This is a genomic window from Microbacterium protaetiae (assembly GCF_004135285.1).
In the GTDB taxonomy this organism is placed as follows: Bacteria; Actinomycetota; Actinomycetes; order Actinomycetales; family Microbacteriaceae; genus Microbacterium; species Microbacterium protaetiae.
This window is the reverse complement of record NZ_CP035494.1, coordinates 1,256,588-1,712,372: the sequence shown is the minus strand read 5'-3', so window position 1 is coordinate 1,712,372 and position 455,785 is coordinate 1,256,588. Positions and strand designations below refer to the sequence as shown.

Annotated in this window: 425 protein-coding genes, 3 tRNA genes, 5 pseudogenes and 1 riboswitch (2 of these 434 cut by a window edge); of the genes and pseudogenes, 197 read left to right on the top strand and 236 right to left on the bottom strand. The window is 67.7% G+C overall.

Annotated elements, in window-relative coordinates; all coding sequences use genetic code 11:
* From ET475_RS07940 to ET475_RS07930, 3 genes are all read right to left on the bottom strand, one after another.
* On the bottom strand, window positions 1–621 hold the 5' portion of the coding sequence (locus tag ET475_RS07940) for an AAA family ATPase (protein ID WP_129388297.1). It extends 351 nt beyond the left edge of the window; only the first 621 of its 972 coding nucleotides appear in the window; its start codon is at window positions 619–621; its stop codon lies beyond the left edge, outside the window.
* Window positions 622–646: 25 nt separating this feature from the next.
* Window positions 647–6,712 carry an Ig-like domain-containing protein gene (locus ET475_RS07935; protein WP_129388294.1) on the bottom strand — a complete coding sequence of 2,022 codons (6,066 nt, stop codon included), beginning with the start codon at window positions 6,710–6,712 and terminating at the stop codon, window positions 647–649.
* 306 nt (window positions 6,713–7,018) lie between these two features.
* Window positions 7,019–9,262 carry an LLM class flavin-dependent oxidoreductase gene (locus ET475_RS07930; protein ID WP_129388291.1) on the bottom strand — a complete coding sequence of 748 codons (2,244 nt, stop codon included), beginning with the start codon at window positions 9,260–9,262 and terminating at the stop codon, window positions 7,019–7,021.
* Window positions 9,263–9,717: 455 nt separating this feature from the next.
* On the opposite strand from ET475_RS07930, the gene ET475_RS07925 reads away from it, so the two are divergent.
* Window positions 9,718–10,470: a glycosyltransferase family 2 protein gene (locus tag ET475_RS07925; RefSeq protein WP_165310826.1), complete on the top strand. Its 753-nt coding sequence runs from the start codon at window positions 9,718–9,720 to the stop codon at window positions 10,468–10,470.
* Between the two features lie 200 nt (window positions 10,471–10,670).
* Here ET475_RS07925 and ET475_RS07920 read toward each other — a convergent pair whose 3' ends face one another.
* From ET475_RS07920 to ET475_RS07905, 4 genes are all read right to left on the bottom strand, one after another.
* Window positions 10,671–11,573 (bottom strand): alpha/beta fold hydrolase, encoded by a 903-nt coding sequence (locus tag ET475_RS07920; RefSeq protein WP_129388285.1) that lies wholly within the window; start codon window positions 11,571–11,573, stop codon window positions 10,671–10,673.
* A 121-nt stretch (window positions 11,574–11,694) separates the two neighbouring features.
* Entirely contained in the window at window positions 11,695–12,294 is a 600-nt protein-coding gene (locus ET475_RS07915) for a TetR/AcrR family transcriptional regulator (RefSeq protein ID WP_129388282.1), read from the bottom strand.
* Between the two features lie 67 nt (window positions 12,295–12,361).
* Entirely contained in the window at window positions 12,362–12,823 is a 462-nt protein-coding gene (locus ET475_RS07910) for a hotdog family protein (protein ID WP_129388279.1), read from the bottom strand.
* 26 nt (window positions 12,824–12,849) lie between these two features.
* Window positions 12,850–14,973, bottom strand: coding sequence for an acetate--CoA ligase family protein (locus tag ET475_RS07905; protein WP_129388276.1), 2,124 nt, complete (start codon window positions 14,971–14,973; stop codon window positions 12,850–12,852).
* Window positions 14,974–15,141: 168 nt separating this feature from the next.
* Here ET475_RS07905 and ET475_RS07900 point away from each other — a divergent pair, with 168 nt between their 5' ends.
* From ET475_RS07900 to ET475_RS07880, 5 genes are all read left to right on the top strand, one after another.
* Window positions 15,142–16,086 carry an ABC transporter permease gene (locus ET475_RS07900; protein ID WP_129388273.1) on the top strand — a complete coding sequence of 315 codons (945 nt, stop codon included), beginning with the start codon at window positions 15,142–15,144 and terminating at the stop codon, window positions 16,084–16,086.
* A complete protein-coding gene (locus ET475_RS07895; RefSeq protein WP_129388270.1) occupies window positions 16,083–16,940 on the top strand; it encodes an ABC transporter permease in 858 nt (285 codons plus the stop codon). Before ET475_RS07900 ends, ET475_RS07895 begins: the two co-directional genes overlap by 4 nt.
* Complete coding sequence (locus tag ET475_RS07890) at window positions 16,937–17,770, top strand: ABC transporter ATP-binding protein (protein WP_129388267.1); 834 nt, start codon at window positions 16,937–16,939, stop codon at window positions 17,768–17,770. The genes ET475_RS07895 and ET475_RS07890 overlap by 4 nt, the downstream gene beginning before the upstream one ends.
* A 74-nt stretch (window positions 17,771–17,844) precedes the next feature.
* Window positions 17,845–18,603, top strand: a complete 759-nt coding sequence (locus tag ET475_RS07885; protein ID WP_165310824.1) for an ABC transporter ATP-binding protein — start codon at window positions 17,845–17,847, stop codon at window positions 18,601–18,603.
* A 67-nt stretch (window positions 18,604–18,670) separates the two neighbouring features.
* Window positions 18,671–20,182 (top strand): ABC transporter substrate-binding protein, encoded by a 1,512-nt coding sequence (locus tag ET475_RS07880; protein WP_165310822.1) that lies wholly within the window; start codon window positions 18,671–18,673, stop codon window positions 20,180–20,182.
* A gap of 176 nt (window positions 20,183–20,358) precedes the next feature.
* Here ET475_RS07880 and ET475_RS07875 read toward each other — a convergent pair whose 3' ends face one another.
* From ET475_RS07875 to ET475_RS07850, 6 genes are all read right to left on the bottom strand, one after another.
* Window positions 20,359–21,036: an ABC transporter ATP-binding protein gene (locus ET475_RS07875; RefSeq protein WP_129388258.1), complete on the bottom strand. Its 678-nt coding sequence runs from the start codon at window positions 21,034–21,036 to the stop codon at window positions 20,359–20,361.
* Window positions 21,033–22,049 (bottom strand): ABC transporter ATP-binding protein, encoded by a 1,017-nt coding sequence (locus ET475_RS07870; protein WP_129388255.1) that lies wholly within the window; start codon window positions 22,047–22,049, stop codon window positions 21,033–21,035. Before ET475_RS07870 ends, ET475_RS07875 begins: the two co-directional genes overlap by 4 nt.
* Entirely contained in the window at window positions 22,046–24,739 is a 2,694-nt protein-coding gene (locus ET475_RS07865) for an FtsX-like permease family protein (protein WP_129388253.1), read from the bottom strand. Before ET475_RS07865 ends, ET475_RS07870 begins: the two co-directional genes overlap by 4 nt.
* Complete coding sequence (locus ET475_RS07860) at window positions 24,736–27,423, bottom strand: hypothetical protein (RefSeq protein WP_129388250.1); 2,688 nt, start codon at window positions 27,421–27,423, stop codon at window positions 24,736–24,738. The genes ET475_RS07865 and ET475_RS07860 overlap by 4 nt, the downstream gene beginning before the upstream one ends.
* 949 nt (window positions 27,424–28,372) lie before the next feature.
* A complete protein-coding gene (locus ET475_RS07855; RefSeq protein WP_242497842.1) occupies window positions 28,373–28,891 on the bottom strand; it encodes a DNA-3-methyladenine glycosylase I in 519 nt (172 codons plus the stop codon).
* Window positions 28,892–29,134: 243 nt separating this feature from the next.
* The gene (locus tag ET475_RS07850; protein WP_129388244.1) at window positions 29,135–31,258 is read right to left on the bottom strand and encodes an acyl-CoA dehydrogenase family protein; all 2,124 of its coding nucleotides are present in this window, start codon (window positions 31,256–31,258) and stop codon (window positions 29,135–29,137) included.
* A 173-nt stretch (window positions 31,259–31,431) separates the two neighbouring features.
* Between ET475_RS07850 and ET475_RS07845 the strand changes: the two genes are divergently transcribed.
* Entirely contained in the window at window positions 31,432–31,938 is a 507-nt protein-coding gene (locus tag ET475_RS07845) for a GNAT family N-acetyltransferase (RefSeq protein ID WP_165310820.1), read from the top strand.
* Between the two features lie 27 nt (window positions 31,939–31,965).
* Window positions 31,966–32,280 carry a type II toxin-antitoxin system VapC family toxin gene (locus ET475_RS07840; protein ID WP_165310818.1) on the top strand — a complete coding sequence of 105 codons (315 nt, stop codon included), beginning with the start codon at window positions 31,966–31,968 and terminating at the stop codon, window positions 32,278–32,280.
* Between the two features lie 69 nt (window positions 32,281–32,349).
* Here ET475_RS07840 and ET475_RS07835 read toward each other — a convergent pair whose 3' ends face one another.
* Entirely contained in the window at window positions 32,350–33,012 is a 663-nt protein-coding gene (locus ET475_RS07835) for a TetR/AcrR family transcriptional regulator (RefSeq protein WP_129388235.1), read from the bottom strand.
* Window positions 33,013–33,230: 218 nt separating this feature from the next.
* On the opposite strand from ET475_RS07835, the gene ET475_RS07830 reads away from it, so the two are divergent.
* The gene (locus ET475_RS07830) at window positions 33,231–33,983 is read left to right on the top strand and encodes an SDR family NAD(P)-dependent oxidoreductase (RefSeq protein ID WP_129388232.1); all 753 of its coding nucleotides are present in this window, start codon (window positions 33,231–33,233) and stop codon (window positions 33,981–33,983) included.
* Window positions 33,984–34,026: 43 nt separating this feature from the next.
* Complete coding sequence (locus tag ET475_RS07825) at window positions 34,027–34,686, top strand: NAD(P)H-dependent oxidoreductase (protein WP_129388229.1); 660 nt, start codon at window positions 34,027–34,029, stop codon at window positions 34,684–34,686.
* Window positions 34,687–34,759: 73 nt separating this feature from the next.
* Here the strand turns inward: ET475_RS07825 and ET475_RS07820 are convergent, their stop codons facing one another.
* Window positions 34,760–35,878 (bottom strand): alkene reductase, encoded by a 1,119-nt coding sequence (locus tag ET475_RS07820; RefSeq protein WP_129388225.1) that lies wholly within the window; start codon window positions 35,876–35,878, stop codon window positions 34,760–34,762.
* A gap of 116 nt (window positions 35,879–35,994) precedes the next feature.
* On the opposite strand from ET475_RS07820, the gene ET475_RS07815 reads away from it, so the two are divergent.
* A complete protein-coding gene (locus ET475_RS07815) occupies window positions 35,995–36,474 on the top strand; it encodes a MarR family winged helix-turn-helix transcriptional regulator (RefSeq protein WP_207205439.1) in 480 nt (159 codons plus the stop codon).
* On the opposite strand, the gene ET475_RS07810 is transcribed toward ET475_RS07815, so the two are convergent.
* The 6 genes from ET475_RS07810 to ET475_RS07785 form a co-directional block, all read right to left on the bottom strand.
* Complete coding sequence (locus ET475_RS07810; protein WP_129388219.1) at window positions 36,458–38,134, bottom strand: formate--tetrahydrofolate ligase; 1,677 nt, start codon at window positions 38,132–38,134, stop codon at window positions 36,458–36,460. The genes ET475_RS07815 and ET475_RS07810 overlap by 17 nt on opposite strands.
* Window positions 38,135–38,243: 109 nt before the next feature.
* On the bottom strand, window positions 38,244–39,329 hold the full coding sequence (locus ET475_RS07805; RefSeq protein ID WP_129388216.1) for a Gfo/Idh/MocA family protein: 1,086 nt from the start codon (window positions 39,327–39,329) through the stop codon (window positions 38,244–38,246).
* Window positions 39,330–39,339: 10 nt separating this feature from the next.
* A complete protein-coding gene (locus tag ET475_RS07800) occupies window positions 39,340–40,653 on the bottom strand; it encodes a TRAP transporter large permease (RefSeq protein ID WP_129388211.1) in 1,314 nt (437 codons plus the stop codon).
* 1 nt (window position 40,654) lies between these two features.
* Window positions 40,655–41,260: a TRAP transporter small permease gene (locus ET475_RS07795; protein ID WP_165310816.1), complete on the bottom strand. Its 606-nt coding sequence runs from the start codon at window positions 41,258–41,260 to the stop codon at window positions 40,655–40,657.
* A gap of 115 nt (window positions 41,261–41,375) precedes the next feature.
* Entirely contained in the window at window positions 41,376–42,392 is a 1,017-nt protein-coding gene (locus ET475_RS07790) for a TRAP transporter substrate-binding protein (protein ID WP_129388205.1), read from the bottom strand.
* Window positions 42,393–42,676: 284 nt separating this feature from the next.
* Complete coding sequence (locus ET475_RS07785) at window positions 42,677–43,726, bottom strand: LacI family DNA-binding transcriptional regulator (protein ID WP_129388202.1); 1,050 nt, start codon at window positions 43,724–43,726, stop codon at window positions 42,677–42,679.
* Between the two features lie 172 nt (window positions 43,727–43,898).
* Here ET475_RS07785 and ET475_RS07780 point away from each other — a divergent pair, with 172 nt between their 5' ends.
* The 5 genes from ET475_RS07780 (at window position 43,899) to ET475_RS07760 (ending at window position 48,865) form a co-directional block, all read left to right on the top strand.
* Window positions 43,899–44,120 carry an adenine nucleotide alpha-hydrolase family protein gene (locus tag ET475_RS07780; RefSeq protein WP_129388199.1) on the top strand — a complete coding sequence of 74 codons (222 nt, stop codon included), beginning with the start codon at window positions 43,899–43,901 and terminating at the stop codon, window positions 44,118–44,120.
* A gap of 99 nt (window positions 44,121–44,219) precedes the next feature.
* Complete coding sequence (uxaC, locus tag ET475_RS07775) at window positions 44,220–45,620, top strand: glucuronate isomerase (protein WP_129393782.1); 1,401 nt, start codon at window positions 44,220–44,222, stop codon at window positions 45,618–45,620.
* Window positions 45,617–46,978: a mannitol dehydrogenase family protein gene (locus tag ET475_RS07770; RefSeq protein WP_129388196.1), complete on the top strand. Its 1,362-nt coding sequence runs from the start codon at window positions 45,617–45,619 to the stop codon at window positions 46,976–46,978. The genes uxaC and ET475_RS07770 overlap by 4 nt, the downstream gene beginning before the upstream one ends.
* A gap of 116 nt (window positions 46,979–47,094) precedes the next feature.
* Window positions 47,095–48,333: a D-mannonate dehydratase ManD gene (gene manD, locus ET475_RS07765; protein WP_129388193.1), complete on the top strand. Its 1,239-nt coding sequence runs from the start codon at window positions 47,095–47,097 to the stop codon at window positions 48,331–48,333.
* Complete coding sequence (locus ET475_RS07760; RefSeq protein ID WP_129388190.1) at window positions 48,323–48,865, top strand: gluconokinase; 543 nt, start codon at window positions 48,323–48,325, stop codon at window positions 48,863–48,865. The genes manD (ET475_RS07765) and ET475_RS07760 overlap by 11 nt, the downstream gene beginning before the upstream one ends.
* Window positions 48,866–48,889: 24 nt before the next feature.
* Here ET475_RS07760 and ET475_RS17825 read toward each other — a convergent pair whose 3' ends face one another.
* From ET475_RS17825 to recQ, 6 genes are all read right to left on the bottom strand, one after another.
* A complete protein-coding gene (locus tag ET475_RS17825) occupies window positions 48,890–49,186 on the bottom strand; it encodes a hypothetical protein (RefSeq protein WP_165310814.1) in 297 nt (98 codons plus the stop codon).
* A complete protein-coding gene (locus tag ET475_RS07755; RefSeq protein ID WP_129388187.1) occupies window positions 49,183–50,253 on the bottom strand; it encodes a hypothetical protein in 1,071 nt (356 codons plus the stop codon). The genes ET475_RS17825 and ET475_RS07755 overlap by 4 nt, the downstream gene beginning before the upstream one ends.
* An 85-nt stretch (window positions 50,254–50,338) precedes the next feature.
* Window positions 50,339–50,941 (bottom strand): hypothetical protein, encoded by a 603-nt coding sequence (locus ET475_RS07750; protein WP_129388184.1) that lies wholly within the window; start codon window positions 50,939–50,941, stop codon window positions 50,339–50,341.
* Window positions 50,942–51,023: 82 nt separating this feature from the next.
* Window positions 51,024–52,289: a glycoside hydrolase family 3 C-terminal domain-containing protein gene (locus tag ET475_RS07745; protein WP_277985772.1), complete on the bottom strand. Its 1,266-nt coding sequence runs from the start codon at window positions 52,287–52,289 to the stop codon at window positions 51,024–51,026.
* Between the two features lie 33 nt (window positions 52,290–52,322).
* Window positions 52,323–53,519: a glycoside hydrolase family 3 protein gene (locus ET475_RS07740; protein WP_129388178.1), complete on the bottom strand. Its 1,197-nt coding sequence runs from the start codon at window positions 53,517–53,519 to the stop codon at window positions 52,323–52,325.
* Window positions 53,520–53,828: 309 nt separating this feature from the next.
* On the bottom strand, window positions 53,829–55,820 hold the full coding sequence (gene recQ / locus ET475_RS07735; RefSeq protein WP_129388175.1) for a DNA helicase RecQ: 1,992 nt from the start codon (window positions 55,818–55,820) through the stop codon (window positions 53,829–53,831).
* Window positions 55,821–55,907: 87 nt separating this feature from the next.
* Between recQ and ET475_RS07730 the strand changes: the two genes are divergently transcribed.
* Window positions 55,908–56,186, top strand: coding sequence for a hypothetical protein (locus tag ET475_RS07730; protein WP_129388172.1), 279 nt, complete (start codon window positions 55,908–55,910; stop codon window positions 56,184–56,186).
* A 30-nt stretch (window positions 56,187–56,216) separates the two neighbouring features.
* Window positions 56,217–56,621 (top strand): VOC family protein, encoded by a 405-nt coding sequence (locus ET475_RS07725; RefSeq protein WP_129388169.1) that lies wholly within the window; start codon window positions 56,217–56,219, stop codon window positions 56,619–56,621.
* On the opposite strand, the gene ET475_RS07720 is transcribed toward ET475_RS07725, so the two are convergent.
* Window positions 56,610–57,338: a hypothetical protein gene (locus ET475_RS07720; RefSeq protein WP_129388166.1), complete on the bottom strand. Its 729-nt coding sequence runs from the start codon at window positions 57,336–57,338 to the stop codon at window positions 56,610–56,612. The two genes, ET475_RS07725 and ET475_RS07720, sit on opposite strands and share 12 nt — an antisense overlap.
* Window positions 57,339–57,873: 535 nt before the next feature.
* Between ET475_RS07720 and ET475_RS07715 the strand changes: the two genes are divergently transcribed.
* Window positions 57,874–58,395 carry a DUF4262 domain-containing protein gene (locus ET475_RS07715; RefSeq protein WP_129388164.1) on the top strand — a complete coding sequence of 174 codons (522 nt, stop codon included), beginning with the start codon at window positions 57,874–57,876 and terminating at the stop codon, window positions 58,393–58,395.
* 13 nt (window positions 58,396–58,408) lie between these two features.
* Here the strand turns inward: ET475_RS07715 and ET475_RS07710 are convergent, their stop codons facing one another.
* The gene (locus tag ET475_RS07710; protein ID WP_207205438.1) at window positions 58,409–60,901 is read right to left on the bottom strand and encodes a DEAD/DEAH box helicase; all 2,493 of its coding nucleotides are present in this window, start codon (window positions 60,899–60,901) and stop codon (window positions 58,409–58,411) included.
* 246 nt (window positions 60,902–61,147) lie between these two features.
* A riboswitch (ZMP/ZTP riboswitch) is annotated at window positions 61,148–61,227 on the top strand.
* Between the two features lie 23 nt (window positions 61,228–61,250).
* Here ET475_RS07710 and ET475_RS07705 point away from each other — a divergent pair.
* From ET475_RS07705 to ET475_RS07695, 3 genes are all read left to right on the top strand, one after another.
* A complete protein-coding gene (locus ET475_RS07705) occupies window positions 61,251–62,366 on the top strand; it encodes a 5-aminoimidazole-4-carboxamide ribonucleotide transformylase (protein WP_129393780.1) in 1,116 nt (371 codons plus the stop codon).
* Window positions 62,367–62,428: 62 nt separating this feature from the next.
* Window positions 62,429–62,725 carry a GNAT family N-acetyltransferase gene (locus tag ET475_RS07700; protein WP_129388160.1) on the top strand — a complete coding sequence of 99 codons (297 nt, stop codon included), beginning with the start codon at window positions 62,429–62,431 and terminating at the stop codon, window positions 62,723–62,725.
* Entirely contained in the window at window positions 62,718–63,032 is a 315-nt protein-coding gene (locus ET475_RS07695; RefSeq protein WP_129388158.1) for a GNAT family N-acetyltransferase, read from the top strand. Before ET475_RS07700 ends, ET475_RS07695 begins: the two co-directional genes overlap by 8 nt.
* Before the next feature lie 491 nt (window positions 63,033–63,523).
* Here ET475_RS07695 and ET475_RS07690 read toward each other — a convergent pair whose 3' ends face one another.
* From ET475_RS07690 to ET475_RS07680, 3 genes are all read right to left on the bottom strand, one after another.
* The gene (locus ET475_RS07690) at window positions 63,524–63,718 is read right to left on the bottom strand and encodes a hypothetical protein (protein WP_129388155.1); all 195 of its coding nucleotides are present in this window, start codon (window positions 63,716–63,718) and stop codon (window positions 63,524–63,526) included.
* Between the two features lie 258 nt (window positions 63,719–63,976).
* Window positions 63,977–66,640 (bottom strand): LuxR C-terminal-related transcriptional regulator, encoded by a 2,664-nt coding sequence (locus ET475_RS07685; RefSeq protein WP_129388152.1) that lies wholly within the window; start codon window positions 66,638–66,640, stop codon window positions 63,977–63,979.
* A 76-nt stretch (window positions 66,641–66,716) separates the two neighbouring features.
* The gene (locus ET475_RS07680; protein WP_129388149.1) at window positions 66,717–68,099 is read right to left on the bottom strand and encodes an FAD-dependent monooxygenase; all 1,383 of its coding nucleotides are present in this window, start codon (window positions 68,097–68,099) and stop codon (window positions 66,717–66,719) included.
* A gap of 103 nt (window positions 68,100–68,202) precedes the next feature.
* Here ET475_RS07680 and ET475_RS07675 point away from each other — a divergent pair, with 103 nt between their 5' ends.
* The gene (locus ET475_RS07675; RefSeq protein WP_129388146.1) at window positions 68,203–68,838 is read left to right on the top strand and encodes a TetR/AcrR family transcriptional regulator; all 636 of its coding nucleotides are present in this window, start codon (window positions 68,203–68,205) and stop codon (window positions 68,836–68,838) included.
* Between the two features lie 513 nt (window positions 68,839–69,351).
* On the opposite strand, the gene ET475_RS07670 is transcribed toward ET475_RS07675, so the two are convergent.
* Together ET475_RS07670 and ET475_RS07665 are read right to left on the bottom strand one after the other, a co-directional pair.
* Window positions 69,352–70,515: an acyl-CoA dehydrogenase family protein gene (locus ET475_RS07670; RefSeq protein ID WP_129388143.1), complete on the bottom strand. Its 1,164-nt coding sequence runs from the start codon at window positions 70,513–70,515 to the stop codon at window positions 69,352–69,354.
* 154 nt (window positions 70,516–70,669) lie between these two features.
* Window positions 70,670–71,926 carry a M15 family metallopeptidase gene (locus tag ET475_RS07665; protein WP_242497802.1) on the bottom strand — a complete coding sequence of 419 codons (1,257 nt, stop codon included), beginning with the start codon at window positions 71,924–71,926 and terminating at the stop codon, window positions 70,670–70,672.
* A gap of 139 nt (window positions 71,927–72,065) precedes the next feature.
* On the opposite strand from ET475_RS07665, the gene ET475_RS07660 reads away from it, so the two are divergent.
* Complete coding sequence (locus tag ET475_RS07660) at window positions 72,066–73,112, top strand: Rv2578c family radical SAM protein (protein ID WP_129388140.1); 1,047 nt, start codon at window positions 72,066–72,068, stop codon at window positions 73,110–73,112.
* Window positions 73,113–73,360: 248 nt separating this feature from the next.
* Window positions 73,361–74,791 carry an HNH endonuclease signature motif containing protein gene (locus ET475_RS07655; protein WP_165310812.1) on the top strand — a complete coding sequence of 477 codons (1,431 nt, stop codon included), beginning with the start codon at window positions 73,361–73,363 and terminating at the stop codon, window positions 74,789–74,791.
* Between the two features lie 6 nt (window positions 74,792–74,797).
* Here ET475_RS07655 and ET475_RS07650 read toward each other — a convergent pair whose 3' ends face one another.
* The gene (locus tag ET475_RS07650; RefSeq protein ID WP_129388134.1) at window positions 74,798–75,244 is read right to left on the bottom strand and encodes an anthrone oxygenase family protein; all 447 of its coding nucleotides are present in this window, start codon (window positions 75,242–75,244) and stop codon (window positions 74,798–74,800) included.
* 86 nt (window positions 75,245–75,330) lie between these two features.
* Here ET475_RS07650 and ET475_RS07645 point away from each other — a divergent pair, with 86 nt between their 5' ends.
* On the top strand, window positions 75,331–75,909 hold the full coding sequence (locus tag ET475_RS07645; RefSeq protein ID WP_129388131.1) for a TetR/AcrR family transcriptional regulator: 579 nt from the start codon (window positions 75,331–75,333) through the stop codon (window positions 75,907–75,909).
* 19 nt (window positions 75,910–75,928) lie between these two features.
* Here the strand turns inward: ET475_RS07645 and ET475_RS07640 are convergent, their stop codons facing one another.
* Both ET475_RS07640 and ET475_RS07635 read right to left on the bottom strand, forming a co-directional pair.
* Complete coding sequence (locus ET475_RS07640) at window positions 75,929–77,731, bottom strand: glycosyl hydrolase family 18 protein (RefSeq protein ID WP_129388128.1); 1,803 nt, start codon at window positions 77,729–77,731, stop codon at window positions 75,929–75,931.
* A 175-nt stretch (window positions 77,732–77,906) separates the two neighbouring features.
* Window positions 77,907–80,243, bottom strand: a complete 2,337-nt coding sequence (locus ET475_RS07635; protein ID WP_129388125.1) for a DEAD/DEAH box helicase — start codon at window positions 80,241–80,243, stop codon at window positions 77,907–77,909.
* 539 nt (window positions 80,244–80,782) lie between these two features.
* Here ET475_RS07635 and ET475_RS18400 point away from each other — a divergent pair.
* Window positions 80,783–81,472 (top strand): annotated as a pseudogene (locus ET475_RS18400) (DUF998 domain-containing protein); the annotation flags it as partial.
* Window positions 81,473–81,699: 227 nt separating this feature from the next.
* Here ET475_RS18400 and ET475_RS07625 read toward each other — a convergent pair.
* The gene (locus ET475_RS07625) at window positions 81,700–84,927 is read right to left on the bottom strand and encodes an efflux RND transporter permease subunit (RefSeq protein WP_129388119.1); all 3,228 of its coding nucleotides are present in this window, start codon (window positions 84,925–84,927) and stop codon (window positions 81,700–81,702) included.
* A gap of 158 nt (window positions 84,928–85,085) precedes the next feature.
* Window positions 85,086–85,355 carry a DUF7218 family protein gene (locus tag ET475_RS07620; RefSeq protein WP_129388115.1) on the bottom strand — a complete coding sequence of 90 codons (270 nt, stop codon included), beginning with the start codon at window positions 85,353–85,355 and terminating at the stop codon, window positions 85,086–85,088.
* Between the two features lie 229 nt (window positions 85,356–85,584).
* Between ET475_RS07620 and ET475_RS17820 the strand changes: the two genes are divergently transcribed.
* Together ET475_RS17820 and ET475_RS07615 are read left to right on the top strand one after the other, a co-directional pair.
* Complete coding sequence (locus ET475_RS17820; RefSeq protein ID WP_165310810.1) at window positions 85,585–85,749, top strand: hypothetical protein; 165 nt, start codon at window positions 85,585–85,587, stop codon at window positions 85,747–85,749.
* Window positions 85,750–85,874: 125 nt separating this feature from the next.
* Complete coding sequence (locus ET475_RS07615; RefSeq protein ID WP_129388113.1) at window positions 85,875–87,122, top strand: CynX/NimT family MFS transporter; 1,248 nt, start codon at window positions 85,875–85,877, stop codon at window positions 87,120–87,122.
* 28 nt (window positions 87,123–87,150) lie between these two features.
* On the opposite strand, the gene ET475_RS07610 is transcribed toward ET475_RS07615, so the two are convergent.
* Both ET475_RS07610 and ET475_RS07605 read right to left on the bottom strand, forming a co-directional pair.
* Entirely contained in the window at window positions 87,151–87,372 is a 222-nt protein-coding gene (locus ET475_RS07610; protein ID WP_129388111.1) for a ferrous iron transport protein A, read from the bottom strand.
* A gap of 44 nt (window positions 87,373–87,416) precedes the next feature.
* A complete protein-coding gene (locus ET475_RS07605) occupies window positions 87,417–88,175 on the bottom strand; it encodes a MerR family transcriptional regulator (protein ID WP_129388109.1) in 759 nt (252 codons plus the stop codon).
* A gap of 157 nt (window positions 88,176–88,332) precedes the next feature.
* Here ET475_RS07605 and ET475_RS07600 point away from each other — a divergent pair, with 157 nt between their 5' ends.
* Both ET475_RS07600 and ET475_RS07595 read left to right on the top strand, forming a co-directional pair.
* Window positions 88,333–89,199: a DUF4097 family beta strand repeat-containing protein gene (locus tag ET475_RS07600; RefSeq protein WP_129388107.1), complete on the top strand. Its 867-nt coding sequence runs from the start codon at window positions 88,333–88,335 to the stop codon at window positions 89,197–89,199.
* On the top strand, window positions 89,199–89,810 hold the full coding sequence (locus ET475_RS07595) for a PadR family transcriptional regulator (protein WP_129388104.1): 612 nt from the start codon (window positions 89,199–89,201) through the stop codon (window positions 89,808–89,810). The genes ET475_RS07600 and ET475_RS07595 overlap by 1 nt, the downstream gene beginning before the upstream one ends.
* A gap of 1 nt (window position 89,811) precedes the next feature.
* Here ET475_RS07595 and ET475_RS07590 read toward each other — a convergent pair whose 3' ends face one another.
* Window positions 89,812–90,348 (bottom strand): universal stress protein, encoded by a 537-nt coding sequence (locus ET475_RS07590; RefSeq protein ID WP_129388101.1) that lies wholly within the window; start codon window positions 90,346–90,348, stop codon window positions 89,812–89,814.
* A 163-nt stretch (window positions 90,349–90,511) separates the two neighbouring features.
* On the opposite strand from ET475_RS07590, the gene ET475_RS07585 reads away from it, so the two are divergent.
* Window positions 90,512–90,724, top strand: coding sequence for a DUF3073 domain-containing protein (locus ET475_RS07585; protein WP_129388098.1), 213 nt, complete (start codon window positions 90,512–90,514; stop codon window positions 90,722–90,724).
* A 108-nt stretch (window positions 90,725–90,832) separates the two neighbouring features.
* Window positions 90,833–91,393 (top strand): DJ-1/PfpI family protein, encoded by a 561-nt coding sequence (locus tag ET475_RS07580; protein ID WP_129388095.1) that lies wholly within the window; start codon window positions 90,833–90,835, stop codon window positions 91,391–91,393.
* Here ET475_RS07580 and ET475_RS07575 read toward each other — a convergent pair.
* From ET475_RS07575 to purM, 3 genes are all read right to left on the bottom strand, one after another.
* On the bottom strand, window positions 91,379–91,825 hold the full coding sequence (locus tag ET475_RS07575; protein WP_129388092.1) for a TIGR02611 family protein: 447 nt from the start codon (window positions 91,823–91,825) through the stop codon (window positions 91,379–91,381). The genes ET475_RS07580 and ET475_RS07575 overlap by 15 nt on opposite strands.
* A gap of 496 nt (window positions 91,826–92,321) precedes the next feature.
* Window positions 92,322–93,782 carry an amidophosphoribosyltransferase gene (gene purF / locus ET475_RS07565; RefSeq protein ID WP_129388085.1) on the bottom strand — a complete coding sequence of 487 codons (1,461 nt, stop codon included), beginning with the start codon at window positions 93,780–93,782 and terminating at the stop codon, window positions 92,322–92,324.
* A gap of 6 nt (window positions 93,783–93,788) precedes the next feature.
* Complete coding sequence (purM, locus tag ET475_RS07560) at window positions 93,789–94,907, bottom strand: phosphoribosylformylglycinamidine cyclo-ligase (protein ID WP_129388082.1); 1,119 nt, start codon at window positions 94,905–94,907, stop codon at window positions 93,789–93,791.
* Window positions 94,908–95,000: 93 nt separating this feature from the next.
* Here purM and ET475_RS07555 point away from each other — a divergent pair, with 93 nt between their 5' ends.
* A complete protein-coding gene (locus tag ET475_RS07555; RefSeq protein WP_129388080.1) occupies window positions 95,001–95,609 on the top strand; it encodes a zinc-binding alcohol dehydrogenase in 609 nt (202 codons plus the stop codon).
* Between the two features lie 27 nt (window positions 95,610–95,636).
* Here ET475_RS07555 and ET475_RS07550 read toward each other — a convergent pair whose 3' ends face one another.
* The 5 genes from ET475_RS07550 to ET475_RS07530 form a co-directional block, all read right to left on the bottom strand.
* The gene (locus ET475_RS07550) at window positions 95,637–96,005 is read right to left on the bottom strand and encodes a potassium transporter Trk (protein ID WP_129388077.1); all 369 of its coding nucleotides are present in this window, start codon (window positions 96,003–96,005) and stop codon (window positions 95,637–95,639) included.
* A gap of 198 nt (window positions 96,006–96,203) precedes the next feature.
* Window positions 96,204–96,992, bottom strand: a complete 789-nt coding sequence (locus tag ET475_RS07545; protein ID WP_129388074.1) for a heme ABC transporter ATP-binding protein — start codon at window positions 96,990–96,992, stop codon at window positions 96,204–96,206.
* The gene (locus ET475_RS07540) at window positions 96,989–98,089 is read right to left on the bottom strand and encodes a FecCD family ABC transporter permease (protein ID WP_129388071.1); all 1,101 of its coding nucleotides are present in this window, start codon (window positions 98,087–98,089) and stop codon (window positions 96,989–96,991) included. The genes ET475_RS07545 and ET475_RS07540 overlap by 4 nt, the downstream gene beginning before the upstream one ends.
* Window positions 98,086–99,159, bottom strand: coding sequence for a heme/hemin ABC transporter substrate-binding protein (locus ET475_RS07535; protein WP_129388067.1), 1,074 nt, complete (start codon window positions 99,157–99,159; stop codon window positions 98,086–98,088). The genes ET475_RS07540 and ET475_RS07535 overlap by 4 nt, the downstream gene beginning before the upstream one ends.
* An 88-nt stretch (window positions 99,160–99,247) precedes the next feature.
* A complete protein-coding gene (locus ET475_RS07530) occupies window positions 99,248–101,731 on the bottom strand; it encodes an HtaA domain-containing protein (RefSeq protein WP_129388064.1) in 2,484 nt (827 codons plus the stop codon).
* A gap of 168 nt (window positions 101,732–101,899) precedes the next feature.
* On the opposite strand from ET475_RS07530, the gene ET475_RS07525 reads away from it, so the two are divergent.
* A complete protein-coding gene (locus ET475_RS07525; RefSeq protein WP_242497801.1) occupies window positions 101,900–102,577 on the top strand; it encodes a class F sortase in 678 nt (225 codons plus the stop codon).
* A 5-nt stretch (window positions 102,578–102,582) separates the two neighbouring features.
* Here the strand turns inward: ET475_RS07525 and ET475_RS07520 are convergent, their stop codons facing one another.
* Complete coding sequence (locus tag ET475_RS07520; protein WP_129388061.1) at window positions 102,583–102,936, bottom strand: sterol carrier family protein; 354 nt, start codon at window positions 102,934–102,936, stop codon at window positions 102,583–102,585.
* 57 nt (window positions 102,937–102,993) lie between these two features.
* On the opposite strand from ET475_RS07520, the gene purD reads away from it, so the two are divergent.
* The gene (purD, locus tag ET475_RS07515) at window positions 102,994–104,265 is read left to right on the top strand and encodes a phosphoribosylamine--glycine ligase (RefSeq protein WP_129388058.1); all 1,272 of its coding nucleotides are present in this window, start codon (window positions 102,994–102,996) and stop codon (window positions 104,263–104,265) included.
* A gap of 16 nt (window positions 104,266–104,281) precedes the next feature.
* Here the strand turns inward: purD and ET475_RS07510 are convergent, their stop codons facing one another.
* Entirely contained in the window at window positions 104,282–105,148 is an 867-nt protein-coding gene (locus tag ET475_RS07510) for an LLM class F420-dependent oxidoreductase (RefSeq protein WP_129388054.1), read from the bottom strand.
* Window positions 105,149–105,282: 134 nt separating this feature from the next.
* Between ET475_RS07510 and ET475_RS07505 the strand changes: the two genes are divergently transcribed.
* Genes ET475_RS07505 through ET475_RS07495 form a run of 3 tightly spaced genes read left to right on the top strand, consistent with a single transcriptional unit; the run spans window position 105,283 to window position 114,097 of the window.
* On the top strand, window positions 105,283–110,616 hold the full coding sequence (locus tag ET475_RS07505) for an MBG domain-containing protein (RefSeq protein WP_129388051.1): 5,334 nt from the start codon (window positions 105,283–105,285) through the stop codon (window positions 110,614–110,616).
* A 58-nt stretch (window positions 110,617–110,674) separates the two neighbouring features.
* Window positions 110,675–113,194, top strand: coding sequence for a glycosyltransferase (locus tag ET475_RS07500; protein ID WP_129388048.1), 2,520 nt, complete (start codon window positions 110,675–110,677; stop codon window positions 113,192–113,194).
* A gap of 60 nt (window positions 113,195–113,254) precedes the next feature.
* Window positions 113,255–114,097 (top strand): siderophore-interacting protein, encoded by an 843-nt coding sequence (locus ET475_RS07495; RefSeq protein WP_129388045.1) that lies wholly within the window; start codon window positions 113,255–113,257, stop codon window positions 114,095–114,097.
* 28 nt (window positions 114,098–114,125) lie between these two features.
* Here the strand turns inward: ET475_RS07495 and ET475_RS07490 are convergent, their stop codons facing one another.
* Together ET475_RS07490 and ET475_RS07485 are read right to left on the bottom strand one after the other, a co-directional pair.
* The gene (locus tag ET475_RS07490; RefSeq protein WP_129388041.1) at window positions 114,126–115,655 is read right to left on the bottom strand and encodes an MFS transporter; all 1,530 of its coding nucleotides are present in this window, start codon (window positions 115,653–115,655) and stop codon (window positions 114,126–114,128) included.
* Window positions 115,652–116,272, bottom strand: coding sequence for a PadR family transcriptional regulator (locus ET475_RS07485; protein WP_242497800.1), 621 nt, complete (start codon window positions 116,270–116,272; stop codon window positions 115,652–115,654). The genes ET475_RS07490 and ET475_RS07485 overlap by 4 nt, the downstream gene beginning before the upstream one ends.
* Window positions 116,273–117,203: 931 nt before the next feature.
* Between ET475_RS07485 and ET475_RS07480 the strand changes: the two genes are divergently transcribed.
* The 3 genes from ET475_RS07480 (at window position 117,204) to ET475_RS07470 (ending at window position 120,943) form a co-directional block, all read left to right on the top strand.
* The gene (locus ET475_RS07480) at window positions 117,204–118,115 is read left to right on the top strand and encodes a phosphoribosylaminoimidazolesuccinocarboxamide synthase (protein WP_129388035.1); all 912 of its coding nucleotides are present in this window, start codon (window positions 117,204–117,206) and stop codon (window positions 118,113–118,115) included.
* A gap of 312 nt (window positions 118,116–118,427) precedes the next feature.
* On the top strand, window positions 118,428–120,245 hold the full coding sequence (locus ET475_RS07475; protein WP_129388031.1) for a ribonucleoside triphosphate reductase: 1,818 nt from the start codon (window positions 118,428–118,430) through the stop codon (window positions 120,243–120,245).
* Entirely contained in the window at window positions 120,242–120,943 is a 702-nt protein-coding gene (locus ET475_RS07470; RefSeq protein ID WP_129388028.1) for an anaerobic ribonucleoside-triphosphate reductase activating protein, read from the top strand. The genes ET475_RS07475 and ET475_RS07470 overlap by 4 nt, the downstream gene beginning before the upstream one ends.
* 133 nt (window positions 120,944–121,076) lie before the next feature.
* Here the strand turns inward: ET475_RS07470 and ET475_RS07465 are convergent, their stop codons facing one another.
* A complete protein-coding gene (locus tag ET475_RS07465; protein WP_129388025.1) occupies window positions 121,077–121,316 on the bottom strand; it encodes a DUF2249 domain-containing protein in 240 nt (79 codons plus the stop codon).
* A gap of 112 nt (window positions 121,317–121,428) precedes the next feature.
* On the opposite strand from ET475_RS07465, the pseudogene ET475_RS07460 reads away from it, so the two are divergent.
* A pseudogene (locus ET475_RS07460) lies at window positions 121,429–121,833 on the top strand (solute carrier family 23 protein); the annotation flags it as partial.
* Window positions 121,834–122,124: 291 nt separating this feature from the next.
* On the opposite strand, the gene hpaD reads toward ET475_RS07460, so the two are convergent.
* Window positions 122,125–123,207 carry a 3,4-dihydroxyphenylacetate 2,3-dioxygenase gene (gene hpaD, locus ET475_RS07450; protein ID WP_242497799.1) on the bottom strand — a complete coding sequence of 361 codons (1,083 nt, stop codon included), beginning with the start codon at window positions 123,205–123,207 and terminating at the stop codon, window positions 122,125–122,127.
* Window positions 123,208–123,241: 34 nt separating this feature from the next.
* Between hpaD and ET475_RS07445 the strand changes: the two genes are divergently transcribed.
* Window positions 123,242–124,165 carry a LysR family transcriptional regulator gene (locus ET475_RS07445; RefSeq protein WP_129388022.1) on the top strand — a complete coding sequence of 308 codons (924 nt, stop codon included), beginning with the start codon at window positions 123,242–123,244 and terminating at the stop codon, window positions 124,163–124,165.
* A 34-nt stretch (window positions 124,166–124,199) separates the two neighbouring features.
* Window positions 124,200–124,859 carry a GntR family transcriptional regulator gene (locus tag ET475_RS07440; RefSeq protein ID WP_242497798.1) on the top strand — a complete coding sequence of 220 codons (660 nt, stop codon included), beginning with the start codon at window positions 124,200–124,202 and terminating at the stop codon, window positions 124,857–124,859.
* A 9-nt stretch (window positions 124,860–124,868) separates the two neighbouring features.
* Here the strand turns inward: ET475_RS07440 and ET475_RS07435 are convergent, their stop codons facing one another.
* The 8 genes from ET475_RS07435 to ET475_RS07400 all read right to left on the bottom strand — a co-directional run bounded on the left by ET475_RS07435 (window position 124,869) and on the right by ET475_RS07400 (window position 134,188).
* Window positions 124,869–125,303 carry a MarR family winged helix-turn-helix transcriptional regulator gene (locus tag ET475_RS07435; RefSeq protein ID WP_207205436.1) on the bottom strand — a complete coding sequence of 145 codons (435 nt, stop codon included), beginning with the start codon at window positions 125,301–125,303 and terminating at the stop codon, window positions 124,869–124,871.
* A 55-nt stretch (window positions 125,304–125,358) separates the two neighbouring features.
* Window positions 125,359–126,492: an FAD-dependent monooxygenase gene (locus tag ET475_RS07430; RefSeq protein ID WP_129388019.1), complete on the bottom strand. Its 1,134-nt coding sequence runs from the start codon at window positions 126,490–126,492 to the stop codon at window positions 125,359–125,361.
* Between the two features lie 241 nt (window positions 126,493–126,733).
* Complete coding sequence (locus ET475_RS07425; protein WP_165310807.1) at window positions 126,734–127,906, bottom strand: sugar ABC transporter substrate-binding protein; 1,173 nt, start codon at window positions 127,904–127,906, stop codon at window positions 126,734–126,736.
* A 56-nt stretch (window positions 127,907–127,962) separates the two neighbouring features.
* Window positions 127,963–129,270 carry a DUF3500 domain-containing protein gene (locus tag ET475_RS07420; RefSeq protein WP_129388013.1) on the bottom strand — a complete coding sequence of 436 codons (1,308 nt, stop codon included), beginning with the start codon at window positions 129,268–129,270 and terminating at the stop codon, window positions 127,963–127,965.
* 11 nt (window positions 129,271–129,281) lie between these two features.
* On the bottom strand, window positions 129,282–130,328 hold the full coding sequence (locus ET475_RS07415; RefSeq protein ID WP_129388010.1) for an amidohydrolase family protein: 1,047 nt from the start codon (window positions 130,326–130,328) through the stop codon (window positions 129,282–129,284).
* A complete protein-coding gene (locus ET475_RS07410) occupies window positions 130,325–131,950 on the bottom strand; it encodes a sugar ABC transporter ATP-binding protein (protein WP_207205435.1) in 1,626 nt (541 codons plus the stop codon). The genes ET475_RS07415 and ET475_RS07410 overlap by 4 nt, the downstream gene beginning before the upstream one ends.
* Window positions 131,947–133,107 carry a sugar ABC transporter substrate-binding protein gene (locus ET475_RS07405; RefSeq protein WP_129388004.1) on the bottom strand — a complete coding sequence of 387 codons (1,161 nt, stop codon included), beginning with the start codon at window positions 133,105–133,107 and terminating at the stop codon, window positions 131,947–131,949. The genes ET475_RS07410 and ET475_RS07405 overlap by 4 nt, the downstream gene beginning before the upstream one ends.
* A 37-nt stretch (window positions 133,108–133,144) precedes the next feature.
* A complete protein-coding gene (locus tag ET475_RS07400; RefSeq protein ID WP_129388001.1) occupies window positions 133,145–134,188 on the bottom strand; it encodes an ABC transporter permease in 1,044 nt (347 codons plus the stop codon).
* Between the two features lie 432 nt (window positions 134,189–134,620).
* Here ET475_RS07400 and ET475_RS07395 point away from each other — a divergent pair, with 432 nt between their 5' ends.
* The 5 genes from ET475_RS07395 (at window position 134,621) to ET475_RS07375 (ending at window position 139,031) form a co-directional block, all read left to right on the top strand.
* Complete coding sequence (locus ET475_RS07395) at window positions 134,621–135,901, top strand: FAD-dependent monooxygenase (RefSeq protein ID WP_129387998.1); 1,281 nt, start codon at window positions 134,621–134,623, stop codon at window positions 135,899–135,901.
* Window positions 135,898–136,353, top strand: a complete 456-nt coding sequence (locus tag ET475_RS07390) for a YybH family protein (protein ID WP_129387995.1) — start codon at window positions 135,898–135,900, stop codon at window positions 136,351–136,353. Before ET475_RS07395 ends, ET475_RS07390 begins: the two co-directional genes overlap by 4 nt.
* Window positions 136,350–137,222 carry a fumarylacetoacetate hydrolase family protein gene (locus ET475_RS07385; RefSeq protein WP_129387992.1) on the top strand — a complete coding sequence of 291 codons (873 nt, stop codon included), beginning with the start codon at window positions 136,350–136,352 and terminating at the stop codon, window positions 137,220–137,222. Before ET475_RS07390 ends, ET475_RS07385 begins: the two co-directional genes overlap by 4 nt.
* A gap of 4 nt (window positions 137,223–137,226) precedes the next feature.
* Window positions 137,227–137,622: a RidA family protein gene (locus ET475_RS07380; RefSeq protein ID WP_129387989.1), complete on the top strand. Its 396-nt coding sequence runs from the start codon at window positions 137,227–137,229 to the stop codon at window positions 137,620–137,622.
* A 137-nt stretch (window positions 137,623–137,759) separates the two neighbouring features.
* The gene (locus tag ET475_RS07375; RefSeq protein ID WP_165310805.1) at window positions 137,760–139,031 is read left to right on the top strand and encodes an MFS transporter; all 1,272 of its coding nucleotides are present in this window, start codon (window positions 137,760–137,762) and stop codon (window positions 139,029–139,031) included.
* Window positions 139,032–139,169: 138 nt separating this feature from the next.
* Here the strand turns inward: ET475_RS07375 and ET475_RS07370 are convergent, their stop codons facing one another.
* The 5 genes from ET475_RS07370 to ET475_RS07350 form a co-directional block, all read right to left on the bottom strand.
* Window positions 139,170–140,168, bottom strand: a complete 999-nt coding sequence (locus ET475_RS07370; RefSeq protein WP_129393768.1) for a LacI family DNA-binding transcriptional regulator — start codon at window positions 140,166–140,168, stop codon at window positions 139,170–139,172.
* 34 nt (window positions 140,169–140,202) lie between these two features.
* A complete protein-coding gene (locus ET475_RS07365; protein WP_129387983.1) occupies window positions 140,203–141,657 on the bottom strand; it encodes a GH1 family beta-glucosidase in 1,455 nt (484 codons plus the stop codon).
* Between the two features lie 48 nt (window positions 141,658–141,705).
* A complete protein-coding gene (locus ET475_RS07360) occupies window positions 141,706–142,587 on the bottom strand; it encodes a carbohydrate ABC transporter permease (protein ID WP_129387980.1) in 882 nt (293 codons plus the stop codon).
* Window positions 142,584–143,678 (bottom strand): carbohydrate ABC transporter permease, encoded by a 1,095-nt coding sequence (locus tag ET475_RS07355; protein WP_129387976.1) that lies wholly within the window; start codon window positions 143,676–143,678, stop codon window positions 142,584–142,586. The genes ET475_RS07360 and ET475_RS07355 overlap by 4 nt, the downstream gene beginning before the upstream one ends.
* A gap of 70 nt (window positions 143,679–143,748) precedes the next feature.
* Complete coding sequence (locus tag ET475_RS07350) at window positions 143,749–145,080, bottom strand: ABC transporter substrate-binding protein (RefSeq protein WP_129387973.1); 1,332 nt, start codon at window positions 145,078–145,080, stop codon at window positions 143,749–143,751.
* A 280-nt stretch (window positions 145,081–145,360) separates the two neighbouring features.
* On the opposite strand from ET475_RS07350, the gene purS reads away from it, so the two are divergent.
* From purS to ET475_RS07330, 4 genes and pseudogenes are all read left to right on the top strand, one after another.
* Window positions 145,361–145,609, top strand: a complete 249-nt coding sequence (purS, locus tag ET475_RS07345) for a phosphoribosylformylglycinamidine synthase subunit PurS (protein ID WP_129387969.1) — start codon at window positions 145,361–145,363, stop codon at window positions 145,607–145,609.
* Window positions 145,606–146,313 (top strand): phosphoribosylformylglycinamidine synthase subunit PurQ, encoded by a 708-nt coding sequence (gene purQ / locus ET475_RS07340; RefSeq protein ID WP_129387966.1) that lies wholly within the window; start codon window positions 145,606–145,608, stop codon window positions 146,311–146,313. Before purS ends, purQ begins: the two co-directional genes overlap by 4 nt.
* Window positions 146,314–146,378: 65 nt before the next feature.
* Window positions 146,379–146,714 carry a cupin domain-containing protein gene (locus ET475_RS07335; protein WP_129387963.1) on the top strand — a complete coding sequence of 112 codons (336 nt, stop codon included), beginning with the start codon at window positions 146,379–146,381 and terminating at the stop codon, window positions 146,712–146,714.
* Between the two features lie 21 nt (window positions 146,715–146,735).
* Window positions 146,736–147,658 (top strand): annotated as a pseudogene (locus tag ET475_RS07330) (2-hydroxyacid dehydrogenase).
* 98 nt (window positions 147,659–147,756) lie between these two features.
* Here ET475_RS07330 and ET475_RS07325 read toward each other — a convergent pair.
* Window positions 147,757–148,275: an adenine phosphoribosyltransferase gene (locus ET475_RS07325; RefSeq protein WP_129387960.1), complete on the bottom strand. Its 519-nt coding sequence runs from the start codon at window positions 148,273–148,275 to the stop codon at window positions 147,757–147,759.
* Window positions 148,276–148,367: 92 nt separating this feature from the next.
* Here ET475_RS07325 and ET475_RS07320 point away from each other — a divergent pair, with 92 nt between their 5' ends.
* The 3 genes from ET475_RS07320 (at window position 148,368) to ET475_RS07310 (ending at window position 152,432) form a co-directional block, all read left to right on the top strand.
* On the top strand, window positions 148,368–150,047 hold the full coding sequence (locus tag ET475_RS07320; protein ID WP_129387958.1) for a glycoside hydrolase family 13 protein: 1,680 nt from the start codon (window positions 148,368–148,370) through the stop codon (window positions 150,045–150,047).
* Window positions 150,048–150,068: 21 nt separating this feature from the next.
* Window positions 150,069–151,079 (top strand): LacI family DNA-binding transcriptional regulator, encoded by a 1,011-nt coding sequence (locus ET475_RS07315; protein WP_129387956.1) that lies wholly within the window; start codon window positions 150,069–150,071, stop codon window positions 151,077–151,079.
* Window positions 151,080–151,178: 99 nt separating this feature from the next.
* A complete protein-coding gene (locus ET475_RS07310) occupies window positions 151,179–152,432 on the top strand; it encodes a mechanosensitive ion channel family protein (protein WP_165310803.1) in 1,254 nt (417 codons plus the stop codon).
* Between the two features lie 11 nt (window positions 152,433–152,443).
* Here ET475_RS07310 and ET475_RS07305 read toward each other — a convergent pair whose 3' ends face one another.
* From ET475_RS07305 to ET475_RS07290, 4 genes are all read right to left on the bottom strand, one after another.
* Entirely contained in the window at window positions 152,444–154,252 is a 1,809-nt protein-coding gene (locus tag ET475_RS07305; protein ID WP_129387952.1) for a glycerophosphodiester phosphodiesterase family protein, read from the bottom strand.
* A gap of 200 nt (window positions 154,253–154,452) precedes the next feature.
* Window positions 154,453–155,433, bottom strand: a complete 981-nt coding sequence (locus ET475_RS07300) for an SRPBCC family protein (protein WP_129387950.1) — start codon at window positions 155,431–155,433, stop codon at window positions 154,453–154,455.
* Between the two features lie 14 nt (window positions 155,434–155,447).
* Window positions 155,448–155,795 carry an ArsR/SmtB family transcription factor gene (locus ET475_RS07295; RefSeq protein ID WP_129387948.1) on the bottom strand — a complete coding sequence of 116 codons (348 nt, stop codon included), beginning with the start codon at window positions 155,793–155,795 and terminating at the stop codon, window positions 155,448–155,450.
* 107 nt (window positions 155,796–155,902) lie between these two features.
* Complete coding sequence (locus ET475_RS07290; RefSeq protein ID WP_129387946.1) at window positions 155,903–156,895, bottom strand: helix-turn-helix transcriptional regulator; 993 nt, start codon at window positions 156,893–156,895, stop codon at window positions 155,903–155,905.
* A 61-nt stretch (window positions 156,896–156,956) separates the two neighbouring features.
* Here ET475_RS07290 and ET475_RS07285 point away from each other — a divergent pair, with 61 nt between their 5' ends.
* Entirely contained in the window at window positions 156,957–158,153 is a 1,197-nt protein-coding gene (locus tag ET475_RS07285) for an epoxide hydrolase family protein (RefSeq protein ID WP_129387944.1), read from the top strand.
* Window positions 158,154–158,236: 83 nt separating this feature from the next.
* Here ET475_RS07285 and ET475_RS07280 read toward each other — a convergent pair whose 3' ends face one another.
* Complete coding sequence (locus ET475_RS07280; protein WP_165310801.1) at window positions 158,237–158,596, bottom strand: RNA 2'-phosphotransferase; 360 nt, start codon at window positions 158,594–158,596, stop codon at window positions 158,237–158,239.
* A gap of 138 nt (window positions 158,597–158,734) precedes the next feature.
* Between ET475_RS07280 and ET475_RS07275 the strand changes: the two genes are divergently transcribed.
* Window positions 158,735–160,159, top strand: coding sequence for an ATP-binding protein (locus ET475_RS07275; RefSeq protein WP_129387940.1), 1,425 nt, complete (start codon window positions 158,735–158,737; stop codon window positions 160,157–160,159).
* Window positions 160,160–160,202: 43 nt separating this feature from the next.
* Window positions 160,203–160,844, top strand: a complete 642-nt coding sequence (locus ET475_RS07270) for an HAD family hydrolase (RefSeq protein ID WP_129387938.1) — start codon at window positions 160,203–160,205, stop codon at window positions 160,842–160,844.
* A gap of 29 nt (window positions 160,845–160,873) precedes the next feature.
* Here the strand turns inward: ET475_RS07270 and ET475_RS07265 are convergent, their stop codons facing one another.
* The 8 genes from ET475_RS07265 to ET475_RS07230 all read right to left on the bottom strand — a co-directional run bounded on the left by ET475_RS07265 (window position 160,874) and on the right by ET475_RS07230 (window position 164,836).
* Window positions 160,874–161,440: an RNA 2'-phosphotransferase gene (locus ET475_RS07265; protein WP_129387936.1), complete on the bottom strand. Its 567-nt coding sequence runs from the start codon at window positions 161,438–161,440 to the stop codon at window positions 160,874–160,876.
* Window positions 161,430–161,888, bottom strand: a complete 459-nt coding sequence (locus tag ET475_RS07260; protein WP_340638618.1) for an SMI1/KNR4 family protein — start codon at window positions 161,886–161,888, stop codon at window positions 161,430–161,432. Before ET475_RS07260 ends, ET475_RS07265 begins: the two co-directional genes overlap by 11 nt.
* Before the next feature lie 5 nt (window positions 161,889–161,893).
* Window positions 161,894–162,313, bottom strand: a complete 420-nt coding sequence (locus ET475_RS07255; RefSeq protein WP_129387932.1) for an SMI1/KNR4 family protein — start codon at window positions 162,311–162,313, stop codon at window positions 161,894–161,896.
* Window positions 162,313–163,536 carry a hypothetical protein gene (locus tag ET475_RS07250; protein ID WP_129387930.1) on the bottom strand — a complete coding sequence of 408 codons (1,224 nt, stop codon included), beginning with the start codon at window positions 163,534–163,536 and terminating at the stop codon, window positions 162,313–162,315. The genes ET475_RS07255 and ET475_RS07250 overlap by 1 nt, the downstream gene beginning before the upstream one ends.
* Window positions 163,533–163,844, bottom strand: coding sequence for a hypothetical protein (locus tag ET475_RS07245; protein WP_129387927.1), 312 nt, complete (start codon window positions 163,842–163,844; stop codon window positions 163,533–163,535). Before ET475_RS07245 ends, ET475_RS07250 begins: the two co-directional genes overlap by 4 nt.
* On the bottom strand, window positions 163,841–164,203 hold the full coding sequence (locus ET475_RS07240; protein WP_129387925.1) for a YbaB/EbfC family nucleoid-associated protein: 363 nt from the start codon (window positions 164,201–164,203) through the stop codon (window positions 163,841–163,843). The genes ET475_RS07245 and ET475_RS07240 overlap by 4 nt, the downstream gene beginning before the upstream one ends.
* A gap of 91 nt (window positions 164,204–164,294) precedes the next feature.
* Complete coding sequence (locus ET475_RS07235; RefSeq protein ID WP_207205434.1) at window positions 164,295–164,636, bottom strand: type II toxin-antitoxin system PemK/MazF family toxin; 342 nt, start codon at window positions 164,634–164,636, stop codon at window positions 164,295–164,297.
* Window positions 164,633–164,836 (bottom strand): antitoxin MazE-like protein, encoded by a 204-nt coding sequence (locus ET475_RS07230; protein WP_129387923.1) that lies wholly within the window; start codon window positions 164,834–164,836, stop codon window positions 164,633–164,635. Before ET475_RS07230 ends, ET475_RS07235 begins: the two co-directional genes overlap by 4 nt.
* A gap of 97 nt (window positions 164,837–164,933) precedes the next feature.
* On the opposite strand from ET475_RS07230, the gene ET475_RS07225 reads away from it, so the two are divergent.
* The 4 genes from ET475_RS07225 (at window position 164,934) to msrA (ending at window position 167,876) form a co-directional block, all read left to right on the top strand.
* A complete protein-coding gene (locus ET475_RS07225) occupies window positions 164,934–166,208 on the top strand; it encodes a SufS family cysteine desulfurase (RefSeq protein ID WP_242497797.1) in 1,275 nt (424 codons plus the stop codon).
* Window positions 166,205–166,651, top strand: a complete 447-nt coding sequence (gene sufU, locus ET475_RS07220; RefSeq protein WP_129387919.1) for a Fe-S cluster assembly sulfur transfer protein SufU — start codon at window positions 166,205–166,207, stop codon at window positions 166,649–166,651. The genes ET475_RS07225 and sufU overlap by 4 nt, the downstream gene beginning before the upstream one ends.
* Window positions 166,652–166,775: 124 nt before the next feature.
* On the top strand, window positions 166,776–167,246 hold the full coding sequence (locus ET475_RS07215) for an SdpI family protein (RefSeq protein WP_129387872.1): 471 nt from the start codon (window positions 166,776–166,778) through the stop codon (window positions 167,244–167,246).
* Window positions 167,247–167,321: 75 nt separating this feature from the next.
* Entirely contained in the window at window positions 167,322–167,876 is a 555-nt protein-coding gene (gene msrA, locus ET475_RS07210; RefSeq protein ID WP_129387869.1) for a peptide-methionine (S)-S-oxide reductase MsrA, read from the top strand.
* A 36-nt stretch (window positions 167,877–167,912) separates the two neighbouring features.
* Here the strand turns inward: msrA and ET475_RS07205 are convergent, their stop codons facing one another.
* Both ET475_RS07205 and ET475_RS07200 read right to left on the bottom strand, forming a co-directional pair.
* The gene (locus ET475_RS07205) at window positions 167,913–168,881 is read right to left on the bottom strand and encodes an alpha/beta hydrolase (protein ID WP_129387864.1); all 969 of its coding nucleotides are present in this window, start codon (window positions 168,879–168,881) and stop codon (window positions 167,913–167,915) included.
* The gene (locus tag ET475_RS07200) at window positions 168,878–169,441 is read right to left on the bottom strand and encodes a hypothetical protein (RefSeq protein WP_129387861.1); all 564 of its coding nucleotides are present in this window, start codon (window positions 169,439–169,441) and stop codon (window positions 168,878–168,880) included. The genes ET475_RS07205 and ET475_RS07200 overlap by 4 nt, the downstream gene beginning before the upstream one ends.
* Window positions 169,442–169,585: 144 nt before the next feature.
* On the opposite strand from ET475_RS07200, the gene ET475_RS07195 reads away from it, so the two are divergent.
* Together ET475_RS07195 and ET475_RS07190 are read left to right on the top strand one after the other, a co-directional pair.
* Window positions 169,586–169,828, top strand: a complete 243-nt coding sequence (locus ET475_RS07195) for a type II toxin-antitoxin system Phd/YefM family antitoxin (protein ID WP_129387857.1) — start codon at window positions 169,586–169,588, stop codon at window positions 169,826–169,828.
* A 53-nt stretch (window positions 169,829–169,881) separates the two neighbouring features.
* Window positions 169,882–170,211 (top strand): PIN domain-containing protein, encoded by a 330-nt coding sequence (locus ET475_RS07190; RefSeq protein WP_207205470.1) that lies wholly within the window; start codon window positions 169,882–169,884, stop codon window positions 170,209–170,211.
* Window positions 170,212–170,308: 97 nt separating this feature from the next.
* Here ET475_RS07190 and brxL read toward each other — a convergent pair whose 3' ends face one another.
* From brxL to ET475_RS07165, 5 genes are all read right to left on the bottom strand, one after another.
* Window positions 170,309–172,519, bottom strand: coding sequence for a BREX system Lon protease-like protein BrxL (gene brxL / locus ET475_RS07185; RefSeq protein WP_129387854.1), 2,211 nt, complete (start codon window positions 172,517–172,519; stop codon window positions 170,309–170,311).
* A 7-nt stretch (window positions 172,520–172,526) separates the two neighbouring features.
* Window positions 172,527–175,019 carry a BREX-1 system phosphatase PglZ type A gene (pglZ, locus tag ET475_RS07180; RefSeq protein ID WP_129387851.1) on the bottom strand — a complete coding sequence of 831 codons (2,493 nt, stop codon included), beginning with the start codon at window positions 175,017–175,019 and terminating at the stop codon, window positions 172,527–172,529.
* Window positions 175,016–176,458 carry an RNA-binding domain-containing protein gene (locus ET475_RS07175; protein ID WP_129387848.1) on the bottom strand — a complete coding sequence of 481 codons (1,443 nt, stop codon included), beginning with the start codon at window positions 176,456–176,458 and terminating at the stop codon, window positions 175,016–175,018. Before ET475_RS07175 ends, pglZ begins: the two co-directional genes overlap by 4 nt.
* Window positions 176,459–176,474: 16 nt before the next feature.
* Entirely contained in the window at window positions 176,475–177,398 is a 924-nt protein-coding gene (locus ET475_RS07170; protein WP_129387845.1) for a BREX-1 system adenine-specific DNA-methyltransferase PglX, read from the bottom strand.
* Between the two features lie 103 nt (window positions 177,399–177,501).
* Window positions 177,502–178,647, bottom strand: coding sequence for a tyrosine-type recombinase/integrase (locus tag ET475_RS07165; RefSeq protein ID WP_165310799.1), 1,146 nt, complete (start codon window positions 178,645–178,647; stop codon window positions 177,502–177,504).
* A gap of 198 nt (window positions 178,648–178,845) precedes the next feature.
* Between ET475_RS07165 and ET475_RS07160 the strand changes: the two genes are divergently transcribed.
* Complete coding sequence (locus ET475_RS07160) at window positions 178,846–179,928, top strand: BREX-1 system adenine-specific DNA-methyltransferase PglX (protein ID WP_129387839.1); 1,083 nt, start codon at window positions 178,846–178,848, stop codon at window positions 179,926–179,928.
* Here ET475_RS07160 and pglX read toward each other — a convergent pair.
* From pglX to ET475_RS07140, 4 genes are read right to left on the bottom strand one after another with little or no spacing between them, the layout of a single operon-like run.
* A complete protein-coding gene (gene pglX / locus ET475_RS07155; RefSeq protein WP_129387836.1) occupies window positions 179,921–182,530 on the bottom strand; it encodes a BREX-1 system adenine-specific DNA-methyltransferase PglX in 2,610 nt (869 codons plus the stop codon). The genes ET475_RS07160 and pglX overlap by 8 nt on opposite strands.
* Window positions 182,530–186,018 (bottom strand): BREX system P-loop protein BrxC, encoded by a 3,489-nt coding sequence (gene brxC / locus ET475_RS07150; RefSeq protein WP_129387833.1) that lies wholly within the window; start codon window positions 186,016–186,018, stop codon window positions 182,530–182,532. The genes pglX and brxC overlap by 1 nt, the downstream gene beginning before the upstream one ends.
* Window positions 186,019–186,022: 4 nt before the next feature.
* Complete coding sequence (locus tag ET475_RS07145) at window positions 186,023–186,634, bottom strand: DUF1788 domain-containing protein (RefSeq protein ID WP_129387830.1); 612 nt, start codon at window positions 186,632–186,634, stop codon at window positions 186,023–186,025.
* Complete coding sequence (locus ET475_RS07140) at window positions 186,634–187,242, bottom strand: DUF1819 family protein (protein ID WP_129387827.1); 609 nt, start codon at window positions 187,240–187,242, stop codon at window positions 186,634–186,636. The genes ET475_RS07145 and ET475_RS07140 overlap by 1 nt, the downstream gene beginning before the upstream one ends.
* 511 nt (window positions 187,243–187,753) lie before the next feature.
* On the opposite strand from ET475_RS07140, the gene ET475_RS07135 reads away from it, so the two are divergent.
* The 4 genes from ET475_RS07135 to ET475_RS07125 all read left to right on the top strand — a co-directional run bounded on the left by ET475_RS07135 (window position 187,754) and on the right by ET475_RS07125 (window position 192,271).
* Window positions 187,754–188,785, top strand: a complete 1,032-nt coding sequence (locus ET475_RS07135; protein WP_129387824.1) for a S66 family peptidase — start codon at window positions 187,754–187,756, stop codon at window positions 188,783–188,785.
* Window positions 188,786–188,909: 124 nt separating this feature from the next.
* Entirely contained in the window at window positions 188,910–191,228 is a 2,319-nt protein-coding gene (gene purL / locus ET475_RS07130) for a phosphoribosylformylglycinamidine synthase subunit PurL (RefSeq protein WP_129387821.1), read from the top strand.
* Window positions 191,229–191,284: 56 nt separating this feature from the next.
* A complete protein-coding gene (locus tag ET475_RS18255) occupies window positions 191,285–191,419 on the top strand; it encodes a hypothetical protein (RefSeq protein WP_277985768.1) in 135 nt (44 codons plus the stop codon).
* A 42-nt stretch (window positions 191,420–191,461) separates the two neighbouring features.
* Window positions 191,462–192,271, top strand: a complete 810-nt coding sequence (locus ET475_RS07125) for a hypothetical protein (RefSeq protein ID WP_129387818.1) — start codon at window positions 191,462–191,464, stop codon at window positions 192,269–192,271.
* Between the two features lie 20 nt (window positions 192,272–192,291).
* Here the strand turns inward: ET475_RS07125 and ET475_RS07120 are convergent, their stop codons facing one another.
* From ET475_RS07120 to ET475_RS07085, 8 genes are all read right to left on the bottom strand, one after another.
* Entirely contained in the window at window positions 192,292–193,155 is an 864-nt protein-coding gene (locus ET475_RS07120; protein WP_242497796.1) for a carbohydrate kinase family protein, read from the bottom strand.
* A 216-nt stretch (window positions 193,156–193,371) separates the two neighbouring features.
* Window positions 193,372–195,090, bottom strand: coding sequence for a CocE/NonD family hydrolase (locus ET475_RS07115; RefSeq protein ID WP_129387815.1), 1,719 nt, complete (start codon window positions 195,088–195,090; stop codon window positions 193,372–193,374).
* Window positions 195,087–196,034: an MBL fold metallo-hydrolase gene (locus tag ET475_RS07110; protein ID WP_129387812.1), complete on the bottom strand. Its 948-nt coding sequence runs from the start codon at window positions 196,032–196,034 to the stop codon at window positions 195,087–195,089. Before ET475_RS07110 ends, ET475_RS07115 begins: the two co-directional genes overlap by 4 nt.
* The gene (locus ET475_RS07105) at window positions 196,031–196,957 is read right to left on the bottom strand and encodes an alpha/beta hydrolase (protein ID WP_129387809.1); all 927 of its coding nucleotides are present in this window, start codon (window positions 196,955–196,957) and stop codon (window positions 196,031–196,033) included. Before ET475_RS07105 ends, ET475_RS07110 begins: the two co-directional genes overlap by 4 nt.
* A 3-nt stretch (window positions 196,958–196,960) precedes the next feature.
* Window positions 196,961–198,094, bottom strand: a complete 1,134-nt coding sequence (locus ET475_RS07100; RefSeq protein ID WP_129387806.1) for an FAD-dependent oxidoreductase — start codon at window positions 198,092–198,094, stop codon at window positions 196,961–196,963.
* Window position 198,095: 1 nt separating this feature from the next.
* Window positions 198,096–199,055 (bottom strand): phosphotriesterase family protein, encoded by a 960-nt coding sequence (locus tag ET475_RS07095; RefSeq protein ID WP_129387803.1) that lies wholly within the window; start codon window positions 199,053–199,055, stop codon window positions 198,096–198,098.
* A gap of 1 nt (window position 199,056) precedes the next feature.
* Window positions 199,057–200,019, bottom strand: coding sequence for a phosphotriesterase family protein (locus ET475_RS07090; RefSeq protein WP_242497795.1), 963 nt, complete (start codon window positions 200,017–200,019; stop codon window positions 199,057–199,059).
* Window positions 200,020–200,155: 136 nt separating this feature from the next.
* Complete coding sequence (locus tag ET475_RS07085) at window positions 200,156–201,811, bottom strand: MFS transporter (protein WP_129387796.1); 1,656 nt, start codon at window positions 201,809–201,811, stop codon at window positions 200,156–200,158.
* Window positions 201,812–201,936: 125 nt separating this feature from the next.
* On the opposite strand from ET475_RS07085, the gene ET475_RS07080 reads away from it, so the two are divergent.
* On the top strand, window positions 201,937–202,551 hold the full coding sequence (locus tag ET475_RS07080) for a TetR/AcrR family transcriptional regulator (RefSeq protein ID WP_129387793.1): 615 nt from the start codon (window positions 201,937–201,939) through the stop codon (window positions 202,549–202,551).
* 123 nt (window positions 202,552–202,674) lie between these two features.
* Here the strand turns inward: ET475_RS07080 and ET475_RS07075 are convergent, their stop codons facing one another.
* From ET475_RS07075 to ET475_RS07065, 3 genes are all read right to left on the bottom strand, one after another.
* The gene (locus tag ET475_RS07075; protein ID WP_129387790.1) at window positions 202,675–203,580 is read right to left on the bottom strand and encodes a glycine betaine ABC transporter substrate-binding protein; all 906 of its coding nucleotides are present in this window, start codon (window positions 203,578–203,580) and stop codon (window positions 202,675–202,677) included.
* A 101-nt stretch (window positions 203,581–203,681) separates the two neighbouring features.
* Entirely contained in the window at window positions 203,682–204,632 is a 951-nt protein-coding gene (locus tag ET475_RS07070; protein ID WP_207205433.1) for an ABC transporter permease, read from the bottom strand.
* Entirely contained in the window at window positions 204,632–205,966 is a 1,335-nt protein-coding gene (locus ET475_RS07065) for a quaternary amine ABC transporter ATP-binding protein (RefSeq protein ID WP_242497794.1), read from the bottom strand. The genes ET475_RS07070 and ET475_RS07065 overlap by 1 nt, the downstream gene beginning before the upstream one ends.
* 388 nt (window positions 205,967–206,354) lie before the next feature.
* On the opposite strand from ET475_RS07065, the gene ET475_RS07060 reads away from it, so the two are divergent.
* The 3 genes from ET475_RS07060 to ET475_RS07050 are packed head-to-tail and all read left to right on the top strand — an operon-like array spanning window position 206,355 to window position 208,353.
* The gene (locus tag ET475_RS07060) at window positions 206,355–206,744 is read left to right on the top strand and encodes a GntR family transcriptional regulator (RefSeq protein WP_129387781.1); all 390 of its coding nucleotides are present in this window, start codon (window positions 206,355–206,357) and stop codon (window positions 206,742–206,744) included.
* A complete protein-coding gene (locus ET475_RS07055) occupies window positions 206,741–207,643 on the top strand; it encodes an ABC transporter ATP-binding protein (RefSeq protein ID WP_129387778.1) in 903 nt (300 codons plus the stop codon). The genes ET475_RS07060 and ET475_RS07055 overlap by 4 nt, the downstream gene beginning before the upstream one ends.
* Window positions 207,640–208,353, top strand: a complete 714-nt coding sequence (locus tag ET475_RS07050; protein WP_129387775.1) for a hypothetical protein — start codon at window positions 207,640–207,642, stop codon at window positions 208,351–208,353. The genes ET475_RS07055 and ET475_RS07050 overlap by 4 nt, the downstream gene beginning before the upstream one ends.
* Window positions 208,354–208,702: 349 nt before the next feature.
* Here the strand turns inward: ET475_RS07050 and ET475_RS07045 are convergent, their stop codons facing one another.
* Window positions 208,703–209,002, bottom strand: coding sequence for a chorismate mutase (locus ET475_RS07045; RefSeq protein WP_129387772.1), 300 nt, complete (start codon window positions 209,000–209,002; stop codon window positions 208,703–208,705).
* Window positions 209,003–209,097: 95 nt separating this feature from the next.
* On the opposite strand from ET475_RS07045, the gene ET475_RS07040 reads away from it, so the two are divergent.
* The 3 genes from ET475_RS07040 to ET475_RS07030 are packed head-to-tail and all read left to right on the top strand — an operon-like array spanning window position 209,098 to window position 211,440.
* Complete coding sequence (locus ET475_RS07040) at window positions 209,098–210,318, top strand: AI-2E family transporter (RefSeq protein WP_242497793.1); 1,221 nt, start codon at window positions 209,098–209,100, stop codon at window positions 210,316–210,318.
* Between the two features lie 26 nt (window positions 210,319–210,344).
* Window positions 210,345–210,599: a hypothetical protein gene (locus ET475_RS07035; protein WP_129387769.1), complete on the top strand. Its 255-nt coding sequence runs from the start codon at window positions 210,345–210,347 to the stop codon at window positions 210,597–210,599.
* Window positions 210,600–210,606: 7 nt separating this feature from the next.
* Window positions 210,607–211,440 carry a hypothetical protein gene (locus ET475_RS07030; RefSeq protein WP_129387765.1) on the top strand — a complete coding sequence of 278 codons (834 nt, stop codon included), beginning with the start codon at window positions 210,607–210,609 and terminating at the stop codon, window positions 211,438–211,440.
* A gap of 156 nt (window positions 211,441–211,596) precedes the next feature.
* Here the strand turns inward: ET475_RS07030 and ET475_RS18320 are convergent, their stop codons facing one another.
* The 3 genes and pseudogenes from ET475_RS18320 to ET475_RS07015 all read right to left on the bottom strand — a co-directional run bounded on the left by ET475_RS18320 (window position 211,597) and on the right by ET475_RS07015 (window position 214,093).
* Window positions 211,597–212,268, bottom strand: coding sequence for a lactonase family protein (locus ET475_RS18320; RefSeq protein ID WP_340638614.1), 672 nt, complete (start codon window positions 212,266–212,268; stop codon window positions 211,597–211,599).
* A 152-nt stretch (window positions 212,269–212,420) separates the two neighbouring features.
* Window positions 212,421–212,717, bottom strand: a pseudogene (locus ET475_RS18315) (beta-propeller fold lactonase family protein); the annotation flags it as partial.
* 92 nt (window positions 212,718–212,809) lie between these two features.
* Window positions 212,810–214,093, bottom strand: a complete 1,284-nt coding sequence (locus tag ET475_RS07015; RefSeq protein ID WP_129387756.1) for an adenylosuccinate synthase — start codon at window positions 214,091–214,093, stop codon at window positions 212,810–212,812.
* Between the two features lie 143 nt (window positions 214,094–214,236).
* Between ET475_RS07015 and ET475_RS07010 the strand changes: the two genes are divergently transcribed.
* Window positions 214,237–215,490 (top strand): hypothetical protein, encoded by a 1,254-nt coding sequence (locus ET475_RS07010; RefSeq protein WP_129387753.1) that lies wholly within the window; start codon window positions 214,237–214,239, stop codon window positions 215,488–215,490.
* A gap of 239 nt (window positions 215,491–215,729) precedes the next feature.
* Window positions 215,730–216,116, top strand: coding sequence for an SseB family protein (locus ET475_RS07005; RefSeq protein ID WP_129387750.1), 387 nt, complete (start codon window positions 215,730–215,732; stop codon window positions 216,114–216,116).
* Between the two features lie 30 nt (window positions 216,117–216,146).
* Here ET475_RS07005 and ET475_RS07000 read toward each other — a convergent pair whose 3' ends face one another.
* Window positions 216,147–216,590, bottom strand: a complete 444-nt coding sequence (locus ET475_RS07000; protein ID WP_129387747.1) for a hypothetical protein — start codon at window positions 216,588–216,590, stop codon at window positions 216,147–216,149.
* A gap of 163 nt (window positions 216,591–216,753) precedes the next feature.
* On the opposite strand from ET475_RS07000, the gene argG reads away from it, so the two are divergent.
* The 4 genes from argG to ET475_RS06975 all read left to right on the top strand — a co-directional run bounded on the left by argG (window position 216,754) and on the right by ET475_RS06975 (window position 224,684).
* On the top strand, window positions 216,754–218,184 hold the full coding sequence (gene argG / locus ET475_RS06995) for an argininosuccinate synthase (RefSeq protein ID WP_129387744.1): 1,431 nt from the start codon (window positions 216,754–216,756) through the stop codon (window positions 218,182–218,184).
* Between the two features lie 275 nt (window positions 218,185–218,459).
* Entirely contained in the window at window positions 218,460–219,065 is a 606-nt protein-coding gene (locus tag ET475_RS06990; protein WP_129387741.1) for a TetR/AcrR family transcriptional regulator, read from the top strand.
* Between the two features lie 969 nt (window positions 219,066–220,034).
* Entirely contained in the window at window positions 220,035–221,960 is a 1,926-nt protein-coding gene (locus ET475_RS06980) for a YhgE/Pip domain-containing protein (RefSeq protein ID WP_129387738.1), read from the top strand.
* A gap of 126 nt (window positions 221,961–222,086) precedes the next feature.
* Window positions 222,087–224,684, top strand: coding sequence for a penicillin acylase family protein (locus ET475_RS06975; protein WP_340638613.1), 2,598 nt, complete (start codon window positions 222,087–222,089; stop codon window positions 224,682–224,684).
* Window positions 224,685–224,833: 149 nt separating this feature from the next.
* Here the strand turns inward: ET475_RS06975 and ET475_RS06970 are convergent, their stop codons facing one another.
* Window positions 224,834–225,328, bottom strand: coding sequence for a hypothetical protein (locus tag ET475_RS06970; RefSeq protein WP_129387735.1), 495 nt, complete (start codon window positions 225,326–225,328; stop codon window positions 224,834–224,836).
* A gap of 412 nt (window positions 225,329–225,740) precedes the next feature.
* On the opposite strand from ET475_RS06970, the gene ET475_RS06965 reads away from it, so the two are divergent.
* Complete coding sequence (locus tag ET475_RS06965) at window positions 225,741–226,568, top strand: aggregation-promoting factor C-terminal-like domain-containing protein (protein WP_129387732.1); 828 nt, start codon at window positions 225,741–225,743, stop codon at window positions 226,566–226,568.
* 72 nt (window positions 226,569–226,640) lie between these two features.
* On the opposite strand, the gene mnhG is transcribed toward ET475_RS06965, so the two are convergent.
* From mnhG to ET475_RS06930, 7 genes are all read right to left on the bottom strand, one after another.
* Window positions 226,641–227,090 (bottom strand): monovalent cation/H(+) antiporter subunit G, encoded by a 450-nt coding sequence (gene mnhG, locus ET475_RS06960; protein WP_129387729.1) that lies wholly within the window; start codon window positions 227,088–227,090, stop codon window positions 226,641–226,643.
* Complete coding sequence (locus ET475_RS06955) at window positions 227,090–227,353, bottom strand: MrpF/PhaF family protein (protein WP_129387727.1); 264 nt, start codon at window positions 227,351–227,353, stop codon at window positions 227,090–227,092. Before ET475_RS06955 ends, mnhG begins: the two co-directional genes overlap by 1 nt.
* A complete protein-coding gene (locus ET475_RS06950) occupies window positions 227,350–227,898 on the bottom strand; it encodes a Na+/H+ antiporter subunit E (RefSeq protein WP_129387724.1) in 549 nt (182 codons plus the stop codon). Before ET475_RS06950 ends, ET475_RS06955 begins: the two co-directional genes overlap by 4 nt.
* A complete protein-coding gene (locus ET475_RS06945) occupies window positions 227,895–229,463 on the bottom strand; it encodes a Na+/H+ antiporter subunit D (protein WP_129387721.1) in 1,569 nt (522 codons plus the stop codon). Before ET475_RS06945 ends, ET475_RS06950 begins: the two co-directional genes overlap by 4 nt.
* The gene (locus ET475_RS06940; protein WP_129387718.1) at window positions 229,460–230,068 is read right to left on the bottom strand and encodes a Na(+)/H(+) antiporter subunit C; all 609 of its coding nucleotides are present in this window, start codon (window positions 230,066–230,068) and stop codon (window positions 229,460–229,462) included. Before ET475_RS06940 ends, ET475_RS06945 begins: the two co-directional genes overlap by 4 nt.
* Window positions 230,065–232,971 (bottom strand): Na+/H+ antiporter subunit A, encoded by a 2,907-nt coding sequence (locus tag ET475_RS06935; protein ID WP_129387715.1) that lies wholly within the window; start codon window positions 232,969–232,971, stop codon window positions 230,065–230,067. The genes ET475_RS06940 and ET475_RS06935 overlap by 4 nt, the downstream gene beginning before the upstream one ends.
* Before the next feature lie 166 nt (window positions 232,972–233,137).
* Window positions 233,138–234,175, bottom strand: a complete 1,038-nt coding sequence (locus ET475_RS06930; RefSeq protein WP_129387712.1) for a LacI family DNA-binding transcriptional regulator — start codon at window positions 234,173–234,175, stop codon at window positions 233,138–233,140.
* A gap of 59 nt (window positions 234,176–234,234) precedes the next feature.
* Here ET475_RS06930 and ET475_RS06925 point away from each other — a divergent pair, with 59 nt between their 5' ends.
* Window positions 234,235–235,485 (top strand): MFS transporter, encoded by a 1,251-nt coding sequence (locus ET475_RS06925; RefSeq protein WP_129387709.1) that lies wholly within the window; start codon window positions 234,235–234,237, stop codon window positions 235,483–235,485.
* 129 nt (window positions 235,486–235,614) lie between these two features.
* On the opposite strand, the gene ET475_RS06920 is transcribed toward ET475_RS06925, so the two are convergent.
* Window positions 235,615–236,997 (bottom strand): MFS transporter, encoded by a 1,383-nt coding sequence (locus ET475_RS06920; protein ID WP_242497792.1) that lies wholly within the window; start codon window positions 236,995–236,997, stop codon window positions 235,615–235,617.
* 88 nt (window positions 236,998–237,085) lie between these two features.
* Here ET475_RS06920 and nucS point away from each other — a divergent pair, with 88 nt between their 5' ends.
* From nucS to ET475_RS06905, 3 genes and pseudogenes are all read left to right on the top strand, one after another.
* Window positions 237,086–237,781 carry an endonuclease NucS gene (gene nucS / locus ET475_RS06915; RefSeq protein WP_129387705.1) on the top strand — a complete coding sequence of 232 codons (696 nt, stop codon included), beginning with the start codon at window positions 237,086–237,088 and terminating at the stop codon, window positions 237,779–237,781.
* A gap of 468 nt (window positions 237,782–238,249) precedes the next feature.
* A pseudogene (locus ET475_RS06910) lies at window positions 238,250–238,921 on the top strand (HAD hydrolase-like protein); the annotation flags it as partial.
* A 166-nt stretch (window positions 238,922–239,087) separates the two neighbouring features.
* Window positions 239,088–240,359, top strand: coding sequence for a coiled-coil domain-containing protein (locus ET475_RS06905; RefSeq protein WP_129387698.1), 1,272 nt, complete (start codon window positions 239,088–239,090; stop codon window positions 240,357–240,359).
* A gap of 27 nt (window positions 240,360–240,386) precedes the next feature.
* On the opposite strand, the gene ET475_RS06900 is transcribed toward ET475_RS06905, so the two are convergent.
* On the bottom strand, window positions 240,387–240,593 hold the full coding sequence (locus ET475_RS06900; RefSeq protein WP_129387695.1) for a cold-shock protein: 207 nt from the start codon (window positions 240,591–240,593) through the stop codon (window positions 240,387–240,389).
* Between the two features lie 409 nt (window positions 240,594–241,002).
* On the opposite strand from ET475_RS06900, the gene ET475_RS06895 reads away from it, so the two are divergent.
* Entirely contained in the window at window positions 241,003–241,647 is a 645-nt protein-coding gene (locus ET475_RS06895; protein ID WP_129387692.1) for a GntR family transcriptional regulator, read from the top strand.
* A 40-nt stretch (window positions 241,648–241,687) separates the two neighbouring features.
* Window positions 241,688–242,173: a GNAT family N-acetyltransferase gene (locus tag ET475_RS06890; protein ID WP_129387689.1), complete on the top strand. Its 486-nt coding sequence runs from the start codon at window positions 241,688–241,690 to the stop codon at window positions 242,171–242,173.
* A gap of 8 nt (window positions 242,174–242,181) precedes the next feature.
* Here ET475_RS06890 and ET475_RS06885 read toward each other — a convergent pair whose 3' ends face one another.
* The 6 genes from ET475_RS06885 to ET475_RS06860 all read right to left on the bottom strand — a co-directional run bounded on the left by ET475_RS06885 (window position 242,182) and on the right by ET475_RS06860 (window position 248,336).
* Window positions 242,182–242,703, bottom strand: coding sequence for a gluconokinase (locus tag ET475_RS06885; RefSeq protein ID WP_129387685.1), 522 nt, complete (start codon window positions 242,701–242,703; stop codon window positions 242,182–242,184).
* A complete protein-coding gene (gene manD, locus ET475_RS06880; RefSeq protein WP_129387682.1) occupies window positions 242,700–243,938 on the bottom strand; it encodes a D-mannonate dehydratase ManD in 1,239 nt (412 codons plus the stop codon). The genes ET475_RS06885 and manD (ET475_RS06880) overlap by 4 nt, the downstream gene beginning before the upstream one ends.
* A gap of 50 nt (window positions 243,939–243,988) precedes the next feature.
* The gene (gene dgoD, locus ET475_RS06875) at window positions 243,989–245,134 is read right to left on the bottom strand and encodes a galactonate dehydratase (protein ID WP_129387679.1); all 1,146 of its coding nucleotides are present in this window, start codon (window positions 245,132–245,134) and stop codon (window positions 243,989–243,991) included.
* Window positions 245,135–245,140: 6 nt separating this feature from the next.
* Window positions 245,141–246,031: a carbohydrate ABC transporter permease gene (locus ET475_RS06870; RefSeq protein WP_129387676.1), complete on the bottom strand. Its 891-nt coding sequence runs from the start codon at window positions 246,029–246,031 to the stop codon at window positions 245,141–245,143.
* Window positions 246,028–246,954 (bottom strand): carbohydrate ABC transporter permease, encoded by a 927-nt coding sequence (locus tag ET475_RS06865; protein WP_242497791.1) that lies wholly within the window; start codon window positions 246,952–246,954, stop codon window positions 246,028–246,030. The genes ET475_RS06870 and ET475_RS06865 overlap by 4 nt, the downstream gene beginning before the upstream one ends.
* Window positions 246,955–247,043: 89 nt before the next feature.
* Complete coding sequence (locus tag ET475_RS06860; RefSeq protein ID WP_129387673.1) at window positions 247,044–248,336, bottom strand: ABC transporter substrate-binding protein; 1,293 nt, start codon at window positions 248,334–248,336, stop codon at window positions 247,044–247,046.
* A 147-nt stretch (window positions 248,337–248,483) separates the two neighbouring features.
* Here ET475_RS06860 and ET475_RS06855 point away from each other — a divergent pair, with 147 nt between their 5' ends.
* A complete protein-coding gene (locus ET475_RS06855) occupies window positions 248,484–249,308 on the top strand; it encodes a FadR/GntR family transcriptional regulator (protein ID WP_129387670.1) in 825 nt (274 codons plus the stop codon).
* On the opposite strand, the gene ET475_RS06850 is transcribed toward ET475_RS06855, so the two are convergent.
* From ET475_RS06850 to ET475_RS06830, 5 genes are all read right to left on the bottom strand, one after another.
* Window positions 249,305–249,742 carry a MarR family winged helix-turn-helix transcriptional regulator gene (locus ET475_RS06850; RefSeq protein ID WP_129387667.1) on the bottom strand — a complete coding sequence of 146 codons (438 nt, stop codon included), beginning with the start codon at window positions 249,740–249,742 and terminating at the stop codon, window positions 249,305–249,307. The two genes, ET475_RS06855 and ET475_RS06850, sit on opposite strands and share 4 nt — an antisense overlap.
* A complete protein-coding gene (locus ET475_RS06845) occupies window positions 249,742–250,392 on the bottom strand; it encodes an MBL fold metallo-hydrolase (protein ID WP_129387664.1) in 651 nt (216 codons plus the stop codon). Before ET475_RS06845 ends, ET475_RS06850 begins: the two co-directional genes overlap by 1 nt.
* A 19-nt stretch (window positions 250,393–250,411) precedes the next feature.
* Window positions 250,412–251,146: a DUF6226 family protein gene (locus ET475_RS06840; RefSeq protein WP_129387661.1), complete on the bottom strand. Its 735-nt coding sequence runs from the start codon at window positions 251,144–251,146 to the stop codon at window positions 250,412–250,414.
* 34 nt (window positions 251,147–251,180) lie between these two features.
* Entirely contained in the window at window positions 251,181–251,654 is a 474-nt protein-coding gene (locus tag ET475_RS06835) for a hypothetical protein (protein WP_129387658.1), read from the bottom strand.
* 66 nt (window positions 251,655–251,720) lie between these two features.
* A tRNA-Leu gene (locus ET475_RS06830) sits at window positions 251,721–251,804 on the bottom strand.
* Between the two features lie 797 nt (window positions 251,805–252,601).
* Between ET475_RS06830 and ET475_RS06825 the strand changes: the two genes are divergently transcribed.
* The 7 genes from ET475_RS06825 (at window position 252,602) to pknB (ending at window position 261,716) form a co-directional block, all read left to right on the top strand.
* Entirely contained in the window at window positions 252,602–253,330 is a 729-nt protein-coding gene (locus tag ET475_RS06825; protein ID WP_129387655.1) for an FhaA domain-containing protein, read from the top strand.
* Window positions 253,327–253,857, top strand: coding sequence for an FHA domain-containing protein FhaB/FipA (locus ET475_RS06820; protein WP_129387652.1), 531 nt, complete (start codon window positions 253,327–253,329; stop codon window positions 253,855–253,857). The genes ET475_RS06825 and ET475_RS06820 overlap by 4 nt, the downstream gene beginning before the upstream one ends.
* A 12-nt stretch (window positions 253,858–253,869) precedes the next feature.
* The gene (locus tag ET475_RS06815; protein ID WP_129387649.1) at window positions 253,870–255,111 is read left to right on the top strand and encodes a PP2C family protein-serine/threonine phosphatase; all 1,242 of its coding nucleotides are present in this window, start codon (window positions 253,870–253,872) and stop codon (window positions 255,109–255,111) included.
* Complete coding sequence (locus tag ET475_RS06810; protein ID WP_129393754.1) at window positions 255,111–256,544, top strand: FtsW/RodA/SpoVE family cell cycle protein; 1,434 nt, start codon at window positions 255,111–255,113, stop codon at window positions 256,542–256,544. Before ET475_RS06815 ends, ET475_RS06810 begins: the two co-directional genes overlap by 1 nt.
* Before the next feature lie 67 nt (window positions 256,545–256,611).
* Entirely contained in the window at window positions 256,612–258,069 is a 1,458-nt protein-coding gene (locus tag ET475_RS06805; protein ID WP_129387646.1) for a peptidoglycan D,D-transpeptidase FtsI family protein, read from the top strand.
* Window positions 258,066–259,883 (top strand): serine/threonine-protein kinase, encoded by a 1,818-nt coding sequence (locus ET475_RS06800; protein ID WP_129387643.1) that lies wholly within the window; start codon window positions 258,066–258,068, stop codon window positions 259,881–259,883. Before ET475_RS06805 ends, ET475_RS06800 begins: the two co-directional genes overlap by 4 nt.
* Window positions 259,884–259,922: 39 nt before the next feature.
* Window positions 259,923–261,716 (top strand): Stk1 family PASTA domain-containing Ser/Thr kinase, encoded by a 1,794-nt coding sequence (gene pknB, locus ET475_RS06795; protein WP_277985767.1) that lies wholly within the window; start codon window positions 259,923–259,925, stop codon window positions 261,714–261,716.
* Window positions 261,717–261,730: 14 nt separating this feature from the next.
* Here the strand turns inward: pknB and ET475_RS06790 are convergent, their stop codons facing one another.
* From ET475_RS06790 to ET475_RS06760, 8 genes are all read right to left on the bottom strand, one after another.
* A complete protein-coding gene (locus ET475_RS06790; RefSeq protein WP_129387640.1) occupies window positions 261,731–262,300 on the bottom strand; it encodes an anthranilate synthase component II in 570 nt (189 codons plus the stop codon).
* Window positions 262,301–262,335: 35 nt separating this feature from the next.
* Window positions 262,336–262,491: a hypothetical protein gene (locus ET475_RS17815; RefSeq protein WP_165310797.1), complete on the bottom strand. Its 156-nt coding sequence runs from the start codon at window positions 262,489–262,491 to the stop codon at window positions 262,336–262,338.
* Window positions 262,491–263,303, bottom strand: coding sequence for a class E sortase (locus ET475_RS06785; RefSeq protein WP_129387637.1), 813 nt, complete (start codon window positions 263,301–263,303; stop codon window positions 262,491–262,493). The genes ET475_RS17815 and ET475_RS06785 overlap by 1 nt, the downstream gene beginning before the upstream one ends.
* 44 nt (window positions 263,304–263,347) lie before the next feature.
* Complete coding sequence (locus tag ET475_RS06780) at window positions 263,348–264,301, bottom strand: ATP-binding cassette domain-containing protein (protein WP_129387634.1); 954 nt, start codon at window positions 264,299–264,301, stop codon at window positions 263,348–263,350.
* Window positions 264,298–265,203, bottom strand: a complete 906-nt coding sequence (locus ET475_RS06775; RefSeq protein ID WP_129393750.1) for an ABC transporter ATP-binding protein — start codon at window positions 265,201–265,203, stop codon at window positions 264,298–264,300. The genes ET475_RS06780 and ET475_RS06775 overlap by 4 nt, the downstream gene beginning before the upstream one ends.
* A 5-nt stretch (window positions 265,204–265,208) precedes the next feature.
* Window positions 265,209–266,177 carry an ABC transporter permease gene (locus tag ET475_RS06770; protein WP_207205432.1) on the bottom strand — a complete coding sequence of 323 codons (969 nt, stop codon included), beginning with the start codon at window positions 266,175–266,177 and terminating at the stop codon, window positions 265,209–265,211.
* Complete coding sequence (locus tag ET475_RS06765; protein ID WP_129387631.1) at window positions 266,174–267,148, bottom strand: ABC transporter permease; 975 nt, start codon at window positions 267,146–267,148, stop codon at window positions 266,174–266,176. The genes ET475_RS06770 and ET475_RS06765 overlap by 4 nt, the downstream gene beginning before the upstream one ends.
* A 71-nt stretch (window positions 267,149–267,219) precedes the next feature.
* A complete protein-coding gene (locus tag ET475_RS06760) occupies window positions 267,220–268,932 on the bottom strand; it encodes an ABC transporter substrate-binding protein (protein WP_207205431.1) in 1,713 nt (570 codons plus the stop codon).
* A gap of 231 nt (window positions 268,933–269,163) precedes the next feature.
* Here ET475_RS06760 and ET475_RS06755 point away from each other — a divergent pair, with 231 nt between their 5' ends.
* Entirely contained in the window at window positions 269,164–269,403 is a 240-nt protein-coding gene (locus tag ET475_RS06755; RefSeq protein ID WP_129387625.1) for a cell division protein CrgA, read from the top strand.
* Between the two features lie 66 nt (window positions 269,404–269,469).
* On the opposite strand, the gene ET475_RS06750 is transcribed toward ET475_RS06755, so the two are convergent.
* Together ET475_RS06750 and ET475_RS06745 are read right to left on the bottom strand one after the other, a co-directional pair.
* Window positions 269,470–270,372 carry a rhomboid family intramembrane serine protease gene (locus tag ET475_RS06750; RefSeq protein ID WP_129387622.1) on the bottom strand — a complete coding sequence of 301 codons (903 nt, stop codon included), beginning with the start codon at window positions 270,370–270,372 and terminating at the stop codon, window positions 269,470–269,472.
* Window positions 270,373–270,392: 20 nt separating this feature from the next.
* The gene (locus ET475_RS06745; protein ID WP_129387619.1) at window positions 270,393–270,950 is read right to left on the bottom strand and encodes a peptidylprolyl isomerase; all 558 of its coding nucleotides are present in this window, start codon (window positions 270,948–270,950) and stop codon (window positions 270,393–270,395) included.
* 111 nt (window positions 270,951–271,061) lie between these two features.
* Here ET475_RS06745 and ET475_RS06740 point away from each other — a divergent pair, with 111 nt between their 5' ends.
* Both ET475_RS06740 and ET475_RS06735 read left to right on the top strand, forming a co-directional pair.
* On the top strand, window positions 271,062–271,655 hold the full coding sequence (locus ET475_RS06740; protein WP_129387616.1) for a DNA helicase: 594 nt from the start codon (window positions 271,062–271,064) through the stop codon (window positions 271,653–271,655).
* A gap of 138 nt (window positions 271,656–271,793) precedes the next feature.
* Entirely contained in the window at window positions 271,794–272,231 is a 438-nt protein-coding gene (locus ET475_RS06735; protein ID WP_129393747.1) for an aminoacyl-tRNA deacylase, read from the top strand.
* 99 nt (window positions 272,232–272,330) lie between these two features.
* Here ET475_RS06735 and ET475_RS06730 read toward each other — a convergent pair whose 3' ends face one another.
* A complete protein-coding gene (locus ET475_RS06730; RefSeq protein WP_129387613.1) occupies window positions 272,331–272,759 on the bottom strand; it encodes an NUDIX hydrolase in 429 nt (142 codons plus the stop codon).
* A 74-nt stretch (window positions 272,760–272,833) separates the two neighbouring features.
* Here ET475_RS06730 and ET475_RS06725 point away from each other — a divergent pair, with 74 nt between their 5' ends.
* Together ET475_RS06725 and ET475_RS06720 are read left to right on the top strand one after the other, a co-directional pair.
* Window positions 272,834–273,463, top strand: a complete 630-nt coding sequence (locus tag ET475_RS06725) for a hypothetical protein (protein WP_129387610.1) — start codon at window positions 272,834–272,836, stop codon at window positions 273,461–273,463.
* On the top strand, window positions 273,460–273,660 hold the full coding sequence (locus ET475_RS06720) for a DUF6186 family protein (protein ID WP_129387607.1): 201 nt from the start codon (window positions 273,460–273,462) through the stop codon (window positions 273,658–273,660). The genes ET475_RS06725 and ET475_RS06720 overlap by 4 nt, the downstream gene beginning before the upstream one ends.
* A 21-nt stretch (window positions 273,661–273,681) precedes the next feature.
* Here ET475_RS06720 and ET475_RS06715 read toward each other — a convergent pair whose 3' ends face one another.
* The 10 genes from ET475_RS06715 to dnaA all read right to left on the bottom strand — a co-directional run bounded on the left by ET475_RS06715 (window position 273,682) and on the right by dnaA (window position 284,340).
* On the bottom strand, window positions 273,682–273,981 hold the full coding sequence (locus ET475_RS06715) for an antibiotic biosynthesis monooxygenase family protein (RefSeq protein WP_129387604.1): 300 nt from the start codon (window positions 273,979–273,981) through the stop codon (window positions 273,682–273,684).
* Between the two features lie 249 nt (window positions 273,982–274,230).
* Window positions 274,231–274,303: transfer RNA gene (locus ET475_RS06710), tRNA-Ala, on the bottom strand.
* Window positions 274,304–274,317: 14 nt separating this feature from the next.
* Window positions 274,318–274,391 (bottom strand) — tRNA-Ile (locus ET475_RS06705).
* 57 nt (window positions 274,392–274,448) lie between these two features.
* Window positions 274,449–274,853, bottom strand: a complete 405-nt coding sequence (locus tag ET475_RS06700; protein ID WP_129387601.1) for a DUF3566 domain-containing protein — start codon at window positions 274,851–274,853, stop codon at window positions 274,449–274,451.
* Entirely contained in the window at window positions 274,850–277,423 is a 2,574-nt protein-coding gene (gyrA, locus tag ET475_RS06695; RefSeq protein WP_129387597.1) for a DNA gyrase subunit A, read from the bottom strand. Before gyrA ends, ET475_RS06700 begins: the two co-directional genes overlap by 4 nt.
* Window positions 277,424–277,468: 45 nt before the next feature.
* The gene (gene gyrB, locus ET475_RS06690) at window positions 277,469–279,529 is read right to left on the bottom strand and encodes a DNA topoisomerase (ATP-hydrolyzing) subunit B (RefSeq protein ID WP_129387594.1); all 2,061 of its coding nucleotides are present in this window, start codon (window positions 279,527–279,529) and stop codon (window positions 277,469–277,471) included.
* A 120-nt stretch (window positions 279,530–279,649) separates the two neighbouring features.
* On the bottom strand, window positions 279,650–280,141 hold the full coding sequence (locus ET475_RS06685) for a DciA family protein (protein WP_129387591.1): 492 nt from the start codon (window positions 280,139–280,141) through the stop codon (window positions 279,650–279,652).
* Complete coding sequence (recF, locus tag ET475_RS06680) at window positions 280,134–281,321, bottom strand: DNA replication/repair protein RecF (RefSeq protein WP_129387588.1); 1,188 nt, start codon at window positions 281,319–281,321, stop codon at window positions 280,134–280,136. The genes ET475_RS06685 and recF overlap by 8 nt, the downstream gene beginning before the upstream one ends.
* A gap of 179 nt (window positions 281,322–281,500) precedes the next feature.
* Window positions 281,501–282,649 carry a DNA polymerase III subunit beta gene (dnaN, locus tag ET475_RS06675; protein ID WP_129387585.1) on the bottom strand — a complete coding sequence of 383 codons (1,149 nt, stop codon included), beginning with the start codon at window positions 282,647–282,649 and terminating at the stop codon, window positions 281,501–281,503.
* Window positions 282,650–283,053: 404 nt separating this feature from the next.
* Window positions 283,054–284,340, bottom strand: a complete 1,287-nt coding sequence (gene dnaA, locus ET475_RS06670) for a chromosomal replication initiator protein DnaA (protein WP_422879942.1) — start codon at window positions 284,338–284,340, stop codon at window positions 283,054–283,056.
* A gap of 419 nt (window positions 284,341–284,759) precedes the next feature.
* On the opposite strand from dnaA, the gene rpmH reads away from it, so the two are divergent.
* Genes rpmH through rsmG form a run of 6 tightly spaced genes read left to right on the top strand, consistent with a single transcriptional unit; the run spans window position 284,760 to window position 287,884 of the window.
* Window positions 284,760–284,897 (top strand): 50S ribosomal protein L34, encoded by a 138-nt coding sequence (rpmH, locus tag ET475_RS06665; protein ID WP_056123502.1) that lies wholly within the window; start codon window positions 284,760–284,762, stop codon window positions 284,895–284,897.
* Window positions 284,845–285,243 carry a ribonuclease P protein component gene (gene rnpA, locus ET475_RS06660; protein WP_340638612.1) on the top strand — a complete coding sequence of 133 codons (399 nt, stop codon included), beginning with the start codon at window positions 284,845–284,847 and terminating at the stop codon, window positions 285,241–285,243. Before rpmH ends, rnpA begins: the two co-directional genes overlap by 53 nt.
* A 41-nt stretch (window positions 285,244–285,284) precedes the next feature.
* The gene (gene yidD / locus ET475_RS06655; protein ID WP_129393745.1) at window positions 285,285–285,596 is read left to right on the top strand and encodes a membrane protein insertion efficiency factor YidD; all 312 of its coding nucleotides are present in this window, start codon (window positions 285,285–285,287) and stop codon (window positions 285,594–285,596) included.
* Between the two features lie 3 nt (window positions 285,597–285,599).
* Entirely contained in the window at window positions 285,600–286,724 is a 1,125-nt protein-coding gene (gene yidC / locus ET475_RS06650; protein WP_129387576.1) for a membrane protein insertase YidC, read from the top strand.
* Window positions 286,725–286,742: 18 nt separating this feature from the next.
* A complete protein-coding gene (locus tag ET475_RS06645; RefSeq protein WP_129387573.1) occupies window positions 286,743–287,240 on the top strand; it encodes a Jag family protein in 498 nt (165 codons plus the stop codon).
* 23 nt (window positions 287,241–287,263) lie between these two features.
* Window positions 287,264–287,884 (top strand): 16S rRNA (guanine(527)-N(7))-methyltransferase RsmG, encoded by a 621-nt coding sequence (gene rsmG / locus ET475_RS06640; RefSeq protein WP_129393743.1) that lies wholly within the window; start codon window positions 287,264–287,266, stop codon window positions 287,882–287,884.
* Window positions 287,885–289,891: 2,007 nt separating this feature from the next.
* Here the strand turns inward: rsmG and ET475_RS18250 are convergent.
* Window positions 289,892–290,026, bottom strand: a complete 135-nt coding sequence (locus tag ET475_RS18250) for a hypothetical protein (RefSeq protein WP_277985766.1) — start codon at window positions 290,024–290,026, stop codon at window positions 289,892–289,894.
* Window positions 290,027–290,556: 530 nt separating this feature from the next.
* Here ET475_RS18250 and ET475_RS06635 point away from each other — a divergent pair.
* The 4 genes from ET475_RS06635 to ET475_RS06620 all read left to right on the top strand — a co-directional run bounded on the left by ET475_RS06635 (window position 290,557) and on the right by ET475_RS06620 (window position 294,966).
* Window positions 290,557–291,495, top strand: coding sequence for a ParA family protein (locus ET475_RS06635; RefSeq protein ID WP_129387570.1), 939 nt, complete (start codon window positions 290,557–290,559; stop codon window positions 291,493–291,495).
* Window positions 291,495–292,481: a ParB/RepB/Spo0J family partition protein gene (locus ET475_RS06630; RefSeq protein WP_129387567.1), complete on the top strand. Its 987-nt coding sequence runs from the start codon at window positions 291,495–291,497 to the stop codon at window positions 292,479–292,481. The genes ET475_RS06635 and ET475_RS06630 overlap by 1 nt, the downstream gene beginning before the upstream one ends.
* A gap of 49 nt (window positions 292,482–292,530) precedes the next feature.
* Window positions 292,531–292,899, top strand: a complete 369-nt coding sequence (locus ET475_RS06625) for a tryptophan synthase subunit alpha (RefSeq protein WP_340638611.1) — start codon at window positions 292,531–292,533, stop codon at window positions 292,897–292,899.
* 180 nt (window positions 292,900–293,079) lie between these two features.
* Entirely contained in the window at window positions 293,080–294,966 is a 1,887-nt protein-coding gene (locus ET475_RS06620; RefSeq protein WP_129387564.1) for an APC family permease, read from the top strand.
* Between the two features lie 59 nt (window positions 294,967–295,025).
* Here the strand turns inward: ET475_RS06620 and trxA are convergent, their stop codons facing one another.
* From trxA to ET475_RS06600, 4 genes are all read right to left on the bottom strand, one after another.
* Window positions 295,026–295,463, bottom strand: a complete 438-nt coding sequence (trxA, locus tag ET475_RS06615; protein ID WP_340638610.1) for a thioredoxin — start codon at window positions 295,461–295,463, stop codon at window positions 295,026–295,028.
* Window positions 295,411–296,406 (bottom strand): thioredoxin-disulfide reductase, encoded by a 996-nt coding sequence (trxB, locus tag ET475_RS06610; protein WP_129387559.1) that lies wholly within the window; start codon window positions 296,404–296,406, stop codon window positions 295,411–295,413. Before trxB ends, trxA begins: the two co-directional genes overlap by 53 nt.
* Before the next feature lie 78 nt (window positions 296,407–296,484).
* Window positions 296,485–298,080 carry a murein biosynthesis integral membrane protein MurJ gene (murJ, locus tag ET475_RS06605; RefSeq protein WP_129387555.1) on the bottom strand — a complete coding sequence of 532 codons (1,596 nt, stop codon included), beginning with the start codon at window positions 298,078–298,080 and terminating at the stop codon, window positions 296,485–296,487.
* Entirely contained in the window at window positions 298,077–300,830 is a 2,754-nt protein-coding gene (locus ET475_RS06600) for a DUF6049 family protein (RefSeq protein WP_129387552.1), read from the bottom strand. Before ET475_RS06600 ends, murJ begins: the two co-directional genes overlap by 4 nt.
* Before the next feature lie 240 nt (window positions 300,831–301,070).
* On the opposite strand from ET475_RS06600, the gene ET475_RS06595 reads away from it, so the two are divergent.
* A complete protein-coding gene (locus ET475_RS06595; RefSeq protein ID WP_129387549.1) occupies window positions 301,071–302,600 on the top strand; it encodes a DUF7059 domain-containing protein in 1,530 nt (509 codons plus the stop codon).
* A 204-nt stretch (window positions 302,601–302,804) separates the two neighbouring features.
* Complete coding sequence (locus ET475_RS06590) at window positions 302,805–304,232, top strand: CCA tRNA nucleotidyltransferase (protein WP_129387546.1); 1,428 nt, start codon at window positions 302,805–302,807, stop codon at window positions 304,230–304,232.
* Window positions 304,233–304,648: 416 nt separating this feature from the next.
* Here the strand turns inward: ET475_RS06590 and ET475_RS06585 are convergent, their stop codons facing one another.
* The 7 genes from ET475_RS06585 to ET475_RS06550 form a co-directional block, all read right to left on the bottom strand.
* Complete coding sequence (locus tag ET475_RS06585; RefSeq protein ID WP_129387543.1) at window positions 304,649–304,885, bottom strand: hypothetical protein; 237 nt, start codon at window positions 304,883–304,885, stop codon at window positions 304,649–304,651.
* Window positions 304,882–306,168, bottom strand: a complete 1,287-nt coding sequence (locus tag ET475_RS06580) for an HAAS signaling domain-containing protein (protein ID WP_129387541.1) — start codon at window positions 306,166–306,168, stop codon at window positions 304,882–304,884. The genes ET475_RS06585 and ET475_RS06580 overlap by 4 nt, the downstream gene beginning before the upstream one ends.
* Window positions 306,165–306,521, bottom strand: coding sequence for a PadR family transcriptional regulator (locus ET475_RS06575; protein WP_129387538.1), 357 nt, complete (start codon window positions 306,519–306,521; stop codon window positions 306,165–306,167). Before ET475_RS06575 ends, ET475_RS06580 begins: the two co-directional genes overlap by 4 nt.
* A gap of 156 nt (window positions 306,522–306,677) precedes the next feature.
* Entirely contained in the window at window positions 306,678–307,283 is a 606-nt protein-coding gene (locus ET475_RS06570; protein WP_129387535.1) for a response regulator transcription factor, read from the bottom strand.
* On the bottom strand, window positions 307,280–308,503 hold the full coding sequence (locus ET475_RS06565; RefSeq protein ID WP_242497790.1) for a sensor histidine kinase: 1,224 nt from the start codon (window positions 308,501–308,503) through the stop codon (window positions 307,280–307,282). The genes ET475_RS06570 and ET475_RS06565 overlap by 4 nt, the downstream gene beginning before the upstream one ends.
* 506 nt (window positions 308,504–309,009) lie before the next feature.
* A complete protein-coding gene (locus ET475_RS06555) occupies window positions 309,010–309,813 on the bottom strand; it encodes an ABC transporter permease (protein ID WP_129387529.1) in 804 nt (267 codons plus the stop codon).
* Entirely contained in the window at window positions 309,810–310,754 is a 945-nt protein-coding gene (locus tag ET475_RS06550; protein WP_129387525.1) for an ABC transporter ATP-binding protein, read from the bottom strand. The genes ET475_RS06555 and ET475_RS06550 overlap by 4 nt, the downstream gene beginning before the upstream one ends.
* 244 nt (window positions 310,755–310,998) lie before the next feature.
* On the opposite strand from ET475_RS06550, the gene ET475_RS06545 reads away from it, so the two are divergent.
* From ET475_RS06545 to ET475_RS06515, 7 genes are all read left to right on the top strand, one after another.
* On the top strand, window positions 310,999–311,916 hold the full coding sequence (locus tag ET475_RS06545) for an ABC transporter substrate-binding protein (RefSeq protein WP_207205430.1): 918 nt from the start codon (window positions 310,999–311,001) through the stop codon (window positions 311,914–311,916).
* Window positions 311,917–311,918: 2 nt separating this feature from the next.
* Window positions 311,919–312,884 (top strand): amino acid ABC transporter permease, encoded by a 966-nt coding sequence (locus tag ET475_RS06540; RefSeq protein WP_129387521.1) that lies wholly within the window; start codon window positions 311,919–311,921, stop codon window positions 312,882–312,884.
* Window positions 312,881–313,654, top strand: coding sequence for an amino acid ABC transporter ATP-binding protein (locus ET475_RS06535; RefSeq protein ID WP_129387518.1), 774 nt, complete (start codon window positions 312,881–312,883; stop codon window positions 313,652–313,654). The genes ET475_RS06540 and ET475_RS06535 overlap by 4 nt, the downstream gene beginning before the upstream one ends.
* Window positions 313,655–313,783: 129 nt before the next feature.
* Complete coding sequence (locus ET475_RS06530; protein ID WP_129387515.1) at window positions 313,784–315,430, top strand: ABC transporter substrate-binding protein; 1,647 nt, start codon at window positions 313,784–313,786, stop codon at window positions 315,428–315,430.
* A 125-nt stretch (window positions 315,431–315,555) separates the two neighbouring features.
* Window positions 315,556–316,632 (top strand): ABC transporter permease, encoded by a 1,077-nt coding sequence (locus ET475_RS06525; protein ID WP_129387512.1) that lies wholly within the window; start codon window positions 315,556–315,558, stop codon window positions 316,630–316,632.
* Between the two features lie 46 nt (window positions 316,633–316,678).
* On the top strand, window positions 316,679–317,644 hold the full coding sequence (locus ET475_RS06520; protein ID WP_165311003.1) for an ABC transporter permease: 966 nt from the start codon (window positions 316,679–316,681) through the stop codon (window positions 317,642–317,644).
* Window positions 317,641–319,341: a dipeptide ABC transporter ATP-binding protein gene (locus ET475_RS06515; protein WP_129387505.1), complete on the top strand. Its 1,701-nt coding sequence runs from the start codon at window positions 317,641–317,643 to the stop codon at window positions 319,339–319,341. The genes ET475_RS06520 and ET475_RS06515 overlap by 4 nt, the downstream gene beginning before the upstream one ends.
* Before the next feature lie 310 nt (window positions 319,342–319,651).
* Here the strand turns inward: ET475_RS06515 and ET475_RS06510 are convergent, their stop codons facing one another.
* The 5 genes from ET475_RS06510 to ET475_RS06490 all read right to left on the bottom strand — a co-directional run bounded on the left by ET475_RS06510 (window position 319,652) and on the right by ET475_RS06490 (window position 323,184).
* Window positions 319,652–320,797 carry an ABC transporter permease gene (locus ET475_RS06510; protein ID WP_129387502.1) on the bottom strand — a complete coding sequence of 382 codons (1,146 nt, stop codon included), beginning with the start codon at window positions 320,795–320,797 and terminating at the stop codon, window positions 319,652–319,654.
* Window positions 320,794–321,486: an ABC transporter ATP-binding protein gene (locus tag ET475_RS06505; RefSeq protein ID WP_165310794.1), complete on the bottom strand. Its 693-nt coding sequence runs from the start codon at window positions 321,484–321,486 to the stop codon at window positions 320,794–320,796. Before ET475_RS06505 ends, ET475_RS06510 begins: the two co-directional genes overlap by 4 nt.
* Complete coding sequence (locus ET475_RS06500; protein WP_129387496.1) at window positions 321,483–322,202, bottom strand: efflux RND transporter periplasmic adaptor subunit; 720 nt, start codon at window positions 322,200–322,202, stop codon at window positions 321,483–321,485. The genes ET475_RS06505 and ET475_RS06500 overlap by 4 nt, the downstream gene beginning before the upstream one ends.
* Window positions 322,203–322,291: 89 nt before the next feature.
* A complete protein-coding gene (locus ET475_RS06495) occupies window positions 322,292–322,768 on the bottom strand; it encodes a hypothetical protein (protein WP_129387493.1) in 477 nt (158 codons plus the stop codon).
* Window positions 322,765–323,184 carry a hypothetical protein gene (locus ET475_RS06490; RefSeq protein ID WP_129387490.1) on the bottom strand — a complete coding sequence of 140 codons (420 nt, stop codon included), beginning with the start codon at window positions 323,182–323,184 and terminating at the stop codon, window positions 322,765–322,767. Before ET475_RS06490 ends, ET475_RS06495 begins: the two co-directional genes overlap by 4 nt.
* Before the next feature lie 992 nt (window positions 323,185–324,176).
* Here ET475_RS06490 and ET475_RS06485 point away from each other — a divergent pair.
* Window positions 324,177–324,500 carry a PadR family transcriptional regulator gene (locus ET475_RS06485; protein WP_129387487.1) on the top strand — a complete coding sequence of 108 codons (324 nt, stop codon included), beginning with the start codon at window positions 324,177–324,179 and terminating at the stop codon, window positions 324,498–324,500.
* Window positions 324,501–325,260: 760 nt separating this feature from the next.
* On the opposite strand, the gene cds1 is transcribed toward ET475_RS06485, so the two are convergent.
* On the bottom strand, window positions 325,261–326,349 hold the full coding sequence (gene cds1, locus ET475_RS06480; RefSeq protein WP_129387484.1) for an L-cysteine desulfhydrase Cds1: 1,089 nt from the start codon (window positions 326,347–326,349) through the stop codon (window positions 325,261–325,263).
* A 57-nt stretch (window positions 326,350–326,406) separates the two neighbouring features.
* Between cds1 and ET475_RS06475 the strand changes: the two genes are divergently transcribed.
* Entirely contained in the window at window positions 326,407–327,048 is a 642-nt protein-coding gene (locus ET475_RS06475) for a TMEM175 family protein (RefSeq protein WP_242497789.1), read from the top strand.
* 127 nt (window positions 327,049–327,175) lie between these two features.
* Here the strand turns inward: ET475_RS06475 and ET475_RS06470 are convergent, their stop codons facing one another.
* From ET475_RS06470 to ET475_RS06460, 3 genes are read right to left on the bottom strand one after another with little or no spacing between them, the layout of a single operon-like run.
* Complete coding sequence (locus ET475_RS06470; RefSeq protein WP_129387481.1) at window positions 327,176–328,330, bottom strand: hypothetical protein; 1,155 nt, start codon at window positions 328,328–328,330, stop codon at window positions 327,176–327,178.
* On the bottom strand, window positions 328,327–328,611 hold the full coding sequence (locus ET475_RS06465) for a hypothetical protein (protein ID WP_129387478.1): 285 nt from the start codon (window positions 328,609–328,611) through the stop codon (window positions 328,327–328,329). The genes ET475_RS06470 and ET475_RS06465 overlap by 4 nt, the downstream gene beginning before the upstream one ends.
* Window positions 328,612–328,631: 20 nt before the next feature.
* The gene (locus ET475_RS06460) at window positions 328,632–329,345 is read right to left on the bottom strand and encodes a hypothetical protein (protein ID WP_129387474.1); all 714 of its coding nucleotides are present in this window, start codon (window positions 329,343–329,345) and stop codon (window positions 328,632–328,634) included.
* 49 nt (window positions 329,346–329,394) lie between these two features.
* On the opposite strand from ET475_RS06460, the gene ET475_RS06455 reads away from it, so the two are divergent.
* The 5 genes from ET475_RS06455 to rplI all read left to right on the top strand — a co-directional run bounded on the left by ET475_RS06455 (window position 329,395) and on the right by rplI (window position 331,414).
* Window positions 329,395–329,559: a hypothetical protein gene (locus tag ET475_RS06455; RefSeq protein ID WP_422879935.1), complete on the top strand. Its 165-nt coding sequence runs from the start codon at window positions 329,395–329,397 to the stop codon at window positions 329,557–329,559.
* A gap of 157 nt (window positions 329,560–329,716) precedes the next feature.
* Window positions 329,717–330,088, top strand: coding sequence for a 30S ribosomal protein S6 (gene rpsF, locus ET475_RS06450; protein ID WP_129387471.1), 372 nt, complete (start codon window positions 329,717–329,719; stop codon window positions 330,086–330,088).
* Window positions 330,089–330,093: 5 nt separating this feature from the next.
* A complete protein-coding gene (locus ET475_RS06445) occupies window positions 330,094–330,597 on the top strand; it encodes a single-stranded DNA-binding protein (protein WP_129387468.1) in 504 nt (167 codons plus the stop codon).
* 99 nt (window positions 330,598–330,696) lie between these two features.
* Window positions 330,697–330,951 carry a 30S ribosomal protein S18 gene (gene rpsR, locus ET475_RS06440; RefSeq protein WP_129387465.1) on the top strand — a complete coding sequence of 85 codons (255 nt, stop codon included), beginning with the start codon at window positions 330,697–330,699 and terminating at the stop codon, window positions 330,949–330,951.
* A 10-nt stretch (window positions 330,952–330,961) separates the two neighbouring features.
* Entirely contained in the window at window positions 330,962–331,414 is a 453-nt protein-coding gene (rplI, locus tag ET475_RS06435) for a 50S ribosomal protein L9 (protein WP_129387462.1), read from the top strand.
* A gap of 1,131 nt (window positions 331,415–332,545) precedes the next feature.
* On the opposite strand, the gene ET475_RS06430 is transcribed toward rplI, so the two are convergent.
* A complete protein-coding gene (locus ET475_RS06430) occupies window positions 332,546–333,979 on the bottom strand; it encodes a MinD/ParA family ATP-binding protein (RefSeq protein ID WP_129387459.1) in 1,434 nt (477 codons plus the stop codon).
* A 690-nt stretch (window positions 333,980–334,669) separates the two neighbouring features.
* Here ET475_RS06430 and dnaB point away from each other — a divergent pair.
* Entirely contained in the window at window positions 334,670–337,270 is a 2,601-nt protein-coding gene (dnaB, locus tag ET475_RS06425) for a replicative DNA helicase (RefSeq protein WP_129387456.1), read from the top strand.
* Window positions 337,271–337,383: 113 nt separating this feature from the next.
* On the opposite strand, the gene ET475_RS06420 is transcribed toward dnaB, so the two are convergent.
* Entirely contained in the window at window positions 337,384–337,962 is a 579-nt protein-coding gene (locus tag ET475_RS06420) for a TetR/AcrR family transcriptional regulator (RefSeq protein ID WP_165310792.1), read from the bottom strand.
* Between the two features lie 73 nt (window positions 337,963–338,035).
* Here ET475_RS06420 and ET475_RS06415 point away from each other — a divergent pair, with 73 nt between their 5' ends.
* Window positions 338,036–338,389 (top strand): DoxX family protein, encoded by a 354-nt coding sequence (locus tag ET475_RS06415; RefSeq protein WP_165310790.1) that lies wholly within the window; start codon window positions 338,036–338,038, stop codon window positions 338,387–338,389.
* Entirely contained in the window at window positions 338,386–339,351 is a 966-nt protein-coding gene (locus tag ET475_RS06410) for a CE1 family esterase (RefSeq protein WP_129387446.1), read from the top strand. Before ET475_RS06415 ends, ET475_RS06410 begins: the two co-directional genes overlap by 4 nt.
* A gap of 139 nt (window positions 339,352–339,490) precedes the next feature.
* Here the strand turns inward: ET475_RS06410 and ET475_RS06405 are convergent, their stop codons facing one another.
* Entirely contained in the window at window positions 339,491–340,975 is a 1,485-nt protein-coding gene (locus ET475_RS06405) for a sugar porter family MFS transporter (RefSeq protein WP_129387442.1), read from the bottom strand.
* A 306-nt stretch (window positions 340,976–341,281) separates the two neighbouring features.
* Here ET475_RS06405 and ET475_RS06400 point away from each other — a divergent pair, with 306 nt between their 5' ends.
* The 7 genes from ET475_RS06400 to iolD all read left to right on the top strand — a co-directional run bounded on the left by ET475_RS06400 (window position 341,282) and on the right by iolD (window position 349,410).
* Window positions 341,282–342,310 carry a LacI family DNA-binding transcriptional regulator gene (locus tag ET475_RS06400; protein ID WP_129387439.1) on the top strand — a complete coding sequence of 343 codons (1,029 nt, stop codon included), beginning with the start codon at window positions 341,282–341,284 and terminating at the stop codon, window positions 342,308–342,310.
* Window positions 342,311–342,405: 95 nt separating this feature from the next.
* The gene (locus ET475_RS06395; protein WP_129387436.1) at window positions 342,406–343,602 is read left to right on the top strand and encodes a Gfo/Idh/MocA family protein; all 1,197 of its coding nucleotides are present in this window, start codon (window positions 342,406–342,408) and stop codon (window positions 343,600–343,602) included.
* A gap of 1 nt (window position 343,603) precedes the next feature.
* Window positions 343,604–344,506, top strand: coding sequence for a sugar phosphate isomerase/epimerase family protein (locus ET475_RS06390; protein ID WP_207205428.1), 903 nt, complete (start codon window positions 343,604–343,606; stop codon window positions 344,504–344,506).
* Complete coding sequence (locus ET475_RS06385; protein WP_129387429.1) at window positions 344,503–345,525, top strand: Gfo/Idh/MocA family oxidoreductase; 1,023 nt, start codon at window positions 344,503–344,505, stop codon at window positions 345,523–345,525. Before ET475_RS06390 ends, ET475_RS06385 begins: the two co-directional genes overlap by 4 nt.
* A 31-nt stretch (window positions 345,526–345,556) precedes the next feature.
* Window positions 345,557–346,564 (top strand): inositol 2-dehydrogenase, encoded by a 1,008-nt coding sequence (gene iolG / locus ET475_RS06380; protein ID WP_129387426.1) that lies wholly within the window; start codon window positions 345,557–345,559, stop codon window positions 346,562–346,564.
* Complete coding sequence (locus ET475_RS06375; RefSeq protein WP_129387423.1) at window positions 346,561–347,442, top strand: sugar phosphate isomerase/epimerase family protein; 882 nt, start codon at window positions 346,561–346,563, stop codon at window positions 347,440–347,442. Before iolG ends, ET475_RS06375 begins: the two co-directional genes overlap by 4 nt.
* A 75-nt stretch (window positions 347,443–347,517) precedes the next feature.
* Window positions 347,518–349,410: a 3D-(3,5/4)-trihydroxycyclohexane-1,2-dione acylhydrolase (decyclizing) gene (iolD, locus tag ET475_RS06370; RefSeq protein WP_129387420.1), complete on the top strand. Its 1,893-nt coding sequence runs from the start codon at window positions 347,518–347,520 to the stop codon at window positions 349,408–349,410.
* Window positions 349,411–349,422: 12 nt separating this feature from the next.
* Here the strand turns inward: iolD and ET475_RS06365 are convergent, their stop codons facing one another.
* Window positions 349,423–350,193, bottom strand: a complete 771-nt coding sequence (locus tag ET475_RS06365) for an IclR family transcriptional regulator (RefSeq protein ID WP_129387417.1) — start codon at window positions 350,191–350,193, stop codon at window positions 349,423–349,425.
* On the bottom strand, window positions 350,186–350,977 hold the full coding sequence (locus tag ET475_RS06360) for an IclR family transcriptional regulator (protein ID WP_129387414.1): 792 nt from the start codon (window positions 350,975–350,977) through the stop codon (window positions 350,186–350,188). The genes ET475_RS06365 and ET475_RS06360 overlap by 8 nt, the downstream gene beginning before the upstream one ends.
* 113 nt (window positions 350,978–351,090) lie before the next feature.
* Here ET475_RS06360 and ET475_RS06355 point away from each other — a divergent pair, with 113 nt between their 5' ends.
* The 4 genes from ET475_RS06355 (at window position 351,091) to ET475_RS06340 (ending at window position 354,492) form a co-directional block, all read left to right on the top strand.
* Window positions 351,091–351,990 (top strand): transketolase, encoded by a 900-nt coding sequence (locus tag ET475_RS06355; RefSeq protein ID WP_129387411.1) that lies wholly within the window; start codon window positions 351,091–351,093, stop codon window positions 351,988–351,990.
* A complete protein-coding gene (locus tag ET475_RS06350; RefSeq protein ID WP_129387408.1) occupies window positions 351,987–352,916 on the top strand; it encodes a transketolase family protein in 930 nt (309 codons plus the stop codon). Before ET475_RS06355 ends, ET475_RS06350 begins: the two co-directional genes overlap by 4 nt.
* Before the next feature lie 92 nt (window positions 352,917–353,008).
* Window positions 353,009–353,911 carry a 5-deoxy-glucuronate isomerase gene (gene iolB / locus ET475_RS06345; protein WP_129387405.1) on the top strand — a complete coding sequence of 301 codons (903 nt, stop codon included), beginning with the start codon at window positions 353,009–353,011 and terminating at the stop codon, window positions 353,909–353,911.
* Between the two features lie 80 nt (window positions 353,912–353,991).
* Window positions 353,992–354,492 (top strand): glutathione peroxidase, encoded by a 501-nt coding sequence (locus ET475_RS06340; protein WP_129387402.1) that lies wholly within the window; start codon window positions 353,992–353,994, stop codon window positions 354,490–354,492.
* Window positions 354,493–354,619: 127 nt separating this feature from the next.
* Here the strand turns inward: ET475_RS06340 and ET475_RS06335 are convergent, their stop codons facing one another.
* Window positions 354,620–355,048: a (R)-mandelonitrile lyase gene (locus ET475_RS06335; protein ID WP_129387399.1), complete on the bottom strand. Its 429-nt coding sequence runs from the start codon at window positions 355,046–355,048 to the stop codon at window positions 354,620–354,622.
* Between the two features lie 79 nt (window positions 355,049–355,127).
* The gene (locus ET475_RS06330) at window positions 355,128–356,012 is read right to left on the bottom strand and encodes a helix-turn-helix transcriptional regulator (protein WP_129387396.1); all 885 of its coding nucleotides are present in this window, start codon (window positions 356,010–356,012) and stop codon (window positions 355,128–355,130) included.
* 198 nt (window positions 356,013–356,210) lie between these two features.
* Here ET475_RS06330 and ET475_RS17810 point away from each other — a divergent pair, with 198 nt between their 5' ends.
* The 10 genes from ET475_RS17810 (at window position 356,211) to ET475_RS06280 (ending at window position 365,556) form a co-directional block, all read left to right on the top strand.
* A complete protein-coding gene (locus ET475_RS17810; protein ID WP_165310788.1) occupies window positions 356,211–356,300 on the top strand; it encodes a potassium-transporting ATPase subunit F in 90 nt (29 codons plus the stop codon).
* Window positions 356,300–357,970 carry a potassium-transporting ATPase subunit KdpA gene (gene kdpA / locus ET475_RS06320; protein ID WP_129387393.1) on the top strand — a complete coding sequence of 557 codons (1,671 nt, stop codon included), beginning with the start codon at window positions 356,300–356,302 and terminating at the stop codon, window positions 357,968–357,970. The genes ET475_RS17810 and kdpA overlap by 1 nt, the downstream gene beginning before the upstream one ends.
* Window positions 357,970–360,099, top strand: coding sequence for a potassium-transporting ATPase subunit KdpB (gene kdpB / locus ET475_RS06315; protein WP_129387390.1), 2,130 nt, complete (start codon window positions 357,970–357,972; stop codon window positions 360,097–360,099). The genes kdpA and kdpB overlap by 1 nt, the downstream gene beginning before the upstream one ends.
* Before the next feature lie 42 nt (window positions 360,100–360,141).
* Entirely contained in the window at window positions 360,142–360,747 is a 606-nt protein-coding gene (kdpC, locus tag ET475_RS06310; protein ID WP_129387387.1) for a potassium-transporting ATPase subunit KdpC, read from the top strand.
* A 3-nt stretch (window positions 360,748–360,750) separates the two neighbouring features.
* Complete coding sequence (locus ET475_RS06305; RefSeq protein ID WP_129387381.1) at window positions 360,751–361,026, top strand: dihydrofolate reductase family protein; 276 nt, start codon at window positions 360,751–360,753, stop codon at window positions 361,024–361,026.
* 108 nt (window positions 361,027–361,134) lie between these two features.
* Window positions 361,135–362,493 carry an HNH endonuclease signature motif containing protein gene (locus ET475_RS06300; protein WP_129387373.1) on the top strand — a complete coding sequence of 453 codons (1,359 nt, stop codon included), beginning with the start codon at window positions 361,135–361,137 and terminating at the stop codon, window positions 362,491–362,493.
* A 122-nt stretch (window positions 362,494–362,615) separates the two neighbouring features.
* Entirely contained in the window at window positions 362,616–363,911 is a 1,296-nt protein-coding gene (locus ET475_RS06295) for an acyltransferase family protein (protein ID WP_129387363.1), read from the top strand.
* A gap of 309 nt (window positions 363,912–364,220) precedes the next feature.
* The gene (locus ET475_RS06290; RefSeq protein WP_165310786.1) at window positions 364,221–364,805 is read left to right on the top strand and encodes a DUF4192 family protein; all 585 of its coding nucleotides are present in this window, start codon (window positions 364,221–364,223) and stop codon (window positions 364,803–364,805) included.
* Between the two features lie 26 nt (window positions 364,806–364,831).
* Window positions 364,832–365,077 carry a ribbon-helix-helix domain-containing protein gene (locus tag ET475_RS06285; RefSeq protein ID WP_129387356.1) on the top strand — a complete coding sequence of 82 codons (246 nt, stop codon included), beginning with the start codon at window positions 364,832–364,834 and terminating at the stop codon, window positions 365,075–365,077.
* A complete protein-coding gene (locus ET475_RS06280) occupies window positions 365,074–365,556 on the top strand; it encodes a PIN domain-containing protein (protein WP_129387353.1) in 483 nt (160 codons plus the stop codon). Before ET475_RS06285 ends, ET475_RS06280 begins: the two co-directional genes overlap by 4 nt.
* 187 nt (window positions 365,557–365,743) lie before the next feature.
* Here the strand turns inward: ET475_RS06280 and ET475_RS06275 are convergent, their stop codons facing one another.
* The 3 genes from ET475_RS06275 to ET475_RS06265 all read right to left on the bottom strand — a co-directional run bounded on the left by ET475_RS06275 (window position 365,744) and on the right by ET475_RS06265 (window position 369,832).
* Window positions 365,744–367,663, bottom strand: a complete 1,920-nt coding sequence (locus ET475_RS06275; protein ID WP_165310785.1) for an ABC transporter ATP-binding protein/permease — start codon at window positions 367,661–367,663, stop codon at window positions 365,744–365,746.
* A gap of 67 nt (window positions 367,664–367,730) precedes the next feature.
* The gene (locus ET475_RS06270; protein WP_129387347.1) at window positions 367,731–368,894 is read right to left on the bottom strand and encodes a peptidoglycan-binding domain-containing protein; all 1,164 of its coding nucleotides are present in this window, start codon (window positions 368,892–368,894) and stop codon (window positions 367,731–367,733) included.
* A gap of 68 nt (window positions 368,895–368,962) precedes the next feature.
* Complete coding sequence (locus ET475_RS06265; protein ID WP_129387344.1) at window positions 368,963–369,832, bottom strand: hypothetical protein; 870 nt, start codon at window positions 369,830–369,832, stop codon at window positions 368,963–368,965.
* Window positions 369,833–370,045: 213 nt separating this feature from the next.
* On the opposite strand from ET475_RS06265, the gene ET475_RS06260 reads away from it, so the two are divergent.
* Window positions 370,046–370,660 carry a TetR/AcrR family transcriptional regulator gene (locus tag ET475_RS06260; protein WP_165310784.1) on the top strand — a complete coding sequence of 205 codons (615 nt, stop codon included), beginning with the start codon at window positions 370,046–370,048 and terminating at the stop codon, window positions 370,658–370,660.
* A gap of 19 nt (window positions 370,661–370,679) precedes the next feature.
* On the opposite strand, the gene ET475_RS06255 is transcribed toward ET475_RS06260, so the two are convergent.
* The 3 genes from ET475_RS06255 to ET475_RS06245 are packed head-to-tail and all read right to left on the bottom strand — an operon-like array spanning window position 370,680 to window position 372,016.
* Complete coding sequence (locus ET475_RS06255; protein ID WP_129387338.1) at window positions 370,680–371,114, bottom strand: SRPBCC family protein; 435 nt, start codon at window positions 371,112–371,114, stop codon at window positions 370,680–370,682.
* Window positions 371,115–371,139: 25 nt separating this feature from the next.
* Window positions 371,140–371,622, bottom strand: a complete 483-nt coding sequence (locus ET475_RS06250; protein ID WP_129387334.1) for a methylated-DNA--[protein]-cysteine S-methyltransferase — start codon at window positions 371,620–371,622, stop codon at window positions 371,140–371,142.
* 31 nt (window positions 371,623–371,653) lie between these two features.
* Entirely contained in the window at window positions 371,654–372,016 is a 363-nt protein-coding gene (locus tag ET475_RS06245) for a hypothetical protein (RefSeq protein WP_129387331.1), read from the bottom strand.
* Between the two features lie 101 nt (window positions 372,017–372,117).
* Between ET475_RS06245 and ET475_RS06240 the strand changes: the two genes are divergently transcribed.
* Complete coding sequence (locus ET475_RS06240; protein WP_129387328.1) at window positions 372,118–373,047, top strand: VOC family protein; 930 nt, start codon at window positions 372,118–372,120, stop codon at window positions 373,045–373,047.
* 6 nt (window positions 373,048–373,053) lie between these two features.
* On the opposite strand, the gene ET475_RS06235 is transcribed toward ET475_RS06240, so the two are convergent.
* The gene (locus tag ET475_RS06235; protein WP_129387325.1) at window positions 373,054–373,470 is read right to left on the bottom strand and encodes a nitroreductase/quinone reductase family protein; all 417 of its coding nucleotides are present in this window, start codon (window positions 373,468–373,470) and stop codon (window positions 373,054–373,056) included.
* A gap of 24 nt (window positions 373,471–373,494) precedes the next feature.
* Complete coding sequence (locus ET475_RS06230; protein ID WP_165310783.1) at window positions 373,495–373,998, bottom strand: MarR family winged helix-turn-helix transcriptional regulator; 504 nt, start codon at window positions 373,996–373,998, stop codon at window positions 373,495–373,497.
* Window positions 373,999–374,089: 91 nt separating this feature from the next.
* Between ET475_RS06230 and ET475_RS06225 the strand changes: the two genes are divergently transcribed.
* The 7 genes from ET475_RS06225 (at window position 374,090) to ET475_RS06195 (ending at window position 378,022) form a co-directional block, all read left to right on the top strand.
* The gene (locus tag ET475_RS06225; protein WP_129387317.1) at window positions 374,090–374,728 is read left to right on the top strand and encodes an NADPH-dependent F420 reductase; all 639 of its coding nucleotides are present in this window, start codon (window positions 374,090–374,092) and stop codon (window positions 374,726–374,728) included.
* Between the two features lie 48 nt (window positions 374,729–374,776).
* Window positions 374,777–375,055: a putative quinol monooxygenase gene (locus ET475_RS06220; RefSeq protein ID WP_129387314.1), complete on the top strand. Its 279-nt coding sequence runs from the start codon at window positions 374,777–374,779 to the stop codon at window positions 375,053–375,055.
* Between the two features lie 92 nt (window positions 375,056–375,147).
* Entirely contained in the window at window positions 375,148–375,834 is a 687-nt protein-coding gene (locus tag ET475_RS06215; protein ID WP_129387311.1) for a DUF4192 family protein, read from the top strand.
* Between the two features lie 59 nt (window positions 375,835–375,893).
* Window positions 375,894–376,145 carry a type II toxin-antitoxin system Phd/YefM family antitoxin gene (locus ET475_RS06210; RefSeq protein WP_129387308.1) on the top strand — a complete coding sequence of 84 codons (252 nt, stop codon included), beginning with the start codon at window positions 375,894–375,896 and terminating at the stop codon, window positions 376,143–376,145.
* Window positions 376,145–376,402 (top strand): Txe/YoeB family addiction module toxin, encoded by a 258-nt coding sequence (locus ET475_RS06205; RefSeq protein ID WP_129393733.1) that lies wholly within the window; start codon window positions 376,145–376,147, stop codon window positions 376,400–376,402. The genes ET475_RS06210 and ET475_RS06205 overlap by 1 nt, the downstream gene beginning before the upstream one ends.
* 133 nt (window positions 376,403–376,535) lie before the next feature.
* Complete coding sequence (locus ET475_RS06200; RefSeq protein WP_242497788.1) at window positions 376,536–377,570, top strand: tocopherol cyclase family protein; 1,035 nt, start codon at window positions 376,536–376,538, stop codon at window positions 377,568–377,570.
* A gap of 8 nt (window positions 377,571–377,578) precedes the next feature.
* A complete protein-coding gene (locus tag ET475_RS06195) occupies window positions 377,579–378,022 on the top strand; it encodes a hypothetical protein (RefSeq protein ID WP_129387305.1) in 444 nt (147 codons plus the stop codon).
* Between the two features lies 1 nt (window position 378,023).
* Here the strand turns inward: ET475_RS06195 and ET475_RS06190 are convergent, their stop codons facing one another.
* The gene (locus ET475_RS06190) at window positions 378,024–378,212 is read right to left on the bottom strand and encodes a DUF1918 domain-containing protein (protein ID WP_129387302.1); all 189 of its coding nucleotides are present in this window, start codon (window positions 378,210–378,212) and stop codon (window positions 378,024–378,026) included.
* A 172-nt stretch (window positions 378,213–378,384) separates the two neighbouring features.
* Between ET475_RS06190 and ET475_RS06185 the strand changes: the two genes are divergently transcribed.
* Window positions 378,385–378,900, top strand: a complete 516-nt coding sequence (locus ET475_RS06185; RefSeq protein WP_129387299.1) for a hypothetical protein — start codon at window positions 378,385–378,387, stop codon at window positions 378,898–378,900.
* Between the two features lie 10 nt (window positions 378,901–378,910).
* Here ET475_RS06185 and ET475_RS06180 read toward each other — a convergent pair whose 3' ends face one another.
* The 3 genes from ET475_RS06180 to ET475_RS06170 all read right to left on the bottom strand — a co-directional run bounded on the left by ET475_RS06180 (window position 378,911) and on the right by ET475_RS06170 (window position 381,768).
* Complete coding sequence (locus ET475_RS06180) at window positions 378,911–380,650, bottom strand: ABC1 kinase family protein (protein WP_129387296.1); 1,740 nt, start codon at window positions 380,648–380,650, stop codon at window positions 378,911–378,913.
* 4 nt (window positions 380,651–380,654) lie between these two features.
* Complete coding sequence (locus ET475_RS06175; protein WP_129387293.1) at window positions 380,655–381,227, bottom strand: PadR family transcriptional regulator; 573 nt, start codon at window positions 381,225–381,227, stop codon at window positions 380,655–380,657.
* Between the two features lie 88 nt (window positions 381,228–381,315).
* Entirely contained in the window at window positions 381,316–381,768 is a 453-nt protein-coding gene (locus ET475_RS06170) for a MarR family winged helix-turn-helix transcriptional regulator (protein ID WP_129387290.1), read from the bottom strand.
* Window positions 381,769–381,854: 86 nt separating this feature from the next.
* On the opposite strand from ET475_RS06170, the gene ET475_RS06165 reads away from it, so the two are divergent.
* The 4 genes from ET475_RS06165 to ET475_RS06150 all read left to right on the top strand — a co-directional run bounded on the left by ET475_RS06165 (window position 381,855) and on the right by ET475_RS06150 (window position 385,338).
* A complete protein-coding gene (locus tag ET475_RS06165; RefSeq protein WP_129387287.1) occupies window positions 381,855–383,360 on the top strand; it encodes an MFS transporter in 1,506 nt (501 codons plus the stop codon).
* Between the two features lie 116 nt (window positions 383,361–383,476).
* Window positions 383,477–384,265, top strand: a complete 789-nt coding sequence (locus ET475_RS06160) for a class I SAM-dependent methyltransferase (RefSeq protein ID WP_129387284.1) — start codon at window positions 383,477–383,479, stop codon at window positions 384,263–384,265.
* Between the two features lie 131 nt (window positions 384,266–384,396).
* Window positions 384,397–384,798, top strand: a complete 402-nt coding sequence (locus ET475_RS06155; protein WP_129387280.1) for a PPOX class F420-dependent oxidoreductase — start codon at window positions 384,397–384,399, stop codon at window positions 384,796–384,798.
* A gap of 27 nt (window positions 384,799–384,825) precedes the next feature.
* Complete coding sequence (locus ET475_RS06150; RefSeq protein WP_129387276.1) at window positions 384,826–385,338, top strand: GNAT family N-acetyltransferase; 513 nt, start codon at window positions 384,826–384,828, stop codon at window positions 385,336–385,338.
* Between the two features lie 4 nt (window positions 385,339–385,342).
* Here ET475_RS06150 and ET475_RS06145 read toward each other — a convergent pair whose 3' ends face one another.
* Window positions 385,343–386,011, bottom strand: coding sequence for an NUDIX hydrolase (locus ET475_RS06145; protein ID WP_129387273.1), 669 nt, complete (start codon window positions 386,009–386,011; stop codon window positions 385,343–385,345).
* A gap of 88 nt (window positions 386,012–386,099) precedes the next feature.
* Between ET475_RS06145 and ET475_RS06140 the strand changes: the two genes are divergently transcribed.
* On the top strand, window positions 386,100–386,777 hold the full coding sequence (locus tag ET475_RS06140) for a 4a-hydroxytetrahydrobiopterin dehydratase (protein WP_129387270.1): 678 nt from the start codon (window positions 386,100–386,102) through the stop codon (window positions 386,775–386,777).
* 33 nt (window positions 386,778–386,810) lie between these two features.
* Here ET475_RS06140 and ET475_RS06135 read toward each other — a convergent pair whose 3' ends face one another.
* The 3 genes from ET475_RS06135 to ET475_RS06125 all read right to left on the bottom strand — a co-directional run bounded on the left by ET475_RS06135 (window position 386,811) and on the right by ET475_RS06125 (window position 388,843).
* Complete coding sequence (locus tag ET475_RS06135) at window positions 386,811–387,650, bottom strand: 3-hydroxyacyl-CoA dehydrogenase (protein WP_129387267.1); 840 nt, start codon at window positions 387,648–387,650, stop codon at window positions 386,811–386,813.
* A 56-nt stretch (window positions 387,651–387,706) separates the two neighbouring features.
* Window positions 387,707–388,129 carry a MarR family winged helix-turn-helix transcriptional regulator gene (locus tag ET475_RS06130; protein WP_129387264.1) on the bottom strand — a complete coding sequence of 141 codons (423 nt, stop codon included), beginning with the start codon at window positions 388,127–388,129 and terminating at the stop codon, window positions 387,707–387,709.
* Between the two features lie 105 nt (window positions 388,130–388,234).
* Complete coding sequence (locus ET475_RS06125) at window positions 388,235–388,843, bottom strand: histidine phosphatase family protein (RefSeq protein ID WP_129387261.1); 609 nt, start codon at window positions 388,841–388,843, stop codon at window positions 388,235–388,237.
* Window positions 388,844–388,910: 67 nt separating this feature from the next.
* Between ET475_RS06125 and ET475_RS06120 the strand changes: the two genes are divergently transcribed.
* Window positions 388,911–389,336, top strand: coding sequence for a pyridoxamine 5'-phosphate oxidase family protein (locus tag ET475_RS06120; RefSeq protein WP_129387258.1), 426 nt, complete (start codon window positions 388,911–388,913; stop codon window positions 389,334–389,336).
* A gap of 78 nt (window positions 389,337–389,414) precedes the next feature.
* Complete coding sequence (locus ET475_RS06115; protein WP_129387255.1) at window positions 389,415–389,855, top strand: DUF1801 domain-containing protein; 441 nt, start codon at window positions 389,415–389,417, stop codon at window positions 389,853–389,855.
* Here ET475_RS06115 and ET475_RS06110 read toward each other — a convergent pair.
* From ET475_RS06110 to ET475_RS06095, 4 genes are all read right to left on the bottom strand, one after another.
* Entirely contained in the window at window positions 389,833–390,717 is an 885-nt protein-coding gene (locus tag ET475_RS06110) for a CPBP family intramembrane glutamic endopeptidase (protein ID WP_129387252.1), read from the bottom strand. The two genes, ET475_RS06115 and ET475_RS06110, sit on opposite strands and share 23 nt — an antisense overlap.
* 87 nt (window positions 390,718–390,804) lie before the next feature.
* Window positions 390,805–391,638 carry a response regulator gene (locus ET475_RS06105; RefSeq protein WP_129387249.1) on the bottom strand — a complete coding sequence of 278 codons (834 nt, stop codon included), beginning with the start codon at window positions 391,636–391,638 and terminating at the stop codon, window positions 390,805–390,807.
* Window positions 391,628–392,788, bottom strand: coding sequence for a sensor histidine kinase (locus ET475_RS06100; RefSeq protein ID WP_129387246.1), 1,161 nt, complete (start codon window positions 392,786–392,788; stop codon window positions 391,628–391,630). The genes ET475_RS06105 and ET475_RS06100 overlap by 11 nt, the downstream gene beginning before the upstream one ends.
* Before the next feature lie 173 nt (window positions 392,789–392,961).
* Window positions 392,962–393,318 (bottom strand): VOC family protein, encoded by a 357-nt coding sequence (locus ET475_RS06095; RefSeq protein WP_129387243.1) that lies wholly within the window; start codon window positions 393,316–393,318, stop codon window positions 392,962–392,964.
* Between the two features lie 463 nt (window positions 393,319–393,781).
* Between ET475_RS06095 and ET475_RS06090 the strand changes: the two genes are divergently transcribed.
* The 3 genes from ET475_RS06090 (at window position 393,782) to ET475_RS06080 (ending at window position 395,395) form a co-directional block, all read left to right on the top strand.
* Window positions 393,782–394,624 (top strand): GNAT family N-acetyltransferase, encoded by an 843-nt coding sequence (locus ET475_RS06090; RefSeq protein ID WP_129387240.1) that lies wholly within the window; start codon window positions 393,782–393,784, stop codon window positions 394,622–394,624.
* A gap of 125 nt (window positions 394,625–394,749) precedes the next feature.
* Window positions 394,750–395,115, top strand: coding sequence for a hypothetical protein (locus ET475_RS06085; protein WP_129387237.1), 366 nt, complete (start codon window positions 394,750–394,752; stop codon window positions 395,113–395,115).
* 64 nt (window positions 395,116–395,179) lie between these two features.
* Complete coding sequence (locus ET475_RS06080; RefSeq protein WP_129387234.1) at window positions 395,180–395,395, top strand: hypothetical protein; 216 nt, start codon at window positions 395,180–395,182, stop codon at window positions 395,393–395,395.
* Between the two features lie 102 nt (window positions 395,396–395,497).
* Here the strand turns inward: ET475_RS06080 and ET475_RS06075 are convergent, their stop codons facing one another.
* The 5 genes from ET475_RS06075 to ET475_RS06055 all read right to left on the bottom strand — a co-directional run bounded on the left by ET475_RS06075 (window position 395,498) and on the right by ET475_RS06055 (window position 401,111).
* Entirely contained in the window at window positions 395,498–396,667 is a 1,170-nt protein-coding gene (locus ET475_RS06075; protein WP_129387231.1) for an acyl-CoA dehydrogenase family protein, read from the bottom strand.
* Window positions 396,654–397,901, bottom strand: a complete 1,248-nt coding sequence (locus ET475_RS06070) for a beta-ketoacyl-[acyl-carrier-protein] synthase family protein (protein WP_129387229.1) — start codon at window positions 397,899–397,901, stop codon at window positions 396,654–396,656. Before ET475_RS06070 ends, ET475_RS06075 begins: the two co-directional genes overlap by 14 nt.
* 145 nt (window positions 397,902–398,046) lie before the next feature.
* The gene (locus ET475_RS06065) at window positions 398,047–399,564 is read right to left on the bottom strand and encodes a class I adenylate-forming enzyme family protein (protein WP_129387225.1); all 1,518 of its coding nucleotides are present in this window, start codon (window positions 399,562–399,564) and stop codon (window positions 398,047–398,049) included.
* A 96-nt stretch (window positions 399,565–399,660) separates the two neighbouring features.
* Complete coding sequence (locus tag ET475_RS06060; RefSeq protein ID WP_129387222.1) at window positions 399,661–400,689, bottom strand: NAD-dependent epimerase/dehydratase family protein; 1,029 nt, start codon at window positions 400,687–400,689, stop codon at window positions 399,661–399,663.
* Between the two features lie 5 nt (window positions 400,690–400,694).
* A complete protein-coding gene (locus ET475_RS06055) occupies window positions 400,695–401,111 on the bottom strand; it encodes a cupin domain-containing protein (protein WP_129387219.1) in 417 nt (138 codons plus the stop codon).
* Window positions 401,112–401,176: 65 nt separating this feature from the next.
* On the opposite strand from ET475_RS06055, the gene ET475_RS06050 reads away from it, so the two are divergent.
* The gene (locus ET475_RS06050; protein ID WP_129387216.1) at window positions 401,177–402,424 is read left to right on the top strand and encodes an alpha/beta fold hydrolase; all 1,248 of its coding nucleotides are present in this window, start codon (window positions 401,177–401,179) and stop codon (window positions 402,422–402,424) included.
* Between the two features lie 492 nt (window positions 402,425–402,916).
* Here ET475_RS06050 and ET475_RS06045 read toward each other — a convergent pair whose 3' ends face one another.
* From ET475_RS06045 to ET475_RS06035, 3 genes are all read right to left on the bottom strand, one after another.
* Window positions 402,917–404,083: a MalY/PatB family protein gene (locus ET475_RS06045; RefSeq protein ID WP_129387213.1), complete on the bottom strand. Its 1,167-nt coding sequence runs from the start codon at window positions 404,081–404,083 to the stop codon at window positions 402,917–402,919.
* Between the two features lie 14 nt (window positions 404,084–404,097).
* Window positions 404,098–405,120, bottom strand: a complete 1,023-nt coding sequence (locus ET475_RS06040; protein ID WP_129387210.1) for a zinc-dependent alcohol dehydrogenase family protein — start codon at window positions 405,118–405,120, stop codon at window positions 404,098–404,100.
* An 87-nt stretch (window positions 405,121–405,207) separates the two neighbouring features.
* On the bottom strand, window positions 405,208–405,762 hold the full coding sequence (locus ET475_RS06035) for a flavin reductase family protein (RefSeq protein ID WP_129387207.1): 555 nt from the start codon (window positions 405,760–405,762) through the stop codon (window positions 405,208–405,210).
* 120 nt (window positions 405,763–405,882) lie between these two features.
* Here ET475_RS06035 and ET475_RS06030 point away from each other — a divergent pair, with 120 nt between their 5' ends.
* Window positions 405,883–406,449, top strand: a complete 567-nt coding sequence (locus tag ET475_RS06030) for an NAD(P)H-dependent oxidoreductase (RefSeq protein WP_129387204.1) — start codon at window positions 405,883–405,885, stop codon at window positions 406,447–406,449.
* Here the strand turns inward: ET475_RS06030 and ET475_RS06025 are convergent.
* Window positions 406,446–407,060, bottom strand: coding sequence for an NAD-dependent epimerase/dehydratase family protein (locus ET475_RS06025; protein WP_129387201.1), 615 nt, complete (start codon window positions 407,058–407,060; stop codon window positions 406,446–406,448). The genes ET475_RS06030 and ET475_RS06025 overlap by 4 nt on opposite strands.
* A gap of 90 nt (window positions 407,061–407,150) precedes the next feature.
* Between ET475_RS06025 and ET475_RS06020 the strand changes: the two genes are divergently transcribed.
* The 3 genes from ET475_RS06020 (at window position 407,151) to ET475_RS18310 (ending at window position 409,493) form a co-directional block, all read left to right on the top strand.
* Window positions 407,151–408,308 (top strand): trans-sulfuration enzyme family protein, encoded by a 1,158-nt coding sequence (locus ET475_RS06020; RefSeq protein ID WP_129387198.1) that lies wholly within the window; start codon window positions 407,151–407,153, stop codon window positions 408,306–408,308.
* Between the two features lie 91 nt (window positions 408,309–408,399).
* On the top strand, window positions 408,400–409,044 hold the full coding sequence (locus ET475_RS06015; RefSeq protein WP_129387195.1) for a DUF308 domain-containing protein: 645 nt from the start codon (window positions 408,400–408,402) through the stop codon (window positions 409,042–409,044).
* Window positions 409,041–409,493, top strand: a complete 453-nt coding sequence (locus ET475_RS18310) for an amino acid transporter (protein WP_129387192.1) — start codon at window positions 409,041–409,043, stop codon at window positions 409,491–409,493. The genes ET475_RS06015 and ET475_RS18310 overlap by 4 nt, the downstream gene beginning before the upstream one ends.
* A gap of 949 nt (window positions 409,494–410,442) precedes the next feature.
* Here the strand turns inward: ET475_RS18310 and purB are convergent.
* Window positions 410,443–411,816, bottom strand: a complete 1,374-nt coding sequence (purB, locus tag ET475_RS06005) for an adenylosuccinate lyase (protein WP_129387189.1) — start codon at window positions 411,814–411,816, stop codon at window positions 410,443–410,445.
* A gap of 30 nt (window positions 411,817–411,846) precedes the next feature.
* A complete protein-coding gene (locus ET475_RS06000) occupies window positions 411,847–412,353 on the bottom strand; it encodes a low molecular weight protein-tyrosine-phosphatase (RefSeq protein ID WP_129387186.1) in 507 nt (168 codons plus the stop codon).
* 139 nt (window positions 412,354–412,492) lie between these two features.
* Here ET475_RS06000 and ET475_RS05995 point away from each other — a divergent pair, with 139 nt between their 5' ends.
* On the top strand, window positions 412,493–412,753 hold the full coding sequence (locus ET475_RS05995) for a hypothetical protein (RefSeq protein WP_129387183.1): 261 nt from the start codon (window positions 412,493–412,495) through the stop codon (window positions 412,751–412,753).
* A 235-nt stretch (window positions 412,754–412,988) separates the two neighbouring features.
* Window positions 412,989–414,461 (top strand): lipase family protein, encoded by a 1,473-nt coding sequence (locus tag ET475_RS05990; protein WP_129387180.1) that lies wholly within the window; start codon window positions 412,989–412,991, stop codon window positions 414,459–414,461.
* Window positions 414,462–414,590: 129 nt separating this feature from the next.
* On the opposite strand, the gene xylB is transcribed toward ET475_RS05990, so the two are convergent.
* Both xylB and xylA read right to left on the bottom strand, forming a co-directional pair.
* Complete coding sequence (gene xylB / locus ET475_RS05985) at window positions 414,591–415,874, bottom strand: xylulokinase (RefSeq protein ID WP_129387177.1); 1,284 nt, start codon at window positions 415,872–415,874, stop codon at window positions 414,591–414,593.
* Window positions 415,875–416,070: 196 nt separating this feature from the next.
* Window positions 416,071–417,258, bottom strand: coding sequence for a xylose isomerase (gene xylA, locus ET475_RS05980; protein WP_129387174.1), 1,188 nt, complete (start codon window positions 417,256–417,258; stop codon window positions 416,071–416,073).
* A 113-nt stretch (window positions 417,259–417,371) separates the two neighbouring features.
* On the opposite strand from xylA, the gene ET475_RS05975 reads away from it, so the two are divergent.
* Window positions 417,372–418,541 (top strand): ROK family transcriptional regulator, encoded by a 1,170-nt coding sequence (locus tag ET475_RS05975; RefSeq protein WP_242497787.1) that lies wholly within the window; start codon window positions 417,372–417,374, stop codon window positions 418,539–418,541.
* A gap of 224 nt (window positions 418,542–418,765) precedes the next feature.
* On the opposite strand, the gene ET475_RS05970 is transcribed toward ET475_RS05975, so the two are convergent.
* The 11 genes from ET475_RS05970 to ET475_RS05925 all read right to left on the bottom strand — a co-directional run bounded on the left by ET475_RS05970 (window position 418,766) and on the right by ET475_RS05925 (window position 431,504).
* Window positions 418,766–420,040 carry a sugar ABC transporter permease gene (locus ET475_RS05970; RefSeq protein WP_129387168.1) on the bottom strand — a complete coding sequence of 425 codons (1,275 nt, stop codon included), beginning with the start codon at window positions 420,038–420,040 and terminating at the stop codon, window positions 418,766–418,768.
* Window positions 420,037–420,849 (bottom strand): ATP-binding cassette domain-containing protein, encoded by an 813-nt coding sequence (locus tag ET475_RS05965; protein ID WP_422879941.1) that lies wholly within the window; start codon window positions 420,847–420,849, stop codon window positions 420,037–420,039. Before ET475_RS05965 ends, ET475_RS05970 begins: the two co-directional genes overlap by 4 nt.
* 75 nt (window positions 420,850–420,924) lie before the next feature.
* Window positions 420,925–422,040 (bottom strand): sugar ABC transporter substrate-binding protein, encoded by a 1,116-nt coding sequence (locus ET475_RS05960; RefSeq protein WP_129387162.1) that lies wholly within the window; start codon window positions 422,038–422,040, stop codon window positions 420,925–420,927.
* A 103-nt stretch (window positions 422,041–422,143) separates the two neighbouring features.
* Window positions 422,144–423,319, bottom strand: a complete 1,176-nt coding sequence (locus tag ET475_RS05955; RefSeq protein ID WP_129387159.1) for an ROK family transcriptional regulator — start codon at window positions 423,317–423,319, stop codon at window positions 422,144–422,146.
* Between the two features lie 202 nt (window positions 423,320–423,521).
* Window positions 423,522–423,914 carry a hypothetical protein gene (locus tag ET475_RS17950; protein ID WP_207205426.1) on the bottom strand — a complete coding sequence of 131 codons (393 nt, stop codon included), beginning with the start codon at window positions 423,912–423,914 and terminating at the stop codon, window positions 423,522–423,524.
* Window positions 423,838–424,896 carry an FAD-binding oxidoreductase gene (locus ET475_RS05950; RefSeq protein ID WP_207205425.1) on the bottom strand — a complete coding sequence of 353 codons (1,059 nt, stop codon included), beginning with the start codon at window positions 424,894–424,896 and terminating at the stop codon, window positions 423,838–423,840. Before ET475_RS05950 ends, ET475_RS17950 begins: the two co-directional genes overlap by 77 nt.
* Window positions 424,897–425,060: 164 nt before the next feature.
* Window positions 425,061–425,552 (bottom strand): bifunctional nuclease family protein, encoded by a 492-nt coding sequence (locus tag ET475_RS05945; RefSeq protein ID WP_129387156.1) that lies wholly within the window; start codon window positions 425,550–425,552, stop codon window positions 425,061–425,063.
* Between the two features lie 91 nt (window positions 425,553–425,643).
* Complete coding sequence (locus ET475_RS05940) at window positions 425,644–426,918, bottom strand: M18 family aminopeptidase (RefSeq protein ID WP_129387153.1); 1,275 nt, start codon at window positions 426,916–426,918, stop codon at window positions 425,644–425,646.
* 129 nt (window positions 426,919–427,047) lie between these two features.
* On the bottom strand, window positions 427,048–428,466 hold the full coding sequence (locus tag ET475_RS05935; RefSeq protein ID WP_129387150.1) for a hypothetical protein: 1,419 nt from the start codon (window positions 428,464–428,466) through the stop codon (window positions 427,048–427,050).
* 106 nt (window positions 428,467–428,572) lie between these two features.
* Complete coding sequence (locus ET475_RS05930; protein WP_129387146.1) at window positions 428,573–430,060, bottom strand: IS1096 element passenger TnpR family protein; 1,488 nt, start codon at window positions 430,058–430,060, stop codon at window positions 428,573–428,575.
* A 109-nt stretch (window positions 430,061–430,169) separates the two neighbouring features.
* Entirely contained in the window at window positions 430,170–431,504 is a 1,335-nt protein-coding gene (locus ET475_RS05925; RefSeq protein WP_207205424.1) for an MFS transporter, read from the bottom strand.
* Between the two features lie 74 nt (window positions 431,505–431,578).
* On the opposite strand from ET475_RS05925, the gene ET475_RS05920 reads away from it, so the two are divergent.
* The 4 genes from ET475_RS05920 (at window position 431,579) to ET475_RS05905 (ending at window position 433,477) form a co-directional block, all read left to right on the top strand.
* The gene (locus ET475_RS05920; protein WP_129387143.1) at window positions 431,579–432,241 is read left to right on the top strand and encodes a GntR family transcriptional regulator; all 663 of its coding nucleotides are present in this window, start codon (window positions 431,579–431,581) and stop codon (window positions 432,239–432,241) included.
* A gap of 132 nt (window positions 432,242–432,373) precedes the next feature.
* Window positions 432,374–432,670 (top strand): hypothetical protein, encoded by a 297-nt coding sequence (locus ET475_RS05915; RefSeq protein ID WP_129387140.1) that lies wholly within the window; start codon window positions 432,374–432,376, stop codon window positions 432,668–432,670.
* A 22-nt stretch (window positions 432,671–432,692) separates the two neighbouring features.
* Window positions 432,693–433,115, top strand: a complete 423-nt coding sequence (locus ET475_RS05910) for a hypothetical protein (protein ID WP_207205423.1) — start codon at window positions 432,693–432,695, stop codon at window positions 433,113–433,115.
* Entirely contained in the window at window positions 433,112–433,477 is a 366-nt protein-coding gene (locus ET475_RS05905; RefSeq protein WP_129387137.1) for a DUF5615 family PIN-like protein, read from the top strand. Before ET475_RS05910 ends, ET475_RS05905 begins: the two co-directional genes overlap by 4 nt.
* Here ET475_RS05905 and ET475_RS05900 read toward each other — a convergent pair.
* Together ET475_RS05900 and ET475_RS05895 are read right to left on the bottom strand one after the other, a co-directional pair.
* Window positions 433,474–433,770 (bottom strand): DUF503 domain-containing protein, encoded by a 297-nt coding sequence (locus ET475_RS05900; protein ID WP_129387134.1) that lies wholly within the window; start codon window positions 433,768–433,770, stop codon window positions 433,474–433,476. The two genes, ET475_RS05905 and ET475_RS05900, sit on opposite strands and share 4 nt — an antisense overlap.
* Before the next feature lie 150 nt (window positions 433,771–433,920).
* Window positions 433,921–434,481, bottom strand: a complete 561-nt coding sequence (locus tag ET475_RS05895) for a TetR/AcrR family transcriptional regulator (protein ID WP_129387131.1) — start codon at window positions 434,479–434,481, stop codon at window positions 433,921–433,923.
* Between the two features lie 95 nt (window positions 434,482–434,576).
* Here ET475_RS05895 and ET475_RS05890 point away from each other — a divergent pair, with 95 nt between their 5' ends.
* Both ET475_RS05890 and ET475_RS05885 read left to right on the top strand, forming a co-directional pair.
* Window positions 434,577–435,458, top strand: a complete 882-nt coding sequence (locus tag ET475_RS05890; protein WP_129387128.1) for an NAD(P)H-binding protein — start codon at window positions 434,577–434,579, stop codon at window positions 435,456–435,458.
* Between the two features lie 203 nt (window positions 435,459–435,661).
* Entirely contained in the window at window positions 435,662–438,892 is a 3,231-nt protein-coding gene (locus ET475_RS05885; protein ID WP_129387125.1) for an ExeM/NucH family extracellular endonuclease, read from the top strand.
* Window positions 438,893–439,002: 110 nt separating this feature from the next.
* On the opposite strand, the gene ET475_RS05880 is transcribed toward ET475_RS05885, so the two are convergent.
* The 3 genes from ET475_RS05880 to ET475_RS05870 all read right to left on the bottom strand — a co-directional run bounded on the left by ET475_RS05880 (window position 439,003) and on the right by ET475_RS05870 (window position 442,329).
* Window positions 439,003–440,199, bottom strand: coding sequence for an acyl-CoA dehydrogenase family protein (locus ET475_RS05880; RefSeq protein ID WP_129387122.1), 1,197 nt, complete (start codon window positions 440,197–440,199; stop codon window positions 439,003–439,005).
* Window positions 440,196–441,350, bottom strand: a complete 1,155-nt coding sequence (locus ET475_RS05875) for a CaiB/BaiF CoA transferase family protein (protein ID WP_129387119.1) — start codon at window positions 441,348–441,350, stop codon at window positions 440,196–440,198. The genes ET475_RS05880 and ET475_RS05875 overlap by 4 nt, the downstream gene beginning before the upstream one ends.
* An 88-nt stretch (window positions 441,351–441,438) precedes the next feature.
* Window positions 441,439–442,329, bottom strand: a complete 891-nt coding sequence (locus tag ET475_RS05870; RefSeq protein ID WP_129387115.1) for a LysR substrate-binding domain-containing protein — start codon at window positions 442,327–442,329, stop codon at window positions 441,439–441,441.
* A gap of 45 nt (window positions 442,330–442,374) precedes the next feature.
* On the opposite strand from ET475_RS05870, the gene ET475_RS05865 reads away from it, so the two are divergent.
* From ET475_RS05865 to ET475_RS05830, 8 genes are all read left to right on the top strand, one after another.
* The gene (locus ET475_RS05865; RefSeq protein WP_129387112.1) at window positions 442,375–443,268 is read left to right on the top strand and encodes a LysR family transcriptional regulator; all 894 of its coding nucleotides are present in this window, start codon (window positions 442,375–442,377) and stop codon (window positions 443,266–443,268) included.
* A 114-nt stretch (window positions 443,269–443,382) separates the two neighbouring features.
* Window positions 443,383–444,186 (top strand): class I SAM-dependent methyltransferase, encoded by an 804-nt coding sequence (locus tag ET475_RS05860; RefSeq protein ID WP_129387109.1) that lies wholly within the window; start codon window positions 443,383–443,385, stop codon window positions 444,184–444,186.
* Between the two features lie 47 nt (window positions 444,187–444,233).
* Window positions 444,234–445,889, top strand: a complete 1,656-nt coding sequence (locus ET475_RS05855; RefSeq protein WP_165310782.1) for a flavin-containing monooxygenase — start codon at window positions 444,234–444,236, stop codon at window positions 445,887–445,889.
* A 42-nt stretch (window positions 445,890–445,931) separates the two neighbouring features.
* The gene (locus ET475_RS05850; protein ID WP_129387103.1) at window positions 445,932–446,411 is read left to right on the top strand and encodes a cupin domain-containing protein; all 480 of its coding nucleotides are present in this window, start codon (window positions 445,932–445,934) and stop codon (window positions 446,409–446,411) included.
* A 13-nt stretch (window positions 446,412–446,424) separates the two neighbouring features.
* Window positions 446,425–447,261, top strand: a complete 837-nt coding sequence (locus ET475_RS05845; protein ID WP_129387100.1) for an SDR family NAD(P)-dependent oxidoreductase — start codon at window positions 446,425–446,427, stop codon at window positions 447,259–447,261.
* Window positions 447,262–447,327: 66 nt separating this feature from the next.
* Entirely contained in the window at window positions 447,328–448,578 is a 1,251-nt protein-coding gene (locus ET475_RS05840) for an MFS transporter (RefSeq protein WP_129387097.1), read from the top strand.
* A 38-nt stretch (window positions 448,579–448,616) separates the two neighbouring features.
* Complete coding sequence (locus tag ET475_RS05835) at window positions 448,617–449,378, top strand: carboxymuconolactone decarboxylase family protein (protein ID WP_165310781.1); 762 nt, start codon at window positions 448,617–448,619, stop codon at window positions 449,376–449,378.
* 53 nt (window positions 449,379–449,431) lie between these two features.
* Window positions 449,432–450,091, top strand: coding sequence for a ThuA domain-containing protein (locus ET475_RS05830; protein ID WP_129387091.1), 660 nt, complete (start codon window positions 449,432–449,434; stop codon window positions 450,089–450,091).
* 165 nt (window positions 450,092–450,256) lie between these two features.
* Here the strand turns inward: ET475_RS05830 and ET475_RS05825 are convergent, their stop codons facing one another.
* Window positions 450,257–451,165 (bottom strand): NAD(P)/FAD-dependent oxidoreductase, encoded by a 909-nt coding sequence (locus ET475_RS05825; protein WP_165310780.1) that lies wholly within the window; start codon window positions 451,163–451,165, stop codon window positions 450,257–450,259.
* 70 nt (window positions 451,166–451,235) lie between these two features.
* On the opposite strand from ET475_RS05825, the gene ET475_RS05820 reads away from it, so the two are divergent.
* A complete protein-coding gene (locus ET475_RS05820) occupies window positions 451,236–451,814 on the top strand; it encodes a helix-turn-helix domain-containing protein (RefSeq protein WP_129387084.1) in 579 nt (192 codons plus the stop codon).
* A gap of 326 nt (window positions 451,815–452,140) precedes the next feature.
* Here the strand turns inward: ET475_RS05820 and ET475_RS05815 are convergent, their stop codons facing one another.
* The 6 genes from ET475_RS05815 to ET475_RS05795 form a co-directional block, all read right to left on the bottom strand.
* A complete protein-coding gene (locus ET475_RS05815; protein ID WP_207205422.1) occupies window positions 452,141–452,503 on the bottom strand; it encodes a type II toxin-antitoxin system PemK/MazF family toxin in 363 nt (120 codons plus the stop codon).
* Window positions 452,496–452,735, bottom strand: a complete 240-nt coding sequence (locus ET475_RS05810) for a DNA mismatch repair protein MutS (protein WP_129387081.1) — start codon at window positions 452,733–452,735, stop codon at window positions 452,496–452,498. Before ET475_RS05810 ends, ET475_RS05815 begins: the two co-directional genes overlap by 8 nt.
* Window positions 452,736–452,776: 41 nt before the next feature.
* Window positions 452,777–454,048 (bottom strand): hypothetical protein, encoded by a 1,272-nt coding sequence (locus tag ET475_RS05805; RefSeq protein WP_129387078.1) that lies wholly within the window; start codon window positions 454,046–454,048, stop codon window positions 452,777–452,779.
* 183 nt (window positions 454,049–454,231) lie between these two features.
* Entirely contained in the window at window positions 454,232–455,377 is a 1,146-nt protein-coding gene (locus ET475_RS05800; RefSeq protein WP_129387075.1) for a YeiH family protein, read from the bottom strand.
* Window positions 455,378–455,382: 5 nt separating this feature from the next.
* On the bottom strand, window positions 455,383–455,532 hold the full coding sequence (locus ET475_RS17800; protein WP_165310778.1) for a hypothetical protein: 150 nt from the start codon (window positions 455,530–455,532) through the stop codon (window positions 455,383–455,385).
* 194 nt (window positions 455,533–455,726) lie between these two features.
* Window positions 455,727–455,785 carry the 3' portion of a DeoR/GlpR family DNA-binding transcription regulator gene (locus ET475_RS05795; protein WP_165310776.1) on the bottom strand. It continues 718 nt past the right edge of the window, so the window shows 59 of its 777 coding nt (coding positions 719–777); the start codon falls outside the window, past its right edge; its stop codon occupies window positions 455,727–455,729.

Below are 455,785 nucleotides of genomic sequence, written 5' to 3'. Positions count from 1 at the left end.
GATGATCGCCGGCAGGTGTGCGGACGGGTTGCGATCGGCCGACCCGGCCAGGATCCGCTCGGCGACATCGAGATCGGGATACCCGATGGTCGTCTTGACCAGGAACCGGTCGAGCTGTGCCTCGGGCAGCTTGTAGGTGCCGGCCTGCTCGATGGGGTTCTGGGTGGCGATCACCAGGAACGGGCGGCCCACCTCGTGCGCGGTGCCGTCGACGGTGACGCGCGATTCTTCCATCACCTCGAGCAGGGCCGACTGGGTCTTCGGCGAGGCGCGGTTTATCTCGTCGGCCAGCACGATCGAGGCGAACACCGGCCCGCGGTGGAACTCGAACGTGCGCGTGGACTGGTCGTAGATCGTCACGCCGGTCACGTCGGAGGGCAGCAGATCGGGCGTGAACTGGATGCGGCTCGACGTGCCCTGCACCGTGGCCGCCAGCGCCTTGGCAAGGCTCGTCTTGCCGGTGCCGGGGGCGTCTTCGAGCAGCACGTGCCCTTCGGCCAGCATCGCCGAGAGCACCAGGGCCACGACATCGCGCTTTCCCATCAGCGCCCGGTCGACGTTGTCGACGAGGCGCACGAAGGTGCCCTGGAACCAGGTGGCCTGTTCCGGTGTCATGGTCATTGTCTGCGCCGTCCTTCTCGTGCTGTCATTGCTTCCACGTCGTCTTCCCGTAGTCCTTGCCGCCGATGGTCACCCAGACCTGCTCGCCCGAATAACCGAAGTAGCACCCGGGCTCGAAGCTGCCGTCGGCGGGCACCTTCACGTTCGTGTAGGTCGAGAACGGGTTGTCGGTCGTGCTGGTCGCGTTGCACGAGACGGTGTAGGTGCCCGCGGTGAAGTTCTTGGTGGTGACCTTGTAGTGGTAGCACTTGCCCGATTTGCAGCCCGACTCGCCGGCGGCCGACGATCCCTTGCTCACCGTCGCGGTGGCCGCCGGTTTGGCCGCCGTGGTGGCCTTCTTTGTCACCGTCGAGCTGGTCTGGCCCTTGCTGTCGACCGACTGCACCTCGATAGTGCCGGTCTTGCTGTAGCCGTACGTGACGGTCTTCGACCCGGTCTTGGTGGCGTTGGTCCACGAGCCGCCGTCGATCCGGTAGCGCACGTGCACGGTCAGGCCGTTGGCGGCCGGCACGGTCCAGCCGAACGTGATCTTCTGCCCGCTGGCCTTCGCCGTCGCCGACGGTGTGCGCGGCGGTCCGTACGGCGTGGCACTGGCTCCGCCCGAGGCCGCACCGGGATACGTGGCCCCGTCGACCGTCGAGACTCCCCGCACCCGCACCGTGTATGCGGTGCCGTTGGCGAGGCCGGTGATGGTGCCCTTCGCACTTGTCCAGCTGCCGGTCCACGCCCCGCCGTTGAGGCTGTACTGATAGCGGATCTCGCCGCTGGTGGCGCCGTTGCCGGTGGCCGCCGTGAACGACACGGTGAGCTTCTTGTCGCCCGCGGTCACCTTCGGGGTGCCGGGCGCTCCGGGCGCTGCCACGCTGCGCCGCGCCGCCGAGACCTTGCTCCAGGCCCCCCAGCCGGCCTTGTTGTGCGCGCGCACCTTGAACGTGTAGTCGGTGGTCGAGTTCGCGACGCTGATCGTCTGCGACGTGCTCGAGGGCTCGAGGGTCTGCACGGTCGAGGCGCCGCGCATGACCACGAGCTGGTAGCCCGAGATCTTGTCGCCGTTGTCGGCGGGGGCCTTCCACAACACCTTCATCTGCGACTGCGGTGCGACCGGGTCGACCATCGTCGAGGTGGGGGCGGCAGGGGCGGCCGGGACGGTGGCCGGCACCTCGGTGGCCGACCAGGTGCTCCAGCTCGAGGGCTCGGGGGCGCGGTTCACCGCCTGCACGCGTACTTGGTAGGCGACGCCGTTCTCCAGCCCCGACCAGGTCGTCGAGGTGCCGGTGACCTTCGTCTTGGTCGCGATGCCCGAGGGCGGCGCGGGTGAGATCTCGAGGTTGTACGACTGCACCGGCGAACCGGGGGTCGACGGTGTCTTCCACGCGACCTTCAGGCTCTTGTCGCCGTACGTCAGCGTCGGAGCGGCCGGGGTGTCGGGCCGCGCGTCAGGGCGCGCGGGCTCAGAGGCCGGCGAAGCCGGCGAGGGCCCCACGCCGTTGACGGCGACCACGTGGAACGTGTACTCGACGTTGTTGGTCAGGCCGCTGAGCGTGCAGGTCGTCGAGGCGCAGGTGCGGCTGTACCCGCCACCGACCGCCGAGACGGTGTACTTCGTGATCGCCGAGCCATTGTCGACCGGTGGCATCCAGCTGAGCACCACGGTGCGATCCTGGACGCTGCTCACCGTCGGCGTTCCCGGAGCAGCGGGCACACCCTGCACGGTGAGGATCACATGCCCCTCGACCTCGCGGTCGGGGTCGGCGGTCTCATCCTGCACGCGGTACCGCACCACCATGCGCCCGACGAACGATCCGTCGGGGGTGATCTGCAGGTGGTCGCCGGCGACCGAGACGGCGCCCACGCCCGATTCGGTCACCGCGGAGGTGACCGTCAGCGGGTGGTCGGGGAACGGGTTGAAGTCGTTGTCGAGCACGTCGACGCGCACGGTCTTGCCCTGCGCGGCATCTGGCACGGTGTCGTCGTTCGCCGTCGGCAACGGGCGGGTGGATGCCGTGACGGTGACCGTCACCGTACCGGTGGTGGAGTGTCCGTGCCCGTCGTCGATGGTGAGACCGATCGTTGCCGCGGTGCCCTTCGGGGCCGAGGCATCCGCCCTCGCCGTCAGCTTCTGCCCGTCGATGGCCGCCGACAGCCCGTCGGGAACGCCGCCGGTGATCCGGTAGGTCATGCCGGCCAGATCGCCCTCGTCGGGGTCGGTGGTCAGAGCACGCAGGTCAAGGCCGGCGCCGTCGTCGCCCTGCGCGACCGACAGCGCACCGTTGCGGAACGTGGGCGCTTGGTTCTCGGCGGGCAGCACCGTGATCGGCAGCACCAGAGTGGCCTTCTGGCCCTCGGGGTCGTCGGGTCCGGTGCCGTCGGTCACCTCGAAGGTGAGGGCGTCGGGCCCGGAGTATCCGTCGGCGGGCGTGTACACCAGGGTGTGCTGGTCTTTGACGAGTTCTGCGCCGTTGCCGTGCACCGCCGCGACCTTGTCGGCTTCGGTGATCACCGCACCACTGCCCCGCCACACGCGCACGTGGTCGGCGAGGGGGATCGTGACGGTCTGGCCGCTGCGCACCGTGACAGCCCCGGTCGAGGTCAGTGCGGGGCTAAGCGCCGCCAATGCCGGCACGCGGATGAACGCCGACGCCGTCAGTCCGTCGCGGTCGGTGACGGTGTAGGTGAGGATCTGCTGCTTCTCACCGAGCGTGACCCGCACGGCGCCGTCGGCATCCACCTGCGCAGCGTCGTCGGCGACGGTGACCTTCAGGTCGGCGGTGACTCCGTCGGGGTCTTCGTCGTTGGCGAGCACGTCGACTCTCACCGCGCCGTCGTCGACGTCGGCGGCCGCGACCCGGTCGTCGCGAGCCACCGGTCGCAGCAGCGGAACGTCGTCGGCCACCGACACCTGCAGCACGCCGACCGCCTCGGCGCCATCGGCGTCGCGGATCGTGTACTGCAGCGAAGTGTCGACCGGGTGATCGGGCGAGTCGACGATGATCCGGTCGCCCGACACCTTCGCCGCAAGCCCCGGCTCGTCGGGCAGGATGATGCCGTTCGAGACCAGCCCGATGGCATCACCCTCGGGATCGGAATCGTTCGTGAGCACGGGCACGGCCACTTCGCGCCCCGGGCGCATCGCCACGGCGTCCTTGACCGCGTAGGGCGCTTGGTTGTCGGATGCCGCGGGCGCTATGCCCACGCGCACGGTGGCGGTGGCGTCCCGGCCGAGCCGGTCGCGCACGCGGTAGGTGAAGGAGTCGGCTCCCGTGCCCCCGCCGATGGCCTCATAGTCGATGTAGTCGGCTCCGACCTCGACCACGCGCCCCTTGGCGGGAGCCGACGCTATGCCCTCCAGTGTCACCGAGTCGCCGTCGGGGTCGATGCCGTCCAGGGGAATCGAGACGCGCACCTTCGCGCCGCCGAGCACCCGCGCGGTGACGTCTTTCGGGCGCGGGGCCTGGTTGTTGGCGGCATCAACGGCGAGAACCTGGATGCTGACGTATCCGGCGTCTTTCTGACCGCTGGCGTTGACGACCTCATAGGTCAGACCCACCGTGCCGGGCTCGGATCCGGCCTTGAACCGCACGGTGTCTTGCGAGACGAAAGCGGTGCCGGTCGCGGCATCCGGCAGCGGTTCGACGAGGTCGTCGGCCACGTGCAGCGTGCCGCCGTTCGGGTCGGAGTCGTTGTCGAGCACCGGGATGGTGACCACATCGCCGGCGCGCACGACAGCCTCGTCGTCGTCGGCCACCGGCGGGCGCACCACCTCGGGGGCGGGCACCGGGATCACGACCACCTGGCCGTCGGCACTGCGCGCGCCGTTCGAGATCGTGTAGTCGATCGTCACCTGCTCGGCCAGCGACCCCTGGTCGGTGACCCGCAGGGTCTCGTGGCCGAGCACCGCGACCGAGATGCCCGACGATTCGGGCACCGATACCGACTGCACCACGAGAATGCCGCCGGCCGGGTCGGAGTCGTTGGCCAGCACGTTCACGAGCGTGTCGCCGCCGTCGGGCAGCAGCGCGATGTCTTGCACGGCGACCGGCGGGTCGTCGGTGCCGGTATCGGCCAGCACGTCGACGCGCACAATGCCGTCGGCGGTCGCCGTGCCGGCGGCGACGAGGTACTGCACGTAGTAGGTGCCGACGTTGTCGGAGGTGAAGGCGAAGGTCTTGCCGGCGAAATCGGGCGTGATATCGGCTCCGTCGACGTCGTCGACACGGGTCAGGCGCAGCTCTTGACTGCCCGCCGAGTAGTCGTTGGTCAACGGTGAGACGGTCACCGACTGCCCCACCCGGGTCACCACGTGATCGGCGGTGGCCACCGGTTCGGTGGCACCGCGCGGGCGCACATCCAGGTGCAGGGTGCCCTCGGTGACCTTGGTGCCGTCGGACACCCGGATCTTGACGTCTTTGCGCCCGAGCGTCCCCGAGACGGCGCGGTAGGTCACTCGCCCGTCGGTCGTGGTCTCGACCTCGTCGCCCTTGGCCGCATCGGCCGAGACGAGGTACACGCTGTCACCGTCGGGGTCGCGCCAGTCGGACAGCACGTTGTAGGTGAGAACGCCGCCGGCCTCCATCGTCAGCGACGTCACACGCACCTGCCGCGGCGCCTGGTCGGACTGCAGCGGATGCACGGTCAGGGTCACGGTCGCGGTGTCGACGCCGCGGCGCCCGTCGTCGACCTTGTAAGTGAAACGGGCTGTGCCCGAGGCATCCTCGGGAACGATGATCTGCAGACCCGAACCGTTGTCGATCGACTGCAGCTGACCGAGCGACGGATCGCCGTCGGGCACCGACACCGTGAGCACGTCGCCGTCGGCATCGGTGTCGTTGTCGAGCACGGGCAGCACGGTGGTACGGCCCGGGCGCACACCGAACTCGTCGGGGTTGGCGACCGGTGGAGTGTTCGTCGCCGAGCGTTCGGGCAGGGTCGACTGAACGGTCTCTTCGGTGACCTCTTGCTCGTTCTCTTCGGCGTCGCCTTCAGGCGGGGTCAATTCGTCCCAGTTGTCGACCTGCTGCAGGCTGTCGCTGGCCATCCACGCCATGCCGCCGATGATGTCGTTGAGCACCACCACGTCGCGGTTCTGCCGAAAGGTGAGGTTCGCCGAGGTGTCGATGCCCGGGATGTCGGCGGCGAGGTCGTCGGCGGTTCCCGTGCAATCGCGCACGAACCGGCCCGAGCCTGACCACGCGCCGTACGTGCAGCCGTTCAGGCGCACTGGAGCGGCCGGTGTGCCGGTGCCCTGCGCCGGGTTCGCCTGCGGCGATCCGCCGCCCAGCGGCATCCGCACCAGGGCCGTGCTCGTGGCGACGGTCACGTCGGCATCGGCGGCCGACGGCTGCTGCAGCACCGCGCCGTCGGGGGCGGGCACGGTGGCGTTCAGGCCCGACGGCGAGCGCACCGTGCCGGTGCCGGGATCGAGCACGACCGGGGTGGTGCCCACCGCGGTGATGGTCACCTGCGCGTTCTTCGCGAGACCGTCGAAACCCTTCTTCTCTGCCTTGAGCGCCGCGCCCTCGGCGTCGACCGGCACCGTCCACAGCGTGCCCTGTGCGGGCGAGACCGCATACACCGTGCCGTCGACACCGACGGTGGCCGCCGCCCCGGCACCGAGCGTAGCGACGGGCTTGGTCGCCGCGGCGGTGAAGCCGCCGACACCGGCGGCGGGCACGACCCACAGCGATCCCTTCGCCGGGTCGAGCACGGCCACGGTGTTCGCGCCGAGGGTCACCTGCGCTCCGGCGGGCAGCGGGGTGCTGCCGGTCAGCGCCACCGTCGACGGATCGACGCTTGACAGAGAGTTGCCGGCCAGATCGTGCAGGAGCACGTTCTGCGCCGACTGCAGAATGTCGTAGTCGTCGGTGGCGGTGCGCAGACCCCCGTCGAGCACCTCCGACTCGTGGTTGAAGTGACCGACCATGAAGCTGGACTGCTTTGTCACCCACACGCTGCCATCGTTGAGATCGACCTCGGTCGTGGGGTTGCCCTGGTAGACGAACGCGAGGGTCGTGATCGCCACCGCGCCCGCGGTGACCACACCGGCACCCGCGAGCGTGCGCGGGTGAGCGCGCAGCCACGCTGCGAACCTCATGCGGTGTCGACTCCCCTCGACATCGCGCGAGCAGGGAACATCCTGGGGGATGCGGCATCCCGCCGCGACTCTCGTTCCGCCGTCTCCGCGGGGTGGGGACCTCGGGATCGGTACGGGCTCAGACGGACATGATCGGACAGGGCCGGCACAAAACCGGCCTCATGCAGGATATGCGAGGTTCCTGAAAACATCGACGGAGCGGCTCATCGTCCGTCATCTTTCGCCGGTATCGGCTGCCTTCAGCCGGATCCGCCGGTATCGGGTGCCTTCAGCCGGATCAGCCGGTCTCGGCTGCCTTCAGCCGGATCAGCCGGTCACGCCCTCCTCGGGCGGGATGGCGAAGTTGTCCGAGAACACTCCGTCGGGGTCGACGCGGGCCTTGATCGCCCGCAGGCGCTGCAGGTGCCCGGGCGGGAAGGCCTCGCCGATGCGCTCGGGTCGCAACGTGCTGTCGAAGGAGAGGTAGACCCCGCGCGAATGTGCGGCGATGCGGCGCCAGTGCTCGTCGAGGCGGGAGGCATCGGCTCCGAACGCCACGGCCGAGAACGACGCCTGACGGTGCGCGTAGGCGGTGGCATCCTCGGGAACATCGGCGACGGCCCCGCCGGTCGAACGGATCTGGAAGAAATAAGAATCACCGGCATCCAGCATCCCGGTCACGGCGGATGCCACGGCCGGTGTGAGGGCATCCAGCTGCGCCGAGCGCGCGAGCGGCTCACCGGCACCGTGCTGCGGACCGATGTCGGCGTTTGCCATGATCTGCGCGTACGAGGTCAACTGCACCTGCTGATCGAGCAGCGGCGCCAGCCGCGCGAACGGCTGCAGCACCGCGATGATGTCGTCGGGTTCGGGGGTGTCGACCACGGCGAGCATCTGGGCGACCTGTGGGTGCCCGAGCCGACGCGGCCCCATGATCAGAAAACTCGTGAGCTCGCGCGGCGCGTCATGCACGAGCCGGCCCCACTCGACGAGAAAGCCCGCGGTCTCAGACGCATCGAAGGCGAGCTGCGCGAACCCGAGCGGGCCGACTTCGTCGACCTCGAACTCGAACGAGGTCGCGATCCCCATGTTCGCGCCGGCGCCGCGCATCGCCCAGAACAGTTCGGGGTCGGATGCCGCATCCACCCGTGTGATGGTGCCGTCGGCCAGCACCACCTCGACGGCGCGCACGTGGTCGATGGTCAGGCCGTGCTCGCGCGCGAGCCAGCCGATGCCGCCGGCGGTCGCCAGTCCGCCGACGCCCACGGCGCCGTAATCGCCCGAGCTGAGCGCCCAGCCATGCCCGGCGAGCACAGCTGCCACCTGCATCCATCGGGCACCGGGGCCCACCCGCACAAGGCGACGGTCTTCGTCGATCACCTCGATGGTGTTCAGCCGCCGCAGGTCGATGACGATGCCGCCGTCGTTGGTCGACCGGCCCGAGATGCCGTGCCCACCGCTGCGCACGGCCAGCGGCGCGGACGGGTGCGCGCGAGCGAAGGCGAGCGCCTGGGCGACCTGCTGCGGCGAGTCGGGCTGCAGAACGATGCCCGGCTCGCCGCCGCGCATATAGGTGGACTGCACGTCGGGGTAGTCGAAGTCGCCGGGCTCGATCGCGTGGACCCCTGCCGGCACGTCGCCGTACGCGATGCCCGGGCGGCGGGCCGCCAGTGCCGTCTGTGACCGCGTGGATGCCGCGGCCGTGCCGCGCTGCGCGCGCTCGCGGGCGACGAACTCACGAACGGCTGGGGCTATCTCTTCGCCGAACGCCTGGATAGTGCCGGCGGCATCGGTGGCAAGGATGAAAGTGCCGATGCCGTCATCGAGGCTCAGCCGCCCGAGCTGCTCGATCCAGCCGGCCGTATCGCCCTGCGGACCCCCGATGTTCAGCAGCCGGCGGATCTCGTGCGGGTCGCGGCCGACGCCCGCGGCCGCGTCGTCGATGCGCTTGTTGCCTGCGGCGAGGTCGCCCGGCTTCAGGTAGCCGTGCGAGGGCAGCCACCCGTCGGCGGCGCGGCCGGTGAGGGCCAGCATCCGCGGCTTGTAGGCGCCGAGCCAGAGGGGAATGTCATGCGCGGGCCGCGGGCCGCGCTTGGCTCCGTGCGCTTCGTAGTACTCGCCGCCTTCGAAGATGCCGCCGCGGGATGCGGCATCCCACACCTGTCGGATCAGCCCGATCGCCTCTTCCAGCGCCGACACGGCCTGACCGGGGGTGAGCCGTCGCCCGCCCATGCCCTCGATGGCGTCCCAGAAGGCGCCCGAGCCCAGACCGAGATCGAATCGGCCACCGCTGAGCAGGTCGAGGCTCGCCGCGGCGCGGGCGACCACCATCGGCGGACGCAGCGGAAGGTTCAACACATTCGGCGCGAGATGGATGCGCTCGGTCTGCGCGGCGACGTAGCTCAGCAGCGTCCACGTGTCCAGGAAAGCCGGCTGGTAGGGGTGGTCTTGGAAGGTGACCAGGTCGAGCCCGGATGCCTCTGCCCGGCGCGCGAGCGCGACCGGCGCCTGCGGCTGCGCGTTGGCGGGGGTGATGAAAACGCCGAACTGCAGCGGATGCCCGTAATCCATGAATCCTCCCGAGGGGCCAACCGTGGCGTCGGCGGGTGTATTCCGCTGCATGGGGTGCGGTGGCGTGGGGGCGGGGGCGCGGGGCGCGGCGGCTTCCAACGCCCGTCCCATCCGGTCGCTTCCACGCCGCGAAGCGACCCTTCTGGACGGCACACGCCTCACCAGGCGCCGTGCGCGCGGCGCGGCATCCCCACGCCCGTCCCATCCGGACGCTTCCACCTCGCGAAGCGACACTTCGGGACGGCACACGCGTCACCGCCCCCAACACCCGTCCGATCTGGACGCTTCCACCCCGCGAAGCGACACTTCCGGACGGCACACGCGTCACCCGGCGCGCTGCGCGCGGCGCGGCATCCCCACACCCGTCCCAACCGGACGCTTCCACCCACCCAAGCGACACTTTGGGACGGCGCGTGCACGGCGACGACCCCGCGATGGTCGTAGGCTGGCCCTCGATGTGCACCGTGAGCGTCGTCATCCCGTCTTTCAACGACGCCGACATGCTTCGCCAATGCCTGCACGATCTGTCGCGGCAGACGCGCGCGCCCGACGAGATCATCGTTGTCGACAACGGGTCCACGGACGACACCTCCGACGTGGCCGCCGCCGCGGGCGTCCGGCTGATCTTCGAGCCGCGCCGTGGCGTGCTGCGCGCGACCGCCGCCGGGTTCGACGCCGCCACCGGCGAGGTGATCGGACGATTGGATGCCGACTCCCGGCCGGCCCCCGACTGGACAGCGCGAGTCGCGGCGCGGTTCGATGCCGACTCAGACCTGGTCGGGCTGACCTCGACCGGTGAGTTCTACGGGTGCGGGCGCTTCTGGCGGTTCGTGGGCCGGCATGTTTATCTGGCCGGATACTTCTGGTTCGTCGGTCTCATGGCTGGCCAGCAGCCCGTTTTCGGCTCGAACTTCGCGCTGCGCCGATCGGCGTGGCAACTCGTGCGCGGTCGCGTGCACCTCGACGACCCGCACGTGCACGACGATCTCGACATCACCTTCGCCCTCGAGGCCGATATGCGCGTGGAGTACGACGCGGCGCTGCGCGTGGGAGTCTCGGCCCGGCCGTTCGACAATGTCGCCGGCTTCAAGCGGCGGGCGTCGTGGGCGTTCCACAACATCGCGGTGTGCTGGAACGACGTGAGCTGGTGGGAGCGCCGGCGCCGAGCCCGCGCCGTGCGGCGGCGCCGAGCCCACGCGGCGAGGTGAGCGCGGCGAGCGCGGCGAGGTCGTTGAGCTCGCGTCGTTCCCGCGCCCGTTGAGAGTGAAGCCCAGCCCGCCCAGCGAGAGCGCTTCGGCTCGGTCGTCACGGACGACCCCCTTTTTTTCGCGACAACGGGCCATATGGGACGACTCAACGCGGGGAGCGGGCCCATGACCAGCGCGACGCAGCGCGCGGCATCCCGCGCTCAGTGCCCGACGTCGTCGAAGAGGCCCAGCATCGCGACGGCGAGCTGGTGCGGCGCGCTCTCGCATGGGCTGTGTCCGGCATCGAGCACGATCAGGTTCCCGCCCAGGCGTTCGGCGAAGTTCTGATGGGCCGCAAGCGGCCAGACGTCGTGCGAACCGGCGACGACGAGGATCGGGATACCAGCGGCAGAGACCGCGGGAGCGACATCGGGCGTGTGCTTCATAAGATCGAAGATGTCGATGACGCTGTCGACGCGCGTCTTCGCGAACCGGGCCGTGACGAACACGGCGCGGTCCTGCGGCGCGCGGTGCACGTTGTGCCGCAGCACCCAGACGAACAGGTGGCCGAGCGCGACGGGCGGCAGCATCACGCTGAACGGACCCAGCACCTTGAACGAGCGCAGCGCCTGCCCGACGGCGGGAGTGGTCGACAGCAGCGTCAGGCTGCGCACCAGTTCGGGGCGTGCGCCGGCGACAGCGGCGGCCACCGTGCCGGCGAACGAGTATCCCAGCACGTGGGCGGGCGGGCCGTCGGCCAGCAGCGCGGTCAGATCGTGTTCGAACAGCTCCATCGTGTAGCGCCCGCCCGGCGCTGGACCGGCGTCGCACGAGTCGTATTGGCCGGCCATATCGAACGACTCGACGCGGTACCCGGATGCTGCCAGTAGCGGCATGACACGCACGAAGTCCTCTTTCGACCCGGTCATTCCGGAGACGAGGACGACCCGGTCACCGCCCGCGGGCCCGAGGGTGATGCGCGCGAGCGGTCCGCTGGGGGCTGCGAACACGTCGCTCTCGGCGCCATCAGGCAGCGCGCTCCAGTCAATCGGGCCGAGCAGGGCGTCGTTCTCGGCGGCAACGCCCAGCCGCGCGCTCAGGTCATCATCGCTGCCGACGGTCACATCTGCATCCTTCCATCTCGAGCGCCATCGAGGCGGCTCGGCGGTGTGTCCACGTGCCCGTGCCCCTGCCTAATGCCCGGGGCGCCACATCCCCTAGACGACGAGTAGCGCGAAGCAGGCGTCACACGTCGAACGAACCCGACTCCTGTAAGCGCGTGAGGCCTGCGATGGCGACGTTGAGGATCGCCTCCTGCCGTTGCTGGGTCCAGTAATCGGGGTGCTCGACGGTCGACAGGGAGATTCCGTTGACGGTCGACCGACAGAAGTCGATCGCGATTTCCAGCCGGTCTTCCGGGATGAGCGGGAGCAGCACCGCGCGTAGCCGCGTGCGTGCAAAGCGTTCCATCTCGTCGGCGAACACCCGCGCACTTTCTTGATCGCGATCCGAGATCAGCGCCACCCTCCCACGCTCCTGCAGCCGAGCGGCCGCTGTAACGGGAATCATCGCGAGCAGCTCTATCCGTAACCGCTCCTCAGTCGTCTCCGTCAGCCGGTCGTTGGTCGCGATCGTTTGCTCGGCTCGCTGGACAAATAGCTCGATCGTGCCTCGCATCAGCTCTGCGCGGGTTGGATAGATATGCGTGACCTTCGTCACAGATCCCCCGAGCTCCTTCGCAACCGCTTGAATAGTCAGCCCCGACGGCCCCCCCTGAGCCAACACGTCGAAGGCAATCCGGGCGATGTCAGCCTTGCGCTTGGCAACATCGAGCGGTCTCGGCATCGTCCACTCTCCTCCGGTTATCGAGGGATCTTTTCACACCGTATCGGAGCCTCTCGTCGGCCGACGGTTACTGGCCGCGAGCCGGCAGCCAGTACACGAGCCATTCCGCGGTGAACGCGGGCCGTTCGCTGGCGCTGTGGTCGATGACGCAGTCGAAGGTGAGAACGTACCCGTCACCCTTTGGGCGGACGTCCTGCACCGTCAGGTTCAGCCGGATGCGGTCATTAGCAGTGACCGGGGTAATGAACCGCACGCGGTTGATCCCGTAGTTCCAGCCGGTCGTGGAATGCCCGTCCGTACGCAGGATTTGGTTGGTCAAGTGATCGAGCATACCCACGAGGTGGAAGCCCTCGATGAGCTGGTCGGGGTAGATAGACGGCACGAACGTACGGACGTTCTCATCAGTGTAGGTGGCGGTGTCGAACATCTCTCGACGGTCGTCGGCGACGCGGAACCATTCGCCCTGCAGGCGGGTACCGACGAGGTCAGGAATCTGGCCGAATTTGAGATCAGTGACGGCGGTGGACATGGACTTCTCCTTGCGTTGGGGATGGTTCAGGGAACAGTAACGGGGTGCTGCACGACCAGAAGCGCGTCCACGGCGTACACCTGGCCGTCGCCCGGCCGGATGAGCACCGGATTGAGGTCGAGCTCAGTGATCAGGCCCGCGAAGTCGCTCGCGAGCACGGACACACGATGAACAAGGTCGGCGAGCGGGTGGATGTCGGTCGCGGCGATGATCCCCCGATAACCAGCGAGCACGGTAGCCAGCCGGGTCTGTGCGATAAGTTCGCGCGCGTGGCCTGCGTCGAACGGCGCGAGGCTGCCGGCGACGTCGGCAAGCAATTCAACGAGGACGCCGCCGGAACCGACGATGACGTACGCGCCATGCGGCGATGTAGTGAAGCCAACGACGGCTTCCACCGTTGTGTCCACCTGCTCCTGCACTTCGACGGCGTCGACCTCGCCCGGGGCGATCGCCGACGCACGGTGCAGGATCAGGTCGACGGCCTCACGCAAGGTCGCGTCATCCTCGATCCCGGTGATGACGCAGCCGTGTTCGGTGCGATGCGCGATGGTTGGCGAGACCACTTTCGCGACGAGCGGGAACGAGAGAGCAGATCGGCGTCGGACGGCCTCCTCGCCGTCAGACGCGACGAAGCCCGCCGCCGTAGCTATGCCGTACGCGCTCAGGACACGGGCCGTTAGCTCGTACCCGATCGCGCCGGTGCATTCGGCCACCGCCTGCCGCAGCTCGGTCACCACCTCGGCAGTCGGAAGACCGCCGCGGTCGGGCGCGTGCGGTGCCTCGCGCCGATTCGCGGCAAGCGCTCGCACCGCAGCGAGCGCCGGTCCAAGCCCCCGCACGATGGCGACGGGCGCGGTGACTTCGCGTGCGAAGATCGGGTGCACGCTCATCGCCGAGGACGATGCCATGAGGATGGGCTTCTCGGTCTCGCGGTAAAGGGCGTTCACCGACTGCCATGAGCTACGCTCCACCTCAAGTTCGGCAAGGCTGAGCGTGTCCTGGGCGTCGCACACGACGACCACGACGTCGACAGTCTCGTCGTTCGCGAGAGCGCGCAGCGCATCCGGATACGAGCCGTGTCCAGTCCCGCCCCCGATGTCGACTGGCACCGCCGGCACACCACCCGGAATCGCCTCGTTCAAGCGTGACCGCGTGCTGTTGGTGAGCGGGGCAATAGCGACATCGTGCCGTGCTGCAAGATCGGCCAGCAGCGCTGACTGCCCGCCCGAGACGGTAGTCGCAGCGATGCGCGTGCCCCGTGCCGACCGCCGCGGGCGCGAGAAGACTTCGAGCACGGCAGCAAGCTCGTCATAGTCGTCCACAGTCGGAATGTCGAGGTCGCGGAACAGAGCCCGGTAACTGTCGTCGGGGGCTGCCAGTGCCCCGGTATGCGCTACAGTTGCTCGCTGCCCGGCCCGCGTGCGCCCCACCTTCAGCGCGACGAGCGGCTTGTCCGCTGCACGGGCGGCTGCGACGGCGGCGCGAAACCGGTCCGTGTCGACGACAGACTCGAGAACGAGACCGATCGCATCGGTGGCCTCGTCGTGCGCGAGCCATTCGATGTAGTCGGCAGACGTGAGTTGCCATTCGCTACCCGTCGAGATGAGCTTTGAGAACAGTCCATCGCGGGTGGAGCGCGGCACGAAGATCGCGGCCGACCCTGACTGCGCGACGAGTCCGACGTTGCCGCGGTGCAGGCGGGCAACCCCTGCATGCTGAATCCACAGCGCGACGTCGTCGGTCAGGTTGATGATGCCCATATTGTTGGGGCCGTGCACGACCATGTCGGACGTGCGCACGAAGGCGGCGAAGTCAGCCGCGGCCTCGGGGCTGAAGCCGCTAGAGGGGACGACAGCCGAGTTGCAACCACGCGCCTCAAGCGCACGCAGTGCCGGGACCACCACGGGCGCTGGCAGGCAGACGACGGCGGTGTCGAGGTCAGCGGGCAGCTGATCGATTCGCGCGACGACCGGAAATCCGTCGATGAGCGTCGCCGACGGATGGCAGAGATGGATGCTGCCGCCGAAATCCTTCTCGACGAGATTGGCGAGCACCTCGTTGCCCGCAGCGAATCGCTGCGCGGAGGTGCCAAGCAGTCCGATCGACTGCGGGCGCAGCATCCTGCTTACTTGCGCGGTTCGGAATGTCATCTTCGTGTCCCTCCTTCGGGGCCCGACGGGCTCGGTCACGACGCTTCAACTCGCGTGCTGAGATCCTCTTGCCACGTAGTGTATAGCTCGTTATATTACTTATCACACACAGCGAAGTGTCGAGTGGATTTCTCTGAAAGACCAGGGATCCGGGAAGGATCATGAGACATGACCATCTTGGGACGCGTGGGCCGGGGTCTGGTCCAGATGCTCGTGCTGATGCTCGGCTGCACGCTGCTCGTGTTCATCCTGCAGTCGCTGTCCGGACGGGATCCAGGACGGTCGATCCTCGGCATCTACGCGAGCCAGGAGGCCGTCGACGCCCTCAACGAACAGCTCGGCGCGAACCAGCCGGCGCTCGTTCAATACATCCGTTTCCTCGGCGACATCCTGCGTGGCGACTTCGGAATCTCCTACTACAGCGCATCCCCCGTCGCGGATCTCATCGGACCGCGGGTGCTGGCCACTGGGATGCTGCTCCTGATGGGCTTCGTCTTCGCATTCGCGATCTCTCTGCCACTCTCGATGGTCGCGGCGCGGCGGCCGGGCGGCATCGCCGACGGTTTCGTGCGCTCCTTCACGATCGCCGGCACCGTGATGCCCGCCTTCTGGCTGGGCATCCTGCTGATCCTCGTGATTGCACTGCCGACTGGCCTCTTCCCCGTCGGCGGCTACGGCGACACCTTCGCCGAACATCTGCGAGGCCTGGTGCTGCCCGCACTCACGCTCGGAATCGGGCTCGCGCCCGTGCAGATCCGCACCCTGCGCACCGCTTGGATCCGCTCGATGGACTCACCCTACGTCGAGGCAGCACGCTCGCGCGGCGTCGGGCAGAGCCGGCTCATGGTCACGCACGCGCTGCCGAACAGCGTGACGCCGCTCATCTCGATCGTCGCGGTGCAGATCGGCTGGTCCATCTTCTCCGCGGTGATCGTAGAGAACACGTTCCGGATCCCGGGCCTGGGCCAGGGACTGGTCCTCGCCGCGAACCAGTCCGACTTCCCGGTCGTGAACGCGACGACCCTCGTGCTCGCCTTCACGGTCGTATTCGTGAGCTTCACCACCGATTGGATCTCGATGCTGTTCAACCCTCGACTTAGGAGCACTCGATGAGCGCCGCTGCCACGGCTCCTTCGACGACCACGATCGCCCTGCAACGACGAGATCGCGAACACGCCCGGCCGATCTCGTGGATTGGGCTGGCAATCGTGGCCGCCTTCGTCCTGCTCGCCGTCGTCGGCCCGCTCATCGCCCCGGCCGACCCGCTCGCGCAGGACCTCGTGCAACGACTCCAGAGGCCGTCGACGGCGCACCTGCTGGGCACTGACGCGCTGGGGCGGGATGTCGCCTCCCGAGTGATCTACGCGACACGCGTCGATCTTCCGCTCGGGCTGGCCGCGGCATCCATCTCCGCTGCCGTCGGCATAGTACTGGGAGCCGCAGGCGGCTTCATCGGGCACTGGGTCGACCTCGTACTGATGCGCCTTGGCGACCTGGTCATGGCTTTCCCCACGTATGTGCTTGTGATCGCATTGATTACCATCATGGGAGCCGGCATCCCGGCCATCCTCGTCTCCTTCGCGCTGCTCGGGTGGGTCCCGTATGCGCGCGTGCTGCGCTCCGAGATACGGCGGGTGGCGCAAGAGGAGTACATTGCAGCCGCGAACCTAGCCGGCATTCCGTCGCTGCGCGTACTCGCCGTTCACGTGTTGCCAAATGCGATCCGGCCGATCATCTCTTACTACGTTCTAGACATCATGATGGCGATCCTCACGCTCGCGTCGCTGTCGTATCTCGGGCTCGGCGTGCAACCGCCGACACCGGAATGGGGCAGTATGGTCGCCGAGGGGCAGCCGTATCTGCAGACACACTGGTGGCTGACGGCCGCTCCCGGCCTCACGATCGCCGCCCTCGGGCTCGGTTTCATCCTCATCGGTGAGTCGATCGAGAGGCGGTTGCGCGCATGACCTCGGCACGCGATCCGCTACTGACGCTCGAGCACATCACGGTAAGACTCGACGGCACCACCGACACCGCCCTCGTCGACGGCGTCTCGCTTGAACTCGAGCGCGGCAGCTGCCTTGGGCTGGTCGGCGAGTCGGGCTCCGGCAAATCTCTGCTGCTGCGCAGCATCGTCGGACTCATCCCGCGGCCGCTCCGACTCTCGGGGCAGCTCCACTGGTCTCGCGCGAGAGATGGGCTGCAGCAACCGCTCTCTCCACGAGCGGCACGCGGTCGCGACATCAGCATGATCTTCCAAGAGCCGATGCGCTCGCTAAACCCGATGCGGCGGATCTCCTGGACCCTCGCCGAGCCGTTGCGGATGCACGCCGGGCTGCGCGGGGCGGCGCTGCGCGAGCGCATCATCTCTCTGCTCGAGGACGTCGGCATCAGCGATCCGCACCGCATCGCGCGTTCGTATCCACATGAGTTGTCAGGCGGTCTGCAACAGCGGGTGATGATCGCCGCCGCACTGTCCACCGATCCCGCGCTCCTGCTATGCGACGAGCCGACCACGGCGCTGGATGTCACGACCCAGGCGACAATCCTCGATCTGCTGCGCAGCTTGCAGTCGACGCGCGGGCTCTCCCTCGTGTTCGTCTCACACGACCTCGCCGTCGTTTCAGAGGTCGCCGATACGGTCGCCGTCATGTATTCGGGTCGGATCGTCGAGGTCGGCCCAACAGCGGCAGTGATACAGGACCCGCAGCACTCCTACACCAAAATGCTCGTCGACTCGGTTCCAGCACGACTGAAGCCGAGTCATACGGACGCCCACGAACGGACAAGGGCATGACCGAACTTCTGCGCGTCGAACAGCTCGCAATCACATACGGACGGCCGCGTCGCCGCCGCACCGTTGCGCCCACTGTGTCGGGCGTCGGCTTCGCCTTGGAAGCCGGCTCGGCGATCGGTATCGTCGGCGAATCGGGCAGCGGTAAGTCCACGTGCGCTCGAGCCATCGCGGGCCTACTCCCCCACGCCGGTCGGATCGAGCTCGATGGCGTCCAGCTTCCGAGCCCGCGGCCTCCGGCGGTGCGTCGGCAGATCCAGATGGTGTTTCAGGACCCAACGTCTTCACTGAATCCCTCAATCCGGTGTGATCGTGCGCTGATGCAGGTGCTGCCGCGCCGTTTCGGCGACGCAGCTCATCGCCGGCAGCGCGCACACGAACTGCTTGAGCAAGTCCGGTTGCCGTCACGCCTGTTCACGAGTTGGCCATCGGAGCTGTCTGGCGGTCAGCGCCAGAGGGTCGCGATCGCGCGAGCCCTCGGTGCCGAGCCGAGGGTATTGATCACGGACGAGGCCACGTCCGCACTCGACGCGTCGGTGCAGGCCACAATCCTCGAGCTGATCAACAGCTTGCGGGTGTCCACCGGGGTAGGCGTCATCTTCATCTCCCACGACCTCACCGTCGTTCGCGCGACGTGCGACCAGGTCGTGGTCATGAAAGACGGGCGAGTCGCGGAGCAGGGGCCCGTGACGGACGTCTACGACCGCCCGCGAGACTCCTACACGCGCACCCTCATCGACGCAGTGCCCTCGGTCGATTCCGCGCTCGCGAGGCGGCACGACGCCACCGCCTCGCAGCATCGCCACTGGGTGCGCCCGGAAGGCGCGTTGCCGTGACCATCTGTCTTTACCCGCAAGAGACCCTGAATCGAAAGGAATTAGCATGAAGAAGTCACTGCGCTCCGTGCTGGCCATCGTCGTCACCGCTGGCATGTTCGCGATCGCGGCGTGTTCGCCGTCGTCGCCTGGGGACGAGAAGACGCCCGTCTCGGGCGGAACGCTCAACATCGGTGTCACCGCAGACATCGTGGAGACGATTCCGTCTGCCAGTGCTCAGCAGAACACCACCGCCATCCTGGCCAACATGTACGACACGCTTGTCGCGGCACCGAAGTCTGGGACCGAACCGGAGCCAGCGCTAGCCACCGAGTGGACGGTGTCGGATGACGGCCTCACCTACGATTTCACGGTGCGCGACGGAGTCGACTTCCACGACGGAACCCCGCTCACTGCGAAGGACATCGTATGGTCGATCGAATACGCGATGAAGGACCCGAACCAGGCCAGCTCCCTGGCCAACATCGCGGGACTTACCGCCGACGACGATACTCACGTGACCATGAAGATGTCCAAACCACAGCCCGACATCCTGGTGGCGCTCGAAGATCCGAATATGTCGATCATTCCGGCGGACTTCGGCGGACGCAGTATCGATGAATTCCGTGCTGCTCCAATCGGATCCGGCCCATTCTCGTTCACCGGCCGCACCGTCGGGACCGACATCGAGTTCGCACGGTTCGGCAAGTACTGGGGGGACGTCCCTCTCGTTGACACCCTGCACTTCAAAGTTTTCCCCGACGTGAACGCACTGTCGGTCGCCCTGCAGTCCGGTGATATCGACATCGTGAGCAATGTCTCTCTGGACTCCGTTGCGCTGATGGACGGCAAGGTCGTCACATCGGCGCCGCAGTTGGTTGAGATGCTACAGATCAACTCGAACACGCCGGCACTGCAAGACGCCAAGCTGCGGCGCGCGCTGTCGATGAGCATCGATCGCGACCAGATCGTGAAGAGCCTGCTCAGCGGATACGGCGAGCCCGCTACCACCCTGCTGAGCGTAAGCTCGTTCCCGAAGGGAGCGCCGAATATCCAAGACAGCCCCTACATCTTCGACGAGGCGAAGGCTGCCGCGCTAGTCGCAGAATCAGGGTACACCGGCACGCCGCTCCGGTTGATCTACTCTACCGGCATTCCGAGCGATGTCTCCCTCGCCGCCGCACTGCAGGCCGAATGGAAGAAGGCCGGGATCACGATCGAACTCAAGCCCCTCGAATCCGGCGAATGGCTGAAGGCGGTCACAGCCACGCCGCCGCACGATAACTTCGACCTGTCGATAAGCCGTGCAGGGGGAGCATCCCCTACTCCGCAACTTGGGTTCGTCATCGACTCGCAGTACTTCGGCGGGGGTTGGGACGTAAGTACCGTGAAGCAGACGCTCGGCGACTATTCGGACGCGCGCGACCCGGCCACCCAGCAGAAGGTGCTCGCCAACTACGAGCAGAACCTATCGCAGACGCTTGAAGCGGTGACCATCGCCTATTTCGGGATCGTCTCTGTTATCAGCGACAAAGTGCAGGGTTTCGAACCGCGGGTCTCCGAGTTCTTCCCGCTGAACACCGTGTCCCTGACTTCCTGAGCCCGAACTCGAACGCCGAACGGGGTTCCCGATCGCCGAGGGGACGTTTCTCATGCCTGTTCGGCTCGCAGGACGATCCGCGCAGACAGCCGCGACACGCCGTGCGACACGCCCGGGATCACAAAAACATCCTGCGAGCCGAACGCCTGCAGCAGCCGGTGGGCCCCAAAACGCCCTCAGCCCGCCGCAACCACCGCCCGCAGGCGCCCGTCGTGCAGCTCAAGCACCCTGTCGGCGCGCGCGAGCATGGCCGTGTCGTGGGTGGCGACCACCGCCGCCGTCCCACGCTCATGCACAAGCCGCGCTATCAGCGCCATGATCTGCGCGCCGGTCTCCGAGTCGAGCTGTCCGGTCGGCTCATCGGCCAGCAGCACGGCCGGTTCGACCACCAACGCCCGGGCGATGGCGACGCGCTGCTGCTGCCCTCCCGAGAGCTCACCCGGCCGCTGCGCGGCATGGTCGGCCAGTCCCACTGCGGCCAGCGCCTCGGCCACGCGCCGCGCCCGCTCGACAGGATCTGCCCGCCGGATGCGCAGCGGAACCTCGACGTTCTCAGCGGCCGAGAGAATCGGCACCAGCCCGAACCCTTGAAAGACGCTCGCGACGCGGGTACCGAGCAGGGCCGATCCCTCGGGGCCATAGAGGTCAATGCCCTCGATCTCGACGCGTCCCGAGGTGGGCGCGTCGAGCCCGCCGAGCATGGTCAGCAGGGTGGTCTTGCCGGCGCCCGACCTTCCGCGGATCGCGACGAGTTCACCCGGCGCGACGTCGAGGTCGATCGCGTTGACCGCCGTCAGGTCTCCGGCCGGCGTGCGGAAGACCCGCGTCAGCTCGGTGGCGCGCAGCGCGGTCATGACTTCTCCTCGTCGTCAGAGTCGGGGGTGGATGCCGCGGCCGGCGATGCCGCGGCGGTCTCGGGCGGGTCTTCGCCTGCCCCTTCATCGCCCGCGCGTTTCGACTCGTCGCCGCGCTCCTCGCTCAATGACCTCGCATCCCCCTGCCCCGAGCGCACCTCGATGCGGTCGGGTTCAAGCGACAGCCGCACCCGGTCGCGCAGCTCGAGCGCGTCGACGTACTCGGCGGGCAGCTGCATGCGCCCGGCCCGGTCGAGCACCGCATACTCCGCAGCCAACCGCACGCGGCGCCCGCTGGAGTCGGTGTGTGTGGTGCGCAAGGTCTCGGTCGCGGTGCGTCCGTCGCGAATGCGCACGGTGCGATCCACGTGTTCAGCCACGGTCGCATCGTGCGTCACGATCAGCGTGGTCACACCGTGCTCGCGGTTGACCTGCTCCATGGCGGCGAGAACCTCGGCGCTGGTGGCCTCGTCGAGCTCGCCGGTGGGCTCGTCGGCCAGCAGCACCTGCGGCTCGTTGGCCAGCGCGACGGCGATGGCCACGCGCTGCTGCTGGCCTCCGGAGAGCTGTTCGGGGCGCTGGTCGGCGACATCGGCGACGCCGAGCTGGGCGAGCAGCGCTTCGACGCGAGCGCCGCGCTCCCGCCGCGCGGCGACGCCGGCCACCGCCTGCGCCATCGCGACGTTCTCACGCCCCGACAGATACGGCAGCAGATTGCGCCCGGACTGCTGCCAGACGAAGCCCACACACCGTCGCCGGTAATCCAACCGCTCGCGTGCGCGCATGGCGACAAGGTCGTGTCCGGCCACGCGGGCCCTTCCGGCGCTGGGGGCGTCCGAGCCAGACAGGATGTTCAGCAGCGTCGATTTGCCCGACCCCGATGCGCCGATCAGCGCCACCATCTCGCCACGCTGCACGACCAGGTCAAGCCCCTGCAGCGCCTGCACCTCCACACCCTGCGCGGTGTAGATGCGCACGAGTCCTTCGCACACGATGTCGTCGTCGTCGCTCATGTCTCGATCTCCTCATCGATCCGCCGCAGCGCAATGATCCCCGTCATGCGCGCTGCCACGGCGGCGGCCACCGCCACGGCGAGCGCCGCGATCAGCAGATAGGCGCCCGCCGTCGCCCAGAGCAGCCACGCCGGCACCGTCAGCGGAGGGGCAGCCCCGCCGCCGACGAACCGCCCGAGATCGACCGCCGGCAGCAGCAGCGGCGGCAGCGCGCACCCCGCCGCGATCCCCACCGGCAGCGCGAGCAGCAACGGCGGCGCGACCTCCCACGCGACCAACGGCAGCTCGCGACCACGCGGATACCCCATCGCGGCCATGAGCCCCAGCATCCGCCCCCGCGCGGGCGCGCCGCGCAGCAGAGTCATCGCGGTTGCGAGCACGAGAAGCAGCGTCACCACGATCAGGGCGACCACGAGCGAGACGCGCACCGCACGCACCGAGGGGTCGGCGGCGATCCCGGCTGACAACTGCGCGGGAATGACAGCGCGTGCGCCCGTGCCGGCGATGTCGAGGGCGGATGCCGCGACCCGGTGCGCGGCTGCCGGGTCGGCCAGATCCAGCAGAACCGCCGATGTGGTCGGCTGCGGGCCCAGCAGTCGCTGCGCGTTCTCACGGCTGACGACGATCCAGCGCGCGGCCGGCGCGAACGCCGCAGTCTCGGCGGTGGCTGCCACGTGCACGTCGATGCCGTGGATCGTCAGGGTCCCGTCACGCAGGTCGTCGGCAAGCCCGGTCGCTGCCACCGCGAAGACCTCGTCGGTGTCGCTGAGGGCCTCGGGCAGTGGCAGCGCATCGGTCACGCCCCGTTGCACCGCGGCGAGCTCGACGGGGTCGACGGCAAGCACGGTGACCGTCAGCCACTTGCCCTTCGAGTCGGCCGGCAGCTGCGCGTCAGCATAGACCGGGGCTGCGGCATCCACCCCGTTCAGCGCCCGCAGCGCGGCGATCTGCGCCTCGTCGAAGGCCGGGGCGGTGATGCGCAGATCGGCGCCGGTGCGTGCGCGGGCCGACGCGTCGATGCCGGCGGTGATCGTCGCGGTGGCCACCCCCGAGAAGACCGCGGTGGCCACGCACACCAGCGAGGCCAGCACGGCGGCCAGCGGCAGGGTCCGACCCCGGCGTGCGCGGGCCGGTCCGACGAGCGCCATCACTCCGCGTCCGCGCGCGGTGAGGGCCTCGACGCCGGTGAGCACGGGTAGGATCACGCGCAGCACCACCACGCAGCCGATCGCGAACACGGCCAGCGGCACGGCAACGGCCATCGGGGTCGGTCCGGCACCCGGTGCACGCACGAGCGCGAGCACGATGACCGCGGCCGCTATCGCGACGACGGCCGCCTCGACCAGCAGCCGGCGGCGGCGGGTGGGTCGATCGGCCACGCCGAGGTCGGTGCGTGCCGTGCGCGCGGCGGCGTGCAGCGCCGCGACCGGCACCGCGACGGCCGGGGTGAGCGTCACCAGCACCGGCACGAGAGTGGATGCCGCGCCCGCCCAGCCCACGACGGCTCCGGCGACGGCGGCGCCGACGAGGGCGCCCAGGCCTCCCAGCACCAGGCCCTCGACCGCCAGCAGCCCCGCCAGAAGCCGCACCGAACCACCCCTCGAGCGCGCGAGGCGCACCGATCCGACCCGGCGGGATGCCAGCATCCGCCCCGCCATCGCCACCGCGACCACGGCCACCGCCAGGGGACCGACCGCGGCCAGGGTCGCCACGGCCGCCATCGCGTCGCCGCGCGCGGCGCCCTCGACGAGCACCTCGGGCGCCGAGCTGCGAAAAGTCAGGCCCGGTTCGTAGACGCTGCCCAGTCGCACCGAGAACTGCTGCGGGCGGGCCGCGAAGCCGCGCAGCTGCGTGCCGATCTCGGTGGCCTGCGCGCCGGTGATGCGGCCGATGCGCAGCGGCATCCATACCGTCGTCGACGACTGGTCGACCCACACGCCGAGCTGCGTCAGCATGGCCGGGTCCGCATACGCCGTGGCCAGATGCACGGGATCGGCGGCGCCGAGCTGATCGGCCGAGGGATGCAGGCCGGTGGGCCGCTGCGCCCAGGCCTCGTCGTCGGGGTCGACCGCGTCGTACACCCCGACGAGTTCGGCGGTCATGCCCACGTCGGCGAAGCCGAGCGAACGTCGCTGGCCCAGCGGCCACGCTAGCACCGCCGAAGCCTCTTCAGAGAGTGCGACCTCGACCACCGGGTCGGCCGCGGTCTCGATGCTCGTCGCCGCGGGCAGTCGCCCCTGCACGATCCGGACCCGGTCGGCGAATCCCGGATCGAGAGCGACCTCGACCCGATTCGACGGCGCTGGCGATTCGTCGAGCGGCGTCGAGGTCTGTCCGTCGAGCACGACGAACACCTCGGGGTCGCCGACGGCCGAACGCAGCGGTTCGGGCAGATCGCGGTGGATGGCAGCGACGGTGTCGTGGGGCAATGCCCAAGGGTCGGCTCCCGAGCTCGAATCGGGGGATGCCGCCCCCTGCAGGGTGGCGACAAGATCGAACGACGCACGGGGAAGGGCGCCCAACGCCGCACGCACGGTCGCGGTGCGCGCGTCGTCGAGCAGCGCCGGCACGGCGGATCCGGCACCGGCGATGACGGCGGCGAGCACCACGACGATGAGCGAGACGACCGGGCTGGTCGCCGCCGCGCGGAGGGCGAGCCGGATGCCGGGGGCCGCCCGGCGCCGGCTCACGAGACGCCGCCGATCATCAGGGCGCCGGTCAGCGCCGGGCCCAGCCACAGCGCGATGGCCACGCCGGCGGCGGCCCCCAGCACGAGCGCGAACACCGCCGTGGCGCTCAGCTCGACGGCGGCAGCACCGCGCTGCCGGGCAGGCGTGACGCCGAACGCGCGCAGCGGCATCTCCTCGTCGTGCCGGGCGCGCACGACCCCGGCCGCGACGGCCGCAAACGCCGCGGCGGCCAGCACGGCGACCACGCCGATCCCCACGGCCACCAGTGTCAGGACGGGGTCGATCACGGCGGCGGTGCCGATCGAAGCAGCGGTGATGATCTGCACGGGGCGCGGGGCGACCGCCCGCAGGGCGGCCGAGAGAGCGGGCACGTCGCCGCCGTTTGCCCACAGCTCTGCGGCGGCGGGGACCGAACCGCCCTGGGCGAGCGCACGTGCGACGAGTCCGATCAGGTCCACCGCCGCCCCGGCCCCCCTGCCGACCCCGGGCAGCCCGGCGCGTACGGCGGCCACCTTGCCGTCCAGCGGACGTGCGACGGTCCCCAGCTTCAGGGCTATCGGGTCGCCCACCCGCAGGGCGAGCTGGGCGGCCAACCCCGCGGTGACCACGACCGGCAGCGGCTCGTCGGCGTGATCGACCGTCATCGCCCGCGCCTGCGGTGTCTGCGGCGTCACGGTGACAGAGGCGGGGATGCCGCGCTCGGTTCCACCGCTGCGCACGCCGATCTGCACACTCGCGCCGGGGGCGGCATCCCCACCCAGCACCTCGACGCCGGCCAGCGTGTCGCCATCGCGCACCGTCACCGAGAGGGAATGCCGGGCGCCGTCGAGCGGCACTGTTCCCGCGCTCACCCGCCGCGCCGCACCCGATGCGTCGATGAGCCAGGCGCGCACCGTGATGCGCGTGCTCGGATGCACTGACGCGTCGGTGCCGGTGGCGGCGATGCGCAGCTCAAGATCGCCGTCGAGTGCCAGCGGGGTGGCACCGCCCAGGTGCGATGCCGGTATGTCGAGCGGCGTCGCGAGCCGATCGGGCGCGAGCGCCACGAGCTGGGCCGGCGTCTGGCCGACAGTGACCGCGGAGCGGAATCCGGCGAACACGTCGGCGTCGTCCACCTTCACCGCGTCGGGGGCGAGTGCCGCGCTCGTGTCGTCGACGATCGGCGACACGTCATACACCGCCCGCACGTCGGCGCCGACGACCTGGGCGACCTCGGCATGCACCGCGTCGCGGGCCCGCACCGCCGTGACGGCCGCGAACGCCACGGCGCCGGCGGCCAGGGCCAGGCTGAGCACCCCCGCGACCACGACCGACGACTGCCGCGCGATGCGCCGCACTGCCAGCACGGTCGCCAGGCTGCGCATGCGACGCACCGCGCGCTCGCCCAAAGCCGCCGCGGGGCCGGCCAGCAGCGCCACGACGAGGGCCGCGAGGACGATGGCGAGCCCGGGAGCCGCGGCGGCCGCGGCATCCGCCCCGCCCTGGCTCGTCAGTCCCGAGCTCAACAGCTGCCACACCGCCAGCCCGCAGGCGACTGCCACGAAGACGGCGGCAGCTGCCAGCGCGGCCAGGCTGCGGCGGCTGACGTCGCCGCGCGCCTCGGGCGCCGCCGTCGCCGACGCGGCCACGACCGCCGTGACCAGCACCAGCGCGCCCGCGCACACCGCGCCGGCGACCGCCACGGCCGGCCCGGGCGCACTGCCGGCGAGAACGGCCAGCCCGGCGGCCACGACAGTGGCCGCCGCCAGCACGACGGCCGTCGCTCCCGCCGTCTCGGTGACGATCGCCGCGGTTGAAGCACCGCGGGCGCGCAGCAGATGCATGTCGCTCGCGAGGGCGCGGCCGAGGGTGCGGGCCAGGATGCCGATGACCAGAGCGCCCATCGCCAGCAGAAGGGCGACCGGCACAGCGATGATGCCGCGGCCGACCGCGGCGGCAGCGGCAGCGCGCGACAGAGTCTGATCCCATCCGCCGCTGCTGCGGATTCCCAGTCCGGCGTCGAGGTCGTCGAGCGAGGCACTCAACCGCTGCAGCCCGGCCCGATAGCCGGCGATGGCGTCGGCGGTGACCGGTTGCGCGGCGCTGACCGTCCAGCGTGCGCGCACGCCTGAGCCGTGGGCGAGCACGAACGACTCGGCGGCAAGGATCGGGCCGGCAGCGCCCGCGGCGGTTCCCGAGGCGACGGCGGGCTGGCCCGCCCATGCCACGGCCGCGGCATCCCTCGCCCGCCAGGTGCCGGTCGTCGACACCGGTGTGCCGTCGATGACCGTGGGTGTCAGGGTCGGAGCCGAGGCCGCCACCGCGATCTGCGCGGCTCCGGCGGGCCAGGCACCCGCGGTCAGGGTTGCCACCGTGCGGATGTCGGGGTCGGCCAACAGCTGCACCTCGCCGTCGTCGCTGGGCGCCGACGCCCATATGGTGCGCCGCGCTGTGGCCGGCGCGCCCGCGAAGGCCGTGTGGATGGCGGCGGTGATCTCATCGTCGACCGTGCCGGCCGGGGCGTCGATGACGATGCTGCGCTGGGTGGGATCCGCATCGGACACGATGCGCGCGGTACCGCTGTCGATCGCACTGTCGGCGATGGCGGAGGTGGCCGCCAAGACGCCGCCGAGCACCGCAGCGACAGCACCGATGATCGCGAACTGACCGGCATGCTGAGCTGCGCGGCGTGCGGCGAGCAGCATGCAGGTCCTCCGTCGGGTGCGTCCGACCAGATTAGTCGGCGCGCGGCGCGGCGGCCAGGGATGCGGGGTGCGGTGGGGTGGGGCGGGTTCGGCGGCCGGGTGGGGCGGGTTCGGCGGCCGGGCACCGACGGCCGGGGATGCCGCGGCTCGGGCGGCTTTGCGTTCGTCACACAGGACGTTCTGTCAAAACCCCACCCCAGACGCCCCGACACGCCCGGGATCCGCATTCCATCCTGCGACATGAACGCCGCAGCGCGGCCGGTCGCCGGGATGTGCGGCGGGCGGCGGGTGCCACGGCGGCGTGCGGCCGGCTGCGTCCGGCGGGTGCCACGGCGGCGAGGTGCGTGCGCCGGATTCGGCGGCCGGGTGGGGCGGCTCGGCCGGGTGGGGCGGGTTCAGCGGCCGGGCACCGACGGCCGGGGATGCCGCGGCTCGGGCGGCTTCGCGTTCGTCACACAGGACGTTCTGTCAAAACCCCGCCCCAGACGCCCCGACACGCCCGGGATCCGCATTCCATCCTGCGACATGAACGCCGCGGCGCGGCGCGGCCGCCGGGATGTGCGGCGGGCGGCGGGTGCCACGGCGGCGTGCGGCCGGCTGCGGACGGCGGGTTCAGCGGCCGGGCACCGACGGCCGGGGATGCCGCGGCTCGGGCGGCCTCGCGTTCGTCACACAGGACGTTCTGTCAAAACCCCACCCCAGACGCCCCGACACGCCCGGGATCCGCATTCCATCCTGCGACACGAACGCCGCAGCGTGGCACCGCGGCCCGGCGGCCAGGGGATGCCGCGGCTCGGGCGGCCTCGCGTTCGTCACACAGGACGTTCTGTCAAAACCCCACCCCAGACGGCCCGACACGCCCGGGATCCGCATTCCATCCTGCGACACGAACGCCGCCGCGCGGCACCGCGGCCCGCGCCGCCGCGCGGCACGGCCGCCCGAACCGCAGTCAGGTCGTGCGCCAGCATCCCACCACATGGTCATCGACCATGCCGGTGGACTGCATCAGCGCGTACATCGTCGTGGGGCCGACGAAGCGGAAGCCGCGGCGACGCAGTTCCTTGCTCATCGCGGTCGACTCCGGCGTGACCGCCGGCACCTCCGCGAACGACACCGGTCGTGAGTGCGGTGCCATCGGCGCGAACGACCACAGCAGCGCGTCGAGTTCGCCGTCGGCCATATCGACCACCAGCCGGGCGTTGCCGATCGTCGCCTCGATCTTCGCGCGGTTGCGGATGATGCCGGCATCGGCCATGAGTCGCGCCACATCGTCGTCGCCGAACGCGGCGACCTCCGCCGGCTCGAACCCGGCGAACACCTCGCGGAACCGGGGCCGCTTGCGCAGGATCGTGATCCACGACAGGCCGGCCTGAAACCCCTCGAGCGCCATCTTCTCGAACAGCGCCCGGTCACCGTGCAGCGGGGTGCCCCACTCTTCGTCGTGATAGCGCTGGTATTCGGCATCCATCCCCGTCCACGCGCAACGCGCGCGGCCATCGGGTCCGGTCTGCAGGCTCACCCGCTCAGCCTAACCATCGCTCCCGACACGATGATGGGGGCCGCGTTCCCGATTCGCGACCCCCGGGTGAAGATGCCACGGTGCGAGCCCGACCCGCCTGATCGACGGCGTCTTCACTATGTACGTCTACGCAGAGACGATTTCCTGTCACAGAATCCGTGAACGTTACCATTCTGTGACTTTTGCGGCGAGTTACTTCTTCTGCTTGCGCAGCGTCTTCTCGCTGATCGGCGCCTCGCCCGAGGCCGCGAGCGCCGCGTAGTAGGCGCGCGCTTCGTCCTGGCGCTGCTGCTCACCGCCCAGCGCGATGGGTGCACGCACGTGCTCGGGCGCGAACCCGAAGGCGTCGACGAGGTCCTGCGCGTGCGGACGCAGCCGGGTGCACAGCCGGCCGATGTACCGAGAGACGGATGCCGCGCGCTGGCCCGAGAGCCGCCCCGAAATGAGGTACCACGCCAGGTGCTTCTCGATCAGATGCAGCCCGAACAGATCACGAAGCCACGTGAGCACGCGCCGGGTACCGGCATCCGTGATGGCTTCGACGGCCTCGGCGAAGGCCTCCCACTGCAACAGCTCGCCATGGGCGCGGGCGGCCTCGATGAGTTCGGCCTGGTGCTCGTTGAACAGCGCGGCCGCCTCTGCCGGCTTCAGCTTGGATGCCGGGCGCAGCGCGGTGGCCACGTCGGTGACCATCTGCTCGACGCGGCCGGCGAGCAGCTCATGCTGCTGCTCGGCGCGCAGCCCGAGTTCGACCGAGCGGGCGGTCGAGCCGAAGTCGGCGACCGACTGGCCGAGCTGGCGCAGCCCCGCACCGTGGAAGATCTTGCCGGCCGTCTGCCCGACGGCGTAGCGGGCCAGGGATGCGGCATCCTTGCCCTTGAATTGCTTGGCGAAATCGCTCAACAGACGCTTGCCGACCAGCTGCAGCAGGATGGTGTTGTCGCCCTCGAATGTGGCGTACACGTCGAGGTCGTGGTGCAGGTCGACCAGGCGGTTTTCGGCCATGAAGCCCGCGCCGCCGCAGGCCTCGCGGCATTCCTGGATCGTCTCGAGCGCGTTCCAGGTCGACAGCGGCTTGAGGGCCGCGGCAAGGGTCTCGAGATCCTCGCGCTCAGCAGGGGTGTCGTGCTCGCCGCCGAAGACGCCGTCGAAGCGGCGCAGCAACTGGTCGTGCGAGAAGAACTGCGCGTAGGTCTGCGCGAGGCGGGGCAGCAGGCGGCGCTGATGCTTGCCGTAGTCGAGCAGCACGACCTCGTCGGTGCCCGCGCCCGAGTCGAACTGGCGCCGCTGGTTCGCATACGTGATGGCGATGTACTCGGCCAGGGCGGCACCGGTGGTCGATGCCCCGTCCAGCGACACGCGGCCCTGCACGAGGGCGCCGAGCATGGTGAAGAAGCGCCGGCCGGGGCTCGGGATGTCGCTGGAGTATGTGCCGTCGGCTGCGACGTCGCCGTAGCGGTTGAGCAGGTTCTCGCGCGGGATGCGCACGTGGTCGAATGCGAGGCGTCCGTTGTCGATGCCGTTCAGGCCACCCTTGACGCCGTCGTCTTCACTGCTGACCCCGGGCAGGTTCTGGCCGTTCTCGTCGCGGATCGGCACGAAGAAGCAGTGCACGCCGTAGTTGACGCCGCCGGTGATCAACTGTGCGAAGACAGTGGCGGCACGTCCGTGCAGGGCCGCGTTGCCGAGGAACTCCTTGGTCGCCGCGCGGAACGGGGTGTGGATGACGAACTCATCGGTTTCGGGGTCATAGGTGGCCGTCGTGCCGATGGCCGCGACATCCGACCCGTGTCCCATCTCGGTCATGGCGAACGCGCCCGGCAGCTTCAGGGTGCGCACGTCGTCGAGCCACTTGGCGTGGTGCTTCGTCGTTCCCAGCTGCTGGATGGCCGAGCCGAAAAGCCCCCACTGCACGCCCGCCTTGATCTGCATGCTGGGGTCTGCCAGCACGAGCTCTTCGAACGAGGCGAGGTTGCCGCCGTTGTCGCCCTGACCGCCGTGCTCGACCGGATAGGCGCGGCCGGCCGCTCCGGCATCGACGAATCGGTGCAGCTGCCCGAGCACGCGCTCGCGGTGCTCGGGCATCGGCTGACCGGGGATCTGCCAGAACGCTTCATCCTTGATCATCTCGCGCGATTCGCGGCGGGCGTCGGCCCACGTGCCCAGCAGCAGCTCACCGACCGCGGCAATGTCGATGCGGGGCTCGAGCGCGTCGGCGCGCTGCGCCTCGGCGGCGCTGCGTGGTGCGGTGGGTGCGCCGCCGGCGGGGGTGCGTTTGTGAACCGAGGGCTTCTTCGAACGGACGACGTCGACCATGGGGCACCTTTCCAGAGGGATCACCCTTACCGTAGGTCTTCCACAACCGGGCCCCAAATGGGTTGATGGATGCGACAACCCGGTGCGCTCGCGGGGCCTGGGCAGGTTGTGGCATCCACACACCCGCCTTCGCTTCCGAGGCCGATGTCGGAGGGCGGGAGGAGGATCGGGCCATGAAGGTGACATTGGAGCCATGGGCTGAGGCCGACCTGCCGCTGCTGGAACGGGCCAACACCCCCGAAATGACCCGCTACGTCGGTGGGCCTGAGCCGGCCGAGAAGCTCATCGAGCGTAACCAGAGATACCTGCGGCTCTCGGCATCGGGCGAGGCCGAGATGTTCCGCGTCGAGGTCGACGGCGAGCCCGCCGGGGGCATCGGGTTCTGGCAGGTCGACGAGGGCGGCAGACCAGCATACGAGACAGGGTGGAACACGCTGCCCGAGTTTCAGGGGCGGGGCGTTGCCCGTGCAGCACTGCGGATGCTGATACCCCGCGTCGTCGCGCGCGGCGACCGCGACCTGCTCGTCGCCTACCCCGGGCAAGACAACGCCGCTTCGAACGCGCTGTGTCGCGGCGCGGGGTTCGTGCACACCGACTCGGGAAGCGAACCCTGGCGCGGCGGTGTGCTGCACTACAACGTGTGGACTCTCACGCTGACCCAGCAGGCCCTCGGCCGCTGACCTCATGACTCTGTGCCCGAAGTTCCGATGAACAAGTTCAAGGCGAACCCTTCGGCGTATGCCGAGTCGGGAGCGCTCGTGACAGTGCACAACCGGCCGCGCCTGCGCGTGGTCCCCATCGTCTCCGACGATCCCGAACGGCTGACCGAGATCAAGGCGCGCTTGCGGTTGCTGGGCGCGCTTGCGTCCCCCGACGAGGTCGAGCGCGAACGCCGCGCGCTGGCCGCCGACCGAGATGCCGATCGGCTCGCAGCGCACGCGGTCAGTGTCGGCGCATCACTGATCACTGCCGACACAGGATTCACGCGATTCGCCGAGCTTGACGTCACTTTCGCGGACTGACGCACGTCTCGACCGCCGCGCGCCCGGCCGCGGCATCCTCACCCGAACGTCTCGGCGAGCGGTTCCGCGTTAGTCCGCCGCGTGGAGGTCGACCATCGCGTCGTAGAGCTGCTGCTCGGTCATCGGTGGCTCAGGGATCGGGTGCGCCCGCGGGGCGCGGTAGGCGTCGAGCATGAGGTGGAGATGACGCCGCCACGCGGTGGGCGCGGCGGTGCTGGTCGCGTCGATCACGCGGCCGTTGGACCAGATGAGGGTGACGATGTCGGCCATCGTGAGGTCGGGGCGCACGACACCGGCGTCTTGGGCGCGGCCGAGTACGTCTTCGATCTGTTCGCAGATCCGGTCATGGATGCGCTCGATCTCGGCGTTGCCGGGGAAACGGCGAGAGAGAAAGTCGTTGAAGCCCCGGTCCCCGGCCTGCACGCGAAACAGGTTCTCCAGGTAGGAGGCGAACGCTTCCCACGGGTCATCGATCCTTCGGGCTTGGTCCGCGCCATCGGCGAACTCCCGAAGTCGAGGCGCGAAGGCGGCCAACAGCAGATCAAGGCGGGTCGGGAAGTGGCGGTACAGCGTCCCGATGGCGACGCCGGCGTCACGAGCGATCTTCTCCAGCGACGCATCCACGCCGCGGGCGGCGAACTCGTCCTGCGCGGCCGCGACGATCCGATCCCGGCGTTCCTGGGCGTCCCGGCGCCAGGTCTTCCGGGTCTGCTCGACGTCGATGGTGCTCACATGGCCAATGTACCTCTGAGTCCTGTGGTGCTCGGCGGTCGGCTTCGCCCGCCGCCGGGTCGGGAACCGTTCTTGATTCTTTGCAACATGAGGAATAGGTGAGGCGCCCCTCCGGTTCGGTCCCAGTATCCGGAGGGGTGCCTCACCTAGACGTTCGAACCAACCGAGCGCCGAGAACCCCAGAACCCGGCGACACACCACTCACGAAGGAGTACGTCATGAGCACGATCAGCACCACGGGAAAGCTCGATGGGAAAGTCGCAGTGATCACCGGCGCGACCAGCGGCATGGCACTGGCCGGCGCGAAGCTGTTCGTCGATGAAGGCGCCCATGTGTTCATCACCGGGCGACACCCAGACGCGGTGGACGAGGCCGTGAGGCAGATCGGCCGGAACGTGACCGGGGTGCAGGCCGACTCAGCCGACCTGGATGATCTTGATCGTCTCTTCGAGACGGTCAAGCAGAAGAAGGGCGCCATCGACGTGTTGTGGGCGAGCGCCGGAGGGGGCGAGCAGGGCAGCCTCGGCGAGATCACCGAGAAACAGTTCGATGCGGCCTTCGCCCTGAACGCGCGCGGCACATTGTTCACGGTGCAGAAGGCACTGCCGCTGTTCAACGACGGCGGCTCGATCTTCATGACCGGCTCGAACGCGTCACTGCGTGGGTACCCGGATTGGAGTGTGTACGCGGCGAGCAAGGCCGTGCTGCCGGCCTATGCCCGGGTGTGGGTGGCCGAACTGCGCGACAGAAGAATCCGGGTGAACGTGTTGACCCCCGGCCAGATCGCCACGCCCATGATGATGGCAGCTCTGCCCGCGGAGTTGAAGTCGCAGTTCGAGTCGGTCATCCCTCGTCGCGAGATGGGCAGCCCCGAAGAGATCGCCTCGGTGGCGCTGTTCCTGGCCTCCGACGATTCGAGCTACATCAACGGCTTGGAGGTGGTCGCGGACGGCGGCAGCACGGTGATCTGAACCCCCGATGAACACGTGAACAGATAAAAATAAAGGAGACACCATGACACTGTTCCGCCTCGACGCAAGCGTCTTCCCCGACCGATCCGCCAGCCGCGAGCTCGCCGACATCGTCGAAGCACAGTGGACCGCGGCACATCCCGGCGAAGCGATCGTGCGCCGCGACATAGGCACCAAGCACCTTCCCGCGAACATGTGGGCCGAAGCGGTGGTGGGCCAACAGCTGTCGCAAGCCGACCGGAGCCCCGTCCAGCAGGCTGCCGTCGAGTTGGCGGCAACCCTTGCCGACGAGTTGCTCGGTGCCGATGCCCTGCTTCTGGCGGTCCCCCTGTACAACTACGGGGTCTCGCAGCACATGAAGGCCTGGTTCGACATCCTCTTCACGGATCCTCGCATCCAGGAGGGCGGCGCCGAGCTTCGCTCTCGCCCCGCCCTGCTGGTGACCGTCACGGGCGGCAACTACGGGCCCGGAACGCCGAAGGAGGGATGGGATCACTCCACCGGCTGGCTGCAACGTGTGCTGGCAGACGTGCTGGGCCTGGATCTGACCATCGTGCAGCGCCGGTTCACTCTGGTGGGCGTCAACCCGGCCCTCGACCGATTCATCGACATGGCCGCCGAGATGCACGAGGAGGCACTGCGCGCGGCCGAGCTCGAGGGCCGCCGGTTCGCCGAGCGCGCGCTTGAGGTCTCTCAGCGTTGACCTCACCGGCAACGGCAGACTGCTGCGCCCCCGATCACAACCGGGGGCGCAGCAGCGCTGTCATCGGGAGCGGTCAGCCGGCCACAGCGACAAGCGACGGGTAGTCGATGTAGCCGCGGTGGTCTCCGCCGTACGCCTTGGACAGATCGGGCACGGCCAGCGGGGCTCCTGTGGCAAGTCGATCGACGAGATCGGGATTCGCGATGAACAGCCGGCCGAACGAGAGCAGGTCAGCGTGGCCGTCTGCCAGGCGCTGCAGTCGAGCGCCGTGGGTGAGCGGATCGGGGTCGGCTGCGTTCAGGATTAATACCCCGTTCCAGGCTGCGCGCAGCACCGGGGTCAGCTGGGGTGCCCCGGCCTCGACCAGGTGCAGGTAGGCCAGGCCCCGGCCATCGAGTTCCTTCACGAGCATCGGGTAGACGATGTCGTGGTCGGGCTCGACCGTGTCGCCCAGTCCGTTCGCCGGCGAGATGCGCAGTCCGGTGCGTCCCGCCCCGATGGCATCCGCCACCGCGTCGACCACCTCGATGGTGAATCGGATGCGGTTCTCAACACTGCCGCCCCAGCGATCGGAACGCTGGTTGGCGTTGGGCGCGAGGAACTGGTGCAGCAGGTAGCCGTTGGCGCCGTGCACCTCGACACCGTCGAAGCCGGCCGCGATCGCGTTGCGCGCCGCCGTCACGAAATCGGCGATAGTGGCGGCGATCTCAGCCTCGCTCAACGCCCGCGGCGTGACGAGGTCGGCGCGTCCGGCGGGTGTGAACACCTGACCGTCCGCACGCACCGCCGAGGGTGCGACGGGGACAAGCGCTCCCGCCCCGACCGCCTGGGTGGTGCTCGGGTGGCCGATCCGGCCGGTGTGCATCAGCTGGGCGACGATGGTGCCGCCAGCCCCATGCACGGCGTCGGTCACCCGCCGCCAGGCCGCGATCTGCGCAGCGGAGTGCAAGCCCGGCGTGTCGGGATAGCCCTGACCCACCGGGCTGGGCTGAACACCCTCCGTGATGATCAGGCCGGCTCCCGCGCGCTGAGCGTAGTAGGTCGCCATGTCGTCGGTCGGGACTGTGCCGAACGCCCGGTTACGTGTCATCGGAGACATCACGACGCGGTTGCGCAGTTCCATGTCGCCCACGGCGATGGGCTCGAAAGCGATCGCCGTGGTGGTGTTGGTGGCGGTGGTGACGTTCGTCATCAGTTGCTCCTTCATCTTAGTTACCTAGCCGAACAACTGAATTTGCAGAGCTATTCCTGTTCGAACAACTATTTTGAAGACCGGCAGGATGCGGCATCCCGTCGTACCCTCGCTATGTGGACGAACCCGCAGGTGACCAGCCGCTCAGCCGCGCGATCTTCCGCATCGCCCGCGCGCACAAGTCCCTTGCCGCACGCCTGCTGCGCGGTGCAGGTCTGCGACCCGGTCAGGAACTCGTGCTCATGACGCTGTGGGACGAAGGGCCGCAGCGTCAGGTCGACCTCGTCGAGGCCCTCGAGTCGGATGCCGGAACGATGACGCGCAGCCTCGCCCGGCTCGAGAAGGCCGGGCTCGTGCGCAGGCGTCCGTCACCGACCGATGGTCGTGCGGTCATCGTCGAGGTGACCGAAGCCGGGCTCGCGCTGCGCGCCCAGGTCGATGCGGCGTGGGCCGAACTCGAAAGCACCACACGTGGTGCGCTGCCCGATGATCGAGTGGCACAGGTCATCGCCGACCTCGCCGACCTCGAGCAGAATGTGTCCGACGCCCTGGTGCGCCGCCGCGACGACCCGGCCCCGGTCAGAACAGTCCGGTGATCCGTCCCTCGTCATCGACGTCGATGGATGCCGCAGCCGGCTGTGCCGGCAGCCCGGGCATGGTCATGATGCTGCCGCAGATCATCACGATGAACCGCGCTCCGGCGGCCAGCCGCACTTCGCGCACGTTTATCGTGTGGCCTTCCGGCGCGCCCAGCGCCGAGGGGTCGGTCGAGAACGAGTACTGCGTTTTGGCGACGCACACCGGCAGTTCGCCGTAGCCGTCGTCTTGCAACCGCCGGATCTGCGCCCGCACGCTCGCATCGGCCGAGATGCCCTCAGCGCCGTAGATGCGGGTGGCGATGGTCGTCATCTTCTCCCACAGCGAGGCGTCCAGCGGGTACGTGTACCTCGGTTCTGTCGTCGCCGGTTCGCATTCCTCGATCACGGCGCGCGCGAGATCCTCAGCACCCGCACCGCCCTCGGCGAAGTGCTTCGCGACCGATGCCCGCACGCCCAGGCGCTCGCACGCGGCCAGCAGCGCGTCGATCTCGGCAGCACTGTCCTCCGCGCGGTGGTTGATGGCCACCACCGCGGGAAGGCCCAGCACCTCACGCACGATGTGCAGGTGACGCTCGAGGTTCACCAGGCCGCGTTCCAGCGCGTCGACATCCTCCCGCGGCAGGTCTGCGACATCCACTCCACCCTGGTATTTGAGCGACCGCACCGTCGCCACCACCACGGCCAGCGAGGGCCGCAGATCGGTCGACCGGCACAGGATGTCGACGAACTTCTCGCCGCCCAGGTCGGCGCCGAATCCTGCTTCGGTGACGACGTAGTCGGCCAGTCGCAGCGCCGAGCTGGTCGCCAGATACGAATTGCAGCCATGCGCGATGTTCGCGAACGGGCCGCCGTGCACGAACGCCGGCGTGTGCTCGATCGTCTGCACCAGGTTCGGCGCCAGGGCGTCGCGCAGCAGCGCCGTCATCGCACCATGCGCGTTCAGGTCGCGCGCCCGCACCGGCTTGCGGTCGCGCGTCTGTGCGACGACGATCTCGCCGAGCCGGCGCTTGAGGTCGTTGAGGCTCGTCGCGAGGCAGAAGATCGCCATGACCTCGCTGGCCACGACGATGTCGAACCCCGATTCGCGCGGGTATCCGTTGCCGGGGCCGCCCAGGCCCAGCACGAGGTCGCGCAGCGCACGGTCGTTGACATCGAGAGCGCGCCGCCAGGTGACCCTGCGCACATCGATGCTCAGCGCGTTGCCGTGGTGGATGTGATTGTCGATGAGCGCCGCCAGCAGATTGGTCGCAGCGGCGATCGCCGCGAAGTCGCCGGTGAAGTGCAGGTTGATGTCTTCCATCGGCACGACCTGCGCGTATCCGCCGCCGCACGCGCCGCCCTTCATGCCGAACACCGGACCCTGCGCCGGCTCGCGCAGGCAGATCATCGCCTTCTCACCCAGCCGCGTCAGCGCATCGCCGAGCCCGACGACCGTGGTGCTCTTGCCTTCGCCGGCCGGGGTCGGCGAAGTGCCGGTCATCAGGATCAGCCGCCCCTGCGGCCTGTCGGCCAGGCCCTGCACATACGGCAGCGCAATCTTCGCCTTGGTCGCGCCGTAGGGAATGACCGCCTCCGGCGGAATCCCCAGTCCCTCGGCGATCTCGCCGATCGGGCGCAGCTGCGCTGCTTGCGCGATCTCGATGTTGCTCAGGCTCATCGTCGACACCCCTGTCCGGCCACCTCGTGGGCGGCCTGGGGACAGCCTAGGCAGTACCGGTCGCCAGCGGGAGGGGATGCCGCATCTCGATGCGGCCTCCTCGCGCGTGCTATCCGCGCAGGACGTCGTCGATGAGAACGGGGTGCCCGAGCTGCGCTGAGGTGTAGACAGCACGTACAGCCGCGAGCACGAGCAGCGCCTCGTCGACGGTCGCCAGTGGTCGGCGATGCTCGTCGATCGCGGCGATCAGGTCGTCGTACTGCCGCAGATGGCCGAGCACATCCACCTTCTGGGCGCCCCTCGTGCCGCCGACACCGGGCACACGCGCCGGGGTCGAAAGCTGTACCCCACGGGCGCCGGATCGTTCGTCGGCGCCGGTGTGGAAGTACTCAAGTCGGTCGTCTTCGATCACGGCCGAGCCAGCCGACCCCATGACGTGGATCCGCACACCGATTCCGGGGTAAGCGGCGGTGGTGGCGTGCAGCACCGCAAGCGCGCCCGACGCAAAGCGGATCGTCGCCACGGCTATGTCCTCGACCTCGATGCCGTCGTGCGCCAGCAGCGCGGTCTCAGCCGAGACGCGCACCGGCCGCCCGAGAAACCAGAGAAGCAGGTCGAGCGTGTGCACGCCCTGGTTCATCAGCGCTCCGCCACCGTCCAGCGCCCACGTCCCCCGCCAGTGCGCGGCGTCGTAATAGGACTGGGGTCGCCACCACGGAACAGAAGCGACTGCCGACGTGACTCGACCAAACCGTTCGGCCGTGATCGCGTCACTCACAACCCCTGCAGCCGGATCGAAGCGATGCTGGCTGACGACGCTGCACACCTGACCTGGCGTGGACGCGACGGCATCTGCAAGGCTGCGGGCCCGAGCGAGGTCGACGTCCAACGGCTTCTCGATCAGCACGTGGCTCCCGGCGCGCAGCGCGGCCAATGCCTGCTGCACGTGCAGGCCACTGGGCGTGGCGATGACGACGAGGTCGGGCCGTGACTCGAGGGCCTCGTCGAGCGTCGTGTAGGCGGTCGGGCACGACTCCTCGCGCGCGGCGACGTCGGCGGCAAGCGCTTCTGCCGGAGCCGCGGTGCGATTGACGAGCCCCGACAACCGCAGACGTGGATGCCGCAGTGCGGCATCCACGTGTGTCCTGCCGATCGCGCCGCACCCGACGACGACGGTCGAAAGCGGCTCGGTCACGAGAATCGGGTCACCCCATCAACCCCATGACGGTCGGCAGCCACGTCGACAGCACCGGTACAAAGGTGACGATCAGCAGGCCGATGCACAACGCCCAGAAGAACGGCCAGATGCCTTTGAACACCGTCTCGATACGCACCCCTCCCACGCGAGCCGCGACGAACAGGTTGTTCCCGATCGGCGGCGAGATGTTGCCGAGGCACATGTTGAACACCATCATGGCGCCGAAGTGGATCGGGTCCACTCCGACGGCCGTGACCACCGGGAGGAAGATCGGCGTGAAGATCAGAATCGCCGGAGTCGGGTCCATGACGGTGCCTGCCAGCAGCAGCACCACCATGATGATCAACAGGATCACGACCGGGTTGCTCGTGAATCCAAGCAGTCCGGTCGTGACCAGCTGCGGAATCCGAGCGAACGCCAGCACATAGCCGAGGATGCCGGACACGCCGATAAGGAACATGATGATGCCGGTCACCTTGGTCGCCTCGAGCAGGATGCCCGGCAGCGCCTTGAACGGCAGCGTGCGCTGGATGAGGCCGAGCACGAACGAGTAGATCACGGCGATGGCCGCCGACTCGGTAGCGGTGAACCAGCCCAGGATGATGCCGCCGATCACAATGAAGATCATGAGGAGAGCGGGGATCGCCTTCAGAAACACGATCACGACCTGCCCGAAGGTCGGACGCGGGCCCGTCGCCCGCAGCTCAGGGCGCTTACGCGCGTACCAGGCGACCATCAGCACACAAATCAGCGCCCATAGCAGGCCCGGCCCGACACCGGCCATGAACAAGGCGCCGATCGAGCCGCCCGACACGAGCGCATAGATGATGAAGGTGTTGCTCGGTGGGATCAGCATGCCCGACGGAGAGGATGCCGCGTTCACGGTCGCCGCGAACCCGGGGCTGTATCCCTCCTTGCGCATCCGCGGGGTGAGCACGGTGCCCACCGCCGCGGCGGAGGCGACCGAGGCACCCGACACGGCACCGAACATGGCGTTCGCGACGATCGTGGTCTGCGCGAGCGAAGCAGGCAGTCGACCGGCCACCACGAGGGCGAGGTCGATAAGGCGCGTGGCTATGCCGCCGGTGTTCATCAGTCCGCCCGCAAGGATAAACAGCGGTATCGCCAAGAGCGTGAACGAGTTGCTCGCGCCGAAGATTTTCTGAGCGCTCGTGAAGGCTGCGTCGTCCCAGTCCAACAGCAGGAGAATGGCCAGCGCTGAGGGGAGACCCATCGCGACGGCGACGGGCAGCCCGATGATGATGCCGAGGGCGATACCGCCGACCAGGACGATGCTCGCGATGATGGTGATCGGATCCATGTCAGATCGCCTCGGCATTCTCGTCGAATTCGGGCATCGCCTTCTCGGCGCCCGACAGGATGCCGATGATGTGTGCGATGGAGTAGAAGACGATCAGTACGCCGGCGAGGGGGAGCACGACGTAGACCTCACCCACTGAGAAGGGCAGGATCGCCATCTTCTGGTGCCACGTGCTCTCTGCCACGCGCGCACCGCCGATGATGAACACGAACACAGTGAAGAAGATCACGATCAGCTCGATGACGAGGCCCATGATCGTCTGCCCGCGTTCGGGCAGTTTCTGCACGAACATCTCGACCGCGATGTGTCCACGCTCGGAGTACACGTACGCGATCGCCATGATCGCGAGAAGCACCAGGGAGTAGGTGGCCGCTTCACTTGTCCACGGTGCCGAATTGTGCAGCACCTGACGGGTGAACACCTGCCAGGCCACGACGACGACCAGCCACACGAACAGGATGATGCAGAGGGTCGCCAGCACCGCGTTGACGACACGACGGATCGCCGATAGGACTCTGACGAGTCCGCCCCAGCGCACGGGACCATGCTCTCCGCCGGGAGGAGTGCCTCCATGCGGCTCATCGTCGGGTACGGGTGGTGTGCTCATGATGCCCTCCATCGGGCCGCGACCGCTGCGGTGCGCGTCGTTGTCGTGGTGACCGGCCGGGGGCGCCGGCGGTGTCCACCACCGGCGCCCCCCGCCCGATCGTCGTGGATAGGTATTACTGCTCGGCTGCCTTGATCGAGTCGTAGAGCGCCTTCTGCGAGTCGGTCTTGAGCAGGCTGGGGACGACCGGCGTCAGCACATCGAGGAACGCCTGATTGTCGACCTCAGCGAATGTGGCACCCTCCGCCTTTGCATCGGCAATGGCCTTGTCGGTGTCCGTCTTCCAGATCTCGGTGTGGTTCTTCCACGTGGACTCCCAGCCGTCGTCGAAGGCTCCGCGGTCCGCATCCGACATCTCGTTCAGCGTCTTCGTGTTGATGACGAGGAAGTCGGCACCGATGAGGTGGCGGGTGAACGAGAAGTACGGGGCGACTTCGTAGTGCTTCGTGCTCAGATATGAGATCTCGTTGTTTTCGGCACCGTCGATGGCGCCCGACTGCAGACCGGTGTAGACCTCGCTGAAGTCCATCGGGGTGGGTGATGCCCCGAACGCCTCCATCATCTTGACGAAGACCTCACTGGGCTGCACACGGATCTTCTTGCCCTTCAGATCGGCCGGGGTCTGGGCGATCTTGTCCTTGAGATAGATGCTGCGCGCGCCCTGCGTGAGCCCACCCACCACCGTGACATTGTTGTCCTTCTCCAGCGACGTGTACAGGTCGCCGACGACATCTTTGTTGGCGAAAATGTCCATCTGCTGATCGATCGAGTCGAAGACGGTCGGCAAACTGAACACGACGAAGTCGTCGTTGTAGTTCTCCAGCTGGGGCGCCGAGACGATCGCAAGATCGACCGTGCCCGTGCTGACCTGCTGGACGTACTCGTCTTGGGGGCCAAGCTGACCGTCGGGGTAGACCTGGATGTCCCAGCGACCGTCCGTGGCCGCCTTGAGGTCCTCGCCGAACTTCTCCAGCGCGATGAACGAAGGGTGGGTCTGCGCCTGGTTCAGGGCGAGTTTCATGGTGTGGGTCGTCGCGCTGTCGTCGCCGGACACCCCGCCACTGCATGCGGCGAGGCTCAAGGCTGCGACCGCAGTGGTCGCCAACAGCGTGATTCGGGTCTTGGTCCGCATGGGATTCTCCTTTGATCGCAGTTCTGGACTTCGGGGGCGCAACGCTCCGTCTCGCGGACGGAACTCCCCCGGTGAAATCGCCCCGGGTGCGCGGTGCACTCACCGTTCGCTGTGTGGGGTCGCGCTCGGTCGTCGACTCCGGCGACCTCGCCCTACTCATTCATCCATCGGGACAAACGGATTGGCAACCAGTTGCCATAGGTTGCCCTTGTCTTGAGGTTGTATCCTGCGCGGCACGCCCGCATCATTCCCCCCGCCAGCCGCAGCGTGACAGGTTCACAGGATCATTCGGCGAGAGCCTCGACGCGCGCCGTCGACTCACGTATGACCAGACGCGCCGGCAGTAATGCGGTCTTCAGCGGCCCCCGTGAGACAGCACGCCCCGACGCGGGCCCGCCCAGATCATTCAGCAGGGTCTGAACGGCGACCTTGCCGAGTTGTCGCAACGGAGCCGCCACAGTCGTGAGCTGCGGCGTGCAGAAGTCGGCACCGAAGATGTTGTCGAATCCGACGACGGAGACGTCTTGGGGAACACGGATGCCGAGGCTCGAAAGCCCCCGGAGAAGACCTATCGCCAGCAGGTCGTTGTATGCGATGACGGCAGTCGGCGGCGTAGCTGCGAGCTCGCCCGCTGCGGAGAGACCTCCTGCCTGCGTGGGCGCGAACGGTCCGATTCGGCGTGCGCGCATTCCCAGTTCCTGCGTCGCCTCGCGCATCGCTCGCCATCGGATGCCGTTGGCCCATGAGGCGTCCGGGCCTGCGACGTATGTGATCGAGACATGTCCGAGATCGGCCAGATGTTCGACCGCACGACGCATGCCGAGCGCGTTGTCGGTTGCGACACTCGCGATGTCGCTCATGGCGCGATTCAGCACGACGGTTGGCCGCTGCTTGGCTGCGACACGGATCGAGGAGTCGGACATCCGGGACGTCGCCAGGACAATGCCCTCAACCATCGGAATCATGCGGTCGAGGGCGCGTCGTTCGGCCTCGATCGACTCCTGCACGTCGGCGACGAGCAGCGTGTATCCGGCCTCAGTCGCAGTCTCTTCGGCGCCACGCAGGATTTCGAAGAAGAAGGGATTCGTGACATCGGCGATGACGATCGCGATGAGCGACGTGCGTCCCGTCGGCAGTGCACGGGCAAGTGGATTCGTGCGGTACCCCATCTCAGCTGCCACCTGACGGATACGCTCGGCGGTTTCGGCGTTGACCCGGCCTGGACGGGCGAATGCACGCGACACCGTCGAAGGCGCGACACCGCACGCAGCGGCGACGTCGTAAATCGTCGGTCTCGAGTTCTCCGTCTTCTTTGCGCGGGATCGGTCGACCATGTGGCGAATGCTATGTGACCCCATCGGCGATGGCAACCAATGGCCACTCCCGTTGGCGTGTGTGCCAGCATCAACGGCAACTGACGGCAACAATTGTGCGACTGTGTCCCGCGGCGTGCAATTGTCGATGCAACACGTCGGCGCGATCGCCGGTGGAACGGAGTGAGAACGCGTGGACGACGAAGACACCAGTGGGGTGGAAACCGCAGAGGGCGAATTGCTCCGGCTCGGTCTGGGCGCCGTGCGCGTGTGCCCGCATGGCGACGCGGCGCTGCTTGCGGTTCCGCTCGAGCAGTTGCCGCTCCTCGCGGATGAGCCACTGCGCGGCGCCGTGGTCCGTGCCGTACGCAGAGCAGGCTTCGCGCATGTCGGGCTCGATCTCGAGGCACGCTGACGCGCACGCCGCCCTACTTGGGCGTCCGAGTGGTCCGCGGCCACATATGGCAACCGGTTGACGTCCGCTTTCACCGCCTCTCAAGATTGAACCGTGTCAATGAAGCTCGAACTCGATCCCGACCGGCTCTTCCCAGCGGACCCGCAGACGCGGGAGACTGCGCGCGCTCTCTACGCTGCTGTCGCAGACCTCCCGATCATCTCTCCCCACGGGCATATCGACCCTCGTCTCCTGCTGGACGATGAACCGTTCCCCGATCCGGCCGAGCTGTTCATCCGGCGTGATCACTACGTCACGAGACTGCTTCACGCCGACGGCGTCGATCTCGCCGACCTCGGGGCGGGAACATCGGCCGGAGACGACCCCCGCGCTATCTGGCGGCGGTTCGCCGAGCGCTGGCATCTGTTCGCCGGCACCGCTTCGGGGTATTGGCTCACCCACGCGTTCGCGACACTGTTCGATATTGACGTCGAGCCCGACTCGGCGACCGCCGATGTCCTCTACGACACGATCACCATGCATCTGGCCCGCGACGACTACCGGCCGCGAGCGCTGTTTCATCACTTCGGCATCGAGGTGCTCGCCACCACAGACGATCCCCTCGACGACCTCGCGGCCCACACCGCTCTCGCCGCAGATCCGGCATTCCCCAGTCGTGTGCTGCCCACCTTCCGCCCCGATGCATATCTGGACCCAGAGGTCCCCGGATTCGCGGAGCGCGTCGAGCGGCTGGCTGCTATGGAGGGCACGACTCCTGGAGACTTCGCCGGCTATCTGGAGGCGCTCGAATCACGCCGTGCGTACTTCATCGCGCACGGCGCGGTATCAGCCGATCACGGTGTGCGCGAACCGTATACCGTCGAGCTCGACGAAGCCGAAGCATCCGCCCTTTTCACGCGTGCCCTCAGCGGTGACATGGATGCCGGAGCGGCGCGTGCCTTCCGCGGCAACATGCTGCTGCGCATGGCTGAAATGAGCAGCCGCGACGGCCTTGTGATGACGATTCACCCAGGGGTGTACCGCAACCATTCAGGCACGACGTTCGACCGCTTCGGGGCGGACACCGGCCACGACATCCCCCTCACGACGACCTACGCCGAGAACCTCCGCCCGATGCTGGAAAGGGTCGGACTCGCGCCCGATCTGCACATCGTGCTGTTCACCGTTGACGAGACCAGCTTCTCCCGCGAGATCGCGCCGCTTGCCGGCTTCTATCCGAGCCTGTTCATCGGAGCACCCTGGTGGTTCCTCGACGCGCCCGATGCAGTGCAACGATTCCGCTCTGCGGTCACCGAGACCGCCGGCTTCTATCGTGGCGCGGGCTTCATCGACGACACCCGCGCTTTCCTCTCGATCCCCGCACGACACGACATGGCACGCCGCCTCGACGCGGCTTTCCTCGCGCGGCTCGTCCGTGAGGGCCGGGTTTCGATCGCGCGGGCCGAGCGGATCGCCACAGACCTCGTCGACAGCCTGCCTCGAAAAGTCTTCAAGCTGTGAGGGATCTGACCCGGCAAAACCTCGCTGCCGCGGGCATTTCCTCGCGCCCCGCGCCGGTGCGCATCGTGCATCTGGGCCTGGGCGCCTTTCACCGCGCCCACCAAGCGTGGTATACCCAGCGAGCGAGAGACGGGTGGGGCATTGCCGCTTTCACCGGACGCTCGCCACACGCCGCTGAGACGCTGGCCGCACAGAACGGGCTCTATGCGCTCGTCACGCGCAACGCCGACGACGATGCTGTGGAGATCGTGACGAGCATCAGCGAAGCGCATGACGGCGCAGACCTCGCCCACCTGCGCGAACTTCTTTCACGCCCGCAGGTCGGCGTGGTGACGTTGACCATCACCGAAGCCGGCTACCGAGTAGACGGTCAGGGCGCGCTCGATCTCAGCGACCCCGACGTGCAGGCGGACATCCGGGCGTTGCGGACGGGACCGCCGTCCGCCCGCGACACAGCGCCTCGCACACCACTCGGCCGCCTGCTGTCCGGTTTGCAGGCACGTCGCACCGCCGATGGCGGGCCGTTGGCGGTCGTGTCCTGCGACAACATTCCCGCCAACGGCACCATCTCCCGCCGAGCGCTGACGGCGCTGGCCGGTGAGGTCGACGCCGGGCTCTGTGCGTGGGTCTCGGCCAATGTCGCGTTCGTCAGCACCAGTGTCGATCGGATCACACCGGCCCACACTGGTGAAGTTCCCGTCGTCATCGAGGCCGGATGGCACGATGAGGGCACGGTTGTCACCGAGCCCTTCGCGGATTGGGTCCTCGAAGGCGATTTCCCCGCGGGCAGGCCGGCATGGGAGAACGCCGGCGCACGCTTCGTAGACGATATCTGCCCATGGGAGGACCGCAAGCTGTGGCTACTCAACGGCGCTCACACAATCCTCGCGGTCGCCGGTCCTGCCCGCGACAAAGCCACGGTCTCTGACGCTTTCGCCGACCCCGCATGCCGTGACCTGGTAGAGGCCTTCTGGGCCGAAGCAGTCAGGTGCCTCCCCGACTCCGTCGAGCACATCGACTATCGCCGGCAACTCGCAGAGCGGTTCGCCAACGCCCGTATTGTGCATCGCCTCGACCAGATCGCCGCTGAGACCACGACAAAGGTCCGCTACCGAATTGTGCCGATCGCGACCCGATTGCGCCGGCAGGGCGACGACGCTGCAGCTTGTGCCGCTGCCCTGACGACATGGATCAGAGCCGTACGCGTCGGCATTGCCGCTCCCGACCGGGAGAGTGCGGCCGTGCGCGCTGCGGTATCCGCCGCTGATCCGGTCTCCGCGCTGCTCAGCTTGGTCGGTGCCGACATCGATCAGGATTTCATCTCCCGGGTACGCAGCCGCCTGTCCGCCACCGACTGAGGCGACAGGCCAGGGTGCACCACGACGCAACAACTGGCAACCGATTGCCGTTCCGTGTACGGGCTGGTGTACTGGTTTTCAGCGTCGTGGTAGACGCGCGCACTCACGGAGGAACCATGCGGATCGACAAGGCAGAAGTCATCGTCACGAGCCCCGACCGGAATTTCGTGACCCTCAAGCTCACAACAGACGACGGGCTGACCGGTCTCGGCGACGCCACATTGAACGGCCGCGAGCTGGCGGTGGTGGCCTACCTCACCGAACACGTTGTGCCGTTGCTGATCGGTTGTGATGCCCATCGCATCGAGGACACCTGGCAGTTTCTATACCGATCCGCGTACTGGCGGCGCGGACCGGTGACAATGGCGGCGATTGCCGCCGTCGACATGGCACTGTGGGACGTCAAGGGCAAGGCTGCCGGTATGCCCGTATACCAGCTGCTCGGCGGCGCCAGCAGACACGGGCTGCTCGCGTATGGACACGCGTCGGGCAAGGAAATCTCCGAACTCTTCGATTCGGTGCACGAGCACCTTGAGAAGGGATATCGCGCCATCCGAGTGCAGACCGGCGTTCCAGGACTCAAGGCCATTTACGGCATCGCGTCGCAGGCCGCCGCTGCGGGCGGTGGGGAGGCGCGGTACGACCATGAGCCAGCCCGCCGCGGTGCCAAGCCTGTGGAAGAGGATTGGGATACTCGCTCCTACCTGCGGCACATTCCGACGGTGTTCGAAGCTGTTCGCAACGAGTTCGGTCCCGAGCTGCCGCTGCTGCACGACGGCCACCATCGAATGACGCCGATCCAGGCTGCCACGCTTGGCAAGTCGCTCGAACCGTATGACCTGTTCTGGCTGGAGGACTGCACCCCGGCCGAGAACCAGGAGGCGCTGCGCCTGGTGCGCCAGCACACCACCACCCCGCTGGCGATCGGCGAGATCTTCAACACCGTGTGGGACTTCAAAGACATCATTCGCGAACAGCTCATCGACTATGTCCGCGGCGCCGTCACGCACATGGGCGGCATCTCCCCGTTGAAGAAGACTCTCGACTATGCCGCTATGTACCAGATCAAGTCGGGTATGCATGGGCCGACGGATATCTCACCAGTGGGAATGGCCGCTGCGATGCATCTGGGCCTGGCCATCCATAACTTCGGCATCCAGGAGTACATGCAGCACGGAGCGAAGACAGACCAGGTCTTCGAGCAGTCCTTTACGTGGCAGAACGGGATGCTGCATCCCGGCGACAAGCCCGGCCTCGGTGTCGAACTCAACGTGGACGAGGCCGGCAAGTACCCTTACGAGCAGGCATACCTGCCCTACAACCGACTCGCCGATGGGACAGTGCATGACTGGTGACGCGTTGCCCCCCATCGTGGTGATGGGTGTCTCCGCATCGGGCAAGACCAGCGTCGCGTCGGCGTTGGCCATGCGTCTCGGCGTGCAATGGCGCGACGCTGACGACCTGCATCCTCCGGAGAACGTCGCCAAGATGGCATCCGGCATCCCCCTGAGCGACGACGACCGGTGGCCGTGGCTCGACGAAGTGGGCAGGGAGCTCGCTGCCGGCGCCGCATCCGGCGGCTGTATTTTCGCGTGCTCAGCATTGCGACGCGTCTATCGTGACCGGCTGCGCTTGCGAGCGCGGGGGGTGCTCTTCATCCACCTGACCGGAGACCCTGAGCTTCTCGCCGAACGCGCCGCCGCACGTGAAGACCACTACATGCCTGCGTCGCTGCTCCCGTCACAGCTCGCCGCGCTCGAGCCGCTCGATGCCGACGAGAACGGAGTCGTCCTCGATGTCGCGGCATCCGTCGATCAGATCACTGATGCCGCCGTCATTTGGCTGATGTCGACGCTCAACGTGACGATCCCCTCCGACTCCGCATGATTGACGGGGACGGTTCGCGTCTTCTCAGCAGGCCCCGTGGTTCTGAGGCTCTGGCGGCGAAGTAGTCGGCACCCTGCGCAGGCCGGCCGAACGTGAGGCGAGCATCATCCCGATGCCGAGGACCAGGGCGCCTGTTCCGATCAGCAACCCGAGGGTCATATCCGGCGGTCCGGTCACCGGGAGTGAAGTGACCGGCGGTGCTGGGTGCTGTGCGGCAGGGAGCGCGGGGATCTCTACGGTGACCGTCACCGTACCGTCGTCACCGCTCATCGGCGCCGGCACGACACCGGTGAACAGTATCGCGATGGCGAGCGCGATCAAGACTCGGTACCCGGCGCGACCGACGCCGATGAGCGTCCCTCTGCTCGAGCCTGGTCGATTCTGCGTTCCACCTCTGCCATCTGTCGACGACGACTGCGGCGCCACACCACCATCAGCAGTGCTGCGAACAGGAGCACAGCCAATTGCGACCATGGCATCGCGGCAATGGCGACGGTGCTCACCGAGGAGGGAGTCGCGTCGATCGGTGCGGCATCGCTGACTGATGACGTGGACGTCGCAAGTCGGATGGTCGAGACGAAGAACGGCCATTGCGACGGCACGGTGACCGATGATGTGCGATGTTCGCCCGGTGCGATCTCTGCGATCGGGTCGGCAACCACCGTACGGGGCAGAATTCCGAGGGGTCCCGCTACCGTCACCTCCGGTGCCGCACCGAGCCTGACGTTGCCTGTGTTCTGGATGTCGTACCGCACGTGGATCTCACCGGGGAGAAACGGATTGATCGATCCAACGAAGACGGCTGACACGTCCGTCTCGATCTGCGGCACGAGCTCACCCATCACGCGCGTCATCACTCGGAATCCAACCCGGGACTCGACTCCGACCTCGCCCGAGTCAGCGTCTGAGAGAATGCCGGCCGCGACACCGGCGAGATGATCACCGGGCGTCGCATTCTGAGGCACATCGATGGTGAAAGGCACCACCGCTTCACCTCCATGCGCGACACGAACCGACGGCTGAACGTCGATCCACGTGCCGGCGTCGACCGACTGCCGGTCCATCGGAAGCATGTTGAATCGACCGGTACCCGTGAAATAGCCGTCAGCCGCGGACAGCCGGAACGTCACATCGCGGGAGCTGTGATTCGTCACGACAAGATAGTCCGTCGTCTTCTCCCCGGGATCGAGGGTGAGCTCTGCCCACGCTCGACCGTCGGCGCCGGTCTCGCCGGCCGGTTGCACCGACCAGGTCACGGTATCCGAGTCGTCGTCTGACTGCGCCGCCCACGCGCTCGTGGGAAGCACCAACCCCGCCACTACCAGCGCGGTGATCGCTGCCGCGAGCACCTTGGCCCGACGTCGACCGCCCTGCCCATTTCTCAGCATCGCACCCTCATCTCGTGACTCCTTCGCGGGCCGGCACACTTGGCCGGCCCGCGAAGGAGTCGAAGTCAACTCGTCGCCGCGAAGATCACTCGAACAGCGACAGGGTCACCACGGACGCATATTCACCAGGCGTCGTGGAGGCGGCCACGCGCAAAAACAGGTCGGCGTTGGCCGTCCAAGACCCGCCCCCGTCGACTGCCGGCAGAGCGTCACCCAGATAGAGAAGCTCCTGATCGACCAGCCCCCGCTGGCCGTCGAGCACGGTTTCGACGTCGCCACCGACCGAGACGACTCCGTCACCCTCATCGTCGCCCCCGACGAAGTGGGGCGACCACCCGAAGTGGTCGGCCGAGATCGTCGCATCGTCCGAGGTGAAGTCGCTCACCGATCCGAGAACATACCAATTTGCGCCATCCGGAATCTCTTCGGCAGTGCGCGTATCGGTGACTGTCACGTTGGGCAGCACACCGGTGAACTGGCGCACCGCGTCGGTTGACCCCGACTCGGTCAGCGTGGTCTCGCCCGAGTCGACGGACAATGCGAGCACGCCGGGGGTTTCGACGGGGGCGACGTCAACGAAGACGTCGACGGAGTCCTGGTCGTCGGCGAGAGCGACGGCAGAGCCGGCGCAGACCAGCACGAGCGCGCCGAAGCTGACCGCGCCGATGCGAAGGAGGTTTCTCTTCATGAGACTGCCTTTCAAAGATGAATGTGTTGTCTGTCTTGCGGAGTCCGGGTGGGCGCGAGAGTGCCGCGCCCACCCGTCGCGACTAACCGGCCGCGGCGTAGTCCGCCGTCGATGTGTATGTCACGAGCTCACCGTCGACCGTTCCCGACACTGTCGCCGTCACGGTCCCTGACGGGATGGATGCCGATGTCGAGTTGATCGACACGCTCGCCTTCTTGCCGGGCTGCACAGCGGTGAACTTCTTGTCGCCGTACGGCGTGGACAGAACGACATCGAGCGGAATCTCACCGTTGTTGATAACCGTTGCTGTCACGTACGCCTTGCCGGCGAGAGTGCGGGTCGATGCCTCGGTCGCGATGTCGAACGGAGGACCACTGATGGTGAAACTGTCCTCGAGCGTGATGTTGTTTGACGCATTGCCGATGAGAACGGAGTATTCGCCCTCGACGATCTTCCAGCCGTCAGCATCCTCGTCCCACACCGACAGGGGGTGGTTGGATGCTGCGGGGTCGATCGTGACCGACACCCGCTTGCTCTCGCCGGGATTCAGCGTCACCTTATCAAAGCCGACCAGACGCTTGGGAGGCTGGTTCGCCTCGTCAGGCAGCCCGAGATAGACCTGTCCGACCTCAGCGCCACGCACCTCGCCCGTGTTCTTGACTGAGAACGACACCTCGACCGGCGCCGTGCCGTCGTTCGAACCCGGCGTCACCGTCACGTTCGAAAGCGCGAAGCTGGTGTACGACAGGCCGTATCCGAAGGCGAATGTGGGTGCGACATCGTTGGCGTCATACCAGCGATACCCCATCTCGAGGCCCTCGCTGTAGGTCGCGGTTAAGGGCAGCGGCCCTGAACCATCGGGGTCGATGCCGGGCCACTGCTCGACGGTTGCCGTGGCGCCCTCGCGCTCCTGCGTCGGGAACGTGATCGGAAGCTTGCCCGAAGGATTCTCGAGGCCGACCAGCAGGTTGCCCACGATGTTGCCGTCCTCCTGCGCCGGATACCATGCCTCCAGCACTGCGGGAACCTCGTCCAGCCAAGGAAGCAGCACGGGTCCACCGTTCTTGAGCACGACGACTGTGTTCGCGTTCGCTGCCGCGACGGCGGAGACGAGCGCATCCTGATCCACCCCATCGGTGTGCGGCAGTGCGAGATCGGAACGGTCCACTCCCTCGCGCGAGATGTCGCCGACCATGACGATCGCGACATCCGAGCGCGCGGCCAGCGCAGCGGCGGCTTCGATGTCGGAGGCATCGTTGTAGGTAACCTCGGCCAGCGAACCGACGGAGTCCAGCGCGTTGTTCAATCCCTCTTCGGGAGTGACCGTGTACGGCGCGGTGACGACGATCTCGTTCGATGGGCCCTGCGAGTTGAACTTTGCCTACCCTGCGAACGTCGGAGTACCGATGAGCGCGACCGAACTCAGACCGGAGTCGAGGGGAAGGGTGTGGCCGTCGTTCTTGAGTAGAACACTTCCCTGCTCGCCGATGGACCGAATCTTCTTGCCGTTGGCGTCATAGTCGATCGGGGTGAGCGAATTGATCGGGTCGTCGAATTGACCGAGCTCGAACATGACGGTGTATCGGCGGTCCAATGCCTGATCGATGTCTGCGACCTCAATGGTGCCGGCGTCGAGTGCTGCGGTAAGAAGTTGCGGCGTGAACCATCTCGGGCTCGCGAACTCCAAATCGAGCCCGGCGGTGAGTGCCGGCGCGGTGCTGTGCGTCGCGCCACGGTCTGACATGACGTATCCCTCGAAGCCGAGGTCGTCGCGCAGCCAGTCCGTGAGCAACTCTTCGCTCTCACACGCATAGACGCCGTTCAGATGGGGGTACGAGCACATCACCGAGGCCAGATTGGCCTCTTGGATCGTCATCTCGAACGGCAGAAGGTACAGCTCGTGCATGGTCTCGTCGTCGACGATGGTGTCCATCGTGTTCCGCCCGGTCTCCTGCTCGTTGGCCGCAAAGTGCTTCGCGACCGACTGCACACCCCAACTCTGCACGGCGTTGACCTGCGCAGTGGCCATGACACCGGCGAGATAGGGGTCCTCGCCGAAGTACTCGAAGTTTCGACCCGCATTGGCGACACGGCCGAGATTGATTCCCGGCGTCAGCAGCACGTTGTGAGCGCTTGCCCGTGTCTCTTCGCCGATGATGTCACCCCACGCTGTGGAGACATTCGGGTCAAACGACGAGGCGACGGTGAGCGCGCTTGTCAAGCCCGTCGACGTCGGCGCGACGGCGCAGTCACCGCCGCCGAACGGGCCGTTTGTCATCCGCAAGGTCGGGATCTGCAGCTCGGGGATTCCTTCGACATGACGGCCACCGCTGGAGAAATCGCAACCAGGGATGTTCGTGTTGGCAACCGGCTTCATCGCGATCTGCTGGAACTTCTGATCAAGACTCATCGCATCGATGAGCAGGTCCGCACGCGCATCAGCGGAAAGGGTCGTGTCCATCCATGGCAGCTCATCGTCCGCGGTGGCGGCAGTAGGCGCTATCAGCCCGACGGCGAGCATGGCCCCCATACCGACGTACATAGATCGACGAATGCCCTTGGGAATGCGTTGTCTCATATCCAACTTCTCCTTCGAACGGTGAATACGCAGGCAGTGCCCCGAACGGCCGCCTCGTGCTCCTATTGATTCGGCAGCGCGACACCACGGTCAAGGCGTTGCCGGTTGTTGCTGCGCCGGCGAACTCGAGCGCCGTTATGTGTGTCATGCCGCCGCTTACGCGGAACTCCAACGCCAATACGGCGCGCGGCGGGACAATCCCGCCATATCCCGCGAGGGCGCTCTGCCGCAGTCTCCGTGAGACGAGACAACCGAAGGCAACCTGACTGAGCCGCGCGTGGGCAAAGATGCGGCAGCAGCGAGCGCCCCTCAGCCCTGCGCGGCGATCACCTCGAGCACGCCCTCGCCGTAGGCCTCGCGCTTCTTCGCGCCGATGCCGGTGATGCCGTCGAGCTCATCGATCGACGCGGGCCGGTGCTCGGCGAGCGCGCGCAGCGTCGCGTCGTTGAAGACCACGTAGGCCGGCACCCCCTGCTCGCGCGCGACACCGCCGCGCCAGGTGCGCAGCGCTTCGAAGAGGTCTTGGTCGCCCGGGGCCACGGCCTCCGACGCCTTGCGCGCCTGCCCGCTCGACCGCGACCCGCCGCGCCCGAGCACATCGCGCCGCAACGGCACATCGGTATCGCCGCGCAGCACACCGCCCGCGGCCTCGCCGAGGGCGAGAGTGCCATACTCCCCCGTCGCCACGAGGATGCCGCGCGCGAGCAGCTGCCGCACGACGCTGCGCCAGTCCTGGTCGCTCAGGTCGGCGCCGATGCCGTAGGTGGCGAGCTTGTCGTGGCCGAATCGCACGATGCGTTCGGTCGAGGCCCCGCGCAGGATGTCGATGAGGTGCCCGGCCCCATACGCCTGCCCGCGCTCGCGCTGCAGGCGCACGATGGTCGACAGCAGCTTCTGCGCCGGCACGAGTCCGTCCCAGGTCTCGGGCGCCTGCAGGCACGTGTCGCAGTTGCCGCACGGCTCGGATGCCTGTCCGAAATATCCGAGCAGGTTCTGGCGGCGGCATCCCACCGTCTCACACAGGGCGAGCATGGCGTCGAGGTGCTGACCCAGCCGGGTTTTGAACGTGCGGTCACCCTCGGAAGCGTCGATGAGGCGGCGCTGCTGGACGACATCGCCCAGGCCGTAGGCCATCCACGCGACGCTCGGCTCGCCGTCGCGGCCGGCGCGGCCGGTCTCTTGGTAGTAGCCCTCGACCGACTTGGGCAGGTCGATGTGTGCCACGAAGCGCACATCGGGCTTGTCGATGCCCATGCCGAACGCGATCGTGGCGACCATGACGACGCCGTCGTCGCGCAGGAACCGCGACTGGTGCCGCGCCCGGACCGCGGCATCCAGCCCCGCGTGGTACGCGAGTGCGTCGATGCCCTGTCCGCGCAGATACTCCGCCGTCGCGTCGACGCTCTTGCGGCTCAGGGCATAGACGATGCCGGCCGACCCCTCGGGCATCGTGCGGATGAACTGCACCAGCTGCCGGCGTGCGTCGACCTTCGGCTCGATGCGGTACTGGATGTTGGGCCGGTCGAAACTGGCCACGAAATGCTTGGCCTCGGGCAGGTGCAGGCGCTCGGTCAGCTCACGATGCGTCTCGCGGGTCGCCGTCGCCGTCAGCGCCATGCGCGGCACGCCGGGGAATCGCTCACCCAGGTCGCCGAGGGCGAGATAGTCGGGGCGGAAATCGTGGCCCCACTGCGACACACAGTGCGCCTCGTCGATCGCTATCACGCTGAGCCGCCCGCGCTGCAGCAGCGCCGTCGTCTGGGACAGGTTCAGTCGTTCGGGCGCGACGTAGAGCAGGTCGAGCTCACCGGAGAGGTAGGCACGCTCGACGTCGGCGCGCTCGGGCGAGGTCTGCGTCGAGTTCAGGAAGGCGGCCCGCACGCCGTTCGCGATGAGGGCCTCGACCTGGTCGTGCATGAGCGCGATGAGGGGACTCACGACGAGGCCGGTGCCTTCGCGCACGAGCGCGGGCACCTGGTAGGTGACCGACTTGCCGCCGCCGGTGGGCATGAGCACGACGGCGTCGCCGCCGCCTACGACCTGCTCGACGATCGCCGCCTGCTCGCCGCGGAACGCGTCGTACCCGTACACCTCGTGCAGCACCGTGAGCGGGTCGGCGCCTGCTCCCGGGCGGCCGGAAGATTCGGTCCTTAAGCGAGCGAAGCGAGACGAAACGCCCTCGGGCGCGTCGTCAGGCTGCGCCATCCACTCGTCGTCCTCCGGCGGTGCCCACTCATCGGGCGGCACGTCGTCGGGCACCCACGTCGCGTCTGCGTAGGGATCACCGGCGGGAGTACTCACTCGTCCAGGCTAGCCGCGACCGACGACACGACCGCTCTGCTGCCCACAGGCCGCAGATCCGACTCTCGGCGGTGGCACGATCGGAACATGCCGGACGACTTCCTCATGCGCATCCACAGCCCCGAGTTCACAGCGATGTCGGAGCGGGTCCTGGAGGTCACCGCGCTCGCCTCGCGCTTGAACGTCATGCCGTTCGACGACGAGGTGGGAAAGGCCCGGCTGTTCGCGCAGATCCTCGGCCGAGCGCTGCCGGGAGTGACGATCGGGCGGGATTCGGTTATCGCCGCCGGTGCGATCGTCGCCGAGGACGTTCCGGCGCGCACGCTGGTCGCCGGCACCAAGGCCGGCATCCGCCGCACCTGGTGAGTGTCAGGACCTGCTCCTAGACTCGCCGGCATGCTCATCTTCGATCACCTCGGGCTCTCCGTCGCCGACATCGATCGTGCACGCGAGCAGTTCGATCCCGTGATGCGGGCGCTCGGCTTCGACCGACACGACCGCGAGAACGACACGAGCTGGCAGCGCGACGGCGAGCCCGAGTTCATCCTGCTGCCCGCCCGCGAGCCCGACAGCGGCCCGCACGTGCACGGCCGCGTCGGCTGGCAGCATCTGGCCTTCGAGGTCGGCTCCCGCGCCGAGGTCGACCGGCTGCACGACATCGCGACCGGTGCCGGGTGGACAGTGGTGCGCGATCCGAAGCTGTACCCGCGATTCACCGACCGCTACTACGCGTCCTTCGTCGAAGACGACAACGGCATCCGCATCGAGTTCATGAACAACCCGCCGCGCTCAGACCAGTAGCCGGCGCTCGAGCCGCAGTCCGCGATACCGCGACCGGTGGATCACCTCACGGACCGGCAGCACCTGGGCCGGCGACATCCACCCCTGCGACGCCTTGTTAAGCGCCCACCCGTCACCGAGAGTCACGGCGGCATGCGCTGGCGTGCCGTCGGTCGTCCGCCAGATCAGCACGGTGCCCGGCTGATCGTCCCGACCTCCGGGGCGAGTGGATGCCGCGGCCCACGCGTCGAACGGTTCGATCTGCATCCACTCCCCGGCCGCGCCGGTGACACCGGCGGCCTCCATCACCGTGCCGAAGCAGTTCGGCCCGCTGCCGGCCGGAAACGTGCCCGCCAGCTCACGTGCGCCGGGTATCGGCCATGACCGCACCTCGGTGTGGCGACTGGGAGTCCGGCCACGCTCGACGTACCGAATCGTCCGCCCGGTGTCGGCCGCGGCATCCCGCGTCGGCCAACGATGCACACGCGCGCGACGGACCCCTGCCGGCAACGTCCGCGCCTGTCTGCGGTCGAAGAGAACGATCGCGTCGTCGCGCGTGACGCCGTAGAGCTCGAACGCGTCAGCGACCTCGAGGGAGAGCTCCGCGCGCTGATCGACGAGCCCGCGTTCTCGGGCCACCGAAGCCGGCACGACGAACGGCTGCTGCTCGGGCATGAGCCACGAACGCCACCGGGCCACGAGAGCACCGTCGACGTCGATGCCGAGCACTTTCACCACGGCGTGAGCCTATCGAGCCCGCACCCGCGCCGAGACCGGGGAACCGCGCCGAGACCGGGGAATCGCGCCGAGACCGGGGATTCGCGCCGAGACAGAGGGCATAGCCCCTTGTCTCGACGGAGATCCCTTGTTTCGGCGAGCCGGGCGTCGTCATCGCCCCGGGGCTCAGCTGAGCCTGCAGGATCGGGTGGCCGGGCGGTCTCGGGTGACAATGCGGGATGCCGCGGCGCGATACGAGATGCCGCGGCCCGATGCCCGTCGCGTCATCCGGGGGCACGTTCCGGTGGGCCGCCTGGACTTCCCTGCGCGCACTCACCATCTGAACCGCCAGGCGAATCAGATGGTGAGTGGCGACGCGGCACCGCACCATCATGCCGTGCAGCGACGAGTCATCCGTGGGAGCGGCCGTGCCACATCGGTACGCACGATGCCGGGCCGACGTCGTGCCTGTGGATAACTGCGCGGCGGTGTCCGAGCCGCGCACTACCGTTCTCAGCACGTGCCCTCGACACATCCCTATGAGAGGAACGGCTCCATGTCCACCATCCCCACTCCCGCCGAGCGCGCCTGGCTCGATCAAGACGACGCGCACGTCGCCGACACTATCCGGCGCCACGGCGTCTGTCTGCAACTGATCGGCATCGGCGCTTGTGCCGTTCCCGGCTGTCCGTGCACGACAGAGTCCAAGATGCCGTTCGGCTATACGATCGGGCTGTTCGGCATCGCGCATCCGGAACTGGTCGTCGTCGGCCTCGGGATGCCCACCGTCTCGTCCGTGCTCAATTCCGCCGCGCGGCTCGTGCTCGACGGAGCTCGCCTCACCCCGGGCGAGACTCTCGAGCTTCCCTGCTGGGACCGGCAGATCGTCATCGAGCAAGTGCCGAACCCCGGCTACATCGCCTTCGGCGCGAACCGCCACTATCAGCGCCCTGCAGAGGCGTCGGTGCCCCTGCTGCAGTTGACCTACACCGATCCGCGCGGCCGTTACCCGTGGGACCGCCTGTATGCCGGGGCCCGCCGCCGTCAGCCGCGGCCGGGCGAGTGGGATGCCCGCTGAGAGGCATCCGTGGCTACAGCCGCACGACCTCGACGACCCGCACGACGGCGGCTCCGGCATCCACCGATGCCTCCAGATCGACTGTGGCACGGATGCGCCAATCGTGGTCGCCGGCGGGATCGTCGATCGTCTGCTCGACCCGCCACTCGGTCGCACTCTCGTCGATCGCGCACAGCCGCGGCGAGCGCGCGGATCCGCCCGTCAGAATCTCGTCGTTCTCGGCGAAATACGCGTCGAGCACGCCGGGCCACCCGGCATCCGGGTCCAAGGCCACGAGCTCGTCATCACGCTGCAGCGCGGCCAGTTGCACCCGCCGGAACAGCTCGTTGCGCACGAGCACCGTGAACGCGCGATGGTTGGCCACAACCGAGGGCGGCGCGGGCGGCACCACGGGCTCGTCGGAGGCCGCGAGCGGGTGCACGAGCTGCTCCCACTCATCGACCAGGCTCGAGTCGACCTGCCGCACGAGCTCGCCGAGCCACTCGATGACGTCGAGCAGCTCCGAGGTGCGGGCCTCGAGCGGCACGGTCTGCCGGATCGCTCGGTAGGCATCAGAGAGGTACCGCAGCACGAGGCCCTCGCTGCGGGCCAACTGGTAGAACGAGACGAACTCAGAGAATGACATGGCCCGCTCGAACATGTCGCGCACCACCGACTTGGGCGACAGCTCGAAGTCGCGCACCCACGGTTGGCTCGACGCGAACACCTCGAACGACTGACGCAGCAGCTCGTCCAGCGGCTTCGGGTAGCTGACCTCTTCGAGCGCGTCCATACGCGCCTCGTACTCGAGACCGTCGGCCTTCATGGCAGCAACGGCCTCGCCGCGTGCCTTATGCTCCTGCTGCGCCAGGATCGCCCGCGGGTCATCCAGCGTCGCCTCGATGACGCTCACCACATCGAGCGCGTAGTGGCCGCTGCCCGCAGCATCCACCCCATCGTCGGGATCGAGCAGCTCGATGGCGGCCAGCGCGAACGGCGACAATGGCTGGTTCAGGGCGAAGTTCGGCTGCAGATCGACGGTGAGGTGGATGCTGCCGCCTGAGACCTCGACGATTCCCGCGTCGCGCAGCGTGCGGAAGATCGCCAGCGCCCGGCGCGCGAGCGCGAACTGCTGCGCGCGCGTCTGATGATTGTTGAACACGAGCGATCTCACGTTCGCGAACGCATCGCCGCCGCGCGCGATGATGTTTATCAGCATGGCCGCCGACAACTGCAGCTGCGGCACGAGCGCCTCGGGCGCGGCATCCACCAGTCGTTCGAACGATCCCTTGCCCCAGTTCACCGCCCCGGTCGGCGCCTTCTTACGCACGATCTTCTTGCGCTTGGCGGGGTTGTCGGCGGCCTTCGCGAGTGCCGCGGCGTTCTCGATCTCCCACTCCGGCGCCATGACCACGACGTTTCCGTACGGGTCGTAGCCGGCGCGCCCGGCCCGGCCGGCGACCTGATGGAACTCGCGGGCGGTCAGCTGCCGCATCCGGGTGCCGTCGAACTTGGCGAGCTCGGTGACCACGACCGTGCGGATCGGCACGTTGATGCCCACGCCGAGGGTGTCGGTGCCGCAGATGACGCGCAGAAGTCCGCGCTGGGCGAGCGTTTCGACGAGCCGTCGGTACCGCGGCAGCATACCGGCGTGGTGGATGCCGATGCCCGCCCGGATCATGCGCGACAGCGTCTTGCCGAACCCGGTCGAGAAGCGAAAGTCGCCGAGGGCCTCGGCGATGGCGTCGCGCTGCTCGCGCGTGGCGATCTTCATGCTCGACAGCGCCTGCGCACGCTCGACGGCGGCCGCCTGCGAGAAGTGCACGATATAGACCGGCACCTCGCCGTCTTTCAGCAGCAGCTCGAGCACTTCGTGCACGGGGCGGATCTCGTACGAGAAGTGCAGCGGCACCGGGCGCTCGACGCCCGTGACCTGTGCGACCGGTCGCCCGGTGCGGCGCTCAAGGTCTTCAGCGAGCGCCGTCACATCGCCGAGCGTCGCCGACATCAGCAGGAACTGTGCGCCAGGCATCAGCAGCAGGGGAACCTGCCACGCCCACCCGCGGTCAGGGTCGCCGTAGAAGTGGAACTCGTCCATCACGACCTGGTCGACCGGTGTGGTCGCGCCGTGCCGCAGCGCCATGTTCGCGAGGATCTCGGCCGTGCAGCACACAATCGGCGCGTCGGGGTTGACCGACGAATCGCCGGTGACCATGCCGACGTTCTCGGCGCCGAAGATCTCGACCAGCGCGAAGAACTTCTCGCTGACCAGCGCCTTGATCGGCGCGGTGTAGAAGGTGCGGCGACCGGATGCCGCGGCCGCCGCATGCGCGGCGATGGCCACGAGCGACTTGCCGGTTCCGGTCGGCGTTGACAGGATGACATGCGAGCCCGACACCAGCTCGATGACGGCCTCGTCCTGCGCCGGGTAGAGGGTGAGCCCACGCTCACCCGCCCAGGCGACGAACCCGTCGTAGACGGCGTCGGCATCGGCGCCGCGCACGCGGTCGAGTAACGAGGGGTTCACCCCTCGAGTCTGCCAGGCGGGCGCGGCTCGTCCGGCAGCTCCAGCTGATCGCGCGGCGGCCCGGGGGCTCGCAGCAGCCCAGGTGATCGCGCTAGGGCGTTCAGAACTCAGCCGATTTCGTCGCAGCGCACATTGCCGCCCGCATGATTCCGGGGGTGCGGATGCCGCGACCGCACGGATGGGCTGACTTTTGAACCGCCGCGCGCCGAGACCGACTGTCTCAGGGCCGCTCTCGGTCGCGGAGTACCCTGTAATCGCGACTGGCGTGGCCGGATTCACCGGCAGGGAGCGCAGCAAGACCGGCATCGCCCGCCTGGGTGCCCATCGAAACCTGATCGGGAGTACGCCCATGCGCTATGGAATGAATCCGCACCAGGCAGCCGAGGTGACCGGCGGCCCGGCCGTGCGAAACGGTGCGCCGTCGATGATCAACTACCTCGACGCCCTCAACGCCTACGCCCTGGTGCGCCAGGCCGATGCCCTCACGGGTCGGCCGGCTGCGGCATCCTTCAAGCACGTCTCGCCCGCCGGCGCGGCCGTTGCCGGCCCGGTCGACGACACGGCGCGCGAGACCTGGGGTCTTCAGGCGGCCGACGGTCTGCTCTCCGCATACGTGCGGGCACGGGATGCTGACCCCAAATCGTCGTTCGGAGACGTGATAGCCCTCTCCCGCGCGGTCGACGCAGCCACCGCCGAGTTCCTGCGCACGATGATCTGCGACGCCGTCATCGCGCCGGGCTTCGATGAGGGCACGCTCGAGGTGCTCTCAGCCAAGCGCGGCGGAGCCTTTCTCGTGTTCGAGGCCGACCCGGCAGCCGAGCCGCCGGCCCGTGAGCGCCGCGATGTGCTGGGCGCGACGCTGATTCAGGACCGGGATGCCGCGGACCTGGCCGCCGTCCTGCCCACAGGGCTCGACCAGCGCGTGCGCGAAGACGCCCTGGTCGGTATGGCAGCGGCTCGCTACACGCAGTCGAACTCGGTCGTCTTCGTCAAGGACGGCGCCGCGATCGGCATCGGCGCCGGCCAGCAGAACCGCGTCGACTGCGTGCGGCTGGCCGGCTCCAAGGCGCGCGTATGGTGGTTGCGCCGGCACCCGCTGGTGCGCGATCTGCCCGTGGTCGAAGGCATGAAGCGGCAGGACCGGCTGAACTGGCAGATCCGGTTCGCGGGGCACGAGATGACCCGTCTGCAGCTCGACGAGTTCGGCCGACTGTTCGGCGACGAGTCACGCGTGGCGTACGACGAACCGCTGTGGCGCGACACGTGGACGCGCGAGCTGACCGGGGTCACGATGGTCTCGGACGGCTTCCTGCCCTTCCGCGACAACGTCGACCATGCCGCTGAGTTCGGAGTCACCACGATCGTCGAGCCGGGCGGGTCGACCCGCGCCGACGAGGTCGAGGCCGCTGCCCGCGAGCTCGGCATCGACCGCGTGCAGACCGGGCTGCGGCTGTTCCACCACTGAGCCGCTCGCGGAACACTGCGCCCGCCCCGTACGTTGGGGGTGACGACGAGAGGAATCCGCACATGGCAGAAACGACCGTCGAGCGCGACGACGAGAACGACCGGTACACGCTGTCGGTGGACGGCGAATTGGCTGGCTTCACCGAAATCCATCCCGACGGCGATGGGCGGCTGCGCCTGCCGCACACGGTGATCATCCCGTCGTATCGCGGGCAGGGCCTAGCCGGCGCACTCGTTGCGGGTGCGCTCGCCGACATCTCCGCGCGCGGCGAGACCGTCGTTCCGCTGTGCCCGGTCGCGCAGAAGTACCTCCGCGAGAACGATGTCGACGGCCTCCAGGTGGACTGGCCCGATGCCTGAGCCACAGCTGACCGTCCGCCGCAACGACGAGCGCAGCCGCTACGAGATCGACGTCGACGGCGTGCTCGGTGGCTACGCCGATTTCGAGCAGGTCTCCCCGGGACTCGTGCGCTTTCCCGAGACGGTCATCGACCCGGCGTTCCGCGAGAAGGGCGTTGGCACCCTGCTCGTCGATGAGGCGTTGCGGGATGCCGCGGCCCGCGGTCAGACCGTCATTCCGCTGTGTCCCTTCGTGCGGCATTTCCTGCGTGAACACGAGGTGCCGGGCCTGAACGTGCAGTGGCCGCCCGCGGTAGGCGAGGCCTGACCGGCTCGCGGGCGGCCTGCCGCGGCATCCCGTTCCGTTCGCAGGATGATCTGTCCGGAACCTGCCAACACGCCGGGCGACACGCCCGGGATCACCAAACCATCCTGCGAACCGAACACCCCGCCCGAGGTGGGCGAGGGGCGCCACAGGCGCGCGCCGAATCGAGCCCTCGCGGGCGGCCTGCCGCGGCATCCCGTTCCGTTCGCAGGATGATCTGCCCGGAACCTGCCAACACGCCGGGCGACACGCCCGGGAACACCAAACCATCCTGCGAACCGAACACCCCGCCCGAGGTGGGCGAGGGGTGCCGCAGACGCGCGCCGAATCGAGCCCTCGCGGGCGGCCTGCCGCGGCATCCCGTTCCGTTCGCAGGATGATCTGTCCGGAACCTGCCAACACGCCGGGCGACACGCCCGGGATCACCAAACCATCCTGCGAACCGAACACGCCGCCCGCGGTGGGCGGGAGGGACGCCGCACCTGCACCGCGGCTCACGCCTCGCGGCGCAGCGCGTCGAGCTTGGCCTGCGCGATGCTGAGGGTGACCGGCACCGCTTGCATCGGGATGCCCAGCGCCACCGCGATCGTCGTGTCGGGGTGTCCGGAGCGGCGCAGCCGCAGTGCGACCGCCGATGCGTCGGGAAGCTCGGCGATCAGCGCCAAGTCCCCCGCTGTCTGTGCGAGCACGGGGCTCGACGATGCGGTGTCGGCGGATTCCCCCGCGCTCCGCGTGCCACTCGAGTCGCGTCGTCGGTCCCGGCCCGTCCCCTCCGCGGAGCCGCGAGGGTGGGCGCTGGCATCGAAGACCGACATCGCGTTCCTTCCGGTTCCGCCGGCGCGGCCCCAATTCCCCACTCGGAGACCGCCGCTGTGATCACTCACGGTAGACCGGCACGGCACCGGGTGCCTCAGTAGTCGACTACTGGTTTTTCTGTGCCTGGCGGCTCAGTGCCGCAGGGCTGCCGCCAGCTCCTCGCGACGCTGCACCCCGAGCTTGCCGAAGGCCTGGTACAAGTGCGACTCGACCGTGCGCACCGACACCACCAGGCGCTCGGCGATCGCCGCGTTGCTGAGCCCGTCGGCAGCGAGCATCGCGACATCGCGTTCACGTCGGCTGAGCTCTGCCCCGGCCCCGGCCCCGGTCCCGGCCCCGGCCACATTCGGCGCCCCGTGCGGTAAACCGCACTGCGCCGCCAGGCGCGTCGCCCGCGCGCGCTGCCGCCGGGCTGCGGCATCCCGCCCCTGCTCGGCCAGCAGTCGAGCGGCCTCACCGGCGGCATCCATCGCCTCGAGCCGCATGCCGCGCTCTTCGAATCGATCTCCCGCCCGGGCCACCACCCCCGCATCCACCGTCGCGCGGCCCACGACGACATCGGCCAGCAGCGCAACGAGGTCAGACTCGACGTCAGCGGCGAGCTCGGCCATCGCCGGTGCGAGGCGAGCGGCGTCGGCGCCCAGGCGCACCGCGGCGTGCAGCAACTGCGCGCGGTACACCCCGAACTCGGCCAGTTCCGGTCCCTCTGCGGCATCCATTGCGACGGTGGCGGCACCGCTGCGATCGCCGGTGGCCGCGCGCACGCGCACCTCGGCGAGGGCGAGGTCGTACCGCGACCGCGCCGGTACCGGGTCGCGGTGCAGGCGGCGACCTTCGGCGAGCGCCTCGATGGCCGCCTCCGTACGGCCGCCGAGGGCTTCGGCCTGCGCGAGGATGGTCAGTGCCCACGGCAGTGCGCCGTCGAGATCGGTGCGACGCAAGAGGTCGACGGCGTCGCGCATGCTCTCGGCGGCAAGCGCCAGCCGCCCCTGCAGCAGCTGCGCTTTGCCCGCCACAAGTGCCCCGAGCCCGACGGTCGTGTGCTCGTGCCCGGCCACGAGCATCCGATACATGTCCTCGGCGATGGCGGCGGCGCTGTCGGCGTGCCCCTCGAGCATCTGGCACATCAGCTCTTGCAGCCCCGCATAATCGCCCGCCCGCTGCGCTTCGGGAACCCCGGCATCGCGCAGACGATACAGCACCCGATGCGCGTCGCGCGCACTGCGGGTGAGCCCGCGCAGCGCTTCGGCTTCGCCGAGAGAGGATGCCGCGACCACTGCCGCATAGTCGGGCGGCGCGTGTTCGTCCAGCACCGAACGCGTGAGCGCGATGGCCTCGTCGAGTCGTCCGTCGTCGACGAGGATGTTGGCCCGCATCGATCTGGCCAGTCGGCAGTCGTCGGATGTCGCTGCCGGCGCCGATTCGGCGCGCACGAGCAGGCACTCCGCGTCGCCACTGCGGCCGAGGCCCTGGTGCACGGCGACGATGCTCGCGTCGAGCCATTCCCGTCGCAGTGCGGCCGAGCCGTGGGCGAGCACATCGCCTTCGGCGCGGGCCAGCTGGTCGGCGGCGTCGGCGAACCGCATCTGCCGGTTCCAGGCCCCGGCCAGGATGACCCGTGCCTCAGCGTCGGCACGCACGCCGCCATCGAGGGCGGCCTCGGCCAGTCCCGCCGCCCGGTCGACGTCGAATGCCGCGAGCGCCAGCCGCGCCGCCTGCAGCAGTTCATCGGCGGGCGGGGTCATTCCGGTCTGCAGGCGCCAGGTGGTGCGGCGCAGCAGGTCTTCTCCGGGAAAGAGCCGCTCGGCGGCGTCAACGACCGTCCGCAGCGCGGCACGGCTGGCCGCCCGCCCCTGCTCGGTCAGCAGCACGTCGCCGAACAGCGGATGCGCGAGCCGGCACGCGCCGTCGTCGAACCGGATGAGTCCCCATGCCTCCAGACGCGCCAAGGCGGCAGGGCCGGCGACGTCCTCGGCCAGCGACAGTGCGAGCGGCTCACCCACGGCCAGGCGCGTCAGCGCGATGCGATCGTCGGCCGACAGTCCGCCCAGGCGCCGACCCACGGCATCCACGAGCCTGTCGCCGACGACGACGGTGCCGTCCCACGTCCACACGCCGCCGCTCTCGCACAGGGCACCCGACGCTATGGCCGCGCGCACGAGCTCGCGCAGATAGAGGATGTTTCCGGCCGAGATCTCGGCGAGCCGGTGCACCGTGACAGCGGTGACGTGTCCGCCGAGGGCGGCGCACAGCAGAGTACCGGCTTCACGGATCGACAGCGGCTGCAGGTCGACGCGCACCGCCAGCCCGTCGGCCCACAGCGCGGTGATCGGATCGGGGACTTCGATGCCGCGGCGCGCCGTGACGATCACCGTGGCGGCCCCGGTCAGCGCCACGTGCAGCACGAGGGCAGCGCTGCCGGCGTCGAGCAGATGTGCATCGTCGACGACGAGCATCGGGCGCGGATCGCGCGGCAGCGCATGTGCCACCGCGCGATAGTGAGCTGCGGCATCCCCTTCCGGCACGACATCGGGGGTCAGATGCGCGACGGTGGCGTAGGGCGTCTGGCTCGTCGCACGCGTGCCGACGACCCGCAGCGTCGGGATGCCGCGCTCGCCCGCGACGGCGGCGACCTCTCGCGCGAGGCGCGTCTTTCCCACGCCGGGCGCCGCGACGATGACGGCGCCCGAGGGCGCGCCGGGCTCGCGCAGGCCCGCCTCGACCACGCTCGTGAGCATGTTCAGCTCGGCGTCGCGGGCGAGGAACGGCCACTCCCGTTCCGGGTCGTAGGCCACGCGCTCCCCTTTCGCATTCCCCGTCCCCGATGCTAGCGAGACGCACGTGGCTCGTGGGGTGGATGTCGGGACTCCCTCACCGCGCGACGCGGACGTCGCCGGCTGCAACGTCTGCCGTCAGCCCGACGGGCAGGGCCGGTCCCTCTGCTCCTGCGGCGAACATGCGCCGCACCAGCGGACGCAGCGGCCGCGACAGCATGAGCCCGGTCATCGCCCGCGACATCGCTGCGGCGGCACGGCTGGCCGGCACCATGCGAGCGATGCCGCCCCCGGGGATCTTCTTGCCGATCTCGGCGAAGGGCGCGATATCGGCGTCATATGCACGCAGGGCGGCGGCGACATTCCCCTCCGACCCGGTGATCCGCTCGGCGAGCAGGTATGCGCCGATCAGGGCTGTCGCGGTGCCCATGCCGGTCATGGGCGAGCCGCACGACGCCGCGTCGCCGAGCAGAACGACACGTCCCTTGACCACGCTCGGCATGTCGACGCGCAGCAGTTCATCGAAGTAGAAGTCGGATGCCGCATCCATCGCCGCGATCACCTCGGGCGCGTGCCACCCGGCATCGCGCAGCAAGCCGCTGATGAGCGCCTGCTGCCGGGCTCGGTCGCCGCGCAGCGCCGGATCACGGTCGACACGCAGCGTGAGCATCGCCTTGGCCGTGGCGGGATCGAGGTCGGGACGAATGCCGAGGGTCGCCCCCGGCACGAAACGCATCGCGAACCATCCCGGCTCGATGTCAGCGGGCGTGGGCATCGTGAAGAAGGCGGCGTATCCGCCCAGGCCGGTCACGAACTCCTCCTCGGGCCCGAAGGCGAGGCGCCGCGTCGCCGAGTGCACGCCGTCGGCCCCGACCACGACGCCAAAGCGTGCCGGTGCGCCGTGCTCGAACGTGACATCCACGCCGTGGGCGGCGTCGGCGTGGGCGTCGGCGTCGGCGTCGGCGGCGTTGGCGTTCGCGTTGGCGTTGGCGTCGGCGTCAGCGTGGGCGTCGGCGCCGTCGTGGGCGTCAGCGTCGGCGTCGGCGTCGGCGTCGGCGAGCGCGATGATCCTGTCGCCGAAGCGCAGGTCGAGCAGGCCGGGGGCGGCCGCGGCGGCCGCGGTCAGCTCGCCCCGCAGCACCTCGGCGAGGTCGCCCCGGGCGATCTCGATCTCGGCGACCGCTCCGTTGCCGTCGAACGACTCCATCGACATGCGGCCGAACACGCGACCGCGGCCATCGACATAGGCGAGCCCCTTCTCGTGCAGTCGGCGCGGCTCGATGCCGGCCATCAGGCCCATGCGCTCGGCCACCTCGCGGCTGGCGCCGCGCAGGTCGACGGCCTGCCCACCGGGACGTGGAGCCTGCGCGCGCTCGACGACCGTGGTGGGCACGCCGTGCCGGGTCAGCTGCAGCGCAAGGGCGAGGCCGGCGATGCCGGCGCCTGAGATGAGAACGCGGGGGCTGTCGTGCATGGTCATGAGATCCTCCGATGTAAGTGAGACGTTTGTCTCATACAGATGTCTAACAGAGGAATGAGACGTTTGTCTAGTACGAGCGTCTTAATCGTCCTAGACTCGAGGCATGGGAAACCGCGAAGACCTTCTCGCTGGCGCGCGTCAGGTGATCCTCGAGCACGGCGTGGCCAAGGCGACCGCTCGCGAGATCGCGAATGCGGCGGGGGTCAGCCTCGCCGCGATCGGCTATCACTTCGGCTCGAAAGAGCAGCTCATCACCGAGGCGCTCGTGCAATCGCTCGGCAGCGGCATCGGCGACGCGATGGAGGCGGTGGTCGCCGAGCACGCGTCTGCTCCGCTGCTGGAGGGTTTCGCGGCGCTGTGGAACCGCATGCCCGAGATCTTCGCCGCCAACCGCGAGGCTCTGTTGGCGAGCATGGAGAACGCGGTGCGGATGCTGCGCAGTGCGCAGCCCGAAAGCCACCTGGCCGCTGCGGCCGAGCATGGGCACGAAGGCATCGTCGCGCCGCTGCGCGCCGCGCGGCCAGGGATGAGCGCCGCCGATGCTGAAGCGGTCGCGAAGCTCGACTATGTGCTCGTGCAGAGTCTGGGCATACTGTGGCTGCTCAATCCCGACGTGCTGCCCAGCGGAGACGAGCTCGCCCGCGCAGTGGCCGTGATCGCCACCACGGGTGCTGCGCCGGGCGCGGCGTCGCCCGTGATCTGGGGCGCGGCGCCGGGCGCGGCGTCGCCCGCGATCTGAGCAGCGTCGCCCGCGATTTGGGGCACGGCGCCGGGCGCAGCGTCGCCCACGATTTGAGCAGCGTCGCCCACGATCTGGGGCGCCACGGCACGGCGGGCGCCCGCCGGCGTGATTCACCGTCTCAGTTGGTCGCATGCCCGCCGCGAAGCGACACTGTCGGCCGGCGAAGCGCGGGGGCGCGCTCGGTCGCCGTCCCACATCGCCGCTTCGACTTTCGGAAGAGACACTTTGGGACGGCAGCGGAATGCTCGCGTCGCCCCGGGCCGCCGGCGCTTTCACGCCCGCCCGCCGACTCCGTGTGACAGTGTCCCCGCGTTCGCTCACCATCTGAACCACCAGGCGGTTCAGACGGTGAGAGCGTGCGGCGAGGACACTCCGGGCCCGCGAAGAGGACACGGGCCCGCGAAGAGGACACTCCGGGCCCGCGAAGAGGCTACGCCGGGGCCCGCGAAGACGACGGATGCCGCGGCCCGCACGATGCGGGGCCGCGGCATCCATCACCGCACAGCGGTACTACTTGCGACCGGTCACCTGACGCGCGACGATCTCGCGCATGACCTCGTTCGTGCCGCCGTAGATACGGTGCACGCGCGCGTCGGTCCAGGCACGGGCGATGGGGTACTCGAGCATGTAGCCGTAGCCGCCGTGCAGCTGCACCCCCTGATCGAGCAGCTCCCACTCGCGCTCGGTCGCCCAGAACTTGACCTTGGCGGCCTCTTCGGGGGTGAGCTTGCGGTCCTTGTAGAGCAGCATCGCACGATCGACATAGGCCCACATGACGTCGACGGTCGTGGCCATGTCGGCCAGCGCGAAGCGCGTGTTCTGGAAGTCGGCGACCGGCTGCCCGAACGCGTCACGGCTCAGGGTGTAGTCGAGCGTCCACTTCAGCGCGGCCTCACCGGCCGCCGCCGCGGCGACGCCGATCGACAGACGCTCGAGCGGCAGGTTCATCATGAGCTGGATGAAGCCTTTGCCCTCGACGCCGCCGATGAGGTTCTCTTCGGGCACGAAGACGTCGGTGAAGCTGAGCTCGGCGGTGTCCCACCCGTGGAAGCCGACCTTGTTGAGCTTCTTGCCGTGATCGAAGCCCTCCATGCCGTTCTCGATGAGCACGAGGCTGAAGGCGTCGGGGCGATTGCCCTCGCCGGTCTTGACGAACGTGACGACGACATCGGCGGTCTTGCCGCTGGAGATGAACGTCTTCGCGCCGTTGACGAGGTAGCCGCCGTCGACCTTCTTGGCCGTCGTCTTGATGCCGCGCAGGTCGCTGCCCGCACCCGGCTCGGTCATCGCGAGGGCACCGAGCACCTCGCCGGTGGCCATCTTGGGCAGCCACTTCTGCTTCTGCTCGGGCGTGCCCATGTGCACGAGGTAGGGCACTGCCAGGTCGTCCTGGATGCCGAAGGCCCCGGCCAGTGACCCGTTGCCGGACTGGATGGTCTCCTCGAGCACAATCGAGCGGAAGCGATAGTCCTGCAGCATCCCGGCGCCGCCGAACTCCTCCGGCACAGAAAGGCCGATGATGCCGGACTCGCCTGCGGCGAGCATGGTTTCGCGGTCGATCTCGCCGTCCGCATCCCACTGCTCACGCTTCTCGTTCGTCGCGTAGCGCTTGAGGAACTCCTTCACGACATCGCGGAACGCCTCGTGGTCTTCCTCGTAGATCTCCCGGTCCATGACGGGCGGAACCTCTCTCTTCGTCGAGCACGCGGGTGCTTCACCGCGGCACCGCCGATCTTACGCGGCATCCAGTCTCACAACCTATGGCATTCAGTCCCGCCTACAACGAAAGGCCGGATGCCGCGCGCTGTGCGCACGGGTCTGCACAAGATCAGTCAGCGTAGTCGGGTGCTGCCGGCAGGCCGAAGAATTCCTCGAGCGTGTGATAGCCGCCCTGATGGTAGGCCTTCGCGAGGTCTGTGCCGATGTAGCGCAGGTGCCACGGCTCGGGCGAGTAACCGGTCACGTCGGTCTCGCCCTTCTCATAGCGCACCACCCAGCCGTACTCCCATGCGTGGGCGACGATCCAATCGCCCTGCGTCGTGCCGGCGATGTCGTCGAGGGTGCCGCAGGCGTCGCCGGTACAGGGCACGACATCGCCGGCGAGTCCGGTCTGATGCTCGCTGTACCCGGGACGGGCGCTGACAGCATCGGCACCACTCTGGCCGCGCTCGGACTTCTGCGTGCCGTAATTGCCCTGCTGCGTCGTGTACGAGCGGTACCCGCTGTTCAGCGCGATCTCGCCGGCGCCCGCGGCGCGGGCGGCTTTGCCGAGCGCAGCAAGGGCCCGAGCCGCGTCGGAGCGCAGGCCGCTGCCGTCGAGACTGCGCACGTCGGTCGGCTTCGAACGCGGCGAGGGTGCATAGTCGGCAGGCTCCAGCGGACGCAGCTTGTCGACGACGACCCACACGTGAGTCGGGTCTGACAGCGAAACGCAGGGCGCGCGCCCTTCGGTCACCGCGTCACGGAAGGCGTCCGCACCGCCGGCCACCCGGATGGCCGCGGCGTCGTCGCCGTCGTGCAGCGCGTCGGTGAAGGCGTCGGTCTCGCACAGCGACAGCGAGGCCAGGGTGACGCTGTCAGACGCCGGCGCCGACGAAGCGCCAGACGGCGCCGCCGATGAGGGCGCCGACGCGGCATCCGTCGCCTCCGGCGACACTCGAGACCCGGTGACGTCTGCGGTCAGCGTCGATTCGGCGAACGCGACACCGCCGTGCGGGGCGTTCGCGAGCGCGACCGCCGATCCCCCGCCGGCCAGCACGAGCAGCGCAGCGGCGGCCATACTCACGCGCGCAGCGAATCCGACGCGCGGTTTGCGCGCGTGCCGCGCATGAGCCGCTTCGGTGGTCAGCGGCCGCAGCACAGGGGTCAAGCCTCCCTCGGGCAGCGGCGGGGGCGGGGGCTTGAAGATGGGGGGATGCGTCGGCCCGTCGTGGTCGGGCGCGATGACCGGGATCGGAAGGGTGGCGACCTCGATGCTCGCGACGATCTCGGCGGTGGCCGCCTGGTCCTGCGCGGCGGGGTCGGTCATCTGGGCCCGCGCGCGCGCTTCACGAAGGGCACGCCGCGTCAGAGGGGCGTGCACCATCGGGGGACTGTGCGGGTCGGGGGCCGTCACCCGACCCATTCTGCCCCTTTCTGGGTAGGGAAATCGAGAGCGCTCCCAGGATTCGACTGTCAACGTCGTCATGCTTGACATATCATCGTACTTCTGTTCCCATAAGAAGATGCGGTGGCAGGGTCAGGAACTGGGCGTGGCGGATGTCGCGGCGCTGCCGGGAATGGAGCGGCTGAACGGCTTCGTCCGGTCGGTTTCCACACCCGAGTTCGCGGGGGTGACCTTTCACGAGGTGATGGCCAAGAGCGCACTGAACCACGTGCCGGGCTCATCGGCGATGCCGTTCGACTGGACGGTCAATCCCTACCGAGGCTGCAGTCATGCGTGCGCCTACTGCTTCGCCCGCGGCACACACGAGTATCTCGACCTCGACGCCGGTCACGACTTCGATTCGCAGGTGGTCGTCAAGCTCAACGTCGCCGAGGTGCTGCGCCACGAACTGGCCCGCGGATCGTGGGGCCGTGAGCCGGTCGCCCTGGGGACGAACACCGATCCGTACCAGCGCGCCGAGGGACGTTACCGCCTCATGCCCGAGATCATCGACGCACTCGCCGCCTCGCGCACGCCGTTCTCGATCCTCACCAAGGGCACGCTGCTGCGTCGCGACCTTCCTCTGCTGATGGATGCCGCCACCCGGGTGCCGGTCTCGCTGGCGATGTCGATAGCGGTGTTCGACGATGCCCTGCAGCACTCCGTCGAGCCGGGCACACCCACCGCGACGGCGCGTCTGCAGACTGTGCGCGCGGCCACCGACGCGGGCTTTTCCGTCACCGTCTTCCTCATGCCGGTCCTGCCGCATCTGACCGATTCCATCCCGATGCTCGACGACGCCCTCACCCGCATCAAGGCGGCCGGCGCGGTGCGGGTGGTCTTCGGCGCCCTACATCTGCGGCCGGGGGCGAAGGCGTGGTTCATGCAGTGGCTCGAGCGGGAGCATCCCGAACTCGTCTCGTCGTACCGCGGTCTGTATCCCGGCGTCTCGGCCTACGCGCCCAAGGGCTACCGCACCTGGCTCGGCAAGCGGGTGCGGCCACTGCTGCGCGCGCACGGGCTCGATGGAAGGCTGGAAGACGACCAGCCGCGGCGCGGTGTCACTGGGCCGGTCATCGCCACCTCGCGCGTGCGAGTGGATGCCGCATCCGACCGGCTGTTCTGAGGCATGACTGCTGCGCCCGCGGCGCGCAAAAAGCGGTGGCGAGTCGTGGTTCTGTATGAGAGTAATCTCACGGTAGTGGCAGTATTCGACGAAGATATCTGCTACTCTTAGAGGTATAGCAAGTCCGCGATTGACGAGTAGCACACAGGCCAGAATGAGACGCGGAACCGGCACGATCGTCGGCTCCTGAGGTTGAGACGCTGCGGACACGTCCCCCGTTGTCGGCGTTCATCTGGAGCCTGTTTCCCGTGTCTTCCGAATCGCAGTCGCCCGAGCCCGAGTCGTCGGGCGCGGGGCCCGATCCGCTGACGGCCGGGCCCTTCGCTCCGTCGGGAATCTGGGGCACGCTGGATACTCTGGTGTCCGACCTGGTCGAGACCCGACGCAAGATCGCGGCGTTGCAGGCACACGAGGCTGAGCTGCTGGCCGACGCCGTCGACGTGGTCATCGCCCGCGAGCAAGACCGACACGAACGTCGGCTACCGGTCAGTCACCAGCTGCCTCTGCGTGAGATCTCCGCAGAGCTCGGCGCCGCCATGCGGCTGTCCGACCGGTCGGTGCAGTCCCGGATGGGTACCGCCTCTGTATTGGTCACCCAGTTCCCCGCCACCCAGCTCGCCCTCAGCCGCGGCGAGATCGATCTGGCGCATGCGCACACGATCGTGGATGCGGGCTCGATCATCGCCGACCCGGGGCTGCGGGCCGAGTATGAAGAGCGTGCTCTGTCCGCCGCGGCGGCCGAGACGCCGTACCGGTTGAGCAAGATCGTGACCATCCTGGCCGCTCGGATCGACCCCGCAGCCTCGAACGCGAACATCGAGCAGTCCAAAGACGACCGTTCCGTGCAGCTGATCGACCTGCCCCACAACCGCGGTCGGCTCATCTACGAAGGTCCCGCCATCCTTGCCCGCGCCATCTACGACCGCCTCACGACGACCGCCCACGCTCTCTCCCCCGCCGCCGGCACGGGCGATGCCCACGACGGCGCTCCGAGCGACACCAGCGAGGGCACAGCCGCGTTCACCCTGATCACCGCCCCCAGCGGCGACGCCGACTCCGATGTCGATTCCGGCGAAGACACCGAACCGACCGATCCCCGCACCATGGACCAGAAGCGCGCCGACCTCTTCGCCGACATCCTCCTCACCGCCATCCCCACTGGCCACGGCGACGGATTGGATGCTATCCACGCGAAAGTACAGATCACCGTCCCTGTGCTCACCCTTCTCGGCCACAGCGATCAACCGCCGATTCTTGCCGGGTACGGCCCCATCGATCTCGACACCGCCAAACGGCTGACCGCCCAGGCTCCTGGCTGGGACCGGGTCCTCACCGATCCCACCAGCGGCGAGCCAGTCGCGGTCGACCGCTACCGACCTACCGCGGCTCTGCGGCGCTTCCTCGACGTGCGCGACGAACACTGCCGATTCCCCGGCTGCACAAGACCCCCCTGGCATTGCGACGGCGACCATACCATCGACGCGGCGTTGGGCGGAGAGACCAGTGACGAGAACCTCGCCGACTTCTGCCGACCCCATCACGTCGTCAAACACCACACGCTCTGGCGTGTGGAGCAGCTCGGCCACGGCCGTCTCAAATGGACCAGCCCCACCGGACGCGAATACATCGACACGCCCATCGCCACCGTCACTTTCGTCCCCGAGCCGATCCCCTTCTGAACGGGCTCAGACGAGCGAGGCGACGAGCAGGGCGAACGCGGCGACCAAGACCGCGACGCGCACGTAGTGGAGGCGTTCCCAGCGCTGCAGCTGCTGCTTCCAGTCGGCAGGCCGGTTCTCGGGGGTCCACGTCTTGTTCAGGTTGTTGATCGGCACGAGCAGCAGAACCGACATGACCACGCTGAGCAGCAGCAGCACGCCCGCGGTGATCACCAGGCCGACGCCCTGATCGTGCCAGCTGACGAGGGCCCAGACCACGACCAGCACGAGTGAGCCGATGTACCAGAACGGCATCAGGGCGCCGAGCATTCGCCCGCCGTGGGCATGACCGAGTTGTCTGCTGTCTTCGGGGAGCGCGTTGAGGATGCGATTCATGATGAAGGCGACAGAGAACTCCACCCCCACCAACACGCCGACGATCACGGTGGAGAAGACTTCGAGGGCACTGACCATAATGGCTCCTAATCTAGTGTTGCTAGTTCTTCCTGCAACGCTAGCTCTTCTGGCGCTTGTTTGTCTAGCGGTGCTAGAATCTGGTCATGTCCGTGCAGGAGCGCAAAGAGCGAGAACGTGCAAAGCGGGAACAACTCATCGTGGCGACCGCTCGCAAGCTCGCCGAACAGCAGGGGTGGGACGCAGTGACCACGCGCCGGCTCGCCGAGCGCATCGAATACAGCCAGCCCGTCCTGTACAGCCACTTTCGCGGCAAGCGTGAGATCGTCGGTGCCGTCGCTCTCGAGGGCGCTGCCGAGATGGCGGCGGCCGTGCGGACCGCGACCGCAGCCGCCCACAACCCACGAGCCCGAGTCGCCGCGCTCGCTCACGCCTACCTGGACTTCGCTGCGGGTAATCCGGCTGTCTACGACGCCTTGTTCCAGCTCGACGGCGGCCTCGCATACGCACAGGAAGAGACCCCAGAACCTCTCAAGGACGCCTTCGCCGCACTGCGGGACACCCTGGGCGAGGTCGCCGGTGACGGCGTCGACCCAGGGCAGTTCACCGAGGTGTTCTGGGCATCTCTGCACGGACTGGCGACCTTGACCCGAGCCGGCCGGCTGCTGCCGGGAGACGCCGCGCAGAGGGTGAGGCTGCTCGTGGACCGGCTCGCGATGGTGTGATCGGGCTCGATCACCGCACTTACTCGGCCCGCCAGGGCCCCCACAGCACATCGGGCTTCTGATCGCGCGTCCACCATTGCGCAACATAGGTCGTGCCCTTGTAGAGCACCTTGTCGCCGGTGTCGTAGACGGTGTCGGCGTGCCACTCCTGCACCGTCGCCGGATCAACGCCGCACGCGGTCAGCGTGCTCCACGCCCCGACGTTCGAGTAGCCCGGGTGCTGACCCTTCGTGTACCAGAGCGCTTCGTACACGTGACGGCCGTAGTACACGCGGTCACCGCGATCGTAGGTGGTCTGCGCGTTCCACGCTTTCGCCGCGGCATCCGGAGTGTGTCCGCATGAAACGAGCGCGGTTCCGGCCACCGGTCCGTCGTCGGCCTTGCGCATGACGGCGGCGGATGCCGCAGACAGATCGCCGTCGAGGTCCTGGCTGAGCTCCCAGACGTCGACGCCGCCCACACCCTGCCGAATCGCCCAGCGGGTCTTCTCGGCGACCGAGAACGGATCGTCGAACGACCAGAACTCCCGCGCCACCGGGTCATATCCCCAGGTCGCTGTGTAATGCCCATCGGCCGCGTAGTCGTGATGGATCTCGAGTTTGCGAGCCTTCAGCTGATCCCACGACTGCTGGCCGATGCCGGTCGCCGCCGTCCACGGCTGGGCTTGGGCATCTTTCCACCCCTGCCCATATGCGGGCACGCCCAGGTTCAACTGCGCAGGATCGACGCCGGCGTCTTTGTACGACGCGACGATGGTGTCCAGTCCCAGCCCCCAGTTCTCGGCCGGATCGCCCACGATGTTCGCCTGATGACCGGTGGTCTGCGACCAGGTGCCCCACAGGTCGTAGCCCTGCAGATTGCCGTAGTCGAGGTACTGGAACAGCTCGGGAGCGCTCCATCCACCGGCGGTGATGACGGTGGGGCTGGCGGGAAGGAACGCCGAGAGCTCGTAGTCACGGTGGGTCGTCGTCGCGAGCGTATCGAGCTGAGCGCGCAACTCTTTCACGAACGCCAGCATGTGGGCCGCATCATTGGCAGGGTCGATGGAGTTGCCGACCTCCTGCGCCCAGTCGGGTGCGCCCGGCCACTCCCAGTCGATGTCGATGCCGTCGAAGATGCCGGAAGCGGCGCCATTGCCGCCCCGGCCGTCAATGGTGGGCAGATTACCCTTGATGTACAGGTCGATGCAGCTCGAGGCGAGCTTGGCGCGGACCTCCTCGGTGGCGACGGCCTTCGAGAACGACTTCGACCACGACCACCCGCCCAGCGAGATGCTCACCTTCAGGTCGGGGTACAGGCGCTTCAACTCCCGCAGCTGATTGAAGTTTCCGGCGAGCTTCTGCGTCTTGGTGTCGGCGACGCCCAGTACCGAATCGTCGGCGGTGTATGCACGCACGAAGTCGTCGTCGGCATCGCCGGCGGCATCGGTCTCGCCGGCAGCCGGAGCCGCGGCATCCGAGATGAAGCACGTGTACGGGTCGACGTCGTCGAGCCCCTTCGCGCCGTCGGCGCGCGCGGCATCCAGGGCCTGCTGTGAGCCGGCGATGTTGCCGAACGAGTAGTTCAGATGCGTGATGTTCTGCGCGGTCGCGGTGTCGACGAACAGCGTCTTCAGCGTCGCCTTGGCGTCGCCGCTCGCCTGCCAGGCGCCGTAATAGCCGACGTTGCGGTACCCGTTGACGGTGGTGGTGGGCGTGGGTGTCGACGCGCCGTCGTCGCTCGCGGCGGCAGTCACCGAGGCGGTGGCGGGGGATGCCGCGGCCAGGCCGACGACCACGGCGCAGACCGCAGTCATCGCCAGCAGGGAAGCGCGGGGGCTCACTTCACAAGCTCCTTCGGTCGGGGGTGCGCCCGGGTCGGGTCCTGGGCCGTGCTCGTGGCGGTGTTAGGAAGCCACCCTTACAAACACGTTCGCACCATCCTGGCAGAGTACGCCGTCGAGCGGAATACCCACCAGGGGTTCCGCTCGATCGGCGCCTGCGGCATCCCGCCCGCGGTCAGGCCGTGGGATCGACCTGACGCCCGCTGAGTTCTTCGAGCAGATCGTCGCCCGGACGCACCGGGGTGAACGGTGCCTCGATCTCGGCGTGCTCGAGCATTTCGGCCATCCGGCGCTGGCGTTGCCGGGGCACGAGCGTGACGACCGTGCCGGGGCGTCCGGCGCGACCGGTACGGCCCGAGCGGTGCAGATACGTCTTGTACTCACCGGGGGCGTCGGCCTGCACCACGAGGTCGATGTCGTCGACGTGGATGCCGCGGGCCGCGACATCCGTTGCCACCAGCACGTTCACCTTGCCGTCGGTCAACCGCTGCAGGTTGCGGCTGCGCTTGGCCTGATTCAGGTCACCGTGCAGCGCGACCGCGCGAATGCCGACCTCTTCGAACTGCTCGGCGAGCATCTCGGTGTAGGCGCGGGTGCGCGAGAACACGAGCGTCTTGCCGGCGCGGTCGACGAGGGAGTTGAGGATCTCGGCCTTGTCGCGGTGGTCGATCACGAGCACCTGGTGGTCGATGGTTCCCGAGTCCTGGTCCTCACCGGCCACTTCGTACACGGCCGGATCGACGAGGAACTCGTCCACGAGTGCCGCGACCTCACGGTCGAGGGTCGCCGAGAACAGCAGCTTCTGGGCGCCGTCGGCGACCAGTCGCAGAATGCGCTGCATCGGCTCGAGGAAGCCGAGCTCCGACATGTGGTCAGCCTCGTCGAGCACCACGACATGCACCTGCGACAGGTCGAGCTTGCCCTGCTCCTGCAGGTCTTCGATGCGACCGGGCGTGCCGATGATGATGTCGACGCCCTTCTTGAGCGCACCGACCTGGCGCGCCTGGGGCACACCGCCGTAGATCTGTGTCGTGAAAAGGCCGACACTGCGAGCGATCGGCTGCACCGTGCGGTCGATCTGCAACGCAAGCTCGCGCGTCGGGGCGAGGATCAGCGCCGCAGGCGATCGCCCGAACGCGCGCTTCATGCCCGCCTTGGCGCGCAGGACCGCTTCGACCAGTGGTGCACCGAACGCTATCGTCTTGCCGGAACCGGTGCGCCCGCGTGCCAAGACATCCTTGCCCGCCAGAATCGGGGCTATCGTCGCCGCCTGGATGGGGAAGGGATGCTCCGCCCCGATTCCGGCGAGCGCACGCACGATGTTCTCGCCCAGGCCGAGGTCGGAGAACGATGCCGTCGCCCCGGCATCGGCCTCGACGGCTTGCGCCTGCAGCCGCTCGTGCACGACATCGATGTGCTCTTCGTGGCGGGCCGCGGCGGCGTGGTCGCGGCGCGGGGCGTCGTGACGGTCGAACGAGCGGCGGTCATCGCGGCGGTCGCCACGGTCGCTGCGGTCGAACGAGCGGCGATCAGGCCGGGCGGCGTGCGCGGGGGCATCGCGGAACCGCGCCGGGCGATCATCGGTACGGCGCGAGCCGCGGTCGTCGCGGTACGCAGGGCGGTCGGTGCGGGGCGCGCGGTCGTCACGGAACGCGGGCCGATCAGTGCGCGGAGCGCGGTCATCACGACGCGGCGCACGGTCATTGCGGAAGCCACGGTCATCACCCTGAGACGCACGGTCGTCACGACGCGGAGCCCGGTCACTACGGAAGCCACGGTCATCACGCTGAGGCGCACGGTCATCACGACGCGGAGCGCGGTCACTACGGAAGCCACGGTCATCACCCTGAGGCGCACGGTCGTCACGACGCGGAGCCCGGTCACTACGGAAGCCACGGTCATCACCCTGAGGCGCACGGTCATCACGACGGGGAGCCCGGTCGTTACGGAAGCCACGGTCATCACGGAAGCCGCGGTCATCACCCTGAGACGCACGGTCGTCACGACGCGGAGCGCGGTCACCACGGAAGCCACGGTCATCACGCTGAGGCGCACGGTCATCACGACGCGGAGCCCGGTCGTTACGGAAGCCACGGTCATCACGCTGAGTCGCACGGTCATTCCCCCGTGCACCACGATCATCGCGTCGCACCGGACGGCTGTCACGCCGCGCGTCACCGAAACCACGGTCGTCCTGGCGCGGCACGCGGTCGTCGCGGTACGACGACGAACGCTGACCCGAGCCCGCCTGGTACCCGCGGTCGTCGCGGCGCACGCTGCGACCGTCGCGAATGGCGCGCGACTCGTCGCGACCGGCCTTCTCCTGCGCGGTCCAGCGACGCTTGGGCGCCGCGGTCTCGGACTCGGCAGCGCGATATCCGCGGTGACCCGGGCTGCGGCTGCCGGCCTTGCCGGCCGATGACTCCCCGGGGCGGTACTTCGTCTTCGCCGCATAGCGGGGATCGAAATTGCGAGCGGGCCGGCCTCCGGCCGGCTTCTTGTTCTTGGGCATGGTCCTTCTGGGTTCTCTTGCACGAGAACAGCGCCCGAGCGCACGCCCGGGCAACCCGGACGTCCGTCGGCCGGGGCCATTCTGATGATGGTCATGCACGCCGAGCGGCGCCCATCATCGGCCCCCTGAGCACACAAACCCACATTTTGCCCTGAGCCGACCGCTCAACCATATCGACAGCACCTGGGAGGAAGCCCGGTCACGTCTCCCCCGTTGTCCAGCCGCCTTGGCAAGGGCGCCGCCGAGCGCCGTATCGGCCCCGCAGCGAGCCCCGCCCTCGGCCGGGCCGAGGAGAAAGGCCGAGGAGAGGGCGAAATGGGCGATGACGGTCCTCGCCCGGGCATATCTCCTCGGCTGGGCCGAGGGTCGATGGCCGATGGGGGAACTCCCGAAGGGTGCGAAGAGCACGCGCCCCGCGGTGCCCTCGCGAACCGCCCGACCAGGGGGCGACCACTACCGGCACGCGCAACGCGGCGTCAATCCGCGCCCTCGGTGATGCGATACCCAGCGCACCCTAATACCATTCTTCTCGACGGCTGATGCCGTCACGCTGGGGGCTGGAAGGGACTGCATCCGGCGCGACACACGGATCAGGTCTGGGGACTCGGGCGAGTGGGGCGCTTCGAGGGGGAAAGATGTCGATCGGGGTATCGACGGCACAGACCGCACCGACGTCGGCGCTACGCGTCACACTGCCCGGCCTGCGCATCACACTGCCCGGCCTGCGCCGCCTGACGAGCCCGCAATGGGCGACCCTGGTGACGGCGCTGCTCGTGGCCGGAACGGCGGTGTCGATGATGACGAGCAACGACACCACGTGGCTGCACACCCAGTTCAGCGAGCTCGGCACCTTCCGCGACTTCTCCGGACACACCTTCAACCTGACGATGACAGTGGTGGGAATGCTCTTTCTCGGCTTCGCCCTGCAGGTGCGCCACGAGATGCACGCCCTGCAAGACCTGCGCGGCGTTCCCCGTTCCGGCAAGCTGAGTGTGCTGCTCGCCTGCGCGGGTGCTCATCTGGCCGGTGTCGGGTTCTTCCCGGTCAATGTCAACCAGTTCTTGCACGAGCGCGCCGCCGACGGCATCATCTTCTCGTTCCTGGGCGTTCTGATCACCGTCGTCATCCGCCGCCGGCACTATTCGACGCGTCTGATGGTGTTCACCTACCTGCTGGGCAGCACGCTGGTGATCTCGACGATCGTGTACCTGTTCCACGGCATGACGCTCACGTCGTTCGAGCTTCTGGCGTTCACCTTGATCTTCACGTGGCTCGGCGTGTTCGCCGCGCGCCTGCACCGCATGCTCGGCGCCGAGCGCCGCGAGCACGAGGCACCCCGGCACGAGTCACCCCAGCACGAGGCACCCCTGCGCGAGGCACCCCTGCGCGAGGCACCCCGGCACGAGTCACCCCGGCACGAGGCACCCCTGCACAAGACAGCCCCGCGCGCGACAGCTCAGTGCTCGCGGCGCGGCCGCCGCGAGGCCACCTGGTGCACCGCCGGCGCGGCGGGCAGCGCGCCCACCGTCTCGGCCGCGCCCACCGTCTCGGCCGCGCCCTGCCCGGTCACGACGACGGCCGGGCCGGCGGCATCCGCCACCTTCTCCCCACGTCGAGCCGCCCGCCGTTCGCGCGCGCCCTCGACCAGGTTGTACAGGGTGGGCAGCACGAGCAGCGTCAGCACCGTCGACGAGACGAGGCCGCCGATCACCACGATCGCCAGCGGCTGCGAGATGAATCCGCCGTGGCCGGTGATGCCCAGCGCCATGGGTGTGAGCGCGAAGATCGTCGCCAGCGCCGTCATGAGAATCGGCCGGAGTCGCCGGGAACCGCCGGCCATGACCGCGTCATGGGCCGACAACCCCTTCGTGCGGTACTGGTTGACGAGGTCGACGAGCACGATCGCGTTCGTGACCACGATGCCGATCAGCATCAGCACGCCGATGAGGGATGCCACGCCCAGCGGCACGCCGGTGATCAGCTGCAGCAGAATCGCGCCGGTCGCCGCGAACGGCACCGACACCAGCAGCAGCAGGGGCTGGCGCAGCGACTTGAAGGTCGCCACCATCACGACGTAGACGATCAGGATCGCCGCGAGCATCGCCAGGCCCAGCTGCGAGAACGCAGTGGTCTGCTGCGAGAGCACGCCACCGATCGACGCGTCAGCCGCCGTGGGCAGGTCTGCCGTCTTCAGCGCCTCGTCGATGGTGGCGGATGCCGCGGTCAAGTCATCGGTCGCGGGGGTGACCGTCACCGTGGCGGTGCGCACGCCGCGCTGCGACGAGATCGACGTCGGCCCGTTGGCCTTCTCGATCGTGGCGACCTTGTCGAGTCGCACCGGACCGGTCGCCGAGGCGACCTGCATCTTCTTGAGGGCGGCGATCGAGTCGGGCTCGTCGGCGGCCGCGAGATACACCGTGACGCTTCGCTCATCGATCTCGATCGCGCCGAGCTGCTGCGGACGCATGGTGTTCGAGACGAGGCTGCCCACCGCCACCTCACTCAGACCGAGCTCGGCGGCCTTGTCGCGATCCACCGACACCGAGATGTACGGCAGCGAGGCCGAGAGGTTCGTCGTGACCTGGCCGATGCCGTCCTTGCCCTGCACCGCATCGACGACGGCGTCGGTCGCTGTCTGCAGCGTCTTGCCGTCGGGCGCGGTCACATCGATCTCGACGTCACTCGAGCCGAAACCGCCCTGTGCCGCCGAGATCGTGACGGTTCCGACATCCTTCAGCCCCGCGACGGCGTCTTCGACGTCGGCGCGCACCTGCTCCTGATCGGCGTCGGTGTCGGTGGTGATCGAGTAGGTCACGCCGCTGCCGCCGCCGGCGAAAGCATCGCGCAGCGCCGAGCCGCTCGAACCGATCGAGGTCTGCACGGTGTCGATGCCGGCGACATCCTTGATCGCTGCTTCGACCTTCTTCGCCGCGGCGTTCTCGGTGTTCAGGGATGCCGCCGGCCCGAGGTCCTGCGTCATCGTGAACGTGTTCTGCCCCGAGTCGCCGAGGAAGTTCGTCTTCATCAAGGGCGCCAACGCGATGGTGCCGCCCAGCACCAGCAGCGCTATCAGCACGGTGACGCCCGAATGCTTCAGGGTCCACCGCAGAATCGGCAGATAGCCCCTCTGCAACCGCGAGGGCGGGGCCTCGGGCGCCTCGGGATCGACCGCGTTTCCGTCAGCGTCGAGCAGCTGCTTGCCCGGCTTGAGGAACCAGTACGCCAGCACGGGCACTATCGTCAGTGCCACCACCAGCGAGGCGACCATGGCGATGGTCACGGTGAGGGCGAACGGCCGGAACAACTCGCCGGTCATGTCGCCGACGAACGCTATCGGCAGGAAGACCGCGACAGTGGTCAGCGTCGATGCCGACACGGCCGTCGCCACCTCACGCACGGCGCGGGTGATGGCCTGCAGCTTGTCGGCCCCGTCGACGTAATGTCGTTTGATGTTCTCGATCACCACGATCGAGTCGTCGACCACCCGCCCGATGGCTATCGTCAGGGCGCCCAGGGTGAGGATGTTCAGCGAATAGCCGAACGCCTGAATGCCGATGAACGTGATCAGCACACTCGTCGGGATAGAGATCGCCGTGACGAGGGTGGAGCGCACTGACAGCAGGAAGATCAGGATGATGATCACCGCGAACAGCAGGCCGAGCAGACCCTCTTGTGCGAGCGAGTCGATCGACTGCTGAATGTAGGGCGCCTGATCGAACACGACGGTGAACTGCGCGCCGTCGAGCTGCTTCTGCAGTTCGGGCAGGGCATCGCGCACGGCTGTGGAGACATCGACGGTGTTCGCCGACGGCAGCTTCGTGATCGCCAGAGTCAGGGCGTCTTTGCCGTCCACGCGCGAGATGGTGGTCACCGGGTCGCGTTCCAACGCCACGTCGGCGACATCGGCGATCGTGGTCGCCCCGGCAGCGAGCTGGGCAGCCGAGCCGGGCACCAGGGGCAGCTTCTCTATCTGGTCGACCGAGTCGAGCTTCGAGCCGGTCTGCACGGTGAGGGTCTGATCACCCTCGGTGATGTCGCCACCGGGAAAGAGCAGGCCGTTCTGCTTCAGCGCGTCACTGATCGCCTGGGTGGTGAAGCCGGCCTTGGCGAGCTTGTCGGTATCGGGTGTGATCGTCACCCGCTGACCGCGTCCGCCCACGATCTGCGCGGCGTTGACCCCGTCGATGTCTTCAAGGTCGGGCACAACAGTGTTCTGCAGCCGTGACTGCACGGTCTGCTCGTCGTCATAGCCGGTCACCGCCAGCTGGATCACGGGGAAGTCGTCGATCGAGGCCGAGATCACGTTCGGATCGACGCCGTCGGGCAGGGTGGTCTTGATGCGGTTGATCGCGAGGCTGATCTTCTGCTCGGCCGTGGCGAGGTTCGTGCCGTACGTGAACTGCGCCTGCACGATCGACGAGTTCGTCGTGCTTGTCGCGCTGGTCTCTTCAAGCCCGGGAACGCCCTGGATGGCCTGCTCAATGGGGTCGGACACGTCGTTGGAGACGACCTCGGGCGAGGCCCCCGAATACGTCGAGACGACGATCAGCTGCGGGAACTCGATGGAGGGGATCAGCTCTTGTTTGAGATTGACCAGAGCTATCGATCCGAAGACGGCGGCGATGATCGTGATCAGCGCGATCAAAGCGCGATTGCGCAGGCTGAGGACGGCAAGCTTCGACACGGGTGCCCTTCGAGCATGAGGTGGAACACGGCCGCGCGAGGCCGTACGGCGCACAGTATTTCACGGGCCGCTGTGCAGGTCCCGAGATCGCACCGGCCGGCGCAGCCCAGCCGCCTCGCGCGATCCGCCGAGCACCCGCTTCGGGCGCGGCATTCTCGTCAGTGGTTGCGCAGCATGTCGATGAGCTCAGACTTGCGCTTGTCGGAATAGCCGTGCAGGCCGAGTTCTTTCGCGCGGTCCTTCAACTCGCCGACAGTGCGGTCTTCATAATCTTTCGCCTCACCGCCCCGGCGTCCGACGCTCTTCTTGCCCTCCTTCGCGGCAGCATTCGAGATGCGGGCCGCCTTCTCTTGCGAGGCGCCGTCCTTGCGCAGTTCGTCATACATGTCGGGATTCTTCAGGCTGTTCGAGGCACGTCCTCTGGGCATGATGTCTCCTTCTGTTTCGGTCACGGTAACCCGCAGCGCAAGGAGGGGTCGAGGGGTTGACGAGCCGGAGCATCCATGCTCACCCGGAGGCCGGACTGACGCGGCCGGCCCGGCATACCATCGCCGGGAATGCGCGTCAAGCGGGTAGCCCTGGGCGCCCGCAGTGGTGCACAGTGGCACAACATCGCCCGGTGCCGGTTGCGGCGCCGCCGAACAAGGAGGCACTCGGATGAACATCGGCTTGATCATCATCCTCATCATCGCCATCATCGTCGCGATCTTCAGCGGGCTCAACGCCGCGCTGCACTGGTTGCTGTGGGTGGCCGTGGTCGTCGCCGTCATCGCACTGATCGCGTTCCTCTTCCGGGTCATCAGCGGGCGCAACCGCACCTGATCCGTCTGAGCCCCAGGCACGTGCGCCGGTCCCGTCGGGGCCGGCGCACGGTGCGTGCGCCGGGCTGTGCCGACTGCCGTCGTATCGATTCGCCTGCCTGCACAGCCCGGGCATAGCCTGAATCCATGTCTTCTGCGCCGCCACCGGTCCCCCGCGAGCGCGCGCTCCGAGCCGGACTGGTCCTGGCCGGCGTCCTGCTACTGGCAGCGAATCTGCGCGCCGGCATCACTTCGGTCGGCCCCGTGCTGGGCGAGATCCGCTCCGATCTTCAGATCGGCGGCACCGCGGCATCCTTCCTTGTCGCCCTTCCCGTCATCGGATTCGCCGTCATCTCCCCGATCGCTCCCGGCATCGCCCGCCGCGTGGGTCTGGAGCCGGCCCTCGGCGGCTCGCTGCTCGTGCTCGCCGCTGCGATCGTGCTGCGTTCGGTGCCGCTGCCCGGCGCCATCTGGGTGGGCACGGCGATCCTGGGCGCGGCGATAGCCATGATCAACGTGCTTTTGCCCGCCCTCATCAAGCGCGAGTATCCCGACCGGGTCGGGCAGATGACCGGGTTCTACTCCGCCCTGCAGAGCGGAGTAGCGGCCCTGGCCGCAGGCCTGTCGGTGCCGATCGCGGGCATGACCGGTGCAGGGTGGCGCCTGTCGCTGGGAATTTGGGCGGCCCTTGCTCTCATCGGGTTCGCGGTGTTCCTGCCGCAGCTGCGCGCACACCATTCATCGAAGAGGGCGGATGCCGCTGCCGTCGACAGCACGGATGCCCCGGCCGACCCCGTCCACGTCGGGGCGATGTGGCGCTCGCCGCTCGCGTGGATGGTCACTCTCTACCTCGGCCTGCAGTCGACGATCTACTACACCGCCGTCACCTGGTGGCCCACCGTCGAACACGAGGGGGGACTGTCCATCACCGGCGCCGGCTGGCACCAGTTCATCTTCCAGGGCTTCGGCATCGTCGGCAGCCTCACGGCCGCCGCACTGCTGCACCGGCTTCGCGCCCAGAGCGGTCTGGCCGCGGTCGCAGCCCTTCTCGTGTTCGTCGGCGTCGGCGGGCAGTTGCTGCTGCCCGCGCTGGGGGTCGTCTGGGTGATCTTCCTCGGGGCCGCCGGCGGGGCGTCGATCACCGTCGCCCTCTCGCTGTTCGGCCTGCGCACGCGCAACCACCACCAGGCCGCCGCGCTGTCGGGCATGGGGCAATCGGTCGGCTATCTCATCGCGGCATTCGGCCCCATCCTCGTGGGGGCGCTGCACGATGCGACCGGCTCGTGGGAGTGGCCGCTGATCGCTCTGCTGATCGTGAGCGTCGGCATCTTCATCACCGGCATCTTCGCGGGCCGCGCGCGGTTCGTCGGCGAGCGCGCGTCCGCTCGCCGCTGAGGCACTCCACCCGGCCGCGATGCACGACTCAGCGTGCGCGGCGCGGGGGCGGTTCGGGCACGCGGATCGCGTGGGTCACCGCTTCCAGGGGCACCGTGACCATGCCGCGACGCGTCTCGACGACACACGCCTCGGGCGTGAGCTCACGCAGATAGCCGAGCGCGTCGGTCCATCCGTCATCGACCCGTCGACGCACCGTCACCCGCGTGCCCAGGGCGCACGAGCGCAGGAACGCGACGGGATCGGGCATGCCGCCAGCCTAGCTTCGGGTCGTGTGCACCCGACCCGAAGTAGCTAGAGCCGCGCCTGTGCATAGACGCCGAGCGCGTCGCGCACGAACGTCGCGCCATCGGCCCCGCCGTAGTTGGCGGCGAACCGCGGGTCGGCGACGTACATGTCGCCCAGACCGAGCACGTATGCCTTCACGTCACCACCGGATGCCGCTGCCGGCGTGCTCGGAATGCCGCGCAGCCACTGCACGTGGCGCTCTGCCAGTGCTTGGGCCTCGGCCGAGTCGGTCGCGATGCCGCGGGATGCGGCATCCCGCCACCCGGCGTTCAGGTCGGCGACCTGCTGCTGCCATGCGGCCCGTTCCGAGTCGGTCATTCCGCGCCACCAGCTGTCGCCACGCGCATACGCGTCGGCGCCCCAGCGCTCGGTGACCTCGTCACGGTGTTGCGTGTGGTCGAATCCGTCGAACATCTTCTCTGCCATGGGTTTCTCCCCTCCTTTCAGAGCATCGATCGTCGACGAGACGGCGGCGATCTGCCGGTCCAGACGCGACTTCTCCTGCCGCAGCAGGTCGAGATGCGCGCTCAGTGCGCGCAGTTCCGACGTCTCACGGTCCAGGACCTCGGCGATCTGCGGCAGCGCGAGCCCGAGTTCGCGCAGCAGCAGAATGCGCTGCAGCCGCACGAGCGCGCTCTCGTCGTACCGCCGGTATCCGTTGCCGCCCACGCGGGTCGGCGGCAGCAGCCCGATCGCGTCGTAGTGACGCAGGGTTCTGCTCGTCGTTCCGGTGAACGTGGCCACTTCGTGGATCGACCAGTCCATCTCGTCCTCCTTCCGTTCTCCACGCTAAAGGTTGACGCTGCGTCAATGTCAACTACCGGCATCCTCACCCCCGCTCCAAAAAGAGTTGCCATCGCGATATATCGTGTTACTCTTGGTAGACGCGATATATCGCGAACCACTCACATTGGAGCAACACATGACCCTGGAGAAGTGGCTCATCCAACCGGGCCAGACACGCATCATCGACATCGAAGACGTCCGCAAGCTCAAGATCGGACTCATCGGCGGCCAGATCGACGTCGTCGCACATGACGAACCCAGCCTGCGCATCGAGGTGCACGCGGTCTCTGGCAAAGACCTGCGCATCGAGTCGGTCGACGGCAGCGTCGAGATCGACCACCCCCAGCTCGGCTGGGACAACTTCCTCGATGTGTTCCGCAATTTCGGATCGAACGGACCGAAGGCCGAGATCAGCGTCGCCGTCCCTCGCGAGGTCGCCCTCACGCTCGGCGTCGTCAGTGCCAGCGCACTGATCAGCGGCCTGCGCACCGCTGCCCGACTGAACACCGTCTCGGGCGACCTTCTTGTCGATGGGCTCACCGGCGACCTGACCGTCAACGCCGTCTCGGGCGATGTGCAGATTCGAGGGCTCACCGGTGCCTTGACCGCCAACAGCGTGTCGGGCGACATCGCCGCCACCGGCGCGCTCAGCAGAACTGTCGTCGACACCGTGTCGGGTCCGGTGCTCATCGACAGCACCGGACCGGTCAACCGCATCTCGCTGAACACTGTCAGCGGCGATGCCACCATTCGGCTCGACGACCAGCTGTCAGCGAATTATGTGGTGCGCAGCGTCAGCGGGCAGGTGCTCATCGATGGCGTCGTGCGCTCGGGCCAGGGCAACGGTCCGGTCACCAACTACACGGGCACGACCGGCGACCTGTCGGGCAGCTTCGCCGACATTCGCACGAACTCGGTGTCGGGCAACCTCTCGGTGCTGCGCCGCACGGTTGCCGACACGACGACGGATGCCGCAGCCGACCCCGATGAGGAGGAATGGTGATGACCCCGGTCTTCTCACACGGCGACCTGCGCCTGTATCTGCTGAAGCTGCTCGATGAGCAGCCACGGCACGGATACGACCTGATCCACGCCCTGACCGACCGCACGGGCGGCACCTATACGCCCAGCGCCGGCACTATCTACCCCCGGCTGGCCAAGCTTGAAGAAGAGGGCCTGGTCACCAAGAGCGTGGACGGGCGCAAGACGATCTACGCCATCACCGACGCCGGCCGAGCCGAGGTCGCCGGCCGAGCCGACGAGTTCGACGGGATCGAGGCCGGCCTCGCCGACTCGGTACGCCTGATCGCCGACGAGGTGCGCGGCAGCGTGCGCGAGGCGATGAAGAGCCTGCGCGCCGACCTGGCCGCTGCCGCACATGACGAGCGGCGCGCAGCGCCGGCCGACACCTCGCGGGCCGACGACCCGCGAGTGCGCGCGCGCGAGCAGTTGCAGCGCGCCGATGCCGCGATAGGTGCTTTCCGCGCGCAGGTGCGCACAGATCTGCGCTCGCATGTCGCGCGCGGCGGCCGGCTCGAGGCATCCCTCGTCGACGAACTCAGCCGCGCCCTCGACGAGGCCGCGCGTGCGGTCACCCGGGCGCTGCGCGGGTGAGTCAGCCTTCGAAGTCCTGGTCGTCGTCGAGAAGCTGTCCGGTCGGGACGACCAGGACCGGGCGCGTCTGCCGGTGCGCCAATCGCACCGCGACCGAGCCGGTGAAGAACTCGCGGATCGACTCACCGAGCCCCTGCTTGCGCGTGCCCACCACGATCAGCCGCGCGCGCACCTCGTCGGCGAGCTTCTTCATCGCCAGTGCAGGGTCGCCTACGAGCCAGCGCAGCGACCACTCGACATCGCACCCCTCAAGGGCCGCCGAGGTCTCGTCGGTCACCTGCTTCACCTCGCTCTCGCGCCCGACCGCCGCCAGGTCGATGGCGGCCGTCTGCACCGAGCCGTCGGGGTCTTCGTACGCCACGAATCGGGTCACGTCGACGTTGACGACCAGGAGAGGAACGCCGAACGCCTTCGCATACCGCGCAGCCTCTTTGACGACGCGCGGCGACTGTCCCGCCACGACTCCCACGAGCACCGCGCCCGTCGGCTGCGCACCGGTCTCGGACGGGGATGGGGTGGCGGATGCCTCGTCGGACATATATCTCGCTGCCTCTCGTTCGCAACCGGCCGCGCGGGGCCGGAATTCAGGCCGTCCGGCACCGCGCGTGATATCCTGAATGCTACTCTTGCCGGTTGATGCCGGACATCGTGAACACGTCGGGCCGGCACTGCCCGCGACTTGAACCGTAAGGGGGTCTCGCATGGGGCGTGGCCGTCAGAAGGCGAAGCACACAAAGATCGCCCGCGAACTCAAGTACGACACCTATAACGTGAACTTCACCGCGCTCGAGCGTGAGCTGGGACACCCCGGCGACGACGGCGGCGAAGAGTACGTCGACAAGTGGTCGGACGAGTACGCCGACGACGAAGACGACGAAAGCGCGGGCTCGTACCAAGAGCGTCAGCAGGCGTAGCGCGTCTTCCGCGGCATCCCGCTGAAGACTTTTCGTGAGCCGACACGGTGCGCGTTGCCGTGGGATGCCGCATCCTTGAGACAGACACTGTCGTCGAAAGGAGCCGCCATGGCTGACAAGATCCTCATTCTCACCGGAGACGCCGCCGAGACCCTCGAGGTGTTCTATCCGTATCACCGCCTGCAAGAGGCCGGATACGAGGTGCACATCGGTGCCCCCGAGAAGCGCAAACTGCAGTTCGTCGTGCACGATTTCGTGGACGGCTTCGACACGTACACCGAGAAGCCCGGCCACACCTGGGATGCCGACGTCGCCTTCGCCGATGTGAACCCCGACGACTATGTCGCCATCGTGGTGCCCGGTGGCCGGGCGCCCGAGTACATCCGCAACAACGCCGATGCCCAGCGCATCGTGCGGAACTTCTTCGACAACGACGCCCCGGTGGCGGCAACGTGCCACGGTCCGCTGCTGCTGGCGGCATCCGGAGTTCTGAAGGGCCGCACCACCTCGGCATATCCCGAGCTGGCGATCGACGTCACCACGGCGGGCGGCGTGTTCGAGAACGGCGGCGCGGTCGTCGACGGCAACCTCGTCTCGGCGCGGGCATGGCCCGACAACGGCACCTGGATGAAGGCGTTCCTCGAGCTGCTCGCCTCACGCGGCGTCTGAACGCTCCGGCTCGTCCGCCGCGGCGACTGAACGCTTTGGTGCGTCCGCCGCGGCGTCTGAACGCTTTGGTGCGTCCGCCGCGGCGACCCGGGCCGCCCGGCGGGCGGCGCGGCGTGCGTGCCACCAGGCCCAGAACCGGGCCAGCGTGCGCTTGAGCCACAGGTTGAGCCGGTGCGCCCAGACGAACTCGGTGCCCAGCAAGGCGAGCCCGGCGAACACGACGAGCCAACCGGGCCCGGGCAGCGGCACCATGACGAGGCCGCCCAGCGCCAGCAGCGTGCCGATGATCGCGATGCCGATGCGGTAACCGCGCTCGAGTCGTCGGTGCCGCGACAGCCAACGGCGCGCGCGTCGCATGCCGCGGCGCACGGGACCGCCAGGCTTGTCGACGACGGCGACATCAGAACGAGTGACCCGTTCGAACTGCCTCATGGGCGCGGATGCTATCGCCATGGGCAGACGCTAGCAACGGGACTCGAACGTGGGCTGTGAATCGGCGGCGGGGTGGCGGGGCGGCAGCGGCGGCGGCCGCGGCGGGGCGGCAGCGGCGCGGCGGCAGCGGCGCGGCGGCGCGGCGCCGGGCCACCCGCCGGCGTTCGTCTCGCAGGACGTTTCGGCCAAGCCCCACAGACACGCCGGGCGACACGCCCGGGATCGCAATTCCATCCTGCGAGCCGAACAGGATGCCGCGACACATCGCCTCGCCGGCGAGGTGAACGGGACCCCCGCGCCTCAGAACTCCCGCGAGCCGAACAGGATGCCGCGGCCCGGCGCCCAGCCGCCCACCGATGTTCATCTCGCAGGACGTTTCGGCCAAGCCCCGCAGACACGCCGAGCGACACGCCCGGGATCGCAATTCCATCCTGCGAGCCGAACAGGATGCCGCGGCACATCGCCTCTCCGGCGAGGCGAGCGCGACGCCCCCGCCTCAGGACTCCTGCGAGCCCTCGACCCAGGCGAGGTACTCGTCGGTGACGGTGCCGGTGACATACCGCCCGTCGAAGCAGCTCAGGTCGAGGTCTTCCAGGTCGGAGCCGTCGATGATGGCGTCTTTGAGGTCATCGACCTCCTGGTAGACCAAGTGGTCGCAGCCCAGCTCGGTGGCGATCTCGGGGATCGTCCGGCCGTGCGCGACGAGCTCCTGCGGCGAGGGCATGTTGATCCCGTACACGTGCGGGTACCGCACGGGGGGCGCGGCCGACGCGAACGTGACCGATGCGGCTCCGGCATCCCGTGCCATCTGGATGATCTGCTTGCTCGTCGTGCCCCGCACGATCGAGTCGTCGATGAGCAGCACGTTCTTGCCCTGGAACTCGCTCGACATCGCGTTCAGCTTCTGCCGCACCGACTTCTTGCGCACCGCCTGCCCGGGCATGATGAACGTGCGCCCGATGTAATGGTTCTTGTAGAAGCCCTCGCGGTACTCGATGCCCAGCACCCGGGCGACCTCCATGGCGGCGGGCCGCGACGAGTCGGGGATCGGCATGACCACATCGATGTCGTCGACCGGAGTGTGCTTGGCGATGGTCGCGGCGAGCTTGGCGCCCATGCGCAGGCGCGCGTCGTACACCGAGACGCCGTTCATCACCGAGTCGGGACGCGCCAGGTACACATACTCGAACGAGCACGGCACCAGCTGCGGGTTCTCGGCGCACTGCTGCGAGTACAGCTCGCCGGCGTTGCTGATGAACACGGCCTCGCCGGGCGCTATCTCGCGCACGATCTCGTAGTCGCCGTTCTCGAGCACGAGCGACTCGCTGGCCACGACCCACTCGTCACCGGCCAGCGCCGCGGTGCGCCGGCCCAACACCAGCGGGCGGATGCCGAACGGGTCACGGAAGGCGAGCAGTCCGTATCCGGCGATGAGCGCGATGACGGCATACGCGCCCTCGATGCGCTTGTGCGTGCGGGCGACGGCCTCGAAGATGCGGGCCGGTTCGAGGTCGACGGGGCTCGTGGTCTCTTGCAGCTCGCTGGCCAGCGCGTTCAGCAGCAGCTCGGTGTCGCTCGACGAGTTGAGGTGGCGGCGATCGCGGTGCGCCATGTCGTCGGCCAACTCACGCGTGTTGGTGAGGTTTCCGTTGTGGATGAGCACGATGCCGTACGGCGAGTTGACGTAGAAGGGCTGCGCTTCTTCTTCGCTCGAGGCGGCCCCGCGGGTGGCGTAGCGCACGTGCCCGAGCCCGACGTTGCCCAGCAGCGAGCGCATGTCGCGGGTGCGGAAGCTCTCGCGCACCATGCCCTGCGCCTTGCTCATATGGATGACGCCGCCCGGCTCGGCGGTCGCTATGCCTGTGGCATCCTGCCCCCGGTGCTGCAGCAGCAGCAGGGAGTCATAGATGTCCTGGTTGACCGGGCCCCGCCCGACCATGCCGACGATGCCGCACATCTGCTGTTACTTCGCCCCGTCTTTGTACGTGCCGACCAGGCGCACGGCGCCGCCGTCGACGCCCTTGGCACCCTCGACCCATTCCCCGTCGGCGCGGGTGCCCGAGCAGACGACGCCGACCTGCCAGGTGTCGATTCCGGCCGCGGTGAGGGTGGATGCCGCATCCGCCGCGACGGCGGCATCGACGACGGCGAGGAACCCGACGCCGAGGTTCCAGGTGCCCTCGGTCTCGATAAGGTCGAGTTCGCCCAACTCGGCGAGCACTCGGAACACCGCAGCCGGCGACCACGTCGAGCGGTCAAGGTCGACCCAGACGCCCTGGGGCAGAACCCGGGCGAGGTTGGCGGCGATGCCGCCGCCGGTGACGTGACTGAGTGAGTGGATGCCGCCTCCCAGCCGATCGATCAGTGCCAACAGTGGCGTCGTATACAGGCGGGTGGGCTCCAGCAGGGCCTCGCCCCACGTCGTGCCCAGCTCGGTGCTGCGGTCTCCGTAGCTGACGCCGGCGCCGGCGACGATGTGGCGCACCAGCGAATAGCCGTTCGAGTGCAGGCCGCTCGAGGCCAGAGCCAGCACGACATCGCCCGTGCGCACCCGCTCGGCACCCAGCACGCGGTCGGCCTCGACTACGCCGGTGGCGGCCCCCGCCACGTCGTAGTCGTGGACGCCCAGCAGGCCGGGGTGCTCGGCGGTCTCGCCGCCGACCAGTGCCGTACCGGTCATCTCACAGCCCCGGGCGATGCCCGAGACGATGTCGGCGATGCGGGCAGGCACAACCTTGCCGCACGCGATGTAGTCGGTCAGGAACAGGGGGGTCGCGCCCACCACGACGATGTCGTCGACGACCATGCCGACGAGGTCTTCGCCGATGGTGTCGTGCTTGTCGATCGCCTGCGCGATGGCGACCTTGGTGCCCACGCCGTCGGTGCTGGTCGCCAGCAGCGGATGCGCGTATTCGCGCAGTGCCGAGGCGTCGAAGAGTCCGGCGAATCCGCCTACTCCGCCGAGTACCTCGGGCCCGTGGGTACGACGGACGGCCGACTTCATCAACTCGACCGCGAGATCACCCGCGGCGGTGTCGACTCCGGCTTGTGCATAGGGGTTGGCGGGAGAGGGCGCGGCCACGTGACAAGCCTACCCGGGCGGTCGCTGTGCAGAAGCCGGATGGGGCGTGATCTGACCGGGTCGCAGCGCGTGCGTCCGCCCTACAATGGCGGCATGCACAGCGACGACCCCGGGTGGGTGATCAACGAGGGCGCCGACACGGCGGTGCTCGTCGCGCTGTGCCTTCGCCAACTCGTGGGAATTCGCGCCCCCGACGAGCTGCCTCATCTGCGCGGCATCCCCCCGCGCGTGAACGACCGCGGCACCGAGGCGCAAGACGCGCTGGAGCGCCAGTGGACTGCCTACTGGGAGATGACCGTCGAGCCGCGTGCGCACCCGTCGACGGTGCCGCTCGACCTCATCGACGGCTTCGAGACCCTGGTGGCGCTGCCGGTGCGGGGCTTCGATGAGCTGCGGCGGGCGATAGCCCCGCACGCCGCCGAAGCGATGGCTGCGGCCGCCGATATGCACACGCGATATAGAAAGGTGTCCACCGCCAAGCCGGGAACGTCGTACCGCGCCTACGCGGGCGCCATCGCCGAGCATGAGCGACAGGTCGGGCGCCGCGCGCATCCGTTCGAATTGAACGTGCAGGTTCTGCCGCTGACCCAGCGCGGAGTGTGGTGGATCGGAGCGCTCACGGTCGCCGTGACCGACGGACTGCGGCAGGATGTCGCCGCCTTCGACGCGGCCATCCACCCGATCATCGCCGAACTGGCGTGAGAACGCGACGCCGCAGCGCGGTGGGCGTCAGTCGACAGTCGTGACCCGCTCGCGGTCGACCTGCACCTGGCGGGTGCGACGACCGACGGTTCGTTCGAGGATGAGGGCGACCACGCCGCCCACTGCCACGCCGACGACACCGCAGATGAGGGCGAGGAACCCGAAGATCTGACCGCTCGTGTAGCTGACGGCGCTGTAGGCGCTCTGTTCGCTGCCCGACTCGTCAAAGACTCCGAAGCCATAGGTGAGGATCACGGCGACGGCGATTCCGACCGCGGCGCCGAGCACCAGGAAAACGATCATCTTGGGCGCGCGGCGCACGCTGACGGTCTCGACGCTCTCCTCGATCAGCTCCGTGGGAGCAGAGGGTGCGGGCTTGTTCGCCTGTTCGGCCATGGTTCCATTGTCTCACTGCGCAATGTCTCACTGGGCAAAGCAGCCAGCACCGCCACGGCCGCTGCCGGCGACCGGGGGACCGGGGCACTCGGCATCGGCCGTTCAGAACTCCTCGGATTCGCTGCGGTCGGCACCCAACGGGGCCCAAAACGGGCACCGGCGCACGATTCTGACGGAGTTCTGAACGCGACCCCGGCTTCACCGTACGACGAAGGCCCCGCGGCGCGGGGCGACGCGCACGCGCCCGCCGTGTTCGAACACCTCGATCGGGGTACCGTACACCTCGCTCAGCAGTTCACCGGTGCATACCTCGGCCACCGTCCCTTCGGCACGCACGCGTCCCTGATGCATGAGCACCAGGTGATCGGCGTAGGCGGCCGCGGCGTCGAGGTCGTGCAGCACGACGGCCACGGCCGCTCCATCTGCGGCCACGGCGCGCATGAGCGACAGCGTGGCCTCGGCGTGGGCGACATCCATCGCCGCAGTCGGCTCATCCAGTAGCACGACCGAGTGCTCCCCCACCGGCGTGGCCTGTGCGATGACCCGCGCGAGCGCGGTCAGCTGCCGCTCTCCGCCCGAGAGCGTCGTGATCTCGCGCTCGGCAAGGTGCTCGAGACCGGTCTGCGCGAGGGCCTCGGCCACGATGCGGTCATCGCGCGTCGGATCGGACGGCCAGGCGGTGCGCCCGAGGCCGACCACTTCGCGCACCGTGAAGGGAAAGGCGACCGTCGTGTCCTGCGGCATCACGGCGCGGCGACGTGCGGCCTCTTTCACGGGAATGCGCGCGAGGTGGTCGCCGCCCAGCCGCACCTCGCCGACGTCGGGCCGCCGGTGCCCGGCGGCGACCGCCAGCAGCGTCGACTTGCCGGCGCCGTTCGGGCCGATGATGGCCGTGACACGCCCCGCATCCACGTGGAGTGACACGTCGTCGAGGATGTCGCGCCGCCCGATGGTGACGCCGATGTGGGTGAGCGCGAGATCGGTCATGCGCGCACCCCCTGCCCGCGCAGCGTGCGACGCAGAAGAACAAGGAACAGTGGACCGCCGACCACGGCGGTGAAGATGCCGATCGGCAGGTCGGCGAACGGGATGATGGTGCGGGCGGCGATGTCGGCCAGTCCCAGCAGCACGGCGCCGCCCAGCGCCGACAGCGGCACCAGGTAGCGATGCGACGGCCCGACGATGAGCCGGATGGCATGCGGCACTATCAGCCCGACGAAAGCGATCATGCCGCCGAAGGCGACGGCGACTCCGCTGAGCAGGCACGACAGCAGGATCGCCGCAACGCGCAGGTGCTCGACCCGCACCCCGCTGGCCGACGCCGAGGTGTCGCCGAGAGCGAGCACATCCAGCGGGCGGCGGATCAGGAGGCATCCGACGAAGCCGACCAGGAACACCGCCGCGATCGTCGCGACCGATGGCCATGTTGCATCGGCGAGGGTGCCGAGCTGCCAGAAGATGACCTGTTCCCGCGACGACGTGTCGCCGAGAAAGATGAGAAAGCTCGTGATGGCCGTCGAGATCGCGTTGATGGCGATGCCGGTGAGCACGAGCGTGAGCACCGCCGCTTTGCCGCCCGTGCGGGCCAGCGCCCACACGATAAGGGTGACCACGAGCGCTCCGGCGAAGGCGGCCAGTGGCAGCATCCACGGCGCCACGGCGGCGAAGCCGAGCACGATGACCGCAGTCGCGCCGATCGAGGCCCCCGAGTTCACGCCGATGATGCTGGGCTCGGCCAGCGGATTCGCGAACACGCCCTGCATCACCGCGCCAGCGACGGCCAGGCACGCGCCGGCGAGCAGGGCGAGGGCGGCGCGCGGAAAGCGGATCTGCCAGAGCACGGCGCCCGCGCGGGTGGCATTGGGATCCTGCCCGGCGAACACAACCTTGGTGAACGCGTCGACAACCTCGCCCGGGGTGGCCGCGAATTGACCGACCGTCGCCGACAGCAGCACGACGCCGATGACGGCGACGGCAAGCACCGCGGCCACGATCGCGGCGCGCACCGCACGCGTGGACCGGCGCCGCGCGGGAGTGGATGCCGCGGCGACGCGTGCGTCGGGAAGAGTATCCAAGCCCGTCATGAGGCGGCCGTATAGATGGCTTCGGCGAGCGCGACGAGGTTCTGTGGCGTGCGCGGGCCGTACGAGAGCAGCTGACTGTCGGCGGCGGTGACGAGGCGCTTGTTCTGCCCGGCCGTCGTCGCCGACACCCCGGGGCGCTTCAGAAAGGCATCGACCCCACCTGCCGATTCGATGCCGTTGGTCATGGCGAGGATGATCTCGGGGTCGAGGGTCACGAGCGCTTCGGCGTTCGCAGGCTTCAGACTCGTGATGCCGTTGGTCCCCGCGGCATCCTCCAGCCCCAGCGCCTCGATGAGGTCACTGGCGCCATAGTCCGAACCCATGATGAAGAAGATGCCGCCGGTGCCGCGAACGTACAGCACGACGGTGCGCGGGGCGCGCGTGGTGGCCGCCTTCAGCTGCGCGATCTGGCTGCGGGCGTCGTCGAGAGCGGCAGTGGTGTGATCGATCAGCTGCTGCGCGGCATCGGCCACGCCGAACGTCGCACCGACCTGCGCTATCGCGTCGGCGATGCCGTCGAGGTGCGGCACCTGCGCGAAGCGCATCACGGTGACGCCCGCCGCTTCGAGCTGGCGATACGATGCCGCCGAGCCGATGGTGATGTTGGTGAGCACGAGGTCGGGATGCAGGTCGAGCACGGCCTCGACGTTCAGGTCGATGCCATCGCGGCTGACCACGGGCAGGTCGGCCAGTGCCTTCTGGGTGTCTGACATCGCGCGGCCCACCAGGCGGTCCTGCAGGCCCAGGCCGATGACCGTGTCGGTGAGCGTGCCGTACAGATCGAGCGCTATGACGCGGTCGGCGGTGGTGACGGTGACCTTCGTGCCGTCGGCGTCGGTCACGGTCGCCGGCAACTGCGGGGCCGCGTCGGTGATGACCGGCTGCATGTCGGGAATGGTCTCGGCTTCGACCGGACCGGTCAGCGACAGCGCGTCGACCGCGTCCGACGCCACCGTCGAGGTGGGGGATGCGGCATCCGTCGTCGTTGCGGAGGGCGCCGGGGATGCCGCGCACCCCGTGGCCAGCAGGGCAGCGGCCAGCAGCAGCGCGGCCACGCGTACTCGTTTCATGAACACCTTCTCAGCAATGCCAGAGGCAGGTCGCCGCGCTGGGCCCTCAGAAGCGGGCTTCGGGCGCGGGCGACCTGCCTGCGGCGTGTTATCGGCGTGCCGCCGTCGCGCGACGGATCACCACGGTCAGCAGCAACAGGCCCGCCACCAGCGGAATCCAGCCCCACTGGCCGGCACCGGCCTCGGCGACGGGCGCACCGCCCGTGTTCACCGCGAAGCCTGACGCCGTCAGCGACGGACCCACATAGGCGCTGCCGTCAGCGTTGACCCGGTTGCCGTCAGCGTCGTAGCAGACCTTCTGTGTCGTTGCCGCGCGTGCGCCCGAGAACGACACCGTGAGAGCGTCGAACGACTCACCCGCGGAGTAGAACCCCGCGAACGCCTCGGCACCGGCGGCCGTGAGCGTCACCGACGCGGTGCCGCCGGTCGCCGACGCCGACGAGAACTGCAGGTTCGCGAAGGTGATCGAGCTGTTCGAGACGGTGCCACCCTCGAGGGTCTTCGAGTTCACGGCGAGCACGAGCACGCCGGTGCGTGCACCGGTGATCTGCACCCGCGGGTTAGAGAGGGTGGTCTCCAGCGCCCCGTCATGCCCGGTGAAGTGCACCGAACCGGGGAAGCTCACCGTGCCCTGACCCGACGAGGCCAGCGTGTCTGTTCCCGATCCCCACGTGAAGGTGCTGCCGCTGCGGGCGGCCCCGTTCGAAGCGGTGACGCTGCCGTTGGCGATGCCGCCGCCGATGTAGCTGACGAACGACGACTTCACGCCCCACGACAGGTGCGGCGTGCCCGCTGTGGCGGGGACGGTCTGCGTCGTGCATGTCACCTGTGCGGTGGGGGTGAGGGTCTTCGAGCCGGATGCCGCAGCCACCGTGAAGGGAACACGAACCGTTCCGCTGGCCGCCGTGAGGACGACCTCGTGGGCGCCGGTGGCGAATCCGGCCGGCACCGTCCAGGTGAACGACACCGCACCGGTCGCCGAAGCCGTCTTGGAGCCGAGCGACACCGGATCGGAGTGGACAGCAGCGCTCACCCGCTCGCCCGCGGCGAACCCGGTCGCCGAGACGACGAGCTTGCCGCCGGTCTTCACCGTCGAACCCCCCGAGATCGCGGCCTTCGGTCCGGTCGTGCCCGGCTCGGTCGTGCCCGGGTCCGTCGCGCCAGGGTCGGTCGTGCCCGGGTCGGTCTCGCCCGGGTCGGTCTCGCCCGGATCCGTGGCCGAGGAGAGCGCCTTGCGCTGAGCGTCGGTCAACTCGACAGCCTTCGCATCGAGCAGAGTGTCGGCCGTGATAGTGCCGTGCGCAACCCAGACGATCACCTCATACGAAGCGGTCGCATCAAGCTTGGCCACCGGAGCCACCAGGTCGGTCGCCCACGCGCCATCGGTGATCGATCCGCTCCAGATGTAGTTCACGGCCGGCGCCGCCGTGGTATCGGCGTTGAGCTGCTCATCGGTCATTGTCACATCACGCAGAGCGACATACACCCCGGCGTTGTCCTTACCCGTCGACGCCTTCGGCAGATCGGTATAACCACTGCCGGTCACATGCAGCTTCAGACCATCCGCATCCGCAGAGCTGACGGCGACCGTCGTCTTCCAGCTCTGGCCCGGGTCGGTCTGACCCGGGTCAGTCTCGCCCGGGTCAGTCTCGCCCGGGTCAGTCTCGCCCGGGTTGGTGCCGGGGTCGGTGGCCGGGAACAGCGCCTCGTGCTGAGCGTCGGTCAACTCGACAGCCTTCGCATCGAGCAGAGTGTCGGCCGTGATCGTGCCGTGCGCAACCCAGACGATCACCTCATACGAAGCGGTCGCATCAAGCTTGGCCACCGGAGCCACCACATCCGTGCTCCACGCGCCATCGGTGATCGATCCGCTCCAGATGTAGTTCACGGCCGGCGCCGCCGTGGTATCGGCGTTGAGCTGCTCATCGGTCATCGTCACATCACGCAGAGCGACATACACCCCGGCGTTGTCCTTACCCGTCGACGCCTTCGGCAGATCGGTATAACCACTGCCGGTCACATGCAGCTTCAGACCCTCCGCATCCGCAGAGCTGACGGCGACCGTCGTCACCGGCTGCGGCTTCGGCGTCGGGAACAGCGCCTCGTGCTGCGCGTCGGTCAGCGCGACCGGCTGCGTGGCGAGCTTGCTCGCATCGGTCACGTATCCGTGCGCAACCCAGACGATCACCTCGTACGAGGCGTCGGCCGCGAGAGTGTCGACGGATGTCTGCAGGTCTGCCGTCCACGCTCCCCCGACGATGACCGGCACGTACGCCGTGACGACAGCCTCCGTCTGCACATCGTCGTCGCTGACCGTGACATCACGCAGCGCGACATAAATACCCGCGGTCGGGCCGCCGACGGCTGGAGGCAGGTCGGTGTAACCCGCGCCGGTCACATGCAGCTTCAGGCCGTCTGCCTGGGATGCCGCCGTCACATCGACGGTCGTCTGTCGCGCGGGAGCATCCGCCGCATAGGCGGGTGCGGTGACAGCGAGTCCGGCAGCGGCCAGGGCCAGGGCCGCCAGCCCTGCCGCAGCTCGGCGCCACCGGTTCGGGTGGTGATGTCGCATCGGAGATCTCCTTCTGAGGGAATCGTCGCCGTCGGACTCGGCCGATTCGCGGGGAGCTGGGAATGAGGTTAGCCTTACCTGAATAAGAGCTGATCCCAACAGCCCCTAAGGCTAGCCTTACCTAAATTGAAAAGCAAAGCGGGTCCGTAACCCCGAGGCCCTCACCCCATGGCGACAAAGAACCAGCACCCCGCGACAGCCGAGGCATCCCTCCCCCCGGCACGTCGGTGCTGGGCCGGCATGATCGCGGTGATCGTCGCGGTGCTGTTGATCGCCGGAGGAGCCACCGCACTGCTGTGGCCACACGGCGGTCTGCGCGACATGAACGGCAACGCCGTCGCTCTGGATGCCGCCGCAACGCCTGCCGGCCCGCAGCTGACCGACATGGATCCCGTTGACGACACGAACACACGCTTCGCCGTTCCCTCGGTCGGGCTCGACGTGCCCCTGGGCGCACTGACGGCGGTCGGCGACGAGATCACCCCGCCCGGTTTCACCTCGGCCTATCTGGTACGCAACCTCGGCGTCACACCGCAGAACGCCCCGGAAGGCACCGTCTTCGTGGTGATGCACTCGCTGCGCGACGGCGCGGTGGGCCCCGGCAACTATCTCATCGACGTCGACAGCGGAACAGCCGCCGTGCACCCGGGCGACGAGGTCGACGTCTCAGGCGTCGCCTACACCGTGACCGGGGCGAGCGACATCATCAAGACCGCCATCGCCGACGACGACGACATCTGGGCCGATCAGCCTGGCCGCCTCGTGGTCATCACCTGCCTGCAGCGCCCGGGCGGCGGCCCCTCGCACGACAACATAGTGATCACGGCCCAGCGCACAGCGGGCTGAGTAGCTCAGGGTCGCAGCGGCAGCAGGTCGGAGATGTCGGCGCGAGTGCCCGAGGCGAGAATCCGACCAGAGGCTTCGGCATCTTGCCACTGCTGCTGGCCGAGAGCGAGCGAGATCCAGGTCATCGGGTCGGTCTCGACCACGTTCGGCGGCGTGCCCCGGGTGTGCCGCGGCCCCTCGATGATCTGCACGGCACCGAACGGCGGCACCCGCACCTCGACGGTGTGCCCGGGCGCCTTCTCGCCCAGCAGCTGCAGCAGATAGCGAACCGCGGTGGCCAGGTCGTTGCGCCCCGGGTCGCCGCTGTCGACGCCGGCCAGGGCGGCTCTGCCTTCCTCCATGGAGATCTTGCGCGCCATGCGGCCCACGCTACCCCGGCGGTGCCGTCGACGGGAGGCCGCAGATAGGCTGGCAGCGTGAGAATCCTGGTCCTCGGCGCGGGCGCCCGCGAGCACGCCATCATCCTCGCGCTGCGTGAAGAGAACACGCCGCACGAGATCTTCGCCGCCCCCGGCAACGCCGGCATCGCACACGACGCGGTCGTGGTCGCGCTCGACGCGAATGATCCCGCCGCCGTCACGAACTATGCGAACGACGAGAACATCGACCTCGTCGTGATCGGCCCCGAGGCGCCCCTGGTGGCCGGCGTCGCCGATGCACTGCGCGAGCGCGGCATCCCGGTCTTCGGCCCCGGCAAGGCGGCCGCACAGCTGGAGGGCTCGAAGTCGTTCGCGAAGCGTGTGATGGATGCCGCGGGTGTCCCCACCGGCCGCGCCGTCAACGCACGCACCCTCGACGAGGTCGCCGCCGCGCTCGACGAGTTCGGCGCGCCGTTCGTCGTGAAGGCCGACGGCCTGGCCGCCGGCAAAGGGGTCATCGTCACCGACGACCGCGCAGCGGCTCTCGCCCACGCCGGGCAGTATCTCGCCGACGCGCCCGTCCTCGTCGAAGAGCATCTTGCCGGCCCCGAGGTGTCGCTCTTCTTCTTGTGCGACGGTGACCACGTGCTGCCGCTGAGCCCGGCGCAAGACTACAAGCGCCTGCGCGACGGCGACGAAGGACCGAACACCGGCGGCATGGGTGCGTACTCACCGCTGCCCTGGCTGCTTGAGCACTTCGGCGGCGAAGATGCCTTCGTCGATGCCGTCACGCGCGAGATCGCCGAGCCGGTCATCCATCAGCTCGATGCCGAGGGCACCCCGTTCATCGGGCTGCTGTATGCGGGGCTCATCCTGACCGAGCAGGGCGTGAAGGTCATCGAGTTCAACGCACGCTTCGGCGACCCCGAGACGCAGGTGGTGCTGCCGCGGCTGGTCGACCCGCTCTCCGAACTGCTGCTGGCAGCGGCATCCGGTCATCTCGAAGACTTCCCGAAGCCCGCCTTTGCCGAGGCGACCGCGGTCACGGTGGTGCTGGCCAGCCAGGGCTACCCGGAAAAGCCGATCACCGGACGGGTGCTGACCGGGCTGGATGCCGCATCCACGGTCGAGGGCGTGCACATCGCCCATGCGGCGACCGGACGCACCGATGAAGGCCTGGTGGCCACCGGGGGACGGGTGCTCAATGTCGTCGCCCTGGGCACGACGTTCGCCGAGTCGACCGAGCGCGCCTACGAAGCCCTCGCGAAGATCGGGCTCGAGGGCGGGCAATACCGCACCGACATCGCCGCCCGGGTCATCGAAGACTGAGCCATCGAGCACTGAGTCACAGCTGCGCGAGCCGCGGCACGACATCGCGCACCAGTGCTTCGACGGTCTCAAGCTGCCGATCACGGCGCACGCCGAACACGACCAGGTCGATGCCCAGCTCGGCGAAGCGCTGCATCGTCGGCCAGAATTCAGCGCTGCCCGGGTCGAGGCGGCTGCCCATCACCTGCTTCTCGATCGCGTCGTAGTCGGTGCCGACGGCGTCGCAGTGGCCGCGCAGCACGTGGAGCAGGTGCGCGACCTCATCGGGATCGGCCGTGGTGAGATTGACGATCTGCGCATACTGCGCGGCGATGCGCAGGGTCTTGCGCTCGCCCTTGCCCCCGATCATGACGGGCGGATGCGGGGTACTGACCACCGGCGGGCTGTTGAGGGTCTCGGCCAGCGTGTAGTGGGCGCCCTCGAACGGGCCGGTCTCGTCACCGAACATCTGCAGCGCTATCTGCACGGCCTCTTCGAGCCGCTCGAAGCGCTCGGCCAGGGCCGGGTAGGGCACGCCGAGGGCGCGGTGTTCGCGCTCATACCAGGCCGCTCCGATGCCCAGAGCAGCACGGCCTGAGCTGAGCACATCGAGCGTCGTGACGATCTTGGCGAGAAGACCGGGATGCCGATACGTCACGCCCGTCACAAGGGGGGCCAGCCGCATCCGGTGTGTCTGCGCCGCCACGTAACCGAGAGTGGTGAACGCCTCGAGCATCGGCTCGGCCGGGTCGCCTGCCGCCTCCATCTGGAACCAGTGGTCCATGACGGTGAACTGGTCGACACCGCCGTCCTCGGTGGTGCGCGCGGTGTCGGCGAGGCCGGTCGGAATCGTCGCCGGCGCACCGGGCATCGTGTAGTTCCAGAAGTGTATTCCCGCATGCATGAGGTCAGGCTATGCCTCGATGCGGCGGGACCGGAACCCGGGTCCGCTCGGAAAAACCAGTGGTCGACTACTGAGGCACGCTCATCGCGGGCCCGCTAGGTTCGGGGCTCAGTCTTCGACGTCAGGAGCCCCTCGTGCGTGCGCACCCCTTCTTCGACCGTTCCGCATATGGACGCGGTCTGCGATCCGTGGGGATCGTCGCCGTGTTCGCAACGGCGTTGGCCGGCGCTCTCGCCCTCACCCCACCGTCTGCCGCGCGCGCGGCAGAAGCGACGCCCACTCTCACCGTCGACGCATCGTGCACATGGAACGCGGCGCTGAACGCCATCGCCACCGCCCGCGCGGTCACAACCCCGGGCGCGGGGGTGTTGTGCGGTAGCCAGGCGGTCTTCGGCGACCGTTCCACGACCTTCACACTCACCCTGGCCACCGACGTCACCCTCACCGAGACGGCGAAGATCACCTACTCACTCGTCGTCGACGGAGACGGCCACACCGTCTCTCGTGGTGGTGAGACTCCGTTCCGTCTTTTCTCGGTGACCTCCAGCGGCGACCTGACCATCGAAGACGCCGTGCTCACCGGCGGGCGCGTGGTGGGTGCCGACGGCGCCGACGGTCCCGCCGACCCGACGCTGGCGTGTTACACCGACGGTGACTGCACCGCCGACGCCGGTGGCGCCGGCGCCGATGCCCAAGGCGGCGCCATCGCCGTGACGGGCGGCACCCTTGACCTGGAGCGCGTCGTCCTCACCGACAACAGTGTCGCCGCCGGCGATGGCGGCAACGGCGGCCACGGCCGTCCCGGGCGCTCCGGCGACAGCTTCGACGTCGACGGATACCTCGGGGGCGCGGGCGGCAATGGCGGCCACGGCGGCGTAGCGCGCGGTGGCGCCGTGTACTCGGATGGCGGCACGGTGACCATCAGCGACTCGATGTTCACCGGCAATGCCGCCACCGGCGGTGACGGTGGCGACGGTGGCGACGGCGGCCACGGTGGCAATGGCGCCGACGGTGCTGCACCCTGGTGCCACGACGACGGCGCCGGTATCGACGGGATCGACGGCGGCGACGGCGGCAATGGGGGTGACGGCGGGAATGGAACCGCGGGAGGCGATGCCTTCGGCGCGGCGGTCTTCGCCCGCGGCGGCGATGTCGTCGTGCGCCGGACCGTGATCGAGAAGCAGATCGCGACAGGGGGTGGCAGCGGCCAGGGCGGCGGTCGTGGCGAGATCGGACAGGGCGGCGCTGACAACTCCGACGAGACGATCACGTGCTACCCCGAGATCGACCCCGGCGGCGGGGGATTCGAAGGCGCAGACGACCCCACCGGCAACGGCGGCGGACCCGGCGTCGACGGAACCGACCGCGGGAGTGCCGGACACGGCGACATCGCCTCGAACGCACTGGGAGCCGCGATCTTCTTCGACGGCTACACCGACAACGACCTGCTGGGTAACTCATCGGGCACCTTCGCCCTCGAAGACTCCACGGTGACCGAGACGACATCGGTACCCGGCAACGGCGCGGGCAATGCTATCGAGTCCGACTGGGACTGCGCGGCCTATCACGACCAGTCCCGGCAGAACCAGCTGTGCGACGCCATCCACTTCGACCGCGGAATCGGCACCGCTGTCGCCGGCGACGGAGCGCTCACCATCGTCTCGTCCACGATCGCCGGCAACACCACGAAGCTCTCTCTGGCGAAGTCACAGTTCGATGACCAATGGCAGCTGAACGCCGGGCTCATGCAGGCGTGGGCCTCTGACACCAATGCCGCTTTGACAGGAGAGAACACGCCCGAGTGGCACAGCAAAGCGTGGCTTGAAGAAGATCTGACGACCTATGTCTGGAAGCCGACGATCCCGGTCACCGTGACAAGCAGCATCGTCGGCCCGAATGCTGTGCGCACCACCGACGGCGTCGACCACCTCGCAAACGGCTGCCGGCAGATGATCGACCAGACCGGTGGCGAGACCGGAACGTACGTCGGGTGGGAGGTGCGCAACATGGCGCTGACCTCGGGGGGCCACAACGTCTTCTACGGTCAGGACGCGACCTACGGCGACGCATGCGTCTCGGCGACAGGCACCGATCATGCAGTGAACGCGGGCGCGCTGAACGTCGACGGCTACGAGACGCTGCTGACCACCTATGCGCTTCCCGGCGGGTACGAGTCATCCGGCTATCTGCCTGCCGGTGTGGCGCGCGGCAACGGCAGCGTGTGCACCGACGGGGATGACCCCGGCCTGGATCAGGCAGGTCAGGACAAGCCCGCCGCCTGCGACATCGGCGCCGTGCAACGCCCCACCCAGATCGTGACCCTGCGCGGATCGGTGCACGGCGAGAAGACCTACGGCGACGCGAAGGGCACCTACACCCTGACCGGGGTTGCGGGCCTTCCCGACGACATCGACATCTCGACGTTGGCGGTCACCTGCGATCTCGACGGATGGACCGATGATGCAACCCTGATCGTCGCCGACTACCCGATCGACCTCGACAGCTGTGAGCTGTCGGGGAGCGCGACCGGTCCGGGCGCCGACCACTATCAGTTCACCATCCTCACCGGAGCAAAGAACGCCCACTTGACGGTTCGCCGGGCGCCTTTGCATGTCACTGCGTCTGACGCGGCCGTGCATTACTCCGATCGCACCCCGGCGATCACCCCGACGTACGACACCGGCGATCTGAAGAACGGCCAGACCATCGCGGCCTTGCGCGACGCCGGCGATCTGTATGACCCCAGCTGCTCGACCCCGTACGCGCCGGGAGACGACGTGGGAACATACACCTCGTCGTGCAAAGACGGTTCCGCCGCGAACTACACGCTCGTCTTCACTGCCGGCACGGTGACTGTCACGCCCGCGTCGGCCATCGTCACGATCTCTGGCACCATGCGCTACGGCGACCAACCGAGCTTCTACGTGGCATCCTCATCACCGTCTGGTGTGTCGCTGGATGGCACGCAGGTCACCTGCACGAAGACGACCGATGGAACGAAGCTGTCTGACCTGCACGTGCAACGGTCCCAGCCGTACAGTTATCCGATCGACGCGGCTTCGTGCACCGGTCCGACCACCGACACGAGCGGTGACTACACCGTCACGCTGGCCGGCGGCACCATGGGCGTCACCTCGGTTCGCCTCGTCGTGGCCCCCATCGTTCATGACATCACCTTCGGCGAGCCGGCCGAGGTCGGGGTGTCGTACGACGGGTTCGTCGGCGACGATGACGCCAACGTGTTCACCACGACGCCCACCTGCGCCGCTGACGACTACGGACCCGGCGACATGGTCGGTACCTACACCGCGTCGTGCTCGGGCGGCGCGGCCAACGACTACACACTCGTCTACCCGACGGCCGAGTTCGTGGTGGCAGCCGAGGTCATTCCGGTGACCGTCACCGGGTCGAAGGTGTATGGCGAGACGGCCCAGTTCACCGTCTCGGGCTCGTCGCTGTTCCCGGCCGACGCGGTCGTGAACTGCCCGCAGACCAGCGACAGCCAGGATGTGTCGGGGCGCCTGCCGGTCGGCGAGTACACCCTCAATGGCTCGCTGTGCGCGGGGCCGATGACAGACTCTTCGGGCAATCACGCCTTCGACTACACCGGCGGCACGCTCACGGTCTCCAAGAAACAGCTCACCGCAACGCTGGGCGAGAAGACGATCCGGTATGGAGCGCCGGTCCCGGCCATCACGCCGAGCTACACCGGCTTCGCCTACGGCGACGACGCGTCGGTGTTCTCCACGCCTCTCACCTGCCTCACGACCTACCACGTCGGCGATGGTGTCGGCCAGTACGACGCCGGGTGCCTCGACGACGCGGTGGCCGAGAACTACACCGTGCGCTCCACATTCGGCACCGTCACGGTCGATCCCGCCCCACTGGCCGTGCACGCGCCCGCCCCGACGATCGAATTCGGGGATGCCGTACCCGCCCTGACCGCGACGTATGAGGGCCTGGTGCTCGATGAGGATGCGGCGCAGCTGGTCGCCAGCGGGGCGCTCGTCGAGCCCACCTGCACGACGAGCTACCAGCCGGGCTCACCGGTGGGCGCCTACCCGATCACGTGCGCGAACGGCTCGGCCGTCAACTACGTCCTGAGCTTTGTGCCAGGCACCATCACCGTCGAACCGCAGCGCGTCGAGGTCACCGTCGGCGGTGCCGCCGACTACGGCGACGAGATAGCGGTGACACCTGGCGCGCTCGGCGACGGCGTGACTGTTCCCGGTGATATCGCGTGCACCGCGGTCATCGGCGGTGCGCCCATCGACGCGCACCTCCCCGTCGGCCACTACACGGTCGACGGCGCAAGCTGCACAGGCCCGGCCGCAGACGCCTCCGGGAACCATGCGTTCTCCTACACCGGTGGTGATCTGCGCATCCTCCCGCGATCCCTGGTGGTCACGGCATCCGACACCGACGCGGCGTACGGCGCCGATGCCCCCGAGGTGCACCCGCGATACGTCGGCTTCGCCGTCGGTGAGGGTGCCGGCGACCTGACCACGCCGCCCACCTGCACCACGAACGACTACGCCGCCGGCGATGACATCGGCACCTATCTCACCCAGTGCTCGGCGGCCACCGCGCCGAACTACCGATTCGTGTACGCCACGGGTGCGCTCACCGTGTCGCCGGCCGTGCTGCGCGCGACCACCTCCGATGCGACGACCATGTTCGGGCGGTCTCTGCCCACCCTCCCCGTCGAATACTCCGGCTTCGTCGCCGGCGACGACGAGAGTGTTCTCAGCCACGCGGCCGTGTGCGCCGCGTGGGACAACGGCCGCCCCGTAACACGTTTCACCCTTCCGGGGACGTATCCGATCGTCTGCACGGCGGGGGCGGCGAACAACTACACCTTCGACTATGCGACGGGCACGGATGCCGCCGGCCTGACGATCGACTGGCCGTCGCATTTCTCGTTGACGCTGTCGGCGACCGATGTCACCGCTGGTACGACGCTGCAGCTGAGCGGTGGCGTGCTTCCGACGGGAACGCGCCTGCACATCTGGTTGGAGTCGACCCCGGTCGACCTCGGCAGCGCATCTCTGACCGCTGACGGAACGTTCGCCACCACGGTGACGATTCCGGCCGCGACCTCGGCGGGTGCCCACCACATCGTGGTGGACGCCACCCTGCCGAACGGCACCGTTATCAGCGAATCCGCTGCTGTGGCGGTCGCCGTACCCGCCGCGGGCGACGACTCGGGTGTCACCGACGACCCATCGGCCGTCACCGACGGCACAACCGGGACCTCAGCCGTCACCGACGGCACAACCGGGACCTCGGCCGTCACCGACGGGACGACCGGGACTTTGCCCGTCAGCGACGGGACGACCGGGACCTTGCCTGTCACCGGCGGCACGCCCGGGCTCGGTACCGGTCTGCTGGTGGCGCTGTTCGCGCTTCTGGCCGGCGCGGCATCGCTGGCTCTGGCTCGCCTCCGTCGACGCCGAGCGGCCCGATGATAACGACCGGGTAACCCCCAAGGCTGTTCACAAGGAGCGCGGTCTACGCTCGGGAGTCGTGAAGCTCCCCCTGCCGCACCGTGTCAACCGCTATGTGTCGCGGGCCGGCAAGGCCGTACAGGCCGAGCGCATCGCCTATGCGCGGTCAAAGCCCGTGCTCAGTGACGTCGTGCTGTACGAGTCCTTCGCGGGGAACGGGGTGCTGTGCAATCCCGAGGCGATCTTCCGCTACCTGCTGGGCCGGCCCGACTTCGACCACCTGTGGCACGTGTGGGCCATCGACGACGACGCGGCCCTCGCGCGCTTCACGGACGAGTTCGGCACGCATCCACGGGTCTCTGCTGTGCGCCGCGGATCATTCGACTACTGGCGCACGCTGTCGACGGCCGGTTACCTCATCAACAACGCGACGTTCCCACCGGCGTTCGGCAAGCGACCCGGTCAGGTGTATCTGAACACGTGGCACGGCACCCCACTCAAGCTCATGGGCTTCGACATGCCCGACGGCGCCATCGAGTCGGCCAACACGCTGCGCAATCTGCTGTCGGCCGACTATCTGCTGGCCGCCAATGAGTTCATGGCCGAGACGATGTACGAAGACGCCTACCGGCTGCGCAACGTTTACCGTGGGCAGATCATCACGGAAGGCTACCCGCGCATCGACCGGCAGCGCCTCAGCCCTGCACAGGAGAGCGACGTGCGCACCGAGCTGGACCGCCAGGGCATCGCGGCAGGAGAGCGGCGCATCGTGCTGTTCGCCCCGACCTGGCGCGGCTCGTCGTTCAGCAACCCCGACGACGACCTCGACGCGCTGGCCGCACAAGTGAAGGCGCTGCAATCACGCGTCGGCGACGACACCGTGGTGCTGCTGAAGACACACCAGGTCGTGCACGCACTCGCATCCACGCGGCCGGCGCTGCGCAGCATCCTTCTCCCCAACACGATCCCCACCAACGTGCTGCTGGGCGTCGCAGCGGCGCTGGTGACTGACTACTCCTCGATCTTCTTCGACTATCTGGCCACGGGCCGGCCCATCGTCTTCTTCACGCCGGATGCCGACGATTACTCCGCCGCGCGCGGCACCTATCTTTCCCTCGACGAGCTGCCCGGACCGGTCACGGCCGATCCGTTCGAGGCGGGCACGCTGGTCGCCGAGCTGCTCGAGGGCCGGCAGCATGAGCGGTACGCACAGTGGGCGCAGCGCTTCACGCCGTACGACGACGGCGAGGCCACCCGCCGCGTCGTCGACATCGTCTTTCGCGGGCGCACCGTCGGCCGCCGCGTGCGGCCGGCCGTCTCAGACGGACGCACGCGCCTGCTGTTCTTCCTGGGTGGAATGCGCTCGAACGGCATCACCACTTCGGTGCTGAACCTGTTGGGCGCCATCGACCACGAGAAATACGATGTGACCGCGCTCATGCCGCGTTTTCGTGCGGAGGACCCGCTCGCGAACCGGGAGCTGATCCACCCCGCCGTGCGACAGGTCTTCCGCATCGGCGGCATGAACGGCTCGAAGGCGCTGCAGCTGCGCCGCCACGCCCGCGACCGGCGCGGCCTGCCGCCGGCACCGCGCGACGAGCACTGGCACGCGCAGCTGTGGGACGGCGAATGGGCACGCGTGTTCGGCTCGGCGACGTTCGACTGGGTCGCCGATTTCAGCGGCTACAGCCCGATCTGGACGAACCTGCTGCTGCACTCCCCCTTCGCCCCGCGCGCGGTGTGGCTGCACAACGAGATGGCCGCCGACCAGCAGCGCACCGTGGCCGGCAAGCAGCCGCATCGCCGCGCGCTCGGACTCGTCTTCGCCCAATACGGCGCGTTCGACCACCTGGTGTCGGTCTCGCCGAGTCTGACCGCGCTGAACCGTGCCGAGCTGTCGGCATACGCGGCGCCCGAGAAGTTCGTCACGGTGCGCAATCTGCCCAATGTCGCCCGGGTCTCAGAGGGGATGCGCGCGCCGCTGCGCAGTGTGCTGGAGGCGGACGAGGCCGTGCCGGAGTGGATGTCGCAGCTCGAGCAGCCCGATCACGACAGCGTCTGGTTCGTGACCGTGGGGCGCCTGTCGACCGAGAAGAACCACGCACGCCTGATCCGCGCCTTCGCGCAGGTGCATGCGCGGGATGCCCGCGCCCGGCTGCTGATCGTGGGCGCCGGGCCGCTCGAGGGCGAATTGCAGCAGCTGATCGCCGAGCTCGGGCTGGAAGGCACCGCCTTTCTGGCGGGGCTGCGCCGCAACCCCTTCGCGATCCTGGCCGCTGCCGACTGCTTCGTGCTCTCCAGCACCTACGAAGGCCAGCCGATGGTGCTGTTGGAGGCCGCGCTGTGCGAGCTGCCCATCGTCTCGACCGCGTTCGCTTCGGTGCGCGATGCCCTGCCCGGCGACACCATCCGCGTCGTCGACCAGCACGACGACGCACTGCGCGATGGAATGCTCGCGCATCTGGCGGGTGAGATTCCGGTGACCCGACTGGATGCCGCCGCCTACACCTCCGAGGTCGTCGCCGAGCTGGCGGCGGTCATCGACGCTGGACGGGCCGCGACCGCCACCGGGGCGATCCGAACGATCCGGCGCGGCTGAGCCACCACCAACGTGATTGGCTAGGAGGGTCGCGATGTGCGCGGCACGAGGAGGAATGCCATGACGGATGCCGCAACCGAGGCATCGACGCTGTTCTATCGAGCCGGCGGCCGCAACCGCTTCACCGCTCGCGAGGCGATCGTCACAGCGGTGAGCAACCCGACTGCCGAGTACGTGCGGGTCACGCTGACGGGCCCGGACTTCGGCGACTTTCCCGATGCCGGCCCGAGCGACCACGTGCGCACGTTCTTCCCCGATCCGGCCACCGGCGAGCTGGTCGCCCCGGTGGCAGCCGGCCCCGGGCAGGACGGCATCACCCGGCCCGACCGCGCCACTTTCGGGCGCGACTTCACCCCGCTGAACGTGCGCGATGAAAACGGCCGGCGCCTGGTCGACATCGACATTCTGCGCCATGAGAGCCCCGGTCCGGCCGCGCAATTCGGCGCGCAGGCCGTCGTGGGGTCACGCCTGGTGCTGGTCGGACCGCGCGGATCACGGCAGGCGACCCAGAACGCCCCCCGCGTCGTGCTCGTCGTCGACGGCACCTCGCTGCCGGCGGCGGGCCGCTGGCTGGCTGACGTCCCGGCATCCACGACCGTCGAAATCATCGCCTCGGCGTTCGATCTCGACGCGGCGCGCGCGTACCTGCGCACCTTCGCCGACCGTGAGTTCGCGCTGCACGCCGCCGGCGATGACCTCATCGCCGCGCTGACGGCCGTGGGGGTGGATGCCTCAAGCTACGTGTTCGCTGCCGGTGAGGCATCCACTCTCGTGCCGCTGCGCCGGCACCTGCGCCACACCCTGGCGCTGCCGCGTGAGCAGTACACGGTCAGCGGTTACTGGCGGCAGGGTGTCGAGGCGTGGGATCACCACGCCCCAATCGACCCCGCCGACCCCGACTGAACGGCCACCCGGCCGTCGGTCAGACCTGTCAGTGGTGCTGCCACTCCGCCGCTGTCGTCGCTCGCGGGTCCTTCATGAACAGCACGACGACCACGCCCACAGCCATGATGATCGCCGGCAGAAGCATGGCCTGCGCCATGGCCTGACCGAACGGTCCGGCGATGACGGCCGGCAGCTGGTCGCTCCCGCCGAACCCACCGGCCTGATCCGCAGCGCCCGGCAGGTTCGCCTCGAGCCGACCCTGCATGAACGCGGCGATGGCGGCCGAGCCGAGCACCGATCCGATCGTGCGCGTCGTGTTGTAGATGCCTGAGCCGGCCCCGGCCTGACGCGGTTCGAGACTGCGGGTGGCCGTCGTCGCCAGCGGGCCCCACACCCCCGCGCTGCCGATGCCCATGACCGCCGAAGGCAGCAGGAACATCCAGATCGGGGTGTCCATGTTCATCAGCGCGGCGTACCAGAACAGCGCTCCGGCGAACAGCGCGACGCCGGGCACGAGAAGCAGGCGCGAGTCGATGCGGTCCAGCAGCCGACCCGCGAAGGGCGAGAGCGCACCGGCCAGCACCGCCATGGGGATCATCAGCAGTGCCGACTGTGTGGGGGTCAGCCCACGGGCCAGCTGGATGAAGAACATCAGCGGCAGCGTCATGCTCGTCACGGTGAACCCGACCACCGCGATCCCCAGGTTCGACACCGAGAAGTTGCGGTCGCGGAAAAGGCCCAGCGGCACAAGCGCCTCGCTGCGGGTCTTGGCCTGCTGCCAGATGAAAACGCCCAGCAGCACGACGCCGACGGCGATGAGCTCCCAGACGGTGATGGGGCCCCAGATCTTGCCCCAGTCGTACTTCTCACCCTCTTGCAGACCGAACACGATGAAGAACATCGCCGCAGCCGAGAGGAAGACACCCACGATGTCGAAGCGGTGCGGATGCGTGGGCAGCTTGGGCACGAGGATCATGGCCAGCACGAAGCCGACGACACCGACTGGCAGGTTGATGAAGAAGATCCATTCCCAGCCGAGGCCGTCGACGAGAAGGCCTCCGGCCAGCGGGCCGACGAGCATGGCGACGCCCGAGGTGGCACCCCACAGGCCCATCGCCGCACCCCGCTGGTTCGGCGGGAAGGTGCGGGTGATCACCGCCATCGTCTGCGGCGTCAGCAGCGCGGCGCCCAGGCCCTGCACGGCGCGGAAGGCGATCAGCGTGGTGAGGGTCGTCGACAGGCCGCAGCCGAGCGAGGCGAGGGTGAAGATCGCGAGGCCCACCAGATACACGTTCTTGGGGCCGAACCGGTCGCCGAGGCGTCCGGTGATCAGCAGGGGCACCGCGTACGCGAGCAGATAGGCGCTGGTGACCCAGACGACGTTGTCGAGATTGTTGGTGTTCGGGTCGAGCGCCGCTTTGATCGCCGGGTTGGCCACCGAGACGATCGTCGTGTCGACCAGGATCATGAAGAAGCCGATGACCAAGGCCCACAGGGCCGGCCACGGGCTGCGCGGCTGGTGGCCGTGCGAGGTGGTGGATGCCGCAGTCGGTGCCGCGGAACTGGTGTCTGTCACTTCTGTGCTGCCTTTCGCATGGCCTCACGGGCGGCGAGGTTTTCGGGGGTGAGGTCTTCATGCCCCCACGGATAGTCCTCGCGCTCCAGACGCGCGAGGAGGGAATCGGTCCAATCAAGGTCGGCGCGCAACAGCGCGCAGTGACGGTCGAGTTCGACGATGTACTGATCAGAGACGCCGCGTGTGCGTGCAGACTGCAACCCGTTCTGCATCAATGCGTATTCCGCAGCGAGCGCACTTTTTCTCGTGGAGATTTCGGCGATGACCTCGGAGCGGTCGAGGTTGTGCGCCTCGGCTAGCGCAACGCGAAAGTTCTGCGCGCCGTCCCCGGCCAGGTGCGATCGCACCCACTCCTCCAGTGCGGCGGGCCCGGCGTCGGTGAGCGTGTAGGTGGTGCGCTCGGGCCGGTTGCCCTCACGGTCGACGCCCACCTCAGCGATGAGCCCGTCCCGTTCGAGCCGGGCGACCGTGTGATAGAACGTGCCGTTCGTGATCCTGACCATGCGGTCCTCACGACGGTGCCGCAGCAGCCGCATCATCTCGTACGGATGCATGTCGCCCTCGCGCAGCAGCGCGAGCACCATCACGCCCAGCGGCGTGAGTGCGGCATCCTTCATCATCACTCCATATCGATTAGTCCAGATGGACTATACACCCCCGGCGCGGTGGCGGACGCCGGGCGCCACCGCAACGCCGTCCCAAACTGCCGGTTCAGCCAGCCGAAGCGACAATAAGGGCCCGCCCTTCCGTCTCCCCGACGCGACACCGTCCCAAACTGCCGCATCACGCAGACGATGCGACACAGTGGGACGGCACAGCGCGGCGCGCGCGGCGGCACAGCGCGACGCGCCCGGCGGCACAGCGCAACGCGCCCGGCGGCACAGCGCGGCGCGCCACGCACCCCGGCATCCCTCAGCCGCCCAACCCCACCGCAACCCCGTCCCAAACTGCCGCTTCAGCCAGCCGAAGCGACAATATGGGCCCGCCCTTTCGCCTCCCCGACGCGACACCGTCCCGAACTGCCGCATCACGCAGACGATGCGACACAACGGGACGGCGTACCGCAACGCGCCCGGCGGCACAGCGCGGCGCGCCCGGCGGCGCAGCGCGGCGCGCGACGCACCCCGGCATCCCTCAGCCGCCCAACCCCACCGCAACGCCGTCCCAAACTGCCGCTTCAGCCAGCCGAAGCGACAATACGGGCCCGCCCTTTCGTCTCCCGACGCAACACCGTCCCAAACAGCCGCATCACGCAGACGAAGCGACACAACGGGACGGCGTACCGCAACACGCCCGGCGGCGCGGCGCAGCGGCGGACGCCGGGCGCCACCGCAACGCCGTCCCACTGAGCCGGTTCACCCAAGCGATGCGACACAACGGGACGGCACAACCCGAGATCGCGCTGCCGGCACCGCATGGGTCGCAGGCGAGACGCCGCGACGGATGGGAGGATGGGCAGGTGAGCACTCCCGACACCCTCCCCGGCTGGACGCACATCTACTCCGGAAAGGTGCGCGATCTGTACGCCCCGACGACGGAGGCGACCGGATGCTGGTGGTCGCCAGCGACCGCGTGAGTTCGTTCGATTACATGCTTGAGCCGCCGATTCCCGGCAAGGGCGAGCTGCTGACGACGCTGAGCCTGTGGTGGTTCGATCGCCTGGCCGGCGGCGACGGCGGAACGCCGATTCCCAATCACCTCATCGACGGCGCCACGCCGCCCGAGGCAGTGGCCGGACGCGCAATGGTCGTGCGCAAGCTCGACATGCTGCCGGTGGAGTGCGTCGTGCGCGGCTACCTCACCGGCTCGGGCTGGGCCGAGTATCAGGCGAGCCAGACCGTGTGCGGCATCCATCTGCCCGACGGGCTGCACAACGGCGACCGGCTGCCCGCGCCTATCTTCACTCCGGCGTACAAGGCGCCGCTCGGTGAGCACGATGAGAACATCTCTTTCGACCGCGCGGTCGAGCTGCTCGGCGCGGCGCACGCCGAGAAGGTGCGGGCGCTCTCGCTCGACATCTATGACCGCGCCGCCGCCACGGCCGAAGAACACGGGCTCATTCTCGCCGACACGAAGTTCGAGTTCGGCATCGCGCCGGATGGCACGGTGACGCTTGCCGACGAGGTGCTGACGGCGGACTCGTCGCGGTATTGGGATGCCGAAGCCTGGCGCACCGGCTCAACGCCGGCCGAGCGCATGGCAAGCTTCGACAAGCAGATCGTGCGCGACTGGCTTTCGGCCCACTGGGCCCACGCGCCCGGAGGCTCGGCGCAGCGCGCCAGCGATGCGTCGAGTGGGCGTGGGGAGGGCCACGCGCCCGGAGGCTCGGCGCAGCGCGCCAGCGATGCGTCGAGTGGACGTGGGGAGGCCCAGCAGAGCGAGCCCCCGACCCTGCCCGCAGAGATCGTCGAGCGCACCGCTGCCCGATACCGCGAGCTGATCGCACGCCTCATGTCCTGACCCGCCCTCCGACCCGTCAGTCGTCGCATATGGCCCCTCCTCACGACGGAAGGGGCCATTCGTGACGACCGAATCGGGATGCCTCGACTGCTGACCTGCAACACGCGCACCGACCGCTTATACACCGCAGCATCCCGATCGTCCCGCATCGACAAGCGTGTCTGCACCCCTCGGCAATTGCACCGGAGTTCGCCATCACACCCTTTGTGCGCCACCACATATAGTGGTGCATTCTACGTTGACCCCCACATATAGTGATCCTGCGTTCCGGTGGTCGAAAGAACGCATCGACACACAACACGGGGAGTCACCATGCACACATCCGACGCCGTCAGCGTCGCCAGCACCGTCGAGGAGTACCTCGACCGCTCCGACTGGCGGGTGAACGCCAACGCCAACCAGGGGTACTCGCTGGGCGGTCTGATCCTGAACGCCTCGGGCAAGCTCATCGCCAACTACTGGCTGAACGAGGTCTATGCCCCCGAGGCCGGCGAAGCCCACCGCGCCGGCGACATCCACATCCACGACCTCGATGTCTTCGCCGGCTACTGCGCCGGCTGGTCGCTGCGGATGCTTCTCGAAGAAGGCTTCAACGGCGCGCCGGGCAAGATCGCCTCGGCGCCGCCGAAGCACCTGACCAGCGCCCTCGGGCAGATGGTCAACTTCCTGGGCACCCTGCAGAACGAGTGGGCCGGTGCCCAGGCGTTCAGCTCGTTCGACACCTACCTCGCGCCGCTCGTGCGGCTCGACTCCCTCAGCTACGAGCAGGTCGTGCAGGCGCTGCAGGAGTTCGTGTACAACCTCAACGTCCCCTCGCGCTGGGGCACGCAGACGCCGTTCACCAACCTGACCTTCGACTGGACCGTGCCCGATGACCTCGCGGCGCAGCATCCCCTCATCGGCGGCGTCGTGCAGCAGTTCACCTACGGTGATCTCACCGCCGAGATGGGAGTGATAAACCGCGCATTCATCGAGGTGATGAGCCAGGGGGATGCCGCGGGCCGGGCATTCACGTTCCCGATACCCACTTACAACATCACCCGCGACTTCGACTGGGACGGCCCCAACGTCGAGGCGCTGTTCGCCATGACCGCGAAGTACGGCCTGCCGTACTTCCAGAACTTCGTGAACTCCGATCTCGACCCGCACATGATCCGGTCGATGTGCTGCCGCCTGCAGCTGGATGTCACCGAGCTTCTCAAGCGCGGCAACGGACTGTTCGGCTCGGCCGAGCAGACCGGGTCGCTGGGAGTGGTCACCGTCAACTGCGCCCGACTCGGTTTCGTGCATGCGGGAGACGAGGATGCCGTCATCCGGCGCCTCGACGAGCTGCTCGAGATCGCCCGCGACAGCCTGGAGACCAAGCGGGCCGTCATCGACGGGCACATCGCCGGCGGGCTGTTCCCCTACACCAAGCGCTACCTGGGCAGTCTGCAGAACCACTTCTCGACGATCGGGGTCAACGGGCTCAACGAGTACGTGCGCAATGTCACCGGCGACACCGACGACATCACCACCGAGCGCGGCCGCGCGCTGGTGCTGCGCCTGCTCGACCACGTGCGCGAGCGGATGGTCGCCTTCCAGACCGAAACCGGCAACATGTACAACCTCGAGGCCAGCCCCGCCGAGGGGGCGACCTACCGGTTCGCGAAGGAAGACATCGCGCGATACCCCGGCATCATCCACGCCGGCACCGACGCGAACCCGTACTACACCAACAGCTCGCAGCTGCCGGTGGGGTGGACCGACGACCCGTTCGAGGCACTCGAGCAGCAAGAGCAGCTGCAGGCCGCGTACACCGGCGGCACGGTGCTGCACCTGTACATGGGCGAGGCTCTCGTCTCGGCCACAGCGTGCAAGAACCTCGTGCGCCGGTCGCTCGAGCGCTTCCGCCTGCCGTACATCACGGTGACCCCGACGTTCTCGATCTGCCCCGCGCACGGCTACGTGTCGGGGCACCACGAGCAGTGCCCCGAGTGCGGCGCCGGCTGCGAGGTGTGGACGCGGGTGATGGGCTACTTCCGCCCGATCTCGTCGTTCAACATCGGCAAGAAGGGCGAGGCCGCCGAGCGGCGGTACTTCTCCCAAGAGGTCGCCGCGCCCGAAGCGGCGCTGGCCGGAGCGTCATGACGCTGCGGGTGGCGGGACTGACCCGCCTCTCGTCGGTGGACTGGCCCGAGCACCTGGTGGCCACCGTGTTCCTGCAGGGCTGCCCGTGGGACTGCTTCTACTGCCACAACCCGGCGCTGATCGATCCGCGGGCGCCCGGGCAACTCGCCTGGAGCGACGTGCTCACGTTCCTGCGCAGACGACGCGGGATGCTGGACGGCGTCGTCTTCTCGGGCGGTGAGCCGACGCTGCACGCGGCGCTGGAACCGGCCGTCGACGAGGTGCGCGCGCTCGGGTTCGGCGTCGGGCTGCACACCTCGGGTGCGTACCCGCGCCGGCTCGAGAAGCTGTTGCCGCGCCTGGACTGGGTCGGGCTCGACATCAAGGCGACCGACGACGGCTACGACCACGTGGTGGGGCGCGGCGGCGGAGCCGACCGGGCATGGCGCGCGCTCGAGCTCGTGCTGCACGAGCATGCGCGCCGCGCCGGGTCGCTCTCGTACGAGGTGCGCACGACCGTGCACTCCGATGCGATCGACGAGGCCGGGCTCTGCACGCTCGCCGACCGGCTGGCCGACGCGGGGGTGGGCACGTGGGCGCTGCAGCGCTTTCGCACGACCGGCACGAGAGAGGGGATGCCGCGGGTCGACGGTCCCGCGCGCCCGGTCGACCTGGGTGTGGTGGACGCCGCCCGGTTCGAACGGGTGATCATCCGCTGACCTCGGTCGCTCGAGCGAGCCGCAGGCAAATCGAAACGCCCCCCGCTCGTTGAGCGAGCGAAGCGAGTCGAAACGCCCCCTCGCCCCAGACACCCCCGCCGCGCGCAGACCACCCGCGCGGCGGGGGCCTTCGTCAAGCGGCCTCGGGGCGTCCGATCTCGACGCGCCAGGTCGTCGGGCCCTCTTCGAGGTACTGCCAGGTGAACTGGCCCTCGTGCTCGGCGGCGAACTGATAGTAGAGCGGCTTCGGGTCGTGATCGTTGACGAGGATGTAGCTGTGCCCGGGTTCGAGGGCGTTGTACTTCTCGAAGATGATCACATGGCGCTGCGCCGGGATCAGTTCACGGACATCGAGGATTTCGGACTCGCTCATGGAGCTCCCTTCAGGATTCACCTTCGACGCTAGACCCGCGGGAAGGGGGTCGGCTCCGATGCGACGAGATCCGGTGCTCACAGGCCGTTCCCAGGTAAGGTTCTGGAAGCGGCATCCGACGGCCGCGTACTGGGTCGCCGGCATCGTGGCGATCGTCCTCGCGCTGTCTCCGAAGATCGGCGAGATCTTCCACACCATCCCCGATGGTGTGCTGGGCGGGGCCACCACCGCTCTGTACGGCCTCATCGGCATCATCGGCATCAAGATCTGGGTCGACAACCGCGTCGACTTCTCACGTCCGGTCAACCAGTACACGGGAGCGGTGGCTCTGGTGATCGCAATCGCGAACTTCACGATGGGCTGGGGCGACTTCCAGCTCACCGGCATCGTGCTCGGCGCCGCGGCGGCCCTGATCATCTACCACGGCGGCAACGCCATCGCCCGCGTGCGCAAGACCGGCGCCGACGACGGTGGTCCGATCCCGGCCGTCGGCCAGCTCGGCGGCGACCCGGAGTAGCCGGCGGGGCGGGCGCGACCCGACCGGGCGACCCGCGCCGGCGTTCAGAACTCAGCCCATTCGTCGAGCACGGCACCGACACGGCCGCGAACGGCACGTATCCGGCACGAAGAGGCTGAGTTCTGAACGCTTCGGCCGCCCGTACCCGCGCCGCAGCGCTGCTGCGAACACCGGGCGCCGGGCGCCGGGCGCCGGGAGCCGGGAGCCGGGCACCGCGAACACCGGGCGCCGGGCGTCGAACACCGAGCGCTGGGCGCCGGGAGCCGGGCACCGGGCCCCGGGCCACCGGGCTCAGTGCACGCCGAGGAAGTCCTCGAGCGTGTCGGGGGTGGCCGTCAGCAGCGGCTCACGCACGTTCTCGCCCGGGAACTCGCTGGCCTCGAAGAACCACCGGCGTGAGGCGGGCATGCCCCACAGCTGCGCGCGGCGGCGGTTGCTGATGTCCCAGCGGATCGGCTGCTCTTCGAGGTCGATGAACTGGTAGTGCGTGGTGAACAGTTCGATGCGATGCTGGTCGGGGTCGCGCAGATACAGGAACACGGCGTTGCTGATGCCGTGGCGGCCCGGTCCCCGGTCGATCTCCTCACCGAAGCCGGTCGCACCGGCGACATCCGCCGCCCGCATCAGCGACGAGACATCGGGCACCGTGTAGGCGAAGTGGTGCAGGCGCGGCCCGCGCCCGTTCGTGAAGACGAGATCGTGGGTGTTGCCCTTGACCTCCATCCACGTGCCCCACAGCTCGTCGGTGTCGTCCTTGGCGGTGTACTCGCTCATGCGCATGCCCAGGCCCGTCCAGAAGTCGGTGGCCGCCTGCACGTCGTAGGTCACGCACTGGTAGTGGTCGATGCGCTGCGGGGCACCGGCGACGAACTCATCGAAGTTCTGCATCTTGCGCTCGACGAGCGACATGCTGCTGGTCAGCTCCATGTGCGTGCCCACGGGGTCGCGAAAGCGCAGGGTCGGTCCCTGGTGCGGCAGCTCGACGCGCTCGTGCTCGATGCCGTGCGCGGCGAAGTGCTTCTCTGCGGCGACGATGTCGTCGTCGGTGCGCACCCGCAGCCCGATCTGCAGGGCCTGCGCAGTCTCGGCGCGCTCGAGCACGAGGCTGTGGTGCGCCGATTCCTCGAGTCCACGCAGGTAGACGACGTCATCGGCCTCTTCGGTGACCACGAGCCCCACCGTGTCGCGATAGAAGTCGCGGCTGGCGCTCAGGTCGGTCACGGCCAGGCGCACGTGGCTGGCACGGGTGAGGGTGAACGGGGGATTCTGGTTCCAGGTGGGCAGCATCGCCTTCTCCTTCGGGTCGGTGTTTCCATCGTCGGCGAGCCGGCGTCGTGGCGGAATCCCCGAATCACCTCTCGAAGCAATAGTCATTCGCTATATCGAGAGCAGAGCTATCATCGACACCATGGAACTGCGGCACCTGCGGTACTTCACCGCCGTGGTCGAAGCGGGCTCATTCTCGGCCGCAGCGCAGGCCCTGCACCTGGCGCAGCCCTCGCTGAGCGTCGCTATCGGCAAGCTCGAGGCGTCCGTGGGCGTCGCCCTGCTCGTGCGCTCGCCGCGCGGGGTCGAGCCCACCAGTGCGGGGCGTTATCTGCTGGATGCCGCAGCCGGCCTGCTCTCAACCGCAGACGACATCGTCGAGACGCTCGGACGCTTCGGCGCGGGAACCACCGGTCGCGTTTCGCTCGCCGTCGTGCCCACGCTGCTGTGGCACCGGCTCCCCCGGCTGCTGCGGGCCTTCGCCAAGGCCGCACCCGATGTCGAGGTGCGCCTGACCGACCCGCCGCCGTGGACGGCGATCGACATGCTCGCCCGGCGAACGGTCGACGTCGCGATGATCATGGTCGACGATGGCCCACGGTTCGCGAAGCGACACCGGGGGCAGTTCGACATCGTCGACGGCGGTGACATTCCCCTCGTGGCGGCGCTGCCGCCCACCGAGACCGATACGCCCGACCCGCTGCCACTGCAGGCGTTCGAGGGCCACACTCTCGTGCTGCCGCAGCGCACGGCCGCGGTGCCCAGCCTGCCCGAGGCTGTCGAAGACGCGCTTCGCGCGTGCCACGTGACCCCCGGCGCCGTGCGCACCGCAGAAACGATCCAGACCAGCATCCCGTTCATCGAGGCAGGAACCGCCTGGGGCATCCTGCCCGACCCCGACGGCGCGAGTCTGGGGCGCTTCGACCTGGTCACCCGCCCGCTGCACCCCGCGCCCCGTCCGCTGCGCTCTCTCGTGCTCGTGCGCCCCGGCGCGGCGCAGTATCCCGTCATCGATCGCTTGCTCGCGTGCCTGTCGTCGGCCCGCGCAGCAGATCCTGTACGATGATGTGTACGAAATATCGACTCGGCGGAGAGTGCGTGTGGCGGTTGCGAGCAAGGCAGAACAGGCCTACCTGACCCTCAAAGAGCGCATCATGGACGGCACGTTCGGCCCCGGTCGGCGCCTGGTGATCGACCAGCTCGGCCGCGAGTTCAACATCAGCTCCGTGCCCTGGCGCGAGTCGTTGCGACGCCTTGAGGCCGAGGGCTGGGTCGAGATCATCCCGAATGTCGGCGCCATGGTCAAGACATTCGACACCGACGCCTGGAAGCACACCATGCTGCTGCTGGCCCGCCTGGAAGGCTTCGCCACCTCGCTGTCGGCCCAGAACCTCACCTCCGACGACATCGCGCACGCCCGCACCCTGAACACCGAGATGGGCGACGCCCTGGCCAACTTCGACACCGGCCGGTTCGGGCAGCTCAATCGCGAGTTCCACGAGCTGCTGTGTTCGCGGTGCGAAGACGCCCGCCTCAACGACATGGTCATCTCGGAGTGGGCGCGCGCCGAGGTCATCCGCCGCTCAGCGTTCTGGTACGCGCCCGGGCGCGCCCTCGCCTCGATCACCGAGCACGAGTCGCTCATCGACCTGATCGAGGGCGGCGCCGACGCCGAGATGATCGAGACCGCCGCGCGCCGGCACGAGATCAAGACGGTGGATGCCGTGCTCAAATACGACGCGGAGCGCGACGGACGCTGAGTGAAAGGCTCACTCTGCCGCGTGCATAGCGCGCGCGAGCGCTGAGAGGGCTCCTGCGGCATTCGTCAAAGCCGAGCGGTCGGACTCGGGCAGTGTGTCCAGCGCGTCATCGACCGACGCGGCCCATGCGGCCGCTATCGCCTCGTGCTCGCGACGCCCCTCCTCGGTCGGGTGGATACGGCTGGTGCGTCGATCCGCGGCATCCGCCGATCGCACGACGAGACCGCGCGAGGTCAGCACGCGCAGTGCGGCAGAGGTGTTCGGCTGCCGCAGCCCGAGGGCGGCCGACAGCTCGCCGACCGTCTGCCCCGGCCCATCGATGACCTGCTTGAGGAGGGCGACCTCCGTCGTCGGCAGAGGGCCGACACCTGCCCGTTCGGGGATGCGCTTGTGGATGACCCAGGCGAGCTCCCGGAGCGTCACCGCCAGCCCGTCAGTACTCATGCCCGTCCTTCCGCCCGCCCGGCCGCGCCATGCTATCGCACGGCCGGGCACCGACTCACAGGGGGCGCGCCATCACCTCGAGGACGTGGTTGGTCGCCGCGACGTTGTCGAACCCCTCGAGCCGACCCATCTCCCATTCGCCGATGTTCAGCGAGGTCTGCACGATCAGCTCGCAGCGCTCGAAGCGCCGATGCAGGTACGCCTGGAACGCGGCATCCGTCGCACCCTGCCTGCTCACCTCTTCGGCCAGCACGACGGCGTCTTCGATGGCCTGTGCCGCACCCTGGCCAAGATGCGGGGTGATGGCGTGCACAGCATCCCCGAGCAGGACCACCCGTCCACGGTGCCACGGTCCAGGCAGGATGAGTGACTCCTCGGGGCGAAGCACGATCTCGCTCGACCCGTCGATCCATTCGTCGCGCGCACGAGCGGTGAGCCCGGCGAACGGGCGCAGGTGCTCCCGCAGCTCGGCGACGAGATCTCGCCGGTCCTCATGCGGCGGGCGCTCCATCTGAGCGTTGTAGAAGAAGTAGGCCAGGTCTTTGCCGATCGGCACGAACCCGGCCATGCCTTCGGGGCCCGCCTGCAGGATGATGCGATCGATCTCCGGGTCCAGCGGCACGTTCACGCGGTAGGCGGACTGGCCGATGTAGCGCGGCTGCAGCTGCGATCCGAAGACCTCCCGGCGCACCTGCGAGCGCACACCGTCCGCACCCACGACCAGGTCGACGCGCGCGACCTGGCCATCGGTGAGCGTGACCGTCACAGCATCATCGTCTTGCTCCAACGTGGTGAACGAAGTTCCGTACCGGATGTCGACCCCGGCATCGTGGGCGCGCTCAGTGAGAATCTCGTGCAGCTTCGGCCGGGTCACACCGTTCAGCGGCGGCAGACCCGAGCCCTCGATCACGGCCCCCGGCATCGCGTGCAGGAAGACGCCGTCGACGTCGTACATCTTGCCCCATCCCTCGGCGGGGTAGCCGGCCTCGATGCACGCGTCGGCACATCCGATCGCCGCCAGCGCCCGCAGGGCGTTGACCGGCTGGATGATTCCGACGCCGTACACCGAGGAATGGACGTCAGCGTGTCGCTCGACGACCGTGACCTCGCAACCCGCGTCGCTGAGCGCTATCGCGGCCGAAAGCCCGCCGATCCCGCCGCCGACGATGAGAGCCGTGCTCGTGCTCATATCTCCACCTACTTCGTTGTCGTGGTCACATGTCGACACATAAATATGTCAACATATATATGAGCATATATTGATTGGCAACATCACGCCAGCAGTCACGCGCGATCCGCGACGAGGTGGTCGCGATTCCGCACCGGCAGCGCCGCGAGCGCGGAATCTCGACCACCGGGCGCACAAGCCACCCCGCACAGCAGCGGGGGCCGAGGGCAGCACTCGCCCTCGGCCCCCGCTCGCGCATTCGCTAGTTGACGCCCCACAGAGCGGTGAAGTCGTCGGTGTATGTCGCCGGACCGAACCACGCCCCCGTCTGCTCCGCGTCCGAGGTCAGCTCGACACCGTCGAGCGTGTCCGGCGTGAACAGACGTGTGGGCACCTCGTACTCCGGCACGTCCTGACCGGCGTGCAGACGCAGGATCGCGTCGACGTCGACCCATCCTTGGTAACCGGCGGCCTGCGCGGTGGCCGCCTGCAGAGTGGCGCCGCCCTTGAGCTCCTTCAGCGTGCTCAGCGCAGATGCGGCGGTGGTCATCGTCACCTTGGCGCTTGCCTGCTGCACACCCTGTGCCGTCGGCTGCAGGAACTCGGCGAACTCCGAGATGACGTAGTCGATGTCGGGGTTCTTCAGCAGCGCCGAACTCGTCGACGAGGGAATCTGATCGAAGCTGGCCGACGAGACCTTGTTGACGGTGACGGTGCAGTCGGGGCAGTCCTTCGTGAACTCGTCGACAGCGGCCTCGACGTACGCGATCTGAGATGCGCCGTCGGTGGCCTCGTTGATGAGCACATTCGCCTTGCCGCCCGAATCGAACATGATCCACTTGGCCAGCGCGATCATCTGCGGGGAACCGGCGGTGCCGACATTTGAGAACGTCTCGGTGGCCGGATGCCGCTCATCGGTCATCTGGTTCGAGATCACCACCGGCACACCCGCCTTCTGCGCGCCCTCGATCGCGTTGGCCGCCATGTCGTACGCAAGACCGTCGAGCACGATGCCGACGGCCTTCGCATGCGTGGCCTGGGTGATGCATGCCGAGATGTCGGTGGGCGTGCCCTTTCCGTCACACGCCTGCACCTTCAGCCCCGCGGCCTTGGCGGCCACGGTGATCTCTGCCTGCGTGATGGCGAACTGCGGCGCGCGCGAGGTGATCGGCACGTAGTAGATGGTGCCCCCGGCCAGATCGGCGACGCCGTCGACCTTGTCGGTGGGTACCGGGAAGGCATCCAGTGGCTGCTCGAGCGTGGTGATCTCCTGCGCGAGCGCAGAGTCCGCGCTCGTCTCACCCGAGGGAGCCGACGCGGAACCGCCGTCGTCGGAATCGGAGCTGCACGCGGCGAGGGTCGCGGTCAGAGCCGCCCCCACCGCGAGTGCTGTCAGCACCCGAGTGCGCCGTGCGGCGCGATGCGTGATGGTCATGTGATCTCTCTTTCTTGACTGCATCGGCAAGGAATGTGGGGACGTGCGAGCGAGCCTCACTCGTTCCGCTGTGCGCGCCACTGCGCAAGGTAGGCCCGGCCGTAGTCGTTGCCGTTGGGCAGCCGCAGCGTGGTGTGCACGTGGAAGCGAGCCGGCAGCCTGTTGCTCAGCCAGACGCCGGCATGGTGGTCCATCTCGGCGATGATCACCGGGCTCTGTATGCGCAGATAGAACGGCTGTGACCCGTCGGTTGCGCCGTACCAGCTGACCCAGGTGTCGCCGAGGTGCGCGCCCACCAGCTGCATCGTCAGTGCGCGCTGGTGGTCGGGCAGCAGCAGCAGGAAGTCGTCGACGATCTCACGCAGCAACCGCCGCTGAGCATCGTCGAACTCCCGCACGCAGATGCCCTCGTACGGCACGACGCGGTTGTCGCGGAAGGCGCCGGCCACGTGGCGCTCGTCGGCGGGGTGCACCCGCCCCTCGGGCATCGCGGGGTCGAGCACCGATCGGTACACGACGGCCTTCGCCCGCTGCGCATCGGTGAACGACTCGCCGAGCCGGATCGCCTGGGCTTCACGGTCGGCGAACAGCGGAGGGTGCGCGCCGTCGGAGAGCGCGGGTTCGGCGCCGAGGAACACCGGGGCTATCACCTGCCGCCCGCCGACCACGATGCAGTTCACGGCGACGTGGTGCCCGAACAGCTGCCAGCCCCACGGCTCGGTGGTCGACGGCGTGCCGAACAGCGAGAACCAGTAGCTGCGCTCGTTCATGAGCGGCGTGAGATCGGTCAGCTCGCCGAGGTAGCCGTTCAGCGACATCGCCTCGCGCACGCGCTCGTAGCCGGCGGGGCTGAGGGATGCCGCGACCAGGCTCAGCGCCGCGTCTGCGGCATCCCTCGACAACTCCTCCAGACGCACGCCCACCCGATGGATGACGAACTCGGGGTTGCTCCACGCCCGCCACTCGGGGGCGTCGATCGCATGGTTCACCGCGGCCCGCTGCGGCGCGTCGAGCGTCGCGAGGAAGTGGTAGGCCGCGGTGACCATCCGCTCGTCGTTCGGCTCGGTGCGCTTGGGTAGCGGATACAGCCCCGGCACGAGGGTTCCATCGGTGGTGATGCCCACGAACGGCTCGTCGTACAGCGCTTGCCACGAGGCGAGCAGGTCCTGCACGAACGAAGGCCTCTTCTTCTCGTCGGCGAACGCTTCGTAGTCAAGCCCACGGAACTTCGCTATCGCGGGGTCGTCGTGGTCGTAGATGAACTCGCGGTAGCTGTCTGAAGTGAGCAGGATGTCGTCGGAGCGTACATTGATGCGCGCGGTCGAGAACGATCCGTCGATGTCGTGGTCGGTGAGTTCCGTCATCCGCGTGTCTTTCAGATGGGCAGGTTGAAAAGACGCTTCGCGTTGCCCGAGAGCACCGCCTCGCGGTCGGCGTCACTGATCTCGACCTCGTTGGTGAGGAAGTCCACGCCCTGGCTCATCCAGCCGTAGAACACCGGGAACGACGAGCCGAACATGAAGTGATCGGCGCCGTTGATCTTCAGCGCCGCCTCGACCTGGGTCTTGCCCCACGAGTGCGGGTGGGTCATGTCGTAGAAGATGTTGTTCTCGAGGTAGCTCTTGATCTTCTCGCCGCTGGTGGAATCGAGGCGCTGCAGCGACTCCTTCTTCGGAGACGCGTGCGGCGTCAGCAACTCGGTGCTGGCGAACCAGTTTCCGCCCATCATGGTGTGGATCATGCGCAGGTTCGGCATCCGGTCGAACATGCCGCTGAACAGCTCGCGGCCCACGGCGATGCCCTGGTCGATGACGCGCCCGTACTCACGGCGCAGATTCTTGTAGTCGACGACCGACTGCCATTCCACCGGCAGCGGAGTGTGGTGCGCGATGACCGGGATGTTCAGCTTCTCGATCTCGCGGAAGTAGGGCTCGAACACCGGGTCGTCGAGATAGAGCTGGCCGTAGTGGCAGGCCAGCTGCACTCCCACGGCACCGAGGTCGATGCAGCGCTTGAGCTCGTCGATGTTCTCCTTGCCGCCCCACGGCGGCACCGCGGCGGTGAAGAAAAGTCGGCCGCCCGAGCGCTTGCAGTACTCGGCCGCGTTGTCGTTGACGGCCTTGCAGGTCTCCAGATCGAGCCACTCCTGCCACACCGGCACGCGCATGATGCCGTAGTCGACTCCCGCGTCGTCCATGACGGCGAGCTTGGCCTCGACCGAGTAGTCGCCCTCGACGTAGTCGAGGTTGTCGTGCCCGGCGGGCTTTTCCAGCACCAGGTGATGTTTGCCGTTGTCCATCTTCTCGACGCGCACGATCTCGCCGAAGCCGCGCGGCGCGGAGTTGAGGAAGCCGTTGAGCATCTTCTGGTTGGTGAAGAGGTCTTCCGGCAGGTGGTGGATGCAGATATCGACGACGGTCATAGTGATTGTTCCTTCTTTTCTTCTTCGTTCATCGAGGGGTCAGTGGACCGCGCGCGCAGGCGGCTGCGTCCCTGTTGGGTGTAGATGGCCCGCACGATGTTCTCGGGCGTCAGATCCTCGGTCAGCTCGCGACTGACCCTGCCGTCTTCGAAGACGACGACGCGGTCGCACAGCAGCGACAGCTCGTTCTCGTCGCCGCCGGCGACGATGACGGCGCGTCCGGATGCCGCAGCCGCCCGGACCGCAGCGACGATGGTCTGCCGCGCCCCGACGTCAACAGCTTGGGTCGGCTCGTGCAGCAGCAGCAGCTCAGGGTCCATCGCCAGCCATTTGGCCAGCAGCACCTTCTGCTGATTGCCGCCGCTGAGCGTACCCACGATCGCGCTGGGATCGGGCGGGCGCACGTCGAGCCGATCTATCCAGTCGGCCACCTGGGCGCGTTCCTCACTCCGGGCGAACGGCTTGAGCGCAGCGCGGGCGCGACTTGTCTGCGGGAACACCGTGTTCTCTTGCACCGACATGCCCATCGCCAGGCCAGCATGCTCGCGCCCCTCGGGCACCAGCACGACACCGGCCGCGATGGCATCGCCCGGGGTCAGGCTGTGCAGACCCAACTCGCCTCCAGACAAAGTCAGAGAGCCGGCGGCCGGCGGAGTGACGCCGCTGAGCAGATAGGGCACGTCGTCATAGCCCGACCCGGCGATACCGGTCAGCCCGAGCACCTCACCCGGGCGCACCTGAAGCGACGCGTCGGCGACCTCGCCGCCATGCAGGCCCGCGACCGTGATCGGCCGGGCTGCGGCATCCATTGTCGAGGCATGTCCACGCACCTCGTGTGTGAGCGTGGTGCCGAGCATCAACTCGGCCAGCGCGGCCTCATCGAGGCCCTCGACCGAGCGGCCCATCTCGACGATCCGGCCGTCGCGCAGCACGGTGACGCGATCGGCGGCGTCGATGATCTCCTCGAGACGGTGCGTGATCAGCAGCACCGACGTTCCCGTCTGCACGATGTCGTCGAGAATGCGGAAGAAGTGCTCCAACGACGGCCGGCCCAGTGCGCGCGTCGACTCGTCGAAGATGATCAGACCTCGACCGGGCGTGGCATCCTGCAGTGCGCGGGCGATGGCGACGGTAGCGCGCTGCTCTTCGCGCAGCGTGCCCACGCGGGCATCGAGGGGGATGTCGCGGCCCAGCCGTTCGAACACGGCCCGGGCTTGGGCGCGCTCATGCTTCCAGTCGATCCGGCGCAGCACCCGACTGGCACGGTGGCGCCCGATCCGAAGATTCTCGAGGACGGTGTCGTCGTCGAACAGCCCCAGGCTCTGGTGCACGACCGCGACGCCGCGCTCACGCGCCTCGCGCGGCTGCACGGGCAGCTTCAGCTCAGTTCCGTCCACGCTCACCCGCGTGCCCGGATCGGGGTGATACAGCCCGGTCAGCACCTTCGCGAGCGTCGACTTGCCCGACCCGTTCTGCCCGACCAGGCCGTGGATCTCACCGGGTCGCACCTCGATGGCGACATCGCGCAGCACTCTGTTGTTCGCGAACGTCATCCAGAGGTTGTGCACGTCCAGGCGGGGGGTGTCCGCTCCCCGCCTGTCTGCGCTCGTGCTTTCGGTCACGCCACGCCCCACAGCTTCTTGAACTCGTCGGTGAAGGTGGTGGGGCCGAACCACTCGCCCGACTCCTGCGCCGCCTCGGTCAGCTGCACGTCGCCCATGGTGTCCTTCGTGAACAGCCGGATCGGGATCGTGTACTCGGGAACACTCTGACCGGCGATCAGCCGCAGGGTCGCGTCGACGTACATCCACCCGACGAAGGCCGAGGCCTGCGCGGTGGCTGCACCGACCGAGCCCGACGCGACGGCCTTGATGTCGTTCAGCGACGCAGAACCGGCGGCGAGAGTGATCCGGCCGCTGGCACCGGCGTTCTGCACGCCCGACTGCGTCGCCTGCAGGAACTGGGCGAACTCGACGATGAGGTAATCGGTGTCGGAGTTCTTCAGCAGCGCGGAACTGGTCGAGCTGGGAACCTGCGAGAAGTTGGCCGACGACACCTCGTTGGTGGCGACGGTGCAACCGCTGCACTCATCGGCGAAGACCTTCTTGCCGTCCGCGGCGTACTGGATCTGCGACTGACCGTCGGTGGTCACGTTCATCAGCACGTTGGCCTTGCCGTCGGAGTCGGCGATCACCCAGCGCGCCAGAGCCTCCTGCTGCGCCGAACCGCTGACGGCCGTGTAGGTGAACGTCGGGGTCGACGGGTGGCGGTCATCGGCGAGCTGGTTGCCGATCACGACCGGGATGCCCGCCTTCTGTGCGGCGGCGATCGAGTTGGCGGCGATGTCGTACGGCACCGCATCGAGGATGATGCCGGCGGCCTTCGCGTTGGTCGCGTGGTCGATGCACGCGCTGACCTCGGTCGGGGTGCCCTTGCCGTCGCACACCTGCACCGACATTCCGACGGCGGCTGCCGCCGCCTCGACGCCGGCCTGGTCGACGGCGAACTCGGGCGACTGCTGCGTGATCGGAATGTAGTAGAGGGTGCCGCCCTTGTCGGCGTCGACGCCCTCGATCGGTTCGGTGGGAACCGGGTAGGCATCCAACGGCTTCTGCAGGTCGGCCAGGGCCGCCAGCGCCGGGCTCTCAGCCGACGTGCTCGGGGTGCTCGCCGCCTTGTCGTCGGTGGCGCTGCACGCGGCAAGGCTCAGTGCGACGGCGGCCACGGCCGCGCCGGCGGTCAGGGCACGCATGAGGTGCACGCGGGTGGTGGATATCATCGGTCACTCCTTCGTGGTGATGGGAAACACGCTGCCCTCAACGCGATTTCTTGTTGAGGATCGTGGACAGGGTGACGGCGATGACCAGCACGCCGCCGTAGAAGACGCTCGAGACCCACGAGGTCGCGCCCAGCAGCTGCAGGCCGAGAACGCCGGTGGCAAGGAAGTAGATGGCAATGAGCGTGCCGATCGGGTTGAACCGGCCGGGGAACAGCACAGCAGTGCCGAGGAAGGTCGCCGCGAACATCGGCAGCAGGTAGGCCTGCGAGCTTGCCGGGTCGAACCCGCCCGTTCCCGCTGCGGCGATCACGCCGCCGACGCCGGCGATCACACCCGCGAAGACGAACGCGCCGATGCGCACCCGCGTGACGCGCACACCCGCGAGCCGGCTGACCTCTCGGTTCTCGCCGACGAAGCGCATGTTGCGGCCGAGCGGCGTGAACGCCAACACGTACGCGAAGCCGAGCATGAGGATCAGCCCCAGGTAGAAACTCAGCGGCAGGCCGAGAATCTCGAACAGCGCTATCTGCGAGAACGACGAGGGCAGCCCGCTGATCGGCATCAGATTGCTCAGCCACAACCCGATCCCGAGCAGGAACGTGCCCATACCGAGGGTGACCACGATGGTGTTCACCCCGACCTTGACGATCAAGAGGCCGTTGATGATGCCCACGACGGTGGTCGCGACGACGGCTATCACCGCCGCTGCCCACACGTTGACGCCGTGATTGACGTTGAGCACCGTGACCAGTGTCGCCGCGAGTCCGAAGTTGGAAGCCACCGACATGTCGACGAACTCACCGACGATGATCGTGCACAGCAGTGATGCGGTGAGAAAGACGAGCGACTGCTGACTGCCGAAGATCGTACGGAACGCACCCGAGGTGAGGAAAGTGTCGGGCACGAGCACGGCGTAGAGGATCACGAAAAGGATCCAGACGCCGATCACCGAGAAACGGGCCGACGTCCAGCCCAGCGCATGGCGAACGCGTTCACCGGCCGTCCTGTGCTCCTGCAGAACGAGACCGGTATAGGTGTCGGGCGCGGGCGTCCCGGTTTCCGGAGTACGGGTATTGGTCATCGAGCTCTTCCCCCAACGTCGGGTACGGGCACCGCATCAGTGCGGTCATCGAAGATCGTGTGCGAAATCCTATGCAACTTCGTGAGTCCAAGGTAACCCCTCTCAGCCATCATTCGCAAAGCTGAAGGTAAACTCCCAGATCAATGGCATAAACCCTGCACCGTATAGTGGACCTTCCCACGATCCACCCCGGAGTGCAGGGAAGCTATCGCGCTTGAAATCGTGTGCGATCTGCCTTACGCTCGCACCACACTTCCTCCGGGTCGGTGACGCAGCCGTCATCGGGCCGAAGGGTGGCACCGACCGCAGCGGGTCGCCGCCGACGAACCGCGAGGACCACAGATGAACGACCTGATGAGCACCGAGCGCAGAGCCGCCCGGGCACGCCCGAGCGTCTACTGACATCCCCGACCAGAACAGAACAGGAACACCATGCTCGACATCGCCATCATCGGAGCCGGCCCCGCGGGCCTGGCCGCAGCCCTGCGCCTGCATCAGAAGGGCTTCCGCCCCCGCATCTATGAGACGGTCACCGAGCTCAAGCCCCTCGGTGTCGGCCTGGACATCAAGACCTATGCCGCCGAGGAGTTCGATCAGCTCGGTCTGCTCGACCAGTTCCGGGCGATCTCGGTGGAGGCGCGCGAGTCGATCTTCTACAACAAGTACGGCCAGGAGATCTACGCCGAACTCTGCGGCACCGCCGCAGGATACGAATACGAACAGCGCTTCGTGCACCGCGGCATCCTGCAGATGCTGCTGTACCGCACCGTGCTCGAACGGCTCGGCGCCGACGCCGTTGTCCAGGGCGCCCGACTGCTGCGCTACGAACAAGACGACAACGCGGTCACCCTGCACCTGCAGCACGCCGACGGTCGCACCGAACAGGCCACCGCCGACATCCTCATCGCCGCCGACGGCATCAAGTCGGTCGTGCGCCGGCAGATGCACCCCGAGAGTGCCGATCCGGTCTATTCGGGCATCACGATGTGGCGCGGCACCACCCTGATGGAGCCCTTCCGCGACGGCCACACGATTCTGCACATCGGCGCGCCCGACATCTCGAGCATGATCGTCTACCCGATCGCCGACGACTTCGAAGGATCGGGCAAGACGCTCGTGAACTGGGTCGTCGAGGCCACCCGCGACGAGTCGATCGAAGACTGGAACCAGCTCGGGTCGATCGACGAGGTCATGCACTATTACGATCAGTGCGCCATCCCGTTCCTGGATGTGCAGCAGATGCTGCGCAACGCCCGCGAGGTGTACCTGTTCCCGCTCATCCGGCACGACCCGCTGACCAGCTGGACCGACGGCCGGGTCGTGCTCATCGGCGACGCCGCGCACGCGATGTATCCGCGCGGTGGAAACGGCGCCTGCCAGTCCATCGTCGACGGGGCCGCACTGGCGGCCAAGCTCGCGAGCATCGACGACCCGCTTCAGGCTCTGACGGCGTTCGAGTCGGAGCGGCTGCAGATGGTCAACGCCATCGTCATGTCGCACCGCGGCGAGGGCTACGAGGTGATCCGTCGCATGGTCGAAGAGCGCACCGGCGGCCAGCGCTTCGACGACATCGAGAAGGTGCTGCCGCTCGAAGAGGCCAACGCCATCTTCAGCACGTACCACGCGATGGTCGGACAGAAGCGCATCGGATTCGCGCAGGACGAGCCCACCGGGTTCCGCACCGACGACGCGCTGACCGGGTCGGCGCGGTGAGCGGCATCCATCCGGCTGACCAGGCGACGCGCGCTGAGCTTCTCGAGGTCGAAGCACGCCGCCGCCAGGCACTCATCGACGGCGACATCGCCGCCCTCGACGACCTCTTCGACGACTCACTCGTGCACATCCACGCCCCGGGCCTGGTGCACGACAAAGCCCACCTGCTCGAGCATGTCGCCGCCCGCCGCGCCTACCTGGACATGTGGCGCGGCGAGCTGAACATGCGGGTCGCCGGGGATATCGCCGTCGTCACCGGCGAGCTGACAAACCGCATGCGCGCCCCCGGTGGCGGCGAGCGCACCCTGAGCGGACCGGTCACCCAGGTGCTGCATCGCGGGGCCGACGGCGCGTGGCGATATGTGAGCTTTCAGATGACTCCGCACGGCGACGAGGTGTGGGGCAAGCTGCCCAGTGAGCAGGATGCCGCGAACGAGGAGGATTCCCGATGAAGCTCGCACGTTTCAGCACCGCCGCGTCCGATGACGTGCGCATCGCGCGCGTCGACGGCGACGACGTCATCGACCTCTCCGAGGTGCCGGGAGTCGGTACCTCGTTGCGCGCCCTTCTGCCGCGGCTGCCCGAGCTGCGCGAAGCGCTGGCCGCGGCATCCGGCCCCCGTCACGCCCTGGCCGACGTGCACCTGCACGCGCCCATCGATGACCCGCAGAAATACCTCGGCATCGGTATGAACTACAAGGAACACGCCGAAGAGGCACGGCAGGCCGGCATCCCCACGCCGACCAGCCAGATGTGGTTCAACAAGCAGGTGTCGTGCATCGTCGGACCCTTCGACGACATCGTCAAACCCGACATCTCGGACCAGCTCGACTATGAGATCGAACTGGCGGTGGTGATCGGTCAGCGCTGCCGGCACGTTGCAGTCGAGGACGCCCGATCGGTGATCGCCGGTTATCTCGTGGCCAACGATGTGTCGGTGCGCGACTGGCTGCACAAGCGCTCGCCCACCTTCACGCTGGGCAAGTCGTTCGACACGCACGGACCGATCGGGCCCTGGCTGACCACCGACGACGAGATCGACGACCCGCTGAACCTGCACATGCAGCTGACGGTCAACGGCGACGTGCGTCAGGACTTCGCCACCTCGGACATGATCTACGACATCTACGAGCAGATCGCGTATCTCACCCAGGTGTTCACGCTCATGCCCGGCGACATCCTGGCCACCGGCACGCCGGCGGGGATCGGGGCGCCCACGGGACGGTTCCTCGTTCCCGGCGACCTCGTGCGCGGTCAGATCGAAGGCTTGGGGGCCATCGAGAACCGAGTGGTCGCAGAGGGCGCGCCCGCGCAAGGATAGCCGTATGCCGCGACGACAGAGCATCCACATCGGCGGGTTCTCACACGAGAACCCGATCCCGGCGGGCAGCCGCATCGGGCCGTTCCTGTTCAGCGGGGCGCTCACCGGGCGCGACCCGCAGACGCGGGAGATGCCCACCTCACTGGCCGAGCAGTGCGCGAACGCCTTTCATCACGTGCGCGCACTGCTGAGAGCCGCCGGCGGTTCGGTCGACGACATCGTGAAGATGACGTTCTGGCTCGTCGACTACCGCGACCGCGAGGCGCTCAACGCCCAGTGGCTGGCGATGTTCCCGGATGCCGCGTCCCGCCCCGCACGCCACACGATGGCTGCACAGCTCGACCGGGGGGCGCTCATTCAGTGCGACCTCGTCGCGGTGCTTCCCGATTCGCCTCTGTGACGGGCGCCGGGTGATCAGAAGTCAGTTCTTTCTGCCCCCGGGCGGCCGAAAACCACGCCGTGGGCGCCCCGACGGCTCGGTGTGGCTGAGTTTTGAACGCGGCTGCGCCGCGAACCGGCCGCAGCGGGAGCCGACGCGTGCCCGGTGACGACACGATCTCGGTCGTCGCCGGCACCCGTGCGCGCACGATCCGCACCCTGGTGATCCTGGCGCTGCTGACCGCCGCAGCCCCGTTGTCGGTGGACATCTACACGCCGTCGCTGCCACGCATCCAGGCGGATCTGGGCGGCGGCGCATGGCTGGCCGAAGGCAGCGTCACGACGTGCTTGCTGGGCATCGCCGTGGGGCAGTTGCTGTGGGGCCCGCTCAGCGACCGCTTCGGCCGGCGACCGGTCGTGCTCATCGGTGCGATCGGCTGGACGCTCGCCTCTGCCGCCAGTGCCTTCGCACCGACGGCCGCCGTGCTGCTGGCCGTGCGCGTCGCGGTCGGACTCTGCGGCGCGGCGGGGATCGTGGTGGCCCGCAGCATCGTGCGCGACATCTCGTCGGACGACCACCTCACCGGATCACGGATCGGGATGCTGTCGGTGGTCACCGGCATCGCGCCGGTGATAGCCCCCACGATCGGGGCGGGCATCGCGCAGCTGTTCGGCTGGCGCGCCGATTTTCTGGCCCTCGCTCTGCTCGGTGCACTGACAGCCACGGCTTTCGCCCTGTGGGTTCCCGAGACGATGGGCGTCGCGGTGCGTACGGATGCTGCGCCGCCGGGTGCTGTGCCCGCGGATGCTGCGCCGCCGGGCACCGGGCGCATGAGCACGGTACGCACCAGCGCCGCACGCGCGCTGGCAAGCGCGCTGCGCAACCGCCAACTGCTCGGCGCAGCGCTGGCGATCGGCCTCTTCTCGCTCGGCTTCTATGCCTACATCGCCACGGCGGCGTTCATCGTCGAGCGCGAGTATGGGCACTCCCCCGCCGTCTTCGCAGGGGTGTTCGCCACGAACGCCGCCGCCATGCTCGTGGCCACGCTGGTCTTTCGCGCGGTCGTGCGCCGCAGGCACGCCGCACTGCCGCTGGGTATCGGGCTGGCCATCAGTGGTCTGAGTGGCGCCGGTCTTCTGGTCGGCGCCGGGCTGAATGCCCCCGAGGGGCTGATCTGGACGTTGTCGGCGCTCTTCGCCGCGGGCGCGGGGTTCGTTCTGCCGGCCGCGCACAGCTGGGGTCAAGCCACCGCGGTCGCCAGCGGCGCGGCATCCGCCCTCACCGGTGCCTTCCAGTTCTTCGGCGGTGCGCTCGGATCACCGGTCACCGGCGTGATCGGCACGACCGCCGCGCACCTGGGCGGGCTGATAGCGCTGGCGTGCGTGCTCGCCGCCGGTGCCTGGCTGTTCGGACTGAGCGCGCGCCGTTGAGCGGGCCGTCGGCGGCATCTGCCCCACGAGCCGACACCAATTTTCCAAGACCACATCAATCCAACGCCAAATTGATGTGGTCTCGTAAATTCCATATGGAATTTACCCCCCACCCCGGCAGGCGGACGCGGCGGCGGGTCAGGCAGAGGCGCGCACCACGAGGTCGGCGGTCAAGATCGTGCCGTGCGGGGGGTTCTTGCCGGCCAGAATGTCCAGCAGCAACCCGGCCATCGTCTGCCCCTGCTCGAACGATGGCTGGCGCATCGTCGTCAGCTGGGGCGAGACCGAGATCGCCACCGGCGAGTCGTCGAAGCCCACGATGGCGACGTCGTCGGGCACACGCAGCCCGGCTTCGGCGAGCACGGTCATCGCGCCGCGTGCCATCAGGTCGCTGGCGACGAAGATGGCGTCGGGCCGCTCGCCCGCGGCAAGGATCCGGCGCATGGCGTCGGCGCCGCCGTCCGACGAGAACGCGCCGTCTTCGCTGGCGCCCTCGGGCAGGCCCGCCGCCTGCAGCGCCCGGCGATACCCCTCCAGGCGATCGACGGCCGCAGCCATCGTCGTCGGGCCGGTGATGGTGGCGATGCGGCGGTGCCCTCGCGAGATCAGATAGCTGGTGGCATCGCGCCCGGCGGCGATGTTGTCGACGTCGACGTAGTGATCGCCCTCACGCTCGCGCACCGGACGGCCGCCGTAGACCACCGGCATGGTCGCCGCGATGCGGTCGACGAACGTGTCGCTGGTGTGGTGCGACACGATGATGGCCCCGTCGACGTTGCCGCCCCGCATGTAACTGGTCATCTTGTGACCCGGATCATCGCTGGCGATGAAGAGGTTCAGCACGTAGTCACTGCGCACCAGACGCTCGTTGATGCCCGAGACGATCGAGGCGAAGAACGGGTCGCCGAAGAACCGCGTGGTGTCTTCGGGAACGACCAGCCCGATCGCGAGCGTCTGCCTGCTCGCGAGGGATCGGGCCGCCCGGTTGGGCACGTACTTCAGGTCGGCGATGGCGCGCTGCACGGCCTCGAGCGCCGACGGGCTCACAGCCGTCGAGCCGTTGACCACGCGCGACACCGTCGAGCGCGAGACACCGGCAGCGGCGGCGACCTCTTCGATCGTCACCGCCTGTCGCATCGCCTCGTTCATGGCATGGGTCACATGCGGGATGCTACCGGGCCACCGCGGGTTCGGTCGCACCGAGGGTGCGCCCCGCGATGATGCGTGCGTATTCGAGGGCGCTGTCTTTCGGGGTGCGCTCCTGGGTGTCGTAGTCGACGCGCACGATACCGAACCGCTTGTCGTACCCCCAGGCCCACTCGAAGTTGTCCATCAGCGACCAGTAGAAGTATCCGCCCACGTCGACGCCGGCATCCACGGCGTCCAGCACCGCGCCCAGATGCGCCTGCACGTAGGCGACGCGCTCCTGGTCGTGCACGCCGTCAGCGGCCACGACGTCGTCGAACGCCGCGCCGTTCTCGGTGACGACAAGCCTGACGCCCTTCGCCCGCGTGTACTCGTCTGACAACCGACGCAGCAGGCGGGTCAGCCCCTCGGGCTGCACCTCCCAGTTCTGGCTGGTGCGCGGCAGGCCGCGCTCGACGGCATGGATGCCGGCATGCGACGGATACGGGCTGCGTCCGGGCCGCGTCGTGGCCGGCCCGCCCGACACCGGCGGATGCTCGGGCGCCGTGCCCGAGACGAGGTCGCCGTGATAGTAGTTCACGCCCTGGGTGTCGATCGGCTGCGCAATGGTGGCCAGGTCGCCGTCGAGGATCGCTGCTTCGAAGGATGCCACGGCCGCGGCATCCACGGCCCGGATGTCTTCGACGATGTCGGCCGGGTAGCTCGCGCGGTGGATGGGGTCGAGGAACCACCGGTTGAACTGCCCGTCGACGCGGCGCGCGGCATCGACGTCGCCGGGGTTGCCCGGATCGGCCGGGTCGGCCACGGTGTGGTTCAGCGTGATGCCCAGATCGAGCGAGGCATCCCGCGCACGCAACGCCTGCACTGTGGAGCCGTGGGCCAGCAGCAGGTGGTGCGAGGCGAGCAGCCCCTCCTCGATGCTGGTGTGGCCGGGGGCGTGCTCGCCGCCGGTGTAGCTGAGGAACGAGGCGCACCACGGCTCGTTCAGCGTCGTCCACACGTTCACCCGGTCGCCCAGCGCATCGTGCACGTCGAGAGCGTATTCAGTGAACCGCTCGGCCGTCTCGCGCACCGTCCAGCCGCCACGCTCCTGCAGCGCCTGGGGTAGGTCCCAGTGGTAGAGCGTCAGCCAGGGCAGGATGTCGGCGGCCCGCAGCTCGTCGACCAGGCGCTTGTAGAAGTCGATGCCCTTCGCGTTGCGTGCGCCGCCGTCGGGCCGCACGCGCGCCCACGACACCGAGAACCGATACGTCTGCAGGCCGAGGCGCTTCATCAGGGCGACGTCGTCGCGGTACCGGTGGTAGTGATCGCACGCGACATCGCCGTTGTCACCGCCGAACACGGCGCCGGGCTCGCGGCAGAAGGCATCCCAGATCGAGTCCCGGCGGCCGTCCTCGTGCGTGGCGCCCTCGATCTGGAAGGCGGCCGTCGCGGCGCCGAACAGAAAGTCCGGCGGAAAGGGGCGGTTGCTCGTGGTCATGCGGACGGAGTCCTCTCTGGGGATGGTCAGACGGGGAGTCGTCACCACTCAGCCTTTCACAGCGCCGGCCATGATGCCGCTGACCAGCTGCTTTCCGGCCACGATCAGGACGACGATCAGCGGCAGGGTCGCCAGGATCGCACCGGCGAGCACGATGGAGTAGTCCACATAGCGCGCACTCTGCAACTGGCTGAGGGCGACCTGCAGGGTCGGGTTCTGCGGCACGACGAGCAGGGGCCACAGAAAGTCGGTCCATGCGGTCATGAAGGTGAAGAGGCCCAGGATCCCCATGGCGGGGCGTGCCGCGGGCACACCCACATGCCAGAACGTGCGGATCATGCTGGCGCCGTCGATGCGAGCGGCCTCGATGAGCTCATCGGGAATCACATCGACCAGGTACTGCCGCATGAAGAACACGCCGAAAGCCGTCACCAAGGTGGGGATGATGACAGCCCCCAGCGTGCCGGTCCAGCCGAACTGCTTCATCACCATGAACATCGGGATGATGCCCAGCTGTGTGGGCACGGCCAGCGTCGCGATGACGAAGACCATCAGGCCCTCCCGACCCCGGAACCGCAGCTTCGCGAACGCGTACCCGGCCAGCGTGGAGAACAAGATGACCGACGCCGTGATGACACCGGCCACGATGATCGAGTTGCCGAGGGCCTTCCAGAAATCGATGGTGTCGAACACTTCGCCGACGTTCGTCCAGAACTGCCCGCCCGGCAGCAGCGGCGGCCACGTCTGGGTCATGGCCGAGTTGTCGCGCGACCCGACGATGAACGACCAGTACAACGGGTAGGCGCCCGCGATGAAGAAGACAGCGACGAGGGTATAGCTGAACCACCCCGGGCGGCGTTCGATGCCGAAACCGCCGCGACGGTGCCGGCTGGCGCGCGCGGGCGCGGCGGTGAGAGTCTGGGCGGTCATTCGATGCCCCTTTCGGTGCCGGCGGCCACGGCGGGCGAAGCATCCACCGCTGCGGCTTCTGCAGCACGCACCCGGGCGAGCTTGCGCTGTTTGCGACGCGATATCGCCTTGGCCTCAGCGCCGGAGATGCTGCGGGTGATGAGGAAGTTGACGAGGCCGATGAGCACGATGATCAGGAAGAGGATCCAGGCGACGGCGGCGGCCTTGCCGAAGTTCTGACGGTTGAAGGCGAGGTCCCACAGATACAGCACCGTCGTCTGATATTGCCGCTGTGGACCACCGGGGATGGCACTGGCGGCGTTGAAGAGCTTCGGTTCGGTGAAGATCTGCAGCCCGCCGATCGTGGCGGTGATCACGACGAAGATGAACGTCGGCTTGATGCTGGGGATGGTGACCGAGAAGAACCTGCGTACCGCGCCCGCGCCGTCGATGGCTGCGGACTCGTGAAGATCACGCGGCACCGCCTGCATGGCAGCCAGCAGGATGAGTGCGTTGTACCCGGTCCAGCGCCAGTTGACCATGGTCGCGATGGCGAGGTGGCTGGGCAGCGTGTCGGTCTTCCACATCACCCCCGGCAGGTGGAAAGCGTCGAGCAGATTGTTGATGAGGCCGTACTTCTCACTGAACATGTTGCTGAAGATGAGGGTGACCGCGACCGGGGTGACCACATAGGGCAGGATCACCGAGATGCGCCAGAACGTCTTCGCGCGCAGGTTCTGGTCGAGCACGGCGGCGATGACCGTGGCCGCGATCAACTGCGGGATCGCCGAGAGGAAGAAGATGCTGAAGGTGTTGAACACCGAGTTCCAGAACAGCGGGTCGGTCAGCTCGGTGGTGAAGTTCTTCAACCCCACCCAGTCACCGGGGCCGGTGAGCAGGTTCCAGTCGTTCAGCGAGACGACGAATGTGTACAGCAGGGGGAACAGGCCGACGACGCCGAACAGCAGAAAGAACGGGGCGACGTAGAAGTACGGCGAGTAGCGCACGTCCCAGCGATTGAGGCGCTGACGGAAGGTGATCCGCGAGGTGGATGCCGCATCTCGGGGCGGGGCCTGCGGGCGGCGTGGCGGCGAGGAAATCGTGGAAGTCATGAGTGTGCCTGACGAGAGGGTGCCGGCGGCCCCTCGGGGCGAGAGGCCGCCGGCGGTGTGCGGGGGTCCGCTAGTTGTTGACGACCAGCTGGTCGAGCAGCTTCATGGCGTTGTCCCACGCCTGCTGCCCGTCGGCGTCGCCAGAGTCGAGCTGCTGGATGCTCGGACCGAACACCTGCTCCTGGATGACCGAGTCATCCGGGCCCTTGAACTGCGCCTTCACGCCGTCGGCGCGTCGGGCCAGGATCTTGCCGATCGGGGCGTCATTGAAGAACTTCGTCAGTTCGCTCTCACCGGTCACGCCGGGGTCGGTCTGTGCCTCGATGACGCTCGGGAATGCACCGGCAGCCTGGAAGGCGGTCACCAGTGACGGAGCGCTGGTGAGGTACTCGGCCAGCGCTGCGGCCTCCTTCGGGTGCTTCGAGGTGGTCGGCACGGTCAGGAACGAACCGCCCCAGTTGGCCGGGCCACCCGGGAAGACGTCGGCGAAGTCCCACCCGGTGCTGGCGTCACCGCCGGCAGCCTCGGTCGGTCCCTTGACGTTTGCGAGCATCCACGCGGGGCACACGAAGGTCGCGAACGATCCATCGATAAAGGCCTTGCCCCCACCCCAGTCCCACTGCGTCTGGTTGCTCGACAGGCCGTCGGCTGCACCCTGCGCGAGCAGTGCCCAGCGCGCCTTCAGGTCGGCGTTGTCCTTGACGTTCAGCGTGCCGTCTGCCTTGTAGTAGCCCTCGGGCAGCTGGTTGACCATCGAGTTCCAGACGAAGCCGGACTGGTCATACCAGGCCTTGCCGGTCTTCTCGTGATACTGCTTGCCGATCTTGAAGTAGTCCTCCCAGGTCGCGTCGTCGCCGCCGAACAGCTTGGCGACCTCGTCGCGGTCAGTGGGCAGGTCGGCTGCGGCGAACAGCTTTCTGTTGTAACACAGACCCTCGGGGCCGATGTCGGTGCCGTAGCCGATGATGCGGCCGTCCTTGTCGGTGGCCTGGTCGACCTTCCAAGAGACCCAGCGGTCCTTGATGTCGTCGGCGCCGTAGTCGCGCAGGTCGGTGAACGAGTCGCTGACCTGCATGACCTTGCTCAGCCAGCCCTCTTCGACAGCCTGCACATCGGGCAGACCCGAACCGGCGGCCTGCTTGGTCTGCCAGTCGGTCAGCGCGTTGCCGCCGGTGTCGATGTTGGTGGGCTTGATCGTGATGTTCGGGTGGTCTGCCTCGTACTTCTTATAGAGCGAGTCCAGGCCCATCGAACCGAACGTGGTCACGGTGAGCGTGATCTTCTCGTTTGAGTCGCCGGAGGCGCCCTTGTCGTCGCTGCCGGAACAGCCGGCGAGCGCGATGGCGACGGTGGATGCGGCGGCCGTCACGATGAGGGCGCGTCGCAGTGCACGTGATTTCACGGTGTCACTCCTTTGTGGTGTGCGGGTTATCGGGTCATGCGAGCGGGCGGGCGGGAGCGCGATCTGAAAACAGCCGTCCTTTTGGGAGCGCTCCCACTCACGTGCGACCTACTGTATGGGAACGCTCCCATGAGCGTCAAGGGAGCGCTCCCACGACTTTTGTCACAGTTTGGTCACGACGATTCGGGGCCGACGGCCGCCTGGGATTGCTTCGCGAGCGGCGGGTGCGCGGCACCGTAGACTGGACAGGCACCCTTTTTCCGCGACATCCGGAGCCCTCATGCCCACCATCGTCGTCGACGTCATGCCCAAGGCCGAACTGCTCGATCCGCAGGGGAAGGCCGTCGCAGGCGCCCTCGCCCGCATCGGTGACAGCGCGTTCAGCGCCGTGCGCATCGGCAAGCGGTTCGAGCTCACCGTCGACGGCGAGGTCGACGAAGCCGTGCTGGCCGAAGCGCGCAAGATCGCCGACGAGGTGCTCTCGAACGCCGTGATCGAAGACGTCGTCGGCATCGAGGTCGTGGAATGACGGTGCGCGTCGGGGTCATCACGTTTCCCGGTTCGCTCGACGACGGCGACGCCCAGCGCGCCATCCGCATCGCCGGCGCCGAACCGATCGCGCTCTGGCACGGCTCACACGACCTCGCCGGTGTCGACGCCCTCGTGTTGCCGGGCGGCTTCAGCTACGGCGATTACCTGCGTTCGGGAGCGATCGCGGCGCTCTCGCCGATCATGGCAGAAGTGAAGGATGCCGCAGCGAGCGGAATGCCGGTGCTGGGCATCTGCAACGGCTTCCAGATGCTCGTCGAGGCGCACCTGCTGCCCGGCGGACTCATCCGCAATGCGAACCAGCAGTTCGTGCGCCGTGACCAGAAGCTGCGCGTCGAGAACACCGACACCGCCTGGACGAACGCATTCGAGGCGGAGCAGGAGATCGTCATTCCGCTCAAGAACGGCGAGGGCGGCTACATCGCCGACGCCGAGACGCTCCGGCGGATCGAGGGCGAAGGACAGGTGGCCTTCCGCTACCTCGGGGTGAACCCCAACGGCTCGCTCAACGACATCGCCGGGGTGACCAACGAGCACGGAAACGTCGTCGGACTCATGCCGCACCCTGAGCACGCCGTCGAACCCGGCTTCGGCCCTGACACCGCTGCCGCGATGCGCTCGGGCATCGACGGCCTGGGTTTCTTCGTCTCGGCGATCGCCGCAGTGGCCGCTGTCGCCGCCTGAGCCGCGGCATCCCGAGCACCAGCGCGTCGCGAAAAGTGCTTGACTGTGCGCAGCGGAGGTGACCTGTGTCGCAGAAGATCTCACTCGTCGCGCAGGCGCGACACGAACTCAAGCTCGCCGCCGATGCGCCCAGCGGGCGCAGCGCCAAGACCGTGTACGGCGGCCATGAGCACGCCCTGCGGCAGACCGTCATCGGGCTGCTGGCCGGGCGCGATCTCGAAGAGCACAACAACCCCGGCGAAGCCACAGTGCACGTGATCAGCGGACACATCCGGCTGCGTGCGGGCGATGTCGTGTGGGAGGGACTGCCCGGCGATCTGCTGATGGTCCCGCCCGGGCGGCACGCGGTGGAGGCCGTCGACGATTCGGCGTTCCTGCTGACAGTGGTCAAGCAGCTGTGAGCCGGCGGTAGCGTGAGGGGCATGGCAGGTCTCGTCGTCTCCGTTCCCACCGCACAGCTCGCCGCCGATCTTCAGCCGCTGCCCGCCGATGTCGAGGTCATCGATTGGGCGATGGATGCCGCATCCCCCGTGAGCGCATCGACATCGTCGTTCCGCCGTACATGAACGCGGGAGCGGTCTACCCCCGGCTGGCGGGCGTGCGCACTCGGCTCGTGCAGAGTCAGTCGATCGGGTACGACGGGATCGCCGAGGTGCTGCCGCCCGGGCACACCTTCGCGAACGCCGCGAGCGTGCACGAGACCTCGACTGCCGAGCTGGCGCTCGCCTTGACGCTGGCCGCGCAGCGCCATCTGCCCGATTTCGTGCGGGCGCAGGATCGGGCCGAGTGGTCTCCGGTGTTCGCGGCGAGTCTGGCCGACCGGCGTGTGCTGCTTCTCGGCTACGGCGGAGTGGGCAAGGCGGTCGCCGTGCGGCTGAAGCCGTTCGAGGTCGATCTCACGGTGGTCGCGCACCGTGCGCGCGACGAAGACGGTGTGCGTGTGCACGGCGTCGATGAGCTGGCCGCGCTGCTGCCGACGGCCGAGATCGTCGTGCTGAGTCTTCCCGGTGGGGATGCCACCCGGCACATCATCGACGACGCGGCGCTGTCGCTGCTGCCCGACGGGGCGCTGCTGGTCAATGTCGGGCGCGGGCCGCTCATCGACACCGACGCGCTGGTCGAGCATGCTCGGCGCGGCCGGGTGCGTGCGGCGCTGGATGTCACCGACCCCGAGCCGCTGCCGGCCGATCACCCGCTCTGGTCGCTGCCCGGTGTGCTGATAGCGCCGCACGTGGGTGGGGCGTCCACCGCCATGCGCCCGCGCATCGCGCGGCTGATCCGCACGCAGATCGATCGGATGCGCGCCGGCGAGCCGCCGCTGAACGTGGTGCTCCCGGCATCCTGACCCGCCCCACCCCCGGGAAATTCCATATGGATTTTCCCAGGCCACATCAATTTTGCGGCAGTTTGATGTGGGGCGGGAAATTCCATATGGAATTGCCGCTAGGCGCCGAAGACGGTGTGCACGTCGCCGACCACGGCCCGGCCGCCGAGCGCGTCGAGCTCCATGAGCACCGAGGTTCCCACAACGGTGCCGCCCAGCTCGGCCACGAGGGCGTGCGCGGCCTGCAGCGTGCCACCGGTGGCCAGCACATCGTCGACCAGCAGCAGACGCATACCCGGCCGGATGTCGTCGTGCGCCTCGATCGTGGCCGTGCCGTATTCAAGGGCGTAGTCGACGGATGCCGCGGGCCGGGGCAGCTTGCCGGCTTTGCGGATCGGCACCAGCCCGACACCGGCGGCTATCGCCACGGCACCGGCCAACAAGAACCCCCGCGCCTCGATGCCCGCGACGACGTCGAACGTGCCCGCGAACGGCTCGATCATGGCGTCGATGGTCGCCCGCAACGCATCGGCGTCGGCCAGAAGCGGCGTGATGTCGCGGAAGAGCACCCCGGGCTCGGGATAGTCGGGGATGCTGCGGATCAGGCCCTCGGCCCGGATGAGTCTGTCGTCTGGCACCCGACAACCCTACGCTGAGGCCCTGAGCGGCCGCCGAGGTGTTCCCGGCGTCTCCCCACATCCATGTAAGCGCTTGCACTAGCATGGGGGCCATGACTTCGACCGCGCCCGACGCCGTGTACTCCCTGCCCTCCGCCCGCGGAGCGGAGTGGTGGCGCTCCGCCGTCATCTACCAGATCTATCCCCGCTCGTTCGCCGACAGCAACGGCGACGGCATCGGCGATCTGCCCGGGATCACCGCGCATCTGGCCGAGCTTTCCGCCCTCGGCGTCGATGCGGTGTGGCTCAGCCCCTTCATGACGAGCCCGCAGAAGGATGCCGGATACGACGTCGCCGATTACTGCGACGTCGACCCGCTCTTCGGCACGCTGGCCGACTTCGATGCGATGCTCGGCGAGGCACATGCCCACGGCATCCGGCTCATCGTCGACCTCGTGCCCAACCACTCCTCCGACCAGCACGTCTGGTTCCAGCAGGCGCTGGCGGCCTCCCCCGGCAGCCCCGAGCGCGCCCGCTACCTGTTCCGGGAGGGAAAGGGCGAGCACGGCGAGTTGCCGCCGAACAACTGGCAGTCGGTGTTCGGCGGTCCGGCGTGGACCCGCGTCACCGAGCCCGACGGCACTCCCGGTCAGTGGTACCTGCACCTGTTCGACTCGTCGCAGCCCGACTTCGACTGGACCAACCCCGAGGTGCAGGCCGAGTTCCGCCGCATTCTGCGGTTCTGGCTCGACCGGGGCGTCGACGGCTTCCGCGTGGATGTCGCGCACGGGCTGATGAAGAAGAAGGGTCTGCCCGACTACACCCCCGCCGCCGACGCGGGTTCGATGGGCGGTGACGAGACCGATGTGCCGTACTGGGGCCAGCCCGAGGTGCACGACATATACCGCGACTGGCATAAGGTTCTCGCCGAGTACGACGGCGATCGTGCCCTGTGTGCCGAGGCATGGATGCCGACCGTCGCCGAAATAGCGAAGTGGGTGCGCCCCGACGAGATGAACCAGGCGTTCAACTTCGGGTACCTGATGACCGAATGGGATGCCGCGAAGCTGCGTGAGGTCATCGTCGAGTCGCTGCACGAATACCACGCCGTGGGCGCACCCAGCACGTGGGTGCTCTCGAACCACGACGTGATCCGCCATGCGTCGCGCCTGGCGCTGACCGCCGACAGTCCGCAGGGCGACGGGATCGGCCCGAACTCGCCCGGCAAGCCCGACCCGGTGCTCGGCCTGCGCCGCGCTCGCGCCGCCACGACGCTCATGCTCGCACTGCCCGGCTCGGCGTATCTCTACCAGGGCGAAGAGCTCGGTCTGCCTGAGGTCATCGACATCCCCGACGATGCGCGTCAAGACCCGACCTGGTTCCGCACGAACCACGAGCGCTACGGCCGAGACGGCTGCCGGGTGCCGCTGCCCTGGGTCGCCGACGCCCCGGCGTACGGCTTCAACGATTCCGGCAACTCATGGCTGCCCCAGCCGGCCGAGTGGAAGCAGCTGGCGCGCGACGTGGAAGCGGCGGATGCGGCATCCACACTGTCGCTCTACACGACGCTGCTCGCCCAACGCCGCGCGCGCAGCCTGGGCACCGGCACGCTGGAATGGATCGACGGCGCCGGCGCCGACACCGTCTCATTCCGCAACGGGAATGTCGTCGTGATCGCGAATCTCGGTGCCGACCCCGTGCCTGTGCCGGCCGGCCGCGTGATCGTCTCGAGCGGCCCGCTGCAGGGCGGACTGATCCCGGTCGACACCACCGTGTGGGTCGAGGCGGACTGACGACGAAGGGAAGGACGCGCCATGGTGAGCATCGACGAGGTCGCGCGGCTGGCCGGCGTGTCCACCGCGACGGTCTCGCGCGCACTCAGCGGGCGCGGACACGTCTCCGACACCTCGAAAGAGCGCGTGCGCGCTGCCGCCGCATCGCTGGGCTACGTGGTCTCGGCATCGGCGTCGAGCCTGGCCTCGGGGCGCAACCGCAACATCGGGCTGCTGGTGCCGTTCCTCGAACGCTGGTTCTTCAGCACCGTGCTTTCGGGCACGGCGACCGAGCTGATGCGTCAGGGTTTCGACACGACGCTGTACAGCCTCGCCGAAGACCGTGAGCTGCGTCGCAACGTGTTCGACACGCTGCTGCGACGCGGCCGCGTCGACGGGGTGATCGCCGTCTCACTGGAGCTCGACGACGACGAGACCGAGGGGCTGCTCGCCTTGGGCATTCCGGTGATCGCCATCGGGGGCCCGAACCCCCAGCTGAGCACGCTCACGGTCGACAACGTCGGCGTCGCGCATCTGGCGACACAGCACCTGCTGGCCCTGGGGCACCGCAAGATCGCACACATCGGCGCGAGCGGCGAGTTCGATCTCGACTTCCACATTCCCACCCAGCGCCGTCAGGGCTTCGAGCTTGCCCTGGCAGAGGCCGGCATCGACGTGAACTCGACGCTGTTCGAGCCCGCCGACTTCACGATCGAGGGCGGGTTCCGGGCGGCCAAGCAGCTGCTGGGCCGCCCCGGCGAGCAGCCGACCGCTATCTTCGCGGCATCGGATGAGATGGCGATCGGCGCGCTACTGGCGGCTCGCGAGATGGGCTACAGCGTGCCGACCGACCTGTCGATCGTCGGCGTCGACGGGCACGAGCTCGGCGAGTTCTTCCGGCTGACCACCGTCGACCAATTCCCCCTGCGCCAGGGCGCGCGCGCAGCGACCGCGATGCTCACGGCGCTGCGCGGCGGGTCGGCACCCGAGCCGACGCCGCTGCCGTTCGAGCTGATAGTGCGCGGCACGACGGCGCGTCCCGCGGCCGACTGACTCAAACTCGGGATGCCGCCCCCGCCCGCACCGCGCGGGCGTCGGTCAGTCGCTGGCCGCTGCATGATCCGACACTCGTCGAGCCTATCCAGTGCCGATATGCCGCCCGTGCGCACGGCATCCGTTGAGCCGGACCGGATGACCCGCCTAGTGTGGAAGGCCATGGTCACGTTCTGGAACCTGCCCGTCGCCGTCAACGCTGTGATCGCGCTCGTGATCGCCGCGGCGATCGTGGTCGCGGTCGCCTACCTGTTCACCTGGGTTCTCGCCACCGTCGGACGCGATCGCCCCTGGGTCATCCTGCTCAAACGGCGCACGCGCGTGCCGTTCGTCGTGGTGACCTCGGTCATCCTCGCGTGGGTCTCCCTGCGTCTGACGCTGCCCTATCGGGGCGATGCCGCCGAGGTGTTCCGGCACGTGTTCGTCGTGCTGCTGGTGCTGTCGATCACCTGGGCTATCGGCTCGGCACTGGTCTTCGCCGCCGACCTCGGGCTCGCGCGGTATGCGACCGACGGCTCTGACGGCTGGCAGGCACGGCGAGCACGCACCCAGGTCGCGGTCGTGCGGCGGCTCATCGGCGCCGGAACGGTCATCATCGGCGTCGGCGCCGCATTGCTGACGATCCCCGGCATCGGCGCGATCGGCACGACGCTTCTCGCTTCGGCCGGCTTCTTGTCGGTGGTTGCCGGCCTTGCCGCCCAGTCGACGCTGAGCAACGTGTTCGCCGGGATGCAGCTGGCCTTCAGCGGTGCCATCCGGCTCGAAGACATCGTGGTGGTCAACGCCGAATGGGGCTACATCGAAGAGATCACCCTCACCTACGTCGTCGTGCGGGTCTGGGATGAGCGCCGGTTGGTGCTGCCCTCGACCTATTTCACGCAGCAGCCCTACGAGAACTGGACGCGGGAGTCGACGGCCGTGCTGGGCACTGTCTTCTTCGACCTCGACTGGGGAGTCGACATCCCGCGCATGCGCACGAAGCTCGACCGCATCCTCGCCGAGAGCGGGCTGTGGGACGGCGCCGCCTCGTCACTGCGGGTCACCGACACCGTCGGCGGGTACGTGCAGGTGCGGGCGCTGATCAGCGCTGCCGACGCCTTCTCGATGTTCGATCTGTCGCGCACGGTGCGCGAAGAGATGCTGCTCTGGCTGCAGAAAGAGAACCCCGAGGGCCTGCCGCGCACCCGCATCCAGACGATCGAACGCGACGGCGAGGCGTTCCCCAAACCTGCCCGTACGCCCCGCGCCAAGACCGATGCCGACCAGCGATCACGCGGCGATGAGACCAAGCCGCTGCGCCTGGCCGACATCGAGGCCGCGCAGGCCGCGGCATCCCGCGACGACGAGATCTGATCGAGCCTGGTTCAGGGCACGAGCCGGCCCAGGGCGTCTTCGACCGTGAAGGCGACAGCGTCGGTGCCGGCCAACTCCGACCGGAACTGCAGCGCGCGGTCGGGGTGATCTGTCACGATGCCGTCGACCCGTGACCGCAGAAAGCGGCGCAAACCGTCGTCGTCGTTCACCGTCCACACGTACACGGCCTTGCCCTGGCGATGCGCCTCGGTCAGGAAGTCGGTCGTGAACGAGGCCTGCTCGATGACGTAGAAGTCACACGGGCTGGCCGGCACGCCTCCGCGACTGACAGCGATCGTGAGCCCGACCCGCAACTGCGGCCGCAGCCGCTTCAGCTCGACGACCACGTCCGGGTCGAGCGAGTGGTACGTCTCATCATCGGTGACCCCGAGCCCGTCGAGCACCGCGAGGAAGTCTTCGACGAAGTCGGGATGCTCGTGCCCGGTCACCTTGAGCTCGATCAGCAGCGGCATCCCGAGTTCGACGGCGCGGCGCACATACTGCTGCATCGTCGGGATGGTGTCTTCGAAACCGCCCTCGCGCACGCGCGTCGAGGTGACCTCGGCGGCGGTCATGTCGTAGATGTTCTGGTTGCGCCCGGCGACCATCAGCAGGTTCGTGTCGTGCGAGGCGACCCAGACCCCGTCCTTCGTCTGCTGCACGTCCATTTCCACCGCGTCTGCCTGCGCTGCCGCGGCCGCGTCGAGCGCGCTCAGGGTGTTCTCTACACCTCCGCCCGAGAACCCGCGGTGGCCGATGACGATGGTGTCGCTGGGCTGGGCGGGGCTTGCCAACGCTGCCGAGACAGAGGTGGATGTCGCGACCGTGAACACAACTGCGACGGCGGCCAGCGACACCCAGCGCCGTCGGGTGGGAGAGGGTACACGCGCGAGGCGAGCACGTTCGGGGTGCGCGGCGGCCGGGGCGCCGAGAGTGTCGGCGACGAACATGTTGATCGCGGTGACCGTCGCCCAGGCGATGAGGACGAGACCGATGGTCTTCACGATCCCCGTCGCCACGCTCACCGCGGCCGTGTCGAGCTCGAGACGGGTGAATCCCACGACGAGCTCGGCGAGCCCGGATGACAGGGCCCACGCGAGCCCGGCGGGCACGCCGATCATCACCACGACGCGAAGCACCCGCCACCGGGCAGTCATCCGCAGGCTCTCGCGCATGGCGGCAAGCGGAGGCATCCGGCGCAGGAACATGACCGGGACGGTGTAGATGAGCCGCGCGTTGACGAAGACCAGCGCCAGCGCCGCGGCGAGGTAGATGGCGCTGCCCAGCGGCGACTTCAGGTATTCACGGGTCACGAAGGGCGGGACCGCGATGCCCTGCGTGACCGCGGAGAACAACCCCAGCCCCGTGACCGGCGCCAGCACGAGCAGATAGACCGACAAGATGAGCACCTGCGGATGCCACACGACCCGCAGGTTGCGCGCCGCGTCGCGGACCATGCCGCGCACGCTCAGCACCCGCCCGCGATGCTGCCGCGCCGAGATCGCGAACAAGGCGGCCAACTGCAGCAGCACGGCGGCGAGCATGACGATGAGCACGACGGCCAGGATGAGATCGGCGACCGGGTCGGCCAGGAGCGTGCCGATGTTGTGATCGGTCACGTTGGTCAGACCGGCGTGCGAGAGCGCGAGGCCGAACAGAAACCCGATCGCCGGCACCGCGACACCGGCGCTGAACGCCTGGATGAGCACGATGCTCCAGATGCTCTCGGCGAGACCACGGTGGGCGGCCTGCCAGACGTGTGAGAGGTGCGCGCGAATCTCGAGCCGAGGGGCTCGCGTCTTCTGCATCAACGCGCTCACGAGAGGACAGGATATCGGGCCTGGACGAGGGGATGCTGAGGGCCGGGCGGAGATCTCACCAGCGGAGGAGATCTCACCAAAGGAGGAGACAACGGCCCCATCCTGTACTCGTTTGGTGAGATCTCCTCCTTTCGTGAGCGTGATGCCACCGTCGGCGAGATGCCGCGGTCAGCGGCATCCCACTCACGATTTGACGCCCCTCAGCTCGCGATCAGCTCGCGCTCGAGGCGTGCGTAGCTGGTCTCCATACCGTCGACCATGCCTGTCGCCAGCACCGCGTCGCGGGTTGCGGCATCCGGGTACTCCACCAGCAGGGTGAGCAGCGTCGCGCCGTCTTCTTCGTACAGCTGCAGATCGTTGATCGTGGTCGGGTAATCCGTGCCGGTCATGTGCTCGGTGGTCACCGCGCGCCGCGGGGCCTCGGCGACAAGGGTCACCCCGTCGAACCCGAACGCCTGCCCCTCGATGCCGTCCTCGGGTTCCCAGGCGTAGCGGTAGGCGCCGCCGGGTGCCGGATCGATCTCGCACACCGTCATCCGCCAGCCGTCGGGGCCCAGCAGCCAGCGCTTCATCAGCTCGGGCTCGTGATGCGCGCGCCAGACGAGCTCGCGCGGGCCGTCGATGAGCCGCGTGATGCGCACGTGCTGGTCGTCGAGCACCTCGATCTGGGTGCCCTTGACCGCGGCGTAGGCACGCAGATCTTGCAGCACGGCGTCGAGCTGACCCATCGCCAGACGCGTGCCCTCGACCATGCCCATCTGCACAGCCTGTTCGAGCGAATCGGCCGACGTGAAGTAGGTCTTGCCATTCAGCCGCGTGCCGGTCGGGGTCTCTTCGAACGCGAACACCATGCGCATCGGATCGATGTCGCCGGTGAGGTCGCCGTCGGCATCGGCGAATCCGTCGAGCACTTCGAACGAGCGTGGCTCATCGATGCTCAGGAACTCCCAGCGACCGCGCGAGACCTCGCCCTGGGGACTGGTCATGTAGTACTGAGCGAGGCCACCAGGGGCGAAGTCGAACCGAGTGAAGGTGGCCGGCCAGCCAGGAGGGCCCCAGAAGCGTTCGAGCTGGCGTGGGTCGGTGAACACCTTCCACACGCGATCGAGCGGGGCGTCGAAGTCGGCGACGATGTTCATCGTCAGCGTGTCGGCGTCAGCAGAGATATCGGTGACGGGCATGATCATTCCTCTTGTCAGGTGCTTTCTCGGTCTTCGGCCAGCAGCGCGTCGAGCCGGTCGATGCGGCCGCGCCACAGGTCTTGGTAGCGCTCCAGCAGGTGCTGGGCGCGGGCGATGACGGCGGGATCGGCCCGCACGAGCCGCTCCCTGCCTTCGGCGCGCTTGACGATCAAGTGCGCCGCTTCGAGAACGGCGACGTGCTTCTGCACGGCGGCGAACGACATGTCATAGTCGGCGGCCAGTGCCGACACCGACTGTTCGTCGGTGACGGTGCGCCGCAGGATGTCGCGCCTGGTCGCATCGGCGAGGGCCCGGAAGATCCGGTCGACGTCGTCGTCGCTGAGTTCATTTTGTACAACCATTTGGTTGTAGATTAGGCGAAGCAGGATGCCGCGTCAAGGGGTTGGTGGTGTCGCAACGACTCACTCGACGGACGAGTTCGCAGAGTGCGTCGCGGTGATCGTGACACTCACCGCGTCGCCGCCTCGACAGCGGCACGATAGCGCCCTGCGAGCAGATCGATGTGCGCGACGAGTTCGGGCGGATCCTTCACCGTGAAGTCCAGGCCCAGCATCCCGATGTAGACGGCGATCGTCTCGTAACCGTCCGCACCTGTCGCCAATGCCGAGGTGTGCTCATCGAGGACCTCCACAACGCCGACTGTCGGATCAATGCGCGACAAGACCTCCTTAGCCGGCGCGTGCACGACGATCCTGGCGTGCACACGCCATCCGGCGCCGGCGACTCCTCTCAGCACAAGAGTCGACGCATCAGCCGGCAGTTCGCGAGGTGGGAATGGGCGGAAGGTGCGAGCGCGTGGCTGCATGCGATCGAGGCGGAAGGTGCGCCAATCGTCGCGCTCGAGATCGAATGCCACCAGATACCAGCGACCACGCCAGCTGACCAGGCGATATGGCTCGACCCGACGACTCGCGGGCTCCTCGGCGGAGCCGTTGGCAGAGAAGCGCACATAGTCGAATCGCAGCCACTCATGCTCCTGGATCGCCATGGCGACAGCGGTCAGCGTCTCCGCGTCGACGATCGCAGGGTCGGCTCCGCGAGTCGACGGCACCGGAACCTGTGTCGCCGTGCGGAGAGCGGCGACTTTGGCGCGCACGTGGCTCGGGATGACCTGTTCCAACTTCGCGAGGGCGCGTTGAGCGCTCTCGCCCATGCCGGCCATCTGACTCGTCCCGACTGTGGCCAGTGCGATGGTCGTGGCCACCGCCTCGTCATCGTCGAAGAGCAACGGCGGCATGTTCGCCCCGGCGCTGAGCCGGTAGCCACCGGCGGAACCATGGCGGGCATCGACCGGGTATCCGAGCCGGCGGAGGCACTCGATGTCGTTGCGAACAGTGCGTGTCGACACGTTGAGCCGCTGAGCCAGCTCGGCGCCAGGCCAGTGCGGCTTGGACTGCAGGAGCGAGAGGAGGCGGAAGAGCCGCGCGGACGTTTCCAACATTCATTCAGGATGCCAGCACAAGCGGAAGCAGGTGTTCCTATTGCCGAAATAGCCTCGTCACATGACACACACGACAGCGTTCACGCCGCAGACCACAACCGTCCGTTCCCGCGAGACCTCGACGCACGACGAGTCCGTTCGTCCGTTCACGGTGGCGATCCCGCAGGTTGAGATCGACGATCTCAACGACCGGCTCCTCCGCACCCGCTTCGCTCCCTCCGCGCCGGGCGACGATTGGGCATACGGCGTTCCCACATCGTGGGTTGCTGAGCTCGTCGAGTACTGGCGCACCGAGTTCGACTGGCGCGCACTCGAAGAGAAGATCAACGCCGTCCCCCACTTCCTCACAGAGATCGACGGGCAGCAGATCCACTTCATCCACGTGCGCTCCCAGGAGAAGAACGCGCTCCCCATCGTGCTCACGCATGGCTGGCCGGGATCGTTCCTCGAGTTCATGGACATGATCGGACCGCTCACGGATCCAGTGGCGCATGGCGGTCGGGCAGAGGACGCGTTCGATGTCGTCATCCCCTCGGTTCCCGGCTATGGCTTCAGCTCTCCGCTCATCGAAGGAGGGTGGTCATCGGCCCGGATCGCCGCGACCTGGGACACACTGATGAAGCGGCTCGGATACGAGCGCTACGGGGCACACGGCGGTGACGGCGGATCGCTCATCGGTCGCGAGTTCGGACTGCTGAACCCGATCGGTCTGGTCGGCACGCACGTGCTGCAATTGTTCTCCTTCCCGTCCGGCGACCCCGCAGAGTTCGAGAAGCTCAGCCAGAAGGACCATGAGTCGCTCGCCACGCTCGCCAACTTCCAGGCGCGTGCGGGTTTCTCTGCGATGCAGTCCACCCGGCCGCAGACTGTGGCTCACGCCCTGTCCGACTCGCCAGCCGGACTCCTCGCGTGGAACGAGCTGATCGTCGGGTTCGGTGACGGCAACCTTCTCAGCCGCGACCAGGTGCTCGGGAACGTCGCACTGTACTGGTTCAGTAATTCGGCTGGATCAGCCGCCCGTCAGTACTACGAAGACGCCAGAGTCACCGACCCCAGCGCTCCCGCCGTTGTGAATGATGCGCCGACGGGCGTCTCCGTCTTCGCGAACGACTTCCGCACGATCCGGGCGTTCGCTGATCGGGAGAACAGCAACATCGTGTACTGGTCGGAGCATGACGAGGGCGGTCACTTCGCAGCAATGGAGGTACCCCTGGCGCTGACGGAGGACCTCAGAGAGTTCTTCTCCGCACTCCGCTGACCACATGACTGAGGCGGGCCCCGTGAGCAGGGTCCGCCTCAGCGCCATGCGGCGAGTGCGCAGTGGACTCCATTGAGTGACATTCAGTCGCACGAGCGTTTCGGAGTTCGGCTTCTCAGCTCCCTCGATCCACCGAGTGGGGTCGCATGGAACAGCTGTGCGGGAGCCTCCGTTGCGACGGGATGCTCGATGCGTCCGTCGATCGAGTGGCCGTAGGCGGCGCGGATAGAGACGCCGTCGTACTCGAAACGACGCTTCGGCGATTCGGCGACGACCCGCTCGATGTCATCGATCGTGATCGGCGTGTGCAGGGCTTTCGCGACGGCCTCGCGAACCTTCTCGAGGTCCGCCCAGCCAGCGGCATCCAACAGCAGTCCGTACTCTTCGGGAGCATGGCGGAGCGCGTGCGACATCGTCTTGCTCAGCGTCACGTCATTGGTCATCGGCTTCGTCCTCGGCAGCGAACGCGGGTGCCCCATTCCGTGGCGGTCGCGAACAGCACACGGCGCCCCGCGCGTGGCTGCGACGAGACACTGCGCGTCGATCACATGAAGCTACTCTAAAGAGTTTAGAGTAGCTTCATGTCAACCAACGAGGTCGATCGCGCACTCAACGCCGATATCCGTCAACGCGCGGCGCAACTGCTCGCGCTTCCTGAGGACCAGTGGTTCGAGCGCAAATCTGTGCGCATCGCCCCTAAGGACCTCGCGAAGACCCTGTGCGCAATGGGGAATGCGGAGGGCGGCACGGTGATCATCGGTCTCAGCAACGGCGCTGTCGAGGGGACTCGGAATCACGCCAAGTCGGTGAACGCGCTGCGCCAGGCCTCCATGGACCACACTTCGCCCCCGGTGCGCACGCATTTCAGCACCGTCGGTTGCATCAACGATTTGCAAGAGCTGGACAATCTGCTGATCGCACACGTGCAGCCCGGTGAAGCCGTCCACGAGATGACGAACGGGGATTGCTACCTTCGCGTCGGCGACGAATCGCGGAAGCTTGGGTTCGCCCAACGACAGGAACTGCACTTCGACCGCGGGGTGGCGCAGTTCGACGGATCCCCCGTCTCCAATATGACGCCTGCAGACCTGGACCCCACTCTTCTGAGGAACTATCGCCTGAATGCCGGCTTCAGCGGCACGAACACCCAACTCCTGCGCAACCGCGGGCTGCTGGCATCGACGGGCGATGTCACCGCGGCCGGGTATCTTCTGTTCGCGCCGAACCCCACCGAGGGCTTCCCTCACGCTGTCATCCGTGTCGTTCGATATCGCAGCACAAGCCGGGGATCGGGGGCGAATCTCAATGTTGAGGCTGGTTTCGATGAGCGCGTCGAAGGTCCCATCCCGACGGCAATCGGTCGCGCACGTTCGCTGATCGATGCCTGGCAGCCTCGGCGAACTCGACTGTTGGGTGGCACCTTCGTAGATGAGCCCGTCGTCCCTCCCGACGCGTGGATGGAGGGGCTCGTCAATGCTGTCGTCCACCGCTCCTACAGTCTGGCTGGCGACCACGTGCGTGTGGAGATCTTCCCGGACCGCATCGAGATCACTAGCCCCGGGCGGTTCCCCGGTCTGGCCGATCCGACACGGCCACTCGACATCAGCCGCTATGCGAGGAATCCGCGCATAGCGCGAGTGTGCACAGACCTCCGGATCACGCGGGAGCTGGGTGAGGGCATTCGCCGCATGTTCGAGGAGATGCGCGATCGAGGCCTCACTGACCCGGCGTACAGACAAGGCACCGGGTCCGTCACGCTCACACTCTCGGCCCAGTCGCGCCTCCCTGAGGACGTTCTGCAGCGGCTCCCTCGAGGAGCGTCCGATACGCTCAGCGCCCTCCGGGCGACCCACCAGCCGTTGGGAACCGGTGACCTGCTGGAACTGACAGGCCTCAGCCGTCCCACACTCGTCAAGCAACTCAACGCGCTTCGAGCTGAAGGGCTGGTCCAGTGGACCGGGAGGTCCCCTAAAGACCCGCGGGCCATGTGGGAGCCAGCAGAGTAGACGCGAATCTGCGGGCCGAGTGACCGGCTGGAATACTCGACGAGTGAAGAAGTTCGTTCTCCTCGACCACGACGGGGTCCTCGTCGATACCGAGCCCTGGTACTTTCGCGCGGGTCAGCGCGCCCTTGCTGAGGTGGGCGTGTCGGTTGATCTGGACTCGTACCTGCACGACATGAGCCTGGGTCTGGGCACGTGGCACCGCGCGCGAGCCGCCGGAGTCGATGACGAGACCCTGGATCGGTTGCGCCGCCGTCGCAATGACTACTACCAGGAATACCTGCGGACCGAAGACATCGAGATCCCCGGCGTCATCGAGACGCTTGCCGAGCTTGCAGAGCACGCGCGCATGGCCATCGTCACGACGTCGAAGCGCACGGACTTCGACCTCATCCACGAGAAGCGTCAGATCGTGCCGTTCATGGAGTTCGTCCTCACCCGCGAGAACTACGAGCGCGCCAAGCCCGACGCCGAGCCCTATCTGGCCGGGCTGCGGCGTTTCGGCGCGACGGCGGCCGAGACGCTCGTCGTCGAAGACTCGTCACGGGGTCTGAGTTCTGCGGTCGCCGCGGGGATCGACTGCGCCGTCGTGCACAACGAGTTCACGAAGACACAGGATTTCTCGCGGGCGACCCACCGCATCCAGTCCCTGCGCGAGCTGAAAGGCATTGTTCTCGGCGACGAATGAGAGGCGGGATGCCGCGGCTCCGTCGCGCGCTACCCGTATGAGGTTGCCGCGCCCGGCTCCTCAGAAAGGTACTCGGGCGCCACGCCATCGGCGAGAAAGATGTACGGTCCCGCCGCGAAGAGGGGATGCCCGTCGGCACGGAACCTCGCGGCCTCGATCGTGAGCAGGACAGGGTTGGAGGCCTTGCGCTTCCCGACCCGGAGAGCCACGTCGCGGTCGACGGCAAGGTGCACGTACTGCCGTCCCATCGCCCGCAAGCCCTCGGTGCGGATGGCGGGCAACACGCTCGGTGCCGTCGCATGGAACAGCTGTGCGGGAGCCTCCGTTGCGACGGGATGCTCGATGCGTCCGTCGATCGAGTGGCCGTAGGCGGCGCGGATAGAGACGCCGTCGGACTCGAAACGACGCTTCGGCGATTCGGCGACGACCCGCTCGATGTCATCGATCGTGATCGGCGTGTGCAGGGCTTTCGCGACGGCCTCGCGAACCTTCTCGAGGTCCGCCCAGCCAGCGGCATCCAACAGCAGTCCGTACTCTTCGGGAGCATGGCGGAGCGCGTGCGACATCGTCTTGCTCAGCGTCACGTCATTGGTCATCGGCTTCGTCCTTCGCTTGCTGCTGCCTGTACTCTTCTTCGTCTCGCACCCACTCGGCGTTCACCTCTTCGGCCTCTTCCATGAAGTCGTCGAAGTCATCCCAATAGCCGCGGTTCTCCCAACCGGGGCTTGCGAAGGTGTGCACGATATACACCCGCGGGTTGCCTGCCGTGTCGGTACCGTCGAAGCAGAAGACGTCGTCGCTGCCGCCGTTCTTGGCGAATGGAATCAAGGGAGGCCGCGCCGGGTACTGCTCTTTGATGGTCTGCACCCAGAACTGCAGCCACTCGTGATATTCGAAGAGCCACTCCCATGGTTCGATGTCGGGCGGTTCTTCTTGTCGAAGGATTGCATCGAAGCTCGCCGGCAGAGTAAGGCCCGGAGGGCATAGGGCGGTGAATGTTTTCAGTCTCTCGCTCATCGCGGAGCGCTCTGGCGGTGGCTTCATCGTCGTCACTCGTCTTTCGCTTCTTCGCGCAACCACTCGGCGTGTTCTTCTTCTGCTGCCTCCATGAACACATCGAAGTCATCCCAGTAGCCGCGGTCTTCCCAGCCGGGTGACGCGAATGTGTGCACGATGTACACGCGTGGGTTGCCCGTCGTGTCGGTCCCGTCGAAGCAGAAGACGTCGTCATTGAGATCGTGTTTTGCAAAGGGCACGAGTGCCCGCGAGGGATACTGCGCCCTGATTGTCTTCGACCACGAGCCTTCATGGCCTCGATACGGATAGAGCCAACGCCATGGGTAAATATCGACCAACGCAGGCTCGCGCAAGAGCACGAGAAACCGCGCGGGTGCACGAAAGCCAGACGGCATCACTGCCTGAAATTCTGCGATTCGCTCGCCTATCGGCATTACGTGGAACCCCGCCATCAGCCCCTCCCCGTCACGCGAGGCAACTCGAACGAGCCGCTCGGGTTCGCTCCCGCCCACTTCGTCCCTTGTTTCGCTACACGTATGTCGACGGCACCGCCCCAGGTTGAAGGCGTTCCATGCTGCAGTGACTCGAACCGGTCCACTTCGGCGGCGTTCAAGGCCTCGTCGAGATCATGCACGTTGGCATACACATCCGTTCCCAGTTCGTTGGCTGCGAGCAGCCGCGTGTTATCGAGGCTCGTCACGCCGCCGTCGCTCATCTTCACGACGTCGATCGCTTCGCCCTGCCACCCACGCTTTCGCATGCTCGTAAGGATGTCATCGTACGTGTAGACGACTCCGTCGCGTTCCTTGCGATACGAGACCGTCTTCTGCGAGAAACGGATTTCGCCCGGCTTGAACACGGTGCCACTCGGCAGGACGCCTCGTTGATTCTTACCCCACCCAGCGGGCAACGAGCCTCCACCACCGCGCAGCATCCGGCTGATCAGGCCACTGCCCCGCGCGAACAGACCCTTCAGCTCGCCGATGAGCCGGATCAGCTCCTTCAATCCGCGCTGCAGCCGCGTGATGGCGCGCCCTACGGTTGCCGAGAGCGACGCGACCCGAGTGCTGATCTGCCCGATGGTGAACGGCGCGGCGATCCCCAGCGTCAACGCTGTCTCGGCGGCGACAGAGATTGCCGTCCCCACGATCTGCGAGACAGCATCCCGCACCAGATCATGGACGATCTGCACCACCTGCGACGCCACCCGCATACCCGCGCCGATCGCCGCCGCCCAGTCGCCCACCGCGGAAAGATGCCGAGAAGCGTCGGCCGCATAGCTCAGATACGCATCGATCGCCACGCCCGACATGTCAGCGACATCATCGGTGCGGCGCGACAGTGCATCGCCCGACTCATGCATGCGCCCGGCGATGTTCTCCCACGTTTGGGCGAAGGCCTCGACTTCGCCGGCGTTCCCGGTGAAGTCGTCCAGCCACCCCCTCAACGGGTCGACGTGATCGAGCACCCAGCCCAGCCCGTTCGCGATCAACGTGCCGATCGGGTCGATCACCGCCGCGGCGCTGTCGATCACGCCCGAGAACGCAGCCACGCCACCCTCGAGCCAGTTGCCCGACTGCACGGCATCCGCCAACGCCTGCCCGTCTTCGATCAGGAACGCACCCGAGAAAGGCGAGGAGGCCTCGACCGGTGCGGCGACGAGGGAGCCACTCATTCCAGCTCGCCATCCAGCGTCTTCACACCGGCAACGACGAGCCGCTCGAACTCCTCGCCGTCCTCCGCGAGCCCTCGCAGCTGGGTTCCGGTGCGCTGCATCAGCGCTTCGGACGCGTCGATCATCTCTGCCGCCGCCGACGTGACCGCCACACCCGGCGGCACCAGAAAGGAGCACAGCACCCCGAAGGCCCCACCCGAGAGGTGCAATGACCGCGCGGCCGCTGCCGCTTCGCCGACGTCATCGCCGATCTGGTCGACTCTGCGCGCCTGCTCACGCAGCACGTCGAAGTCCCACGCGACCGTCATCGCGCGGTCGCATCCGCCTCGAGCTGTGCGCGCAGCCCGCCCAGCACCGGGTCGTCGTCACCGAGAATCTCGGATGCCGCCGCCAACAGGTTTCGCCGCAGGTCTGTGCGGGCCATCCGCATCGACTCCAGAACCAGTCGAGCGACACCGGCGCCGCCGCGGCTGAGGGCGGCATCGGCGATCCGTAGGTCGACAAGTTCGCCGGTCTGATCGACCTGCACGACCACTTCGCGCCCACGGCCCACGCCACGCGCTGCCGCCGCCGCTTCCTGGAGTCGTGACATCCGCTGCGCCCGCCCCTGCGCCCGACGCACGTCGTCTTCGACCCGAGCGATCGCCTCATCCGCGTCCGTGAACATGGATCCATGCTGGCCGAAATCGCGATCGGGCCTCGAGAGTTATCCACAGGCCGGATGCCGGAGCCTGGCCGACGGTCGGATCCGCCGGGCGCTATCCGCCGAATCCGAGGTACGCGCTGACGGTCTCACGCACCTTCGCCAGCACCGTGGGTGTGACGTACCCGCAGCGTTGGCGAAGGTTTCGGCGATGCACGGTGACGATCTTGTCCGCCTGGATCATCGACGGTTCGGCAAGACCCGTCTGCCTGTTCGCCGCAAGCGGGATGCGCGTGAACGCTTCGGTCGAGTCGGTCGTCACGAGCAGAACTGTGACGTAGTCCAGCTCCGAGAACACATCGCTCGTGATGATCAACACCGGGCGCGGCTTGCTCGTGGGGTTGCCCGCGCCACCGGCGACGGTCCAGAGCTCACCGCGCCGAGGCTCGATCGTCACCGTTCACCCATCACATCGCTCTGGAACTCGTCGAGCAGGGCGGCCGTATGCTCCCGTTCATCGGCGGCGTTGAGCGCAGCCGCCTCCTCCCGGATGCGACGGCCGAACTCGGGACTCGCAAGATCGGGAACCCAATACCGGACTTCCTTATAACCGCGCTGCTTCATCCGCGCTCGATACTCGGTGACACGGTTGCTCATACCACTACGTTACGCGCAATACGTGAAAGTTACACGTAATGCATTCGATGGCGGGATGCCAGAGCCCGGCCATCGCACGCGGCGTAGCCTGGAAGGCGTGACAACTGCTGCCGGCACCTTCGACGTGACCGCCGTTCGAGCCGACTTTCCGATTCTCTCCGAGTCGGTGAACGGCGAACCGCTCGTGTACCTCGATTCGGCCGCGACCAGCCAGAAGCCGCGTGTCGTCCTCGATGCCGAGCGGTCTTTCCTCGAGCACGAGAACGCCGCCGTGCACCGCGGCGCGCACACGCTGGCCGCCGAGGCGACCGAGCGGTTCGAGGATGCCCGCGCCGCCGTCGCCGCATTCGTCGGCGCAGACCCCGACAGCATCGTGTGGACGTCGGGGGCGACATGCGCTCTCAACCTCGTCGCCTATGCGGTCGGCAACGCGAGCCTCGGCCGCGGCGCGGCATCCGCGGTTCGCCTCTCACTCGGCGACGAGATCGTCGTCACCGAAGCCGAGCACCACGCGAACCTCATCCCCTGGCAAGAACTGGCCGCGCGCACGGGTGCCGTTCTGCGGCACATCCCCGTGCACGATGACGGCACCCTCGACCTGGATGCCGCCGCCGAGATCATCGGCGAGCGCACCAAGATCGTCACGTTCTCACACGTCTCGAACGTGCTCGGCATCATCAACCCGGTCGCCGAACTCGTCGCTCTCGCCCAGCGGGTCGGTGCGCTCACCGTGCTCGACGCCTGCCAATCGGCCCCGCACCTGCCGTTGGATCTGCCCGCCCTCGGCGTGGATCTGGCCGCATTCTCGGCGCACAAGATGCTCGGGCCGTACGGCATCGGTGCGCTGTACGGACGCCGCGACGTTCTCGAGGCGCTGCCTCCGGTTGCCACCGGCGGATCGATGGTCACCACCGTCACCCTCGAGCGGGCGGAGTTTCTGCCCGCCCCGCAGAAGTTCGAGGCCGGCACGCAGCCGGTGTCGCAGGCCATCGGCTGGGCTGCCGCCGTGCGCTATCTCGACGCCCTGGGCATGCCGGCCGTGCACGAGCACGAGCGCGTGCTCGAACGGCGACTGCGCGAGGGCATCCGCGGCATCGCCGGTGTGCGACTGCTCGGCGACGCCGACGCAGATCGGGTCGCGCTGTGCGCGTTCGACGTGGACGGCGTGCACGCGCACGACGTCGGTCAGGTGCTTGACGCGCGCGGCATCGCGGTGCGGGTCGGACACCACTGCGCACAGCCGCTGCATCGCCGGTTCGGGGTGACAGCGACCGTGCGCGCGAGCGCGTCGGTCTTCACCACAGAAGCAGAGATCGACGCCTTCCTCGATGCGCTCTCGGGCGTGCGCGCGTTCTTCGGGGTCGGCCGATGAACGGGCTCGAGTCGTTGTATCAAGAGCTCATCCTCGACCATTCGAAGCACCCGCACGGCTTCGGACTCGCTGCCGAAGAGGGTTCGACGGCCACCTCGCATCAGCGCAATCCGGTGTGCGGCGACGAGATCACGCTGCGCGTGCGCGTCGAGGGCGACGTCATCCGCGACGTCACGTGGGAGGGGTCGGGATGCTCCATCTCGCAGGCCTCTGCCTCGATGCTCGCCGTGCTCGTCGATGATGCCGAGGGGATGCCGCGGGCCGAGGCATCCACTCTCATCGCCTCGTTCCGCGAGGCGATGCGTTCCCGGGGCGAGACTGTGCTCGACGAAGAGAGATTCGGGGATGCCGCAGCCCTGTCGGGGGTCTCGAAGTTCACCGCACGCGTGAAGTGCGCGATGCTCGCCTGGGTGGCCCTCGAAGACGCGCTGGCGCGTGCGTAACCCCGAATAGTGGACCCGTTATTAAGGTTTAGGCGGCATAAACCTTGATAACGAGTGCGATAATCGGAGTCCTCGACGACCTCGAACGGCGCATCGCTGCCGCGATGCGAGAGAGCCGGACCCCGTGACATCCGCACCCTGGCGCATCGTCCGGCAGACGCCCGCGGGGTTGCTCGTCTCTGCCGCGGCAACGTGGGTCGCACCCGTGGCGGTCGTCATCAACCGCCTCACCGCGCAGGATCTGCCCGGCACCGTGCCGACGCAGTGGGGTGTCTTCGGGGAGGCGGAGGGGTGGATGCCGCTGCAGCAGTCGTTCTGGTCGGCATTGCTCCCCGCCCTGGTCGGAGGTGTCTTGATCACATTCATCGTGCTCGCCGTCGGTGACGACATCCCCCGTGTGCGCGGCGGGCTCGGGCTGGGAGCGGGCGCCCTGGTGACCAGCGGGATCGGGTTCACGTGGTTCTCGTCGTTGGCAGCTGCCGCGCACGAGACGCCGACGGGCTCATCGCTTCTGGAGGCTCTGGGACCCGCTCTCGCGATCGCCACGGTCGTCTTCGTCGGCGCGGCCGCACCGCGCCGGAGCCGACGCCCATGAATCGGGACCAAAATGGCTGTCGGCGGTGTTGTCCATGAAGACGACCGGCCCAGCGCCAGAAAAGGAGCATGCACCATGACCAGCGGCATCCACGACACCGGAGAGATCCGCCGCGAGCCCGGAACCGAGACGGCCGTTCTTGCCGGCGGTTGCTTCTGGGGAATGGAAGACCTCATCCGCCGTCAGCCCGGTGTGCTCGACACCCGGGTCGGCTACACGGGCGGTCAGAACGACCACGCCACCTACCGCAGCCACCCGGGCCACGCCGAGGCCGTGGAAATCGTGTTCGACCCGACGAAGACGACGTACCGCGACATCCTGGCCTTCTTCTTCCAGATCCACGACCCGTCGACGCTCAACCGGCAGGGCAACGACATCGGCACGAGCTACCGTTCGGCGATCTTCCCGCTCACGCCCGAGCAAGAGCAGGTGGCGCGCGACACCATCGCCGACGTCGACGCGTCGGGACTGTGGCCGGGCAAGGCGGTCACCACGATCGAGCCGGCCGGCCCGTTCTGGGAGGCCGAGCCCGAGCACCAGGACTACCTCATCACGTACCCGAACGGGTACACCTGCCACTTTCCCCGGGCGGGGTGGGTGCTGCCGCGCCGCAGCGCGGCCACGGCCTGAGCTCGCGCGCCACACAGGCTGCCTCGGCGGAAGCGCTCAGCCCGCCACTTCCTGCACGAAGAGCAGCGCTTCCGACGAGATCTGGGTTCGGGCTTCCTCGTCGGTGATCGTCGGAGTGCCGTCGCCCGCCTGAAGCCCGTATGCGCCGAACTGGGCGTGCGAGGCGCCGTCGACCTGCACGAACTCGGCATCGGCGGGCAGATTCGCGCGCGACGCCTCGATCTTCTCGGGTGTCGAAAGGCCGTCGGCTGACCCCGAGAGCGATAGCACTCGCGCGGTCAGCGACTCGCTGAGGTCACTCGCGGGATAAGACGCGAAAAACATCAGCCCCACCGCCGGCGCCGTGGCGGCGGCATCCCGCTCATCCGCCTCGATGGCCGCGACCGTGCCGCCGAGCGAGTGGCCGGCGACGATCCAGCCGGTGACGTCGCTGAACCGCGTGCGTGCGTCGTCGAGGGCCCCCAACGCCAGGAACGCGATGCCGAGAGGCGGCTTGGCGATGACGACGATGTGCCCGGCCTCGGCGATCGGCCGCAGCACCGCAGCGTATGCGCGGCCGTCGACGAGCGCGCCGGGCTGGAAGAAGACGCCGGTGCCGTCGGCAACACCGGCCGGTGTCAGCACGATCTCGGTGGGCGACTCAGTGACGGTGGCAGTGTCATCCGATCGCATCGCGGTCAATGCGGGTTCGAGCGCAGTGTGCGGGCGCAACCAGGCGGTGGCGGCGAGCCATCCGATCCCCAGCGCGATGGCGACGATGCCCACGATCGCGCGCAAGAGGCTGTGTCGCCGTCCGCGCCAGCCGATGAGGGACGTGACGATGGATGCGGCAGCCGTGACCGCCAGCCAGATGAGATAGGCCGGATGCCCGTGAACGACGCCGCCCCACTCGGTCAGGCACGCCCAGGCCACGACGAGCACGCCAGCGGCGCCGAGAGCGACGAGAACCCAGCTGAGCAGGCCACGACTGCGGTCGGGCGCGGTGTGTGCCTCGGGTGCGCTCACGCAGCGGGTCCCGTCAGTGCACTACGGCCGGCGATGAGGCACCAGGCTCCAATCGCCAGAAAGATCGGGGCCGCGAACAGGCCGCACCAGAAACTCGGCGCGGCGACCTCGCGCGGCAGAAAGGCCGCGATGATGGCTATCGCGGTGATCAGCGCCCCGGCCAGGTGCAGCACCGGCTGACCGAACACGACGGCGAGTGCGAAGAAATGGATGCCGACGATCGCGAGGATCAGCGGCGCTATAAGGTCTGACCGGCCCGCACGCGTCGCGATGATCGCCAAGACGATGGCGACCGCCACCTCGACCCAGAACACGATGACATAGAAGACGAATCCCGCAGAGTGCGGGTCGATCGCCGACGGCGTGCGCCAGTTCTTGATCGCGAGCGGAACGCTCAGCGCCGCCAAGGCCAGGCCGGCTGCCGAGAGGACCGCGAGCACGACGCGCCACACCACGTGGGTGGGCGGGTTCTCTTGCGCCCATCCGGCCCAGATGAAGGCGGCGAGGCCGAAGATCGCGCCCGTCATCACCAGGTCGCGGGGATACCCGAGATCGAGCATGGGCGACGTCCTCTCTGGCCGTGTTCAGCATGCCATGGAACGCCGGGCTGCGGAAAGGGGCGGGAGGAGTGCACACGGCGCTCCTGCCCGATGGCCTGGTCGTGGATGCTCGAGAACTGGACTAAGTCCGCTAGACATAGATCTATGTCTGATCCCGTCAACATCCACGAGGCCAAGACGCACTTCTCGCGTCTGGTCGCCGCGGCCTCGGCCGGTGAGACGGTGCTCATCGCGAAGTCGGGGCACACCGTCGCCAAGCTCACCCGCGCTGATGCGACGGGGCGCTCTTCACGACTGGGATTCCTCGCCGGGCAGGCGAGCGTTCCCGACGACTTCAATGAGATGAGCCGCGATGCCGTGGCCGACCTGTTCGAGGGTATGCGGTGATCCTGCTGCTCGACACCCATCTCGTGCTGTGGGCTGCCTACGCGCCATAGCGGCTGCCCGACGACGCGCGGGTCTCGATCGAAGACCAGCAGAACCAGCTACTGTTCAGCGCGGCGAGCATCTGGGAGGTCGCGATCAAGGCGTCACTCGGACGCGACGATTTCAACGCCGATGCGCGTGTGCTGCGCCGTGGCCTCATTGAGAGCGGGTACGTCAAGTTGCCGATCTCGGGTGCACACGTCGCCGCAGTCAGCGACCTGCCCGCCGTGCACCGCGACCCGTTCGACCGCATGCTCGTCTCCCAATCCCGCGTCGAGGGCGTGACACTTCTCACGAACGACGCCCGTGTGGCCGAGTACGGGGCGCCGGTGCGGCTGGTCTGACCGCATTTTGCGCTGTCGATGGGCGCGATGACGCACACGCGTTCACGCGGGACCTCGTCAGTTTGAGGAATCTCCGCTCAGGATCCCGAGGCGTCCTTCAGTCGCTCAGGGAGCCCGCGAAGGGGAGCTTCACATAGTGGATGCTGAACGCCGAGCCAATGAGGCGGAACTCCTGGTGGCTCCGCCCGAAGTCGAAGGGGTTGTCGCTCGGCTTCTGCCAGATGTCGAGACCTTTGCCGAGGTCAATGCGCCAGCCGTGGTCTGTCTCGATTCGGCGATCATGGATCGTGTCGTCGAGTCGCACTGCCAAGCGGACTCCTGCAGCGTCGGATGCATCCTTAATCGACTTGAGCATCAGCAGCTGGCCATGCTTGAACTCGGTCTTCGGCTCCTCTGTGGTAACGAGCACAACGTCGATCTCGTCAGCGTCATCCTTGGCGGCCGCAAGGAGACTGAGCAAGTCCGCAAGGTTGCGTCCCTGGTGGGGCATGCGGATATAAGGATCTGTGATGGTGATCTTGGATGCGCCACGAAGGTAGGGAAGGAGGATCCTGTCGTAGGAGACGCCCTTCTGGCCGGCGGAGAAGTCCCGGTGTCCTTCGGACAAGGGAGCGTCAGTTGGCGGCGATGTTACGACCACTGCTGCGGATGCGGTGCCATCGGATGCGGTGCCATCCACGGTCGCCGTCGGGTCTGACGGCACCTGGGCGGCTACGGCTTCGCCGTCGCCCGAATCGCCGTCGCCGGGAGACGGCGCATACCAGTCCCGCCGGTACAGCTGTGGGTACTGACTCTCTTCCAAGGTCGCGATGTCATGCCATGTGCCTGCCTTGTCGGCGTACCGGAAGCGGACGGGAGTGTCGCGCATGGTGGCGTCGATCCGCAGGATCGCGTCCTTGACGCGTTTGCGACCCTCGATCGCGAACTCCAGCAGCGCGCGAAGCTCGTCCTCGGTGGCCTTACCCGTCGGATGTACGAGCTTCATCAGTCCGGAGAACGTCTTTCGGATGCCGTCCTGATCGCGCGTCGAGATCGAGCTGTCGAGTGAGAAGAAGCCCTTGTATTTGTCGGAGAAGTCCTCTGACCGCTTGGCGCGAAGGATCTCGGCGAGGTAATCGACGACGAACCCGTACCCGGTCGAGAACATTTCTGAGCGGATCGGCTCGACCTCCCAGCCCGGGATGTAGTGATGGATGCGGTCGAGCCAGGCCGGATCCCGATAGGCATCGGGGAGTTCATCGAATAGGTCTGAGTTCTTGAGCATGTAGGGCACGGTGTGCGTCGTGTTGCCGATGAAGGCCATCGACGCCTCGGCGCCATAGATACTGGTTCCTCGCGAGAACGACTTGTTCGCGAGGTAGTTCTTCATCACGTTGACGAGGTTCTGATCAGTGCGCCGGTTCGCGGCGAACTCATCGAACGCGACGCAATCCCAGTAGCCGACCAGACCGATACGTCCGCTGGCGTTGTTGACGAACAACTTGGCGACGGTGACTTCGCCACCGGAGATGAGGATCCCGTTCGGCGAGAACTCGCTGAATGTGTGCGACTTGCCAGTGCCCTTCGGCCCGAGTTCGACGACGTTGTAGTTGCGCTCGACGAACGGGATCAGCCGGGTCAGCGCGATCAGCTTGCCACGGTCGGTGAACTGCTCGGGGTTGAGGCCGATCGACTGCATCAGCAGGTCGATCCACTCCTCGGTCGTGAACTCCTCGCGGGCCGCGTGGTAGTGGTCGATGTCGACGCCCGCGATCTGGATGGGCTTGAGACTGCCGAGGATCCAGGGCACCACCCGCTGGTCATCGGAGTGGAAGTATTCGATGTCGCAGATGCACCAGACTCCGCCGATGAGGAGCTTGGGATTCTGCTTGACGGTGACATCGTCGATGATGACGCCCTTGACCTGGAGATTCTCGAACTCCGCTTCGTGGACGTCGTTCTTCTCGTTGAGGGTGACCGTGACCTTGTCGATCACCCGGTGGCGACCCTTGCGACGAATCTCCGACTTCACGAACATGTGCTCGTTACGGTTGACGTAGTGCGTCGCGAGGATTTGACGAACGCTGTCGATCCCGGCCTGGATCGTCGCTTCGTCGTCCGAGGCCGCATACTGACCCAGCAGATACTCCAGGACGTACGAGGGCACCACCGCGTTACCGCGGACCGCTTTGACGAGATCCTTGCGTACGACGGCGCCAGCGAAATGCTCGTTGATCTTGTCATCGAGCGTGGACTTCACCGGTGCGGCATCCGTCTCCTCCGCGGCGAGTACGTCGATGTCGCCGAGAGCGTCTTCAAGGTTGGTCATGGCTCTCCTAGAAGTCGAAGTCCGAGGTGAACGACCGCCTGATCGTGTAGTTCGCCTTCGAGAATGACTTCCACTGCGTCGTATTCGGGATCGGCTCTTCCAGCCGCAGTTCGACGGGATGATTGTTATGTTCGTCGGCGTCCTGGGTCAAGTACAAGACGGCTGTCTGATATCGATCGCGCTGGTCTTCGGCCGCGCTGTCGAATGTCAGGACGGGCTGGTCGGAGATGAGGGCCTCTCCCGCGTAAAGGCCCAGCCGCACCTGGCGCGGCTGGATCTTGTCGGTGATGGGCTCTCGCTGGAGCAGCTTGACCGCAAGCTGCCCGGTGGTGATCTTGTCAGTCTCGGGCATGAGGTCGACAGCGACCGAACGGATGTCGCTCTTGCGCTTCTTGTTGACCGTGATGACAGGGACGACGATCTCCTGCAACGATGCACCGCCGTGGACGTACCGGGTGCCCGCACCGGGCTGGCGGATGCGGTGAATCGACTTGGGGATCTGAATGTCGATGTCGCCCGCCAGCCCCACCTGGGGCGAGGTGAATGTCATGAAGGAGGGCGATGGCTTCAGCGATCGCCCGAGTGCATACCGGCGGTTGACCTTGGTGACCGCTTCACCTCGAGGAGACTCCGAGATGTAGTACGACTCCTCCAGCGGAATGTCTTGATAGAGGAACCCGTGGTCTGCGGTGATCAGGATGTTCGTAGCGTTGGCATTCGTCCACTTCTTCACAAGCAGAGCAAGCTCTCGAAGGGTCTCCTCGGCGGCCTCGAAAACGGTCCTCTCCGTTGGCGCCTTGTCACCTGCAGCGTCGATCCGGTCGTGGTAGACGTAGAAGATCTGATGCCGCGTGTACAGCTCGCGAAGCTCGCTCGCCGGCATGGACAAGACTTCGGCCGCGGTGATGGCGCACCCCTTGACCGCCTCCAGGATCTTGTCCCGGTTTGCGGTTCCGTTCGTGGGTTTCCCGTCCGCGAACACCGGCAGGCCCTCGGGGTCCAACTCGAGGCTCGACTGCGGTAGGAGCGACGCCATTCCGAGCTGGGTATAACTCGGCAGCGAGCCGAGAACGGCAGACAGCGACGCTGCGAATCGGTCCTCACCGCGGATGATCGATGTGAGTTCCTCGGCGATCTCGTAACGCATGCCGTCAGAGATGATCACCACCGCTTTGGTACGCCCGTCTTTGACGATGGGCGCAACGTGGTCGCTGAAGAAACTTGCCTGTGGCGCGAGGGCGGCCGACTTCCATTCGCTTAGGGGCTCAAGAGCCTGCTGCCAGAGCCCGCCGAAGTCGTAGAGGTATCTGTTGGCGTATTGTTTGTCGACCTCGGCCCTGAGTTTTTCGAGCGGACTCTGGAAGTCGGCGGTCTGGTGGGCGTAGGTGAATCGACGGTAGTGCTGGTCGATGCGGAACCAATCGGACTGGTACTTGTCCAGACCGGCGGCCACCGAACCGATAGCCGATGGCAGAGCGCCGATCGCTGCGAGCAAGTCCGAACCACTCTGAATGGCTTCGTAGAGCTTGGCATACTTGGCGCGCCACAGGCTGTGCTGGCGCCGCCGAACGATGTCGGCGACGTCTCGGGGTGTCACCGACTGCATCGAGACGGACGCCGCCAGGTCTCTGATCACCTTGCGGTCGACGTCCTCGAAGATCGTGACGCCGGCCAGGTCACGGAAGTCGCGGTCCTCGATTTTGGACTTCACGTCGAGCGCTTCGGCGGCGCGTGCGGCCAGCTTGGTCATGACCCCCTGGGTACGGACGTCGTATCGCAGGCCATTGAAATCACTGCGGATATTCCGGTACTCGTCCGGCGCCGACGACGCGAAGTCCTCCATGGCACGGCCGAACATCCACAGGACGAAGTCGTCGATGGTCGGTGACGTGCTCTGGTACTTGTAGATGTTCGCGAGGCCCTCCCAGAAGAACTCGTCAAGGCCGAAAGTGACGAGATCGTCGAACTTTGCTTTCCTCCCTGCGGCGTTCTCGACCAGGAGCTCACGCACGATGTCGGTCAGCTTGTTGCCCGACGATTTGACGAGCACCTGGCACATCTTGGCGCGAAGGCGGGCGGCATCGTCTCCGCGATCCAAGAGCTTCTCGAGAGCCCGCTTGCGGCTATTCGCGGCGAAGAACTTCTGGTGCTGCTCGATCACCGACAGCAGTTCCGGATCGTTCAGGCCGAGTTCCTGCTGGATCATCGAGATCTTGTCAGCCACGAATACGCCATACGCAAGCTCGAGATCGAGCAGCCAATTCGCCGTCTCCCGGGGGATGTCACCGGAACGGTAGACAAGGTACGTGCCGACCGAGTCGGCGAGGATCGTGTTCTTCACGCCGAACTCGTTGTCCTCGACACGGATGACATCGATCGCGCCAAGATCGAGTGCGTCGAGTTCGGCAGCGTACTCGCCGGCGGGATCGTGCCAGAACACGACCCGTTGGGAAGCGATCCGGCTCTGAATCGCATCCCGGACGGAGGTCAAATCGGTCACTTCGAGCCCTCCAGAAAATCCCACCCAGCGGGAGTGATCCGATACCGCTGCGCCTTGCTGCGTGGCTTGTCGGGAACCGTCATCACTAACAACCCCGCTTCTAGGAGCGGCACAACGTGCCTCGTGTAGTTCTGCGACAACGGCTTGAGTCCGACGGCTTCGAGCAGGACATCGCGGTGTACGGGGCCGTCGACCGCTGCACTCAACATCCCCACATCATACCTACCAACATGCCTACGATCTTTGCTACGCGTGTAGGTATCTCCCTCGTTCGATTGCGGGCGCATCGAATGATCGTCGATGTAGATGGTGACGCGGACCCGGTCTACGATCTCCTCGATGTCCGGTTCGGGAAGACCTGCCGCGGCAATCTCGTCGTAGACGCGGTTAAGTCCGCTTCCCCACTGCTCGATGAGCCCGGCGTCTCGGAAGATGCGTGCCAAGGACGGGTTGCGGAGTCGCGACACCCCCCGCATCATCCCCACCGTCATACCCGACACGAGTCCGCCGGGGCTCTCGATGACGATCCGGCTGTCGTAGAAGCCGACGCGGATCGGAGTGCCACGCTCCGCGTAACTCGCGTGGACGAGTGCGTTGACGACCACCTCTCGTATCGCTTTCAGCGGGATCGAGTAGACATCGTTGCGCCGCGCCTGACCGAACACTCCTGTCTTGTACGCATGCTTGGTCAGGAAGGCCATCACCTCGCCGGCCGCTTGCGGCAGCGGCTCATGGATCTCGAGCTGATCGAAGATGTCAATGCCCTGCGGACCGCGGAGTCGGCCACACTGCACCCAGGCAGAGGGGATAAACCGTGTCGGATCAGGGCATGCGGCGAGGACTCCGGCATTGGTAGGAACGGCTGTCTCCCCCTCAGCGACTGCCAGACCTAACGCGACGAGGTCTGTCGGCGTGGTCCTGCGCCCGCGGAGGTCACTGAGAAGGGCGAGGTCGAGGTCTGCGAGCGATGCCCGCAGCTCAGGGAGATCTTCAAACGCGACGCCCCGCGCAGTCCGCTCCAGTTCGGCGACCAGCGCGGGATCCGCTCGGCGGGTCGTCGACCCGAGGCGTACGTACACCCCACCGTCGATCCCCTGCGCCTTCATGTAGTGTGGCCGCCGCGTGCTCAAGGGAACCTCGACGACGAGTACGGTCGCACCGTCGACGGTGACGAGGTCGATGGCAGGAACGAGCTGGGGTTCGATGCTGTCCGCGATCAGGCTGGAGAGTCGCTCCTCCTCGGCGAGCGGATCGGCCACCCCGCTGACTGTGCCGTCATCGGCGACGCCAATGACCAATTGCCCGCCAGCGGAGTTCGCGAAGGCGACGATGGTGCGCAGCGGCTTCGCCGGCGAGGATAGATCCCGCTTGTACTCGCGCGTCTTCCCCTCGGGAGCAGTCGCCCGTCCTGCCGCATCCAAGGCGAGGAGATCGGCCATCACGAACTCGCCCCTGTCACTGGGATGCCTCCAGGCCCGGGATCTTCTTGAGCGCTGCGCCGAACTTCGGATAGTTGGCCCTGACGCCATCGTCGAGGTCGATCACGACGTTCTCCGATGCCTTCGGGAAGAGGGTGGCGTATTCGTATTCGTTCAACTCGACGAGGATCTTGCGCAGCCGATCCGCCTCCTTCGCATTGCCTGAGCGCTCGGCCTGCTGAAGGGCCGATTCCAGCTTGGTCACGTACTCACGCAGGTAGGTGAGCACCGTCGAGACGGTCGAGGGCGTGTAGCGGTGCATGTAGATCAGGGCGTTGAACGAGCCCTTGGGGCTGGAGAACAGCCAGTAGATCGGGCGCTTCTTGTAACGCTGTACATGATCCTTGTAGAAGGACTTCACGAAATAGTCGCGCAGTCTCTTCACGCCAAGCGATGCGGTCACGAACCGCAGGTTCTCCTCTAAGTGCTGCTCGCCGAACACCGTGCGGAGGAAGACCCGGAACCGATCCACGATGTCATCTTCAAACCAGTCATCGCCATCGACGATCGGGATGACGTTGTCCTTGTCGGGCAGGAACGTTGGGTTCGGGATCCGAGCGAGATAGTCGTCGAGAGTGGATCCCTGGTCGGCGAGAATCAACCCCGGCTCATCCAGGCTGTAGCGCCCGAACATACAGCCGCCGGCGTACGAGATGAGATCGATGATCGCGGACTGTGCGAACAGTGCGTCCCTCTCCTGTGGCGTCTTGCTCGGCCAGCGGAACGCGGAGTTGTTCGTCAGCGACACGCGTTCCAGCGGAACGTAGGAAGGGACCTCATCTTCGAGTCCGTAGAGCTTCGCGACTGCCTCATTGTTCTCGATCTCCAGCCGCTGCTGTTCGAGTGACCGCGACTTCCACTCGTCGCGGTGCCGCGCGACTGTCTGTTCAAGCGTCTTCAAGAGGATTCCTCACGAGGGATCGCCGAGCGCCGGTTTCACCGTGGGCCCACGGCCGGAGCACGGAAGGGTAGCCATGGGGGTAGCCGATGTGCGTTTCTCCAGGCTACCCGCCCAGCCCCAGTGTCCGAGCGGATGTCGCGAGCGCCGCACGGGTTCGCGTCTTATCGGTGTGCAGGTAGGACTGCGTGCTCAGCACGGAGGAATGGCCGAGGATCGCCTTGATCGTGGTCTCGTCGATCCCGTTGGCGAGCAGCAGCGTGGCGGCGGTATGGCGCGCTTCGTACAGCAGTGGGAGCCGCGTTCGACCGTCGGGCAGCGTCACGAGGACCTTCGCCTGCTCGGCGATCTCGTACCACTGTCTCCGGTCGAACTCCGCCGATCGCGGTGAGCCATCGTCCCGAGGCCACACCAGCCCGTAGGGCGAGACCGCGTGCCCGCGCCACACCGTCAGCGCGTCGACGAGCCACGGCACGAGTGGGACGACGCGGCTGCCAGCCCGGGTCTTCGGCCGTACCAGGTGGTAAGCGCCCTGCAGGTTGCGGGATTCGAAGCCGCGCGGGACGCGGAAGCCGCTGCGGGGATTCCGGTGTTCGACATAAGGGAGCGACTTGAGCTGCCAGGCGAGCGTCATGGTTGCACCGTCGAGGTCGACCATGTCCCAAGTCAGGCCGAGCGCCTCGGCCGGGCGGAGGCCCTCGACGAGCGCTGCCACCCACCGCGAGGCATCGGGTCGGTCGGCGGCAACCGCGAGGATCTTCATCGCATCAGCCACGCCGAGCGACTGCCTCAGCGAAGGGCCCAGTCCCGGACTGGCCGTCTCCCGCGCGCGTTGGGCGACCTGATATCCATCGGCGACCGCGTCCGCGAGGATCTTCCCCAACACCGCGTGAGTACGCTGCATCGTCGCGAGTGCGAGCCCGGCTCCTTCTTGCGACGCGGCGACTCTACGGATGTCGGACGGCGTCAAGGAATCGAGACGCAGGTGCCCGATTGCCGGGACTATCCACCGACGGACGGCCGAGCGGTCCGAGACGAACGTGCCCGGGCGCACGATGTGCTGGCGCTGGGCGAGCCACTCGTCAACCCAGCGCTTCATCGTGACGCTGGCGCATGCCCCCGCCGGGCCCTCCGTCGCGATGCGTCGTTGCGCCGCAGACAGCCGGGCAAGAACTTCCGACTGAGTCCGAGCCTTGAGCGTGAGCCGATGCCTGGTTCCCTGAGCGGTCCAGCCTGCCTCGATGGCCGCCACCCACTGCCCCCGCGAGTTCCGGTAGACCGAGCCTGTCCCTTTGCTGCGCTGCTTCGACTGTGACATCCTCCATGGTCGCCCGGAGGGTAGCCATTAGGGTAGCCATCCGTCGGTCCACCGCCGAGGACGTTGGCAACGGCGCTGCGCCCCGAACAGCTCCATGGCAGTTGGAGAAGCCGGCTGTCGGCAACACAGTTCATGAAGGATGAGTACCCGAGCGGCAAGGCCGACCTTATGACTGCATTTATGGTGCGCGGGCAGGAGCTCACGCGCCGACGGGGGTCCTGGGCCATGATCGATCTACCGTCATGGATGTCACTCAAGTCGTTCGAGGATCTGCGCCACGACCTTCTTCGGACCCAGCGGATCGCCTCGATGGTGCACCTCGGGCGGGGCGTCTTCGGGTCGGACTTCGGCTCCGTCGCCTTCGTCATCGACAACGTCCGCCCTGGGCCGAATACGACCGGTGTCTACCGGCGCCTGTTCGAGCAGCACGTTGACGTCCGGTCAGTCGCCACGATCGAGAAGCTTTTCCGCGACGCCACATACAACCGCTTCGAGGTGGCGCAGGCTGACCTCGCGGCGATCCCTGGCTCGCCGATCGTTTACTGGCTCAGTGAAAAGATGCGCGGATCCTTCGCGGCAGGGAAGCCGCTGAGCGAAGTGGCGAACCTCCGACAAGGACTCGCTACGGCTGACAACAACCGGTTTCTGCGTCAGTGGTGGGAAGTCTCTCGCGCGCGCTCCGCCTTCGGTTGCACGTCACGTGAAGAGGCCGCCGCCAGCGGCGCCCGCTGGTACCCGTACAACAAGGGCGGCGAGTTCCGGAAGTGGTATGGGAACCAGGAGTACGTCGTCAACTGGGAGAACGACGGTGCGGAGATCTTCGGTTTCAAGCCCCGATCGGTCATCCGCAATCCCGGAACCTACTTTTCACCGTCAGTGTCGTGGTCGGACATTTCGTCGGGCGAGGCCGCCTTCCGCCGCTATCCCCAGGGCTTCATCCATGACTCGACCGGTCACTCGGGGTTCGGAGATCCGGCGATGCTGGACCAGATCACATCGCTCCTGAATTCCATGTTTGTGATGGAGGTCATGAAAGTAGTGGCGCCCACTCTTCACTTCCATATTGGGTACGTCGGCCTCGTGCCGGTTGCTCCAGGTGTCAGGGACCTCTCTCGCTGCGGGGTCGATAACTTGGTTGAGACCTCGCGAGCAGATTGGGACCTCTCGGAGACGTCGTGGAGCTTCGAACGTAACCCGCTGGTCGCGCTCAGCTGACATACGGATCTCGGAGACACCAAGCGTGGCCCTTTCCGCATTCCGATAGTTCGACGAGTGGGTTCCGAGCGAACTCCCACGAGGTCTCGGAGTCGTCCCAATCCATCTGCGCCGTTGCTACTAGACTCGCGGCATTCGATGGAAGCTCCGCAAGATGGTCAACCGGGACCCTTCCCACGTCACCGATCTGGAAGTTCACGGTTGGTGCGATGGCTCTGAGGATGGCGCGAGTAAAGCTGGAGTTCATCAGGACAGCTACGCCGTCCAGAAGGCTGGCGTCACCGAACGCGGACATCCCCTTGACGTCATGGATGAACCCGGCCGGGAAGCGACGAAACGCCGCTTCCCCAGACGAAATGTCCGACCACGACACTGACGGTGAAAAGTATGACTCGGTGTTCTGTGCCCTCGACCTCGGGCGCCTGCCATCCTCAGTTCCGAATGCTCGGATCTCCGCACCGTCGTTCTCCCAGTTGACGACGTACTCCTGGTTCCCGTACCACTTCCGGAACTCGCCGCCCTTGTTGTACGGGTACCAGCGGGCGCCGCTGGCGGCGGCCTCTTCACGTGACGTGCAACCGAAGGCGGAGCGCGCGCGAGAGACTTCCCACCACTGACGCAGAAACCGGTTGTTGTCCCCCGTCTGCAAGCCGACGGCCAGGGAGGCTACCGATCCGAGTAGATCACCAGCAGTGAAGATGGCGCGCATCTTTTCACTGAGCCAGTAAACGATCGGCGAGCCGGGGATCGCGGCGAAGTCTTCGCCGGATGCCCGATGGAAGCCCGATTCTCTGGTTCGCTCCGCCAGAGCGACACGAAGATTTTCTTCCTTACGTTCCTGCCCGAGGGGCGTCAGTCGGATGAACGGTGCGTGTCTGCTGCGTTTGCCAGACATCGACAGCACGAAGGCGGCGTTGGCGCCGAAGATATCTGGGTGGTTGGACACGTCGCGCATGTGGACGAACGAGTCAAAGGCGTGGCCGTCCAGCAGACGGAGCCGCAAGGCCTCGAATGACTTGATGGACATCCAAGTGTCACCAATGACGATGGCGAGCAGCCCGTGTCGGTCGGTGAGTTCGATGCCGCGGAGCACGAAGGCCCCGTAGAGATCCTGCTTTACCTCCAGGTACTCGTCCTTCATGAACTGTGAAAGCAGAGCATTCATCTGCTTGCTGCCCATGTAGGGCGGGTTCGCAACCACCACCCCATAGCTGCTCGCAAGGTACGTGGCTTGCTCGACGACGCGCTGGGCCCAGCGGAGTGTGTCAGCCCGGAAGATGTCGCCCCCGGCTTCAAGGGTTGCGAGGTGTTCGCCAAGCCGCACGGTCAGCGCCGCGTCAGGCTGGATGAGCGCACCAAACGTGTCAGCGTGGGCGAACTCGTTCCAGAACGCCTCCTCCGCGTGCCGGTCGCCGTCGTCCGTGACGAGATAGCGCAGCTCCTCGGCATTGAACGAGATCGGCTCCAATACGCAGATGTTCGGCGCGATTGGGTTCTTCAGGAAGAGCTTGCGCTTCGCGGTGGCTTTCATCGTCAGAGCGAATGCGGCCAGCGACCCCGCACGGAGGTCGATCTCGGTGCCGAAGATGTTGTTCGCAAGGATCAGACCCGGAATCTGCGAGGGCGTGTACCCCTCCTCTTCGTAGATCGCATAGAGCAGATCGAAGGCGTAGGTCAGCATGTGCCCCGATCCGCAGGCCGGGTCGATCACTGTGAGTTCTTCGGGTGCGGTGATCTTGAGGAAGTCCGCCTCTTCATCGACGGGCGCGATGTAGTAGTCCATCCGGTCGACGAGACGGGACTCGGGATGGTTGAGCATCCACAGCCGTCCGAGCGAGTTTTCCACCAGGTACCGGACGATCCAGTGCGGAGTGAAGAGCTGAGTGGCGGCGGGGATCTCATCGGCACCCGCCTTCTTGTTCTTCTTGAACCCTGCGAAGACCTCGTCCTTCCGCTCCGAGATGTAGAACTGGTAGAGCCAGCCGATGACCTCGACGTCCCGGCACACATCCTCGGTGAGCACCGTGACAGAACGGCTCAGTACAGAGTCCTCGGCGAGCAGATTGGCGGGGATCAGCAGCTCGGTGTAGTCACCCTCACGCTCGAACAGGAAGGGCATGGCGCGATTCCAGTAGCGGCAGTAGTCCGCCAGGAGGAGCGCGTACGCCTCGGCTTGAGCATCGACGCCCGGACGCGACACACGCGTGCCATTGAGCAGACCCGTGACGGTCGCCGCGGTAGCACCCTTGACCACGTCGCCGTCGACCTGCCCGCGCTTAGCGGCTGCGAGGACTTCGGGCTGGCCGACCTGATCGGCTGCAGGCGAGACGATGCCGATGCCGGTGTAGCCGTTGGCATCCATGAAGCGCAGGCCGACGATGCGGTTGAACCACGTGTAGGCGACCTTGTCGATCACATGTGCCTTGCCCTCGACGCCTCCGCCGGCGGCGGCGATGGCCTGCTCCAGTGCGTTGACGGCACGTGGCTGTTCGACGCGCTCGGGCGACCCCGGCGCGAGTACCGCTGTGATGCGCGCGCCCACCTCGCGGATGAGTTCCGTGCGCGCCGACGTGGCGAAGGACTTGAGCGGAGCGGTATCCATCAGAGCGTGATTCGCTTTCCTGCGTCGAGGGTTGCCACGAGTGCGGCGCGATACTTGGCAAGGTAGGCATCGACGTCGTCCTCGGACTCAAGGACGCCCGATGCACCGGGTACGGTGATCGTCTTGACCGACACCATCGGCTTCGGCACGACGACTGGAGTGACTGGGCCAGGCGGCGGCGACTCAACCAACCTGTTGAGAAGTTCCGGATACTCATCCTGCTCGAATGTCGATCCCGTCTGGAGAATGAGGGCGATCTGCCCCTCGCCTGCGATCCTCGCAAGGATCAGATCGATTCGTCGGGCAACACCCTCCTGCGCCTCAGCAGTGGCCCTCGCATAGTAGGCGCTCTCGAGGATCTCCGCTTTACGTCCCTGAATCGCTTCAGTGACACTGCCGCGCTTGTCGGCGACGACCTCGTCGATACGCCCACGCAGAGCGTCAGCCGCGACCTTGAGCTGATTCATCTTGTTGCTGCGGAACGCATTGGCGTCCACGAGCAGCCCCATGACGACATCGGCGCAGCCGGCAGGAAGATAGTTGAGGTTCCCCACATTGGCGTTCAGGAGAGCCTGCGCCTCGTCGAAGATCTTCGCCTGCTGGCCATTGAGGAAGGACCGGATCGGGTCGATCAGATCCTCCTTCACCTCCAGCAGCTCGTCAGCAGTGTCGAAATCGCTGAGATACCAGTTGACCGGCTTACCGACGACCTCGTCAAGCAAAGCGACAGCACTCTTGAGTTGACCGACGAACGGATACCGGCTGGTGTTCACGAGGGTGTTGAGCTCCTCACGCCTCGACGCGAGCCGGTCCTTGCCGAACCGGGCGAGCTCGGCGGAGTCGCTCGGAACGGCGCCCTCATCGAAGAACTCTGTGCAGAACCTCTTGAAGGCGGCGACCTTCGCCGGATCATAAGTCTTCTGCGGCGCGACGACGACATACGGGTGCTTCCCCGTGTTCCGGATGAGGTCGATCGTCTCCGTGCGGACAACTGGATTCGAGCTGACGCTCAGCACCACCCTGCCATTGCCGACGAGCCATCCCAGCACGACTTCGATGGACCCGAGATCCCACCCGTATGGCTTAGCCTCGAAGCGATCGACGATCTTCTTGATCGTCAACTGCTCGCCGACAGTCTTCTGCGTGATGATCCACGACTCCATCTCCGTCGCGGGAGAGGCGAGCATGCTCAGGCTTGAGGAACTGAACAGCGCCGGGTCGTTGCGAACCGCACCGGCGACGTCGCGTTCGGAATACACCTTCCCGCCGAGCAATCCGAGGTTCGTGTAGGTCCGGCTGATGAGTTCCTGGAATCCATCTGAGACCCGGGTCACAGCATCCTGTGCACCGGAGGGAATCTCCGCAGCGTTGATGATCAGCTGCGCCTTGCCGACGGCCTGGCGTAGTCGCTCGATGAACTCCTTCTCCCGATCGGCATTGAGCGACTGCTTGGACTGCAGGATTCGTTGCATCGACGGCGTCGCACCGGAATTGGTGCGCTGCTTGATGTACTTCTCGGTCTTCAGGAGCAGGCGCAAGTCTGCAAGCAGTCGCTTGTCGCGGCCGAGGAAGACCCGCAACTCATCCCGGCCCATGCTCTGCGCCAAGATCTCAGAGTCACTGTAGCTCGTCTCGGGCGTGATGAAGTGGATGGTCAGTTCACGCTGGTTTCCCTGCACGACATCGTCGAGCTTGTAACCGAACGAGAAGTCCTGCCCGTTCTTCGCATACTTGATCTTGTTGGTCTTGAGCACGTCGGACGAGAGATAGCGGAAGAGCTTGCTCGAGACATCGCTCGAGTCGATGTCGAACGCCTTGATCTCCTTCTCGATCTCCTGTTCCTCATTGGTGAGATACAGGTAGAGATTGCCGTTCCGCTGGACATACGACTGGGATTCCAGCAGGTTGAGGGCCTCCTGCACCTGCGCACCAAGTCCGGTGAGGTCGAGCCCGAAGCGGTCGTAGACGAGCACGGTGAGGTTGCGCGGAGTGGCTTTGAAGGTGTCGACGTATTTGACCAGGAACAGCGCCTTAAGCAGCCGGTTGGCGAGGATCGTGATGTCCGATGCTGGGTCGGGCAGGTGTTTCTCGGCCTGGAGGATCGCGCTCTGGGCCGACGACTTCAGCGCGGCACTGATGCCCGCGAACATCTGGTCGAAGGTCGCGAGATAGCCAACCTGTTCGGCTCCGATGCGCTTGGCGACCTCCTGTACGACACCGAGCATCGAACGCTCGCCGACAGAGCTGTTCTTGCCCTCGAACATGTTGCGATCGGACAGCGTCTCGATCGCAGCCTGGAACATCGGGATCTGGTACGTGACGAACGGGTACATGTTGATGAAGTGCGCCTCATCGACATAGTTGCGGTAGGTCTTCGCGCCGTCGACGAAGTTGAAGATGGTCGGGAAGTTCGCTGCCTCCTGAGAGTGGATCGATACGAGGGCGGCAGCGCCCGCATCGTTCTTCTCCAGCAGTCTTTTGCTGATGACTTCTTCGACGTCCTGACTGGTGAGCTTCACCTTGACGCGGAACCGAGCCTGGATCTTGGAGAAGTCGTTGCCCTGCTGCTTCGTGCGATCGCCGACGACCTTGTCCATATCCTCCTGAGAAGTGACGAAGACCCACGACTGTCCCTTGCACTTCGTGTTGAGGGACTCGGCGATCGTCTGCAGGTTGAGCATGAGCTTCACGTCGTCGGCGATGAACTGCCCGACCTCATCGACGAAGAAGTTGAGCCGGAACCCCGGCTCCTGCCTGTCCAGCCACGCCTTCACCGACGTGGCGAAGTCTTCGATCGAGAGCGCGTAGGACTTCTGATATTGCGCGATGATCCCCGGGTTCGCCTCGCCGTTGACCTCGGCGAACGCCTTGTCGATGTTGTGGCCCTCAAGCGCCGTCTGCTCGCGCCCCTGTGACCAGTCGATTCCGGCATGTGCGGCGAATGCCGCCTTGAACGCGTCATACTGGCCGCGCTTGTCGAGGTCCTCCTCGAAGCGGGCGACGGCGCCATCGTTGCCGAAGTAGCCGCGGCTCTCGTCGAAGACCTTGACGAAGACCTTAAGCAGAGCGTCGGTCTGGTCCTTGGCGATCAGGGTTGCCTTCTGGTCGATGTTGAAAAGCAGGCTCTTCGCCGGGATAGCAGCGGCCTTCTTCAGTGAAGCAACGAGCATCGCATCGTCGTCAGTCTTACCGAGAAAGCTCTCACTCACCCGTTCCCGTGAGAACGACTGACCCTCGACGTCACCGAGCAGATGCGCCAGCATCTTGAGCAGGTGCGACTTTCCGGAACCGAAGAAGCCCGAGACCCACACGCCGTTGGCGTTCGTGTAGTTGGTGTACTCCACCAGCAGCGGCGCGACGCCCTTCGCGGCGTCGTTCGTGAAGACGTATTCTTCGACCTCGATGCCCAGGTGGTCGGCGTCGTCGGCCTTGACGACACCCTCGATGGAGCGGGTGACATCTTTGAGGAAGATCTCATTGAGTTTCATCGGGTCATGCTTCCTGGTCGAGGATGCGCTTGGCGCGGTAGAAGGAGTCGTCTTTGAGCTGGCCGAACAGAACCAGGGATGAGCCCTGGGTGGCCGATACTTCGTACCGACCGGGGAAGAACATCAGCATGGGCTTGTTCGAGACGACCGTCTGCAGGTTGTTCAGCACCGTGTGCGAGCGGACGAACGGGAAAACCTCACCCACACCGGTGAGGAAGAGGATCTGGAACGGCTCTTCCGCAATGCGCTCCTTGATGGCCGGGGCGAGATGCAGCTGAGGGTCGAGCATGTTCTGGAGCATCTTGAGGAAGTCGGGTTTGTCCATCGTCGGCTCCGCGGCGAGGACGCGCTCCCAGACACCGCGGCGCTTGAGCAGGTCGACGCACAGATCGTAGAGGTTGATCTCGAGGACTTTGATGCCCAGCTCGGTGTCGAGCTTCGTCTTGATGCGCTTCTTGGCCCGGGCGACGTCGAGCGCCCACCCCGGGTCGTAGTCGTAGATGAAGTGAGCGACCTCGTTGCCGAGGCCCTCCATCTTCAGGAAGCGCTCACTGCTGAGCACCGTGAACAGGTGCTCCTCTTGCTGTGCCAGCGTGGCCCGCGAGTGCAGAGGCATCAGATCACCCTCGTCGGAAAGAAGCGGATGTCACTCGGCGTGCGCTCGGCAAGGCACTCGGCAACCCGCGCGGAGACCAGCGTGGGTTCGATTGCGCCCTCGGCAGTCAGCAGCCCGGCCTCGACCATCATCTTGAAGAGCACCTGCCTCAGCTTCTTGTAGGTGGCCACCGAGACAGTGTCGAGTTCGTCATGCCACATGCTCTTGGCCCGATAGAACGAGTCGTATTCCTCGTAGGAGACCGTGCTGGCCAGGGTGAGGAAGCGCTCGCGGAGGACTTCCTCGGCGAAGTCCCCGATGAAATCGTAGCGACGGCACGCGGCAACCCACATGAGGTGACCGCGCTCGGAGGCGGTGACCTCGGCGAAGAGTTCAATCTCAGGGTCGGACAGCACCGACATCCGGTTGACTGTTTCTCGCACACGACGCACACCCGTACTGTGTGTTCGCGCCTGAAGAAGGTTCCCGTTGACAGCGACGTCACGCACCTTCGCCCAGTCGCGATGTTCCGTGTATACGGGTGCCAACACCGCCGCCTCACGTTCCAGGAGGCCTCCGGTCGTGAACGACAGGGCATAGCGCGACGATGCGACCGGGTTGTTGCTCACGAGCACCTCATCTGCAAAACGGCAAGTCGATCAGGATGCGACTACCCCGGCACAACCGCCATACGGCATCGAAGATCACGCGCCATTCTCCCCCTCACTCCCATGCGCCCCCGCGGTTACGTGCACGCATCGGCCTTGCTGGCCCTTCACACCTAAAGCTCTCCGACTCCAAACGGATGCACAGCCACCCTATCGGCGAAGAAGATCGTCGCGCGTCTCATCCCCGTAGGTCGCCATGGTTCGCAGAATGGCGTCCCCAGCCGCCGATGACGGTTGGGAAGTAGAAGCCGGAACTCCCGCCCCGTCGGACGGGACCCGGCTTTCGCGCCGCCATAGGAACGTCGGCGATCCACTCTCGATGACGAACCCGTCAGCAAGGCTCTGCAAACGGCACCCTGGAACCTCTGCAACTCCTACCCCAGAACCTCTGCAATTCCTACCGTAGAACCGCTGCAAACGGTACCCGTGCGCCGGCGCCGCGGCATCCACCCCCTGCCTGCAAGGATGGGGCATGCCCATCCGCTACCCAGCGCCGCTCGTCCGCGGCGAAACCGTCGCTGTCACCTCGCCCTCCAGCGGCGTCACCGCCGACGAGCGGGCGCGGCTCGACGTCGCTGTCGGCGTGATCGAACAGCGCGGCTACCGGGTCGTGATCGGCGACTGCATGGACGGCGCCACCCATGCCAGCGCGCCGGCCGCCCAGCGCGCAAGCGAACTCAACACGTTCCTCACCGATCCGGCGATCAGAGCGGTGATTCCGCCGTGGGGCGGCATGACCGCGATCGACCTGCTGCCGCTTCTCGACTGGCAAGCCATCACCGCCGCCGCGCCGACCTGGTTCATCGGGTTCTCCGACATCTCGACGCTTCTCACGCCGATCACGCTGCGAACCGGCATCGCCACGCTGCACGGCAACAACCTCATGGACACCCCGTACCTCGTTCCCGACGGTCTTCTGGGCTGGCTCGACATCGTGACGCGCGACACGGGGAGTTCGTTCACCCAGATCTCGCCAGGGCGATTTCGGGCCGAGGGGTGGGATGACTATGTGACGGACCCCGACGTGTCGTCGATGACCCTGGATGCCGCGGGCAGCTGGACCCGCCTCGACGGCAGCACCGGCCAGATCGACGTGACAGGACGGCTGATCGGCGGTTGCATCGACACGCTCGCCAACGCCGTGGGAACCCCGTTCTGCGACACGGCGACGTTCGCCCGCGACCACGCGCCCGAAGGGCTCATCGTCTACATCGAGGCCGCCGACGAGGACGCCCTGACCATCTGTTCCCGCCTGCACGGCATGCGCCTGGCCGGATTCTTCGACCAGGCCAGCGCCGTGCTCGTCGGCAGGACCGCTGCCCCGGATGCGCCGTCGATGACTCAGCACGCGGCGGTCGTCGATGCGCTCGGCTCACTGGGCGTGCCCATCATCGGCGACGTCGAGTGCGGTCATGTGCAGCCGTACCTGCCGGTCGTCAACGGGTCCCTGGGCCGAGTGCGCTTCGCGGACGGCGCCGGCTCGCTCACGCAGACGCTGCGCTGATCGGCCCGCGGCCGATCACGTGCGAACTCGGCGAGAACAGGTGCGACCTCGGCGAAGGGGGCGCCCAGGCCGAGCAACTAGAATCGATACCGTCCGGCGCCCGCGATCTCTGGAGCTCAGCCGCATGCCCACCCCCACCTCTGTCCCCGTGGCAGACACCGTTGAGAATGCCGTCGCGACGCCCGACAAGGAGCAGCCTTACGCCGCCCTGGGGCTCAAGCCCGACGAGTACGAGCAGATCAAGCAGATCCTGGGCCGGCGCCCCACCAGCGGCGAGCTGGCGATGTACTCCGTCATGTGGAGCGAGCACTGCTCGTACAAGAGCTCCAAGATCTACCTCAAGCGGTTCGGCCAGAAGGTCACGCCCGAGATGAAGAAGAACCTCATGGTGGGCATGGGGCAGAACGCCGGCGTCGTCGACATCGGCCAGGGCTGGGCGGTCACCTTCAAGGTCGAGAGCCACAACCACCCCAGCTACGTCGAACCCTTCCAGGGCGCGGCCACGGGCGTGGGCGGCATCGTGCGCGACATCATCTCGATGGGTGCGCGCCCGGTCGCGGTCATGGACCAGCTGCGATTCGGCGCCATCGACCACCCCGACACGGCCCGCGTCGTGCATGGCGTGACCGCCGGCATCTCGTTCTACGGCAACTGCCTGGGCCTACCCAACATCGGCGGCGAGACCGTGTTCGACCCGGTGTACCAGGGCAACCCGCTCGTGAACGCGCTCGCGGTGGGCGTGCTGCGCCACGAAGACCTCAAGCTGGCCAACGCGTCGGGCACCGGCAACAAGGTCGTGCTGTTCGGCGCCCGCACCGGCGGTGACGGCATCGGCGGAGCATCCATTCTCGCCTCCGACACCTTCGCCGACGGCGGCCCGACCAAGCGCCCAGCCGTGCAGGTGGGCGACCCGTTCGCCGAGAAGGTGCTCATCGAGTGCTGCCTCGAGCTGTACAAGGGCGAGCTGGTCGAGGCGATCCAAGACCTCGGTGCCGCCGGCATCTCGTGCGCGACCAGCGAGCTGGCCGCCAATGGCGGCTCGGGCATGCGCGTGGATCTTGAGAACGTGCTGCTGCGCGACCCCACGCTCACGCCCGAAGAGATCCTGATGAGCGAGAGCCAAGAGCGCATGATGGCGATCGTCACGCCCGACAAGCTCGACGCTTTTCTCGAGGTGACCGACAAGTGGGATGTCGAAACCAGCGTTCTGGGCGAAGTCACCGGTGACGGGCGGCTGAAGATCTTCTGGCACGGCGAGCAGATCGTCGATGTCGATCCCTCCACCGTCGCCGTCGACGGCCCGGTGTATGAGCGGCCGGTCGCGTACCCGAGTTGGATCGACGCTCTGCAGCAAGACCCGGCCGCCGCCCTTGCGCGCACAGACGACCCCGCCACGCTGCGCGACCAGTTCGTGCGCCTGGTCTCCGGCCCCAACCAGGCCGACACGTCGTGGATCACCAACCAGTACGACTACTACGTGATGGGCAACACGGCGCTGTCGTTCCCCGATGACGCCGGCATGATCCGCGTCGACGAGAACTCGGGGCTGGGCTTCGCCATCGCCACCGACGCGAACGGACGCTACTGCCAGCTCGACCCCTACCAGGGCGCCAAGCTGGCCCTGGCCGAGGCGTACCGCAACGTCGCCGTGACCGGTGCGGTGCCGGCCGCCGTCACCGACTGCCTGAACTTCGGCAGCCCCGAGAACCCCGAGGTCATGTGGCAGTTCTCGCAGGCCGTCGATGGGCTGGCCGACGGATGCCTCGAACTGGGCATTCCCGTCACCGGAGGCAACGTCAGCTTCTATAACCAGACCGGAGACACCCCGATCCACCCGACTCCGGTGGTGGGCGTGATGGGCATCATCGACGACGTCGCCCACCGCGTGCCCAGCGGCTGGCAAGACGAGGGCGAGAACATCTACCTGCTCGGCGTGACCGCGACAGAGCTCTCGGGTTCAGCGTGGGCCGCGACCGTGCACGGCCATCTCGGCGGGCGCCCGCCGGCCGTCGACCTGGGTGCCGAGCAGCGCCTGGCCGAACTGCTGCGCGCGGCCAACGAAGAGAACCTCATCTCCAGTGCCCACGATCTGAGCGAGGGCGGGCTCGCCCAGAGCCTGACCGACGGCGTGCTGCGGTTCGGCATGGGCGCACGGGTCTGGCTCGATGAGATCATCGACCGCGATGGGGTGGATGCCGCATCCGCCCTCTTCTCGGAATCGACGGGCCGCGTCATCGTGACGGTGCCACGCGAAGAGGACGTCAAGTTCCGCGGACTGTGCGAGGGGCGCGGCTACCCCGTGCTGCGCATCGGCGTCACCGACCAGGCCGGCCACGAGGCCGCCCTCGAGGTGCAGGGCCTGTTCACGGTGCCGGTCACCGAGCTGCGTGCGACCACGGCCGCTACCCTTCCGGCCGCCTTCGGCCCGACCGTGACCGAGTAGCCCGCCTGCTTCTGCCACCTCACGCACCGGGCGCGCCACGCCATAGACTTGTGGTCATGGCGGACGACGACGAGTACGGCTCGCTCAACGAGCGGCGACAGCGGCACATCAAGATCACCGCGTGGGTCGTCATCGTCGCGCTCATTCTGGTCGCGGGGGGCGCGACCGTCTTCGCCCTGCTGTTCGGCTGACAGTCTCGTCGTGCCCCCGCACGCGGGGCCTACGATGACAGAGTGGACCACTTTTGGGACTTCGCCGGCCACTTCTGGTGGCTCGTCTTTCCGCTCATGGGGGTGGCCGGTGGTGCCGTGCGCACGTGGCAGCGTGATGCCAAGGGACGCCACGAGCGCAAGCTCGAAACGATCCGGGTGAAGGCCGAGCTCAAGGCGGCGCAGGCCGAGGCGCGCAATCGCGGGCGACAGAAGGTGGTGGCAGCAGCATCCACCCCCGCGCAGGAGTCGCACGAGCAGCAGCTTCAGAAGCTGCTCGACGCGCATGACGCAGCCACCAAGCGCTGGCTCGACTATGAGCTCGATGTCGCGAAGCTGATCGCCTTTCCGGCGATGAGCGACGGCCGCCAACCGCTGACCGCCGCGTTCCTGCGTGCGAAGAAGGTGGCCGATCGGCTGCGCCCTGCCTCACCCAAGGTGAAGTTGAGCAAAGAGCAGCTCGACGAGTACCGCAACGCCGTCACCGACTTCGAGGTCGCCTTCGACGTGGCCGAGCGTGAGGCGCGGCGACTGAAGGACTCGACGTTCAGCGAACTCGAGCGCAAGCGCCTCGACACGGCCAAGCAGCTGCTCACCGTCGCCGTCGACCAGGCTGCCACGCCCGCCGAACGGCAACTCGCCTACAAACGCGTGCGCGAAGAGCTCGATGGGCTCATCTCGATCTCAGACGATGCCATCGAGGTGCTCGAGAAGAAGGTCGCTTTGCAGCTGCCGGCCGGGGCGACGCCCGAGCCCATCGTGCATCCGACCGCGTCACCCGCCCCGGCGACCTGGCCTGCTCCCCGCCGCGACACCTCGGCTCCCGACGCCTGACGCCCGACGAGCGGGGCTGGTCAGTCCAGCACGTCGTTCAGCCGCGGGTGCAGGTGGGGGGTGGACAGAACGGATGCCGCATGCCGGGCACCCGCAGCGAGGGCTTCGGGCAGGTCGGCACCGGCGAGGGTGGCATCGAGGACACCGGCCATGAACGCGTCGCCGGCACCGTTGGTGTCGACCACCTCGACCGGTGCCGCCGGCACGCGATGTTCCCGGCCCGCGGCATCCACCCCCACCGCCCCATCGGCGCCGAGCGTACAGACGGCGAGCGAGGCTCCCTGGTCGATCACCGCGTGCAGGAATCGGATCGGGTCGCCGATGCCGTCGGCGTTCATGAACACCGCGTCGGCGGCCGCGATGAAGGGACGCTGGAAGGTGGCGATGCCGTCGTAGTCGTGCACGTCGGTCCAGATAGGGCGGCCCGTCGCCCGCGCTCGCGGGATGAGGCGCCGCGCTTCGGGCGAGAGGTCGAGCACAATGGCCTCGGCTGCCTGCAGGGCGTCGGTGAGGGATGCCGCAGTTGCGGCACATGACTCGTCGTCGGCCTCGCCAGGAGCCGACAGATACAGCGACACCCGCTCCCCCGCCGCAGTCATGAGATTGAGGTGCCGCTCGGTGGCCGGCGCCAGCCCGGCGATGAGCGTGACGCCGGCCGTGCGAAGCGCATCGGCGACCCGGCGGCCCTCGACGTCGCCGCCCAGCAGCGCATACAGCACCGGATCGCGGCCGAAGCCGGCCAGGCCCAGCGCCTTGCCCGCTGAGGTGCCGCCGATCGTCTCGCGCTCGTCGAGTGCGAACTGCATGTGCGGCACGGGCTCAGGCAGCCGATCCAGCAGGACGATGCGATTCCACGACGCGGGGCCGGCGATGAAGACGCTCACCGGTCCATCTTGCCGTGACCCGTCGATCAGAGCTCGACCTCCTCGACCTTCACCGTCTTCGCGAGCCGCTCTTGCTGCGGCGCGGCGAGGCCCATCAGCCTCGGCGAACCGCCCCCAGCCGCGCAGCGCTGATCCGAAGTCTCGCGCACCCACGCGCGAGCGCACGGCCCGAGCCGCGCTGCGCCCTCCGCGCCAGGCGGTGTCTGCGAGCATGTGTCACACGGTGAAGGGAAGAACGAGTCGGGAGGGATGCTGCGCGTCGCGGTAGATCGTGTGCGTGACCGGGCGGCCCACCGGCAGGTGGAAGGCGTCGGGCGGCAGCAGCGAGTTGTGCTCGTCGGTCAGCGGCTCGTCGCACGACAGCTCGGCGACCACGCGGTGACCGGGCAGGATCGTGGCAGCGAACGGGTAGACCCGCAGCACATACTCCTCGATCTCGCCCGGGGTCACCGGCACCTTGCGCGTATGCGGGTGGACCGGCTCCCCCGGCTTCGACCGCTCGAGATCGAGCTCGCGCTGCGACGCCTTCAAGTACGCCGTCGTCAGCAGCTGCCGCGTGCCGTTCGGAGCGGCATCCCACAGTCGCAGGATGAAGTTCGTGTCGTCCTGGTCGATCGCCGCGAACAGGTGGAAGGCGCCGGTCCCGATCAGCTCGACGGGCTCGGTGAACACCTCGGTCGCCCAGGAGAGGATCTCGACCTTGTCGGTCACCGTCAGCGGCGCCTGGAAGAAGCCGTCGGGCGCGGCTGCCTCGGGCCCGAAGACCTCGGGCTCGAACGACAGTTTGCGCCGCGGCCGCAGGTACAGCTCCCGGTATTCGACCGGCTTGGGCGGCCACTGCGCCGCGGTGACCACCTGACGCGATCCCTCGACGAACACCTCGACGGCGGGCTCGGCGTCCACGCCGTTGTCGATGCCCTTGAGCCACTTGTCGTACCAGCGGAACATCTTGTCGTGCTCTTCGATCCAGGGCCGCGACTGCATGGGCGGGTATGACCCGATGGACAGTCGCTTGTGCGCCGAGCGCAGTGATTGGAACAGTTCGATGGTGCCGTCCATCGTCCAGCCGCGTCCCTGGTCGATCTGCAGCCATACCGGAACATCGATGTTCGGCGCCACGGTGATCGGGTTGCGCTCCTCGTACCACTCGCCGTCGAGATCGTTCGTGATGATGTCGAACCACGCCTCGTGATGCACGGGATAGTGCAGGGTGTGCACGAGGTTCGGCCAGGCCTGCACGTCGGGGTCGGCCAGTCGCTCGGCGACCCGGGCCTCGACTTCTGCGGCCGGCAGGTTCTGCAGCATCCGGCTCTTGATCCGGTCGGTGAATGCCCACCCCGAATCGCCGCCGCGGCCCTCGCGTGCCGCGCGGGGCATGAACCACATCACCCCGCCGTGGTAGGTGGTCTCGTAGAAGTCGTAGTGGCCGCCCGAGACGAAGATCGCCTTCAGGTGCGGCGGGCGCTCCGCGGCGGCGAGCACCTGCATCGACCCGTAGTACGAGATGCCGATCATTCCGACGTTGCCGTCGCACCACGGCTGGGCGGCGACCCATTCGATGACGTCGTAGGCGTCTTGTCCGAGCGAGACTCCGCCGGCGTTGTAGTTGCCGATGTGTTCGCCGCCCGATCCGCCCGACCCGCGCAGGTCGCCGATCACATGCGCGTAGCCTTCGCCGACCACCCGCGCGATGTCACCGGCCTCGATGCAGCCGTCCCACATCGGGCTCGGCCGCTGCTGCGGCGGCATCGTCAGCGCGAGCGCCTGCAGCTCTTTGCCGTAGGGGCTCAGTGCGACAAGCGCCGGCCGGGGCTTCTCATCGGGTGCGTGGTACACGTCGGCGACGAGGGTCACTCCGTCGCGCATCGGAATCTCCAGATCCTTGCGCACGCTGATGGTCTGGGCACCGGTGGTGACGGTACGGATATCGGTCATGAGCGGGCTCCTTGGTCGGCGGCGGCACCGAAGTGCTCGACATACGCGTTCATGGTCGTGAAGAAAGGTGCGGGTTCGAGGGTCGGATCCCCTGTGTAGCCCAGCTCATCGGCGACCGACTGGAACGGTGAATACGGTGACGCCGTCTCATGCAGGCCTTCGGCCAGGTGGGCCAGGGCGACGGCTCGGATGCGGGCCTCGTTGTCGATGCTGCCCTGGATCGCCTCGAGGGCGTCGGCGGCGTCGAGCACCTCGGGGAACGGCGATCCGTCGGCGCGACGATACGGATGCCCGAGGTAGAGACGCTCGGGGCGCACCCGGTCGCGCAAGAGCTCCAGGCTGGTGCGATAACGGTCGGGGTCTTCGTAGCCGGGGAATCCGCTGGCTGCGCCGTACGACTGCACGGCATCCCCGACGAACACGTCGCCACTGTCCTCCACGACGTACGCGATCGCGCCGGGCGTGTGGCCGGGAATCGAGTGGGTCGCCACCCGCACTCCCGCACCGAGATCGAGCACCTCACCGCCGTCAAGCACTGTCGTCGGCTCCATCTCGCCTCCGATGGCCGCACGCAGCAGCGCCTCTTCTTTCGCTTCGCCCTCTGGATCGGTCAGCCAGCGCCCGCGTCCGGCGCGCCACTCGGCGACGTGGGCCTCCCGAGAGCGCAGGAAAGGCACATCGGCACGATGGATGACGACCTCGGCCTTGCGTCCGGTCCGCTCCCAGAGCCCGAAGGCGCCGCCGACGTGGTCGATGTGTCCATGGGTCAGCAGAATCCAGCGCACATCTTCGATGCGACGTCCGATCGCCTCCAGACCGGCCCGCATTCCCTCCGGCGACTCGGTGACGCCGGTGTCGATGATGGCGGGCTGCGGCGCGTCGATGTAGAAGCTGCGCAGGCCGAACCGGCCCCACGGAGCGACGAGCGGATGGATGTCGGTCATCGTGACTCCCGCAGAAAGGCGCCGGCTTCGGCGAAGGTGGCGGCATACTCGGGGATCCAGGAGAAATGCTGCACGAACCCGTGGCCGGCACCCTCGTAGCGGTGCAGCGTCGTGGGGACGCCGGCATCCTGCAGCCGGCGGGCGTACAGCTCGCCCTCGTCGCGCATGGGGTCGAACTCGCCGGTCATGATGATCGCCGGCGGCAGACCGGACAGATCGTCGCGCTTGATCGGCGAGACGCGCGGGTCGAGCGGGTCGGCCCCGCTGCCCAGGTAGATCGCATTGAACGGCGCGAGCCCGGCGGTCTCCAGCCCGTAGCCGGTCGCGTTCTCGACCATGGACGGGTAGCGCTGCGGGTCGAGGTCGAGGTCGAGCGACGGGTAGAACAGCACCTGATGTGTGATGGCGTCCACGCCCCGGTCGTGCAGCAGCGCGGCCACCACCGTCGCGATGGTGCCTCCGGCGCTGTCGCCGACGACCGCAAGCGTTCCGCCGTCCCAGCCCACCGCGGCGCCCTGCTCGATGATCCACTCCACGACGCCGACGCTGTCATCCAGCGCCGCCGGGAACGCGTGCTCGGGAGCCAGCCGGTACCCGACCGAGATCACCCGCAGCCCACTCGCCGTGGCCAGCTGGCGCGCGACGTGATCGTGTGTGTTCAGGCTGCCCAGGAAGAACGCTCCGCCGTGAAAGTAAACGATCACGCCACCGACGTCCGCATCCGTGTCGTTGTAGATCCGCACCGGAACCTCGCCTGCCAGGGTGGGCGCGATCAGGTCCGTGACGTGCCGCACCGGGTGGCGCTCCTGGATCGGCGGCACGTGCGCCTCTTCGTCGGCACGCATGGCTACCGGATCGAGCGGGTCCGGATCCTCGTGCGGGAGCGTGGCGACGAAGCGGGCGATCTCGGGATGCAGCGGCACAGGTCAGACCTCCGCCGTTGCCGCGGCCTTGGGCGCCGTCGTGCCGTGCTGTCCGGGAAAGCCGTCGTCGAGCCCGTCGGCATCCCATCCCGCACGCGAGATGCGCTGGTATTCGTCGGTGATCGGTTTGCGCCGCTCCTGGTAGAGCGCGAGGCCCGCAGCGATCGAGTCGGCATCCCGTAGCGCATCGGCGATGCCCTTCGCATCGATGACCGCAGAATTCGCGCCCTGCCCCTGGTGATGCAGCATCGCGTGCGCGGCGTCACCGACCAGGGCGACCGATCGTGTGTGCCAGGAATCAACGGGGTCGATGTCGTGCGCCGAGCGGCAGTTGACCGTCGTCAGGTCGATCGATGCGGTGATCGCCTCGAACCTCGGGTCGAACCCCTGCAGCGAGGCGACGATCTGCTCCCGGGTGACCGTCGGCGACCAGGTGGCGTCATCGGAGGGCACGGTGATGTCGAACGAGACCTGACCTCGGTGCTTGAGAGGAACAAGGTACAGGTGACGGTTCGTCGGGGCATCGAAGTAGATGTGGAAGTCGTTGTCGTCGTCGTAGACGCCCGGGATCAGGTCGAGGTCGAACACGGCACGATACGCGTGCTCGTGTGCGAACACCGGCGGCTTGTCGCTGAACAGAGCACGGCGTACCCGCGAGCTGATGCCGTCCGCTCCGATGACGAGGTCGGCCGTGACGGACTCGCCGTTCTCAAAGCTGACCGTGGCGGTGTCGCCGTGGTCGACGATCCCCGTCATCCGGTATCCGAACTTCACCATGCCCGCCGGCAGCACGCTCAGCAGCGCGTCGATGAAGTCACGGCGGTGGATGAAGTGCGTGGTGGTGCCGAAGTCGTCCTTCTCGGGCCACTCCTCACGGTGAATGAGTTCGTTCTGCGGGGTGAGGATCTGCAGGCCCCAGCTCGGCGAGCTGACAGCCTCGATCGCCGCGTCGATGCCCCATTCACGGAACGCTCCCATCGAGGAGGGCCGCAGGCCGATGCCGGCGCCGACCTCTCCGGCCTGCTGCGCCTGCTCGTACACCGTGACGTCTGCACCGAGCAGGCTCAGTGCCTTGGCGGTGGATGCCCCGGCATAGCCGGCTCCGATGACAGCGACGGTGATGCCGTTCAGTTCCATGTCACTTCTCCTTGCTCGGGGTGAAGAAATCGGCGGGGTTGGTGACGAACAACCGGTGAATGGTCGCCTCGTCGATGCCGTCTTGTCTCAGATCGGGGATCAGCTGCTCGAAGAGGTAGTTGATCGTGTGCCCCTTCACCCCCGGCCAGCCCAGCGGGCTGCAGTTGGCATCCGCCGCGACCAGCACCTGGTCCACCCGCCCCGCGCGCAGGAAGCGCATGAGGTGCTGGAACCGCTCGTCGCGATGCCTCCCCCAGAACGGCGGGTCGGGCAACTCGAGGTCGTAGCCGAAGGTGTCGAACCCTATCCGTCCTCCCGCAGAGAGAATGCCTTCTTCATCGACCTTGCCTTGGCTCACGCCGTCGTCCGCGTGACCGAAGAGCACACGGCTCAGCGGCAGCCCCTCTTCGTGGAAGATGTCGATCGCCGGCTGCGAGTCGATCGCCAGGTGGGTGATGATCGGCACACCCGTGGCGAGGGCGGCGCGGGCGGCGGCGCGGTAGATCTTCAGGTCGAGCGGCGTCATCTTGAAGCCGCGGCTGACGCCGACCTTGATGATGCCGGCCTTGCCTCCGGTGCGTCCGATGCCCACTGTGAGCTCGTGGATGAACTGCTCGGCGAGGTACTCGACGGCGGCATCCGCGAAGTGCTTGAGTGCCGTGTCGCCGCCGACGAACCCGGTGCAGGCGATGATGTTGACGCCGGTCTTGTCCGAGAGGGACTTGTAGTAGTCGACGTCGCGGCCGTTGCAGATGCCGGTCGCGTCGACGTAGGTGTTCCCGCCGTTCTCGCGGTACGCGCGCAGCTTCGGCACGGTCTCGCTGTAGCGGACCTCGGGGTCCTTCCACCAGCGAGTGTCCAGTTCGCTTCCGGGCATCCCGTAACCGATGTGCTCATGAATGGATGTGAAGCCGAGCTCTTCGACGGCAATCGGTCCCAGAACAGTGTTCACGCGGGTCATCTCAGGCCTCCTTCACGGCGAGCAGGTCACGCGGGTTGTCGACAAGGATGCCGCGGATCTCGTCAGCGGCAAGACCCTGCGCCTTCAAGCGCGGAACGAAACCGGTCAGGACCACGTCGTAGTCGACATCGACGTCGGGGTGTCCCTTCGCGACGCCGACGGCGTCGGCAGAGAGCACGATGCGTCGGCCCAGCCCGAGGCCGACCAGCTCGGCGACCAGTGCCGCACGGGCGTCGTCGTCGATGTCGTCCGAACCGCCCGCCGATCCGACGTGGTCGATGGCGACGTAGGCACCGCGCTCGGCGAGCGCACGCGCAGTGCCGGCGGCGGCTGCGGCAGCGGCATCCACACCCGCCACCACGATGCGGCCGGCCTCCAGCTGCTCTTCGAGGGCGATCTCCAGAGCCGCGCGGGGGTCGGCGGGTGCACGGAACGACAGCGCAGCGCCGGTCTGGACGGCGGCACGCGCCGCACCCCGGATCAGGCTCTCGTCGGTGGGCGTCATGCCGGTCGCACTGAGTGCGGTCACGATAAGACCCGCCGCCGCCCGGCGCTGGACGCGCGGGACGACCATGCCCTCGGTGACCTCGGCGGCGAACAGCTCGGCGAATCGGTCGGCCGGCCAGGGTGTCGGCGGGTTTGTCTGCGGTGTGAGGAAGTAGCCGCCGAGGTTCTCTTCGGGCCCGAGTCCCGTGGAAGCGACGATGTGCACCCCGGTGGCGCGCGAGAGCGCCTCGTAGAGCCGCAGGTCACGCCCGTGGAACATGCCCGTGTGGTCGACGACCGTGCCGCCGCCGGCGCGCGAGAACGCGTCGAGCTTCTTCTTCAGGATCTCGAAGATCTCCGCACGGTCGATCGTGATGTCGTACGCATACTGTGCGCCCGGCACGACCGACAGCAGCGCCTCGTGGACGGCGACGACGCCCAGGCTGTCAGCCTGGATCGGTCCGAGAACGGTGTTCACCCTTGCACTCACAGGATTCCTCTCCATCGAGTCCTCTCTCGGTGGCGGGATACCGCGCCGGAGGGATGGCTCGATCCTGCCACTCGCTTTACACATTGTCAAGTGACTGAACGAGGTGGACAGGCAATGCTCTCGATCAGTGCGTGTTCGGGTTGCGCGAGATGAACAGAGTGAGAACGGCGGAGACGGCCGCAGAGATGCCGGCGACCAGGTACACCGTCTGGAATCCAGAGCCGAGCGAGGTGCCGGCGGCGCCGCTCAGCTGGGCGCGCGCTCCCTGAAGCGAGGCGACGAGTCCGTCGACGGTCGCCGGCGGCGCACCCCCGGCCAGCGCCTGCCCGCTGAACTGGCCGATGACGCCGTCCCAGCCCGACAGCCACGCAAGCGGCGGCACATGGGCGAGCCCTGCGACCGCGTCGGGCGGAAGCCCAAGGCCGTTCAGAACCGAGAGCACCGGAGTTCCGAACAAGGCGGCGCCGATGGAGAACGCTATCGCCGATCCGACGACCGGGCCCAGTGCGAAACCGAGGTCGCGCAGCAGGTTGGTGGTGGCGGATGCCATGCCGACGTATCCCGGATCGACGGTGTTGATGGCAACGGCGGTGATCGAGCCGACGGTGAGGGCGAAGCCGATGCCCAGGCACAGCAACGGCGGAATGAACGTCGTCCACGACGGCCCGCCGACCGACTCGGGTACGCCCAGCGTGTACGTGGACAGCCAGATGCCCGAGATCGCCATCAACGCGAATCCGACGCTGAGCACCCAGCGGGGCGACACCGTGTGGATCAGCCAACCGACGACGGGGATCAGCAGGAAGGCCGGTCCCTGGATGAAGACGAAGAGCACGCCGATCTTCCACGTCTCGGCCTGCGCGAGACCACCGACAGCGACGCTCGTCGAGAAGCAGATCGCGAGGAAGGCGAACATCCCGGTCACGGCCACGATGCCGCTGATCGCATACGCCGAGTTCTTGAACAGCGAGAGGTGCAGCATCGGCGCGGGCGATTTCGCCTCGATGATCACGAACGCGACGAGAAGGATCGCACCGATCACGTAGCCGGCCACCACGTCGACCGCTGTGAACCCCGAATCCACGGCCTGCACGGTGGCGTAGAGCACGGCGATGAGACCGACGGCGAGCGTGATCTGACCGGGCAGGTCGAGTCGGCGCCCCTCGGGGGCGGACGAGTCACGCGAGTTCGCGGCGATGATGACGAGGATGACGGCGACACCGGCCGCCGTCCAGTACGCGACGCGCCATCCGCTGAAGTCCGCCGTCGTGAAAAGGTGCGCCGTGAGACCGGCCAACACCGGTGAGATGACTGCGCCGAGCGAGAGGAATCCCGCCCAGGTGGCGATGATCCTCGCACGTCGGCGGTGATCGGGCGTGAGGGCCACGACCATCGACAGGCCGATCGGGAACAGGATGCCGGCGCCGACGCCGCCGATCGCCTGGGCCAAGATCATGACGCCGGTGGTGCCGGCGAGAGCGGCGATGACCGCACCCACGAGGACCAGCATCGAGCCCGCCACGAGCAGCTTCTTTCGCCCGAACAGATCGCCGAGCAGACCGAAGGTGAGCTCGAACACGACGATCCCGAGCGAGAAGATCGCCGAGATCCAGGTGAGGCCGGCGCCCGAGGTCTGGAACTCCGCGGCGAACGTGCCGTTCAGAGCCCCGGGCAGGGCGTTGGTGATCTGAGCAAGGGCCACCGAGATATAGGCGGCGGCGAATGTCGCCGTCACCGATCCTCGGGTCGCGACGATCGTGGTGGTCTTGGTCAATGTCATGGGGGAACTCCCTCGTCCCTTGCCGCGTGCGAGGCGCTCCGTGGACGGAGCGCCTTTACACGATGACCCTTACCTTACGTATTGTCAAGCCAACTTACGTTGCGATAGCTCACTAAGGTGGTCACATGGCAGCAAACCTGCGGGTACGGCAGAAGGAGCACACGCGTCGCGCGATCCTCGAGCACGCGCTCAACCTCTTCCAGGAGCATGGCTATGTCGCAACCACGATCGACGACATCGCGACGTCGGTCGGGACCACTCGGGTCACCTTCTACGCGCATTTCGCGAACAAGACCGAACTCATGCGGGCACTGTTCGAAGAGCTCAACCGCAACCTCGAACGCCAGGACGACGGGCTGGAGCACAGATCCACGGCACGGCCGTTGGTCGAGGCCACCCGGCTGGGCACCTTCGCAGCCATTCGCGGCTGGATCGGTGCGCAATCGACCCGGTGGCCGGCGATCCGCCCGTACATCATCGTCGTCGCCGAGGCGTCGGCCGTCGACCCCGAGATCCGCGAGCTGAACGAGGCATGGTTCGGTGAGGTCATCGACGACATCACCGAGGGCCTGGCCCAGGCAGGCCGCTTCGACCCTGACACCCGCCGATTCCGCGGCTACCTCGCGATGGAGCTGCTCAACAGCGCGAACCTCCGCTGGATCCGGCATCCGTGGCCCCTGGAGACGGGAACGGAACTCGACATCCTCGCCGGCGCTTGGACGCACCTGCTCGGCGAGTGAGTCAGCCTTCGGCGACTCGGTGCCGGGTGATTCCGGTGCGCACGCGCAGATGTCCGTCGCCGAGGCATGCCGAAGGGCCGGCACCCGCACGGGGCACCGGCCCTTCGTCAACGACCGGGAGGGTCAGGAGGTCAGGGAGTCGACGTAGTCCTGGTTGTCGGCCATCCACTGCGCGACGATGCCCTCATACTCGCTCTGCTTGTGCTCCTCGCGGAACATGGCGTTCTCAAGCGAGAACAGTAGGTCGGAGTCCATGCGGAACGCCTTGAACCACGTGTTGACCTCAGAGAAGTCGTCGGAGAAACCCGTACGCGTGATCGTGTGGATCGACTCGGCGTCTCCCAGGGTGCCCTTGGGGTCCTTGAGATCCTTGATGTCGAACGCGTCGTAGGCCCAGTGCGGGCGCCACAGGGTCACGACGATGTTCTCGTCGGCGTCGAGTGCCTTCTTCAGCTCGGCCAGCATGGCCGGCGTCGATGACGTGATGAAGTCCATGTCGTCGAGGCCGTACTGCGGAATGGTCTTCTTCTCGACCGCCTCGGTCAGGCCCGCGCCGGGCTCGATGCCCACGATGCGATTGTCGAACTCGTCGGCGTGCGCGGCGAGATCCTCGATCGAGTCGATGGGAGCGTCGGCGTTGACCGCGAGGGTGAGCTTGGCGTCGTCGTTCCACGAGCCCAGGTCGACCAGGTCATCGCCGTACTTGTCGAAATAGCTGGCGTGCGTGGTGGGCAGCCAGCCGTCGAAAGCCACGTCGTAGTCACCCTTGGCCAAGCCCGCGAAAACGGGGCCGGCGTCGGCGTACTCGAGGTCGACGTTGTAGCCCTGCTTCTGCAAGACCTGCTGCCACAGGTACGAGGCGGCCTCGCCCTCGGGCCAGCCGTTGAACACGCCGACCGTGATGTCCTTGCTCTGAGTGTCGCCGCCGGCGTCGCCGGCGTCGCCACCGGTGCCGCTCGCGCAGCCGACCAGAGCGACGCTCGCAGCCACGCCCATGGCGAGGGCGCCGAGCAGTGTGCGCTTCTTCATGTGATTCCTTTCCTCCCGTGTTGCTGTGTCACGGGTGTTGGGGAGGCCCGCAGGAATGCCCCGCGGGCATGCCGGCGCCATGAGGGCGCCGAAGAGGGATGTCAGCCGCTGACCGGACGACGGTAGCCGCCGCCTGCGGCGTTCGCGGGGCCATCGGCGAGGTCGCCGGCGTCGATCACGACGACGGTTTCGTCGACGGATGCCGCGTCCCGGCGCGTGCGCGACCGCTGCGCATCTCCGAACCCACTCGTGATGCGGTCGAGGATCATCGCGATGATGACCACGGCAAGGCCTGCCTCGAACCCGAGCGCGATGTCGGTGCGGCTGAGCGCCTGGATGATGTCCTTGCCCAGGCCTGGTCCGCCGACCATGCTGGCGATGACCGCCATCGACAGGGCGAGCATGATGACCTGGTTGACGCCGGCCATGATCGAGGGCATGGCCAGCGGCAGCTGAATCTGGCGCAGGATGCGACCCGGGGCGGCGCCGAACGCGTTGCCGGCCTCGACGACCTCCTGGTCGACGCCGCGGATGCCCAGCTCGGTCAACCGCACGCCCGGGGCGATGGCGAACAAGATTGTGGCGACCATGCCGGGCACCACGCCCACCCCGAACAGGAAGATCGCGGGGATCAAGTAGACGAACGCCGGCATCGTCTGCAAGAAGTCGAGGATCGGCCGCACGATGGTCGACACGGTCTTCGAGCGCGCCGCCCAGATGCCGATCGGAATCGCGATGACGACCGCGATGATCACGGCCACGAGGGTCAGCGCGATGGTCTGCATGGCGTTGTCCCACTGATCGACGGTGCCGATCAGCAGCAGCCCGATGATCGCTCCGACCGCCAGTTTCCAGCCCTTGGCCAGCCACGCGATCGCGGCGATCACGATGATCACCAGCCAGAACGGGGGCGTCAGGAACAGCCACTCCACACCGTCGTACAAGCCGCCGAAGATCATCGAGATGACGTCGAAGAAGCCGCCGAGCACGTCGATGACCCAGTCGACGAACGTCTCGACCCAGTCGCCGAGGGGAATCCGGAAGATCTCCATCAGTGCTCACCGCCTTCCATCGTGGCCACGCCTTCGCCGGCGCTGTCCCCGTTGGCGGCCGCGCTCGCGCGGGCGAACGCGCCGGGGGCGAGCTGATGGATCTCGGCGGCCAGCTCGAGCGCGGTGGCCGGGATGATCGGCATCGACTGCGTCGTGGCCGGCACGTTGCCGAGGGCCGCCAGCAGCGTGATGCGCGGGATGACACCGAGCAGGCGCCCGTTCTCGCCCACGACGGGCAGCGGCACGGGGCTGCCGACGGCCCGCTCGACGATGTCGGTGAGCAGGTCGTCGGGTCCGACGCCGCGGACGCTGCGGTCGGCGATGGTGCGCAGGTCGGTGGTGCCGGCCTTGACCGCGTGGATCACGGCGCGGTCGGTGACCACGCCGACGAGCTTGCGGTTCTCGACGACGAAGACCTCACCCACCTGCTCTTCGCGCATGACGCGCAGGGCGGCGCGAATGCCGGCCGAGACCGGCACCGCCAGCGGGCGCTCCATGACGCCGCTCGCTGTGAGCACGCGTGCGCGATCGACATCCTGCACGAACTGGGCCACATAGTCGTTGGCCGGATCGGTGAGGATCTCTTCGGGGGTGCCGGTCTGCACGATGCGACCGTCGCGCATGACGGCGATGCGATCGCCGAGGAACATGGCCTCGTTCAGATCGTGGGTGATGAAGATGATGGTGCGGCCGAGCTCTTGCTGCAGTTCGACCAGCTGCTCCTGCAGCTCACGGCGGATGAGCGGGTCGAGGGCAGAGAAGGCCTCATCCATCAGCAGGATGTCGGTTCCCGCGGCGAGCCCGCGCGCCAGGCCGACCCGCTGCTTCATGCCACCCGACAGCTCATCGGGCATGGCATCCACCCGGTCGCCCAGTCCCACCTTGCTCAGGATCTCTCGCGCCCGCTCGCGACGCTCGACCTTGCCCACGCCCTGGATCTCCAGGCCGTAAGCGGCGTTGTCGAGCACGGTGCGGTGCGGCAGTAGCGCGAAATGCTGGAAGACCATCGACATCGAACGGCGACGGATGTCGCGCAGTTCGGACGGGCTGGCCGTTGTGACGTTGGCGCCCTGCACGAGCACCTCGCCGGCGGTGGGCTGCAGCAGGCCGTTGAGCATGCGGATGATCGTCGACTTGCCCGAGCCCGACAGGCCCATGATCACGAAGATCTCGCCGGGCTGCACGGTGAAGCTGGCGTCGATGACGGCGGCCGTTCCGGCATCGGCGACCTGGGTGCGGGTCTGACCGGCCTGAAGACGGCGAACAACGTCTTTCGGGTTGCGCCCGAACACTTTATAGAGGCCCTTGGCCTCGACTGCTGGTGGGATGGTCACTTTGCTTGGCCTCGGCAGCCGCCGCATGCGGCAGCTGCATCGGTTACGCCCGGGTGACGATCATCGGTGCCCTGCTCAGCATTCACCGTTGGATGCCGCGCGGCAGAGCACGTCCGCGATGCACATCGGGTCCATCGCACAGACCGCCGACCATACGCCCGCATCAGAACGCCCTCAGGGCAGACGACACGGCCGCGGACTGGTCGTCAGGGCACAAGGCCCTTCTATCAACGTTACGCAAAGTATTAGAAGCCTGCAACCCGAGCACGGTTCGGGATCTTTCTGCTCCGCTTCGCGCACGCCATTCCGGCGCAGCATCCACTCTTGACATCTGCCCGGTCCAGTGGTTAATTAGTTGAGTAAGTAACCCAGAAACCAAGGGGACGATGTGATCGAGGACGGCAGGGCACTCTTCTTGCAGATCGCGGAGAGTGTCGAAGACGCCATCATCGACGGCGGCCTGGCCGAAGAGGCCCAGGCTCCGTCGACGAATGAACTCGCCGCGTTCCATCGCATCAACCCCGCCACTGCCGCGAAGGGAGTGAACATGCTCGTCGACAAGGGCGTGTTGTACAAGCGCCGCGGAATCGGCATGTTCGTCGCCCCGGGCGCGCGCCGGCTGCTGCTCGACGAGCGGCGCACGGCGTTCGCCGATCGCTATGTCGACCCGCTGCTGGCCGAAGCGGCCAAGATCGGGCTCGACGCCGATGACTTGCGGGCGCTCATCCGTGAACGCGCCGCCGCCCACACCACCACCACCGGAGGGAGAACGCTGTGACCAGCGTCATCGAGGTGGAACACCTCACCAAGCGATACGGCGACACCGTCGCCGTCGACGACGTCGGCTTCACCGTCGAGAAGGACGTCATCTATGGGCTGCTGGGCCGCAACGGCGCCGGCAAGACCACCGTCATGTCGATCCTGACCGCGCAGAATTTCGCCACGACGGGCGATGTGCGCGTGTTCGGCGAGCACCCATACGAGAACGCCCGCGTGCTGCCGCGCATGTGCTTCGTGCGTGAGAGTCAGCGCTACCCCGACGACGCGAAGCCGCCGCACGCTTTCGCCACGGCACGCCTGTTCTTTCCGAACTGGAACCAAGAGCTGTGCGACCAGCTCGTCGCCGAGTTTCAACTGCCCATGAACCGCCGCATCAAGAAGCTCTCACGCGGACAGCTGTCGGCCGTGGGGGTGATCATCGGAGTCGCATCGCGTGCTGAGATCACGTTCTTCGACGAGCCGTATCTGGGGTTGGATGCCGTGGCCCGGCAGATCTTCTACGATCGCCTGCTCGCCGATTATGCCGAATACCCGCGGACGATAGTGCTCTCCAGCCACCTCATCGACGAAGTCGCGAACCTCATCGAGCGGGTACTGGTGATCGACCAGGGCCGCATCGTGATGGACGAGACCACCGACGAGGTGCGCGGGCGCGCCGCGACGATCGTCGGCGAGGCCGCGGCCGTCGAGGACTTCGTCGCCGGCCGTGAGGTGATCCACCGTGAGTCACTCGGTCGTGTCACCTCGGTCACTGTGTTGGGCCCGCTTGACGACGGCGACCGTCGCCGACTCGCGGCATCCGGTCTCGACGCCACCCCGGTCTCGCTCCAGCAGCTGATCGTGCGAATGACGCAGCACGCGGCCGAAACGCGCCGCGAGGAAGGAGTACTGCGATGACCACCATCACACCGGCCGTTGCGCGCGGCCGCATCTTCAATGTGGTGCGCATGCAGTTGATCAACCGCATGACGTTCGGATGGATCCCCCTGCTGATCCTCGGCGGCGTGTTCGTGTTCTCGATGGCGATCTGGCTGATGATCCCCTACGGCGGTCCGAAGTACTCGGGTGGCGCGCAGGCGCTGATCTGGTACCTGTTCGCCGTGGGTCTGCAGTCGCTAACACTGACGTTCCCGTTCTCGCAGGCCATGAGCGTGACCCGCCGCGAGTTCTTCTTCGGCACGTATCTGACCGCGGCGATGAGTGCTGCGCTGCTGGCTGTCATCTTCACGCTCGGCGGCATGCTCGAGGAGGCCACGAACGGCTGGGGACTGAACGGGTGGATGTTCTACACCGACTGGACATGGACCGCCGGCCCCCTGGGCGCTGCGCTCTCGGTGTTCGCGGCGGCGATGTTCACCTTCACCGCGGGATTCTGGGGTGCGACGGTGTTCAAGCGGTTCGGCGGGATCGGCCTGACGATCATCCTCGTCGGGATCGGCGCCGTGCTCGTGGTCGGGCTGTGGATCGTCGGCCGGCTGAACGCATGGGTGGCCGTCTTCGGGTGGATCGCCGGCGCGGGAGTCGTTCCGCTCTCGCTCCTTCTGCTGGGCGTGATGGCCGTGCTGGCCGCCACCGCGTTCGGGATGCTGCGCCGCCTGGTGCCCTGACCCCGCCCCTCCCTCCCCACCGCCGCCCGCGACGGCGCCGGCCGCCGCCGCCCGCGACGGCGCCGGCCGCCGCCGCCCCCGCCGAGTTGTCCCCCAGTTGCCCGAGTTGTCCCCCAGTTGCCCGAGTTGCCCCGTTGTTGCCCGAGTTGCCCCCAGGACAAGTCGCGCAACCCGGGGACAGGTCGCGCAACCCGAGGACAACTCACGCAACCCGAGGACAACTCACGCAACCCGAGGACAACTCGCGCAACCCGAGGACAACTCGCGCAACGCGAGGACAAGTCGCGCAACACGAGGACAGGTCGCGCAACGCGAGGACAACTCGCGCAACGCGAGGACAGGTCGCAACCTAGAGGTCGTCGGCGGCGGCCTCGTGGTGGCGGATGACCTCGGCGACGACGAAGGCGAACCACTTCTGCGCGAACTCGGGGTCGAGGTCGGCTTCTTCGGCCAGCCGCCGCAGGCGCGCGACCTGTTGCTCTTCGCGGGCGGGGTCGGAGGGCGGCATCCGATGTTCAGCCTTGAGTCGTCCGACCTGCTTGGTGCATTTGAACCGCTCGGCGAGCAGATAGATGAGCGCAGCATCGATGTTGTCGATGCTGTGCCGAAAGCGACGCAGCGTGGTGTTGGGGTCTTCGGCGTCGGTCATGGCTTCTCCGTCCGCGGGCACGTGCGCTTCGACACTATCGCCCTCTTCGTGTGAGCCTGCGTTCGATGACGCCCCACGCGCTTAGAGTGTGGGGCATGACAGACGCAACGGCGCACACTCCCGACGAGAGCGCGGCGATCGGAGAATCGGATGCCGCGGCTGGGCCGGGCCCACTCAGCCCTGGCGAACCCGTCATGGCCCCTGCCACGGGCCCGGCGACAGACACCGTCGCCGTGCAATCGGGCGAGGCGCTGCCCTCGCGCACCTTTTGGGCGAGCCTGAACCACCCGTTCGCAGTCGGCTTCTTCGTCACCGCGGGCGCGCTCATCGCCATCGTTCTGGGGCTGGCCGTCTCGAACCTCTCCACGGTGATCATCTACGTCGTCTTCGCGATGTTCGCAGCACTGGGCCTCGACCCGCTGGTCCGGATGCTGGAGCGCCACAGCGTCGCGCGCCCCTGGGGCATCGTGATCGTCTACACGGTGTTCGCGCTCGTGCTCGTGGGCATTCTGTGGCTGATCATCCCGACGGTGATCGATCAGATCACCGCGTTCGTGAAGAACGTGCCCCAGCTCGTGTCGGACTTCCAGTCGTCGAGCGTGTACGCGTGGCTGCAGAACAACTTCGGCGACCAGGTCGGCGACCTCGTCGGCCAGATCCAGAAGTTCCTCTCCGACCCGGCCAACATCGCGGCGATCGGCGGCGGGGTCGTGCAGGTGGGCGTGACCATCGGCACGACCATCTCTGGACTGATCATCATCCTCGTGCTCAGCCTGTACTTCCTCGCGTCGCTGCCGGCGATGAAGGTGGCATTCACGTCGCTGGCCCCGGCACGCAACCGTCCGAAGGTCAGCTCGATCACCGAACAGATCACGACCTCGATCGGCAGCTACCTCGGCGGCATGGTCGTGCTGGCGTTCTTCAACGCGATCGTCGCGTTCATCCTCTACCTGGTCCTGGGGTTGCCGTTCCCCCTGCTGCTGGCGGTCGTCGCCTTCGTGATCACGCTCATTCCTCTGGTCGGCTCGGTGCTGTTCTGGGTGATCGGCTCGACGGTCGCGCTGTTCGCCAGCCCGCTGGGCGCGCTCGTGTTCGCAATCGTGTACATCATCTATATGCAGATCGAGGCGTACGTGCTCACCCCGCGGGTGATGAACAAGGCGGTCTCGGTGCCCGGTTCGCTGGTGGTCATCGGGGCACTCGTCGGCGGCACGCTGCTCGGCCTCCTCGGGGCGCTCGTCGCGATTCCGGTGACCGCGTCGATTCTGCTGATCATCAAGCAGGTCGTGATTCCGCGACAAGACTCGAAGGTGTAGCCCCGGCGTTGTGCGACGATGGGGCGGTGGGTCAACCAGACACCGTCCGCGGGTCGCTGCCGGCGGACGACGTTGGCCGGCTGGTCGGGCGCCGCGGCCGACGCGTTCGGCTCCGCGGCGGAGTCGTCGGCCTGTTCACGTCCGGGGCGATCGATCATCTCTTCGAGGATGCCAGCGCCGGGTTCGTCGACACGGTCAAGGCGGGGTGGGACGAGGTGTCCAGCACCGGCGAAGCCACCGGCGACCTGGCCTCGGGCGCCTGGCACTCGATCTTCGGATGAGGCGGTCATGAGCTCGGAGAAGACTCGCGTGATGCCGGCGGGGGCGGCCGAGGCGATGCTCGGTCGCGGGTTGTGGTGGGCGCTCTGGGTCGTCAACGTCGCCTTGACAATCGGGGCGACGGTGCTGGCGGTCGGCGTCGCCGTGTCGGGCGGAGTCCGCACCCCGGTGCTGGTCGTGCTCGCGCTCGTCGCCGTGATGTGGTGGGCGCTCGTGGGGCTGTTGTTCGTGCTCGTGCTGTATCGTCCCGGCCGCATCCCGGTCGACACGGTGACTGCTGATGTCGTGATCCTCGGCAATCGCCGGGTGCCGGCGTGGCAGCTCGTGATGCTGGCGGCCGTCACGGCTCTGCTTGCCGCGGGGGCGGTCGCCACCACGGACGGCTGGCGGATCGTGCTGCTCATCGTCGCCGTGGCCTGTCTCGCCGGAGCGGTGTCCCTCGCGTTCAGGCTGCGGCATCGCCCGCGCCTGGTGTTGACACCACAGCGCATGCGCGCGGTGACGGCGCACGGTGACGCACGGCTCGACTGGAACGACATCGCCCTGGTCACCTACGCGCAGGGCAGCGGAGGCCTGATGGTCGCGCGAGTGGATGTCGCACCCGGCGCGACATCCTTCGTCGCCAGATCGCGTCGTCGTCGTGTCGACGTCGCGCCGCTCACTCTGGATCTGGACCCGCTGCTGCTCGTGCTCGCGCTGCGCTTGTACTGGCTCGCTCCCGCCTCGCGCGCCGAGTTGGGCACTGGTCGCGCGCCGGCACGCCTCTTCGACGGCGGCGTTGCCACGGCATCCACGCCGGCGGAGATCTCCGAAGGCCTGCTTTCGGCCTTTCGCCCGCGGTAGCGGTCGGGGCGGCAGGCGGTGTGCGGCGGACAGGTGCGAATTGGCCGCGCGGATGCCCGCGCTCGGCTCGCGCTACCGTCTTCCGCTTTCGCTACCGCGAATGACGTGCGCGAACGCGGGAAACGGTAGCGCGACGCGCGAGTGCCCGCCAGCCGCTCAGCGCGCGGGCAGCAGGCACGTCGGCGACGGCACGGCGGTGCGGTACCGCACCCGACCGGGCACGCCCGTGCGCTGGTCGAGCGACAGCGATGCGACCTCGTCGGAGAGCTGCCCGCCCACCAACAGCGTGTCGCGCACGACGACGTGATGCCGGGGCCAGTTCACGCCCGACTCGCCCAGCGCCACCGGCTGCAGCTGCGAGCCGTCGCCGCGCACCCGCAGCGTCACGATGGTGTTCGAGCCGCGCACGCCGGCATAGAGGAACTCTCCGTCGCGGGATGCCGCAAGCTCGGCCGCCGTGTCATCGTCGAGCAGGCCCGGGGCCAGGGGCGTGCCGCCGACGACCCGCCACGCGCCGGACGCCTCGGGTGCGAGCACGAAGACCTCGCGCGAGAGCTCTGTGACCACGTACAGGTGCCCGCTGACATGCCAGCGCATGTGCCGGGGTCCGCAACCGCGGGGCAGTACGACCTGGCCGACGGGCCGCAGGCCATCGGCGGCGTCGCGCCAGAACCGCACGATATCGAGCCCCATGTCGGTGGTGGCCACCAGACCGCCTGGTAGGAACGCCGTCTGGTGGGTGCGCGAAACGCGCTCGGCCGCGGCATCCTCGCCCTCGTCCTCCCGACCACCCAGCGAACGCACATCGCGCTCCCCCAGCGAACCCACCTCCCGCTCACCCAGCGACCCCAGCCCCCGGCCCCCAGCGAGCGCAGGTCGGGCTCGGCATAGGGATCGGCCGCCGGCGGCGCGATCACCGGCGATGACGGCCGGCCCGCGGCATCCAGACTCATCCGCACCACGCGCCCGTCGCCCCAGCACGCGGCGATCAACGAACCGCCGTCGGGCGCGACGGCGACGTGGCAGGTCAATTCACCCGCGGCCACCGGCTCGCCGAGACGGACGAAGGATGCCTCGCCCGTGCGCGCGAACGCCTGCACGGCGCCGTTTGCCTCCAGGGCCGCGTACACCACGTCCCGTGTGGGGTGCGCGGCGATCCACGACGGCGATCCGCCGGTGGCTGCGGCATCCCCGGTGAAGGCCAGCGGCCCACCGGCGAGCGCATCGTCGGCGGCACCGGCCACCAGCACGCCGATACCGGTGGCCGAGCCGTGCATGTCGGCGGTGTAGCCGCCGGTGAGAAAGCGCATTCGTGTTCCTTGTTCCGGCGCTTCGTTTCGGGCGGGCGGCCCTGGCTCAGCGACCTGTGTCAGACGAGATCGTGGCGCACGATGACCGCGTCGCGGGCGGCGCCCACTCCGATGACCGAGATGCGGGTGCCGCTCATCTTCTCGAGCGCGAGCACGTAGTCCTGCGCGGTCTGCGGCAGGTCTGAGAACTCGCGGGCGCGAGAGATGTCTTCGCTCCAGCCGGGGAAGTACTCGTAGATCGGCGTCGCATGGTGGAAGTCGGTCTGGTTGACCGGCACCTCGTCAAAACGCTGCCCGCCGACGTCGTAGGCGACGCACACCGGAATCTGCTCGAGCCCGGTGAGGATGTCGAGCTTGGTCATGACCAGATCGGTGATGCCGTTGATGCGCGTGGCATAGCGGGTGACGGGCGCGTCGTACCAGCCCACCCGGCGCGGACGCCCGGTGGTCGTGCCGAACTCGAAGCCGCGCGAGCGCAGCCAGTCACCCGACTCGTCGAACAGCTCGGTCGGGAAGGGGCCCGCCCCGACCCGGGTCGTGTACGCCTTGACGATCCCGACGATCCGGTCGAGCCGACCCGGGCCGACGCCGGAGCCGGTCGCCGCTCCCCCGGCGGTCGCCGACGACGAGGTGACGAACGGGTAGGTGCCATGGTCGATGTCGAGCATGGTCGCCTGGCCGCCCTCGAAGACGACGACATCGCCCGCGTCGAGAGCCTTGTCGAGCAGCAGAGCGGTGTCGTCGACCATGGGACGCAGCCGGTCGGCGTACGACAACAAGTCTTCGAGCACCTCGTCGCAACTGATCGCCCGGCGATTGAAGACCTTCACGAGCAGGTGGTTCTTCTGGTCGAGCGCGCCCTCGATCTTCTGGCGCAGAATGCCTTCGTCGAAGAGGTCTTGCACGCGGATGCCGACGCGGTTGATCTTGTCGGCGTAGGAGGGGCCGATGCCGCGCCCGGTGGTTCCGATCTGCCGCTTGCCGAGGAACCGCTCGGTCACCTTGTCGAGCGTGCGATGGTACTGCGTGATGATGTGCGCGTTGGCGCTGACCTTCAGCTTCGACACGTCGACGCCCCGCGCCGACAGTGCCTCGAGCTCGCTGAACAGGACCTCGAGGTCGATCACGACGCCGTTGCCGATCACCGGCGTGACGCCGGGGGTCAGGATGCCGGAAGGCAGCAGGTGCAGCGCGTATTTCTCATCGCCCACCACGACCGTGTGCCCGGCGTTGTTGCCGCCGTTGAACTTCACGACCCAGTCCGTGCGATCGGCGAGAAGGTCGGTGGCCTTGCCCTTCCCCTCGTCTCCCCATTGCACTCCGACGATGACGATTCCCGGCATGAGAGACCCCCGGTAGGTAGAGGACGGGTTACACCCCATCCTATCGGGCGGGCGCGGCGGGCTCTCAAGACGTGACGTTCAGCTTGATGCGCGGACGGCGGGGGGTCGTATTCTGGGCTCATGATCGAGAGCGCGCTGGGTCAATGACCGGCAACCCGCTGGTGGCCGCCGCGGTCGATCACACCTCCCCGTTCGCGGGCACCCTGCTGGTCGAAGACGGGGAACAACTGGTCCAGGCGGTGAACTCCGGCGACTGGGTCTCGGGAGGGATGGCCGCCTTCTCCGGACTTCTCGACACCGCAGCGGCCGTCTCCGACCCGCTCGGCTCTCTGATCGCCGCGGGCCTGGGCTGGCTGATCGACCACGTCGAACCCCTCAAAGGCTGGTTCAACGACCTGACCGGCAACGCCGCCGAAGTGCAGGCGTTCGCGCAGACCTGGGCCAACATCCACACCCAGATGGAAGCGGCCGGCACCGAACTGCACCGCGTGCTCGGCGACGTGGACGACCTCGCCGGACAAGCCATCGACGCCTACCGGCGGTTCCAACAAGACACCGCGAAACACCTGACCGCAGCCGGCACCTGGGCCGGGGCATTCTCCACCGGGCTGAACATCGCCTCCATGATCGTCCAAGCCGTCCACGACCTGGTCCGCGACGTGCTCTCCCAACTGGTCGGCTCCGCGATCTCCTGGGCCTCCGAAGCCGTCTTCACCCTCGGTCTTGCCACCCCCTGGATCATCGAACAAGTCAGCACCCGGGTCGCCTCCTGGGTCAGCAAAGTCGGCAAATTCATCACCCGACTCCTCGAATCCCTCAAATCCCTGCGCGGCCTGCTCGACGAACTCAAACCCCTCCTCGACAAAGCCAGCGAACTATTCGGCAAACTCCTGCACGGCGGGTCGGGCACGCACGCCCCCTCGGCACACTCACCGCGAGTCGGCGATCCGCTCACTGACGTCGACTTTCACGACATGGGGGCCTCCGGCTACCACAGCTCGATCTTCGGCGATCAAGTGCTGCAGTTCTACGACACGCCCAACGCGCACCTGGGGGCTCCCGACTCCAGTGTGTGGGCCATGCCAACCGAAGACGCAGCCCGTATCCACACGCCCGCTGACGCAGCACGCCAGACCGGCATGGCACCGATGGCCCAGAACGCGTACCTGAATGGCGGAGATCTGTACGCCATCCACTTCCCCGTCGACCCCACCACCCTGCGCAGGCCGACGGTCGCCGACGCCGACGGCTGGGCCCACTTCTATGCCGATCCCACGAGCCGAGATCCCATCTACGGGCACACCGCCGTGAATACAGGCGCCGACGCATATCTGATCAATCCGACACGTGAGACGCTTGTTCCCGGGGAGACCCTATGCGCTCAGGCTCCGTCCTGACAAAGCTCGTCGACGGCTCGTGGGTCGTCATGAGGACGTTTCCGTGAGTGAACTGGGATGCGAACGCTGCCGCAACGGCATCTACACCGGCGGGCCTGAGCCGCACTTCGTCGCTGCGACCGCGGGTAATGCGCTCTTCTATCGGTGTGAGGTCTGCGGGACCTGGTGGACCTCAGATGCCAGATCCATGCATCCGATCACCCCGATCCGGGCCCGAGAACAGCTAGGGAGTCTTTTCGATGGCGAGTGATATGCCGCTGGTGGAACGCGCCTTGCGCCGTGCGACGACGGGCGCGCTCACGATGCAGAGTGTGATGTGGGTGTTCGCCGCGTCGACGGTCTACGTGCCCAGTGGCGCCGATCCCGGTGCAGACCGCTCGGGGATGCGCCCGGTCTACTACCAGAAGGGCGCCGACCGCATGCTGGCGGTGTTCACCTCGCCCGCCGCCGCCGAAGCGGTAAACGAGATCGCCCCGTATCTCGTCACGTTCTCCGGCGAGCAGCTGCTGTCGACGATGCCGGCGACCGACGGGTTGGTCGTCAATCCCGGCACTCCCGTGGGCTTCGACGTGGAGCCCGAAGGATTGACGCAGTTGCGCGACGAACTGGGCACTTCAGCGGCCTGAGCGACGCCAACGTTCGGTCCCGCGTCCGGCCTACCGACGCAGGCGCAGCTCGCGCCACGTGCGCAGGCCGATCAGCAGTGGAATCGCGCCGAGCACCCACAGCATCAGGCCGAGCGCGAACCCCACGCCCGCCCGCTCGGGGATGTTCCCGAAGAAGACGACCAGCGAGCCGGCCACCGCGATGACGATGCCCAGCGCGATGAGCAACCCGTGCGCCCTGCGCCATCCGGCGCCCGCCGCTCGCACGGTGCCGATGCCGTCGGCGATCGCGACCACGCCGACCACCGCAAGAGTGCCGAAGAAGGCCGTATCGATGCTGGGTGCGACCGCGGGCAGAAACAGCAGACCGATCACGAGATAGATAGCGCCGATCACGATCTCGGCGATACCGCGCGCCTTGTGACCGCCGGCCTTGTGACCGCCGGCCGCACCGTCGGCGCCGGCGGGACGGATACTTTCGGGGTTTTCGGTCATCGTCGGTTCCGTTCCGGTGGCGGATGCCGCGCGGGGGCGCGGTGGCTCGATGCTAACAAGCGGGCGGTACGGTATGCGGGTGCTTGCCCCCGGGTGGTGGATGCCGGTGCCCGGCCGGTCACGCGGCTGAAGCGGCATCCCGCCCCTGGATAGACTGGAACCCATGTCGAAGGTCCTGCAGTCTCTCCCCGTCGGCGAGCGCGTCGGCATCGCCTTCTCCGGGGGGCTTGACACCTCGGTCGCCGTCGCGTGGATGCGCGACAAGGGCGCGATCCCGTGCACGTACACGGGCGACCTCGGCCAGCCCGACGAGACCGACATCGAGGCGATCCCGGGCCGAGCCGCGCAGTACGGCGCCGAGGTCTCGCGTCTGGTCGACTGCAAACGCGCGCTGGTCGAAGAGGGGTTCGGGGCGCTGGCGTGCGGCGCTTTCCACATTCGCAGCGGCGGGCGCACCTATTTCAACACGACGCCGATCGGCCGCGCCGTGACCGGCACGCTGCTCGTGCGCGCCATGAAGGAAGACGGCGTCGACATCTGGGGCGACGGCTCGACCTACAAGGGCAACGACATCGAGCGCTTCTACCGCTACGGGCTGCTGGCCAACCCGGCGCTGCGCATCTACAAGCCGTGGCTCGACCCCGACTTCGTCGGCGAACTGGGCGGGCGCGCGGAGATGAGCCAGTGGCTCGTCGAGCACGGCTTTCCGTACCGCGACTCGGCTGAGAAGGCGTACTCGACCGACGCCAACATCTGGGGTGCGACGCACGAGGCCAAGACCCTCGAGCACCTCGATGTGTCGCTCGAGACCGTCGAGCCGATCATGGGTGTGCGATTCTGGGATCCGTCGGTGCAGATCGAGACCGAAGACGTCACCGTCGCCTTCGAAGCCGGACGCCCGGTCGCACTGAACGGCGTCTCGTTCGACGACCCGGTCGAGCTCGTGCTCGAGGCGAACCGCATCGGCGGACGCCACGGTCTGGGCATGAGCGACCAGATCGAGAACCGCATCATCGAGGCCAAATCGCGTGGCATCTACGAGGCTCCGGGCATGGCGCTGCTGTTCATCGCGTACGAGCGCCTGGTGAACGCGATTCTCAACGAAGACACGCTGGCCACTTACCACGAGCAGGGTCGGCGGCTGGGCCGGCTGATGTATGAGGGACGCTGGCTCGAGCCGCAGGCACTCATGCTGCGCGAGTCGATCCAGAAGTGGGTGGGCTCGGTCGTCACCGGTGTGGTGACCCTGCGTCTGCGCCGCGGCGAAGACTACACGATCCTCGACACTGTCGCCGCCCACGCCTCGTACCAGCCCGAGAAGCTCTCGATGGAGCGCGTCGGTGACGCCGCCTTCGGCCCGGTCGACCGCATCGGGCAGCTCACGATGCGCAATCTCGACATCGCCGACTCGCGCGGCCGGCTTGAGCAGTATGCCGGCCTGGGCCTGATCGGCGGGGCGACCCGCGAGCTGGTCGGCCGGCTCGAGCAGGGTGCTGCCGACGAGATCTCCGAGGCCGGCGCCGAGACGCAGCAGGCTGCCGCCGCTTTCGATGAGGCCGGCGAGGGCGCCGCGTTCGACTCCGGCACCGACTGACGGTGCGGGATGCCGCGGCGCGCGCGCGGCGCGCGGCGCGCGGCATCCCTCGCTCTCCGGCATCCACCCCGGCTCCGGCATCCACCCCGGCGTGTTCGGTTCGCAGGAACATCTGCGCACCGACCGGCGACACGCCGGGCCACCGGCCCGGGACACGCCAACCATCCTGCGAACCGAACAGGTGCCGCCGCGGCGGCGCGGCAATCGGCTGAGACTTTGCACAGCATTGTGCAGGTTAATTGTGCACACCGATGTGCAAGTTCTATTCTTATGGAGTGAGCACACCGCATCCGCCGCGTCGAAAGGACGCCGCCCAGAACAGGGCCGGCATCCTCGTTGCGGCCGTCACCGTTCTGGCTGACGACCCACACGCGTCCATCGACACGATCGCGAAGGCCGCCGGGCTGTCACGTCGCGCTTTCTACGGCCACTTTGAGGACCGGGGGGCCCTCATCACCGCCGTGATCGCCGAAGGCGCCGAACGCTTCAACGCGATCGCACAGTCGGTGACCGATGACGATCCGCGCAGCGCGCTTGCACACCTGGCCCGCGGGCTGTGGGGCGAGGCGCAGCACGTGCACGCGGCGGTCGCGGTGGCTCTGAACGACAAGCTCGCGCGCCTCACGGCGCAAGCTCTCGCCCCGGTGCGCGTGCGGCTGCTGGAGATCTGCGAGCGCGGCTTCGAGCGCGACGTGCTGCGCCGCGACATCCCGCCCGCCGTCACTGTGCGGCTGGTCGAAGAGGCCGCGCGCAGCGTGATCACTCATCTGGATCCGGCACAGACCCGCGGCCACCATCTCGCCGAACGCGCCGTGCTCAGCGCGGCGGGCCTGGGATGGCAGCAGATCGATGATCTGATCATCGAGGGGGAGAAGGCATGAAGATCGAACTGCGGGATGTCGCGAAGGGGCCGGCCCGCGCGCGGGCGCTCGACGCGACGACGACGGCGTTTCAGAGCGGCACGGCGGTGCTCGTCGAGGCCGAGACCGAACAGCGCCCCGCCGTGCTCGGACTCATCGCATCGGGGCGGATGAAGCCTGACACTGGCACCGTGCTGCTCGACGGCGCCGCCGATGCGCGGTCGATCCGCACGCGCACGGCTCTGGTCGATGCGCCCGAGGTGTGCGATCCGGCGCCGGATGTCACGGTGTACGGCCTCGTCGAAGAAGAACTGATGTTCGCCGGGCGCCCATCGAACCTGATCGCGGCCCGACGCTGGCTCGACGACAACGGCTTCGGCGGGATGGGACGGATGCCGATCTCGGCCGTCGGACCGCGCGAGCGGGTGTCGTTGCTGCTCGAGCTGACAGCGCTGCGCCCCCGCGTCGAGGCGATCGTGCTGGTCTCGCCCGACCGACACGGCGGCGACCCGCGGGAGTGGTGGAGCATCGTCGAGGACTTCGCCGCCCGCGGGTACGCCATGCTCGTGATCGCCGGGCGGGCCTCGGCCATGGTGCTACACGGGATGGATGCGGCATCCGGCGAAACCGCGGCATCCCCCGCCCCCGGCGTCCAGCCGGAACCTTCCCCCGAGCCGGCATCCGCCCCGCCGGCCGAGGCCGCGGCTGATGCCGGTGCCGGTGCCGGCACGCCTGCCGATGCAGATGCCGACGCCGACGCCGACGCGGATGCGGATGCGGATGCCGGTGCCGATGCACGTGCGGATATTCCATATGGAATTGCCGAAACCACATCAAACCGCCGCGAAATTGATGTGGTTTCGCAAATTCCATATGGAACCGACCGGGAGGAGGGCGAGGCCGCGCCGGGCGAGGCCGCAGAGGGCGAGGCCGCGCCGGGCGAGGCCGCACCCGATGCTGACCCCGCCCCGAGCCCGAGGAGGACGAGCGGTGAAGATCCCCGCGATGATCACCGCCGAACTGCGGCGGCTGACCTCCACGAAGATGGGCATCCTCGCCCTGATCGCGCTGCTGGCGGTGCCGATCCTGTACGGGGGGCTCTACCTGTGGGCAAACCAGGACCCCTACGGGCAGTTCAGCGAGGTTCCCGTCGCGCTCGTCGTCGCCGACGAAGGCCAGGGCGAGGTGAACTACGGCGACCAGATCGCCGACGAGTTGATCGAGGGCAAGGCGTTTGACTGGCAGCGCATGACGACCGACGAAGCAGCCGACGCCCTGCACCATGGCGAGGTCGACTTCACCGTCACGATCCCGAAGGACTTCTCCGACGCCCTCACCAGCGTCTCCACCGACCAGCCCCGGCAGGCCACGATCGAACTCGAGACGAACGACGCCAACAACTACCTCGCCTCGACGATCGGCGACCAGGCCGTGGAGAAGATCCGCGCGTCGGTCGCACAGCTGGTCGGGCGCGAAGCGGCCGGCCGCATGCTCACGGCACTTTCCGACATCCGCGGCAGCCTCGTCACCGCTGCCGACGGCGCGGCGCAGCTGACCGACGGAGCGCAGTCTGCGCACGACGGCGCCGGCGAACTGCGTGACGGCGCAGCGCAGCTCTCGGCCGGCGCGCAGAAGCTCTCCACCGGCGCACACCAGGTCGCCGACGGGGCCTCCCAGCTGACAGACGGCGCGGCCACCCTCTCGACAGGCGCAACGCATGTCGCCGACGGTGCGGCGCAGGTGGCCGACGGCACACGGCAGATCGCCGAGTACGCGGATGCCGCGGGCAGCGCCGTGCAGACCGTCACCGACGCGCTGCCCGACGCGCGCAGCGACATCGCCGACCTGCTGACCGAGCAGGGACTCGACCAGAGCCAGATCGACGCGGTCCTGGCAAAGCTGGATCCGGTTGCCGACAAGCTGCGCGACGGCGATGCGAAGGTGCAGGATGCCGTCGGCAAGATCGATCAGCTCGCCTCGGGCGCCGATCAGGTGTCGGCGGGCGCGGCGCAGGTCGCCGACGGTGCCGCCGACCTGACCTCGGGCGCGGCCACGCTGTCGTCGGGCGCCGACCAGGTCGCCGACGGCACCGACGCGGCGGTGACCGGGTCGACACAGCTGCGCGATGGCGCGACAGCGTTGCAGAAAGGCTTGGGCACCCTCACCGACGGTGCGGCACAGCTGCGCGACGGCCTGAGCGACGGAGTCGACCAGATCCCGGCATCCACGACACAGCTGCGCACCGCGCAGGCCAAGACCATCGCCGACCCCGTCGAGATCGAGTCGGGCAAGGTGGCCTCGGCCGAGGACTACGGCGCAGGCCTGGCGCCGTTCTTCGCGGCGCTGGCCGGATGGATCGGCATCTATGCGCTGTTCCTTATCGTCAAGCCGATCTCCAAGCGCGCGGTCACCGCGCTGCGCAAGCCGATCAGGGTGACCATCGCCGGATGGCTGACCCCGGCCGTGCTGGGTGGGGTGCAGATGATCGGGCTGTTCGGCGTGCTGGCGCTCGCGCTCGGATTCGGCTTTGCGAACCCGTGGGGCACGCTCGGCGTCATGGTCGCGGCATCGTTCACCTACACGGCGATCATTCTGGCGCTGAACGTGTGGCTGGGCTCGGTCGGACAGTTCCTGGGTCTGGTGATCATGGTGCTGCAGCTGGTGACTGCCGGGGGCACGTTCCCCTGGCAGACACTGCCGGCGCCGCTGGCGGCCCTGCACCACGTGCTGCCGATGGGCTATGTCGTCGACGCGATGCGGCAGCTGATGTACGGCGGCGACCTCGCCCGTGCCGGTGCCGATCTGGGGGTGCTCGCGCTGTGGCTGGTGGGTTCGCTCGCGGTAGCGGCGCTGGGCGTCACGCGCATGACGCACCGCCGCACGCTGCGCGACCTGCAGCCGAGCCTGATCGGGTAGGCGGCGCCGCCACGCGGATTCCGAACAGGGTTCGGGGTTCCCCGTGCCCGGGCGATACGATGCCAGGACGCCCGCGTACCCGAACGGTGGGCGCTTCCGTAGACCTCGACGACGAAGAGTCCAGCCGTGTCAGCAGCCCGCCCCGCACCCGCCACCCGTACCAAGGCCAAGATGCCCCTCGGCCGAAAGATCGGCATCACCGCGTTCAGCGTCCTCGCCGGACTCGTCGTGATCGCCGTCGTCGCCGCAGGGTTCGTCGTCTTCACGATCCAGCGCTCGTTCCCGACGCTCGAGGGCACCATCACGACCTCGGGGCTCAACGACAAGGTCACGGTGCAGCGCGATGATCGCGGCATCCCGACCATCACCGCCGACGATTCCCACGACCTCTTCTTCGCGCAGGGCTACGTGCACGCGCAGGATCGCTTCTGGGAGATGGACTTTCGCCGGCACGTGACCAGCGGCCGGCTCTCAGAGCTGTTCGGAGCCTCGCAGCTGCCCACCGACACGTTCTTGCGCACGCTGGGCTGGCGCAAGGTCGCCGAGCAAGAGGTCGACCTGCTCTCGGATGACGCGAAGGCCTACTATCAGGCCTACGCCGACGGGGTGAACGCCTATCTCTCCGACCACCACGGCGCCGCAGTCTCGCTGGAGTACGCCGTGCTGGGGCTGCAGAACCCCGACTACACGATCGAGAAGTGGACGATCGCCGACTCGCTCGCGTGGCTGAAGGCGATGGCCTGGGATCTGCGCGCGAACCTCGGCGACGAGACCGACCGCGCTCTGCTGGCTGGCGCCGGCTACACGCAGGAGCAGATCGCCGACCTCTACCCCGCCTACCCGTTCGATCAGAACCCGGTCATCGTGCCGGAGCTGTCCACGGATGCCCCGGACGCGAAGACCCCCGACGTCGAGGCGGGCTCGACCGCCCCGGCATCGCTGCAGTGGCAGCAGGTCGACAATGTCGTCGAGGCTGCCAGCGCGCTCATCGGGCAGGTCGGCGAGGGCGTAGGCTCGAACTCCTGGGTGGTATCGGGTGATCTGACCGAGAGTGGGATGCCGCTGCTGAGCAACGATCCGCACTTGGGCGCCGCCATGCCCAGCATCTGGCATCAGATCGGTCTGCGGTGCGCGAAGGTGTCGGCGGCCTGCCCGTTCGACGTCGCCGGTTTCGGCTTCTCCGGCGTTCCGGGCGTGGTCATCGGCCACAACACGAGCATCGCGTGGGGGTTCACCAACCTGACCACCGACGTGACCGACCTGTACCTCGAGCGCGTCCAGGGCGATGACTACTGGCGAGACGGCAAGCTCGTGCCCCTGAAGATCTCGCACGAGACCATCAAGGTCGCCGGCGGAAAAGACGTCGACCTCGAGATCCGGTCGACCAACAACGGCCCGATCATCTCCAGCGTCAACGACGACGATGCCGCCATCGCGCAGCATCCGGTCACCGGATCGGATGGCAAGGTCACCGAGCCGAGCAGCATGCCCGACGGCGATACCGCCGTCGCGCTGAAGTGGACGGCACTGACTCCGGGAACGACCGCCGAGGCCATCTTCACTCTCGACCAGGCGCAGGACTTCGCCGGATTCCGCGCCGCGGCCGAGCAGTTCGACGTGCCGGCGCAGAACCTCATCTACGCCGACGTCAACGGCAACATCGGATACCAGGCACCCGGCAAGCTGCCGATTCGCGGTGCCGGCGACGGGTCGATGCCACAGCCGGGCTGGGACTCGGATTACGACTGGAAGGGCTTCATTCCGTTCGCGAAGCTGCCGGTGTTGTACAACCCCGACGACGGGTACATCGTCACGGCCAACAACGCGATCACGGGCGACGACTATCCGTACTTCCTCACCAACGACTGGGACTACGGCTGGCGCGCCGCGCGCATCACCGACCTCATCCAGCGAGCCTCGGCCGACCACAAGCTCACGGTGCAGGACATGCGCGACATTCAGTCCGACACCGACTTCTGGATCGGCAAGAAGCTCATCACCGCGTACAAGGACATCACCGTCGACGACACGCAGGTGCAGTCGGCCCTCGACCTGTTCGACCTGTGGGACGGCCAGAACGCCGTCGATTCGGCCGCGGCAGCCTACGCGAACGTGGTGTGGGACGAGCTGGCCCAGGACCTCTTCACCCGCCGCGAGCATCCGGCGCCCACTGGCAGCCAGAGCCGGCTGTTCCTCGTCGCCGACAATCTGCTCGACGACCCCGACTCGAGCTGGTGGACCAACGACCAGATCTCAGTGACCAGCCAGCAGCAGATGCTCGTCAAGGCCGCGACCGACGCATACCACCGCCTGGCCGAGCTCGAGGGCTCGAATCCCGAGCAGTGGACCTGGGGCGGCATCCACAAGCTCACGCTGACCAGCGCAACGTTCGGCTCGAGCGGCATCGCGCCGATCGAGTGGCTTTTCAACCGGGGTCCGCTCGCCGTGGGCGGTGGGTCGAGTGTGGTGGATGCCACGGGCTGGGCGATCGGCGATGGCTTCGACGTGTCGACCGTGCCGTCGATGCGCATGGTGGTCGACCTGTCGAACTTCGACGCGTCGACGTGGACCAACCTCACCGGCGAAAGCGGTCACGCCTTCCACCCGAACTACGACGACCAGGCCGAGGCGTGGCAGCACGTTCAAGCGCTGCCGTGGGCGTTCTCGCCGAAGGCGGTCAAGGCTGCCGCGACGCACACCCTGGTGCTGGCGCCCGCCGACTGAGCGAGCCGCGCCCGGTCGTTGAGCGGACCGCGCCCGGTCGTTGAGCGGACCGCGCGCGGTCGCTGAGCAAGCCGCGCCCGGTCGTTGAGCGAGCCCTGCCCGGTCGTTGAGCGAGCGCAGCGAGACGAAACGACCAATCGCCGCGCGAATCACTCCCCCGGCGTCGCCGGCGGGCTGCCCATCGTTCCGGGCGGCCACGCCTCGGGCACGACCCCGCCCGGCGCCGGCACGATGCCCTGCCATGGCGTGATGGTGCGCGGTGCGCCGTTCTCCTCGTGCAGCAGGATCAGCTGCAGGCCGGATGCCGCACCGAACGGGTCGCCACCGGGATACGGCGATCCCGCGCTGCAGGTCTCAGGTGCGGACAGCACACGGATGCTCCCCTCGCCCGAGCCCTTCGCCCAGTGGTCGACCTGCACGCTCCAGGCGTTCACGGTGTACCCGAAGAGGTTCGCCTCGCCGACCTTCTCCCCGACAGTGCCGACCACCGCCGACGACGCATCTTCCAGAGCGTCAGCGGGTGTGTCGAAGGCCACCCAGTCCACGCACTGACCCGCCGTGCCGAACGGCGCTCCGGAGCACCCGGTGAGCAGGCCCAGTGCCAGTACGGCACTGGCCGCCGGCCCGGTGAGTCCTCGCCCCATGTCTTCGAGTATGCGGATGCCGCAGCCCCCGCAAACGCATCGTTATGCGTTCGGTAGCCGGGCCGGGATGCTGCCTGCCGACGTCGAGCCGATGCCGCGCCGCGGCATCCCGTTATTGATTCGTTACCAGCGTTCTCGGAGGAACCGCCCAGAAACGGCACCTACGGTTGACCGGTCCCCGCCCCGGCACCCGATCGAGACGGTGGATGTCTCGGTTCGGCCGCATGGCCGAAGGCCCAGCACCTCTGACACAACGCCGGATAGTGCCGCGCGACACCCGTGTCGCAGAGCACACGGCCAGCCGAGACGACCAGCCCGCCCAGGTGGCATCCCGCTGAAGATGTCACTTGTAGCCCGCGCCCCGCAAGGGGTCGCGCCACGCACGGCGGGACAGTACGAACATCGGAGCCCCGTGCGCCTTCGCACCCTGACCCACCCGAAGAAGTCCCTTTTCCTCACGATCTCAGCGGTGGCCGCTCTTGCGGTCGTGGCCGTTCCGGCCAGCGCGGCCGGCGCACCGCCGCGAGATGACACCCCGGCCCACGTCGAGACCGGGCCCCGCCCGGTCGACCAGAATGCCGCGTATTACGCGAACATCGCGCGCGGCACCGCGAACCTCGCGCACGGCAAGGTGAGCACGGCGTCACTGACGACACAGATCGCCGACATCCAAGACTCCACAGCCGCTTCTCCCGCGCAGGTCGAGGCTCTGACCGCCGAACTGCGCAACACCACCGCGACCGTCGCGGCCAAGGTCGTCAAGTACGACAAGGAGCAGGCCCGCAAGGCCGCCGCGAAGAAGGCGGCTGCGAAGAAGGCCGCCGCAGCTGCCGCCGAAAAGGCGCGGCAGGAGGCCGCGGCCAAGAAGGCCACGCAGTCGTCGTCGAGCGGCGGCGGCGCCGTCGCCGCCTCGACCGGCAGCGTTTCGGCGGCCGGCGGTAACTCCCCGTCGGCGGCGCGTGCGTATGCGCGCAGCGCGATGGCCAGCAAGTACGGCTGGGGCTCCGACCAGTTCTCGTGCCTGAACTCGCTGTGGAATCGCGAGTCGGGCTGGCGCGTGAACGCCGCCAACCCGTCGGGCGCCTACGGCATTCCGCAGGCCCTTCCCGGATCGAAGATGGGCGCCGGCTGGCAGAGCAGCGCGACCGTGCAGATCAACTGGGGTCTGAGCTACATCAAGAGCCGCTATGGCACGCCGTGCGGCGCGTGGAGCCACTCCCAGTCCACCGGCTGGTACTGAGCCGTCGCACTCCGACCGCACGGCACCGGGATGCTTCGCTGAGAGTGCGCCTGACGGACGTGGATGCGGGTCTCACCCGTTCCCGCGCCCGTCGGGCGCACTCTCATCGGGCGAGGGCTCGTCCGACGCCGGCGCGATGGTCGGGGTCGGCGAGGTCGGCGTCGTCGTCGGGTCGCCCACCTCGTCACCGGCAGCGCGATCGGCGAGCTCATCGACCACCATCGACGGCCGGTCGATGCGGCCGTTGCGGTACGCCTGCCGCCCGACCATGTGCGCCGACAGCGGCGCGGTCGCCAGCTGAATGAGCACGACCGGCACCAGGAACGCCGTCACCGGCCACGACCGCAGCGCAAGGGCGATGGCCAGGCAGATGAGCATGAGGCCGAGCACCTGCGGCTTGGTCGCCGCGTGCAGCCGGGTGGGCACGTCGGTGAAGCGGGCGACGCCGATCGCCGCGGTCAGGCACAGCAGGGCGCCGATGAGCACCAGCACCACCGAGACCACGTCCAGTGCGGCATCCATCACTGTCCGCCTTTCCGCGCCACGAACCGGGCTATCGCGATCGAGCCGAACACGCCGATCGCCGCGATGATCAGCAGCACCGGCAGCGTCTTGGTGTGGTGATTGATCACCATGTCGGCGCCGAGAATGCACAGCACCTCGGTCAGCAGCACGTCGGCGGCCACCGCCCGGTCGAGGATCGACGGACCCCGCACGATGCGCCACAGCGCCAGCAGGGCCGCAGCGGCGAAGACCAGGTAGATGATCCACACCATGACGGTCATCTCTCACCTCCGGCATCCCGGCGCAGCGCGTCGAGCTGGGCGCGAGAACCGACCGCCCGCACGATGCGCTCCTCCCAGTGCAGCACCCCGCGGCGCTGCTTCTCAACGTCATCGAGCGAATGCACGCCGATGAAGTGCAGGTAGATGATGCGCTGATCGCGGTCGGTGTGCACGACCAGCGAACCGGGAATGAGGGATGCCGTGACCCCGACGTGCGTCATGATGAGGTCGTCGTCGGTGCGCAGTTGTACCGCGATGATCGCCGAGCTCGGCTGGTGGCGCCAGTCGACGGCCTGCCAGGCGACCGTGAGCGAGCCGATCACGACGTTGGCGAGGAACTCGACGATGTAGACAAGCCCCCACCAGAGGTTGATCCGGCCCGACAGCTCGACCGGCGGCAGCCGGAAGACCCGGGTCACGAACAACGCCACGATCAGGCCGGTGACGGCGGCCAGCACCGTGAACTGGCCCCACAGCAGCATCCACAGGGCGATCAGCCACACGAAGAATGGCAGCTGACGCCAGAGCGACTTCAGAGCATTCATTCTGTCGCCTCCTCGTCGAGCTGCGTGACGTGCACCGGGTGAGCGATGCCGTCGCCGATGCGCGTGCACAGATCGTAGAGGGGCCCGGCGAACACCGTCAGAGCCAGGGTCACCGCGACCATGCCCGCCGTGGCCGCCGTCATGATGCGGGGAATGGCCCGGCGCTCGCTCTGCTCGGCGGCCGCCGGGGCGCCCTTCAGGTATGCGACCCGGTCGAGCGTCTCGATCTCGGCCTCGTCGGGCTCGTCGTTCTCGCGCCAGAACGAAAGGTTCCAGGCGCGCATGAGTGCATACAGCGTCAGCAGCGAGGTGACGATGCCGCCGACGATGAGCACCATCATCAACGGCGTGCCCACCCGCGCGGCCGCATCGAAGAGCGCGTACTTGCCGATGAAGCCCGAGAACGGTGGCAGCCCGCCGAGGTTTATCGCCGGAATGAAGAACAACACGGCCAGCACCGGCGCTGCGCGCATGAGTCCCTTCACGCGCAGGATCGACGTCGACCCGGCGCGACGCTCGATGAGTCCGACCGCGAGGAACAGCGTGGTCTGCACCACGATGTGATGCACGATGTAATACGCCACGGCGCCGAATCCGGCGGGGGTGGCGATGGCCAGGCCGAAGACCATGTAGCCGATATGGCTGACCAGCGTGAACGAGAGGATGCGCTTGAGCTCGGCCTGTGCGAGCGCGCCGAGAATGCCGATCACCATCGTGGCGAGGCCCACGATCAGCAGCAGCGTGTTCACGTTGCTCGACGGGAACAGCTGCGTCTCGGTGCGGATCATCGCGTACACGCCGACCTTGGTCAAAAGACCCGCGAACACCGCGGTGACCGGGGCCGGCGCAGTGGGGTACGAGTCGGGCAGCCAGAACGAGAGCGGAAACACCGCTGCCTTTATCGCGAAGGCGATGAGCAGCATCAGGTGCAGCACGAGTTGAGTGGATGCCGGCAGCTCGGCCATCCGCTCGGCGATCTGGGCCATGTTCACGGTGCCGACGGCCGCATAGATCATCGCGATGGCCGCAAGGAACAGAATCGACGACACCAGCGAGACGACGATGTAGACGACCCCGGTGCGGATGCGCGATTCGGTGCCGCCGAGGGTGATCAGCACATACGAAGCCACCAGCAGGATCTCGAACCCGACGTACAGGTTGAAAAGGTCGCCGGCGATGAAGGCGTTGAAGATGCCCGCCGCGAGGATGAGGTAGGTCGGATGGAAGATCGTGACGGGCGTGTCATCGTCGCCGTCGGCGTAGCCCTGACCCACCGAGAACAGCAGCACCGCCAGCAGCACGACCGCCGAGACGCCCACCAGCAGAGCCGAGAGCCGGTCGACGTACAACACGATGCCGAACGGAATGGGCCAGCCGCCCACCGAGACCGCGACCGGCGAACCCGAGGCATCCACCGCCAGCAACAGCACAGCTGCGATCACCACGACCGCCGAGAGGGTGACAACGGATGCCGCTATCTGCAGCCGGCGGTGGCGGCCGGCCACTAGCGCCACGGCGGCGCCCAGCAGCGGCAGCGTGACCAGCAGCGGGATCAGCGCGTTCATGCGTCGTCGCCTTTGTCGTGGGGGGCGTCACTCTGGTCGGTGGGAGCGTCGCTTCGGTTGGTGGGAGCGTCGCTTCGGTTGGTGGGAGCGTCGCTCTGGTCGGTGGGAGCGTCGTCGTCGATCGCGGGATTGTCGGCATGATGCAGCACGGTGATCGGCGAAGTGGTGACATCGACGAAGTCCGACGAGATCTCGTCGTCGGCGTCTTCGACTTCGACCTCGTCGTCGAGCGCGTCTTCATCGGCGACGTGGTCGGGGCCGCGCAGGGCGACGTCGTCTTCGTCGTCGGTGACCGTGTCGGCCTGGCCGAGCTGCCAGGAGCGATAGATCAGCGCGAGCAGAAACGCCGACACGGCGAACGTGATGACGATGGCGGTGAGGGTCAGCGCCTGCGGCAGCGGGTCGCTCATGTCGTCTTTGTCTGCCTCGCCGAAGAACGCCGGCAGCCCCGGTTCGCCCATGACGATCAGCAGCAGCAGGTTGGCCGCATTGCCCAGCAGCAGAAACCCGATCAGCACCCGGGTCAGGCTGCGCTCGAGCATCGCGTAGACGCCGCACGCGAACAGAACCGCCATGATGACGATGAGGATGCCGCTGGCCGTCATGGCGCCACCCCTTCGGCGGGCGCATCCTGCTGCGCGGTCAGCTGCCGGTCGACCTCGGCGCCCAGGCTGCGCAGCACGTCGAGCACGAGACCGATGACCACCAGGTATACGCCGATGTCGAAGATCGTCGACGTGACGAACTCGATGTGCCCGAGCACGGGGATGTCGGCCTCGAAGACGGCGCTGGTCAGTGGCGCGGCGCCGAAGATGAGTGGCACCAGCGCGGCGATGACGGCCAAGATCATGCCCGCGCCCAGCAGGCGCCCGGCGTCGGCGGGTGCCGCAGCGCCCAGCTCGTAGCGACCGCCCGCGATGTAGCGCATGACCAGCGCCATGCCGGCCACCAGGCCTCCGGCGAATCCACCGCCGGGCAGGTTGTGCCCGGCGAACAGCAGATAGATCGACGCGATCATGATCGTGTGGAAGAGAATTCGTACGATCACCTCGAGCATGATGGAGCGCTCGGCCGGCCGCACCCGTCCGCCGCCGACGAGCCAGGCGCGCTTGCCCGCCGCGCCCGACGACTCCCGCCGCAGGCCGTCGGCGGTCTCCACCAGCGGGCGCCGCGCGCCGCGCACGCCCTCGGGCAGCGCCGACAGCGACGACAGCAGATCGGCGCGGTGGGTGACGAAGACGAGCGATGCCACACCCGTGGCCGCCAGGATCAGCACCGACAGCTCGCCCATGGTGTCCCAGCCGCGCAGGTCGACCAGGGCGACGTTGACGACGTTCTTGCCGTGGCCGAGCCGGTAGGCCAGTTCGGGGAAGGTGTCGGAGATCGGCGCCTTCTCGCGCGCGCCCGTGGCCACCACCGCAACGGCCGCCATGACAAGGCCCACCGCGGCGCCCAGAACAGCGCGTGCCACCGGCCACACCGACGCGTTGTGCGCGCCCATCCGCGCGGGGATGCGGCGGAGCACGAGGGCGAAGGCGACCATTGTCACGGTTTCGACGAGCACCTGGGTCAGTGCCAGATCGGGGGCACCGCTCGTGGCGAACAGCAGGATCATGCCCAGGCCCGTCACCGAGACCAACACGACGCCGGTGTAACGCTTGCGCGCGCGCACGGCGACCAGTCCGGCGATGATCATGAGCGGGGCGACGAACACCTGCATGGGTGATTGCCAGGCATCCAGCTGCGTGCGCCAGCTCGGGCTCGCCAGCAGCGCGGTGCCCTCGGCGGCGACGAACACGACGAAGATGGTGCCGACGTAGATCGGCAGCGATCCGCGCTGGGTGACCCGGGTCACCGCGACCGAGAGCCGTGCGATGCCGCGCAGCGTCGCGTTGTACGCCTCGGCGGCGGTGAACGGCAGCACGCGCCGACGTTCCTCCCAGCCGATGGCCCGGGCGCCGGCGAACACGAGCGCCCCGCCGACCAGCGTGGCCAACGACACCCAGAGCGCCGGAGTGAACCCGTGCCAGAGTGCGAGGTGCTCGTGCCCCCCACCGGGCACGGTGTCGGCGTAGCCCGCCAAGGCGGAATCCAGCCACGGCGCGGCGAAGCCCGCGAGCAGCGAGAGCGCCGCCAGCACCACCGGCGGCAGAGCGAAGCCCGCCCGCGGAACCGGCCATTCCGTTCTCGGCATATCTTCACCGGCCGGTGTCGTCTTGCGCCAGAACGCACCCCAGACGAACCGGATGCCGTAGGCGGCCGTCAAGACCGATCCTGCGATGACGCCGACCAGAGCGACGATGTCCCAGCCATCGGCGGGAACCAGAATCGCCCCCAACACGCTCTCTTTCGCGACGAAGCCGATGGCCGGGATGACCCCGGCCATCGAGCACACGGCGATGATCGATGCGGTGGCCAAGATCGGCGCCTGACGGCCCAGGCCCGAGATCTCGCGGATGTCGCGGGTCGACAGCTGCCGGTCGATGACACCGACGATCAGGAACAGGCACGACTTGAACAGCGCGTGGCTGACCAGCAGCGCGAGCCCGGCGAGCGCGGCATCCCGCGTGCCGTAGCCGAGCACGACGGTGAGAAAACCGAGCTGGCTGACCGTGCCGTAGGCGAGGATCCGCTTGAGGTCGGTCTCGCGCAGCGCCTGGATGCCGCCCAGCAGCATCGTGAACGCGCCGAGCCCGAGCAGAATGGGCCGCCACGGCCCGACGAGGGCGAACGCCGGCGCCAGCCGCGCGATGAGGTAGATGCCCGCCTTCACCATGGCTGCGGCATGCAGATAGGCACTGACCGGTGTCGGCGCCGCCATCGCGCCGGGCAGCCAGAAGTGGAACGGGAAGATCGCAGATTTGCTCAGCGCCCCTACGAGAATGAGCACTATTGCGGCGTCGACGACAGGCCCGGTCGGGGCATCGGCAATGATGCCCGACAGACTCGTCGTGCCCGCCTGGATGACCAGCAGCACGACGCCGATGAGCATGACCAGGCCACCGATCGTCGTGACCAGCAGCGCTTGCAGCGCCGATCTGCGGCTCGCGCCGCGGCGGTGGTAGAAGCCGATGAGCAGATAGCTGAGAACGCTGGTGACCTCCCACAGCATCACCAGCACGACCATGTCGTCGGTCAGGACCAGTCCGTACATCGCGCCGGCGAACCCGAGCAGCACCGCGGCGAACTGCGCCACGCCCTCGAGGTGGCCCTCGAAATACCAGCGGCAGTACAGCAGCACGAGAGCGCCCACGCCGGTGACGATGAGCGTGAGCACCCAGCCGAGGGTGTCCATGCGCATCGACAGGTTGATGTGCAGGCTGGGGATCCAGGCGTATGTCTCGAACGGAATATCACCACCGAGCACGGCCGGCGCCTGCAGCGCCGCATGCACGAACGCAGCGGCGGGCAGCACCGCGGCGACGTAGAACGCCCGCGCGCCGAAGAGGCGCACGGCCCACGGCAGCAGCAGCGGAACCAGGGCGAACGCCGCCAGCAGGATCAGCACACTGCGGCCTCCTCGCTGGTCGGGGGTCTGCCTCCATCCTACTTTCCGCCCCGCTCCGGCAATTCCATATGGACTTCACCAGACCACATCAATTTTCCGGAAATTTGATGTCGTCTGGGAAATTCCATATGGAATTTCCCGTCGGGAGGCGAGGCGGGATGCCGGGTCAGGCCGACGGCGCAGCGGCGGTGTTGCCGGCGCGGAACGTGCAGGTGAAGCGGAAGGATGCCGCATCCCGCCCCTCAAGCATCGCGGCGACCGCCTGCCCGGCCGCACGGCCCTTGTCGGCAGCCGGCTGAGCCATCGTCGTCAGCTCGTACGGGGCCAGGCCATCCACGCTCACGCCGTCGAACCCGGTCACGGTCACGTCGTGCGCAACCCGCAGCCCGGCCTCTTCAGCAGCGCGGATCACGCCCGCCGCGAGCATGTCGCTCTGCGCGATGACGGCGGTCGGGCGACCGGCCGGGTCGGCAAAGAGCACCCGCCCGGCGATGAGCCCCTCGTCGATCGAGCTTCCGGCGGCGGCCAGGGCACCGGCATCCGGGAACACGTCGCGGAATCCCGCGAGCCGGTCGCGGGTGACGTCGACGGTGAACTGCTGATCGACGGGAATCCAGCCGCGACGCCGCGAGGCATCGCACGGCAGGGTGACGGCCACGACGCGTTCGTGGCCGAGCGTGCGCACGTGCTGCGCCATCTCGCGCTGGGCGTCGCGGTTGTCCAGGTCGATCTGCGGCACGTCGGGTCCGGCATCCCCCTCGATCACCACGACCGGAATCCCGCGCGAGCGCAGGATCGCCATCGATTCGCGCAGCCCGGCATTGCAGCCCACGAGCACCGCCGCATCGAGCGGAGCCGAGACGAGCGTGGGCTCTCGATCGTCGTCGCGCAGCAGCAGCAGGCCGGCGCCCAGTGACGCGACGCCGTCGGCGACCCCATCCATCATGATGCGGGTCACCGGGTCGAGAAAGACCGTGCGCAGCGCCCCCTCGAAGACCACGCCGACGATGCCGCTGCGCCCGCGCCGCAGCGATGCCGCTCGCGGGTCGGGGCCGGTGTAATCGAGTTCGGCTGCGGCGTCGAGCACCCGCTGGCGCGTGGCGTCTGAGACGGGCGTCTTGCCGCTGAACACGACCGACGCGGTCGAGGCCGCCACCCCGGCGGCCCGGGCGACATCAGAGATGGTGGCTCTACGCGTGCTCACGCCTTGATCGTACCCGGCCCGATGATGCACGGCTCGAATCGATTCGATACACTGGCTCGATGGATCCGGTGCTCACCCGCTCGCAGCTCGTGCGCTGGCGCAATGCGATCTTCGCGATCTTCCTCGCCAGCGGGCTGAGCATCGCGACGTGGTCGGCGCGGGTGCCGGCGATCCGCGACACTCTCGGCATCACCCGCACCGACGTCGGGCTGATGCTTTTCATCGGGGGAGTCGCTTCGATTCTCGGCCTGTCGACCAGCTCGGTGATCCTCGCCCGCTTCGGTGCGCGGCGGTCGATGCTCACGCTCATGGTGGTCTTCGCCGTGGGCGTGACCACCATCGGCATCGGCACCGACGTGTTCGTGTCGTGGCCGGTGGTGACGATCGGACTCGTGCTGTGGGGCTACGGCAATGGATGCCTCGACGTGATCATGAACGTCGAAGCGGCGGCGATCGAGAAGCAGCTGAAGAAGACGATCCTGCCGCTGTTCCATGCGTTCTTCAGCTTCGGCACCGTGATCGGGGCCGGGCTGGGCACGCTCGCCATCGCCGTCGGTCTGGCCCCCGGCATCCACCTGCCCATCATGTCGGTGATCATCGTGATCATCGGCGTGATCAGCATCGTGAACGTGCCCGCGCGTGAAGCGGCGATGGATGCCTCGCCCACCGAAGAGCGCGACGGGTGGCGTGAGCGCCTGCACGTGGCGCTGTCGGCGTGGCGCGAGCCGCGCACCTATGCGCTCGGTCTGATCATGCTCGGTATGGCGTTCGCCGAGGGCGGCGCGAACGATTGGCTCGCCCTGGGCGTTGTGGACGGCCACGACGCCCCCGAGGCGATGGGTGCCGCGGTGCTGGCGACCTTCTCGGTGTGCATGACCGCGGCGCGCATTCTCGGTGGGCCGCTCGTCGACCGGCTTGGACGCGTCACGACCCTGCGTATCCTGGCCGTTCTGGCTGGTGCCGGCCTGCTGCTGTTCATCCTCGCGCCGAACCTTCCGCTGGTGTTCGCGGGGGCAGCGTTGTGGGGGCTGGGCGCGTCGCTGGGCTTTCCGCTCGGTATGTCGGCGGCGGCCGACGACCCGGCCAAGGCGGCCGCGCGGGTCAGTGCGGCCGCGACAATCGGCTATGTCGCGTTCTTGGCGGGCCCGCCCGCGCTGGGCTTCATCAGCGACCACATCGGACTGCTGAACACGCTGTACATCATCGTCGGGCTCATTGTGCTGTCGGGCTTCGCTTCGGGCGCCGCGCGCCCGATCGCGGGGTCGACGGTGGGGGCGGGGCACGCGACGCCATCAACCCGGGCCGACTGACGCGGTGGGAAATTCCATATGGAATTTCCCACACCACATCAATTTGTCGGCAGTTTCATGTGGTTTGGGAGGTTCCATATGGAATTTGCCGCTATCCGGGCAGCACCACCGGGCACGCCCGGCGGGGCGCTACGCGCGCCGCAGGGCGGATGCCTGAAACAGCGCTATCGCCACGTGCACGACACCGGTCGCCACGGCCGCGATGACGACGCCACCCCAGGCTGCGGCATCCACCCCGCCGGCCAGCATGCGCCCTAGCACCACCGTCGCGACGATGGCACCGAGGTAGCGCGTGGATTGCAGCAGCCCGGATGCCACTCCCACCGCATCGGGCGGAGCCGTGCGCCGCACCGCCTCGGTCATCACGAGGGAGCCCATGCAGTAGGGAATGCCCATGACGGCCGCCATGAGCAGCATCCACACGGGTGCGGTCGTGACGACGCCGATTCCCAGCATCCCCGCCGCCACCAGCAGCGTGCCCGCCATCGTCACCAGCACCGGCACGAGTCCGCGTTTGTCGATGGCGCGGGCAACGAGCGGAGCGATGGCGATCGTCATGCCCGACAAGGGCAGCATGAGCAGCCCGACGATGGCGGTGGAGTACCCGGCGTGCGCCTCGAGAAACTGCGGCAGTCCGAAGAAGGCGAGGTAGTACAGCGCGCTGAACACGGTGAACCCGAGATACGACAAGGTGAGGGCGCGGTTGGCGGCCAGCATCCGCACGTCGATGAACGGCGAACGAGCGCGCAGCTCGCGCCAGACGAACAGCCCGAGCGCGACGACCCCGGCTGCGACGACCGCCCACGTCGCCTCGCCGCCGGCCCCGAGCAGCGCGATCGTCAACGCCACCGCCGCGATGGCGAACGAGATGACTCCCGCCGGGTCGAGCACCCGCAGCACGGCCGAGCCGGTCACCGCTTCGCGCCGCGTGTCACGCGGAGCCAGCACCCATACGCTCACCAGTGCAGCGATGCCCAGCGGCACGTTGATCAGGAAGATGGCCGGCCACCCGGCGACGGCGATGAGGAGTCCGCCGACGACCGGGCCGAGCGCCGCCGCGGTCGTGTTCGCTATCTGAATGCGCGCGAGAAGGCGCGGCGGACTCATCCCGCCGGCCCGGGCCAGCGGACCCACCAGCGCCACCGCCGCAGGGAAGGCGACCGAGGTGCCCAGCGCCAAGATCCCCCGCGAGAGAAGAACCAGCGCGAATCCGCCCAGCGGCGCGATGACGCCGGCCACGATGACCACGACCATGCCCGCCACGAAGACGCGGCGAGCACCGAACGCATCGATCACCCGACCCATCAAGGGCTGGCCGACGATCGAGGCGATGTAGAAGAGGGTGATCACCCAGGTAACCTGCGGGGTCGTCAGCGCGAAGTCGTGCTGCAGCGAGAGCAGTGCCACCGCGATCATCGACGAGTTCAACGGGTTCAGCGTCGTGCCCAGGCTGAGGGCGGCCACGGTCAGCGTCGAGCGCCGCCGCGCGGCATCCTCTCCCTGTTCTGGCACCCCTCGATCCTCGCACTCTCGCGCGCGTTCCACCCTCACGGTCAGGCCCGTCCGGGGCACCCGGTAGTCGAGCGGGTAGGCTCGTCGGGTGCGTCTCGTGATCGCCCGCTGCGCCGTCGACTACCACGGTCGGCTCAACGCCCATCTGCCCGAAGCCACGCGGCTGCTCGTGCACAAGGGCGACGGCAGTCTGCTCGTGCACTCCGACGGCGGCTCGTACAAGCCGCTGAACTGGATGAGCCCGCCCTGCACCCTGGTGGTCGAAGAGCCAGAAGAGGATGCCGCGTCCGCCGGAGTCCTGGAGCAATGGCGTGTCACACACCGCAAGAGCGGCGACGAGCTCGTGGTGCAGATCTTCGAGGTTCTGCACGACTCCGCGCATGAGCTGGGCATCGACCCCGGGCTGCAGAAGGACGGCGTCGAAGCCGACCTGCAGCGACTGCTCGCCGAGCAGGTCGAGGTGATAGGCGACGGGCTGCAACTCGTGCGGCGAGAGTTTCCGACGGCGATCGGCCCGGTCGACCTGCTGCTGCGCAACCCAGCCGGCGGCACGGTCGCTGTCGAGGTCAAGCGTCGCGGCGACATCGACGGGGTCGAGCAGCTCACTCGCTACCTCGAGCTGCTCGATCGCGATCCGCACCTGACGCCGGTGACCGGAGTATTCGCCGCGCAGGAGATCAAGCCGCAGGCCAAGGTGCTGGCCACCGACCGCGGCATCCGGTGCGTGACTCTCGACTACGACGAGATGAAGGGCATCGAATCGGGCGCACCGCGCCTGTTCTGATCCGGGTCTGATGCGGGTCTGATCCGGATCTCATCCGGCACGCCCGACAGCACACCGGACGCCCACCAGCGGCGTTCAAAACTCAGCCCATCCGTGCGGTGAGACCCCCGAACCGGGCTCTTCCGCGCCCAGGCAGCACCACTGAGCTGAGTTTTGATCGGAGAACGGCCGGGAGCGCCGCCCCGGCACACCCGGAGCGCCACCGGCGCACACGTCGACGTGCGAGCTCAGCGGCGTTCAAAACTCAGCCCATCCGTGCGGTGAGACCCCCGAACCGGGCTCTTCCGCGCCCAGGCAGCACAACTGAGCTGAGTTTTGATCGGAGAACGGCGGGGAGCGCCACCCCGGCCCGCCCGGAGCACCGCCCCAGCACACCCGGAGCGCCGCCCTCGTCCCGCCACCCAGTACCCCACGCCCACCGCACCACGCCAACGAAGTGCCGCACACCGCACCCCGTAGGCTGGAACCATGCCTCATCGCTCGCCGTTCACCTGCATCCTGTGGGATGTCGACGGGACGATCATCGACGCATCGGAAGGCATTCTCCGCCGCCTGACCATCACGCTCGAGCATTTCGGCTTTCCGCCGCCCACCCGCGAAGAGCTCGTGCATTGGATCGGTCCGCCGATGTACGAGTCGATGCAGACCAACCTCGGGGTCACCGCCGAGCTGGCCGCCGAAGCCGTCACCTACTACCGCACCGTCGGCAAGGCCGAGGGCTATACGGCGGGAGCCCGGCTCATTCCGGGAATCGGCGAGCTCATCATCGACCTCGACGCCGCCGGCGTTCCGCAAGCGACGGCCAGCTCGAAGCCCGAGGTGCAGGTCGTCGCCCTCATGGAGTACTTCGACCTCGACACCCACCTGGTCGCCATCGCAGGTTCGACCCCCGACGAGAAGACGCTCAGCCGCAAGGCCGACATCGTCGGCGAAGCGCTGCGTCGCCTCGAGGCCGCAGGCGTCGACACGAGCCGGCCCGTGCTGATCGGCGACCGCCATCACGATGTCGACGGCGGGGTCGAACAGGGCGTTCCGGTGATCTTCGTGCGCTGGGGCTTCAGCTGGCCGCACGAGTCCGAAGGCGCACAGGCCGCCGTCGACACGGTCGACCAGCTACGCGACCTGCTCCTGCTTGCCGAGCCACTAGAGTCGGCCACCACCGCCACCAACGCCACCACCCCCGCTCCGGCCACCAACGCCGCCACCACCACTCCGGCCACTCCGGCCACCAACGCCACCGCTACCACTCCGGCCACCAACGCCACCACCACACCCACCCCGGCGTCCACCCCCACGGGCCACTGACATGTCATCCGCCGAGCTGCTCGCCGAGATCCTGCGGTGGGGCGTGCCCGCGCTGGTCGTCGTGGTGGTGGCCGGCATCGTCGTCGTCGCCATCGGCTGGGCCGTGCGTGCCGCACGGCGTTCGCCGCGTGCCCGCGCCGCAGCCGACCAGGCGCGCACGAAGGCGGGCGTCGATCTCGTGCAGCTCGACGACGCGGTGGGCGAGCTCGACCTTGAGGTGGGACTGTCGGGTGCGCTGTATGGAGGAAGCGCCCCCGCTTCGCTGCGCCGTTCGCGGATGACCGCTCAGCACGTGCGCGATGACGCTTTCGGGGTGTTCCGCACGATCTCCGATGACGACTCGCTGCTTCCCGCCGAGGTGCAGCGCCGCGCACGCCTGATCTCGACGCGTGTCGATGAGGCGATGGCTGCCATCGCCCATGCGCGCACCGAGCACGCGCAGTGGATGCAGGAGAACACCTCTGCCGCCGACCAGATCACCTCGGCCCGCGGCCGGCTGGCGACGGTGCGTGAGCAGATGGGCGACCCGAGGGCGCTGCTGGCCGAACTGCGCGAGCGCTACGACGAGGCGGAGTGGAGGGATGCCGCAGCCTCGGCGACGGCGGCTGTCGCCCATGCCGACGAAGCCGCCGAGTTGCTCGACCGGGCCGCCGCCAGTGCGAGCGATCCCTCGCGCAGCGCGCTCTCTGACCTCGCGCTGGCCGAGCGCCGCATTCGTTCCGCCCAGTCAGAGACCCGACGGCTTGAAGAAGTGCACGGCCTCATCACGCAGGCGGTGCAGTCGCTGCCGGGCGAGTTCGATGCGACGCGGTCGGCCGTGCGCCAGGCGATGGCGGTGCGTGAGCATCTCGAGCCTGACGCCGCCGCGCGTCTGGGCACGGCGATCCATGACGCCGAGTCGTCCCTGGCCGCATTGCAAAGGGATGCCGCCCGGCGGCCGACCGAGACTGTCGACGGCATCGCACGTCTGCGCGACCGGCTCGACCTCGCACTGGGCGACGCACGCACCGCACAGCAGCGGCTGCGAGGCGCGCACTCGGCCCTCACCGGCACGATCGCCGCGGCACAGTCGGCGGTGGCGCGGGCCGAGGCATCCGCCACCCGAAGCGGCGTCGATGCGCGCGTTCGCCTCGCGTCGGCGCAAGACGAACTCGCGAAGGCCCGCCAGCTGCCCGACCCTGTCGAGGCGCTCGACGCGGCACGGCGTGCCATGCGGCATGCCGAAGATGCGCAGGCCCTCGCCGCCTACGACCGCATGACATCGGGTCGGTGACGGCGAGAGCCGCGCAGTGCTGTGTTGTTACAGCGCGCGAATGTTCTCAGCCTGCAGGCCCTTGGGGCCCTGGGCGACCTCGAACTCGACCCGCTGGTTCTCCTCAAGGCTCTTGAAGCCGTTGGACTGAATGGCGCTGTAGTGCGCGAAGACGTCGGCGCCTCCCTCATCGGGGGCGATGAATCCGAAGCCCTTCTCCGCGTTGAACCACTTGACGGTGCCCTGGGTGCTCATGTACTGCCGTTCTTCTTCAGTTCCCAGCACACCGTGCGCCGGGATTTCCTCCACGCTAACGAAAGCGGGCGCGCCGCGGTTGTCTGATGTCGGATGGTGACACAAATGTTGCAGAACGGATGCCGCAGCCCCATACGATGCCCGGGCTGGGCAGATCGCCCGAACGCCCGGGCATCGACGGATCCCCCCGGATAGGTCACGCGAACGTGACCCCTCAACTCTACTGATATATCGCGGACCGCCCAGCCAGAATGACCACTTCTTCGGGTCGTGAAGCCCAACGTCTCCACGGGAACGCTCCCATCGGTCGGCGAAGACTGATATATTCCTCTGCGACTCCCCAGTGCTCTGTTATTCCCGGTCGTCCCCCGGCGATCGGACCCCCCTCGAACATAGACTTGGGCCACCCATGACCAGCGATGTTGCTTTCGCGCCGCTTGACCCCCGCGGCGCCGTCCTCGGCGACGAGGTGTACACCGTCCTCGGCGAAGCCATTCTCGACGGACGTCTCGCTCCCGGCGAGAGACTGCGCGATACCGAGCTCGCCGAGCGACTCGGCGTCTCGCGCACCCCGGTTCGCGAGGCACTGCAGCGCCTCGAACGCTGCGGACTCGTGGAGGTGTCGGCGAACCGCTGGACCCGGGTGTCGATTCCCGACGAATCGATGCTCACCGCGACGCACGAGTTCATCGTCTACACGATGGGCAACGCCGTGCGCATGGCCGTCGGGCGCTGTTCGAACGACAAGCTCGACGAACTTCTCGCCGGTGTCGACGACCTGATCGCGGCATCCCTGACCGATGACCGTCGCGAGATCTTGGGGGTCAGCGCACGATTCTTCACTCTGGTCACCTACGCGACCGGCAACCGCCAACTGCAGAGCATCCTCGAGGAGTGCGAGTTCGGTCTGCGCCGCAACCTCTACGGGTGGTCGCCGCACGTGATGGAAGAGGCCGAGCGCACGGATATGTATCGGGTGTTCCGCGACGCGGTGGCCGCGCGCGACGGCGACCGCGCCGAGCGCATCCTGCGCATGCAGCACGGCCTGGGCTGAGGGCCTCCCACTCACGACGCCGCCGGGGTAGCTTTGCGCCATGGGGCACATCGACTTGCGTGACCTTGACGACGACGACCTCGACACCGTGTTCGACATGCTGCGCGACCCCGAGGCGGTCGCAATGGCGGCGTTCACGCGGGCGGATGCTGCCGACCGGGCGTCGTTCGACGAGTGGCTGGCCCCGCGTCGCCGGTCGCCCGAGGTCTCGCTGCGCGTGGTGACCGAGCGCGGCGGCTTCGCGGGAATAGCCGCGGCGTTCACCGTGGCCGGCGACCGCGAGGTGACGGTGTGGATAGCCCGGCACGCGTGGGGGAGAGGCGTCGCCACCGAAGCGCTGCGCCTGCTGATCTCGCACGAGCCCGCGCGACCGCTTTTCGCCCGGGTGGCCGCGCACAATGTGGCCGCCGTGGCGGTGCTCGAGCGGGCGGGCTTCACCGAAGTCTCCCGCTCGCTGCAATTCGCACCGGGACTGGGCCGCGAGGCCGAAGAGCTCGTCTACGCGCTCGTTCCGGTTGTGGAGTAACGCATCACCTACGCCACGTCGGCGGCGATGAGCGCCCGCGCCCGGGTGACGACCTCGGCCGGCGACGGCGAGATGTCCACCACGACCCCCGCCTCGTCAGGCTGAAGGGGCTCGAGTGTGGCGAGCTGCGAGTCGAGCAGACTGGGCGGCATGAAGTGGCCGCTGCGCTTCTGCGTGCGGCGTGCGAGAACCTCGCGTTCCCCGTCGAGATGGACGAACGTCACCCCACCCGCGGCAGCGCGGATCAGATCCCGATAGTCGCGTTTGAGCGCCGAACATGCCATGACCAGGCCGGTACCTGCGCGCCTTGCGCGGGCGAGCTCGTCGCCGACGCGGGCCAGCCAGGGTCGGCGATCATCGTCGTCGAGAGGTGTGCCCGACGCCATCTTGGCGACGTTCGATGCGGGATGCAGCGCATCGGCATCGATGAACGGCACGCCGAGTTCATCCGCGAGGCCCGTCCCGACCGTCGTCTTTCCCGAACCCGACACGCCGAACACGACGATCAGTGGTGCGTGCTGCGCGTTCACCAGTCGTGGACTGTGCCGTCGGCGAGCCGGTTGTAAGGAAGGTATGCCTGCTCGTACGGGTACTTGCCCGCCTCGTCGACGTTGAGTTCCACACCGATCCCGGGCTTGTCACCCGGGTGCAGCATCCCGTCGTTCCAGGTGAATGACTGCTCGAAGACCCGGTTCGTCTTCTCGCCGTGCTTCATGTACTCCTGGATGCCGAAGTTGTGGATCGACAATCCCAGGTGCATCGCGGCAGCCATCCCGACCGGCGAGATGTCGGTGGGCCCGTGCATACCCGACTTGATCTGGTACTGCGCGGCGAACTCGAGCACCTTCTTCAGGTGGGTGATGCCGCCGGTGTGCGTGACGGCGCTGCGCACGTAGTCGATGAGCTGCTCGCGGATGATCTGCTGGTAATCCCACACCGTGTTGAAGATCTCGCCGATCGCCAGGGGCGTGGTCGTATGCGCTCGGACCAGGCGCAGGGCCTCCTGGTTCTCGGCGGGAGTGCAGTCCTCGAGCCAGAACAGATCGTAGGGCTCGAGCGACGTGCCGAGCTTTGCCGCTTGGATCGGGGTCATCCGGTGGTGCCCGTCGTGCAGCAGCGGGACCTCTGGCCCGAATTCGTTGCGCACGGCCTCGAAGACCGTGGGCACATGCCGCAGGTATGCACGGGTGTCCCAGTCCTCTTCGCTGGGGCGCGCGCCGCGCTGCGCGGGCTCGTAGTCGTAGCGCACTCCCTTGTTGCCCTCGGACGTGGCGTTGGAGGCGATGCCGTAGATCGCTCGCAGCCCGGGTACACCGGTCTGCACCCGGATCGCCTTGTACCCCTGCTCCTGGTACGAGCGGATCGAGTCGAACAGCTCGGGCAGCGACCTTCCCGACGCGTGCCCGTACGCCAGCAGGCCGGTGCGCGATGCGCCACCGAGCAGCTGATACAGCGGCATGCCCGCCGCTTTCGCCTTGATGTCCCACAGGGCGACATCGACCGCCGCTATCGCCGCCATCGTCACCGGCCCCCGCCGCCAGTACGCCGAGCGGTAGAGGAACTGCCAGGTGTCTTCGATGCGGTGCGCATCGCGGCCGATCAGCAGCGGCACGACGTGCTCGGACAGGTAGGCGACCACCGCCTGCTCGCGCCCGTTCAGGGTCGCATCCCCCAGCCCGGTCAGCCCGTCGTCGGTCGTGAGCTTGAGGGTCACGAAGTTCCGGTCGGGACTGGTGACGATGACCTCGGCGCGTTCGATCTTCATGGTGTTTCCTTCACTCAGGGAATGGTGGGGTCAGCAGGCGGTGCGCGGCGTCACCACTCGGCCAGCGAGCCATCGTCGTATCGCCACACCGGCGAGCGCCACTCATGGCCCTTCGCATCGGCGGCACGCACCGCGGCTTCGTCGATCTCGATGCCGAGCCCCGGTCGGGTGAGGCGCTCGATCGCGCCATCGACGAACTTGAGCGGCTCCTTGTCGAGCACGTAGTCGAGCACTTCAGCGCCCTGGTTGTAGTGAATGCCGATGCTCTGCTCTTGGATGAGGTAGTTCGGCGTGGCGAAGCCGACCTGCAGGCAGGCGGCCAGCGCCAGAGGACCGAGGGGACAGTGCGGGGCCAGCTGCACGTCGTAGACCTCGGCCAGCGACGCTATGCGCCGCACCTCGCTGATGCCACCCGCGTGCGAGAGGTCGGGCTGGGCGACGGCGATGCCGGCCTGCAGAACGGGCAGGAACTCCTGCCGACTGTACAGCCGCTCACCCGTGGCGACCGGGATCGTCGTGGAGGTGACGAGGGCGCCGATCGCGTGCGAGTTCTCGGGCACGACCGGTTCTTCGAGAAAGAACGGATGGAACGGTTCGAGAAGCGGCGCTATCCGGCGGGCGGTGGCCAGCGTGAATCGTCCGTGGAAGTCGACGGCGATGTCACGGTTCGGGCCGAGGACCTCACGGGCGGCCGCGACCCGCCGCACCACGGCATCCAGTTCCGCGACCGATCCATTGCGGCTCATCCGCCCGCTCGCGTTCATCTTGACCGCAGTCAGCCCGACATCCAGCTGCGCCTGGATGGCATCGGCGATCTCGGACGGGTCGTCGCCACCCACCCAGCCGTAAGCGCGGATGCGATCGCGGACCGCACCGCCGAGCAGCTGGTGCACGGGCACTCCGAGGTGATGCCCGGCAAGATCCCACAGCGCCTGATCGATGCCCGAGACGGCGCTGGCGAGCACGGGTCCACCGCGATAGAACCCCGACTTGCTCAGGACCTGCCAGTGATCCTCGATGGTGAGAGGGTCGCGGCCGATCAGATACTCCGCGAACTGCGTGAGTGCGGCGCGCACCGTGTCGGAGTGCCCTTCGAGGGATGCCTCGCCCCAACCCACCTGGCCGGAGTCGGCCTCAATGCGCACGAACAGCCAGCGCGGGGCGACCAGAAACGTCTCCAGACGATCAATCCTCATGCGAGATCAGCCCTTCGTCGCCCCGGCCGTCAGGCCCGAGACGATGTACTTCTGCGTGAACAGAGCGATGACCATGATCGGCACGGTCACCACGACGGCGGCGGCCATGAGCCCGCCCCAGTCGATGCTCGCGTACGACACGAAGTTGAAGATGGCCACCGGGAGCGTCTTCGTGTTCGCACCCGAGAGCACGAGCGCGAACATGAAGTTGTTCCACGAGAAGATGATCGACAGGATGCCGGAAGTCGCGATACCCGGCACCGACAACGGCAGCGTGATCTTCAGGAACGCCCCGATGGGGGTGAGCCCGTCGACCTGCGCCGATTCCTCGAGGTCTTCGGGCAGCGAGTCGAAGAACGACATCATGATGTAGACGATCAACGGCAGCGCGACGAACATGTGCGAGAGGATCAGCACGCTGTATCCGCCCACCAGGCGTAGGTTCGCGAAGATGAAGTACCACGGCACCAGCAGGCTGACGCCGGGGATGATGCGTGCCAGCAGCACCACGCCCGCCGAGCGGCCCATCGAGAATCTGCTCATCGCATAGGCCGCGGGCACGCCCACCACGAGCGACAGGGCTGTCGAGGCGAAGGCGATCCACGCGCTGTTGAAGATGAACTGGAAGTAGTTGTCGCGGCCCAGCACATTCGCGAAGTTCTCGAGAGTGGGCGTGAAGACAAGCGTCTTGGCCGCGTCGTAGATGTCGACGTTGGTCTTGAACGACGACAGCAGCATCCATGCCAACGGCAGCACGAAAACGAGCACGATGACCACCAGCGCTATCGCGCGGAACCACGTGTAGGCGCGTGAGCGAAGCGGACGGCGACGGCGCGCGGTCACCGAGGCAGATGCAGAAACGGGACTGCTCGGGGCGAGAGTGGGTGTCGTGGTCATTTCGACGCCTTCTCCTTTCTCCGGAACGTGATCAGCCACATGATGGCGATGATCAGCAGGAAGAAGATGATGAGCACGGCAGAGGCGACGCCGTACTCGTTGTAGTCGAAGCTGAGCCCGTATGCGTACACGTTCAGGGTCTCGACCTCGTGGAAGGCGCCGCCGCCCTTGCCCTTTGTCGCATACAGGATGTCGAACGTCTTGAGCGCGTCGATGCTGCGCAGCAGCACGGCGACCACGACGGTGGCCCGCAACAGCGGCAAGGTGACGTACCAGAATCGTTGCCAGGCGTTCGCGCCGTCGATGCGTGCCGCCTCGTCGGGCTCCTCTGACAGCGACGTGAGCCCGGCCAGCAGAATGAGCACCACCATCGGCGTCCACTGCCAGATGTCCATGAACATCACTGTCGGCAAGGCGGTGTATTCGCCCGACAGCCAGGGTTGGGCGGGAATGCCGAAGAAGCCGAGCAGTTGGTTGGCGAAGCCGATGTTCGGGTCGAAGATGAGCTTCCACATCATCCCGACGGCGACCGGGGTGGCAACCAGCGGCAGCAGGATCGCGACACGCACCCAGCGTTCACCGCGGAACGGGCGCCAGAGAAGCAGCGCGATCGCCATGCCGAGCACGAGCTCGACGATGAGCACGCCGCCGGCGAAGATGAACGTGCGCCAGACCGCCGGCCAGAACCGCTCGAAGTCGGCGAACACCGCCGCATAGTTGCCCAGACCGATGAAGTCGTGGTCGGCGCGCACCGAGCCCTCAGAGTTCGTGAGGCTCAGGTAGATCGTCCAGACGAGTGGGATGGCGATGAGCAGACCGACGATGATCATCGCCGGCGATGCGAACAGCCATTTGCGATGGCGGTTCGCCCAGTCCGAGAACGTCTTGCGGCGCGATGCGGCCAGACCGGTCGTCACAGACATCCTTCACCTCCTTGTGCGGGGCCGGCGGCGGCCGGAGCGATCCATTCGGGATGCCGCTCCGGCCGTCGCGGGCACGTGACGTGCTGTTGCTACTTGTTCTCGTCGTCCAACAGCGTCTGGAACGCCTTGTTGGCAGAGTCGGCGGATGCCGCTGAGTCACCACCAGTGATCGCGACCACGATCGGCTCGCCGACGATTTCACGCGCCTCGGGCACCTTGATGACCAGCGGGCGGTCATGACCGACACCGGTCTTCGTGCTGGCGGCGATCGCCGCCGCAAGGTCGGTGGGGTAGGTGGAGATACCATCCGGGTCGTCCCACACCGACGTGCGCGCTCCCGGCACGCCTGCCTGCTGGATCTCGAGGGTCATGTCCTGGCTCGTGGCCCACTCGATGAACTTCCACGCGTTGTCCTGGTGCGACGACGACTCATTGACGCCCAGGGCCCATGACGGCACGTTGTACGCCTTCGAACCGGCCGGACCTGCGGGCAGCGGCGCGAAGCCGACGGTGTCAGAGACCTTCGAGTTCGAGGGGTCGGTGGCGTTCTTGTAGAGACTGTCGGCCTCGGTGTAGAAGGCTGCGCCGCCCTGCGTGAAGATCGCCATGGCCTCTGACCAGCTCATGTCGGTGCTGACGTTGGCCGGGCCGAAGTCGTGGATGAGCTTTCCGTAGGTGGCGTACGCGGCCTTGGCCTCGGGGGTGTTGATGCTCGCGTTGCCGTCAGCGTCGGTGAAATCGCCGCCGTAGCTGTACAGGAAGCTCGAGAACTGCGTGACCGCCGCCGACTTACCCGTGCGAGCGACGAAGCCGGCGACACCGGGGTTGTCGTTCTTGATCTTCTCAGCCGCCGCCAGCAGGTCGTCCATGGTCTTGGGCACTTCGAGCCCGGCCGCCTTGAGCAGATCCTTGCGGTAATAGAGCACTTCCTGCTCGGTGATGATCGGCACCCCGACGACCTTGCCGTCGTACGTCGTCGAGTTGACCGGACCCTCCTGGAAGTCCGACCAGTTCCAATCGGCGTTCGAGGCCACCTTGTCGGTGAGATCGGCCATGTACCCGTTCTTGGCGAACAGCTTGCCCTCCTGCAGGGGGCGGTACATCATCACGTCGATGTCATCGGTTCCCGCGTTGAGCTTGACGTTGTACTGGTCGGACAGTTGGTCTTCGCCGAACTGCGCGACCTCGACCTTGATCCCGGTCTGCTTCTCGAACTCCGGGATCTTCTTCTTGATGATGTCGGTCCACACGTGGTTCACGAGCGTGACGCGGAGCGTGTCCGAATCGCCTGAGCCGCCGCCCGAACTGCACGCGGCAAGGCCGCCTGCCATGACCAGCGCTGCTGTCGCCAGGCCGGTGAGTCGGAGTACCGATCGCTTCATTACGACTTCCTCTGTCTTGGTGTGATGATGCGTGCTCTTGTTGCTGCGAGGCGCCGTTGCACTCCGGCTACATCGCCCCAATTACGGAAACCTAGCAAATAACATCTGCTTTATTCAACTGCGTGATCGGAACGATATGATCTGTTCGTGACCGACAACGTCAATGAGGTCGAGCCGGGGCGTCACGATGCCGCCGCGCACCCTCAAGGGCTTCACGCCCACGTGCTCGACAAACTCGGACTCGCCCTGTGCACGGGTGAGCTTGCCGCCGGATCAGTCGTGCGCATTGACGAACTCGAACAGCGATACGAGGTGTCCCGCTCCGTCGTGCGAGAGGCTCTCCGTGTGCTCGCGGCGATGGGCATGGTCTCGGCGCGCCGAAGGGTGGGGGTGCACGTGCTGCCCCAGTCGGAGTGGAATCTGTATGACCCGCAGCTGATCCGCTGGCGTCTGGCATCCCCCGGTCGTATCGCCCAGCTGCGCTCGCTCACCGAATTGCGCAACGCGATCGAGCCCGAGGCCGCTCGGCTCGCGGCCATTCGCGCCCCGCTGGCGGGTGCAAGCGAACTGATGGGCCTTGCCGGCAAGCTGTGGGCGGCCGGGCAGGAGGGCGACCGCGACCGCTTTCTCGAGGTCGACATCGAGTTTCACCGCCTCGTGCTGACCAGTTCGGGCAATGAGATGTTCGCCAAGTTGCACACGCTCGTCGAAGAGGTGCTCACCGGGCGCACGCAGTACGGGCTCATGCCCACCCATCCACACATCGAGGCGCTGCAGTTTCACGTCGATGTGGCCAGCGCCATTCAGCGCGGCAATGCTGAGAACGCTCAGGCGGCGATGCTGCGGATCATGCAGCGGACGTTCCTCGAGATGAGCTCGATCTGGGAGGGTGGCGAAGTCGACGACCTCGCCACCGATGCCGCTGCTGTGCAGCATCCCGACGGGGCCCCGCCCAGCGACGGCGGCGCCTAAGGCGTGAGTTTCTTCAATAGCCCGGGCACGCGCTCCAAGAGCGCGCGCTCCTGGTCATCGAGGCACGCGGCGATCATGTCGCCGATGAGGTCGCGCCTTGTCTCCCGGTCACGTGCGAGTGCCTGGGCGCCGGCGTCGGTGATTCGGATGACGGATGCCCGCGAGTCCGCCGGGCTCGCCTGCCGCGCGACAAGGCCCGAATGCTCGAGTTCGAGCACAGTTCTGCTCATGGCTTGATGGAGCACCGCCAGATGTGTGGCAAGTTGGGTGATCGTCTGGGCGCCGGCTCGGTCAAGCTGCGCGAGAGCCTCTGCGCGGCTTCGGGTGAGTTCGTCGCTGCGGGCGCGGGTTCGGCGCACGAAATAGCTGACGGCCTGCCGCAGCTGCTCAGCGAGCGCGCTAGCCGAGGACTCTTCGCCCGGGAGGGACGCCATCAGATCTCGATTGACGCACCCGGCGCCAGCGGAACCAGCTCAACGCCGGTGAGCCCGTCGGGGCCCAGGAACCGTGCGAACGACCCGATTCCGATTTCGCTGAGCATTGCCTCGTGGATGGGGACCGTCTGGCGTGGTGCGATGGCGCGCACGAAGTCGATGGCATCTCCCACCTTCGTCCACGGTCCGCTACTTGGAACGAGAACCGTGTCGACCTGGGTTGCGGGGACAGCGTAGGCGTCACCGGGGTGGTAGACCGTGCCCGCGATCAGGTAGCCGGCGTTGTCGGGAACGGAGATTCCGTCATGGATGAGGGCATGCGGGCCGCCCACAACCGTCACGTCGATACCGGCCACCGTGAGTTGTTCGCCATCCGCGACGCGGTGCAGCCGCGCACCCTCGATTCCTGACGCGGTGAGAGCTTGAATCACCGCTGAGGGGCCGAACACCGTGAGCTGTGGTCGCGTCTGCAGCGCGTCGCGCACGGCATCGAGGTCGAAGTGGTCGAAATGGTCATGGGTGATCAGCACGGCGTCTGCCTGCGCGAGCAGATCACGGGCGTTCGGTGTGAAAGTGCCGGGGTCGATCAGGATGCGCACGCCGCGATCTTCGACAACGACGCACGCATGTGCATGCTTGGTCAGCTTCATGGAACCACCTCCGAGGAGACTATACAACATTGTTGTATAGTCTCGGCCACGGCTGCCAGTTGCCGTCGGGGCTGACTGCGGCCACGGCTTCGAGCCTGGAGCGGGCGCTTTCCAGCAGTGCGGCGGGCACATCCTCGGCGCGCAATTGGCCGCTGTTCTCGGTTTCTGCGTCGAGGCCGCACAGGCGATAAGAAACGGTCTGTCCCATTCCCTTCACGAAGCCGTACCCACGGTCATAGCTCCACTTCGCACGGCGTGGTTCGCTGACCGTTTCGGCGAAGCCGCCGCCCACGATGGCGAACGTCTGCCATTCGAGTTCTTCCGCACCCTCTTGCCAGCGCTCATCGCAGGCCTTACAGCCACATGAGGGGTACCGCGCCTCGAAGAGCGTTCCGGCGTACAGGCGCAGCGCCGGGTAGTCCGTCAGGACGAACACGAGCGGCGCGCAGGCATCGCCTCGCGGCGTCAAGCGCACGGCACGCACCGTCTGCTCGGCGGCCGGCTGGTGCAGCAGGTTCGTGGTGACGTGATATCCCTCCTCGACATCGACGTCGTAGGTCGTGACGAGATAGTCGATGAGCGCCGTCGCCACGGTGTGCAGGGGAGCGAAGCGCTCGGGGTGCTCTTCCACGGAATAGCTGTCTTCGGGTGGGGTTCCACCGCGGCTCGCCCACCGGTTGCCGTAGTCGATGACAGTCCCGTCATCGTCTCGAAACTCGACCGGCTCGATGTGCGGCCTGGTGTACTCCCTCATGCGAACGATTGTCTCGTTCTTGCCGGTGGATGTGTCAGCCCGTCATCGCACTGACGAGAACGTAGACCGTCAACACGACCACGACCACGCCCACGAGCAGATCGGTCAAGGTCGCGACGACCTCCTGGGCGTTCTTCCCCTTCTTCGCCACGTGCAAACAGCCTGCGATGAGTAAGAACACACCGCCCGCAACCCCGGCAGGCACCGCCCAGCCGGGAACGAGCGCGAAAAGCCCGGCCACTCCCATCGCGATGTTGGCCGTCCCCAATTCGCGTGTCACTTGGACTTCCTGCACACCCGGCGCGTCGACACCGAGGACCTGAGCCGTGAGCCCTTTCCCGGATGCCTGCACAGCACCGGCCACGAGCAGACGCGTGCCCACGCCCCAGAAGACCCACCATTTTCCGAAGACGAGGATCGGGTCCCCACCAACGGCGATCAGTTCGACGACGCCGCTGACCACCGGCAAGACGACCGTTTGCGCCAGCACGACGATGATGTAACCCATTCATCCACACCTTTCACGCCCTCGTGAAAAGAAGAACGGCCCCTCTCGGGGCCGTTTCTCGCTGTGTGCGCGAGGGGGGACTTGAACCCCCACGCCCTTGCGGGCACTGGCACCTGAAGCCAGCGCGTCTACCAATTCCGCCACTCGCGCGAGTCGGGGACAACCCCGAACTCAACTTGTCGAGGATAGCACGGAGGCACGCACGGTCCGAATCCGAGGAGGACGCGGCATCCCCTGTCGACGCGTCACAGAAAAGGCGGCCACCGCACCCCCGAAGCCACCCCTTCTGTGACACGCGCTGCCGTCCAAGTTTCGCCTCCCCGCGGCATCCCATCCGCGCGCGGTGACAGCCCCTCCGCGCGCAGTGACAGCCCCTCCGCGCGCGGCGACCCCGGCCACCGTGTCACAGAAAAGGCGACCACAGTCCGCTCAGGGCCACCACTCCTGTGACACCCCGGCGCGGCGCGTCACAGAAAAGGCGGCCAAGGCGCCACCAAGGTCGCACCTTCTGTGACACGCACGGCCGCGCAGGGCTCGCCTCCCCGCGGCATCCCATCTGCGCGCGGTGACAGCCCCTCCGCGCGCGGCTACCCCGTGGCGGCCCGGCGTGGCATCCCGGCATAGCATCCCGGCGTAGCATCCCGGCCACCGTGTCACAGAAGAAGCGACCACAGCCCGATCAGAGCCACCACTCCTGTGACACCCCGGCGCGGCGCGTCACAGAAAAGGCGGCCACAGCGCCCCCGAAGCCACCCCTTCTGTGACGCCTCCCGCGAGCGCGTCACAGGCGCGGCGGCATGCCCCCGCGGCGCCCCGCACGATGTGTGACACGCGCCGCAAAGACACCGCCGAGAGGGTGATTACACCGGCGGAACCGGGCGAATCCACACTGTCCCCAGCCGGGACAACTACCATGTAGCCACCAGACCGCCTGCCTGAGGAGTCGTGTGGGACTACTTGACAGCTTCGAGAGGGGACTCGAGCGTGCCGTCAACGGCGCGTTCGCGAAGACCTTTCGCAGCGGCATCCAACCCGTCGAGATCGCCTCTGCCCTGCGCAGCGAGCTCGACAAGAAGGCCGCCGTCGTCTCGCGCGACCGCATTCTCGTGCCGAACACCCTCGCGGTGCGCCTGGCGCCGGCCGACTCCGAACGCATGGCGGCCATCGGCCCGGCGCTGATCGGCGAACTCACCGAGATCGTGCGCACGCATGCGGCATCCCAGCACTATTCGTTCGCCGGCCCCGTCTCGGTGACCCTGCAGCGCGACGATGAGTTATCCACAGGCACGTTGCGCGTGGATTCGCGCACGGCCGAAGGCACGGTATCGTGGCGCGGCGTGGTCGACATCGCCGAAAAGCGTCACCCGCTGCGCAAGGGGCGCACGGTGATCGGTCGCGGCAGCGACGCCGACATCACGATCGCCGACGCGGGCACGAGCCGCAAGCACGTCGAGATCCTCTGGGACGGCGAGCGCGCCATGGTGCGCGACCTCGGCTCGACCAACGGCACGCTGCTCGAGGGCCAGAAGGTCACCGAAGCGCCCCTGCCACCCGAATCGACGGTGCGCATCGGCCGCACCGACATCGTGTTCCGCGTGGTGCCACAGGCGGCTCCGATTGCGCGGGCGACGGATGCCGCAACCCGGCAGTTCGGCGTGGGGGAGGGCCGTCTGTGAGCGAGTTGACCCTTCTTCTTCTGCGCATCGGCTTTCTCGTGCTGATGTGGTTCTTCGTGTTCGCGGTGGTGTATTCGCTGCGCGCCGACCTGTTCGGTGTCAAGGTGCGCAAGCTGCCCGAACCACAGGCGGTGCCCGCGGCACCGGCACCCGCAGCCGCACCGGGCGATGCCACCGTGCCGGTGCAGGCGCTGAAGGCCCCGGCACCGGCCGGCGGCGGCGCCGCCACGACCCAGACCGTCTCGCGCATCGTCATCACGAGCGGCCCCAAGGCGGGCCTCGAGCTGCCCCTCGGGACCGAGCCGCTGACGATCGGGCGCTCGAGCGAGTCGGGGCTCGTCATCCGTGACGACTACACCTCCAGCCACCACGCCCGCCTCGTGCTGTGGGGCGAGCAGTGGATGATCCAGGATCTCGACTCGACCAACGGCACCTGGCACGACGGCCATCGCGTGTCGGCCCCCGCTCCGGTGACCGTCGGCGCGCCCATCAAGGTGGGCGCCACGACGTTCGAGCTGCGGAAGTAGGCCGCGGCCGACATGGTCTTCTCGGGCTCGAGCGCCGCGCTCTCGCACACCGGCAAGGTGCGGGCGAACAACCAGGACTCCGGCTACTCCGGCGCCAATCTGTTCGTCGTCGCCGACGGCATGGGCGGGCACGCCGGGGGCGACGTCGCCTCGAGCATCGCGATAGCGCGCCTGGAGGGCCTCGACCGCGTCTACGCGACCACCGGCGAGGCCGAGAAGGCGCTCGAAGACGCCATCCACGCCGCAGCCACCGACCTGATAAACACCGTCAAGACCAAGCCCGAGCTGGCAGGGCTGGGCACGACGGTCTGCGCGATCATCATGGTCGACGACTACGCCGTGATTGCCCACATCGGCGACTCACGCATCTACCTCTACCGCGACGACGCGCTGACCCAGATCACCACCGACCACACCTTCGTGCAACGCCTGGTCGACTCGGGCCGCATCACTCCCGAAGAGGCCCGCTACCACCCGCGCCGCTCGGTGCTCATGCGGGTGCTCTCCGACATGGAGGCCGATCCCGAGGTCGACACCTTCGTCATGCCGACCCGCCCCGGCGACAGGTGGCTGCTGTGCTCCGACGGCCTGTCTGGGGTCGTCGACGATACCCACACGGCCAAGACGATGGCGCTGGGCATGGCTCCCGGTCGCACCGCCGACATCCTGTTGAAGCAGGCGTTGGATGCCGGGGCTCCCGACAACGTGACGATTGTGATCGTCGACGTGGGCGGGCAGCACCCACTCGTCTCGGGCACGCCCACGGTCGTGGGTGCGGCATCCAACCCCCAGGGCGTCGAGGTGCCGGCCGCCCGCACCGGCCGCATCTCGTGGTTCCACCCCGCCCGGCAGGCGGCCAACGAGCCGACGCACTTCGAGCCGGCCGCCGAGTATCTCGAAGAGCTGATCGAAGAAGACCGCCGGCGCGCCCGGCGGCGGCGGATCGGCTGGATCGCGGGGCTCGTGCTCGTGCTCGCGCTCATCGCCGGCGCCCTGTTCGGCGCTTACCAGTGGACACAGACCCGCTACTTCATCGGTGCCGATGAACAGACCGCCACCGTGGTCATCTTCCGCGGCATCCCGCAGAACGTCGGACCGTTCTCGCTGTCGACGCCCTACGAAGACACCGGCTTGCCGCTGGCCGTGCTGCCCGAGTTCGAGCGCGAGACCGTGCAGCAGAAGATCCCCGTCGACTCCCTCGACGATGCCCACACGATCGTCGACCAGCTGCGTCAGAACATAGGGAGCGAATGATGCGTACGCCTCCCGGTGGAATCACGCCGGTCCGGCCCGAGCCGGCCGCGGCGCCGTCTGACGACGGCAGCACCGACACCGCTGTGCTGCGCGCGCTGCGCAAGATCCGCGTGCCACAGAAGCAGCGCAATCGCGAACTCGCGCTGCTGATCTTCGCCTTCCTGGTCAACGGCTCGGCGGTCGTGCTGGTGCAATTGGGTGCGGCCGGTGAGGTCGACCCGAAGTTCCTCATCTACCTCGGCGTGCTCACCGCCCTGGCGTTGGCGCTGCACATCACCCTGCGCATCGTGGCCCGCGACGCCGACCCGTTCGTGGTGCCGATCGCCACCGTGCTCACCGGCATCGGCCTGGCGATGATCTACCGCCTCGACGTGCACTGGGGCCGGCACGGCTGGGCCGCGTACTCGAACCGTCAGCTGGCCTGGGCGGGCATCGCCCTGGTGGGGGCGATTCTGGTGATCGTGCTGCTGCGCAATTACCGCGTGCTGTTCCGGTACACCTATCTGTTCGGGCTGGCCGGCGTCGTGCTGCTGCTGCTGCCGATGGTGCCGGGTCTGGGGACGGATGCCGGAGCCGACGTGTGGATCTCGCTGGGCATCTTCTCCTTCCAGCCGGGTGAGATCGCCAAGATCTGTCTGGCGATCTTCTTCGCGGGCTATCTCGTGCGCACCCGCGACAGTCTGACCTCGACCAGCAAGCGATTCCTCGGCTTCACCTGGCCACGCGCCCGCGAGCTCGGCCCGCTGCTCGTGCTGTGGCTGGTCTCGCTCGGCATCATCGTGATGCAGCACGACCTGGGCACGGGACTGCTCATCTTCGGCATGTTCGTCGCGATGCTGTACGTGGCCACCGGCAAGACCAGCTGGGTGCTCATCGGCGTGGTGCTGGCCGCCGGTGGCGCGTTCGTGGCCTGGCGGGTGCTGCCCTACGTGCACGGCCGGTTCGACAACTGGCTCAACGCCTTCGACCCCGACCTGTATTGGTCGTACGGCGGCAGTGCCCAGCTGGTCGACGGCATCTTCGGCATGGCGCACGGCGGCCTGCTCGGCACGGGGCTCGGCCAGGGCCGCCCATGGCTGACGCCGGTCGCCGAGAGCGACTACATCTTTCCCAGCCTGGGCGAAGAGCTCGGACTCATCGGACTTTTCGCGATTCTCGCGCTGTACATGGTGTTCACGGCCCGGGGTCTGCGCATCGGTGTGAACGGGCAGGATGACTTCGGCAAACTGCTGGCGGTGGGTGTCTCGTTCACCGTGGCGCTGCAGGTCGTGATCATGGTCGGCGGCGTCACGCGGTTGATTCCGCTGACCGGGCTGGCCACGCCGTTCTTGGCCGCGGGCGGGTCGTCACTGGTCGCGAACTGGCTCATCGTGGCGATTCTGCTGCGCATCTCTGATGCCGTGCGTTCGCGGCCGCGGGTGGTGATCGGATGACGTGCCCGGAACGTCGTTTCGACTCGCCTCGCCCGCTCAACGACCGGAATGGTGGTGATCGGCTGACATGACGAAGGAACTCAGACGCCTCTCGATCATCGTGTTGATCATGTTCCTGGCGCTGTTCGCCTCGACCAGCGTCATCCAGGTCGTTCAGGCCGACGACCTGGCCGCGAACCCGCTCAACCGCCGCACGCTGTACGACTCGTTCGACGTGCAGCGCGGGTCGATCATCGCCAGCGGCTCGGCGATCGCCAGCTCGAGCGCCACCAACGACCTGTACAGCTGGCAGCGCACCTACACCGACGCGAAGATGTGGGCACCGGTGACCGGCTTCATCAACCCGGTGCTGCAATCATCGACCGGCCTCGAACAGGCGATGAACCAGCCATTGTCGGGAACCAGCAACTCGCAGTTCCTCGACCGTATCGAGCGGATCGTCAGCGGTCAGCCGCCACGTGGGTCGAATGTCGTGCTCTCGCTCGACGCGAAGGTGCAGAAAGCGGCCTATGACGCCCTCGGCGATCTGCAGGGTGCTGTGGTGGCGATCGAGCCGAAGACCGGCCGCATCCTCGCGATGGTCACCAGCCCCAGCTTCGACACGAACACACTGGCCTCGCACGACACGGATGCTGTCAACAAGGCCTACGACAAACTCAACGACGACCCCACCCAGCCGCTGGACAATCGGGCGATCGGCGGCAACATGAATCCGCCGGGATCGACGTTCAAGCTGGTCACCGTCTCGGCCGCGCTGGCTTCGGGCGACTTCACGCCCGACTCGACGCTGCCGAACGTCGCGCGATACACCCTGCCGGGCACCTCGACACAGATCCAGAACGACACCGGCGGTACGTGTGGCTCGGGTAAGGAAGTCACGATCGCAACGGCGCTGCGGCTCAGCTGCAACATCCCGATGGCCGAACTGGCCAGCAAGCTCGGCGCCGACGCCATCCGCGCCGAAGCCGAGAAGTACGGCTTCAACTCCTCGTTCGAGCTTCCGCTGAAATCCTCTCCCTCGGTGTATCCCGACAGCCTGAATGAAGCCCAGACGGCGCTCAGCGGATTCGGCCAGAGTGATGTGCGGGCCACCCCGCTGCAGATGGCGATGGTCAGCGCAGCCGTCGCCAACGGTGGCATCGTCATGAATCCGCGCATGGTCGACCAGGTCGTCGGCCCCGACCTGACGGTGCAGCAGAAGTTCGACAACACCGAATTCGGTCGGTCTCTCGACGAGAACCTGAACCAGGAGCTGCGCGACATGATGGTCGCCAATGTCAGCGAGGGCATCGCGACAAATGCAAGAATTGACGGGGTCGAGGTGGGCGGCAAGACCGGCACCGCGCAGAACGGGGAAGATGACCCGTTCAGCCTGTGGTTCACCGGCTTCGCTCCCGCAGACGACCCCCAGGTTGCAGTGGCGGTCGTCGTGGAGAATGGCGGGGGTCAAGGGCAATCCGGGAGTGGAAACACGATCGCGGCGCCCATCGCGAAAAAGGTCATGGAGGCGGTGCTGGGTAAATGAGACCGACGCAGGGTGTGACCTTCGGCGGCCGCTACGAGCTCGACTCGCGGATCGCGATCGGCGGCATGGGCGAGGTGTGGGAGGCGACCGACCACGTCATCGGCCGCACCGTGGCCATCAAGATCCTCAAAGACGAGTACATGGGCGACCCGGGCTTTCTCGAGCGTTTTCGCGCCGAGGCCCGGCATGCGGCCCTGGTCAACCACGAGGGCATAGCCAGCGTCTTCGACTACGGCGAAGAGAACGGCTCGGCGTTCCTGGTCATGGAGCTGGTGCCCGGCGAGGCACTGTCCACGGTGCTCGAACGCGAGAACTCGCTGTCGACTGACAAGACCCTCGACATCGTCGCGCAGACAGCGGCTGCGCTGCAGGCCGCGCACGCCGCGGGCCTCGTGCACCGCGACATCAAGCCCGGCAACCTGCTGATCACCCCCGATGGACGGGTGAAGATCACCGACTTCGGCATCGCCCGCATCGCCGACCAGGTGCCTCTGACGGCGACCGGCCAGGTGATGGGCACGGTGCAGTACCTCTCACCCGAGCAGGCGTCGGGGCACGCGGCATCCCCCGCCACCGATATCTACTCGCTGGGCATCGTCGCGTACGAGTGCCTGGCCGGCAAGCGCCCGTTCACCGGTGAGTCGCAGGTGGCCATCGCGATGGCCCAGATCAATGACCAGGCGCCGCCGCTGCCGGCCACCGTCGCCCAGCCGGTGCAGAACTTCGTGCTGTCGATGATCGCGAAAAAGCCCGAAGACCGGCCGGCTTCGACCGCTATCGTCGCCCGCGCCGCGACAGCGCTGCGCCGCGGCGACATCGCTGCGGCCATCGCCGCGGTTCCCGCCATCGGTTCGGGAGTGGATGCCGCGACCCAGCTGCTCACGGCCACGGGTGACACCTCCGCTGCGACGCGGCTGCTGCCCGAGGCGGGGCTGCTGCCGGGCCAGCCCAGCGCACAGGAGCAGAAGAAGACCAAGAAGCGCAGCCCGTGGACGTGGCCGCTCATCGCGCTGATCGCCCTGCTGATCATCGTGCTGGTCGGAACGCTCTGGACGATCTTCGGACCCCGCGGCGACGCCGACGCGACGGGCAGTCCGTCCACCCCCGCGGTCACCGAACCCACGACACCGTCGAGCCCGTCACCGACCCCGGTGAACGTCGACGGACTCAGTCTGGTGGGCATGACGTGCGATGCGGCGGCGAAGCTGCTGGAAGAGAACGACCTCACGGCGAACCAGACGCCGGGCTCTCCCGCCACCTCTGACGACCAAGAGGGCACCGTGCAGTCGGTCGACCCGACCGGGAACGCCACCCCTCCCGCGGTCATCACCCTCACCTGCTACACCGCTCCGACGACGATCGAGCAGAAGCCCGGCGCGGCCTCGATCACGGGCACCGGCGACAACGGCCAGGTGATCGAGGGCGGCACGGCGACCGTGACGATCCCCGATTTCACGTGCCCCTCGGGCACCGGCAACCTCAGCGGCTACACCTTCACCGCCACCAACGGCCAGTTCGTCAACGGCTCGAACTCGGGCGACACCTCGACGCTTGAAACGGGCACCAGCCCCGGTGAGCTCTCGTTGAACGTCACCGGCACGGCCGGACAGTCGCTTGAGATCAGCTACACCGCGACGTGCTCGGGCGGCAACGGTGAGCTCACCTCACCGGCATCCACCAAGTCGGTCACCATCGGCGCCGCACCCGTGGTGACCCCGCCCGCCGACACCCCCACTCCGCCCGCCGACGATCAGGGCCAGGGCGATGGCACCGGGCAGGATGACGGGGGCAACGCGCAGGACGACGGCAACTGACCGCGCACGCTGTTCGGTTAGGCTGGCAGGAGTTCGATCGTGGAGAGTGATGTGGCAGCAGAGGCGCGCGTGCTTTCGGGGCGCTACCGCGTCGACGAGCCCATCGGGCACGGCGGCATGGCGTCGGTCTTCCGGGGCTACGACCTCACCCTCGGCCGTCCCGTCGCGATCAAGATCCTCGACGCGGAGCTGAGTCGCGACAACGCCTTCCGTACACGGTTCCGTCTCGAAGCGCAGGCTGCGTCGCGCATGTCCAGCCCCGCCATCGTGCGCGTGTACGACGCCGGTGAAGACACCGAGGTCGACGATCGTGGCACCGCGCATCCGATTCCGTACATCGTCATGGAGCTCGTGCACGGGCGACTGCTCAAAGACATCATCGCGGCCGGGCCGGTGCCCTTGAGCGACGCGGTGCGTTACGTCGACGGCATTCTCGAGGCGCTCGAATACTCGCACCGCGCCGGAGTGGTGCACCGCGACATCAAGCCCGGCAACGTCATGGTCACCGGCTCGGGCCAGGTCAAGGTGATGGACTTCGGCATCGCCCGCGCCGTCTCCGACTCCTCGTCGACGGTGGCCGAGACCACGACGATCCTGGGCACCGCGGCATACTTCTCGCCTGAGCAGGCCAAGGGCGATGTCGTCGACGCACGCACCGACATCTACTCCGCCGGCATCGTGCTCTATGAACTGCTCACCGGACGCCAGCCGTTCCGTGGCGACACCCCGGTGGCCGTCGCGTATCAGCACGTCAGCGAGGCGCCGGTTCCGCCGTCGGAACTCGTCGACACCGTGCCGCGCGCGCTTGACGCCGTCGTGCTGCAGGCCCTGGCCAAAGACGCCTTCCAGCGATTTCCCGACGCTGCGGCCTTTCGCGAGGCGCTCGACGCCGCCGTCGGCGGCAAAGACCCCTCACGGCGCGAGGTCGACACCCTCGCCCACGCCCTGTATGGTCCCGACCCGCGTCAGGCGGCCGAGACCGCCCGCGCACTGCGCCAGCTGAGCACCGATCCCACAATGAAGCGCACGCAGGCAGGGCCCCCCGCGGCCTGGATCTGGGCCGGCGTGGCGGTTCTCGCGGTGCTGCTGATCTCGGTGCTGGTGTGGGTGCTCACGATTCATCCGACCAGCATCATGCCGAGCGATTCGCGCATCGTCCCCACCGTCGCCGGCATGACATACGCCGATGCGAGCCAGGCCCTCGAAGACAAAGACCTTGTGGCCAAACGTGTCGACACGCCCAGCGAGACCGTCGATGATGGCGAGGTCATCCGCACTGATCCGGCCGCCGGAATCTCGGTCGACAAGGAGTCAGAGGTCTCGGTGTATGTGTCCACCGGACCCGAGATGACCACGGTTCCCACGCTCGTCGGCCTCTCCCGGGCGCAGGCCGAGCAGGCGCTGAGCGAGGCTGGCCTCGAACTCGGTCAGGTGCGCCGCGAAGACGAGCCCGACACCGAAGCTGACATCGTCGTCACCGCGACCCCCGACGCCGACGAGAAGGTCTCGAAGGGGTCGTCGGTCGATCTCGTGATCGCCACCGGCACCGTCACCGTCGTCGACTTCACCCAGCAGGGCTACACGCTCGATGCCGCCCAAGACGCTCTGAAGGAGCTGAAGCTGACCGTGAAGGTGCAAGACGACCCGAGCTGTCCCGCCAACGATCCGCGTGCCGTGAAGTCGCAGTCGGCAGGTCCCGGTGAAGTGCCGATCCACTCCGAGGTGGTGTTGGTCTCGTGCTCCGGAGGTGCCGATTCCGGCGATGACAGCGGCGGCGGCGACACCGACAGCGGCGGCGACACCGACAGCGGCGGCGACACCGGCGACCAGTAGCGATCGGCCGTTGCTCAGCCGATCTGCGCGAGCCAATTCGACAGCAGTCGGCGGCCGTGCTGGGTCAGCACGCTTTCGGGGTGGAACTGTACTCCGACGATGGCCGCCGTGCGATGCCGCAGGCCCATGACGGTACCGCTGTCGGTGCGCGCGGTGACCTCGAGCACATCGGGCACCGCGGTCACGGCGAGGGAGTGGTACCTGCCGGCGGCGAACGGCTGCGGCATCCCCTCGAACAGTCCTGTGCCATCGTGGACGATCTGCGAGACCATCCCGTGCATGAGCTCGGGCGCCGGTCCGACAGTGCCGCCGAACGCTTCGGCGATGGCCTGATGCCCCAGGCACACGCCGAGCAGCGGCATCCCTCGTTCGAAGGCCACGTGCACGAGCGGAACGGATGCGCCGGCGTCGCCGGGTGCGCCCGGTCCCGGCGAGATCAGCACCGCCTCGTGGTCGTCGAGTGCGGTGGCGGGATCGATCGCGTCAGCCTCGACGAGCGTGACGCGCGCACCCAGGCCCCGCAGGTAGTCGACGAGGATGTGCACGAAGCTGTCGTGATTGTCGACGATGAGAAGATCTGTCACTGGACCGGGTCACTGCACAGTGTCACTGCGCGGGGTCACTGCACAGTCACGTCTTGCGGGTCGATGATCGCGCTGACCCACGGAAAGACGTAGAAGAACAGGCCGTACAAGATCACCGCTGCCACCACGACCAGGATTACCACGCGCACCCACCAGGGTCCGGGCAGAATGCGCCACAGTGCCGCGTACATCACTTCACCCCTTCCAACACGTCGGGCCGGCCGTCGGCGCGAGGCGTGAACGATTCGAACACGCTGTAGGCGACGATCCGCTCGCTCTTGTAGTACATCGGGCTGCAGCTGGTCATCGTCAGATACTGCCCGTCGGCCTTCAGCCCCTTTTCCTGTGGCACCGGCAGCAGCACATCGACCGCATCGGGCTTGACGTATTCGAGGTTGCGGAAGCGGTAGGTGTACCAGCCGGCTTTCGTCTCGATGACGATGGCATCGCCCACGTGCAGCTTCGCTATCTGATTGAAGGGCTTGCCGAACGTCGTGCGGTGGGCGGCCAGCGCGACGTTTCCCACCGCGCCCGGCATCGGAGTGTCGGGGTAGTGGCCGATGCCGATCGGGTCGAGCGTACGCGGGCGACTCACACCCCCGGCCATGGGGACCTTGTAGTCCTTGCCGAAGCGGGGGATGTACATGACCCCGAACACCTCGGCGTCCTTCGGCTCACCGAGAACCACCGGCTTCGTCGTGGGGGTGGTCGTGGGCGATGAGCTCGGCGTCGCTGCCGGAGTCTGGCTCGGGGACGGCGACGCGGATGCCGCGAACTCGTCGGCCCACTGCTCGCTGATGCTCTGCCCGGCGGCGTTCTTCTCGGCCGCGCCGATCCAGTCGCCGATCCACAGCTGCCACGCCACGAACAGCAGCGCGAGCACCCCGACCGTGATGAACAGCTCGCCGAGCACGCTGAAGAACGTCGCGCCCCCTCGGTGGGTGGCACGCGCCGGGCCGCGGCGCGCCCGCCGCGATTCCCCCGCATCCGGCGAATCGGTCACACCGCGAGTCTAGCCACGCCTAGCTGTACCGCCGCCCGACGACGCTACAGCGCCAGCAGGTGCCCGTCGCCGATGTCGCGCAACGCCGCACGAGGTGCCGTCCTGTCATCCCATTCGCGGCTGGCTCGTCGCCCGCGCCGTCGTCCGCGCTCCCGCGGGTCGGCGATGGGCACCGCTGCGAGCAGCTCCTGTGTGTACGGATGCCGCGGGTCTGTGAAGATCTGGTCACGAGTGCCCTGCTCCACCACGACGCCCCGGTACATGATCGCCACTGCGGTGCACATGTGCTCGACCACGCTCAGATCATGGGAGATGAACAGGAACGATGTGTGCTGCTGGTCGCGCAGATCACACAGCAGGTTGACGATCTGCCCCTGCACCGAGACATCCAGCGCCGAGACGGGCTCGTCGGCCACGACGAACTCGGGCCGCAGCGCCATTGCGCGGGCGATCACGATGCGCTGGCGCTGTCCGCCGGAGAACTCGTGCGGATAACGATCCAGGGCATCCGCCTCCATCCCGCACTGCGCGAGCACGTCGATGACACGATCGCGCTCGTCGTTGCCCGTGGCCAGACCGTGGGCGCGCATCGGCTCACCGATGGCCGCCGCGATCGACAACCGAGGATTGAGCGCACTGAACGGGTCTTGGAACACATACTGCATGCGCGGCCGCAGCCGGCGCAGCTGCCCACGCGAGAGACCGAGGATCTCTTCGCCACGAAAGCGCACGGATCCCGAGGTCGGCTCGTGCATGCGCAGAATCGACTGCCCGAACGTGGTCTTTCCGCTGCCCGACTCTCCGACGAGCCCGAACATCTCACCCTCACGAATGCTCAGGCTGACCCCGTCGACGGCGCGCACCTCGTCTTTCGAGGCCCGGCGACCGCCCCCGCGCGAGTGGAACACCTTGACGATGTCGGTGGCCTCGACCAAGAAGTCTTCGTCCACGTTGCGGGTGGCCGGCTGATCCCCGCTGCGCACCGTCGCATTCGTCATGCGTCCACCCCCGCGCTCTCGGGCCGCCGGGAGGCCATGCGCCGCACCTCGTCCGAGATGATGGGCAGCCGGTCCAACCGCGCTCCTGGCATCGGTCGCGCGCGCAGCAGGGCGTCGGTGTAGGGATGCTGCGGCCGCTCGAACACCGTGAACACATCACCACGCTCGATGATCTGACCGTCATACATCACCAGAACGACGTCGGCGACCTCGGCGACCACCCCCAGATCGTGGGTGATGAACAAGACCGCCATGCCCGTCTCGTCGCGCAGGTCGAGGATGAGGTCGATGATCTGCGCCTGGATGGTGACATCCAGTGCGGTCGTCGGCTCATCGGCGATGAGCAGCTTCGGGTCGCAGCACAGTGCGACCGCGATCATGGCCCGCTGCAGCATCCCACCCGACAACTCGTGGGGATACGAGCCCATGATGCGATCCGGGTCGGGGAGCCCCACTCGCTTGAGCCACTCCACCGACCGCTCATACGCCTGCGAACGTGAGACGGATTCGTGCGCGCGGATCGTCTCGATCAGCTGCCGCCCGATCGTGAAGACGGGGTTGAGGGAGCGCATCGGCTCCTGGAAGATCATTCCCACCTCGCCGCCGCGCACCCGCTGCAGCGCGGTGCGGCGCAGGGTGAGCACGTCGTTGCCGTCGAAGAGCACCCGCCCACCCGAGATCTCACCCGGTTCGTCGACGAGCTTCAGCAGCGACAGCGCCGTCAGACTCTTACCCGAACCCGATTCGCCGACGATGCTGACGACCTGGCCCGCTTCGATCTCGAAACCGATGCCATCCACCACGACACGATGGCCGCCGCCAGAAGGAAAGCGCACGGTGAGGTCCTCGACGCGCACGAGCGGCTGGGAGGGACCGGATGCCGCGGGTAGGGCGGAGGGCATGGCACTCACTTTCGCATCCTGGGGTCGAAGACGTCACGCAGACGGTCGCCGAGCACGTTGATGGCGGCGACCGTGATCAGCAGCGCCACTCCCGGTGGCACCCACAACCACCAGTGCTGCTGAAAGTCGATGAGGTTATTGGCGGCGCTGATCATGTTTCCCCACGAGGCGTTCGGTGGAACGACGCCAAGACCGAGAAAGCTCAGTGCCGACTCGCTGAGGATGCCCGATGCCGTGCTGAGCGTTGCCACCACGATCAGAAGCGGCATGACGTTGGGAAGCAGATGGCGGAACTGGCGCGAGGCCGCACTCAGACCGAGCACCTCGGCGGCGCGCATGTACGGCGCCTCGCGCAGCGACAGCACCTGCCCGCGGATCAGCCGGGCAAGCGAGGGCCACCCGATCACGCTGAGCAGGATCATCACGACGTAGATGCGCGACTCCGGCCGCACCTTCAGCTCTGAGAGCACGGCTGCCATGACGATGAGAAGCGGCAGCCCGGGAATGGACATCAGCAGATCGGCGGCGCGCATGATGACGGCGTCGACGAGACCACCGTAGTAGCCGGCCACGATGCCCAGAACCGCACCGAGGATGAGGGAGAGCAGCATTGAGGCGATGCCGATCGTCAGCGAGATGCGCCCTGCGAACATCAGGCGGGTCAAGACGTCGCGACCGTACGCGTCGGTGCCCAGCCAGTGATCCATCGTCGGGATGTGATTGGCGATGCGCAGGTTTATCTCGTCGCCGGTGTATCCGATCAGCAGCGGCCCGACGAAGCTGAACAACAGCATGAAGACGAGCAGTCCGATGCTGACGCTCGCCGCCGGAATGCGGATCAGCCGGCCGAAGGACTCGGCCCACAGCGAGCGACGCCGGCCACGGCGCCCGAGTCGCGGCATCCGGGACGGCGCAGGCGGGCCGAGGTGGGGGTTGGTCGCCCCTGTGACGAGCACATCACCGCTGCCACTCATGCGCGCTTCCCCACTTCCACCAGACGCACGCGCGGATCGGCGACCGCGTAGCAGATGTCGGCGAGAAAGCTGCCGAGCACCGTGAGGAACGCCAGCAACATCGTGATCGTCATCAGCACCGCATAGTCGCGGTTCTGCACCGACTCGAGCTGCAAGCGCCCCACACCGGGCCAGTTGAAGATCTGCTCGGTGATGATCGCGCCGGCGAACAGGCCCGGCAACTCGAAGGCGAGCAGCGTGATCGCCGGCAGCAGGGCATTGCGCAGCGCGTGCGAGAAGACGACGGAGCGTTCTGCCAGGCCCTTCGCCCGCGCGGTGCGGATGAAGTCGGCGCGCAGCACCTCCAGCATCCCGGTGCGGAAGTACCGGGTCAGCGAGCCCGCCCCCAGGAATGTCAGGATCGCGACAGGCAGCACCATATGTCGGGCGATCTCAAAGACGTACGCGAACCCCGTGGATGAGCTGGCGGTGTCGGTCATGCTCCCTGTCGGCAGCCAGTGCAGGTCGACGGCGAACACCTTGATCATCAGCAGGCCGATGAAAAAGGACGGCACCGACAGCGACGCAAAGAGGCCCACGGTGACAAGGCGATCGAACCAGGAGTACTGCTTGGTGGCAGCGATCACCCCGGAGACGATGGCTATCGCCCAGGTGAAGACGAACGCGGTGAAGGCGATCAAGAACGAATGCGCGATGTACGGGCCGAGAAGGTCGCCGACCGGCCGGTTGTAGGCCAGCGAATAGCCGAACTGCCCGCGCAGCATGTTGGCGAGCCAGATGAAGTACTGCACCAGCACCGGCTGGTCGAGGCCGTTCAGGGCGCGCAGCTCGGCCTTGCGCTGTGGCGTGAGAGTGCGGTTCGAGCTGTAGTAATCGCCCGGCATCAGCGAGAACAGGAAGAAGACGAGTATCGAGACGCCGAAGAGAAGCAACACCATGAGGGTGAGCCGCTTGATGATATAGCTGGTCATGAGATCCGGGGCTCAGGCAGGAGAACACGGTTCGGAGCCGCCGACACGAGGCCGGCGGCTCCGAGACAAGGCTAGTCTGCCGCGATCTTCAGCTTCGACAGCGCGATGGCCGCATCATCGTTTCCGGTGGTGAAGAGTTCACCATTCTCGATGCGCGCGTTCCACGCCGACAGCGACTTGCGGTAGTCGAGCAGGATGATCGGCGGATCCTCGCTGAGCTTCTGGTAGAGCTCGGTGTAGATCTTCTGTCGCGCGTCGTGGTCGAACACCGAGACACCCTGCTTGATCAGCTTGGTCACCTCGTCGTTCTTGTATCCGGTGACGTTGATGTTCGGGTCATCGGTGCCGAACTCCGAAACGGCGTCATTGGGGTCGCTCAGGCCGTTGCTGCGGAAGCCGGCCAGATCGTAGTCGCCGCTGTAGAGACGCTCGAAGGCTGTGTTCGCGTCGAGCACCTCGGCCACGAAGTCGATGCCCAGGTCGGTGTAGGTCTGCTTCGCGATCGGGATCACCGGGTCATCCTGCTTTGTGGTGATGTACGACAGCTTCAGCTTCTCGCCGTCCTTCGCCCGAATGCCGTCCGATCCCTTCTTCCACCCTGCTTCGTCGAGCAGGGCGCCGGCCTTGTCGGGGTCGTAGGGGTACTGGGTGACGCCGTCATTCGTGTACGACCACTGCGTGGGAGCGGCGAACACGTCGGCGACCTGACCGAGGCCCTTGAACTTCGCGTCGACGATCTGCTGACGGTCCAGTCCGTAGTACAGCGCCTGTCGCACCTTCGTGTCGGCGAGCGCCGGCTTCTTGTTGTTCACCCAGATGGCGCCGTAATCGGGCACCACCCGCGCTTCGATGTTGGCGAAGCCGAGGTTCTGCAACTCCGTCAGCGTGGCGGGGTCGCTGCCGAAGCCGCCCTGATCGATATCCCCGTTCTCGAAGTTCTGCAGGGCCGAGTCGGACGAGATCACCTTGAAGATCACCCGCTGTATCGAGGGCTTGCCCGCGTAGTAGTGCTCGTTGGCGACATAGTCGATCTCTTGGCCCTCGACGTACTTGTCCAGTGCGTACGGTCCCGCGCCCAGTGGCTTGCCGTAGAGGTCCTTGAGGTAGTCGAGCTTGCCCTTCGCATAACCCTTGCCGTAGTAGGCCTTCGAGATCACCGGGCCACCGAGGGTGCGCAGCGCGAGGGGGTTGACCTTCTCGGTGACGATGCGAATGGTGGTGGGATCGATGACGGTGATGCCCGACAGTGATGTCGCCGAACCCTTGCGGTAGTCGTCGGTGCCCGCGATCACGATGTCGGAGAAGTCGACGCCGCCCGCGTACTGCGGGTCGTTGAGCAGCGTGAGGGTGAAGGCGACGTCGTCGGCCGTCAGCGGTGAACCGTCGCTGAAGGTCAGCCCCTTGCGCAGGTGGAACGTGTAGGTCAGGCCGTCGTCGGAGACATCCCACTTCTCGGCGAGGTCGGGCTCGGCCTCACCCGCGTCGTTGGTGACCACGAGCGACGCGAAGATCGGCTGGACCGCGTTGCCGTCCCAGCCGTTGTCGTAGAAGCCCGGCAGGAAGACACCGCCGGGTTTGCTGATGGTGCTCACGAACGAGTCCGTGCGCGCCGACGCCCCCGCGGGGCTCTTGCCCGGGTCGGTCGCCTGGTAGAACTCGTTCTTCATCGAGCTCAAGTCGTTCTGCGTGGCATCCGGTGCCGGCTCTGCCGTCGCCGCGCAACCGCCCAGGAGCAGCGCGCCCGCCAGCAGGGCCGCCGCGGCGGCCGTCGGTCTCTTCGTCAACTTCATATTCGACCCTTCTGGGATCTGTGGGGGGAGGAGACGTGCGCGGATGCGACCCTCGACAGCCGCCGATGGATTCACCGGACCGCGGACGAATACTTCCCGAGCTTATGCCGCTGCTGAGAGGGATGTCGCGGGCGCGTAACATCCTGTTACACCGCAGCAAGGGCCCGTCACGTCGCCGACGAGAGGATGCTCTGCGAAGGCCCGGCGCCCCGTAGAATGGCGGGTATGGCACGAACTGGCAAGGGCGAAGAACCCGACGTCGAGCGCAGCGCAGGCGATTCCGCGCCCAACCCGGTCTGGTTCAAGCCGATCATGATCGGGCTGATGGTCATCGGGCTCGTCTGGGTGCTGGTCTTCTACCTCAGCGGCATGCAGTTTCCGATCCCGGGCATCGAGGCCTGGAACCTGGTCATCGGGTTCGGCATCGCCTTCGTCGGTTTCCTCATGACCACGCGCTGGCGCTGACAGACTCGGCGGCGAATTACACGGCTGTGATTCATCCCCAGCTGGGGATGAACCTGTGGATAACTCTCACCCGAAGTAGAACACCGCGGGGATGACCAGCAGCGCCAGCAACACGATCGTCAGCGCGACGAGCAGTCCGATCTGCCACCCGCGCTGTCGTATCGCCCGGGTGCGTGCGTAGATGAATCCGACGGCGGCTCCGGCGATCAGTCCGCCCAGGTGCGCCTGCCACGAGATCTGAATCGAGGCCATCGAGCCCGACAGCAGCCCGACCACGAACGGGAACGCGAAGTTGATGGCGATGATGATCGCGATGCTCGACACGTTCGCGCCGATGTGCCGCCCGATCACCAGGAGCGCGCCGAACAACCCGAAGATCGCGCCGGATGCCCCGACCACCGATGTCGCAGGGGCCAGCAATGCCACCGCGACCGAACCGCCGAGGCCGGCGATCAGGTACATCACGACGAAGCGGGTGCGACCCACAAGCGGCTCGAGAATGCGCCCGATCATCCACAGCGCGAGCATGTTCAGCCCCAGATGCAGCCAGCCCGAGTGCACGAGCAGCACGGTCAGCAGCCGCCACGGTTCGAACACGCCCGATTGCGGAAGCAGGAACACGCTGTTGAATGCGAGCCACTGCGCCACCCGCAGTCCCGGAATCATCTGCGCCAGGTAGACGGCCGCCGTGATCCCGATGATCCAGTACGTCGCCAGAGGCCGCTGATCGCGGGGCGCTGCCACCGCGGTCGAGCGGCGCCCCCACCGCCGCTCGGCTTTGCGCTGCGCCGGAGACGCCGCCTTCTTCTGGTCACGCAGGCACTCCGGGCAGATCACGCCCACCGGCGCCTGGATCTGGCACTCGGGGCAGATGGTGCGCAGGCACCGCTGACAGAGCACGAAGCTTTGTCGATCGGGATGCCGGTAGCAGAAGTTGTCGCGGTTGCGCGAGAAGTCGGCGGACGTCATGTGTCAGACGCGAGCGCGCCTCACGCCTGAGCGATGTCGATCGATGAGATCACGACGTCGTCGACCGGGCGGTCTTGCGCACCGGTGGCGACCTTGGCGATCTCGTCGACGACAGCGCGCGACGCGTCGTCGGCGACCTCGCCGAAGATCGTGTGCTTGCCGGTCAGCCACGGGGTCGGGTCGGTCGTGATGAAGAACTGCGAGCCGTTCGTGCCCTCGGCCTTGCCGGTGATCGCGTTGCGGCGCAGGCCGGCGTTGGCCATGGCCAGCAGGTACGGCGAGCCGAACGAGAGCTCAGGGTGGATCTCGTCGTCGAAGTTGTAGCCGGGACCTCCCACACCCTGCCCGAGCGGGTCGCCGCCCTGGATCATGAACCCGGGGATGATGCGGTGGAAGATGACGTCGGTGTACAGCGGTCCCTCGCCGGGCTTGCCGGTGCGCGGGTCGGTCCACTGGCCCGAGCCGTCAGCCAGGCCGATGAAGTTCTGCACGGTGCGGGGGGCGTGGTCGCCGAAGAGATTGACGACGATGTCGCCGTGATTCGTGTGAAGGGTGGCGACAGCGGTAGCAATAGGCATGGAGTCATTCTTTCAGAGATACCTTTCCAAGTTCTGTACATCCCCTTCCATGCACGGCCGGGTCTGGCAAGATGAAGGTGCACACACCCCGATCGACAGGGAGGGCACCCCGTGAGCCTCAGCCGTAAGCGCAAGAAGGAACTCCGCCGACTTCAGGATCAGGCGGGCAAGCTCTGGGAGTCACAGCAGGTGCTCGTCGGTGAGGCGGCATCCGTCGCCCGTGAAGCCGGTCGGCAACTGGGCCACTACAACCGCGAGCACATCGCCCCGACGGTGCAGGCGAACTACGACAAGTACGCCGCCCCCTATGTGGAGAAGGGCGTCAAGACGGCGCAGCAGGTCTTCAACGAGAAGCTCGTGCCGGCAGCGGGCACCGTCGTCGGCTCGGCGATGTCGGTGTGGGATGCCGCAAACGACACCCGCTCGAAGCTCGCCGCCGGCCGCGGCCTATCGTTGCCCGACTTCGACGCGCTCGGCAAGAAGGCGCAGAAGAACAGCAAGAAGGCGTCGAAGAAGATCTCGGCGAAGGTGAACGCCGCAGCCCAGGCGGCGACGCCGAAGAAGGGCATGAGCGCCGGTGGCGTCATCGCCCTCATCCTCGGTGTCGCGGCCGCCGTCGGCGTGATCTACGCGGCGTGGCAGACGCTGCGCGCCGATGACGAACTGTGGGTTGCCGACGACCCGCTGCGCGCCCCCGACGCGTGACACGCCCCTCCCATTGAGCGAGCGCAGCCCCCGTTGAGCGAGCGCAACCCCCGGTCGTTGAGCGAGCGCAGCGAGTCGAAACGACCCACCGACCCCACCGCGCGCGTTCGGGCCGCGGCATCCGCTCGTGGTCTGACCATCGAGGTGCGCGAGCGCCCCGATGCCGGCAGTCTCACCGGGGCGGCGCAGGTTCTCGGTGTGACTCCGGGCGACATCGTCAAGACGCTGGTGGTCAAGCGCCACGACGGCGACTTTCTGTTCGCGCTGATCCCGGGCGATCGTGCGATTTCGTGGCCGAAGCTGCGGGCGGTGGTCGGTGTGAACAGGCTGCGGATGCCCGAGCCCGACCTTGCTCTCGAGGCGACCGGCTACGCGCGTGGGACGATCACCCCGATCGGTAGCAGCCACGACTGGCCGGTGTACGCCGACGCCGACATCGTCGGAAGGCGCATCGCGATGGGCGCCGGTGCCCGCGGCTACAGTCTCTTCGTCGACGCCGACGAGCTCATCGCCGCCTACGGCGCCACGGTCGCCGACATCTCCCAGCCCCTGCCGGAGCCACCCGCCGGTCCCTGAAGCCCCCGACCGGTCGTTGAGCGAGCGCCCCCTGCCGGTCGTTGAGCGAGCGCCCCCTGCCGGTCGTTGAGCGAGCGCAGCGAGTCGAAACGCCCCCGCTCAGTACGAGACCCCGCCCATCTTCAGCGCGATGTCGACGAGGCGCACCCGTTGCAGCCCCCGCACCTCAGAGAGCGGAAACCACCCCGCCCGATCGGTCGAGCCGTCGACCTCGTTGCGCAGCTTGCCACCCGTGATCTCGGCGCGGTAGACGATGCGCAGGGTGTGCAGCGGCTGGCTCGACTCGTGCGTCACCCGACGGCCAGCCGGAATCACCCGGGAATGGATGCCGAGCAACTCGCCGATGCGGGCCTTGTACCCGGTCTCTTCGCGAATCTCGCGACGGACCGCGTCCACGGGGTCTTCGCCGTCTTCGAGGCCGCCGCCCGGCATCGTCCACGACGGACGCCGGCCCTGGATCCAATGCGACAGCAGCACGTGGCCGCCGTCATCGACGATGACCGCATAGGCGGCGACACGCAGGTCCATGCATCCCACGATAGAGCCCGCCACCGACCCTGCCGCTCGCGCCGTGGGTAGAGTTCTGACCGGAGGGACTTCTCATGCCGTCGCACGAGCGCTCTCGCCGCCGTGACGACGGCCTGCGCACCACCGACCGGTTAGCACGCCGCCCGGGCTGGGCCTTCGCGTGCTGGCTGTTCGTGCTGGTGGCGATCGGGGTCGTGCAGATCGTGCGGCTGCAGTGGTTCGATGCTGCGGTCTTCTTCGGTGCCGCGCCCGTCGCCACCCTGACGGCGACGGGGCACCTTTCCGCCAGAGGGTCGAGCCACCGGATGCCGCTGCCGGCTCTATCGGCGGCCGCCGCGGTGCTGGGAGCAATACTGTGCTTCCTGCCCCGGCACGGAGTGCTGATGCAGGTGGTGGTCATCGCGATCGGAGCCATCGCGGCGCTCGTGGCTGCATCCGGGCGCGCCGTCACACGGCCTGACCGGCCGACGACGTTCTCGCCAGGCATCCGTCGCCTGGCACTTGCGTGGGCGGTGATCATCGTGCTCGGGTGCGTGTGGGAGCTGATCCAGTTCATCCTGGGTCTGGTGCAGCCGGATGCCGCGTGGTTCGCACTCAGCGACCTTCTCGATCCGCTCGCGGGAACGGTGCCGGGCAAGATTCTCGTCGTGGCGGCGTGGCTGGCCGGTGGCGTGTGGTTGCTGCGGCGGGGCGGACGACGATGATCGTCATCAGCATCGCAGCCTTCCTCGCGTGTGCGGCTGCCCTCGCCGTTGCCGGCTGGCTCATCGGACGGCGTTATGCCGAGGCATCCGCCACCGCAATGTTCGATCGGCTGATGTCGGATCCGGCGATCCGTCTTGCAGTGATCGTCATCTGGTGGTGGCTGGGCTGGCACTTCCTGGCCGGCCAGACGTTGTGACGGTACTGCCGCACCGGGGAGTCAGTCGGCGAGGTCGACGACCTCGAACTCGAGCAGGTCGGACTGCGTCGTCAATGTCGGGCTGCCCGGGCCCGCCGGAGCGTGCGGGGTGCGGGTGCTGCGCCAGGCCTGGAAGTCAGCCTCAGATGCCCACGTCGTGATGACGAAGTACCGCATCTCGCCCGCAGTGGGCCGCAGCAACTGGAAGCCCTCAAACCCCGGGGCGGAGTCGACCGCATGCTTGCGCGCGGCGAACCGCGCCTCAAGCTCGATGCCGGCACCCTCCGGAATGCGCAGCGCGTTGATCTTGACGACAGACACGGATGTCTCCTCTCGGTCGTGACCCTTCCAGCCTGACACGGCGCGGAAGAGCGCGGGCCGGCCGCAGCTGGAAAAAAACCGCGCGCTCGATGTGCGGTGTGCATCCCCTGCGACCCCGTTCACGTGACAGGACGCCAGCAGAAATCAGCATGTACCGCGCGGCGTGTCGGTGCCCCAGACGCAAAATGTCCTGCGAATCGAACGGCGCCCGAGGTGGATGGAGCGCCGCCCGCGGCGGGAAAGTGACTGTGGAGCCTACCGGGTTCGAACCGGTGACCCCCTGCTTGCAAAGCAGGTGCTCTACCAACTGAGCTAAGGCCCCGAAATCTTGCAGTGTGGGGGTACCAGGACTTGAACCTGGGACCTCTTCATTATCAGTGAAGCGCTCTAACCGCCTGAGCTATACCCCCGTGCCGACAGACACGTCAACCTCAAAGAGATTACCCGAATCCGCCGGATTTCACGAATCAGTTCGAGGTGAACCCGATCAGCAATCCGCCCGTGATCTTGACGGCCAGGTTGTAGATGCCGGCCACCACAGCCCCCATCACCGTGACCACCACAAGGTTGAGGATCGCGATGATCGCCGCCATCGCCATCACCTGCGGCAGACCGATGATCGACGACAGCGTGATGCCCCCGTCAGAGATGCTCTTGAACAGGTCGTCGACCTGCCCGATCACGCCGGTGGCCGAGACCACCATGTAGATCAGAAAGAACGCCACGATCGTCACGACCGCAATCACCACCGCCGCCAGGAACGACAGCTTCACGGCCGACCAGAAGTCGACATAGACCAGTCGCAGGCGCACCTGCTTGGCGCTGGTGCGGTGCGTAGACTTCTTTGCCAGCTTGTCGGCTACCGTGCTCATGCGTCAGTACTCTCTTCGGGGATCTCGGGGGATGCCTCGGCTTCGCCGGCATCGTCGGCATCGGCAGAGGCATCCACGGCGTCGTCATCACCCAGTCCACGCTCGGAGTTTCGCGCGATCGCAATGATCCGGTCGTCGTCACCCGGGCGGGCGAACACGACACCCATGGTGTCTCGGCCCTTTGCAGGCACCTCGGCCACGGCAGAGCGTACCACCTTGCCACTGGCAAGAACCACAAGGATCTCGTCTTCTTCGGTGGCGATCAAACCCCCCGCGAGCACCCCGCGATCGTCGTTGAGTTTGGCCACCTTGATGCCCAGACCACCGCGGCCCTGCACGCGGTATTCGCCCACGGCGGTGCGCTTGGCGTACCCCCCGTCGGTGACCACGAACACGTAGCCGTCGTCGCTGGCCACCGATGCCGACAGCAGGCAATCGTCACCACGGAATGACATGCCCTTCACACCCTCGGTGGACCTGCCCATCGGTCGCAGCGCCTCATCGGTCGCCGAGAAACGCAACGACATGCCGTGCCGAGTGATCAGCAGGATGTCATCGCCCTCGTCGACGAGCATGGCACTGACCAGCTCGTCTTCTTCGCGCAGGCGAATGGCGATGATGCCGCCCTGACGGTTCGTGTCGTACTCGCCCAGGCGGGTCTTCTTGACCAGGCCGCGGCGTGTGGCCAGCACCAGATACTGAGAAGCGTCATAGGTGCGCAGGTCGAGGATCTGGGCGATCTCTTCCTCTGGCTGCAGAGCCAGAAGGTTCGCGACGTGCTGACCCTTGGCATCCCGTCCCGCTTCGGGGACCTCGTATGCCTTCGCGCGGTAGACCCGACCCTTGGTCGTGAAGAACAGCAGCCAGTGATGCGTCGTGGTGACGAAGAAGTGCTCGACCACGTCGTCGGCGCGCAGCTGGGCGCCCTTGACACCCTTGCCGCCGCGGTGCTGCGACCGGTAGTTGTCGCTGCGCGTGCGCTTGATGTAGCCGTCGCGGGTGACGGTGACCACCATCTCTTCTTCGGGGATGAGGTCTTCCATCGACATGTCGCCGTCGAAGCCGGGAAGGATGTGGGTGCGGCGGTCATCGCCGAACTTGTCGACGATCTCGGTGAGCTCTGTGCGGATGATGGCCCGCTGGCGAGGCGGGCTGGCGAGAATGTCGTTGAAGTCGGCGATCTGCAGTTCGAGATCGGCGGCCTCGTCGACGATCTTCTGACGTTCCAGGGCCGCCAGGCGACGCAGCTGCATCGCCAGAATCGCGTCGGCCTGATCGTCGTCGATCTCAAGCAGCGCCTTCAGCCCCTGGCGCGCGTCGTCGACGGTGGGCGACCGGCGGATGAGCGCGATGACCTCGTCGAGCGCGTCGAGCGCCTTCAGATACCCGCGCAGAATGTGCATGCGCTCTTCGGCCTTGCGCAGACGGTACTGCGTGCGCCGCACGATCACTTCGATCTGGTGTGTCAGCCAGTGGGTGACGAAGCCGTCGAGGGCAAGCGTGCGCGGCACTCCGTCGACGATCGCGAGCATGTTCGCGCCGAAGTTCTCCTGCAGCTGGGTGTGCTTGTACAGGTTGTTCAGCACGACCTTTGCCACGGCATCCCGCCGCAGCACGATCACCAGACGCTGGCCGGTACGATCGCTCGACTCATCACGGATGTCGGCGATGCCGGTGATCTTGCCGTCACGAGCCAGGTCGCGGATCTTGACGGCGACGTTGTCGGGGTTGACCTGGTAGGGAAGTTCGGTGACCACCAGGCAGGTGCGGCCCTGGATCTCTTCGACGTTGACCACGGCACGCATGGTGATCGAGCCGCGCCCGGTGCGATAGGCGTCGTGGATGCCGCGGGTGCCGAGAATCTGCGCGGCGGTCGGAAAATCGGGGCCGGGGATGCGCTGCATCAGCGCTTCGAGCAGCTCTTCGCGCGCGGCATCCGGGTGATCCAGTGCCCACAGCGCACCGGCGGCGACCTCGCGCAGGTTGTGCGGCGGGATGTTGGTGGCCATGCCGACAGCGATGCCCACCGATCCGTTCACCAGCAGGTTCGGAAAGCGCGCCGGCAGCACGATGGGCTCTTGCGTCTGCCCGTCGTAGTTGTCCTGGAAGTCGACGGTTTCTTCTTCGATGTCGCGCACCATCTCGAGCGCGAGCGGGGCCATCTTCGTCTCGGTGTACCGCGGGGCGGCCGCCCCCTGGTTTCCGGGCGAACCGAAGTTACCCTGCCCGAGCGCGAGCGGATAGCGCAGCGACCAGGGCTGCACCAAGCGCACCAGGGTGTCATAGATCGCCGAGTCGCCGTGCGGGTGGTACTGGCCCATCACTTCGCCGACGACGCGGGCGCACTTCGAGAACGACTTGTCGGGCCGGTAGCCGCCGTCGTACATCGCGTAGATCACGCGGCGGTGCACCGGCTTGAGGCCGTCGCGCACGTCGGGCAGGGCACGCCCGACGATCACGCTCATCGCATAGTCGAGATAGCTGCGCTGCATCTCGACCTGCAGGTCGACCTGGTCGATCTTGCCGTGATTGTGCGCGGATGCTTCGGTGGGGCGTTCGTCGTCAGCCATGTGTTCTCTCGTCTTCTGCGTGCGGACCGTCTCGACTGCGTGAGGCTAGATGTCGAGGAAGCGCACGTCTTTCGCGTTCCGCTGGATGAAGGTTCTGCGCGACTCGACATCTTCACCCATCAGCACCGAGAAGATCTCGTCGGCTGCCGCGGCGTCGTCGATGGTGACCTGGCGCAGTGTGCGGGTGTTCGGGTCCATCGTGGTCTCCCACAATTCCTTCGGGTTCATCTCGCCGAGACCCTTGTAGCGCTGAATGCCGTTGTCTTTGGGGATGCGCTTGCCACTGGCCAGGCCATCGGTGAGCAAAGCGTCGCGCTCGGGATCGGAGTACACGTACTCGTGTGGCGAGTTCGACCACTTCAGCCGGTACAGCGGCGGCATGGCGAGGTAGACGAAGCCCGCCTCGATGAGCCCGCGCATGTAGCGGAACAGCAGCGTCAGCAGCAGCGTCGTGATGTGCTGGCCGTCGACATCGGCGTCGGCCATCAGCACGATCTTGTGATACCGGGCCTTGTCGAGGTCGAAGTCTTCGCCGATGCCGGTTCCGAACGCCTGGATCATCGCCTGGATCTCGTTGTTACCGAGGGCACGGTCGAGTCGAGCGCGCTCGACGTTGAGGATCTTTCCGCGCAGCGAGAGAATCGCCTGCGAGTGCGGGTCGCGACCCTGCACCGCCGAGCCGCCGGCCGAGTCGCCCTCGACGAGAAAGATCTCGCTGATCGAGGGGTCTTTGCTCGTGCAGTCCTTGAGTTTGTCGGGCATCGACGCCGACTCGAACACGCTCTTGCGGCGGGCCGTCTCGCGCGCCTTGCGCGCTGCCAGCCGCGCCGTCGAGGCGTCGATCGCCTTGCGGATGATGTTCTTGGCCGAGCTCGGATTGCGATCGAACCAGTCGCCGAGCTGATCGCCGACGACCTTCTGCACGAACGCCTTGGCCTCGGTGTTGCCCAGCTTGGTCTTTGTCTGTCCTTCGAACTGCGGCTCCGAGAGCTTGACCGAGATGACCGCCGTCAGTCCTTCACGGACGTCTTCTCCGGAGAGGTTGTCGTCCTTTTCCTTGAGAAGGTTGTTCGCCCGCGCGTAACGGTTGACCAGTGAGGTCAGCGCCGCGCGGAAGCCCTCTTCGTGCGTGCCGCCCTCGTGCGTGTTGATCGTGTTCGCGTAGGTGAACACGTTCTCGGTGTAACCGGTGGTCCACTGCATGGCGACCTCGAGCGAGATCTTTCGCACCGTGTCTTCCGACTCGAAGTCGATGATCTCCTCGTGCACGTGCTCGGCCTTGCGCACTCGGTTGAGGTACTCGACGTAGTCGACCAGACCCCGCTCGTAGAGGAACGTGTCGTGGCGCTGGCTGATGACCTCTTCGCCGTCGACGTCTTCGATCTCGATGGCTTTCTCGCGCTCGTCGTGCAGCGTGATGGCCAGTCCCTTGTTCAAGAAGGCCATCTGCTGGAATCGCACGCGCAGCGTGTCGTAGTCGAAGTCGACGGTGTCGAAGATCGTCGGATCGGGCCAGAAAGTGATGATGGTTCCGGTCTCTTCGGTCTCTTCGCCGCGCTCGAGTGGGCCCTGGGGCGCACCGCCGTCGGCGAAGATCTGCCGCCAGGCGTATCCCTCACGCTTGACGAGAACCTCGAACCGGGTCGAGAGCGCGTTCACGACCGATGAACCCACGCCGTGCAGGCCACCCGAGACCGCATACCCGCTGCCGCCGAACTTTCCGCCGGCGTGCAGCACTGTCAGCACGACCTCGACCGTCGATTTGGTCGGGTCGGAGGCGTGCGGTGCGACCGGGATGCCGCGTCCGTTGTCGACACAGCGAATGCCGCCGTCTTCGAGGATCGTGACGTCGATGGTGTCGCAGTAGCCCGCGAGGGCTTCGTCGACCGAGTTGTCGACGATCTCCTGCACCAGGTGGTGCAGGCCCCGCTCGCCGGTGGAGCCGATGTACATGCCGGGGCGCTTGCGCACGGCTTCGAGGCCCTCGAGCACCTGGATGGCGTCGGCACCGTAGTCGTTGTTCGCGGGTTTCGGCTTTGCGGCCTTCGGCTGCGGTGCCGTCTCGTCTGCCTGCGCGGACTCGTTCTGCGGTGTATCTGACGTCATAGGGATTCCGCGTTCCGATCGTAAGTGGAGTTGCCCTCAGTCTATCAAGGACGCGCTGGGAACGCGGCATGAACGGCTCTCTGACGAGAGAAAATCACTCGGCAGGGTTCAGGACCTGTCTTATCCGTAGGTATCGCGCGGGCCACGCCCTGGAACGGCTCTCGGACCCCATTTCCAGGAGGGGACGTCAGGCCCGATGAACCGGATGCTGGTGACCCCGGCATCTGGAAACAGTTGCACGATCTGCGTGAGGATGTGCGCGCGCATCAGCTGCAGCTGCTTGGCCCATGCCGTGGAGTCGCACCGCACGGTGAGCATTCCGTCAGAAAGAGCGACCGGTCGGGTGTGCTGTGCGGTGTCGTCACCGGCGACGACGCCCCACTGGCGCACAAGATCGGCGCGGGCCAGCGGCTCATCCCATCCCGAGGTGTGCGTGAGCGTCTCGAGCACATCGCCGACGCCGCGCGGGTCGCGGCCGGGCGTGAAGGGCTGGTTCTCATCGTCGTCGGTGCGGCGGCGCCGGCGACGCTTGGCCCGAGGCGAGGGCTCAAGACCGCGCAGCCGCAGGTACGTCGCGAGGGTCTCGGGAACCTCATCGTGTTCCTCAGCCATCGGTCGACCCTTGTTCGGTGATGTTCGTCGAGAGTTCGGGATCGACGATCGTGCCGGCTTCGACGCGAACGACATGAGCGCGCAGCGCCGTGGGGATGTCGGGCTCGACCGCGGCCGTGACGATCACCTGCTCGTAGTCGGCGACGAGTCCGGCCAGCCGCTCACGGCGGTCGGCGTCGAGCTCGGCGAACACGTCGTCGAGGATCACGATCGGATCTCCCAGCATCGACTGCGCCCGCAGCAGTTCGGCCGAGGCCAACCGCAATCCGAGGGCCATCGACCACGATTCGCCGTGCGAGGCGTACCCCTTCACCGGAAGCCCGCGCAGTCGCAGCACCAGATCGTCACGGTGCGGACCGACCAACGTGAGCCCGCGGTCGAGCTCTGCGGTGCGGCGCGTGGCCAGGGCCGCGCGGAATCTCTCACTCGTCAGGCCGCCGGCTGCGGCATCCATCTCTCCCGTCCCCTCCTCGGGGTCGGCGCCGTCGATGGAGCGCGCCCAGTCGAGCTCGGGCTCGTGATCAGCACCGGCGATGGCCGCATACGCGTGTGTCAGCGGAGTGGCCAACTCGCCGGTCAACGCCGAGCGGGCGTCGATCACCTCGGCGCCCAGGGCGATGAGCTTGTCGTCCCAGACCTCCAGCGTCGACAGTTGATCGCCGCGGATGCCGCGCGCCCGTGCCGACTTGAGCAGCGCGTTGCGCTGGCGCAGCACCCGGTCGTAGTCGGAGAGGACGCCGGCGAGGCGTGGGGTGCGCTGAATGAGCAGCTGATCGATGAACCGGCGGCGCGCCGACGGATCGCCGCGGACGATCTGCAGGTCTTCGGGGGCGAAGAGTACGACCTGGGCGTAGCGCGGAAGTTCGGCGGGGCGCAGGGACGATCCGTTCACACGCGCCTTGTTCGCCCCCTGCTTGTTGACCTGCACCTCGAGCACGATGCTGCGGGTGCCGTAGGCGAGTCGGGCACGCACGATCGCGGCGTCAGCGCCGCGGCGCACCATCGGGGCGTCGGTGGAGACGCGATGCGATCCGAGCGTGGCGAAGTAGGCGATCGCCTCGGCGAGATTCGTCTTGCCCTGGCCGTTGCGCCCGACGAAGACGTTCGGGCCGGCCTGCAGCGACACATCGGCGGCCGCGTAATTGCGGAAATCCACCAGGCTGAGCTGCTCGACGATCACCGGATCAACCCTACCGACGGCATCCCCCGCTCGCCCCCGGGCCGCCGGGCCGCCGGGCCGCCGGGCCGCCGGGGCGGAAATTCCATATGGAATTCGCAAGACCACATGAAATTTCCGGAAGATTGATGTGGTCTGGGAAATTCCATATGGAATTTCCCAGCGGGCGGGCGGCGGGGCGGTCAGCGCAGCAGCAGGTTGGGCTGCAGGAGGTAGCGGAAGCTGTCCTCGCCGCCCTTCTCGACCGACGTCTGCGGCGTGATCAGCACGGGGCTGAGCTTGTTCTGGTTCTCGGCTGAGGTGAACGTGACTCGCGTGAACTCGCTGCGCACGGCGCTCAGCGCCTCGAGCAGGTACTGCGGGTTCAGGCCGAGGGTGACATCTTCACCGACGAGCGTGGCCTCGACCGACTCGTTCGCCCGTGCCTGCTCGGTCCCCGAGGCATCCATCGAGACGCTGTCGGCCGTGAAGGTGAACCGCAACGGCGCGGAACGGTCGAGCACCAGCGACACGCGCCGCACCGCCTCGGCCAGATCGGCCGTGTTGACCACCGCGTGATGCTCGGTCTGCTCGGGGAACAGCCGACGCACCGGTGGAAAATTGCCCTTGATCAGCAGTGACGTGACGGTCTTGTCGCCTGACGTGAACGCGATGATCTCACGATCGCCCGACCCCGAGAACGAGATCGAGATCTGACCACCGTGCGAGAACGTCTTGCCGACCTCGGTGAGAGTGCGCGCCGGCACCAGTGCCGAGGTCGAATCATCGGATGCCGCTGTGCCGCCGTCCCACGGGATGTCGCGCAGCGCCACCCGATACCGGTCGGTGGCGACCAGGCTCAACTGCGTGCCGCTGACCTCGAGCTGCACGCCCGTCAGCACCGGCGTGACATCGTCGCGCGATGCCGCGAAGGCCACCTGCGAGATCGCGGTGGCGAAATCCTCCGCAGGCACCAGACCCGACTCACCCGAGACCTCGGGGATGGCCGGATACTCCTGCACCGGCATCGAGGCGAGCATGAACCGCGCCGAGCCGCAGGTGAGCGCGATGCCGTCGTCTTCGACCTCGACCTGGATCGGGGCATTCGGCAGCCGGCTGGCGATGTCAGAGAGCAGCCGGCCGTGCACGAGGATCGTGCCCGGGTCGTCGACACTCGCCTCGATGGTCGTGCGTGCGGATGCCTCGTAGTCGAAGGCAGACAGGGACAGGCCCTGCTCCCCCGCTTCGATCAGCACACCGGCGAGGATCGGCTGCGGATTGCGCTGCGGGAGCAGCTTCACGACGAATGACACGGCCTCGCTGAAGACATCGCGACCTACGTGGAACTTCACTTGCGCTCCCTCGACCTTTGGGCTGGGTTCACCCATGCTAATGCCCCGCACCGTTTCTGTGAGAGACCGAGCAGTTCCGGGCCGCTCGAGACTGGCTGCACGAGATGGTGATCGGAGGCCCCCTTAACAGTTAACTCTTCGTCATGGTGTTAACAGCTGTGGAGACTGTGGATAAGTCGCCCGATCCGTGGAGAGACAAGGAAACTACACGCGTGTGAGATGTGGACGAGCTGCGGAGACGCGTGTTCACGCGGATGCCGACCGGATGCCGCAGACCACACGTTCTCCACAGGTCGATGTCCATCACCCACAACGAATGACAGTCTCGGGTGCATTCTCCACAAGTTATCCACATGTGCAGAAGCGGTATTTTGGCGCTGTCGACGAGCGCCGTCAAGTGCCGATCAGCGCCCGTTACGGCCGAGCTGCGCGGTGATGTCGGTGACGTGGTTGAAGATCGACCGGCGTTCCTTCATCAGGTCGCTGATCTTCTTGTACGCATACATGACCGTGGTGTGATCACGGCCGCCGAACAGTTGGCCGATCTTCGGAAGAGACAAGCTCGTGCGTTCGCGGCACAGATACATGGCGATCTGGCGTGCCTGGGCGACCTGCTGGGAACGACTCGACCCGTACAGGTCGTCGACCGACAGTTTGAAGTACGACGCGGTGGCCGTGATGATGTCGGTCGGCGAGACGATGTTCGCATCGTCTTGGTCGACGATGTCGCGCAGGACGGTCTGGGCCAGTGACATGTCGAGGGTCGACCGATTCAAACTCGCGAACGCCGAAACACGGATCAGGGCGCCCTCGAGTTCGCGGATGTTCGACGAGACGACGGTGGCGATGTACTCCAGTACCTCGTCGGGGATCTGCAGCCGCTCACTCTGCGCCTTCTTGCGCAGGATCGCGATGCGGGTCTCGAGGTCGGGCGCTTGCACGTCGGTGATCAGGCCCCACTCGAAACGGCTGCGCATGCGGTCTTCGAATCCGGTGAGGTGCTTGGGCGGCACATCACTGGTGATCACGACCTGCTTGTCATGATCGTGGAGTGTGTTGAAGGTGTGGAAGAACGCCTCTTGCGTCTCGGCCCGGCCCTGCAAGAACTGGATGTCGTCGATCAGCAGGATGTCGACGTCGCGATACCGTGCCTGGAATGCAGAGCCTCGGTTGTTGGCGATGGAGTTGATGAAGTCGTTCGTGAATTCTTCACTGGAGACGTAGCGCACCCGGATGCCGGCGTACATGCTCTGCGCATAGTCGCCGATGGCGTGCAGAAGGTGCGTTTTGCCCAGGCCGGAGTCACCGTAGACGAACAGCGGGTTGTACGCCTTCGCCGGCGCCTCGGCCACGGCCACGGCCGCGGCGTGCGCGAAGCGGTTGGACTGGCCGATCACGAAGCTGTCGAAGGTGTACTTGGGGTTCAGGCGGGTGTCGCTGCGCGTCTGGGGTGCCGGCGCGTCGATGCGCTCGACGGGAGCGCGATCATCCAGCACGACTGACGGGGCGGTCTGCACCGGGATGACGGCGGTCAAGTGGGCATCGGTCAGATCGGGGTTGACGACCACACGGAACGAGCCGACGTCGTCACCAGAGTGAGCCAGTGCCTCCATGATCGGCGCGCGCATGCGCTTGTTTATTTGCGCGGCCGTGAGGTCGTTGGGCACGTCGATGTACAGGATGCCTCCCATGACCCCCTGCGGCACCGCAAGATTGAGGAATCCCCACATCTGCGGCGTGATGCGCTCATCGGCCTCGAGCAGGTGCACCACGGTCGCCCAGATGGGTACGTCTGGGATCTCCTGCTGTGCCATGGCCCCCCCGGCTGTCGATGTGACACAGGTGGCGGAGGACGCCATGACCTGTGGATAACTTGCCCGAGCAACGCTAGTCAGCGCGTGTGCAGAGAGCAAACTCCACTGTAAGCGTCGGGGGTGTGTCACTTCCAGAGACCGCGGCGGGGCTGTGGATAATGTGCGTTCGTCAGCGCTCGGTTTGAGATATCCGCTACCAGGACGTAGCCTTAATCGGTTGACTTATGCCTCTTCGGTGTGAGTCCCTCATCGTCGTCCCCGGGCAAGCGACCCGGTGAACCTCCCGGAGTGATTCCATGACCAAGCGCACCTTCCAGCCCAACAACCGTCGTCGCGCCAAGAAGCACGGCTTCCGTGCCCGCATGCGCACCCGCGCCGGCCGTGCCATCCTGTCGGCTCGTCGTGGCAAGGGCCGCACCGAGCTCTCTGCCTGACTCGATAGCAGTGCTCGCGAGGCCGAACAGGCTGACCCGCGGGGCGGATTACAAAGCCGTCGTCCGTAGGGGTGTCAAGTGCGCCGGGCCGCACACCGTGATGTATGTGGTGTCGTCCGGTGAAGATCGCGCAGCACGGTTCGGTTTCATCGTGAGCAAGCGAGTCGGCACTGCCGTGACTCGCAACACCGTGCGTCGTCGGCTCAAGGCCGTGTGCGCACAAGCACTTCCGCAGGTGCGTGTCGGGGCAGACGTTGTCATCCGCGCGCTTCCCAGCGCCGCGGGTGCGGATTTCCATGCCTTGCAGGCTGAGGTCGATCGTTGTCTGGCGCGGAGGGCGGCGTGAGCGTCGCATCCCTCCCGACCGGCTACGTCGGCAACGGCCGGATGCGGGGCACCGCGCTGTGGCGGATGCTGCCGCTGATCCCTCGCGACGTGGTGCTGACTCTTCTCCATGCCTATCGGGCGACGGTCTCGCATGCGTACGGCGATGTATGCCGGTACTACCCGACGTGTTCTGCCTATGCGGTCGGCGCCGTGCAACAGCACGGTGCGGTGAAGGGAGCCGGCCTCGCCGCCTGGCGCATCCTCCGTTGCCACCCATGGGCTGCCGGCGGCGTCGACGACGTTCCGCCGAGCCGGCACTTCCACTTCGAGCTGACTCCGCACGGATTCGTCGTGCCCCCCAGAAAGGACTGATCCGTGCAGGATCTGCTGTATTTCGCCACGAGCACCCCCGCGGCATCAGGCGGGGGCGGTTTCGACCCCATCGGCTTCGTTCTCTGGCCGCTCAAGTGGATCGTCGAGCTCATCCTGGTGGCGTTCCATTCTCTGCTGACCCTGGTCGGCATGAACGCGGCATCCGGTTTGACCTGGGTCCTGTCGATCATCGGTCTGGTGGTCGTGGTGCGCGCCGCGCTTGTGCCGCTGTTCGTCAAGCAGATCAAGAGCCAGCGCAAGATGATGGAGATCGCGCCTGAGCTCAAGAAGATCCAGGAGAAGTACAAGGGCAAGCGCGACCAGCTTTCTCGTGAGGCGATGAGCCGCGAGACGATGGCGATGTACAAGAAGAACGGCACGTCTCCGGTGTCGGGCTGTCTGCCGATTCTGGTGCAGATGCCGGTGTTCTTCTCGCTGTACAGCGTGCTGTCCACGATCAAGGGGAACGCCGAGGCGAGCAAGGGTGGAATCTTCTGGCTCACCCCCGAGCTGACGCAGGAGTTCTACAACGCGAAGCTGTTCGGCGTCGCGTCTCTCCATGAATCGCTGCAGGGCACTTTCCAGACCAAGCCCGAAGGCTGGCAGATCACGGTGGCCATCATGATCACCCTCGTGGTGCTCATGATCGCCTCGCAGTTCTTCACGCAGCTGCAGATCGTCTCGAAGAACCTGTCGCCCGAGGCCCGCCAGGGTCAGGCCTACAAGATGCAGCGGATGATGGTTTACATCCTGCCGTTCGCCTTCGTCTTCTCGGGCGTCTTCTTCCCGCTGGGTGTGGTCATCTACTGGTTCACCAGCAACATCTGGACGGCCGTGCAGCAGTTCCTCGTCATCCGCAACATGCCGACACCGGGCTCACAGGCGGCAAAGGAGCGTGAGGAGCGCCTCGCGAAGAAGGGCAAGGCGCTGGATGCGAAGGGTCGCATCATCCCGATGGACAAGTATGTCGCCGAGCAGCAGCGACTTCTCGAAGAAGCGGAGGCCGCCAAGGCGGCAGCTCCCAAGCGGCAGCAACCGGTGAGCAAGCAGCGCGCCAAGAAGCAGTCCCAGAAGAACCCGTCGAATCCGCCCGGAAAATCCGGCGGCTCTGCGGCATCCCCCTCCTGACACCCGAAGGAAAAGCGCATGTCAGTAACACAGACTCCGGCCGGCCAGGAGGCCACCGCCGAGCAGCTCGAGCAGGAAGGCGACATCGCCGCCGACTTCATCGAGGGTCTGCTCGACATCGCCGATGTCGACGGCGATCTGGCCTTGGATGTGCGCAACGGACGCGCGTATGTCTCGGTCGAGGCTGAAGACGCCTCGTCGATCCGTGTGCTCTCGGACCCAGAAACCGTCCAGGCGGTACAGGAACTCACGCGCCTCGCTGTGCAGAGTCAGACAGGCCGCTTCTCACGTCTGATCCTCGACATCGGTGGGTCGCGCGACGCCCGCCATGACGAGCTGGTTCGGCTGGTCGATCGGGCTGTCACGCGTCTTGATGAGGGGGCATCGCAGGCGTCCCTGCCCTCGATGTCGAGCTACGAGCGCAAGCTTGTGCACGACATCGTCGCCGAGCGCGGGCTCGTCTCGGAGTCGTACGGCGAGGGTTCTGACCGTCACACCGTCATCCGTCGTTCCTGAGCATCGCTGTGAGTGACGAGGGGATGCTGGAGGCCGAACCTGCCGCTGCGGCGGCGGTGTTCGGCGATCGCATCGAGTGGGCGCGACGCTTCACCACAGCGCTCGCGCTGCACGGTGAGGAGCGCGGACTCATCGGCCCGCTCGAACTCCCGCGACTGTGGAGTCGCCACATTCTGAACAGCGCTGTGATCGCACCGCTGTTCTCCGGCACCGTCGGCGACATCGGATCGGGCGCAGGGCTGCCCGGATTGGTCCTGGCCATTGCACGACCTGATGTGCAGTGGGTGCTGATCGAGCCGATGGAGCGTCGCGTCACGTGGCTGCTGGAGCAGGTCGCAGAGCTCGAACTGGACAACGTCGAGGTCGTTCGTGCGCGTGCGGAAGACTGGAAGCGCGGACCGGTGTGTGACGCAGTGACGGCCCGTGCGGTGAGCGCACTGCGCACACTGATCCCCCTCGCTGCCCCGCTGGTACGCGATGGCGGTGAGTTGGTGCTGCTGAAGGGCGCGAGCGCTCCTGCAGAGATCGAGGCAGCTCAGAAGCAGATCCGCAAGTTCCGACTCTCGGACGTGCGGGTGGACGTCGTCGGCGAGGATGTCGTTCCCGAGCCCTCTCGCGTCGTTCGAGCGATAGTGCGGGGATAGCGTGGGCGCGCACTGACGTTTCACGTGAAACTGTCGGTCTAAGGGGGCGCCGCGGCGACCTGTTCGTTGTCGATGCCGCCGCACCGACACAAACGGTTGCTCGGAGGGCACTGGATTCGCGATGTTTCACGTGAAACGCCTCGTGCACCGCTGATCGCCGTCGAGTGAGGCGTCAGCCACGTCATCGTCGATACCGTGCCGCGTGTCGGCGAGTTGGCGGGCGCACGCTGGTGAGTATGGCTGCAGTTGTGCATGAGACAGCTCCCGTTGCCGTGAGTGGGGCGCGCTCTGGAGGCGAAGTGCAGCGTCGGTGGTGTGCAGCCCTTATGAACCCTCGTGCCGGTTGGCTGGTGGGATGCCTCTGGCCCGTCAGAGTCTTCAGCATGAGCCAGTTGGCCATCGACACTTCGGCCAGAAGCAAGTGTCGCGCCACGTGGCGGTGAGCGCCAGACGACCCGGCGACGTGCGCCGGGTATGTGGTGAGGAACTTCCCGCCCTCCCACAGCCGGTGTCGGTGCGCGCAGCGATGATCTGCGTGCAGGACGGGCTTCTCGACCGGTGGGGATGTTTCACGTGAAACATCGAGCCCGCTCCGGCGTGACTTCCCGCGGGCGTGACTTCCCCGCGGGTGCGACTGTCTGCGTGCGTGGGTTCCCGCCAGCGCTACTTCCCTGCGGCGCGACTTCCCTCCGCCGTAACGACCCGCCGGCGTATGTCGGCCGACGCGCCACCATCGGATGGTCTCGGCCTGCATCGGAGGGGCACCACGCGTTCTGAAGGCGTATAGGGAGCGGGCGGTGTTGTTTCACGTGAAACGCCCGCGACACTTCCATCGAGGGCTCCGCTCTCCGTCCCGTGTTGACTGTGACATTCAGACGGGTGGACGGGATGTTACTTGTCGCTCCCATGGGGATGGTTGTTGGGTGCACAGAAGTGACCGGTGGGGATGTCGATGGCTCACGTGACACGGTCCGATAGCTCCATTTGAAGGCTCCGTGCTCGCTCCCGTGCTGACTGTGCCATTCAAACGGCTGGTCACCACTTGTCGAACCCGTAGGGACGGTCGTCGGGTGCACAGAAAAGATTGGTGGGGATGTCGATGTTTCACGTGAAACGTCTGAGCAGCTGCGTCGCGGGCGCCACCCGCCTTTGCTGCGCCGTCAGCGGGCTTCTGGGGAATGGGCCCGCCGCATCGGGTGCCGACATCTGGTCGCGACACCCAGCGCGGACAGAGGGCGGTGAGTGATGCGGACCGCGATGTTTCACGTGAAACGTCGGAGCCTGCGGCTGTGTCGCGGGCGCGAGCCGCCATTACTGCGTCGTCACGGACTTCTCGGCTGGACGCATTCGCTGCATCTCGTGGCGACACCCGGCGGTGGCAGAGGACGGGAGTGACACGGACTGCGATGTTTCACGTGAAACCTAATGGGACGGAGCCCTGGGGCGCAGCCAAGACGCGACCACTGGGGCTCACCCCACAAGACTCGGCTGACAGTCCATCATTCCCGAGCCGACGATGGAACGATCACCGTGTTTCACGTGAAACACCGCCGACGGGTCGCCGAGGCTGCTTCGTCGTGGAGAAGAACGTCGGCCTCATGATCGTGGTGGTGCGCACCATCTGCGAAGTATGACGTCAACGCGCTCATCTGCGGGAAAGAGAGGACACACGCGCGGATGTTTCACGTGAAACGAGGACGCCGAGCACGCTGCGCCGACCGCGTCCCCGGCGGACCTCCAGAGGCACCGTGGGATGGTGGCTTAGACGCACCCGGGTTACCTCAACCACCGCGGCGCCTGCGGCACCGACAATTAGCGCGCATCAGGTCAGTCGCTGCGGTTGGCTGCACGACGAGTTGTCTGGGGTGCCGCAGAGATCCCGGCGAGGAACGCGTCGTGCGCGCGCCGACCCGCGACACCCCACGATGCTCCGCGGCCCCGTGGGCCGAGGTCATGCATCCGGTCGCCCACGCCGCCGGCCCGCGTAGGTGGGCGCGCGCCGATGTTTCACGTGAAACGTGGCCGCCGGTCGAGCTGCGGGGGAAGCGCCCACCCACCCGAGGGCGAGAGGATGGCAAAGGCAGCGAAAGTGCCGATGTCGCCGTCAAGGCGCGCAGGTGTGCCGAGGGGGACGCGAGTCACGGGTGGGAAATGCTGAGCCAGCGCGATCGCCAGCGGAGGCCGCTTCTGCGACGATCATCGTGCGTGGGGATCAGTATCGAGGCCCAGCGCAAGTAGCGCCGCATCCCAGCGGCAACGACACCAACGAGACGGCGCCCAGCGAGATTCGGCGAATTGCGCATGCTGGGCGCCGCGAGTGGCCACCGTGAGTTGCGAAGGGACCCCGAGTGGCGACCGTGAGTTGCGAAGGCACCCCGAGTGGCCACCGTGAGTTGCGGAAGGACCCCAGCGGCGACCGTGAATTGCGGAAAGCCCGCAGCAGCGGACCGTGAGTTGCGGAAGCCCCGCAAGCGGAGCACCGTGCCTCGCAGAAGCACCGCGCCCGCGGCATCCACGGATGTTTCACGTGAAACAACGCCCGTCGACCTCGCGGACCGCAGCAATGGCGTCGCTGAATAACACGGAACCCCGCACGCCGTCGGGATGCCGGCGGATCGCCGCATAGACTGGAATCGAGGTCGTCAGCAGCGCGAAGAAGGAGTGCGTTTCACGTGGAACAGTCCCAAGACGCGAGCGTTGCGGCATTCGACCCCGTCTTCGGCGACAGTCCGATCGCACGTGAACTTGCGGATCTCACCGCACGTCAACGCACCCTCGAACAGACGACAGTCGAACTGTCGGGTCGCACACGCATCATCACGGTGTCCAACCAGAAGGGTGGCGTCGGCAAGACGACCACCGCGGTGAATCTGGCTGCAGCGATGGCATCCGTCGGCGCGCGAGTGCTCGTGATCGACCTCGACCCTCAGGGGAATGCGTCGACCGCGCTGAGCATTCCGCACAACGCTGACACCCCGAGCGTCTATGACGTCCTCATCGACGAGTTTCCGATGGCCGACATCATCCAGACGAGTCCGGAATCGGACCTTCTCACCTGTGCGCCCAGCACGATCCATCTTGCGGGCGCGGAGATCGAGCTCGTGTCGCAAGTTGCGCGGGAGCACCGGCTGCGCACGGCTCTTGATGACTATCTCGAACAGGTCGAAGAGAAGCCCGACTTCGTCATCATCGACTGCCCGCCGTCGCTGGGGCTGCTTACGATCAACGCCTTCACCGCCGCACACGAGGTGCTCATCCCGATCCAGTGCGAGTACTACGCGCTGGAAGGGTTGAGCCAGCTGCTCGGGAACGTCCGGATGATTCAGAAGCATCTGAACCAGGGGCTGCGGGTCTCCACGATCGTCTTGACGATGTTCGACGGCCGCACGAGACTCGCGCAGCAAGTTGCAGACGAGGTGCGTGCACACTTCCCCAAAGAGGTTCTCGCGACAGTTATTCCCAGGTCAGTGCGTGTTTCTGAAGCACCGAGCTTTGGCCAGACAGTGATTGCCTACGACGGGCAGTCCGCGGGCGCCGTGGCGTACCGCGAAGCGGCCGTGGAGATCATCGAGCGCGACAGCGCGCCAGCACCGACAGAAGGAGGCGCCTGATGGCGGCAAAGCGGACAGGACTCGGACGGGGAATCGGGGCACTCATCCCCACGTCGGAGGCGACAGCGGAGCGTCCCGTCGACGTGTTCTTCCCGGGGGCGTCCGCCACCGCCACCGCGGTCAAAGCCCGCGCCGAGCGGGCAGAAGAGCGGCCGGTCGAGACCGACGATCTCGTTGCCGTCCCCGGCGCGCGACTTATCAGCATCGACCCGAACGCGATAGTGCCCAATCCGCGTCAGCCGCGTTCGGTGTTCGACCCCGACGATCTGGCCGAACTCGTGCACAGCGTGAAGGAGTTCGGCGTACTTCAGCCGGTCGTCGTGCGCCAGAACGCCGAGGGCCAGTACGAGCTGATCATGGGAGAGCGCCGAACCCGCGCCGCCCGAGAGGCGGGACTCGAGGCGATTCCGGCGATTCTGCGCGAGACCTCGGACGACAACCTGTTGCGCGACGCCCTCTTGGAGAACCTGCACCGCTCGGAGCTGAACCCGCTGGAAGAGGCATCCGCGTACCAGCAGCTGCTGGAGGACTTCGGCATCACCCAGGAGGAGTTGGCTTCGCGGATCGGTCGTTCGCGTCCGCAGATCAGCAACACCATCCGCCTGCTGCGCCTGCCTGTTCCCGTGCAGCAGCGCGTCGCTGCAGGAGTGCTCAGCGCCGGGCATGCACGTGCAGTGCTCTCGCTCGACGACGACGAGTCCATGCAGCGACTGGCTGACCGCATCGTGAATGAAGACCTCTCGGTGCGCGCGGCCGAGGCAGTGGCCAAGACCAAGAACATCTCGGGAACCCGACGCGTCGCACCGAAGGCCGGGGCGCGACAGGCGTACCTCGACGAGGTGGCCGACCGGCTGGGTGACCGGCTGAACACGAAGGTGCGGGTCTCGCTGGGAGCACGAAAAGGCCAGGTCACCATCGACTTCGCCAGCATCCAGGATCTGAACCGCATTCTCGAGGAGCTGGGCGAGTCGGGATTCGGGCGCTGATCACGGCACGCCGCACCCGCACGAGGGCGAGGGCGTTTAGGCTTGTCGGGTGAGTTCTTCGACGGCAGGTGACGGGGCGCGTGACGTGACCCCCCGGCGTCGCGCCAGTCTTGAGTTGCTGCGCGCCGAGGCGGCCGATGAGCTGTCGGTGATCGTCGAAGAACGTCTGCTCGGCGGAGAGGACCCGTGGGAGTTCATAGAGGAGCTACCCACGATCGACGAGCTCGTCGTGTTCACCCTGCGAGCCGAGAACATCGCCGCGAACGGCGGCGTACGACCCAACGCCGCACGTCACTATCGCGTGCTGCGCCAGATAGCGCTGGACTATCCCGCACTGACGCCCGCGGTGTGGAAGCTTCTGGGCGAGGCCAACACACACCGCCGGTGGGATGCCGTCGTCCGCGTGGATGCCCGCTGACCAGGGGTTCTCAGATATATTCTGAAATCGGAATGAAGCCCGAATCGGGTCGTGTCACGCGATCGTCCCCACAGAGTGCACTGTCGGGCGTACCGTAAGCACCGGCGATCGGCTCGCCGGAGCGGACCGTCACATCGAAACGCACGAGGACGTGTGCACGCACGAGGAAGTGTGAGGGTGATGAGTACGACGCAGACCGAACCGGAACCGATCACAGGATCATTCGAAGCCGCCGACAGCGGACTGAAACGCAGACTCTCACTCACCCAACTGCTGCTGCTCGGTGTCAGCGCCCAGATCGGCTCGGGATGGCTGTTCGGCGTGCTGGCGGCCGCGGGGGTGGCCGGACCGGCTGCGATTCTGTCGTGGATCATCGCCTCAGTGCTGGTCTTTCTCATCGCACTGACCTACCTCGAGCTCGGGGCCATGTTGCCGCGCTCGGGAGCCATCGTGCGGTACACCTACCTCACCCACGGCTCGCTGTCGGGCTGGATCATCGGATGGGCGTACTGGCTGTCGGTGGTATCGATTCCGCCGATCGAGGCCGAGGCGACACTCACCTATCTGGGCGGGCGGTTTCCGCAGCTGCATCTGCTGACGCGGGTCGACGGCGTCGACGTGCTGAGCTGGCCTGTCGGGATTCTCGCCGGCTTCGTGCTCATGTTGCTGTTCTTCGCACTGAACTTCTTCGGCGCGCGATTCCTGGCTGAGTCGAATCGTTGGGTGACGCTGTGGAAGATAGCTCTTCCGACCCTGACCTTCATCTTCTTGTTCTTCATTCTCAAGGGCAGCAACTTCACCAGCTATGGAGGGTTCGCACCCCTGGGGGTGCCACCGATCTTCCACGCCATCGCCACCACCGGCATCATCTTCTCGCTGCTGGGGTTTCGGCAGGCCCTCGACTACGGTGGCGAGGCGCGCAACCCGCAACGCAACGTGCCACTTGCCACCATCGGGTCGATTGCGATTCCCGCCGTGATCTACACCCTGCTGCAGGTGGCCTTCATCGGGGCGCTGAACTGGAAGGACATGGGGCTCGCCCCCGGTTCGTGGGAAAAGCTGGTCAACGGCGGATGGGCCGACGGCCCCCTCTTCCATGCCCTCGACTCGGCGAACATGGCGGCCCTGGCAGCTCTGGGCGTGTTCCTGTTGATCGACGCCGCGGTGTCACCGCTGGCCACCGGTTGGGTCTATCTCGGCACCGGAGCGCGCACCGGATACGGGCTCGGCGTGCACCGCAACATCCCGAAGGTGTTCACCAGGAACAACAGGTTCGGCATACCTTGGGTGCCGCTGGTCGTCTCTGCCGTCGTCGGCTGCGTGTTCTTCGTGCCGGCGCCCAGCTGGTACCAGCTGGTGGGGTTCATCAGCTCGGCCGCGGTGCTCACCTACATCATGGGCGGTGCCGGGCTGCCGGTGCTGCGGCGCACAGCGCCGCACCTCAAGCGGCCGTTCCTGCTGAAGGGGTACAAGTTCTGGTCACCGGTCTCGTTCCTGGCAGCCGTCCTGATCCTGTACTGGAGCGGGTTCTCGACGCTGGCCAACGTCATCACCGCGACATTCATCGGGCTGCCGTTCTTCACCGCCTACTACGCGTGGAAGATGAAGTGGATGAACGCCGTCGCGAGCATCGCCATCAGCCTCGTGTTCTTCGTCGCCTGGATCTGGGTCGCAGCCGCCGGCGGATGGGTGCTGACCACCAACGGGGAGCAGCGCGCCGGGGGCTGGTCGTTCCCGGTGTACTACGCGGCCTTCTGTGTTCTGGTGGTGGGGTTCTGCGTCGCCGTGTGGGCAACGTGCGGGCCCGAGGGCAAGCGACATGTGAAAGCGAACTGGTGGCTGATCTGGTTGCTGTTGGCCTCGTTGCTGGTCGGATATCTCGGCGAATACGGGCCGATGGACGTGCCGGCGCTCGGCTTCCCGTGGGGAATGGGAGTCGAGGTGCTGGTCGGCATCGTCGCGTACATCTGGGCGATTCGCACCGGGTTCGCCACGGAGGAGATTCTCGACATCGTGGCGGCGGACGACGCGGAGACGGCGCGGGCCGCCGGGGCTGCGGCATCCTGAACCCAAACGACGGCGCCCCCGCGACCCGAGGGTCCGCGGGGGCGCCGTTGCGAGATCGGCTACTTCAGGTAGTCGGCGAGGTCCTGCTCGAGGGCGAACTTCGGCTTCGCGCCGATGATCGAGGTCTTGACCTCACCCTTGTCGAACACCTTCATCGCCGGGATCGAGGTGATCTGGTACTTCATGGCCAGGTCGGGGTTCTCGTCGACGTTGAGCTTGAGCACCGTGATCTTGTCAGGGTTCTCGGCCGCGATCTCATCGAGAACTGGCGAGACCATGCGGCACGGGCCGCACCACTCGGCCCAGAAATCAACGAGCACGGGGCCGTCGGCCTGCAGCACGTCCTGCTCGAACGTCGCGGATGTGGTCGCCTTCGCAGTCATGTTTCTCCTTCTGTGGGAAAGCCTGTCACTGGAACGAACGCCGCGCGGAGCGGGTTTGTTCCTAGGCGGCGGGTGTCGCGGCAGCCTCGGGACGCCCCGAGATCTCGTCAGCATCGGCTTCGGGGGCACCCGCCTCACCGAGGGCGGCGAGGTAGTGCTCGGCGTCGAGGGCTGCGACGGTGCCCGATCCGGCCGCGGTCACCGCCTGCCGATAGGTGGGGTCGGTCACGTCGCCGGCGGCGAACACGCCCGGAGCCGAGGTGCGCGACGACCGGCCATCGACCCACACGGTGCCCTCGGGCGTGAAATCGAGCTTGCCGTGCACCAGGTGCGTGCGCGGGTCGTTGCCGATCGCGACGAACACGCCCTGGAGGGCCAGTTCGCTCTCGGTACCATCGACCGTGGAGCGCAGCTTCACGCCGGTGACGGCATCTTCACCGAGGATGTCGACCACTTCGCTGTTCCATACGAACTCGATCTTCGGGTCGTTGAAGGCGCGTTCCTGCATGATCTTCGACGCACGCAGCGAGTCGCGACGGTGGATGACATAAACCTTCGAAGCGAAACGGGTCAAGAACGTGGCTTCTTCCATCGCCGAGTCGCCGCCGCCGACCACGGCGATCTCCTGCTCGCGGAAGAAGAAGCCGTCGCACGTCGCACACCATGAGACGCCGTGGCCCGAGAGGCGCTGCTCGCCCTCGATGCCGATCTTGCGATACGCCGAACCCGTGGCGAAGATGACGGTCTCGGCCTCTTCGACCTTGCCGGAGCCGAGGATGACGCGCTTGACCGGGCCGTCGAGCTCAAGCTCGACGGCATCGTCGTAGGCGATCTCGGCACCGAACTTCTCGGCCTGCGCCTGCAATTTGGCCATCAGATCAGGGCCCTGGATCCCCTCGGGGAACCCGGGGAAGTTCTCGACCTCGGTGGTGTTCATCAGCTCGCCGCCCACATCGACGCTGCTGGCGACGACCAACGGGCTGAGGTTTGCACGCGCCGCGTAGATCGCGGCGGTCAGTCCCGCAGGACCCGATCCGATGATGATGAGCTGACGCACGGTTTCTCCTTGTTGGCGGACGTATCGAACCGTCCGGATGCCTCAACACATCGTAACCGGGTGGCATTCCCCGCCGGCTCAGCGGCCGATGAAACGGCGGAGCGTCTGCAGGGCCGGGCCGAGCTCGGGCGCGCGCAGCAGGGCGAGGAATGCGACGTAGACGATCAGGGTGACCGACCCGATGAGCACGCTTCCCACCGCGCCCAGGATGATGCCGGTCGTGGTCCAGCCGTGGACGCCGCCGGTCAGCAGGAAGACGCCCCACCCGGCGCCGGCGGCGGGGATCGCCGCGACGATGAACCGCGCAAGCCCGCGCATCCATGAGCGTGTGCCCAGGGGGCCGATCTTGCGTCGCAACAGCCACGTCGCCAGAACCAGTTGCACGATGGCGGCCAGCGACTGGCCGAGGGCGAGACCAGAGGCGAGGAACTCGATGGGAAGGACGGCTCCCGAGACAAGTGCCGTGGCCACGACCACGGCCGCCTGCGGGATCGTGAACAGGAACGGCGTGCGCGTGTCGTTGTACATGTAGAAAGTGCGCTGGATCGTGAACTGAATCGCGTTCGGGATCAGACCGACCAAATAGCAGACCAGCACTATCGCGAACGCCGCTGCGGTGGCCGGCGACGTCGTGAACATGCGCGCGGCGGGCACCGACGCGACGGCCAGGGCGGCGGTGGCGACGACGATGAACACTCCGACGGTGCGGATGCTGCGCCCGATGTCGGCGCGCACGTCTTCATGCCGCCCGGCGGCGGCGTGCTCGCTGAGCCGCGTGAAGTAGGGAGTGCCGATGGAGAGCACTATGAGCGAGTACGGGATCATGTACAACAGCCAGGCGTTCTGGGCGACGAACACGCCCGGGTGGTCCTTTGCCGCTTCGGAGAGCACCTGAGACTGCACGACTCCGGCGATCTGTGCGAGCAGAACCATCAAAAAGGTCCAGCCTGCAAGGCGGCCGATGCGGTTCAGTCCCACGCCGCGCCAGCGGAAGTCGGGACGGATGCGCAGTCGAGTGCGCGGCCAGAAGAGGAACAGCACGAGCGCCTGAATGACGATGCCCGCCGTCGCGGTGCCGGCCATCAGGGCAATGCGCCCCGGCGTCCACGCGATGAGCTCGCCCATCGGGCCGAACAACACGAGGAACAGGGCGAAGCCGGCGATCGAGACGATGTTGTTCACGATGGGCGCCCACGTGAACGGGCCGTAGATGTTGCGTGCGTTCAGCGACTCGCCGACCAGGGCGTACAGGCCGTAGAACAGGATCTGCGGCAGGCACCAATAAGCGAAAGCCGTGGCCAGGGCCTGCTGGTCAGGCGTGAAGTTCGTCGCGTACAGCTGCACGAGCAGTGGTGCACACAGCATGGCGATCGCGGTGACGGCTAGCAGCGCCACCGTTCCGAGGGTGAAGAGCTTCGAGATGAACGCGGTGCCACCGTCGGTGTGCGACGCCGCCTGTACGATCTGCGGCACGACCACGGCGGCGAGAAGTCCGGTCGAGATGATCGCGTAGATGGCGTTGGGCAGCCCGTTGGCGACGGCGAACGCATTGCCGGCGGCTGTGGCCGAACCGCCCAGGGCGGCCACGAGCACAATGGTGCGCACGAAGCCGGTCAGACGCGACGCGACCGTTCCGGCCCCGATCAGCACGCTCGCGCGGCCGATGCTTGTCACGAGGTGCCTCCGTCGTCACCGTCTGCGGGGGTGGATGCCTCGGCTGTGGATTCTGCGGGGGTGGATGCCTCAGACGTGGATTCCGCGGGGGCGGCGGCATCCCGCGCCCGCCGTCGACGCGAGAACACCGTGCGAATCAGGCCGAACACCAGGAATGCGCCGATGCCGACGCCGAGGATGACGAGACCGATGACCTCCCAATCGGCGTGCACGGTGACCTGCACCGCGCGAGGATGGCCGATCGGCACCCCCGTGGGGCTGACCAGGCGCAGGTTCAGGGTCACGTCGCCGTTGCCGATCCGGGCGCGGATCGGGACTGCGGCCGGTGTCGTGCTCGCGGCGTGCGCGACCACCTCGGTGGACTCCTGCACCTCGAGGCGCAGATTGTCGGGGTGCGTGAGCAGGGTGACGTTGACCGGCCAGGGAAGGTCGTTGCGGATGCCGAAGCTGCGCGTGGCGGCGCGCCCGGCGAGATTGAAGTCGCTGCTGGGGGCTATCGACACCGACGCGAGGGTTTTCGCGGTGGCGTCCTTGTGGTCTGCGATGGCGTCGGTCCACGCGTCGGGCTCGTCTAGCCAGCCGCCGCCGAGCAGTTGCAGGATCGTGGCGCGTTCGGGTGCGGTCAGAAGCGTCGGGTCGTTCAGGACCGTCGCGAAGGCACTGATGCTGTGCTCACCATCGAGCAGGGCGGTCAGTGTGTTCTGCCGCGCTGTGTCGGCCGCGGCATCCTTCACCGTCACGTCGCGCGGAGGGGCATCCATCAGCTGGGCGAGGGTGGCCGAGGTCGTGTCCGGCGTGCGGGTGACCGCCTCGACGGCCGCCGACAGCCCGAGCACGGATCGCGCCGAGGCGCGGTCGGCCACGACCAACAAGGGCGATCCGTCGCCGGAACGGGCCGCGAGGTTCAGCTGCGCGGTGACGTCGGCCAGCGAGCTTCCGCGAATGTCGGGGTCGTCCTCGATCGATGCCGTGCGCAATGCGTCGGAGACAGCGGAATCGTAGACGAGCACGTTGCTGTCACCGGAGCGCGCGCGGGCACCCCCCGTCGAGGTGGTGTCGGAGGGCACGAGGGTGACCGCCGAGGTGTCGTCGGAGGACATCTTGCCCAGCGTCGCGACGTCGTCGGCACCCGCGGTCGCCGAGAAGGGCCAGAACACCGCGTCGCGGGTGTTCTCGCCCAGATACTCCAGCTCTTCGATACTCGGGAACACGGGTGCGCCCGGCGTCGGCTGCGTGGTCGGAGTAGGGCTCGGTGTGGCGTCTTGGTCGGTATCGGTGTCTTGGTCAGTGTCGGTGTCTTGGTCGGTGTCCGCGAAGTCGGCGGCATCCATGTAGGACTGCAGCGTCGTCGGGCGCAGCAGAGTCGAGCGGCCGGTGTGCAGCTGCGTAGCGACGTCGGCGTCGCCGAACTGCAGGGCGAAGCGCTCATTCGAGAGCATGTCGAGCCGATCGAGCCAGTCGAGGGCGGTATCGGGCGCCGACGTGCCCAGCACCCGGATCGAGGCGGGAATGGCCGGATCGATCGCCAGGATCGCAGAGGTGCCGGCCACCGCGTTCAGTTCGGCGGTGAGCGCTCCGTCGGGTGCGGTCAGTTCGCTGAGCTGGTCGAGGGTGAGCAGCCCGGATGCCAGAGGCCCGGCCGTGATCGGAACGACGATCGCGACCGGGGTGCGCGTGACGTGGCCGGTCTCGGGCACGGTGATGACGCTGGTGGCCAGGCGCGTCTGCGAAGGCCCGACGATCGTGGCCAGCATCGGGTACACGCCGGGCTTGAGCTTCTCGAGCGCCTTGTCGTCAGCGTCGACGGTGATGTTGGCCGATCCCGACTCGCCCGGTGCGACGTCGGCGAGCTCGGTCGTTCCCAGGGTTGCCATCTCGGTGGCCGCCGGAGTCGCCTTCGGGTCGGGAGCGGGGCTGGCCGTCGCGTTCGTTCCCGAGGCGAGCCAGTCATCGAGAGCGCTGCGAGAGGTCAGAGCCGTGGTGCCCAGGCTGAGCGCGACAGTGGATTCGGCGACGGTGAGGCCGGTGCCGTTGCGCAGTGACACCCAGACGGACAGGTCGTGGTCGGCGGCCAGCACGCCGTTGGCCGTGGTCGACAGGTAGGTGTCGACCCGCCCGGTCAGCGGGGTGGGGGTGGGGGTCGGGCTTGGATCGGCCGCCGGTGCTGCCTGCGCTGCCTGCGTTGCTGCCTGCGCTGCGCGTGCCGCGGGCGCTGCTTGTGCTGCGGGTGCGGACGGTGCCGCTTGTGCGGCTTGTGCGGCTTGTGCGGCTTGTGCTGCCTGTGCCGACTGTGCGGCTTGTGCTGCTTGTGCCGACTGTGTCGCGGGTGCCGCTTGTGCCGCCGGCGCCGCCAGCAGGGGGACCAGCGCCAGGGCGGCGCCGGTGAGCAGCGTGGCCAGGCGACGCGGCCAGACCGTGCGGCGGGGGCGGGCCGCGCGGTGGGTGCGGTCCGCGTGGTGAGGGCGGCTCTGGGTTGTGGCGCGGGGGCGCGGGTCGGTCGTGCGGTGGGGGTCGGCCGTGCGGCGAGGACGGCTCTGGGTCGCGGAGGGCGGGGCCTGGTCGCGTGGCGGGTCCGCATGGTGGGGGCGGGTCTGGGTCTCAGGGGGCGGGGCCTGGTCGCGTGGCGGGTCCGTGTGGTGGGGGCGGCTCACACGAGGGGATTGCGGGTCGCCGCAGGTGCGCGGGTCGGCGGTGGACCGCGGGGAGGAGGCGGCCTGCGACGCGCGCACGACGGGATCTTCAGGACTCACGGACATGCTGGCGGTGTTCGTGGGGGGATGCCGCACGATCAGGTGCGATTCTACGGGGGGCTCCCTTGCGTGCGCCCCATGCGCGCCGGGACGTGCCCGGACCGGCGGCGTCGTGCGGCCCCCGGCGGCGTTCAAAACGCAACTGATCCGTGCAGTTGCGGGCCCAAATGGGTGCTACCGGCGCCTTGAGTTCGCGAAGGAGATGAGTTTTGAACGGGTGGCGGGCGGTTGAATAGGAGGATGCCGCATCCCGAGCCCCTTCCCGAGCCCGATCCCGCGCTGTGCCGGGCGCTGGCCGCCGACCTGAATGCGGCGGGCTTCCGCACCGACGCGCTGCGCGAGGCCTGGGGCGCCGACGCCGACGGGGCGCTCGGTCGCGGGCACGCTCTGCCGATCCGTCGCCGGCTGAAGGACGATGATCGGCCGCTCGCCGTGATCGCGCGGCTGTTCGGCATCGGTGATGCGGTGCCTGTCGTTGAGGCATCCGTCGCCTTCGCGTCGCTGGGTGTCAGCGGACTCGAAGCTCTCGGGCTCGCCCTTCGCGACGGAGGGATGCTGCGCCCGCTCGCCCTCGTGCGACCTCAGGCCTTCATCGACGAAGACGCGGTCGGCGAGTGGTGGGTCGCGAGCGATCTCGACGAGGCGGCGCTGGGCGGACCGCTACCCGAAGACCACGTGCTCGGCGTGGGTGGGGCATCCCTCACTCTCGCCGGACTGCAACTGACCACCCCGGTGGCGCGTGCTCTCGATCTCGGGTGCGGATGCGGCATCCAGTCGCTGTGTGCGCGGCGGGTCGCGGCATCCGTTGTCGCCACCGATGTGTCGGAGCGTGCGCTGCGGTTCACGCGACTGAATGCCCTGCTGAACGGGGTCGATGAGATCCGCACGCGCGCCGGCGACATGTTCGCGCCGGTGCGCGGGGAGCGGTTCGACCGGATCGTGTCGAACCCTCCGTTCGTCATCACGCCGCGCGTCGACGGCGTGCCCGCGTACGAGTACCGCGATGGTGGGCGGGTCGGCGACGGTCTGGTTGCCGAGTTCGTCGCGGGGGTGGGCGCGCACTTGACGCCGGGCGGAACTGCGCAGCTGCTGGCCAATTGGGAGACCCGCGACGGCGTGTCGGGGTTGGATCGCGTGCGCGAGTGGGTCGTCGCCTCGGGGCTGGATGCCTGGGTGATCGAGCGCGAGCTGCTCGATCCGGTCGCGTATGCCGAACTGTGGATTCGGGATGCCGGCACCCTGCCGGGCACGGCGGCGTTCGACGAGCTGCTCGGTGCGTGGCTGGACGATTTCGCGGCGCGCGGGGTGAGCGAGGTCGGGTTCGGGTACATCCTGCTGCGGCGGCCCGCATCGGGTGCGCCAACACTCGCGCGCTACGAGAGGATGCCGCAGCCTGTCGCCGAGCACGGGCTGGGCGCGCATCTGGCGCGGTCGCTCGTCGCGCACGATCGGCTGATGGGGCTGGATGACGCGGGGCTGGCGGCATCCACTCTTCTGACGGCCGGCGACGTGACCGAGGCACGACATCATCTGCCCGGGGCGCCGGAGCCCAGCGTGATCGAGTTGCGCCAGGGCGGTGGATTCGGTCGGGTGATCGATGTGGATCCCGCCCTGGCGGCGCTGGTCGGTGCGTGCGACGGCGATCTGGCGGTGGGGCCGCTGATAGCGGCGATTGCGCAGCTGCTCGAGGTCGACCCGGCCGCGCTGCGCGCCGAGCTGCTGCCGCGCGTGCGTGAGCTGGTGTTCACCGGCTTTCTCGCGTTCGCGTGACGCGCTGCGCAGGGGCGCGGCTGTGCGGGGGCGCGGCTGTGCGGGGGCGCGCGGGGGCAGGGAAATTCCATATGGAATTTCCCAAACCACATCAATCTGCCGGCGGTTTCATGTGGACTGGGAAATTCGATATGGAATTTCCCCCGGGGCGGGGGCGCGGGTGGGCGGCACGAGGCGGATGGCGGGCCGGTTAGGCTGGAATCCATGCTGAACATGGCCGAGGGCGTCGCGCGCCTGGAAGCGCTCGCGGCGTCGCCCATTGTGGCCGACCTCGCGCGCGCGTTCGCCGACGCGGGACGGCAACTGGCCATCGTCGGCGGCCCGGTGCGCGATGCGCTGCTCGGCCGGGCCACGCACGACCTCGACTTCACCACCGACGCACAGCCCGACGAGATCCTGAAGATCGTGCGTCCTCTTTCCAGCGCGCAGTGGGACATCGGGCGCGAGTTCGGCACGATCGGCGCGCGCGTGCGCGGCGAGCAGGTCGAGATCACCACATATCGAGCCGACAGCTACGACGGCACGACCCGCAAACCCGTCGTGGCGTTCGGCGATAGCATCGACGGCGACCTGGCCCGCCGCGACTTCACCGTGAACGCCATGGCGCTGCTGCTGCCGGCCAAGAAGCTCGTCGACCCGACGGGTGGGGTCGAAGACCTGGTGCGGGGCGTGCTGCGCACTCCCATCGATCCGCACGTGAGCTTCGGAGACGATCCGCTGCGGATGCTGCGGGCCGCCCGATTCGCGTCGCAGCTCGAGTTCCGCGTCGACACCGAGACGGTCGCCGCCATCGAGAAGCTGCGCGAGACGATCCAGATCGTCTCGGCCGAGCGCATCCAGGGCGAGCTGCTGCGTCTGCTGGCCACCGATGACCCGACCCGCGGCATCCGTCTGCTCGTCGACACCGGATTGATGGCACAATTTCTGCCCGAGGTGCCGGCGCTGCGACTCGAGGTCGACGAGCACCATCACCACAAGGACGTCTACGAGCACTCGCTGACCGTGCTGCGGCAGGCGATCGACCTCGAGCACGACCGGCATCCCGGCGCCGAGCCCGATCTCGCGCTGCGCCTGGCTGCGCTGCTGCATGACATCGGCAAGCCGTCGACCCGCAAGCTCGAGCCCGGCGGAGGCGTCACCTTTCACCACCATGACCTGCGCGGCGCGCGGCTCGCGCGCAAGCGGCTGCGCGAGCTGCGGTTCGACACCGCGACCGTCGACACCGTCACGAAGCTCATCGAGCTGCACCTGCGTTTCTTCGGCTACGCCGAGGGCACGTGGACGGATGCCGCAGTGCGGCGCTATGTGCGTGACGCGGGCAGCGAGCTCGAGCGGCTGCACATTCTGACCCGCGCCGACGTCACCACGCGCAACAAGCGCAAGGCGCACATGCTCGCGTCGGCATATGACGATATCGAACGACGCATCGACGAGCTCGCTGCTCAGGAAGAGCTCGAGGCCATTCGGCCCGAGCTGGACGGCAACCAGATCCAGGAGATCCTGGGGATCAGGCCGGGTCGCGAGGTCGGCGAGGCGTATCGCTTCTTGCTCGACGTGCGGCTGGACGAAGGCATGGTCGGCCCGGAGGAGGCCGAGAGGCGACTGCGCGCCTGGTGGAGCGCGCGGGTCTGACACCCGCAGGCCACCGCACGTTTCTGCGTCTCGGTTCTCGGGCGTTCGGCACTGGGTGCGGCGCACCCGCGTGCACCAACTCAGTCTGCGGGCGCGTTCGGGGTTGATGTGCCCGCGTGGTGGCGCGGTTCGGCTTCGAAAGGCGAGGGTTCCAGACTGAGTTGTTGCACGCCCTGCCGGCGGCGCCCGCGGCGCGGGGGCTGTGTGATGTGTCGGGTGCGGCGTTCTGGCGTGCACCAACTCAGTCTGTTGGCGCGTTCGGGGTTGATGTGCCCGCGTGGTGCCGGGGTTCGGCGTGGGGAGGCGAGGGTTCCGGACTGAGTTGTTGCACGCCCTGCCGGCGGCGCCCGCGGCGCGGGGGCTGTGTGATGTGTCGGGTGCGGCGTATCGGGCGTGGCGTACTGGCGTGCACCAACTCAGTCTGTTGGGGCGTCCGGGGTTGATGTGCCCGCGTGGTGGCGTGGTTCGGCGTCGGAAGACGACGGTTCCAGACTGAGTTGTTGCACGCCCCGCCCGAGAGCCTCGCGCACGAGGAAGGTCACGTCGACGCTGACAATGCCGTCACCGGTGACCAACTCGATGCCGGTCGAACCCAACGGTGTCACCCGCGGGCTTGTGGCGGCGGAAGCGGTGACCGCCTGGGCAGGAGTCATCGGCCCGTGCCCTCGGCGGCGACTGTGGTGGTCGCGTCTGGGCCGGCCCCGGCAGCGTCCCCGCCCGCGGCCCCGGCAGCATCACCCCCGGCCCCGGCCCCGTCCGCGTCACCCGCGGCCCCGGCAGCGTCGCCGGCCACAGCGTCGCCCACCGCAGCACCGTCGGTCGCCGTCGGCGACGGATCGGTGCCGCCGGTCTTCGTCGGCGACGGGCTCTTATCGTCGGGCGACGGCACCGGATCCGGGACACTGGGCGTCTCTGAGACGCCGGGCGTCGGGGATGTCGCCAACAGTCGCTGCAGCGACGGAACCTGGGCGAATGGCGGAACCGGCGCCACAGCGAGCGTGGGGCTGGAGTCGTCCTGTCCGGCGGGGATCTCGCTGAGCGGAAAGACGTTCCATACCGGGTTGCGACCAGGAACCGACACGGCCACGGGCACGGGTCCGCCTCCCCACGCGTAGTAGTCGTCCACCGTGCCACCCGCGCTGCGCTCTCCGACCGTGGTGAGCGGGTTGCCGTCCTGGTCGAACAGCTGCACATCCGTCAGGGGATTGCCGTCGCTGTCGTACGCGAAGATGTTCCGCACGCTCTGACCGTCGACCGCCAGCCCCGGCTGGGTCGCAGCGTAGGGCTGGTACGCGCTCTGCGCTTGATTTCGCCAACTGTGGATCTGACCGATGGTGATGCCCGCCAGGAACGGCAGCATCACCACTGACACCACGCTCAGCACGGGAACGGCCACGCGCATCCATCGCCAAGGCAGCCACCGTCCGCGTCCCCACTGCACGCTGACCAGCATCGCCGCCAGCAGCACGACCCAGCCCCCGCCCATGATCGGGACGGGCAGCCATCCCGCCACGCCGGGAAGGATCGTGATCTGCAGGATCACGACGACCAGGACGGCCAGCATCCACCCCCGCATCAGCCACCACACCGGCCGCAACGCGACGGCCATGTCGAGCAGCCACGCGCCCGCCCGCGATGACCGGATGCCGCGCACAACGCGATGGCCGAACTGGCGCAGATGCGCGCTGAACGCCTGACGCGCACTCACACCGGCGGGGCGGTCCGGGAGACCGGCCGCTTGACGCAGCTCAGCCGCGTAGGCCGCGGCATCCGGCACCTGAAAGTCCTCGCCGCGCTCAGCGGCCTGCTCGGCCAGATCCGATTCGAGGCCCTCGACGATGTCGTCGACCTCGTCGGCGGGCAGGTCGCTCAATTCGGCCCGAACCGCGGCGGCGAACGCGGCGATGCGGTCGACGGGGGTGACGGTCGTGTTCATCGGTTCTCTCCGATCGTGCGCAGAGTGGGAGTGTGGGTGTCAGCCAGCAGACCCGACATCACCGTCGAGAATCGCTGCCAGTCTTCGCGCTGCTCGTCGAGCAGTCGCCGACCGACCGGGCTGATCGCGTAGTACTTGCGGTGCGGGCCGCCATCGGAGGGCACGACGTAGCTGGAGAGCGCCCCTGCCGTGTACAGTCGCCGCAGCGTGCCGTAGACCGAGGCATCGCCTACCTCGCCGAGCCCCGCATCGCGCAGCCGGCGCACGATGTCGTAGCCATAGCCGTCGTCGTGCTGCACGACGGCGAGCACCGCCGCATCGAGCACACCCTTGAGCAATTGTGTGGTGTCCATCTGTCCCTCGCCTGTCTTCTGCGAGAGACAGTACCACGCAATGCGCGGTAGTGCGCACTGGACATCATGGCGTGTCAGCGCGTCGCGCGGCTCATCTCGCGTCGCGCTGGGTTGCGCGTCGGCATCGGTTGACGGCGCCGCCGGGGCGCCGCCTGATTACAGCCAGCCGCTGTCTTCGGCGATGCGCGCGGCGTCGGCACGATTGCGACCGCCGGTCTTGCCGATCGCGCTGGAGAGGTGATTGCGCACCGTGCCCTCGGACAGGTGCAGAATCCGCGCGATGTCGGCGATCGACCCGCCACCGCGAGCCGCCTCGAGCACGTCGGTCTCGCGTTCGGTGAGCGGCGATTCGCCCTGTGCGAGCGATTCGGCCGCCAGGGCCGGATCGACCACGCGCAGTCCCTGCGCGACCCGGCGCACGGCGTCGGCGAGCTGGGCCGCGGGGGTGTCTTTGACGACGAACCCGGATGCCCCGGCCCGCATCGCCCGGGTCAGGTAGCCCGGACGTCCGAACGTCGTCACGATCAGTGCGCGGCATCCCGGCACTCTCTCGCGCAGCTGCGCGGCGGCGGCGATGCCGTCGAGACCGGGCATTTCGATGTCGAGCAGGGCGACGTCCGGACTTGTGCGCAGCGCGGCATCCACCACCTCATCGCCACGGCCCACCTCAGCGACGACGTCGATATCGGGCTCGAGACCCAGCAGGGCCGAGAGCGCCCCGCGCACGAGCGCCTGGTCGTCGGCGATGAGCAGCTTGATCACAGGACCACCTTCAGGCTGAATCCGCCCAGGTCGCTGCGGCCGATCGTCATGGTGCCGCCCGCCTCTTCGACGCGATCGCGCAGGCCCGCCAGGCCGGTGGATGAGGCACTGGATGCCACGGGGCCGACGCCGTCGTCGGCGATCTCGACGGTGCGCGGGCCGAGACGCACCGCGCACAGCGTGGCGCCCGAGTGGCGCACGACGTTGGTGATCCCCTCGCGGACGATCCACGCCGCAAGCTCGCGGTGGGCCGGGCCCACGGCATCCGTCGCCGTCGGGATCTCGGCGGTGATGCCCGCCGCCTCCAGCGCGACGCGGGCGGCGACCAGCTCGGCCGGCAGGTTCCCGCCACGGGCCGCCGCCACGGTCGTGCGCACGTCGGCGAGGGCGCCGCGCGCGAGCTGCTCGATCTCGGCGACCTCGGACCTCGCCCGGGCCGGATCGGCCTCGATGAGCCGGTTCGCGAGCTCGGCCTTGACGGTGATGACGGTCAGTGAATGACCGAGGATGTCGTGGATGTCGCGGGCCATGCGCCCTCGCTCGCGCTCGGCGGCCATGTGCGCGAGCTGATCCTGGGTGGCGCGCAGCTGGTTCATCGCAGCGAAGGTGCGGGCGAAGGCGGCCATCATCAGCGAGATCGAGAAGATGATGGCCGGGCCCCAGAGAATGTCTTCGCCCCAGCCGTCGAGAGTGACTTTGAACCACAGGCCCAGCGCCGAGAGCGCGACGATGAGGGTCAGCGTGGTGCGCCAGCTGACGACCACCATTCCGATGACGACGCCGACATATGTCCACTGCGACCAGACATCCCAGCTCAACCAGGGGAAGAGAGTGAATGACAGCGCGAGCAGGCATATGGCGGGCAGTAGACGCCAGCGCAGCGGCAGGCCCCAGCCGATCGGGACCGCGAGCAGAAAGCCGACGCCGTAAAGCACGACCAGGAGGATGCCGAGGGTCGCCGAGTTCGCCGAGGTTGACTGTTCGATGACCTCCTGACCGGTGCTGATCAGCCAGAGCAGCGAGATCCCGCCGCCGACGTACCAGCTGACCCCACCGCGGCTCCAGAGGACGCTGCGCATGCGCACGAAGGCGCCGGTGCCCGTCTCGGGCGGCATCACCGGCCAGGGGGGACCCGCAGCACGCAGCCTGCGCTCGGTGTCGCGTGCGCGCTCGGCGCTGTGGGTGCGGCTCGCGCGCCGCCCGGTGCTGTGTTCATCCATCGTGTTCACCCTAGATTCCCCGCGCTGAGCGAGTTGCCCTCTTGCGGCGCGAGTTGTCCTCTTGTGGCGCGAGTTGTCCCCTTGGTGCCGAGTTGTCCTCTTGTGGCGCCAGTTGTCCCCTTGGTGCCGAGTTGTCCTCTTGTGGCGCGAGTTGTCTTCTTGGTGCCGAGTTGTCCTCTTGTGGCGCGAGTTGTCCCCTTGCCGGAAGGACAACTCGGGTAACCGGGGGACAACTCGGGCAACCGGGGGACAAGTCGGGTAACCGAGGACAAGTCGGGTAACCGGGTGACAACTCGGGCAACGCGGGGACAACTCGGGCAACCGGGGGACAACTCGGTCAACCGGGGGAACAACTCGGGTGACCCGGGGCAAACGGGGGACAAGTCGGGCAACCGGGGGACAACTCGGGCAACCGGGGGACAAGTCGGGCAACGCGGGGACAACTCGGGCAACGCGGGGACAACTCGGCGGGGAGGGGGCGGCGAAGCCGCCCCTCCCCGGTGCGGTCAGACCCGCTTCGTGTCGCGGCGGAACAGCAGCGCCGTTCCGGCCACGAACAAGGCCAGCCAGAGCAGCACGTTCAGCAGCGCACTCAGATCGAACCCCGCGCCGGTCAGCGGCGCGCGGCTGAGCTCGCCGATGCCGAACACCGGCGTCCAGGCAGCGACATCCTGCAGCACCTGTGGCATCATGCTCACCGGGTAGAACAGCCCGCCGATGAACGCGAGGAACACGATCACGAGGCTGGTCAGCTGCATGGCGTTCTCGCCCGGCACCAGGTACCCCATCATCAGGCCGAGTGCCGTGAACACGGCCGCCCCCAGCAGCCACGCGACCAGCGCCGAAACGATCCACTGCCCCCACGACATGTGCACGCCGGTGAGGGCGCCGGCCAGGTAGGTCGCCACGATGGCGATCAGCCCGAACAGCATGCCGGCGATGACCTTGGTCGCCACCGCGGCGGCCGGGTTCAACGGGGTCAGGCGCAGCTGGCGGCTCCAGCCGAGCGAGCGCTCGACGGCGACGGCGGCACCGGATGCCGTGGCCGACATCATTGCTCCGTAGACGGCCATCGACACCATGATGTAGGCGGCCACAGACAGCCCACCCGACGCGATCGGCTGGTCGTCGATCAGCGGTACATTCCGTTCCGGGTATCCGACCATGAAGTACATCGCCACGGGGAAGACCACCGTGAAGATCAGGGTGCGGTAGTTGCGGAAGCGGCGCTTGAGTTCGATCCCGAGAAAGCGCAGGTTGAACCCGCCCAGCGGCGGCACCTTGCGTTCCAGGGTGGTGATGGCGGTCATGATGCGGCTCCTTCGGAAGTGAGCGCGAGGAACACGCTCTCGAGGTTCTGGGATGAGATCTCCACGTCGTGCGCCGGCGTGGTGGTCAGCAGGTGGCGAGCAAGGGTGTCGGAGTCGCTCGTGCGAATACTCACGCGATCACCCTGCACTTCGACATCCGTCACCTCCGGCAGCGCGGCCAGGGCGACGGCATCCGCGCCCGGCAGGGTCGCGCGCACGACGCGCCCCGCGACGAGGTTCTTGATCTCGGCGGTCGGGCCGTCGGCGACGATCCGCCCCTGGCTCATCAGCACGATGCGGTCAGCGTAGGCGTCGGCCTCTTCGAGGTAGTGCGTGGCGAACAGAACGGTGCGTCCACGTGCGGCGTCGGTGCGGATGGCCTGCCAGAACGAGCGGCGCCCCTCGACATCCATGCCCGTGGTCGGCTCGTCGAGAATGAGCAGCCCGGGGTCCGAGAGCAGCGCCATCGCGAAACGCAGCCGCTGCTGCTGCCCGCCCGAGCACTTGCCGACCATGCGGCCGCCGATGTCGAGGATGCCGGCGCGTTCGAGCACCTCGTCGGCCGGCCGCGGATCGGCGAACAGGCTGCCGGTCAGCTCGACCGTCTCGCGGACGGTGAGGTCTTTGAGCAGCCCGCCGGTCTGCAGCACCGCCGAGACGTAGCCGCGGGCGATGGCGCTGCGCGGCGTGGTGCCGAAGACGGTGATCTCGCCCTCGTCGGGCTGCGACAGCCCGAGGATCACGTCGATGGTCGTGGTCTTTCCGGCACCGTTCGGCCCGAGAAAGGCGACGACTTCGCCGGGTTCGACGTGCAGAGAGACCTCGTCGACCGCGCGCACGCGGCCGAAGCTCTTGACCAGGCCGCTCGCTGAGATGGCCGACGCGGGGCCGGCGGCTGCGGCATCCTTCCCGCGTCCCGTGGTGAGTGTTGTCGATTCCATGTCTCCATGGTGGGATGCCGCAGCCTTCGCACCCTCACACGCCCGTCACGACCTGCCCGTGACATTCGTCACGCCCACTCGGCGACGTCTGCGGCGGTCTCATGGGACGGTCGAGGTGCACGGTGGACGGGCCGCGACCGCGGACGAAACCGAATCGAAATCTTGATCCGGCAGGCTTGTCCTTAGACTTCAGGGGTCGGCTCTGCCCGAGTGTCGACGCCTCGAAGATGAGGAAAGGGAAGAAATGCGAAGAATGCTCGCTCTGCCGGTGGCCGTGGTGGCCGCCGCGCTGCTGCTGACGGGCTGCGTGAACAACGAAGCCAACGAGAACCCGCAGGGGGGTGGCCAGAGCAGCGCGAGCGCCGACACCGAGGGGTACGGCGTGACCAAGGACGACGCACTCGCGGCCACGCTGCCCGATGCCATCGCCGCCTCCGGCGTTCTGAAGATCGGCACCGACCCGACGTACGCTCCCAACGAGTACAAGGACAGCGCGGGCAACCCGATCGGCTGGGACATCGACCTCGCCGACGCGATGGCTGCCAAGTTGGGTCTGAAGGCGCAGTACACGGCCGCCAAGTTCGACAACATCATCCCCTCGATCGTCGGCGGCAAGTACGACCTGGGCGTCTCGTCGTTCACCGACACGACCGAGCGCGAGAAGCAGGTCGACTTCGTCAACTACTACAACGCCGGCATCTTGTGGGCATCGGCCAAGGGCAAAGACGTCGACCCCGAGAACGCGTGCGGCCTGAAGGTCGGCGTCGAAGACGGCACCTACGAAGACACCGAAGAACTGCCGGCGAAGTCGAAGGCCTGCACCGACGCCGGCAAAGACAAGATCCAGGTCTTCAAGTACGACGGCCAGGACCAGGCCACGAACGCCCTGGTGCTCGGTCAGGTCGACGCGATGAGCGCCGACTCGCCGATCACCGAATACGCCATCCACCAGCAGTCCGACAAGATCCAGGCCGCCGGTGAGACATTCGACATCGCCCCGTATGGGTTCGCCACAGCCAAGGGCGGCGAGCTCACCGACGTGATCAAGAACACCTTGCAGGCGCTCATCGACGACGGCACCTACACGAAGATCCTGCAGAAGTGGGGCGTCGAAGACGGCGCCGTCACCGCCGCCGATGTGAACGCGGCGTCGAAGCAGTAGCGATGTCTGACACACAACGGCCGGAGGGGGCGGATGCCGCATCCGTCCCTCCGGTCGACACCGGGGCGGTTCCCACCGAGCGTGCCGAATCGATCAAGGCGGTGCGGTTGCGCCACCCGTGGCGCAACACCGTCGCGGTCGTGCTCATCCTGCTGGTGCTGCTTTTCCTCCTCGACGCCGCCCAGCGGCAGGCGTTCCAATGGGACATCGTCGGCAGGTACCTGTTCGACGCGCGGGTGACCCAGGCCGCCTTCATCACCCTGGCCCTGACGGTGCTGGCGATGCTGATCGGCATCATCCTCGGCCTGATCCTGGCCGTCATGCGGCTGTCGCCGAATCCGGTGCTCAAGTGGATAGCGTGGGCGTTCCTGTGGGTGTTCCGCGGTACGCCGGTCTACGTGCAGCTCGTCTTCTGGGGGCTTGTCACCCTGATCTACAAGACGGTGTACCTCGGCATTCCGTTCGTGCACACCTGGGCGACGTTCGACATCTCGTGGACACCGCCTCTTTTCCTGCTCGCCGTCGTCGGGCTCGCGCTGAACGAGTCGGCGTACATGGCCGAGATCGTGCGGGCGGGGCTGCTGTCGGTCGACCCCGGTCAGGAGGAGGCCTGCACGGCGCTGGGGATGTCGTGGGGCCAGACGATGCTGCGCGTGGTCATTCCGCAGGCGATGCGGGTGATCATTCCGCCCACCGGCAATGAGGTCATATCGATGCTGAAGACCACCTCGCTGGTGGTGGCCATTCCCTACTCGATGGACCTGTTCGGCCGTACCAGCGACATCTCGGCGACCATCTTCGCCCCCATTCCGCTGCTGATCGTCGCGTCGATCTGGTATCTGTTCTTCACCTCGGTGCTGATGGCGGGCCAATACTTCGTCGAGAAGCGGTTCGCCCGCGGATCGGATCGCTCACGGCCGGCCGTTCTGACCGAAGCAGTCGGCATCGAAGTGGGAGGAAAAGGATGACCCCGACCGAGACGCCGATGGTCGAGGCCCGGATGGTCTCGAAGAGCTTCGGCAGCAACGAGGTGCTCAGGTCGATCTCGTTGCGCGTGGAGCGCGGCCAGGTGATGTGCGTGATCGGGCCGTCGGGCTCGGGCAAGTCGACGTTCCTGCGCTGCATCAACCATCTCGAGCGCATCGATGCCGGTCGACTGTACGTCGACGGCGAGCTGATGGGATACCGCGAGAAGGGCGACAAGCTCTACGAGCTCAAGCCGAGCGAGGCATCCCGGCAGCGCCGCGACATCGGCATGGTGTTCCAGCACTTCAACCTGTTCGGGCACATGACCGCCCTCGAGAACGTGATCGAGGCGCCGATCCGCGTCAAGGGTGCCTCGAAGAAGGATGCCGAGGCCCGAGGCCGTGACCTGCTGGCGCGTGTCGGACTGGCCGGGCAGGCTGCGCATTACCCCGCGCAGCTGTCGGGCGGGCAGCAGCAGCGCGTGGCCATCGCCCGGGCGCTGGCCATGGATCCGAAGCTGATGCTGTTCGACGAGCCGACCAGCGCGCTCGACCCGGAGCTCGTCGGCGAGGTGCTCGATGTGATGCGGGAGCTCGCCACCAGCGGCATGACGATGATCGTGGTCACGCACGAGATGGGCTTCGCGCGCGAGGTGGGCGACGCGCTGGTGTTCATGGACGGCGGTGTGGTCGTCGAAGCCGGCGACCCACGCGACGTGCTCGGCAGCCCGCAGCACCAGCGCACCAGGTCGTTCCTCTCGAAGGTGCTGTGACGGCTCGCATCCGTTGCGTTCTGATCACAGAACGGCGTTGGAGTTTGTAGATCCACTCACTCGCATGGAAGATGAACAGCAACGATCGCGACACCCTACGCGACCGATTCGCACACAGCAGAGGTAGCTATGTCACTGCAGACACACACGCGCGGGCGCATCCTGCTCGCGCTCGGGGCGCTCGGCGCCTCGGCCGTCGTCCTGGCCGGATGTGCCGGCGGCGGCGGTAACAACGGAAATTCCGGCGACAACGGCAACGGCGGCTCGGCGAGCCCGCTGATCATCGGAACCACCGACAAGATCACCTCCATCGACCCCGCCGGCTCGTACGACAACGGCTCGTTCGCGGTGATGAACCAGATCTATCCGTTCCTGATGAACAGCAAGTACAAGACCGCCGATGTCACCCCCGACATCGCCGAGTCGGCCGAGTTCACCGCTCCGACCGAGTACACCGTCAAGCTCAAGCCGGGCCTGAAGTTCGCCAACGGCGACGACCTCACCTCGTCTGATGTGAAGTTCTCGTTCGATCGGGTCATCAAGATCGACGACCCGAACGGACCCGCGTCGCTGCTGGGCAGCCTCGACAGCATCGACACTCCCGATGACACCACCGTGGTCTTCCACCTGAAGAACCCCAACGACCAGACCTGGCCGCAGGTGCTCTCCAGCCCCGCCGGCCCGATCGTCGACGAGGACGTCTTCTCGGCCGACGCGGTCACCCCCGACGACGACATCGTCAAGGGCAAGGCGTTCGCCGGCCAGTACTCGATCACGTCGTACAAGGTCAACGAGCTCATCAACTACGAGCCGAACAAGAACTACCAGGGCGAGCTCGGCGCAGCCGAGAACTCCGGGGTCACCGTGAAGTACTATGCGGATGCCTCGAACCTGAAGCTCGCGATCGGCAATGGTGACATCGACGTGGCCTTCCGCAGCCTGTCGGCGACCGATGTCGACGACCTGTCGAAGAACGACAAGGTGCAGATCGTGCAGGGTCCCGGCGGCGAGATCCGCTACATCGTGTTCAACTTCAACACGATGCCGTTCGGTGCCAAGACCGCCGACGCCGACCCGGCCAAGGCGCTCGCCGTGCGCCAGGCGATGGCCGACCTGATCGACCGCGAAAAGCTCGCCACCGACGTCTACAAGGGCACCTACACCCCGCTGTACTCGTACGTGGCCGACGGCATGACCGGTGCCACCACGGCGCTGAAGAGCCTGTACGGCGACGGCAACGGCGGCCCCTCGGCCGACAAGGCCAAGCAGACCCTCGCGGATGCCGGCGTCAGCACGCCGGTCACCCTGAACCTGCAGTACAACGGCGACCACTACGGTCCGTCGTCGGGTGACGAGTACGCCGCGATCAAGACGCAGCTCGAGGCCGGCGGCCTGTTCAAGGTCAACCTCGCCCAGACCGAGTGGGTGCAGTACACCAAGGACCGCACCTCCGACGTCTACCCGATGTACCAGCTGGGTTGGTTCCCCGACTTCTCTGACGCCGACAACTACCTGACGCCGTTCTTCACGGAGGGCAACTTCCTGGCCAACCACTACGACAACGCCGATGTGCAGTCGTTGATCGCCAAGGAGCAGACCGAGACCGACGCCGACGCGCGCAAGCAGGAGATCGAGCAGGTGCAGGATCTTGTGGCCAAGGACCTCTCGACCCTGCCGTACCTGCAGGGCACGCAGGTCGCCGTGGTGGGCAAGGACGTTGCGGGCACCACCCTCGACGCCTCGTTCAAGTTCCGGTACGCCCCGCTGCACAAGTAGCCGCAGATCGGTCGTTGAGCGAGGCGCGCAGCGCCGAGTCGAAACGCATTCGCACCAGCGGGTGCGTTTCGACTCGCTCGGCTCGCTCAACGACCGGTGATGTGTCGTCTGAGTAAGGTTCACGCATGACCACTGTCGTCGAGGACGCCGACCTCGCATCCAAACCCGTCCGCGCGAAAAGCGGCGGGCTCTGGCGTTACATCGTCGTCCGGCTGCTGCTGGTCATCCCGACCGTGTTCATCCTGGTCACCACCGTGTTCTTCCTGATGCGGCTGACCGGCGACCCGATCACAGCGGCGCTGGGCGGCAAGCTGCCGCCCGAGCAGCTCGCCGCGCGCATTCACGAGGCCGGCTACGACCGGCCGCTGATCGTGCAATACCTCGACTACCTGCTCGGTGTGTTCCGAGGCGACTTCGGCACCACACTCACCGACCACCGCCCGGTGACCACGATTCTGCTGCAGTACGGCTCGGCCACCCTCGAGCTGGCGTTCTATGCGCTGATCGTGGCATTCCTGCTCGGCATCCCGTTCGGCCTCATCGCCGCATACAAGCGCGACCGCTGGCAAGATGCCGTGCTGCGGGTGGCCGCTATCCTCGGCTATGCCACCCCGATCTTCTTCATCGCGATTCTGCTCAAGCTGGTCTTCGCGGTGCAGTTCAACATCCTGCCGGTGTCGGGCCGGGCCGGCACCCGCACCGAGCTGATGCTCGAGACCCTCGACCATCCCACCGGCATCTACCTCATCGACGCCATCCGGCTGGGAAACCTCGACGCCGTCGGCGATGTGCTCTGGCACGCAATCCTGCCCGGCCTCGCGCTGGGCATTCTCACCGCGGGCGTGTTCCTGCGCCTCGTGCGCATCAACGTCATCGGTACGCTCGGCGCCCAGTATGTGACATCCGCCCGCTCACGCGGCGTCGGCGAGTACCGCCTGGTCACCACGCACGCCTACCGGCCCGCTCTCATTCCGATCGTCACGCTCATCGGCCTGCAGATAGCGCTGCTACTGGCCGGCGCCGTGCTGACCGAGACCTCGTTCGAGTGGAAGGGGCTCGGCTTCATGCTCGCCGAGTACCTGAAGGCACGCGACTTCGTCGCCGTACAGGGCATCGTCATCATGATCGCCGTGGTGGTGGCGGTCGTGAACTTCATCGTCGACGTGATCGCCGTCATCATCGACCCGCGAGTGAGGTACTGAGATGAGCGAGACCGAAGACCCCACCCCCACCGGCGTGATGGACCCGATGCCCACCGGCACGATGCCCGCCCCGGTCGGCAAGCGGCCGCTCGCCGACCGCATCCCGGTCATCTCGCACCTGCGGCACAGCGTCGGCTGGCAGCGCGGGATGCTGGTGACGGGCCTGGTGCTGACCGGACTGTTCGTGCTCGTCGCGATCCTGGCACCGTGGATAGCACCGTACGGATACGCGCAGCGCACGACGGCGTCGGGCGCCGACTTCGGCACCCTGCAGGCGCCGAACGCGCAGAATCTGCTGGGCACCACCGTCAGCGGCTTCGACGTGCTCTCGCGCACCATCTGGGGTGCTCAGACGGCGCTGCTGGTGATCATCTGCGCGATCATCTTCTCGATCTTCATCGGGGTGTTCATCGGCCTGCTATCGGGATACTTCGGCGGGTGGCTCGACCGCATTCTCGTGGTGATCGCCGACGCCATCTATGCGTTCCCGTCGCTGCTGCTGGCCATCGTCATGGCGATCGTGATCAGCCACGGGCAGTCCACGCTGTGGGGCGGCATCCTCGCCGCTGCCATCTCGATCACCGTCGTGTTCGTGCCGCAGTATTTCCGCATCGTGCGCAGTGAAGTGGTGCGCGTGAAGTCCGAGCCGTTCGTCGAGTCGGCGAGGGTGATCGGCGTGCCCACGCTGCGCATCCTCATCCGCCACGTGCTGCGCAACTCGACCCGCTCGGTGCCCGTGGTCGTCACGCTGAACGCGTCGGAGGCGGTGCTCACCCTGGCGGGCCTGGGCTTTCTGGGCTTCGGCATCGAGGCGACGGCGGCCAGTGAGTGGGGCTACGACCTGTCGCGGTCGGTGTCGGATGTCACCAGTCACATCTGGTGGACGGCGATTCCGCCCGGGGTCGCGATCGTGCTCGTGGTGCTGGGGATCACGCTCGTGGGTGAGAGTCTGAACGACCTGAGCGATCCGCGACTGCGCCGGCGGCGGCGCGCGGCGGGAGGCGAGTCATGAGCCCGGCGATCACGCCCGATGCGGCATCCATTCGCAATCTGAAGGTCACCTTCGCCACCGATGCCGACCCCGTCGTGGCCGTGAACGGCATCTCGCTCGAGGCACACGGCGGCGAGGTGCTCGCCATCGTGGGCGAGTCGGGGTCGGGAAAGACCGTGACCGCGAACGCGCTGCTGGGGCTTCTGCCCGAGACCGCGACGCTGTCGGGGGCCCTGGTGATCCGCGGACGCGGCGGCGACGAGACCGATGTCGTGCACGCCTCGCACGCTCAGCTTCGCGCGATGCGCGGACGCGACGCGGCCATGGTCTTCCAAGAGCCCTCGACTGCGCTGAACCCGGTGTACACGGTCGGCTTCCAGATCGCGGAGGGGCTGCGCGCGCACCACCGCATCTCCAAGCGCGAGGCGAAAGAGCGCGCCGTCGACATCCTGCGCCGGGTCGGCATTCCCGATCCCGAGCGACGTGTCGACGAGTACCCGCACCAGTTCTCGGGCGGGCAGAAGCAGCGCATCGTCATAGCCATGGCCCTGGTGCTGGACGCCGGTCTGATCATCGCCGACGAGCCGACGACGGCACTGGATGTCACGGTGCAGGCCGAGATCCTTGCCCTGCTGCGTACCGCGCGTGACGAGTTCGGGGCCACGGTGGTGCTGATCACCCACAACATGGGCGTGGTCGCCGACTTGGCCGATCGGGTCGTGGTCATGTACCAGGGCGAGATCGTCGAACAGGCGCCGGTCGGTGAGCTGTTCGCCGCTCCGCGTGAGGACTACACGAAGAAGCTGCTGGCGGCGGTGCCGCACGTGGGGCGCGGCAAGAGTGCGACGCAGGATGCCGCGCCGGCACCCTCGTCACCCCCCGAGGGATCTCTGGTCGTGGCCGAGAACCTGCAGATCGCCTACCCGGGCCGGTTCGGTCGCACCGGGGTCGTGGCCGTAAACGGCGTGGACTTCTGGATAGCGCCCGGCGAGGTACTGGGCCTGGTGGGCGAGTCGGGGTCGGGCAAGACCACGATCGGCCGCGCGATCGTGGGCCTGACCCAGGTGGTCGGCGGATCGCTGCGCGTGCTCGGGCACGAGATGAACGGCACGACGAACCGGTCGCTGAAGAAGCTGCGGCCCGAGATCGGGTTCGTGTTCCAAGACCCGGCGACCAGCTTCAACCCGCTGCTGACCATCGCCGAGTGCATCGCCGAGCCGCTCGTGGTGCATGGGCGCGCCGCCAGCCCGCGCGCTGCGCGCGGCCGGGTGGACCAGCTGCTGGATGCCGTGCACCTGCCCACCTCGTACGGCGACCGGTACCCGCACGAGCTGTCGGGCGGACAGCGTCAGCGTGCGTCTCTGGCGCGCGCGATAGCCCTGCGCCCGAAGCTGCTCATCGCCGACGAGCCCACCAGCGCGCTCGACGTCTCGGTGCAGGCCCGGGTGCTGGAGCTGTTCGCCGAGCTGCAGGCGGAGCTCGGGTTCGCGTGCCTGTTCATCAGCCACGACCTCGCCGTGATCGACGAGGTCGCCGACCGCATCGTGGTGCTGCGTACGGGCACGATCCGCGAGCAGGGCACGACCGCACAGGTGCTCGGCCAGGCCCGCGATGAGTACACGCGCCGGCTGCTGGCATCCATCCCGGTGCCCGACCCCGAGCAGCAGGCCGCGCGCCGCGCCGCGTGGGAGGCCGCGCGCGCCGCCGACACCGAGTAGCGCTGACTTGACGGCCCGGGCTCGGGCGGTTCTCGGACCGGCGTGGGTCTCCCCACGGGCGGTTTGACGTGTAATCGCGTGCGCGAGCCCGATCGTAGCCGTCGAAGTCGTGCGACTTTGCCCAGGGAACATCAATCTGGCGGTGAACTGGTGTTCCCTGGGCAGAATGATGTGCTGTCGGCGATTGTCACGACACCCTCGTTCAGGCGAGAACTCCGTGAGCTCCCTCGCCTGAGATGCATTGTCTCCGTCGGGCCGGATGAGCGGCGGGCTCGACCTCCCGGTCGCGGAAAGCAACGGTATTCGCGAATCACTCGCGCATGACGCTGGAGAGGTCGCGGCGATAGCTGAGGAGCGCGGGAATGATGCTGGAGGAGGCGGCGGCGGCGCTCGCTATCACGAGACTCACCAGACCATAGGACGCTCGATATCCTGGGGGTTCGACGCCTATCTGTGCTCCAAATGTCCCGACGACCATGGGGAAGAGCATGAAGGAACCGCCGAAGGCGATGATGGCCGCGCCGACGGCGAGGAGCTGGGATTCGACCAGCACGACTGCCGCAACTTGAGCACGGCTGGCACCCATGGTGCGACGGAGCGTGAACTCCTTCGACCGGGCGCGCGCAGTCGAAAGACCGACGTTCAAGATGCCGATCACGGTCGAGGCGAGGCCCAAGACGGCCAGGATCAGCAGAACCTGCGAGGAGGTTCCCAGCTCCGCTGCAAGGCTCGACAACCGGTCGGTGCGGTGGATATCCATGAGCTCGATGGGGGCGCCGAGACCATTGAGGTGCTTAATGGCTCCCTTGACGACATCCTGATCGAGGCTCGGTGAACTCAACTCGATGTTGAGGATCAGATCGTGTGTCCAGAACTGAAAGTATCGATCGAACATCACGTAGACATGTGGATCATCTTCGCCATCACGGACTACACCGATGACGGTGATCGGCTCACGGTACTCAGTAGTGCCGAGCTGTGGATGAGTCGCGTGCGCAAGGAGTTGAACAGCTGGCTCGTTGATCACAACGCGCGGCGAGAGCGTCGATGTCGGCGACAGCCAGTCTCCATCAATGATGGGGAACGGATGGATCTGCCGATAGCTTGGTGTGACAAACGTGACACGGGAACGCTCCTCCTGGTGTCCCTCGGTCCAGATGGTCGTGTGCGTGTCTTCGACGAGTGCGCTTGCGGACGCCGCGCCCGTCCGACGCTTTACTTGTTCAAGAACTCGGCCGACCTCGGGAGCGGTTCCCAGGCCTTGAATCGTGACAGAGAGCGTCGTCTCCGGCCCGCCGGTGAGGAGGGCACGCTGTGAAATCGTCTCTCTCATCACCTGCTGAGCACTTAGGACGGCAACGAATCCGAGCATGCCGAGGGTGAGGGCTGCGACGACGAGGATGCTTCTTATCGGCGCGCCGCGCAATCCCTGTAAGGCGATGAGGAGCGTTCTCACGGCACCCAATTCGTCGCGGGGCCAAGCGTCCGCGAGTGCAGACGGTATGTTCGCTGCATCCGAGACGCGATCTCCGCGTCGTGTGTCACGACAACCAACGCTGATGCGTCCGCCTCGACGAGTGCGAGCAACTGGTCGAGCACTTCGCGCCCCGTCTGTTCATCGAGGGCTCCGGTTGGTTCATCAGCGAGAATGAGCTGCGGCCGTATGACCAACGCTCGTGCAATGGCAATCCTCTGTCGTTCGCCCCCGCTCACTTCTGTTGGGCGGCGTCGGGCCAGGTGCTCGATACCGAGTCGCTCCAACGCTTCATGTGCGGCAACCCGAGCGGCTCTCGGGGAATGGGCGCGTGAATGAAGGAGGGGTAGTCGCACATTCTCGAGAGCAGACAGATGCTCGATCAATCCAGAGTTCTGCAGGATGAATCCGACAGTTCGGGCGCGGAGTGAGGCAGCATCCTTCTCCTTCAAAGTTGAGACGCGATGACCCAAAAGGCGATAGTCGGTGCCGTCGCCGAAGGGGAAGAGCAAGCCGAGTCCCGCAAGGAGGGTGCTCTTCCCGCTTCCCGATCGACCGATGATTGCCACACTCTCGCGGGACGCAACCGTGAGATTCACACGCTCAAGTACCGGTCCGCCGTTCGGTAACGTGCGGCTGCCGTTGTGCAACGAGATGACTTTTGCGTTCACTGCGCGTCGAGTATCGATGGGCTGGGGATAAGAACAATGTCCCCCGCGGCTAGACCTTTGGTGATTTCAATATATGCACCGTCGGTTATGCCAAGTGACACAGGGTGGGGAGCTCTGCTACCAGGAAGATAAACGGAACCCTTATCGCGGGTACCGGCGACAGCCTCGAGAGGTAGCGCGACGACATCGGCCCTCTCTGCCAACGTCAGTGCGAGCACTCCGGTCGCCCCCACAACCGACGGGATTTTCGTCGGGATACGACAAGACAACTCATAGTTTCCGGCTTGCTCGGTCGGTAGGGGGTCGTTGAGAGTGCACGTGAAAGGACCGCGGGACCCATCGATCTGCGCACGGACGACCGATGGTGTGCGTTGCGCTTGCCGCAGCACCTGTGTCGGCGTCATCGCCGCCCGCAAAGTCAGAGAAGTGTCGTGAACCGCGAGGACTGGGGTACCCTTGCCCACTTCGATTCCCAGTGGGACGATCGGCGAGGCCGTTGTGACAGTGTTCGCGAGATTGATCTTTCTCCGGCCACTGCCCTTGGATGCTTCAAACGTGAAGGCGGTTCCCCGCTGACGGAGCGTACCGACTTCCGGCGCGGTCACTGCGTAATCGGTGCCGGCGACCACAGTCGCGGGGATCGTCATGACATCGGTGATCGTCCGGACATCGGCTACTGCGTGGGCAGGAAGATCATTCGTTGCTGCTGTCGGCATATGTTGCTGGTTCGTAGTTCCGAAGACGCCACAGCCCGACAGTGCGAGTACGAGGGGGACGAGAGAGACCGAGATGGCGGTCCGATTCATCATTGCTGTGACCGGTAGAAGCCGCAGTCGGACCGATAGAACTGTCGCAGTTCGGTGAGGTCGCCCAGCTCCGCGGACTCCACGAGCTTCTTCCAGATGCCTTCGCTGTCGTCGTAGTGGCTCAGGCCCCACGTGGTATTTGGAAAGTCGCTGAGATGCGCGGCGGCCTCATGGCGCTCAGTATCAGTTGTTGCCGTCAGGAAGACATCTTCCCACGAGCACACCCAATAGAAATACGCAGCTCCCGCGGCGTTACCGATGCCGATATCACCCTCCATGTGCGGGGGCTCGTCGGGAAATGCGATCCTGGCGGGCAACGGTTCAGGAAAGTCCTGGATCGTTGCCTTGTAGATATGGACATACTCCGCGCTGTCGATCACTCGCTCGCTCTGGCCATCGTGGCGCGGCGTGCAAGCAATCGTGGTGGCGCTGATCCCGATTAGTGCAACCACAGTCGTCGTGAGTCGATGGATCACTGGGTGAGCTTTCCTTCGAACGTCGGCGGGAACAGCACGCAACTTCCGTTACCGTTGATGGCGACACGAGCGTTTACAGCGAGGCTGCCTCCCGGGATGCTCGTGCTATCCGAGGGTGTCTTCCACGTGTGGGTAGATCGACTGCCAGGGTCGAGCTCGAGCGTCTTGGTCACCTGCACATCGCTGGCATTCCGTAAGCCGATACGCAGCTTCCAGATGCTCCTCCACCAATCATCCTTGGTGAGCTTGATGGATGCGCCATCACTCGAACTGTGCGGCCGGAAATTTCCGCTCTGAAACAGATTGCCGCCGCAGCCGAGCTCTGCGGAGATGTTGTATGTCGATGTCGTTGCTGCCGCAGGCACGGTTGTACCAAGTACAAGCGCTGCCGCAGCGGTGATTGCTCCGATCGTCACGCGCCATTGCTGCGTCCGTTGAGAGCTGCCGTTGCGATCACTGTGATTAGGCATGGTGCCAACCCTTCTGCTGGAACCGTGTGCGGCTTCTGTGTGTTGCACTGCAACGTGGCCACACGCGTATTCATCGGTTGCGTGTTTGGTTCCGTGCCCGGCACACGTGGTCGTGCTCTCCGGGGTCAGAACTCGTTACTCGATCTATATTGATTAAGGCGGGAGTTGCTGTCAAGATTGACCTTGATGGCGATGCCTGCGGGAGGCACTGCATCTGAATCAGGTGAACGAGGAGGATCTCGATGGAGAGTAGGGTTGATGGTCGCTTGAAACGGCTCATCGTCATTGGCGCGGCGGTGATACTGATCGCGGTTGGTCTGGTTTGGGTACCACGTACCCCCGCCTCGGCCGATTCGACTGCCGTGGACAGTCGTCCTCAGGCGACGTCAGTGGCAGATCTGCCGGCCGGGCCCGCTGAGCAGGCTCGGGATGAGGTTGTGGTGCGGGAGTTTTTGGCGTCTCATCCGTTGCCGGTGCTGGCTGATCCGGAGGGGGCGTCTGCCTCTGAGTTGCGGGCGAATAGGGCGGAGTGGTTCACGTACTTGAACGGGGTGCCCTGGACGAGCGTATTCGGCCAGTGGGGGTGTGCTGTCAGCGACTTGGACGTTGTGTGGCAGACGTCGGCTGATGGTGTGGATTACCCGGCGTTGCAAGACGTCTTGGATTGCGGTGGGGTGCGGGACGTGGGTGCTGTTGCGGGGACTTTGGCGACACGCTCTGCCGTCCTCGAAGACTCCCCGAACCCGAACCTCACAAAGCTCTACGCAAGCGGAACTGAGGCGAACACCCGGAGCGCCAGAACTCGACCTTCTCCTCGCGCTTCTACAACCCGAGTTTCTATAGTGGGTACTGCAACGCAAATCTATGAGTCGCGATGGACGCTGCGGCGCCGCGCGACGGCATAGCCTCCACGCTGAAAGGCCCGACTCGCCCTCGCCATGCAGCCGCTCCAAAGACTGACAGCCCCGACGATCAGTGTCCTCCGGGTGCTCCTGCAGGCGGACCACCCCGTCTGGGGGCTGATGATCATCAAGACGACTGGGCTTCTTCCGGGCACGGTGTATCCGATTCTCGAGCGGCTCGAGCGCCATGGCTGGATCACGTCCATGTGGGAGAACGAGCCCTCGCGGACCGGCCCCAGGCGTCGGCTGTACGAGTTCACTGCAGAAGGGCGCGTCGCAGCAGGTAGCGCGTGTGCTCAGTTCGAGTCTCGGCATCCGACGGGACGTCCGGCGCGTACGACGAAGTGGGCGACCACGTGAGAGGGGGGATCTCGCTCATTGTCGCCGTGGCGTGTAGGTTTTCGCCACGCGCAGATCGGCAAGATCGTCGAGAACAATGGCTCGCCGATATCCGAGACGCACGAGAACTAGGGCTCTCCGCGACCATGGTCGCCATCGGTGCGTTGACCACAGTGCTCCGCAGTCGAGGCGTGACGAGCCCGTCACTGTGGCGACACCGATCGTCAGAAAAGTCGAGCGAGCGACCGCGACTTTCGCCGCTCCCCAAGTGCGCGGTTGCGTGCGCAACGATCCTTGTGCTCTCGGCAGGTAGTGTCGCGGCCGCAGTCGCGCTGCACGTTACGCAGTCCGGCCTCAGTGCCACCATTAGCCGGGATATGCTGCCGCGCAGTACGAGTTCGCAGGCTCGGGATGAGGTTGTGGTGCGGGAGTTTTTGGCGTCTCATCCGTTGCCGGTGCTGGCTGATCCGGAGGGGGCGTCTGCCTCTGAGTTGCGGGCGAATAGGGCGGAGTGGTTCACGTACTTGAACGGGGTGCCCTGGACGAGCGTATTCGGCCAGTGGGGGTGTGCTGTCAGCGACTTGGACGTTGTGTGGCAGACGTCGGCTGATGGTGTGGATTACCCGGCGTTGCAAGACGTCTTGGATTGCGGTGGGGTGCGGGACGTGGGTGCTGTTGCGGGGACTTTGGCGACACGCTCTGCCGTCCTCGAAGACTCCCCGAACCCGAACCTCACAAAGCTCTACGCGACCGCCGAGCAACCGTAGCTACCCGTCCGACCTCAGTCCGGCCATGCGCCGGTGGCGGTGAACTCCTCGAGCACGGCGGTCGGCGCCGTGATGTCGATGCCGCGTTCGGCCAGCCAGTCGTCCGAGCAATACGTGTGGCGGTATCGGTCCGACGAATCGCAGAGCAGCGAGACGACGCTGCCCGTCTCGCCGCGACGCAGCATCTCGGCGATCAAGCCGAATGCTGCCCACAGGTTCGTGCCCGTGGATGCCCCGGCCCGATATCCCGTCCGCGCGGCGATGAACCGCATCGCGGCGATGGAGGCGGCATCCGGCACCCGCACCATATGGTCGACGATCTGCGGCAGAAAGCTCGGCTCGACGCGCGGCCGCCCGATCCCCTCGATGCGGCTGGGCGCGCCCGTCGTGACCGACGAGTCTCCGGTGGCCCAGGCATCCAGGAATGCCGAATTCTCGGGGTCGGCGACGCACAGCTGCGTGGGATGCCGCTGGTAGCGCAGATAGCGGCCGATGGTCGCGCTCGTGCCGCCCGTGCCGGCGCCCACGACGATCCACCGGGGCACCGGGTGCCGCTCGGCCGAGAGCTGCTCGAAGATCGACTCGGCGATGTTGTTGTTTCCGCGCCAGTCGGTCGCGCGCTCGGCGTAGGTGAACTGGTCCATGTAGTGACCGCCGGATGCCGCGGCGATGCGCGCCGCCTCGGCATACACCTCGCCCGGGTCGTCAACGAAGTGGCAGCGTCCGCCGTAGAACTCGATGAGGTCGATCTTCTCCTGCGTGGTCGAGCGCGGCACCACGGCGACGAACGGCAGCCCCAGCATCCGGGCGAAGTACGCCTCGGACACGGCCGTCGACCCGCTGGAGGCCTCGACGATCGTGGTGCCTTCGACGATCCAGCCGTTGCACAGGCCGTACAGGAACAGCGACCGCGCGAGGCGGTGCTTCAGGCTGCCCGTGGGGTGTGTGGACTCGTCCTTGAGGTAGAGCTCGATGCCCCAGTCTGCCGGCAGCGGAACCGTGAGCAGGTGGGTGTCACTGGACCGGTTCGCGTCGGCGGCCACCTTGCGTACCGCTTCGCTGACCCATTCCCGCGCCACGCGGGCCTGTTCGAGATCGTGCATCGTCGCCTCCTCCGCGGCGAGCCTATCGGCTCGAGCGGTCTCGGCTACCATCGCACCGTGACCGATGAGCCTCTCGAACAGCAGCGTGTGTACAGTGCCGAGCGCGCAAAGGCCTTCATCGACGCGGTCGTGGCGATTGCCATGACCCTGCTGATCCTGCCGCTGATGGAGAGCGTGGGCGAGGCAGACCCCGACCTGGGAGCGGCCGTCTGGTTCGACGAGCATCAGTGGCAGCTCATCAGCTTCGTGATCAGTTTCGCGGTGATAGCGATGTTCTGGGTCAATCAGCATCACCTTTTCGCGAAGGTCGAGTTCATCTCGAACCGGCTGCTGTGGGTGTGCGTCGCCTGGCTGCTGTCCATCGTGTGGATGCCGGTGGCCACGGCCTTGACGGGGGCGATGAGCGACGACGACGTGCTGGTGAAGGTGGTGTACATCGGCACGATGATCCTGACCAGCCTGCTCGCTCTCGCCCAGCGCATCGTGCTGCACCGGCATCCTGAACTTCACTCGGTCGACGATGCGGCGCTGCGTCGCGGGATGGCGGTCGACCTGGCCATGGCGGCGCTGTTCGCCGTCGCGCTCGCGCTCGCGATAGCGGTGCCGGTCATCGGCTACTTTGCGCTGTTCCTGCTGATGCTCACCGGGCCAGTGCGGCGGGTGTTCGCCCGACTTCTGGGCGCGCGCCGCGCGCGCTGATCTCCCGCCATCTGGGCAATTCGATATGGAATTTCCCAGCCCACATCAGATTGCCGCAAGTTTCATGTGGTTTGGGAAATTCCATATGGAATTTCCCGAGGCCCGCCCCGGGCTGCGCGCAGCCGGGTCAGCGCCAGAACATCGAGATCCAGCCGATCACGACGACGACGCCGACGACGATAGCGGCCACCGGCACGCCGGTGCGCAGCCGGCGTCCCTGCGGCGCGACGCCGGGTGGGGGTGGAGTGAGCGGTGCCGCTGTGGCGACGAAGGGATGCCGCGCCGCGCCGGCAGCGGGCGCCGCCGCATCCACCGGCATGGCGCTCGCACCCGCGACAGCCCGGCCCGCGGCATCCGCCCGCAGCCGGTCATCGCGCCAGCGCGCCCACTGCGCCATCTTGTCGAGGACCGCCCCCACTGTCGCGAACAGCCACTGCCAGGTCGCCGGGTCGAGCGTGGACAGGTCGCGCTGGGCGTACAGAAAGAGCCAGTCATCGACGATCTCGACGTCGAGGGCGGCGGCATGGTCGACGAAGCGCGCCATGATGTCGGGAGTGAAAAGGTACAGGGCGTCTTGCTCGTACCCCGACGGGCAGTAAAGGGAGAAGTACTCGTCGAAGTCGCCCTCGGGTGAGAGGCGCTGGCCGCGGGCGAGCGATTCGGGCAGATTCGAGCCGAACAGGCCGTTGTTGCTCTTCGCGTCGAGCACGATGTTGGGCAGTGGCGTATCGAGCTTGATGGCGACGTAGCCCCAGCGGTGGGTGGACTCGTTCTTGCCCGACCCGGTCTTGTACAGGTAGTTGCCGAACTCGACGAACCGCGGCCGCTGCCCGCGCACCAGGTTCGACGAGCGCCGGCCGTGACCCTGCTGAAAGATCATCCCGGGCAGCGCAGGATTGGTCATGCCGACGTCATAGCTCATGCTGTTCGCGCGCGCGAACGCGTCGAGCCGGTACGCCGTGACCGCCGCGCCGGCACCGAAGACGCCGCGCACGACCACGAAGATGCCGAGGGCGACGATCGCGAGGAACGTGAACGGGACGACGACGAAGATCCCGCCGAACCCGCCGCCCGCGCTCGAGCCCACCTCGATGAACGCGCTGAACACGCGGCTGAAGATGCCCACGAAGAACACCAGGAACACCGCTATCAGCACCAGGCCGATGATGCGGCCGGCGTTCGTGCCGGTGGGGCGCACGCTCTTCCAGAACGCGCGGGCTGCCTTCTTGTCGACCGGTTCGGTCAGGGCGCGCGCGTCGAAGGGCGTGGTGGTCTGGCTCATCGGTTCACCTCGTCTGCGTCCCACGACAGGTCGGCGTCTTCAGGAATGGATGCCGCCTCCAGATGCGGATCGCCGACGATGGCATCGATCAGCGCCGGTGAGCCGGCCACGATCGTCGAGTCGAAGTCGACCTCGGTGGCCATCACCCAGGCGTGGTCGTCGGGCCAGATGATGCTGGGCGAGGCGGGATCGAACCAGCCCTCGTCGGCCGGGCGGCGCCACGGCACTCGGCCGATCCACTCCGCGTCGGCGAACTCGCTGATGCCGCCGCGGAAGAGCACGTGATCACGGTTCGGCAGGCTCAGCCGCGGGCCGCGCGAGATCTCGTCGGAGAGGATGCCGGGTCGCCAGACCGGCTTGCGGAAGGGATTGTTGAACACGTCTTTGAGTGAGCGATACACCAGCGATTGATGCCGGGCATTGACGGCCTCGTCGCGCTCGTCGGCCGGCGCGTACTCGGCGTACCGGCGCGGCATGCCGCCGAACAGCCCTCCGGGGGCGGGAAGTTCTTCGCGCCGACGAGGTCGCCCCAGCCCTCCCAGACCGCTATACCCCCGGCATCCGGCGTCGTCGTGTGTGCGGCCAGCACGCGGGCCAGCGCGGCCAGATCGTCGGGTGCCAGCTGGCCTTGGTTCGGCTCGTCATAGCGCCAGCCGGCTGCGTCGCGCGGAGCGCCGCCGTTGCCATACGGCTCATCGCGACCGATGAGCCGGCCCCACTGCGCCCGGGGGTGCATCGTCGTGCCGAACGCCGAAGCCGTATCGGCCCACGTGACGCGCTCGGTGTCGATCTCGGGGGCGTCGTCGTTGAACGCCTGCCAGGCTGCGCGGGCCGCGGCATCCTCACCCCCGGCCGGCCACTCGCGCCCGACCGGGCGCTCGCGGAACACCGGATGGAACACCCGCGCATAGGCGGCGAACCCGCGCGGCACGACATCGTGCATGGTGCCGCGCCACGGGTCGTCGATGCGCGCGCGCAGCCAGTCGCCGGCTGCGACATCCGCCGTCCATTCCATCCGACAAAGGTACCGGGCCTGGCCTCGCGGCGAGGCGTAGCCTGGCGGCGTGACGGTGATCATCGCGTTCCTGGCCAACATCCTCGTCGCGATCGCCAAGACGGTGGCCGCCGTGATCACCTCGTCGGCGTCGATGGTGGCCGAAGCCGCGCACTCTGTCGCTGTCGGTGTCGCTGTCGCTGTCGCTGTCGCTGTCGCTGTCGGTGGCCGATGAGCCGTCGCTGCGGTTCGACGACGGCGACGACATCCGATAGACTGTCAAGGTTGTCTGGCGTGCGCCGCACTCAGCGCCGCACCTGGATGACGCGAAACACACCCTCCTGCTCACGGGAAATACCCGCGAGCCGTTCTAGTCCGAAGGAGGTGGGTTAGTGACGCACCAGTACGAACTCATGGTCATTCTGAACCCTGAGATCGATGAGCGCCAGGTCTCGACGCACCTGGATAAGTTCCTCAAGGTCATCACCGATGCCAAGGGAACCATCGAGAACATCGACATCTGGGGTCGGCGCCGCCTGGCGTACGAGATCCAGAAGAAGACCGAGGGCATCTACGCCGTCGTCAACTTCACCGCGACCAGCGAGGCGACGCAGGAGCTCGACCGTCAGCTCAAGCTGAACGAGTTCATCATGCGCACCAAGGTTCTGCGCGCCGAAGAGGCGATCGCCCTGGTTGCCGCCGAGAAGGTGCGCAGCGACGCCAAGGCTGCCCGCAAGGCGGCCACCGCCGGAGCGAAGGCGTAAGCACGATGGCCGGCGAGACGATCATCACCGTCGTGGGAAACCTCACGGCAGACCCCGAGCTGCGCTACACGCAGTCGGGCCTGCCCGTCGCGAACTTCACGATCGCGTCGACGCCGCGCACGTTCGATCGCCAGGCGAACGAGTGGAAGGACGGCGAAGCGCTGTTCCTTCGCGCGAGCGTCTGGCGTGACTTCGCCGAGCATGTCGCCGGTTCCCTCACCAAGGGCTCGCGCGTCATCGCCACGGGGCGTCTGAAGCAGCGGTCGTACCAGGACCGCGAGGGCAACAACCGCACCTCTATCGAGCTGGAGGTCGACGAGATCGGCCCCTCGCTGCGCTATGCGACCGCTCAGGTCACCCGCGCGGCATCCTCGGGCGGCGGTGGCGGCGGAGCCCCGCGTCAGCAGCAGCAGGTCTCGGAGGAGCCGTGGTCCACGCCCGGTTCGTCCAGCGGCGGTGCTGATGCGTGGAGCACTCCCGGTTCGTATGGGGATGACACCCCCTTCTGACCCCCAGGTCGCTGAGCGAGCGCGCGCGGAGCGCGCGTGAGGCGAAGCACCGGTGGTCGAGGCATCCCTCGCACAACTCACCTGATCTAAGGAAACAACATGGCTGGAAAGTCGAGCGGCGACCGCCGCAAGCCGCGGAAGGGCGCGAAGAACGCTGCCCCCGCGAAGCACATCCGTGTCGGCGTCATTGACTACAAGGACGTCGCCACTCTTCGCAAGTTCATCTCGGAGCGCGGGAAGATCCGCGCCCGTCGTATCACCGGTGTCTCCGTGCAGGAGCAGCGCCTCATCGCCCGCGCGATCAAGAACGCGCGCGAGATGGCGCTCCTGCCCTACGCCGGCGCCGGCCGCTAAGGAGCACCCGATGGCAAAGTTGATTCTCACGAACGAGGTCGCAGGTCTCGGTAGCGCCGGTGACGTGGTCGAGGTCAAGAACGGGTACGCCCGCAACTACCTCATTCCCCAGGGCTTCGCGGTGACGTGGTCGCGGGGCGGCGAGAAGCAGGTGGCATCCATCCGTGCCGCCCGCGAGTCGCGCGCCATCCACGACCACGAAGAGGCCGTGGCGCTGAAGAACGCCCTCGAGTCGACCAAGGTGCGCCTGGCCGTCAAGGCCGGTGCCGAAGGTCGTCTGTTCGGCTCGGTGAAGACCGTCGACATCGCCGATGCGGTCAAGGCCGCCGGCGTCGGCGAGCTCGACAAGCGTCGCATCCACATCACCTCGCCGATCAAGGCGGTCGGTGAGCACGAGGCGACGGTTCGTCTGCGCGAAGACCTCACCGCAGTCATCACGCTGCAGGTGGTCGCCGCCAAGTAGCGACCGCTGTGTGCGAGGCCGTCGACCTTCGGGTCGGCGGCCTTTCGCGTGGGGTGGGTGGGGTGGCGCGGGGCGTGGGGCGGCGCCGGCCGCGTCGCGGCGCCGTCCTGAAGTGTCGCTTCGTCGGGGTGAGGCGACCGTGTCGGACGGCATCTGCGTGCTGCGCCGCGCACTCCCGTCCCGAAGTGTCGCTTCGTCGGGGTGAAGCGACGAGGTGGGACGGCATTGGGGTGCTGCGCGGTGTGGTCCCGTCCTGAAGTGTCGCTTCGTCGGGGTGAAGCGACGAGGTGGGACGGCACTTGGATGGCGCAGCGCGGCCGCGGCGGCTACCGGGGCGGGAAGGACGTCGTCCCGTCCTGAAGTGTCGCTTCGTCGGGGTGAAGCGACCGTGTCGGACGGCATCTGCGTGCTGCGCTGCGCACTCCCGTCCCGAAGTGTCGCTTCGTCGGGGTGAAGCGACCGAGTGGGACGGCATTGGGGTGTTGCGCGGTGTCGCCCCGTCCCGAAGTGTCGCTTCGTCGGGATGAAGCGACGAGGTGGGACGGCACTTGGATGCTGCGGCGTCAGAGCCCGCGGGCGATCGCGGCCGCGGCGGCTACGGGGGCGGGAAGGACGTCGTCCCGTCCTGAAGTGTCGCTTCGGCTGGATGAAGCGACCGTGTCGGACGGCATCTGGGTGTTGCGCTGCGCACTCCCGTTCCGAAGTGTCGCTTCGTCGGGGTGAAGCGACGAGGTGGGACGGCACGTGGATGCCGCGGCGTCAGAGCCCGCGGGCGATCGCGGCCGCGGCGGCTACGGGGGCGGGAAGGATGTCGTCCCGTCCTGAAGTGTCGCTTCGTCGGGGTGAAGCGACCGTGTCGGACGGCATTGGGGTGTTGCGCCGCGCACTCCCGTCCCGAAGTGTCGCCTCGTCGGGGTGAAGCGACGAGGTGGGACGGCACTTGGATGCCGCAGCGCGGCCGCGGCGGCTACCGGGGTCGGAGGGACGTCGTCCCGTCCTGAAGTGTCGCTTCGTTGGTCTGAAGCGACCGTGTCGGACGGCATCTGCGTGTTGCGCCGCGGACTCCCGTCCCGAAGTGTCGCTTTCTCGGGGTGAAGCGACGAGGTGGGACGGCACTTGGATGCCGCGGCGTCAGAGCCCACGGGCGATCGCGGCCGCCGCTGCCAGCCACGCCCGCTGCGTGTCGGCGCGCAGTGCGTCGAAGGTGATGATCCCGTCGACGAGGGTGGGGTCGAACGGGATGCTGACGACCTCGCGCGCGAGCGCGCCGAAGCCGTGCGCGACGTGCCGGATGTCGGCATCCGTCGCCTTGGGATCGGCCTGGGTGACCACGGCGACGGCGTTCTGCGCCAGGCGGGCCGAGCGTTCGTCGCGTTCGGCGAGTGCCTCAAGAAGCAGCGCCCCGGCCTCGGCGTGGTCGTCGCGGGTGGTCGTCGCGATCACGAGCTGATCGGTGTGGTCGATCATCTGCAGCCACAGCGGGTCGGTCTCGTCGTTGCCCGAATCGATCACGATGAGCCGGTAGTACTTGGCCGCCACCGCGTGAATGCTCGAGACATCGGCGGCCGTGATGCGCTGCTGGCTGGCCAGCACGGCGGGCTTCGAGCGGAGCACATCGAACTTGTCGGCGGTCTGGTGGTGCACGAACCGCGCCAGATCGGCCGACTGGGCACCGGTGCCGAGCAGGCGCGCGGTCTGCGGCAGCAGATCGAGCAGGGTGGCTTCGTGCGGCCCGCGTTCGGTGCGCCATCCGAGGGTGCCGCGGGTCTGGTTGTTGTCCCAGGCCAGCACGCCAGCCCCGCCGTTGCGCGCGAAAACGGCCGCCAGGTTGATGGTGGTGGGAGTCTTGCCGGCCCCGCCCTTGCCGTTGACCACCGCGATGGTGCGCGGGCCCGCCCAGTGCTGCGACACGGCGTGCAGGTCTGCGCGCTCAGCCCGCTCGCGGGCGCTGGGGGCGACACGCACGCCCATCCGTGCGAAAGCGCCGCGCCAGCCGGTGGTCGCCGGCTGCTCGACCTGCTCCTGCTTGAGGAACGACGGACGCTCCGCCGCCGCGGGGCGCGTCGCCTGAGGGGCGGGTTCCGGGGATGCCGCAGGCTCGTCAGCGGCATCCTGTGCGTTCTTCGGCTCACCCTGCGCGAGAGCGACCGCAGGGTCGCCACCGCCCGCCTGTGAGAAGACCTCGGCCACGGTGGCGGGCGGTATCGGCTCGTTCGTGGGAGCCGCTGTGCCCGTCTCGCTCGACGCGGCCGCCGCGCCCGCGTCGTTGCTGGGTGCTACCGCACTGGGCTCGCTCGCGGGCGTGCGCGTGGCCGCATCCACCTCTTCGGCGTCGGTGACGGCGCCGTCGGCGGCCACCATGAGACGAGCCGAGCCGTCGGGCTCGGTGACAGTGACGGGAACGGGCGAGCCCAGGCTTGCCGCGCGCTGCGCGGCCCGGTGGACGATCTCGCGCCGGGCGTCTTCACTGCGGGTCGTGGCGATGGTCTCGGTGCGCCCGTCGAGCTCGAGGGTCGCCGAGCCGTCGGCTTGAATGGTGGCGGCGATCGGACCGAGGTTCGGCATGCGCTGCTCCTCAGTGGACCGGATAAGGCCCGGACGTCGGTGGGAGGGTGGTCCCGCGCCAGCGCAACGGCCCCAGCGATGCGATGAGCGGTCTCGGCACGACGTGCGCATGCGTTCCCCGACGCCCGCACAGCGGCATCCCGCTCATCGTGCACCCCCTTCCGCGTCGGTGACGGAAAGTTCCGATCGCCGACGGCGGTGGGCTCGAATGAGCCCCGTGGAATTGTAGTCAACGCGGATGCTGAAACCCTGTGGCCGGCCTCAGGCGCGACACGTGGCGGGTATCCGCCAGACGTCGCCGCGGTGCTTCTCAGGACTTGCGAACAACGCCGAACTGTGCATAACTCGCGACACGCCGTCAACCTTCAACCGGGACTTCAAAGACAGATCCATCCACAGTGTGTGAAATGGAGAAGTCCTGGTCAAAAGCACTAAAAAACTCAAGATTGGCGAATTACACAGGTGTTCTCCACAGGCTCTGTACACAGGCGTCGCGGCGTTCTCCGCAAACTCTCCACATGGTTATCCACAGGCGCGCTTGCACCTTGTCGCGCCCCTCTCTAGCGTGGGTGTCTGACCCGCTCGGGGGAGGGTTCGGCGCCGCAGACAGCGATGTCGGTGGCTCGTGGTGTGCTGTGATCGCAGGGTGGTCGCGGCATCCATCGACGACTTCCCCACCGGTCATCCGGTGTGCCCGAAACGTGGAGGAGGACTGACGTCGTGACGATTGCGGACATCTCCGATGAGCGACTGGGCGGACCACGCGAGCCGGAGCGCACCCCCCCGCACGACACCCTCGCCGAGCAGAGCGCGCTGGGCGGCATGCTGCTGTCGAAAGACGCCGTGGCCGACGTCATCGAGAGCCTGCGCGGAACCGACTTCTACATCCCCAAGCACGAGGTCATCTTCGAGGCGATCCTCACGCTGTATTCGCACGGCGAGCCGACCGATGTCATCACCGTCACCGACGAGCTGATCAAGACCGGCGACCTGCAGCGCGCCGGCGGCGCCGATTATCTGCACACGCTGACCTCGATCGTGCCGACCGCGGCCAACGCGGGCTACTACGCGTCGATCGTCTCCGAGCGCGCGCTGCTGCGTCGCCTCGTCGAGGCGGGAACCAGAATCGCCCAGATGGGGTACTCGGGCCAGGGCGAGGCGCTCGATCTCGTCAACACGGCACAAGCCGAGATCTATGGGGTCACCGGGGCCGAGGCATCCGAAGACTATGTGCCCTTGACGGTGGCAGTGGATGCCGCGGTCGACGAGATCGAGGCGGCGCGTGGTCGCGACGGGCAGATGACGGGAGTGCCCACCGGCTTCCGTGAGCTCGACGAGCTGACCAACGGCCTGCACGGCGGCCAGATGGTCGTCGTGGCTGCCCGCCCCGCGATGGGCAAGGCGCTCGCTCTCGACACGCCGCTGCCCACGCCCAGCGGCTGGACGACCATGGGCAAGGTCGAGGTCGGCGACGAGCTGTACGGATCGGACGGACGGCCGACGCGGGTCGTCGCCGCGACCGACGTCATGCTCGACCGCCCGTGCTACGAGGTCGAGTTCTCGGACGGTTCGACGATCATCGCCGATGCCCAGCATCAGTGGGTCACCGAGACCCGTGCCGCGCGACGCAGCGGCCGGATCGACTGCTCAGTTGTCACAACCGAGCAGATGCTCGCGACGCTCACCGTCGGCTCCGACGGTCGCGCAAACCATTCGGTACGCAACGCGCGGCCGCTGCAGGCGCCTGAGGCTGACCTGCCGGTCGCGCCGTACGCCCTCGGCGCCTGGCTGGGTGACGGCCACAGCGACGGTGCCCGCATAACGAGTGAAACCGACGAGATCCCGTCGCTGGTCGCTCGTGGCGGTCTGCGGGTCGAGTCGCGCGGCGGGATGCTGTACTCGGTGCGGCTGCTCGAGCGCGCGAAGCTCGTGCGCACTTGTGAGGTGTGTGGTACATCCTTCGTGGCCCGCCACCCCAACGTGCGCACCTGCGGACGCACCTGCGGACCGAAGAACAAGGGGATGCATCCCGAGCGCCTGGCGTGCCCTGACTGTGGCAGGCCCTACTCGGGCGAGGCGCAACGATGCATCGACTGCTACCGCGATCACGGTTCGTTCACCGCCCTCCTGCGCAAGGCCGGTGTGCTCGGCGACAAGCACGTTCCCGCGGCGTATCTGCGGGCCTCCGAGGCACAGCGCCGTGAGTTGCTGGCGGGCCTGCTCGATACTGACGGGACGGTCGTGCGGGGAGTCGGGTCCTGCCAGTTCGCTGTGACGAGCAGGAAGCTGGCCGACTCGGTCTATGAGCTGATCGTGAGCCTCGGCTACCGGTGTGGACGTTCGACGAAGCGCGTCGCAGGTCGTTCCGAAGCATCGTCCACCTGTTACATCCTGAACTTCTCGACGTCTGATGACGTCTTCTGGATGGAGCGGAAGCGCGCGCTGCACGAGCAGGAGCGCCCGGCGAACACGTTGCGCACAGGCACCCGGTACGTCAAGGCGATCCGTCCGGTCGAAAGTGTTCCGGTGCGCTGCGTGCAGGTCGACAAGGACGATCACCTGTACCTCGCGGGTGAGTCGATGATCCCGACCCACAACTCGACGCTGGCTCTCGATTTCGCACGCGCCGCCTCGATCAAGCACAACCTGCCCGCGATCTTCTTCTCGCTCGAGATGGGTCGCAGCGAGATCGCCATGCGTCTGCTGGCGGCCGAGGGCGCCATCCCGCTGCAGAACCTGCGCAAGGGGACGCTCGATTCGCGCGACTGGACGACGGTGGCCGCCACCCGGGGGCGCATCAACGATGCTCCGCTGTACATCGACGACAGCCCCAACATGACGCTGGTCGAGATTCGGGCGAAGTGCCGGCGGCTCAAGCAGCGCGTGGGATTGAAGATGGTCGTCATCGACTATCTGCAGCTGATGTCGTCGGGCAAGCGCGTCGAGTCGCGTCAGCAAGAGGTCAGCGAGTTCTCGCGCGCGCTGAAGCTGCTTGCCAAGGAGTTGCAGGTGCCTGTGGTGGCGCTGTCGCAGTTGAACCGTGGGTCGGAGCAGCGGCAAGACAAGAAGCCGCAGGTGTCAGACCTGCGCGAGTCGGGCTCGATCGAGCAGGATGCCGACATGGTCATCCTGCTTCACCGCGACTCGGTCTACGACAAAGACACCCGCCCGGGCGAGGCCGATCTGATCGTGGCCAAGCACCGGAACGGCCCGACCGCGACCCTCGAAATCGCGTTCCAAGGCCACTTCTCGCGCTTCACCGACATGGCCCCGGCGGGGGACTTCGCGTAGGTGTAGGTTCCGCGAGTAGACGGCGGGTTCCATGCACAGATAACGAGCGCGAGGCGAGCCGGTCCTCACCTTCGCTCACCAGCGTGGTCCGCTGAGCAGGACCCTCGACCGCCTCAAGTGAGGGTTCCCCGCAGGAAGGCGTCCAGGTATTGGCGGCGCCGGGCCTGGTCGGCGTTGCTGCGGCGGATCGCGTACGCCAGCCCGCACAGCAGGATCAGGATGTCGGCCGGCGTGAGGCCATCGTCCAGGCCGCGCGTGGGGCGGGACCGGGCGATGGCGGCGGTGAGGGTGTCCAGGAGCCGCTGGCGGGCTTCCTCTGTGGCCGGCAGCGCAGGACGTGGGGTCGTGGCGGTGGTGGCGAAGTCGTCGTCGGAGACGAGGATGTCCAGGGCGTGCTCGAGGAAGCTGCGCAGGCCCGCGGCGTCTTGCACCTGGCGAGCACGATCCGTCAGATCATCGAAGCGGCCGAGCACCAGAGCTTCGGTGAGCTGCTCGACGGTGGCGAAATGCCGATACACGGTGCCGACACCGACCCCGGCGACACGGGCGACGGCGTTCAGCTGCAGCGTTTGCCCGCCCCGCCGGATCGCGTGGGCGGCCTGCAGCACCAGGTCGCGGTTGCGGGCGGCATCTTTCCGTAACGCGTTCACACTCTCATCGTAGCGGATCAGGCATCCGAATGGATAGGTCATCCGGTTCTGGAGTATGATCGGCCGCGGTCCAACCTGTTCGGTCGTCCATCTGACCGGGGCCGTGAGGAGAATCATGATCGTCGTTTCTGACGTGCTGAGTGGGCTGCTGGCCGCGATGTTCCTGTTCAGCGGGTACCGGAAGCTGCGGGTCGGTGAGCCGCTGGTCGCGGAGGCAGATCATCTGCGCATACCGGTGCCCGCGTACCGGCTGATCGGTGTCCCCGAGATGCTCGGCGCCGCGGGGCTGATCGCCGGAATCTGGTGGCCTGTGCTCGGGATGGCGGCCGCGGCGGGCCTGCTGCTGCTGCTCGTGGGTGCGATCGGATCTCACCTGCGGGTGCGCGACACCCTGCCGCGGATGCTTCCTGCCCTGGTGCTGACGATTCCCACGGTCGCCGTGCTGGCCGTGCGGCCGCTGTCGGCATGATCGTCGGGGGTGCCGTTGCCGCCGCGGTCATCGCGATCGTTGCCGTGGTGATCTTCCTCCTGGGGGTTCCGCGAGCCACCGCACCGGCAGGAATCGGCCCGCTGCGGCGCGAGCGGATCGTCGTCGACGGCCGCGAACGGACCTACGGGCTGTTCATCCCCGAGCGGCTGGGTACGGGGGCGCCGCTGCTGATCGTGCTGCATGGCTCAGGGCAGACCGGAGAGTCGGTGCGGCGCGCCACGGGCTTCGAGTTCGACGAGCTCGCTGCCCGGGACGGTGCGGTGGTCGCCTACCCGGACGGGTACCGCCGCGGCTGGAATGACGGCCGATTGGCGTCGCGGACACCGGCACGGCGCGAGGAGATCGACGATGTCACGTTCCTCACCACGCTTGTGGACCGGATCGCGGCCGAGCACGGCATCCATCCGCGACGGGTGTTCGCGGTGGGCTATTCCAACGGCGGACAGCTCACCTTCCGGCTGCTCGCCGATTCCCCGGCCCTGCTGGCGGGTGTCGCGGTGATCGGCGCGAACCTGCCCGAACCGTCCAATCGCGGTTATGGGCCGTTCACCCGGCCGGTGCCGTTCCTGACCGTCGCCGGCACCGCCGACCGTACCTCGCCGTTCACCGGCGGCGAGGTGAAGCTGCTGGGTCTGTCGCCGCGAGGGCGGGTGCTGTCCGCGGCGGACACGGTGGGCGTGTTCCGGCAGCTGAACGGGATCACCGCCGCGCCGACGTTCCGGGAGCTGCCGCACCGCGCGCGGTCGAAGGGCACCACCGTCACCGTCCACAGCCACCGGCAAGAGGGTGCCGCGGGGGTCGATCAGTACACGGTCCGAGGGGGCGGGCACGTCATTCCCGGTCGCTCCCGGCGGTTCCCACGGATCCTGGGGCGCAGCACCTACGACCTCGACACCGCGACGACCATCTGGGATGTGCTGCGCGTCTCCTCCGGACTCTGATTGCTGCGAGACAGGCCAGTTCGCCCTCTCGCGTCAGCCACCGGGCACAACGCCTCGGCCGGTCAGACCGTCTTCCTGCCAATGACGAGAGGAGCGGGCCGCCCCCCTGGCGCCCGCTCCTCTCGCCGTTGCTGCGGCCTCAGCGCCGCGAGTGCACCCGCTGTGAGGCGGTGATGATGTTGATCGTTCCTGTGGTGACGTCCTCCTCGAGCGCTTCGAGGGTGCGCCCGCGCGTCTCGGGTACGAACCGGTAGATGAACAGGATGCCCAACACGCCCACCACGGCGAGAAGTCCGAACGTCCCCCCGAGCGACCATTCCAGCAGCGTCGGCATGACGAAGGCGAGCAGGCCGTTCATGCCCCAGCCGAAGAACGCCGAGATGCCGAACCCGAGTCCGCGCATGTGCAGCGGGAAGATCTCGGCGAGCCATACCCAGACCGCGATGTTCAGGAAGGTCTGCATGGAGAGCACGAATGCGACCACCAGGATGAGGACGGCCCACATCCGGGCAGGGTGTCCCTCGGGGAAGACGGCGGTGGCGATCAGGACGAGTACGTGACACGTCGTGGTGAGCGACAGGCCGATGATGAACGTCTTGCGCCGGTCGATGCGATCCATGTTGCGCAGCGCGATGATGCCGCCGATGACGGCGACCACGCCGAACGAGATGTTGGCGAGCACGGCCTGTTGCGGCGTCATCCCTGCTTGCTCGAGTACGCGGGACCCGAAGTACATGATCGTGTTGATGCCGGTGAGCTGCTGGATCATGGCCAGCCCCGCCCCGACGGCGACGATCCGGAGGAGCCACTTGTTGGTCAGAAGCGCACCGAGTCCGATCTTGGCCCCGCTCTCTTCTTCCGCGATGATCGCGATCTGTTCGAACTCGGCCTTGGCCCGGCTCTTCGAGCGCACGGTCTCCAGCACCGCGAGCGCTCGCTCGGTGCGTCCCTTCTCGACGAGCCAACGCGGTGACTCCGGCATCCGGAGCATGCCGAAGAACAGGCACAGCGCAGGGATGGCGCACACCGCGAACATGAGGCGCCAGACGCCCCCCGTCTCGCCGACCGTCACCGCGATGAGCGCGTTCACCACGAACGCTGCGAGCTGGCCTGAGACGATGGCCAGCTCATTGCGGCCGGTGATCGATCCCCGGATCTCGTAGGGGGCGAGTTCGGCGAGGTAGATCGGCACAACGCTGGACGCGCCGCCGACCGCCAGCCCCAGCACGATACGTCCAGACAGCAGCATCGCGAATCCGACGGGATCGAACACCCCTCCGCCGCCGGGGGAGAAGATGACGAGCATCACGCCGCCGAAGAACAGAACGGCGAGCACGAGGATGGCGCGCCGTCGGCCGATTGCATCGGCCAGACTGCCGGCCAGAAGCGCGCCGATGGCCGCGGCGAAACCGAGTGAGGCGATCACCAGGCCGAGCTGCAAGAGGTTGAGGCCCAGGTCTTGGGCCATGGGCCCTTCAGCGCCGTTGGCGACGCCGGTGTCGTAGCCGAAGAGCAGTCCTCCCAGACAGGCGACGACCGAGATGAGCCCAAGCCGCTTCCTGTGTGGTCCGATCTTCTCCAGCTGTGGCAGGGCTTCCTCTGCCGCGCTCGCTCCGTGTGACATCTTCGACTCCTTCGTCCTCTGATTCACCATCCGCATGCCGGACATGCTGTCCGCCTTATGGTAGGACAGGTGAAACGAAGAGGCAAGCAAAATTCTCATGAAAGTCTCTACAGGTCCGTTACGTAAGACGTGCGTCACTGGCAGAGGGTGGCATTGCCGGGTCTGGATGCCGGATGCTCGCCGAGCTCTTCTGCGTCGAGCGAACTGCCGATCAGAGGGCAATACGAGGCTCGAGGTGTGGCGAGGGCGTTGCGTCTGTTGCAGGAATCGTACGATCGATCGCCCGCGACGCGGCAAGATTGAGCCGTGGCCACCGAAGCGAAATCCGCACGATCCCGCGCGACGATCCGGGATGTCGCGGCGCGTGCCGAAGTGTCGAAGTCGCTCGTCTCGCTTGTGTACAGCTCGCCGGATTCGGTCAGTCCAGAGCGGCGTGAACGCGTGCGCCGGGCCGCTGCCGAACTCGGGTACCGGCCGAATCACGTTGCACGCTCGTTGAACGGCATGCGCGACGACATCGTCGGCATCCTCGTCGCCGACTCCCGCAACCCGGTGCTGACCGAGATCGTCGACGCCGCGCGCGCCACGCTTTTCGAGACGGGACGCCTCGGAGTCGTCTTCAGCGCCATCACCGCCGAACGCGGCTCGGCCCGACTCGACGTCGAGCTGCTTTCGATGATCGCGGATCTGCGACCGGCGAGCCTGCTGATCGTCGGTTCGGTCCCCGAGATGCATCTCATCCGCCAAGCTATGCCGGCCGCACGCATCGTCGTGGCCAGCGCCATCCCCGCCCAACTCGAAGATGCCCCGTCGGTGCACGGTGACGATGCGGCCGGAGTCGGGCTCGCCGTCGGGCACCTGGTTGCGCAGCATCATCGCCGGATCGCACACATCGGCGGTATCGGCGGACCGACGGCTGAGGTGAGAGCCACCGCCTTCGAGTCTGCCCTTGCCGCTCACAAGCTTGCTCCCGAAAGGATCGGACTGAGCGATTTCACGGAGAGATCCGGATACCGGGCGGCGATGGAGCTGCTCGAAGCCCCCCACCCGCCCTCGGCGCTCGTCGCGGCCAGCGACCTCGCCGCGATCGGCGCGCTGGCGGCGGTGCGCGATCGAGGCCTCGTCGGACGGGTGGCCGTGACCGGCTACGACAACACGTATCTCGCCGAACTCGGACTCATCGCGTTGACGTCCGTCGACCCGGGCAACCGGGAGATCGGGCGACGCGGGGCGCTGCTGTTGACTGCCGATGACGACGGGATCGTCGACACGCATCTGATCGAGCCGCAGATAGCGATCCGCTCCTCGTCGGATTTCTTCGCGCCGGGGGATTGACGCCCGCCGATGGAAAGGCTTACTCTGGACCGGTCCAAAGTATTGGACCGGTCCAGAGACCGTGTGTGTGAGCCTCGAAGCGAAGGAGCCGTGGCATGACAGAAGCCAAGACGATCGGCGTCGGCCTGATCAGCGTGGGGTGGATGGGCAAGGCGCACACTCGTGCCTACCGTTCCCTGCCCATCGTCTACCCCGAGCTGGGCATCGCTCCGCGGTTGGTCCAGGCGGCCGACGTCGCCCCGGCCGGACGGGGTTTCGCCGTCGACGTCCTCGGTTACGAGTCTGCCGTCGCCGACTACCGCGAAGTGATCGCGAACCCCGAGGTCGATGTCGTGTCGATCTGCGCGCCGAACTACCTGCACAAGGAGATCGGCGTTGCCGCGGCAGAGGCGGGCAAGCCGTTCTGGATCGAAAAGCCGGTCGGGCGCGGTGGGGCAGAGACCGAAGAGGTCGAGGCTGCGGCCGACGCTGCCGGAGTCGTGACCTGCATCGGGTTCAACTACCGCTGGGCGCCCGCCGTCGAACGCGCTCGGCAGCTCGTCTCGGACGGCTCGCTCGGCCGCATCACGAATATTCGCGGGCGATTCTTCGGCGGCTTCTCTTCGAATCCGGACGACCCGCTGACGTGGCGCTTTCTTCGGAAGACCTCGGGCAGCGGCGTACTCGGCGACCTGATGGGTCACCTGGTCGACCTGATCCACTATGTGGTCGGCCCGATCAGCTCGATCACGGCGGCGACCGGGCTCTACCTCTCGGAACGGCCCGCGCTGCCGGGCAGTCCCGATGAGGGCAAGCTCCTGCCCGTCGAGAATGAGGACTACGCCACCCTGCTGGTGCGTCTGGGCGAGAGCGCCGTCGGTGCCGGCGCGATCGGAAGCCTCGAGGCATCCCGCATCGCCGTCGGCCCCCGCTCCGAGTACGGCTTCGAGATCTTCGGCACCGAGGGATCGGTCCGCTGGGATTTCGAGCGCATGAACGAGCTCGAGATCGCGTTGACGCGCACGGGCGCCAACCGTGGGTACATCCGCGCGGTCGCCGACGACTACTTCCCCGGCTTCTCGCGCTTTCAGCCCAGCGCCGGCACCGGCATGGGCTTCGATGACCTCAAGGTGATCGAAGCTGCCAGGTTCCTCGTCGGCGTCGCCGGCGGCGAGCAGTCGTCTTCCAACATCCACGACGCCGTCGCGTCGGCACGAGTGCTGGATGCCGCGGAGAAATCCGCCGAATCCGGTCAGTGGGTCGACCTGCCGCTCGTTCCCGGCACCACGGCGAACACCCGAAAGGAGGCCTGACGTGGCCGCACGCATTGCCACCGCCCCGATCTCATGGGGAGTCAGCGAAGTGCCCGACTGGGGGTTCCAGCTCTCGCCCGAGCGGGTGCTCGCCGAGATGCGCGAGCTCGGATTCAGTGCGACCGAGCTCGGCGCGCAGGGATTTCTGCCACCGGCACCGGCCGACAAGGCCGCACGGCTCGCCGAGTATGGCATGAAGGGCATCGGCAGCTTCGTGCCCGTGGTCGTCCACGACCCCGGCGTCGACCCGCTTCCGCGTATCGAGCAGGAACTCGCCAACTACGCCGCCGCCGGCGCCGAGGTGCTGGTGGTCTCGACGGTGACGGGGATCCGCGGGTATGACCAGCTGCGCCCAGAACTCGATGCCGACGGCTGGCGGCTGTTCATGCGCAACCTCGACCGCATCTCGCAGCGCGCCGCAGAGCAGGGCGTGCTGGCCACGCTGCATCCGCACGTGGGCACCATGATCGAGACCCGTGACGACATCATGCACGTCATCGACGACTCATCGATGCAGATCTGCTTCGACACTGGGCACATGATGATCGGCGGTACGGATCCGGTCGACTTCGCGCGGCAATATGCCGAACGCGTTGCGTACAGTCACCTGAAGGATGTCTCGGTGAAGACGATGGAACGGGTCAAACGCGGCGAGCTCTCGTACTTCGAGTCGATCGTGGCAGACGAGCTGTACACGCCTCTCGGACAGGGCGACGTGGACATCCGGGCGATCGTGCAGAGCATGCTCGCCGCCGGCTTCAACGGGTGGTTCGTGCTGGAGCAGGACAAGGTGCTGCACGAGGAGCCCGCGCCCGGCACCGGCCCGATCGAAGACGCGCGTGCGAGCGTCGAATGGCTGCGCGGTGCACTCACCGAGCTTGAGGTCGAGGGAATCAGCGCGTGAGGATCGGTGTCTACGGCCTGGGGCGGATCGGCCTCATGCACGCGCGGAACGCCGCTCTGGCAGCGGGCGTGACCGAAGTCGTGCTCATCGGCCGCGACGCACGCCGGCTCGAGATCGCCCGAGCCGGTGTGCAGTCGATGTTGGACGAGACGGGCCGCGAGTTCGCACCGCTGTCGAGCACGACGGCACCCCTCACGGAAGTCCTCCCCTCGCTTGACGGCGTCATCGTCGCCACTGCGACGGCCACGCACGCCGACCTTGCGCGCGTGGTGGCCGCGTCAGGGACGCCGCTGCTGATCGAGAAGCCTCTGGCTCTCGATGCGGATGAGTTGCAGAGGTTGTCGGACGAGCTCGAGGCGACCGGGACTGCGATCATGGTCGCCTTCCAGCGCCGGTACGATCCCGGATACCAGGGTCTGCGGCAGCGCGTGCAGGACGGGCAGGTCGGCCCCCTTCGCACGGTGACGGCCCACAACTACGACCGGCACCCGCTGCGGCTCGAGTACATCCCCGACTCCCGCGGCATGTGGATCGACCTGCTCGTGCATGACTTCGACGTCATCGGGTGGGTGACCGGCGACGACGTCGTCGAGGTCTCGACGATCGGATCCGTGCTCGATGAGCCGACCTACGCGCAGTATCAGGATGCCGACACCTGCATCGTGCTGCTTCGATTCGCCTCGGGTGCCGTGGGTACTGTGGCGGGACTACGCCGCAGCGAGGCCGGTCAGGACTGCCGCCTCGAGATCGTCGGATCTCGCGGCGCTTTCGCCGTCGGCATCGGCCCGCACGCCCCGCTCACCTCCACCGAGCCGGACATCCCGGCACCGGTGCGCGTGTTCGACGACTTCGAGGATCGCTTCGCGCCCGCCTTCCGGGCGGAGATGGATCACTTTGTGCGGATGGTGCGGGGCGAGGCAGTAAGCCTCACGCCGCCCAGTGCGGGGTTGGCCGCCACCCGCATCGCCGCAGCCGCGGCCGAATCGTTCCGTGCCGGGCACCCGGTGGCCCTGGGTTGAACACGCACGGCAGACACAGAAGGAAGACGCAATGACGCAGCAGGTTCGTATCGGGCTCATCGGAACAGGTCGCATCGGACAGGTGCACGCCCTGAGCATCGACGCACTCAAGAACACCACCTTGCAGTGGGTGTGCGACCCGTTCATCGAGAGCGCCGAGCGCACCGCGGCGCAGTTCGGCGGACGAGTGACGGCCGATCCCGCCGACGTGCTCGCCGCGGGTGACGTGGACGCAGTCATCATCGCGTCGCCGACCGCGACGCACGTGGATCTGATCTCGGCGGCGATCGACGCCGGGATCCCGGCCCTGTGCGAGAAGCCGATCGATCTCGATATCGCTCGCGTGGACGCCCTGCGAGAGAAGGCAGCCGGGGCATCCGTCCCGATCGTGCTCGGGTTCAACCGGCGCTTCGACCGTCACTTCACCGACCTTCAACAGCGTGTCGCTGCGGGAGAGATCGGTCGCCTCGAGCAGCTGACCATCACCAGTCGTGACCCTGCAGAGTCGCCGGCGGCATACCTGGCGACGTCGGGGGGCATCTTCCGGGACATGACCATCCACGACTTCGACATCGCGCGGTTCTTCCTTCCCGACATCGTCGAGGTGACCGCGCGCGGAGCGGCCGTGTTCAGCGAGATCGTGCCTGGGCTCGGCGACTACGACTCGGTGATGGTGGTGCTGCGCGGTGCGAACGACGAGCTCATCTCGATCACGAACTCCCGGCACGCCGCCTACGGATACGACCAGCGGATCGAGGCATTCGGATCCGAGGGCCTGCTGCAGGTCGGCAATCAGACCGACACCGCGGTGCGGCACTGGGGCGCGGATGCCGTCGAGTCGCTGGCTCCGTACCAGAACTTCTTCCTGGAGCGCTACGCCGAGGCGTACCGCTCCGAGCTCGTCGAGTTCGTGAAGGCGGTGCAGGGCGAGCCGTCGCGCAGCCCCGGCTTCGAGGATGGGCGGGCGGCGCTCGTGCTGGCCGACGCGGCCGAGCTGTCATCGCGGACGGGCGCAGCTGTCGCCGTGGACCTGTCATGAGCCTCGCCGCTCAGGGCGTGGTCGCGACGTGCTGGACCAGCGCCGGCGCGGCGATGCCGGCGGCGCCGTCGGAAGCGAGTCCGCTGTCGATCCTGGAGCGGGTGGATGCGGTCGCGGCAGCGGGATACATCGGCATGGGCATCGTCTACGACGACCTCGTCGCGATCCGCGACAACGGCGGGTTCGCGGCGCTGCGCGAATATGCGCACGCCCGGGGAGTGAGCCACCTCGAGGTCGAACTCGCCACCGACTGGTGGCGCGACCCCGACGAGGTCAGATGGCGTCCACGCTGGGAGCTGCTGCTGGATGCGGCGCAGGAGTTCGGCAGTCCCTTCATCAAGATCGGCACGAGCTTCGGCGAAAAGGCCCGCTCGATCACCCCGTTCGTCGCACCCCTGCGACGACTCGCCGAGGAAGCCGCGGCGGCCGGCACCCGGGTGGGGATCGAGCCACTGCCGTTCGCGCTGATCGCATCGATGCCGCAGGGGGCGCAGCTCGTGCGAGCCGTCGATCATGAGGCAGCCGGCCTCGTGGTCGACTACTGGCACGTGCATCGCGCCGGTACGACCCTCGACGAACTCGCGGATGCACTCGACCCCTCAATGGTCTTCGGCGTCGAGCTCAGCGATGCGACAGCGGAGCCGGCCCCAGGCCGGACGTTGTTCGAGGACACCCGCGACAACCGCCGCTATCCCGGCCGTGGGGATCACGATGTCGTCGGATTCATCCGGACGATGTCCTCCGCCCTCGGGTGGCGCGGTCCGTGGGGCGTCGAGATGCTCTCCGAAGAGCACCGTGCTCTCCCTCTCGATGACGCACTCCGGATCGCGTTCAACACCACAGTCGAATGCCTCGAGGCCGCCAGTCGCACCCACTGACCGGACGTCTTGTCCAACAAGTAAGAATCGGCTACGATCGCCGTGAACCACAACGACACACGAAGGAAGCTTGCAATGGCGCTCAATTCCCCGTCCACCCGCCGGTTGACCGTCGGTCAGGCCGTCATCGAATTTCTCATGGCACAGTCCGTCGAGCGCGACGGCGTCACTGACAAGTTCTTCGGCGGCGGGTTCGGCATCTTCGGACACGGCAACCTTGCCGGCCTCGGCCAGGCGATGCTGCAGTACCAGGACGCATTCCCGTATTACCAGGGCCGCAACGAGCAGGGCATGGTCCACAGCGCGACGGGCTACGCCAAGCTGAAGAACCGGCTCGGCGCGCTCATGGTGTCGACCTCGATCGGACCGGGCGCCACGAACATGGTCACCGGTGCCGCGACCGCGACCGTGAACCACATCCCGGTCCTGCTCTTTCCCTCCGACGCATTCGCGACCCGCTCGACGGGCGCCGTGCTGCAGCAGCAGGAGCACCCGTACGCGATGGACATCACCGCGAACGACTCGTTCCGTGCGGTGTCGCGCTATTTCGACCGGGTCTCGCGCCCCGAGCAGCTGGCTTCCGCGCTGCTGGAGGCCATGCGTGTGCTGACCAGTCCCGCCGACACGGGCGCGGTCACGATTGCGCTTCCGCAGGACGTGCAAGCAGAGGCATTCGACTTTCCCGAGGCGCTTTTCGCGCCCCGTACCTGGCACGTCGCGCGCAATCGCGCGGATCGCGCGGCGATCGCGCGGGCCGCCGACATCATCAAGGGCGCCAAGAAGGCGGTCATCATCTCGGGCGGCGGCGTCATCTACTCTGAGGCGAGCGATGCCCTCGCCCGCTTCGCAGAGTCCACCGGCATCCCTGTCGGTGTGACCCAGGCGGGCAAGGCGAGCATCCCGTTCGATCACCGCCTCGCACTGGGCGGCATCGGCGCATCGGGGTCGAAGTTCGCCAACGCCATCGCGAACGACGCGGATGTCGTGATCGGCGTCGGCACTCGGTACACCGACTTCACGACAGCCTCGAACACGCTGTTCAAGAACCCCGACGTGAAGTTCGTGAACATCAACGTCGCCGAGGTCGACGCCTACAAGGAGTCGGGTATCGCCCTGCTCGGCGATGCGCGCGAGACGCTCGACGAGCTCGCAGCCGTGCTCGGCGGTTTCTCGCTCGAGGCCGATGTCGTCGCGCAATATGAGCGGGCCGCTGCGGACTGGCTCGCCGAGGTCGACCGGCTCGTCGCGATCGACGAGAGCAGCGACACACTGTCGCAGGCAGAGATGATCGGCCTGGTCAACGCGCAGTGCGACCCGCAGGACGTCATCGTCAACGCGGCCGGATCCATGCCGGGCGACCTGCACAGGCTGTGGCGTGCGGGAAGCCCCAAGGGCTACGACATCGAATACGGCAATTCGTGCATGGGCTACGAGATCTCGGGTGGCGTCGGTGCACAGATCGCGGATCCGACTCGGCGCGTGCACGTGCTCATCGGCGACGGCACCTACCTGATGATGGCGCAGGACATCCTGACCGCCGTGCAGGAGCACCTGAAGATGACGATCATCATCGTCGACAACTTCGGTTACGGATCGATCGGAGCCCTCTCGGAGCAGTCGGGTGCACAGGCTTTCGGCTGCCGCTTCACGGAGCGCGGCGCGAGCGGACGCCACGATGGTGCCCGCCTCGAGGTCGACTTCGCCGCGAACGCCGCCAGCTTCGGCGCCGCCGTGTTCAGCGCCGACACGGCCGAGACGTTCCGCAACGCGCTGAAGCAGGCCCGGTCGCACGACGGCACCGCCGTCGTGTACGTGCGGGTGGACGCGCAGGGGCGATTCGGCGGCTCGGGTGCGTGGTGGGATGTTCCGGTCGCCGAGGTCGCCACTCTCGAGTCGACGCTTGCCGCTCGCGAGATCTACGAGACGAACAAGGTACAGGAGAAGCTCTACTTGACGCCCGCCGTGTGAGCGGGGGTGTTCTCAGCCTCGTGCGCCGGACAGCACGCGAGCAGCTGTCGTCGCGAGCTGGGAGGCGACCTCGCGAGCCGCAGCGACGAACGACTCTGCCTGAGCCGATATCTCTGCGGTGCGGCCGGCCACCGACAGGCAGCCCAGGAGCGACCCGTCGGGTGCGAGCACCGGAACGGCCACCGCGCCAATGCCCACCGTGACGTCGTCGAGAGACAGCGTGTAGCCCTGCGACCGCGTTCGCTCGGCATCCTCTCGCAACTCCGCCGCATCTGTCAGCGTGTGCGGTGTGATCCGCCGGCGTGGCGGACCGCTGGAGAGGTAGCGATCGAGATCGGCCAGGTGGGCGAGCGCCAGACGCCCGACACCGCCCGCGTACAGCGGCAGCGAGCGGCCCGGAGAAAGGATCAGCATGCCGACCCCGCGGCCCAGCGATTGATCGATGCAGACGACTTCGTCTCCGCGCGGAACCGCGAGGAACACGGTCTGCTCGGTCTCGGCGGACAGGCGATCGAGCTCGGTTCGCGCACCGGCCCACTCACTCATTGACGCGCGGGCGGCATCGGCCAGGTGCAGCCACTTCACGCTGAGAGAGGCGACAGAGACATCGGTCGATCGAACGAGACCGATCACCCGGAGCCCGTCGATGAGGCGATAGACCGAGGGCCGGGGAAGCCCGGTGAGATGAGCGAGGTCTGCGGGGGAGAGATCGCCTCGTTCTGCCAGTCCGTCGATGATCGCCATCGAATTGGCCAGGACCTTGATCGGCTTGCGTTCAGTCATTCGTCGGCTCCTCGAAACCGAGAGCCGCGCTGATGGAGTGAGCTGCTCGGCGCAGCGCGGCCGAGACCTCGCTCTCGCGCCCGATGATCTGGTCGCGCAGTCCGCTGATCGAGAGCGCCGCGACGAGTTCACCGCGGTGGTTGAAGATCGGGCTGCCGAGGGCCGCCACCCCGAGTGTGACGTCTTCGTCCGATCGCGAGTAGCCCCGGCGGCGAATGTCGGCTATCTCCCGACGCAGGGCCGAGAGCGGGGGAACCGCGAAGCCCAGCAGCGAGTCTGCGCTGGTGAGCTCGTCGAGCACTGCGTGCTGTTCCCCAGGCGGAAGCCAGGCCAGCAGCGCGCGCGGTGCCGCCCCGACATGCAGGGGCAGCGAATCACCGACCTGCATGGACACGAGCCGGACGTTGTGGCCTTCGAGGCGCTCGACGCAGACGGCGCGAAGGTCCCGGCGATAGCAGACCAGGATCGCGACATCCAGCGCCGCTCGCAGGTCACGCATGATCGGCATCGCTACAGTGCGCACATCGAGCGAGTCCTCCAGCGCACTTCCGACCTCCAGCAGCGACAGGCCCAGCCGGTACATCCCGCGCAATGGCGCAGGTTCGACCAGGCGCAGGGCCACCAGGCTCTGCAGCAGTCGATACGTCGAACTCATCGGCTCGTCGACCGCCTCGGCGAGCGCGTTGACCGACAGTGCGCCGCGTTCGGCGAGGGCATCGATGACGGCGCCTGCTTTGCTCAGGATCTCGACCCCGCCGATTCCCTCGTCAGCCGCGCTCGTCATCGCGCCATTCTCTCACTTGCACGGAAACAGCCTCGCCGCCTCGGCGGCCAAATCCGATCAGTTCCCGTGCAATAGACATTCCGTTCATTTCACGATAGATTAGTGACACCTCGATGATCGAAGGAGACACCGTGACACGCGAAGCGCGCACCCCCGCCGACCTCGCCGCCATTGCATCCGAAGGGCGCTGGCATGTACTGAACACCGTTGCCGCCAGCAAGGCCGGGCACATCGGTGGTCCGATGTCGGCGATGGACTTGATGGTCGCCCTGTTCTTCCGGCAGATGCATGTGGATCCGGCGCACCCACAGGATCCCGAGCGTGACCGATTCATCCTGTCCAAGGGGCATTCGGCGATCGGCTACTATTCGGTGCTTGCCATGCGCGGGTACTTTCCGGTGGGGGAGCTCGCCACCTTCGATCACGGCGACTCTCGGCTGCAGGGTCATCCCGACATGAAACTCACGCCGGGCGTGGACGTGTCCACGGGCTCACTCGGCCAGGGCCTGTCCGCCGGTGCGGGAATCGCGCTCGCGGCAAAGAAGCAGGGCAAGGACTTCCACACGTGGGTCATTCTCGGCGATGGCGAGATCGAGGAAGGAATGATCTGGGAGACAGTGATCTGCGCTCCGCGGTTCGGGCTTGACAACCTCACCGCGATCATCGACCTCAACGGCCTGCAGCAATACGGATGGCCGGCCACACCGACCGACCGCTTCGACCGATCCGAGCCGATGGGTCACGTCGATCTGGAGGCCGTGTTCACCGGGTTCGGCTGGAATGCTGTGACGATCGACGGACACGATTTCGATGAGATCCTGCGGGCATACGCCGATGCCGAAGCGGCGCGCGGGGTCTCTGGCAGGCCATCGGTCATCATCGCCCGCACTGCGAAGGGGCGCGGGGTCTCGTTCACCGAGGGCACGTTCAATTGGCACAACGGAGTGCCCACACCCGAGCAGCTCGACATCGCACACCGCGAACTGCTCGGCACCAAGGAGGTCGTGGCATGAAATCGCAGCGCGCCGTGTGGGGGGACACCCTCACCGAACTCGGCGAGACCGACAAGCGGATCGTGATCGTCGACGGCGATCTGGCCACCTCGACCATGGCGGTGACCTTCGCAAAGGCCCATCCCGAGAGATTCGTCGAGGCCGGCATCGCCGAGCAGAACATGGTCGGCATGGCGTTCGGCATGTCCACGCTCGGTTACCGCCCGTGGCTGTCTTCGTTCGGGGTCTTCCTGACCAACCGGGCGCTCGACCAGGTCCGCATGCTGGTCTCGCAGACGAAGGCGCCGGTGCGTCTCGCGGCGGCCTACACCGGCCTGCTCAACGGATCTGCGGGCAAGACCCATCAAGACATCGAGGACTTCTCGATCATGCGGGCGATGCCGAACATGACGATCCTCGCTCCCGCCGATGCCGTGGAGGCAGAGGCGATGATCCGGTGGGCGGCGGAGTACGACGGCCCGCTCTATCTGCGCCTCGCGCGCGACGCCGTGGCCGATGTCTTCGGCGCGGACTACGTGTACGAGCACGGCAAGCCGATCTCGCTGCGCGAGGGAACGGATGCCGTCGTGGTATCGACGGGGGTGCAGACCTCGCGTACCGTCGAGGCGGTGCAGGCGCTCGCCGATGACGGTGTGTCTGTGCGGCACATCCACGTGCCCACCCTCAAGCCGCTCGACGAGCACGCCCTCTGGCAGCACCTCGACGGCATGTCGCGCGTGTTCACGGTCGAGGAGCACTCGGTCATCGGAGGGCTGGGTGACGTCGTGTCCGGCGTTCTCAGCGCTCAGGGCGCGGGGGCACGTCAGACACGCATCGGGCTGGCCGACGGCTGGTCGGAGTCTGCACCGAACGACTTCCTTCTCGACAAATACGGCCTTTCCCCCGCACGGGTCGCGGCGAGTGTCGCTGCCGGTCTCCAGGCTTAGGCGTCGCCGAGTACATCCGAGATCCCCGCACATGCGACATCCCGAGACCATTGCCCTGCCGACAGGGCCCTACGAGACAGGAAAATGATGACATGGCCGATCTGAGCAGACAGTGGTTCTACAAGCGCGGTGAACTGGCACGCGACGGGTGGGAGAGTGTGGTGGACGACACGACGCCCGGCTGGGAGCACACGGGCATCCGCGTCGCACGGCTGAACGACGGCACCACTCTTGATCTGCCGGGATCCGGCGTCGAGAAGGTCATCGTCCCGCTCGCCGGATCTGCGATCGTCACATACACCGAAGACGGGGTCGAGCACACGGTCGAGCTGGCGGGCAGGTCGTCGGTCTTCGACGGCACCACCGATGTGCTCTACCTCTCCAGCGCGACCACCGGCACGCTCGCCGGGTCGGGACGGATAGCGGTCGCGACGTCGCCGACCGATGTCGTCAAGCCGACGCGCTACATCGCCGCGGAAGAGACCCCGATCGAGCTGAGGGGTGCCGGGGCCTCCTCGCGACAAGTGCACAACTTCGGCACCGTGGCCGCACTCGATGCCGCTCGGCTCATCGTGTGCGAGGTCATCACTCCGTCGCAGAACTGGTCGTCGTACCCGCCCCACAAGCACGACGAAGAGGTGCCGGGGCGAGAGGTGCCGCTCGAGGAGATCTACTACTTCGAGGCCGCTGAAACCCGCAGCGCCCGGCGCGAACCCAGCGATGCCGCGTTCGGACTGTTCAGCACTTATTCGTCTCCGGCCGGATCGATCGACATCGGCGCCAAGGTGCACAGCGGTGACATCGCCATCGTGCCGTTCGGCTACCACGGCCCGGCCGTGGCCGCGCCCGGCTACGACCTCTACTACCTGAACGTCATGGCCGGCCCCTCGCCCGAGCGCGCCTGGGTCGTCAGCGACGACCCCGATCACGCCTGGGTGCGCGAACTGTGGGAGGGGCTGGAGCCGGACTCTCGCCTGCCCTACGTCGCAGACTGAACCTTTCCCGGGGCTCTCGTTCGCAGAGTGCGAGCGCGCACTCTGCGAATAGATGCGCGGTCCTCGATGTTGCACCGAACATGGACCTTCGAGACATCCCCATCACAACGATGGAGGGAACGCAGACGTCGCTGTCTGCGTTCGATGGCAAAGCGCTGCTGATCGTCAATGTCGCCTCGCGCTGCGGGCTGGCTCCCCAATACGAGACCCTCGAGAAGCTGCAGCAGGAATACGGCGATCGCGGACTTCAGGTGCTGGGCTTTCCGAGCAATCAGTTTCTGCAAGAGCTGGGCAGCAACGAGGCCATCAAACAGTTCTGCTCGACGACCTACGGGATCACCTTTCCGATCTTCGATCGCATCAGGGTCAACGGACGCCACGAGCACCCGCTCTACACCGAGTTGAAGAAGACTCCGGATGCCTCCGGCAAAGCCGGAAAGGTGACCTGGAACTTTGAGAAGTTCTTGGTCAGTCCTTCGGGCGAGGTGCATCGGTTCCGCCCCCGCACCGTGCCGGATGACCCCACTGTGATCGCGGCGATCGAACAGAGCCTGCCGGGCGCCGGCGGCGACGCGGTGTGAGGCCGGCGGCGCGGCGTGAGGCCGGCGGTGCGGCCTGAAGCCATCGCCATCGCTTGACGCCGAGGGCGAGAGCCCTGATCAGCGCGGGTCGACGCGCAAGGTCGTCAGCGCTGGGGCGTCCGCCCGTTCATCGCTCGTCGGCGCGGTCGGTCGCGGCAGAGCCGGCGTATTCGTCATCGGTGATGTGTTCCTTCCACACCGTTGTCGTGGCCGGGTCGTCGCCGGCTTCGAGCATCGCGATGTGCTCCATGAAGCAGTCCGGTGCGGCGGCGTGCCAGTGATCTTCGCCGGATGGTGTGTACAGCGTCTGCCCGGGGTGCACTTCGATGACCGTTCCGTCGCGCTGCCCGACCCGAGCCACGCCCTGTGTGACGCGCAAATACTGCCCGCGGGCATGGGAGTGCCACGCGGTGCGCGCGCCCGGGGCGAAGTGCACCGTGGCGACGGTCATCCGCTGGTCGGCCTCGTTCGGGGTGGCGATCGTGTCCACCCACACGTCGCCGGCGAAATGTTCCGGAGGGTTCTTGCTGGTTGGGGTCTGCGGTTCGATGTTCATCTGGTTTCTCCTCTGCGAGCTGTCGGCGGCGGCTTCGCGCGGCCGGTGACGGGGTTGCGGCATCCAGCCCGGAAGGTTCCTACCGGTCTGCAGGGGCGTTCTGCGGACGGGGCGCAGACGACGCGGTGGTGGCGGCCCAGCTGGCGAGCATGCGCAATGCGTCAGCAGACGGGGAGCCGGGCGCGGCCGTATACGTGGACATGCTCAGACCCGGGTCGGCCGGCAGCTCGAACGCCTCGTAGGTGAGTTCGACCTCGCCCACCACCGGATGGTGCAGGCGTTTGACCCCGGTTCGGTGGTAACGCACGTCGTGGGCCGCCCACAGGGTGCGGAACCGCTCAGATCGGGTCGACAGCTCGCCCACGAGCTCGGTGAGCCGCTTGTCGTACGGGTTGCGGCCGGCTTCACCACGCATCGTTGCCACCAGCTCCTGCGTGTTCTTGTCCCAATCGACATAGAAGTCTCGGGCCGCCGGATCGAGGAACGCGAACCGCGCGCTGTTGTGTGCGGGGTGGGCGAACAGCGGCGCATACAGGGCACGGCCAAGCTGGTTGGCGGCGACGTAGTCGAAGTAGTTGTTGCGGATCATCGCCGGCGCATCGGTGATCGCATTGAGCAGACGCAGGATGCTGGGCCGCAGGCCGTCGGCGCGCTTGCGCGCCCTTGTCGCAGTGGGCGACGCGTTCGCGGTGTGGGCGAGGTCGAACAGGTGTGCGGTCTCGGCGTCGTCGAGCTGCAGGGCTCGGGCGAGCGATCCGAGAACGCTGTCGGACGCGCCGGCGAGGTTGCCGCGCTCAAGGCGGGTGTAGTAGTCGACGCTGACTCCGGAGAGCATGGCGACCTCTTCGCGGCGCAGGCCGGGAACGCGCCGGTTGCCGCCATACGCGGGCAGACCCGCCTGGTCGGGCGTAAGGCGGTCCCTGCGCGTGGAGAGGAACTCGCGCACCTCACTGCGGTGGTCCATGACCTTGACGGTACCCGCCCGGTCCGCACTGCGGGAGGGCCTGCCAGTACCGGTCACGGCCGTCACTGGTCGGCGCCACGGGGTGACCCAGACGAGAAGAGCGGCTCAGGAGTGGCGGCCTCCGATCGGGCATGCGGTGTCTGGGTAAGATACGTCACGGGCATCCGCAGGTCGCGGTCGAAAGGCACTGGTAGCGCTGTGATTGTCGTCGAAGTGATCGGTGCCGTCGTGGGTGTCGCCGCGATCGCCTACCTCATCATCGCCATGATCTGGCCGGAGCGTCTCTAGTGGAGTGGCTGTTCGCCGTTGCCGCACTACTGACACTGGCACTCGTGCTCGGCGTGTTCTATCGCCCGCTCGGTGACTACATGGCGTGGGTATATACGACGGCGAAGGACTGGCGGGTCGAGCGGGTGCTGTACCGGCTGGCCGGAGTGGACGCCCGCGTGCAGCAGTCATGGAAGGAATACCTGCGCGCTCTGCTGGCCTTCTCTGCCGTCGGGCTCGTGCTTCTCTTCCTGCTCGAAGTGCTCCAGCCGATGCTGCCGTTCTCGCTGGGGCATCCTCCGCTGAGCCTTGACCTCGCATTCAACACCGCGGCGTCGTTCGTCGCGAACACCAACTGGCAGGCTTACGCCCCGGAACAGACGGTGGGCTTCGCGGTGCAGATGCTCGGCCTGAGTGTGCAGATGTTCGTGTCTGCCGCCGCAGGTATGGCGGTGGCGATCGCGCTTGTCCGCGGCATGGCCAGCCGCAGAACCGGAACCCTCGGCAACTTCTGGGTGGATCTGGTGCGCACCACGTTGCGCATCCTCTTGCCGTTGAGCATCATCGCCGCACTCGTCTTCATCGTCGGCGGCGTGGTTCAGAACTTCTCCGGCTTCACGTCTGTGGCCACGGTCAGTGGCGGCATCCAATCGATCCCCGGCGGCCCGGTCGCGTCCCAAGAGGCGATCAAGATGCTCGGCACCAACGGTGGCGGGTTCTTCAACGCCAATTCAGCCCATCCGTTCGAGAACCCGACGGCGTGGACCAACATCTTCCAGGTGTTCCTGTTGCTGTTGATTCCGTTCGCTCTGCCGCGCACGTTCGCCACGATGGTCGATGACCAGCGCATGGGGTACGTGCTTCTGGCCACGATGTCGATTCTGTTCGTGTCTGTTTTCGTTGCCCTCACTGCATTCGAACTGGCCGGTGCCGGCGCGGCACCCACCCTTGCCGGCGCTGCAATGGAAGGCAAAGAGCAGCGATTCGGCATTCTCGGGTCCACACTCTTCGGGGCTGCCACCACCGGAACGTCGGGCGGCGCGGCCAACTCCCTCCACAGTTCGTATACCGCCCTGGGGGGCATGGTGCTCATGCTCAACATGATGATCGGCGAGGTGTCGCCGGGCGGGGTGGGCGCCGGACTCTACGCGATCCTCGTGCTGATAGTGCTCGCGACCTTCCTGACCGGCCTGCATCTGGGCCGCGCGCCGGTGTTCCTCGGCAAGCGGCTCGGAACGCAGCAGATAAAGATCGTGAGCGTGTTCATTCTGGTGATGCCGGCGTTGGCTCTCGGCGGCGCAACACTGACGCTTGCCATCCCCCCGATCCGCGCTCAAATGCTCGCCGGTCTCGGCCACACGGGGCCGCACGGTGTGTCCGAGATCGTCTATGCGTTCGTCTCTGCCGCGATCAACAACGGTTCCGCCTTCGCGGGACTGGATGCGAACACCCCGTGGCTCAACGTCACGCTCGGCATCATCATCCTGCTGGGCCGCTTCATCCCCATAACGCTGGTCTTGGCGCTGGCTGGAACGTTCGCCGTGCAGGAGCGTGCTCTCACCACCGTCGGTGAGTTGCCCCTGCGGCATCCGCAGTTCGTCGCCTTCCTGATCGCCGTCATCGCCCTCATGGCGTTGCCGATGTTCGTGCCGTATCTGCTCGTGGGCCCGCTCGCCGAGGGGCTGGGCTGATGGTCACGCGCACACCCGAGGAGGGTCTTCAGTCCAGACGGTGCCGTATCGCCGTCGGAATCCTGCTCGATGCACTGCGGCGGATGAACCCCCGGACGCTGTGGACGAACCCGGTGCTGCTGCTCACCTGGTGCGGAGGCGCGCTTGCCACCCTGGTCGCGATCGTCGAGCCGTTCGCGGGGGGCGCGCTCGCGTCTGGAGGAACCACACTGCCACCCGGTTTCTCGTGGTCGATCGCCGTCTGGGTGTGGCTGACCCTGTTCACCGCGAATCTCGCCGAAGCGCTCGCCGAAGGCCGCGGCCGTTCACAGACCGCGGGGCTGCGCTCCACCCAGGCGGCGGTCATGACGCACCGCGTCGTGGGGTACGACGCGAAGAGAGACCCGGCGGCATGGCGCGCTGAGGTCGTCGATGTGAACTCGAACGAGTTGGTACCCGGCGACATCGTCGTGCTGAACGAGGGCGATCCGGTGCCCCTCGACGGCGAAGTCGTGTGGGGCGTCGCATCGGTGGACGAATCGGCGATCACGGGCGACGCAGGACCGGTGATCCGCGCCCTCGGTGGCGACCGGTCCGCTGTCTCCGCCGGCACCAGCGTCGTCTCCGACCGCCTCATCGTTCGCGTCAGGGAACGGCACGGTCAGTCCGCGGTCGACCGGATGATCCGGCTTGCCGAAGGAGCCCGAAGGCAGAAGTCACCGAACGAGCTTGCGCTGAGCGCACTGATAGCTTCGCTCTCACTGTCGTTCATCATCCTGGTCCTCACGCTCAACACGATCGTCTCGCCGGTCGCACCCGCGGTGTCCATCCCCGTCCTGGTGGCGCTGGTGGTGTGCCTCATCCCGACCGAGGTGGCTGCGCTGTTGTCCGTGACCGGAATCGCGGCGATGAGTCGGCTTCTTCAGCGGAATGTGCTCGTCTCTTCCGCGCATTCGCTGGAGACCGCTGCAGACATCACGACAGTGATGCTGGACAAGACGGGGACGATCACGCGCGGAGACAGGCGCGCCACTCGCCTGATCCCCCTACAGGGGTGCGATGACGACGATCTTCTGGTCGCCGCGTTCCTGTCATCGGTCGACGACCCTACGCCCGAGGGTGACTCCATCGTCCGACTGGCGCGTGCCGGTGGCCACCCTGCTGTCGCCGAAGACGTGCCCGACGGAAACCCTGTGCCCTTCAGTGCGCACACCAGAATGTCGGGGCGCGATCTTCGCGACGGTACGCGGGTGCGCAAGGGGGCAGAGTCCGCCGTGCTCGCTTGGCTCAAGCACGGCGGAACCCAGCAGAGACGTGAGGTGGTCGACGACGTACACCGCAAGACCACCGCGATCGCGCAGACGGGCGGTACTCCGTTGCTCGTCGCCGTGCAGCAGCCGAATATGCCCGGGCGCGTGCTCGGCGTCGTGGACCTTCGCGACAGCGTCAAGCCCGAGCTTCCCGCGCGGACGGCACGACTGCGGGCGCTCGGCGTCCGCAGCCTCATGGTCACCGGTGACAATCCGGTCACCGCCGAAATGATCGCCTCCGAAGCCGGCATCGACGACTTCCTGGGCGATGCGACCCCTGCCGACAAGCTCGCGCGAATCACCCGCGAGCAAGAGGCCGGCAACTTCGTGGCGATGAGTGGCGACGGCACGAATGATGCGCCGGCCCTCGCGCAGGCCGACATCGGCGTTGCCATGAACTCCGCAACGGCGGCGGCGAAGGGCGCGGCCAACATGATCGTGCTCGACGACGATCCGAGTCGGCTTGTCGAGATCATTGAGACCGGGCGTCGGCAGATGGCGACCCGCGGCGCCCTGATCACATTCAACATTGCGAACGACGTCGTCAGGTACGCCACGATGTTCCCCGCTCTGTTCGTGGGGACCTTCCCCGGGCTTGCGAAACTGAATGTTCTGGGCATGCACTCGCCGGCATCGGCGATTCTGTCGACGCTGATCTTCAGCGTCGTCGTCATGGGCATCCTGATCCCACTCGCGATGGCAGGCGTTCCCTACCGGATGGCCGACCTCGGCCGCGCACTGACGCGCAATCTGCTTTACTACGGCGTCGGTGGAGTCGTCATCGCCGCAGCAGGTATCAAACTGATCGACCTCGTCGTCGGACTCGTCCCCGGATACTGAACCCGGACTCTCCACGCTCCACGTCACGAAAGGATGCCACGCATGAGCTCCGCTCTCCGCGCAGGTCGCACGCTGCTGGCGGCCGTCGTCATCATGATCGCCCTCACGGTCGTGCTCGGTGTGGTGTACCCGCTCGTGATCACCGGGATCGGGCAGCTTGCCTTTCCTTGGCAGGCGAACGGATCCGTGCTCCACGACAAGCAGGGGGCGGCAGTCGGCTCGGCGCTGCTCGGGCAATCCTTCGTGGATGCCGATGGTGATCCGCTTCCGCGCTACTTCCAGTCGCGCCCGTCGGAGGCCGCCGACGGATACGCGGGCACGAGCTCGGGGGGATCCAACCTTGGTCCGGAGAGCGCGACGCTCATCGCAGAGATCCGGCAGCGCACCACGCAGATCGCGACTTTCAATGGGGTACCGGAATCCGAGGTTCCCGCTGACGCCGTGACGGCATCCGCTTCAGGTCTGGATCCTGACATCAGTCCGGCGTATGCGCAGATCCAGGTCGCCCGTGTCGCCCGTGCCCGCGGCATTCCGGTCGCCGAGGTCGCGGCGCTCGTGCGCAGGTACACGCAAGGTCTGGATGCCGCTCCCCTCGGCGAGGGCACGGTCAATGTCGTGGAACTCAACCTCGCACTCGACGAGCGCTGATTGATGTCTGTCGCCGATGAGATCGAGCGGCTGCGTACTGAACCGGGGGATGGCGAGATAGCGATCGGCGGGGCCACGCTCGCGGCGCAGGCGGTCGAAGCCGATCTCATCGACGAGTATCGGATGACGTTCCACCCGGTGGCCGTCGGCGGCGGCATCCCGTACTTTGCGCAAGGTCGGGACCGCCTCGATCTCGTACACCTCGCGACCCGCACCTTCGCTTCCGGCATCGTGTCGGTGCGCAATGGCGTCGAACAAGAGCGAAGATATCAACGATAGTAGGTGCCACTTCCTCCACAGTCGGGTCAGCGGTGATCCTATCCACAGATTCGCGGAATAGCGGGGAGATTACTGTCTTTTATAGGCGAACATAGGTACTATTGAAGTATGAGAGATCCTCTGGCTGGACTTGAAGACGCCGTCGCGGCGCTGCGACGAGCGTGGGCGGGGGATGCCGTGGGTGTGGCGCCGGCGCAGGAACTCGATCGGCAGACGCTGGTGGCCGTGACCGAGGCACTGGGCGCCGTCGATCGTCGGCTCGGCACGGTGTGCGCACAGGTCGCCGAGGCCATGGATCGCCAGTCCCGGCCCGAGCTGGGCGCTGATTCTCTTGCAAAAGAGCATGGATACCGCAACGCCGGGTCGATGATCGCCGCGACGATGGGCATCGGCTCAGGCGAGGCGAGTCGGCTCGTCGGCGTCGGCAAGGCGATAGCGCCCCGGCTCGCCCTGACCGGCGAGGAGCTTCCGGCCAAGCATGCCCGTGTCGCTGCGGCGATGGAGGAAGGTACGCTCACCCGGTCCGCTGCTGCCCTGATCATCGGGATGCTCGACCGCGTGGCCGTGCGCACCAATCTCGAGGATCGCGATGCGGCCGAGGCCGCACTGACGACGGCGGCGCCGGGTCTCACCTTTGACCAGCTGCGCAAGCTCGTCGCCCAGGCCGAGGCTTATCTGGATCAAGACGGCCGTGCGCCCACTGAGAACGAGCGCCGGGGCGAGCGTTATCTGCGCATGTTCGAGCGCGACGACTTCCTGATCATCGATGCGAAGATCCCCGTGGTGGCAGGGGCGCCGGTGAAGGCGGCGATCCAGGGCTACGTCTCCGCGGCGTTCCGTGAGGCGAAAGACGATGTGATCGCCGGCGACGACGAGCAGATCCGTCCGAGCGTGCCGCAGCTGCAGGCCGATGCCCTCGTGCAACTGGCCGAGCACGCCCTCGGGTGCGCGCAGAAGGGCGTTCCGCTGGGTGGAGTCTCGGTTGTGGTGCGTCTGGACTATGACACGCTCACCGAGGGCACCGGCCTCGCCACCATCGACGGCATCGATAGGCCGATTTCGGCCGCCGCGGCGCGTCATCTGGCAGCCAGTGCCGGAATCATCCCCGCCGTGCTGAACGATAAGAGCGAGATCATGAATTGGGGCCGTGAGAAGCGTCTCTTCACGCTGGCTCAGCGCATCGCGCTCGCCGAACGAGACGGCGGATGCGCCATGTGCAATCTGCCGCCCTGGATGACCAAGGCACATCACCTGAACTGGTGGGTGCACGACCACGGAGAGACGAACCTCGACGAGGGTGTGCTGCTCTGCGAACCCTGTCACCATCGCGTCCACGACAACGGGTGGGAGGTGCGCATCGAGGGGACCGGTCGCAAAGCCCGGGTCTGGTTCATTCCGCCGGCCCGTGTCGACCCGACGCGTACACCCCGGCTGGGCGGTCGCGCGCGCTTCGACTACGCGGCGTGATGGCGGCGCCGTCGCTGCTCGCAGATCTCACCCCCGCGTATGGGGTGGACGACACCGCGGGGTGATGCGGCGGCGGCCGCAGCATCCATAGCCTCCTCAGGACCGACCCGAGGAGGACCTCTATGGCTATTGTGCAAGCGCCCCCGATCCGCGATGCGTCACCGGTGCGCGCGCAGCGCGACACCGCCGTCGACCTGGTGCGCGCGCTGTGCGTGGCCACCGTGGTGGTGCTGCACGCCCTCATGGTCGGGGTCACGATCACGCCCACCGGGCCCGTTTTCGAGAACGCCGCTGAAGGCACCGCGTGGCTCATGCCGCTGACCTGGGTTGCGCAGATCATGCCGGTGTTCTTCGTCGTCGGCGGATTCGCCGGTGCTGTCGCCTACCGCCGGCTTCGTGGCTCCGGCGGCACGGCCGTGGCCTTCGTCTCCGCGCGCATCCATCGCCTTCTCGTACCCGCGGTGGTGTCGATCGGCGCCGTGGGCATCGGTCTCGCTATGCTCACGGTGTTCGGCGTGCCGGGCGAGATAGTGCAGGTCGCCGGGTTCCGCTACAGCCAGCCGCTGTGGTTCCTCGGTGTGTTCCTGCTCTGTCAGGCACTGTTGCCGGCGCTGCTTGCCGCCCACGAGCGCGCAACGCTGCGCAGCATCCTTGTCCTCGTCGGTGCGGCGGTCGCGGTCGATGTCATTCGTGCCGCGACCGGCGCCGCCGCCATCGGCTTTCTCAACCTCGCATTCGTGTGGCTGGCGTTGCAGCAACTCGGCTTCTTCCTCGCTGACGGCCGCATCGACGCCCTGCGCCGCCGCACCCGCACACTCGTGGTGGCGACGTCGATCGCGACTCTGGCGCTGGCCTTCGTCGTGGGGGTCTTCTCGCCCGACCTGCTCGAGAACCTCAATCCCCCCACGGCGGCGCTTCTGCTGGTCGGCGCCGCGCAGACGGCTTTGTTCTCGCTGGTGCGCGAGCCTCTCACACGCTTCAGTCGTCGCCCCCGCGTCGCGACCTTCACCCGATTCGTCACCGCGCGCACGATGACCATCTACCTGTGGCACATGCCGGTGCTGCTGACGATGGCCGGGCTCACCGCGCTCGCTGCGATCAGCTTCGGGATGCCGCTGCCCGAGCCTTCGAGCACCGCGTGGTGGATCACGCGACCACTGTGGATCGGTGTAGCCGCGATCCTGGTCGCCGCGACCGCGTGGTCCCTCGCGGGATTCGAACGACGACGGATGCCGCAGCCCACGACATCGAACCGTCGAGTGTGGCAGGCGGTGCTGCTCGGCCTGGTCGCCGTCGTGCTCCTGCTTGCCGCCGGGACGACGGTCATCACTGCGGCCGTGGCGATTACCCTCATCACGTGTGCGCTCCGGCTCGCGGGCAGAGACCGGCGTGCAGGCGCGTCGGCCGTGGGCCGGTGATCTGCTGCTCGAACTCGCCGTCGCGGCGGCGTGGTGCGCCGTGGGCGCAACGGCCTACTGGGTGCAGACGGTTCGGGGCCGGCGCACGGGGCGCGGAGCCTATGCGGCGTAGCGGGGTCCGGGTTCCATCGGTTCCTGCACACCGGTGGGTCGATGGCCAGTTATACACAGATTGACCCACGGCCCGCCGTAATCACGCGACGAGTGGCCAATATCTTAGGTATGCCCGAGCCGACTGAACCTCCGTCGATCGATGGAGCCTCCCGCATCCACCTACCACTGATCAACGATCGCGAACGAGGTGAAGTCGTGCGTGTCCTCAATCAGATGGAGAAGCAACTTCCCGAGGTGGGAGTCACGGTCACCCCGTTCGTGGCCTCGGAGTGGGTGAACCGTTGTCCGCCGGGTCGAGAGACGTTCTTCCTCGCGGAGATGGTCACCGAGACGTTGCTCGACAGTGAGGTAGACGCGCTCCGTCCCGAATCGATCGTCGAATTCGTGATGCTTGGGGCAACCCCATTGATCATCGAGACCATGGCGCTGCAGATCGCCTTCGGACAGAAAATCGCCGAGCGCGAGTCGAAGAGGATGGCGCGCGGGATGCCCAGTCCTCTTTTCGAGGGCGATGAGCAGCGGCGTCCATCTGTCCATCGCTGTGCACACGCGATGGTCGTCCTGCGTCGGGTGGCCGCCTTCTATCCTGGCAAGTTGGGGGCGGGTGTTCTGTGCGTCATCGCGTGGCTCGCGTGGGCGCGCGGACGGCGTGCTCTCGCGGTCGCCTACCTCGACGAGGCACGGCGGCTCGATCCCGAGTATGTCCTCGCCAGGCGCTTGTCCGGACTCGTGACGACGAAACTTCCCGAGTGGCTTCCAACGGAGATAGAATCATGTTGATTACGTATAAGCAACATGGAGCCAAGATGGCAGCGAAGACCGTCGGCATTGCCGTCTCAGATGACCTCCGCCCGGCGCTCGACGAAGTCGTCGAGCACTTCGGCCACGGCAATCGCAGCGAGTTTCTGCGCATGGCCGTGCGAGATTATCAGGGACGCCTTCGACTCGAGCGGATGAATGAAATCCGTGACCGAGCCCGTGACGAACGCGGCGGCCGTCGCTACTCCACCGACGAGGTGCTGGACCTCATCCGCGATTCTGCGGCATCATGATCGATCCGACGACGGTGGTCGTCTTTGATGTCAACGTCTACCTTGACGACATCCTTGGCGCGGACGGAAGTTGGCCCCTTCTCCCTGACGTCCCTCCGACAACCGACAACCCGGCGGCTGATGCCATATCACTCGCCTTCGGTGGGCGGTTCCGCCTGTTCGCGTCTGCGCACATCCTGCGCAACGTCGCGCGTGTCATGCGCATGGCCGGGCAAAGTGAGCCGATAGTCGAGCAGTTCGTGTCCGCGATCGTGGAGATGTGCGAATTCTCGGGCGGAGGCGTGATCGAACCCGCCGAGCGGGACCACGGTGTCGCGGACTACGAGGACAATGCGATCGTCGCGTTGGCGAAGGACCCATCGGTCGATGCGCTGATCATCGTCACAAGCGACCATGATCTCCTCGATCTCGGTCCGGCGCGCAACGGACGCCTCATCCTGCGTCCGCACGAATTCGTTTTCCGCGTCCTCACTCCTTGAAATGCCTTGCGTCGAGTGACGACCGGATGCGCCTCATCGGCGAACTCGCAACGCCGGTGGCCAGCAGCCTCGGCACGAGTGTTCCCAAACATAGACGAGGCCATGCTCGTCTGCCGTGCGAACCCGGCCGCGCGAGTCCGCGATCTCGAGGCCACACATCGTGAGCCGGCTGGGGCGGTCACCGCTTTCACGCCCGGATGGCCAGCGCAGGATTGCTGCGTGCGGCCGCCGTCGCGGGGTATACCGCAGAGACAATGCCAGAGGCGGCACCGATCCCAATGCCTACGAAAACGATCCTGAGATCAAGGACGGGCGTCCACTGCTGCACGGCGCAGACGGTGACGACGGCCATGAGGCCCAGCGCAGCGCCCGCGACGCCGCCGCCGAGCCCGACCGTGAGACCTTCGACAGTGAACAGCCGCCAGATCGACGCGCGGCTGGCGCCGATCGCGCGTCGTAGTGCAATCTCGGGGCGCCGAGATCGCACAGAAAGGTACATTGCCACAGCTGATGTCAGGCACGCCAACAGCAGAAGCAGCGCCGACACGAGCGCGATGAGGATGCCGAGGTCAGCCGATACGCCGTGCCTGAGTTGCCGCAGGTCGGCCACGGTTTCCACAGTCACGGCCGGTGGGTTACCCGGCGAGATAGCTGGCGGCAACGCGTCGGCGACGGCGGCGGGCATGCCCGGCGCTGTACGCACGATGAGGCGAGCGTCCTCAGGGGCGAGACCAACGGCAGCCTCAGGGGAGAGCAGGATCGTGTTTGACAGGAGCGGTGTGCGCCCCGGGGCTGTGATGAGCCCGACAACATCAACGGGCTGGTCGGCAATCCAGATACGCACCCCCGGTCCTGCATCGGCGACGCCGATTGCGGCTGCGGCGTCCTTCCCGAGGATTGCGACCGCACCGTGCCATGTGTTTGACAGGAGTCGGCCTGCGTTGGTGGGCCAGACGACTGCGTTCTGGATGGCCAGGTACGCGGGCCCCGCGACGAGGATGTCGCCGTCGAACCGTGCGGCCGGCATGGCGCGTAGCAGCCGGGGTCGCGCATCGGCGGTCTGCACACGGGCCGCATATGCTGCACCGATTACACCCTGCAACTCTGTGACCGTGCGGTGCGTCGGTAGTGGTGAGTCTGAATCAAAGTCCTGAAGCTGGATACCGGATGCCGACACCTGTGCGACGACCTCGTCGAGCCCAGCTTGGGTGAGTTGGTCAGAGACCTGCGAGGCAGCGCTCTGGCTGACCCCCATCGCGCATACCAGTCCGCCGACGCCGAGGGAGAAGGCGGCGAGCAGCAGAACGGTGCGCCCGAGGTTGGCAGTATGCGCCGAGATGGCATCGAACGCCTCGGCCAGCAGGCGGCGGCCGAATCGTGCGCAGGTAGACCCGCGCCTCTTCTCTAGCGCGGGTGCTGACGCCGGCGCATCCACCCATGCGGCGGCCGAGTCGGGTTTGGCTCGCGCGGCAGTCCATGTCTCTGCGCGCGAATCCACGCTCGGGTCCGCTGCCACCCGCCCGTCGAGCAACTCGATACACCGGTCGGTGCGGTCGGCGATGGCGCGATCGTGCGTGATGATGACGACAGTCGTGCCTGTGGTATTAAGTGCCCGCAGTTCATCTATGACATGGGCGGAAGACGCCGAGTCGAGCGAGCCGGTCGGTTCGTCGGCGAGCACCAGCGCCGGGTGTGTCGAGATCGCACGGGCGATGGCCACCCGCTGCCGTTCCCCTCCTGACAAGTTCAGCGCAGCCTCGCCCTGTCGGTGGCCCAGGCCGAGCCGGCGCAGTTCCGTTCGGGCCACGCGTCGCCGTTCGCCCATAGTCGCCCCCCGTATTTTCAACGGCAAGGAGACGTTCTCGGCCGCTGTTTCGTCGACCAATGTGTGCGAGTCCTGGAAGATGAATCCGATCTTCTCGTTGCGCACCCGATCACGGTCATTTTCGCCGAGGTCGGTAATGTCGACGCCGTCAAACCGATACGCCCCAGCCGTTGGCGAGTCCAGCAGCCCGAGAATATTCAATAGGGTGCTCTTGCCTGCCCCTGATGGCCCGATGATTCCGACGAACTCACCGCGTCGGATGTTGAACGAGATGTCGCGCAACGAGTGAGTCGTTGATGAGCCGGCGCGGAATGAGCGGCCTATGCCTGCGAGTTCGAGCAGCGGAGGCTCACTCACTGGGACTCCCGGAGACCAAAACCCTGTCACCGAGGTTGAGCCCCCCGGCATCAGTGAGAGAGACCCACCCGTCGGCTTCCGCAGAGGCGACGACTCGGATGGTCTCGTACGCGTTGCCGGAATCCCTTGGGTCGGCCTGCGCTGCCTTGCGCAGCACGAACGTGCCGGAGGCGTCCTGCCGCAGCGAAATGGCGGGAACAGCGATGGACGGCGATGGTGCTTTCGCAGGTCGAATCGTGACGCCTGTTCCGTCGCCCGTCGGGAACCCCCTCGGTAGCATTACGGTGAGCATCTGCCCCGAGATGCCAGTTTTCTCATCGGTCATGAAAGCGCCCACCTTTTGAATACTGGTGGTCTCGGCAACCCCGCCGTTAGCTTCCACACGCACCTTCGTGCCCACGTGGAGGCCTTTTGCGACGTCAGTGGTGGCAAGACCTTGAATGACGGCCGGTGACGTTTGGATGCTGACGAGGGGACGTTCGGCACCCAGCACCGTGCCCACGGGCGGGACCTCCGTTACCAACGCGGGCAGCTTTGGCATCGTGACCACCTCGCGCCAAGCGAACCCGCGCACCCCGTCGTTCACGAACGGTAGGCTGTAGCCGGCGCGCAAGTACAGGGTCTCCAGGGCTTCCAGAGTGCGGGCTCCGAAGAGCCCATCGCGGCCACCCTCGTACACGCCGGCGTCAGCTAACGCCTGTTGCAACCCTCGCACGTCGGCACCGGAGTCGCCGGGAACAAGGTTGCGATAAAGCGGCACGCCAGCAGGCCAAGCGAACACGGGTCGCCCCGAGACCTCTGCAATGAGGGTGCCGGCCGTGATCGTCTGGCCTCGTTTGGCGGCGGATGCCGACACGACGACTTGCTCGGGCGTAGCGTCGCCGTTGGCGGGCGCATTGTCGGGGGTGTCGGCCTTCGTCTGAGGCGTCGAGGAGGCTTCAGTAGAGGCCTCTGTGACGGTCACCGACGCGATACGGGGCGCCACGACGCGACCAATAACAGTGAATCCGTCGTCCACCACGCGTTGCTGTGCAGTCGCGAACACCGGTACGACGTTGTCGATACGCGACAGGGCTGCGTCGTCGGGCGAGTGGACAGCAAGACCTGTGAAGAAGGCGCCAACGACAAGCATGATCGCCACCACGAGCAAAATCACGGCGCGTGACTGATGCCGGATGTGTCGTATAGCGGTTGGCTCGTCACTCGCGTCAGTCGGTGGCGTTGTCATCGACCGGAGATCACATCGTCGAGCTGGGTGAGCACTTTGGCACGCTGCGTCTTGTAAGCGGCGACCTGGGCCTCTGAGGCATCCAGCAGTGCCGATTCATACTGCGCACGGAGAGTGAAGATCTCTTGCACGGCGCCGGTCGACTTCGCACACTTCGCGTCGGCAGTGAACGCCGTGATCTCGGCCTGCTTGCCCTGGCTCGAATACTGCGTTGACGGTCCGCCACTCTCGGGGTCAAGCACGACGCCAGCATCTTCTGCGCAGTCGTGCCAGCGTGTGATCACCTTCTTGCCCGCTGGTGACGTGGTGGCCAGTTGAAAAGCCTGCCACTTGATCGTGGAGATGATGTTCTTGCTCTGCGCGAACTGAATCTGTTCGTCGAGGGCTGTCTTCGCCTTGATTTGGCACGCGCTGTAGGCGTTATTGAAGTCGGGGCCTTTCGAAAGCAGGTTAACCTCGCTCGGCTGCGATTCTGGTGCTGGGGCGGCACCGTACTTGCTTGCATAATCGACACTCCAACGGCCCAGCGTACGGTCTTCATCGCCGACGTAAGGCTGCCAGCTCTGCTCGTCGGCGATGGCCGGGAAGCCCTGCTTCTGCATGCAGGCATCCGTACGGACCGCGATGGCGTGCAGTATCGCCATGACGAAGTCAGGCGCGCCCACATCGAGGTTTGTGGTTGGCAGCGCGGCCACCCCGTGGGCGTAGTCGAGATGTGCCGAAACGGCAGAGTATTTCGTGATGCTCACACGTGCCATGGACGACGGCGATGACATCGGTGCCGACGCCGCACATCCACCCAGTACGGCTATTCCTGCGGCGGCAAAAAACGTGCCGAGGGTGTTGCGGAGGCTGTGGTGTTTCATGTGGGTTCCCTCAGTCGGTGGTGTCAGTCGATGCTGCGGGTGCGATCGCGGACCACGCCCGCTCGCCTGTCTTGGGGGCGAACAGATCATAGCAATTAAGGTGCATCAATTACTACCGCTGGATGCGGGAGACTGAGGAGCTCCCGCGCCGGCCGGCATAATGGGGTTGCCGGGCAGCGTCGCTCCGGCGCATGTGTGAGAGGGGTCTTGGTGGTGACGGAACGCAAGGTGGCTGCACTGAAACAGGAGCGGTCGATCGCCACCCGCGAAGCACTAATCGCCGGCGCGGCACGGGTGTTTGCGCGGCTGTCATACGGTGAATCACGACTGCGGGGCATCGCGGTCGAGTCGGGTGCCAGTGAGGGGTCGATGTACTTCCACTTTGGCACCAAGGCTGAGATGGCACGCGCCGTCCTCGAAGCGCAGCAAGAACGGATGAAGGCCGTCCTCCAGGCTGTTCAGAGCAGCCCCGGCACCACAAGGGAGCGCTTATTCGCACTATTGGATCGTCTAGCGATGCTGATCTCGACCGATGAGATTGTCCAGGGTGGCATCCGGCTCGCAGGCCAGGCGAGTCCGGAAGTGGCCGAGATTGCGAATGCTCCCTACATCGAGTGGGTGCATATCGTGCGCGACATCATCAGCCAGGGAATCGAGGAAGGATCGATTCGCCCCGACATCGATCTCGACCAGGCTGCGGAGTTCGTGAACTCCGCATTCGTGGGTGCGCAAGTCCTCGCCGGACTGGACGACTCTTGGGCTTCTTTTCCCCAGCGCGTGGCGCGGCTCATCCCATGGTTTGACGAGCTCCTCGCACCTCACCGGTGACCAGCTGCTCCCCGGCGCATCACCCGCGCTCGGCGATCTGCTTCACCGTCGCGACGAGCTGATCCCACATCCGCCGCGAGTGTTCGGCGGCCTCTGGCGTGGTGTTGTTGCTCTGACGCAGAGTCAGCACCGTCGTGGCGGGGCCGGTATCGTCCAGAGTCCACGTGAGGGTGTGGTGGTTCTCGGGGACGTCTTCGTCTCCGCTCAACGGACTGAAGTGCGTGAAGACGAGGCGGGCCGGAGCATCGACTTCGAGGATGACACCGTGGTCTTCGAATGGCTTGTCCTTCCACACGCCGCGCCAGCGGATCTGACCGCCGACAGCCCAGCTCGTCTCAAGGTCGGTGCCGAACATGTACTCCTTTACTGCGGCGGGATCCAGAAGCACACGCCACACCTCTTCGCGCGGCGCCTCGATCGTGATGGTCGAGGTTGCGTCATACCCGTCGGCCATGTGCGGCTCACTTCCTCTTGCGGTGTCAGAACAGCGGCGCCGGCAGAGCGCCCTCGAACTCGAGCAGCGCGCGCTTGGTGACCAGGCCCTGGCCCGGTGCGCCACCCGAGTACCCGCCGAGCCCGTCGCTCGCGAGAACACGGTGACAGGGAACGATGATCGGCACCGGATTCGCCCCCATGATGGTCCCGATACCGCGCGCTGGAATGTCGGTGCCGCTGCGCGCGGCAAGGTCACCATAGGTGATCGAGTCGCCGAACTCGACCGTGTCGTGGAGCGTCATCAGCACGGCCCTCGCACCCTCGGACTGTGCGCCGAGGTCGAACGGCACATCGAACCGGTGACGCTCGCCAGCGAAGTACGCCTCGAGCTGCGCCAGAGCGTCGGCGACGAGAGCGTCGACATCTTGCTCGCGCGCGTCGCGCACCCACTCGACGCGCGTGATCGCGCCGCCCTCGCCGGTGACGCCGAGCGTGCCCACCGGTGTGGAGAGCATTCCGAACGACATGACGCGATTCTAGGGGTCGGCTCTGACACTCTCAGCGCCGGGTCGCCGCCGCAATGATCGCCGTCGAGGGGAGGGTCAGGATGCCGCCGCCCGACAGCTCTTCGAACACCCGCCGCATCGCGGCCCGGCCGGCCTCGTCCTGCGTGCGAAAGGTGGCGCCCACCGTGGCGATGCCCGCCTCGACACCGCGCCAGAGGTCATCGGCGGCGATCACGAAGTCCCACGAGATCTCGGCGGCTGTGGCATCCACGAGCCCCGTCTCGGTCAGCAGATCGTGCAGTCCGTCGCGCGTTCTTGCGAAGTCGTCGGCGGGTAGCAGACGCTGACCGGGCGGAGGCGTCGCGCCGGCGCGGACGTAGGCATAGGCATGGGCAGTGCCCGTCCAGTCATCCATCGCCACCAGCCTGGTCGATGGGCGCGGTGACGCGCCACTCGGGAATGGATCGCACCGATAAGTGGTTGTACATGCAACTAAGCTTTGTGCACGGAGGAATCATGATCGAGACACGAGAAGTCACCACCGCCGACGGCATCCTCAACCCGTTCACCGGGATGGATGCCGTCACCCTGCGCGTCGGCGATCTCGAGCTGATGTCGTCGTACTACGCGAACGCGCTCGCGCTCGCGCCCATCGAGGAGCGCACGCGCGGACGTGAAGTGCACCGCGTGCTCGGCCGCGGTCAGGTGCCGATGGTGCGGCTGATCGCGACCCCTGATCTGCCCGGCGTCGACCCGCGGCAGGCAGGGCTGTTCCACACCGCGTTCCTCTTCGACGACGCGGCCACGCTGGCCGCCACGGTGCTGCGTGCCGCGCAGGATGAGCGCAGCCGCTTCACCGGATCGAGCGACCACCTGGTCAGCGAGGCCTTCTACTTCACCGATCCAGAGGGCAACGGCGTCGAGCTGTACACCGACCGCGACCGCTCGCAATGGCAGTACGACGCGAACGGCGAGGTGCGCATGTCGACGCTGTACCTTGACCCGAACGCCTACCTCAACGAGCACCTGACCGAGCCCGCGTTCGCCGGCGTCGGCGAGGCGCCCGGCACGGTCGGGCACGTGCACCTGCAGGTCGGTGACATTCCGTCCGCGCGCGCCTTCTATGTCGATGCGCTCGGATTCCAGGCGACCGTCGGCAGCTACCCGGGCGCGCTGTTCGCGTCGGCAGGCGGCTACCACCACCACATCGCCATGAACACCTGGAACAGCGCCGGCGCGGGCCCTCGCGCCGCGAGCCTGGGGCTGGGGGATGTCGCAATCACGGTTCCCGCTCGTGACGACCTCGATGCGCTCGCCGCGCGCCTGAAGCATCGCCGACTGCCGTTCGCCGACGACGGCCGATCGATCGTCGTCGCCGACCCGTGGGGCACGCAGGTGACGCTCGCACTGCCGGCTGTGGAGGCCGACGAGTTGCTCGGTCGCTGACGGCGATCAGTCCCGTCGCCGCAGCGCGAGCACCGGGATGATGCGCGTCGTCTTCTGCTGGTACGCGGTGAACCCCGGGCTGCGCGTGGTGAACCGTGCCCATGCCTCGTCGCGCGCGGCATCCTTCAGCTGCGTCGCGTGTACAGCCACCTCGCCCTCACCGGGTGCCTCGATCGTCACATCGGGGTGCGCGAGCAGGTTGTGGTACCAGCCGGGGTTGTCGGGCGCGCCCGCTTTCGACGCGGCGATGAGCCAGGTGTCGTCGTCGACGCGAATACCCATCACCGGCGTGACGCGCGCGGTTCCGCTCTTCGCACCCGTGTGATGCAGCAGCACGAGCGAGCGGCCGAAGGGGGCGGATGTCACGGTCCCGTCGTTCGCGCGGAACTCGTCGATGATGCGCTGGGTCCAGTCGTCTGCCATGTTTCTCCTCTGTGATGTGTCTTCTCAGTCGTCGGCCGCGCGCTGCGCGGCGGCGAATCCCGTGCGTTTGTGCGGGTCGAGCCGCTCGACGATCGGCTCGAGTGCGCTGGCGATAGCGCGCAGCTGCGCGGGCTCGAGACGGTCGATCACCAGTTCGCGAACGAGGGCGAGGTGCCCGGGCAGGGCGCGCACGAGCGCGCGCCTGCCGGCGGTGGTCAGGTGCACGTGCACGACCCGTCCGTCGGCATTCCCGCCGACCCGCTCGACGAGGCCCCGGTCGGCGAGCTTGCCGACGACGCGCGAGAGCCGGGGCATGGTCGCGTTGACGGCGGCGGCGAGGTCTTTCGTGCGCAACGACGAGCCCTTCGTCTGCCGCAGGGTGCTGAGCACGATGAACTCGAAGTGCGTCATTCCCGCCTCGGCCTGCAGCTGCGCGTCGAGCGCGGCCGGCAGCAGCTCGGTGGTCCACACGAGCGACAACCATGCTCGGGACTCGAGGTCGTCCATGCGGGGCACCTGGTACGCCATGGCTCCCGAGTCTATGCCGCGGGAATAGATGTACGTGCAACTTCGTTTCCCTAGGTAGTTGCATCTACAACTGATTTGAAGGTGACGGACAATGGCAAGCATCTCGGTCATCGGAACAGGGAACATGGGCTCGGCGATCGCCGGCATCGCGGCCAAGGGGGGAGCCGGCGTGCAGATCGTCGCGCGCGATATCGCCAAGGCACAGCAGCTGGCCGAGCAGGTCGGCGGCACGGCGGCCACGTTCGGTGAAGCGCTCTCGGGCGATGTCGTCGTGCTCGCGCTGCCGTATGCGGCGCTCGCCGATGTGATCACCACGTACGGGTCGCTGCTGGACGGCAAGGTCGTGGTGGATGTCACGAACCCGGTGGACTTCGCCACGTTCGACGGCCTGACCGTACCTGCCGACTCGTCGGCCGCCGCCGAACTGCAGGCGGCTCTGCCGGGCGCGAAGGTCGTCAAGGCGTTCAACACCAACTTCGCCGCGACACTCGCCACGGGCGAGGTGGGCGGTGTGCCTACGACCATCGTGGTCGCCGGCGATGACGACGCAGCGAAGGCTCAGCTGACCGAGATCGTGTCGGCGGGCGGCGTGGCCGTTGCCGACGCCGGGGCGCTGAAGCGCGCGCGTGAGCTCGAGGCGCTCGGCTTCCTGCAGATGGTGCTCGCGGTGCGCGAGCAGGTGCCGTGGACCGGCGGGTTCGCGGTGCGCGCCCGACGCGCCCGTGTGTGACGAGACGCGGCGCGGGCCACCGCGTCTCGTGGGTGCGAAGATCGCTGTGTGAGCAGCATCCACCTGCATGGAACCCTGCGCTGTCGTGACACCGACGAGGCGGCCGTGGTCGCCTCGCGTCTGCCTGCGCATCTGAAGCTGACACGCGAAGAACCCGGATGTCTGGAATTCGAGGTGCTTGCCACGGATGACCCGCTCGTGTGGTCGGTCGAGGAGAGATTCGCGGATGCCGCAGCTTTCCGTTCGCATCAGCAGCGCGTCGCCGCCTCGGCCTGGGGCCGGGCGACGGCCGGCATCGAGCGGCTCTACGACATCGAGGGGTTGTAAGCACCCCTCATCGGTTCCTCCACAGGCAGCGACTTATCCACAGATGTGCGGGATGGCCCCATGGCGGCGAGCGAAGGCACAACCATGGCTGCATGACCGAGATCCCGATGCCGTACCCGCTGACCGATGAGCCCCGCATCCACCTCGCCGACGCGAGTGAGGCCGACCGCGCCGACGCCGCCGCTTCGCTCGAACAGCTGCTCACCGGCCAAGCCGATGCCCCGCCACACGGCGAGGCGATGGCTCTCATGGTCGCGCTCACCGAGTCGCTGCTCGACGACGACGAGCCGATCACGCCGGCGCTCGCCGCCCGGGTCGCGTTCATGGCCGCGATGCCGAGCATCCCCGAGACGATGGCCGTGCAGATAGCGTTCGGCCGCCACGTCGCAGAGGAAGCACTGCTCAAGACCGCGCGCCTCGTCGATCGCGCTGGCCGGCGTGAAATGACCGTCGACGACTACGTCTGGGCGCAGCACGCAGCCGGGCAGATCCCACGTGACACGATAGTGCGGATGCTGCACGGCGAGGTGCGACGCAAGCCGCTTGCTGATCGGGTCGGTTGCGGAATCGCCCTTCTGCGCCGCACCGCCGCGCTCGTGCCCGAGCCGTATCGGCCCTCGCTGCTGTGTACTCTGGCGTGGCTGATGTGGGCGCGGGGGCAGCGGCCGCTGGCGTTGCTGTACATCGACGAGGCTGCGCAGATCGAGCCCGAGCATCTGCTCGCTTACGGCTTGTCGATGATTATGTCGTCGCGCCTCCCTGCCTGGGTGGGTCGGTGAGCGCCGCGGCCGCGCCCACAACTGGTACGCTTTTAAGTACCACTTGCGAGGAGGCGCACATGGCTGCAATCACGGTGACGGACGCCCGCAAACGCCTGTTCAGCCTCATCCAGCAGGTCAACGATGACTGCGATGTGGTCGAGATCGTGTCGAAGCACGGCAATGCGGTGCTCATGTCGAAGGACGAGTACGATTCCATCGCCGAGACCGCGTATCTGTTGAGCAATCCCGTCGATGCGAAGCGGCTGCTCGAAGCGACCGAGCGCGCACGGCGGGGTGAGTACGAGCATCACGACCTCATTGAGCCGTGATGCGTGAACTCACCTTCGATCCTCACGGATGGGCGGACTATGTCGCCTGGCAGAGGGAAGATCGGAAGACGCTAAAGCGGATCAACGCCCTGATCGCCGATGTTCTTCGCGACCCCTTCACCGGACTTGGCAAGCCGGAGCCGTTGAGACATGTCCTTGTCGGCGCATGGTCACGGCGTATCGACGGAAAGAACCGGCTTGTGTACTACGTCGACGACAAGCGGATCATCGTCCTGAAGTGCCGCGATCACTACTGACTCGTCTGGGCCCGCGTGCACTGTATCCCGCGCACGCGATAACCTCGCCCTCATGAGCCACGCGTGCGGGATCGTCAGCGGCGGCATCCCGACTGTGCAGCCGGGCCAATCGCTCGCGGCGACGGGCTGAACCGTGGGCCTGGGCGCGTGGTACCGCTCGACGGGGGCGGATCTGCCCTTCCAGAGCCCGCTGCCCGCGCACCCGGGCGTGGCGATGGAGGGGTACTTCTGGCGGGTCACGGATGCCGCTTCCGGACGAGTCCTCATCGCCCTGAACGGCGTCAACCGCGGCCCGCGCGGATCGTGGGCCACGCTCGGGGTCGCCGCGCACCCGGGCGGGTTCCTGCAGGTGGCCGCCCATCCCGAAGCCACGGCCGACCCCCGCCGGATCGGAGCACGCGCCGGCGGCGCCTTCGCCGGCGACGACAGCGGCCTGCACGTCGATCTCGGCCCCGATGCCCGACTGGATGTCGAGATCACCGATCCCGTGCTCTGGCCGCACCGCGCGTTCGGCGGGTCGAGCATCTTTCAGACGGTGCCGGCGCTCAACCAGTACTGGCACCCGTGGCTGCTGGGCGGCCGCGCCGACGGCACCGCGACGCTCGGCGGCCAGACGTGGCAGCTGCGCGGTGCGCAGATCTATGCCGAGAAGAACTGGGGGCGCGAGGGCTTTCCCGACGCGTGGTGGTGGGGGCAGGCGCAGGGCTTCGCCGAACCCGACGCGTGCGTGGCCTTTGCCGGCGGGCAGGTGCACGCGGGCCCCTTCCGCACCGAGGTGACCGACCTGGTCGTCCGCCTTCCAGGGGGACGCGTCGTGCGGCTGGGCAATCCCGGTGTCAGCCCGGTGCACGCCGAGGTGACCGATGAGAGCTGGATGCTGCGCGGCCGCGGGTATGGATGGACGATCGAGGTCGACGCCACGGCGCCGCGCGCGGCATCCCACATCCTGCCCGTGCCGCTGCCCTCGCAAGAGCGCAACACGGCGGGAGCGCTCGAGCACCTCGCCGGATCGCTCGAGGTCACCGTGCGCCGTCGCGGCCGTCTCGTGTGGTCGGGGCGCTCTGCGCTGGCCGGGCTCGAGCACGGCGGGCCGGAGCGTGCGGCCGCCGAACTCGCGCGCCGCGGCGCCGAACCGGGGGCTACCCATGCGCCGCCGGTGTCTGCTTGACTTTCGGCATGGACCTCACCGGACCCATCGACGTGCACGGCACCCTGCTGCACAGCACCGCGGTCACCGATGATTTCGCGTGCTGGGCCGCGGATCTTCCCGGCGGCGGCACGGTCAGCATCCTCGTCGAACCGGCGGGACCCGCCACGAACGAAGCGATCGAGACCGCGGCGGGCGTCATCGCCGATTTCGCGGCGCTCGCGGAAGCGGCATCCGCGTATCTCGTGACCGCGCTCGCCGATCCGTCGTGGGGACTGGATGCGGCGGAGCGCGCGGGTCTGAGACCGGAAGTGTTCGACGTGCCCGAGGCGGTCGTCTGGGAGGACGGCACCTGGATGCTGCGCTTCGCCGAATGCGATCTCGCGATGGGTGCCGGCTACGGCATCGGCGTGAACTTCGTGGGCACGCAGCCGGTCGGCGTCGAAGACCTCTCCGGCGCCGACGAGGCCTGAGTCAGGCCTGGCCCGCGACGATCTCGCAGTCCGAACCCGGAGACAGCACGGCCTCATGCCCGTCGTCATAGCGGACCGTGAGCAGCTGCTCGCCGTCGTGCTCGCGAACCTCGATGACATCGCCGGAGCGATCGGCCGTGTCGACGGTCCTGCCGTGGACGCGGATGCGATCGCCGATGTGTGCGCGCATGTTGATCACCTCGATTCCACGGTAAGACGACTCGGCCCCGGCGTACAGGGGCGATTCGGTGGCGGGCGCCCGGCGCCGCGCGCCGCGGCGTCCGGCTCGCGCTGCGGCATCCGACGGCCGTGCCACGGCATCCCGCCCGCGCCGGGGCGTCCGGTTCGTCTCGCAGGATGGAATGGCGATCCCGGGCGTGTCGCTCGGCGTGTCGGGGCTTTTGGCGCGGGTCGTCCTGCGAGCTGAACGCCCGATGTCGATGCCGATGCCGATGCCGGTGCCGATGCCGGTGCCGATGCCAGCCGCCGGGCGCCGCCCGCGCTGCGGCATTCGCCCGCCGTGGCGCCCGGTGTTCGTGTCGCAGGATGGAATGGCGATCCCGGGCGTGTCGCCCGGTGTGTCGGGGCCGCTGGCGCGGGTCGTCCTGCGGGCTGAACGCTTGGGGGCCGCTGTCGGTGCCGGGCGCCGTCCGTGCCAGGCGCCGCTCGCGCTGGGGCATCCGGCCCGCGCCGTGGTATTCGGCCCGGGCCGCGGCATCCCGCCCGTGCTGCGGCATCCCGCCCCGCGCCGCTGCATCCGCCCCGCGGCATCCGCCCGCGCTGCTGCGTCCGGTGTTCGGCTCGCAGGATGGAATGGCGATCCCGGGCGTGTCGCCCGGCGTGTCGGGGCTTTGGGCGCGGGTCGTCCTGCGAGCTGAACGCCCGCGCTCAGCGCCGACCGGCGCCGGCGAACAGCGCGTGCAGCAGTGGCAGCACGGAGACACCCATGAGCACCACGCCGAAGACAGCATCAGAGGGATGCAGCAGAATGCCGCCGATCAGCAGTCCGGCGAACAGCACCGCTGACACGACCCGGCGCGCGGCCCGCTCGAGCCGGTTCATCCGTCGGTCGATCGTCGGCGTCTGCGCATTCAGGCGCCCGTTCTCGAGCAGGCTCACCAGATTGTCGAGCCGCTGAGGCAGCCCCGCCGTCACGCGGGCAATTCGAACCGCCTGCTGCGTGAGGTCGCGCACCACATTCTTGCCCTGATCGCGCACGAGCTGCTGGGCATACGGCTCGACCGCCTGCCACATGTTGAAATGCGGATCCAGCGCGCTGCACACACCCGAGGTGACCGAGGCCGCGCGGATCACGAGCAGGAAGTTCTCGGGCAGCTGAAACGGCATCTCGCGCATCACATCGCCGAAGCGGCGCGCGAAGTCTTCGAATTCGTGCGGGTCGACGCTCTGCAGATCAGAGATCGCCAGACCGCCGAACCTCGCGAAAAGCTCACTCATCGCGCGCTCGAGCTGGGCTTCATCCGCCGAGGGCAGCAGCACGCCCATACCGCTGATCGCGGCGACCAGGCCCTTGCCGTCGCGCGCGGCGACGGCGATGAGCAGCTGCTGCAGCCCGCGCCGCAGCGTGTCGGGGATCTCGCCCATCATCCCGAAGTCGACGAAGGTCAGCGCCCACCCCTGCGGCGTGCCCGGCCGCGGCGTCACGAAGATGTTGCCGGGGTGCGGATCGGCATGGAAGAGGCCGTCTCGAAAAAGCTGATCGAACATCGCCTTGGCAAGCGCATCGGCCACCGCCTTCGGGTCGATGCCCGCCGCGCGCAGCGCCGCGATGTCGTTGATCTTGATCGCGGTGACATCCGACAGCGTCAGCACGCGTCGGGTGGTGCGCTCCCAGGCTGGCACCGGCGCCTCCACGCCGGCGTCGTGCGCGAAAGCATCGCGGAAGCGCTCGGCGCTGGCCGCCTCGTGCAGATAGTCGACCTCTTCGCGACTCGTCGCGGCGAACTCCTCGACGAGCGCGGGCAGATCCACGCGCTGCGCGATGAATCCGATGCGGGCCAGCCACCGTGCGATGCGGCGCAGCGCCTTCAGATCGACGTCGATGATCGCGTCGATGCCGGGCCGCTGCACCTTGACGACGACGTCGGCGAATCCGGTCTGAGCGGCGTCGTCATTCGACAAGCGCGCTCGATGCACTTGACCGAGGGATGCCGCAGCCACCGGTTCGGGATCGAAGAACGCATACGCACGGTCGAGGGGCACACCGAGCTCGGACTCGGCCAGCGCGCGGATCTGTGCAACCGGCACGGGCGGCACCTCGTCTTGCAACGACTCGAGCTCCTTCGTGATCTCGGGCGGCAGCACGTCCAGGCGAGAGGAGAGGAACTGGCCGACCTTGATCATGAGACCGCCGAGGTCGACCGCCAGAGCATGGAACCGCTCGGCGATGCGGGCGAACCGCGCGGGACGCCCGCGGCGGGCCAGCGCACCCAGGCCGATCCGCGGCAAGACGAGGGCGAACCACCACTCCTGCACCATGTAGCGCAGGGCGAAGCGCATGATCCGCCGATAGCGGGCACGGGTCGCCGGCGTCGGGGTCGAGCCGCGTCCCGGCGGCTGCGAGCCGGCCGCCGGCCGCCGTGTCGCCGACGGATCGTCGTGCGGCATCCGCTCAGTCCTGCGCGAGGATCGCGTAGAGCTTGCGCCGCGCGTCGTCGAGCGTGCTCACCGCCTGCTCGATCTGCGCGGGCGTGCCATCGCGCATCACCTGCATGGCGACCTGGGCGAGCTTGGCCCCGGCCTTGGGCAGGGCCGCATTCGGGCCGATGCCGCGGGAGGCCGGGCCCTCCCAGGGGGCCGGGCCCTCGGCGGCTTCGGCCTGTTCGCGTCCGGCGTCGGTCAGCGCGTAGGTCTTCTTGCCGTCTGCCTCGGTGACATCGACGAGTCCCTCATCGGCGAGCAGCTGCAGGGTCGGGTACACCGAGCCCGGGCTCGGCTTCCACGAGCCGCCGGAGCGCTCATCGATCTCCTGAATCAACTGGTAGCCGTGCATGGGCTGCTCGAGCAGCAGCGCAAGGATCGCCGCCCGCACATCGCCACGACCCATCCGCGGGCCGCCGCGCTGTTCGAACACGTCACGCAGATTGCCGACGGCATCCCACAGCCCGAAGCCGAACGGACCCGGACCCCCGCCGAAGTCGTGGCGTGGGTCGCCCGGTCGTCCGCCCATAGGTGAACCGTTCATGATGTTCCTCCGTTTCAGACGGGTCCCGAAAACGGGGCCGTAACGACAGTGAACGATATATCGCTGGGAATGGCGTGTGAGCCGCCGCTCACCGCTGTCGCGCGCTGGGCCAGTGTCGGCCGCTGCGGGCTTCGATCGCGGCGTTGAAGCGCTCGAGCGACGCGGCGAAGCCCTCGATCTCGTCGTCTGTCCACCCCTCGAGAAGCAGCGTCGTCGCCTTGCGATTGTTCGCGCGTTCGTCGTCGAGGCGGTTCTTACCCCGCACCGTGATGCGGAACTTGCGCGCGATACCGCCCTGTGGATCGGGAATGCGCTCGGCCAGGTCGTCGCGCAGCAGCGCCGCCGTCTGCCGATTGAGAGTGGAGACATCCCGGCCCAGCACCGTGCTCAGTTCCGACAAGCTCATCGGGCCGCCGGCGTCAAGGCAGGCGAGCAGTGTCATCGCACTGCGATCGAGTTGTCCGGCACGGCGCGTCATGTCTGTGAAGTTGCGCCCGATCAGCAGGAATCCCTGATCGATCCGTTCGTACGCCGACGTCATCTCGTTCCCTTCCGTATCTCGAGTGTAACTTAAATGTGTATGATGCATAGTATGTGCATGATGCACATTGAAGGAGCAGAGGACACATGACCGCAGCATCCACCCCCCTCAAGAGCGGCCGGCTCATCACCGTGCTGGCGTTCGCCGGCATTCTGGGCGCGCTCACCCAGACCCTGGTGGTTCCGCTCATCGCCGAGCTTCCGGTGATCTTCCACACGAGCAGCTCGAACGCATCGTGGGTCATCACCGTGACACTGCTGGCCGGCGCCGTCGCGACGCCCATCATCGGGCGGCTCGGTGACATGTACGGCAAGAAGCGTATCCTGCTGCTCGCCCTTGTGCCGATGCTCGTCGGCTCGGTGGTCTGTGCGCTTGCGGGCGGGCTCGTGCCGATGATCATCGGTCGCGGGCTGCAGGGGATCGCCGCCGGGACCGTGCCCCTGGGCATCAGCCTGCTGCACGATCTGCTGCCGCACGAGAAGGTGCACGGCGCGGTGGCGCTGATGAGCGCCTCGATGGGCATCGGCGGCGCGCTCGGTCTGCCGCTGGCTGCCGGTGTGGCCCAGTACGCGAGCTGGCGGGTGCTGTTCTGGGTCGTGGCGGTGCTGACGGCTCTCACGATTCTGTTCTCGTGGATCATCGTGCCGCGCGACCGGGCCCGGCCCGCGGCATCCCGCAGCTTCGACTATGCCGGCGCGGTGGTGCTCGCCATCGGTGTCGTCGCGCTGCTGCTGGGCGTGTCGAAGGGGTCGGAATGGGGCTGGACGAGCACGCTGACGTTGTCGCTGCTGATCGGATCGGTCGTCGTGTTCCTGATCTGGGGATGGTGGGAGCTGCGCACGCCCCACCGGCTCGTCGATTTGCGGGCGACGGCCCGCCGGCCCGTGCTGTTGACAAACCTCGCATCGGTGCTGGTCGGCTTCGCTATGTATGCGCAGTCGCTCGTGATTCCGCAACTCATGCAGCTGCCCGTCGAAACGGGCTATGGACACGGACAGACGATGCTGCAGATGGGGCTGTGGATGGCTCCGATGGGCCTCGGGATGATGGCGGTCTCGCCGCTGGGCGGATGGGTCACGCGCCACTACAGCGCCAAGACCACGCTCATCATCGGCTCGATCATCATCGCCCTCGGCTACGGAGCCTCGACGCTGGTCACCGGGTCGCTGGTCGGACTGATGATCACCAGCACGGTCGCCAGCGCAGGTGTCGGGTTCGCCTATGGTGCGATGCCGGCTCTGATCATGGCCACGACACCGGCGAAAGACAAGGCGGCTGCCAACGGCTTCAACTCGCTCATGCGGTCGTTCGGCACCACGGCGTCGGCCGCGGTGCTCGGTGTCGTGCTCGCACAGTTGAGCACGCCGATGGGCCCGTACACCGTGCCGACGCTGGCCGGCATTCGTATCTCGCTGTTGATCGGGTGCGGCGTCGCCGTGGGAGCGGCCGTGCTGGCGGCGCTGACCTCGTCGCGCAAGAGCGTCGTGGTGTCGGCCGAGGCGCTGCTGGCCGAGACGGAATCGGCGGCGCTGCCCGTCGACGGTGAGTTTCTGGCGGGGGATGCCGCGGCACAAGTCGCGCGCGAGCGGTAGGGCGTCGCGGCCAGGGGCGGGCGGTGCGGGCGGTGCGGAACGGTCACGACGACCATCGCGCCGCCACCGCTGCGCCGCAGGAGGAACCGGGTGCGACACCATGCCACAGTGGTGGCATGATCGATGACCCGACCCGCACGAACGATGGCAGCGCCGGCGACGCCGACTACGGCGCGATCGGCCGCGACTACACCTCGTACCGGCAGCCCGACCCGCGCATCTTCGCGGTCGTCGCCGCCGCGTTCGGCGATGCCCGCACGATCGTCAACGTCGGCGCCGGCGCCGGCTCGTACGAGCCCACCGATCGAAACGTCACGCCGGTCGAACCCAGCGCCACCATGCGTGCCCAGCGTCCGGCCTGGCTCGCGCAAGCCATCGACGCGAGCGCTGAGGCTCTGCCCTTTGCCGATGACGCCTTCGAGGCGGCTCTGGCCTCGTTCACTGTGCACCAGTGGAGCGACCTCGGCGCCGGGCTGCGCGAGATGCGCCGCGTCACGACGGGGCCGGTCGTCATCCTCACCTGCGACCCGGCGGCGCTCGACCGGTACTGGCTGAACGAGTACGTACCCGAGATCATCGCCACCGAGGCGCGGCGCTTTCCGGCGCCGGGCGAGATCGCAACGGCACTGGGCGGCCACGTCTCGGTCACGACCGTGCCCATCCCGCTCGACTGCACCGACGGATTCGGTGAGGCCTACTATGGGCGTCCCGAGGCGCTTCTCGACCCCGGCGCCCGCCTGGCCAACTCCGCGTGGAGCTTCGTCGACGATGACGTCGAACCCCGCTTCGTGCGCCGACTCACCGCCGATCTCGCCGACGGCACCTGGGATGCGCGTTGGGGGCACTTGCGCACGCAGCCGACGTTCGATGGCTCGCTGCGACTCATCGTCGCAACGCGGCGGTGAGCGGGCCGCCCGGGCGATAGCGCACTACCCGGGCGATCACGTGCCAGGTCGCAGCCGAGCCACGTCGCCGAGTTCCGCCTCGCCGCGCGGTCTTGGCGCCGAGTCGCGGTGCCGTTTGGCACAGTGGAAGCATGAGCGAACTCTCCCGCATCCTTCCCGCCGGTCGCCGGCACCTGCTCGAGAAGCCGCTGTACGGCCATCTGGGCACGGTAAGGCCCGATGGCACCGTGCAGGTCAACCCGATGTGGTTCGAGTTCGACGGCGAGCATGTGCGGTTCACCCACACGACGAAGCGCCAGAAATACCGCAACCTGCAGCACAACCCGTCGATGGCGCTGTCGATCGTCGATCCCGATCAGCCGACCCGCTACCTCGAGGTCGCCGGACGCCTGGTCGAGATCGTCCCTGACCCCGACGGCGCCTTCTATGTACGGCTGCAGAACCGCTACGGCAACGCGTCGACGAACCCACCTGGCGACAAGGCCGACCGGGTCATCCTCGTCATGTCGATCGAGCGCGCCACCGGGCAGTAGCCTGGGCCCGCACGAAAGGGGCGGGCCATGCTGATCAGAGACGCGACACCGGCGGATGCCGCAGCCATCGCCGCGATCTACAACGATGCCGTGCTGCACACCACCGCCACCTGGCACACGACCACCGTCGATGCCGACGAGCGCCGCGCGTGGATCGCGGCCCGACAGACCGCGGGGTTTCCTGTGCTCGTCGCCGCAGACGACGGCGACGTGATCGGCTACGCCACCTACGGTGACTGGCGCGCCTGGGAGGGGTATCGCTTCACCGTCGAGCATTCCGTCTATGTGCGCGCGGATCGGCGCAGCAGGGGCCTGGGCCGCACGCTGCTGGAGCGGCTCATCGCCCACGCACGTGCCGCAGGAAAGCACGTCATGGTCGCCGGCATCGGGTCGGAGAACGCCGGGTCGATAGCCCTGCACGAGCGGCTCGGCTTCACCGAGGTGGGCAGGATGCCGCAGGTCGGGGCGAAGTTCGGCCGCTGGCTCGATCTCGTGTTTCTGCAGCTCGTTCTCGACGACCGCGCCGAGCCGGGCGACTGACCGCTCAGGCGTCGGGTTCGACCAACCGACCGGCATCCCAGGGCCTCGTCCAGCCGAGAGTGTCGAACAAGCCCGACAGCACCACCCCGGTGAAACCCCAGATGAGCCGCTCGCCGAGCTGAAAGGCGGGCATGGCCGGGATGCGCATGCCCCGCACCCGCGCGACGCTGCGGCGGTTCTGCGGATCGAGCAGTTCGCCCACGGGTGCCAGGAACACCTCTTCGGTCTCGGCCGCATCCACCGCCCATACGGGGGAGGGATGCCGCCACCACGCCGGCACCGGTGTCACGAGGTTGTTGCTCACCGCCAGCGGCAGCTCGGGTAGCGGAGAGAAAAGCTCGACGCCGCGTGGATCGATCCCGGTCTCTTCGACGGCCTCGCGCACGGCCGCACCCACGGGTCCGTCGTCGCCGTCTTCAAGCCCGCCGCCGGGAAAGCCGATCTGACCGGGGTGATGTCGCAGACTCGACGCGCGCCGCAGCAGAAGCACCGCGGCGTCGTCGGGGGCGATGGGCCGCTCGCCGTCTGAGCCGTCGGCCGCGCCGAAGAGCATGAGCACCGCTGATCGACGGCCGGTTGCGGCATCCACCCGCACGCGATCGAACCGCGGCCAGTGATCGGGCGCTGCGAGAGCAGAGAGGGCGGCACGGGCGTCGTCGGGGGCATCACTCACCTCTCGGAGAGTACTCGCGGAACGTCGGAGGCCGCTTCTAGAGTGGGGCGGGTACGACACCTGACCGCGTCATCAAAGGAGGATCACGATGGTCGAGTCGACGGAATCGATGCCGATCACCCAGCTTTTTCCGCAGGAGTTCCACGAGACGCCCGGCACCGAAGACTGGCGCGTGCTGTTCTGGGGCGCGCACGTGTTCTACCGAACGGAATCGTTCGCTCAGGCGGCCGCCTTCGTTGCCGACATCGCCCAGGCTGCGGCCGAGGTCGGGCACGACCCCGACGTCGATGTGCGGCCGGAGGGGGTGGTCGTGCGCACGTTCTCGCGTATCGACGGGGCCCTCAGCCGCAAAGACGCCGATCTCGCCGTCGCCGTCAGCGCGGCCGCGCATGCGCGCGGGCTGACGGCCGACCCCACGATGCTGAAGGTCGTCGGCATCGCGGTGGCGCAAGATGCCGGTGCTGACATGCGGCCGTTCTTCGAGTCGGTGTTCGGCTATGTGCGGGTGGGCGACGAAGACCTGATCGACCCGCTGCGACGCGGCCCGCACTTGTGGTTCCATGAGCTCACGCCGGCCAAGCCCGGGCGCGGCCGTACGCACATCGATCTGTCGGTGCCGGCAGACGTTGCCGAAGACCGCATGCACGCGGCTCTCGCCCATGGCGGCAGGGACGTGAACGGCGAGATCATGCCGAAGACGTGGACCGTCGCCTCGCCCGAGAACCATGGCGTCGACATCGCCGGGTGGGCAGACCTCGAGGCGTGACGGGATGCCGCGGGCCGCGGCATCCCGAATCCCTCACTTGTACGAGTAGAAGCCCTCGCCGGTCGCGATGCCGAGCTTGCCCTGGTCGATGTAGTTCTCCTTGAGCAGCTTCGCGAACGCCTGCTGCTTCTCGCCGCCGGCGGCCGAGATGTTGTAGGCGGTGGTCAGGCCCACGACATCGAAGATCTGGAACGGGCCCTGGGGTGCACCGGTGCCGATGCGCCAGACGGCGTCGATGTCTTCGGGCGAGGCGATGCCCTCGACGAGCAGGTCGCCGGCCGCGTTCAGCAACGGCACGAGAAGCGAGTTGAGCACGTAGCCCGAGCGCTCTTTGTGCAGCTGGATCGGCACCATGCCGATGCTCGTGGCGAAGGCGACGACCTCGTCGTACACCTGCGGATCGGTGCCGGGGTGTCCCATGATCTCGGCGGTGTTGTGCACCCAGATCTGGTTCGCGAAGTGCAGGGCGAGGAACCGCTCAGGGCGTCCGGTGAACTCGGCGATGGCCGAGGGCAGCAACGTCGACGAGTTCGTCGCGAAGATCGTCTTCGCCGGCGCGACCTCACCGAGTTTCGTGTACACCTCGCGCTTGAGCTCGAGCTTCTCGGGCACCGCCTCGATGACGAGGTCGGCCTGCGCCACGGCGTCGGCGAGATCGGCGCTGTACCGAATGCGTTCCAGCGCCGCATCGGCCTTCGCCTGGTCACCGAGATCGCGCGCGTAGGTCTTCGCGAGCTTCGCGAACCGGTTCTTCGCGGTCTCGAGCACCTCGTCGCTGACGTCGTACGCGACGACGGCATAGCCGCTGTAGGCGGTCTGGAAAGCAATCTGCGAGCCGAGCACTCCGGTGCCCAGCACGGTGATGTCGTTCATCTGTGTTTCCTTCTCTCGTGGAGTCTGGTGAAGGGATGCCGCGGCCCAGTGCCGCTTCAGGCGGGAGCCGCCCCGACGGTGAACCGGACGAGGTCGCGGGCAAAGCGGTCGACCTCGGCATCGGTCCACTCGTGGATCGCCTCGGCGACCACGCCGGTGAGCACGGCGATGGTCTCGCGGTAGGCGCGCTCGCCGGCGGGGGTGAGTTCGAGGGGGCGGCCGCGGCCGGGGCCGGCGGCCTCGCGCACGAGTCCGGCGCCGAGAAGGTCGCCGATTTGGCGCGAGAGGGTGGAGCGGTTCAGCCGAAAGTCGCGCGCGATGTCGGCCGAGCGGCATCCCGGGTTGTCGACGATGTACCCGATGATCGACTGCGCGGTCATGCTCAGGGCGGTGCCGGTGGTGCGGGCGTCGGCGACCCCGCGGCGCGAAATGAGGATCAGTGCGCCGAGGATCTCGGCGGTGTCGGTATCGCGGGCCATCGGACGTCTCCTTGTGTTGCTCAGTGCAACATTAGCTCGTTTCGTTGCATGGTGCAACACGCGGCTTTCGTGGATCTGTGATGTCGATGTCGGCAGTCGAGCGGGTCAGGCCGGCAGATTCCACCGGGTGACCACCCGCGCGTCGTGCTCGAAACCGAGCTCACTGATGCCGCCGGCGTCGAGCGCGAAGCGCGCCCCCTCCGTCGGCGGCAGGTCGAGCCACCGCGCGGCGAGCACGCGCAGAAAATGCGCGTGTGAGAAAACCGCGGCATCCTGCCCCTGCTCGACCGTTGTCTGCAGACGCTCGATGACGGCATCCGCGCGTCGGGCGATTTCGGCTGCCGTCTCGGCAGGCGTCGGATCGGGCGGGGATGCCGTCCAGATGCTCCACGGGTGGCCGATCTGCGCCGAGATGTCTCTGCTGGTTCGGCCTTCGAGCGCGCCGTAGTCCCACTCGACGAGGTCGTCATCCACGATCGGGTCGGCGAATCCGGCCAGTGCCGCGGTCTCGCGCGCCCGCCGGCGCGGGCTGCACAGCACGACGGCGAACCGCCTCTCGCGCAGTGCAGCGCCGATGCGCCGCGCCTGCTGCTCGCCGCGCTCCGTCAGACCGATATCGGTGGTCGACGTGTGGCGTCCGGCCCTGCTCCACTCGGTCTCGCCGTGGCGGACGAGCACGATCGAGGGACCATCGGATGCCGGAGTGAAATGCATGCTTCGAGGGTATGCGCGCCGCTGAGGTCTGCCCCAGGTGCCGCGCTGCTCGTCTACAGTGCTGATCATGACCCTCGATCCGTCAGACCGCGCCGCTGTGGCCGCCTTCATCCGCTCTGAGGCGCGTGCCGTCGTTGCGACCGTGACCGACCAGGGCGCCCCCGAAGCGGCGCTGGTCGGGGCGGCCGCGCTCGACGACGGAACGCTGGTCTTCGACGCCCCCGCGCACACGCGAAAGATCGCCAACATGCAGGGACACGCCCGCGTCGCGGTCGTCGTCGGCCTGTGCCGCGATGTCTCGCTGCAGCTCGAGGGTGACGCGATCGTCACCGACGGCGCAGAGCGCGACAGGTTGGGCGCCGCGTACAACGCCCAACTGCCGGGTTCGCGTGCCCTTGACGCGGGGTTCGCCGTCGTGGCCGTCCGGCCCGACTGGGTGCGGGTTTATGACGTGTCGGGCGGGGCTGCGCAGGTGGCCGAAGCCGCCTGGTGACACTCGAGCAGGATTCGAGAAGCGGCCGGGCCGCGGCATCCCTAGTCTGAGTCTCACGACACGACGAAAGGATGGCCGATGGCCGAGAAGACCGCAGGATTCACCGCCGAAGAGCGCGCTGCGATGAAGGCGCGCGCCGCCGAATTGCGGGCCGAAGCGAAGGCGTCGAAGGGCGCCGCGAAGAAAGAGGCCGACCGACAGGGCGTGCTCGAGGCCATCGAGGCGCTGAGCGGCACCGACAAGGTGTTGGCGCAGCGGTTCCACGAGATGGTCACCGAGACAGCCCCCCAGCTCGACCCGAAGACCTGGTACGGCTTTCCGGCATACGGACGCGACGGCAAGGCCGTGTGCTTCTTCAAGGCATCGGCCAAATTCAACTCGCGATACGCCACGATCGGATTCAACGATGGCGCGCAGCTCGACGACGGCGCGCTGTGGCCCACCGAATTCGCGATCGTGGAGTTCACGCCCGACGTCGAGAAGCGCATGCGCGAGATCATCGCGCGCGCTGCCGGCTGAGCGGGTGGGATGCCGCGGGCTGCTCGTTCATCGCGTGTGAGCGTGCGGCTGTCCGCGGCACGAGGCTGCCGCGTCGATGCGCGGCGACCAGAAGCAGCGCCGTGATGGCGAGACTGACCAGCATCGGCACCAGCGATGCCTCGAGGCCGAAGTCGCCGCCCGTCAAGATCGCCGGGCCCTGCACCGTGGCGATCAAGACACCCGGATCGGCGTGGCCCGACACCGGAATGCCGAGCGCCTGCTCGAGCCCATTCCAGGTGGCATGCAGCGCGAACACCAGCCACAGACTGCGTCGCCACAGGAACGCCGCGCCGAGCAGTCCGCCGGCTTCAACGGCGATGGCGATCGAACTCCACAGCGTGGCAGCGGGATTGGCCGCATGAATGAGACCGAACAGCACAGCCGTCGCGCCGAGCGCTATCCAGCTTCCGCCGAGCTTCTCGATGGCCTGCAGCGCAAGGCCGCGGAACAGCAGCTCTTCGGTGACGGCGCCTCCGACCAGGATGGCGAGGATCCCCGGCAGCGCCCGCACGGTGGCGGTGGGGTCGAACGTGAAACGGTACCCGCCCAGCAGCGTGATGATGCCCACCGACACGGCGAGAAAACCCGCGCCGATCGCGGCGCCGATCAGCGCGTCGCGCAGCGCGTGGCGCAGGGCGAGCTCGGGCATCGGGCGCCGGGCGACGAAACGCATCACGAGCCCGTAGGCGGCAAGGGTTGTCACCACAGCAAGGATCGTGGGGATGGTCCCGGCGCCGACGAAGGTCGAGAGAGCGCCGACGGTGATGACGCCGATGGCGAGCCAGACAAGGGGAAAGCGCAGGAAGCGCAGAAGCGGCGCGCCGCGCGAGATCGTGTTCATGCTTTGACGCTACGGATCGGGCGGTGGGGCGCGAATCACCCTGCGGCAGGCAATCGGCATCCCCCGCCAGAGGGATGCCGCGCTGCGTCAGCCTTGCGCGGTGACCAGGCCGTTGCGATAGGCGTAGACGACGACATGCACTCTGTCGCGCAGCTCGAGCTTGAGCAAGATCCGCGAGACATAGGTCTTCACGGTCTCGTGGCTGATCACCAGTGCATGTGCGATCTCGGCGTTCGAGTCACCGTGGGCGATGGCGGTGAGCACTTCGAACTCGCGTGGAGTCAGTCGCGCCAGGCGCGGGTCTGAGTCGGGGCGAGGGGCGGCTGGCAGCACCCGCTCGGCGAAACGACCGAGCAGGGCCTGTGTCACCGCCGGAGCCAGCAGCGATTCGCCCGCGGCGATGGTGCGCACCGCATTGACCAGTTGCTGCGCGCTCGAATCCTTGAGCAGAAAACCGCTGGCACCCGCGCGCAGCGCGTCGTAGACATAACGGTCCAGTGCGAACGTCGTCACCACGAGAACGCGGGGTGGGTTATCCACCCCCGGCCCGGCGAGGATCTTCGTCGCCGCGATGCCGTCGAGCACCGGCATCCGCACGTCCATCACTATCACGTCGGGGCGCACGCGTCGGGCGAGTTCGACCGCGGCGCGGCCGTCACCGGCCTCGCCGACGACGGTGATGTCAGGGTGCAAGCCGAGGATCGTGGCGTACCCGGCCCGGATCACGGCCTGGTCGTCGGCGATGATCACCCGGATGCCGCTGTGACCGTCGCCGGCGTCGGGTGGGGTGGCGCCGTGGGTGCTGGCACCGGGTGGGGTGGCGCCGTGGGTGCTGGCACCGGGTGGGGTGGCGCCGGGACTGGTGTTGCCGTGCGCGCTGTCGCCGGGTAGCCGGTCGTCGTTCTGCGGGTCAGGTGTCATGCCGTGCCTCTTCGGGGGTGAGGGGAAGGTGCGCGGCGAGCTCGAAGCGGCCGCGAGAATCCGGGCCGGCGTGGAGGCGACCGCCCAAACGTCGCACCCGCTCGGCGAGCCCGGGCAGTCCTCGCCCCGAGCCCGGGATGACCCGGCGATGCGACCGGGAACCCGTCGACTCGGTGGTCAGGCGCACCTGGACCTCGTTTGCCGACCACGCGACCTGCACCCGGGTGGGCTGCCCGGGTGCGTGCTTGAGTGCGTTCGTCAGGCCCTCTTGCACGATGCGGTACACCGCGAGGCGCAGCTCATCGGTTCCGACCGGCATCCCTTCTTCTTCCAAGGTGATGCGCTGACCGGCCGCCTGCGCCGCGCGCACCAGGTCGCCGAGGGCGCCGATCGCGGGTGATCTGGCGGTGTCGTCGGATCCGAGCACATCGAGCAGTCGGCGCAGGTCGTCCAGGGCCCGCCGACCGCCGTCCGCGATAGCTGCCAGCTGTTCGCTACTCAGAGGCTGTCCGGAGGCCGCCAAGAGCGACGCCGCATCGGCCTGAACGACCATGCTTGTCACGTGGTGGCCGACCACATCGTGCAATTCCCTGGCCACTCGCATCCGCTCATCCGTCACCGCGGCCCGGGCGCCATCGGCGGCGCGGGCGTCGGCGGCAGTGGTGCGGAGTCTGACCAGATCGCCCACGCCCCATGCGGCGGCGAGCACGAGCGTGAAGGTCACGAAGTCCCATACGTGTTCCGGTGAGCCGAGCACCAGCAGCACGACGGCGAGGATCACGTAGGCCGCGGCACTCGTGACGACGGTGACGCCGCGGGCGCGGCGCTGATGCGCGCCCGCCGAATACAGCGCGACCAGAACGCCCAGGCCGGCCGGTGACGGCGGATACCCCAGGCACTGGTCGACGGCGAACGCGACGCCGACCAGCGCGAGAGCCCAGCCGGGCGCCGTGCGCCGTGCGGCCAGCGGCAACGTCTGGGCGAGAATCAGCAGCACAGACAGGGTGTCGGCTGGCCTGACCGGCAGTGCGCCGAGCACGAGTCCATAAGGGGCGAGCACGGGCAGCAGCGAGATCGCGGCGAATGCCGCCGCGCCCAGCCCGTCGCGAATACTCTGCGGCTGCGAGCGCCACCACTGAATCAGCCGCACGCCGCCTACACTAGAGCACCCGCCGGGGGCGGGCTGGCGCGTGCGGTTGTGGGCTGCTTAAGGGTGGCGGTGCGCTGGGCGAGGGTGGAGCTGGCGTCGCTGCGCGGCTCTGCTCGCGGACGGTGCTTGGCGTCGCTCAGCGGCTCCCGACTCGGGGCGTCGCCTGGCTCCGCTCAGTCGCGCGGCAACGGCGCGTAGAACGTGAGCCCGTTGCCCTGACTGTCATAGCCGACTGCGCGCCGTTCATGGGCGTCGTTGTACGGGCCCTTCGCGAGCCCGCCGCCGTTGTCGTCCAGGGCCTTCGCATCGCCATCGACGTCGTCGGTCTTGATTCCGACGACGACCTGGCCGGGGATGGGGTGATCCAGCGCGGTCGCGAGCGCGAGCGTGATGGTGCCGCCGTCGAGGGCGGCAAAATGGTTGCCGTCGCGGAACTTCAGCGGAAACCCGAGCGTCTCCGTATAGAACCGGATCGACTCGTCGAGATCTTCCGTGGACAGGATGATCATCTTCACCTGGCGGTCAGTCATGGGTGCTCCTCTCGGGGTGGTTCCGACGCTACTCCGGGTGCGGCGCTTGCGGATGGGCGCCCACCGGTCGCACGGCGACAGCCATCGGTGACGCGGTTCCGGGGGCCGCTGCCCCGGGCGACGTGTTCGGTTCGCAGGACGTTTTTGGGATCCCGGGCGTGTTGTGCGGCGTGTCGGGCCCCGGGGTGGAGATCGTCCTGCGAGCTGAACAGCGCGGGGTGGGATGCCGGGGCGGCGCGGGCATGCGGCGGGATGCCGGGGCTGGGAGGGGTGCGGGGTGCCGGAGCCAAGGCGGGCGGATGCCGGGGCGCCCGCGGTGTTCGGTTCGCAGGACGTTTTTGGGATCCCGGGCGTGTTGTGCGGCGTGTTGGGCCCCGGGTTGCAGATCGTCCTGTGAGCTGAACAGCGCGGGGTGGGATGCCGGGGCGCGGCCGGGATGCGACATGGTGGGGATAATGGGCGCGTGCGCTTCCGCCCCCTGACCCCCGCCGATCTCGAGTCCAGCCCCGAATGGTTCGGCGAGATCGAGTTGCGCGCCGACCGATGGCGCGGTGACGACACCCGGTCGGCTGTTGCGCTCGATGAGGCCGGAGCAACAGTGGCCGCCGGCATCCTCTGGACTTCCCGTGCGCACGACGATCGCTACTGGGCCGATATCGTCGTCGAGCCGTCCCGCCGCCGTCGCGGTATCGGGTCGGCGATGGCCGCACACCTCGCGACGTTGCGGCACCGCGACATCCCGTTCATGACCCGAGGCTTCGTGGGTACAGAACGGCTCGCCTTCGCCTTTGCACGAGGGGCGCGGACGATTCAGGTCGTGCCGCCCACGCGGGTGGCGACAGCCCGCCGGCAGGCGCTGCGGCCGCTCGCGACGGTCGCCGCCGCAGCGACGCTGCCGTTCGAACGCGTGCTGGCCGCGCACGCCGACATGTATGAGTGGATCCACCGCGGGTGGAGCCTGGTGAGCGCTGAGTTCGCGAGCGCCATCAGCGAAGGGCTCGACGATGACCTCGACCAGGAGGCGTCGGCTGTCGCCGTCGGCGCCGACGGTCAGATTCTGGCTCTGGTGGCGGTCTACCGCGACTCCGATCCCTACGTCGTATGCGCGGAGACCACCCGACCCGAGGTGCCGCACGGCGAACGGATCGTGGAGGGATGCCTGCGGTACGCGTTGGACGCGCTGGCCGCACGTGGCATCGCCGAGGTCGACTTCGACGGGCATGTCACCGACCCGCACCTGCTGCCGAACTGGGTGAAGCTCGGCCCGGCGGGCGAGTGGTTCCTGCTGGTCGAGATTGTGCCGTGACGGCGATTCCTCCCCAACCATGGTTGGGGACCGAGTTTCCACTGATGTTGCCGATCGTTGTCGGAGCGGGGGTACCCAGGCGTACCGTCGGTGACATTCCACCCTCGCAGCGGCACAATGGAGGCATGACCGTGACACCGGACGTGATCGGCGTGATCGTCGCCGTTTTCGTGTGCGCGGTCGGCTTCGCGACTTTCGTCGCCGGGATGCTGCGTCGACAGTCTGATCGCATCGACACGCGATTCGAGCAGATGCTGGCGTACATGGAGGGGCGGTTCGCACAGGTCGACGTACGGTTCGCACAGGTCGACGCACGGTTCGCGCAGGTCGATGCCCGGTTCGACAAGGTCGACGCACGGTTCGCGCAGGTCGATGCCCGGTTCGACAAGGTCGACGAGCGTATCGCCGGGGTTGAGGCCGCGCTCGTTGAGACGAAGATCGCGATCGCGCGCATCGAGGGACCGCAGACGCGCTTCGTCGTCGCGCGTTGACGGCCCGCGCCGCGCCAGGATGGCGACACGGCGGTAGCGTCGATGGTGAGAGGAAGAGGCATCCATGGCGCATGCGGACGACCGCGATCTGGTGACATTGTTCACGAAGGCACTGCGCAAGCTCGGCGAGGCGGGGCAGCCGGAAGAAGCCAGCATGCTCGGTGGGCAGGCGTGGTGGGCACTGAAGGACACCGACCCGCGCGGAGCCGAACGTGTCAACGGAACGATGCACTACCTCGCACGGCTCGCCGCCGATCCGACTGCGCGCGAACGCGACTGACGGCGGTTCCCGGCGCGGAAAATCCGAGCAGCACAGGTGGAGCCCCGCACCCCGCCGCGCCGCGACCGCAGCGCTCAGCGCGCCGGCGTCTGGCAGACGCCCTCAGTCGTCGAGCAGAGCGGCCGCGTACATCGGCCGGGCAGCGTCGGCGCTCGGCGGATGGAAAAGCCCGGCGGTGGCATCCCGGAACAGCCGGCTCACCTCGTCCGAATTGTTGAAACCGGCGCCGCTCGCGCACATCAGCGCCACCTCGGCCGCCCGCCGCGCCGCGTTCGACGCGTTGATGCGCGCCGAGACAAGGCGCAACGGCCAGCCGGAGCCGTGGTCCACGCCCTCATCGAACTCGCGCGCATATGTCTCGAGCTGGGCGGGTACGGCCATGTATTCCATGAGCGCGTCGGCCAAACGTGCGCGCGGTTCGGGCACCTCGGCGTAGCTCGCTCCTGCCTTCGCCGAGGTTCGACGCTTCAGGCCGGCTGCGCCGAGGTCGAGCGCGCGACGCGCGATGCCGGCATACACCGACCCGATCAGAAGCTGGAAATTGCTCGTGATCGCGAATGTCAGCAGGTCGGGAACGCGCCCCGGTGCGAGCCGGCGAGCGACCCGTTCCGGGCGCAGTCGCACATCCTTCAGGATCGTGGCGCGGCTCTGCGATGCCCGCATGCCCAAGACATCCCAGTCGTCCGCGATCGTGATGCCCGCGGCATCCCGGTCGATGAAGCCGTAGACCAGCTCGGGTTCTTCGCCCGACGAGTCCCGTCCATGCACGATCAGGCGCGTCCACACCGGTGACAGCGACGTGAAGATCTTCACGCCGGTGAGCAGGTAGCCGCCGTCGTTCTGTGGCGTGGCCACCGTGTTCGAGTCCTGCAGCACCCAGTCGTTGCGGGGCTCGCTGATGCCGAACGCGAAGATCTCGCCGGCCATCGTCTGCTCGAACACGTATCCCAGCGAGCGGTCGCCGCGGTCGAACATGGCCTTAACCACGCCGTTGCACATCAGGTGCATGTTGATCGCCAGGGCCGTGGCCGGCGCGGCCCCGGCCAGACGCTGCTGCAGCCGCCCGACCTGGCTCAGGCTCAGGCCCGGTCCGCCGAACTCCTCGGGAACGAAGAGGGTGAGATAGCCGCCCTCGCGCAGTTCTTCCAGATCTTCGTCGAAGAAGCGGTTCTCTTGGTCATACACCGCTGCCCGCTCGCGGAACCGTTCCAGCAGCGCGTCGGGCAGGTACTGCGCGGCCAGCTCAGCGTGCCGAGCCTCACGATCGGTCATGGGTGTCTCCTGTTCTGATGATGACGGCCCCGTTGTGCCCACCGAATCCGAACGACGTCGACAGCACCGTGTCGACCTTCTGCTGTCGCGGCGAAGTGAGAATACTCCACTCGGGGAATGCGGGGTCGTCGAGGTTGAGGGTCGGGGGAAGGATGCCGCTGCGCAACGCCTGCACGGTGATGATCGCCTCGACCACGCCGCACGCACCCAGCAGATGCCCGGTCGACGACTTCGTCGCGCTGATCGGGATGCCGCGGGCCCGCCCGCCCAGCGCGGTCTCGAGGGCGTTCAGCTCGGCCGCGTCACCGGCGACGGTTCCCGTGCCGTGAGCGTTGATGTGGTCGATGGCATCGGCGCCGAGTCCGGCATCGGCCAACGCAGCCCGGATGGCACGGGCACCGCCGGTGCCCTGCGGATCCGGAGCGGTCGGATGGTAGGCATCGCTCGATGCGCCGAATCCGATCAGCTCGGCGAGCACCTCGGCGCCACGGCCTCGCGCGGCATCGGCTGATTCGACCACCACGGCCGCCGCACCCTGCGACATGACGAACCCGCGGCGGCCCGCGTCGAAGGGCCGCGACGCGTGCGCCGGCTCGTTCTCATACCCAGATGCCAGCGCGCGCATATTCGCGTTGGAGGAGAGGTTCACACCGTTGAGGCAGTCCTCCATGCCGACGACCACGACCGCCTCGGCATAGCCATGTCGAATGCGGCGCAGGGCCTCGCCGAGCCCGATCGCGCCGCTCGCACACGTCGCCGAGACGCCTTGGGCCGGGCCGAAGATGCGATGTTGCTGCGTGATCACGGCGGCTGCGGCATCCGGTGCCCCATGCATCGACAGGCTCAGTGGCACCGCGCGCGGCCCGCGTTCGTCGAGGGCACGCGTGGCCTGCTGCATGGCGTCGACCGGTCCCGAACCGGTGGCGGCGATCACGGCGACGTGTTCGGAGTCCCACGGCAGCGCACCGTCGATGGCCCCGGCCTGGGCGAGCGCCTGGTCGGCGGCGGCAATGGCCCAGTGCTGCACCGGAGTCAGGCGGCGCGCGAGCACCGTCGGCAAGGCCGACTCGAAACCGCGCACCTGCCCGCCGATGCGCACGGCGAGGCCGTTGAACTCGGGGCCGTCAAGAGTCGTGATGGCGCTGCGACCCGCACAGACGGCATCCCACATGCTGCCGACATCGAGCCCGCTGGGCGTGATAGCGCCCATGCCGGTGATGACCGCGCGGGTCATACGTCGACCGCCCTCGTGGTCAGGCCGGGCTGTGGAGGGGCGTTGAACTGTTCCGAGGTGAGGAGATCTGCCGAGATGAGGGGGGTTTGGTGCGGAAAGCTCCGCACCTGGGCAGATCTCCTCAGCTGAGCTGCGGATGCCGCGGTCACAGCCGTACCGCCCGCCCCGTCGTGACCAGCTCGGCCGTCTCACCGCGCCGGATCTTGCCGCCGACCGTGCGGGGGAGCCGCTCGAGGCGATACCACCGGCGCGGCACAGACTGTGGAGCAAGGCGCTCACGCGCCCATGATCGCAGGGTCGCCTTGTCAGGCGGCGAATCGCCCGCATCGCTTTCGCACACGAGCGCGACGACCGAACCCAGGCGTGCGTCGGGCAATGCAACGGCGCAGACGGCGCCGAGTTTCGGCATCCCGTCGAAGGCGCGCTCGACCTCGGGTAGCGCCACCTTGTAGCCGCCCGTCACGGCGACGTCACCGGCGCGGCCGATCAGCTGCAGGCCCCCGCCTACCAGCCGGCCGAGGTCATGGACGGTCGCCCAGCCGTCGGCATCGCGCAGCACCTCATCGGTGGTCGCCGATACATACCCCTCAGAGCATGCGTCGGCGTGGATCCACACCGTGCCGGGCTCCTCCTCGGGCACCGCGCCGCTGTCGCCGCGGATCTGTGCGGTTATCCCGTCATACAGCGAGATCAGCCTGCCGTCGCCGGCACGGCTGTCGCCGATGAAGCCGATTTCGGCGGCGCCGTAGTAACTGATGAGCCGCACCCGCGGCAGTACCTGGGCGAGCCCTCGCCGAATCGACTGCGGCAGGTTGGCGCCGCCGGTGACGACGAGCTCAAGGGAGGTGAAGCGTTCGGGGTCACGCCGTGCGGCATCGGCGAGGGCCTGCACGACCGCGGGCACCGCGACCACCCGGGTGATGCGCTGATCGCCGATGCGGCGGCCGGCCTCGATCGGGTCGAAGGCGTCGGCCACATGCACACTGCCGCCGGTGGCCAGACACTCGATCACGGCATAGAGGGTCAGGCTGTATGACACTGGTCCGGGCGCCAGCGTTGCCACGCCAGGCAAGGGCTCGAGGTGAGCGGCCGAGACGGCCACGTTGGCGCGGTACTGTCGCCGCGTTTTGAGAAAGGCCTTCGGGTTGCTCGTGGTGCCCGACGAGAACAGCATGAGGAACGCCTCGTCGTCGGCTCGAACCGTCGGCGTCGTAGCGGGCGCCGCGTCGTGCTCGCGGCGGGCGAGTTCGCCGAGGGAGACGATCGTGCCCGACCAGCCCCGTTCGGCCAGGGCGTCGGCAAGGTCGCTGGCGTCGCTGACGACGACGCCGACCCCGGTGGCCATGATCACCCCGACCTGATGCTCCAGGGGCCAGCGCGGATCGATCGTGGCCGACACGGCGCGGTACCCGGCAAGGCCGGCGACAATGCGCGCGGTCTGGAACGCCGAGGTGACACTGACCGCGGTGATCGGGATGCCGCCGGTCTCGCGTGCGGGCGACGGCGGTGTGCGCTGTTCCCGGTGCAGTGTGTCGATCACCGTGAACAAGCGGCGCGAGTCATCGACGAGGTCGGCGTAGCTGAGCCGGCCATCGCCGCCGCCGATCGCCGGCCGATCCGGATGCCGCGCGGCCACGTCGAGGATCGTCCCCGTGATCGGCACCTCAGACCTCCCCTTGGCCGCTGCACGGCCACCGCCCAGTCTAGGGTTTCTGCACTCGGTACGGGATCGATGACCGCTGTGATCGAGCGGTTCTCGTCACAAGCCGGATGCCGCTGCCAGCGCGGCCTCGTCGAGTGTGACATCGAGCAGCCCCTCGAAGTACGGATCGGCGTCCAATTCCGCAGCCTGCGCCGCCGTCAGCGCCAGCAGTTCCTGCACGGACGGCATCACCGTCTTGGGGTATGTCCCCACGGGAATATAACCGAGTGCCTCGGCCGCGGACATGTCGAGGAAGAACGGCGGCCACGTGTCCCAAGGGCTGCGACCCCAGGCATCCGGAGCATCATCTGGCAGTCCGACGATGTCCAGCGGACGATTCGCGGCCTCCGCGATGGCTGCGACGATGTCCGCCGCCGACGGAGTGTCGGGATCGGCGGCGTTCAGGATGCGCGTGCCGGGATGTTCTGCGCAGACCCGCACCAGACGCGCGAGGTTAGCGGCCGCCGTCGGGTGGTTTCCGGTTCGGCCACCGTGCGCGAGCGGCAGCCGCGAGCGCCCGTCACGCAGTCGTCGCACCACGAACCACTCACGGGGGCGAGCCGAACCCGGGCCGTGAATGCGTGAGGGGCGTAGCACCGATACCGCGCACGATGCTTCCAGCAGCGTGCGCTCCATCGCCACCTTGTTGCTGCCGTACCCGTTCCGGGACTGATACTCGCCCGAGAAGTCAGGCTCGAGCGTCGCGGTCGACTCCGCCACCGGACCCCCGAAATCGGGCGGCTCGTCACTGTTCGAGTGACGTCCCCGCGCATCGACATAGACGGCCTTGCTCGAAAGAGCGACGATCGAACCGATGTCTGCTGCCCGGTCGACCAGCGAGTGCGCGTGCGCCGAGGTGTAGGCGACGCAATCCACCACGAGGTCGGCACCGTCGCGCAGCACGGCGTCGAGTTGCGTCGGGATGCCTCGATCCGACCGCACGAACGCCACGCCGAGCTCGCGCAGCGCGGCGGGAAAGTGCGAGGCGTCGCGGCCCGTTCCTGCGACCTGCCACCCCGCACCGGCCAGTTCGCGCGCTATCGCGCGTCCGGTCATCCCGCTGACGCCGAGGACGATGGCGCGCATGCGGTCTATTCCGCCCAGGGCATGGAACGCTCGCGGTCGAGCTGACCGTCGCGTCCGATCGCCTCGAGAGTGTCACCGCCCGCTCGGATGCACAGCCACCGCAGCGCTCCCGGGCTGTCGGGCAGAGCGCGCCACGCGCGCAGCACGCCCGGGCCGACTCGCACGACACTGCCGGCTTGCACCTCGACGACATCGTCGCCCACGGCCATCTGCCCGCGCCCGGCGAGAAAGACGTACACCTCTTCAAGGACGTCGTGCGAGTGCCAGAACGGCACCTCGCCGCCCGGTTCGAGAGCATTGGCCGAGGCGCCGATGTACTGCGTCGGGATCTCTTTGTCGATGAACCGCTTCGCGACGGGGCCGCCGTCGGGGTCGGTCCATGCCTGCGGGTCACCGATCTCAAGAATGTCGTACGAGCTCATCCGTCCACGCTATCGCTCGCTGGTCGCGCCCCTGCGCCTGGCCCGGCACCCCTAGAATCGTCGCCATGTCTGTCACGACCCGCCGCATGCAGGATCTCACCGTCGAAGACCACACCCTCACGGTGCCGCTTGTCTGGCGCGATGACAACGACTCCCGCACGATCGAGGTCTACGCCGCGGTCGTCTCGCGCGAGGGCGGCGAGAGTCTGCCGTTTCTTGTGTTTCTGCAGGGCGGTCCGGGCAGCGAGGCGCCGCGTCCGTATCACGCGCCCGCCGCGCCGTCGTGGCTGGATGCCGCGCTCGAGCACTACCGCGTCGTGTTGGTCGATCAGCGCGGAACCGGGCGATCGACGCCGATCGGCGACGCCGACCTCGCCCGGGGCACCGACGAGCTCGTCGAGCACATCACCCACCTGCGCGCCGATGCCATCGTGCGCGACTGCGAGGCGATTCGCGAGCACCTCGGCGCGCGCACCTGGAGCGTGCTGGGCCAATCGTTCGGCGGGTTCACGACTCTGGCCCACCTGTCCACGGATGCCGCTTCGCTGCGCGAGGTCTTCTTCACCGGTGGCCTCTCGGCCGTGGGGCGGCATCCCGACGAGGTCTACGGCCTCACCTACGACAAGCTGCGCACGGCATCGGAGCGGTACTACCGGCGCTTTCCGCACCACCGCGACACCGTGCGGCGGCTGGCTGATCTGACCGATGCGGGCAGAATCGTGCTGCCCGACGGCGAGGTGGTCGCGACCTCGCGGCTGCGCTCGCTCGGGATGCTGCTGGGCTCGAACGACGGATGGCAGAAGCTGCACCACCTGCTCGACGAAGAGCCGCACACCAACGCCTTCCGGCATGATCTGGCCGACGCACTGCCATACGACACCCGCAACCCGCTGTACTTCGTGATCCACGAGTCCAGCTACGCCGACGGATTCGCGACCCGGTGGTCGGCCGACCGGGTCGAACCCGACGACTTCCGCGATGACGTGACGTTGCTGACCGGCGAGCACGTGCGCCGCGAATGGCTCGACACGGTGCCGGGTTTCCGACCCTGGAAAGAGGTCACCCTCGCCCTGGCCGAGCATGAGTGGCCGAAGGTCTACGACGCCGAGGCGCTGCGTGACTCCGACGCGCATGGTGCCGCCGCCGTGTACGTGAACGACCTGTACGTGCCGCTGGAATTCTCCCTTGAGACGGCCGCGCTGCTGCCCGGTGTGACCCCGTGGATCACGAGTGAGCACGAGCACTCCGGCCTGCGTGAGGGCGATGTGCTGCCACACCTCCTCGACCTCGCGCACGGCCGCCGCGTGCGCTGAGCCGCGTCACGCCGGCACACGCGCCGCCCCGCGCGAGCGCAGCCCGGCCGAGCGCACCCCGCACCCGTCGCGCCGTACGCGCCTCGCCGGGCCGCCCGCGCCTCGCCCGGCCGCGCCCCGCCCGGCCGCGCCCGCGCCGAGACAGGGGATTCCTCTCGAGACCGAGTGCGAGGCCCTGTGTCTCGGGACGAATCCCTTGTCTCGACGTTGATGGGTCGTGTGCCGACCGGCGCGAGCGGAGCCCGGCGCGAGCGTACCCAGCACCCGTCGCGCCGTACGCGCCCCGCGGGGCCGCCCCGCCCGGCCGCGCCCGCGCCGAGACAGGGGATTCCTCTCGAGACCGAGTGCGAGGCCCTGTGTCTCGGGACGAATCCCTTGTCTCGGCGATGATGGGTGGTGTGACGCCCCGCGCGAGCGACCCGGCGCGAGCCGACCCGCGCGAGCGACCGGGGGCGAGCGCACGCGGCGCGAGCGACCCGCGCGAGCGGCCGGTCAGCGATCGCGCAGCGCGGCGCCCATCCGCTCGATGGCCGTGCGCAGGATCGGCCGAGGCAGCGCGAGGTTGAAGCGCACCGAGCCCGCCCCGGCATCCCCGCACAGGGCGCCGTCGGTACCGGCGACGCGCGCCTGCTCGAGAAAGAACTCGGCCGGGTGGTCGCCCAGACCCAGCGCCCGACAGTCGAGCCAGGCGAGATACGTGCCCTCCGGCGGCAGATACTCCACGTCCGGCAGGTGCTCGGCGACCAGCTCGCTCATGAGCGCGCGATTGCCGTCGAGATACCCGACCACATCGCTCAGCCACCCTCGCCCGTCGGCGAAGGCGGCCGCGTTCGCGACCAGACCGGGGTTGCTGGCGCCGTGCTCGGCCGACATCGCGCGTCGGCTGTCGGCCCAGGCTGCGGCATCCCGATCATTCGACAGGATCAGCTGCGCGCACTTGAGTCCCGGCAGGTTCCAGGCCTTGGAGGCCGAGGTAGCGGTGATGGTGTGGGATGCCGCAGCCGGCGACACCGACGCATAGGGCACGTGCTGCGACGACGAGTACACGAGCGGTGAATGGATCTCGTCGGAGAACACCCGCGCCCCGTGCCGCTCGACGATCTCGGCGACCGCGAGCATCTCTTCGCGCGTGTACACCTTGCCGATCGGATTGTGCGGATTGCAGAAGACGAGCAGCCCGCCGCCGGCCGCAAGCGCGCGGTCGATGCCGTCGAGGTCGAGGTGCCAGCCGGACTCGTCGCGGTGCATCGGCACCTGGACCACTTCGCGCCCGTGCGCGGGAGGAATCGTGAGAAACGGCATGTACGCGGGCGTGGGAAGCACGATCGCACTGCCGGCAGGAGTGAAAAGCTCGATGACCGTCGACAACCCCGAGAGCACGTCGGCCAGCGGACGCACCCGCTCGAGCGGGACATCCCATCCGTAGGCGTCACGCTGCCAGTCAGCACACGCCTGCGTCATCGCGTTGACGAGCCGCGCCGGCGGGTAGCCGAACAGCCCGCCGTCGGCCCACGTATGCAGCGCGTCGTGCACGGCGGGGGCGGTGCCGAAGTCCATCTCGGCGACGAACGCGCCGATCGCGTCGGGATGCGTCGACCACTTCATGCCGCCGGCGCGGCGCAGCTCGTCTTCGGTGAGGGCGTCGAAGAAAGAGATCATCCCTCCATGATCGCCTACGGCTGCAGCAGTGTCTTTATCGCGCGACGCTCGTCCATCGCCTTGTAGCCCTCGGCGACCTCGGCCAGCGGAAGAGTCAGGTCGAAGACCAGCCCGGGATCGATCTCGCGATGCCAGATGCGGTCGATGAGGTCGGGCAGGTATCGGCGCACGGGGGCGGGACCGCCGAACAGATGCACTTCGCTGTAGAAGAGCAGCTCACCGGGCAACGACACACCGTGCGAGACGCCGACGAACCCGACATGGCCACCGGCGCGCGTCGAGCGGATAGCCTGCAGCATCGACTCCTGCGTGCCGACCGCCTCGATGACACTGTGCGCGCCGAGGCCATTCGTGAGCTCCTTGATGCGCTCGACGCCGTCATCGCCGCGCTCGGTGACGATGTCGGTCGCGCCGAAGCGCCGGGCAAGGGCCTGCCGGTCGGCGTGCCGGCTCATCGCGATGATGCGCTCGGCGCCCAGCGCCTTCGCGGCCAGCACACCGAGCAGTCCGACCGCGCCGTCACCCACGACGGCCACGGTCTTGCCGGGCCCGACGGCTGCGGCATCGGCGGCGAACCAGCCGGTGCCCAGAACATCGGATGCCGCCAGCAGCGACGGAACGAGTTCGGGCGCGGGCGCACCCGGCGTGGCCACCAGCGTGCCGTCGGCCCACGGCACGCGCAGAAGCTCGGCCTGCGCGCCCAGCGACCCCATCGACACGACGTTCACGCACCGGGACGGATACCCGGCGCGGCAGATCTCGCACGTGCCGTCGGAGGCCATGAACGAACCGATCACGAAGTCGCCGGGAGCGATGGTGCGCACCTCGGAGCCGACCTCTTCGACCACCCCGACGTACTCGTGCCCCATGCGCAGTGGACGTGTGATCGGGTTCGTGCCCCGGTAGGTCCACAGGTCCGACCCGCACACGCAGGTCGCCGCCAGACGGATGACGGCATCGGTCGGTGCCTCGATCGTCGGGTCGTCGCGCTGCTCGTACCGCACGTCTCCCGGCGCGTGGATGACTGCTCCGTACATCTGGACCTCCTCGGCTCGCCGTACCATTCTCGCGCGCTCTGTCGGCTCGCGCCGAGGTCGCGCGTGCGGCGCTGAGGTCCTCCGCCGCTACGCGGGCTGCTCGATGCGCGAGGCGTCGCCGAGTCGGTGCCACGACCTGTCGTGGTAGACAAGAGCGCCGGCGGCGGCATCCCTCGATACCTGCGACTGCAGCGCGTGCGCGGCGATCACAGTCGAGCCACCGGCATCCATGCGCTCGATCACCGCGCAGCGCACCCACGCGCGCACGTCGGAATACACCGGCTCGCCGGTGACCAGCCGCGACCAGCGATCGGTGTCGGCGAACCGGTCGACGCCGCTGGTGGCGCCCAGACGGGCCAGCGGCAGGTCGGCCGAGTCGAGCAGATGCACGACGACCGTGTCGGCCCGCACGAGCGCCGATGCCGCCGACGACAGCTGCGACACCGAGAAGATAAGCAGCGGCGGTTCGGCGCTCACCGAGGCGACCGAGGTGGCCGTGAGCGCGACGGGACCATCACCGGGGTCGGCGGTGATGACCGCGACGCCGCCGGGATGACCGCGGAACAGTGCCTTGAATTCGTCGGCGCCGAGCGACGCGAAGCCGTGCACCTGTGGCGTGGGAACGGATGCAGGAGTGCTCATGACCGCCACGCTAAGCGCGGGGCGCGGGCGGATGCGAGGGTCATGACGCGAAGCGTCACACAGCGGAAACGGGGCGAAACACACGCCCCGGCAGGGCAACGAAGCGCCGAGCATGGAGCCATGTCCACCACTTTGCAGATCGTCGCGGTGTCGGGAAGCCTGCGCGCACCCTCGACCACGAACCTTCTTCTCGAGGCGGTGCTCGACGAGATCGAGCGCGCCGTCCCCGTCGAACGCCAGGTTCTCGAGCTGCGCACGCTCGCCGTCGACCTGGCCCGGGCTCTGACCGCGGGCGCGGTGTCGGCTCCCGTGCTGGCCGCCCAACAGGCGGTGGCCGAGGCCGACATCGTCGTGGTCGGCACCCCGATCTATCGCGGCGCGTACACCGGCCTGTTCAAGGACTTCTTCGACCTGCTGCACCACGACGCCCTCGCAGACACCCCGGTGCTGTTGACCGCCGGCGGCGGCAATGACCAGCATTCACTCGCCATCGATCATGAGCTGCGTCCGCTGTTCGCCTTCTTCCGCGCGCACACCCTGCCGATCGGCGTCTATGCGCGCTCCGCCGACTTCGCCGAGGGGCGGATCATCGGCACCGCGTTGCCGGCCGCCGTCACCCGCGCGGTCGAAGCCGCACTGCCCGTGCTGAAGGCGCGGGCAGCGGCATCCCCTCTCTCGACGATTTAGTCGAGGGATGCCGCGACGCGGCGGATCCCGTCGTCGGTGAGTTCGAGCACGCCGGTCGCCTCGTCGAGCGCGTCGACGGTGGCCTCGGCGGCGCGGTCGATCTGGATGCGCGGCGCGGACGGGATCGTGTCGGCATGGTAGGTGCCTTCGCCGTAGAACTGCCCGTAGCGCAGCACGACGCCGCCGGCGGCCAGCACCGACCGCTCGAGTTCGGCGACCGAATCGTGGGCGGGCCCGGCCGGCATCGGCCAGGCGACGCTCTGCGCGAGCACGCGGGTGGTCCCCGCGGCGCGCGCGGCGGCCAGCAGGTTGTGGGTGCCCTCGATGCGGATGCGGGCGTGGCGCTCGCGGAAATCCTCGATCTGGGCGGGGTCGTCGGGCAGATCGGTCAGCTCGTGCAGCACGAGGTCGGGCTGGTACCCGGCCAGCGCGGCGGCCAGGGCGTCGGCGTCGTAGACATCGCAGACGACCGAGGTCGCACCCAGCTCGTCGATCAGGGCCGCGTTCTGCGGCGAACGGGTGAGCCCGGCCACCTCGTGACCGGCGATCCGCAGCAGCGGCACGAGACGACGACCGATCACGCCGGATGCCCCGGCCAAGAACACGCGCATGTTCCCGATGGTAGGCCCGACGTGGCTGTGCGGGGCCGGAGCCGTGCCACGCCGCGTCGCGGCATCCCGCAGCGTGACTATCGTGGATCCATGAGCGAGCTCCATCCCGACACCATTGCCGTGCACGCGGGCAGGGAGGGGCTCGACGAACTCGGCGTGCACGCGCTGCCGATCGACCTGTCGTCGACCAACCCGCTGCCCGACATCGAACGCGGCGGCGACTCATACGAGGCGCTCACCGGCGGCAGGCGCCCGCCCGAAGCAGGCAGCAACGTCTACGGCCGGCTGTGGAACCCCACCGTCGCGCGGTTCGAAGACGCTCTCGCCGCGCTCGAGGGTGCCGACGAGGCTGTCGCGTTCGCGTCGGGAATGGCCGCGATGACCGCCGCGCTTCTCGCGCTGTGCGCGGCGACCGGCAAGCGGCACGTGGTCGGAGTGCGGCCGCTCTACGGCGGCACCGATGCGCTGCTGGCCGGTGATCTGCTGGGCATCGAGCGCACGTTCTGCGCTGTGGATGCCGTGGCCCCGGCGATCCGCGATGACACCGGGCTCGTCGTGATGGAGACCCCGGCCAACCCCACCCTCGACCTCGTCGACATCGCCGCGGTCGTCGCCCAGGCCGGGGACGTTCCGGTTCTCGTCGACAACACCTTCGCCACCCCGGTGCTGCAGAACCCGCTCGCACACGGCGCACGCCTGGCGCTGCACAGCGCGACGAAGTACATCGGCGGACACGGCGACGTCATCGCCGGCGCTATCGCGTGCGATGCCGACACGGCCATCGCGCTGCGACGAGTGCGCACCGCGACCGGCTCGGTGCTGCATCCCCTGGCCGGATATCTTCTGCATCGCGGACTGACAACGCTGCCGGTGCGCATGCGCGCCCAGCAGCAGAACGCTCAGCGGATCGCGGCGGCTCTGCGGCAGCATCCCGCCGTCGCCCGCGTGTACTACCCCGATGCCGACACCACCGGAATCCTCGGCACGCAGCTGCGCGGACCCGGCGCCATGGTCTCGATAGCCTTGCGCGGCGGATTCGACGCCGCCGAGCGCTTCACCTCGGCGCTGCGCATCTTCACTCACGCCGTCTCACTGGGTGGAGTGGACTCGCTCGTGCAGCATCCCGCCGCCATCAGCCACCGGCATGTCGCCCCCGAAGCGCGGCCCGGCGCCGACGTGGTGCGCCTGTCGATCGGCCTCGAAGACGCCGACGACCTCGTCGCCGACCTGGCGGCGGCGCTGGGGTGATGATCCGGCTGAATCCCCGCGCGCGCCGCACGACCTAGACTGGAAGAGTCCGCCTCGCCGTTCGCGAGCCCTCTCCTGTCGAGGTTCCGCCGTGTCTTCTGCCTCTGCCGCACGCCCGCTTGAGGTGCGCCATCTGCAGCTCGCGCGCGCCGTCGCCGCCGCAATCGCCGCCGCGATGGTCACGTTCTCGCCCGACCATTCCTCGGCGTTCGGCCTTTCGGTGTTCAGCGGCTTCGCGATTCTGACGGCGATCATGATGTTCGCGGCGGCCTGGCTCGTCTATCCCAGGGGGCGTCGCGGCGCTGCCGTGTTGATCGGCGTGCTCGACGTGGTCGCCGGCATGATCGCCGGCATCGGACCCTTGCGCAGCGACACCACGTTCTTCGTGCTCGTGGCGGTGTGGGCCCTGGCCACCGGTGTCGCCGAGGGCGTGGTCGGGCTGCGCGCCCGGCGCGCGGGCCTGCCCGACGCGCGCGACGCGATCTTCATCGGCGCGCTGGGCGTCGTGCTGGCCATCGCGCTGCTGTGCGTTCCGGCCGGGTACGCCTTGAACTACACGATCGACGAGGCGCACCAGACCTTCACCCTGACCGGCATCACGATCGGCGTCGGCATCTTCGGCGCGTACACGGCGATAGCGGCCGTGTATCTGGGCATCGCCGGATTCTCCCCACGCAAAGACGCCACGCCCGAGTTGGCCGCGGCATCCGATGAACACCCCGGAGGTGCCGCATGAGCGACCAGCGCCCCACCACTCGCCGCGACCTGATGAGGCCCGCGCAGCTGCTCGGACTCGCCCTCGTCGCCGCGCTTTTCGCGGGTGTGGTCACCCTCGTGGCGATGGGATTCTTCCAGAACCGATTCCCCGGCGAGTCGGCCCATGCGCTGGTGGTGGCCGGCGTCGTCGCCGGCATCACGTTCATCGTGACGGTGGTCGTCATCTCGTTGCTGCTGCTGGCTGTGCAGCCCACGCAGGTCACGCACGCCGTCGATAAGCCGGTGCTGATCGCCCGGGACGACGCCGTGGAGCACGACGCCGCCGCGGGTCGGGATGCCGCGGCGGGGCGGGATGCCGCGGCGGGGCGGGATGCTGCGGGTAGGGATGCTGCGGGGCGGGGTGCTGCGGGTCGGGGTGCCGCGGCGAAGCCGGCCGACGACGAACGCGGAACGCCCACGGATCACTGAGGCGGGCTCCCCGCGCGATGCGCGCGCTACCCATTTCTGCGTTCGCTACTCGTTTCTGCGTTCGCGCCCGCCTGCGCGTGCTACCCGTTTCTGCGTTCGCTATTCGTTTCTGCGTTCGCGCCCCCGTTTCGCGGGGCGTTTTCGTTCGCGCTGTTGTTTTCTGCTGATGCGCATGCGATTTGCGTGCGCGTTCGCGGAATGGGGTAGCGGGAGTGAAGCAGGGGCTCCCGCGCGCCCGCCTGCGCCCGCGCGCGCTACTCGTTTCTGCGTTCGCTGCTCGTGTCTGTGTTCGCGCCTCCGTTTCGCGGGGTGCTTTCGTTCGCGCTGTTGTTTTCTGCTGATGCGCATGCGATTTGCGTGCGCGTTCGCGGAATGGGGTAGCGCGAGTCAAGCAGGGGCGCTCCGCGTCGGCTCGGTGTCCTCGCGCGCTGCCCGGATCCCACACGCGCTACCCGTTTCTGCGTTCGCTGCTCGTGTCTGCGTTCGCGCCCGCCTGCGTTCGCTACTCGTTTCTGCGTTCGCTGCTCGTGTCTGCGTTCGTGCCCCCGTTTCGCGGGGCGTTTTCGTTCGCGCTGTCGCTTTCTGCTGATGCGCATGCGATTTGCGTGCGCGTTCGCCGGAAGGGGTAGCGCGAGTGAAGTAGGGGCGCTCCGCGTCGGCTCGGTGTCCTCGCGCGCTGCCCGGATCCTGCACCCGCTACCCGTTTCTGCGTTCGCTGCTCGTTTCTGCGTTCGCGCCCGCCTGCGTTCGCTACTCGTTTCTGCGTTCGTTGCTCGTGTCTGCGTTCGTGCCCCCGTTTCGCGGGGCGTTTTCGTTCGCGCTGTTGTTTTCTGCTGATGCGCATGCGATTTGCGTGCGCGTTCGCGGAATGGGGTAGCGCGAGTGAAGTAGGGGCTCCCGCGCGCAACCTCGCCCCGCGCCCGCCCACCCGCGCAGCGCGACCGTGGCGCTATCGCGCGAGCTGCTCGGCAACCCCCGTGTAGCTGGCCGGCGTCAGTGTGAGCAGGCGCTGCTTCGCGGCATCCGAGATGTCGAGTCCACGCACGAACGCAGCCAGATCGTCGCGGCCCACCCGGTGTCCACGGGTGAGGTCCTTCAGCAGGGCGTAGGGGTCGGTGATTGACGAGTTTCCGGCCGCGATCTCGCCGCGCACCACGGTCTGGATGGCCTCGGCCAGCACCTCCCAGTTGGCGTCGAGATCAGCCAGCAGCACGTCGCGTGAGAGAGAGATGTTGTCAAGTCCGCGCAGCAGGTTCTCCAGCGCCAGCAGCGAATGGCCGAACGCCACCCCGATGTTGCGCTGGGTGGTCGAGTCGGTCAGGTCGCGCTGCATGCGCGAGGTCACCAGGGTCGAGGCGAGCGTCGCGAACAAGCCCCCCGAGATCTCGAGGTTCGCCTCGGCGTTCTCGAACCGGATCGGGTTGATCTTGTGCGGCATGGTCGACGAGCCGGTCGCGCCGGCCACGGGAATCTGTGCGAAGAAGCCGAGCGAGATGTAGGTCCAGACATCCGTCGCCAGATTGTGCAGGATGCCGCCGGCATGCCGCGCGCGGTCGTAGAGTTCGACCTGCCAATCGTGCGACTCGATCTGGGTGGTCAGCGGATTGAAGCCGATCCCGAGCCCGGAGATGAACGAGCGCGAGAGCTCCTGCCAGTCGACGTCGGGCGCCGCGGCCAGGTGCGCCGACCACGTTCCGGTCGCGCCGGAGAATTTCGCCAGGTACTCGCCGCCCTCGATCTGTGCGGCCACGCGCTCGAGGCGCCAGGCGAACACGGCCAGCTCTTTGCCCATGGTCGAGGGGGTCGCCGGCTGCCCATGCGTGCGCGACAGCATCGCGGCATCCGCGTGCTCGTGAGCCATGGCACGCAGCTTGGCGATGACCTCGCGCAGCTTGGGCAGCCAGACGCCGGTCACCGCGCGCTGCACGGTCAGCGCATAGGAGGCGGAGTTGATGTCTTCGCTCGTGCAGGCGAAGTGGGTGAGCTCGGCGATGGCGTCGAGCCCGAGCGCCGACAGCCGGTCGCGCACGAGGTACTCGACGGCCTTGACGTCGTGGCGGGTGACGGCCTCTTTTTCGGCGAGCCAGTCGATCTCGGCCTGACCGAAGTTCTCATAGAGCTCGCGCAGACGCCGCTTGTCGGCATCCCGCAACGGCTGTGTGCCGAACAGACCGCGGTCGGTCAGTGCTATCAGCCATTCCACCTCGACCTCGACGCGGGCGCGATTCAGCCCGGCTTCGGAGAGGTGCTCGGCCAGCCCGACGACGACGTCGCGGTAGCGTCCGTCGAGGGGGCTCAGGGGCTGAGGGGGCAGAGTGGTCACGGGTCTCCCGTCCGTCGGGCGCGCCACGGGTCAGCCGGCAGCACGGATCGCGGGTTCGAGTTGCCGGAAGAGCGCCCGGCACGCACTCTCGATCATACCGAGCACCTCGTCGAACATCTCGGGCGCCGCATAGTAGGGGTCGGGCACATCGCGGGCACCATGCGCGTGCGGGTCGAACGAGAGCAGCAGGGCGATCTTCGCCTCGTCTTCGTCGTCGCGCGCCCACTCGCGCAGCACGCGCTCGTGTCCGGTGTCGAGTGCGACAACGAGATCGTTCTCGTCGAAGTCGCGGTAGGAGAACTGGCGTGCGCGGTGCGCGTCTGCGGTGAACTCATGGCGTCGCAACGCGTCGAGGGTGCGGCGATCGGCGCGCTCGCCGACATGCCAGTCGCCGGTACCCGCGCTGGTGGACACGATGCGGTCGCCGAGTCCGACCGAATCGGCGAACCAGCGGAACACGACCTCTGCCATCGGCGATCGGCAGATGTTGCCCGTGCACACGAACACGACGCGAAAGGGCGCGGAACCACCGGTCATCTCTCCATTCTGCTGACTCGGGATGCCGCAGCCCAAGATTTTTCGCACGATTCCTCCCCAGGCATCCCCCCGACGCGAGTTGTCCACGGAAGTGGCACGGTGGTCTTCCGGGCGCTCTGCGCGGTGCCAGTGTCGAAGAATGGACCCGGTTCTGACGACCTTGGATGCCGCGCTGCAGACACTCGACGACGTCGCCGCCGCCCTGCCCGTCTTGCGCGCGCAGGCGACGACGATCGCCGCCGAGACCGCGTGGGAGTCGGCCGCCGTGGCCCAGTATCACCGCCGGTGGCAACGGTGGGACGACGACATCGTCGCCCTTCTCGCAGGCGTCGACGATGAGCGCGAAGAGCTGCGCGTGGCGCGGGCCGGCCGCGTGGTGGCGCTGGCGGGGGCGCAGTGAGCGCGAGGCGGGCGTGCGGTGGGGGCGGGCATGCTCATGCCGTGCGAGGCGGCGTGGCGCGGTACGTGTGCGGGCGGTGCGTGTGTGGGCGGCGTGGGCGGGGCGGGCGGTGCGTGTGCGGGTGCGGGCGGTGCGTGTGTGGGCGGCGTGGGCGGGGCGTGTGCGGGCGGTGCGGCGGGGTGTCCGCATGCCGTGCGGGGCGGGCGTGCGCATGCCGTCCGGGGCGGGCGTGCGCATGAGCGATGACATCACGATCCGTGACGGGGGTGTCGTGGCGGTCGACACCGAGAGCCTGCGGCGCGCGGCCGCCCGGTGGGCCGTCCTGCGGACACGGCTGCGGGATGCCGCGCAGGCGCTGTCGACCGCGGCTCGGAACCTGTCCGCATTGGGGCCTGAGGCCACCGCCGTACTGTCGACCACGACCTCCCTCATCGGGCGGTCGGCCTGGATGGCGTCGTCGTGCGCCGACGACCTCGATGACCTGGTCGCCGACCTGCGCACCGCCGCCGATACCTACGAGGTGATCGAGCTTCGTGCGCGCGCGGCGGTGCACGGCGGCGTCGGGACGGTGGCGGCGCGCTCTCTCGCGTTGATGGTGTTCGGGTCGCGGCATCCCGAGGCCCTCGCGCACGCCGATGCCGCCTCGGCGGCCCGTGACCTGCAGGTCGGGGCGCAGCTGGCCGGCCCGTCCAACGGCGGAGTGATGCTGGCGCCGGCGCTGGTCGCCCTCGCGTCGCCGCTGTTCGGCCTCGAGCTGATGTCGATCGCCGGTGCGTTGCCACAGGCGGCACAGGGTGCGCAGGCGCTCATCCGCATGTTGGGCGCAGGCAGAATCGCACCCGGAATGACCCTGGCCGGTGCGGCGGAACCGGTGCGACTGCAGCAGACCTTTGCCTCGTCACTCGTGTCGCCGCCCGACGGGCTCGCCGATGCCCTCGGTCGCATTCCCGACGACGACGCGCGCGTGCGCATCGAGAGCTACGCAATGCCCGACGGCTCGATGCGCTATGCCGTCTACCTGGCCGGCACGCGTGATTTCGTGCCCGGCGGCGATGAGACCGATCCGTGGGACATGCGCTCCAACCTTGAGATGTACTTCGGTCAGGACTCCGCCGCCTACGAGGCTGTGCAGGCGGCGATGGCGGATGCCGGTGTTCCGCCGGGCGCGCAGGTGTACCTGTTCGGGCACTCACAGGGCGGGATGATCGCCGATTGGCTGGCGGTGCAAGGCGGGTACGACGTGTCGATGCTGGTGACGGCGGGGTCGCCGACCGAGGCGGCGGTGGGCGACGAGACGCTGAGTGTGCAGCTGCGGCACACAGATGATGTCGTGCAGAGCCTGGCCGCCGGCGGGTCGGATGCGCGTGTCGGCGCCGAGGGGAGCATGGTCGTCGAACGCGCCGGTGACCCGGTGCCCGGCCTGCAGGATCTCTCGGTGGCCGCGCACCATCTGACGGCGTACGTCGCGACGGCCCGGATGGTGGATGCCGCAGCCGACCCGCGTGCTGCCCAGATGCGGGTGGCACTCGGCGAGTTGCGTGGCGCGAGGTCGGTGGCGGCGGCCGAGTACAACGCGGCGCGGGTGGGCGCGCCGGTCGCGCCGAAGCCGGTGCCGACGCCGTCGCCGGGTCCGTCGCCGGTGCCACCGCCGTCCTCCTCGCCGCCCTCCTCACCGGGTTCGCGTTCGGTTCGCAGGAACTTTTGGTGATCCCGGGCGTGTCGGGGGCCTCGGCGGGGTGATTCTGCAGAATGTCCTGCGAGCTGAACGGCGCGCGGCTGAACGGGCAGCACGGCCGGCGCGGCGGGGCGCCGAGGTCGGCCCAGTGCGGCGCCGAGGTCAGCCCGCGAGCACCCCGGCCGCCTGCCGGGCGGCGCCCAGCGCGACGTATTCGGCGGGCGCGGGCACCTCGACCGGAATGCCGAGCACGTCCGGCGCGATGCGCTGCACGGCCTCGGACTGCGCCCCGCCGCCGATCAGCAAGGCCCGATGCAGCGGAACGCCGAGCTCGCGCAACGTCTGCATTCCGTAGGCGAGTCCGCCCAGCATCCCCTCGACTGCAGCGCGGGCGAGGTTCTCGCGTGTTGTCGAGGCCAGCGTCATCCCCGAGAGGGTCGCCGTGGCGTCGGGCAGGTTCGGGGTGCGTTCACCCTCGAAGTACGGCTCGAGCCGCAGCCCGCCGGCCCCCGGGTCGGCGCTCAGCGCCAGCGCGCTGAGCCCGGCGTGATCGACGCCGAGCAGCCCGCGGATCGCCTCGAGCACGCGTGACGCGTTGATCGTGGCCACCAACGGCAGCCAGTGTCCATCGGCCGACGCGAAGCCCGCCACGGTGCCGCTGGGGTCGATGACGCGCTCGCCGCTGACGGCGAAGACCGTGCCGCTCGTGCCGATCGACACGACAGCGTCACCGGGCTGCGCGCCCAGGCCCAGCGCCGCACCGGCGTTGTCGCCGGCACCGCCGCCGACCGTGCGGCCCGCGGCATCCCGAACAGACTCGCCGGCTTCGAGCACACGCGGCAGCACGGCGTCGTGGCCGAGGGCGGCCACGAGCAGCTCGCGGTCGTACCCGTTCTCGCCCCAGTAGCCGGTGCCCGAGGCATCAGACCGGTCGGTGACCAGCTCGGAGAGGTCGGGATTCGAGGGTCCGAACCCGCGCAGCCGCCAGGTCAGCCAGTCGTGCGGCAGGGCGACGGCGGCTACGCGCGCGGCGTGAGCGGGCTCGTTGTCGCGCAGCCAGCGCAGCTTGGTGATGGTGAACGAGGCGACCGGCACCAGGCCGGTACGCGCTGCCAGGGCGTCGGCACCGAATTCGGAGATGAGATCGGCTGCCGCCCCCGCCGAACGTGTGTCGTTCCACAGCAGCGCGGGCCGGATCACCTCACCGGCCTCGTCGAGCACGACCATGCCATGCTGCTGGCCACCAATCGCCCAGGCCGCGACATCGTCCAGCCCACCGGCCTCGGCGATCGCGGTCTGAAGGGCGTCCCACCACGCGGCCGGGTCGGCCTCGGTGCCGTTCGGATGCGACGCGCGACCCTGCCGCTCAATACGGCCGGTCGCGGCGTCGACCACCACGACCTTGCATGACTGGGTCGACGAGTCGACCCCTGCCACCAGCGCCATGGCGCCTCTCCTTCGTCGGTTGTCGTCGGTACAGCGTGCAACAACTCAGTCTGCGCGCGGGCCCTGCCGGGAGCGAACCGCGTGAATCCGCGGCCGTGTCTTTGCCGGGGGTGCGCACAGACTGAGTTGTTGCACGGGGTGGTCGCCGCTCTCCGATCAAATCTGGCTGAGGGCGACCACCCCGTGCGGACGGGTGTCAGCGCGCGCCGAGCAGGTGCTCGGTGGCCAGCTGCTGCAGGCGCACGAAGCCGAAGCCCTTGCCGCCGAAGTACACGTCGGGGTCGAAGTCCTCGAACGCCGAGCGGTCGGCCAGCAGTTCGGCATACCCCTCGCCCGCACCGAGCGTCGGCTCGGCGAGCTCGGCCACCCGAGCGGCGGCCAGGGCCTCCTTGACCTCGGGGTCGGCGCGGAAGGCGGCGGCGCGCTCCTTGAGCAGCAGGTAGGTGCGCATGTTGGCGGCGGCCGAGTCCCACACACCGGTCTCGTCTTCGGTGCGCGACGGCTTGTAGTCGAAGTGGCGCGGGCCGTCGTAGGCCTGGCCGCCCTCGGGGCCACCGTTCTCGAGCAGATCAACGAGCGCGAAGGCGTTGTGCAGGTCGCCGTGACCGAAGACGAGGTCCTGGTCGTACTTGATGCCGCGCTGGCCGTTCAGGTCGATGTGGAAAAGCTTGCCGTGGTACAGCGCCTGGGCGATGCCGGCGGCGAAGTTCAGCCCGGCCATCTGCTCGTGCCCGACCTCGGGGTTCAGGCCCACCATCTCGGGGTGCTCGAGCGAGCCGATGAACGCGAGCGCGTGTCCGACGGTCGGCAGCAGGATGTCGCCGCGCGGCTCGTTCGGCTTGGGCTCGATGGCGAAGCGGATGTCATAGCCCTTGTCGATGACGTACTCCGAGAGCAGGTTGACGCCCTCGCGGTAGCGCTCCAGGGCCGAGCGGATGTCCTTCGCGGCGTCGTACTCGGCGCCTTCGCGGCCGCCCCACATGACGAGCGTCTTCGCGCCGAGCTCGGCGCCCAGGTCGATCTGGCGCAGCACCTTGCGCAGCGCGTAGCGGCGCACGGCGCGGTCGTTGGAGGTGAAGCCGCCGTCCTTGAACACCGGCGGGCTGAACAGGTTGGTGGTGACCATCGGCACGACCAGGCCGGTGTCGGCCAGCACCTGCTTGAGGCGGTCGATCTGGTTCTGGCGCTCGGCGTCAGTGGAGCCGAACGCGAACAGGTCGTCGTCGTGGAACGTGAGACCGTACGCGCCGAGCTCGGCGAGCTTCTCGACGGCGTGGACGACATCGAGGGCGGGACGGGTCGGGCCGCCGAACGGGTCGGTTCCGTTGTAGCCGATCGTCCAGAGGCCGAACGTGAACTTGTCGGCGGGGGTGGGGGTGACCATGACGCTCCTTCGCGGCGCAAGAGATCAAATGTTGTGAGTGACAACCTATACCAGAATGGATGCCGCGTCCAGTGGTTCGTCGATATGAACAACAAATCCCGTACAGTGGTCGCGTGAGTCGTACGAAACAGACGGGTGTGCGCGAGGCCAACCTCTCCCACGTGCTGCGTCTCGTGCACCTGAACGGCCCCCTCTCGCGCGCGATCATCACCGCGCGCACGGGCCTGAACCGTTCGACGGTGGGCGACCTCGTGACCGAGTTGACCGGTGCCGGCCTCGTGCTCGAGCGCGAACCGGCGGCGCACGGCCGGGTGGGCCGCCCCTCGCCCGTCGTCGACATCGATCCACGACCCGTGGTCGTCGCGGCCAACCCCGAGGTGGACGCCCTCACCGTGGCCGCTGTCGGCCTTGACCGCGGCATCCGCGCTCGTGCCCGCCTCGAGCGCAACGAGCTTCTCACCCCTGCCGAGACCGCCCGGCTGATCGCCGCGCAGATCCAGGCGTGGCGAGGCGACGAACTGGCCGACGCGCGCGTGCTGTCGGTCGGGGTCGCCGTGCCCGGTCCGGTGCGTGCGGCCGACGGTCTGGTGCGCGCGGCGCCTCATCTGCAGTGGACGGATGCTCCGCTCGGCCCGCTTGTCACCGAGGCGACCGGACTACCGGCGGCGATCGGCAACGACGCGAACATGGGTGCGGTCGCCGAGCACTTGTTCGGGGCGGCGCGCGGCGTGGATCACGTGGTCTACCTCAACGGCGGCGCGAGCGGCATCGGCGGCGGGATCATCATCGGCGGGCGTGCGCTGGTGGGAGCCGGCGGATACGCGGGCGAGTTCGGTCAGAGTCGCCCCGCCGTCGCCAGCGAAGACGATCGGCGCAGCGCGCTGGGCACGCTCGAAGACGAAGTGAGTCGGCGCCGCCTGCTCGATGTCGTGGGGCTGCGGGCGGTCGACGAGCCGGAGCTGGCCGAGGCTCTGGCGTCGTCGAGCGACCCCGCTGTGGTCGCCGAGGTCACGCGGCAGCGCCGCATCCTGGCGACCGCGCTGGCCAATGCGGTGAACGGACTGAACCCGTCGGTGCTCGTTCTGGGCGGGTTTCTCGCGACGATCGCCGCGCAGGATCTGCCCGGGCTGCTGGCCGACGTGCGGGCGCAGTCGATGCCGACCTCGGGCGAAGACATCGACATCCGCCTGGCGACGCTGGCCGGTGACCGGCTGCTGATCGGGGCGGCTGAGGCGGCGTTCGCCGAGCTGCTGCGCGACCCGATCGCCGCCCTCGCCCACTGACCCTCGCCCGCGGCGCGCGGCTCGTCCGTGCCGCCGAGCGGGGGAAATTCCATATGGAATTGACGAGACCACATCATCCTGACGCAGGAATGATGTGGTCTCGACAATTCGATATGGAACAGACCGGGTGGAACAGACCGGGTGGAACCGACCGGATGGAACCGACCGGGTGGGACGGGCCTGAGGCGGGCAGGGGACGAGCCGGAGGCAGGCGGATGCCGCGGTCAGGCGGTGCCGTGGCTGGCGCGGGAGCGCCGCGACAGCGCGTCGATGATCACGGCGAGCAGCAGCACCGCGCCGGTCACCATGAACTGCGCATCGGAGCTCAGGTTCAGCAGCGTCAGACCGTTGAAGATCGACTGGATCACGACGATTCCCAGCAGGGCCGACCACGCCGACCCGCGTCCGCCGAACAGGCTCGTGCCGCCGATCACCGCCGCCGCGATCGCCACCAGGTTGGTGGTGCCGCCGCCGCTGGAGATGCTCGCCGCGGTCAGACGTGCCGCCGCCATGAGGCCGCCGAGTGTGGCCAGCGTCGTGCCGATCATGAGTGCGGAGATGTAGATGGCCTTCACGTTGATGCCCGCGCGCCGGGCGGCCTCTTCGTTGCCGCCGACCGCATAGATCCAGCGGCCCCACCGTGTGCGGGTCAGCAGCGTCGCCATGATCGCGACCAGCACGATGAAGACGAGGAACATCACCGACACGCCGCGGTTGGTGGCCAGCCACGTGATCGCTGCCGCGGCCACGATGGCGATCACGATCGCCTTGATGACGATGAACGAGATGGGGCCGGTCGACAGGCCCGACTTCGTGCGGCGGCGCGCCTTCGTGACGTCGTTCACAACGATCCCCAGAACGACCAGACCGGCGACCGTGTAGGCCAGCCACGGGGGAAGGAACCACGAGGTGGCGAACTGCACGATCCACGACGAATACGGCAGGTTGATCGTGCCACTGGGGCCGAGCACCCACAACTGCACGCCGAGGAAACCCATCAAGCCGGCAAGCGTCACCACGAAGGTGGGAACGCCGAAGCGGGTGAAAAGGAAGCCGTAGACGTATCCGATCAGCGCGCCGATGGCCAGTGCGGCCACGATCGACAGCCAGATCGGCCAGCTCCAGCTTACGAAAGTGACACCGAGAATCGCCGATGCCAGCCCGCTCAACGACCCGATCGACAGGTCGATCTGTGCCACCAGCAGCACAACCACGACACCCAGCGCGATGACCCCCAGCGGGGCGCACTGCAGAGTGAGGTCGACGAGGTTGGTCGCCGAGAGGAACCGCGGGTTGAGAATCTGGAAGACGATCCAGATGAGGATCAGGCCAAGAAAGACCGGAAGCGACCCGATGTCACCGGTGCGCACCCGAGTGGCGAACCCGCTGAGCACGCCGCGCAGACCCTCCCTGCGCGTCAGTCGCTCGTCTTGCAGATCGGCCGCGACGGTGGTCGGCGCCGAGTTGTCCCTGGTCTCGGGAGGCGTCGAAGAGCTCATAGTGCGTCCTTCTCGGTCGGGTGCGCGGCGCTGCGGCTGCTGACGGGGTTGTCGGTGGCGCCGGTGATGGCCGCCACGATGTCTTCGTAGCTGACATCGGCGGTGCGGAACACGCCGTTGTTGCGGCCCAGGCGCAGTACCACGACGCGGTCGGCCACCGCCTGCACGTCGGCCATGTTGTGGCTGATGAGGATGACGCCGAGCCCGCGCTCGCGCAGGCGCTCGATGAGGTTGAGCACCTCGGCGGTCTGGGCAACGCCGAGGGCGGCGGTGGGCTCGTCGAGGATGACGATCTGCGGCTCGCCGATGAGCGATCGCGCGATGGCGACGGTCTGGCGCTGACCACCGGAAAGCGAAGCGACGGCGATGCGCACCGAGGGGATCTTGGCCGACAGCTGGCGCAGCAGCTCCCACGAGCGCTGCTCCATGAGCTCTTCGTTGATCATGCCGGTGCCGAGCTCACGCCCGAGGAAGAGATTGGCGACCACATCGAGGTTGTCGCACAGCGCGAGGTCCTGGAACACGGTGGCGATGCCCAGCTCGCGCGAAGCGGTTGGCGAGGGGATGGAGACCGGCGACCCGTTGAAGGTGATGGTGCCGTGGTCGGCCGAGTGCACCCCCGCGAGGATCTTGACCAGCGTGGACTTTCCCGCGCCGTTGTCACCGACGAGGGCGACCACCTCGCCGGCATAGACATCCAGCTCGACATCGGTGAGGGCGCGCACGGCGCCGAAGCCTTTGGAGATGTTGCGGATCGAGAGGACGGGTTCGCGGGCGGATGCCCGTGGTTCGTCGATTTCGGATGCCAGGGTCACGGCGTCTCCTTCGTTCAGGGAGGGCGCGTGCCGGCCGGGTGGCCCGGCCGGCACGCGCGCGTCAGGGTGTTACTCGAGACCGTTCTTCGTGCACGCGTCCTTGTAGGCGCTCGTGCAGATCTGGTCTACCGTGTACAGCCCGTCCTTGATCACGGTGTCCTTGATGTTGTCGACCGTGACGGCGACCGGCGTCAGCAGGAACGAGGGGATGGAGACTCCGCTCGCGGTGTCGGCGCTGGCGTCGGCCTTCGGGCTCTCGCCCTTGGCCAGCGACACGGCCAGCTCGGCTGCCTGGTACGCCTCGGGCTTGAACGCCTTGTAGACGGTCATGTACTGATCGCCCGCGAGGATGCGCTGAATGCCCGAGAGCGCGGCATCCTGACCCGTCACCGGAGGAAGCGGCGTGATGCCGCCGCCCTTGAGGGCCGCGATGGCGCCACCGGCGGTGTCGTCGTTCGCGTCATAGACGCCCTTGATCTTGTCGCCGAACTTGGTCACCTGGCCCGAGACCCAGTCCTGGGCCTTCGTGGGCTCCCATCCGGGTGTGTCGTACTCGGCGAGCACCTTCAGCCCCGAACCATCGATGACGCTGTGCGCGCCCTTCTTGAACTGGGCGGCGTTCGGGTCGGTCGGCGAACCGTTGACCATGATGATGCCGGCGTCAGACGGGAGTCCGAGGTCCTTCATCTTGTCGACGAGGGCCTGTGCCTGAAGCTGTCCGACCTTCTCGTTGTCGAACGACACGTAGTACGAGACGTCGCCGCTGTCGACGAGGCGGTCGTATGAGATGACCGGCACGTTCTTCGACTTGGCCTGGTTGACGATCGCGGCGGCGGCCTTGCCGTCGAACGGGTCGAGCACGAGCACGTCAACGCCCTGGGTGAGCATCGACTCGGCCTGCTGCTGCTGCTTGGCGGCATCGCCGTCGGCGTTGGCGTAGCTGACGGTGCAGCCCGCGCAGAGGTCTTTGACCTTCTCTTCGAAGTAGGGCTTGTCGGCGCTGGCATAGCGCTCGGTGACGTTGTCGGGAAGGAGCAGGCCGATCTTGGCCGAGCTCGCGTCACCGGCCGCGGCGGTGCCGTTGTCTCCGGCCTTCTGCGCGCCGTTCGAGCATGCCGACAGCATGCCCATAGACAGAAGCAGCGCGGTCGTTGCGACCAACGCTCTCTTGGTGGTGATCTTCATCGAATCCTCCGTTGCTGTGCCGACCACTGTGGCGACTCTCCGAGCATGACAGGTTCTCCATCTTGTCGTCAACACTTGAACACAACGGTTTCGCAACGGTCGCTCACATGGCGGTGGCGCGCACGTTCGTCTCGTCGATTGCGTGCACGATCGCCCCCATCGCGGCCGCGCCGACGCCCAGCTGGGCCTGTACGACATCGGGTGCGCGCGAGGCGTCGACGATGACCGCGTGCTCCATGGCCAAACGAATCGGTCCGATCAGCAGTTCGCCGGCCCGGGCGAGGTCGCCGCCCACGACGATCCGCTCGGGATCGACCAGATTGCACAGGTTGCCGGTGGCCAGGCCGATGTGCCGGCCCGCTTCGGCCAGGGCGCGGATGCACGGTCCGTCGTTGGCCATCGCCCGCACCACGATGTCGCTGAGCTTCATGGTGCCACCGTCGGGTTCGAGCCGGTCGAGGATCGCGGGTCCGCCGGCGATCGCCTCGAGGCATCCGCGGTTTCCGCATCGGCACAGCGGGCCGTCTTCGAGGATGATCGTGTGGCCGAGTTCGCCGGCAGTGCCGTTGTGCCCGTGCAGCACCTGGCCGCCCAGGACCAGGCCCGACCCGATGCCGTCGCCGATGTCGAGGAAGATCATGTTCTGCTTGCCGCGGCCCGCGCCCAGCCGGGCTTCGGCGAGGGCGGAGAGATTCGACGCGTTGTCGACGTAGACCGGGCGGCGCAGCCGTCGGTGCATCACGGCGGGAATGTCGACCCCGGTCCACCCGCGCAGGATGCCGCGGCCGGCCACTCGCCCGGTCGAGCGTTCGATCGGCGCCGAGATGGCGAGCCCGACGCCGACCAGTTCGTCGATGGCCGAGTCGAGGTCGCCGAGCATGTCAGACAGCAGCAGCGACGCCCGGTCGAGCTCGTTGTCGGCGCGATGATCGCGCGCCAGCGGCATGTGGTGCTCGCCGAGCACGGTGCAGTTCACGTCGGCGACGATGACCCGCAAGTGACGGCTGGACACGTGGATGCCGGCGACGAGCCCGACGGCGCGGGCGAACGACACCAGCGTGGCACGGCGGCCGCTGCGTGTGCTCGGGCTCGTGCGCAGCACGCCGCCGGCGACGAGCTCGCGTACGATATTCGAAACCGAGGCCGGCGACAGGCCCGTGACGCCGGCGAGTTCGACCTGCGTGAGACTGCCGTGCTTCTTGATGGCGGCGACGATTCGAGCCCGGTTGGCTTCACGAAGTGAAGTCTGAGAGCCCGGAGTCCGCCGTTGGGTTGCCACGAGCACACATTACCGGCCCGGCCGCGGATCGCCACTTCTGCGTCATGCTCGACGCGTGGGCGTGGGCGTGGGCGTGGGCGCGGGCGGCGGGCGTGCGAGTGGCGCGGGCGCTGGCGCGGGCGTGCGAGTGGCGCGGGCGCTGGCGCTGGGGTGCGAGTGGGCGTGGGCGCGTGGGCATGCGCGCGGCAGCGATGCCGCGCCCTCACCCCACCGGGCGCGCCGCGACGAACATCCCCGCCGGGTCGTATCTCCGGCGCAGTTCAGACAGCCGCGCGGCGCTCTGGCCGAACCCCGGCGTCAGGTCACGCCCGGGTACGTCGACGAAGGTGAGGGCAAGTCCCGGGCCGTGCCCCGCCCGCAGAGCCTCGACCACTGCGCTCGTAGCGGCGATGCCGGCGGGCACCGCCTCGGGGACGGGCGCTATCGTCACCGTCGAGAGAAGATAGTCGCCCTCCAGCGCGTCGACCGCACCGCTGCCGGCGACCGGGCGGGCAAGAGCGCCGCCGGCGTGGCGGATCTCACTGATCATCGGCCGTGCGGCGAAGGCCGCCTCGACGAACGCGTCGACGAGGGCATCGTCGAGGCCGGTCAGCATCGCATGATCCGATACCGCCGGCGACGGCTTCGGGTGGGTCCAGGTGCACAGCGGTCAGGTCGGCGGCGGGAATGCGCGCGAACGTATCCATCTCGGGCTGAAGAGAGCGCAACGGCGCGAGCACCGCCGCAGCCGCGGCATCCGTTTCGAGAATCGCCCCGTCGATGGCGACGACCGAACGCCCGGAGATGAACGGCGGCAGCTCGGGCAGCGGCGGAAAATGCATGATCCGCAGCGACGTCGTCACCGATTCGGGCACGCCGGTCGTCCACGCCGCCCAGGCGCGCGCGACCTCGGTGGCGTGCGATCCGTCCCACAGCATGAGGCCGGCGAACACGTCGGCGTACGGCAACAGGTCGACCTCGATCGCGACGACCACGCCGAACGCCCCGCTCCCTCCGCGCAACGCCCAGAACAGCTCGGGATTCTGCTCGGCGCTGGCCGTGACGAGGGCGCCGTCGGCGGTCACCACCCGCACGCTGCGCACGGCATTCACCGCCAGGCCATGCGCGCGGCCGTAGAACGACACGCCCCCGTTCAGCGCATAGCCGACGACCGACACGTCGCCCGCGCTGCCGTGCAGCGCCGTCAACCCGTGCGGCGCGCTGGCGGCGAGCACATCGTGCCAGACCGCTCCGCCCTGCGCGACGGCGGTGCGGGCATCGGCGTCGACGGTCACGCCACGCAGCGCGCGCAAAGACACCAACACCGTCTGTGAGAGGTCGACCCCGCGCAGGGGGCCGGCGCCGTGCCCCGTCGACTGCGCGGCGACGTGCAGGCTCGATGCCGCTGCCTCTCGCACGATCGCCGCGACCTCGTCGTCGGTGTGTGGCAGCGCCACCGCGAGCGGGTGCTGGTCGGTCACCAGGTTCCACGGCAGGCGCGCCTGGTCGTAGCCCGCGTCGCCGGGTGTGAGAAGTCGATCGCCGAGCACGCCGCGCAGGCGCGCGATCGCATCGTCGGTCGTGGTCAGAACAGTCATCGTCGATCCCTTTCCCCGAAGGATGCCGCAGTCCCATCCCCAGCGGACGGCACGGCCCTCTCACACAGAATCCCTTTGCGCAGAGCGTCGACCTGCCGCGTTCGATACATCGGGAGCCGGCACCCTTCACTCTGCCACCGGGCTCCGACATCCCGACCCGCCGACTACTCCTTGAAGTCGTCGGGGTCGACCTGCTCGATGAACTTCGAAAACTCCTCGACGTCGGCCTCTGCCTCAGCCTCGGTGATCACGTCTTCGACACCTGCCTCGGCGAGCACCTCGTCGGCCACGAAGATGGGAGCGTCGGTGCGCGAGGCCAGGGCCACGGCATCCGACGGTCGCGCATCGATGCTGTGCACGGCGCCACCGGCGGTCACGATGATCTCGGCGTAGAAGGTGCCGTCGTCGATGCGGGTGACCTCGACCTTGTCGACAGAAGCGCCGAGGGTCTCGAGGGTCGTGCGCAGCAGGTCGTGGGTAAGAGGGCGCGGCGTCTCGGCGCCCTCGATTGCGACCATGATCGAGGTGGCCTCCATCGGACCGATCCAGATCGGCAGCAGCCGGCTGTCACCGGGGACCGCGTCCATCGGCTGCAGCAGGATCACGTGCTGCCCCGTGTTGTCGAGTGCGACACCGGCGACCCGGACCTGGACCATGATTCCTCCCGTTCCGCCATGGTACGCATGCGGCCCGCCGTGTGGGGCCGCGATGGGCTCTCGTGGGGGATGGATGCCGCAGCGCGGCCGGCTACGCCGCGAAGAACGCCCCGGCGACCCGTGCCAGGGCCTCGAGGTCGGCGACCCCGGCCAGCTCGCGCGCGGAGTGCATCGACAGGATGGGGATGCCCACGTCGACCGTGCGAATGCCCAGACGTGTCGCGGTGATCGGTCCGATCGTCGAGCCGCACGGCACGGCGTTGTTCGAGACGAACTCTTGGCTGGTCACCCCGGCCGCGGCACACCAGGCGTGCCAGGCGGCCGCACCGGCGGCATCGGTCGCATACCGCTGGTTCGCGTTGATCTTCAGAATCGGGCCCGACCCCAGCAGTGGCTGCACGACCGGGTCGTGCTTTTCGGGATAGTTGGGGTGCACGGAGTGTCCGACATCGCTGGACACGCACCACGACGCTGCCCGCGCACGCAGCTGCTGCTCACGGTCGGCGCCCAGCCCCAGCCAGACACGCTCGAGCACCTCGGCCAGGAACGGGCCGGCCGCCCCCGACCGGGTCGACGACCCCAGCTCTTCATGGTCGAAGACGGCGAGCATCGCGATGTGGTCGCCGCCGGTGTGCTGTGCAAGGGCGACCACTCCCGCGTGTACCGAGGCGAGGTCGTCGAGCCGGCCGGCGGCGAAGAACGCGTCGTCGTTGCCGAACACGGCGCCGGGCGCCGAGTCGGCGGTCACCAGGTCGTAGCCGCGAATGCGCTTCGGGTCGATGTCGGCCGCTGCGGCCACGACCGCCAGCAGGTCGGCCGACTGCGGTTCGCCCAGCCCCCACACCGGCTGCGTGTGCGTCTGACGGTTCAGGGTGAGCCCGTCGTTCGCCGACCGGTCGAGGTGGATGGCCAGCTGCGGCAACCGCAGCAGCGGGCCGGTCGAGGCCAGCACCGGCGTGCCGTCGTCGAGCACGACGCGACCGGCCAGGGTGAGCTCGCGGTCGAGCCACGAGTTCAGCAGCGGCCCGCCGTAGACCTCGACGCCGGCCTGCAGCCACCCGCGCGTGCCGGTGGTCGGCTGCGGCTTGAGCTTGAAGCCGGGGGAGTCGGTGTGGGCGCCGAACACGTGCGCGGCAGTCGTCGGGGTCGCCTCCGGGGGAACCGTCCACGCGATGGCCGCACCGTCGCGCACCACGACGAACCGGCCGCCGACCTGTGCCGGCCACGCTTCGGTCTCATCCAGACGGACGAAGCCGGATGCCTCGAGTCGGCGCGCCACCTCGGCGGCGGCGTGATAGCTCGACGGCGAGGCCGCGATGAAAGCGGCGAGGTCGTCGGCGTGGGCGAGGGCATCGGGCGTGGGCACAGGGCCTCCCTGGAAGAACGGATGCGGTGTTTCGATCGTACGCGGCAGCGCAGGTCGTTCCCGGGTCCCGGCCGGATCTCACGCCCGGGTCACCATCGGGCACGCGGCATCCTTTTTTGGTCGGTACCGTCACGCACGCCTCGGCGCGCCGGCTACCCATGCGGCGGCAGCCCTGCGTCCGGCAAGGCGGCCGAGCAGCGTGGGGCTTACGGCGTAGACGACGGCCGGGGCTCCCTCGGCGCCCAGCGACACGGCCAACGCGAAGAGCGCGAGCAGAAACGGTGTCTCCCATGACGGCATCAGCTGGGCGGCGGCCGTGCTGCCGAACGCCGAACCGCTGAGGCGGATGGACAGAAGAACGAACGATGCGATCGTGGAACCGATCAACACGATGACAGGAAGCTGCCACACCCGACCGGCGGTGAAGCGGCCCGTGCGTGCGCGTCGGGTTCCGAGGAACACCGTCAGGTAGAGAAGTACGAGCATCGTGGCCACGATGATCAACGCGCTCCAGCCGCCGACAAGATCCCAGAGGTGGTAGCTGCGTTCCAGAGTGGGGAACCCGGTCAGCCGCACACCGCCGAACTGTGCCGCGCCGAAGGCGAGGGCGGCGGCGTTGAGTCCGAGCGGCACCCACAACAGGAACGCCTCGGGCGCTTCGGCGTGGATCGCCGCGACGATGAAGCCCACGAGTGCGCCGGCGGTCAGCAGGGCCAACGGAATAGCGGCATACCAGCCTGCTTCGCGCGCGGCGACCGTGAACGCACCCCAGGCGCGGCTGTGCGGCGCCCGGCGCAGCCGGGCGAAGAACGTCGAGCCGGCAACGACGAGAAACGTCAGGGCGAAAATGCGGAACGGGTGCGCCGACACGGTGAAGGACGCCTCCAGAATCGTGCCGGAGCCGCCCGCACCGACGCGGATGAATGCGGCCAGCACCGTGACCACCACCGCGACCATGAGGGCTTCGAGCACCGACCGCATCACCAGCACCCACCGCGGACGTGTCCGGCCGCCGCGCTCGGCCAGGCGCGTGATCGCCACTGCCAGCACGATGATGACGACAAAAGCGCCGACGGCCACGATCGAGAGTTCGGCGGTCGCAGAGGCCGTGAAACCGCCGAACAGCGAGCCCTCGGCCCGACCGGCGACTCCCCCGCCGAGGATCGTCGCCCACAGCACCGCGATCCAGCCGAGCGGGGACGTGATCTCGATGCTGCCGCCGCCCAGTCGAATGCCCACGGCGAGGTAGCTGATGATCGCCATGACCAGCGCCGTGCCGACCACGGTGGCGCACAGCAGCGCGGTCACCTTCCAGCCGGAAGGCGCGACCAGCGCGCGCAGTTCAGCGCTGGCCAGTCGTGCATTCGCATCGGAACCGGCACGGGGCGCACCGAGTGCAGCGGACCCGTGGGGCGCGGCGCCGCCGGCGCCGGGCGCGCCGGGCAGTGGCGGCCGGGGTGGCACCGGCGGCATCGGCGGCACCGGCGGAAAGTGCTGCGCGGGACTTTCCGCGCTCGGTTCCAGAGACGGGGGCCGTTCGTCGCTCATCTGCGTTCTCCTCGGTCGGACACCCGAATGCTATCGATCAACGGTGCCGGAGGGTGATATCCGGGCACGGAGCGACCGGGCTGCCGCATCCCCGGTCCGACAGGCATCAGAAGTCGAGCTCATGCGACTTCGCAAACGACAGCTTCGCCGTGGTCTGCACCTGCAGTGCGGCGCGCGCGAAGTCGCGCATCAGGGGCGTTGCCAGCCAGGTGTCGGGCGTGAGCCGGCTCAGGCCGAGCGGCTCCAGGCGCTCGGCGAGCGGCGCGACGAGCGGCCGGATCTCGTCGGCGGTGATGTGCTCGACCGGGCGTGGCGGCAGAGGCCACGCGAACGCGAAGTCGTCTTCCTGCGGCAGGCAGCGAACCGTCTCGTGAACGTGCACGCATGCGTCGTGCGCCCGCGCGATGCGATCAAGACCGCCGTCGTGACCGGATCGGGTGATCGAGCCGTCGGCGATCGCCAGCAGAAACAGCGCATCGGACAACCGCAGCTGATATCCGTCGCTGTCGAGCAACCGCGCCGCCAGGGCGCTCCAGAGGGCCAGCGGGTCGTCAGCGAAGGGGAGCGCGGCCTTCATGGTGAGAAGGCGCCCCTGCAGACTGCGCACCAGGCGAAGCTTTCGCGCCAACGACTGCAGCTGTGTCGTCTGCGCGAGGCTGATGCCACCGGCATCCGCCCACTGCTCCCGCACCTCGTCGCGCAGTCGCCCGTCGTGCAGCGGCAGCCCCTCACGGCAATGCTCGATCAGCCAGCCGAACGGCCGCGTGAAGCGCGCGGCCTCGTCGGGCTCGATCGCCGGTGCCTCATCGAGCCCGGCATCGTGCGTGTGCCGGTACAGCCCGGCCGCGTTCGACGAGGGCAGGGCCTCGGTGACAGCATCGATGACCGTCCGTCGTGAACCCCGCACGTGCCCGGGCGCCCCGTCGCGGTCGAGGCGCCGCTGCACGCACTCCGTATCGAACGCCAACGGGTCGAATGAGGCCCACGGCCCCGACGCCCGTTCCAGGCGCGTGCATGCGTCGTCATGTTCGGGATGCCGCGGGTCGGCATACGCCCGCAGCAGCTGCCGGTAGTCGTCGACGGCTACCAGCGAGAGCGGGGAACGCCCGCGACCATCCACGACACGGGTGGACGGTTCGGCACCGGCCACCGGTTGTGCGTCGATCGAGAACCAGGCGTCGCTGCCCAGCTCCCGCGGGTCGCTGCACCGATAATGCAGACGGCCGCCGTCTTCGAACGCCGAGGGCAGGGTGGCATCGGCCTCGCTGAGAACGTTCGGGTCGCGCCAGTCGATCATCGTCCAGGTGTCGCCCCAGCGCCGGCGTGGCCGCCACCCGTAGTGATCTTGCCGCAGCGTCCACGTGCAGGCGTCTTCGCGATACCCGCGGGAGTCGGGATATCCGCGCGGGAACGGCTCTTGATCGCTGAACATGTGGCGCATGCCCGCGTCGCCGTCGAACGCGCACTGAATGGCGCGGTGCAGGTCGGCGAGGCTGTGCTGCATGCTCATGACAAGGGTGCGCTCGACGGGCGGATCGACTCCGCGAAGCACGATGTGCAGGGACAGGGCGAGGTCGAGGGTGGTGGTCTCCATGACCCGAGACGCTACGCGGGCCGCGGCATCCCGTGGGGGCCGCAGGGACGATCCGTGGATAACTGGCGCGTGCGGCCGGGTTGGGGAGGAAACGGTGCCGGGATGCCGCTCAGCGGCCCCGCCGCGACGTCACCGCATCGCGCCCCGCGTCATTCACAGCCGCGGCATCGCGGTCCGCGGCATCCACCTTCGTGGCATCCACCTTCGCGGCATCCGGTCCCGTGGCATCCACCCTCGCGGCATCCGGGCCCGCGGCATCCACCCCATCGGTGTCCTCACGCGGGATGATCGGCACGGCCACCACCGGTGCCAGGGCGACGGCGGCGAAGGCGAGGGGAAAGCCGACCAGCGTGATCAGGCCGCCGACGGCGGGCCCGACGATCGAGGCGGCCAGGAACTGTCCGGTGTTCTGGGTGCCCAGGGCGCGCCCCGACCAGAACGGCCCGGCGATCTCGGCCACCGCGGTGTAGGCCAGTCCGTTGTCGGCAACCGTCACGGCTGCGGCGACGATCAACGCTGCGACGCCGACGGCGGCGGGGGCCAGCTCGCTCACGCCCAGCAGCACCATCACCGCCGCCGCGGCCCACGCCACGTGCCGCAGCGGGCGAAGCCGGCTGTTCACGCGATCTGACAGCATTCCGATAGCGACACGTCCGAGGGCGCCGATGAATTGCGAGACACCCACGACCACACCCGCCGCCGTCGCGGTCATGCCGCGGTCGGCGGTCAGCCAGATCAGGCCGAAGATCGACACGGTGAACTGCGGAACGACCAGCAGCGCCGAAGCGACATGGATGCGCACCAGACCTGCGCGCGACCGATAGGGATTGGCCGGACGTGCCGTCGGTGTCGCCGCGCGTGCCGGCCGGGGCGGATCGATGATCAGCACGGCACTGGCCACCGCGAGCACGGCGGTCAGCACGAGCGGCAGCACCATGGCGGCGCCAACGCCGCCCGATGCCGCCAGCGGTGGAATCGCCAGCGCCGCCACGGCGACGCCCAGCGGCTGGCACATCTGCCGGATGCCCATGGCCAGCCCCCGTCGATTCTTCGGGAACCAGCCGACCACGACGCGCCCGCTGGCGGCATTCGTGCTGGCCGAGGCCGCGCCGCCCAGCAGCAGAAACCCGCCCAGTCCGAGATAGCCCGAGGCGAAGACAGCGCCGAGGGCGGCGAGGGCTGTCAGGGCCATGCCGCCGGCTATCACCCAGCGCTCGCCGACGCGGTCGGTCAGCGCACCCCATGCCACGAGGGTGAGCACGAGTCCGAGTGTCGGCGCCGATGCGAGCAGCCCCGCCTGAGCCAGGGGCACGCCGCGCTGCGTGTGCAGAAGCGGGATGAGAAAGGCGGGTGCCGACTGGAACACCGTGCCGGCGGCCTGGGCGAGAACCGCGACGCCGAGCATGGCCCACGGCCGCACCGCGCCGACGTGCTGTGTTCTCATCAGGGTTCCCGTCCTTTGTTGGTATACCGTACTGGTATACCAACAAAGCCGGCAAATCGGCGACAGGAGCATCGATGGCCACGACCTCGCAGACCGACCTTGTCTACGACCGGGTGCGACAGGCGATCCTGTCGCTTCGGATAGTGCCGGGTGCGACTCTGAGCGAGCGCGGACTCGAAGCCGAGTACGGCGCCAGCCGCACGCCCGTGCGCGCGGCGCTGATGCGCCTGGCCGGTGAGGGACTCGTCGCCCGCGATGGGCGCGCGTGGCGGGTCACCCCGATCGACCTCGATGAGGTCGCCGCGCTCGCCGAGTATCGCGAAGCCGTCGAGGCGGCCGCGGCGCGGCTCGCGTGCGAACGGGCCACCGACGACGAGCTGGCCGCCCTCGTGATCGACGAGGTGCCCGAGGGTGAAGACGCCGGCATGCGCCGCGGGTCCGAGTTCCACGAGGGGCTCGCCGCGCTCGGTGGCAATCCCTTCCTCACGCAGGCGGTCCGGGATGCCGTCACCCGCATGGCTCGGGCGCGATGGCTTGAGCTGCGCAGCGCGCAGGACCGGGATGCCGCATGGCATGAGCACGCCGCGATCGTCGATGCCGTGCGTGCTCGCGATCCGCAGGCCGCGGCATCCGCCATCGCCCGGCACACCCAGGCGAACCTCGACCGCCTGCTCGCGTCGCTGCGCGCCGACCGCCGCGTGCTCGGCGCGCGCGGGCTGCAGATCGTCGGGGAGTAGTCGTACCCGCGGTCACCTCCCACACGACCCGGGTGTGCCCCTTCCAGGTTCTCGTGCCACCAGAGTCGACCGGGGTTCGACAGTGCGCTGCGGCTGTACCTGGCGCTCTGACGCCGGGGCATCCTTGTACATATGAGGATTCTGCGCAGCGGCACGTGGATAAGTGAGGCCGGCGACATCAAGCCCGTCGATGTCGTCGGGTTGCCGTATGACTACTGGTACGAGCTGGCCGACGTGAATGGCGAGCTCGAGCGCGGGCAGACGCCCACGCCGTTCGGCCCCGATCGGCTGCTGTATTACGTGCGGTTCGCCGGCGCCGGCACGAAAAAGCCGCGGCCCGATTCGGTCGCGTTTCCCACGATCGACGCTGCTGTCGCCGAGGCCGAGGCGACGGTGAAGATCACGTGGAAGCCCTCGCGCTCGAAGTAGGCGATGCGCTACGATGTAGTGCATGATGACGACTCCGCTCTCGATTCGGTTCGACGCGGCACTGCTCCATCGACTGCGGCGAGGTGCGGCCGCGCGCGGCGCCACGCCGTCGGGGTGGGCCCAGCGCCTCGTCGACGAAGGCCTGCGCGCGCAGGAATTTCCCGGAATCGTGTTCCGCGACGGCGCGTCAGGGCGGCGCGCCGCCCTGGCGGCAGGCCCGGATGTGTGGGAGATCGTCGCCGCGCTGCGCGACGCCGACCGCCGGGGCGACAGTGCTCTTGAGGTTGTCGCCGTCGATTTCGGCCTGCCCGTCGGACGGGCGCGTGTCGCGCTGGCCTATTACGGTGCGCACGCCGAGGAGATCGACGGCGAGATTGCGGAGAACGAGCGGGCCGCCGACGAAGCGCTGCGCTCCTGGGAGTCGCAACAGCGACTTCTGGCATGACCTCGCGCCTGCTCCTCGACGAGCACTGCGGCGAGTCGATCGCCGCGGCGTTGCGCGAGCGCGGCCATGACGTGGTCGCCGTCGTCGCCGATCCCGAGCTGCGGGGAGCACCGGATGCCGACGTGTTCCGTGCGGCCGCGGAATCCGGCCGTCGCATCGTCACCGAGAACATCAAGGACTTCCGGCCTCTCCTCATGGAAGCCGCGGCAACGGGCACTCCCCTCGCCGCGCTCCTTCTTGCGCCACCACGGCGGTTTCCGCGGGGGCGTGGTGACCGCGTGGCGGCCATCGTCGCTGCCCTGAACGAGTGGTTGGCGGCCGACGATGTCACGGATCGGCCTGTCGAGGACTGGCTCGTTTAGTCGTCGCTCGAGAGCAGTCCGCGGTGCGCCGACAGCATCGTGATCTCGGGATGCTCGTCGCCCAGCAGTCGCTCGGCGCGGTCGAGCACGTCGCGTACGTGCGCGGATTCCGCGCCGACGACCGAGACGCCCAGCTGGGTGCGCCGATGCAGGTCGTGCGCGCCGACCTCTGCGGCGGAGACTTCGGCGCGACGGCTCAGATCGGCCAGCAGCGGGCGCACGATAGCGCGCTTCTCTTTCAGCGAGTGCACGTCGCCGAGCAGCAGGTCGAACTCGATCCACCCGATCCACATGTCGTGAGTATGGCAGGTGGATGCCGCCGGGCGTTGAGTTGAGCGAGCCCCTCCCGGTCGTTGAGCGAGCCCCTCCCGGTCGTTGAGCGAGCCCGTCCCGGTCGTTGAGCGAGCGAAGCGAGTCGAAACGACCCGCCGCGTGCCGCAGCCTCACGTCACGCGCACGCCCTCGAGAGCCAGCGCGAGGAAGCGCCGCCACCCTTCGTGCTCGCCGCCCATGTTCGCCATCGCCCCACGGGTGAGCAGAATGAAGTCGTCGGCGGTGAAATCCGAGCGCACGAGGCCGGCGTCGGCGGCTCGCTGGGTGATGCGCGCGACGCTGGCGGCAAAGCCCGCCTTCTCGCGCACGATGTCGTCCCAGGCCGGCTCGATCGGGCTGAGAATCGAGAAGCGGAACCCGGCGTCGGCGTCGGCGGCCTCGAGGTAGCCGCGCAGCACCGCCTCGAGCGCCGCCCATGGGTCGTCGATCTTCTCGGCCCGCTCGGCGAGACCGGCGACGGCGGCGAAACGGCGGCCGATGATCGCCGCCTGCAGCGACTGTTTGTCGGAGAAGTGGCGGTACAGCGTGCCGACACCGACGCCCGCGCGTTCGGCGATGTCGTTCATCTGTACGTCTCCGCCGTGCTGCGCGAACAGCGCGCTCGCGGCATCGAGCACGGCCTCGCGGTTGCGACGGGCGTCCGCGCGCAACGGCTGATCGGGAGCAGTCATGACGGCACCACCCTAGCGCGAGCGGTTGACCCGAGACGCCATTCCGCACTACATTCGGAACCGGAAGTCCGATTCATGTTAATCGAGGAGAACCTATGATCGTCATCACCACACCCACAGGGCACATCGGCAGCCGACTCGTGCAACTACTGCTCGAGCGCGGCGAACAGCTGCGCGTCATCGTCCGCGATGCCTCGCGACTTGCTGCTGAAGTGCGCACGCGCGTCGACGTTGTCGAAGGCTCGCACAACGACCCGGCAGTGCTCGACCGGGCCCTCGCCGGCGCCGACGCGCTCTTCTGGCTGGTTCCACCGAACCCGCGCGCGCCCAGCGCCGCGGAGCACTATCTCGACTTCGCCCGCGCCGGTGCGGCCGCCGTCTCCCGGCAGGGTGTCGGCCACGTCGTCGGCGTCACGAGTGCGGGACACGGGTGGACCTCGCCCGCCGGGGTGCTGTCGGCGGCGTTCGTGATGGACGCCGAGCTCGCGGCATCCGGTGCCGCCTACCGGGCCCTGTCGATGCCCTATTACCTGGAGAACCTGCTCGGCCAGCTCGATGCCATTCGCAGCGGCGCGTTCTCGCTCACGTGCGCGGCCGACCGGCCGCTGGCCTCGATCGCGACCGATGACATCGCCGCGGCGGCGGCCGAGCTGCTCACCGACCTGTCATGGTCGGGCACCGCTGACGTGCCGCTGTACGGTCCCGACCGGCTCACCCCCTCTGAGATGGCCGCCGTCATGGCGGAAGAGCTCGGAATGCCGGTGGCCTATCGCCGTATGATGCTCGACGAGTTCGCCGCGCTGCTGAAAGCGCACGGCGCGAGCGCGCGGACGGTGCAGGATCTCACCGAGATGTTCGCGGCGCAAGACGGGGGCATCTACGACGAAGACTGGCCGCGGGCGCAGATCGCCCCCACCCATTTCCGCACCTGGTGCCGGCAGGTGCTTGCGCCGTTGATGCGGGATGCCGTGGCCTGAGCGCCCGTCTCCGTCGTTGTGTGGCAGCTCCCCGCTCGTTGAGAGCCCCGGTCGTTGAGAGCCCCTCCCGGTCGTTGAGCGAGCGAAGCGAGTCGAGACGCTCAGGGGGTGGTGCGTGTCGGAGGCCCGTGCCAAGGTGGGGACGTCGAGCGCCCACGGCTCTTCGCCGAGTGTCGCTGGTTCCTCACGAGGGAGTGCCACGCATGAACAGATTCGCCACCGCCGCCGTGTGCCTGATCACGGCCACCGCCTCAAGCCTCGCGCTGGCCGCCCCCGCGGTCGCCGACGTCGGCGGCACGACCGTGGTGATCAACGAGGTGTACGGCGGCGGCGGCAATTCCGGTGCCACCTTCACGAATGACTTCGTCGAGCTGTACAACCCGAGCGGCGCTGCCATCAGCCTCGACGGCTGGAGCGTGCAGTACGCGTCGGCGACCGGCGCGACGTGGAATGCGACGACACTGAGCGGCAGCATCCCGAGCAAGGGCCACTACCTGGTGCAGGAGGCGAAGGGTGCGGGCGGCACCGAACCACTGCCTACGCCCGACGCCACCGGATCGCTGGCGATGTCGGGGACCCAGGGTAAGGTCGCGCTCGTCTCGACGGCGACCGCCCTGACCTGTGGTGCGACGTGTGCGGCCGATGCCGGTGTCGTCGACTTCGTGGGCTTCGGGGGTGCGAACGATTTCGAGGGCAGCGCGGCGGCGCCGGGGCTGTCGAACGCGACGTCGGATTCGCGCGCCAACGGCGCCGACACGAACGACAACGCCGCCGACTTCAGCGCCGGCGCGCCAAGCCCCGAGAACAGCGGCGACAGCCAAGCACCGACGGTGACCGTCACCGACCCGGGGCGCCAGACCGGCACAGTCGGCGAGGCGTTCGGCCCGCTTGCCCTCGAAGCAACCGGTGGCCAGACCCCGTACCGCTGGTCGGCGACCGGTCTGCCGGGCGGGATCGACATCACCGAAGGCGGCATCATCTCGGGCACCCCGACCGTCAGCGGCACATCGCAGGTCACCGTCACCGCGACCGACGCGAACGACGAGCGCGGGGAGGCATCCTTCACCTTCGAGGTCACCGGACCCGCGGCAGAGCTGACGATCGCCCAGATCCAAGGCACCGACACCGACACCTCGCCGTATGCCGGCTCGACCGTCACCACCACAGGCGTGGTGACCGCGGCCTACCCGGCGGGTGGTTTCAACGGTTTCTATCTGCAGACCGCAGGAACCGGCGGCGACGATGCGACACCGGGGGCCTCTGACGCGGTCTTCGTCTACGGCTCGCAGTCGGCGAGCCAGGTGACGATCGGCGAGAGCGTCACGGTCACCGGGCAGGTGCAGGAATACCAGGGTACGACCGAGATCACCTCTCCCACGGTGACCAAGCTCGCTGACCCGCTGCCGGCCGTGAACGCGGCCACGCTGACGTGGGATCAGATCGACATCGCCGTCGAACGCGAAGCGCATGAGGGCGAACTGCTCTCGCCGCAGGGCGACTTCACTGTGTCCGACGTCTACGACACCAACTATTACGGCTCGCTCGTGCTCGCCGCGGGCACGACGCCGCTCACCCAGCCGACCGACGTGGGCACGGCCGGTAGCGCCGCTGCGCAGGCGGCCGTCACCGACAACGCGCGCCGCGCCATCACGCTCGATGACGGCTCGACGTGGAACTACGCCGTCTTCAGCACGCACACCGGCGACCCGCTGCCGTATCTGACGGCGGACAACCACCCGCGCGTGGGGTCGGCGGTCAGCTTCACCGGTGGTGTGATCCTCGAGTACCGGTTCGACACGTGGAACTTCCAGCCGACCCACCAGGTCACCGATGCCGGCGCGGATGTCGCGACCTTCTCCGACGCCCGGGCACAGAACGAGCATCCGGCCGACGTGGGCAGCGACATCCGGCTTGCCACCTTCAACGTCGAGAACTACTTCGCCCTCACCGGTGAGGAGTATGTGGCACAGGGGTTGGGCACCTGCACCTGGTACGACGACCGCGCGGGCAACCACATCGGCAATGACCGCTGCGCCGACGCCGACGGCAACCCCGGGCCGCGGGGAGCCGCCACTGCCGAGAGCTTCGCACGGCAGCAGGCGAAGATCGTCACCGGCATCAGCCGGCTCGACGCGAGCATCGTGTCGCTCGAAGAGATCGAGAACTCGGTGAAGTTCGGGCAGGATCGCGACGCCGCGCTGGCCGGCCTCGTCGACGCGCTGAACGCGAAGGCCGGTTCGGAGGTGTGGGCATACGTGCCCTCGCCGGATGCCGCAGACCTGCCGCCGGTCGCGCAGCAAGACGTCATTCGCACGGCCTTCATCTACCAGCCCGCTCAGGTGTCGCCGGTGGGCGTCTCGCGCGTATTGACCGAGAAGTCAGGCCCCGGCCAGTCGTTCTCGATCGCCCGCGAGCCGCTCGCCCAGGCGTTCGCCGCCGCCGGGGCCTCCGACCACGACTCGTTCCTGGTGGTGGCCAACCACTTCAAGTCGAAGGGCGCCGACGCCGACGAGCTTTTCACCGACTGCGCCAACGGCGGCGACGCCGAGAACACCGATCCGGCGTATGACCAGGGCGCCTTCAACTGCACCCGCGTGCACGAGGCGCGCGACCTGGCTGCGTTCGCCGACGAGACGGCGGCAGCCGCCGGCACCGACAAGGTGTTCCTGCTCGGCGACCTCAACGCATACACGCACGAAGACCCGCTGCAGGCGTTGTACGACGCCGGGTACACCGACTTGGGCAGCGCATTCGACCCGTCGGAGGCCACGTATTCGTACAACAGCCTGTCGGGGTCACTCGACCACGTGCTGGCCAACGGCCCCGCGCTGAAGATGGTCACCGGTGCCGACGTCTGGCAGATCAACGCGCAAGAGGCTGTGGCCTATGCCTACAGTCGATACAACTACAACGTGCGGGCGCTGTTCGACGGGTCCGACCCGTTCGCGGCATCCGATCATGACCCGGTCATCGTCGGCCTGACGCTGCCGGGGCCTGCGGCGTGGGACGCCGGCGCCGTGTACGACAGCGGAGATCTCGTGACCTTCGACGGGTCGACGTGGCGCGCACTCTGGTGGACGCAGGGCCAGCAGCCCGGTGACCCGTGGGGCGCGTGGGAGCAACTGGTGACCGGCCCCGACGGGGTGGCCGTGTGGACGCCGTCGCGCATCTTCCACGAGGGCGACACCGTCACCTTCGAGGGCAAGACGTACAAGGCGTTGTACTACACGCGCAACCAGAAGCCGGGCGACGTCTGGGGTCCGTGGCAGGAGATGGCCACCACCGCCGATGGTGTGGCCGTGTGGACGCCATCGCGTGTCTTCCAGGCGGGGGATGTTGCAGAGTATCAGGGCGCGACATTCGAGGCACGCTGGTACACGCGTGGCGAAGCCCCCGGCGCCCTGTGGGGCCCGTGGGTGAAGACCAGTCGCTGAGCGCGCGCAGGTCGTTGAGCGAGTACCCCGGTCGTTGAGCGAGCGCAGCGAGTCGAAACGACATCACACGGCCGGTGCACCGAACTGCGGCGTGCGGCCCGCGGAACCTCCTATCGGAACGCATCCTCACCGGTGAGCAGCTGGCCGAGCACCAGAGTGTGCATCTCGACAGTGCCCTCATAAGTGAGCACCGATTCGAGGTTGTTCGCGTGACGGATGACGGGATACTCGAGCGAGATGCCGTTGGCGCCGAGGACAGTACGGGCGGTGCGGCATATTTCGAGGGACTCGCGCACGTTGTTGAGCTTGCCGATGCTGACCTGCTCGGGTCGCAGCAGGCCGGCGTCCTTGCGTCGTCCCAGGTGCAGCGCGAGCAGGTAGCCCTTGACGTACTCCAGCGACATGTCGGCGAGCTTCTGCTGCGTGAGTTGGAAGGCGCCGATGGGCTTGCCGAACTGCACGCGCTCCCGTGAATAGCGTCGGGCTGCCTCCAGGCTCGACCGAGCCGCGCCCAGCGCTCCCCAGACGATGCCGTAGCGAGCCTCGTTCAGACACGACAGCGGACCCTTCACGCCGCGGGCCTCGGGGAGCATCGCCGCCGCCGGCAACCGCACCCCATCGAGCACCAACTCACCGGTCGCCGAGGCGCGTAGCGACAGCTTGTGCCTGATCTCGGGGGCCGAGAATCCGGGTGTGTCGGTGGGTACCACGAACCCGCGGATGCCCTCGTCGGTGCCGGCCCACACGATGGCGACATCGGCATAGGGGGCGTTGGAGATCCACATTTTTCTGCCGTCGATGACCCAATCGTCACCGTCGCGGCGCGCGCGGGTGGTCATGCTCGCCGGGTCTGATCCCACGTCGGGCTCGGTCAGACCGAAGCATCCGATCGCCTCGCCTGCCGCCATGCGGGGCAGCCACTCCTGCTTCTGCTCCTCTGAGCCCCAGCGCCAGATCGCGAACATGGCCAGCGACCCCTGCACCGACACGAGCGAGCGCAACCCCGAGTCGGTGGCCTCGATCTCCAGGCAGGCCAGGCCGTATTGGGTCGCCGTCATGCCGGCGCATCCGTAGCCCTCCAGGTGCATTCCCAGCACCCCCAGCGAGCCCAGTTCACGGGTCAGCTCACGGATGTTCGGGATGCCGCCGTTCTCGAACCACTCGGCGATGTAGGGCTCAGCGATGGTGTCGAGGGTCTGGCGCACCGCCGCGCGGATCTCCTTCTCATCATCGCTGAGAAGATCGTCGAGCCCGGCGGGGTCGGCCGGGTCGGGAGCGGGCAGAGACATGGGGTCGATGTGGCTCATCGGGGTTCCTCCTGTTGCAACCAGTGGCGTACCGCGTCGCTGTGTTCGCCGTAGCGCGGCGGCGCGGTGTATTCGGTGACGGGTGTGTGTGAATAAGTGATGGGATGCCGCACTTGAGCGGGCCGGCCGGGGCCGACATCGACCAGCGGGGCCAGACCGAGGTCGGTCGCGAGCGCGAATCCGTCGGCGATGTCGCCGACCTTGCCCGCCGGCACGCCGACCCGCGAGAGGCGTTCGGCCCAGACGTCTGCGTCGTCGGCGGCCAACAGCGCGCCCAGCGCGCGCACCAGCGCTGGGCGGTTCTGTACCCGCGCGGCATTTGTGGCGAAGCGCACATCATCGGCGAGAGTCCCGTCACCGAGAACGCCGGCGAGCATGCGGAATTGGCTGTCGTTGCCGCAGGCGATCGCGAGCGGACCGTCAGCACAGGGCAACAGCTCGTAGGGGGCTATCGACGGATGCGCGTTGCCCAGCCGACCCGGTGCGGTGCCGGTGGTCAGGTAGGACGATGCCTGGTTGACGAGTGAGGCGAGCAGGCTTGAAAGCAGATCGACCTCGACATGTTGACCGTGTCCGTGCTGCTCGCGAGCGCGCAGCGCGGCCAGGATGCCGATGGTCGCGTCCTTCGCAGTGAGGACGTCGACCAGTGCGACGCCCGCCTTCATCGGAGCGCCGCCCGCGTCGTCGGCGTCGCCGGTGATCGACATCAGGCCGCCTACTGCCTGCACGAGAAAGTCGTAACCGGGAAGGGTGGCACCCTTGCCGCTGCCGAAGCCCGACACCGAGCAGTACACGATGCCGGGGTTGGTCGCGCTCACCTGCCCGTAGCCGAGGCCGAATCGATCGAGCGCACCCGGCCGGAAGTTCTCGACGAACACATCGGCGCGGTGAGCCAGTTCGTGAGCAAGGTGCCTGTCCGTCTCGTCGCCGAGGTCGAGGACGACCGATTCCTTGCCGCGGTTGGCGCTCTCAAAGTACGCGGCGCTGTTGTCGGTCCACGGTGGACCCCACGTGCGGGTATCGTCGCCGCCGTCCGGACGCTCCACCTTGATGACCCGCGCGCCGAGGTCGGCCAACGTCGCCGTCGCGAGCGGACCGGCCAGGACGCGGCTGAAATCGGCGACGACCACACCGTCGAGGGGAAGAACCATCCACCCAGTGTGCGCGATCGCGATCATGACGTGAAGTACCAAATTCGATCGCCATCAATACCCAGAAGGTATCGATCGGGATCTCTTCTCAGTGCAGTGGGAAGCTTCGGGCGACCTCGATCAACCTCTCCAGCGCCGGACTCATATCGGCGCGCCGCCATGCCAGGCGCACGTCGACGGGGCCGAGGCTCGCGGCCAGCGGACGGAACACGACCGAGTGCACGGGAATGTTCTCGCGGACTCCGGAGAAGGTCAGAGCGATGCCAGCACCGGCATCCACCAGCAGCAGCTGCGTCGCCGAATCGGCTGCAGTTTCGACGATGCGCGGCACAAACCGGCCGTTCATCGCAAGCCGCTGCAGGCGCGCGGAAAGGGTCGCTCCTCGCCCGCCGGGAAGCACGATCCATGGCTGGTCGGCGACATCGGATGCTGAGAGAGCGGCGGTTGCCGCCAGCGGGTGATCGGCAGGCAGAGCGACCAGCAGTTCTTCGTGCGCGACCACGTGCGAGTCGATGTCGCGCGGGAGCACATCCCACCGTCCGACGACCGCGTCCAGCGCGCCGGATCGGAGTCTTTCCATGCCCGGCTCGGAGAGCTGTGATCCGGACAGCTCCAGCACCAGGCCCGGCTGAGTGCGGCGCAGACGGTGCGTGAGAGCGCTGACCACCGTGTTCACGGATGCCCCGGCGAAGCCGAGCCGGATGCGCCCGGTCTCACCGCGCTGCACGCGCCGCGCCAGCTGCGTGATGCGCTCGGACTGCATGACCAGCTCACGGGCCGGTTCGACCAGCGCCGCACCCACGGCAGTCAGCGCCACACTGCGCGGGCTGCGATCGAACAGCGCCGCGCCCAACTCGTCTTCGAGCGCGCGGATCAACCTGCTCAGCGGCGGCTGGGCCATGTGCAGGCGCTGTGCCGCCCGGCCGAAGTGCAACTCCTCTGCGACGGCGAGAAACGCCGTGGCCTTCGAAACCTCCACGAAGACGAGAGTACGCGGCACGGGCGGGCTCGCTAGCCTGGGGCCGTGGACATCCGCTCGGCGCAGGCCTTCATCGCGGTGGCCGAGGAACTGAACTTCGGGCGCGCCGCAAACCGGCTGCATATGGCACAGCCACCGCTGAGCCGCATGATCCGGCAGCTCGAAGAAGAGCTCGGCGCGCGCCTGTTCGAACGCACCACGCACTGGGTGACGCTGACCCCGCACGGGGAGGCGGTGCTCGAGCCGATGCGGGAGCTGGTGATGCTGTCGCAGCGCATCCCCGAGATCGTGCGCAAGTCGCTGCGCGGTGACGCAGGGCGGGTGCGGCTCGGCTTCGCCGAGGCATCCGTCGACGTCGGCGTCGGCAATCTCGCGACGCTCGTCCGTCAGCGTCGCCCGGGGATCGTCCTCGAACTGCAGAGCTCTCAGTTTGCGCACCTCGGACTCGACCGACTTCGGCGGGGGGCTCTGGACCTGCTGATCGCGCGTGTCGATGTCGTGCCCTCAGACCTCGAATCCGAAGTGGTGAGCGAAGAAGAGCTCCTGCTCGCGCTGCCCGTCGATCATCCCTTGGCTTCGCGTGACATCGTGCGCAGCGCTGATCTCGCCGAAGAGCCGTGGGTCGTCCTTCCCGGCGGATCGGCCACGGGGCTCAACCGACTGAGCCTGCTCAGCGTCGAGGGTGGCTTCATCCCGCGTGTTGTGCAGAGCGCCCCGGAATCTTCGACGCTTCTTCTTCTGGTCAGCGCCGGCGTGGGGGTCGCCTTGACGCTGTCGAGCGTGCGAACGCATCTGCCGGCGCGCGGCATCGCATTCCGCTCGATCAGTCCGGCGCAAGAACCCATCAGGGTTCGACTCATCTGGCGGCGCAACGATGCGAATCCTGCGCTCGCCGCCGTTGTCGCTCTCGCGCGAGAGGCCCTGCACGGTCAGCAGTAGGCGCGCAACGGTGATGACTTGTGGGTATCACCGTCATGTCTGATTGATACTTCCAGTTCATACCGACTCGTCGCACGATGGAGGAACCATCAACTCGAGCGACGAGGAAGTCGAATGAGCACCACAGTCACCGGACCCGCCGAGACCCGCCACGACACCGCGATCGACGACCAGCGCGGGATCACCACCGCCTGGGGCGGCGGGAACCCGTGGAATTACGTTCAGGGATGGGATGAGGAACTCCTCGGTCCCGACGTGCGGGATGCCGCACAGCGGCGCATCTGGGAACTGGCCGTGCGCCTCGCCGGCGGTTTGCCCTACATCTGGCAGGAACTCGCTCGCCCGATCTCGGAGATCGCCTATGGCCTTCTCGAACTGCGACCCGGCGACCGCGTGCTGCTGATCGGCGAGGGCATCGAACCGGCGGGGTGGGACGAAGACATGCGTGCCATCGTCGGGCCCGAAGGCACCGTCGACACCGTCGAGATCATCCGCGACGGCCGAAAGGCCGTGCACTCGCGCACGCCGGGGCGCAGCGGGATGACCGGATGCTGGCGCTGGGACTACATGGACGACATCGCCGATGAGAGCTATGACTGCGTCGCCGTCATGCAGGCCACCCAGCATTCGGACGACTGGGCAGAGACCGCCGGCGAGCTGCTGCGGGTGACCAAGCCGGGTCGCCGCATCTTCCTCGCTGAGGCGGTGCTCAGCGGGCCGAGCTTCTTCGCTCGAGTCGACAGCGACGTGCATTTCCGGCAGTGGTTCGACAAGTTGTACGAACAAGTGCAGCCGACAGACATCCCCTATTACTCGCCTGCACAGATCCGCGCCGCCTTCGGTGACCGCGTCGAAAGCCCGCAAAGCATGGAGTGGAAGGGCATCGAGATGTTCTGGGGACGCAAGCCCGCCGCGTGATGGCGACGACGCCCGCACAACGCAGGCACGACCAAGGGAAATCAGAAATGACGAACGACTGCACCTCGACCACGCCCGATTACGACGCCATCGTCGTCGGAGCAGGGCTCTCGGGCATCTATGCCGTGCACCGCCTACAGCAGCGCGGATTCACGGTGCGCGCCTTCGAACGCGGGAGCGGCGTGGGTGGCACATGGTTCTGGAACCGCTACCCGGGACTGCAGTGCGACACCGAGACACTGTCGTACAGCTTCACGTTCTCTGACGAGCTGTACCGGGGATGGAACTGGTCGCGCCGCTTCGCCCCGCAATCCGAGCTGATGGCCTACGCGAACTATATGACCGACGCGCTCGGCGTGCGCGATGCCATCCAGCTGAACACCGCAGTGCTCGGCGCACACTTCGATGATGACGCGAATCTCTGGCGGGTCGACCTCGACACGGGCCAGAGCGTCACAGGACGCTACTTCGTCGCGGCATCCGGCCCGCTGTCGACCACGAACAGCCCCACGATCGCCGGCCTCGACACGTTCGAAGGCACCGTGCTGCACACCGCGCAGTGGCCGTTCGAGCCGGTGGATTTCACGGGCAAGAAGGTGGGCGTCGTCGGCACCGGGTCATCGGGCGCGCAGCTGATCACGGCCCTGGCCGGCACCGTCGACAAGCTCGTCGTCTTTCAGCGCACGCCGCAGTACGTCACCCCGGCCCAGCAGCGTCCCCTCGGCGAGGAGGAGGTGCGCGAGCGCAAGGACAACCTCGACGACCTGCGCGCCCTCATGCGCAGTTCGAGCCATGGTGCCCCCGGGACCGGCACCGACCGCTCTGCCTTTGACGACACCCCCGAAGAACGCGACCGGGTCTTCCAAGCCGCGTGGGAGTTCGGCGCGCAGGCGTTCGCCCTGGCCACCTACAACGACCTGACCTCGAATGAAGAGGCGAACGGGTTCGCAGCCGACTTCGTGCGCCGCAAGATCGCCGAGATCGTCGACGACCCCGAGACCGCACGCAAGCTCATGCCCACCTACCTTTTCGGCACGAAGCGGCCGATCAAGGTCGATGATTACTACGAGACGTTCAACCGGCCGAACGTGCAGCTGGTGGCCCTGCGCGAGGAACCCTTCGTCTCGGCGACCACGACGGGCATCCGCACGACGGCAGCCGACTATGACCTCGACTACCTCATCTTCGCGACCGGCTTCGACGCCATGACGGGGACGCTGTTCGAGATGGACATCCGGGGTCGCGACGGGCTCACACTGCGCGACAAGTGGGAGAACGGCGTCTATGTGCGCACCGCCCTGGGCGTGGCGATGCACGAGTTCCCCAACATGTTCCTCGTGCAGGGCCCCCAGTCCACGACGATCATGAACAACTACACCCTCGGCATCGAGATCAACATGGACTTCATCGCCGGACTGCTCGAACGCGCACGCGCCGAGGGGAACGAACTCATCGAGGCGACGGCGCAGAGCGAGGTCGAATGGGCCGAGTTGTGCCAGACGCTGGCCGAGCGCACCCTGCTGTTGAAGACAGAGTCGTGGTGGACCGGCGCCAACATCGCCGGCAAGCCGCGCCCCAAGCTGTTCCAGTCGTACACCGGGGGGCTCAAGCAGTATCGCCTCGCCCTCGAGCGCGCGCAGGCCGACGGCTACCGGGAGTTCGAGCGGACACCGGTGCAGACGGCCGTCCTTGCCGACGCCTGACGCACACCCGCAGCATCCACCCCTCACAGAAAGAACGTGAAGATGACCGAATTGAACCTGAGACGAGTTGTGACCGGGCACGATGCCGAGGGCAACGCGATCTTCGTCAGCGACCGCGAGATGGAGACCAAAGTCCTCGGGAGCGAGGCTGAGATGGTCGTCGCGTGGACCACGGCTACCTTTCCCAGTGACAACAACGACGACTTCGACGGTGCCGAGCGCGAGGTGCGCCGGGTCTCGCCCGGCGGCACCGTGCTGCAGTATGTCACGATGCATCCGCACACCGAGTCAAAGCACCACCGCACGCATTCGCTCGACTATGCGCTGGTTCTCAAGGGAGAGCTTGAACTCGAACTCGACAATGGTGCGAGCAAGACCGTGCACGCCGGCGACGTCGTCATCCAGCGCGGCACTATCCACACCTGGCGCAATGCGAGCGACGAGCCCTCACTGGTCGCTTTCATCCTCATCGACGCGCTTCCGGTGACCATCGGCGGCAACGAGCTGGCGCCCGAGAACTGATCGGAAGGCAGCCATGAACGATACCCAGACTCGGGAACGAGAACTGAGCGCCGAGGCACGGGGCGTCGCGCCGGGCCGAGGCCGACTCGAGGGTCGCCGCATCCTGGTGGTCGGCGGCGGGCAGGCAGACCACGGAGGAGACGACGAGCGGATGCCCGGCAATGGGCGGGCCATCAGCGTTCTCGCCGGCCGCGAAGGAGCCCGTGTCGTGGTCGCCGACATCGCGCGGGACAGCGCGGAAGAGACCGCACAGCGCGTGCGCGCCGAGGGCGCAGACGCCTTCTCGGTGGCCGGGGATGCCACCGACGAATCCGATGTGCACAGGATTCTCGATGAGTCGGTCACAGCTCTGGGCGGCCTCGACGGAATCGTCATGAACGTCGGCATCGACGGCGGCCACTATCTCGCCGGCACCTCGCTCGAGCAATGGGAGCGGGTGTTCGCGGTCAATGCGCGCACGCACTTTCTCGGGCTGAAGTACGGTCTGCCGCTGCTGGCCGAGGGCGGTGCAGCCGTTCTCATGTCATCGACGTCGGCGTTCAGCGCCTCGGGCGCCGTACCCGCCATGAGCGCGTCGAAGGCGGCGCTCGAAGGCCTGCGCAACCACGCCGCAATGGAGAACGCGGCGCGCGGTGTGCGCTGCAACATCGTCGCCCCCGGTCTCATCGACACGCCGCTCGGACTCAGCGGCGGCCGCAAACGAGAGAACCGCAACAACATCGCCATCCCGATGGGGCGTCGCGGCACGCCCTGGGATGTCGCGTACGCCGTCGTCTGGCTGCTTTCAGGTGAGTCCTCGTACGTGACCGGCCAGACCCTGATCGTGGATGGCGGCCGCCTGATGCGTTAGCTCGGCGCGCCGAAGCACCAGCTGGCTCGCAATGAAAAAACCTCGCGATTCAAAGGAGAATCAGAAATGACCAGCACCGTCTCGGCACCTTCCGTGCCGACAACCCTCAAGCGGCTCACCGGAGCCGGCGTCTTCGCCGTCATGCTCATCCCGGCCGTGTGGCTCGTCGACACGACGATCATGGCGCCGGCCCTGGGCCCCATCGGAGTGGCCAATCCCGAGGCATCCAGCTTCTGGATCAACGTCGTCTTCACCATTCCGTACCTGACCTCGATCATCTTCAGCGCGGTCGCAGGCCGTCTCGCGCAGCGGATCGACAAGAAGGTTCTGACGGTGGTGGGGCTCGCGCTCTACGGCATCGCCGGCATTCTGCAGGTGACCACCGGCAGCCTCGAGGTGATCTTCGTGCTGCGACTTGTCACGGGCGTCGGCCTGGGTCTCGCACTGCCGATGCCGAGCGTCTACATCTCGGAATTCTACGAAGACCACAAGCGCGAGCGCATGCTGGGCCTGGCCAACGCAGTGGCCCAGGTCGCCAACATCGTTGTGCTCGTCGTGGCTGGGTGGCTGCTGACGTTCGGCTGGCGCAACGTGTTCTGGGCCTACGGCCTGGTGCTGGTCATCGCGATCGTCAGCCTGCTGTGGCTGCCGCGCTCACGGCCGGTGCCCGGTGTCGTCACCGCGGCCGTGAAGGTCGTGCGCGGGGCCGAGAAGTTCCCGTTCGGACGCGTGATCGGCATCGCCGTTGCGATGGTCTTCCTCTACGTCGCCTTCGCGTTCGCTGCCGCGAACATCTCGGAGTTCGTCGTCGAGTTCAAGGTCGCCGCGGTGGGATCGATCGGCCTCATCGCCACCGCCCCGGCAATCGGCAACATCCTCGGCAGCGTGCTCTCTGAGCGGCTGCGCGTCGTGTTGAAGTCGTGGCTCGTGTTCGCCGCGCTCGTCGCGATCGGTGCCGGCATGATCATCTACTCGGGCGCGCAGGCCTGGTATGGCGTCGTGCTGGCCGCCGGGCTTGCGGGGCTGGGTGTCGGACTTCTCACCCCGTACCTGCTCAACCTCGTCACGCACAAGGTCACCCCGCAGCAGCGCAGCCTGGCCCTCGGCATCGTGTCGGCCGGTCTGAGCCTCGGACTGCTGGCGTTCCCCTACATCCAGCAACTTATGGGATTGACCCTGGGCAGCGGCGATCTGCGCGTGCTGTTCGCCGCCACCGCGGTGATCGTGTTCGCGGTCGCGGCCGCGGTTCTGGTCGGCGTCGTGGTCGGTGCCGCCCGGCGTCGCTTGATCGCCACCAGCACGAGGGCGCGCGCATGACGACGCACGCAGCGCCTGTGGCAGCGTCGGCAGTGCCTGTGGCAGCGTCGGCAGTCGGTGCAGAAGGGTCTGTTCAGGCCCGGCTGCGCCGGCTTGTCGGCACCCTGGATGCGTCGTGGCAGGCGGCGCTCGAGGTGGATGAGGATTTTCTCGCCGCCTACGTCGACCTCGCCGAGGTGCCGGCCTCGTCCACCGTTCTCGATCCGAAATCGCGGGCGCTCATCGCGCTCGCCGTGAGCGCGGCCGTCACGACGCTCGACGATCGAGGCATTCGCACCGCTGCGGTCCAGGCGCGAGAGGCCGGGGCCAGCCTCGAAGAGACCCTTGAGGCTGTGCATCTGGTGTCGGTGCTCGGTGTGCACACACTGGCCACCGGGTTTCCCCTGCTCAGCGACGTCATGGCCCAGCGTGGTCGGCCGCTCGTCGACGACGCGCCGCTGACACCCGAACAAGCGCAGATTCGCGCGGACTTCGAGAGCCGGCGCGGGTACTGGAGTGATCTGAATGAGATACAGGTGCGCATGGACCCGGCATGGTTCCGCGCGTACACGGCTTTCTCTTCGCATCCTTGGCTGAACGGGAGCCTGAGCCCGAAGCTGCGTGAGTTGATCTACATCGCGATCGATCTGTCGCCGACGCACTTGTTCACCGCGGGCGTTCGACCCCACATCGAGAATGCGCTTCGATACGGGGCGACGGCCGCCGAGCTCATCGAGACCCTCGAGGTGACGGCACTTGTGGGCATCTCGAGCCTGCGCGCTGCCGTCCTGATCCTGTGCGAGGTCTTCGACGAGGGCTGACCGGTGCCGTCCTGCGCTCGACGACCACCCGCCAGACCTGCGAGAGTACTCTCATGCATGCCTTGATCGCGGTCGGAAGTGGCCGCTACGCCGACCCGTGGCATCCCTTCGCTGAGAACGCCGCGGCAGTTGCCGCCCTTCTCGAGGCCGACGGCTGGTCCGTGACCATCGACGACGACCTCGACAGCGCGATGACGCGACTCGACGGCGTCGACATGCTCGTGGTCTCTGCGGGTAACCCGTGGGGACAGGGCGAGCGGGGGTTCGGCGCGCCGGCCGCGTCGACGGAAGGACTGGATGCCGCGCTCGCCCGCGGCATCGGAGTGCTCGGTCTGCACGCCGCGTCGGCGAGCCTGCGTGACTACCCCGCGTGGGGCGCGGCCCTGGGCGCGGTGTGGATTCCCGACGCCTCGATGCACCCGCCGTTCGAGGACGCCGCGCGGGTGCACGTGCTGCCGCATGAGCTGACCGCAGGTCTGGACGACTTCACCCTGGCCGACGAGCGGTACAGCTGGCAGCAGCGCATCGGTGCGGTGACCGTTCTCGTCGATCACGAGCATGACGGCACGCGGCATCCCCTCGTCTGGATTCGCGAGCACGGACCTGCCCGCATCGCATACGACGCGTTGGGCCACAATCCGCGCTCGTATGAGGCCGAGGAGCACCGCGAGCTCGTGCGTCGGCTCGCCCGCTGGGTCGCGCGAGAGGTGTGAGCGGGGTTCAGGCGTTCAGAACTCCGGCACGACCGCACACGCTTCCCTCGACACGCCGTGCAGAGGTCGCGGCGTTGCGCGATATGGATGAGTTCTGAACGCATCGCCGCTCGCAAGGCGTTTTCCAAGCGGCGCGGTGCCGGCAAACCTCGGGCCTTCCCCGACCTACGCCATGAGCAGCTCGGCCACCATCCCGTAGCCGGCCGTCGCGCCGGCCGCGATGGACGCCGCCACACCGAGCATCGGATTCACGACATTGCCCGCGGCCCACAGCCCTGGCACGCTGGTGCGCCCCATCGCGTCGACGCCGGCCCAGGTGCGGCCGAACGCCTCGACTCGTTCGGCGCTGAGCGCGACGAGGATGTCGTCGCGTGGTGTCGCGCGGGGGCTGACGAACAGCGCGTCGAGCGCGATCTCGCCGTCGTCGTCGAACGCGGCTCCGCGGATGCCTTCGTCGGTGGTGAGCACGCGGTCCAGCACCCGGTCGTCGAGCGCAATGCCCGCGGCGGCGAAGTGCGCGAGTTGCGACTCGTCGAACGGCGTCGGGCCGTGCGACAGCACGGTCACGCGGTCGGACAGTCGCCGCAGCATCCTGATCTGATGGAACGATTCGGCGCTTTCGGCCAATACGCCGATGCGCTTGCCGCGGTTCTCCCATCCGTCGCAGAACGGGCAGTGGTGCACGCCGCGACCCCAGCGCTCGGTGACTCCCGGTACATCGGGCAGGGTGTCGCTCGCACCCGTCGCGACGAGCACCGCGCGGGCGCGCAGGGCGGCGCCGCTGTCGGTCGTGACGGTGAACAGCTCGTCGTCGCGGGAGGCGGTGGATGCGGCATCCTGTCGCACCTCGACGTCGTAGCGTGAGAGCTCTCGGCGCCCGTCGGCGAGCAGGGCGAGCGGAGAGGTGTGGTCGCGTCCGAGCACGCCGTGCATGTGCGCGGCGAAGCGATTGCGCGGGGCGTCGCTGTCGAGCACGAGCACACGGAAGCGCAGGCGTGCCAGCTGCAGAGCCGCGCTGAGGCCGGTGCTGCCGCCGCCCACGATGATGGCGTCGTGGATGTCGTTGTCTGTCATGTGTTCACTCTGTGCCGCATGCCGCAAGCTAGCAACTATCCTTGCTGAAACGGCAAAGACGGAGGCTCGTATGGCTGACCCCATCGACGTGGCCGGACTGCTGGACGCGGTCGGCTCGCGACTGCGCGCATTGCGCACGCGTCGCGACTTCACCCTCACCGAGCTGTCGGAGCGTACCGGCATCTCGGTGAGCACGCTGTCGCGTCTCGAATCGGGGGACCGCCGGGCGAGCCTCGACCTGCTTCTGCCGATCGCCACCGTGTTCGACGTGAGCCTGGACGCGCTCGTCGGTGCGGAGACGTCGGGCGACCCGCGCGTGCACGGCACCCCGATCACGCGCCACGGACGCACATGGGTTGCACTCTCTCGCCACGGCGAGGGGGCGACGGCCTTCAAGGTGACGCTGCCGGCCGTGCCCGCCAAATACCGTGTCGAGCAGCGCGTGCACTCGGGATACGACTGGTTCTTCGTCGTCTCGGGCCGGGTGCGGCTCGCGCTCGGTGACGACGAGCACATCATCGAGGCGGGCGAGGCCGTCGAGTTCGACACGCTTGTTCCGCACGGCACCTCGTCGGCCGGACCGGGACCTGCCGAGATCATCCACCTCATGTCGCGCGCCGGCGAGCGCGTGCATCTGCGCGACGTGTGAGGGGTGGGATGCCGCATCCCGCCGATCCTGTCGATCCCGCCGATCCGGTTGACCGTGCCCATGCCCACGACAGTAGCCAGGGGGCCGGACATTCGGGCACGCGGTGCCCCTGCGTGCTCAGGACTCAGAGGTCAGTGACGCCGCGCACAGCGTGAACCCGGCGCGCCCAGCACGGGGGCGGCAATACGGCCGCCTCGGGCGGTGGCCGTTCATCTCGCAGGATGATTCGGCGATCCGGCGGCCCCACCACGGCGTGTCGCGGCCGCAGCGACAGAACGTCCTGCGAACTGAACATGCTGCGCCATACGTACCGACCCGAGCGGGCGCTATGCCCGAGGCATCGGCCACAGGTCGAGGAAGTCCCCGAGCCATGTGCGCACCGAGTCGAGGCATCCGCTGCTCACGTGACCAGCGACGCCGGTCAGACGCTCTCGGCTCAGCGTGCGCGGCTGCTCGGTCATGATCCACGACGGCTTGTCCAGCCCAGACGCACCCTCAACGGCGACATGATTCGGCCAGCGGCGGTCGACCGACGTGATCGGCAGAACGATGGCAAGCGTCGTCACCGCGTCGAGATGACCGAGCGACGAGACGACCAGGACCGGACGATGCCCACCTTGCTCCCGGCCCCGCACGGGATCGAGCATGGCCCAAGCGACCATCCCGGGCGCCAGGTCGAGATCACTCATGCCGCGCGTCGGCGAGCTCGGTCGTCTCCCACTGCTCCGACTCGGTGCGATACTCCGCCAGGACGGAGGCCGGAGTAGCGGCGATCGCCTGCTTCATGGAGGTGAGCCGATCCTGGCGGTCGGCGAGATCGGCGAGCACAGCGAGGTGAGCGCCCAGAGTGCGTCCTGTTCGCGAGGCCTGCGTCTTGAGCCGATCACGCAGCTCGTCGCTGACCTTGATCGTCGTGGTCATACTTTAAGTATACCGGTGACGGCACGTGGTGAAGGCCGGTGTCACTCGTCCTTGTCGGCCGCGGCGCCGCTCACCAGCATTGCCGCGACGGTCACGCCGCGGGCGACCGTGAGACGAAGCGCATTCGAGACGACCACGCGCCCGTTGACGAGGTCGAACAGCCCGACCTCGCGCGCCGGCTGAAGAATCCCTAGCGCGTCAGTTTGTGACGCGAGCGGCGCGTCGACCGTGAACCCACCGGTGACATCGATGCCCGCGAGGATCAGATCGAGCGCGGTATTGACAGCATCGACGCTGGTCACCGACCGGTGAGATTCGACGTGGTAGGTGAGCAGCCGCGCCAGGAACAGCCCAACGACCATGTCGGCCGTCTCGACAGGGGGCGTCACGGTCAACATCCACGTGGCGGCGGCGCGTCCCGGCACCACGTGCGAGCCCGTGACCTCGATGAGCCCGACGTTGCCCAGTGCCGACCACCAGGCGACGAGCGCGGGCACCTCGAGCATTGAGGTGACCTGCGGGGGGTCTGTCGTCGGCTCCTCGATCGGGAACAGCGGTTCCGAGCTGGTATCGGCTGCGCGGCGCGGAACGCTGCCGGTCACCGACACGCCCAGCAGTTCGCCCATGTGCGCGATGTCGGCGAGGCGCACTCCGCCCGACGGCGCGACCGGTTTGCTGTGGCCGATCCATTCGAGCAGGTCACTGACGGCTGAAACGAGCGGCAGCTGTACCAATGCGTCGTACCGGACGGCCGGGTCTACCTCGGCACCGGCATCCATCGCCGCCGAGACGATGCCGCCGCGCCCCGCATTCGCGACCTGCAATGCCGTGATCGCGTCGTGCAGGTCGTCCCATTCGTCGCTGTCGGTCGTGTCGAGCTGAAACAGCGCGTACTCGGCAAGGGTGATGAGAAGCGCTTCGGACACGTAGGAGTCGCCCAGCTCATCGAGGAAAGCCCACACGTCGTCGGCGACGAGCGGGTCGTGACCCGCCTGCCGAATGCGAGCGAACCCTGCGCGAAGCATCCGCACGCCTTCGCCGGTGCTGGGAATGTCTGTCTCGGGCTGCACGTCGAGCCAATCTCCGAACAGACGGATGACGGTGCGATCCGCTCGCGACAGCGCGGGCAGTTGCGGCGCGGCTGTCACCTCGTCTGATGATGAAGGCAAGGGATGCCGCGCCCGCCCACCCTCGTGTGTGTCGGTGGGTACCTCCACGGGCTCGTCAGTCCGAGGCATCCCGGCGTCCGCCCCCAGGCGTTCCATCTCGGCACGCAGCTCGGGGTCGTCGAACGGGTCTGCGGGGGAGGTCATGCGACCAGCGTAGGTGAAGAGTGTGGGGGCGATTCCGGTGGTCAGAACTCCGTCACTATCGCGCTCGTCCCCCTCGACGCGTGGTTCGCGGGTTTTCGGGAGAACAGAAGTGATGAGTTTTGAACGCCGAGGCGCTGGTGCGTGAATGACCGCACCAGCGCCTCGAGAGGCATCCCCGTCAGCTCACGACCCCGTCCAGCCGAGCACGCGCGAGGTGAACAGCACGAGCCCGAGCGAGATGACCGCGACGCTGGCCAGGCCGACGACGGCGACGACCAGGGGGCGCCATCCGGTGCGCACAAGAGTGCGGATGTCGGTGGACAGGCCCACGCCCGCGAAGGTGAGAAGGAACGCCCACTTCGAGAGAGCGCCGAGGTTGGCCACCTGGGCGTCGCTGAAGGCGCCGATCGTGACCAGCAGCGACACGGCCAGGAATCCGAGGACGAACTTGGGGAACTTCGCCCAGATGAACGCGATCTTCGGGGCGACGCCGGGCGCTATCTTGTCGGCCTGGCCCCGCGATGACCAGAAGAGCGCGAACCCGAGCACGACGAAGCCGATCAGCGAGTTGCGCACCGACTTGACCAGCACGGCGAGGTCGCCGGCGGCATCCGAGAACGCGTAGCCGGTCGCGGTCGTCTCGGCGGTGTTGTCGACGGCGAGACCGGCCCAGAGTCCGAATTCGTGGTCGCTGAGGCCGATCGCGTGCCCCAGTGGGGGCAGCACGAAAAGGCCGACAGCGCCGAGCGTCAGGATTGCGGCGATGGCGTATCCGACCTCGGAGTTGCGCGCACGAATGGCCCCGCGCGCGGCGATGATCGCCGAGACGCCGCAGATCGAGGTGCCGATGGCCAGCAGCGAGCCGAGCTTGCCCGAGAGCCCCAGTGCGCGGGCGACGAGGATGATGATCGTGCCGGCCAGGGTCATGTCGACGAGAATCTGGATGAGGCTGGTGCCGCCGAGCTTGGCGACGTCGCCGATGACGAAGCGGGCACCGAGCAGCACGATGCCGCTCTTCAGCCAGAACTCGAACGTCGCCACACCCGGGCGGAAGATCTTGTGCAGACCGAACACGTTGGTGATGATGAGGCCGATCACGATGGCCCACAGCACATACTCGATGTCGGGAACCTTCCACCCCTGCGCGGCGGCGATGGCCAGCCACCACTTCTCGCAGTACTTGCCGAGCAGCCCGACTGCCAGCAGCAGAAGGATGCCCGGCACATACTCGAGCGGGTTGCGGCTGCGGAACGGATCGGTCTCGGCGAGGGCCTCGAGCTCTGAGGCGCCCTTGCCGGTCGAGGCGGTGGCGATTGCACTCTGAGACATGGCGGTCACCACCCGATCGTGGGCAGAAGTCCGGTGGCTGCGAGCACCACGAACACACCGGCGAGAATCACGGCCCACCAATCGATGCCGAGGCGAAGTCGTTGCCTCGGTTGGGGGCCGTCAGCCGGTTCGGCCGGTGGTTGTGCAGATGTCATGGGGTCGGTCCTTTCGCGACGAAGTCATGCGGGTGAGCCGAGTATGGCGAGGATGCCGCGGGCCTGACGGTCGTCTGACGGAAAGTGTCACGCGGATGCAACGGCGCGTAATGATCGGTCGCGAAGGGTGCAGTTCGACACCGGGATGCCGGTCGTCAGCGGGATCTCGCCGACCGGGCGCCCCGTCGCGTCCTCTACTCAGCGACCTCGATGCGCACGCCCACGTCGTCGAGCACGGAACGCAGCGGACGCA

What these genes read in the sequence shown, in the direction of transcription:
- ET475_RS06945 (WP_129387721.1), bottom strand. Translation starts at nt 229,463, where the DNA reads ATGAACGCGCTGATCCCGCTGCTGGTCACGCTGCCGCTGCTGGGCGCC.
- ET475_RS06265 (WP_129387344.1), bottom strand. Translation starts at nt 369,832, where the DNA reads ATGAAACACCACAGCCTCCGCAACACCCTCGGCACGTTTTTTGCCGCC.
- ET475_RS06075 (WP_129387231.1), bottom strand. Translation starts at nt 396,667, where the DNA reads ATGACCGATCGTGAGGCTCGGCACGCTGAGCTGGCCGCGCAGTACCTG.
- ET475_RS05895 (WP_129387131.1), bottom strand. Translation starts at nt 434,481, where the DNA reads ATGACTGCTCCCGATCAGCCGTTGCGCGCGGACGCCCGTCGCAACCGC.
- ET475_RS07660 (WP_129388140.1), top strand. Translation starts at nt 72,066, where the DNA reads ATGCGGTGGCAGGGTCAGGAACTGGGCGTGGCGGATGTCGCGGCGCTG.
- ET475_RS06235 (WP_129387325.1), bottom strand. Translation starts at nt 373,470, where the DNA reads ATGGCAGACGACTGGACCCAGCGCATCATCGACGAGTTCCGCGCGAAC.
- ET475_RS05945 (WP_129387156.1), bottom strand. Translation starts at nt 425,552, where the DNA reads ATGGTCCAGGTCCGGGTCGCCGGTGTCGCACTCGACAACACGGGGCAG.
- rsmG (WP_129393743.1), top strand. Translation starts at nt 287,264, where the DNA reads ATGCTGGAGGCCGAACCTGCCGCTGCGGCGGCGGTGTTCGGCGATCGC.
- ET475_RS06585 (WP_129387543.1), bottom strand. Translation starts at nt 304,885, where the DNA reads ATGACTCCTGCCCAGGCGGTCACCGCTTCCGCCGCCACAAGCCCGCGG.
- ET475_RS05995 (WP_129387183.1), top strand. Translation starts at nt 412,493, where the DNA reads ATGGACCCGGTTCTGACGACCTTGGATGCCGCGCTGCAGACACTCGAC.
- ET475_RS06535 (WP_129387518.1), top strand. Translation starts at nt 312,881, where the DNA reads ATGACCCCGACCGAGACGCCGATGGTCGAGGCCCGGATGGTCTCGAAG.
- ET475_RS07395 (WP_129387998.1), top strand. Translation starts at nt 134,621, where the DNA reads ATGCTCGACATCGCCATCATCGGAGCCGGCCCCGCGGGCCTGGCCGCA.
- ET475_RS05810 (WP_129387081.1), bottom strand. Translation starts at nt 452,735, where the DNA reads ATGACCACGACGATCAAGGTCAGCGACGAGCTGCGTGATCGGCTCAAG.
- ET475_RS07535 (WP_129388067.1), bottom strand. Translation starts at nt 99,159, where the DNA reads ATGAAACGAGTACGCGTGGCCGCGCTGCTGCTGGCCGCTGCCCTGCTG.
- ET475_RS07045 (WP_129387772.1), bottom strand. Translation starts at nt 209,002, where the DNA reads ATGACCGACGCCGAAGACCCCAACACCACGCTGCGTCGCTTTCGGCAC.
- ET475_RS07240 (WP_129387925.1), bottom strand. Translation starts at nt 164,203, where the DNA reads ATGTTCACGGACGCGGATGAGGCGATCGCTCGGGTCGAAGACGACGTG.
- cds1 (WP_129387484.1), bottom strand. Translation starts at nt 326,349, where the DNA reads ATGCACGATCTCGAACAGGCCCGCGTGGCGCGGGAATGGGTCAGCGAA.
- ET475_RS07650 (WP_129388134.1), bottom strand. Translation starts at nt 75,244, where the DNA reads ATGGTCAGTGCCCTCGAAGTCTTCTCCACCGTGATCGTCGGCGTGTTG.
- sufU (WP_129387919.1), top strand. Translation starts at nt 166,205, where the DNA reads ATGAACGGGCTCGAGTCGTTGTATCAAGAGCTCATCCTCGACCATTCG.
- ET475_RS06195 (WP_129387305.1), top strand. Translation starts at nt 377,579, where the DNA reads ATGGACCTCACCGGACCCATCGACGTGCACGGCACCCTGCTGCACAGC.
- ET475_RS06250 (WP_129387334.1), bottom strand. Translation starts at nt 371,622, where the DNA reads ATGTCGTTCGGAATGCTCTCCACACCGGTGGGCACGCTCGGCGTCACC.
- ET475_RS05970 (WP_129387168.1), bottom strand. Translation starts at nt 420,040, where the DNA reads ATGAGCTCTTCGACGCCTCCCGAGACCAGGGACAACTCGGCGCCGACC.
- ET475_RS06350 (WP_129387408.1), top strand. Translation starts at nt 351,987, where the DNA reads ATGAAATCGCAGCGCGCCGTGTGGGGGGACACCCTCACCGAACTCGGC.
- ET475_RS07715 (WP_129388164.1), top strand. Translation starts at nt 57,874, where the DNA reads ATGTCCACCATCCCCACTCCCGCCGAGCGCGCCTGGCTCGATCAAGAC.
- ET475_RS06050 (WP_129387216.1), top strand. Translation starts at nt 401,177, where the DNA reads ATGTCTGTCACGACCCGCCGCATGCAGGATCTCACCGTCGAAGACCAC.
- ET475_RS07800 (WP_129388211.1), bottom strand. Translation starts at nt 40,653, where the DNA reads ATGGATCCGATCACCATCATCGCGAGCATCGTCCTGGTCGGCGGTATC.
- ET475_RS06700 (WP_129387601.1), bottom strand. Translation starts at nt 274,853, where the DNA reads ATGAGCACGGTAGCCGACAAGCTGGCAAAGAAGTCTACGCACCGCACC.
- ET475_RS07145 (WP_129387830.1), bottom strand. Translation starts at nt 186,634, where the DNA reads ATGCCTCTGCACTCGCGGGCCACGCTGGCACAGCAAGAGGAGCACCTG.
- ET475_RS06575 (WP_129387538.1), bottom strand. Translation starts at nt 306,521, where the DNA reads ATGGACACCACACAATTGCTCAAGGGTGTGCTCGATGCGGCGGTGCTC.
- ET475_RS07260 (WP_340638618.1), bottom strand. Translation starts at nt 161,888, where the DNA reads ATGAAGCCACCGCCAGAGCGCTCCGCGATGAGCGAGAGACTGAAAACA.
- ET475_RS07595 (WP_129388104.1), top strand. Translation starts at nt 89,199, where the DNA reads ATGACCCCGGTCTTCTCACACGGCGACCTGCGCCTGTATCTGCTGAAG.
- ET475_RS06800 (WP_129387643.1), top strand. Translation starts at nt 258,066, where the DNA reads ATGAGACCGACGCAGGGTGTGACCTTCGGCGGCCGCTACGAGCTCGAC.
- ET475_RS07015 (WP_129387756.1), bottom strand. Translation starts at nt 214,093, where the DNA reads ATGCCGGGAATCGTCATCGTCGGAGTGCAATGGGGAGACGAGGGGAAG.
- ET475_RS06180 (WP_129387296.1), bottom strand. Translation starts at nt 380,650, where the DNA reads ATGCCGCACGACGATCCGTCGGCGACACGGCGGCCGGCGGCCGGCTCG.
- ET475_RS06900 (WP_129387695.1), bottom strand. Translation starts at nt 240,593, where the DNA reads ATGAGCACCCAGGGCACCGTCAAGTGGTTCAACGCGGAGAAGGGCTTC.
- ET475_RS06815 (WP_129387649.1), top strand. Translation starts at nt 253,870, where the DNA reads ATGGTCTTCTCGGGCTCGAGCGCCGCGCTCTCGCACACCGGCAAGGTG.
- dgoD (WP_129387679.1), bottom strand. Translation starts at nt 245,134, where the DNA reads ATGAGGATTGATCGTCTGGAGACGTTTCTGGTCGCCCCGCGCTGGCTG.
- ET475_RS07785 (WP_129388202.1), bottom strand. Translation starts at nt 43,726, where the DNA reads ATGGTCGACCGATCCCGCGCAAAGAAGACGGAGAACTCGAGACCGACG.
- ET475_RS06595 (WP_129387549.1), top strand. Translation starts at nt 301,071, where the DNA reads ATGCCGCATCCCGAGCCCCTTCCCGAGCCCGATCCCGCGCTGTGCCGG.
- ET475_RS06780 (WP_129387634.1), bottom strand. Translation starts at nt 264,301, where the DNA reads ATGACGAATGCGACGGTGCGCAGCGGGGATCAGCCGGCCACCCGCAAC.
- ET475_RS07355 (WP_129387976.1), bottom strand. Translation starts at nt 143,678, where the DNA reads ATGACTTCCACGATTTCCTCGCCGCCACGCCGCCCGCAGGCCCCGCCC.
- ET475_RS06335 (WP_129387399.1), bottom strand. Translation starts at nt 355,048, where the DNA reads ATGAACATCGAACCGCAGACCCCAACCAGCAAGAACCCTCCGGAACAT.
- ET475_RS06845 (WP_129387664.1), bottom strand. Translation starts at nt 250,392, where the DNA reads ATGAAGCTGACCAAGCATGCACATGCGTGCGTCGTTGTCGAAGATCGC.
- ET475_RS06850 (WP_129387667.1), bottom strand. Translation starts at nt 249,742, where the DNA reads ATGGCGTCCCTCCCGGGCGAAGAGTCCTCGGCTAGCGCGCTCGCTGAG.
- ET475_RS06240 (WP_129387328.1), top strand. Translation starts at nt 372,118, where the DNA reads ATGATCGAGACACGAGAAGTCACCACCGCCGACGGCATCCTCAACCCG.
- ET475_RS07670 (WP_129388143.1), bottom strand. Translation starts at nt 70,515, where the DNA reads ATGGACCGGGAGATCTACGAGGAAGACCACGAGGCGTTCCGCGATGTC.
- ET475_RS07400 (WP_129388001.1), bottom strand. Translation starts at nt 134,188, where the DNA reads ATGACCAATACCCGTACTCCGGAAACCGGGACGCCCGCGCCCGACACC.
- ET475_RS06130 (WP_129387264.1), bottom strand. Translation starts at nt 388,129, where the DNA reads ATGGCCCGCGATACCGACACCGCCGAGATCCTCGGCGCACTGATCCTC.
- ET475_RS05850 (WP_129387103.1), top strand. Translation starts at nt 445,932, where the DNA reads ATGACCGAATTGAACCTGAGACGAGTTGTGACCGGGCACGATGCCGAG.
- ET475_RS07740 (WP_129388178.1), bottom strand. Translation starts at nt 53,519, where the DNA reads ATGAGACAACGCATTCCCAAGGGCATTCGTCGATCTATGTACGTCGGT.
- ET475_RS06730 (WP_129387613.1), bottom strand. Translation starts at nt 272,759, where the DNA reads ATGGACCTGCGTGTCGCCGCCTATGCGGTCATCGTCGATGACGGCGGC.
- ET475_RS06020 (WP_129387198.1), top strand. Translation starts at nt 407,151, where the DNA reads ATGAGCGAGCTCCATCCCGACACCATTGCCGTGCACGCGGGCAGGGAG.
- ET475_RS06460 (WP_129387474.1), bottom strand. Translation starts at nt 329,345, where the DNA reads ATGGAATGGACGGCGGATGTCGCAGCCGGCGACTGGCTGCGCGCGCGC.
- ET475_RS05910 (WP_207205423.1), top strand. Translation starts at nt 432,693, where the DNA reads ATGATGACGACTCCGCTCTCGATTCGGTTCGACGCGGCACTGCTCCAT.
- ET475_RS07275 (WP_129387940.1), top strand. Translation starts at nt 158,735, where the DNA reads ATGTCAACCAACGAGGTCGATCGCGCACTCAACGCCGATATCCGTCAA.
- ET475_RS06550 (WP_129387525.1), bottom strand. Translation starts at nt 310,754, where the DNA reads ATGGAATCGACAACACTCACCACGGGACGCGGGAAGGATGCCGCAGCC.
- ET475_RS05820 (WP_129387084.1), top strand. Translation starts at nt 451,236, where the DNA reads ATGGCTGACCCCATCGACGTGGCCGGACTGCTGGACGCGGTCGGCTCG.
- ET475_RS05880 (WP_129387122.1), bottom strand. Translation starts at nt 440,199, where the DNA reads ATGAGCCACATCGACCCCATGTCTCTGCCCGCTCCCGACCCGGCCGAC.
- ET475_RS05890 (WP_129387128.1), top strand. Translation starts at nt 434,577, where the DNA reads ATGATCGTCATCACCACACCCACAGGGCACATCGGCAGCCGACTCGTG.
- ET475_RS07700 (WP_129388160.1), top strand. Translation starts at nt 62,429, where the DNA reads ATGGCAGAAACGACCGTCGAGCGCGACGACGAGAACGACCGGTACACG.
- ET475_RS06765 (WP_129387631.1), bottom strand. Translation starts at nt 267,148, where the DNA reads ATGACCAGCTATATCATCAAGCGGCTCACCCTCATGGTGTTGCTTCTC.
- purS (WP_129387969.1), top strand. Translation starts at nt 145,361, where the DNA reads ATGCCCACCATCGTCGTCGACGTCATGCCCAAGGCCGAACTGCTCGAT.
- ET475_RS06210 (WP_129387308.1), top strand. Translation starts at nt 375,894, where the DNA reads ATGGCTGCAATCACGGTGACGGACGCCCGCAAACGCCTGTTCAGCCTC.
- ET475_RS05960 (WP_129387162.1), bottom strand. Translation starts at nt 422,040, where the DNA reads ATGAAGATCACCACCAAGAGAGCGTTGGTCGCAACGACCGCGCTGCTT.
- ET475_RS07840 (WP_165310818.1), top strand. Translation starts at nt 31,966, where the DNA reads ATGAACAAGTTCAAGGCGAACCCTTCGGCGTATGCCGAGTCGGGAGCG.
- ET475_RS06545 (WP_207205430.1), top strand. Translation starts at nt 310,999, where the DNA reads ATGCGAAGAATGCTCGCTCTGCCGGTGGCCGTGGTGGCCGCCGCGCTG.
- ET475_RS05805 (WP_129387078.1), bottom strand. Translation starts at nt 454,048, where the DNA reads ATGACCTCCCCCGCAGACCCGTTCGACGACCCCGAGCTGCGTGCCGAG.
- ET475_RS06045 (WP_129387213.1), bottom strand. Translation starts at nt 404,083, where the DNA reads ATGATCTCTTTCTTCGACGCCCTCACCGAAGACGAGCTGCGCCGCGCC.
- ET475_RS05905 (WP_129387137.1), top strand. Translation starts at nt 433,112, where the DNA reads ATGACCTCGCGCCTGCTCCTCGACGAGCACTGCGGCGAGTCGATCGCC.
- ET475_RS07545 (WP_129388074.1), bottom strand. Translation starts at nt 96,992, where the DNA reads ATGACCGATCTCGCGCTCACCCACATCGGCGTCACCATCGGGCGGCGC.
- argG (WP_129387744.1), top strand. Translation starts at nt 216,754, where the DNA reads ATGTCGAAGGTCCTGCAGTCTCTCCCCGTCGGCGAGCGCGTCGGCATC.
- ET475_RS05925 (WP_207205424.1), bottom strand. Translation starts at nt 431,504, where the DNA reads ATGAGAACACAGCACGTCGGCGCGGTGCGGCCGTGGGCCATGCTCGGC.
- ET475_RS06245 (WP_129387331.1), bottom strand. Translation starts at nt 372,016, where the DNA reads ATGGATGACTGGACGGGCACTGCCCATGCCTATGCCTACGTCCGCGCC.
- ET475_RS06895 (WP_129387692.1), top strand. Translation starts at nt 241,003, where the DNA reads ATGACCAGCGATGTTGCTTTCGCGCCGCTTGACCCCCGCGGCGCCGTC.
- xylA (WP_129387174.1), bottom strand. Translation starts at nt 417,258, where the DNA reads ATGGTCACCCCCACCCCCGCCGACAAGTTCACGTTCGGCCTCTGGACG.
- ET475_RS06725 (WP_129387610.1), top strand. Translation starts at nt 272,834, where the DNA reads ATGCCGTCGCACGAGCGCTCTCGCCGCCGTGACGACGGCCTGCGCACC.
- ET475_RS07635 (WP_129388125.1), bottom strand. Translation starts at nt 80,243, where the DNA reads ATGCCCAAGAACAAGAAGCCGGCCGGAGGCCGGCCCGCTCGCAATTTC.
- ET475_RS07485 (WP_242497800.1), bottom strand. Translation starts at nt 116,272, where the DNA reads ATGAAGGATGCCGCACTCACGCCGCTGGGCGTGATGGTGCTCGCGCTG.
- ET475_RS07930 (WP_129388291.1), bottom strand. Translation starts at nt 9,262, where the DNA reads ATGGATTACGGGCATCCGCTGCAGTTCGGCGTTTTCATCACCCCCGCC.
- ET475_RS07415 (WP_129388010.1), bottom strand. Translation starts at nt 130,328, where the DNA reads ATGACCGTCGTCGATATCTGCATCCACCACCTGCCGGAAGACCTCTTC.
- ET475_RS07420 (WP_129388013.1), bottom strand. Translation starts at nt 129,270, where the DNA reads ATGACGGAACTCACCGACCACGACATCGACGGATCGTTCTCGACCGCG.
- ET475_RS06470 (WP_129387481.1), bottom strand. Translation starts at nt 328,330, where the DNA reads ATGAGCCAGACCACCACGCCCTTCGACGCGCGCGCCCTGACCGAACCG.
- ET475_RS06085 (WP_129387237.1), top strand. Translation starts at nt 394,750, where the DNA reads ATGACCGTGACACCGGACGTGATCGGCGTGATCGTCGCCGTTTTCGTG.
- ET475_RS06405 (WP_129387442.1), bottom strand. Translation starts at nt 340,975, where the DNA reads ATGTCACACGGAGCGAGCGCGGCAGAGGAAGCCCTGCCACAGCTGGAG.
- ET475_RS07675 (WP_129388146.1), top strand. Translation starts at nt 68,203, where the DNA reads ATGGGAAACCGCGAAGACCTTCTCGCTGGCGCGCGTCAGGTGATCCTC.
- ET475_RS06365 (WP_129387417.1), bottom strand. Translation starts at nt 350,193, where the DNA reads ATGACTGAACGCAAGCCGATCAAGGTCCTGGCCAATTCGATGGCGATC.
- ET475_RS07590 (WP_129388101.1), bottom strand. Translation starts at nt 90,348, where the DNA reads ATGTCCGACGAGGCATCCGCCACCCCATCCCCGTCCGAGACCGGTGCG.
- ET475_RS06970 (WP_129387735.1), bottom strand. Translation starts at nt 225,328, where the DNA reads ATGGGGCGAGGACTCACCGGGCCGGCGGCCAGTGCCGTACTGGCACTG.
- ET475_RS06070 (WP_129387229.1), bottom strand. Translation starts at nt 397,901, where the DNA reads ATGACCCGCGCGGTCATCACCGGCATGGGCGCTATCACGCCCAGCGGG.
- ET475_RS07810 (WP_129388219.1), bottom strand. Translation starts at nt 38,134, where the DNA reads ATGAGCCTGAGCAACATCGAGATCGCGCAAGCAGCGCAGCTGCGCCCG.
- ET475_RS06720 (WP_129387607.1), top strand. Translation starts at nt 273,460, where the DNA reads ATGATCGTCATCAGCATCGCAGCCTTCCTCGCGTGTGCGGCTGCCCTC.
- ET475_RS07010 (WP_129387753.1), top strand. Translation starts at nt 214,237, where the DNA reads ATGACCGGCAACCCGCTGGTGGCCGCCGCGGTCGATCACACCTCCCCG.
- ET475_RS07530 (WP_129388064.1), bottom strand. Translation starts at nt 101,731, where the DNA reads ATGCGACATCACCACCCGAACCGGTGGCGCCGAGCTGCGGCAGGGCTG.
- ET475_RS06870 (WP_129387676.1), bottom strand. Translation starts at nt 246,031, where the DNA reads ATGACCACGACACCCACTCTCGCCCCGAGCAGTCCCGTTTCTGCATCT.
- ET475_RS06580 (WP_129387541.1), bottom strand. Translation starts at nt 306,168, where the DNA reads ATGAACACGACCGTCACCCCCGTCGACCGCATCGCCGCGTTCGCCGCC.
- ET475_RS17800 (WP_165310778.1), bottom strand. Translation starts at nt 455,532, where the DNA reads ATGACATCTGCACAACCACCGGCCGAACCGGCTGACGGCCCCCAACCG.
- ET475_RS07245 (WP_129387927.1), bottom strand. Translation starts at nt 163,844, where the DNA reads ATGACGGTCGCGTGGGACTTCGACGTGCTGCGTGAGCAGGCGCGCAGA.
- ET475_RS05840 (WP_129387097.1), top strand. Translation starts at nt 447,328, where the DNA reads ATGACCAGCACCGTCTCGGCACCTTCCGTGCCGACAACCCTCAAGCGG.
- ET475_RS07295 (WP_129387948.1), bottom strand. Translation starts at nt 155,795, where the DNA reads ATGGTTGTACAAAATGAACTCAGCGACGACGACGTCGACCGGATCTTC.
- ET475_RS07915 (WP_129388282.1), bottom strand. Translation starts at nt 12,294, where the DNA reads ATGCCGAGACCGCTCGATGTTGCCAAGCGCAAGGCTGACATCGCCCGG.
- ET475_RS07575 (WP_129388092.1), bottom strand. Translation starts at nt 91,825, where the DNA reads ATGAGGCAGTTCGAACGGGTCACTCGTTCTGATGTCGCCGTCGTCGAC.
- ET475_RS07760 (WP_129388190.1), top strand. Translation starts at nt 48,323, where the DNA reads ATGACTGGTGACGCGTTGCCCCCCATCGTGGTGATGGGTGTCTCCGCA.
- ET475_RS07825 (WP_129388229.1), top strand. Translation starts at nt 34,027, where the DNA reads ATGACACTGTTCCGCCTCGACGCAAGCGTCTTCCCCGACCGATCCGCC.
- ET475_RS07385 (WP_129387992.1), top strand. Translation starts at nt 136,350, where the DNA reads ATGAAGCTCGCACGTTTCAGCACCGCCGCGTCCGATGACGTGCGCATC.
- ET475_RS06360 (WP_129387414.1), bottom strand. Translation starts at nt 350,977, where the DNA reads ATGACGAGCGCGGCTGACGAGGGAATCGGCGGGGTCGAGATCCTGAGC.
- ET475_RS06410 (WP_129387446.1), top strand. Translation starts at nt 338,386, where the DNA reads ATGATCGTCGGGGGTGCCGTTGCCGCCGCGGTCATCGCGATCGTTGCC.
- ET475_RS07895 (WP_129388270.1), top strand. Translation starts at nt 16,083, where the DNA reads ATGAGCGCCGCTGCCACGGCTCCTTCGACGACCACGATCGCCCTGCAA.
- ET475_RS07315 (WP_129387956.1), top strand. Translation starts at nt 150,069, where the DNA reads ATGGTGAGCATCGACGAGGTCGCGCGGCTGGCCGGCGTGTCCACCGCG.
- ET475_RS07265 (WP_129387936.1), bottom strand. Translation starts at nt 161,440, where the DNA reads ATGACCAATGACGTGACGCTGAGCAAGACGATGTCGCACGCGCTCCGC.
- ET475_RS06590 (WP_129387546.1), top strand. Translation starts at nt 302,805, where the DNA reads ATGCTGAACATGGCCGAGGGCGTCGCGCGCCTGGAAGCGCTCGCGGCG.
- ET475_RS06185 (WP_129387299.1), top strand. Translation starts at nt 378,385, where the DNA reads ATGGCGATCCCGGGCGTGTCGCTCGGCGTGTCGGGGCTTTTGGCGCGG.
- ET475_RS07830 (WP_129388232.1), top strand. Translation starts at nt 33,231, where the DNA reads ATGAGCACGATCAGCACCACGGGAAAGCTCGATGGGAAAGTCGCAGTG.
- ET475_RS07380 (WP_129387989.1), top strand. Translation starts at nt 137,227, where the DNA reads ATGCCGCGACGACAGAGCATCCACATCGGCGGGTTCTCACACGAGAAC.
- ET475_RS07725 (WP_129388169.1), top strand. Translation starts at nt 56,217, where the DNA reads ATGCTCATCTTCGATCACCTCGGGCTCTCCGTCGCCGACATCGATCGT.
- ET475_RS07200 (WP_129387861.1), bottom strand. Translation starts at nt 169,441, where the DNA reads ATGCTCGATCTCGGGTATCCCCGCGACCTGGTGATGACGGGCGCGATC.
- ET475_RS06420 (WP_165310792.1), bottom strand. Translation starts at nt 337,962, where the DNA reads ATGACCTATCCATTCGGATGCCTGATCCGCTACGATGAGAGTGTGAAC.
- ET475_RS06095 (WP_129387243.1), bottom strand. Translation starts at nt 393,318, where the DNA reads ATGACTGACCGCCAGGTGAAGATGATCATCCTGTCCACGGAAGATCTC.
- ET475_RS06035 (WP_129387207.1), bottom strand. Translation starts at nt 405,762, where the DNA reads ATGAGCACTCCTGCATCCGTTCCCACGCCACAGGTGCACGGCTTCGCG.
- ET475_RS06355 (WP_129387411.1), top strand. Translation starts at nt 351,091, where the DNA reads ATGATCGAAGGAGACACCGTGACACGCGAAGCGCGCACCCCCGCCGAC.
- ET475_RS06520 (WP_165311003.1), top strand. Translation starts at nt 316,679, where the DNA reads ATGCCCACCGGCACGATGCCCGCCCCGGTCGGCAAGCGGCCGCTCGCC.
- ET475_RS07445 (WP_129388022.1), top strand. Translation starts at nt 123,242, where the DNA reads ATGGAACTGCGGCACCTGCGGTACTTCACCGCCGTGGTCGAAGCGGGC.
- ET475_RS07430 (WP_129388019.1), bottom strand. Translation starts at nt 126,492, where the DNA reads ATGAGCACGAGCACGGCTCTCATCGTCGGCGGCGGGATCGGCGGGCTT.
- iolG (WP_129387426.1), top strand. Translation starts at nt 345,557, where the DNA reads ATGACGCAGCAGGTTCGTATCGGGCTCATCGGAACAGGTCGCATCGGA.
- rpsR (WP_129387465.1), top strand. Translation starts at nt 330,697, where the DNA reads ATGGCTGGAAAGTCGAGCGGCGACCGCCGCAAGCCGCGGAAGGGCGCG.
- ET475_RS06685 (WP_129387591.1), bottom strand. Translation starts at nt 280,141, where the DNA reads ATGGCTGAGGAACACGATGAGGTTCCCGAGACCCTCGCGACGTACCTG.
- ET475_RS07520 (WP_129388061.1), bottom strand. Translation starts at nt 102,936, where the DNA reads ATGGCGCGCAAGATCTCCATGGAGGAAGGCAGAGCCGCCCTGGCCGGC.
- ET475_RS06000 (WP_129387186.1), bottom strand. Translation starts at nt 412,353, where the DNA reads ATGACCGGTGGTTCCGCGCCCTTTCGCGTCGTGTTCGTGTGCACGGGC.
- ET475_RS05885 (WP_129387125.1), top strand. Translation starts at nt 435,662, where the DNA reads ATGAACAGATTCGCCACCGCCGCCGTGTGCCTGATCACGGCCACCGCC.
- ET475_RS07405 (WP_129388004.1), bottom strand. Translation starts at nt 133,107, where the DNA reads ATGATATCCACCACCCGCGTGCACCTCATGCGTGCCCTGACCGCCGGC.
- ET475_RS06430 (WP_129387459.1), bottom strand. Translation starts at nt 333,979, where the DNA reads ATGCCGAACCTCGGTCCGATCGCCGCCACCATTCAAGCCGACGGCTCG.
- ET475_RS07310 (WP_165310803.1), top strand. Translation starts at nt 151,179, where the DNA reads ATGCCGCCCGTGCGCACGGCATCCGTTGAGCCGGACCGGATGACCCGC.
- ET475_RS17950 (WP_207205426.1), bottom strand. Translation starts at nt 423,914, where the DNA reads ATGCTGACCGGCCTCGACGATGCCCTCGTCGACGCGTTCGTCGAGGCG.
- ET475_RS07580 (WP_129388095.1), top strand. Translation starts at nt 90,833, where the DNA reads ATGGCTGACAAGATCCTCATTCTCACCGGAGACGCCGCCGAGACCCTC.
- ET475_RS06135 (WP_129387267.1), bottom strand. Translation starts at nt 387,650, where the DNA reads ATGAACGACATCACCGTGCTGGGCACCGGAGTGCTCGGCTCGCAGATT.
- ET475_RS07755 (WP_129388187.1), bottom strand. Translation starts at nt 50,253, where the DNA reads ATGCTGAGAAATGGGCAGGGCGGTCGACGTCGGGCCAAGGTGCTCGCG.
- ET475_RS07695 (WP_129388158.1), top strand. Translation starts at nt 62,718, where the DNA reads ATGCCTGAGCCACAGCTGACCGTCCGCCGCAACGACGAGCGCAGCCGC.
- ET475_RS06395 (WP_129387436.1), top strand. Translation starts at nt 342,406, where the DNA reads ATGACAGAAGCCAAGACGATCGGCGTCGGCCTGATCAGCGTGGGGTGG.
- purF (WP_129388085.1), bottom strand. Translation starts at nt 93,782, where the DNA reads ATGTGCGGCATCGTCGGCATGGTCGGGCGGGGCCCGGTCAACCAGGAC.
- ET475_RS07730 (WP_129388172.1), top strand. Translation starts at nt 55,908, where the DNA reads ATGCCGGACGACTTCCTCATGCGCATCCACAGCCCCGAGTTCACAGCG.
- dnaA (WP_422879942.1), bottom strand. Translation starts at nt 284,340, where the DNA reads ATGGGAGGCATCCTGTACATCGACGTGCCCAACGACCTCACGGCCGCG.
- ET475_RS05935 (WP_129387150.1), bottom strand. Translation starts at nt 428,466, where the DNA reads ATGAGCGACGAACGGCCCCCGTCTCTGGAACCGAGCGCGGAAAGTCCC.
- ET475_RS07465 (WP_129388025.1), bottom strand. Translation starts at nt 121,316, where the DNA reads ATGAGCGAGTCCGAAATCCTCGATGTCCGTGAACTGATCCCGGCGCAG.
- ET475_RS06770 (WP_207205432.1), bottom strand. Translation starts at nt 266,177, where the DNA reads ATGAGTGGCAGCGGTGATGTGCTCGTCACAGGGGCGACCAACCCCCAC.
- ET475_RS06940 (WP_129387718.1), bottom strand. Translation starts at nt 230,068, where the DNA reads ATGACGGCCAGCGGCATCCTCATCGTCATCATGGCGGTTCTGTTCGCG.
- ET475_RS06950 (WP_129387724.1), bottom strand. Translation starts at nt 227,898, where the DNA reads ATGAATGCTCTGAAGTCGCTCTGGCGTCAGCTGCCATTCTTCGTGTGG.
- ET475_RS05920 (WP_129387143.1), top strand. Translation starts at nt 431,579, where the DNA reads ATGGCCACGACCTCGCAGACCGACCTTGTCTACGACCGGGTGCGACAG.
- rpmH (WP_056123502.1), top strand. Translation starts at nt 284,760, where the DNA reads ATGACCAAGCGCACCTTCCAGCCCAACAACCGTCGTCGCGCCAAGAAG.
- ET475_RS05950 (WP_207205425.1), bottom strand. Translation starts at nt 424,896, where the DNA reads ATGACTGTTCTGACCACGACCGACGATGCGATCGCGCGCCTGCGCGGC.
- ET475_RS06375 (WP_129387423.1), top strand. Translation starts at nt 346,561, where the DNA reads ATGAGCCTCGCCGCTCAGGGCGTGGTCGCGACGTGCTGGACCAGCGCC.
- ET475_RS07845 (WP_165310820.1), top strand. Translation starts at nt 31,432, where the DNA reads ATGAAGGTGACATTGGAGCCATGGGCTGAGGCCGACCTGCCGCTGCTG.
- pglX (WP_129387836.1), bottom strand. Translation starts at nt 182,530, where the DNA reads ATGGATACCGCTCCGCTCAAGTCCTTCGCCACGTCGGCGCGCACGGAA.
- ET475_RS06055 (WP_129387219.1), bottom strand. Translation starts at nt 401,111, where the DNA reads ATGAGCTCGTACGACATTCTTGAGATCGGTGACCCGCAGGCATGGACC.
- ET475_RS07525 (WP_242497801.1), top strand. Translation starts at nt 101,900, where the DNA reads ATGGCGACAAAGAACCAGCACCCCGCGACAGCCGAGGCATCCCTCCCC.
- kdpB (WP_129387390.1), top strand. Translation starts at nt 357,970, where the DNA reads ATGGTCACGCGCACACCCGAGGAGGGTCTTCAGTCCAGACGGTGCCGT.
- ET475_RS06565 (WP_242497790.1), bottom strand. Translation starts at nt 308,503, where the DNA reads ATGGATGAACACAGCACCGGGCGGCGCGCGAGCCGCACCCACAGCGCC.
- ET475_RS06280 (WP_129387353.1), top strand. Translation starts at nt 365,074, where the DNA reads ATGATCGATCCGACGACGGTGGTCGTCTTTGATGTCAACGTCTACCTT.
- ET475_RS06255 (WP_129387338.1), bottom strand. Translation starts at nt 371,114, where the DNA reads ATGGCCGACGGGTATGACGCAACCTCGACCATCACGATCGAGGCGCCG.
- ET475_RS07115 (WP_129387815.1), bottom strand. Translation starts at nt 195,090, where the DNA reads ATGACCGATATCCGTACCGTCACCACCGGTGCCCAGACCATCAGCGTG.
- ET475_RS05990 (WP_129387180.1), top strand. Translation starts at nt 412,989, where the DNA reads ATGAGCGATGACATCACGATCCGTGACGGGGGTGTCGTGGCGGTCGAC.
- ET475_RS07680 (WP_129388149.1), bottom strand. Translation starts at nt 68,099, where the DNA reads ATGACCATGCACGACAGCCCCCGCGTTCTCATCTCAGGCGCCGGCATC.
- ET475_RS06485 (WP_129387487.1), top strand. Translation starts at nt 324,177, where the DNA reads ATGCAGCCGCTCCAAAGACTGACAGCCCCGACGATCAGTGTCCTCCGG.
- ET475_RS07875 (WP_129388258.1), bottom strand. Translation starts at nt 21,036, where the DNA reads ATGACCGCGCTGCGCGCCACCGAGCTGACGCGGGTCTTCCGCACGCCG.
- purL (WP_129387821.1), top strand. Translation starts at nt 188,910, where the DNA reads ATGCCCACCCCCACCTCTGTCCCCGTGGCAGACACCGTTGAGAATGCC.
- ET475_RS07605 (WP_129388109.1), bottom strand. Translation starts at nt 88,175, where the DNA reads ATGGACTGGTCGATCCACGAAGTGGCCACGTTCACCGGAACGACGAGC.
- ET475_RS07935 (WP_129388294.1), bottom strand. Translation starts at nt 6,712, where the DNA reads ATGAGGTTCGCAGCGTGGCTGCGCGCTCACCCGCGCACGCTCGCGGGT.
- ET475_RS06620 (WP_129387564.1), top strand. Translation starts at nt 293,080, where the DNA reads ATGAGTACGACGCAGACCGAACCGGAACCGATCACAGGATCATTCGAA.
- ET475_RS06025 (WP_129387201.1), bottom strand. Translation starts at nt 407,060, where the DNA reads ATGCGCGTGTTCTTGGCCGGGGCATCCGGCGTGATCGGTCGTCGTCTC.
- manD (WP_129387682.1), bottom strand. Translation starts at nt 243,938, where the DNA reads ATGAAGATCGAACGCGCCGAGGTCATCGTCACCAGTCCCGACCGGAAC.
- ET475_RS06925 (WP_129387709.1), top strand. Translation starts at nt 234,235, where the DNA reads ATGGATCCGGTGCTCACCCGCTCGCAGCTCGTGCGCTGGCGCAATGCG.
- ET475_RS06205 (WP_129393733.1), top strand. Translation starts at nt 376,145, where the DNA reads ATGCGTGAACTCACCTTCGATCCTCACGGATGGGCGGACTATGTCGCC.
- ET475_RS06305 (WP_129387381.1), top strand. Translation starts at nt 360,751, where the DNA reads ATGTCTGTCGCCGATGAGATCGAGCGGCTGCGTACTGAACCGGGGGAT.
- ET475_RS07070 (WP_207205433.1), bottom strand. Translation starts at nt 204,632, where the DNA reads ATGGAGATCTTCCGGATTCCCCTCGGCGACTGGGTCGAGACGTTCGTC.
- rplI (WP_129387462.1), top strand. Translation starts at nt 330,962, where the DNA reads ATGGCAAAGTTGATTCTCACGAACGAGGTCGCAGGTCTCGGTAGCGCC.
- ET475_RS06340 (WP_129387402.1), top strand. Translation starts at nt 353,992, where the DNA reads ATGGACCTTCGAGACATCCCCATCACAACGATGGAGGGAACGCAGACG.
- ET475_RS05915 (WP_129387140.1), top strand. Translation starts at nt 432,374, where the DNA reads ATGAGGATTCTGCGCAGCGGCACGTGGATAAGTGAGGCCGGCGACATC.
- ET475_RS07905 (WP_129388276.1), bottom strand. Translation starts at nt 14,973, where the DNA reads ATGACATTCCGAACCGCGCAAGTAAGCAGGATGCTGCGCCCGCAGTCG.
- ET475_RS17820 (WP_165310810.1), top strand. Translation starts at nt 85,585, where the DNA reads ATGAACATCGGCTTGATCATCATCCTCATCATCGCCATCATCGTCGCG.
- ET475_RS07085 (WP_129387796.1), bottom strand. Translation starts at nt 201,811, where the DNA reads ATGACATTGACCAAGACCACCACGATCGTCGCGACCCGAGGATCGGTG.
- ET475_RS07285 (WP_129387944.1), top strand. Translation starts at nt 156,957, where the DNA reads ATGACACACACGACAGCGTTCACGCCGCAGACCACAACCGTCCGTTCC.
- ET475_RS05825 (WP_165310780.1), bottom strand. Translation starts at nt 451,165, where the DNA reads ATGACAGACAACGACATCCACGACGCCATCATCGTGGGCGGCGGCAGC.
- ET475_RS07705 (WP_129393780.1), top strand. Translation starts at nt 61,251, where the DNA reads ATGCGCTATGGAATGAATCCGCACCAGGCAGCCGAGGTGACCGGCGGC.
- ET475_RS07000 (WP_129387747.1), bottom strand. Translation starts at nt 216,590, where the DNA reads ATGACCGAAAACCCCGAAAGTATCCGTCCCGCCGGCGCCGACGGTGCG.
- manD (WP_129388193.1), top strand. Translation starts at nt 47,095, where the DNA reads ATGCGGATCGACAAGGCAGAAGTCATCGTCACGAGCCCCGACCGGAAT.
- ET475_RS06160 (WP_129387284.1), top strand. Translation starts at nt 383,477, where the DNA reads ATGATCGATGACCCGACCCGCACGAACGATGGCAGCGCCGGCGACGCC.
- ET475_RS06150 (WP_129387276.1), top strand. Translation starts at nt 384,826, where the DNA reads ATGCTGATCAGAGACGCGACACCGGCGGATGCCGCAGCCATCGCCGCG.
- ET475_RS07510 (WP_129388054.1), bottom strand. Translation starts at nt 105,148, where the DNA reads ATGCATGCGGGAATACACTTCTGGAACTACACGATGCCCGGTGCGCCG.
- ET475_RS07320 (WP_129387958.1), top strand. Translation starts at nt 148,368, where the DNA reads ATGACTTCGACCGCGCCCGACGCCGTGTACTCCCTGCCCTCCGCCCGC.
- ET475_RS06140 (WP_129387270.1), top strand. Translation starts at nt 386,100, where the DNA reads ATGGTCGAGTCGACGGAATCGATGCCGATCACCCAGCTTTTTCCGCAG.
- ET475_RS06555 (WP_129387529.1), bottom strand. Translation starts at nt 309,813, where the DNA reads ATGACCGCCATCACCACCCTGGAACGCAAGGTGCCGCCGCTGGGCGGG.
- ET475_RS07425 (WP_165310807.1), bottom strand. Translation starts at nt 127,906, where the DNA reads ATGACCATCACGCATCGCGCCGCACGGCGCACTCGGGTGCTGACAGCA.
- ET475_RS06755 (WP_129387625.1), top strand. Translation starts at nt 269,164, where the DNA reads ATGGCACGAACTGGCAAGGGCGAAGAACCCGACGTCGAGCGCAGCGCA.
- gyrB (WP_129387594.1), bottom strand. Translation starts at nt 279,529, where the DNA reads ATGACGTCAGATACACCGCAGAACGAGTCCGCGCAGGCAGACGAGACG.
- ET475_RS06415 (WP_165310790.1), top strand. Translation starts at nt 338,036, where the DNA reads ATGATCGTCGTTTCTGACGTGCTGAGTGGGCTGCTGGCCGCGATGTTC.
- ET475_RS06170 (WP_129387290.1), bottom strand. Translation starts at nt 381,768, where the DNA reads ATGACGTCGGCGTACGAACGGATCGATCAGGGATTCCTGCTGATCGGG.
- ET475_RS06155 (WP_129387280.1), top strand. Translation starts at nt 384,397, where the DNA reads ATGAGCGAACTCTCCCGCATCCTTCCCGCCGGTCGCCGGCACCTGCTC.
- ET475_RS07900 (WP_129388273.1), top strand. Translation starts at nt 15,142, where the DNA reads ATGACCATCTTGGGACGCGTGGGCCGGGGTCTGGTCCAGATGCTCGTG.
- xylB (WP_129387177.1), bottom strand. Translation starts at nt 415,874, where the DNA reads ATGGCGCTGGTGGCAGGGGTCGACTCGTCGACCCAGTCATGCAAGGTC.
- ET475_RS18310 (WP_129387192.1), top strand. Translation starts at nt 409,041, where the DNA reads ATGAGCGACCAGCGCCCCACCACTCGCCGCGACCTGATGAGGCCCGCG.
- ET475_RS06225 (WP_129387317.1), top strand. Translation starts at nt 374,090, where the DNA reads ATGGCAAGCATCTCGGTCATCGGAACAGGGAACATGGGCTCGGCGATC.
- ET475_RS05800 (WP_129387075.1), bottom strand. Translation starts at nt 455,377, where the DNA reads ATGTCTCAGAGTGCAATCGCCACCGCCTCGACCGGCAAGGGCGCCTCA.
- ET475_RS07040 (WP_242497793.1), top strand. Translation starts at nt 209,098, where the DNA reads ATGACAGACGCAACGGCGCACACTCCCGACGAGAGCGCGGCGATCGGA.
- ET475_RS06835 (WP_129387658.1), bottom strand. Translation starts at nt 251,654, where the DNA reads ATGGGTTACATCATCGTCGTGCTGGCGCAAACGGTCGTCTTGCCGGTG.
- ET475_RS07280 (WP_165310801.1), bottom strand. Translation starts at nt 158,596, where the DNA reads ATGACCAATGACGTGACGCTGAGCAAGACGATGTCGCACGCGCTCCGC.
- ET475_RS07050 (WP_129387775.1), top strand. Translation starts at nt 207,640, where the DNA reads ATGACCACCATCACACCGGCCGTTGCGCGCGGCCGCATCTTCAATGTG.
- ET475_RS07795 (WP_165310816.1), bottom strand. Translation starts at nt 41,260, where the DNA reads ATGAGCACACCACCCGTACCCGACGATGAGCCGCATGGAGGCACTCCT.
- ET475_RS06285 (WP_129387356.1), top strand. Translation starts at nt 364,832, where the DNA reads ATGGCAGCGAAGACCGTCGGCATTGCCGTCTCAGATGACCTCCGCCCG.
- ET475_RS07370 (WP_129393768.1), bottom strand. Translation starts at nt 140,168, where the DNA reads ATGCGACAGGCGGTGACGATCGAAGAGGTCGCCGCCGCTGCCGGTGTC.
- ET475_RS06230 (WP_165310783.1), bottom strand. Translation starts at nt 373,998, where the DNA reads ATGGCGTACCAGGTGCCCCGCATGGACGACCTCGAGTCCCGAGCATGG.
- ET475_RS06295 (WP_129387363.1), top strand. Translation starts at nt 362,616, where the DNA reads ATGGCTATTGTGCAAGCGCCCCCGATCCGCGATGCGTCACCGGTGCGC.
- ET475_RS18255 (WP_277985768.1), top strand. Translation starts at nt 191,285, where the DNA reads ATGGCGGACGACGACGAGTACGGCTCGCTCAACGAGCGGCGACAGCGG.
- msrA (WP_129387869.1), top strand. Translation starts at nt 167,322, where the DNA reads ATGACCAGCGGCATCCACGACACCGGAGAGATCCGCCGCGAGCCCGGA.
- ET475_RS06165 (WP_129387287.1), top strand. Translation starts at nt 381,855, where the DNA reads ATGACCGCAGCATCCACCCCCCTCAAGAGCGGCCGGCTCATCACCGTG.
- ET475_RS05815 (WP_207205422.1), bottom strand. Translation starts at nt 452,503, where the DNA reads ATGAGTGATCTCGACCTGGCGCCCGGGATGGTCGCTTGGGCCATGCTC.
- ET475_RS06060 (WP_129387222.1), bottom strand. Translation starts at nt 400,689, where the DNA reads ATGCGCGCCATCGTCCTCGGCGTCAGCGGGATGACCGGACGCGCGATA.
- ET475_RS06040 (WP_129387210.1), bottom strand. Translation starts at nt 405,120, where the DNA reads ATGTACGGAGCAGTCATCCACGCGCCGGGAGACGTGCGGTACGAGCAG.
- ET475_RS07645 (WP_129388131.1), top strand. Translation starts at nt 75,331, where the DNA reads ATGTCCGTGCAGGAGCGCAAAGAGCGAGAACGTGCAAAGCGGGAACAA.
- ET475_RS06525 (WP_129387512.1), top strand. Translation starts at nt 315,556, where the DNA reads ATGACCACTGTCGTCGAGGACGCCGACCTCGCATCCAAACCCGTCCGC.
- ET475_RS06530 (WP_129387515.1), top strand. Translation starts at nt 313,784, where the DNA reads ATGTCACTGCAGACACACACGCGCGGGCGCATCCTGCTCGCGCTCGGG.
- ET475_RS07175 (WP_129387848.1), bottom strand. Translation starts at nt 176,458, where the DNA reads ATGGCCGATCTCCTCGCCTTGGATGCGGCAGGACGGGCGACTGCTCCC.
- ET475_RS07870 (WP_129388255.1), bottom strand. Translation starts at nt 22,049, where the DNA reads ATGAGCGACGACGACGACATCGTGTGCGAAGGACTCGTGCGCATCTAC.
- ET475_RS07910 (WP_129388279.1), bottom strand. Translation starts at nt 12,823, where the DNA reads ATGTCCACCGCCGTCACTGATCTCAAATTCGGCCAGATTCCTGACCTC.
- ET475_RS07110 (WP_129387812.1), bottom strand. Translation starts at nt 196,034, where the DNA reads ATGACCGACATCCATCCGCTCGTCGCTCCGTGGGGCCGGTTCGGCCTG.
- ET475_RS07160 (WP_129387839.1), top strand. Translation starts at nt 178,846, where the DNA reads ATGAAGGATGAGTACCCGAGCGGCAAGGCCGACCTTATGACTGCATTT.
- ET475_RS06175 (WP_129387293.1), bottom strand. Translation starts at nt 381,227, where the DNA reads ATGAACGGTTCACCTATGGGCGGACGACCGGGCGACCCACGCCACGAC.
- ET475_RS07470 (WP_129388028.1), top strand. Translation starts at nt 120,242, where the DNA reads ATGACGCTGCGGGTGGCGGGACTGACCCGCCTCTCGTCGGTGGACTGG.
- ET475_RS06330 (WP_129387396.1), bottom strand. Translation starts at nt 356,012, where the DNA reads ATGGACCACCGCAGTGAGGTGCGCGAGTTCCTCTCCACGCGCAGGGAC.
- ET475_RS07095 (WP_129387803.1), bottom strand. Translation starts at nt 199,055, where the DNA reads ATGACCCGCGTGAACACTGTTCTGGGACCGATTGCCGTCGAAGAGCTC.
- ET475_RS06645 (WP_129387573.1), top strand. Translation starts at nt 286,743, where the DNA reads ATGTCAGTAACACAGACTCCGGCCGGCCAGGAGGCCACCGCCGAGCAG.
- ET475_RS06215 (WP_129387311.1), top strand. Translation starts at nt 375,148, where the DNA reads ATGACCGAGATCCCGATGCCGTACCCGCTGACCGATGAGCCCCGCATC.
- purQ (WP_129387966.1), top strand. Translation starts at nt 145,606, where the DNA reads ATGACGGTGCGCGTCGGGGTCATCACGTTTCCCGGTTCGCTCGACGAC.
- ET475_RS06300 (WP_129387373.1), top strand. Translation starts at nt 361,135, where the DNA reads ATGAGAGATCCTCTGGCTGGACTTGAAGACGCCGTCGCGGCGCTGCGA.
- ET475_RS05875 (WP_129387119.1), bottom strand. Translation starts at nt 441,350, where the DNA reads ATGGTTCTTCCCCTCGACGGTGTGGTCGTCGCCGATTTCAGCCGCGTC.
- ET475_RS07860 (WP_129388250.1), bottom strand. Translation starts at nt 27,423, where the DNA reads ATGCTGCTCGCCGCACGCCGCGCAGCTCAGCATGCCGGTCAGTTCGCG.
- ET475_RS06500 (WP_129387496.1), bottom strand. Translation starts at nt 322,202, where the DNA reads ATGCCGACAGCAGCAACGAATGATCTTCCTGCCCACGCAGTAGCCGAT.
- ET475_RS06955 (WP_129387727.1), bottom strand. Translation starts at nt 227,353, where the DNA reads ATGACCGTCATGGTGTGGATCATCTACCTGGTCTTCGCCGCTGCGGCC.
- ET475_RS07030 (WP_129387765.1), top strand. Translation starts at nt 210,607, where the DNA reads ATGAGCTCGGAGAAGACTCGCGTGATGCCGGCGGGGGCGGCCGAGGCG.
- ET475_RS07005 (WP_129387750.1), top strand. Translation starts at nt 215,730, where the DNA reads ATGGCGAGTGATATGCCGCTGGTGGAACGCGCCTTGCGCCGTGCGACG.
- ET475_RS06865 (WP_242497791.1), bottom strand. Translation starts at nt 246,954, where the DNA reads ATGTCTGTGACGACCGGTCTGGCCGCATCGCGCCGCAAGACGTTCTCG.
- ET475_RS07620 (WP_129388115.1), bottom strand. Translation starts at nt 85,355, where the DNA reads ATGCCCAGAGGACGTGCCTCGAACAGCCTGAAGAATCCCGACATGTAT.
- trxA (WP_340638610.1), bottom strand. Translation starts at nt 295,463, where the DNA reads ATGCTGACGAGATCTCGGGGCGTCCCGAGGCTGCCGCGACACCCGCCG.
- ET475_RS07925 (WP_165310826.1), top strand. Translation starts at nt 9,718, where the DNA reads ATGTGCACCGTGAGCGTCGTCATCCCGTCTTTCAACGACGCCGACATG.
- ET475_RS07365 (WP_129387983.1), bottom strand. Translation starts at nt 141,657, where the DNA reads ATGACCACGAGCAACCGCCCCTTTCCGCCGGACTTTCTGTTCGGCGCC.
- ET475_RS06115 (WP_129387255.1), top strand. Translation starts at nt 389,415, where the DNA reads ATGGCCGAGAAGACCGCAGGATTCACCGCCGAAGAGCGCGCTGCGATG.
- ET475_RS07300 (WP_129387950.1), bottom strand. Translation starts at nt 155,433, where the DNA reads ATGCCCGTCACCGATATCTCTGCTGACGCCGACACGCTGACGATGAAC.
- ET475_RS06540 (WP_129387521.1), top strand. Translation starts at nt 311,919, where the DNA reads ATGTCTGACACACAACGGCCGGAGGGGGCGGATGCCGCATCCGTCCCT.
- gyrA (WP_129387597.1), bottom strand. Translation starts at nt 277,423, where the DNA reads ATGGCTGACGACGAACGCCCCACCGAAGCATCCGCGCACAATCACGGC.
- ET475_RS07230 (WP_129387923.1), bottom strand. Translation starts at nt 164,836, where the DNA reads ATGAGCAACCGTGTCACCGAGTATCGAGCGCGGATGAAGCAGCGCGGT.
- ET475_RS07135 (WP_129387824.1), top strand. Translation starts at nt 187,754, where the DNA reads ATGCCCATCCGCTACCCAGCGCCGCTCGTCCGCGGCGAAACCGTCGCT.
- ET475_RS05830 (WP_129387091.1), top strand. Translation starts at nt 449,432, where the DNA reads ATGCATGCCTTGATCGCGGTCGGAAGTGGCCGCTACGCCGACCCGTGG.
- iolD (WP_129387420.1), top strand. Translation starts at nt 347,518, where the DNA reads ATGGCGCTCAATTCCCCGTCCACCCGCCGGTTGACCGTCGGTCAGGCC.
- kdpC (WP_129387387.1), top strand. Translation starts at nt 360,142, where the DNA reads ATGAGCTCCGCTCTCCGCGCAGGTCGCACGCTGCTGGCGGCCGTCGTC.
- ET475_RS07585 (WP_129388098.1), top strand. Translation starts at nt 90,512, where the DNA reads ATGGGGCGTGGCCGTCAGAAGGCGAAGCACACAAAGATCGCCCGCGAA.
- ET475_RS05900 (WP_129387134.1), bottom strand. Translation starts at nt 433,770, where the DNA reads ATGTGGATCGGGTGGATCGAGTTCGACCTGCTGCTCGGCGACGTGCAC.
- ET475_RS06810 (WP_129393754.1), top strand. Translation starts at nt 255,111, where the DNA reads ATGCGTACGCCTCCCGGTGGAATCACGCCGGTCCGGCCCGAGCCGGCC.
- brxL (WP_129387854.1), bottom strand. Translation starts at nt 172,519, where the DNA reads ATGACCAACCTTGAAGACGCTCTCGGCGACATCGACGTACTCGCCGCG.
- ET475_RS06515 (WP_129387505.1), top strand. Translation starts at nt 317,641, where the DNA reads ATGAGCCCGGCGATCACGCCCGATGCGGCATCCATTCGCAATCTGAAG.
- ET475_RS06905 (WP_129387698.1), top strand. Translation starts at nt 239,088, where the DNA reads ATGTCATCCGCCGAGCTGCTCGCCGAGATCCTGCGGTGGGGCGTGCCC.
- ET475_RS05845 (WP_129387100.1), top strand. Translation starts at nt 446,425, where the DNA reads ATGAACGATACCCAGACTCGGGAACGAGAACTGAGCGCCGAGGCACGG.
- ET475_RS07250 (WP_129387930.1), bottom strand. Translation starts at nt 163,536, where the DNA reads ATGAGTGGCTCCCTCGTCGCCGCACCGGTCGAGGCCTCCTCGCCTTTC.
- mnhG (WP_129387729.1), bottom strand. Translation starts at nt 227,090, where the DNA reads ATGGATGCCGCACTGGACGTGGTCTCGGTGGTGCTGGTGCTCATCGGC.
- ET475_RS06030 (WP_129387204.1), top strand. Translation starts at nt 405,883, where the DNA reads ATGTCCACCACTTTGCAGATCGTCGCGGTGTCGGGAAGCCTGCGCGCA.
- ET475_RS06860 (WP_129387673.1), bottom strand. Translation starts at nt 248,336, where the DNA reads ATGAAGCGATCGGTACTCCGACTCACCGGCCTGGCGACAGCAGCGCTG.
- ET475_RS06120 (WP_129387258.1), top strand. Translation starts at nt 388,911, where the DNA reads ATGACCCTCGATCCGTCAGACCGCGCCGCTGTGGCCGCCTTCATCCGC.
- ET475_RS07435 (WP_207205436.1), bottom strand. Translation starts at nt 125,303, where the DNA reads ATGAGTACTGACGGGCTGGCGGTGACGCTCCGGGAGCTCGCCTGGGTC.
- ET475_RS06105 (WP_129387249.1), bottom strand. Translation starts at nt 391,638, where the DNA reads ATGACACCTGACCCGCAGAACGACGACCGGCTACCCGGCGACAGCGCG.
- ET475_RS07555 (WP_129388080.1), top strand. Translation starts at nt 95,001, where the DNA reads ATGCACAGCGACGACCCCGGGTGGGTGATCAACGAGGGCGCCGACACG.
- ET475_RS07550 (WP_129388077.1), bottom strand. Translation starts at nt 96,005, where the DNA reads ATGGCCGAACAGGCGAACAAGCCCGCACCCTCTGCTCCCACGGAGCTG.
- ET475_RS07855 (WP_242497842.1), bottom strand. Translation starts at nt 28,891, where the DNA reads ATGGATGCCGAATACCAGCGCTATCACGACGAAGAGTGGGGCACCCCG.
- ET475_RS07290 (WP_129387946.1), bottom strand. Translation starts at nt 156,895, where the DNA reads ATGTTGGAAACGTCCGCGCGGCTCTTCCGCCTCCTCTCGCTCCTGCAG.
- ET475_RS06745 (WP_129387619.1), bottom strand. Translation starts at nt 270,950, where the DNA reads ATGCCTATTGCTACCGCTGTCGCCACCCTTCACACGAATCACGGCGAC.
- ET475_RS07665 (WP_242497802.1), bottom strand. Translation starts at nt 71,926, where the DNA reads ATGGTGCACGCCCCTCTGACGCGGCGTGCCCTTCGTGAAGCGCGCGCG.
- ET475_RS07615 (WP_129388113.1), top strand. Translation starts at nt 85,875, where the DNA reads ATGTCTTCTGCGCCGCCACCGGTCCCCCGCGAGCGCGCGCTCCGAGCC.
- ET475_RS07790 (WP_129388205.1), bottom strand. Translation starts at nt 42,392, where the DNA reads ATGCGGACCAAGACCCGAATCACGCTGTTGGCGACCACTGCGGTCGCA.
- ET475_RS07820 (WP_129388225.1), bottom strand. Translation starts at nt 35,878, where the DNA reads ATGACGAACGTCACCACCGCCACCAACACCACCACGGCGATCGCTTTC.
- hpaD (WP_242497799.1), bottom strand. Translation starts at nt 123,207, where the DNA reads ATGACTATTGCTTCGAGAGGTGATTCGGGGATTCCGCCACGACGCCGG.
- ET475_RS06080 (WP_129387234.1), top strand. Translation starts at nt 395,180, where the DNA reads ATGGCGCATGCGGACGACCGCGATCTGGTGACATTGTTCACGAAGGCA.
- iolB (WP_129387405.1), top strand. Translation starts at nt 353,009, where the DNA reads ATGGCCGATCTGAGCAGACAGTGGTTCTACAAGCGCGGTGAACTGGCA.
- ET475_RS07075 (WP_129387790.1), bottom strand. Translation starts at nt 203,580, where the DNA reads ATGAAGAAGCGCACACTGCTCGGCGCCCTCGCCATGGGCGTGGCTGCG.
- ET475_RS05930 (WP_129387146.1), bottom strand. Translation starts at nt 430,060, where the DNA reads ATGGAGACCACCACCCTCGACCTCGCCCTGTCCCTGCACATCGTGCTT.
- ET475_RS06630 (WP_129387567.1), top strand. Translation starts at nt 291,495, where the DNA reads ATGGCGGCAAAGCGGACAGGACTCGGACGGGGAATCGGGGCACTCATC.
- ET475_RS07475 (WP_129388031.1), top strand. Translation starts at nt 118,428, where the DNA reads ATGCACACATCCGACGCCGTCAGCGTCGCCAGCACCGTCGAGGAGTAC.
- yidD (WP_129393745.1), top strand. Translation starts at nt 285,285, where the DNA reads ATGCGGGGCACCGCGCTGTGGCGGATGCTGCCGCTGATCCCTCGCGAC.
- ET475_RS07600 (WP_129388107.1), top strand. Translation starts at nt 88,333, where the DNA reads ATGACCCTGGAGAAGTGGCTCATCCAACCGGGCCAGACACGCATCATC.
- ET475_RS07890 (WP_129388267.1), top strand. Translation starts at nt 16,937, where the DNA reads ATGACCTCGGCACGCGATCCGCTACTGACGCTCGAGCACATCACGGTA.
- brxC (WP_129387833.1), bottom strand. Translation starts at nt 186,018, where the DNA reads ATGAAACTCAATGAGATCTTCCTCAAAGATGTCACCCGCTCCATCGAG.
- ET475_RS06890 (WP_129387689.1), top strand. Translation starts at nt 241,688, where the DNA reads ATGGGGCACATCGACTTGCGTGACCTTGACGACGACGACCTCGACACC.
- ET475_RS07850 (WP_129388244.1), bottom strand. Translation starts at nt 31,258, where the DNA reads ATGGTCGACGTCGTCCGTTCGAAGAAGCCCTCGGTTCACAAACGCACC.
- ET475_RS07195 (WP_129387857.1), top strand. Translation starts at nt 169,586, where the DNA reads ATGTCTGATCCCGTCAACATCCACGAGGCCAAGACGCACTTCTCGCGT.
- ET475_RS07495 (WP_129388045.1), top strand. Translation starts at nt 113,255, where the DNA reads ATGACGGATGCCGCAACCGAGGCATCGACGCTGTTCTATCGAGCCGGC.
- ET475_RS06775 (WP_129393750.1), bottom strand. Translation starts at nt 265,203, where the DNA reads ATGCCCTCCGCCCTACCCGCGGCATCCGGTCCCTCCCAGCCGCTCGTG.
- ET475_RS07255 (WP_129387932.1), bottom strand. Translation starts at nt 162,313, where the DNA reads ATGGCGGGGTTCCACGTAATGCCGATAGGCGAGCGAATCGCAGAATTT.
- uxaC (WP_129393782.1), top strand. Translation starts at nt 44,220, where the DNA reads ATGAAGCTCGAACTCGATCCCGACCGGCTCTTCCCAGCGGACCCGCAG.
- ET475_RS06840 (WP_129387661.1), bottom strand. Translation starts at nt 251,146, where the DNA reads ATGAGGGAGTACACCAGGCCGCACATCGAGCCGGTCGAGTTTCGAGAC.
- ET475_RS06190 (WP_129387302.1), bottom strand. Translation starts at nt 378,212, where the DNA reads ATGCGCGCACACATCGGCGATCGCATCCGCGTCCACGGCAGGACCGTC.
- ET475_RS06805 (WP_129387646.1), top strand. Translation starts at nt 256,612, where the DNA reads ATGACGAAGGAACTCAGACGCCTCTCGATCATCGTGTTGATCATGTTC.
- ET475_RS07750 (WP_129388184.1), bottom strand. Translation starts at nt 50,941, where the DNA reads ATGAAGAGAAACCTCCTTCGCATCGGCGCGGTCAGCTTCGGCGCGCTC.
- ET475_RS07480 (WP_129388035.1), top strand. Translation starts at nt 117,204, where the DNA reads ATGCTGGTGGTCGCCAGCGACCGCGTGAGTTCGTTCGATTACATGCTT.
- ET475_RS06125 (WP_129387261.1), bottom strand. Translation starts at nt 388,843, where the DNA reads ATGCATTTCACTCCGGCATCCGATGGTCCCTCGATCGTGCTCGTCCGC.
- ET475_RS07100 (WP_129387806.1), bottom strand. Translation starts at nt 198,094, where the DNA reads ATGGAACTGAACGGCATCACCGTCGCTGTCATCGGAGCCGGCTATGCC.
- ET475_RS06750 (WP_129387622.1), bottom strand. Translation starts at nt 270,372, where the DNA reads ATGACGTCCGCCGACTTCTCGCGCAACCGCGACAACTTCTGCTACCGG.
- ET475_RS05855 (WP_165310782.1), top strand. Translation starts at nt 444,234, where the DNA reads ATGACGAACGACTGCACCTCGACCACGCCCGATTACGACGCCATCGTC.
- ET475_RS17815 (WP_165310797.1), bottom strand. Translation starts at nt 262,491, where the DNA reads ATGTACGCGGCACTGTGGCGCATTCTGCCCGGACCCTGGTGGGTGCGC.
- ET475_RS07610 (WP_129388111.1), bottom strand. Translation starts at nt 87,372, where the DNA reads ATGCCCGATCCCGTCGCGTTCCTGCGCTCGTGCGCCCTGGGCACGCGG.
- ET475_RS07360 (WP_129387980.1), bottom strand. Translation starts at nt 142,587, where the DNA reads ATGACCGCCCAGACTCTCACCGCCGCGCCCGCGCGCGCCAGCCGGCAC.
- ET475_RS05860 (WP_129387109.1), top strand. Translation starts at nt 443,383, where the DNA reads ATGAGCACCACAGTCACCGGACCCGCCGAGACCCGCCACGACACCGCG.
- ET475_RS06445 (WP_129387468.1), top strand. Translation starts at nt 330,094, where the DNA reads ATGGCCGGCGAGACGATCATCACCGTCGTGGGAAACCTCACGGCAGAC.
- ET475_RS07080 (WP_129387793.1), top strand. Translation starts at nt 201,937, where the DNA reads ATGGCAGCAAACCTGCGGGTACGGCAGAAGGAGCACACGCGTCGCGCG.
- ET475_RS07540 (WP_129388071.1), bottom strand. Translation starts at nt 98,089, where the DNA reads ATGACGGGCTTGGATACTCTTCCCGACGCACGCGTCGCCGCGGCATCC.
- ET475_RS06110 (WP_129387252.1), bottom strand. Translation starts at nt 390,717, where the DNA reads ATGAACACGATCTCGCGCGGCGCGCCGCTTCTGCGCTTCCTGCGCTTT.